Origin of the sequence: Romboutsia hominis (assembly GCF_900002575.1) — a bacterium.
GTDB lineage: Bacteria > Bacillota > Clostridia > Peptostreptococcales > Peptostreptococcaceae > Romboutsia_C > Romboutsia_C hominis.
Genome location: NZ_LN650648.1, coordinates 1326443 through 1787815 on the forward strand (window position 1 = coordinate 1326443; position 461373 = coordinate 1787815).

General features: G+C 27.0%; 457 protein-coding genes, 5 pseudogenes and 5 riboswitches (1 of these 467 running past the window's edge). Of the genes and pseudogenes, 102 read left to right on the plus strand and 360 right to left on the minus strand.

Going from position 1 to position 461373, the window contains the following annotated elements:
- Positions 1-94: 94 nt before the first annotated feature.
- The 4 genes from FRIFI_RS06350 to panF all read left to right on the plus strand — a co-directional run bounded on the left by FRIFI_RS06350 (position 95) and on the right by panF (position 4377).
- Positions 95-1420 carry an APC family permease gene (locus FRIFI_RS06350; RefSeq protein ID WP_092925961.1) on the plus strand — a complete coding sequence of 442 codons (1326 nt, stop codon included), beginning with the start codon at positions 95-97 and terminating at the stop codon, positions 1418-1420.
- A 273-nt stretch (positions 1421-1693) separates the two neighbouring features.
- A complete protein-coding gene (locus FRIFI_RS06355) occupies positions 1694-2440 on the plus strand; it encodes a polysaccharide deacetylase family protein (RefSeq protein WP_092925959.1) in 747 nt (248 codons plus the stop codon).
- 129 nt (positions 2441-2569) lie between these two features.
- Positions 2570-2878 carry a YhdT family protein gene (locus FRIFI_RS06360; RefSeq protein ID WP_092925957.1) on the plus strand — a complete coding sequence of 103 codons (309 nt, stop codon included), beginning with the start codon at positions 2570-2572 and terminating at the stop codon, positions 2876-2878.
- Positions 2878-4377, plus strand: coding sequence for a sodium/pantothenate symporter (gene panF, locus FRIFI_RS06365; protein WP_166505366.1), 1500 nt, complete (start codon positions 2878-2880; stop codon positions 4375-4377). Before FRIFI_RS06360 ends, panF begins: the two co-directional genes overlap by 1 nt.
- Positions 4378-4439: 62 nt before the next feature.
- Here the strand turns inward: panF and FRIFI_RS06370 are convergent, their stop codons facing one another.
- Complete coding sequence (locus tag FRIFI_RS06370) at positions 4440-5246, minus strand: N-acetylmuramoyl-L-alanine amidase (RefSeq protein WP_166505367.1); 807 nt, start codon at positions 5244-5246, stop codon at positions 4440-4442.
- A gap of 201 nt (positions 5247-5447) precedes the next feature.
- Here FRIFI_RS06370 and FRIFI_RS06375 point away from each other — a divergent pair, with 201 nt between their 5' ends.
- The 5 genes from FRIFI_RS06375 to FRIFI_RS06395 all read left to right on the plus strand — a co-directional run bounded on the left by FRIFI_RS06375 (position 5448) and on the right by FRIFI_RS06395 (position 10998).
- Positions 5448-5879, plus strand: a complete 432-nt coding sequence (locus tag FRIFI_RS06375; protein ID WP_166505368.1) for a hypothetical protein — start codon at positions 5448-5450, stop codon at positions 5877-5879.
- A 144-nt stretch (positions 5880-6023) separates the two neighbouring features.
- Complete coding sequence (locus FRIFI_RS06380; RefSeq protein ID WP_166505369.1) at positions 6024-6965, plus strand: alpha/beta hydrolase; 942 nt, start codon at positions 6024-6026, stop codon at positions 6963-6965.
- 449 nt (positions 6966-7414) lie between these two features.
- Positions 7415-8827 (plus strand): cation:dicarboxylate symporter family transporter, encoded by a 1413-nt coding sequence (locus tag FRIFI_RS06385; protein ID WP_240275840.1) that lies wholly within the window; start codon positions 7415-7417, stop codon positions 8825-8827.
- A gap of 403 nt (positions 8828-9230) precedes the next feature.
- Positions 9231-10076, plus strand: coding sequence for a YihY/virulence factor BrkB family protein (locus tag FRIFI_RS06390; protein ID WP_092925946.1), 846 nt, complete (start codon positions 9231-9233; stop codon positions 10074-10076).
- Between the two features lie 40 nt (positions 10077-10116).
- Complete coding sequence (locus FRIFI_RS06395; protein ID WP_166505370.1) at positions 10117-10998, plus strand: GGDEF domain-containing protein; 882 nt, start codon at positions 10117-10119, stop codon at positions 10996-10998.
- 97 nt (positions 10999-11095) lie between these two features.
- Here the strand turns inward: FRIFI_RS06395 and FRIFI_RS06400 are convergent, their stop codons facing one another.
- Positions 11096-11866, minus strand: coding sequence for a YaaA family protein (locus tag FRIFI_RS06400; RefSeq protein ID WP_166505371.1), 771 nt, complete (start codon positions 11864-11866; stop codon positions 11096-11098).
- A gap of 227 nt (positions 11867-12093) precedes the next feature.
- Between FRIFI_RS06400 and FRIFI_RS06405 the strand changes: the two genes are divergently transcribed.
- On the plus strand, positions 12094-12735 hold the full coding sequence (locus tag FRIFI_RS06405; RefSeq protein ID WP_092925940.1) for a lactate utilization protein: 642 nt from the start codon (positions 12094-12096) through the stop codon (positions 12733-12735).
- 90 nt (positions 12736-12825) lie between these two features.
- On the plus strand, positions 12826-13713 hold the full coding sequence (locus tag FRIFI_RS06410; RefSeq protein WP_092925938.1) for a YegS/Rv2252/BmrU family lipid kinase: 888 nt from the start codon (positions 12826-12828) through the stop codon (positions 13711-13713).
- 35 nt (positions 13714-13748) lie between these two features.
- Here the strand turns inward: FRIFI_RS06410 and FRIFI_RS06415 are convergent, their stop codons facing one another.
- Positions 13749-15413, minus strand: coding sequence for a glutamine--tRNA ligase/YqeY domain fusion protein (locus tag FRIFI_RS06415; protein ID WP_092925936.1), 1665 nt, complete (start codon positions 15411-15413; stop codon positions 13749-13751).
- 307 nt (positions 15414-15720) lie between these two features.
- On the opposite strand from FRIFI_RS06415, the gene FRIFI_RS06420 reads away from it, so the two are divergent.
- The 5 genes from FRIFI_RS06420 (at position 15721) to FRIFI_RS06440 (ending at position 20453) form a co-directional block, all read left to right on the plus strand.
- A complete protein-coding gene (locus FRIFI_RS06420) occupies positions 15721-16293 on the plus strand; it encodes a TVP38/TMEM64 family protein (RefSeq protein WP_092925934.1) in 573 nt (190 codons plus the stop codon).
- 122 nt (positions 16294-16415) lie between these two features.
- Positions 16416-16985, plus strand: a complete 570-nt coding sequence (locus FRIFI_RS06425) for a hypothetical protein (protein WP_092925932.1) — start codon at positions 16416-16418, stop codon at positions 16983-16985.
- Between the two features lie 87 nt (positions 16986-17072).
- Entirely contained in the window at positions 17073-18710 is a 1638-nt protein-coding gene (locus tag FRIFI_RS06430; protein WP_092925930.1) for a hypothetical protein, read from the plus strand.
- Between the two features lie 161 nt (positions 18711-18871).
- A complete protein-coding gene (locus FRIFI_RS06435; RefSeq protein ID WP_092925928.1) occupies positions 18872-19489 on the plus strand; it encodes a hypothetical protein in 618 nt (205 codons plus the stop codon).
- 295 nt (positions 19490-19784) lie between these two features.
- The gene (locus FRIFI_RS06440; protein ID WP_166505372.1) at positions 19785-20453 is read left to right on the plus strand and encodes a tetratricopeptide repeat protein; all 669 of its coding nucleotides are present in this window, start codon (positions 19785-19787) and stop codon (positions 20451-20453) included.
- A 114-nt stretch (positions 20454-20567) separates the two neighbouring features.
- On the opposite strand, the gene FRIFI_RS06445 is transcribed toward FRIFI_RS06440, so the two are convergent.
- The gene (locus FRIFI_RS06445; protein ID WP_330405615.1) at positions 20568-21563 is read right to left on the minus strand and encodes an AI-2E family transporter; all 996 of its coding nucleotides are present in this window, start codon (positions 21561-21563) and stop codon (positions 20568-20570) included.
- A gap of 274 nt (positions 21564-21837) precedes the next feature.
- Between FRIFI_RS06445 and FRIFI_RS06450 the strand changes: the two genes are divergently transcribed.
- The 3 genes from FRIFI_RS06450 to FRIFI_RS06460 all read left to right on the plus strand — a co-directional run bounded on the left by FRIFI_RS06450 (position 21838) and on the right by FRIFI_RS06460 (position 24279).
- A complete protein-coding gene (locus tag FRIFI_RS06450; RefSeq protein ID WP_166505374.1) occupies positions 21838-22554 on the plus strand; it encodes a pseudouridine synthase in 717 nt (238 codons plus the stop codon).
- Positions 22555-22561: 7 nt separating this feature from the next.
- Positions 22562-23143, plus strand: coding sequence for a tRNA 5-(aminomethyl)-2-thiouridylate-methyltransferase MnmM (mnmM, locus tag FRIFI_RS06455; protein WP_166505375.1), 582 nt, complete (start codon positions 22562-22564; stop codon positions 23141-23143).
- Between the two features lie 263 nt (positions 23144-23406).
- Complete coding sequence (locus FRIFI_RS06460; protein ID WP_092925918.1) at positions 23407-24279, plus strand: MurR/RpiR family transcriptional regulator; 873 nt, start codon at positions 23407-23409, stop codon at positions 24277-24279.
- Positions 24280-24409: 130 nt separating this feature from the next.
- On the opposite strand, the gene FRIFI_RS06465 is transcribed toward FRIFI_RS06460, so the two are convergent.
- Positions 24410-24610 (minus strand): site-specific integrase, encoded by a 201-nt coding sequence (locus FRIFI_RS06465; RefSeq protein WP_242977287.1) that lies wholly within the window; start codon positions 24608-24610, stop codon positions 24410-24412.
- Positions 24611-24728: 118 nt separating this feature from the next.
- Between FRIFI_RS06465 and FRIFI_RS15245 the strand changes: the two genes are divergently transcribed.
- Both FRIFI_RS15245 and FRIFI_RS06470 read left to right on the plus strand, forming a co-directional pair.
- A complete protein-coding gene (locus FRIFI_RS15245; protein ID WP_278336163.1) occupies positions 24729-24854 on the plus strand; it encodes a hypothetical protein in 126 nt (41 codons plus the stop codon).
- A gap of 821 nt (positions 24855-25675) precedes the next feature.
- A complete protein-coding gene (locus tag FRIFI_RS06470) occupies positions 25676-25819 on the plus strand; it encodes a spore coat protein CotJB (RefSeq protein ID WP_166505376.1) in 144 nt (47 codons plus the stop codon).
- Positions 25820-26517: 698 nt separating this feature from the next.
- Here FRIFI_RS06470 and FRIFI_RS06480 read toward each other — a convergent pair.
- Together FRIFI_RS06480 and FRIFI_RS06485 are read right to left on the minus strand one after the other, a co-directional pair.
- Positions 26518-27294, minus strand: a complete 777-nt coding sequence (locus tag FRIFI_RS06480; protein ID WP_166505377.1) for a hypothetical protein — start codon at positions 27292-27294, stop codon at positions 26518-26520.
- 139 nt (positions 27295-27433) lie between these two features.
- The gene (locus tag FRIFI_RS06485) at positions 27434-28162 is read right to left on the minus strand and encodes a M48 family metallopeptidase (protein WP_166505378.1); all 729 of its coding nucleotides are present in this window, start codon (positions 28160-28162) and stop codon (positions 27434-27436) included.
- A gap of 109 nt (positions 28163-28271) precedes the next feature.
- A riboswitch (purine riboswitch) is annotated at positions 28272-28371 on the plus strand.
- 81 nt (positions 28372-28452) lie between these two features.
- Here FRIFI_RS06485 and add point away from each other — a divergent pair.
- The gene (add, locus tag FRIFI_RS06490; RefSeq protein ID WP_166505379.1) at positions 28453-29439 is read left to right on the plus strand and encodes an adenosine deaminase; all 987 of its coding nucleotides are present in this window, start codon (positions 28453-28455) and stop codon (positions 29437-29439) included.
- Positions 29440-29538: 99 nt separating this feature from the next.
- Here the strand turns inward: add and FRIFI_RS06495 are convergent, their stop codons facing one another.
- Complete coding sequence (locus FRIFI_RS06495; protein WP_240276264.1) at positions 29539-30084, minus strand: peptidylprolyl isomerase; 546 nt, start codon at positions 30082-30084, stop codon at positions 29539-29541.
- A gap of 270 nt (positions 30085-30354) precedes the next feature.
- On the opposite strand from FRIFI_RS06495, the gene FRIFI_RS06500 reads away from it, so the two are divergent.
- Positions 30355-30762, plus strand: a complete 408-nt coding sequence (locus tag FRIFI_RS06500; RefSeq protein ID WP_166505381.1) for a hypothetical protein — start codon at positions 30355-30357, stop codon at positions 30760-30762.
- A 60-nt stretch (positions 30763-30822) separates the two neighbouring features.
- Positions 30823-31443, plus strand: a complete 621-nt coding sequence (locus FRIFI_RS06505; protein ID WP_166505382.1) for an HAD family hydrolase — start codon at positions 30823-30825, stop codon at positions 31441-31443.
- 43 nt (positions 31444-31486) lie between these two features.
- Here FRIFI_RS06505 and FRIFI_RS06510 read toward each other — a convergent pair whose 3' ends face one another.
- A complete protein-coding gene (locus FRIFI_RS06510) occupies positions 31487-31645 on the minus strand; it encodes a hypothetical protein (protein WP_166505383.1) in 159 nt (52 codons plus the stop codon).
- 177 nt (positions 31646-31822) lie between these two features.
- Between FRIFI_RS06510 and FRIFI_RS06515 the strand changes: the two genes are divergently transcribed.
- Positions 31823-33073, plus strand: a complete 1251-nt coding sequence (locus FRIFI_RS06515; protein ID WP_202819469.1) for a chloride channel protein — start codon at positions 31823-31825, stop codon at positions 33071-33073.
- A 52-nt stretch (positions 33074-33125) separates the two neighbouring features.
- Positions 33126-33290 carry a hypothetical protein gene (locus tag FRIFI_RS06520; protein WP_166505384.1) on the plus strand — a complete coding sequence of 55 codons (165 nt, stop codon included), beginning with the start codon at positions 33126-33128 and terminating at the stop codon, positions 33288-33290.
- 124 nt (positions 33291-33414) lie between these two features.
- Here the strand turns inward: FRIFI_RS06520 and FRIFI_RS06525 are convergent, their stop codons facing one another.
- Together FRIFI_RS06525 and FRIFI_RS06530 are read right to left on the minus strand one after the other, a co-directional pair.
- Complete coding sequence (locus FRIFI_RS06525; protein WP_166505385.1) at positions 33415-34239, minus strand: thermonuclease family protein; 825 nt, start codon at positions 34237-34239, stop codon at positions 33415-33417.
- A gap of 98 nt (positions 34240-34337) precedes the next feature.
- Entirely contained in the window at positions 34338-34562 is a 225-nt protein-coding gene (locus FRIFI_RS06530; protein WP_092925905.1) for a hypothetical protein, read from the minus strand.
- Between the two features lie 166 nt (positions 34563-34728).
- Between FRIFI_RS06530 and FRIFI_RS06535 the strand changes: the two genes are divergently transcribed.
- The 11 genes from FRIFI_RS06535 to FRIFI_RS06585 all read left to right on the plus strand — a co-directional run bounded on the left by FRIFI_RS06535 (position 34729) and on the right by FRIFI_RS06585 (position 44625).
- Positions 34729-35544 (plus strand): Mrp/NBP35 family ATP-binding protein, encoded by an 816-nt coding sequence (locus FRIFI_RS06535; protein ID WP_092925903.1) that lies wholly within the window; start codon positions 34729-34731, stop codon positions 35542-35544.
- 90 nt (positions 35545-35634) lie between these two features.
- Positions 35635-36570 (plus strand): dipeptidase, encoded by a 936-nt coding sequence (locus FRIFI_RS06540; RefSeq protein ID WP_092925901.1) that lies wholly within the window; start codon positions 35635-35637, stop codon positions 36568-36570.
- Between the two features lie 79 nt (positions 36571-36649).
- Complete coding sequence (locus FRIFI_RS06545; RefSeq protein ID WP_166505386.1) at positions 36650-36925, plus strand: hypothetical protein; 276 nt, start codon at positions 36650-36652, stop codon at positions 36923-36925.
- A 19-nt stretch (positions 36926-36944) separates the two neighbouring features.
- Positions 36945-37616: a response regulator transcription factor gene (locus tag FRIFI_RS06550; protein WP_092925897.1), complete on the plus strand. Its 672-nt coding sequence runs from the start codon at positions 36945-36947 to the stop codon at positions 37614-37616.
- 153 nt (positions 37617-37769) lie between these two features.
- A complete protein-coding gene (locus tag FRIFI_RS06555; protein ID WP_166505387.1) occupies positions 37770-37910 on the plus strand; it encodes a hypothetical protein in 141 nt (46 codons plus the stop codon).
- Between the two features lie 105 nt (positions 37911-38015).
- The gene (locus FRIFI_RS06560) at positions 38016-39986 is read left to right on the plus strand and encodes a [FeFe] hydrogenase, group A (protein ID WP_092925895.1); all 1971 of its coding nucleotides are present in this window, start codon (positions 38016-38018) and stop codon (positions 39984-39986) included.
- A gap of 63 nt (positions 39987-40049) precedes the next feature.
- Complete coding sequence (locus tag FRIFI_RS06565; RefSeq protein ID WP_330405600.1) at positions 40050-40922, plus strand: HD domain-containing protein; 873 nt, start codon at positions 40050-40052, stop codon at positions 40920-40922.
- 158 nt (positions 40923-41080) lie between these two features.
- Positions 41081-41902, plus strand: a complete 822-nt coding sequence (gene proC, locus FRIFI_RS06570; protein WP_166505389.1) for a pyrroline-5-carboxylate reductase — start codon at positions 41081-41083, stop codon at positions 41900-41902.
- A 179-nt stretch (positions 41903-42081) separates the two neighbouring features.
- Complete coding sequence (locus tag FRIFI_RS06575; protein ID WP_166505390.1) at positions 42082-43326, plus strand: peptidase U32 family protein; 1245 nt, start codon at positions 42082-42084, stop codon at positions 43324-43326.
- 192 nt (positions 43327-43518) lie between these two features.
- On the plus strand, positions 43519-44184 hold the full coding sequence (locus tag FRIFI_RS06580; protein WP_166505391.1) for a glucosaminidase domain-containing protein: 666 nt from the start codon (positions 43519-43521) through the stop codon (positions 44182-44184).
- 81 nt (positions 44185-44265) lie between these two features.
- Entirely contained in the window at positions 44266-44625 is a 360-nt protein-coding gene (locus FRIFI_RS06585; RefSeq protein ID WP_166505392.1) for a hypothetical protein, read from the plus strand.
- 79 nt (positions 44626-44704) lie between these two features.
- On the opposite strand, the gene ymfI is transcribed toward FRIFI_RS06585, so the two are convergent.
- The gene (gene ymfI, locus FRIFI_RS06590) at positions 44705-45445 is read right to left on the minus strand and encodes an elongation factor P 5-aminopentanone reductase (protein WP_092925883.1); all 741 of its coding nucleotides are present in this window, start codon (positions 45443-45445) and stop codon (positions 44705-44707) included.
- A 77-nt stretch (positions 45446-45522) separates the two neighbouring features.
- Positions 45523-46227, minus strand: coding sequence for a 23S rRNA pseudouridine(2604) synthase RluF (rluF, locus tag FRIFI_RS06595; RefSeq protein ID WP_092925881.1), 705 nt, complete (start codon positions 46225-46227; stop codon positions 45523-45525).
- Between the two features lie 539 nt (positions 46228-46766).
- Here rluF and FRIFI_RS06600 point away from each other — a divergent pair.
- Positions 46767-48167 (plus strand): MotA/TolQ/ExbB proton channel family protein, encoded by a 1401-nt coding sequence (locus FRIFI_RS06600; protein WP_166505393.1) that lies wholly within the window; start codon positions 46767-46769, stop codon positions 48165-48167.
- Entirely contained in the window at positions 48157-48780 is a 624-nt protein-coding gene (locus FRIFI_RS06605) for an OmpA family protein (protein WP_092925877.1), read from the plus strand. The genes FRIFI_RS06600 and FRIFI_RS06605 overlap by 11 nt, the downstream gene beginning before the upstream one ends.
- A 34-nt stretch (positions 48781-48814) precedes the next feature.
- Here the strand turns inward: FRIFI_RS06605 and FRIFI_RS06610 are convergent, their stop codons facing one another.
- Complete coding sequence (locus tag FRIFI_RS06610) at positions 48815-49219, minus strand: DUF4829 domain-containing protein (RefSeq protein ID WP_166505394.1); 405 nt, start codon at positions 49217-49219, stop codon at positions 48815-48817.
- A gap of 214 nt (positions 49220-49433) precedes the next feature.
- On the opposite strand from FRIFI_RS06610, the gene deoD reads away from it, so the two are divergent.
- Positions 49434-50147, plus strand: coding sequence for a purine-nucleoside phosphorylase (gene deoD, locus FRIFI_RS06615; RefSeq protein WP_092925873.1), 714 nt, complete (start codon positions 49434-49436; stop codon positions 50145-50147).
- A 67-nt stretch (positions 50148-50214) separates the two neighbouring features.
- Here deoD and lexA read toward each other — a convergent pair whose 3' ends face one another.
- From lexA to FRIFI_RS06650, 7 genes are all read right to left on the minus strand, one after another.
- Positions 50215-50844: a transcriptional repressor LexA gene (gene lexA, locus FRIFI_RS06620; RefSeq protein WP_092925871.1), complete on the minus strand. Its 630-nt coding sequence runs from the start codon at positions 50842-50844 to the stop codon at positions 50215-50217.
- 101 nt (positions 50845-50945) lie between these two features.
- Positions 50946-52091, minus strand: a complete 1146-nt coding sequence (locus FRIFI_RS06625; RefSeq protein ID WP_207733553.1) for a tyrosine-type recombinase/integrase — start codon at positions 52089-52091, stop codon at positions 50946-50948.
- Between the two features lie 623 nt (positions 52092-52714).
- Positions 52715-53668, minus strand: coding sequence for an acetyl-CoA carboxylase carboxyltransferase subunit alpha (locus FRIFI_RS06630; RefSeq protein WP_092925865.1), 954 nt, complete (start codon positions 53666-53668; stop codon positions 52715-52717).
- A 168-nt stretch (positions 53669-53836) separates the two neighbouring features.
- Positions 53837-54685, minus strand: a complete 849-nt coding sequence (gene accD / locus FRIFI_RS06635) for an acetyl-CoA carboxylase, carboxyltransferase subunit beta (RefSeq protein WP_092925863.1) — start codon at positions 54683-54685, stop codon at positions 53837-53839.
- A gap of 13 nt (positions 54686-54698) precedes the next feature.
- Positions 54699-56066, minus strand: coding sequence for an acetyl-CoA carboxylase biotin carboxylase subunit (gene accC / locus FRIFI_RS06640; RefSeq protein ID WP_092925861.1), 1368 nt, complete (start codon positions 56064-56066; stop codon positions 54699-54701).
- Between the two features lie 11 nt (positions 56067-56077).
- Entirely contained in the window at positions 56078-56548 is a 471-nt protein-coding gene (gene accB, locus FRIFI_RS06645) for an acetyl-CoA carboxylase biotin carboxyl carrier protein (RefSeq protein WP_092925859.1), read from the minus strand.
- A gap of 166 nt (positions 56549-56714) precedes the next feature.
- The gene (locus tag FRIFI_RS06650; protein WP_092925857.1) at positions 56715-57287 is read right to left on the minus strand and encodes a hypothetical protein; all 573 of its coding nucleotides are present in this window, start codon (positions 57285-57287) and stop codon (positions 56715-56717) included.
- A 469-nt stretch (positions 57288-57756) separates the two neighbouring features.
- On the opposite strand from FRIFI_RS06650, the gene FRIFI_RS06655 reads away from it, so the two are divergent.
- Complete coding sequence (locus tag FRIFI_RS06655) at positions 57757-58017, plus strand: hypothetical protein (RefSeq protein WP_092925853.1); 261 nt, start codon at positions 57757-57759, stop codon at positions 58015-58017.
- A 16-nt stretch (positions 58018-58033) separates the two neighbouring features.
- Here FRIFI_RS06655 and trmB read toward each other — a convergent pair whose 3' ends face one another.
- Positions 58034-58678, minus strand: a complete 645-nt coding sequence (gene trmB, locus FRIFI_RS06660) for a tRNA (guanosine(46)-N7)-methyltransferase TrmB (RefSeq protein ID WP_092925851.1) — start codon at positions 58676-58678, stop codon at positions 58034-58036.
- Between the two features lie 98 nt (positions 58679-58776).
- Positions 58777-58908 (minus strand): hypothetical protein, encoded by a 132-nt coding sequence (locus tag FRIFI_RS15250; RefSeq protein WP_271892928.1) that lies wholly within the window; start codon positions 58906-58908, stop codon positions 58777-58779.
- 454 nt (positions 58909-59362) lie between these two features.
- On the opposite strand from FRIFI_RS15250, the gene FRIFI_RS06670 reads away from it, so the two are divergent.
- The gene (locus FRIFI_RS06670; RefSeq protein WP_166505395.1) at positions 59363-60223 is read left to right on the plus strand and encodes a YitT family protein; all 861 of its coding nucleotides are present in this window, start codon (positions 59363-59365) and stop codon (positions 60221-60223) included.
- A 21-nt stretch (positions 60224-60244) separates the two neighbouring features.
- On the opposite strand, the gene FRIFI_RS06675 is transcribed toward FRIFI_RS06670, so the two are convergent.
- Positions 60245-61342, minus strand: a complete 1098-nt coding sequence (locus FRIFI_RS06675; RefSeq protein ID WP_092925845.1) for a leucine-rich repeat domain-containing protein — start codon at positions 61340-61342, stop codon at positions 60245-60247.
- Between the two features lie 34 nt (positions 61343-61376).
- Positions 61377-61943 (minus strand): GNAT family N-acetyltransferase, encoded by a 567-nt coding sequence (locus tag FRIFI_RS06680; RefSeq protein ID WP_166505396.1) that lies wholly within the window; start codon positions 61941-61943, stop codon positions 61377-61379.
- Positions 61944-62215: 272 nt separating this feature from the next.
- Here FRIFI_RS06680 and FRIFI_RS06685 point away from each other — a divergent pair.
- Positions 62216-63327 (plus strand): annotated as a pseudogene (locus tag FRIFI_RS06685) (tyrosine-type recombinase/integrase).
- Between the two features lie 341 nt (positions 63328-63668).
- Here FRIFI_RS06685 and FRIFI_RS06690 read toward each other — a convergent pair.
- From FRIFI_RS06690 to FRIFI_RS15535, 7 genes are all read right to left on the minus strand, one after another.
- Positions 63669-64493, minus strand: coding sequence for an alpha/beta fold hydrolase (locus FRIFI_RS06690; RefSeq protein WP_092925839.1), 825 nt, complete (start codon positions 64491-64493; stop codon positions 63669-63671).
- A 347-nt stretch (positions 64494-64840) separates the two neighbouring features.
- On the minus strand, positions 64841-66043 hold the full coding sequence (locus tag FRIFI_RS06695) for an alanyl-tRNA editing protein (protein WP_166505397.1): 1203 nt from the start codon (positions 66041-66043) through the stop codon (positions 64841-64843).
- A gap of 292 nt (positions 66044-66335) precedes the next feature.
- Complete coding sequence (locus tag FRIFI_RS06700) at positions 66336-67295, minus strand: magnesium transporter CorA family protein (protein ID WP_092925835.1); 960 nt, start codon at positions 67293-67295, stop codon at positions 66336-66338.
- Between the two features lie 116 nt (positions 67296-67411).
- Positions 67412-67723 (minus strand): hypothetical protein, encoded by a 312-nt coding sequence (locus FRIFI_RS06705; RefSeq protein WP_092925833.1) that lies wholly within the window; start codon positions 67721-67723, stop codon positions 67412-67414.
- 15 nt (positions 67724-67738) lie between these two features.
- Positions 67739-68476, minus strand: a complete 738-nt coding sequence (locus tag FRIFI_RS06710) for a hypothetical protein (RefSeq protein WP_092925831.1) — start codon at positions 68474-68476, stop codon at positions 67739-67741.
- Between the two features lie 18 nt (positions 68477-68494).
- Positions 68495-69055, minus strand: a complete 561-nt coding sequence (locus tag FRIFI_RS06715) for an NUDIX hydrolase (protein WP_092925829.1) — start codon at positions 69053-69055, stop codon at positions 68495-68497.
- Between the two features lie 142 nt (positions 69056-69197).
- Entirely contained in the window at positions 69198-69299 is a 102-nt protein-coding gene (locus tag FRIFI_RS15535; RefSeq protein ID WP_202819474.1) for a P1 family peptidase, read from the minus strand.
- Positions 69300-69603: 304 nt separating this feature from the next.
- Here FRIFI_RS15535 and FRIFI_RS06725 point away from each other — a divergent pair, with 304 nt between their 5' ends.
- A complete protein-coding gene (locus FRIFI_RS06725) occupies positions 69604-69804 on the plus strand; it encodes a hypothetical protein (RefSeq protein ID WP_092925827.1) in 201 nt (66 codons plus the stop codon).
- Positions 69805-69865: 61 nt separating this feature from the next.
- Here FRIFI_RS06725 and FRIFI_RS06730 read toward each other — a convergent pair whose 3' ends face one another.
- The 11 genes from FRIFI_RS06730 to FRIFI_RS06780 form a co-directional block, all read right to left on the minus strand.
- The gene (locus FRIFI_RS06730; RefSeq protein ID WP_166505398.1) at positions 69866-70840 is read right to left on the minus strand and encodes an acyltransferase family protein; all 975 of its coding nucleotides are present in this window, start codon (positions 70838-70840) and stop codon (positions 69866-69868) included.
- Between the two features lie 55 nt (positions 70841-70895).
- Positions 70896-71732, minus strand: coding sequence for an alpha/beta hydrolase (locus tag FRIFI_RS06735; RefSeq protein WP_092925823.1), 837 nt, complete (start codon positions 71730-71732; stop codon positions 70896-70898).
- A 112-nt stretch (positions 71733-71844) separates the two neighbouring features.
- Positions 71845-73179, minus strand: a complete 1335-nt coding sequence (locus tag FRIFI_RS06740; protein ID WP_092925821.1) for an FAD-dependent oxidoreductase — start codon at positions 73177-73179, stop codon at positions 71845-71847.
- 297 nt (positions 73180-73476) lie between these two features.
- On the minus strand, positions 73477-74316 hold the full coding sequence (locus tag FRIFI_RS06745) for a 4-hydroxy-3-methylbut-2-enyl diphosphate reductase (RefSeq protein ID WP_166505399.1): 840 nt from the start codon (positions 74314-74316) through the stop codon (positions 73477-73479).
- 24 nt (positions 74317-74340) lie between these two features.
- On the minus strand, positions 74341-74937 hold the full coding sequence (locus FRIFI_RS06750; protein WP_240275826.1) for a lysophospholipid acyltransferase family protein: 597 nt from the start codon (positions 74935-74937) through the stop codon (positions 74341-74343).
- A gap of 27 nt (positions 74938-74964) precedes the next feature.
- Positions 74965-75615, minus strand: coding sequence for a (d)CMP kinase (gene cmk / locus FRIFI_RS06755; protein WP_092925817.1), 651 nt, complete (start codon positions 75613-75615; stop codon positions 74965-74967).
- A gap of 40 nt (positions 75616-75655) precedes the next feature.
- Positions 75656-76033, minus strand: coding sequence for a chorismate mutase (gene aroH, locus FRIFI_RS06760; protein ID WP_166505400.1), 378 nt, complete (start codon positions 76031-76033; stop codon positions 75656-75658).
- Between the two features lie 9 nt (positions 76034-76042).
- A complete protein-coding gene (locus tag FRIFI_RS06765) occupies positions 76043-77257 on the minus strand; it encodes a BaiN/RdsA family NAD(P)/FAD-dependent oxidoreductase (RefSeq protein WP_166505401.1) in 1215 nt (404 codons plus the stop codon).
- Between the two features lie 9 nt (positions 77258-77266).
- Complete coding sequence (locus FRIFI_RS06770; RefSeq protein WP_092925812.1) at positions 77267-77908, minus strand: histidine phosphatase family protein; 642 nt, start codon at positions 77906-77908, stop codon at positions 77267-77269.
- A 102-nt stretch (positions 77909-78010) separates the two neighbouring features.
- Positions 78011-78835, minus strand: a complete 825-nt coding sequence (locus FRIFI_RS06775) for a MerR family transcriptional regulator (RefSeq protein WP_166505402.1) — start codon at positions 78833-78835, stop codon at positions 78011-78013.
- Positions 78836-79045: 210 nt separating this feature from the next.
- Entirely contained in the window at positions 79046-80368 is a 1323-nt protein-coding gene (locus tag FRIFI_RS06780; RefSeq protein WP_092925808.1) for an MATE family efflux transporter, read from the minus strand.
- 354 nt (positions 80369-80722) lie between these two features.
- Between FRIFI_RS06780 and FRIFI_RS06785 the strand changes: the two genes are divergently transcribed.
- Positions 80723-81892 (plus strand): cation diffusion facilitator family transporter, encoded by a 1170-nt coding sequence (locus FRIFI_RS06785; protein WP_166505403.1) that lies wholly within the window; start codon positions 80723-80725, stop codon positions 81890-81892.
- Positions 81893-82324: 432 nt separating this feature from the next.
- On the plus strand, positions 82325-82999 hold the full coding sequence (locus FRIFI_RS06790) for a Crp/Fnr family transcriptional regulator (RefSeq protein ID WP_166505404.1): 675 nt from the start codon (positions 82325-82327) through the stop codon (positions 82997-82999).
- Positions 83000-83040: 41 nt separating this feature from the next.
- Here the strand turns inward: FRIFI_RS06790 and FRIFI_RS06795 are convergent, their stop codons facing one another.
- The 6 genes from FRIFI_RS06795 to FRIFI_RS06820 form a co-directional block, all read right to left on the minus strand.
- Positions 83041-84729 (minus strand): MutS-related protein, encoded by a 1689-nt coding sequence (locus tag FRIFI_RS06795; protein ID WP_166505405.1) that lies wholly within the window; start codon positions 84727-84729, stop codon positions 83041-83043.
- 93 nt (positions 84730-84822) lie between these two features.
- Positions 84823-85950 (minus strand): helix-turn-helix domain-containing protein, encoded by a 1128-nt coding sequence (locus FRIFI_RS06800; protein WP_166505406.1) that lies wholly within the window; start codon positions 85948-85950, stop codon positions 84823-84825.
- A 188-nt stretch (positions 85951-86138) separates the two neighbouring features.
- Entirely contained in the window at positions 86139-88736 is a 2598-nt protein-coding gene (clpB, locus tag FRIFI_RS06805; protein ID WP_092925798.1) for an ATP-dependent chaperone ClpB, read from the minus strand.
- 229 nt (positions 88737-88965) lie between these two features.
- Positions 88966-89394, minus strand: a complete 429-nt coding sequence (locus tag FRIFI_RS06810) for a hypothetical protein (RefSeq protein WP_092925796.1) — start codon at positions 89392-89394, stop codon at positions 88966-88968.
- Between the two features lie 152 nt (positions 89395-89546).
- Complete coding sequence (locus tag FRIFI_RS06815) at positions 89547-90212, minus strand: Bax inhibitor-1/YccA family protein (RefSeq protein WP_092925794.1); 666 nt, start codon at positions 90210-90212, stop codon at positions 89547-89549.
- Between the two features lie 89 nt (positions 90213-90301).
- Positions 90302-90889 carry a hypothetical protein gene (locus FRIFI_RS06820; RefSeq protein ID WP_166505407.1) on the minus strand — a complete coding sequence of 196 codons (588 nt, stop codon included), beginning with the start codon at positions 90887-90889 and terminating at the stop codon, positions 90302-90304.
- A 174-nt stretch (positions 90890-91063) separates the two neighbouring features.
- Between FRIFI_RS06820 and ytaF the strand changes: the two genes are divergently transcribed.
- Positions 91064-91681: a sporulation membrane protein YtaF gene (gene ytaF / locus FRIFI_RS06825; protein WP_092925790.1), complete on the plus strand. Its 618-nt coding sequence runs from the start codon at positions 91064-91066 to the stop codon at positions 91679-91681.
- A gap of 38 nt (positions 91682-91719) precedes the next feature.
- Here ytaF and FRIFI_RS06830 read toward each other — a convergent pair whose 3' ends face one another.
- The 9 genes from FRIFI_RS06830 to FRIFI_RS06865 form a co-directional block, all read right to left on the minus strand.
- Positions 91720-93345, minus strand: coding sequence for a Na/Pi cotransporter family protein (locus tag FRIFI_RS06830; RefSeq protein ID WP_092925788.1), 1626 nt, complete (start codon positions 93343-93345; stop codon positions 91720-91722).
- Between the two features lie 240 nt (positions 93346-93585).
- On the minus strand, positions 93586-94116 hold the full coding sequence (locus tag FRIFI_RS06835) for a hypothetical protein (RefSeq protein ID WP_092925786.1): 531 nt from the start codon (positions 94114-94116) through the stop codon (positions 93586-93588).
- A gap of 305 nt (positions 94117-94421) precedes the next feature.
- Positions 94422-94835: a membrane lipoprotein lipid attachment site-containing protein gene (locus tag FRIFI_RS06840; protein WP_166505408.1), complete on the minus strand. Its 414-nt coding sequence runs from the start codon at positions 94833-94835 to the stop codon at positions 94422-94424.
- A gap of 193 nt (positions 94836-95028) precedes the next feature.
- Positions 95029-95331, minus strand: a complete 303-nt coding sequence (locus FRIFI_RS06845) for a YjgN family protein (protein WP_092925782.1) — start codon at positions 95329-95331, stop codon at positions 95029-95031.
- A 119-nt stretch (positions 95332-95450) separates the two neighbouring features.
- Positions 95451-95996, minus strand: a complete 546-nt coding sequence (locus FRIFI_RS06850; protein ID WP_092925780.1) for a hypothetical protein — start codon at positions 95994-95996, stop codon at positions 95451-95453.
- Between the two features lie 337 nt (positions 95997-96333).
- Positions 96334-96966, minus strand: a complete 633-nt coding sequence (locus tag FRIFI_RS06855) for an ABC-2 transporter permease (protein ID WP_166505409.1) — start codon at positions 96964-96966, stop codon at positions 96334-96336.
- Position 96967: 1 nt separating this feature from the next.
- Positions 96968-97495 carry an AAA family ATPase gene (locus FRIFI_RS06860; RefSeq protein WP_330637693.1) on the minus strand — a complete coding sequence of 176 codons (528 nt, stop codon included), beginning with the start codon at positions 97493-97495 and terminating at the stop codon, positions 96968-96970.
- 113 nt (positions 97496-97608) lie between these two features.
- Positions 97609-97821 (minus strand): ATP-binding cassette domain-containing protein, encoded by a 213-nt coding sequence (locus FRIFI_RS15385; protein ID WP_330405602.1) that lies wholly within the window; start codon positions 97819-97821, stop codon positions 97609-97611.
- An 11-nt stretch (positions 97822-97832) separates the two neighbouring features.
- Positions 97833-98207, minus strand: a complete 375-nt coding sequence (locus FRIFI_RS06865; RefSeq protein ID WP_092925776.1) for a GntR family transcriptional regulator — start codon at positions 98205-98207, stop codon at positions 97833-97835.
- A gap of 303 nt (positions 98208-98510) precedes the next feature.
- On the opposite strand from FRIFI_RS06865, the gene FRIFI_RS06870 reads away from it, so the two are divergent.
- The gene (locus FRIFI_RS06870) at positions 98511-99857 is read left to right on the plus strand and encodes an MATE family efflux transporter (protein WP_092925774.1); all 1347 of its coding nucleotides are present in this window, start codon (positions 98511-98513) and stop codon (positions 99855-99857) included.
- A gap of 56 nt (positions 99858-99913) precedes the next feature.
- Here FRIFI_RS06870 and FRIFI_RS06875 read toward each other — a convergent pair whose 3' ends face one another.
- The 6 genes from FRIFI_RS06875 to FRIFI_RS06900 form a co-directional block, all read right to left on the minus strand.
- A complete protein-coding gene (locus tag FRIFI_RS06875; RefSeq protein WP_092925772.1) occupies positions 99914-100606 on the minus strand; it encodes a radical SAM protein in 693 nt (230 codons plus the stop codon).
- A 107-nt stretch (positions 100607-100713) separates the two neighbouring features.
- On the minus strand, positions 100714-101277 hold the full coding sequence (locus FRIFI_RS06880) for an ECF transporter S component (protein WP_092925770.1): 564 nt from the start codon (positions 101275-101277) through the stop codon (positions 100714-100716).
- A 1-nt stretch (position 101278) separates the two neighbouring features.
- The gene (locus FRIFI_RS06885; protein ID WP_092925768.1) at positions 101279-102244 is read right to left on the minus strand and encodes a nucleoside hydrolase; all 966 of its coding nucleotides are present in this window, start codon (positions 102242-102244) and stop codon (positions 101279-101281) included.
- A 98-nt stretch (positions 102245-102342) separates the two neighbouring features.
- A riboswitch (PreQ1 riboswitch) is annotated at positions 102343-102386 on the minus strand.
- 369 nt (positions 102387-102755) lie between these two features.
- A complete protein-coding gene (locus FRIFI_RS06890; RefSeq protein WP_166505410.1) occupies positions 102756-103277 on the minus strand; it encodes a hypothetical protein in 522 nt (173 codons plus the stop codon).
- A gap of 137 nt (positions 103278-103414) precedes the next feature.
- Positions 103415-103708: a hypothetical protein gene (locus FRIFI_RS06895; protein ID WP_166505411.1), complete on the minus strand. Its 294-nt coding sequence runs from the start codon at positions 103706-103708 to the stop codon at positions 103415-103417.
- A 140-nt stretch (positions 103709-103848) separates the two neighbouring features.
- Positions 103849-104439 (minus strand): hypothetical protein, encoded by a 591-nt coding sequence (locus FRIFI_RS06900; protein WP_166505412.1) that lies wholly within the window; start codon positions 104437-104439, stop codon positions 103849-103851.
- Between the two features lie 97 nt (positions 104440-104536).
- Between FRIFI_RS06900 and FRIFI_RS15540 the strand changes: the two genes are divergently transcribed.
- On the plus strand, positions 104537-104794 hold the full coding sequence (locus FRIFI_RS15540; RefSeq protein WP_202819470.1) for an HNH endonuclease: 258 nt from the start codon (positions 104537-104539) through the stop codon (positions 104792-104794).
- Between the two features lie 76 nt (positions 104795-104870).
- On the opposite strand, the gene FRIFI_RS06910 is transcribed toward FRIFI_RS15540, so the two are convergent.
- A complete protein-coding gene (locus FRIFI_RS06910) occupies positions 104871-106760 on the minus strand; it encodes a cell wall-binding repeat-containing protein (RefSeq protein ID WP_166505413.1) in 1890 nt (629 codons plus the stop codon).
- Positions 106761-106963: 203 nt separating this feature from the next.
- Here FRIFI_RS06910 and FRIFI_RS06915 point away from each other — a divergent pair, with 203 nt between their 5' ends.
- On the plus strand, positions 106964-107662 hold the full coding sequence (locus FRIFI_RS06915; RefSeq protein ID WP_166505414.1) for a hypothetical protein: 699 nt from the start codon (positions 106964-106966) through the stop codon (positions 107660-107662).
- A gap of 69 nt (positions 107663-107731) precedes the next feature.
- On the opposite strand, the gene FRIFI_RS06920 is transcribed toward FRIFI_RS06915, so the two are convergent.
- From FRIFI_RS06920 to FRIFI_RS07045, 27 genes are all read right to left on the minus strand, one after another.
- Positions 107732-108469 carry an N-acetylmuramoyl-L-alanine amidase gene (locus tag FRIFI_RS06920; protein WP_166505415.1) on the minus strand — a complete coding sequence of 246 codons (738 nt, stop codon included), beginning with the start codon at positions 108467-108469 and terminating at the stop codon, positions 107732-107734.
- 1 nt (position 108470) lies between these two features.
- Positions 108471-108902 carry a phage holin family protein gene (locus FRIFI_RS06925; protein WP_166505416.1) on the minus strand — a complete coding sequence of 144 codons (432 nt, stop codon included), beginning with the start codon at positions 108900-108902 and terminating at the stop codon, positions 108471-108473.
- A 66-nt stretch (positions 108903-108968) separates the two neighbouring features.
- Positions 108969-111398: a BppU family phage baseplate upper protein gene (locus FRIFI_RS06930; RefSeq protein ID WP_166505417.1), complete on the minus strand. Its 2430-nt coding sequence runs from the start codon at positions 111396-111398 to the stop codon at positions 108969-108971.
- Positions 111398-113698: a phage tail spike protein gene (locus FRIFI_RS06935; RefSeq protein WP_166505418.1), complete on the minus strand. Its 2301-nt coding sequence runs from the start codon at positions 113696-113698 to the stop codon at positions 111398-111400. The genes FRIFI_RS06930 and FRIFI_RS06935 overlap by 1 nt, the downstream gene beginning before the upstream one ends.
- The gene (locus FRIFI_RS06940) at positions 113698-114441 is read right to left on the minus strand and encodes a distal tail protein Dit (protein ID WP_166505419.1); all 744 of its coding nucleotides are present in this window, start codon (positions 114439-114441) and stop codon (positions 113698-113700) included. Before FRIFI_RS06940 ends, FRIFI_RS06935 begins: the two co-directional genes overlap by 1 nt.
- A gap of 11 nt (positions 114442-114452) precedes the next feature.
- On the minus strand, positions 114453-117326 hold the full coding sequence (locus FRIFI_RS06945; protein WP_166505420.1) for a phage tail tape measure protein: 2874 nt from the start codon (positions 117324-117326) through the stop codon (positions 114453-114455).
- A 212-nt stretch (positions 117327-117538) separates the two neighbouring features.
- Positions 117539-118234, minus strand: coding sequence for an HNH endonuclease (locus FRIFI_RS06950; protein WP_166505421.1), 696 nt, complete (start codon positions 118232-118234; stop codon positions 117539-117541).
- A gap of 126 nt (positions 118235-118360) precedes the next feature.
- Positions 118361-118750, minus strand: a complete 390-nt coding sequence (locus tag FRIFI_RS06955; protein ID WP_166505422.1) for a phage tail tape measure protein — start codon at positions 118748-118750, stop codon at positions 118361-118363.
- The gene (locus FRIFI_RS15255; RefSeq protein ID WP_278335249.1) at positions 118747-118872 is read right to left on the minus strand and encodes a hypothetical protein; all 126 of its coding nucleotides are present in this window, start codon (positions 118870-118872) and stop codon (positions 118747-118749) included. Before FRIFI_RS15255 ends, FRIFI_RS06955 begins: the two co-directional genes overlap by 4 nt.
- 67 nt (positions 118873-118939) lie before the next feature.
- Entirely contained in the window at positions 118940-119383 is a 444-nt protein-coding gene (locus tag FRIFI_RS06960; RefSeq protein ID WP_166505423.1) for a hypothetical protein, read from the minus strand.
- A gap of 55 nt (positions 119384-119438) precedes the next feature.
- The gene (locus FRIFI_RS06965) at positions 119439-120062 is read right to left on the minus strand and encodes a hypothetical protein (RefSeq protein ID WP_166505424.1); all 624 of its coding nucleotides are present in this window, start codon (positions 120060-120062) and stop codon (positions 119439-119441) included.
- Positions 120055-120411 (minus strand): hypothetical protein, encoded by a 357-nt coding sequence (locus FRIFI_RS06970; protein ID WP_166505425.1) that lies wholly within the window; start codon positions 120409-120411, stop codon positions 120055-120057. Before FRIFI_RS06970 ends, FRIFI_RS06965 begins: the two co-directional genes overlap by 8 nt.
- A gap of 9 nt (positions 120412-120420) precedes the next feature.
- Positions 120421-120762 (minus strand): hypothetical protein, encoded by a 342-nt coding sequence (locus FRIFI_RS06975; RefSeq protein ID WP_166505426.1) that lies wholly within the window; start codon positions 120760-120762, stop codon positions 120421-120423.
- Positions 120762-121121, minus strand: coding sequence for a hypothetical protein (locus FRIFI_RS06980; RefSeq protein WP_166505427.1), 360 nt, complete (start codon positions 121119-121121; stop codon positions 120762-120764). The genes FRIFI_RS06975 and FRIFI_RS06980 overlap by 1 nt, the downstream gene beginning before the upstream one ends.
- Positions 121118-121366 (minus strand): hypothetical protein, encoded by a 249-nt coding sequence (locus FRIFI_RS06985; RefSeq protein WP_166505428.1) that lies wholly within the window; start codon positions 121364-121366, stop codon positions 121118-121120. Before FRIFI_RS06985 ends, FRIFI_RS06980 begins: the two co-directional genes overlap by 4 nt.
- An 8-nt stretch (positions 121367-121374) precedes the next feature.
- On the minus strand, positions 121375-121548 hold the full coding sequence (locus tag FRIFI_RS06990; protein ID WP_166505429.1) for a Rho termination factor N-terminal domain-containing protein: 174 nt from the start codon (positions 121546-121548) through the stop codon (positions 121375-121377).
- Positions 121549-121556: 8 nt separating this feature from the next.
- Positions 121557-122507, minus strand: a complete 951-nt coding sequence (locus FRIFI_RS06995; RefSeq protein ID WP_166505430.1) for a major capsid protein — start codon at positions 122505-122507, stop codon at positions 121557-121559.
- Positions 122508-122522: 15 nt separating this feature from the next.
- On the minus strand, positions 122523-123125 hold the full coding sequence (locus FRIFI_RS07000; protein WP_166505431.1) for a phage scaffolding protein: 603 nt from the start codon (positions 123123-123125) through the stop codon (positions 122523-122525).
- A gap of 42 nt (positions 123126-123167) precedes the next feature.
- Positions 123168-124103 carry a structural protein gene (locus FRIFI_RS07005; protein WP_166505432.1) on the minus strand — a complete coding sequence of 312 codons (936 nt, stop codon included), beginning with the start codon at positions 124101-124103 and terminating at the stop codon, positions 123168-123170.
- A 177-nt stretch (positions 124104-124280) separates the two neighbouring features.
- Complete coding sequence (locus FRIFI_RS07010) at positions 124281-125699, minus strand: phage portal protein (RefSeq protein WP_166505433.1); 1419 nt, start codon at positions 125697-125699, stop codon at positions 124281-124283.
- A gap of 11 nt (positions 125700-125710) precedes the next feature.
- Positions 125711-126982, minus strand: a complete 1272-nt coding sequence (locus FRIFI_RS07015) for a PBSX family phage terminase large subunit (RefSeq protein ID WP_166505434.1) — start codon at positions 126980-126982, stop codon at positions 125711-125713.
- Positions 126969-127667, minus strand: a complete 699-nt coding sequence (terS, locus tag FRIFI_RS07020; protein ID WP_166505435.1) for a phage terminase small subunit — start codon at positions 127665-127667, stop codon at positions 126969-126971. The genes FRIFI_RS07015 and terS overlap by 14 nt, the downstream gene beginning before the upstream one ends.
- 75 nt (positions 127668-127742) lie before the next feature.
- Positions 127743-129320 carry a type I restriction enzyme HsdR N-terminal domain-containing protein gene (locus FRIFI_RS07025; RefSeq protein ID WP_166505436.1) on the minus strand — a complete coding sequence of 526 codons (1578 nt, stop codon included), beginning with the start codon at positions 129318-129320 and terminating at the stop codon, positions 127743-127745.
- 33 nt (positions 129321-129353) lie between these two features.
- A complete protein-coding gene (locus tag FRIFI_RS07030; protein ID WP_166505437.1) occupies positions 129354-129500 on the minus strand; it encodes a hypothetical protein in 147 nt (48 codons plus the stop codon).
- Between the two features lie 338 nt (positions 129501-129838).
- Positions 129839-130342, minus strand: a complete 504-nt coding sequence (locus FRIFI_RS07035) for a hypothetical protein (RefSeq protein WP_166505438.1) — start codon at positions 130340-130342, stop codon at positions 129839-129841.
- A gap of 13 nt (positions 130343-130355) precedes the next feature.
- Entirely contained in the window at positions 130356-130760 is a 405-nt protein-coding gene (locus FRIFI_RS07040) for a RusA family crossover junction endodeoxyribonuclease (protein ID WP_166505439.1), read from the minus strand.
- 9 nt (positions 130761-130769) lie between these two features.
- Positions 130770-131141, minus strand: coding sequence for a hypothetical protein (locus FRIFI_RS07045; RefSeq protein ID WP_166505440.1), 372 nt, complete (start codon positions 131139-131141; stop codon positions 130770-130772).
- Positions 131142-131377: 236 nt separating this feature from the next.
- Between FRIFI_RS07045 and FRIFI_RS07050 the strand changes: the two genes are divergently transcribed.
- A complete protein-coding gene (locus FRIFI_RS07050; protein WP_166505441.1) occupies positions 131378-131830 on the plus strand; it encodes a hypothetical protein in 453 nt (150 codons plus the stop codon).
- A 253-nt stretch (positions 131831-132083) separates the two neighbouring features.
- On the opposite strand, the gene FRIFI_RS07055 is transcribed toward FRIFI_RS07050, so the two are convergent.
- From FRIFI_RS07055 to FRIFI_RS07115, 14 genes are all read right to left on the minus strand, one after another.
- Complete coding sequence (locus FRIFI_RS07055) at positions 132084-132623, minus strand: coiled-coil domain-containing protein (RefSeq protein WP_166505442.1); 540 nt, start codon at positions 132621-132623, stop codon at positions 132084-132086.
- Between the two features lie 19 nt (positions 132624-132642).
- Positions 132643-132900 carry a hypothetical protein gene (locus FRIFI_RS07060; protein ID WP_166505443.1) on the minus strand — a complete coding sequence of 86 codons (258 nt, stop codon included), beginning with the start codon at positions 132898-132900 and terminating at the stop codon, positions 132643-132645.
- Entirely contained in the window at positions 132882-133022 is a 141-nt protein-coding gene (locus FRIFI_RS07065) for a hypothetical protein (RefSeq protein ID WP_166505444.1), read from the minus strand. The genes FRIFI_RS07060 and FRIFI_RS07065 overlap by 19 nt, the downstream gene beginning before the upstream one ends.
- 12 nt (positions 133023-133034) lie before the next feature.
- Complete coding sequence (locus FRIFI_RS07070) at positions 133035-133532, minus strand: dUTP diphosphatase (protein ID WP_166505445.1); 498 nt, start codon at positions 133530-133532, stop codon at positions 133035-133037.
- A 4-nt stretch (positions 133533-133536) separates the two neighbouring features.
- Positions 133537-133668 (minus strand): hypothetical protein, encoded by a 132-nt coding sequence (locus FRIFI_RS15260; RefSeq protein ID WP_278336165.1) that lies wholly within the window; start codon positions 133666-133668, stop codon positions 133537-133539.
- Between the two features lie 5 nt (positions 133669-133673).
- A complete protein-coding gene (locus FRIFI_RS07075) occupies positions 133674-134399 on the minus strand; it encodes a sigma-70 family RNA polymerase sigma factor (RefSeq protein ID WP_166505446.1) in 726 nt (241 codons plus the stop codon).
- Entirely contained in the window at positions 134396-134536 is a 141-nt protein-coding gene (locus FRIFI_RS07080) for a hypothetical protein (protein WP_166505447.1), read from the minus strand. Before FRIFI_RS07080 ends, FRIFI_RS07075 begins: the two co-directional genes overlap by 4 nt.
- 11 nt (positions 134537-134547) lie before the next feature.
- Positions 134548-135405, minus strand: a complete 858-nt coding sequence (locus tag FRIFI_RS15055; RefSeq protein WP_202819471.1) for a hypothetical protein — start codon at positions 135403-135405, stop codon at positions 134548-134550.
- A gap of 93 nt (positions 135406-135498) precedes the next feature.
- The gene (gene bet, locus FRIFI_RS07090) at positions 135499-136404 is read right to left on the minus strand and encodes a phage recombination protein Bet (RefSeq protein WP_166505448.1); all 906 of its coding nucleotides are present in this window, start codon (positions 136402-136404) and stop codon (positions 135499-135501) included.
- Positions 136397-136657 (minus strand): hypothetical protein, encoded by a 261-nt coding sequence (locus FRIFI_RS07095; RefSeq protein WP_166505449.1) that lies wholly within the window; start codon positions 136655-136657, stop codon positions 136397-136399. The genes bet and FRIFI_RS07095 overlap by 8 nt, the downstream gene beginning before the upstream one ends.
- A 69-nt stretch (positions 136658-136726) precedes the next feature.
- On the minus strand, positions 136727-136951 hold the full coding sequence (locus FRIFI_RS07100) for a hypothetical protein (RefSeq protein ID WP_166505450.1): 225 nt from the start codon (positions 136949-136951) through the stop codon (positions 136727-136729).
- Positions 136952-137102: 151 nt separating this feature from the next.
- Complete coding sequence (locus FRIFI_RS07105) at positions 137103-137411, minus strand: hypothetical protein (protein WP_166505451.1); 309 nt, start codon at positions 137409-137411, stop codon at positions 137103-137105.
- A gap of 15 nt (positions 137412-137426) precedes the next feature.
- Entirely contained in the window at positions 137427-138296 is an 870-nt protein-coding gene (locus FRIFI_RS07110; RefSeq protein ID WP_166505452.1) for an ORF6N domain-containing protein, read from the minus strand.
- Between the two features lie 82 nt (positions 138297-138378).
- Positions 138379-138573 (minus strand): helix-turn-helix transcriptional regulator, encoded by a 195-nt coding sequence (locus FRIFI_RS07115; protein ID WP_166505453.1) that lies wholly within the window; start codon positions 138571-138573, stop codon positions 138379-138381.
- Positions 138574-138734: 161 nt separating this feature from the next.
- On the opposite strand from FRIFI_RS07115, the gene FRIFI_RS07120 reads away from it, so the two are divergent.
- From FRIFI_RS07120 to nhaA, 4 genes are all read left to right on the plus strand, one after another.
- Positions 138735-139115 (plus strand): helix-turn-helix domain-containing protein, encoded by a 381-nt coding sequence (locus FRIFI_RS07120; RefSeq protein ID WP_166505454.1) that lies wholly within the window; start codon positions 138735-138737, stop codon positions 139113-139115.
- 81 nt (positions 139116-139196) lie between these two features.
- The gene (locus FRIFI_RS07125) at positions 139197-139721 is read left to right on the plus strand and encodes an ImmA/IrrE family metallo-endopeptidase (protein WP_166505455.1); all 525 of its coding nucleotides are present in this window, start codon (positions 139197-139199) and stop codon (positions 139719-139721) included.
- Positions 139711-140829: a tyrosine-type recombinase/integrase gene (locus tag FRIFI_RS07130; RefSeq protein ID WP_166505456.1), complete on the plus strand. Its 1119-nt coding sequence runs from the start codon at positions 139711-139713 to the stop codon at positions 140827-140829. Before FRIFI_RS07125 ends, FRIFI_RS07130 begins: the two co-directional genes overlap by 11 nt.
- A 405-nt stretch (positions 140830-141234) precedes the next feature.
- Positions 141235-142467: a Na+/H+ antiporter NhaA gene (nhaA, locus tag FRIFI_RS07135; protein WP_242871322.1), complete on the plus strand. Its 1233-nt coding sequence runs from the start codon at positions 141235-141237 to the stop codon at positions 142465-142467.
- Between the two features lie 46 nt (positions 142468-142513).
- Here the strand turns inward: nhaA and FRIFI_RS07140 are convergent, their stop codons facing one another.
- Both FRIFI_RS07140 and FRIFI_RS07145 read right to left on the minus strand, forming a co-directional pair.
- Positions 142514-143311, minus strand: coding sequence for an HAD family hydrolase (locus tag FRIFI_RS07140; RefSeq protein WP_092925766.1), 798 nt, complete (start codon positions 143309-143311; stop codon positions 142514-142516).
- Between the two features lie 223 nt (positions 143312-143534).
- Complete coding sequence (locus FRIFI_RS07145; RefSeq protein WP_092925764.1) at positions 143535-144221, minus strand: ferric reductase-like transmembrane domain-containing protein; 687 nt, start codon at positions 144219-144221, stop codon at positions 143535-143537.
- Positions 144222-144568: 347 nt separating this feature from the next.
- Between FRIFI_RS07145 and FRIFI_RS07150 the strand changes: the two genes are divergently transcribed.
- The 3 genes from FRIFI_RS07150 to FRIFI_RS07160 all read left to right on the plus strand — a co-directional run bounded on the left by FRIFI_RS07150 (position 144569) and on the right by FRIFI_RS07160 (position 147273).
- Positions 144569-146488 carry an OPT family oligopeptide transporter gene (locus tag FRIFI_RS07150; RefSeq protein WP_092925762.1) on the plus strand — a complete coding sequence of 640 codons (1920 nt, stop codon included), beginning with the start codon at positions 144569-144571 and terminating at the stop codon, positions 146486-146488.
- Between the two features lie 105 nt (positions 146489-146593).
- The gene (locus FRIFI_RS07155; RefSeq protein WP_092925760.1) at positions 146594-146944 is read left to right on the plus strand and encodes a PqqD family protein; all 351 of its coding nucleotides are present in this window, start codon (positions 146594-146596) and stop codon (positions 146942-146944) included.
- Positions 146944-147273, plus strand: a complete 330-nt coding sequence (locus FRIFI_RS07160) for a hypothetical protein (RefSeq protein WP_092925758.1) — start codon at positions 146944-146946, stop codon at positions 147271-147273. The genes FRIFI_RS07155 and FRIFI_RS07160 overlap by 1 nt, the downstream gene beginning before the upstream one ends.
- Positions 147274-147397: 124 nt before the next feature.
- Here the strand turns inward: FRIFI_RS07160 and FRIFI_RS07165 are convergent, their stop codons facing one another.
- Both FRIFI_RS07165 and FRIFI_RS15060 read right to left on the minus strand, forming a co-directional pair.
- Positions 147398-148582, minus strand: coding sequence for an MFS transporter (locus tag FRIFI_RS07165; RefSeq protein ID WP_166505457.1), 1185 nt, complete (start codon positions 148580-148582; stop codon positions 147398-147400).
- 71 nt (positions 148583-148653) lie between these two features.
- Positions 148654-149472: a MerR family transcriptional regulator gene (locus FRIFI_RS15060; protein WP_092925755.1), complete on the minus strand. Its 819-nt coding sequence runs from the start codon at positions 149470-149472 to the stop codon at positions 148654-148656.
- Between the two features lie 173 nt (positions 149473-149645).
- Here FRIFI_RS15060 and FRIFI_RS07175 point away from each other — a divergent pair, with 173 nt between their 5' ends.
- Complete coding sequence (locus tag FRIFI_RS07175) at positions 149646-150926, plus strand: DEAD/DEAH box helicase (protein WP_092925754.1); 1281 nt, start codon at positions 149646-149648, stop codon at positions 150924-150926.
- A gap of 88 nt (positions 150927-151014) precedes the next feature.
- Here FRIFI_RS07175 and FRIFI_RS07180 read toward each other — a convergent pair whose 3' ends face one another.
- The 4 genes from FRIFI_RS07180 to FRIFI_RS07195 all read right to left on the minus strand — a co-directional run bounded on the left by FRIFI_RS07180 (position 151015) and on the right by FRIFI_RS07195 (position 153691).
- The gene (locus FRIFI_RS07180) at positions 151015-151542 is read right to left on the minus strand and encodes a GNAT family N-acetyltransferase (RefSeq protein WP_166505458.1); all 528 of its coding nucleotides are present in this window, start codon (positions 151540-151542) and stop codon (positions 151015-151017) included.
- 164 nt (positions 151543-151706) lie between these two features.
- Positions 151707-151877, minus strand: coding sequence for a hypothetical protein (locus FRIFI_RS07185; protein WP_166505459.1), 171 nt, complete (start codon positions 151875-151877; stop codon positions 151707-151709).
- A 149-nt stretch (positions 151878-152026) separates the two neighbouring features.
- Complete coding sequence (locus FRIFI_RS07190) at positions 152027-152638, minus strand: DUF6198 family protein (RefSeq protein WP_092925750.1); 612 nt, start codon at positions 152636-152638, stop codon at positions 152027-152029.
- A 399-nt stretch (positions 152639-153037) separates the two neighbouring features.
- Positions 153038-153691 (minus strand): FMN-dependent NADH-azoreductase, encoded by a 654-nt coding sequence (locus tag FRIFI_RS07195; RefSeq protein WP_166505460.1) that lies wholly within the window; start codon positions 153689-153691, stop codon positions 153038-153040.
- Positions 153692-154012: 321 nt separating this feature from the next.
- Here FRIFI_RS07195 and FRIFI_RS07200 point away from each other — a divergent pair, with 321 nt between their 5' ends.
- Positions 154013-154915: a glycoside hydrolase family 73 protein gene (locus FRIFI_RS07200; RefSeq protein WP_166505461.1), complete on the plus strand. Its 903-nt coding sequence runs from the start codon at positions 154013-154015 to the stop codon at positions 154913-154915.
- 170 nt (positions 154916-155085) lie between these two features.
- Here the strand turns inward: FRIFI_RS07200 and FRIFI_RS07205 are convergent, their stop codons facing one another.
- Complete coding sequence (locus FRIFI_RS07205; RefSeq protein WP_242977290.1) at positions 155086-155745, minus strand: YczE/YyaS/YitT family protein; 660 nt, start codon at positions 155743-155745, stop codon at positions 155086-155088.
- 587 nt (positions 155746-156332) lie between these two features.
- On the opposite strand from FRIFI_RS07205, the gene FRIFI_RS07210 reads away from it, so the two are divergent.
- Positions 156333-158948, plus strand: coding sequence for a cation-translocating P-type ATPase (locus tag FRIFI_RS07210; protein WP_092925744.1), 2616 nt, complete (start codon positions 156333-156335; stop codon positions 158946-158948).
- Positions 158949-159151: 203 nt separating this feature from the next.
- Positions 159152-160483, plus strand: a complete 1332-nt coding sequence (locus tag FRIFI_RS07215; protein WP_166505462.1) for a hemolysin family protein — start codon at positions 159152-159154, stop codon at positions 160481-160483.
- Between the two features lie 66 nt (positions 160484-160549).
- On the opposite strand, the gene FRIFI_RS07220 is transcribed toward FRIFI_RS07215, so the two are convergent.
- The 5 genes from FRIFI_RS07220 to FRIFI_RS07240 all read right to left on the minus strand — a co-directional run bounded on the left by FRIFI_RS07220 (position 160550) and on the right by FRIFI_RS07240 (position 166151).
- Positions 160550-161086 (minus strand): hypothetical protein, encoded by a 537-nt coding sequence (locus FRIFI_RS07220; protein ID WP_092925740.1) that lies wholly within the window; start codon positions 161084-161086, stop codon positions 160550-160552.
- Positions 161087-161244: 158 nt separating this feature from the next.
- Entirely contained in the window at positions 161245-162000 is a 756-nt protein-coding gene (locus FRIFI_RS07225; protein ID WP_092925738.1) for an ABC transporter ATP-binding protein, read from the minus strand.
- Position 162001: 1 nt separating this feature from the next.
- Positions 162002-163030, minus strand: coding sequence for a FecCD family ABC transporter permease (locus FRIFI_RS07230; RefSeq protein ID WP_092925736.1), 1029 nt, complete (start codon positions 163028-163030; stop codon positions 162002-162004).
- A complete protein-coding gene (locus tag FRIFI_RS07235) occupies positions 163014-163925 on the minus strand; it encodes an ABC transporter substrate-binding protein (RefSeq protein ID WP_092925734.1) in 912 nt (303 codons plus the stop codon). The genes FRIFI_RS07230 and FRIFI_RS07235 overlap by 17 nt, the downstream gene beginning before the upstream one ends.
- Before the next feature lie 533 nt (positions 163926-164458).
- Positions 164459-164633: riboswitch (cobalamin riboswitch) on the minus strand.
- Between the two features lie 96 nt (positions 164634-164729).
- Complete coding sequence (locus FRIFI_RS07240) at positions 164730-166151, minus strand: aldehyde dehydrogenase (RefSeq protein ID WP_330405617.1); 1422 nt, start codon at positions 166149-166151, stop codon at positions 164730-164732.
- A gap of 24 nt (positions 166152-166175) precedes the next feature.
- Here FRIFI_RS07240 and FRIFI_RS07245 point away from each other — a divergent pair, with 24 nt between their 5' ends.
- On the plus strand, positions 166176-166850 hold the full coding sequence (locus tag FRIFI_RS07245; RefSeq protein WP_166505463.1) for a lysoplasmalogenase family protein: 675 nt from the start codon (positions 166176-166178) through the stop codon (positions 166848-166850).
- Between the two features lie 49 nt (positions 166851-166899).
- On the opposite strand, the pseudogene FRIFI_RS07250 reads toward FRIFI_RS07245, so the two are convergent.
- From FRIFI_RS07250 to FRIFI_RS07265, 4 genes and pseudogenes are all read right to left on the minus strand, one after another.
- Positions 166900-168092, minus strand: a pseudogene (locus tag FRIFI_RS07250) (MFS transporter).
- Between the two features lie 237 nt (positions 168093-168329).
- Positions 168330-169853 (minus strand): FAD-dependent oxidoreductase, encoded by a 1524-nt coding sequence (locus FRIFI_RS07255; protein WP_166505464.1) that lies wholly within the window; start codon positions 169851-169853, stop codon positions 168330-168332.
- A gap of 176 nt (positions 169854-170029) precedes the next feature.
- Entirely contained in the window at positions 170030-171193 is a 1164-nt protein-coding gene (locus FRIFI_RS07260) for a collagen-like domain-containing protein (protein ID WP_242977291.1), read from the minus strand.
- A 158-nt stretch (positions 171194-171351) separates the two neighbouring features.
- Entirely contained in the window at positions 171352-172359 is a 1008-nt protein-coding gene (locus FRIFI_RS07265) for a hypothetical protein (RefSeq protein ID WP_166505466.1), read from the minus strand.
- A gap of 173 nt (positions 172360-172532) precedes the next feature.
- Between FRIFI_RS07265 and FRIFI_RS07270 the strand changes: the two genes are divergently transcribed.
- The 3 genes from FRIFI_RS07270 to FRIFI_RS07280 all read left to right on the plus strand — a co-directional run bounded on the left by FRIFI_RS07270 (position 172533) and on the right by FRIFI_RS07280 (position 175468).
- A complete protein-coding gene (locus tag FRIFI_RS07270) occupies positions 172533-173675 on the plus strand; it encodes a hypothetical protein (protein WP_166505467.1) in 1143 nt (380 codons plus the stop codon).
- Between the two features lie 250 nt (positions 173676-173925).
- On the plus strand, positions 173926-174678 hold the full coding sequence (locus tag FRIFI_RS07275; protein ID WP_092925721.1) for an ABC transporter ATP-binding protein: 753 nt from the start codon (positions 173926-173928) through the stop codon (positions 174676-174678).
- Complete coding sequence (locus tag FRIFI_RS07280) at positions 174665-175468, plus strand: ABC transporter permease (protein WP_092925719.1); 804 nt, start codon at positions 174665-174667, stop codon at positions 175466-175468. The genes FRIFI_RS07275 and FRIFI_RS07280 overlap by 14 nt, the downstream gene beginning before the upstream one ends.
- A gap of 98 nt (positions 175469-175566) precedes the next feature.
- Here FRIFI_RS07280 and FRIFI_RS07285 read toward each other — a convergent pair whose 3' ends face one another.
- The 38 genes from FRIFI_RS07285 to FRIFI_RS07470 all read right to left on the minus strand — a co-directional run bounded on the left by FRIFI_RS07285 (position 175567) and on the right by FRIFI_RS07470 (position 215221).
- A complete protein-coding gene (locus FRIFI_RS07285) occupies positions 175567-178005 on the minus strand; it encodes a cell wall-binding repeat-containing protein (RefSeq protein ID WP_166505468.1) in 2439 nt (812 codons plus the stop codon).
- A 378-nt stretch (positions 178006-178383) separates the two neighbouring features.
- Positions 178384-179874 carry a Na+/H+ antiporter NhaC family protein gene (locus FRIFI_RS07290; RefSeq protein ID WP_166505469.1) on the minus strand — a complete coding sequence of 497 codons (1491 nt, stop codon included), beginning with the start codon at positions 179872-179874 and terminating at the stop codon, positions 178384-178386.
- A gap of 323 nt (positions 179875-180197) precedes the next feature.
- Positions 180198-180983 (minus strand): lysine 5,6-aminomutase subunit beta, encoded by a 786-nt coding sequence (gene kamE, locus FRIFI_RS07295; RefSeq protein ID WP_166505470.1) that lies wholly within the window; start codon positions 180981-180983, stop codon positions 180198-180200.
- Positions 180983-182560, minus strand: a complete 1578-nt coding sequence (gene kamD / locus FRIFI_RS07300) for a lysine 5,6-aminomutase subunit alpha (RefSeq protein ID WP_166505471.1) — start codon at positions 182558-182560, stop codon at positions 180983-180985. Before kamD ends, kamE begins: the two co-directional genes overlap by 1 nt.
- 53 nt (positions 182561-182613) lie before the next feature.
- Positions 182614-184053 (minus strand): lysine 5,6-aminomutase reactivase ATPase KamC, encoded by a 1440-nt coding sequence (gene kamC, locus FRIFI_RS07305; RefSeq protein WP_092925709.1) that lies wholly within the window; start codon positions 184051-184053, stop codon positions 182614-182616.
- Between the two features lie 33 nt (positions 184054-184086).
- Positions 184087-185106 carry a lysine 5,6-aminomutase reactivase subunit KamB gene (gene kamB / locus FRIFI_RS07310; RefSeq protein ID WP_092925707.1) on the minus strand — a complete coding sequence of 340 codons (1020 nt, stop codon included), beginning with the start codon at positions 185104-185106 and terminating at the stop codon, positions 184087-184089.
- Between the two features lie 105 nt (positions 185107-185211).
- Positions 185212-186462 carry a lysine 2,3-aminomutase gene (gene kamA / locus FRIFI_RS07315; RefSeq protein WP_092925705.1) on the minus strand — a complete coding sequence of 417 codons (1251 nt, stop codon included), beginning with the start codon at positions 186460-186462 and terminating at the stop codon, positions 185212-185214.
- A gap of 19 nt (positions 186463-186481) precedes the next feature.
- A complete protein-coding gene (gene kdd, locus FRIFI_RS07320; RefSeq protein ID WP_092925703.1) occupies positions 186482-187513 on the minus strand; it encodes an L-erythro-3,5-diaminohexanoate dehydrogenase in 1032 nt (343 codons plus the stop codon).
- Positions 187514-187528: 15 nt separating this feature from the next.
- Positions 187529-188188, minus strand: coding sequence for a 3-oxoacid CoA-transferase subunit B (locus tag FRIFI_RS07325; RefSeq protein ID WP_166505472.1), 660 nt, complete (start codon positions 188186-188188; stop codon positions 187529-187531).
- Complete coding sequence (gene atoD / locus FRIFI_RS07330) at positions 188189-188842, minus strand: acetate CoA-transferase subunit alpha (protein WP_166505473.1); 654 nt, start codon at positions 188840-188842, stop codon at positions 188189-188191.
- A 21-nt stretch (positions 188843-188863) separates the two neighbouring features.
- On the minus strand, positions 188864-189709 hold the full coding sequence (gene kce / locus FRIFI_RS07335; protein WP_092925697.1) for a 3-keto-5-aminohexanoate cleavage enzyme: 846 nt from the start codon (positions 189707-189709) through the stop codon (positions 188864-188866).
- Positions 189710-189731: 22 nt separating this feature from the next.
- Positions 189732-190112 carry a 3-aminobutyryl-CoA ammonia lyase gene (gene kal / locus FRIFI_RS07340; RefSeq protein ID WP_092925695.1) on the minus strand — a complete coding sequence of 127 codons (381 nt, stop codon included), beginning with the start codon at positions 190110-190112 and terminating at the stop codon, positions 189732-189734.
- Between the two features lie 90 nt (positions 190113-190202).
- A complete protein-coding gene (locus FRIFI_RS07345; protein ID WP_166505474.1) occupies positions 190203-191177 on the minus strand; it encodes an electron transfer flavoprotein subunit alpha/FixB family protein in 975 nt (324 codons plus the stop codon).
- A gap of 58 nt (positions 191178-191235) precedes the next feature.
- Complete coding sequence (locus FRIFI_RS07350; protein WP_166505475.1) at positions 191236-192033, minus strand: electron transfer flavoprotein subunit beta/FixA family protein; 798 nt, start codon at positions 192031-192033, stop codon at positions 191236-191238.
- Positions 192034-192055: 22 nt separating this feature from the next.
- Complete coding sequence (locus FRIFI_RS07355) at positions 192056-193180, minus strand: acyl-CoA dehydrogenase (protein WP_166505476.1); 1125 nt, start codon at positions 193178-193180, stop codon at positions 192056-192058.
- A 30-nt stretch (positions 193181-193210) separates the two neighbouring features.
- Positions 193211-194395: an acetyl-CoA C-acetyltransferase gene (locus tag FRIFI_RS07360; protein WP_166505477.1), complete on the minus strand. Its 1185-nt coding sequence runs from the start codon at positions 194393-194395 to the stop codon at positions 193211-193213.
- Between the two features lie 61 nt (positions 194396-194456).
- Positions 194457-195299: a 3-hydroxybutyryl-CoA dehydrogenase gene (locus FRIFI_RS07365; RefSeq protein WP_166505478.1), complete on the minus strand. Its 843-nt coding sequence runs from the start codon at positions 195297-195299 to the stop codon at positions 194457-194459.
- An 11-nt stretch (positions 195300-195310) separates the two neighbouring features.
- Entirely contained in the window at positions 195311-196114 is an 804-nt protein-coding gene (locus tag FRIFI_RS07370; RefSeq protein ID WP_092925683.1) for an enoyl-CoA hydratase-related protein, read from the minus strand.
- Between the two features lie 611 nt (positions 196115-196725).
- Positions 196726-198168 carry a Na+/H+ antiporter NhaC gene (gene nhaC, locus FRIFI_RS07375; protein ID WP_092925681.1) on the minus strand — a complete coding sequence of 481 codons (1443 nt, stop codon included), beginning with the start codon at positions 198166-198168 and terminating at the stop codon, positions 196726-196728.
- 160 nt (positions 198169-198328) lie between these two features.
- Entirely contained in the window at positions 198329-198709 is a 381-nt protein-coding gene (gene kal, locus FRIFI_RS07380; protein WP_166505479.1) for a 3-aminobutyryl-CoA ammonia lyase, read from the minus strand.
- A 194-nt stretch (positions 198710-198903) separates the two neighbouring features.
- Positions 198904-200232 carry a DUF389 domain-containing protein gene (locus tag FRIFI_RS07385; protein WP_166505480.1) on the minus strand — a complete coding sequence of 443 codons (1329 nt, stop codon included), beginning with the start codon at positions 200230-200232 and terminating at the stop codon, positions 198904-198906.
- 107 nt (positions 200233-200339) lie between these two features.
- Positions 200340-201107, minus strand: a complete 768-nt coding sequence (locus tag FRIFI_RS07390) for a class I SAM-dependent methyltransferase (protein WP_166505481.1) — start codon at positions 201105-201107, stop codon at positions 200340-200342.
- Positions 201108-201269: 162 nt separating this feature from the next.
- Complete coding sequence (locus tag FRIFI_RS07395; RefSeq protein WP_166505482.1) at positions 201270-202454, minus strand: sodium ion-translocating decarboxylase subunit beta; 1185 nt, start codon at positions 202452-202454, stop codon at positions 201270-201272.
- Positions 202455-202608: 154 nt separating this feature from the next.
- A complete protein-coding gene (locus tag FRIFI_RS07400; RefSeq protein ID WP_207733558.1) occupies positions 202609-202998 on the minus strand; it encodes a biotin/lipoyl-containing protein in 390 nt (129 codons plus the stop codon).
- A gap of 21 nt (positions 202999-203019) precedes the next feature.
- Entirely contained in the window at positions 203020-203403 is a 384-nt protein-coding gene (locus FRIFI_RS07405) for an OadG family protein (RefSeq protein WP_166505483.1), read from the minus strand.
- 14 nt (positions 203404-203417) lie between these two features.
- Positions 203418-204965 (minus strand): methylmalonyl-CoA decarboxylase subunit alpha, encoded by a 1548-nt coding sequence (gene mmdA / locus FRIFI_RS07410; RefSeq protein ID WP_166505484.1) that lies wholly within the window; start codon positions 204963-204965, stop codon positions 203418-203420.
- A gap of 49 nt (positions 204966-205014) precedes the next feature.
- Complete coding sequence (gene mce, locus FRIFI_RS07415) at positions 205015-205425, minus strand: methylmalonyl-CoA epimerase (protein ID WP_166505485.1); 411 nt, start codon at positions 205423-205425, stop codon at positions 205015-205017.
- A 9-nt stretch (positions 205426-205434) separates the two neighbouring features.
- Entirely contained in the window at positions 205435-206373 is a 939-nt protein-coding gene (meaB, locus tag FRIFI_RS07420) for a methylmalonyl Co-A mutase-associated GTPase MeaB (protein ID WP_166505486.1), read from the minus strand.
- Positions 206374-206386: 13 nt separating this feature from the next.
- Positions 206387-206785 (minus strand): cobalamin B12-binding domain-containing protein, encoded by a 399-nt coding sequence (locus tag FRIFI_RS07425; RefSeq protein WP_092925663.1) that lies wholly within the window; start codon positions 206783-206785, stop codon positions 206387-206389.
- A gap of 20 nt (positions 206786-206805) precedes the next feature.
- Positions 206806-208476, minus strand: a complete 1671-nt coding sequence (locus tag FRIFI_RS07430) for an acyl-CoA mutase large subunit family protein (protein WP_166505487.1) — start codon at positions 208474-208476, stop codon at positions 206806-206808.
- Positions 208477-208541: 65 nt separating this feature from the next.
- Positions 208542-209075: a 2-oxoacid:acceptor oxidoreductase family protein gene (locus FRIFI_RS07435; protein ID WP_092925659.1), complete on the minus strand. Its 534-nt coding sequence runs from the start codon at positions 209073-209075 to the stop codon at positions 208542-208544.
- 18 nt (positions 209076-209093) lie between these two features.
- A complete protein-coding gene (locus FRIFI_RS07440; RefSeq protein WP_166505488.1) occupies positions 209094-209906 on the minus strand; it encodes a 2-oxoacid:ferredoxin oxidoreductase subunit beta in 813 nt (270 codons plus the stop codon).
- Positions 209888-211036: a 2-oxoacid:acceptor oxidoreductase subunit alpha gene (locus FRIFI_RS07445; RefSeq protein WP_166505489.1), complete on the minus strand. Its 1149-nt coding sequence runs from the start codon at positions 211034-211036 to the stop codon at positions 209888-209890. The genes FRIFI_RS07440 and FRIFI_RS07445 overlap by 19 nt, the downstream gene beginning before the upstream one ends.
- Positions 211037-211048: 12 nt before the next feature.
- Positions 211049-211249, minus strand: coding sequence for a 4Fe-4S dicluster domain-containing protein (locus FRIFI_RS07450; RefSeq protein ID WP_207733559.1), 201 nt, complete (start codon positions 211247-211249; stop codon positions 211049-211051).
- Between the two features lie 527 nt (positions 211250-211776).
- Positions 211777-213300 (minus strand): polyamine aminopropyltransferase, encoded by a 1524-nt coding sequence (locus FRIFI_RS07455; protein ID WP_092925651.1) that lies wholly within the window; start codon positions 213298-213300, stop codon positions 211777-211779.
- Complete coding sequence (locus tag FRIFI_RS07460) at positions 213300-213722, minus strand: DUF350 domain-containing protein (protein WP_092925649.1); 423 nt, start codon at positions 213720-213722, stop codon at positions 213300-213302. The genes FRIFI_RS07455 and FRIFI_RS07460 overlap by 1 nt, the downstream gene beginning before the upstream one ends.
- A gap of 12 nt (positions 213723-213734) precedes the next feature.
- Positions 213735-214835: a DUF4178 domain-containing protein gene (locus tag FRIFI_RS07465; protein WP_166505490.1), complete on the minus strand. Its 1101-nt coding sequence runs from the start codon at positions 214833-214835 to the stop codon at positions 213735-213737.
- 203 nt (positions 214836-215038) lie between these two features.
- The gene (locus tag FRIFI_RS07470; protein ID WP_092925643.1) at positions 215039-215221 is read right to left on the minus strand and encodes a hypothetical protein; all 183 of its coding nucleotides are present in this window, start codon (positions 215219-215221) and stop codon (positions 215039-215041) included.
- Between the two features lie 797 nt (positions 215222-216018).
- Between FRIFI_RS07470 and FRIFI_RS07475 the strand changes: the two genes are divergently transcribed.
- Complete coding sequence (locus FRIFI_RS07475; protein WP_166505491.1) at positions 216019-216909, plus strand: TetR/AcrR family transcriptional regulator; 891 nt, start codon at positions 216019-216021, stop codon at positions 216907-216909.
- Entirely contained in the window at positions 216899-218320 is a 1422-nt protein-coding gene (locus FRIFI_RS07480; protein WP_166505492.1) for an MDR family MFS transporter, read from the plus strand. The genes FRIFI_RS07475 and FRIFI_RS07480 overlap by 11 nt, the downstream gene beginning before the upstream one ends.
- Positions 218321-218426: 106 nt before the next feature.
- Here FRIFI_RS07480 and FRIFI_RS07485 read toward each other — a convergent pair whose 3' ends face one another.
- The 20 genes from FRIFI_RS07485 to FRIFI_RS07580 all read right to left on the minus strand — a co-directional run bounded on the left by FRIFI_RS07485 (position 218427) and on the right by FRIFI_RS07580 (position 237075).
- Complete coding sequence (locus tag FRIFI_RS07485; RefSeq protein WP_092925637.1) at positions 218427-218912, minus strand: zinc ribbon domain-containing protein; 486 nt, start codon at positions 218910-218912, stop codon at positions 218427-218429.
- 77 nt (positions 218913-218989) lie between these two features.
- On the minus strand, positions 218990-219478 hold the full coding sequence (locus FRIFI_RS07490; protein WP_166505493.1) for a threonine/serine exporter family protein: 489 nt from the start codon (positions 219476-219478) through the stop codon (positions 218990-218992).
- A complete protein-coding gene (locus FRIFI_RS07495; protein ID WP_166505494.1) occupies positions 219478-220266 on the minus strand; it encodes a threonine/serine exporter family protein in 789 nt (262 codons plus the stop codon). The genes FRIFI_RS07490 and FRIFI_RS07495 overlap by 1 nt, the downstream gene beginning before the upstream one ends.
- 289 nt (positions 220267-220555) lie before the next feature.
- Positions 220556-222121 carry a ribosomal protection-like ABC-F family protein gene (gene abc-f / locus FRIFI_RS07500; protein WP_166505495.1) on the minus strand — a complete coding sequence of 522 codons (1566 nt, stop codon included), beginning with the start codon at positions 222119-222121 and terminating at the stop codon, positions 220556-220558.
- A 442-nt stretch (positions 222122-222563) separates the two neighbouring features.
- Positions 222564-222863 carry a (2Fe-2S)-binding protein gene (locus FRIFI_RS07505; protein ID WP_092925629.1) on the minus strand — a complete coding sequence of 100 codons (300 nt, stop codon included), beginning with the start codon at positions 222861-222863 and terminating at the stop codon, positions 222564-222566.
- A gap of 111 nt (positions 222864-222974) precedes the next feature.
- Entirely contained in the window at positions 222975-224006 is a 1032-nt protein-coding gene (locus FRIFI_RS07510; RefSeq protein ID WP_166505496.1) for an ABC transporter ATP-binding protein, read from the minus strand.
- A 20-nt stretch (positions 224007-224026) separates the two neighbouring features.
- Complete coding sequence (locus FRIFI_RS07515) at positions 224027-224821, minus strand: ABC transporter permease (protein ID WP_166505497.1); 795 nt, start codon at positions 224819-224821, stop codon at positions 224027-224029.
- Between the two features lie 8 nt (positions 224822-224829).
- On the minus strand, positions 224830-225690 hold the full coding sequence (locus tag FRIFI_RS07520) for an ABC transporter permease (protein ID WP_166505498.1): 861 nt from the start codon (positions 225688-225690) through the stop codon (positions 224830-224832).
- Positions 225680-226900, minus strand: a complete 1221-nt coding sequence (locus tag FRIFI_RS07525) for an ABC transporter substrate-binding protein (RefSeq protein ID WP_166505499.1) — start codon at positions 226898-226900, stop codon at positions 225680-225682. The genes FRIFI_RS07520 and FRIFI_RS07525 overlap by 11 nt, the downstream gene beginning before the upstream one ends.
- Positions 226901-227245: 345 nt before the next feature.
- On the minus strand, positions 227246-227569 hold the full coding sequence (locus tag FRIFI_RS07530) for a hypothetical protein (RefSeq protein ID WP_166505500.1): 324 nt from the start codon (positions 227567-227569) through the stop codon (positions 227246-227248).
- Between the two features lie 176 nt (positions 227570-227745).
- Positions 227746-228810 carry a sulfurtransferase gene (locus FRIFI_RS07535; protein ID WP_092925618.1) on the minus strand — a complete coding sequence of 355 codons (1065 nt, stop codon included), beginning with the start codon at positions 228808-228810 and terminating at the stop codon, positions 227746-227748.
- A 257-nt stretch (positions 228811-229067) separates the two neighbouring features.
- The gene (locus FRIFI_RS07540; RefSeq protein ID WP_092925615.1) at positions 229068-230135 is read right to left on the minus strand and encodes a DUF4179 domain-containing protein; all 1068 of its coding nucleotides are present in this window, start codon (positions 230133-230135) and stop codon (positions 229068-229070) included.
- Entirely contained in the window at positions 230136-230690 is a 555-nt protein-coding gene (locus tag FRIFI_RS07545) for a sigma-70 family RNA polymerase sigma factor (RefSeq protein ID WP_166505501.1), read from the minus strand.
- Between the two features lie 178 nt (positions 230691-230868).
- Entirely contained in the window at positions 230869-232047 is a 1179-nt protein-coding gene (locus FRIFI_RS07550) for an MFS transporter (protein WP_092925611.1), read from the minus strand.
- Positions 232048-232311: 264 nt separating this feature from the next.
- Positions 232312-232734 (minus strand): gamma-glutamylcyclotransferase family protein, encoded by a 423-nt coding sequence (locus tag FRIFI_RS07555; protein WP_092925609.1) that lies wholly within the window; start codon positions 232732-232734, stop codon positions 232312-232314.
- Positions 232728-233369, minus strand: a complete 642-nt coding sequence (gene pcp / locus FRIFI_RS07560) for a pyroglutamyl-peptidase I (RefSeq protein ID WP_092925607.1) — start codon at positions 233367-233369, stop codon at positions 232728-232730. Before pcp ends, FRIFI_RS07555 begins: the two co-directional genes overlap by 7 nt.
- A 41-nt stretch (positions 233370-233410) precedes the next feature.
- Complete coding sequence (locus tag FRIFI_RS07565; protein WP_166505502.1) at positions 233411-234343, minus strand: DUF979 domain-containing protein; 933 nt, start codon at positions 234341-234343, stop codon at positions 233411-233413.
- A 17-nt stretch (positions 234344-234360) separates the two neighbouring features.
- Complete coding sequence (locus FRIFI_RS07570; RefSeq protein ID WP_092925603.1) at positions 234361-235032, minus strand: DUF969 domain-containing protein; 672 nt, start codon at positions 235030-235032, stop codon at positions 234361-234363.
- Positions 235033-235282: 250 nt separating this feature from the next.
- Positions 235283-236326, minus strand: a complete 1044-nt coding sequence (locus FRIFI_RS07575) for an ABC transporter substrate-binding protein (protein WP_166505503.1) — start codon at positions 236324-236326, stop codon at positions 235283-235285.
- Positions 236327-236427: 101 nt separating this feature from the next.
- Positions 236428-237075: a hypothetical protein gene (locus tag FRIFI_RS07580; RefSeq protein ID WP_166505504.1), complete on the minus strand. Its 648-nt coding sequence runs from the start codon at positions 237073-237075 to the stop codon at positions 236428-236430.
- A 281-nt stretch (positions 237076-237356) separates the two neighbouring features.
- Between FRIFI_RS07580 and FRIFI_RS07585 the strand changes: the two genes are divergently transcribed.
- The gene (locus FRIFI_RS07585) at positions 237357-237542 is read left to right on the plus strand and encodes a hypothetical protein (RefSeq protein WP_092925597.1); all 186 of its coding nucleotides are present in this window, start codon (positions 237357-237359) and stop codon (positions 237540-237542) included.
- A 33-nt stretch (positions 237543-237575) separates the two neighbouring features.
- On the opposite strand, the gene FRIFI_RS07590 is transcribed toward FRIFI_RS07585, so the two are convergent.
- The 11 genes from FRIFI_RS07590 to FRIFI_RS07640 all read right to left on the minus strand — a co-directional run bounded on the left by FRIFI_RS07590 (position 237576) and on the right by FRIFI_RS07640 (position 248291).
- Positions 237576-238433 (minus strand): kinase, encoded by an 858-nt coding sequence (locus tag FRIFI_RS07590; RefSeq protein ID WP_166505505.1) that lies wholly within the window; start codon positions 238431-238433, stop codon positions 237576-237578.
- A 274-nt stretch (positions 238434-238707) separates the two neighbouring features.
- Positions 238708-239400, minus strand: a complete 693-nt coding sequence (locus FRIFI_RS07595; RefSeq protein ID WP_166505506.1) for a DUF554 domain-containing protein — start codon at positions 239398-239400, stop codon at positions 238708-238710.
- A gap of 71 nt (positions 239401-239471) precedes the next feature.
- The gene (locus tag FRIFI_RS07600) at positions 239472-239960 is read right to left on the minus strand and encodes a prolyl-tRNA synthetase associated domain-containing protein (RefSeq protein ID WP_166505507.1); all 489 of its coding nucleotides are present in this window, start codon (positions 239958-239960) and stop codon (positions 239472-239474) included.
- 49 nt (positions 239961-240009) lie between these two features.
- Positions 240010-241098 carry an SIR2 family protein gene (locus FRIFI_RS07605; protein ID WP_166505508.1) on the minus strand — a complete coding sequence of 363 codons (1089 nt, stop codon included), beginning with the start codon at positions 241096-241098 and terminating at the stop codon, positions 240010-240012.
- 147 nt (positions 241099-241245) lie between these two features.
- Positions 241246-241704 carry a YdeI/OmpD-associated family protein gene (locus tag FRIFI_RS07610; protein ID WP_166505509.1) on the minus strand — a complete coding sequence of 153 codons (459 nt, stop codon included), beginning with the start codon at positions 241702-241704 and terminating at the stop codon, positions 241246-241248.
- A gap of 24 nt (positions 241705-241728) precedes the next feature.
- Positions 241729-242112: a VOC family protein gene (locus FRIFI_RS07615; protein ID WP_092925587.1), complete on the minus strand. Its 384-nt coding sequence runs from the start codon at positions 242110-242112 to the stop codon at positions 241729-241731.
- A 314-nt stretch (positions 242113-242426) separates the two neighbouring features.
- Entirely contained in the window at positions 242427-243767 is a 1341-nt protein-coding gene (locus tag FRIFI_RS07620; protein WP_166505510.1) for a TldD/PmbA family protein, read from the minus strand.
- A gap of 2 nt (positions 243768-243769) precedes the next feature.
- Positions 243770-245161: a TldD/PmbA family protein gene (locus FRIFI_RS07625; RefSeq protein WP_166505511.1), complete on the minus strand. Its 1392-nt coding sequence runs from the start codon at positions 245159-245161 to the stop codon at positions 243770-243772.
- Between the two features lie 92 nt (positions 245162-245253).
- Positions 245254-246072: a YjjW family glycine radical enzyme activase gene (locus FRIFI_RS07630; RefSeq protein WP_166505512.1), complete on the minus strand. Its 819-nt coding sequence runs from the start codon at positions 246070-246072 to the stop codon at positions 245254-245256.
- A 2-nt stretch (positions 246073-246074) separates the two neighbouring features.
- Complete coding sequence (locus FRIFI_RS07635; protein ID WP_166505513.1) at positions 246075-247568, minus strand: YjjI family glycine radical enzyme; 1494 nt, start codon at positions 247566-247568, stop codon at positions 246075-246077.
- 27 nt (positions 247569-247595) lie between these two features.
- Positions 247596-248291, minus strand: a complete 696-nt coding sequence (locus FRIFI_RS07640) for a Crp/Fnr family transcriptional regulator (protein ID WP_166505514.1) — start codon at positions 248289-248291, stop codon at positions 247596-247598.
- A 320-nt stretch (positions 248292-248611) separates the two neighbouring features.
- Between FRIFI_RS07640 and FRIFI_RS07645 the strand changes: the two genes are divergently transcribed.
- Complete coding sequence (locus FRIFI_RS07645; protein ID WP_166505515.1) at positions 248612-249181, plus strand: HD domain-containing protein; 570 nt, start codon at positions 248612-248614, stop codon at positions 249179-249181.
- A gap of 514 nt (positions 249182-249695) precedes the next feature.
- Here FRIFI_RS07645 and FRIFI_RS07650 read toward each other — a convergent pair.
- From FRIFI_RS07650 to FRIFI_RS07660, 3 genes are all read right to left on the minus strand, one after another.
- Positions 249696-250802 carry an alpha/beta hydrolase gene (locus FRIFI_RS07650; RefSeq protein WP_166505516.1) on the minus strand — a complete coding sequence of 369 codons (1107 nt, stop codon included), beginning with the start codon at positions 250800-250802 and terminating at the stop codon, positions 249696-249698.
- Positions 250803-250952: 150 nt separating this feature from the next.
- Positions 250953-251840: an AraC family transcriptional regulator gene (locus tag FRIFI_RS07655; protein ID WP_166505517.1), complete on the minus strand. Its 888-nt coding sequence runs from the start codon at positions 251838-251840 to the stop codon at positions 250953-250955.
- Positions 251841-251938: 98 nt separating this feature from the next.
- On the minus strand, positions 251939-253180 hold the full coding sequence (locus FRIFI_RS07660; RefSeq protein WP_166505518.1) for an AraC family transcriptional regulator: 1242 nt from the start codon (positions 253178-253180) through the stop codon (positions 251939-251941).
- Positions 253181-253350: 170 nt separating this feature from the next.
- Between FRIFI_RS07660 and FRIFI_RS07665 the strand changes: the two genes are divergently transcribed.
- Together FRIFI_RS07665 and FRIFI_RS15395 are read left to right on the plus strand one after the other, a co-directional pair.
- Positions 253351-254931 carry a glycoside hydrolase family 3 protein gene (locus FRIFI_RS07665; protein ID WP_330405508.1) on the plus strand — a complete coding sequence of 527 codons (1581 nt, stop codon included), beginning with the start codon at positions 253351-253353 and terminating at the stop codon, positions 254929-254931.
- Between the two features lie 65 nt (positions 254932-254996).
- On the plus strand, positions 254997-255602 hold the full coding sequence (locus tag FRIFI_RS15395; RefSeq protein WP_330405619.1) for a glycoside hydrolase family 3 C-terminal domain-containing protein: 606 nt from the start codon (positions 254997-254999) through the stop codon (positions 255600-255602).
- 70 nt (positions 255603-255672) lie between these two features.
- Here FRIFI_RS15395 and FRIFI_RS07670 read toward each other — a convergent pair whose 3' ends face one another.
- The 9 genes from FRIFI_RS07670 to FRIFI_RS07710 all read right to left on the minus strand — a co-directional run bounded on the left by FRIFI_RS07670 (position 255673) and on the right by FRIFI_RS07710 (position 265159).
- Entirely contained in the window at positions 255673-256980 is a 1308-nt protein-coding gene (locus FRIFI_RS07670; RefSeq protein WP_092925571.1) for a TRAP transporter large permease, read from the minus strand.
- A gap of 37 nt (positions 256981-257017) precedes the next feature.
- Entirely contained in the window at positions 257018-257548 is a 531-nt protein-coding gene (locus FRIFI_RS07675) for a TRAP transporter small permease (protein WP_166505519.1), read from the minus strand.
- 21 nt (positions 257549-257569) lie between these two features.
- Positions 257570-258577: a TRAP transporter substrate-binding protein gene (locus FRIFI_RS07680; RefSeq protein ID WP_092925567.1), complete on the minus strand. Its 1008-nt coding sequence runs from the start codon at positions 258575-258577 to the stop codon at positions 257570-257572.
- 19 nt (positions 258578-258596) lie between these two features.
- Positions 258597-259997: a glucuronate isomerase gene (gene uxaC, locus FRIFI_RS07685; RefSeq protein ID WP_166505520.1), complete on the minus strand. Its 1401-nt coding sequence runs from the start codon at positions 259995-259997 to the stop codon at positions 258597-258599.
- A gap of 165 nt (positions 259998-260162) precedes the next feature.
- Positions 260163-261209, minus strand: coding sequence for a mannonate dehydratase (gene uxuA / locus FRIFI_RS07690; protein ID WP_092925563.1), 1047 nt, complete (start codon positions 261207-261209; stop codon positions 260163-260165).
- 15 nt (positions 261210-261224) lie between these two features.
- Positions 261225-262244, minus strand: a complete 1020-nt coding sequence (locus FRIFI_RS07695; RefSeq protein WP_166505521.1) for a sugar kinase — start codon at positions 262242-262244, stop codon at positions 261225-261227.
- Positions 262228-262839, minus strand: a complete 612-nt coding sequence (locus FRIFI_RS07700; protein WP_242871317.1) for a bifunctional 4-hydroxy-2-oxoglutarate aldolase/2-dehydro-3-deoxy-phosphogluconate aldolase — start codon at positions 262837-262839, stop codon at positions 262228-262230. Before FRIFI_RS07700 ends, FRIFI_RS07695 begins: the two co-directional genes overlap by 17 nt.
- 9 nt (positions 262840-262848) lie before the next feature.
- Positions 262849-263700, minus strand: a complete 852-nt coding sequence (locus tag FRIFI_RS07705; RefSeq protein ID WP_166505522.1) for an SDR family oxidoreductase — start codon at positions 263698-263700, stop codon at positions 262849-262851.
- Between the two features lie 538 nt (positions 263701-264238).
- Positions 264239-265159, minus strand: a complete 921-nt coding sequence (locus FRIFI_RS07710) for an alpha/beta hydrolase (protein ID WP_166505523.1) — start codon at positions 265157-265159, stop codon at positions 264239-264241.
- Positions 265160-265396: 237 nt separating this feature from the next.
- Between FRIFI_RS07710 and FRIFI_RS07715 the strand changes: the two genes are divergently transcribed.
- A complete protein-coding gene (locus tag FRIFI_RS07715; protein ID WP_202819458.1) occupies positions 265397-265885 on the plus strand; it encodes a TetR/AcrR family transcriptional regulator C-terminal domain-containing protein in 489 nt (162 codons plus the stop codon).
- 245 nt (positions 265886-266130) lie between these two features.
- On the opposite strand, the gene FRIFI_RS07720 is transcribed toward FRIFI_RS07715, so the two are convergent.
- Positions 266131-266640, minus strand: coding sequence for a DUF2798 domain-containing protein (locus FRIFI_RS07720; RefSeq protein ID WP_166505525.1), 510 nt, complete (start codon positions 266638-266640; stop codon positions 266131-266133).
- A 443-nt stretch (positions 266641-267083) separates the two neighbouring features.
- Between FRIFI_RS07720 and FRIFI_RS07725 the strand changes: the two genes are divergently transcribed.
- On the plus strand, positions 267084-267641 hold the full coding sequence (locus FRIFI_RS07725; RefSeq protein WP_092925549.1) for a spore coat protein: 558 nt from the start codon (positions 267084-267086) through the stop codon (positions 267639-267641).
- A gap of 58 nt (positions 267642-267699) precedes the next feature.
- On the opposite strand, the gene FRIFI_RS07730 is transcribed toward FRIFI_RS07725, so the two are convergent.
- The 5 genes from FRIFI_RS07730 to FRIFI_RS07750 all read right to left on the minus strand — a co-directional run bounded on the left by FRIFI_RS07730 (position 267700) and on the right by FRIFI_RS07750 (position 276595).
- The gene (locus FRIFI_RS07730) at positions 267700-268608 is read right to left on the minus strand and encodes an SDR family oxidoreductase (RefSeq protein ID WP_092925547.1); all 909 of its coding nucleotides are present in this window, start codon (positions 268606-268608) and stop codon (positions 267700-267702) included.
- A 190-nt stretch (positions 268609-268798) separates the two neighbouring features.
- Positions 268799-270715 carry an anaerobic carbon-monoxide dehydrogenase catalytic subunit gene (cooS, locus tag FRIFI_RS07735; protein WP_166505526.1) on the minus strand — a complete coding sequence of 639 codons (1917 nt, stop codon included), beginning with the start codon at positions 270713-270715 and terminating at the stop codon, positions 268799-268801.
- 259 nt (positions 270716-270974) lie between these two features.
- Positions 270975-272291, minus strand: coding sequence for an FAD-binding oxidoreductase (locus FRIFI_RS07740; RefSeq protein ID WP_166505527.1), 1317 nt, complete (start codon positions 272289-272291; stop codon positions 270975-270977).
- A 184-nt stretch (positions 272292-272475) separates the two neighbouring features.
- Positions 272476-275883, minus strand: coding sequence for an FtsX-like permease family protein (locus tag FRIFI_RS07745; protein WP_166505528.1), 3408 nt, complete (start codon positions 275881-275883; stop codon positions 272476-272478).
- A 10-nt stretch (positions 275884-275893) separates the two neighbouring features.
- Positions 275894-276595, minus strand: a complete 702-nt coding sequence (locus FRIFI_RS07750) for an ABC transporter ATP-binding protein (protein WP_092925539.1) — start codon at positions 276593-276595, stop codon at positions 275894-275896.
- A 217-nt stretch (positions 276596-276812) separates the two neighbouring features.
- Here FRIFI_RS07750 and FRIFI_RS07755 point away from each other — a divergent pair, with 217 nt between their 5' ends.
- Complete coding sequence (locus FRIFI_RS07755; RefSeq protein WP_092925537.1) at positions 276813-277364, plus strand: TetR/AcrR family transcriptional regulator; 552 nt, start codon at positions 276813-276815, stop codon at positions 277362-277364.
- Positions 277365-277496: 132 nt separating this feature from the next.
- Here the strand turns inward: FRIFI_RS07755 and FRIFI_RS07760 are convergent, their stop codons facing one another.
- From FRIFI_RS07760 to FRIFI_RS07860, 21 genes are all read right to left on the minus strand, one after another.
- Positions 277497-278135, minus strand: a complete 639-nt coding sequence (locus FRIFI_RS07760; protein WP_207733571.1) for an SGNH/GDSL hydrolase family protein — start codon at positions 278133-278135, stop codon at positions 277497-277499.
- A gap of 8 nt (positions 278136-278143) precedes the next feature.
- Entirely contained in the window at positions 278144-279058 is a 915-nt protein-coding gene (locus tag FRIFI_RS07765; protein WP_166505529.1) for a dihydrodipicolinate synthase family protein, read from the minus strand.
- The gene (locus FRIFI_RS07770) at positions 279033-279971 is read right to left on the minus strand and encodes an ROK family protein (protein WP_092925533.1); all 939 of its coding nucleotides are present in this window, start codon (positions 279969-279971) and stop codon (positions 279033-279035) included. The genes FRIFI_RS07765 and FRIFI_RS07770 overlap by 26 nt, the downstream gene beginning before the upstream one ends.
- 1 nt (position 279972) lies before the next feature.
- Positions 279973-280674: an N-acetylmannosamine-6-phosphate 2-epimerase gene (locus FRIFI_RS07775; RefSeq protein ID WP_092925531.1), complete on the minus strand. Its 702-nt coding sequence runs from the start codon at positions 280672-280674 to the stop codon at positions 279973-279975.
- Positions 280667-281689, minus strand: coding sequence for an ABC transporter ATP-binding protein (locus FRIFI_RS07780; protein ID WP_092925529.1), 1023 nt, complete (start codon positions 281687-281689; stop codon positions 280667-280669). The genes FRIFI_RS07775 and FRIFI_RS07780 overlap by 8 nt, the downstream gene beginning before the upstream one ends.
- Positions 281682-282689: an ABC transporter ATP-binding protein gene (locus tag FRIFI_RS07785; RefSeq protein ID WP_092925527.1), complete on the minus strand. Its 1008-nt coding sequence runs from the start codon at positions 282687-282689 to the stop codon at positions 281682-281684. The genes FRIFI_RS07780 and FRIFI_RS07785 overlap by 8 nt, the downstream gene beginning before the upstream one ends.
- An 11-nt stretch (positions 282690-282700) precedes the next feature.
- Complete coding sequence (locus tag FRIFI_RS07790) at positions 282701-283624, minus strand: ABC transporter permease (protein ID WP_092925525.1); 924 nt, start codon at positions 283622-283624, stop codon at positions 282701-282703.
- A 10-nt stretch (positions 283625-283634) separates the two neighbouring features.
- A complete protein-coding gene (locus FRIFI_RS07795; protein WP_166505530.1) occupies positions 283635-284597 on the minus strand; it encodes an ABC transporter permease in 963 nt (320 codons plus the stop codon).
- 59 nt (positions 284598-284656) lie between these two features.
- Positions 284657-286330, minus strand: coding sequence for an ABC transporter substrate-binding protein (locus FRIFI_RS07800; RefSeq protein ID WP_092925521.1), 1674 nt, complete (start codon positions 286328-286330; stop codon positions 284657-284659).
- A 140-nt stretch (positions 286331-286470) separates the two neighbouring features.
- Positions 286471-287295 carry a MurR/RpiR family transcriptional regulator gene (locus FRIFI_RS07805; RefSeq protein ID WP_092925519.1) on the minus strand — a complete coding sequence of 275 codons (825 nt, stop codon included), beginning with the start codon at positions 287293-287295 and terminating at the stop codon, positions 286471-286473.
- 330 nt (positions 287296-287625) lie between these two features.
- Positions 287626-289077 carry a metallophosphoesterase gene (locus FRIFI_RS07810; RefSeq protein WP_242977235.1) on the minus strand — a complete coding sequence of 484 codons (1452 nt, stop codon included), beginning with the start codon at positions 289075-289077 and terminating at the stop codon, positions 287626-287628.
- 10 nt (positions 289078-289087) lie between these two features.
- On the minus strand, positions 289088-291691 hold the full coding sequence (locus FRIFI_RS07815) for an ABC transporter permease (protein WP_166505532.1): 2604 nt from the start codon (positions 291689-291691) through the stop codon (positions 289088-289090).
- Entirely contained in the window at positions 291692-292369 is a 678-nt protein-coding gene (locus tag FRIFI_RS07820; protein WP_092925515.1) for an ABC transporter ATP-binding protein, read from the minus strand.
- Positions 292370-292458: 89 nt separating this feature from the next.
- Complete coding sequence (locus FRIFI_RS07825) at positions 292459-293715, minus strand: sensor histidine kinase (RefSeq protein ID WP_240275791.1); 1257 nt, start codon at positions 293713-293715, stop codon at positions 292459-292461.
- The gene (locus FRIFI_RS07830; protein WP_166505533.1) at positions 293687-294388 is read right to left on the minus strand and encodes a response regulator transcription factor; all 702 of its coding nucleotides are present in this window, start codon (positions 294386-294388) and stop codon (positions 293687-293689) included. The genes FRIFI_RS07825 and FRIFI_RS07830 overlap by 29 nt, the downstream gene beginning before the upstream one ends.
- 189 nt (positions 294389-294577) lie before the next feature.
- Positions 294578-295564, minus strand: coding sequence for a DUF4003 family protein (locus FRIFI_RS07835; protein ID WP_330405620.1), 987 nt, complete (start codon positions 295562-295564; stop codon positions 294578-294580).
- A gap of 272 nt (positions 295565-295836) precedes the next feature.
- Positions 295837-296349, minus strand: a complete 513-nt coding sequence (locus tag FRIFI_RS07840) for a DUF3189 family protein (RefSeq protein WP_166505534.1) — start codon at positions 296347-296349, stop codon at positions 295837-295839.
- Positions 296350-296742: 393 nt separating this feature from the next.
- The gene (locus tag FRIFI_RS07845) at positions 296743-297489 is read right to left on the minus strand and encodes a hypothetical protein (protein ID WP_166505535.1); all 747 of its coding nucleotides are present in this window, start codon (positions 297487-297489) and stop codon (positions 296743-296745) included.
- A 325-nt stretch (positions 297490-297814) separates the two neighbouring features.
- Entirely contained in the window at positions 297815-299584 is a 1770-nt protein-coding gene (locus tag FRIFI_RS07850; RefSeq protein ID WP_166505536.1) for an oleate hydratase, read from the minus strand.
- Between the two features lie 201 nt (positions 299585-299785).
- Entirely contained in the window at positions 299786-300352 is a 567-nt protein-coding gene (locus FRIFI_RS07855; protein ID WP_092925501.1) for a TetR/AcrR family transcriptional regulator, read from the minus strand.
- 78 nt (positions 300353-300430) lie between these two features.
- A complete protein-coding gene (locus FRIFI_RS07860; protein WP_092925499.1) occupies positions 300431-301444 on the minus strand; it encodes a TDT family transporter in 1014 nt (337 codons plus the stop codon).
- 354 nt (positions 301445-301798) lie between these two features.
- Between FRIFI_RS07860 and FRIFI_RS07865 the strand changes: the two genes are divergently transcribed.
- Together FRIFI_RS07865 and FRIFI_RS07870 are read left to right on the plus strand one after the other, a co-directional pair.
- Positions 301799-301966, plus strand: coding sequence for a DUF2922 domain-containing protein (locus FRIFI_RS07865; RefSeq protein WP_166506255.1), 168 nt, complete (start codon positions 301799-301801; stop codon positions 301964-301966).
- A gap of 436 nt (positions 301967-302402) precedes the next feature.
- The gene (locus FRIFI_RS07870; RefSeq protein WP_166505537.1) at positions 302403-304142 is read left to right on the plus strand and encodes an ABC-F family ATP-binding cassette domain-containing protein; all 1740 of its coding nucleotides are present in this window, start codon (positions 302403-302405) and stop codon (positions 304140-304142) included.
- 237 nt (positions 304143-304379) lie between these two features.
- Here FRIFI_RS07870 and FRIFI_RS07875 read toward each other — a convergent pair whose 3' ends face one another.
- The 3 genes from FRIFI_RS07875 to FRIFI_RS07885 form a co-directional block, all read right to left on the minus strand.
- Entirely contained in the window at positions 304380-304640 is a 261-nt protein-coding gene (locus FRIFI_RS07875) for a hypothetical protein (protein ID WP_166505538.1), read from the minus strand.
- A gap of 162 nt (positions 304641-304802) precedes the next feature.
- The gene (locus tag FRIFI_RS15545; RefSeq protein ID WP_166506256.1) at positions 304803-304877 is read right to left on the minus strand and encodes a YoaP domain-containing protein; all 75 of its coding nucleotides are present in this window, start codon (positions 304875-304877) and stop codon (positions 304803-304805) included.
- Between the two features lie 17 nt (positions 304878-304894).
- Positions 304895-305707, minus strand: coding sequence for a MerR family transcriptional regulator (locus FRIFI_RS07885; RefSeq protein WP_166505539.1), 813 nt, complete (start codon positions 305705-305707; stop codon positions 304895-304897).
- Positions 305708-306011: 304 nt separating this feature from the next.
- Between FRIFI_RS07885 and FRIFI_RS07890 the strand changes: the two genes are divergently transcribed.
- Positions 306012-307388 (plus strand): MATE family efflux transporter, encoded by a 1377-nt coding sequence (locus tag FRIFI_RS07890; protein ID WP_166505540.1) that lies wholly within the window; start codon positions 306012-306014, stop codon positions 307386-307388.
- Positions 307389-307497: 109 nt separating this feature from the next.
- Here the strand turns inward: FRIFI_RS07890 and FRIFI_RS07895 are convergent, their stop codons facing one another.
- The 13 genes and pseudogenes from FRIFI_RS07895 to FRIFI_RS07955 form a co-directional block, all read right to left on the minus strand.
- Positions 307498-308388 (minus strand): FAD-dependent oxidoreductase, encoded by an 891-nt coding sequence (locus FRIFI_RS07895; RefSeq protein ID WP_166505541.1) that lies wholly within the window; start codon positions 308386-308388, stop codon positions 307498-307500.
- Positions 308389-308392: 4 nt separating this feature from the next.
- Positions 308393-309814, minus strand: a complete 1422-nt coding sequence (locus FRIFI_RS07900) for an NAD(P)/FAD-dependent oxidoreductase (RefSeq protein ID WP_166505542.1) — start codon at positions 309812-309814, stop codon at positions 308393-308395.
- Positions 309815-310005: 191 nt separating this feature from the next.
- Positions 310006-310569, minus strand: coding sequence for a PepSY domain-containing protein (locus FRIFI_RS07905; protein ID WP_092925483.1), 564 nt, complete (start codon positions 310567-310569; stop codon positions 310006-310008).
- 206 nt (positions 310570-310775) lie between these two features.
- Entirely contained in the window at positions 310776-311804 is a 1029-nt protein-coding gene (locus FRIFI_RS07910) for a threonine aldolase family protein (protein WP_166505543.1), read from the minus strand.
- 271 nt (positions 311805-312075) lie between these two features.
- The gene (locus FRIFI_RS07915) at positions 312076-314004 is read right to left on the minus strand and encodes an FUSC family protein (RefSeq protein ID WP_166505544.1); all 1929 of its coding nucleotides are present in this window, start codon (positions 314002-314004) and stop codon (positions 312076-312078) included.
- A gap of 210 nt (positions 314005-314214) precedes the next feature.
- Positions 314215-315603, minus strand: coding sequence for an MATE family efflux transporter (locus tag FRIFI_RS07920; RefSeq protein WP_166505545.1), 1389 nt, complete (start codon positions 315601-315603; stop codon positions 314215-314217).
- A gap of 230 nt (positions 315604-315833) precedes the next feature.
- Entirely contained in the window at positions 315834-317039 is a 1206-nt protein-coding gene (locus FRIFI_RS07925; protein WP_166505546.1) for a zinc dependent phospholipase C family protein, read from the minus strand.
- 180 nt (positions 317040-317219) lie between these two features.
- Positions 317220-318092: a DMT family transporter gene (locus FRIFI_RS07930; protein ID WP_330383730.1), complete on the minus strand. Its 873-nt coding sequence runs from the start codon at positions 318090-318092 to the stop codon at positions 317220-317222.
- Between the two features lie 84 nt (positions 318093-318176).
- Positions 318177-319301, minus strand: a complete 1125-nt coding sequence (locus tag FRIFI_RS07935; protein WP_166505547.1) for a hypothetical protein — start codon at positions 319299-319301, stop codon at positions 318177-318179.
- Positions 319302-319432: 131 nt separating this feature from the next.
- On the minus strand, positions 319433-320224 hold the full coding sequence (locus FRIFI_RS07940) for an EcsC family protein (protein ID WP_166505548.1): 792 nt from the start codon (positions 320222-320224) through the stop codon (positions 319433-319435).
- Between the two features lie 135 nt (positions 320225-320359).
- Entirely contained in the window at positions 320360-321250 is an 891-nt protein-coding gene (locus tag FRIFI_RS07945) for a homoserine O-acetyltransferase/O-succinyltransferase family protein (RefSeq protein WP_166505549.1), read from the minus strand.
- A gap of 1 nt (position 321251) precedes the next feature.
- Positions 321252-322490 (minus strand): annotated as a pseudogene (locus FRIFI_RS07950) (O-acetylhomoserine aminocarboxypropyltransferase/cysteine synthase family protein); the annotation flags it as partial.
- A gap of 89 nt (positions 322491-322579) precedes the next feature.
- Positions 322580-322683: riboswitch (SAM riboswitch) on the minus strand.
- 182 nt (positions 322684-322865) lie between these two features.
- Complete coding sequence (locus FRIFI_RS07955; RefSeq protein ID WP_092925465.1) at positions 322866-323423, minus strand: hypothetical protein; 558 nt, start codon at positions 323421-323423, stop codon at positions 322866-322868.
- A gap of 238 nt (positions 323424-323661) precedes the next feature.
- Between FRIFI_RS07955 and FRIFI_RS07960 the strand changes: the two genes are divergently transcribed.
- Both FRIFI_RS07960 and FRIFI_RS07965 read left to right on the plus strand, forming a co-directional pair.
- Positions 323662-324261, plus strand: coding sequence for a hypothetical protein (locus FRIFI_RS07960; RefSeq protein WP_166505550.1), 600 nt, complete (start codon positions 323662-323664; stop codon positions 324259-324261).
- A 318-nt stretch (positions 324262-324579) separates the two neighbouring features.
- A complete protein-coding gene (locus FRIFI_RS07965; RefSeq protein WP_166505551.1) occupies positions 324580-325533 on the plus strand; it encodes an L-lactate dehydrogenase in 954 nt (317 codons plus the stop codon).
- A gap of 97 nt (positions 325534-325630) precedes the next feature.
- Here FRIFI_RS07965 and FRIFI_RS07970 read toward each other — a convergent pair whose 3' ends face one another.
- The 19 genes from FRIFI_RS07970 to FRIFI_RS08060 form a co-directional block, all read right to left on the minus strand.
- The gene (locus FRIFI_RS07970; RefSeq protein ID WP_242977238.1) at positions 325631-326161 is read right to left on the minus strand and encodes a transcription repressor NadR; all 531 of its coding nucleotides are present in this window, start codon (positions 326159-326161) and stop codon (positions 325631-325633) included.
- 260 nt (positions 326162-326421) lie between these two features.
- Positions 326422-326580 carry a hypothetical protein gene (locus tag FRIFI_RS15165; RefSeq protein ID WP_240275773.1) on the minus strand — a complete coding sequence of 53 codons (159 nt, stop codon included), beginning with the start codon at positions 326578-326580 and terminating at the stop codon, positions 326422-326424.
- A gap of 227 nt (positions 326581-326807) precedes the next feature.
- Positions 326808-327824 (minus strand): YdcF family protein, encoded by a 1017-nt coding sequence (locus FRIFI_RS07980; RefSeq protein WP_166505552.1) that lies wholly within the window; start codon positions 327822-327824, stop codon positions 326808-326810.
- Positions 327825-327877: 53 nt separating this feature from the next.
- Positions 327878-328534 carry a hypothetical protein gene (locus tag FRIFI_RS07985; RefSeq protein ID WP_166505553.1) on the minus strand — a complete coding sequence of 219 codons (657 nt, stop codon included), beginning with the start codon at positions 328532-328534 and terminating at the stop codon, positions 327878-327880.
- A 274-nt stretch (positions 328535-328808) separates the two neighbouring features.
- The gene (locus FRIFI_RS07990; protein WP_166505554.1) at positions 328809-330281 is read right to left on the minus strand and encodes a protein adenylyltransferase SelO; all 1473 of its coding nucleotides are present in this window, start codon (positions 330279-330281) and stop codon (positions 328809-328811) included.
- A 127-nt stretch (positions 330282-330408) separates the two neighbouring features.
- On the minus strand, positions 330409-331122 hold the full coding sequence (locus tag FRIFI_RS07995; protein ID WP_166505555.1) for a DUF434 domain-containing protein: 714 nt from the start codon (positions 331120-331122) through the stop codon (positions 330409-330411).
- A gap of 81 nt (positions 331123-331203) precedes the next feature.
- Complete coding sequence (locus FRIFI_RS08000; RefSeq protein WP_242977239.1) at positions 331204-332973, minus strand: hypothetical protein; 1770 nt, start codon at positions 332971-332973, stop codon at positions 331204-331206.
- Positions 332974-333129: 156 nt separating this feature from the next.
- Entirely contained in the window at positions 333130-333327 is a 198-nt protein-coding gene (locus FRIFI_RS08005; protein ID WP_092925443.1) for a hypothetical protein, read from the minus strand.
- 191 nt (positions 333328-333518) lie between these two features.
- Positions 333519-333614, minus strand: a complete 96-nt coding sequence (locus tag FRIFI_RS08010; protein WP_166505556.1) for a helicase C-terminal domain-containing protein — start codon at positions 333612-333614, stop codon at positions 333519-333521.
- Positions 333615-333943: 329 nt separating this feature from the next.
- Positions 333944-335221, minus strand: a complete 1278-nt coding sequence (locus FRIFI_RS08015; protein WP_092925439.1) for a methionine gamma-lyase family protein — start codon at positions 335219-335221, stop codon at positions 333944-333946.
- 158 nt (positions 335222-335379) lie between these two features.
- Positions 335380-335622 carry an RNA chaperone Hfq gene (gene hfq / locus FRIFI_RS08020; RefSeq protein WP_092925437.1) on the minus strand — a complete coding sequence of 81 codons (243 nt, stop codon included), beginning with the start codon at positions 335620-335622 and terminating at the stop codon, positions 335380-335382.
- Between the two features lie 85 nt (positions 335623-335707).
- Positions 335708-336649, minus strand: a complete 942-nt coding sequence (gene miaA, locus FRIFI_RS08025; protein WP_092925434.1) for a tRNA (adenosine(37)-N6)-dimethylallyltransferase MiaA — start codon at positions 336647-336649, stop codon at positions 335708-335710.
- A 14-nt stretch (positions 336650-336663) separates the two neighbouring features.
- On the minus strand, positions 336664-338784 hold the full coding sequence (mutL, locus tag FRIFI_RS08030; RefSeq protein WP_166505557.1) for a DNA mismatch repair endonuclease MutL: 2121 nt from the start codon (positions 338782-338784) through the stop codon (positions 336664-336666).
- 41 nt (positions 338785-338825) lie between these two features.
- On the minus strand, positions 338826-341855 hold the full coding sequence (gene mutS / locus FRIFI_RS08035) for a DNA mismatch repair protein MutS (RefSeq protein WP_166505558.1): 3030 nt from the start codon (positions 341853-341855) through the stop codon (positions 338826-338828).
- A 229-nt stretch (positions 341856-342084) separates the two neighbouring features.
- Complete coding sequence (locus tag FRIFI_RS08040) at positions 342085-342651, minus strand: chromate transporter (RefSeq protein WP_207733573.1); 567 nt, start codon at positions 342649-342651, stop codon at positions 342085-342087.
- Entirely contained in the window at positions 342648-343187 is a 540-nt protein-coding gene (locus FRIFI_RS08045) for a chromate transporter (RefSeq protein ID WP_166505559.1), read from the minus strand. Before FRIFI_RS08045 ends, FRIFI_RS08040 begins: the two co-directional genes overlap by 4 nt.
- Before the next feature lie 138 nt (positions 343188-343325).
- Positions 343326-344942, minus strand: coding sequence for a Na/Pi cotransporter family protein (locus FRIFI_RS08050; protein ID WP_166505560.1), 1617 nt, complete (start codon positions 344940-344942; stop codon positions 343326-343328).
- 200 nt (positions 344943-345142) lie between these two features.
- Positions 345143-345796, minus strand: coding sequence for a Dph6-related ATP pyrophosphatase (locus tag FRIFI_RS08055; protein ID WP_092925424.1), 654 nt, complete (start codon positions 345794-345796; stop codon positions 345143-345145).
- Between the two features lie 124 nt (positions 345797-345920).
- On the minus strand, positions 345921-346967 hold the full coding sequence (locus FRIFI_RS08060; protein WP_092925422.1) for a hypothetical protein: 1047 nt from the start codon (positions 346965-346967) through the stop codon (positions 345921-345923).
- Positions 346968-347191: 224 nt separating this feature from the next.
- On the opposite strand from FRIFI_RS08060, the gene FRIFI_RS08065 reads away from it, so the two are divergent.
- Positions 347192-347803: an NUDIX hydrolase gene (locus tag FRIFI_RS08065; RefSeq protein ID WP_166505561.1), complete on the plus strand. Its 612-nt coding sequence runs from the start codon at positions 347192-347194 to the stop codon at positions 347801-347803.
- 121 nt (positions 347804-347924) lie between these two features.
- Here FRIFI_RS08065 and miaB read toward each other — a convergent pair whose 3' ends face one another.
- Positions 347925-349358, minus strand: coding sequence for a tRNA (N6-isopentenyl adenosine(37)-C2)-methylthiotransferase MiaB (gene miaB / locus FRIFI_RS08070; RefSeq protein ID WP_092925418.1), 1434 nt, complete (start codon positions 349356-349358; stop codon positions 347925-347927).
- Positions 349359-349552: 194 nt separating this feature from the next.
- Between miaB and FRIFI_RS08075 the strand changes: the two genes are divergently transcribed.
- Positions 349553-350203, plus strand: a complete 651-nt coding sequence (locus FRIFI_RS08075) for a DUF421 domain-containing protein (RefSeq protein WP_092925416.1) — start codon at positions 349553-349555, stop codon at positions 350201-350203.
- Between the two features lie 25 nt (positions 350204-350228).
- A complete protein-coding gene (locus FRIFI_RS08080) occupies positions 350229-350609 on the plus strand; it encodes a DUF4363 family protein (protein WP_166505562.1) in 381 nt (126 codons plus the stop codon).
- Between the two features lie 30 nt (positions 350610-350639).
- Here the strand turns inward: FRIFI_RS08080 and truA are convergent, their stop codons facing one another.
- The 8 genes from truA to larE form a co-directional block, all read right to left on the minus strand.
- Positions 350640-351377: a tRNA pseudouridine(38-40) synthase TruA gene (gene truA / locus FRIFI_RS08085; RefSeq protein ID WP_166505563.1), complete on the minus strand. Its 738-nt coding sequence runs from the start codon at positions 351375-351377 to the stop codon at positions 350640-350642.
- A gap of 96 nt (positions 351378-351473) precedes the next feature.
- Positions 351474-352943 carry a sensor histidine kinase gene (locus tag FRIFI_RS08090; RefSeq protein ID WP_092925410.1) on the minus strand — a complete coding sequence of 490 codons (1470 nt, stop codon included), beginning with the start codon at positions 352941-352943 and terminating at the stop codon, positions 351474-351476.
- Positions 352944-352945: 2 nt separating this feature from the next.
- On the minus strand, positions 352946-353644 hold the full coding sequence (gene walR / locus FRIFI_RS08095) for a cell wall metabolism DNA-binding response regulator WalR (protein ID WP_092925408.1): 699 nt from the start codon (positions 353642-353644) through the stop codon (positions 352946-352948).
- Between the two features lie 17 nt (positions 353645-353661).
- The gene (locus FRIFI_RS08100; RefSeq protein ID WP_166505564.1) at positions 353662-355065 is read right to left on the minus strand and encodes an FG-GAP repeat domain-containing protein; all 1404 of its coding nucleotides are present in this window, start codon (positions 355063-355065) and stop codon (positions 353662-353664) included.
- A 10-nt stretch (positions 355066-355075) separates the two neighbouring features.
- A complete protein-coding gene (locus FRIFI_RS08105; RefSeq protein WP_166505565.1) occupies positions 355076-355699 on the minus strand; it encodes an HDIG domain-containing metalloprotein in 624 nt (207 codons plus the stop codon).
- 161 nt (positions 355700-355860) lie between these two features.
- Positions 355861-356532 carry a hypothetical protein gene (locus FRIFI_RS08110; RefSeq protein WP_166505566.1) on the minus strand — a complete coding sequence of 224 codons (672 nt, stop codon included), beginning with the start codon at positions 356530-356532 and terminating at the stop codon, positions 355861-355863.
- 60 nt (positions 356533-356592) lie between these two features.
- Positions 356593-357735 (minus strand): THUMP domain-containing class I SAM-dependent RNA methyltransferase, encoded by a 1143-nt coding sequence (locus FRIFI_RS08115; RefSeq protein WP_092925400.1) that lies wholly within the window; start codon positions 357733-357735, stop codon positions 356593-356595.
- Positions 357736-357744: 9 nt separating this feature from the next.
- Complete coding sequence (gene larE / locus FRIFI_RS08120) at positions 357745-358554, minus strand: ATP-dependent sacrificial sulfur transferase LarE (protein WP_166505567.1); 810 nt, start codon at positions 358552-358554, stop codon at positions 357745-357747.
- A 143-nt stretch (positions 358555-358697) separates the two neighbouring features.
- Here larE and FRIFI_RS08125 point away from each other — a divergent pair, with 143 nt between their 5' ends.
- Positions 358698-358928 carry a hypothetical protein gene (locus FRIFI_RS08125; RefSeq protein WP_166505568.1) on the plus strand — a complete coding sequence of 77 codons (231 nt, stop codon included), beginning with the start codon at positions 358698-358700 and terminating at the stop codon, positions 358926-358928.
- Positions 358929-358988: 60 nt separating this feature from the next.
- On the opposite strand, the gene FRIFI_RS08130 is transcribed toward FRIFI_RS08125, so the two are convergent.
- From FRIFI_RS08130 to FRIFI_RS08150, 5 genes and pseudogenes are all read right to left on the minus strand, one after another.
- A complete protein-coding gene (locus FRIFI_RS08130) occupies positions 358989-359693 on the minus strand; it encodes an N-acetylmuramoyl-L-alanine amidase (RefSeq protein WP_166505569.1) in 705 nt (234 codons plus the stop codon).
- A gap of 130 nt (positions 359694-359823) precedes the next feature.
- Positions 359824-360135: pseudogene (locus FRIFI_RS08135) on the minus strand (Spx/MgsR family RNA polymerase-binding regulatory protein); the annotation flags it as partial.
- Positions 360136-360232: 97 nt separating this feature from the next.
- A complete protein-coding gene (locus FRIFI_RS08140; RefSeq protein WP_092925391.1) occupies positions 360233-361540 on the minus strand; it encodes a hypothetical protein in 1308 nt (435 codons plus the stop codon).
- Positions 361541-361821: 281 nt separating this feature from the next.
- Positions 361822-366036, minus strand: coding sequence for a 2-hydroxyacyl-CoA dehydratase (locus tag FRIFI_RS08145; protein ID WP_092925389.1), 4215 nt, complete (start codon positions 366034-366036; stop codon positions 361822-361824).
- 300 nt (positions 366037-366336) lie between these two features.
- Complete coding sequence (locus tag FRIFI_RS08150; protein ID WP_166505571.1) at positions 366337-367935, minus strand: Na/Pi cotransporter family protein; 1599 nt, start codon at positions 367933-367935, stop codon at positions 366337-366339.
- 162 nt (positions 367936-368097) lie between these two features.
- On the opposite strand from FRIFI_RS08150, the gene FRIFI_RS08155 reads away from it, so the two are divergent.
- Positions 368098-368262 (plus strand): hypothetical protein, encoded by a 165-nt coding sequence (locus FRIFI_RS08155; RefSeq protein WP_166505572.1) that lies wholly within the window; start codon positions 368098-368100, stop codon positions 368260-368262.
- A 111-nt stretch (positions 368263-368373) separates the two neighbouring features.
- Here FRIFI_RS08155 and FRIFI_RS08160 read toward each other — a convergent pair whose 3' ends face one another.
- The gene (locus FRIFI_RS08160; RefSeq protein WP_166505573.1) at positions 368374-369543 is read right to left on the minus strand and encodes a CD0519/CD1768 family membrane protein; all 1170 of its coding nucleotides are present in this window, start codon (positions 369541-369543) and stop codon (positions 368374-368376) included.
- Positions 369544-369751: 208 nt separating this feature from the next.
- Entirely contained in the window at positions 369752-369886 is a 135-nt protein-coding gene (locus FRIFI_RS15265; protein WP_271893476.1) for a hypothetical protein, read from the minus strand.
- A 217-nt stretch (positions 369887-370103) separates the two neighbouring features.
- Between FRIFI_RS15265 and FRIFI_RS08165 the strand changes: the two genes are divergently transcribed.
- A complete protein-coding gene (locus FRIFI_RS08165) occupies positions 370104-370352 on the plus strand; it encodes a hypothetical protein (protein ID WP_092925384.1) in 249 nt (82 codons plus the stop codon).
- 28 nt (positions 370353-370380) lie between these two features.
- Here FRIFI_RS08165 and FRIFI_RS08170 read toward each other — a convergent pair whose 3' ends face one another.
- The 11 genes from FRIFI_RS08170 to FRIFI_RS08220 form a co-directional block, all read right to left on the minus strand.
- The gene (locus FRIFI_RS08170) at positions 370381-370929 is read right to left on the minus strand and encodes a hypothetical protein (RefSeq protein ID WP_092925382.1); all 549 of its coding nucleotides are present in this window, start codon (positions 370927-370929) and stop codon (positions 370381-370383) included.
- Between the two features lie 76 nt (positions 370930-371005).
- Positions 371006-372625, minus strand: coding sequence for an ABC-F family ATP-binding cassette domain-containing protein (locus tag FRIFI_RS08175; RefSeq protein ID WP_166505574.1), 1620 nt, complete (start codon positions 372623-372625; stop codon positions 371006-371008).
- 90 nt (positions 372626-372715) lie between these two features.
- Positions 372716-373735 (minus strand): molybdopterin-binding protein, encoded by a 1020-nt coding sequence (locus FRIFI_RS08180; protein ID WP_092925378.1) that lies wholly within the window; start codon positions 373733-373735, stop codon positions 372716-372718.
- The gene (gene mocA, locus FRIFI_RS08185; protein ID WP_092925376.1) at positions 373722-374300 is read right to left on the minus strand and encodes a molybdenum cofactor cytidylyltransferase; all 579 of its coding nucleotides are present in this window, start codon (positions 374298-374300) and stop codon (positions 373722-373724) included. Before mocA ends, FRIFI_RS08180 begins: the two co-directional genes overlap by 14 nt.
- Positions 374301-374390: 90 nt before the next feature.
- Complete coding sequence (gene yqeC, locus FRIFI_RS08190) at positions 374391-375101, minus strand: selenium cofactor biosynthesis protein YqeC (protein WP_092925374.1); 711 nt, start codon at positions 375099-375101, stop codon at positions 374391-374393.
- 106 nt (positions 375102-375207) lie between these two features.
- Positions 375208-375951, minus strand: a complete 744-nt coding sequence (locus FRIFI_RS08195) for an FtsZ/tubulin family protein (RefSeq protein WP_207733574.1) — start codon at positions 375949-375951, stop codon at positions 375208-375210.
- 18 nt (positions 375952-375969) lie between these two features.
- Entirely contained in the window at positions 375970-376461 is a 492-nt protein-coding gene (locus tag FRIFI_RS08200; protein ID WP_166505575.1) for a QueT transporter family protein, read from the minus strand.
- Between the two features lie 206 nt (positions 376462-376667).
- Positions 376668-377252, minus strand: coding sequence for a CDP-alcohol phosphatidyltransferase family protein (locus FRIFI_RS08205; protein WP_092925370.1), 585 nt, complete (start codon positions 377250-377252; stop codon positions 376668-376670).
- 16 nt (positions 377253-377268) lie between these two features.
- A complete protein-coding gene (locus FRIFI_RS08210) occupies positions 377269-377922 on the minus strand; it encodes a TVP38/TMEM64 family protein (protein WP_166505576.1) in 654 nt (217 codons plus the stop codon).
- The gene (locus FRIFI_RS08215; protein WP_166505577.1) at positions 377915-378736 is read right to left on the minus strand and encodes a heterodisulfide reductase-related iron-sulfur binding cluster; all 822 of its coding nucleotides are present in this window, start codon (positions 378734-378736) and stop codon (positions 377915-377917) included. The genes FRIFI_RS08210 and FRIFI_RS08215 overlap by 8 nt, the downstream gene beginning before the upstream one ends.
- Positions 378737-378818: 82 nt before the next feature.
- Complete coding sequence (locus FRIFI_RS08220) at positions 378819-379538, minus strand: TVP38/TMEM64 family protein (protein ID WP_330405509.1); 720 nt, start codon at positions 379536-379538, stop codon at positions 378819-378821.
- A gap of 282 nt (positions 379539-379820) precedes the next feature.
- Here FRIFI_RS08220 and FRIFI_RS08225 point away from each other — a divergent pair, with 282 nt between their 5' ends.
- A complete protein-coding gene (locus FRIFI_RS08225) occupies positions 379821-380171 on the plus strand; it encodes a hypothetical protein (protein WP_166505578.1) in 351 nt (116 codons plus the stop codon).
- Between the two features lie 39 nt (positions 380172-380210).
- Here the strand turns inward: FRIFI_RS08225 and FRIFI_RS08230 are convergent, their stop codons facing one another.
- The 3 genes from FRIFI_RS08230 to FRIFI_RS08240 all read right to left on the minus strand — a co-directional run bounded on the left by FRIFI_RS08230 (position 380211) and on the right by FRIFI_RS08240 (position 382371).
- Positions 380211-380435 (minus strand): hypothetical protein, encoded by a 225-nt coding sequence (locus FRIFI_RS08230; protein ID WP_092925364.1) that lies wholly within the window; start codon positions 380433-380435, stop codon positions 380211-380213.
- An 87-nt stretch (positions 380436-380522) separates the two neighbouring features.
- Positions 380523-381455, minus strand: a complete 933-nt coding sequence (locus FRIFI_RS08235; RefSeq protein ID WP_166505579.1) for a DUF362 domain-containing protein — start codon at positions 381453-381455, stop codon at positions 380523-380525.
- 166 nt (positions 381456-381621) lie between these two features.
- Entirely contained in the window at positions 381622-382371 is a 750-nt protein-coding gene (locus tag FRIFI_RS08240; RefSeq protein ID WP_092925360.1) for an acyl-[acyl-carrier-protein] thioesterase, read from the minus strand.
- Positions 382372-382605: 234 nt separating this feature from the next.
- On the opposite strand from FRIFI_RS08240, the gene FRIFI_RS08245 reads away from it, so the two are divergent.
- On the plus strand, positions 382606-383454 hold the full coding sequence (locus FRIFI_RS08245) for a DegV family protein (protein WP_166505580.1): 849 nt from the start codon (positions 382606-382608) through the stop codon (positions 383452-383454).
- A gap of 151 nt (positions 383455-383605) precedes the next feature.
- Here the strand turns inward: FRIFI_RS08245 and FRIFI_RS08250 are convergent, their stop codons facing one another.
- The 4 genes and pseudogenes from FRIFI_RS08250 to FRIFI_RS15400 all read right to left on the minus strand — a co-directional run.
- Positions 383606-385870, minus strand: a complete 2265-nt coding sequence (locus FRIFI_RS08250; protein WP_166505581.1) for a xanthine dehydrogenase family protein molybdopterin-binding subunit — start codon at positions 385868-385870, stop codon at positions 383606-383608.
- Positions 385871-386320, minus strand: a complete 450-nt coding sequence (locus tag FRIFI_RS08255; protein ID WP_092925355.1) for a (2Fe-2S)-binding protein — start codon at positions 386318-386320, stop codon at positions 385871-385873.
- Positions 386320-387108, minus strand: coding sequence for an FAD binding domain-containing protein (locus FRIFI_RS08260; protein WP_092925352.1), 789 nt, complete (start codon positions 387106-387108; stop codon positions 386320-386322). Before FRIFI_RS08260 ends, FRIFI_RS08255 begins: the two co-directional genes overlap by 1 nt.
- Positions 387109-387308: 200 nt before the next feature.
- A pseudogene (locus tag FRIFI_RS15400) lies at positions 387309-388087 on the minus strand (HAD family hydrolase); the annotation flags it as partial.
- Positions 388088-388201: 114 nt separating this feature from the next.
- Here FRIFI_RS15400 and FRIFI_RS08275 point away from each other — a divergent pair.
- Positions 388202-388555 carry a hypothetical protein gene (locus tag FRIFI_RS08275; protein WP_166505583.1) on the plus strand — a complete coding sequence of 118 codons (354 nt, stop codon included), beginning with the start codon at positions 388202-388204 and terminating at the stop codon, positions 388553-388555.
- Positions 388556-388713: 158 nt separating this feature from the next.
- The gene (locus FRIFI_RS08280) at positions 388714-388917 is read left to right on the plus strand and encodes a hypothetical protein (RefSeq protein WP_092925346.1); all 204 of its coding nucleotides are present in this window, start codon (positions 388714-388716) and stop codon (positions 388915-388917) included.
- A 126-nt stretch (positions 388918-389043) separates the two neighbouring features.
- On the opposite strand, the gene msrA is transcribed toward FRIFI_RS08280, so the two are convergent.
- The 3 genes from msrA to FRIFI_RS08295 form a co-directional block, all read right to left on the minus strand.
- Positions 389044-389997 (minus strand): peptide-methionine (S)-S-oxide reductase MsrA, encoded by a 954-nt coding sequence (gene msrA, locus FRIFI_RS08285; protein ID WP_166505584.1) that lies wholly within the window; start codon positions 389995-389997, stop codon positions 389044-389046.
- Positions 389998-390119: 122 nt separating this feature from the next.
- Positions 390120-390935: a CPBP family intramembrane glutamic endopeptidase gene (locus tag FRIFI_RS08290; RefSeq protein ID WP_092925344.1), complete on the minus strand. Its 816-nt coding sequence runs from the start codon at positions 390933-390935 to the stop codon at positions 390120-390122.
- A gap of 218 nt (positions 390936-391153) precedes the next feature.
- Positions 391154-392347 (minus strand): pyridoxal phosphate-dependent aminotransferase, encoded by a 1194-nt coding sequence (locus tag FRIFI_RS08295; RefSeq protein WP_092925342.1) that lies wholly within the window; start codon positions 392345-392347, stop codon positions 391154-391156.
- Positions 392348-392595: 248 nt separating this feature from the next.
- Between FRIFI_RS08295 and FRIFI_RS08300 the strand changes: the two genes are divergently transcribed.
- Positions 392596-393438 carry a sulfurtransferase gene (locus FRIFI_RS08300; protein WP_166505585.1) on the plus strand — a complete coding sequence of 281 codons (843 nt, stop codon included), beginning with the start codon at positions 392596-392598 and terminating at the stop codon, positions 393436-393438.
- 52 nt (positions 393439-393490) lie between these two features.
- On the opposite strand, the gene FRIFI_RS08305 is transcribed toward FRIFI_RS08300, so the two are convergent.
- The 4 genes from FRIFI_RS08305 to FRIFI_RS08320 form a co-directional block, all read right to left on the minus strand.
- Entirely contained in the window at positions 393491-395203 is a 1713-nt protein-coding gene (locus tag FRIFI_RS08305; protein WP_166505586.1) for a GGDEF domain-containing protein, read from the minus strand.
- Positions 395204-395375: 172 nt separating this feature from the next.
- Positions 395376-397277 carry an endonuclease MutS2 gene (locus FRIFI_RS08310; protein WP_166505587.1) on the minus strand — a complete coding sequence of 634 codons (1902 nt, stop codon included), beginning with the start codon at positions 397275-397277 and terminating at the stop codon, positions 395376-395378.
- Positions 397278-397577: 300 nt separating this feature from the next.
- Entirely contained in the window at positions 397578-398303 is a 726-nt protein-coding gene (locus FRIFI_RS08315; protein WP_092925334.1) for a YwaF family protein, read from the minus strand.
- A 112-nt stretch (positions 398304-398415) separates the two neighbouring features.
- On the minus strand, positions 398416-399534 hold the full coding sequence (locus FRIFI_RS08320; RefSeq protein WP_166505588.1) for a 4-hydroxybutyrate dehydrogenase: 1119 nt from the start codon (positions 399532-399534) through the stop codon (positions 398416-398418).
- Between the two features lie 394 nt (positions 399535-399928).
- Between FRIFI_RS08320 and FRIFI_RS08325 the strand changes: the two genes are divergently transcribed.
- Both FRIFI_RS08325 and FRIFI_RS08330 read left to right on the plus strand, forming a co-directional pair.
- Positions 399929-400420 (plus strand): HdeD family acid-resistance protein, encoded by a 492-nt coding sequence (locus FRIFI_RS08325; RefSeq protein ID WP_166505589.1) that lies wholly within the window; start codon positions 399929-399931, stop codon positions 400418-400420.
- 107 nt (positions 400421-400527) lie between these two features.
- Complete coding sequence (locus FRIFI_RS08330; RefSeq protein ID WP_166505590.1) at positions 400528-400857, plus strand: hypothetical protein; 330 nt, start codon at positions 400528-400530, stop codon at positions 400855-400857.
- Positions 400858-401146: 289 nt separating this feature from the next.
- Here the strand turns inward: FRIFI_RS08330 and FRIFI_RS08335 are convergent, their stop codons facing one another.
- From FRIFI_RS08335 to FRIFI_RS08350, 4 genes are all read right to left on the minus strand, one after another.
- Entirely contained in the window at positions 401147-401650 is a 504-nt protein-coding gene (locus FRIFI_RS08335) for a chloride channel protein (protein WP_166505591.1), read from the minus strand.
- Positions 401651-401685: 35 nt separating this feature from the next.
- Positions 401686-402384, minus strand: coding sequence for a chloride channel protein (locus FRIFI_RS08340; RefSeq protein WP_166505592.1), 699 nt, complete (start codon positions 402382-402384; stop codon positions 401686-401688).
- A 239-nt stretch (positions 402385-402623) separates the two neighbouring features.
- Positions 402624-403553 carry an LCP family protein gene (locus tag FRIFI_RS08345; protein WP_166505593.1) on the minus strand — a complete coding sequence of 310 codons (930 nt, stop codon included), beginning with the start codon at positions 403551-403553 and terminating at the stop codon, positions 402624-402626.
- Between the two features lie 76 nt (positions 403554-403629).
- A complete protein-coding gene (locus FRIFI_RS08350) occupies positions 403630-404262 on the minus strand; it encodes a cyclase family protein (protein WP_166505594.1) in 633 nt (210 codons plus the stop codon).
- A gap of 200 nt (positions 404263-404462) precedes the next feature.
- On the opposite strand from FRIFI_RS08350, the gene grpE reads away from it, so the two are divergent.
- Positions 404463-405047: a nucleotide exchange factor GrpE gene (gene grpE, locus FRIFI_RS08355; RefSeq protein WP_166505595.1), complete on the plus strand. Its 585-nt coding sequence runs from the start codon at positions 404463-404465 to the stop codon at positions 405045-405047.
- 35 nt (positions 405048-405082) lie between these two features.
- Here the strand turns inward: grpE and FRIFI_RS08360 are convergent, their stop codons facing one another.
- From FRIFI_RS08360 to FRIFI_RS08375, 4 genes are all read right to left on the minus strand, one after another.
- Entirely contained in the window at positions 405083-405760 is a 678-nt protein-coding gene (locus FRIFI_RS08360) for a DUF3298 and DUF4163 domain-containing protein (RefSeq protein WP_166505596.1), read from the minus strand.
- 93 nt (positions 405761-405853) lie between these two features.
- The gene (locus tag FRIFI_RS08365; protein ID WP_166505597.1) at positions 405854-406702 is read right to left on the minus strand and encodes a hypothetical protein; all 849 of its coding nucleotides are present in this window, start codon (positions 406700-406702) and stop codon (positions 405854-405856) included.
- Entirely contained in the window at positions 406702-407577 is an 876-nt protein-coding gene (locus FRIFI_RS08370; RefSeq protein ID WP_166505598.1) for an ATP-binding cassette domain-containing protein, read from the minus strand. Before FRIFI_RS08370 ends, FRIFI_RS08365 begins: the two co-directional genes overlap by 1 nt.
- Positions 407578-407949 carry a GntR family transcriptional regulator gene (locus FRIFI_RS08375; RefSeq protein WP_092925310.1) on the minus strand — a complete coding sequence of 124 codons (372 nt, stop codon included), beginning with the start codon at positions 407947-407949 and terminating at the stop codon, positions 407578-407580.
- Between the two features lie 181 nt (positions 407950-408130).
- Here FRIFI_RS08375 and FRIFI_RS08380 point away from each other — a divergent pair, with 181 nt between their 5' ends.
- Positions 408131-408547, plus strand: a complete 417-nt coding sequence (locus FRIFI_RS08380) for a DUF3783 domain-containing protein (protein WP_166505599.1) — start codon at positions 408131-408133, stop codon at positions 408545-408547.
- Positions 408548-408723: 176 nt separating this feature from the next.
- Here FRIFI_RS08380 and FRIFI_RS08385 read toward each other — a convergent pair whose 3' ends face one another.
- Positions 408724-409608, minus strand: a complete 885-nt coding sequence (locus FRIFI_RS08385) for a sigma-70 family RNA polymerase sigma factor (protein WP_092925306.1) — start codon at positions 409606-409608, stop codon at positions 408724-408726.
- Positions 409609-410304: 696 nt separating this feature from the next.
- Complete coding sequence (locus tag FRIFI_RS08390; RefSeq protein WP_092925304.1) at positions 410305-410808, minus strand: type I restriction enzyme HsdR N-terminal domain-containing protein; 504 nt, start codon at positions 410806-410808, stop codon at positions 410305-410307.
- A gap of 301 nt (positions 410809-411109) precedes the next feature.
- Here FRIFI_RS08390 and FRIFI_RS08395 point away from each other — a divergent pair, with 301 nt between their 5' ends.
- The 3 genes from FRIFI_RS08395 (at position 411110) to aspD (ending at position 416004) form a co-directional block, all read left to right on the plus strand.
- Entirely contained in the window at positions 411110-412048 is a 939-nt protein-coding gene (locus tag FRIFI_RS08395) for a CAP domain-containing protein (protein ID WP_166505600.1), read from the plus strand.
- A gap of 206 nt (positions 412049-412254) precedes the next feature.
- On the plus strand, positions 412255-413550 hold the full coding sequence (locus FRIFI_RS08400) for a DUF1002 domain-containing protein (protein ID WP_092925300.1): 1296 nt from the start codon (positions 412255-412257) through the stop codon (positions 413548-413550).
- An 828-nt stretch (positions 413551-414378) separates the two neighbouring features.
- Positions 414379-416004: an aspartate 4-decarboxylase gene (gene aspD, locus FRIFI_RS08410; protein WP_166505601.1), complete on the plus strand. Its 1626-nt coding sequence runs from the start codon at positions 414379-414381 to the stop codon at positions 416002-416004.
- A 52-nt stretch (positions 416005-416056) separates the two neighbouring features.
- On the opposite strand, the gene FRIFI_RS08415 is transcribed toward aspD, so the two are convergent.
- The 3 genes from FRIFI_RS08415 to FRIFI_RS08425 all read right to left on the minus strand — a co-directional run bounded on the left by FRIFI_RS08415 (position 416057) and on the right by FRIFI_RS08425 (position 419860).
- Entirely contained in the window at positions 416057-417676 is a 1620-nt protein-coding gene (locus FRIFI_RS08415) for a hypothetical protein (RefSeq protein WP_166505602.1), read from the minus strand.
- A 1-nt stretch (position 417677) separates the two neighbouring features.
- The gene (locus tag FRIFI_RS08420; RefSeq protein ID WP_092925294.1) at positions 417678-418451 is read right to left on the minus strand and encodes an ABC transporter ATP-binding protein; all 774 of its coding nucleotides are present in this window, start codon (positions 418449-418451) and stop codon (positions 417678-417680) included.
- 143 nt (positions 418452-418594) lie between these two features.
- On the minus strand, positions 418595-419860 hold the full coding sequence (locus FRIFI_RS08425; protein ID WP_330383727.1) for a SulP family inorganic anion transporter: 1266 nt from the start codon (positions 419858-419860) through the stop codon (positions 418595-418597).
- Positions 419861-420046: 186 nt separating this feature from the next.
- On the opposite strand from FRIFI_RS08425, the gene FRIFI_RS08430 reads away from it, so the two are divergent.
- Positions 420047-420661, plus strand: coding sequence for a hypothetical protein (locus FRIFI_RS08430; protein ID WP_092925292.1), 615 nt, complete (start codon positions 420047-420049; stop codon positions 420659-420661).
- A 135-nt stretch (positions 420662-420796) separates the two neighbouring features.
- On the opposite strand, the gene FRIFI_RS08435 is transcribed toward FRIFI_RS08430, so the two are convergent.
- From FRIFI_RS08435 to FRIFI_RS08495, 13 genes are all read right to left on the minus strand, one after another.
- Complete coding sequence (locus FRIFI_RS08435) at positions 420797-421711, minus strand: sensor histidine kinase (RefSeq protein ID WP_092925290.1); 915 nt, start codon at positions 421709-421711, stop codon at positions 420797-420799.
- 31 nt (positions 421712-421742) lie between these two features.
- The gene (locus FRIFI_RS08440) at positions 421743-422540 is read right to left on the minus strand and encodes an ABC transporter permease (protein ID WP_166505603.1); all 798 of its coding nucleotides are present in this window, start codon (positions 422538-422540) and stop codon (positions 421743-421745) included.
- Entirely contained in the window at positions 422540-423457 is a 918-nt protein-coding gene (locus FRIFI_RS08445) for an ATP-binding cassette domain-containing protein (RefSeq protein WP_166505604.1), read from the minus strand. Before FRIFI_RS08445 ends, FRIFI_RS08440 begins: the two co-directional genes overlap by 1 nt.
- Before the next feature lie 77 nt (positions 423458-423534).
- Entirely contained in the window at positions 423535-424233 is a 699-nt protein-coding gene (locus FRIFI_RS08450; protein WP_166505605.1) for a response regulator transcription factor, read from the minus strand.
- Positions 424234-424285: 52 nt separating this feature from the next.
- Positions 424286-424915, minus strand: coding sequence for a DNA-3-methyladenine glycosylase (locus FRIFI_RS08455; protein WP_166505606.1), 630 nt, complete (start codon positions 424913-424915; stop codon positions 424286-424288).
- Positions 424916-425070: 155 nt separating this feature from the next.
- Positions 425071-425769 (minus strand): response regulator, encoded by a 699-nt coding sequence (locus FRIFI_RS08460; protein WP_092925280.1) that lies wholly within the window; start codon positions 425767-425769, stop codon positions 425071-425073.
- 16 nt (positions 425770-425785) lie between these two features.
- Positions 425786-428482: a sensor histidine kinase gene (locus FRIFI_RS08465; RefSeq protein WP_166505607.1), complete on the minus strand. Its 2697-nt coding sequence runs from the start codon at positions 428480-428482 to the stop codon at positions 425786-425788.
- Between the two features lie 14 nt (positions 428483-428496).
- Complete coding sequence (kdpC, locus tag FRIFI_RS08470; protein WP_092925276.1) at positions 428497-429066, minus strand: potassium-transporting ATPase subunit KdpC; 570 nt, start codon at positions 429064-429066, stop codon at positions 428497-428499.
- A 20-nt stretch (positions 429067-429086) separates the two neighbouring features.
- Positions 429087-431153 carry a potassium-transporting ATPase subunit KdpB gene (kdpB, locus tag FRIFI_RS08475; RefSeq protein ID WP_166505608.1) on the minus strand — a complete coding sequence of 689 codons (2067 nt, stop codon included), beginning with the start codon at positions 431151-431153 and terminating at the stop codon, positions 429087-429089.
- A gap of 17 nt (positions 431154-431170) precedes the next feature.
- Positions 431171-432913 carry a potassium-transporting ATPase subunit KdpA gene (kdpA, locus tag FRIFI_RS08480; protein ID WP_166505609.1) on the minus strand — a complete coding sequence of 581 codons (1743 nt, stop codon included), beginning with the start codon at positions 432911-432913 and terminating at the stop codon, positions 431171-431173.
- A 136-nt stretch (positions 432914-433049) separates the two neighbouring features.
- A complete protein-coding gene (locus tag FRIFI_RS08485) occupies positions 433050-433214 on the minus strand; it encodes a hypothetical protein (protein WP_166505610.1) in 165 nt (54 codons plus the stop codon).
- A 58-nt stretch (positions 433215-433272) separates the two neighbouring features.
- A complete protein-coding gene (locus tag FRIFI_RS08490; RefSeq protein WP_166505611.1) occupies positions 433273-434766 on the minus strand; it encodes a glycine betaine uptake BCCT transporter in 1494 nt (497 codons plus the stop codon).
- 188 nt (positions 434767-434954) lie between these two features.
- Positions 434955-435638: a hypothetical protein gene (locus FRIFI_RS08495; RefSeq protein WP_166505612.1), complete on the minus strand. Its 684-nt coding sequence runs from the start codon at positions 435636-435638 to the stop codon at positions 434955-434957.
- A gap of 360 nt (positions 435639-435998) precedes the next feature.
- On the opposite strand from FRIFI_RS08495, the gene FRIFI_RS08500 reads away from it, so the two are divergent.
- Entirely contained in the window at positions 435999-436583 is a 585-nt protein-coding gene (locus tag FRIFI_RS08500) for a DUF3793 family protein (RefSeq protein WP_240275750.1), read from the plus strand.
- Positions 436584-436797: 214 nt separating this feature from the next.
- Here FRIFI_RS08500 and FRIFI_RS08505 read toward each other — a convergent pair whose 3' ends face one another.
- The 12 genes from FRIFI_RS08505 to FRIFI_RS08555 form a co-directional block, all read right to left on the minus strand.
- Positions 436798-438906, minus strand: a complete 2109-nt coding sequence (locus FRIFI_RS08505) for an adenosylcobalamin-dependent ribonucleoside-diphosphate reductase (RefSeq protein ID WP_166505613.1) — start codon at positions 438904-438906, stop codon at positions 436798-436800.
- Between the two features lie 104 nt (positions 438907-439010).
- Positions 439011-440030 (minus strand): penicillin-binding transpeptidase domain-containing protein, encoded by a 1020-nt coding sequence (locus tag FRIFI_RS08510; protein WP_330405622.1) that lies wholly within the window; start codon positions 440028-440030, stop codon positions 439011-439013.
- A gap of 6 nt (positions 440031-440036) precedes the next feature.
- The gene (locus FRIFI_RS08515; RefSeq protein ID WP_166505614.1) at positions 440037-440993 is read right to left on the minus strand and encodes an NTF2-like N-terminal transpeptidase domain-containing protein; all 957 of its coding nucleotides are present in this window, start codon (positions 440991-440993) and stop codon (positions 440037-440039) included.
- A gap of 11 nt (positions 440994-441004) precedes the next feature.
- Entirely contained in the window at positions 441005-441862 is an 858-nt protein-coding gene (locus FRIFI_RS08520) for a DUF6241 domain-containing protein (RefSeq protein WP_166505615.1), read from the minus strand.
- Positions 441855-442382: a sigma-70 family RNA polymerase sigma factor gene (locus FRIFI_RS08525; protein ID WP_166505616.1), complete on the minus strand. Its 528-nt coding sequence runs from the start codon at positions 442380-442382 to the stop codon at positions 441855-441857. The genes FRIFI_RS08520 and FRIFI_RS08525 overlap by 8 nt, the downstream gene beginning before the upstream one ends.
- Before the next feature lie 302 nt (positions 442383-442684).
- A complete protein-coding gene (locus tag FRIFI_RS15555) occupies positions 442685-443185 on the minus strand; it encodes a formate dehydrogenase accessory sulfurtransferase FdhD (protein ID WP_202819477.1) in 501 nt (166 codons plus the stop codon).
- A gap of 13 nt (positions 443186-443198) precedes the next feature.
- On the minus strand, positions 443199-443453 hold the full coding sequence (locus FRIFI_RS15275) for a formate dehydrogenase accessory sulfurtransferase FdhD (RefSeq protein WP_202819459.1): 255 nt from the start codon (positions 443451-443453) through the stop codon (positions 443199-443201).
- Positions 443440-444075, minus strand: a complete 636-nt coding sequence (locus FRIFI_RS08535; protein ID WP_166505617.1) for a molybdenum cofactor guanylyltransferase — start codon at positions 444073-444075, stop codon at positions 443440-443442. Before FRIFI_RS08535 ends, FRIFI_RS15275 begins: the two co-directional genes overlap by 14 nt.
- Before the next feature lie 75 nt (positions 444076-444150).
- Complete coding sequence (fdhF, locus tag FRIFI_RS08540) at positions 444151-446838, minus strand: formate dehydrogenase subunit alpha (protein WP_166505618.1); 2688 nt, start codon at positions 446836-446838, stop codon at positions 444151-444153.
- 261 nt (positions 446839-447099) lie between these two features.
- Positions 447100-448242, minus strand: a complete 1143-nt coding sequence (locus FRIFI_RS08545) for a VanW family protein (protein ID WP_242977240.1) — start codon at positions 448240-448242, stop codon at positions 447100-447102.
- A 93-nt stretch (positions 448243-448335) separates the two neighbouring features.
- Entirely contained in the window at positions 448336-448968 is a 633-nt protein-coding gene (locus FRIFI_RS08550) for an endonuclease/exonuclease/phosphatase family protein (RefSeq protein WP_166505619.1), read from the minus strand.
- A gap of 81 nt (positions 448969-449049) precedes the next feature.
- Positions 449050-449208 (minus strand): hypothetical protein, encoded by a 159-nt coding sequence (locus tag FRIFI_RS08555; RefSeq protein ID WP_092925248.1) that lies wholly within the window; start codon positions 449206-449208, stop codon positions 449050-449052.
- A 423-nt stretch (positions 449209-449631) separates the two neighbouring features.
- Here FRIFI_RS08555 and FRIFI_RS08560 point away from each other — a divergent pair, with 423 nt between their 5' ends.
- Positions 449632-450162 carry a hypothetical protein gene (locus FRIFI_RS08560; protein WP_166505620.1) on the plus strand — a complete coding sequence of 177 codons (531 nt, stop codon included), beginning with the start codon at positions 449632-449634 and terminating at the stop codon, positions 450160-450162.
- A gap of 68 nt (positions 450163-450230) precedes the next feature.
- Here FRIFI_RS08560 and FRIFI_RS08565 read toward each other — a convergent pair whose 3' ends face one another.
- Genes FRIFI_RS08565 through FRIFI_RS08575 form a run of 3 tightly spaced genes read right to left on the minus strand, consistent with a single transcriptional unit; the run spans position 450231 to position 454421 of the window.
- Entirely contained in the window at positions 450231-452129 is a 1899-nt protein-coding gene (locus tag FRIFI_RS08565) for a molybdopterin biosynthesis protein (RefSeq protein WP_166505621.1), read from the minus strand.
- 33 nt (positions 452130-452162) lie between these two features.
- Positions 452163-453383 (minus strand): molybdopterin molybdotransferase MoeA, encoded by a 1221-nt coding sequence (locus tag FRIFI_RS08570; RefSeq protein ID WP_092925242.1) that lies wholly within the window; start codon positions 453381-453383, stop codon positions 452163-452165.
- 21 nt (positions 453384-453404) lie between these two features.
- Positions 453405-454421 carry an aldehyde ferredoxin oxidoreductase N-terminal domain-containing protein gene (locus FRIFI_RS08575; RefSeq protein WP_166505622.1) on the minus strand — a complete coding sequence of 339 codons (1017 nt, stop codon included), beginning with the start codon at positions 454419-454421 and terminating at the stop codon, positions 453405-453407.
- 168 nt (positions 454422-454589) lie between these two features.
- On the opposite strand from FRIFI_RS08575, the gene FRIFI_RS08580 reads away from it, so the two are divergent.
- Positions 454590-455039 (plus strand): MarR family winged helix-turn-helix transcriptional regulator, encoded by a 450-nt coding sequence (locus FRIFI_RS08580; protein WP_092925238.1) that lies wholly within the window; start codon positions 454590-454592, stop codon positions 455037-455039.
- Between the two features lie 30 nt (positions 455040-455069).
- On the opposite strand, the gene FRIFI_RS08585 is transcribed toward FRIFI_RS08580, so the two are convergent.
- The 11 genes from FRIFI_RS08585 to FRIFI_RS08630 all read right to left on the minus strand — a co-directional run.
- The gene (locus tag FRIFI_RS08585) at positions 455070-455708 is read right to left on the minus strand and encodes a nitroreductase family protein (protein ID WP_092925236.1); all 639 of its coding nucleotides are present in this window, start codon (positions 455706-455708) and stop codon (positions 455070-455072) included.
- A 257-nt stretch (positions 455709-455965) separates the two neighbouring features.
- Positions 455966-456652: a HesA/MoeB/ThiF family protein gene (locus FRIFI_RS08590; protein WP_092925234.1), complete on the minus strand. Its 687-nt coding sequence runs from the start codon at positions 456650-456652 to the stop codon at positions 455966-455968.
- The gene (locus FRIFI_RS08595) at positions 456652-456876 is read right to left on the minus strand and encodes a MoaD/ThiS family protein (RefSeq protein ID WP_166505623.1); all 225 of its coding nucleotides are present in this window, start codon (positions 456874-456876) and stop codon (positions 456652-456654) included. Before FRIFI_RS08595 ends, FRIFI_RS08590 begins: the two co-directional genes overlap by 1 nt.
- 25 nt (positions 456877-456901) lie before the next feature.
- Complete coding sequence (locus FRIFI_RS08600; protein ID WP_166505624.1) at positions 456902-458731, minus strand: aldehyde ferredoxin oxidoreductase family protein; 1830 nt, start codon at positions 458729-458731, stop codon at positions 456902-456904.
- 95 nt (positions 458732-458826) lie between these two features.
- Positions 458827-458942: riboswitch (molybdenum cofactor riboswitch) on the minus strand.
- A 40-nt stretch (positions 458943-458982) separates the two neighbouring features.
- On the minus strand, positions 458983-459372 hold the full coding sequence (locus FRIFI_RS08605; protein ID WP_092925228.1) for a rhodanese-like domain-containing protein: 390 nt from the start codon (positions 459370-459372) through the stop codon (positions 458983-458985).
- A 156-nt stretch (positions 459373-459528) separates the two neighbouring features.
- Positions 459529-459735: a FeoB small GTPase domain-containing protein gene (locus tag FRIFI_RS08610; protein ID WP_334292231.1), complete on the minus strand. Its 207-nt coding sequence runs from the start codon at positions 459733-459735 to the stop codon at positions 459529-459531.
- Between the two features lie 41 nt (positions 459736-459776).
- Complete coding sequence (locus FRIFI_RS15405) at positions 459777-459905, minus strand: FeoB small GTPase domain-containing protein (RefSeq protein WP_330383726.1); 129 nt, start codon at positions 459903-459905, stop codon at positions 459777-459779.
- Positions 459906-460002: 97 nt separating this feature from the next.
- On the minus strand, positions 460003-460341 hold the full coding sequence (locus tag FRIFI_RS08615; protein WP_092925226.1) for a DUF2325 domain-containing protein: 339 nt from the start codon (positions 460339-460341) through the stop codon (positions 460003-460005).
- Positions 460342-460598: 257 nt separating this feature from the next.
- Entirely contained in the window at positions 460599-460820 is a 222-nt protein-coding gene (locus FRIFI_RS08620; RefSeq protein WP_240275741.1) for a hypothetical protein, read from the minus strand.
- Positions 460821-460936: 116 nt separating this feature from the next.
- Positions 460937-461263 carry a thioredoxin gene (trxA, locus tag FRIFI_RS08625; protein ID WP_092925222.1) on the minus strand — a complete coding sequence of 109 codons (327 nt, stop codon included), beginning with the start codon at positions 461261-461263 and terminating at the stop codon, positions 460937-460939.
- Between the two features lie 55 nt (positions 461264-461318).
- Positions 461319-461373, minus strand: partial view of a hypothetical protein gene (locus FRIFI_RS08630; RefSeq protein WP_092925220.1) — the end only. Its footprint extends 149 nt past the window's final position; the window shows 55 of its 204 coding nt (coding positions 150-204); its start codon lies off the right edge, out of view; its stop codon occupies positions 461319-461321.

Genomic DNA, 461373 nt, shown 5'->3' on the forward strand with positions numbered 1-461373 from the left:
AAACGTTGTCGAAAAAAATAAAAAAATGTATTGAAAGTATTTCAAAAAATATTATAATGAAATTATAGAAAACTTAATAAATAAGGAGGCATATATGGAAAGTAAAGAACTTCAAAAAAGTTTAGGGATGTCTGCAGCTTTATCAACAGTTGTTGGTATGGTTATAGGTGCAGGTGTGTTCTTTAAGCCGCAAGCTGTTTATCAAACAACAGGTGGAGAGCCAGGACTTGGAATGATAGCATGGGTAGTAGCAGGTATCATAACTATAACAGCAGGATTAACGGCAGCTGAAGTATCAGCAGCTATACCAAAAACTGGTGGTATGATGGTATATATTGAAGAAATATATGGCAAGAAACTAGGATTTTTAACAGGGTGGATGCAAACGGTATTATTCTTCCCAGCAACAATAGCAGCACTAGGAGTTATATTTGCACAACAAGCAGTTTCATTAATAGGAAATGAGTCTTTAACTCTTCCTATAGCAGTAGGTATTATATTATTTGTTGCAGCGTTAAATACATTAGGATCAAAAGCTGGTGGAGCTATACAAACAATTGCTACTATATGTAAGTTAATACCTTTAGCACTTATAATGGTATTTGGATTTATAAAAGGAAGCGGAACAAATCCAGTAATGACACCATTAGTAGGAGATGGAATAAGCCCAGCAGGAGTTATAGGTCAATTATTAATAGCAGTATTATTTGCCTATGATGGATGGATAAATGTTGGTGCTTTAGCTGGAGAAATGAAAAATCCAGGTAAGGATTTACCAAGAGCGATAGTTGGTGGGCTTGCAGTAGTTATGGGAGTTTATGTAGTAATAAACTTAGCATATCTTTGGGTACTTCCAGCAAGTGAATTAGCTAACTATTCAGCACCAGCAGCAGCAGTTGCAGAGGCTATGTTTGGACCAATGGGTGGTAAATTAATAACAATAGGTATATTAATATCAGTATTTGGTACACTTAACGGATACTTATTAACAGGACCAAGAGTTATGTATACTTTAGCAGAACAAAAAACTCTACCAGGATACAAGACTTTAACTAAATTAAATAAATCTCAAGCTCCAGCTAACTCAATAATAGCAATGGCAACATTATCAGCTATATATGCATTATCAGGACAGTTCAACTTATTAACAGATTTATCAATATTTGCTATATGGATATTCTACGTACTAACATTTATAGGTGTTATAAAGCTTAGAAAAGATCAACCAGATTTATTTAGACCATACAGAGTTCCATTATATCCATTTATACCAGCTATAGCTATATTAAGTGGATTATTCGTTGTAATAAACCAACTATGTTTTGCTGGTTTACAAACAACAATGATATCTTTAGGAGGTATAATAATAACTCTTATAGGATTACCAATTTATAATTATATGCAAAATAAAACTAATTAATAAAAAAGTACAAGCGTATTGCTTGTACTTTTTTATTAGAAGGATTTTATGTTAAATATAAAAATGTGAAGAGTTTTATTGATACACTTATAAATTAAAGTAAATTTTTATTTTTATTACATAAATATTTACAGAATAAGTTTTATCTTTTAGTGATATAAAAAAGGGTTTTTACCAATACTAAGATTATAAAAACGTTTAAAACGTAAAAATTTATACAAATATGTTCCTTAAAAGGCATAAATTTATAATAACTATAAAGGAGGAACTCATATGAAAAATGTAAGATTAAAACTAGCAATAAGTGTAGGACTTTTAACATTTGCTATGATACCAAATAACACAAGTGCTTTAGAATATATAGATAAATATACTTGTTTACCTATATATTATGATGTAAATGAAACTGCTAATACAAACAATAAAATCGCTTATATAACGATAGATGATGGTCCAAGCAAGTACACAAAAGACATACTACAAATCCTTAAAAAGCATAATGCACATGCGACATTTTTTATGATAGATATGAATATGAAAGTAAATAAGGATGCTGTAATAGAGATTGTCGAAAGTGGAAATAGTGCAGGATTTCATAGTGTTTCGCATGATGTAAATAAACTTTATGAAAATTACGATTCAGCTAAAAGAGAATTTGATAAAAATAAGGAAACTTTTTATGAGATAACTGGAAGGACATCAAATATAATAAGACTTCCTTATGGAAGCAAACCGTATACACCAGTCAAGTCATATGAAAATTTAGTTGATGCAGGATATAAGCTTTGGGATTGGAATATAGATACTCAAGATTGGAAAAATGATTCTAATAAAATAATAGAAATTGTAAAAGAACAGGTTAAAAATAAAAAAGAAGTAGTAATACTTATGCACGAAAAAAAACAAACAGTACAAGCATTAGATGAAGTACTTACTTATTTAAATGAAGAAGGATATGAAATACTTCCTATAAATGAAAAACAAATACCAAAGAATTTTTGGAATATTAATACTAAATAAATAGCTATCAAAATGATAGCTATTTTGTTTACTTAAAATTTTTACTAGACAAAATAATACAAAAAATAATAAAATAGGACGTGGTTAAAATAGTTATATTATTTAAATAATATAGAAAGGATTAAATTTATGGATGATAAAAAAATAGTAGAAGATCCAAGATATAAACAGTGTAATAAAGAAGCTATAATGGGACTTATTCTTGGACTCTTAAATCTTATATGGTGGTTTGGATTTGGATATGGACTTTCAAATAGACCAGTTAAAGAGTATACATATATACTAGGTTTTCCTGCATGGTTTTTTATGAGCTGTATAGTAGGAGGAATACTTTTTTCTATACTTACAGTTATTACAATAAATAAGTTCTTTAAAGATATGCCACTTGATGGTTTAAGCAAAGAAGAAGTAGAGATGTACAAAAAGGAGTTTAAGTAATGGAAAATGTAAATTACAAAGTATTAATTCCTATAGTTATATACTTTATAGCTATATTTGGAGTAGGTTTTTACTCTATGAAGTTTGTAAATAGAGCAAGAAATTCAAATAAAGATAATTCTTTTATGGACGAATATATGACAGGAGGAAGAGATTTAGGTGGATTTGTACTTGCTATGACTTTAGTTACTACATATTTAAGTGCAGGAAGTTTTATAGGTGGACCTGGAACTGCTTACAAAGAAGGACTAGGATGGGTGTTTTTAGCGATGGCACAAATGCCAACAGGATATTTTACATTAGCGGTCCTTGGAAAAAAGTTTGCTATAATATCTAGAAAAATAAATGCAGTGACTATAACAGACTTTTTAAGAGCAAGATATAAATCAGACATAGTAGTTATAATGACGTCGATATCAATAGTTATATTTTTTATAGCGGCAATGGCAGCACAGTGGGTAGGAGCGGCTAGACTTTTACAAGGTTCAGTAGGTCTTGATTACAACATTGCATTAACTGCATTTGGAATAACAGTTATAGTTCACACTGTAGTAGGTGGATTTAGAGCAGTTACATTATCTGATACAATTCAAGGTGTAATAATGACTATAGCAACTATAGCTATATTTATAGGTACTATAATTGCAGGTGGTGGAATAAATAATATAATTCAAAATATGGCAGCTATTAATGAGGGAATGATAACTCCATTTGGAGTAACACCAGGAAATATGACTATAGCTTGGGTAACATCATTTTGGATATTAGTGGGATTTGCAGTGGTAGGTATCCCATCAGTATCTCAAAGAGCTATGAGTTATAAAGACACTAAGAGTTTGCATGATGGTATAAAATATGGAACGATAGTATCTATGATATTACTTCTTGGAATGCATTTAGTAGGGGCATTTGGTTCAACATTAGTTACTGGTATAGAATCTGGAGATTTAGTTGTACCAACATTAACAACCAAGTTATTTCCATCGGTAATAGCAGGAATATTACTTGCAGGACCATTAGCATCTATAATGTCAACAGTAGATTCACAGTTATTAGTAGCATCAGGTTCTATAGTTAATGATTTAATTTCAAATTATATAAATCCTAATTTAAAGACTAATTCTAATTTAAGCGGAAAGATAAGTATATTATGTACCGCACTTCTTGGTATTATAATATATTTAGTAGCTTTTAATCCACCAGAATTAATAGTTTGGCTAAATTTATACGCTAATGCAGGAATAATTTCTACATTTTTATGGCCAATAATACTTGGGCTTTATTGGAAAAGGGCGAATTCATCTGGTGCTATATCATCTATTATAGTAGGTATAGGCTCATATATATTATTTAGCCAAATATGGAATAGACCATTTGGGATGCATACTATAGTACTTCCCTTAGTATTATCATTAATAACTTTTATAATAATATCTAAAAATACAAAAGAACCAGATGAAGATGTTTTAGAAACTTTCTGGGGTATATATTATAAATGATAAGAAAAAAGAGATACCTCAAATAGAGGTATCTCTTTTATATCTAACAATAATATAAAAATTTACTTAACATATACAGAGGATACATATCCATAAGTATTACCAAATTTTATCTTGTGCCAATCATGCTTAGTGTCTACTATCTTAACTTTATCTCCTTTTTGCAAATATCCAATAGGTGCAAATAAAGTACCTCTCTCAGCTCTAACTTTAACATTGTCATTTAATACAGTCTTTATATTGGAAAAACTTCCTTTAATGTTAAAAAATTCTTTGACACTATTAACTATACCATTAGCTATTTTTTCTTGATATGCTTTTGTAGACAATTTGAATCCTTCATTATCATTTGATATAAAGCCACATTCGATAAGAATAGATGGCTTATTGTTATCTCTTAAAACTTGCAAGTTACCTTTTTTAACACCTCTATCATTAGCTTTAGTAGAATTTAATAGATTAGATTGAAAAATATTAGCAAGACCTTTATTGGTTTTATCGTAGTAATAAGTTTCTATACCATTTGCACTTTTACTTTCTGATGTATTTTGGTGTATTGATATAAATAAATCAGAATTAGATAAGTTTGATTTTTTAGTTCTTTTAGATAAAGATACATATTCATCTTTATTCCTAGTTGTCTCAACGTATATGCCTTCTTCTCTTAATAGCTTTTCTACTTTTTCCGCTATTTGAAGGTTTAGATTATCTTCTATTCTAGCACCATAGCTTGAACCATTATCTTTTCCCCCGTGGCCTGCATCTATAAATACTTTATAGCTTTGGGCATTTGATATAGTCATATTTGACATAAATGATAAAGACAATAACAATGCTATTATAGGTTTTCTCATATGTTTAATACTCAAAAATGTTCCTCCTTAGATGTCTAAAATTAAATTCAACTCTAATTATACTAGTTTAAAAAAATTTTTCAACCTAATGTAATTTATTGAAAAAGTAGACAAAGTAGAATTTTTAAAAAACTGTAAGAATATAACATATAGTATATAAATTTTTCAAATAGAATATTTATAACTCGTATACTTTTACAAGGAGTATATTTAATTATGGATAATAAAAATAATATAAATAGAGAAAATAAACAAATTAAAAAGGCAATTGATAAGTGTTCCAAAATTAAATCAAATAAAGGTACTCAAAGTCTGGGATTAGATAGGTTTTCTTATGCAGACTTTGTATTGCTATCTTCGACATTAGCATATGCAATAGTAGAAGAATTAAATGAGGAAGATTTAAGCTTATTAATATCTTTTATAAATATGTTAAATGGAGATTTAGTTATGCTAAGAACGCAAGAAGCTATAAGAGCGGGAAGAGAAACAGAATTAAGCCAGCAGCAGGAGGAAGAAGTATTAGAAGAGACGGACACCCTAGCTGATGCTATAGGAGAGACTGTTGATGATGAAATGATAGCCGATCTAATTAGAAAACCTAAAAAGAAGAAATATAAAAAGAAAAAGATTAAAAAGGTAAAGTGATCAATGCACATATTGTAGGTTGGTAACTTTTTATTTAAAAATAAAAAGTTAATACTGGGTAAATTTATATAAAAAAATATATTATAGATTATAAAAGTTTGATATAATAATTATTAAAATGAATAGAAGGAATTGAAAGAATATATGAGGTGTACAAATTTTTATTTTAAGGGAAATGATAATTTAGATATACATGTATATAAGTATGAAGGGGAAACAGACAAGCCAAAAGGTATAATTCAAATAGCACATGGTATGAACGAAACTGCTAGTAGGTATGAGTATTTCGCGAAACATTTAACTAAAAATGGTTATATAGTTTATATAAATGATCATAGAGGTCATGGCAAGACTGCTAAGACGGTTGAAAATGTTGGATATTTAGCGAAGGAAAATGGCTTCTATCATTTGGTTGAGGATATGAACATATTAACAAATATTATAAAAAATGAAAATGAAGGACTTCCTATATATTTATTTGGGCACAGTATGGGATCTTTTGCTAGTCAAAACTATATTATGAAGTATTCACATAATATAGATGGAGTTATATTGTCAGGTTCAAATGGAGACCATGGATTTATATTAAATTTAGCAGAGATAATAATAAATAGAGAAATAAAAAAACATGGACGATTATATAGAAGTAAATTTATAGATAACTTAATATTCGGTAGAAATAATAGAAAGTTTAAAAATACTAAAACAGAATTTGACTGGCTAAGTAGGGATGAAGAAGAGGTTAAAAAATATATAGATAATCCATTTTGTGGATTAATATTTACTTGTGGTTTTTTCTATGATTTTATACAAGGATTAAAAGAAATAGAAGATAAACATAACTTGGCTAAAATTCCTCTTGATTTACCTATATATATATTATCTGGAGATAAAGATCCAATAGGAAAGTTTGGAATAGGTGTTTTTAATTTAAGGGATAGATACATAAATTTAGGAGTACAAGATGTAAGTTGTAAATTATATGAAGGTGGAAGGCATGAAATGCTAAATGAAACCAATAAAGATGACGTTATAAAAGATATATTAGATTGGATTAACAATAAATTGGTACAAAAAACTACATAATTATGTAGTTTTTATTTTTGTATTTAAAAAATAATTATTTTGAATAATTGATTCTAGAGTTGTTAAAAAAATAAAGTATGAAAAAGACAAAAGTAAGAATTTGTAAAAGTAAGAAAACTAATTAAAATTAAGTTTTATACGGGTAAATTATATTAATTCTTATAAAAATATAGTAAAAAGCATAAAAAACTTTAAAATATATTAAAAGTTATATTGACAATAGAATGTTAATAATATATCATAATTTATATAAGAGGAGAAAAACTTAACAATATTAAGTAAAAATAAGAAAATACTTTACAAAAATTTAACTATGATTTTAAATATGAAAACGTATTTTTATAAAGTTTTAATATTGGAAAGTCAGATGAAAAATTAGCCAAGTTAATTAAAAAATGATTAACGTACTGGTTAATTTATAAAAATTAAATAATATTATGGAGGACAAAATGGGAGAGAGTTCATTCTTAACAGGGTTTTTGATGATATCAAACATCAAAACAATTATTTTTATTGCACTATTAATAGGGACGTTTTTCATAGTTAAACACTTTGAAAAGAAGAAAGTAAAGTTCTCAACAAGAACAATCTATGCGACAATAATAGGACTTATACTAGGGGTTATAATCCAATTAGTGGCAGGTCTTCCTGAAGATCCATCACAAGTTGATTGGTTACAAGAAGTAAGTAAGTGGTATGGATTATTTGGGTATGGATTTATGGATTTATTAAAAATGTTAGTAGTTCCAATGGTATTTGTATCGATAATAAGAGTTATAATAAATATGAAAGAAGGGGACAATTTACAAGCATTAACATTTAAATCTTTAGGAATGCTACTTGGGACAACATGTTTAGCAGCAATAATAGGTATAGTAGTAGGAAATGTTATGAAACTAGGAGTTGGATTTGAAGCAACTGGCATAGAAGCACCAGAGATGAGAGAAATAACTCCATTAGTTGACACTTTAAGAGGATTATTACCATCAAATCCAGTACTATCTATGGCAGATGGAAATATAGTAGCAATAATAATATTTGCTACATTCTTAGGGCTTGCGACAAACAGAACAAAGAAAAAATATATGGATACAGTTAAGCCATTTATAGATTTGGTAGAAGCTTTCTATAAGATAATAGTAAGTGTTGCAATGACAGTTATAAAGTTTATGCCATATGCTGTAGTTGCGCTTTTAGCAAATACTATAACTGCAAGAGGATTATCTTCAATGATATCTGTTGTACAATTTGTAGTAGCTTTATATGTAGCAACAGCAATACTATTTGTTGTTCACTTAATAATAATAGCAGCTTGTGGGTTAAACCCAATTACTTATATAAAAAATGCGGCAGAACCACTACTTCTTGCATTTACATCTCGTTCAAGTTTAGGAACACTTCCTGTAACTATAGATACACTTGTTAAAAAGCATGGTGTTGAAGAAGGTGTAGCAAGTTTTACAGCAAGTTTAGGTGCTAATATGGGGATGAATGGATGTGCTGGTATATACCCTGCACTAATGGCTATAACAGTTGCAAATATGGCTGGGATAGATAAAGATATAAGTTTCTATGTAATGCTACTTGTAGTTATAACTATAAGCTCATTAGGAATTGCTGGTCTTCCAGGAACTGCAACAATGGCAGTATCAGTAGTTGTATCAGGAGTAGGACTTGGAGCTTATTTCCCATTAGCTGGTGGAATACTTGCAATAGATCCAATACTAGATATGGGTAGAACAATGATAAATGTAAACGGAGCATCGGTAACTTCAATAGCTGTTGGTAATTCACTTGGCAAAATCGATAAAGATATTTACAATAGAAAAAATACAGTAACAACTGAAGATAGAAGCGCTTAAATAAAAATAGCCCTCATAAATGAGGGCTATTTTTATTTAAGATATATGAAACTTGATACAGTTAGTTCACTATATTGTATAATAAGGAATATATAATTATTAACATAAGTTCCTAGTAGAATTAAATACTAAAAAATAAAAGAACATATCTACAAAAAACTTACATATTTAAATATTAAAAAAATATAATAGTTTTGTGAAAACTATAAAAATACAAATAATAAAAAAGGATGTATATTAGCTACATTCTTTTTTTATGAAATATTCCTAAATTTAACTTTATTAAAAAGTATGATAAAATGGTAAAATAGTGAATATTTTAAGTAGCTTATATATTATTAGCTTAGAATAAAATATTACCATAAAATAGAATAACTTACACTATGAAAATAAGGAGGGGCATATGAAAAAGATAGATAAGATTATAGATGTATTTAGAAATTCAAACTATACAGAGATAAATTCAAAAGCTGCTGAAATGTCTTTTTATTTACTATTATCCCTTTTTCCATTTTTAATGTTTACTATAAGTACTATAGCATATATGCCTGTTATTCAAATAAATAAATATATATTATTATTTGAGCATATGATGCCAGAAAGTGCTTTTAATATGATATCAGCTATAATTTATTCTGCTATGAAAAATAAAAGCAAAAATTTTATAATAACAAGTTTTTTGCTAACTATGTGGACATCATCAAGAGCAGTAAGAGCTATGATAAGAGGTGCTAATAAATCTTATAAGGTAGAGGAAACTAGATCATTTATAAAAGTGTTTTTTATAAGTATATTATCAACTATAACCTTATTATTTTTAATATTTTCATCAATGGTATTTTTAGTATATGGAGAAAAGATAGGATACTTTATATTTGGACTTATTGGACTTGATAAGATATTTATGTATATTTGGGATATACTAAGATACACTATAGGTATATTAACCTTAGTTATAATACTTATAAGTATATATAGATATAGCCCTAATAAAAAAGTAAAAATGTCAGAAGCAACACCAGGTGCTATAATATCAACTCTTGGATGGATATTAGTATCTTTAGGATATTCTTATTATTCTAATTATTATGCAAATTATGAAGTTATATATGGAAGTATTGGTGGAATAATAGTTTTAATAACGTGGATTTATTTAAGTAGTTGGGCTATATTGATAGGTATAGAAATCAATGCTAAAATTTACTTAAGAAGAAATATATACAAATATAAATTTAATGAAAAAATATAATAATAGACACTTATTTGTAATTAGGAGAGATAAATAAGGTATGAATACATATGAATATATAAACGAAAGAGATATACTTTATAATTTATTTGATTGTATTAGAATAGTAGATCCAATAAGAAAAGTAGTTATACATCAAATAAAAAATGAGGTAGATATAGAAAAGCTACCTTGTTATGAGTTTTGGAATAGAAATCAAGTATGTGAAAATTGTATATCAATTAGAGCGTATAATGAAGAAAAATCTTTTTCAAAAATAGAGTTTAATAAAGAAAAAGTATATTTTGTAATTGCAACTTTAATCAAAATAAATTGTACAAAATATATAGTAGAAGCGTTAAAGGATGTAACGGAGGATAACATATTAGAAAAGATAAGTAAAAAAAGTATAAGTGATATAACAAAAGAAGTTAACAGATTAAATGAAATAGTTGTTAAGGATGAACTTACAGGTTGCTTTAATATAAGATATGTAAATGAAATGCTACCTTTTAATATATTAGATAGTATAAATGAAAATAAGACATTATCAGTTTGTATGCTAGACTTAGATTATTTTAAGCAGATAAATGATACATATGGGCATTTGTGTGGAGATTTTGTACTAAAAGAAGTAGGTAAAATACTAAAAGATAATATAAGAAAAGATATAGATTGGGTAGCAAGATATGGAGGAGAAGAATTTATAATTGTATTTAATAATATGTCATTAAAAAATGTAACTAAGAGAGTGCAAGCTATAAAGGATAAAATAGAAAAACATGAATTTAAATGGAAAGATAAGGTTATAAAAATAACATCAAGCTTTGGAATAAGCACGTTAGATGAAGATACAAAAACAGTAGAATCTATTTTAGAATCTGCTGATAAAATGCTTTATCTTTCAAAACAAAAAGGAAGAAATAATATATCACATAAATAATGAAAGTGCTTAAAAGTAGTATAAATACTAACTTAAAAGCACTTTTTTACTTTTAAAATATAACTTTAAATATGATATATAATAATATTAAAAAATACTATCTAGTAAATACAAGCTTATTATCATCTGACAAATTTTCATTAAAACTATAACCATCAATATTAAACTTTTTTAAATCTGAGATTTTATCTATTTTATTTCTTATTATAAAAGATGTCATATATCCACGGGCACGTTTTGCATAAAGACCTTTAGTTTGATAAGTGTCTTTGCTAGAATTATATTCTTTAAAGTTTATATCTATAAATGTATAGTCTTTCTTTATAGATTTTAAATCTATACACTTTAAGTACTCAGAAGAAGCTAGATTTATTAGTATTTTGTTTTTATGTGTGCTTAATTCATTCATTATATTTTGAGTTATTTTATCTTTCCAAAATTTATATAAATCATCCCCACGATTATTAACTAATTTAGACTTCATCTCAAGTCTATAGGGTTCTATTAAATCAAGTGGCTTAAGTATACCATAAAGTCCTGAAAGTATTCTTATATTTCCATTAGCAAAATCAAAATCTTCATGTGTAAATTCACAAATTTTCATGCAATTAAAAACCTCTCCATCAAAAGCTAAGATACTTTCGCACTTTGGATTATTTTTAGTAGATAGATTTTTATGTCTATTATGGTTTAATATAGTTAAATCTTCACTTAGATTCATAAGATTTGATAGTTCTTCTTTTTTCAATGATTTTAAAAGTTTAATTAAATAATCTATATCATCTTTAAATATAGGTATAGATTGTTTATTCAACCTTATATTCTTATCAAAATTCATAGTTGTAGTAGGAGAAATTATAGTAATCATTTTACACCTCTCATATATTTATTTACTAATTTATACTTACACCAATTAAAGTAAAATTGATTAATATTTTAAGTTGAATTTCATAAGTTTATTATATACCCTTAATATAAAAATTTTAATCATATAAGTATGTAATATAAAAATATTTAGAAATAGTATATAACTGTGATAGAATTAACATGTATTGAAAAATTTATATAAAATATAGTTTTAAGGAGTGCATTATTGTGGATAAAAATATAACTTGGATCAATGAAAAAAGAATAGAAAAAACAATTAAAGCTTTAGAAAAAAATAATATGAATGGTTATTTAGCAAAAGATACGGATGATATTATAAATATAATAAAAGAGTTAGTTGATGAAAAGTCATTAGTAGCTTGTGGTGGCTCTATGACTTTATTTAAAACAGGTATTATAGATTTATTAAGAAGTGGTAGATATAATTTTTTAGATAGATACGAAGAAAATCTCTCACCTCAGGAGATGAAAGAGATATTTAGAAAATCTTTCTGTGCAGATGCATACTTCACTAGTACTAATGCTATAACAGAAGAAGGAGAGTTATACAATGTAGATGGAATGGGAAATAGAGTGGCTGCCATGCTTTATGGACCTGATAAAGTTATAGTAGTATGTGGAGTAAATAAGATAGTAAAAAATATAGATGAAGCTATAAATAGAAATAAAGTAGTATCTGCCCCTGCGAATGCTAAAAGGTTAAATGCTAAGACGCCATGTAAAGAGGTAGGCTATTGTATGGACTGTAGTAGCAGTGAACGAATATGCTGTGAATATACTATTATAAAAAAACAAAGAATACCAAATAGAATACATATAATATTTATAAATGAAAGTTTTGGGTATTAAAATAGTATACAATTTATCCTACACATAATGAATACATAATTTGTCAATAATATATAATATGTATATCACCAAGGGTAGTAAGGAGGAAATATGAAAAAAGTAAAGCTTATATATAATCCAAACTCAGGTGAGAAAAAAATAACAAACCAACTTGATAATATAATAAAAATATATCAAAAATATAACTACATACTTATACCATATAGATTAAGTAAACATCAGCACATAAGTAAAGCCTTTTTAGATATGGATGAAACTTATGACCATTTATTAATAGCAGGAGGAGATGGAACAGTAGACATAGTTCTAAATGCTATGAAAGAATTTAATGTAGATATACCTATTGCTATACTTCCAACAGGAACAGCTAATGATTTTGCTAAAGCGTTAAATATTTCATTAGATATAAATAAAGCTGTTAAAGATATACTCAATTCAGAGCCTAAAAGTATAGATATAGGAAAAATAAATAATAAATATTTTATAAATGTAGCTAGTGCAGGGATGTTTACTGATGTATCTCAGAAGATAAATCCAGAATTAAAAAATTATATGGGAAAAGTATCTTATTATATTACAGGTATAGAGGAAGCTCTTCACCTAAGAAAATTCAATATAAATGTAAATTCCAAAGAAGTTATGTACAAGGGTGATATGTATCTTATGTTAGTCTTTAATGGAAAAACAGCAGGTAATTTAAATTTGGCATACAAAGCAGAAGTAGACGATGGTTACCTAGATGTTATTATATTTAAAGCAATGCCTATACCAAAATCAATACCAGTGCTTATAAGTATATTAAAGGGTGAGCACTTAGATACATACAATGAAAGTGAGATATTATATTTTAAAACTAAAAAAGTAAGAATAGATTGTTGTGATGGTTTATTAACTGATATAGATGGAGAAAGAGGGCCAGATTTTCCTCTGGATATAGAATGTATAGAAGATGGAATAAAAATACTTGGAGTAAAATAAAAAAGGAAGCTAAATTTAGCTTCCTTTTTTATTTATTATTTTGAAGGTTTGAATGAACTTTTTAAAGGAACAACTCTATTGAATACTAATTTATCATCAGTAGTATATTTAGTATCGACAGAGAAGAATCCATTTCTAACAAATTGGAATTTATCTAGAACTTTAGCATTTTCAAGTTGAGTAGGCTCTGCAAATCCTTGAAGTATTTCTAGAGAATCTGGGTTTATTTGTTCTAAGAAATGCTTACCTTCATTTTCAGGAGCATCATCAAGTATTAATGGTTCATATAATCTAAATTCACAAGGCTTAGCAGTAGTTGCTTCAACCCAATGTATAGTAGATTTAACTTTACGCCCTGTAAATCCTGAACCACTCTTAGTTTCTGGGTCATAAGTACAATGTATTTCAGTTACATTTCCATTTTCATCTTTTATAACTTCATTACATCTTACAAAATATGCACCTTTTAATCTAACTTCGTTTCCAGGGAATAATCTAAAGTATTTTTTAACAGGTTCCTCCATAAAGTCTTCTTGTTCTATATAAAGTTCTCTACCGAATGGAACCATTCTTTTTCCTTTAGTTTCGTCTTTTGCATTATTTTCGATTTCTAACATTTCTATTTGACCCTCAGGATAATTAGTTATAACTAATTTTAAAGGTCTTAAAACACCCATAGCAAGTGGAGCTTTAGGTTGTAAATCTTCCCTTACGAAAAAGTCAAGCATTTGGCTATCAACTTTAGAATCAGCTTTAGATACACCAATTTCTCTACAGAAGTTTGTTATAGCTTCAGGAGTATATCCTCTACGTCTAAGACCTGATATAGTAGGCATACGAGGATCATCCCATCCATCAGTTATACCTTCGTCAACAAGTTGCTTTAGCTTTCTCTTACTCATAACAGTATTTGTAAGGTTAAGTCTTGCAAATTCTATTTGTCTAGGGATATTTTCCATTTCACATTCTCTAACAACCCAATCATATAATGGTCTTTGATCTTCAAATTCTAAAGTACATATAGAATGAGTTATTCCTTCTATTGCATCTTCTAATGGATGAGCAAATGCATACATTGGATATATACACCATTTGTCTCCTGTGTTATGGTGCGTTGAATGAGCTATTCTATATATTATAGGATCTCTAAAGTTTATATTAGGAGATGACATATCAATTTTTGCTCTTAATACTTTTTCTCCATCTTTAAATTCACCGTTTCTCATTCTTTCGAATAATTCTAAGTTTTCTTCAACAGTTCTGTTTCTATAAGGACTGTCTTTACCAGGTTCACTTAATGTACCACGATATTCTCTCATTTCTTCAGGTGTTAATTCACACACATAAGCTTTACCTTTTTTTATAAGAAGCACAGCTTTTTCGTACATTGTATCGAAATAGTCTGATGCGAAGAATAAATTATTCCAATCAAATCCTAACCACTTAACATCTTCTTTTATAGAATTTACGTATTCTACATCTTCTTTAACAGGGTTAGTGTCGTCAAATCTTAAGTTTACTTTTCCTTTAAATTCTTTTGCAAGACCAAAGTTTAAGCATATACTTTTAGCATGACCTATATGTAAGTAACCATTTGGTTCTGGTGGAAAACGAGTTATAATGCTGTCATGTTTTCCAGTTTCTAAATCATTAACTATAATGTTTTTTATGAAATTAGATGAAACATTTTCGTTTGACATATTAATAGTACCTCTCATTTATTAATTTTTTATCCATAGTACAAAAAAGTACTATAATCCATAATATTAATTTTAATCTAATATTGTAAAAAAATAAAGATATAATTAAATATATATACTTAAAATTATTATACGAATGACTAAATTTTATAATATAAATATAAAATTATGATAAATTTCTGTTTAAATAGTGAACTTAAATCCTAAAATGCTATAAAAAAATGTATACTTACTAGATAAGTCTAAATAATAATAATATGATAGTCATTTTTTAAACTAATAAACATATATTTAGGAGTAGTTAACTATGGAACAAATACTATATTCATTAACAGACCACAAGGCATTAGCCATAATAGTTGGATTTTTACTTATAATGCTTGAGACTTTTGCTCCAATACTTCCATTAATTGCGATAGTGCTAGCAAATGCTTTTGTTCTTGGTATGTGGATGGGTTTTTTAGTGTCATGGGTAGGTTCAGCAATTGCATCTGTAATTTTGTACTATATAGCAAATAAGTTTTCAAGGTTAAAATACATTCAAAAGTATAAATCAAAAGAACAAGTAAAAAGGATAACTTCTTGGATTCATAAGCAAGGATTTAACACTATATTTATATCTTATGCATGTCCTTTTATACCAGATTTTTTAGTAACAATTTCATCTGGATTTGCAGGAACAGAAATAAAAAATTATATATCAGGAATGGTATTTGGAAAATTTGTAATGTTTTTACTTATAAGTTACATTGGGGAAGATTTGGATAAAGTTTTACAAGAACCTATTAAAGTAGTAGTATTTGCTTTAGCTGTAATTATATCTTGGATACTTGGAAGAAAAATAAATAATAGAATACATACAGGAAATGTACCTAAATAGAATTAAATAATATAAATATAATATTTATAATTTTCGACAAATAATTTCACAAAAACATTTACTATATATATATTTTTGTGATATAATTTTATAGTTATATTTTAATGAAGGGGGAGAGTAATATGAAAAAAGTATATATTATAACAACATATACAGGTACAGTATTATCGTTTCTTATAAGACGTATAAGTAAAACCCCATATGCACATGTATCAATATCTTTAAATGAACAATTAAGACCTATGTATTCATTTGGAAGGTTAAATCCTAAAACTCCTATATTTGCAGGGTTTGTGGAGGAAAATATAAATGAAGGTTTATACGCTATAAGAACTAACACTATGTGTCGTGTTTACTCGTTAGATGTTACTGATGAACAATATCATAAATTATACAAGAATATAATGAATGTAAGTGAAAATAGAGAACAATATGATTATGATGTAAAAGCACTTTTATATCTAAGCATAGATAGACCTAGAGAAAAAGAATTTAAATATGTATGTTCACATTTTGTTGCTGATATGCTAGAAAAAAGTGATATAGATATTATGAATAAGCCTTCCTATGAAGTAAGGCCTAATGATTTTTATGATTATAAAGGTTTAGTGCTAGAATACGAAGGATTACTTTCTAAATACTACGATAGAAATAAAAATGATATGTACTTAAGAAGAACAGTTAATGCATAAATACCTCTTATTTAAAGAGGTATTTATTTTTTTACAACAAATGGATATAATGTAATTAAATACAAATAATAAGAAAGGGAGTATTTAATGGTAAAGAAAATAAAACCGTACATAATATCACTTATAGTCATTTTGATATATTTAATCATAAAACTACCAGTTTTAAGTTTTGACTTCATATCATTTACATCAACACTTATACTATTTTTTGGTTTATCAGGCATATTAGACATGATGCTTGATAGGTCAGAAAAGACTTCTAAAATGGCAAAATACAATTTTTTTATAGCTATAATACTTATAGTTTATAATATAGCTGTTCCATTTATAACATCTTCACCAATACTTCATTCCAAATCATATAGAAACTTATTAGGAGAGGTTAAGGAAAGCACCTTTACAAAAGATGTAAGTCCTGTAAGTGTAGCAGATATTCGTTTAGTAGATGAAGATATGGCTATGAAATTGGGAGACAAAAAAGTTGGAGAAGTACCAGCATTAGGAAGTGTTGCTAAACTTGGTAAATTTCATATACAAAGTGTAAATGGAAATTTATATTGGGTGGCACCACTTGTACATAGAGATTTAATAAAATGGATAACATCCATGGATGGAACTAACGGATATGTAATGGTATCTGCTAGTAATCCTCAAGATGTAAGGTTAGTTCAAAAGATAGACGGGAAACCTGTTAAGATAGTATATCAACCAGAAGCATATCTACATCAAGACTTACACAGACATATGTATTTAAAAGGAATTGTAAATGTAGGTATGACAGATTTTACACTTGAAATAAATGATGAAGGCAGACCTTATTGGGTTACAACATTATACAAACATGATATAGGATATAGCGGTGCTAATGCTATTGGGGTGGCTACAGTAGATGCAGAAACTGGAGAAACTAAGAGGTATAATATAAAAAATGCACCAAAATGGATAGATAGAATACAGCCTCAAGAATTTGTAACAGATCAAATAAATGATTGGGGATTATATGTGAAAGGATTTTTAAATTCTGTAATATCAGAAGAAGGCGTTTTAGTTCCAACTGAAGGAACATCTTTAGTTTACGGAAATGATGATAAATCATATTGGTATACAGGGATAACTTCTTCTGGTGGAGATGAATCAACTATAGGGTTTATGTTAGTTGATACTCGTACTAAAGAAGCTAAATTATATAAACAACCAGGTGCAACAGAAGCAGCAGCTATGAGATCTGCAGAGGGTAAAGTTCAAGAGAAAAACTATGAAGCAACATTCCCTGTGATGTATAATATACTTGGAACTCCTACATATGTTTCATCTTTAAAAGATAAAGCAGGATTAGTTAAGATGGTTGCATTTATATCAGTAGAAGACTTTAGCATATTAGGGCTTGGAGAAACAAAAGAAGAAGCACTTAGGAATTATAGAGAGGCACTTTCTTCGAAAGGAAATAATATAAAAATAGAAAATGATACAACAACAGAAATAGTAGAGGGTACTGTATCTAGAATTAGCCCAGATGTAAAGTCAGGGAATACTTTCTATTATCTGACTTTAGAAAATAATGGTGATAAAGTATTTAATGCAACATCAAAAGTATCTATAGACTTACCACTTACTCAAGTAGGAGATAAGGTTAAAATAACTTACCAAAAAGGGGAAAAGGGATTTGTAGATATAGTTGAATTTGATAACTTAAGTATAGGTAACATGACTAAAGAAAATAAATGATTTAAGTTAGAAGTAGCAAATTTGCTACTTCTTTTTAGTTTAATTAAATATAATATTTGAATTTTTAAATAAATCACCTAAAATTTGTAAATTTTATAGTACTTGCTTAATATAATAATATATGACCTTTAATATCAAATAACTTCAAGGAGATAGACAATATGCTTGGGATAGAAAAAGAGATATTGATTTTAGTAAGTAGAGTTAGGTGTATGACGGAAAATCAATTTGGAAAAGTTTTTGGGACAAGGAAGAAATTCAAAAAAAAATCTTTTAAAAAAACTTTAAGAAAGATGTGCAATGATTATACACTTAGAAAGTATCCATGTAATATAAATTATTCAGGGTATAAAGACAATTCATATGTATATTACCTAAATGGAAGTAAACAATACAAAGGTAAAGAACTTATAAAGGTAGTTGTTGGATCAGAAGTGGCAATCAAACTAAATAATAATGGATATGATATAAAAAGATTCTATAGAAATATATCAGTAGGAAATTCAAAGTATGATTTATTTGTAGAATATATTGATAAATATGGAGATATAAAGCAAATCTTGATAGACATAAAAATAGATGAGAAATTAAACACTTCTAAGTATGAAAACATGGATGAAAAAATAAAAAAATCAACAATACCTTTTTTTGAAACTCCAAAAGTATTAGTTATAACAGGGGAAGAAATAGATGATTTACAAAGAAGTAGGGTAAATAAGTTAGATGGTGAAGTTGAAATAGTAGATATATTTTTAAATAAATTGTTTAGATATATATAAAAGATTTGTATTTATATATAATATAGTATTTAATATTAAAAAAGTGTAGATATTTATTATGCCTACACTTTAAATATGTTTAATCATATTTTTAATAATATCAAATATACAACACATTGCAGAAAGTTTTTAATTAAAGTGATAATAGCTAAAAAATTAGGTTTCTAAATGAATATTTACAACACTTTAGCTAAAAATAAAACAAAAAAGTTTTTAAAAATATTAATTTCGATATTTTCTCCTATATGAACAACAAATATGATAGAATTATTACTAGATAATAAGGAGGGATTTAATGAAATTAAAATTAATTTTACTATTATCATTGATATCAATTGTAATGGTAGGTTGTTCTAAAGAAGACGATGATTTAGTTAGTCAGGGAAAAGTTGCTTTAGAAAAACATGAATATGATAAAGCTAGGGACATATTAGCAGATGCATTACAGGCCGATAGTGCAGATGATGAGGCCAGGGCTATGTATATGCAAGCTGTTAATATGGAAAAAGCTAATGAATATGAAAATCAAGGAAATTATAAAAAAGCTATAAAAGAACTTGAACGTATAGAAGATATAAAAGATGGTTCATCAAGTATTAAAAATGAGGCATTAACTAAGAAAAAAGAACTTATAAAATTAGATGAAGAGTATCAAAAAGCTCAGAAAGAAAGGAAAGAAAATGCAAAAGAAGCTTCTAAAAAAGGTGTAATTTATGCACAAAAGCAAGTTTCAAGTATTCAAGCTATAATACTAGCTAAAGAAGAGGAAAATAGAAGAAAAGAAGCTGAAGAAAAGCAAAAAGAAGAGCGAAACTCAAAAGAAAATATGGAAATAACACAACCAATAGTTCCTAATCAACCGGGAACACCTCCTATAATCCCTTCAACAAATCCAGATACTCAACCTATTCCTCAAACTGTAGAACAAAAAATACGAACTATAGTAGATAAAATTTTAAAATAAGGTTGTATAGTACAATAAATAGCTATGATTTAAATCATAGCTATTTATTGTACTTAAATTGTAAATTTTATTTCATATAGATAATATAAAAGAATATTTAATTGATGAAAATTCTTATTTTGAATCTTTAATATTTATCTGATTGTTTATGTATTTACCCAAACAAATTTTTATTAATGCTGCAAAAGGAACAGATAAAAAAACACCTAATATACCAAATAATGATCCTCCTATAAGTACTGCAGATATAACCCAAAGTGGACTAAGTCCAACCTGATCTCCCATAATCTTAGGTCCGATTATATTTCCATCTATTTGTTGAAGAATAAAAATAAATACAAATACCCAAAGTGCCTTAAGGGGACTATAAAGAAAAGTCATAGAAATAGGTAGTATAGCTCCTATAAATGGACCGAAATAAGGTATTATATTAGTTAAAAAAATTATAAATGATAAAAATATAGCATTATCAATTTTAATTATAAACTTAAATCCTAAAAAAGCTAATATTCCTATTATTAATGAGTCTAATATTCTACCAACTATATAATGATAAAATATATAATTAAAGGTTTTAAAAAATTCTAAAAAAGAATTAGCTTTTTTAGTAGTGGTAATAGCGTATAATAAATTTTTACAACTTAGTATTATATTTTCTTTATCATATAAAATATAAAAAGACAATATAATACCCATTAAAATATTAAAAAATAAAGAAGTTATACTAAGTATATAATTTAAGATATCAGTGGAAGTTTTTGAAGATAAATTATTAAGTTCTTTTAATAGTATATTTAATCCATCTTCTATTTTATATATCAATAGTTTTAATATATCTAAATGAGATATATGCTTAGTAAATACTGTATGTAAAGTATCTATACAATAAGGTATCTCCTTTAATAAAGTGCTCAATGTATTTATTAAAGAGGGGATTATCATATTAGCACAGATAGATACTAATAAAAAAATACCAATATAAGATATTAAAAGACTTAAAATTCTTTTAATATTAAACTTTTTTTCAAGAAATACCATAAATGGGTTTATCAATAGAGAAAATAAAATACCTATAAAAAAAGGACTCAGAATAATGAATAAACCCTTTATATTAGATAATAAATTTTCTGGTGAATCTATAAACTTATATATAAGTATAGTTATAAAAGCTATAAATACATAATACTTTATATTTTCCTTTGAAATCATAATATTCTCCTTAAAAATGTACTTAAATTAGATATATTAATAGTATTTCATATAAACGAAAAAAAATTAGGGTTTTGTTTTTAACAACAATGTATTATTATATATAATTGTAATAATAAAAAGTCTTATATTAGTGAATTATTAGCATGATAAAATATTAAAGAGAAGGTGTAATATGAGGATAAATAAATATATAGCGTCTTGTGGTATAGCATCAAGAAGAAAAGCCGAAGAACTTATAAATGATGGTAGAGTTAGTGTAAATGGAAAAATTATAACAGAATTATCATTTCAGGTAGATGAAGCTAAAGATATAGTAGAAATAGATGGAGAAAAAATAGGACTAGATGAAAAAGAAGTATACATAGTTTTAAATAAGCCAGAAGGATATATAACAACAGTAAAAGATCAATTTGATAGACCAAGTGTACTTGATTTAATAACTGATATAAAAGAAAGAATATATCCTGTTGGAAGACTAGATTATGAAACTAGCGGATTATTACTTCTTACTAATGATGGTGATTTAACATATAAATTAACTCATCCAAAACATGAGATAGATAAAACTTATATGGCAATAGTAAAAGGTGTACCAACTAATGAAGAAATAGAAAACTTTGAGAAAGGTTTGTATATAGAAGATTATAAAACAGCACCTGCTAAGTTTAAAATAGTAAAAATAAATGAAGAAAAAAATTATTCAATATGTCAAATAAAAATACATGAAGGTAGAAATAGACAAGTAAGAAAGATGTGTAGAGCTATAAATCATCCAGTACTTAGACTTAGAAGAGTTGCTATGGGTAAAATAACTTTAAAAGAAACTGAAGTAGGAAGCTACAGACACTTAACTAGTGATGAGATAAAATACTTAAAGGGTATAAAGTAGGTGAATTATGATAAAAGCTAAATATCTAACTAAAGTAATAGACATAAATAAATTGTATCTAGAACAAATAATAAATGAGGGAGATATAGTTGTAGATGCTACTATGGGTAATGGTTACGATACAACATATCTTGCTAAGAAAGTAGGAAAAAATGGTTTTGTATATAGCTTTGACGTTCAGGAACAAGCTATACAATCAACATCTAAAAAGTTAGAAAAAGAAGGCTTATCTTCTAGGGTAAAACTTATTTTAGATGGTCATGAAAATATGGACAAATATATTGATAAAGAAATTTCATGTGTAGTATTTAATTTGGGGTATTTACCAAGAGCCAAGCATATGATTACAACAAAACCAAATACAACAATAAAGGCTATAGAGAATAGTTTAAAGCTACTTAAGCCTCATGGTGTAATAAGTCTTGCAATTTATACAGGACATGAAGGTGGATTAGAAGAAAAAAATCATGTGTATAATTTTGTTAAAAATTTAAATCAAAGTGAATTTAATGTATTAGAATGTAAATTTATAAATCAAATAAATAATCCACCAGAGCTTATTTTGATAGAAAAGAAAAAAGAGTATTAAGCCATGCTTTAAGCATGGTTTTTTAGCTGATTTATTTCTGAAAAATTTTTTAAAAGAATTAATTATATAATGTTAGATAAAAATAAAATTATATACATTTTTTATATAAAATCCTAAAATGAATATTTAAAATATATATGTAAAAGTGGTATAATAATAATTGATGCTCAATCAGAAGTTAAAAATAAAGAAAATTTGAATATAGAATCATTTCTAAAAGAATATAGAAATTTTAGTAATATATAAATTATAAGGAGAAAGAAATGGAAGATACTAGAGACTTAAAAGATAGTAAAAAACTTATCTCAGACATACAAGCACAATATCCAAGACTTAGTAAAGGACAAAAGCTAATAGCTCAATATATACTATCAAATTATGATAAAGTAGCTTTTATGACAGCTTGCAAATTGGGGGAAACAGTAGGAGTTAGTGAATCTACAGTAGTAAGGTTTGCAAATGCACTAGGTTATTCTGGATACCCTAAACTTCAAGAAGCACTACAAGAACTCATAAAAAATAAGCTTACAACAGTTCAAAGAGTGGAAATGGCAAAAGAATATTCAGATGATAGTACAATACTTAATAAAATACTAAAAGGTGATATAGATAATATAAAATCAACACTAGAAACAATAGATGAAAAAGCATTTGAGGAATCTGCAAATAAGATACTTAAGGCCAGAAAAATATATATATTAGGTATGAGAAGTTCATTTACTATAGCTCAATATTTAGGCTTTTACTTAGATATAATACTTGATAACGTTCATATAATAAGAATGGATATGGGGGACGCATTTGAGCAAATAGTAAAAATAAATGAAGAAGATGTAATAATAGCTATAAGCTTCCCAAGATATTCTAAAAAGTCATATCAAATAGTAAGTTATGCTAAAGAAAAAGGAGCTCATATAATATCATTAACAGATAGCTTATTTGCGCCAGTTGCATCTTTAGCAGATGATGTATTATTAGTAAAAAGTAATATGGCATCATTTGTTGATTCACTAGTACCTGCATTAAGTATAGCGAATGCTTTAATAGTATCTGTTGGTATGAAAGAAAAAGAAGACATAAAAGAACACTTTAGTGATTTAGAAAAAATTTGGGATCAATACTCTGTTTACGAGTAGAATACATTCTATAAGCAATATACTTTCTCAGTAAACTTGGGTATATTGCTTATTTATTTTTTATATTGAATATTATTTAACAGCATTAAACTAGCTAGCAATAAACTGACATTTATATAAAAACTGACAATTATTTAAATAAAATATTACTAAAATTTTTAGAAGTCTCTTTGTCCATTTCTTCTAAAACATGATTATACTTATTCATACTAATCTTAATATCACTATGTACTAATCTATTAACAACAGTTTTAATATTTGTTCCAGATAATAACTCTAATGTAACGTTTGTATGTTTCCTCTTTAGTATAAACATGTGCTTCAAATTCATCTTTTTATATAAAATTACATGTATTCTCATTGATCTCTTTTAATCTATGACTTTCAGATAATACAGCCCTTAAAATAAAATGCATTAGCTCAGAATAGAATTTTAGACTTAGAACAAAATGAAGAAATCTTATATGATAAAGAAATATATATTAGAAGTTATACAAAAAAGACTAGAAAAGCAACAGTTAAAAAGAAATGTGAAAATAGAATACTTAATTCCTTTATTAATATTTTTTGTGTAGATTTACCAGGAATACATTTTATATGTTTTTGAAAGTTATCAAGTATTTTTATTAATTCTTTGCTGTTACAGGGTGATCTTCCAATAAATTTATTATGTCAACTATTTCAGAGTAATTAGGTTCTATAAAGGTCAAAAAGTTAAATTTTTTAAATGATTTTAGATAATTTAACCTTTCAAATAATAATTTCATATTTGAACTTCTTATTTTTAAGAGTGTCCATCCTCTTAAATCTTAAATTTAACGTTTTATTTTCCTATTATGATGATTTAATAAAAATGTCCCCTTTTTATAAGTATAATTATTTTTTCTTAACCAATTGAATAAATGTAATATTCTACTCAGTGTGTTTTATATGATAAGAAACAAATTATAAAAAATATTATACAAACATTTAATAATATGATTTTAGATTAAAAAATCATATTACTATCTAAAATGATTCATATGCATTTACTGTATAACTGGCTTAATTTATATCTAATCTTATGATTAAATTAATCATGGATAGATCGTACTTCAGTGGTCCATTATAGTCTATTGATATATAAGTATACGTCATATCTTATCGAAAAATTTGATGCTTTATGTTTTTTAATTGAATATATTCACAAAATGTCTAAAGCATGAACATTATATATTAAATTGATATTATATTTTCAAAATTTATAGAGAACTCAGAATGATTATTTATAAATCTTATCTATGAAAATAAGATCAATTTGATTATTTACTATTATTAAAAACTATTAAAATCACTATATATATACCAGTATTAAAAAATAAATTCACGAATTTAAACATAGAGAGGATAGATGTTAATGAGATCAAGTAGAAGAGATCTTTTAGATAAAGTTTTAGAATACAGTTTTGCTTGTATAGAATTAAATTTATATTTATATAATAATCCAGAAGATAAAAACGCTTTAAATTCATACAACCAATATAGCGATAAGTATGCTTAAGCTAGATATGATTAGATTTTTAGGAGAAAGGGAAGTAGTACACTATCAAAGATTTGGCGAGTCATTAATGTATGTTTACGACTTTACAGAATATAGACAATAATTCTAATAAAATACTAAATAAAAAAATCTTATATATTAGCTACATTTTATCTTAGTAAAATATAATTAGCAAATAAACTTGGAGCAATTAACGTACAAATAAATGCAAGAATGCTATTTTAGCTTCTTGATCTCTTATTGAGTGGATGTAGTGTAAAAACATTTCAAGGGCTAAGTAACCAGTTTGAAAAGTATAATTACAGTGCATTTGTTGCAATACTCCCAGAGTAATAGTTTGGGAGTATTTTTATGTACTTCTACATATATTTATATATAAATTTTAATACAAAAGGCCAAAGACAAAATGTATAGACTTTGGTCAGGTCACTTACGTCCAATTATACTAGTTGTTCATATATACTAAACAAATTTGTAGCTCTATGCTTATATATTTACTTGTAGAATATAAGTGTATACTAAGCATATGCCAAAAGTTGTATGTCATATTGTAAAAAGTAAATTATATATTTAGATTTTCTAGATGATAATTACAATATTCTATTTATGAATGGATTTAAAATAAACAATATACTTATTTTGGTATATTGCTTATTTTTTTAGTTTTTAAGTACTATATAATCTTTTAAGTTTATAAATTATTTATATACATTAAAATGCTTTAAATATACTTCATCTTTTTCTTTCTTAGAGCGAGTATCGAAAGGATTGTTTATAAGTGCTTTTACATATAAACTAGGATAATTATAACTTAAATAATTGATATAATGACACCACATATAAGTTAGATATCGATAAACTTGAGATATATCACTTTCCAAATGCTCCTTTTCATATTCTTTAATATCTATATTGTATCTAGTATCAATTTCTTCTTTTAAGTGAAAAAGTGCCATAATAGTTTTTGTAAAAGTTTCGTGATCGTGTAAATATTCATTACTTATTAAAATTACAAGTAAGTTCTTGCTTTCATGAAGAGAATCTTTTATTACAGTTAAGTCAATATTATTTAAATCAATTTTATAGTCATATTTAGATGTAATTAATTTAATATTTTTAAAATAATCAACATCATTTATTAGTCTATCTAAATCAACCATATTTCCAATATTATTAATATTTTTATCACCAATAGTAAACTGATTCAGTAATTTAGTTCCTACCTCTGTGAAGAATACACCTATTAGTAGACTAAGCTTTTCTACTATATGCGCCCTTTCTCTTTTTTCTAGCAATTTATCTATGAATAACGTTGTGAAAAATACCTCCATAGGTATAAAGGCTATATCTGCAAATAAAAATATCAAAGTATGATGAGCGTCTTTAAATACTAAGTAATGTATATAGTGCAAAAACAGTGACAATAAAATAAGAAATGCACCTATCAGTATATTTTCATTTTTAAATTTATTCATTATATCCTCCAATTTAAAAAAATTAAATACTTTATTTACATATAAAAAGTAAGTAATTATGCCTTTAATAACTTCTGCCAAAGTTAATGATGATATACATTTTTAGTTAAAATAAATTTTACCTAGTATTATAAAATAACTATATTTTTAATTTATTTGAATTATCTCTCAGGTACTTTCTTTTATTTTTATAATTTGGTATTACACTTTCAACTAAGTTCCAAAACTCTTTTGAATGATTCATATGTTTTAAATGACATAACTCATGCACTAATACATAATCAATAATATCAATAGGCGCTAAAAATATCCTCCAGTTTATGTATATATTACCTAGAGAAGAGCAAGTCCCCCACGTAGTCTTTTGTTCTTTAACTTTAATATTTTCAGGATATATATTTAAAATTTTAGAGTATATATTTAATCTTTCTTTAATTTTTTTATTACCAGAAGTTATAAACCATTCTTTGAGTAATTCATAAATCACATTACGTCTATTTGATATACCTATATGAGAACTTATGTCTACTATAAACTCATTTTCTTTTAAATATATACTATTTTTAGATAAGAATTTATTATTATTAATTCTTAATGTATATGGACTTCCAAGGTAATAAATATTATCCCCATCTATAAGTTCAAGTTTTTTTGTACTAAAATTTATCTCATCAAGTTCATGTAATTTATTTAATATCCAATGAATCTTAGATTTTAATAAATCATTAATATGGAAATTAGATATATCACTTGGTGAAGTTACAGTAACTATACCAGGATATTTAACTTTAATATAAATATTTTTTATATTAGATTTTTTTATTATAGAATATTTTATAGAATTATCTTTGTATTTAATTTCATGCAATGGTTTAACCCTCCAAATAAATGTATTAACTTTATTTTACATAAAAAAATAGATTATTAATATAAAAATATATTGACAATGCTATAAAAAGATAATAAAATCATTAGAAATAAATAATTTAGAGAGTCTACGTATAATCCCAATGATATGGTTTGGGAGTTTCTACCAAGAACCGATAATTCTTGATTACGAAGGAGTTTTACATGATTTTAGTGTGCAAGCTTCTTTGTGATCAAGAATTTTTTTATACAAAAAATTAAAAACATAGAAAATTAGGGAGGCAATTTATTATGAGGAAATTACCAAAAATAGAACTACATTGTCACTTAGATGGGAGTGTTAGACCACAAACAATAATAGATATAGCAAAGAGAGAAAATATAGAAATACCTTCATATAAAGAAAGTGACATAAAAGAATTAGTAATGGTTAAAAAAGATTGTACATCACTTAATGAGTATTTAGAGAAATTTGACTTACCTAATAAAGTTATGCAAAGTAAAGAAAGTTTAAAGCAAATAGCTTTTGAACTTTTAGAAGATGCACAAAGAGAAAATGTAAAATATATAGAGGTTAGGTTTGCACCTCTTTTACACACTAATAAAGGACTAAGTGTAGAAGAGATAATACAAAGTGTAATAGACGGAATAAAAGAAGCTCAAAATATATATGATATAAAGGGTAATGTAATATTATCCTGTTTAAGAACTATGAGTGTAGAAGATGGACTTAAAGTTGTAGAAGCTGGGAAAAAATTTATAAATAAAGGAGTAGTAGCTATAGATCTAGCAGGATGTGAGGAAGAAAGATTTTGCAATAAATTTAAACCTGTAATAGATAAAGCTAGAGAGTATGGATATAATGTAACAATACATGCAGGGGAAGCTGCAAGTGGTCAAAATGTTATAGATGCTATAAATTTACTAGGTGCAAAAAGAATAGGCCATGGTGTTAGAATAAAAGATATGAAAGAAGCTTATGATTTAGTAAAATCAAACAAAGTATATCTTGAAATGTGCCCAACAAGTAATATTCAAACTAAAGCAATAGATGATTTTAATAATTATCCATTATATGATTTTTATAAAGATGGAATATATGTGACGTTAAATACAGATAATCGAACAGTATCTAATATAGATTTAACAAATGAGATAGATTTAATATTCAGGAAGTTTAATATTAATAAAATAGAGTATAAAAATATATACTTAAATACAGTAGAAGCAACATTTTCTGATGAAGAAACTAAAAACTGGTTAAAAAGCTTTATATAAATAAATATCACTTCTTGGCTAGATAAATTATCCAAGAAGTGATATTTATTTGAAATAATTTATTATAGTTTAATAAATTATTCTACAAGTAGAATATGGCTACATTTTTTTAGGTTCATCATAAGTAGTACCAAATGTATCTACTTTAATTGACTCTATAATTACTTTTCTAGTAGGCATATCATTTTTGTCAGTCTCAACATTTTCTATTTTAGAAACTACATCTATCCCGTTAACAACCTTACCAAAAGAAGCATATTGGCCGTCTAAGTGAGGAGAATCCTTAGTCATTATAAAGAATTGACTTCCAGCACTATTTTTATTTTGACTTCTAGCCATAGATAATACTCCTTTAGTATGCTTTAAATCATTTTTAAACTTATTCTTAGTAAATTCTCCATAAATACTATATCCAGGGCCACCCATACCAGTGCCATCAGGGTCCCCACCTTGAATCATAAAGTCTTTTATTACTCTATGAAAAGTCAAGCCATCATAAAAACCATTATTAGCTAAGTATATAAAGTTACTAACTGTATTTGGGGCTATATGAGGGTATAGTTCAGCCTTAATAGTTCCAAAGTCTTTAAATATTATAGTAGCAATAGGAAGCTTTTCAGGTGGAGTTCTAACCTCATCAGCCATTTCATCATTTGAAGAACATCCAACTAAAGCTAAAGCTCCTGCAACTAAAGCTCCTATAAAACCTTTCTTTGTTTTAGTTCTCATAAAATCACCATCCTAATTAAATTTTAGTCGTTTTATTATAGCATAAAAAAATTAATAAAAGATTGATATATCTATATTTTTCCAATATGAATTTTTATTTTAGCATTATATATAAATTACTACATATAATATGTAAAATATTTATATATAAACTAAAAATACTTTTTACATTATGGAGGTAAAGACATGAAAAAAATACAAAAATACATATCAATACTTTGTATAGTATTTTTATTTTTAGTTATATCAGTTAATATAAATTCTTATGCAAATGAACCTATAATGGAGTACAAATTTACCGTAGAGCAACAAAAAGTAAAAAGAGCAGAGTTTATATGGAGAATCTGTATAGAAAAACTTAGACAAGAAAAAGTATTAAGTAACACAGATGCTAAAGCTATAAACAAATATATATCTGATAAAATGGAAAATAAAAGATATGAAGCTCATATCAATAACTATAAATATCAAAAAAATGCACTTAAAATAAAAAATGTAGATAATATTGTATCTAAAAATATAATAACGAAGGAACAGGGAGAAATATTGAAAAAAGAATTATCAAAGTATAATCTAAATAATTTAGAATACTAAAATGATATGTAGAAAATACATATAAAATAAGGTACTATAAAATGGAAAGGGGGGGATATAATGAAAAAATATAAAAATATAATATTTGATATTGATGGTACTATATTAAATACAGCAAATATGAACATATATCCATTAATCAAGCTAATTAAAGAAGAAAAAGAAATAGATATGACATATGAAAGTCTTTTATTTGCCTTGGGTCTTCCAGGAAAGAAAACTTTAGAGATATTAGGTTTTAATAATATTGACAAATCTTATGAAAAATGGGTTCAGTATGTAAATGAATATGAAAAAAAGGCAACACTCTATGATGGCATTAAAGATATTATAAAACATATGCACTCTAAAAATATAATATGTGGCATTGTAAGTTCTAAAAATAAGTCTCAATATGAAATTGACTTTATGCCTACAGGACTTCATGAGTGTATGAATGCTATAGTATTAGAAGAAGATACAAAATATCATAAGCCACACCCAGAACCACTAAAAAAAGTAATGGAAATACTAAATATAAATCCATATGATACATTATATGTAGGGGACTCCATATCGGACTATAATTGTTCTAAGAATTGTGAAGTAGACTTTGCTTTAGCTTTATGGGGAGCTGTAGATAAAAATATAAATGCAACTATAAGTTTAAATGAACCTAGTGATATATTAAATTTTATATAAAGATAAAATAGATTATGGTTATATAACCATAATCTATTTTTTATTATTTAAATTTATTTGTATACTTTTTATTTTTCTCATTTTTAAACATCTTAGATCTTTTTTCAAAAGAAGGACAAGTACCTTCTAACCTTTTTTTAGTAGTATTAGTCATTTTGACATTACTCTCTGAATTAAATTCTAAACTAGTATTTTTCTTCATAACAATTTTTCTACTATCATATCTTTATAGTTAGTATGTCTATATAATTTATAAAATATTTATTGTGAAAGTATATAAAATCATATTTATAAAAAGTAAAAAATGTTGACTTCCATAATAAAAAGAGTATTATATTGTTAGTACAAAAATAGAAATTTAACGAAATAAGAGGTGAAAATGTTGCATAAAATTAAGGTTCACATCAAAGAAAGTAGCTTGATATTAATTTCCTTTCTAAGATGGTTTGTGCTAGCATCTATATCTGGTGCTGTAGTTGGATTAGTAATATCTTTATTTTTAAATTGTTTACAATTTGCAACAAGTACAAGAAAATCTAATCCTTGGCTCTTATACCTACTTCCATTAGGAGGAGCATTAGTAAGTTACTTATATGCCAAGTTTGGAAGAGACTCAGCTAAGGGAAATAACCTTATAATTGAAAGAATTAATGAAGGTCAAGGCCATATACCGTTTAGGATGGCTCCACTGGTATTTTTTGGAACATTTATTACTCATTTATTTGGTGGATCAGCAGGTAGAGAAGGTACTGGAGTACAAATAGGTGCAAGTATTTCAGCAAAGATAGGTAGAATACTAAAATTAAAAGGATTAGATTATACAATATTAATAATAAGTGGAGTTAGCAGTGGTTTTGGAGTAGTGTTTGGAACACCTATAGCAGGTACCGTATTTGGACTTGAGGTAAGCTCTATTGGCAAAATGAGATACGAAGCTATAATACCATGTTTTGTATCAAGTTATATTGGAAATTTTATAGCTAAATTACTTAATGTTCACCACAGTCATTACAATGTAGTTGATGTTATAGGTGGCGTTGATGTATTTTTTAAGGTAATATTGTGTGCGGCTTTATTTGGTCTTACTAGTAAACTATTTGCAGAACTTACACATGAATTAAAGAAATTTTTTAGCAAAAAAATACCAAATTCAACTTTAAAAAGTTTTATAGGCGGAATAATAATTATAATTATTGTATTAATACTTGGAACCAGAATATATTTAGGATTAAGTTTGGATTTACTAAGTGATTCATTTACAACAGTAGTTTCTAAAGATTCATTTATAATAAAACTAGTATTAACTTCACTTACTTTAGCTGTAGGTTTTCAAGGTGGTGAGGTAACTCCATTATTTGTAATAGGTGCTACACTTGGAAATTTACTTGCTGGAATAGTTGGATTACCTATTTCATTTTTAGCAGGTATGGGTATGATAGCTGTATTTGCTGGAGCAACCAAAACTCCTATATCATCATTTATAATGGGAATAGAGCTATTTGGTTCTTCGAATATAGAATATCTATTTATAGTTTGTGCAATAAGCTATGTGTTTGCAGGTAGAAGTACTATATATACATCTCAGAAAAATTCATTATTTAAACCAGATGAAGAAGATATATATACTTAAAGAGAATATATGATAATATAAGAATACATATTATTAAAAGGTAGGGAAAAATATGAGTAAAAAGGGTAATATTTTAATAGATTCACTTTTAGAAAAAGGGAATATTTATAAGTTAAAATGTAATAAATGTAAATCTATATCAGTTCAAATTACTGAAAATAAAGAGCCAGATTATAAATGCTCTGATTGTGATGGAATATATACGATAATTAAATAATATCCATGTAAAATGAAAGGAAAAAGTACTTACTAAAGTTAAATAACTTTAGTAAGTACTTTTTCTAATTTTATTCTCTAATAAATAATATTAAATTAAAAAATATATATGTGAATAGTACTTTTTATTTAAAACATTTAGAACATGGACTGTAACCTTTATTTAAAGCTTCTTTTTCAGTCAATTTTATAGCGCCCTTCATTCCATGAGAAGTTCTTGATTTATGATAGGAGTTAGACTTACTATTACCACCATTAGCATATACTACATTTTTATCATTTGAATTTATAGTATTAGAACTTTCCTCTTCATTTATCTTAGACATATCATATCCTTTATCAGTTACATACCCATTAATTGACCATATATTCAACTTATTAGATTTAGCTTCGCTTTGAGTTTTATTTAGTGCATCAAGATGTTTAGTTTGGTTGTATATATAGCCAACTCTTGCTAATCCTTCTTCTACAACTCTTTCATTATACATTTCTAATTTTTTGTGTTCAGGGCATGTATACCATAAATATCCAAGATATCTTCCATATTTATCTGTTGAAGTTTTTCCATCAAGTTCAAAGTAAACAGTATCTCCTTTTTTTAGCAATGATTTAGCAAATTCAGAAGCTTCCGGACCATATTTTTGTACACCAATATTTGGATGCTTAGTTTCTGGAGTATCTATTAATAATAATCTAGTATCAACTTCTTTATTATTAGGAAGTATTATTTCAACTGTATCTCCATCTACAACTCTATCAACAGTAGCTTTTATTACATCTTTAGAATTTACATCTAAACTTTGACTTACATTACTCTTATGATTAGAAATTTGACTATCTAATACTTTAGAATTAGAAGTTTTACTAGTACATCCTGCAAAAAACAATGGTATTGATATTACAATAGATAGTAAACTTCTTTTATATTTTAGTTTTTCTAAAATTTTCATTTAATTCACCTCTTTTACATACTTTATATATAATACTATTTATATTAAATTTAATGCAACTATTTTGTAGTAAAATGATGAAATTTGTTCATGAAAATTTAAAATACTTTATATAAACTATAACAAATAAAAAATTTCATATATGTAAAAAACTTATCTTGTTTATCATTTAACTCTTTTTCTTTTTTTATCATAATATCTTTTACTTGTTCCTTACTTAAATTAGTTTTAGCTACTATATCTGTCATGTCTACATTATTATTAAGAAGCTTTTTAGCATATTCTATAGTTTTTTTGTATTCATCTTTTCTAAAGTTGCTCATATAGTATATCCTTTCAAATAATAGATTTATCTATAAAAAGATTTTTAACCTATACAAAATTTGTGCCTAAAAATGTTTATATAAGGATATAATGGGTATATAGTCATTAAATAATATTATATATAATTTAAAATTTAGATAAACTAAAACTTTTAGGAGGATACAAATGTCAAATTGTAGTTCATGTCCATCAAAATCAAGTTGTAAGAGCCAATCTACTTGTAATATAGAAAATAATCCAAAAAATAATATAAAAAAAGTTATAGGTGTTATGAGTGGTAAAGGTGGCGTTGGTAAATCAACTGTAACAGCACTACTTGCTAAGAAATTAAATAAAATGGGATATAAGGTTGGGATTCTTGATTCTGATATAACAGGACCTAGTATTCCAAGGCTTATGGGAGTATCAAATGAGAGAGCTATATCTCCAAATGGTAAAGATATATACCCTGTAATAACTAAAGAAAATATAAAAACTATGTCTGTAAACTACATGGTAGATAATGAAAATCAGCCAATAGTTTGGAAAGGTCCATTAATAGGAAATACTGTAAAGCAATTTTATAGGGATGTTATGTGGGAAGATTTAGATTATTTATTAATAGATATGCCTCCAGGTACAGGAGATGTAGCACTAACTGTTATGCAGTCTATTCCTTTAACTGGAATAGTAATGGTATCAGTTCCTCAAGATATGATATCAATGATAGTTGCCAAAGCTGTTAATATGGCCAAAATGCTAAATATTGATATATTAGGTGTAGTTGAAAATATGAGCTATATACAATGCCCTGATTGCGATAAAAAAATAAAGTTATTTGAAGGAGAAGAAACTGAAAAATTCTTGAGTGAAATGAATTTAAAGTTACTTGGAGAACTTCCTATGACTAAAGAAATAATAAATATAACTCACAATGGAGTAAATGAAATAAGTATGGAATTAGATAGTATACTAACAGGTATAGTGAATAATATAAAATAATTAATAAAAATAAAGCTGCTAAATTAGTAGCTTTATTTTTATTTTAAATCTATAATCTAATATATAATTAAGATAAGGGAGATGACTATTATGAAGCTTATAGATTTACATTGTGATACAATAGATAGATTGTTGGAAGAAGATAAAGATTTATATGAAAATAATTTTTCTGTAGACATAAAAAAGTTAAGAAAATCAAATTCTATTTTACAAGTATTTGCATTATATTTTGACCTAAATAAATATAGGTTAGATCCATATAAAAGGTTTGAAGACATGTATGAAAAATTTAATAAAGAGATAATTAAAAATAGGAAGTATATAGGTCTAGTAACAAGTTATCAGGATATAGTATCTAATATTAATAATAATAAAATATCAGCAATTCTTTCAATCGAAGAAGGAGGAGCTATAAATGGAAATATAGATAATTTATATAAAATACATGATAAAGGTGTTAGATTAATAACATTAACTTGGAATTATGAAAATGAAATAGGTTATCCTCATAATAATCACGATTTTAGATACAATTCTTTAAAGCCATTTGGGAAAAAAGTAGTTGAATGCATGAACGAACTTAATATGATAATAGATGTCTCTCATTTAAATGATGGAGGGTTTTATGATGTAGCGAATATATCTAAAAAGCCATTTGTAGCATCACATTCAAATGCTAGAAGTATAACTAATGTAACTAGAAATCTAAGTGATGATATGATAAAAATATTAGCAAATAGTGGTGGTGTTATGGGAATAAATTTCTGTAGTTATTTTACAGGAAAAAGCTCCATAACTAAAATAGATGATATAATATATCATATAAAACATATAGCAAATATTGGTGGAATAGATGTAATTTCTATAGGAAGTGATTTTGATGGAATAGAAAATGCAGTCGAAGTTTATGATATAGGTGAAATGGAAAAACTTTATTACTCACTAAAAAAAGCTGGATTTAAAGAATGTGAAATCGATAAAATGATGTATAAAAATGCATTAAGAGTTATAAAGGATGTTCTCTAGAAAGTTTTAAAAAGAATAGATTAACATAATATAAATCTAAAGAATATCATACATTAAAATGAGTTTTAGGAGGTATATTATGAAATATGCTAGCTATAAAAAAGGAGTTATAATTGATATAACTAGTTTTGAAAACGGTGAGTATATATTTATAACTATAGGCGAAGAGCCAGGTAATATATACACTTATACAAGGCTTGTATATTCTGATAAAACTTTAATACTAGATAACGAGTATAATGAAATATCTGTTAAAGATTTAAATATAGGAGACTTTGTAGTCGCATATCATTCTAACATTATGACCTTAAGTATACCACCACAGACTAATGTATATATAATTGAAGTTAAGTAGTCATATAAGGAGACAAAATATGAAAAAGCTAATGATTATAGAAGATTCAAAGACTATAAGAGAAGAGTTAAAAGCATTACTTAATAGATATGGTTATGAAGTATTTGCATCAGACAAGTTTGAAAATATAATAAAGGATATAGAAAATGAAAAACCACATTTGATATTATTAGATATTAATTTACCTATATATGATGGATTTTATATATGTAGAGAGATAAGAAAAATTTCTAATATACCAATAATAATAGTTACAAGTAGAGACAATGAAGTAGATGAACTTATGAGTATAAATTTAGGTGCAGATGATTTTGTAACTAAACCTTATAATACACAAATACTTTTAGCACGTATAAGTTCTGTATTAAAAAGAGTTTATAATGATTCAGAAAATATGGATATTCTTGAATTCAAGGATTTAAGTTTAAACCTATCAAAGGGAACTGTAAAATCATCTATAGGTTCTTTGGAAATTAGTAAAAATGATATAAAGATATTATCTTACCTTATAAAAAACAAAGAGAAAATAGTAACTAGAGAAGAATTAATGAACTACATGTGGAATTCAGACTTATATGTTGATGATAATACACTATCTGTAAATATAAATAGACTTAGAAAAAAATTAGAAGAAATAGGTCTTAAGGATTATATAGAGACTAGAAGAGGACTTGGGTATATAATGAAATAAAAAAGTGTAACTAATTTAGTTGCACTTTTTTTATTATACTTAAAATATATTATATATGTTTTTTAAAACGACAGATTATCTTGTTTTATGTAACTATATATATTTTTTTGAATATATATATACTAAAAGAAAATTATAAAATGGAGGGGTAAAATGTCTAAAAAAAACAACAAAAATTCTAAGACTAAAAAGATAAATCAGAAAAATTCAAAGAAGAAACCCCAAGAATCTGTAAATATAAATAATGAAATAAAACAGATATTACTAAAAAAATTAATAGAAAAGATAAAATAAAAACCTGATAGCATCAGGTTTTTATTTTATCTTTTTAAAGAATAAGATTAAAACTTACGGGAAAATTAAATAGTAAATTATAAAAATTATATAAGAGGTGCAGACATGGCAAATGAAAGACAAACTATAATACATAGTTCACTTGGTTCTGTATTTAGCGTTTTTAGTGAAGAAGAATTAAAAAAATTAACAAAAGAAGGTAAAAGAAGAATTGCTATCTCTGGAAAAATTAATTCTCCAGGTATAATAGAAGTTCCTAAAGGTGCAACACTTGCTGAAATAATAACTATGGCAGGAGGGCTATTAAATGATAGTGGATTTAAAGCAGCACAACTAGGTATGCCATTTGGAGGATTTATAACTGAAGATAATTTAGATCAAGAATTAGATTTTAAATTATTTGATAAAAACACAAGTCAAACTATAATAATTCTTTCTGACGAAGACTGTATAATACAATATGCTAAATTTTATATAGATTATCTTTTAGGTAAGATGCAAGATGGTAGTTTAGATAACTATTTAGTTGCTAAAAAAGAGATAATAAGAATGTGGAAGCTACTTGATAGAATCAGCAAAGGTAGAGCGAATATGAGAGATATTTTCTTTCTAAGAAGACTTGCAAGTACAGTAAAAGAAAAAGTTAATCAAAAACACAATATAATGGAAGAAATTATAGATAAGTTTTATGATGAGATAAAAGAACATATAGAAGGTCACCGATGTTATACATTTCAGTGTAACCATCTTATAAAGCTATCTATAACTAAAAAATGTATAGGATGTGGAGCTTGCAAAAGAGTTTGTCCGGTTGATTGTATTGAAGGAGAAAGAAAAAGTAGACATTACATAGATTATACAAGATGTACCCACTGTGGACAATGTGTAGCTGCTTGTCCAGTAAATGCTATAACTACAGGAAATAATACTTTTAGATTTTTAAGAGATCTAGCTACACCAAATAAGTTAGTAATAACTCAAATGGCACCTGCTGTTAGAGTTGCAATAGGTGAAGCTTTTGGACTTGAACCTGGTACTAATGTGGAAAATAAAATATCATCGGCGCTTAGACAGATTGGCGTAGATTATGTATTCGATACCACTTGGGCTGCAGATTTAACTATTATGGAGGAAGCTGCTGAACTTCAAGAGAGAATTGAAAAATATTACTCAGGTGATAAAAGTGTAAGACTTCCAATACTTACATCTTGTTGTCCTGCTTGGGTTAAATTTATAGAACAAAATTATGCTGATATGTTAGACGTACCATCATCTGCTAAGTCACCTATGCAGATGTTTGCAACGGTTGCAAAAGATATTTGGGCAAAAGAAAAAGGGCTAGAAAGAGACCAGGTAACATTGGTTTCTATAATGCCTTGTATAGCAAAAAAATACGAAGCTTCAAGGGCAGAGTTTTCACGTGATCTTAATTATGACGTTGATTACGTTATAACAACTAGTGAATTAATGACGTTATTTAAAGATTCAAATATAGATTTAAGTCAAATAGAGGATTCTCCTATTGATTCGGTACTGGGTGACTACACAGGAGGAGGAATAATATTTGGTAGAACAGGAGGAGTTATAGAAGCTGCGACTAGGACTCTTTATGAAAATATGACTGGTAAAAAACTAGAAAAAGTTGAATTTGAATCTCTTAGAGGATGGGATGGTCTAAGGGTAGCAGAAGTTAAAGTTAATGATTTAACATTAAGAATAGGTATTGCCTATGGTTTAAGAGAAGCTGGTAAACTCCTTGATAAAATAAGAAATAAAGAAGAATTTTTCCATGCTATTGAAATAATGGCATGTCCTTATGGATGTGTTGGTGGAGGTGGACAACCTAAAGCTAAAAAAAGACTTGAAACTCTTCAACAAAGAGCTGAAGGTTTAAATTCCATAGATAGATCATTAGACCTTAGAGTATCCAAAGATAATCCTAAGGTAAGAGCAATCTACGACAATCACTTAGATCATCCATTAAGCCATAAGGCACATGAATTGCTTCATACTGAATACTTTGTGAAGGTAAAAAGAGGAAAAGATGAAAACACTGATGCAAGTAAAGAAGAATAGAAACTTACTTAAATAATGATCTTTAAAGAAAGAGTGAATTTTATGGGTAATAAAAAAATCTTTTTGAGAGATATTAAAAATAATGAACAAATAAAAACCTCTCTTATGGTTATGAAATATCTTCATAGGGATGGTAATAAATATGTATTTAATATGAGTGATAAAAGTGGTCATATTAAAGCTAAACTTCCTTACAGAGTACCATTAGGTAAAGTTTTATCTATAGATTGTAAGCAGAATTCTATATTAGATATAGAAGAATTTGATGAAATTAAGGATTATGACCTCAAGGATTATTTACCAACAACTAAAGAGCCTATAGAAAATATACTAAATGAAATAGAAGAAATATCAAAAAAATATATAATATCTACAGAAGGTAAACTATTAAATGATTATTTTTTCAAAGATGAAGAATTTTTAAATAAGTTTAAAGAAGCTATAGGTGGAGTATCCATGCATCATAATTATATAGGAGGTCTTGCTGAACACACTTTAAATGTAATGTACTTGACAAAAGTGTTATGTGAAAGATACTCTTGCAAAAGAAAAGAAATAGCAATATTAAGTGCTAAGCTTCATGATATAGGTAAATTATATGAGCTTGAATACCATGGTCCATTTAAGTATACTCTACAAGGAGAATTAGAAGGACATATAGTAATTGGAGTACAAATGTTAGATAGAGCTTTTAATAATATAGATTATACATTTAGTGAAGAATTTATAAGAAGAATAAAAGGATGTGTAACTCAACATCATGGTAAAATAGAATATGGTTCTCCAAGGCCAGCTAACATGGAAGAATCATTTATAATAAATTATGCAGATTCAGTCGATGCTACTATGAATAAGATAGTTCAAATAAAAGATAATACAAGCGATGATGAATGGTCTGAGTATGATAGAAGGCTAGAAACAAAGCTTTATTTATAAAACATAAATAATTCTAAAATTAAAAACTATATGAAATTTTGTTTAAAATAAAGTCACGAGTAAAACTTGTGACTTTATTTTTTATATAATCTGCATGTAATAATATCAATGATTTGTTATACTTGTTTATATATAAATAAAAACATAAGGAGAATGATATGAATAAAAAAATAGGATTTATAGGTTGTGGTAATATGGCTAAAGCTATGATTAAAGGAATTATAAATTCAAAGCTTATTAGACCTGAAAACATATCTGCGTCAGCTTTAAGTGAAAATACTTTAAATAATGCAAAAGATGAATTTAATATAAATACAACAAAAGATTCAAGAGAAGTTGTATTAAGGTCAGACATAATTGTTATTGCTGTAAAACCTAATATATATGATATAGTACTTGATAATATTAAAGACGTAATAGATAATAAAATAATAGTAACTATTGCAGCTGGAAAAACTATATACTCTATAGAAAATATAATAGGCGATGATAAAAAAATAATAAGAACTATGCCAAATACTCCAGCGCTTGTAAACGAAGGTATGAGTGCACTTTGTAAAAATAAAAATATATCGGATCAAGATTTAAAAGATGTAAAGAGTATTTTTGATTCATTTGGGAAAAGTGAAGTAGTAGATGAAAACTTAATACATGCTGTTATAGGAGCGAGTGGTTCATCTCCTGCATATGTATTTATGTTTATAGAGGCTATGGCAGACTCATGTGTATCTCATGGTATGTCAAGGGATATGGCTTATAAATTTACATCTCAGGCTGTTATGGGAGCGGCTAAGATGGTATTAGAAACAAATATTCATCCAGGTGAATTAAAAGATATGGTGTGCTCTCCAGGAGGAACTACTATAGAAGCTGTAAAATCTTTAGAAGAAGAAGGTTTTAGGAAATCTATAATAAAAGCAATAGATAACTGTATTGATAAGTCAAAAAAAATGAGTAATGCTGACCTTTCTAAAAAATAAATTATAATGTATAATGAATAGTTGTATAAAATATTAATATAAGTTTTATAAATTTATATTTGGGTAAATTATGTAGAATAAAGTAGAACTACAGAGTTTAAATACCCATTATAATTATTTTATAATAAATATAAATTAATTTAATTAAAATAAAGATATAAAAGATTAAGGAGACATATATGAATAAAGTGGAATTACTAGCACCAGCAGGTGACTTAGAAAGATTAAAAATAGCTTTTACTTATGGTGCAGATGCTGTTTATCTTGGTGGAGAAATATTTGGCATGAGATCGGCTGCTAAAAACTTTACTATAGAGCAAATGGCTGAAGGTGTAGAATTTGCACATGAAAGAGGAAAGAAAGTTTTCGTTACAGTAAATATAATACCAAGAAATGAAGAATTAGACCAACTAAAAGCATATTTATTAGAATTAGATAGAATAAATGTAGATGCAGTTATTGTAAGTGATCCTGGTATATTTACTATAGTTAAAGAAACAATACCTAACATGGAAATACACATTAGTACTCAAGCTAGTACAACCAATTCATTAGCATCAAACTTTTGGTATAAAGAAGGTGCTAAAAGAGTAGTTATGGCTAGAGAATTATCATTTAAGGAAATAAAAGAAATAAGAGACAATGCTGCTGAAGATATGGATATAGAAGCTTTTGTTCATGGAGCTATGTGTATGTCATATTCAGGAAAATGTGTAATAAGTAACTATACAACAGGAAGAGATGCAAACAGAGGTGCTTGCGCTCAACCTTGTAGATGGAAATATACTTTAGTTGATGAAGTTAATCCTGGTCAGTATGAAAAAGTTGTAGATGAAATAGATTCTTCATTTTTCTTTAATTCAAAAGATTTATGTATGATAGAATACATACCACAAATAATTGAAAGTGGTATAACAAGCTTAAAAATAGAAGGTAGAATGAAAACGGCGTATTATGTGGCTACTACTGTTAGAGCATATAGAATGGCACTTGATGAATATTATAAAAACCCTACTGATTGGAAATTTAATCCTATGTGGCTAGAAGAACTCAAAAAGGGAAGTCATAGAGATTATAGTACTGGATTTTTCATTGATAGACCAAGCGAAAAAGCACACAACTATGACTCAGCTTCATATATAAGAAATTATGATTTTATAGGAATAGTTAGGGATTATGAAGAAGAAACTGGCCTTTATATAGTAGAGCAAAGAAACAAAATGAATGTGTTAGATAAAATAGAAGTTATAGGTCCATTTAAAGAAACAGTTAATGCAACAATTCTTGAAATGTACAATGAATATGGTGAAGAGATAGAATCTGCTCCACATGCAAGACAAATTGTTAAAATAAAGTTAGATGTTAAAGTAGATAAAGATTATATGTTAAGAAAACCAATTGTAAATATAAGAACAATTAAATAAAATGTAAATAAAAAGTCCTAGTATTAATTTATTAGGACTTTTTATTTACATTTTATTTGAAAAAATATATATTAAAGATTAAAGATGAAGTATATAGCAAAATTTTGTATTAAATTATATAAAGGGAATGCCAATTATAGAGTTGAATATATATTAAAACAATATTTATTGTTCAATAAGGAGAAAAATAGTATGAAATTTATTAAAGAATCTATTGTAATATGTATACTTGTAGTTTCATTTATAATATTTATATCTTCATCAAATGAGAAAGTGAACGAAAATATTAAAATAAAAAGCTATGTTCTATCTAGTACTAAGGAAAATTTAAATAAAGAAAATGTAAGGCTCATAGAAAAAAATAGAGCCTCAAATATTACCTATAAAAGAGAAGATATTACTGTTGAAAGTGGAGTAAAAAAAGAAGAACTTGAGAATGTATTTGAGAATTATAAAGGTGCATCTACTATGATTCATCTTTCAGAGGCATTTGTCGATGCCGAGGAACTTTATGGTGTAAATGCATTTACAATGGCAGCTATAGTAGCTCTTGAAAGTGGATTTGCTACATCAAGAAGAGCTGTTGAAGATAATAATTTAACTGGATTTGAAGTCTATACAGATGAATCGAAGGGAAAATTATTTTCTACTCAATATGAATCAGTCTTATATACAGCTAAGCATCTTGCTAATAACTACCTTACAAAAGGAGCTATTTATTATGAAGGGGTATCTGTAGATGATGTACAGATACATTATTGTCCTGATGAAGGAAAAAATAAGGAGTGGGAAGTAAAAGTAGATAAATTAGCTTCTGGATTCTTAGATGTATATAAAAAACTTTACGCAAATGAATAAAAATATATCTAATCTATTAGCTTATAAGAATATATATTAATCATAATATATTATATATATTTATAGATAGGAGGATAATTTATGCAACATGAAAAGGCTGAGTATATAGAGATAACATCTAGAGAATTAGATATATTAAAGTTTATAAATTTAGAACAATTTGATTTAAAAAAATGTTCTAAGCAATTTAATTTATCTTTAAATGAAATTTCACAACTAATATTAGATATTAGAAAAAAAGTAACAATAGCTATCATAGAAGATATTCCTATAAAAATAACCCAATGTGAGACAAAGGAAAAAGTAAATACTATTTGTAAATTTAGGTGCGCTATTTGCGGAAGTATTTATACTATAGATTATACAAATGAAGAAATAACATGTCCATTATGCTTTTCGAAAGAGATTATGACAAATCAAGATGCTGGTTTTCTAAAATAAATTAATTTAAAGTGTAAAATCTATGTAAAATACTTTAGATTAATTATAATCATAAATAAGTATTTTACATAGAATATATCTAATTTATTACAAATCCACCATTAGAACTTATAACTTGGCCTGTTATAAAATTTGATTTTTCACTAGCTAAAAATAAAGCTAAATTAGCTATATCCAGCGGAGTGCCTAATCTTAACAATGGAGTTTCATTTTTTAAATCCTCAATAACATCTTCATGTATACCATTTAACATATCTGTTTGTATAACTCCAGGTGCTATAGCATTAACTTGAATATTAGAAGGTCCTAATTCTTTTGCTAAAGCTTTTGTCATACCTATTAGTGCAGCTTTCGATGTAGAATATGCTACCTCATATGATGCTCCAACCATTCCCCAGATAGAAGATATATTTATTATTTTACCACTATGTTCATATAACATATATTTTACTGCAGATTTAGTAGTGTAAAAAACACTATTTAAATTTGTATTTATTATATTATTCCAATCTTCATTAGTTGTATCTGTAAACATCTTATAATCAGTTATTCCAGCATTATTTATAAGTACATCAATTCTTTCAAAAGTACCGATACAAAACTTAACCATTGCATCTGCTTCTAAAGGATTTGATATATCTGCCTTATATAAAACTACTGAATATCCTTTTGAGATTAGTTCATCGTAAAGTTCATTGGCTTCTTTTTCTGATTTATTATAATTTATTAAAACATTATATTCATTTTTAGCAAATACTTTTGCCATTTCACGACCAATACCCCTAGAGGCACCTGTTATTAAAACTGTTTTTTTATTCATATTTAGTTTTAACCTTTCTTAAGTCTATTTTAAAAGAAAAAATTTATATGATTGTAAAATCTATATAAACCTACACTTTATAATTTTTGTAATATATTATCCATTTCTTTACTTGTTAGTTTTCTCCATTTTCCAGTGGGTATTCCCTTTAAGGTTAAATCCATTATTCTCACTCTTTTTAATTTTACAACATTATACCCAAACACTTCACACATTCTACGTATTTGTCTGTTTAATCCTTGAGATAATATAATTTTAAATGTACGATCATTTATTTTACTAACATGGCATTTTTTAGTTATAACCCATTTATTATTAACAGGATTAAATATTTTAACGCCAGAACTCATTTTTTCTATAAATTTTTGATTTATATTCTTATCAACTGTAACAACATATTCTTTTTCATGATTATTTTCAGACCTTAATATTTTATTTACGATAGATCCATCATTTGTTAAAAGTATTAATCCCTCTGATGGTTTATCAAGTCTTCCAATAGGAAATATTCTTTCTGGATAGTTTATATAATCAATTATATTACCTTTAACATGACGTTCTGTTGTACATGTTATACCAACAGGTTTATTTAATGCTATATATACATTATTCTTTTTAGGAGTAATTCTTTTTCCATTAACTTTTACAATATCATTAACCTCAACAGGCTGACCTATTTTGGCTATTTTTCCATTTATAGAAACTTTTCCTTGTTGTATTAATTTATCAGCTTCTCTCCTAGAACACATTCCAGTAGAGCTAATGTAATTGTTTAGCCTCATATCGTTCTCCTTTGTTTCTTCATCTTAAATAATACTTTTAAAGTATATTACAGTTGAATATGTTAATCAAGGTACAAATGATGACTTAAATATGTTTAATTAATATAATGATAGTCTTTATATAATACATTTTTAAAATATAGGGGGATTCTTAAAAACGAATTATATAACAATATTTAAATAATAATATATGCATAAATGGCAAAAAAACTCGAGTTTATATTTTTAACTTCCTTATAAACATACGTAAACATACGAATTATATATATTTATATATTTCGATTTGAATTTATTTTTTATAGTAACAAATTACAGAAATTTTTCATAGTATTTAGTAACACTATTAAAAACTCCCTACAATAATCTTAAGACAAGAGTTATCTAGCTTTTTCAAAGATAAAACCAATAATTTAACTTAATGTAGGCTAGTTATGATAGTTAATAAAGTGACTTAGGTTTAAGTCACTTTATTTTTTTGAATTTTATTTTGGGCTAGTACATATATATAATTATATAAATATTAAGGGAGGAGAGAAGTTTTGAATAGTTTATTTATAAATATATTAACAGTTTTCTTTGTTTTAGTAATACTTATTTATAGCATTATAAATGTAATCTTAAATAAAGCTTTATATAATTATATAAATAGTGATTATATAAGTTTAAATGAGCATAACCAAAGAAGTATGAAATATAAATCTATAAAAGAGAAATATGATTTATACTTACTAGAAAATAGTCATGCTCAAGTTAATATAACTACATTTATTGAGGAAGTTTGTTCCAATTTAACATTTAAAAAAAGATATGTACTTGATAATATTAAATCGATAAAGAGCTCATCATCTAACTGTATATTGCTTGGTGTATTAGGAACATTTGTTGGACTTTCGTTAATGCTTTTAAGTATAAATACTAGCGATATAATAAATTCACTTCCTCAGACTATAAGTTCGATGCAAACTGCGTTTATAACTAGTATTTGCGGAATAGTTAGCTCTATTGTATTAAATACTATACTTTCTCGTAATGATTGTGAACAAATATTAACTATGTTTATGCTAAAATGCGAAAATTTACTAACTTCTGATGTAACTCATAATAAATCTAAAGACTTAGATAATAAAATAGAAGATGTAAAAGATACTATAAAGCAAATTAGTAAATCAATAGAATCTATAGAGAAGTTTGATGATATATCAAAAGATTTAAATAGATTTAATAAAGAATTTATAAACAGTATAAAGACGTTAGAGAACTTACTTCTAGGATCTTCAGACTCTATAAAAGTATTTGATCAAGATATTAGAAAATTAGATAAACAATTTAATATATTGAATGTAAGATTTAATAAATTATTTGATAAATATGATGTTCAAGAGGATATAAATAAAGAAATATTATTAGATATAAAGCTTACTTCTAAAAACATAAATGAGTCTGTTGAAAATCAATATAAAATGAGAGAATTTTTAAGAAGCTTATCTGCTAACTTTGCTTTATATGAAAGAACTGCTCAAGATTTATTAGTTAAGCTTGTAGACTATGAAAAAAATATATCTAATATGCAAGGTAACATAAACAAAGAGCAAATAAACCTAGATCAAACAATAAAACATTTAGCATCTGTAATAGCAATTTCAAGTCAAGATATAGATGAAAAATTGAATATGATATTTGATTACATAGAAATTTATAAAGAAGCTGTTGCTATGGATTATATGAAAGAAGATAGATATAAGACTGAAAATCAAGAAGAAATTTATGATATAGAAGAAAGTAACTCTAATTATAGTAAATCTAATGAGTTATTAAGGACTTCAGATGTATTAAGAAAGAAAAGACAAAATAAGTTCATATCTATAGATTCAAAAAAAAGAAATAAATTAAGTAAATCATCTTTAAATAAATTAATTGGAGATGGTAAAGATGATAAATAAATACAGAAGAACTATTAATAAAGAGTTTGAGAAGAGTAGCTTTTGGCCAACTTTTACAGATATGATAGCAACTGTACTAATGGTTATAATGCTCATACTTTTTAGTAGTGAATCTATAACGGGTTCAGTTGAAAAAGATTTAGCAAAAAGTATAAATGATTCAGTTAAAAACACATTAAAAGATAATGGATTAAATGTATTGATTGATGAAAAGAGCGGATTAGTAACCTTTGGAGAAAGTACATTGTTTGATGTAGATAGTTATGAGTTAAAACAAGAAGCCAAAGAAATGCTTAAAATATTTATTCCAAGGTACGTAGAAGCTCTTTATAGTAATTATGAGGGTAATATATCAAAAATAGTAATAAAAGGTCATACAGATGATGTTGGGAGTTATTTATACAATCTAGATTTATCCCAAAAAAGGGCTTATAGTGTAGCTACATTTATAGTAGGTGAGGAAATTGGAGATTATAAATATAAAGATAAGGTATTAAAGGATATCGAAGCTATAGGTAGATCTGAGGCTGAGCTTATAAAAAATACCGACGGTACTATAAATAAAGATGCATCAAGAAGAGTAGAGTTAATGTATGAAATTGATGTTGATTAACAAAAAGGTGGATATAAACCACCTTTTTATAATTTTACATATCAAAAACATCTATTAACCATTTAGAACTATGATTATCTCGGCAAAGGTATATCCAAGACTCATATGTATTATTTATATTTTTAGGAGTAGTATAATCAATTTTGTACTTAACTTTATAGATTCTAATATTGTCGATGCTTTTTTTGCTATATTTTGTGTATGATTTTAGTAAACTATTGTTTGTTTCTCGTTCTAGTGATTTTAATGTAATTTTGTCTATATAATTTAATTTAGAACTTAATAAATTAGTTTCATCTTGATCTGTAATAATTTGATTTATTTTAGATATGTCTTTTTTATTGATTGAGTTAAAATATTCATTTACAACTTCTCTAGAGCTATCATTTTTTTCTATACCTTCAGATTTTATTGTTGCTAAAAAAGAAAATATAAGCATAGGTATTAAAAGTAGTAATGCTAATGTCTGGTTACTCTTAGTTTTATTTTTTATGAAATCACCTCCTAATTAACAATTTTAATTAAGTTAATGCTTAAATTCAGGTATTTATGCCTAGAAAAGGTGCACTTAATTATAGTATACTATCATATAAGCTAAAAATAAATTATAAGTTAAAATTTGTTAATACTTAATGTTTTAAGGAGGTTAAAATATGAATAATACACCAACGGCGCACAATAATGCAAAGCTAGGAGATATAGCAGAAACTATATTACTTCCTGGAGATCCGCTAAGAGCTAAATTTATAGCGGAAAACTTTTTAGAAGATGTAGTAGAATATAACACTGTTAGGGGGATGTTTGGATATACAGGTTATTATAAAGGGAGAAGAATATCTGTACAGGGAAGTGGTATGGGTATACCATCAATAGGGATTTATTCTTATGAATTAATACACTTTTATGGAGTTAAAAACCTTATAAGAATTGGTTCAGCAGGAGCAATAAATGAAAACTTAAATTTACATGATATTGTAATAGGTATGGGTGCTTGTACCGATTCAAACTTTGCATCACAATATAATTTACCAGGTACATATGCTCCAATAGCAAGTTATAAATTACTACAAAAAGCAGTAAATATAGCTAATGATAAGGGGACTACAGTAACTGTTGGAAATATACTTTCAAGTGATGTATTTTATTCTGATACAGGACTAGGTAATTTAGAAAAATGGAAGAAGATGGGGGTTCTATGTGTAGAAATGGAAGCAGCTGGTCTTTATATGAATGCTGCTAGAGCAGGAGTTAATGCACTTACTATACTTACAATATCAGATTGTCCTTTTACAGGAGAAGAGTGTTCATCTCATGATAGACAAGTAGCATTTACAAAAATGATGGAAATCGCATTAGAATTAGCTTAAATTTTAAATCAAAAGTAAAAGATATGGTTATAATACCATATCTTTTACTTATAAATACTTAAATTTATTATAATACTCTAAACACACCTGTAACAATGCCTATAACTTGTACATCTCTGGATGTTAGAACTATTGGTTCCATAAAATCATTTTGAGGTATTAACCTAATAACATCTCCATCTTTTTCAAATGTCTTTACTGTAGCATATTCATTGTGAATAAGGGCTACTACTATTTCAGAATCAACAGCAGTATTTTTTCTATCCACAATAACATAGTCTCCATTTAAAATACCTGCATTAACCATACTATCACCTTTAACTTTTAAAACAAAGTTATTGCTACCTTTAACTAGATTAGCTGGTAATGTTATGTACTCTTCTATATTTTGTTTTGCAAGTATTGGTAACCCTGCTGTGATTTGTCCAACCAGAGGAAGATTTAGCATTTCTGGTGTAGGAAAATCTGATTCGAATCCAGCTTTATCTAAAACTTCTATAGCTCTTGGCTTAGTAGCATCTCTTCTTATATACCCTAATTTCTCAAGCTTATTTAAATGTGCATGTACAGTAGAAGTTGATTTTAACCCTACAGCATCACATGTTTCTCTAACTGATGGTGGATACCCCTTTGAGGCTATTTGATCTTTTATAAATTCTAATATTAATATTTGCTTGCTACTCAAATCTATATACATAAAATCTCTCCTTCCTAGTCAATTATTGCATTATACTTATATTGTAGCACAATGTTTCCCTTTTCTCAAACATTCGTTCCGAAATAAGAAGTATTTACTATTTAGTCTAAAGAAGTTTCTTTTTTATCATCTATCCATTCAAAATTATTTACAATATCTCTTTTAACATGTTTTTTATGTGCAGCATAAAGCTGGGTAGTAGTGACATTGTCATGATCTAATAGATTTTGTACATCATATATAGAAAAACCATTTTGAATTAGAGAAGTAGCGGCAGTAGCACGAAGTTTATGAGGGCTATAACCACTATCTCTAGATGTTTCCATAGAAATAGACGTATATTTTTTAACAAGTTGTCTGATAGCTTTTGGTGTAATTCTTTTATTTTGTAAAGATAAAAATAAAGCATCTTTGTGTTCTTCAGCCAATAATTCACTTTTTGTCCTCTCATTATAAATATAATCCTTAACAACGACTTCACAAGTATGGTTAATTGGCATCAAGACTTCTTTACCTCTTTTTCTATATATTTTAAATTCACCCCTAGAAAAGTTAAAAGAAGAAATATTTAGCTCTCTGAGCTCATTTAATCTAAGTCCATAAGTAACAAATAAAGCTAAAATAGCCTTATCACGAAGCTTAGTTTTCCTCCAATAAACTTTTTCTTTATCAGTTAATCCATAACCATTTTCAACAGAATCAAGCATTTTAGCGACTTCATCTATGTCGAGTCTTTTTATAGCATCTGGTTGAGGCTTAGGAAGTTTAATTGGATTAAAGCCATCAGTTATGTTGCTGTCTAATTGTTCATTTCTAAACATAAACTTAAATAGAGTAGAGAGAGATGATTTTTTTCTAGCAAGGGCTCTATTATTATTTTCATAAATTAAAGTTGTATCTTGGGATGTATGTTTATAGTATCTAGTACAATAATCACCTAAAAATAAGTTTACATCTCTTGCTTTTATTAAATTAAATTCTTCTAAGGTAATATCACATATTTCTTTAGCTATTGTTAGTTCTTGAGATTCAACTAAGTAATTGCAGAAAAATTTTATATCTTTTAAATATGCATGTCTAGTAGAGACAGATACAGATCCTTTTAAATAAACAAAGTAATCTTTCATAAAATTAGGCAATGATTTTTCTATTATTATACATTCTTCTATAAGATTGTTATCACGTATGACGATGTTATCTGGTTTATCTGATTTATTATGTATTTTTAATATTTTTGTATCTTTCAAAATTTACCTCCAACTATAAAATGAAAAGTTATTATAACTATAAAATATAATAACACTAGGTTTTTCGTATTTCAACTATTCCTAAAATTTAAGTATTACTTACAAATTACATTGTAAAGAGATTAAGTATAAGCATTTGAAGCTTAAAATAAAGTATATTAAATATACTTATATATTAGATGAAAAATCTTTAATATTAATGTATAAATATATCTTTAAGAAAGATAACTATAAAATGCAATATGAAAAACTATTTATAAACAAAATATATAGAAACAAAAAAAGAGTATTAGCAAATAAATATAAATTAATTAAATCTATATAAGCATAGGTACAAATTGCTAAATTTAATAAATTTATATGCATAATATTATTAATTATAATAACTATTCCCTAAATATACATTTAAAGACTAGTTAAATCTTAAAGATTTATAAATATACCACTACTTCCAATTATCAATATTAAATTTATTTTAATTTTTATTATTAATATTAATTTAATAAATCTGCATGCATAATAGATAAATTTGTTAAATGAATTTATATTAGTGTATTTTTTATAATACAAAATAAAATATACCTATATAATTAAATTTATCATATAGGTATATTTTTTTAAATCTACAAGCATTTTCCGATTTTTCTATATTTATCATATCTTTTAGAAACTATTTCAGCTTCAGTAAGTTTTTCATAGTAATCAAGTCTATCTAATATAAATTCTTTTATTTTGTTAGCTACTAAATCCACATCTTCTTGAGCACCGTTTAATGGCTCTTTTATAACTTTATCAATTATACCAAGCGCATATAAGTCTTTACTAGTAAGTTTCATTACTTCACTAGCTTCTTTAGCTTTAGAGGAATCTTTAAATAATATGCTCGACAGTCCTTCAGGAGAAATTACCGAGTAAACTGAGTGTTCCAACATACATACATCATTTCCAATACCAATTCCGAGTGCTCCTCCACTTCCCCCTTCCCCGATTATAAAGGATATGATAGGTACTTTAAGTTTACTCATTTCAAGTAAGTTTTTTGCAATAGCTTCACTTTGACCACGTTCTTCAGCTTCTATACCACAAAATGCCCCCGGTGTATCTATAAATGTAATTATAGGTCTTTTAAATTTTTCAGCTTGTTTCATAAGCCTAAGGGCTTTTCTATATCCTTCTGGATGAGGCATCCCAAAGTTTCTTTTAATATTTTCATGAACATCATTTCCTTTTTGATGACCTATAATGGTAACCTTAAAATTATTTATATTGCCTATTCCTCCGATTATAGATGAATCATCTTTAAACAGCCTATCTCCATGAAGTTCTATAAAATTAGAGAAAATTCTATCAACGTAATCTTTTGTTGTAGGTCTTTTTATATCTCTACTTAAACAAACTTTTTCATAAGGTGATAAATTAACATTAGCTTCATCTTTTAATTTACTTAGTTTTTCTTCCAATTCTCTTATTTGATTACTTAAATCTATTTGATTAGATTTGGATATTTCAGTTAAATTATTTATATCTGCCTTTAATTTCTGTATTTTTTTATTTATCTCAATAGTATTTATATCCATTCTATTCCTCCATAAGTATTTATATCCATTCTATTCCTCCATAGAAATATCTTAAATTAAATTTTTATATATTCAACTTAAATGTAAATATTCATTTATTTAATATTTATTTCTAAAAAATTAACGAATAAATTTTTTGTATTTATTCGCTAATTTATATCTATTTATTTAATGTAGTGAAAGTATAGTATATAATGTATCTTTTAAATATTTTCTATTAACTATCTTATCTATAAATCCATGCTCTAGTAAAAATTCAGAAGTTTGGAAATTATTAGGAAGCCTTTGATTTATAGTTTGTTCTATAACCCTCTTACCTGCAAAGCCAATTAATGTATTTGGTTCAGATAAAATTATGTCTCCAAGCATAGCAAAACTAGCACTAACACCGCCAGTTGTAGGGTGTGTTAATAAACTTATATATAATAATCCTTTTTCCTCGAGCTTAGAAATGGCCTGAGAAGTTTTAGCCATTTGCATTAATGATACCATTCCTTCTTGCATTCTAGCCCCTCCTGAGGCCGTACAAATAATTATATGAAGATCATTACTAGCTGCATATTCTATAGAATATGTTATCTTATCACCAACAATACTGCCCATACTTCCCATCATGAAATCTGGATTCATTACACATAAAACTATTTTTATTCCATTTACACTACAAGTGCCACAAATAACAGCTTCATCTTCTTTAGTTTTTTCCTTGTAATTATTAAGTTTATTTAAATAATTCGGAAATTCTAATGGATCCTGAATGTCAATTTTAAACATAAACTCTTTAAAAGTACCATTATCAGAAATTAAACTTATTCTATCTCTAGCTTTAATACTATAATGTGTTTCACATTTTGGACATATATTTAAATTATCCTCTATATCTTTTTTAAAAACATGATCATTACAACCTTCACAATATATCCAAAATTTATCATCTACACTATTCTTTTTAAATTTATTATCTAGAGAAACTGTGATATATTTAGTTTCTTTAGATGGTAAAAATTTTTTAATCATAATGATTTCTCCCTTATATAGTTGTTGCTATCTGTTTATTTCCCAGAAATTCATTTTCGATAAATTTAGTATAATGCCTATCTTCTAAGAAAGCTTCACTATTTATAAGCGATTTTTGAAAATCTATATTAGTTCTCACACCTTCTATAATTATTTCGTCTAGCGCTCTATTTATTTTTTTTATACACTCTTCTCTACTCTCTGACCAACAAATAAGCTTACCTATCATAGAATCATAAAGAGGAGGTATAGTATATCCACAGTAAACAAAGGTATCAAATCTTGTTCCAAATCCGCCAGGTATATTTAGTGATGTTATTTCACCAGGACATGGTTTAAATTCTTCTTCTGGTATTTCAGCATTTATTCTACATTCAATAGCATGTCCTTTAAATACTATCTCTTTCTGAGTAAAAGGTATAGGCTTATTATCTGCAATTAATATCTGAAGTTTTATAAGATCAATTCCTGTAATCATTTCCGTAACAGGATGCTCTACTTGTATTCTTGTGTTCATTTCTATGAAATAAAAGTTTTTGTGTTTATCTACTATAAATTCTATTGTTCCTGCACCTATATAATTAGTTCCTTTTACGATATTAACAGCACTCTTATATAAATTATTCTTCTCTTCTTCACTTAAGTAGTTAGAAAGTGATTCTTCTAGTACTTTTTGATTTTTTCTTTGCATAGAGCAATCTCTTCCACCTAAATGTATCGCATTTGAAAATCTATCTCCAAATACTTGAACTTCAATGTGTCTAGGATTTTCTATGAATTTTTCCATATATAAATCACTACTTCCGAATGACGCTAAAGATTCAGAACTAGCTATATCAAAATTTGAAAACAGTTCGTCTTGCGTATAGACTATTCTCATGCCTTTCCCACCGCCACCATTAGAAGCTTTTATAATTACTGGATAACCAATTTTATTTGCTACTTCAAAAGCTTCTTCTTTGTTTTTTAGTACTCCATCAGAACCAGGAACTACCTTTATACCTAAACTAATAACAGTTTCACGAGCTCTAGATTTATCACTCATTAAAACCATTTGTTTTTTACTTGGTCCGATAAAAATAATATTATTTTCTTCACATTTTCTAGCAAATTCATGATTTTCTGATAAGAATCCAAATCCAGGATGTATAGCATCACATTCAAGTTTAAGAGCTAAATATATTATATTGTCTATATTATTATAACTTTTTGAGATATTATTAGGTCCAATACATATGGATTCATCAGCCAGATATCTATGTAAACACTCACTATCTGCTTTAGAGTATATCGCAACTGTTTTTATGTTTAGTTCTTTGCAAGTTCTAATTATTCTAACAGCTATATCTCCTCTATTAGCAACTAATATCTTTTTAATCATAATATACCTCCTTATAATGGCCTAATTTTAAATAAAGGTTGATTGTACTCTACTAATTCTTCACTTTCAACCAATATTTCTACTATTTCACCTTCTATTTCACTATTTATTTCATTCATAAGCTTCATTGCTTCTAATATACATAGCTTATCTCCTTCTTTAACTATATCGCCAATATTTACAAAACTTTTTTCATTAGGACTTGGCGATGGATAAAATGTTCCCACTAAAGGAGCTTTTACTATATATAAATTATCTTTATTTTGAGAGTTTTCATATTCGCTAATATTTTCGTGATTTATACTTTCTAATTCTATTTCTTCGCTATTTTTTAAAGTGTCTTTTTTATTTTTAATATTATTTTTTAAAGAACTATTTTTTTTCGATACTTCTAGTTTTAGTTCAGAGTTTTCTAATTTTACATATTCTAAACTTGTATTATCTATGGTCTTTAAAAGTTCTTTTATTTCATTTATTTCCATGTATTTTTACCCCCTTATATTATCACCAGGTACTAATATTATATCATAAAAAATAACTTTGTAAACAGATTTAATCTCATTTAAGTTTTTGCACTAAATTATGAATCTATATCATTTTATATAAACAATAAAAGATACTAATTTAATAAATTAGTATCTTTTATTCTTAATTTAAGTTTTCACCGATATCTATTATTTCTTCTTTAGATAAACCTGTAATATCAACAATAAACTCTATATCAGCATTTTTCAGTAAAAGTTCTAATGCTATCTCCTTTTTTGTATTCATTAAAATTAAATCCATGTCATTACTGCTTAACAGACAATTATTTATAGTACACTCATCATCACTATCAATCTCCTTATATTCTTTAAATACATTCTCCATAAAAACATTAAATAATATAAACAAAGCAGGGATTAAAAAATATATCCTAGCTCCAATAAAACCTATAATGACATTTAATGAAATAAAGATCAGATTTAATTTATCTAAATTATTATTTAAATGTTCTTTGTTAGTGCCATATGCCTTTATTATAGATAATATAAAAGTCGTTATGCATAAAGGTAATAAGAGATAACTAGATACTATTTCAAAGAAATTCATAGTATCAAAAAACACAGAAATATTACTATATGTACATATAAATCCTTTTAAATATGCATATACACATGCCATTATTCCAAATATGGCTCCAAGGGCTTGAGTATACCAATTTATAAATCGTAAATTCATAATATCCCCCCCAGATATCTATATATAATAAATATGCTATTTATTATTTGAATATCTCTATATTATATAAATTACTTAATTAAATTATAAGCTGTAGTTAATATTTTTATATTATATAGATTATCTTGAAGTTGTATTAAATCATTAGTTAGTTTTTTAGCTTCATTAATATCTCCTATATCTATACATTTGTATATTTTTTTAGTATAATAAGTTCATTTTCCTTTAATATATTTTCGTTATTATTATTAAGATTATGATTATATATACACATTTTAAACTCCTTTAATTAATTTAGTTATATTAATTATTATTTAATATGTTTATTTTTATACCAAATAGTATTATAATTAAATTTATGTATATTAAAAATTAGTACATAACCATTAATATCATAAGCTAATGACTAAATATACTTTATATGGAAATACTATAAAATAAATCCACTGAGTTAAGGGGAGTTTTGAATATGTTAGACACTATAGAATTTATATTAAAGATTTTATTTTTAATTTTATCTATTGTTTGGATTGGAAAAATCATGGTTTTAAGAAGCGATAAGCAAATCGTTATAAATCCACTACTTATAGGAATATCTGCAATACTTTCAGTGCTACCTCATCATTCAAATACTGAGTTACAGTCAACAAGAATTATCTTATATATACTATATTTGTTAGTTGTATGTTTGGGATTATATACTATGAGAAGAAAAAACGGAATATTTTAAAAAATAAGAGGTGATATCACCTCTTATTTTTTTTAGCTTCACATCTAAATATTTTCATTCCATAAGACATAAATTTATCTTCATATTCTGTTGTTACATTTTCAAATTCACTATTTGCTAAGTCTAGAGATATATTTTTTAATTTCCAGTTGTTATCAGTGATTTCATTTAAACTAAATTCAAATAAATTTTCATTATCAGTTTTAAAATGTATCTCACCATCAGCATTTAAAATTTCATTATACATATTTAAAAAGTTTTTATGTGTTAGTCTTCTCTTTGCCCATCTTTTCTTTGGCCAAGGGTCACAGAAATTTATATAAATTCTAGATAGTTCTTCTTTTTCAAAATAATCTAATATATTAGCTACATTTGCCCATGCAAACAAAATATTATCTAAGTTATTTTCTATAGCCTTTTCCACAGCCTTTAATAGAACTTCTTCTTTTATTTCAAAAGCTATGTAGTTTATATTAGGGTTTTCTTTAGCTAAAGTGGTTAAGAATTTTCCTCTACCTGTACCAAATTCTACATGTATAGGATTATTATTTTCGAATCTTTTATTCCATTTTCCTTTAAATTGTTCTATGTTATCTTTTAGTACATAATTTTCATGGCTTAATAATTTTATATCTGCACCCTTTACTTTTCTTCTTCTCATAAGTTGCTCCTTGCTTTATACTTTATTATCTATTAATAATACATTAATTTTAGTAAAAAATAAAGAGTATTAGCATTTGCTAATACTCTTTTTAGATATTAATGTCCGCAACCAGAGCATCCTCCACCGCATCCATTATCATCTTTCATATTTTCAGGTATAACTTTGAAACCGTATCCTGTATCTTCTATAACTATATCTCCATACTTAGTATAGTCATCTTTACTCATTATAAAATGTAATCCATCTACATCGTATTGTAAATCGTCAGCCTTTTGCTCATCCAGAGCAATTCCAAATGATGGACCACCTCAGCCTATACCTGCAAAGTATACTCTTATATTATGAGGTCTGTCTTGATTATCTTTTAATATGTCTTTTAGCGTATCTACCGCTGTTTGTGGTAAAGTAACCTTCATATAATCATTTCCTTTCAATTATTAAATTTATATATATTATATACTTTTATTGTGTATATAATCAATTAAATTTTACAAAATATACTAGAAATTAATAAAAATATATCATTTAAATTATATAAATTTATTTATATTATACCCTTTGATATCAATAATAAACGAAATTTATTTTACTATATAATTATTATACTTTATATACTATGTATTTACTGTTATAATATATAAATGTGATAAAATTTGACAATTTAATATAATGGGGGTAAAAATGAAAAAGGAAAATTCTAAGTTACTTGTAGAAGCTTTTGGATTAATATTAGGGTGTATATCTATGAGTATAGGTATTAATATGTTCTTAAAGCCACACACAATAGCACCTGGAGGACTTAGCGGCCTTTCTGTAGTATTAAGTAAGGTTACGGGCATGTCAGTATCTTTTATAATGTTAGCTATAGGTGTTCCTCTAGTTATATTTTCATTTAAAATACTTGGAGGAAAAAATTCTATAAAAACCTTAATAGGTACAGTTATGTTTTCTATTATAGTAAATTTAATGGCTCCAATTTCTGACCTAATTGTGACAAATGATTTATTATTATCAGCTATATCAGGTGCTATACTACTAGGTATAGGTATAGGTATAATGTTTAGAGCAGATGCTTCTACTGGTGGTACTGATTTAATTGCACTTATACTTAGCAAAAGGTTTAAAGGTATTAAGCCTACACAATTTATGGTATGTTTAGATGCTTTTGTAGTTATATCTTCAGGAATTGCTAGTAAAAATATTGAAATTTCTCTTTATTCTGCTATAGCACTCTATACAATGGTCAAGGTAGCAGATGCAATAATGGAAGGATTTGATTACTCTAAAGCTTTCCTTATAATATCTAAAGAAGCGGAGAGCTTAAAAGAAGTTATAACTAATGATTTATCTAGAGGTGTTACTATATTAAATGGTAGAGGTGGATATACTGATGATAAAAAAGAAGTACTTTTAGTAGTGGTTCCTAGAAATCAAGAAGTTCACTTAAAAAGATTGGTTAAATTGAAAGATCCCAATGCATTTATAATAGTTAGTAATGTTCATGAGGTATTAGGAGAAGGATTTAAAGTTTTAGAAAGTTAAAGCGGTATGTAAATACCGCTTTTATTTTTTATATACCCTAGAATCTATGATTATTTCTCCTTTTTGTGATAAATTACATATAACTAAAGATGGTGTTGTGTACTCATAGCCATTTAAAAATGGAAAAAGTAATGTATATCTTCCTTTTTTTAAATTCTTAAACTCATATGATCCATTTTCATTGGTTAATGAATAAGCTTTATTACCATTACTATCTATAATGGTAATAGTTTTTTCTTTTAATGGTATACTTTTAGTATTAGTACCTGCTTCTTTATTTACTACAAATAAATTTCCAGATATTCTTGATAATGAACTTATTTTAACTATATTGTCAGGCTCAAAAACACTTAAAACATTTTTTATCTTTAAATTTATTTGTTGGATTATTGTACCACTTAATATAGTAGATTTTGAAAATGGAATTTCATGATAAAAATCAGCCTTTAACAAACAATTAGAAAGGATATTTTTTATCATTACTTTAGAAATTGAATATAATATAGAAGGTCTTTTATCTGTTTTAATCGAATTATAGTTACCTCTTACCTGGACATTGTCTAATAACACTATAGTTTCATCACTAAAATGAATTGGACTATTAAAAATATAGTCTTGACCTTTATAAACAGTTACAGGATTTAGCATTATATACTGATCACTAGCTATAATTTTAATATTATCAGATCTAATAGAATCTAAAAAAGTTAAATCTTGAATTTGATTATTTGAAATATTTAATATCTGTAACTCTGTAAGATTAGCTAAATTGCTTATTTCGGATATATTGTTACTATCTAATCCTATAGATTTTAAATTTACCAAATCACTCAAAAAGCTAACATCTTCAATTTTATTTTCTGATAACTCTAATGTATTTAAATTAACTAACTTAGAAAGTAAAGAAGCATCCCTTATCTCGTTTCTACATAAATTGAGATGTTTTAAATTGACTGCATGCTCTATCCCTTTTAAACTTGATATATTTTTATCTGATAAGTCTAATTTTTCTAATAACTTTAGTTCATTTTTTGTAACATTAAAATTTTCTACACCTAATGTACTAGATATAGCATACTTTAAATGATCATCTATCCAATTATCATTCAAATCTTTCATAAAAATTTCATCTCCTTATTATAGATGTTAAATTTTATTTATATTTACTCATTAAGTAATTTTTTCGTGATATTTTATATAAATTACATTTTACTTTTTTATTAGATGAATGAAATGTTTTGAAATAGGTTTTTATATATTCAAAATTTAAGTTTTCTAATGATTTTATTGAATAATTATTGTCTTCATAAGTTATAGCTATAATTTCCTCAAGTTTTAATTTTTTAAATCCATATTTTACAATCTCTCTAGCTAATTCGGTTGATAAATCATACCCCCAATAAGATGGGTTTATGCATATTCCGATTTCTCCCTTTTTATTATCTTTAGAGATATTGTTAAAACCTATATTACCTATAACTTTTTTGTTTGATTTTAATACTATTGCGTAATGGGCTAGTTTGTTCTCATTATACTTTTTTAAAAAGAAATTTTTTATAAATTCTCTAGTTTCATAAATATTCTGATGTGCTTTAAATGGGAGATATTTTACGACTATTTCTTGCTTATAACACTCATGTAAATCTGGAGCATCTTTTAAAGTTATAGGTCTAAGTATACATCGTTTTGTTTCTAAAACATTCATTTTAGAGTTGTACATTTTTAACTCCCCTTTGATGAAATTTAATTTTGATTATAAAAAAACAATATAGAATCAAAAGACTTTTATATAACTTATGAGATTTATGCATTAACTGTTCTTTATAAACATAAAATATATAGTTTTATGCCAAAAAAATAAAGTGAAGTATTTTCAATATATTAGAGCAATACATAACATATTATGTCAGTTGTATGTCAGAACTTTAAATGTTTTTATTTTTTCTTTTATGATATAATATATATATAATTGTAATAATATGGAGGAATTGAATGAGCTTTGCATTTATAAGAAAAAGAAGCAAAAACTATATAGTTTATTTAGAATATAAAGATGTTGAAAGTGGAAAAAAGATACAGAAAAATATGGGTTCATTTGATAAAAAAAGAGATGCATCTAAGAAGTTAATAGAATTAAAAGAATCCATTTTAAACGATGAATTAGCTACACCAAACTCTATAAAATTCGGTAATTTTTGTTGGATTTTTTAGAAAAACATAAGATAAATTTATCTATAACTACATATAATTGTTATCTAAGAATATGCAAAAAGTATATAATACCTAAGCTAGGAAATCATAAGTTAGAAGATTTAAAACCTATACATATACAAAATTACGTAGATGATTTAGTTGGAATTCTTAGCCCTCAAACTATAAAGATACACATAAATATATTAAATTTAGCTATGAAAAAGGCTTATAGATTAAGACTTATAAGAGAAAATATTGTAGATTGTGTAGAAACTCCAAGAATTAGAAAGTTTAAAAATAATATATATGATAAAGATAATATGGTAAAATTACTTAAAACTTGTGAAAATACACCTTTAAAACTACCTATATATCTAGCTTCAGGATTAGGACTTAGAATATCTGAAATACTAGGGCTAACTTGGGATAATATAGATTTTAATGAAAATACTATAACAATAGATAAAATAACTGTAAGAAATGAAGGCAAAGTTATACTTAAAGAACCTAAAACTGAAAGTTCAGAAAGAACAATATCAGTTCCTATAGAGGTTATATCTTTACTAAAAGAACATAAGAAAAAACAATTAGAAGCTAAATTAAAAGGCATAAAAAATCCTTTTAACTTGTTATTCTATGATAAAAATGGACAACCTATAGCCCAAGATGTCCTTAGCAAAAAGTTTAGTAAATTTTTATGCGAGAATAATTTAGAACATATAAGATTTCATGATTTAAGACATTCACATGTAACTTTACTTATAAATTCAAAAGTACCTATAAAAGTTATATCAGAAAGAGTGGGTCATTCTAATATAAATACAACATTAAATATTTACGCTCACGCACTTAAAAATATGGATGTTGAAGCTAGCGAAAAAATCTCTGAAAATTTATTCAAGTTAGGATGATGATAAATATTCTAAAATGAAATAATAATAAAACTAACTTTTTATATTCGTTTTTAAGGCGATATTTAAATTTATTCAACAGTAAATATGTTAATAAAAATTATAACCTTTAAATTGAATTAAGGAAGTTTTTTAATATTTTGAAGTTGTTTTATTTATAAAACACAGAAAAACATTTAAAATAATTTAATTATGTAAACTTAAGTATGTATGATACATCAATTATGCCAAATTTAAATTATATATCAAATTTTTAAAACAAAATAATAGTGATGTTAGTTCAAAACTAATATCTTTTCTAACATCACTATTATTTAATAAAATTTATGTTCAGTAAACTATTAAATACTTTCTAAAAACTCCCTAACAACAGAAATATATTCTTTTGTATTTTCTACATATGGATTGTGTTTACTTTTTAATATTTTTACGGTCTTGTTTTTAAAATTAAAATCTTTATAATGATCAATTCCAATAGAATAATCTTCATCACCACAGATTATAAGTGTTTTTACATTTAAGCTTCTAGTTAGGTTTGTATAGTCGTAAAAATAGTCTTCATTAAAAAATGCTTTTTTAGCTAAATTTTCATTAACCATATTTTTATCTATTATTTCAATATTTTTATAATTAGAATAATTCATATACTGTAATTTATAATACAAATCATCTCTGATCAGTTTATTAGCAACCAAAGTCCACTTAGTTATAAGTTCGTCATATTTATATATATCAATATCTATATTTAATAGCTTACATCCATACTCTACTTGACTTTGTAAAGAATCATTTAAATTCAAAGTGCAATTAGTTAATATTAAAGCTTCAACATGCTCTTTATATTTATATGCATAATTTACTGCTATTATCCCACCGAAAGAATGTGCTATTAAAATAAGTTTATTTAATTTAAGATTTTTACGTATATCCTCAATATCATCAACTAAACTGTTTATAGAATAGTCATCATCCAAGTTTCCATCAGAACGTCCGCACCCTCTTTGGTCTAAATATATCATATTACAAAATTTACTAAACTCGTCCTTACAATAAATTTTAAAATCTTCACTCCAAGACCCAGGACCACCATGTATATATATACAATTCTTACCTTCCCCATATTCTTCAATATATAAATTTATATTTTCTCTATTTTTTATAAACATAAATTCTCCTTTATTCTGAAAATGTCTAATAATAATCTCGACTTAATTTGTAAATTATTTTATAAAAATTCTATAAGTTTTATTCTAAATTCGAATGTTTAAATTAGATTTTAAGAGAGAGTTATAAAAATTATGTTGATTTATATCTAGAATAAATAATATGCACTTATAATCTAATCTAAGTATTTTTACTTAATTTTAATCATTTAAATAGAAAAAGGTTTTAAAATAATTTAATTATGTAAACTAAAGTAAGTTATATAATTAAAAATATATATTTTAGAATCCAAAACATACATAATAAGGTAAGTATAGCACTTATAGAAATCTACACTTACCTTTAACAACTAAATCAACTCTTTTTTTATTTTATCAAAAGCATAATCAATAGCTACTTCTAAGTTACCGTTATTATTACCACCACCTTGGGCTAAGAATGTACTTCCTCCTCCTCTTCCATCAAGCAGTGTCATTGTATCTCTTAAGATATTGTTCATACTAATATTATTTATATTTTTAGAACTAGCAAAAACTAAATTAACTCTATCATCATTTTTAACTCCAACTAAAGATATAACATTTTCTGACTCAGTTATTTTAGATGCTATTTTAGATATATACTTGATATCCTTATCTATGTATATCTTTTTTATAATAGATATATCATTTACCTTATCTGAATTATTTATCATCTCTTTTATTTCAAAATTAACAATAACATCTTCAATCTTCCTTTTTTCATAAAGGGCATCTTCAAGTTTATCGTGAAGTTTTTTAACACCATTTATAGCTTCTTCTTCAGTTGAACTTAAATATCTACAAATATCCGTTAAATAAATATCTCTTTTTAGAGAGCTGTTTATAGCTCTTTTTCCTGCTAAAAATTCGATTCTTATAGAATCCTTATTTTTTTCCCATCTTCTTATCTTTATCATTCTAACATCTAGTGTAGACTTTGGGTGAACACCACAACAAGCATTAGAGTCTAAATCACCTATTTTAACAATTCTTATTTCTTCTGAAGTATCTGGTAAATCTCTTCTTATCCATATCTTTTTTAAATCTTTTTTAGATGGAATCAATGTTTCTACCTCTATATTTTCACTTATTATATCATTTGCCATTCTTTCAACTTCTCTTATTTCATCAATAGTAAGAGGACCTTTTATATCGACAGTACTTATCTCACTACCTAAATGAAAAGCAGTTGTATTTTTTTTAAATAAAGTATAAAAGCATCCTGATAATATATGCTGTGCAAAATGTTGATGCATTCCATCTTCTCTTCTTTCCCAATCTATAAAACATTTTACTTTATGTATTTTTATAGGTTTTTTTTCCACTACATGGTATACCTTATTGTCTTTTTCATATACATCTAAAACATCATGAACATCTATCTTTCCTAAATCGCAAAACTGTCCACCACCACCAGGGAAAAATGCTGTTTTATCTAATACTATATGATATTTTCCATTTACTTCTAATATTTCCTCTATTTCTGCGACGAATTCTTTTATATATTGATTTGTATAGTATAATTTTTCCATATTACCTCCTACTGTGAATTTATTTATAATTGTAATTTTACACTACTTCTTATAAAGAATAAAGCTTTCTTAACAATATTAATTTTTAAGTATTTTAACTTAATTAAATAAACTAAAATGCCATTTGATCAAATGAGACGACTTAAAATAATTAAGTTAATCTAATATAAAATAAAAAAGAGGGTTTAAACCCTCTAAAAAATATATTAATAAATCATTTTCAATTAAAAAATAGTTTTAACCATTATATTCCAGTATTTGTAGTATTAAAATATTAAATTAAGAGATATAATCAAAGTAGATTTTTTAGTTTGAATATTAGAATGCCTATTATAACTATTATAATCATAACAGTTATAACTATTGGATAAGCATATACAAAGTCAAGTTCTGGCATAAATCTAAAGTTCATCCCATATATACCTGTTATAATAGTCAATGGCGATGATATTGCTGTAAGTAAAGTAAGTTTTGTTATCAAGCTATTAGTTTTTTCTGCTACTTGAGAAGAATAAATATCAAGAAGCTTATCTGCTAGTTCTCTAGTGGATAAAGAAAATGAATAAAGTTTCTCTATACCAAAGTCTATACTTTGAAAGTTTTCGAGATTTTGCTTCCTTATATCAGAGTATTTCAAGTACCTTATATTTTCCTTTAATATTCTATCACCTATATATAAAAGGGGTCTTGTATTTTTTACGATAGATCTAGTTATGCCTCTTATATGATTTATTTTTATTACATGTTCATCTATTGCATTTTCAAGTATATCATCTTCTAATTTTAATATGATATCTTCTATCTTTTCTAGTATTTCAAATTGATGCATTATTATATTTTTAAGTATTAAATAATTAATATTAAATAAAATAACTATATTAGAAGTATTATTTAATTTAATATTATTAGTTATTATATTTTTTACAAATTCGAATATAAAATTTTCTTCATTGCATATAACTAATACAAAATTTTCTGATAAGTATATATTTATTTCTTCTACGTATATATCATTATTCATTATTTCAAAGGTATTTATGCTAAGAAAATCATAATTATCAAATAAATCTAATTTTATATTTTCATCAAATTTAAGGCAATCATTAAAAGTAATTTCATCTATCTCTAATATATTTTTAAGTAGATTTAATTGCTTAGGATCACTTAGTATAATATAAGAATTATTTTTATTGTAAAATCCTTCAGTAAAATTATCATATTTATCTCTAGTATCTAGATTAAGTATATACATTTTATCACCTATGTTATATTATTCCTTTTATTTATGATTAAATATACATACATTTAATTTTTATATTAAAATATCCTACATATATCTTTAACCAAGATATATGTAGGATATTTTATCTATTTTAAACTTTCTAAAAGTTTATATGCATTCTCTTTAGTCGTTAATGTAAGTTTCGCATCATCTGTTAAACTCTCACCTACATACTTTTTATCTACAAATTCAGTTCCATTTTTTATTTTTATAAGGTATGGTTTACTCATATTTGATTTAGTTAATGTGGTATATGATATTATATCTTTTTCTTTATCATAATTCCATACTTGAACAGAAATAGCTGTAGTATCATGTAACTCTATCTCTGATGTTATATATACAGCTTCCACTTCTCCTCTAATAAGTTTTTTCATCTCATTTTTACATACTCCCATGTTATCCCCCTAATATTATAAGTTAAAGTTATGCTTTTTTATTATTTTAATCATATTATCTTTATTCTCTTTTAATTGGATTAATCTATGAGCATTAGCACCTGATGGGTGAGGAAATCCTATTAGTATTTGATCTCTATCTAATATTTTTTCATCTGCTAAATGTATCAAAACTTCTTCTACTGCTTTTCCCATAGGTATTATTAAAACCCCTTTTAAATCTTCTAATTTATTTTTAAAGTTGTTATTAATGTATTTCATCAGTAGCTTATTTTTCATAAGCTTTGGAGTATGGCCTGTATAATTTTTGCCATTTACAAAAACAGGATAAGGAATAAGAGCATCTGTGTATAACAAATGACTATTAGAATTAAATAATTCTTCACAACTTTTTATGTTTAAAGCTTCATTTAATTTAACTTCATCTAACATGTATATAATATTTTTAGTCAAACTTTTGCTAAATGGTGAAGAGATTTTGCAATTACTTTGTCTGTTATATATGTTATAAGAATTTTCTAATCCATTTTTAAAGTTAGATATATATGTACTCATCTGCTCAAATCCTGGTGTTATACCAACTATAAACACTCTAGTGCAAATACTTATTTTTTCACTTATTGGAATATAGTATATTTCTAGATTTTTATCCCTATCTAGCAGTAAGCCTTCTGTTAACAAATCTTCTCTAGTGTATTTTTCTTTATTTGGCAATCTTTTTATGATATTAATATAACCGTCTAAATTTTTCATAAAATTTCATCCTCTTTATCATTTGGTATTCATTTTATCTATAAATTTATTGTATAGTCTTAACATATGAGGCTCATTTTTTACGTATTTATCTAATTTATTTATAGGTATCCACATAACCCCACTATTTTCATCTTCTTTAACTATTAATTCTTCATTTTCATCAGCTTCCACTAAATATGCTATAGATAAATGAAGATGAGGGGCTACATATTTTCCTCTTTTGATGTGGCTTTTAACTTCTAATATGTCTATAGAAAATATATCATTTCCTATTATCCTTGGATTTTTAACACCTGTTTCTTCTTCTAGTTCTTTTATAGCCACCCTTAAAAAGTCATCATCTCCATCATTATGTCCTCCCATCCATGACCAAGTATTATAGATATTGTGATGTACCATTAAAACTTTATCACGTGATTTATTTACTACAAATGTAGAAGATGTTAGATGAGCTATTTCATTATTTCTAGTTAACACATCGTCAAAATCATTTATAGCTTTTAGTATTATTTCCTTATCTTTACTTTCTTGTTCATTAAATGGCTTATATTCTTTTATAGGTTTAATCCATTTCATATTATCATCTCCCTTGCTATATATAAGTATATATTAACATATAAATATGTAAATTAATGTAGCTTTTGTATTATTATTTTATATCTAAATAATTATTCAAATCTTCATTTTGCTTTATCATATATTTTACTAAAGCTATAATTCAAGTTACTACACTTAAAGTATTTGTAAGTATTATTAGTGTTTCAATGATTCCAAGTTTTTCTACTTGCATGAACCCTCTACTCTTTCCAAAATTATTTATTAAATAAGATTAAGTCAACAGTTTTTCTTTAAATATATTGCTCTCATGAGGAAGTATTGCTGTTGCACCAGTTTTAATACTGATTTTATCTAAGTTTACATTTATACCCATATATTTTATCGTAGTTTTTCAATAGATTTATTTTAAGATTATTTCTTATTCTACATAAGTCACTTTTAATCCTTTTACTTAGATATGATAATTTATTAGCTATATAAATTAATAAATAATTTCATAATATATGTAACAATCTGTTTATATATTTAATATATTTATAGTAAATATATTTTAAGGAGTTGACACTATGTATGAATATGCTTTAGATTTTTTAAATGAATATGTTGAAATATACTCATATCTATCTAAAGAAAAACTATACGGTGAAATCATAAGAGTAACTCCTATAGAAGTTGTTTTAAATAGAAAACATATAGATAAAGCATCCAATAAGAATTACGACTTGTATATACCTTTAACATCTATAATTTATATAAAGAAACTATAATATAAGGATATCAAAAATAAAAAGCTACAGCTTTAAGCTGTTGCTTTTATGAGTGTATTTGTTACTTTATTAACTTAAATATGCTATTAAAGAATTTATCGTATACTCTTGCAAAAACTTTTTTAGATAATATATATGTTACAAATATAGGGCTTGCAAGTATAATCCACATAGTCAAAATATTTTTATTCCAAGCAGGTACTAAATAAAATATTATTAATATTACGTATATATGGTAAACATACACATACATAGTCGACTTTCCCATTGAAGTGTAAAAGGTCTTTTTATTAGGTATCACAGTTAATATAAATGTAGAAAGTATTATACTACATAAATATAAAATAACCCTATATACACTACCCTTAAATATATTCATTCCAAGTTCTAAATAAGAGTATGAACCATATAAAAAGCTATAGCTTATAATATTATTTTCGGATATAAATAAAGCTAATGCTATAAACATACTTATTCCCAAAATGCTAATCCATATATTTATACTATTATATAACTTATTTAATGTATTTATATTAGTATAATATCCTAATAAGAAAAAGGGCAAATATACTATTGTTCTTGAAAAAGATAACATTGAACCATTAGGAACAAGCCCAATAAAAATACCAAGTATAAAACTTATAGGAAGTATATATTTAATCTTTATTAAATATTTAAGAGATATCCTCCAAAAAAATAGGCTTAATAAAAACCATAAGGTCCATCCCGGATATATAACTGGTATGTAAGTTTCCTTTGTATATAGATATGCCAAGGAATACCAAATTATATTTAATACAATATACGGTATAAGTAACTTTCTTAAAAGAAACTTTCTGCTTTTGTTTATATTTTTCGAAAGTAGCCCTGATATAAATATAAATAAAGGCATATGAAAAGTATATATAAATATATATATACCCATTAAAATATAATTTCCTTCCATATATCGTTCTATTAGATGACCAAATACTACAAAGAATATGAGTACAAACTTTATATTATCTATGTAGTAATTATTTTCAATTTTATTCATGGTTACTCCTTTACTTTTAAAACACTTACTATAATCATTATTCATAAAAATGTATCTATATATCTATTTTCTTTATATCATCTATTTCCTTTATAAATCTTAATATATATTCAGAATATTTATTTCCATCTCCTCTTACTATATCTATTGTATCTTCGTGTTCTGCTCTTTTTATTGTTTTAAGTATAGTATTTTCATCTAGATTATTTACTTTTTTAATAAAAGATATAGAAGTATTAACATTAATTAAAGAATCACTTTCTCCATGAATACACAGTATAGGTAAATTAACTTCTTTGTTTAAAAGGCTTATAGGATTTGCTTTTTTAATATTACTTTTATATACATAATTGTTCACCAATATTTTAGAGTATATAGAAGTACATTTTGAAAAATCAAGCACTCCAGACAATGATATAAAACCCTTTAATAAATCTTTATTAATATTATATTTTAACTGTCTATCATGGTCGAACACTAAACGAGAAGCTAATTCTCCACCTGCCGAATATCCTGCAATTACTATACTATTTATTTCTTTATTACATTCTATATAGTGTTTTAAAGCTTTAAATACATCATCTATCTGAGTTGGATATCTATGAAAAGGAACTAGCCTATATCCACATAATACAGTTTGATATCCTAATTTATAAAAAAATTTCCCTACACCACTATAAAGTGATGGATTTCCATGCCACCAGCCTCCACCATGTATAAAAAATATAGTTGACTTTAAATTACTGCTATAAGGAGTGTATACCTTATAATATTGTCTTTTATTATTACCATATCTAATAATTTTCCCTTTTATATTATTATCTTTTATATAGCTATTAGTTATAGTTTTGCCTATATTAAATAATTTAAGTTTTATGGATTTTAAGTTCATTTATATACCATCCTTGAATTTTTCTTCTAAATATATAAAAAGACATGAAGTTTAATTCATGTCTTTTTATATATTATATGCTATTATATTTTTATAATACTTATTCTAATTTCTATTTTATAGCTTCAAGTGCAGCTATATTTAACAAACTCCAAGGTTTATTAAAGTGAGGTTGGAAGAAAAAGTCTGTTACAGCCAATTCTTCCAAAGTCATTTCATTTTGTATAACTACAGATAATGTGTTCATAAATTGAGTTAAATCTACTTTAGATATAATTTGGCCACCTAAAATTTTATGATTATCTTTATCAAATACCAATTTTAAGATTACTTCCTCAAATGTTGGCATAAATTCAGGTCTATAATTATCTTTAACTATCACTGAGCCTACATTAAATTTAGTTGTTTTATTTGCCATTTCTTCTGTAAGTCCGGTTGATGCTATTGATAAATCATATATCTTTATTCCTGAAGTTCCTTGTGTTCCGAGATATTTTAATTTTGGTTCAACTAAGTTTTTAGCTATTAAAGTTCCCATTCTAACTGCATTCGTAGCAAGTGGTATATATCTAGTATCTTTAGCTGGATTATATTTAACTACGCAACAATCTCCTGCTGCAAAAACATCTTTAGCACTTGTTCTCATATACTCATCTATCATTATAGCTCCATTAGGTAACATATCTATTTTATCTTTAAGTAAGTGAGTATTAGGTTTAAACCCAATACAAAGTACAACTAAGTCTGCTTCAAATTTGCTTTTATTTGTTATAACCTTACTTACCTTACCATCTTTACCTTCAAATTTTTCGACCTTTTGACCTAGCTCTAACCTTACACCTTTTTCTGTAAAAGTTTTTTCTGCTATATCTGTAAATTCAGAATCTAAATATTTAGACATTATCCTATCTTCTGCATCTATTAATATAGTATTTTTGCCTTGAATTTTGAAGGCTTCAGCTAGTTCTACACCTATATAACCCGCACCTATTACAACTACATTTTTTGCATCTTTACTTTTATTTATTATAGTTTTTGCATGGTCGTAGTTTTTGCATAATACTATATTTTCTAACTCTCCTCCTTCAAATCTAGGGACTATTGGCCATGAGCCTAGTGTTAATATTAACTTATCGTAAGTGTCCTCTAATATTTCATTATCCATTAAGTTTTTTACCTTAACTTTTTTATTAATAAAATCTATATCTAAAACTTTATGTTTCATATTTGCTTTGATTCCTAAATCTTCTAAACCTTTAGGAGAGTTATAAAAAAGCTTTTCTGGCTCAGTTACAACTTTTGAAATACTTAATGCTATACCACATGATAAAAATGATATATTATCATTTTTTTCATATACTACTATTTCACTTTCTGGATATTTTTCTTTTATATTAATAACTGCAGCTGTTCCTGCATGAGTGCATCCTACAACTATAACTTTCATTATTTATACCTCCATATTGATATATTTTTAACATACTACATATATACCCAAAGCTTTATATAAAAAAACATAATTATTAATATTAGTATTATCTTATTTAGCTATAGTTATCTATATATTATTATAAATATCGTTATTTAAATAACTATTACTTATATAAATTATTCTATAATTAACAATTGTATGTTACTTTTTTGTTTTAGTTTACTATATTATAAGCATTAAATCCATATTATTATTTTTATACAAATAAAAAGCTTAGATATTTAATCTAAGCTTTGAGTAGTAATTTACTTCTTATAATGATTTTATAAATGTAACAACATCTTCTATTATCCAATCTGGTGTTGATGCACCAGCTGTTATTCCAATATTTTCATACTTTTTTAATGTATCTATATCTAATTCTTCCTTTGTTTCTATTGCATATGTATCTACATACTCTTTGCATATATTAACTAGTTTTTGAGTGTTTGAACTATGTTTTCCACCTATTACAACTACACAATCTACTTCATTTGATAATTCTCTAGCAGCTTCTTGTCTTACTTTTGTAGCTGAGCATATAGTATTATTTAATACTACATTATCTAAAATAGATTCTAAGTAATCTGTTATCTCTTTATATAATTCTATATTTATTGTAGTTTGAGCTACTACACAATATTTCTTAGTTTTATCAAATTCTAAATTTTTTGCATAATCTAGTGTTTTTATTATTATAGCATTATTTTTACACCATCCATTTATACCGATGACTTCTGGATGTTTATAGTCTCCTATAACTATTATCTGATACCCTTTATCATAGTAAGATTTAGCTTTTCTATGAATCTTTTTTACAAACGGGCAAGTTGTATCTATTATGCTTATATCTTTTTCTCTCGCTTCTATATATACATCTTCACTTACTCCATGAGATCTTATTATCATATGTTTTGAATTTGGAACAGAGTTTATATCATCAATAGTTAAAAGTCCTTTATTTTCATACTTTTTAACTGCTTGTTTATTATGTATAAGTGGACCTAGTGCATATATGCCATCACTATTTTTTTCTAATTCATTCCAAGCCATTTTCATAGCTCTTTTTACACCAAAACAAAATCCTGCTTCTTTAGCTATTTTTACGTTCATATCATTCTCCCTATATTAAAATAATTATTTTGAATGTATATAATAATTTTCTTTAATAACTTCTAATACATTTTGAGCTAATCTTTCATTATCCTCAGTAGTAAGCTTTTTACCATAGTATTCTTTAAATGATATAGGCTTATCTATATATACTGTAACTCTATTAAAAAACTTATAATTACTTATTATAGATATAGGAACAACATCAGCCTTTCCTTTTACGGCAAATACTGTAAGCCCACCTTTGGCCTGTCCAAATCCTGGTTCTTTAACTCTTGTTCCTTCTGGGAATATACCTAATATATACCCATCTTTTATAGATCTTAAAATATTTTTTATGGTTGACACGTCAGGCTTATCTCTATTTATCGGTATAACATTTAATTTATTTAAAATAAATGCCAGCGGTTTTGATTTAAATAATTCCTTCTTAGCAATAGCTGCTATTTCTCTATTTTGTATTGCTGATGCTATAAATATAGGGTCTAAGTTTGATTTATGATTACAAGCTATTATTATATTTCCTTCATTTGGAATATTCTCTTTTCCTATTACTTCAAATTTATAAAATGTTTTTGAAAACATTAAAAGAACTTTTGTTGCAAAATTATAAAAACTCACATCTATCTCCCTTCAAAACTAAACTTATTATAAATTTATTTTAGATATTACACTTTCAACAACATCATCTATAGTTTTTCCAGTTGTATCTATTTCTATAGCATCATCAGCCTTAACAAGTGGCGCAAATTCTCGATTTGAATCTATTTCATCTCTCTTAATTATATCTTTAATTATTTCTTCAAGAGTTGTTTCATATCCTTTTTCTTTTAATTCCTTGAAACGTCTTTGACCTCTTTCTTCTGGAGTTGCTACTAGATAGAATTTATAATCTGCATTAGGGAATACATATGAACCTATATCTCTTCCATCTAATATAACAGAATTTCTTTTTCCTATTTCTCTTTGAACATCTACCATTAAATATCTAACTTCTTTTATTTTAGCTACATTAGACACATTATTACTAACTTCCATAGTTCTTATTTCTTCTTTTAATATATTTCCATCTATATATATATTATTATCTCTAAAATCTATATCTGTGTCCTTGGCTAGCTTAACTACTTCTTCTTCGTTATTTATATCTATATTATTTTTTAAACACTTGTAAGTTATTGCTCTGTACATTGCACCTGTATCTATATAGTTTATATTTAACCTATTTGCTATTATTTTAGCTATTGTACTTTTACCTGCTCCTGCAGGACCATCTACTGCTATTACTAAATTTCTCATAATTGTTTCTCCTAACTTTTTATCTATTATCTAATAAAATTTATTTGTATATATTTGTTATTAGATCTTTTCTTAAGTCTTTAGCATCGTTTAAATATATATGTTTTATATCTTTTTTAGATTTGTCTGTATTTACATGCATCATAATTCTTATGCACATTTTAAGACTTCCATCTATATATTTTTCTTCAAAGTTAAGCATAGGAATATCTGTTATATCTAATATATCCCTAACTGCTACTGATGGATATACTTTATCTAAGTCATTTGTCATTGTAAAACACATACTTATTATATCATCAATATCTAATGCATTTTCTATTATTATAGTTTGTACTAACTTTGCAGTCTCATCAAGTATATCTGCTTTAGTATTAGAAACAACCGTTGTTGCACCTCTTATCGCTAATGTTTTCATATTAATCACCTATACACTTATTCCCGCTAAATATCCCGTTGAAAAGGCTATTTGTAAATTATAGCCCCCTGTTTCTGCATCTATATCTATTAATTCCCCTGTAAGATATAAATTTTTTATTATTTTTGATTCCATAGTTGAAGAGTTTATCTCTTTAACTGATATTCCACCACTTGTTACTTGCGATGTTTTTATTCCTTTAGTACCATTACAAGTAAGTTTCATAGATTTTATATAGCTTATTATTTTCTCTTCATCTGTTTTTGTTAATTCATTTGCTTTTTTATCAGTTAAATTAAGAATCTTAAGCACTTCTTTTAAAAAGTTTTGTGGAAGTAATCTTCTTAAATTATTTATTATATTTTTATTAGGATTCTCTCTTATTATTTTAGATATTTCATCTGAACTAGTATTTGGCAAGAAGTCTATGTTAAGTTCTATTAAGTTATCTTCTACATATTTATTTATATAAGAAGATAGTTTAAGTACACAAGGACCTGTTAGGCCAAAGTGTGCAAATAATATATCTCCCACTTGATATATCTTTTTATTTCTTATCTTACAAGATATTTCTACATTTTGTATAGATACACCTTGTAAATTTTTTATCCAATGCTCCTTTATAGTAAGTGGAGTAAGTGCTGGATATATTTTTTTCAATGTGTGATTATGTTTAACTAATATATCATACATTGATCCATCCGAACCTGTATGAGGGTAGCTTTTCCCTCCAGTTGATATTATAACCTTATCTCCCTTTATATTTTGACCATCATTAAGTATTACACCAGAAACTGCATCATTTTCTACTATTATATCTATAACTTGTTTATTATATATAACTTTAACACTGTTATCTTTTAAGTCATTTTTTAGGATATCTATAACTTCTTCTGATTTACCTGATTTAGTATATACCTTATGATCATTAAAATCTTCTATTATATATTCTAATCCATTACTTTTAAAATACTCCAATAAGCTATGATTAGTAAATGTATAAAAACTACTATATAAAAATTTTTTGTTAGTTACTATCTTATCAAAGAAATCTTCTATATCTCTATAATTAGTAAGATTACATCTTCCTCCGCCCGTGACTCTAAGCTTTTTTCCTAATTCTTCATTTCTTTCTATAAGTATAACTTCATTATTATTTTTTGAAGCTGTAATAGCTGCCATCATACCTGATGGACCACCACCAACTACTATTACTTTTGACATAAATATCTCCTATTCTAATGCAGAGTTGTTTATCTTTTCATTGTTTTTTATATGATTAGTATCATTCATTTTTATTATTACTGGGCCATAATCTCTATATTCTACTATGTTTAAAGCCGTATTATCTTGCTTTATTCTGTATATATTTTCCATACCTGAGTTTAAAAATGATAATAGTAATACTCTAACAGTTACAGAATGACTGACTAATAATATATGTTTGTCATTATATTTCTCATTTAATTCTTTTATAAATACTTCTAATCTATCCTTTATTAAATGAAGAGTTTCTCCACCTTCTATATTTACTAGATGAGGTTCATTTCTCCAAGTATTATAAGTTTCTAAATAATCTTTTTTAATTTCATCTATTAAAAGACCTTCCCAAACACCAAATCCCATTTCTCTAAGTGCAGGTGTTTCTTTTACCTTAACACCTATTTTTTCTCCTATAAGATTAGCAGTTTGTAGCGCCCTTCCTAAATCACTACTGTATATGTAATCTATTGGGTACTCTTTTAAAGCTTCACCAAGACAAATTGCTTGTTCTTCTCCCTTAGCTGTTAAATCAGAGTTTCCATGCCCTTGCGTTTTACCTAATATGTTCCAATTGGTTTGTCCATGTCTTACTATATAAAATGTATTAGCCATCTGTTGCCTCCTATGTTGTATATAGTTATTTTTATCTTTTACTAAATTTTTATTATACCATAAATATAATTTATTAAAAAGATATATCCTTTTAACTATTCCCTAAATATTATTTTCAATAAGTATCTCTATTTGTGCTAGTGCTTTTATTTCACCACTACTATTTGCTCTTGTTATTATATATACTTCATGGAAATCTCCAATAACTTTTACATTTTTTTCCTTTATATAGTTTATTATTAAATTATAGTATTTTTTAATATCATAAAAGGTATCATCAAAATACATTGTAAGGTAGTTTCCTTTAGGTAGGATTATTATTCTCTCATCTGTATTTAATACATCTTCTGTTTTTATCATAGTTCTTGTATAAGTTAATTTATCTTTATTTATTAAGTCATTGTAAGATGTTGAAAAAACTATTTGATAATTAAATGTATTATACATTTCTTCTATTTCTACTAGACTTTTTCTAAGATTCATTTCAAATTCTTCTGTATACCTTCCAGAGTAATTATATTTTATCATTTTTCTTTCTTCATTATATTTTATGAATACATTATTAAGTCCAATAGCAAGCGAGTCTTTTATATCATTTTCAAGGTGTTCTATACTTTCCTTTATAGTATTTAACTCATGTAGTTTTTTGTTTACAAGATCCTTTTGTTTTTCAAGTGTTTTTAGTATAGATCCTAATGAATCATAGTCATTCATTACATCCTTTATTTCATCTAAGGATAGACCTATTGCTTTACATTTTTTTATAATATCAAGCTTCATAAAACTTTTTATAGAATAATATCTATATCCTGTTTTTTCATTTATATAATCTGGGTTTAATAAATTATATCGATCGTAATGTCTTAATGTTTCTATGGATATATTATTTAATTTAGCCATTTCTCCTATTGAAAAGTATTTTTCCATTTAATCACCTCTAAATTTATATCTTTTTATAGTATATGCTAAATGACCATATACTTAAAGAGATAACATGCTTTTATAAAATAAATCTAATAAAAGAACAGTTTCAAAAATAAAATTAACATTAAAATAAACTATACATTTTTAATTTACAAAAATAATAAAAAGCTATGAACAATAAAGATTTTACTCTATTGTTCATAGCTTTACTTTTTACTGTGCAGTTTCTACAAGTTTATTTATTGATTTAGTTGTTGAAGTTTTTATATTAGCTATTAAGTTTATTGCTATAAATGTTAATGATTCAGATACTAATGTACCTGCCCATATACCATCTGCACCGAATACTTTAGATAGTACAAATAAAGATATCGGTAAGAATATAACAGATCTAAATAAACATATTAAAGTAGATAACTTTGGCATTTCTATAGCTTGGTAAAACACTATTGTTCCTATATTTAACCCAACCATGAAATAACTTAAAGTTCCTAGCTTAACAGCAAAATATGCTATTTCTAATATTTGTTTATCATTTGTAAAAATTCCTATTATTTGTTTTCCAAATACATAACATATTACTACAAATACAGCTGTTGTAACTATAGATGCCATAGAATTAATTTTGTAATATTTTAACACCTTATCTTTATCTTTTCTCCCAAAGTTATAACTAATAAGAGGTTGTGCTCCTAATGTCAATCCAAATAGTACCATATATATATTAGTTCCAATATAATTTAATATACTATATGCCGATACTCCTATTTCTCCCATAACATTTACTAATGTCAAATTATGAACAAGCACTATAAAAGAGAAACTTATTTGAGATAAGAAAGAAGGAAACCCTATCTTTAATAAATCACTTATAACTTCTTTTTCTATTTTTACTTTCCCAAAAGTTAAACAACCTTTTTTCTGTATAAAATGAGGAAGCATTATAGCTACTGTTACTATCTGTCCAAGTCCTGTTGCTATAGCTGCACCTTTTATTCCAAGTCCAAATGGGAATATGAATACATAATCTAATATTATATTAGTTATAGCACCTGCTATTATGGAATACATTGCTAATTTTGGTTTTCCGTCATTTCTTACGAAACTGTTAAGTGCTAATCCTACTAGGTTAGGAATACAAAATATTGCATAGTATTTTAAATAGTCAACTGCCAATGTTTCAAGAGCTTCCGTCGCTCCTAGCATTTTTACTATAGGCTTTGCAAATATAACACATACTAAACTTATAAATACAGTTACTATAAGTAAGAATTTACATACCTGTCTAAATATATTTACTGCTTTTTCAATATTTTTAGCTCCTATATTTTTAGAGATTAAAGCTCCTCCCCCTACAGCCATCATATTAGCTATACCAACTAACATTACTGTAAATGGCAGTACTATATTGACTGCTGCTAACGCGTTATCTCCTACACCTTGCCCAACAAAAATTCCATCTATTATAGTGTATAATGCCGATACAAGCATAGCGAAGGCAGAAGGGATTGCATATTTTAAAAACTCACTTATCATAATATCACTCCTTTTCACTTTCTTTCTTTTAAAATTATAAACTCTTGTGTAACAAAAGGGTCAATATATTTTTTATCAAATTCATTAAAAAGTACATACTATTTAATAAAAACCGATAAATAGTTTACAATATTGATTTATTTTTAATTATACTAAATTAATAATTTATATATTAATATTTGGTTTATAAATAGAGAGTTATTATGTATAATTATGAATATATGATTATTACTGTAAATTTTGGGAATAAATTATTGTAGCTATTTACCATTTACTAATCAATATTACATTAGACTATATAATTGTAATTTGCAAACAATTATATTAAGAATTAGATTAAGGAAGGAGTATTTTATGATTTCTAATTTTTTAGTTAAATCTTTCATTAAAAATAGTGAGGATATTAATAATGAAAGTGTTAGGAATAGATATGGTTACTTAGCTGGGATTGTTGGTATAGTTTTAAATTTACTACTGTTTATAATGAAATTTTCAGTAGGATTTATAACATCTAGTATCGCAATAACAGCTGATGCTTTTAACAATTTCTCTGATATGGCATCTTCTATTATAACTATAGTAGGATTTAAGTTAGCTAGTATGCCTCCAGATAAAGAGCATCCCTTTGGGCATGGACGAATAGAGTATATATCAGCCTTAATAGTTGCATTTATGGTTATGTTTGTTGGTGTAAGCTTTACGAAAACTTCTATACAAAGAATACTAAACCCAGAAGTTGTAGTATTTGAATTTGTACCATTTATATTATTAATTATATCAATTGCAATAAAACTTTGGCTAAGTAGATTTAATAAGCATATTGGGCAAAAAATTGACTCATCTGCACTTAAAGCATCTGCAGCAGATGCACTTGGTGATGTATTTACTTCAAGTTGTGTTGTATTATCTTATCTAGCATCAAAGTATATATCTTTTCCGATAGATGGTTATATAGGTGTTTTAGTTTCTCTAGCTATAATCTATGCAGGATTTACGTTAGTCAAGGAAACTATAAGTCCTTTACTTGGAGAAGCTCCAGATCCACATTTAGTTAAAGCTATAAATGAAAAATTATTATCTTACGACTATATATCAGGAGTACACGACTTAATAATTCATAACTATGGTGTTGGAAGACGTATAGCATCTGTACATGTTGAAATTCCTGCTACTATAGATATTATGACCATACATAATATTATAGATAATGCCGAATATGATATATCTAAGGAACTTAATATCCATTTAGTTATTCACATGGATCCTATATGTATGAAAGATAGTGAAATAGTTAAAACAAGAAATGAGCTTAATGAGATATTAAAAAAACATAAAGATATTAAATCTATGCATGATTTTAGAATTATTGGTAATGATGATGTAAAAACTTTAGTATTTGATGTGGTAACTTCCCATGATAAAGATACATCTGATGACGAAATAATAAAATATATAAAAGATGAAGTTAAAAAAATACATCCTCATTATAAATGTAAAATAATAATAGATAAGGACTATCATTAAAGTAAAGGGTGCCTAAATTCAAATAAATTTAGGCACCTTTTATTTTGCAAAAGTTTATAATAATACAAATATGTATTAAATATAGTAATTTAATTTTGTTATATTATTAAAGTATTATCTCATATATAAGTTTAACGCCTACTAAAAATGCCATAATCAAAATATAAGTGCTTCTATCTACAATTATCTCCTTATTTTGTTTTTTATGAGAATATTTTTTTCATATATGATAACTTAAAATATAATTTTAATAATTGAATTTTGTTTTTTACAGGAATTATCAAACTAATATTAATCTATCTTAATATTTACTTTATGCACTAAAAACTATTTTTTATCTGTATTAAGATTAAGTATAATTAACTTATAGTAGTATATTATATATAAATTTGATATATTTTTAATATGAGTAAATTTACTTGGAGGTATTTAATGAATCATTGGAATGAATTAATATATATATATCCATTTTTAAATACATTAGATGAAGAAACTAAATCAATTATAAAAAATTCTTTAATAATTAGAGAATTTGATAGTGATTATACATTAATATATGAAAGCTCTTCTTGCTTAGGTTTCTCTCTTATAATAAGCGGATCTATAAGAGTGTATAAATTATCGGATAAAGGTAGAGAGGTGACACTTTATAAATTAGAGAAGGGTGATACTTGTTATCTTTCTATGTCTTGTATGCTAACTAATAAACATTTTCCAGCATTTGCAGAAGTTATAGAACCAACAGTTATTGCTTTTATACCAAGTTCTATATTTAATAAGTATATTTATAATACATTAGAATTTCAAAAGTATATATTTGAAAATCTTTATACTAAATTTAACAATGTATTAAAAGTATTAGAGGAATTAGCTTTTGAAAGTGTAGATATTAGAATAGCAAAATATTTATTATTAATTTCTCAAAAAGCTAATAGCAGCAAGTACTTATATTTAACTCAGGAAAAAATAGCACAGGAGCTTGGAACTAGTAGGGAGGTTGTAAGTCGTATACTTACTGATTTTAAGAATAAAGGTATACTTATTTCAAGTAGAGGTAAAATTAGTATATTAGATTTTGACAAATTAAATAACATAGCAAAGTTATAGCTTTGCTATGTTTATTTTTTCGTGTATAACTATAATATTATTTACCACTTTCCACTTAATAAAAAGTTCTTAGCTTTTTCATCTGCTTTAATTACAATATTTTTATCATAGCCCATAAATTCAAGAAGTCTTATAGCATTTCTGGTTTCTGATCTTCCCTTATGCAATTTATAGTCAAATTTTATATCTTTATTTGTTATAGTTTCTTCAAAGTGATAATTTTCAAATTTATCTTCAAGTATATGAGTAAGTTCTATATCGTGAGTTGCCGCAAAGCACAAAGTGTTACTTTTATAAAGAGCTGATAGTACTTCACAAGAAGAAGCTATACGCTCTATGGTATTAGTTCCTCTTAATATTTCATCTACAAAGCATAAGCATGGTATATCTTTCTTAGAGTTGTCTATTATCCTCTTTAGAGATTTTATTTCTACTATATAATAACTTTCATTGCTAAATATATCGTCCTTTAAAGCCATTGATGTATATATGTTAAAATATGATGAGTTGTACTCCCTTGAAGTAGTTGTATATATAGTTTGAGCAAGTATTGCATTTATTGCTATAGTCTTTATAAAAGTTGATTTTCCTGACGCGTTTGAACCTGTGATTAACACATTTTTATCAAAGTTAGCAGAGTTAGATACAGTTTTTTTTATAAGTGGATGATATATATCAACAAAATTTATATGGTTATTGTATTTACTTGTGCTAATTTCAAGATTTGGTTTAGAATAATAATCTAGACTATCTCTAAATGACGCAATTGCTATAAGAGCATCTATAGTCCCTACATAATCATATATAGCTTTAAAGTCATCTGCATTTTTTATAACAGTACTTTTGACTTTTTCATATCTCTTAAGCTCTTTTAAAAATATTAAGTTCATATATTCACTAAATATTTTCATATCATCCATCATTGCATTACTATCTGCGCCTAGCGATTTTTTTCTAATATGTTTAATATTATCTAAGTTTCTTGATATATCTTTTAAGTTATCATTTATTTCATTTATATTTAAATTTGTTATTTTTTTAGTTGCATTTATTAAAGATATCATATATGTAAAACCGTCTACATTATAATTGTATCTTTCATTTCTTTGACTTATAAATACATTGTATGTAGCAGATGCTATTAAAAGTAGTATAAAATACCTATTAAAAAATATTAGTGTTAAGCTTATTATTGGTATGTATGATAATATAGTATACCTTAGTAACCTACTTTTGCTATTATCACTTTTATTAAATAAACAATTTGTAGTATATAAATCATTGCTTATTCCTAATTTTGCTAATATATATTGTACTTCAAATCTTTTATCTGGATTTTTCATAAAATATTCTATTAAGTTGTCTCTTTTTATAAGTTCTTCTTTTTCGTATAAAGGTATTCTTAGAATATTATATAAAACTTCTCTTCCTGATGTACTTTGAGTATTATTTATTTTTTTGTATATGTCATCCATGCTTAAATCATTCCATGTTATATCATCTATAAATTCTTTTTCATTAATATTTTTAAAGTAACTAGAGACACTATCCATTTTATAGTTAATATCTTCTATATCTAATTCTTTACCATATTTTTTTAATATATCTTTTTTTATTGTCTTATCTTTCTTTATCTTAAAGTATAGTTCTATAGAGAAAAGGATTAATAATAGAGCTATAAAACCAAATATAAATTCTAGGATATTGATGTTTAAATTAATATTTTCCATTTATTCCTCCTATGTACCATTATGACTTATTAGTTATAATTTACTTTCTTTTCAAAGGCATTTAATATTAACTTGTATATAATAAATATTATATTATTTATTATCTTTATTAACTAATTTTCTTAAATTTACTATTCTAGATATTATATCTTCAAACTCTTTATTTCCTTTTAAATTGATAAATGTTGTATTTAGTGAATCTATTAGTATTTGTAGTACATCTACATTTACTGACTCCTCTTTCTTTATATCATCAAGATTGTCAAAGTATGCTATTTTATTAAGTTGCCTAGGTATATCTGTACCCAAATATTCTAAACTATCTACCAATCTATTTAAGTACATTAATGAAGCTTTTATATCTCCTTTTTTTAAATTAATATGTGCTAAGTTTGAATTTAAAAATGAACCCATTTGATTTCCATCATATACTAACTTGTCAATATCGATAGCTAATTGATAATACATACTAGCTTTAGAGTAATCTATACTATTCTCGTCCATATCATCTTTGTAACTATAGTAAGAAATGGCTAGTCCCATGCAAGACGTTATAGCTTCTCCAATTGAAGTATTTAAATTTTGTTGCATAAGTTTTCTTGCTTCATTTATTTTATCCTGTTGCATATATATAAGAGGTAGCATTACATCTGGATTGCAATTTGGTTTGTATATTTTTTTTAAAACTTCTTCAGCCTTATCATTTTTATCTACTATCATATAGTTACTGCTTAATTGCATAAGAGAATATTCTTTTAACTCTATATCATTTGTATTATCTACTATATCTTCTAAAATTTCTATTATTCTATTTGTTATATCTTCTTTATTTAAATCTGTTTCTTTTATCATAGCAAGAGAATAAATATGAGTTAGTTTAAATTTAAGTTTGTAATTAGATGGATAATTTTTCATATAACTTTCACATAGTTTAATAGACTCTTCTATTGAATTTATAGATATTAATTCTTCACACTCTTTAATTATTTTTGCGATATCATTTTCATCAAGTTCTTTTCTATAATTTAACAAATCATCAATATTTACTTCAAAGTAATTTGCTAGTACAGGAAGATATGTTATATCCGGAAAACTTACACCCTTTTCCCACTTAGATACTGCTGGTATTGATACTCCATTAATACTTGCTAATTGTTCTTGAGTAATATTTTTCTTTCTTCTTAATAACTTAATATTTTCCCCTATTTTTATTTTCTCCATTAATTTACTCCTTTTATGTGTTATATTTATAGTATAAATTAAGTTTTGTATGTTAACAATGGACGTATAATTAACTTCTGATTAAATTTTTTAACTATTGGTTAAAACTATCATTTACATAAAAATAAAAGACTTAATAAGTTATAACTTATTAAGTCTTTTATTTTTGCGGTTTCAATTTTATTTAACTAGTTTTTAGTAGATACCTCTATATTTTCTCCATCGGCATCTATAACTACAGTACATCCGCTATAAACTTCTCCAGAGATTATTTTTCTAGCTATTTTTGTTTCTAATGTATTTGATATATATCTCTTAAGTGGTCTAGCACCATATACTGGATCGTACCCTTCTTTTGCCATAACTTCTTTAGCACCATCAGTTATTTTTATATCTATATTTTTTTCACTAAGTCTTTTTCTTAATGCATCTACAAATATATCTATTATTTTTTTGATTCCTTCTAAACTAAGTGGCTTAAACATTATTATATCATCAACTCTATTTAAGAATTCTGGCTTAAATCTATGTTTCATTTCATTCATAACCATATCTTTTGTAAATTCATCTATGTTTTCACCAGCTTCTAATAGATGATGACTACCTATGTTTGATGTCATTATTATAAGTGTATTTTTAAAGTCTACTGTTTTACCTTTATTATCAGTAAGTCTACCATCATCTAATATCTGAAGGAATATATTAAATACATCTTCATGTGCTTTTTCTATTTCATCAAATAGTATTACAGAGTATGGGTGTCTTCTAACAGCTTCTGTTAATTGACCTCCTTCTTCATATCCTACATAACCTGGAGGAGGTCCTATAAGTCTAGATACTGCATGTTTTTCCATGTACTCACTCATATCTATTCTTATAATGTTGTCTTCACTATCAAATAAGTTGTTAGCTAAAGTTTTAGCAAGCTCTGTTTTACCAACTCCTGTTGGCCCTAAGAATATGAATGAACCTATTGGTTTTTTCTCATCTTTAAGTCCTGCACGAGCTCTTATTACTGCATTAGATACTGCTGTTACTGCTTCATCTTGTCCTATAACTCTTTTGTGAAGATCATCTTCTAACTTAAGAAGCTTTTCTCTTTCACCTTCTACTAATTTAGTTACAGGTATGCCAGTCCATTTAGCTACTATTTGAGATATTTCATTTTCTGTTACTTCTTCTTTTAATAATGCATTTTCATAACTTGATGCCATTTTTTCTTCATGATTTTGTATTTGTTCTTCTAACTTTGGTATTATACCATATTTTAATTCTGCTGCTTTGTTAAAGTCATATTCTCTTTCATATCTTTCAACATCGCCTTTAGCCTTATCTAATTCCTCTTTTAAATTTCTTATATCAAGTATTTGTTTTTTCTCATTTTCATATTTAGCAGTCATTTCATCATTCTTAGATTTTAACTCTGCTAACTCTTTTCCTAGATTTTCTAATCTATTTTTACTTTTTTCATCATTTTCCTTAAGAAGTGCTTCTTTTTCAGTTTCAAGCGTAAATATTCTTCTTCTTACAGTGTCTAGTTCTGTTGGTAAAGAATCTATCTCACTTCTAATCATAGCACCAGCTTCATCTATTAAGTCTATTGCTTTATCAGGAAGGTATCTATCTTGTATATATCTATCTGATAATTTAGCAGCAGCTACTATTGCGTTATCATGTATTCTTATACCATGATGTATTTCAAATCTTTCTTTAAGCCCACGAAGTATAGATATAGTATCTGATACACTTGGTTCCTCTGCTATAACTGGTTGGAAACGTCTTTCAAGTGCTTTATCTTTTTCTATATATTGTCTATATTCATCAAATGTAGTAGCACCTATACAATTAAGTTCTCCACGAGCTAACATTGGTTTTATTAGGTTACCAGCATCCATTGCTCCATCAGTTTTACCAGCACCTACTATTGTGTGTATCTCATCTATAAATAGTATTATTTTTCCTTCTGAAGATTGAACTTCTTTAAGTACTGCTTTTAATCTTTCTTCAAATTCCCCTCTATATTTTGCACCTGCTATTAATGAACCCATATCTAGTGCATAAATAACTTTATCCTTAAGTCCTTCTGGTACATCTCCACGAACTATTCTTTCTGCTAATCCTTCAACTATTGCAGTTTTACCAACACCAGGTTCACCTATAAGTACTGGATTATTTTTAGTTCTTCTTGATAATATTCTTATAACTCTTCTTATTTCTTCGTCACGACCTATAACTGGATCTAATTTATTTTTCTTAGCTAAATCTACTAAATTAGTTCCATATCTAGTTAGTGCTTCATAAGTGCCTTCAGGATCTTGAGTTTCTACTCTTTGACTTCCACGAACTTGTGATAGTACTTCTAAGAAATTACTTTTATTTATATTGTATTGTCTTAATACTTTTCCTACTGGTGTATTACCTTCCATATCTATCATAGCAAGCATTACATGTTCTACACTTATATAAGAATCTTTAAATTCTTTAGATATTTCTTCTGCTTTTATTAAAATTTCATTTATTCTTCTTGTAGCTGTAACACCTTGTGAACTTATACCTTCTCCATGAATTTGAGGTAATTTGCTCAGTTCCATATCTATACTATTTTTTACTGAATCTACTGATACACCCATTTTTTCTAATATATTAGGTATAAGTCCATCTTCTTGATTGACTAATGCACTTAATAAGTGTATAACATCTATTTGTTGATTATGGTTTTTAACACCTATATTATAAGCTTCATTTAAAGCTTTTTGTACCCTTACAGTCATTCTTTCTATATCCATATGTATCCCTCCACTATCATAATATATATTATTTTCAGTAAAATCTTAATTGTTTATTTTATTTAGAATTTTCTTATTAGCACTCTATTTAGTTGAGTGCTAATAATTTATTAACTACAATATACTCCTATAAAAATACTTTGTCAATAGTTTTTTATCTTATTTGTCAATATAAAATATATAAAAGTAAAAGCACCTATTACAATTCATTGGAATAGGTGCTTTTACTTTAGCTTTTCATATTATATTCTTGTAATTTTTTAATGTTTTCTAATTCCTTTATAAAATCATTAGCCTGAATATAATCTATATATAAAAGACAAGAAACCTCTTTTGTTTTTTCACTTATTCTAGTAGTTATTCTAATATGATCCTCTAATTTCTTTGTGTAAAATTTGTATATTAAATCAAGGTGTACTCTATCTCCGTTTAATATTATATCTATACTTTCCTTAGGAATTTCCACATCTACATTTTTTTGAGTACAACCCTTAGATATATTATTATATTTAGTATATTTATAAGAATATCCCTTATAATCAAATCTATTGCTTTCCTTTATTCTATTTAATATATACTCTCCCTCTTCCTCTTTTAGAAAGTCTTCTTCTTCAAAGAAATAATATTTAGCGAAATAGTCTAATTTATATTTTCCCATAGTTTCCTCCTGAGTTATATAATAATAGTATTCCTATATTTAATAATTATATGAAGATTATTTAGAATTAAATTATTGCAAATATATAAGGATTTAAGGATAAATAAAAAGACTAGATTATACTAATTAGTATAATCTAGTCTTTTTATTTATTAATCTTTGAATTCATATATTAAATTTAATAAATCTAGTAAGATATTTACAAAGTCTAGATAAAGATTTAATACATGTATAGATAAATCATTCTTACTTATTATGTTTCCTGATTCTATGTCATATTTTATTAGACTTATATCATATAATATATATCCTGAGAATATTAATATACCCAGAACACTATATAATATATTTAATGTCTGTGAACCTATAAATATATTTATTATACATAGAAGTAAAAGTGATATAAGACCTGCAAATAATATAGATCCTATACCTAGGTAATGCCCAGCTTTCTTTCTATAAGATATAAAGGCTAGTATACCAAATAATATACAAGTTCCAAGTAAAGCATTAATTACTATAGATGTTCCTAAACTTTGTAAGTAAAAAGATAATAGTGGATATAAAAGTATACCATCTATAAATGTAAATAAGTAAACATAGTTCATAGAAAAACTTCTAGGTATTATACTTTTCTTAGATAATATTGCCATTATAAGTAAACCTATTATTAAAAATGGTAATATTAAATTTGCTACTTGAACAACACTTATAGGAATAAAAGCTTGCCCAAATGCAAACCCTATAAACATAAATAGTATAGATATTGCTAGATATTTAAAAATATCAGCCATTGGGTTTGTAATTTCTTTATGCATTTTTATCATCTCCATATATTATAAAAAACTATATATGTATTATACCATATATTGTTAAATTTATATTATATGAAATAATTTGTATCAAATTAGTTGATTATATTACTTATGCTATCAGAAATTTTATTTACTTTATCATTCGCTACATTTGTTAGGTTTTCTTTAGTATTTTCTATTTTAGATTTTATAGAGTTAATATCACTTTGTAATTCTTTTTCTTTATCTAAATAATTACTTAAATTAATATCTTTTATAAAATCATCTAAATTTTCAGATAAATTATTTTTGTATTTACCTATCAAAGTTTTTAATTTGTCATCTCCTATGTTAGCAAGTTCATCAATTGATGTAAGTTTATTTTCTATGTCTCTTAATTTCATATCATCTAAACTCAATATTTTGTTAGTATAATTAGATATCTTCTTTTGATCTAGATTAGTATTATTTGACTTATCTATAGAAACCTTATCTTCAATTTCTTCTACAGAGTCTTTATATTTGTTTTTTATTTCAGATAGCATATTATCTATCTCTTTTATTGATTCGTCTGATTTTTCTTCAACATTAGATACTGCCTTTTCTTGATCTTTTTGTATATCATTTTTATCGCAAGCCACAATACCTAATGACATTAATGATATTATAATTAATGATATTATTTTTTTATTGCACTTCATTTATATAACTCCTCTTAATATTTTAGTATTTATATTTTACCACTAAAATCTAACTATTTACAACCTTATTTAATTTAATCAAAATAAATTATACATTTATAATATTTTATAGTTAACAAAATACGAATTAATTAATATCTTAATATTAGTTAAATATTTTGGGGGTGTCATCCAATGCTACAATCTCTTCTCTTGGTGCTATCACTTTCATTAGATACATTTGTAGCTAGTGTTGCTTATGGTACAAATAAAATTAAAATTCCTTTTAAATCGGCATCTATAATAACATTAGTATCTACAATTACTTTAGGTATTTCTTTATTTTTGGGATCTTTGTTTAAAGATTTACTATCAGCCAATATAGCATCCTTATTAAGCTTTTTATTGTTATTAGGGCTTGGCATATTTAGATTATTTGAATGTATAATTAAAAGCTATATAGATAAAATATATAATAATCAAGCTCCTCTAACATTTAAATTATTTGATTTTAAGTTTGTACTTGAAATTTATGCGGATGAAACTAAAGCAGATTATGATAAATCTAAAATGCTTACACCTAAAGAAGCTTTTTATCTTGCAATAGCTCTTTCTTTAGATAGTTTAGCAGTTGGATTTGGAAGCAGTTTAGGATATATTAATTATGCAGAAGTTTTATTATTATCTTTAATTATTGGATTTTTATCTTTACTATTTGGTTGTATAGTAGGTTGTCATATTAATAAGATTAGCCATATTAATTTGTCTTGGTTATCAGGAGTAATGCTTATAGCTCTTGCATTTATAAGATAAAAAAAGAGTTATCTCATACTTGAGATAACTCTTTTGACTTATGCTACTTTATTACTGTTTGCTTTTATAACTTGTTGAGCTATATTTACTGAATGGTCAGATATTCTCTCTAAATTACTTACTATATCTAAATAAACAACTCCATTATCTATTGTGCATACACTCTCATCTAATCTTTTCATATGATTTTGACGACATACTTTTTCCATTATATCAACTTGTTCTTCCATTTTGACAACTCTTAATGCTAAATCCACATTATTAGATTCTAAAGATTCAAGTGCATAAGTATATGTGCTTAATACTTTGTTGTATATTTCAGTTAACTCACCTTTACATTCATCAGATAATTTTAATTCTTTAGTTAATATTATTTCTGATAATTCAGCTATATTTTCAGCATGATCTCCTATTCTTTCTATATCATTTACAGTATTGAATAGATAGTCAACACCTTCTCTTGAATCATCATTTAAAGTTGTTTTAGATAGCTTTAGTAAGAAACTTAGTATAGCTTTTTGTAATTCATTTATCTTTATTTCTTCATTAAATGCCTTTTTTATTTTAGCATCTGACATTTCAAGCACACCTTCCATTGAACAAATCAGAGCTTTCTTAGCTTTTTCACCCATTCTTAAAGTCTCTTTAATAGTATTTGATAAAGCTATAGATGGTGTTTCTAATATTCTTTCATCTAAGAATTTAACAGTTTTTCTCTCTTCTATTTCATCTTCTTTCTCTGGAACTAACTTCATAGTAAGTTTTACTATTAACTTAGAAAAAGGTAATAGTAGTATAACGTTAGTTATATTAAATAAAGTATGTGCATTAGCTATTTGTCTACTCACATCATTTGGATCTAAGTGTGTAACTACCATTGTTATTGGCTTACTTAGTAATAACATAAATACCAATGTCCCTATTACATTAAATGTTAAATGCATTGTAGCAGCTCTTTTAGCGTTCTTACTAGCACCTATACTTGATATTAATGAAGTAACGCAAGTCCCGATATTTTCACCATATAATATTGGTAAAGCAGATGATAATGGTAATATTCCTTCAGATGCAAGTGCAAGTAACATACCCATTGAAGCACTAGAACTTTGAACTATTGCAGTTATACCAAATCCAAGAAGTATACCAAGTATCGGATTATGTCCAAATGATACTAATGCATTAGTAAATCCTGAAAACTCTTTTAAAGGTGCAACAGCTTCCTTCATAAAATCCATACCTGTAAATAATATACCAAATCCTATAAATATTTCAGCTATTGTTTTAACCTTTGGCTTAGAACTAAATAAGTAAAGTATTATACCTACGCCTAATGCCATTGGCGCTAACCCAACTAAATCTAGTGATACTAATTGAGCAGTTATAGTTGTTCCTATATTGGCTCCCATTATTACACCTATTGCTTGAGGTAGTGTCATTATACCCGCATTAACAAATCCAACTACCATAACTGTCGTAGCACTTGAACTTTGTATTATAGCTGTAACTAAAGCTCCAACTATAACCCCCATTAGTACATTACTAGTTAGAAGTTCAACTATCTTTTTTAGTTTTTCTCCTGCTGACTTTTGAAGGCCATCAGCCATCAAATTCATACCGTATAGAAAAAGACCTAGTCCCCCCATCAGGTTTATTGCTATTTCCACTATATTTCTTCCTCCTTAAAACTTTAATGTTTTTAAAATTAAATAATTTTATTCTTTTATTATTACAAACTTATTCTATCAAAAAAATTGTCATAATGTGTTAAGCAAATGTTAATTTATTGCACTTAATGTTAAATCTATGTTAAATAAAAGTTGATTAAATCCTATTATGTTAAGTTTTTTAAATTTAAGTTAAAAATAATATATGTAATGTAAATAAAAAAACCCATTAAATGGGTTTTATTTTCTAAAGTCTTTTAAGTTATTTTCTATGCTTAAATTTTTTAATATTGATGTTAATAATATTTGTCTAGTTTCTATTGATTTACCAAACTCTTCAAAGCTTTTCATACAATCTAACTGATAAGTTTCTATTATGCCTTTTTCTAATTCTTCTAAATGTTTTACGATATACTCCTTTATATCTTCTTTGCTTTTTAACCTATCTATTTCTTCGCCTCTTAAAACATGCTTAAATATTTCAAATCCCTCACCTTTTGATCCCCATATAAATATTCTAAATGTTATTAATGCCATTTCACAATATATACCTGCACTTATAGAATTCATATGATTTATATCTTCATACAAATGTTGATTAAAATCAAAGAAGTTACTAGATGCTATTTCATAAGTTTTTTGAGGTTCAAATTCGATATTACTTTCAGCTATGTTTTTGTCTAAACTTTCATAGCCACTACTTTTTATAAGAACATCACATAATGGTGATGTATGTATTGATAATTTGTCTTTTGATAAAAATTGTTTCATAGTTTTGCTCCTTAATTTAAAATATATGTTTATTATAACTATGAGTCTATTTTTAAACAATAGTTATTGTAGAAAATATCTATAATAATTAGATTTACTAGTATTTATGGCAACAGATGAACAGCATATAATTGTTTATCTGTAAACTTAGTTTTTATAGTAATTACTACTATATTAAAATGAATATAAAAAAGATGTGTAAAATAATTATATTTTGCACATCTTTTTAGTATTAATATTATTATATAAAAAGTTTCATATTGATTTATTTTCTAAGAATTAATTTAAAGCCATACTTTACATAGCTACTTAGCCCAGTAGTAAACATCGCCATTTTTACTTACTGCATATATATTATCGTCTTTTGTGCCTACAGTAAGCTTATTATTTTTGATTTTTTCTTTTATATCTTTTTCATTAAACCATTTAGTTTCTATAAACTTATCATCTAGTACACTTTTTTTATCTACCTTTTCTAATGTTTGTATAAATTTATCTGTTTCATCTTTTGGTATTATAAATCTTCCATTTGCTTTATTGGAATCTAAGTTATGAACTTCTTGTATATTGGTAGCATTAGTTGGGATATTTTCAGGAATCCAACCTCTTTCTATTATATCTTTAGCATCTTTATAGCTATTAAACTTATGGATTTTTATATCCATACTACATCCTGTCAATATAGTTGCCAACATTAAAAATACTATTATTTTCTTCATTCTCAATTTCCTCCATGTCCGTTTCATTTAATATTATAAACATATTATATATACTATATCTTAAAAAATAATAAACCCAACATTAAATAAATCTTAAATTATTTAAATAGTATCCAAAAATACAAAAAGACCATCTTAAAATAAGTCTAGCTAATAACAAAACTTACTGTAAGACGGTCTTATATAACTTTTATTAATCTTTAAATACAGTATTTTCAGTTTTCCATTGTAATAATTTTATATATAACCAAAAACCATATATACCAAGAGTTATTATAGTTAATACTAGCCATTTTATATAGTTAAAAAATAAGCTAGATCCAGTACCTTTAAATTCGAGCCTTCTTCCTTCTATTACCGTATTTTCGGCTTCCCATCTATATTTTATGCACATAGCCCACGGTGTGGCTAATCCTAACGTAAAAGCAGTTATTAACCAAGCTAATATATTAACTCCAATAAGTCCTAGTAATCCACCTTCAAATCTTGATTCCATATGTTTCCCTCCTATTATGTATATATATTAATATATATGCATAATAAAGTATATAAACTGCAACTTAATTAAATCTTAAATAAACCTTAAAACTTTATAAAAATTTATGGTATAGTGAATTATTCTTTTATTATAAATCTTTCTATAAAATTAACAATTACTTTTTCTAAGTCTCCACTATCTTCTACTTCTATTATCCTAGGTGTAGCTAATTCACCTCCATGTTCAAAGTTTACGCTTGATATTACGATTTCTTTGTCTTCATAGTCAAAGTCAAGTGTTAAACCTACTAGGTTATTTAAATCTAGTCTAAAGTCCCCAATGTCTCTTATATTATAATCCTCATACTCATCATCACCATAACTTCTTAAATTATATATCTTTCCATCTAAAAATTCTACCTTATCTAAATCTTCATTAGTCTTACCTATAGCAAAATGGAGTGCATACTCTTCTCCTAACAATAAATTAGCATAATCACTTGCATCATTTATATCTTCATAATCTTCATCAAAAGTTATTACATCCATATAGTCTCTATCTATCAAACATACTCTTGATACATAATCTGGATAATCATATAATAATTCATCACAATTATCCTTATAATAATTTATAAAATTTTCTAATCTAAACTCTTCTGGTTTTATTCTTATAGCTTGCATATTTATGTCCTTTCTATACTAATTCGTCAAATCTTTGTTATGCTAAAAATCAAATTTAATTTAAAATATGTTTGTATATTTTTAATACTTATATAATATATCATACTATTAATTCACTTTGAATATATGTTTTTTTATATGCTCCTTTTTTATTATTAATCTCAACTATATCTTTCAATAATATAAGAGAATTTGAATAATGGAGCGTTTCTACAAATAATGAATTAATATATACAGTCAACTAAAATATGAAAAAAACTATAATTGTAGTAAATATAATAATATAAAAAGAGCCCTTATTTAGAAATTTAATACAGGCTCTTTTTATTAATTCAAATTATTTGAACTCTTTTTTATCATATATCTTTATGGATATTATCATAGATATTAAAATAGTTAAAATACTTATAATTATTGATACTATTAAAGGATTTATATTATTTATATAGTCTATTATATTTTTTAGCTGTTTTGAAGGATTTTGAAGTATATCTACAATTGGCATTGAACAAAATATTGTAGCTAAAGTTATAGCCATAGTTATGAATTTTCCCTTTATTGCACCATATTTAATCATTGTTGGAATTAACATACTAATAATTAATGTAGATGATAATATTACTGTAGTTAATAGTAAATCTAAATTTATATCAACTTCTATTATATGGTATATAACACTTACTATAAGCATTGATGATATCATTGTTATAATACCAATTACATATCTCGATATAACGTACTCACTTCTTTTTACAGGAATTACTCCTATCAAATTATCTATACCACTTACATCTTCATAAGACATAAGCTGTGGTACACCAACAATTGTAATCATTGAAGATAAAGCACCTATAAATGAAGGATTGATTGCTGATACAAATAACCACATTATAATTATTATACCAACTTGCTTAAGTATTGCTTTAAAATTTATTAAACTCATTTTAGTAAGATTCATTATATTATTCATATTAATACCCCCTAGTATAATACATTAGTATATCTTCTAAATTAACTTTGTCATAAACAACTTCTTCCCCAAATATTTCGTATGCATGTTTTACATTTGATGTTAATCCTTCAAATCCAAATGAATTTTCATTAAATGCTACTAATGCTCTTTTAGTTTCATTGTCTAATAAATTTTTCCCACCTCTTATCATACTATGTCTTTCTAATATGCTATCTTTATCTCCGCTTAGTATTATTTTCCCATCATATATAAATACTAAATAGTCTGAGACTTTATCTAAATCAGATGTTATATGAGTAGAATAAAATACAGTAGCTTCTTCTTTTTCTATATGTTCTTGAAGTATATCTAAAAATTCATTTCTGACTAAAGGGTCTAAATTTGCTGTTGGTTCATCCATTATTATAAGCTTTGGATGATGAGACAGCGCCATTGTTAATTCAAACTTTTTCTGTTGTCCCTTTGAAAGTTTCTTATATATTTTATTTTCATCTAATTTAAATTTTTGTATATATCTTCTATACAATGATTCATCCCAATTCTTATAAAAAAAAGATACTGACTTTTTTATATCCTTAAGTTTAGATTCATTTAAGTAACCAGGAACATCACCAATATAACCTATTAATTCTTTTGTATTTATATCATTTTTTTATATTCTTTTCCAAATATTTTTATACTACCACTATCTTTAAATATCATATTCATAATTAATTTTATTGTGGTAGTTTTTCCTGATCCATTTGGACCTATAAACCCTGTTATATATCCCTTTTTTATATCTAAATTATCTATACATAAATTAAATGTATCTAAATTTTTCTTCAAATTTCTAATCTCTATTGCATTCATAATATACCTCCTTATATTTCTTCATATATACTTTTAAATATTTCTAGTCCTTCTTCTAATGTTATACCTACTGATTTTACTTGCCTTATAATATCCTCTAATTTATTTTCTATTTCATATAAAGCTATTTCTCTTAATCGATCTGTATTTTTTGTTGATACAAAAGTTCCTCGCCCTGTAACAGTCTCTATAAATCCTTCTTTCTCAAGTTCTTCATAGGCTCTTTTTATGGTTATTATGCTAACCTTTAATTCTTTTGCGAAATTTCTTATAGATGGGAGACCTTCCCCTGGCTTTAATGTTGAGTCTAATATCTGATTTTGTATCTGGCTTTTTATTTGTTCATACAAGGGTATTGTTGATGTATTACTTATATTTATATTCAATTTTACACCTCTCTTCCTTACTTAATATTTAGTGTATATAAAATGTATATATTATATATATACACTTTATGTACACTTCATGTCAACCTATTTTCAAAATTAATTAAAAAAATATATACTTAATGATTTTTATTTAAATGTAAGTTTTATAGAATTGTTCTGTAACAATAAATTAAATACTATTGTAATATAATAAAAATATAGTATCATTTTTAATAACTTTTTTATAATCTATTGTATATGGTTTTAAATAATGTTAGTATATGCTGATGGATATGTCTTACATAAAAGGGGGGAATGTTTATGACTAAAGATATGACTACTGGTAATCCAGTAAAATTAATTTTATATTTTTCTATACCATTACTTATAGGAAATATTTTTCAACAATTCTATAGTATGGTAGATACAATAATTGTTGGAAGATTTTTAGGTGTTAAAGCTCTAGCAGCTGTTGGATCAACAAGTTCTATGATTTTTTTAATAATAGGATTTATATTAGGCCTTGCATCTGGTTTTTCCGTATTAGTTTCACAAAGGTTTGGAGCAAATGATGAAGAAGGTGTTAAAAAAGCCGTAGGTAGTGCAATTGTACTGTCTGTAATTATGACTATTATAATTACTATTTTAAGTATATTTTTTACTAAACCACTTTTAAATTTAATGAAAACTCCACATGATATAATAGATGAAGCTTATTCATATATAATAATTATATACGGAGGTATATTTGTTACATTTTTCTATAATATAATTGCAAGTATACTTCGTGCACTTGGAGATAGTAAAACTCCTTTATATTTCTTAATTGTTGCATCCATTTTAAATATAATACTAGATTTGATGTTTATAGTTAAATTCTCTATGGGAGTTAAAGGAGCTGCTTATGCTACTGTTATTTCCCAAGGAGTTTCAGGTATACTATGCTTAATTTATACTGCTAAAAAATTTCCTATATTAAGACTTGAAAAAAGACATTTTAGCTTCAACTTAGACTTTTATAAGAAACACTTAAATATAGGAATCCCAATGGCTCTTCAATTTTCAATAACTGCTGTCGGAGCAGTAATACTTCAGGGTGCTGTTAATTCATTTGGATCAACTATTGTTGCTGCATATACTGCTGCTTCTAGGGTTGAACAACTTGTTATGCAGCCAAGTGTAACATTTGGTGTTACTATGGCAACTTATTGTGCTCAAAATCTTGGTGCTAATAATATCGAACGAATTAAAGAGGGAGTTAAAAAGTGTACATTAATAAATATAGCTATTGGTGTTATTGGTGGAATTATACTTATGACACTTGGTGAATATTTTGTTAAGCTATTTGTATCAAATTCAGATCCAAATGTAATATCATACGCTACTAAATATCTAACTACAGTTTCTTTCTTCTTTATACCTCTTAGCTTAATATTTATATACAGAAATGCACTTCAGGGTATGGGATATACTTTCGTGCCTATGATGGCTGGTGTTTACGAATTACTTGCCAGAACTATTGTTGCATTTACATTACCTTTAGCTATTGGTTATACTGGTATTTGTTTAGCAGGTCCTATGGCTTGGCTTGCAGCATCTATACCGTTATTTATTGACTATCATAAAAAAGTTAATAGTATAAATTCTTCAGAGTGTTACTCATCATAAAAATTATAAGACAAATCTACATTTAAAAAGCTAGCTTAAAAATTTAAGCTAGCTTTTTATTCTCCTACTCCAAAATCAGTATTATTATATAATACTTCTATATTAGGATTTTTATCTAGTAAGTCTTTATATTTATCTACAAACCAATTAACTATCTCATCATCTCTTTTAATATCTGATGTATTATTTACAAAAACATTTATAGTAGCATGATCAAAATTATTTAAAACTATATCCATATCTTTATCTATCATTTCTTTTGTCTGACCTTTTATACCTACCATCATGCATGGAGAATCAAAATAAGTTTTAAGTTCTTCTACACTTTTAAATTTAGCATTTTTATTTAGAAAATTATTTCTAAAGTCATAATCAAAACTTTCTACACCTATTTTAAAAGTTATAGGTATTTCAAAATATTCTCTCATATCTTGTATTTTATTTTTATATGACCAATGACTTTCTAAAAATAGTTTTTCAATATTTTTGTCTTTTATTATATCTTTTATTTTATCAAGTGTAGCTTTCGGAAGTTCAAAACAACTTCCTGAGTTTATAACTTCTAAAACTTTGTATTTTCCTGTTATATTTTCAAGTACTTTAAAATTTAATTTATTTATTTCCTCTTCTGATTTTGAGTTATCTAATATATAATCACAGAAACTACATTTTCCCCATACGCATGGAAAACTTTTAAGTAGTACTATTTCTCTTTGGTTTTTATTAGTTATTTCACTATATCTGTCCATTTTTTCTCCTTTATAATAAATTAGGTATTATACATAATATAATACCTAATTTGATATATTCCAATCTATGTTTAATTTAAATTTATAAAAATTAGTTATTATGAATTTTATCTATTTAATAATATTTGTGATTTTACATTTCTAGGAAGTGCATTAACACAACCCCCTATTAATAGTACTGCCACAAATTTATCAGCATAATCTGTAAATATTTGTGTTATAAATACACTTAATACATCTGGAACTCCAATTACACTTAGTACTTGAACAATATATGATGAACCCGATGATGTTATACCTCCAAATAAAAATGCACTTATCATGGCACTTATTATAGATGTTGGTAATGTGAATATAAACACTCCAAGAGGAGTTTTTATACCTTTTAAGAATCCTTTTTTATACATCAAACCAGCTAAATACCCTGTACTTATTTGAACAGGAGCAAAGTATATTGAATATATATCAAAAGTCATTCCACTTACTAAGCTTCCACATAGACCTGTTATTACGGCATATTTAGGTCCAAGTAAACAGGCTATAAATATTGTTCCTATAGAGTCCATATATATAGGAAGTCTTAAAGAATAGGCTATAAATGCTCCTACTACATTTAAAGCTATTCCAAAGCTTATTAAAGTTAAGTTTCTAACGTTTAATTTCTTTTCCATATTATATCACTCCTTTTATAGAGTCTATAATATTACCTTTATCCTTAAATATATTTTTTATAAACATCTTCATAAAAGCTTTTGCATCTACTTCTGTCAGTATATGTGCATTATGTTTCTTTTTATAAAAATCATATGCATCTACTATAGTTTGACCTATGGCTTTTCCTTCTTCTACTATTTCAACGTAAGAATCAAATCCGTTGCATAGATTTCTGTCTATAAAATATGCGACTGCTAATGGATCATTTATTACACAACCTATTATGCCTTCTTGATTCCAATGAAAATCTATATAAAATCTAGTTATTTCTGTTATATATTTAGATACATCTTTATCTAGTTTGTTTATAAATTCAATAATATTTGGTGTTAATACTATTTTTCTAGTTACATCAAGTCCTATCATATGAATTTTTTTAGGTAAGTTTTTATAAACATATTCAGCAGCATGTGGATCTACCCAATAATTAAATTCTGCTACTGGTGAACAGTTCCCATGACTTTTGTAAGTTCCTCCCATGGAAACAAACTCATCTAAGTTATCGAAGGCTTTCTTATCTTTAATTAATGCTTTAGCTATATTGGTAAGCGGACCTAGTGCTATAATAGATACGTCTTTATTTCTATTTAAAGTATCTATTATAAAGTCTACTCCACCATGTAAAATTTTAGCATCAACTTCTTCATAAAAATTTTCTCCTATACCATCTTCTCCATGAGTATCTTGTGCTGTTATAAGTTCTTTTTTTAAAGGTAGCTCTTCTCCTATATATACAGGTACATCTAGCGAAGAACACATTTGAAGTGCTTTTAGAGCATTTTTTGCTCCTAAGTTTGCAGGTACATTTCCACTACATACGGTAATCCCTAATACTTCTAATTCTGGTGAATTTAATGCTAGAAGTATTGCTAATGAATCGTCAATTCCTGGATCACAATCAATTATTACTTTTCTTTTTTTCATTTTAATCTCCTCCATAAACATTTAATGGAGAACTATACGCTTTTATTTAGTGCATTAAAAAAGCGTATCTAGGATACGTCTATATACTGCCACTATATAAATCCCTAGTTTTTTATACTTGGAGTTCTCGAACAAGTCCCAGACAGTTTAATACTATCTAGTGTTTTCAATACTTATAAGATTTTATATTTGCAAAATTGTCAGTTTGTTGTCAGTTTCAATTATTTATCCACAACTTACTAACAGTTTTTATTTTAACATGAATTTTGTACATTGTACAATATCTTATTTAGTTTAAATATGAAAATTATTTTTTATATAAGGACATGCAACTTTCACTATGCTATTTGCATATGCTATAACATGCGTAGCGAATATGTAGCAAGTGAAACGCAGTAAGCTTGGCGGAATATGAGTAAAGTGGTTATGTTAGCCTTAGCATCTTACCCCAAGTCTAACCTATTATAAATATATGTCAAAATTAATAGGAGAGTATTAAACTCTCCTATTTTCATGCTATATTTTGTAATTCTTCTTTGACTTTTAATTTTGGAGGTAATTTAGTTATAAAAGCTTTATAGCTATCTTTAGATTTAATTAAATTTAAACTGTGATACTGTTTTAGATTTAATAAATCATCTAATGAATATCCATGTACTGTAAATTCTTCTTCTAGCGATTCAAATGCCTTCTTGTCTACTCCACTAATTAATATATAAGATGCATTAGAATTTTTAAGTGTTGCTTGATCTTCTTTAGTGAGTTGGTCCATATAATGTAATGTTAATACATATTTTAATCCAAACTTAGCACTTTGAACAAAAGTCTTAATTAATATCTTTTGACTTGTAGGTGATTGGAATATTTCATCTATTAAAACTGTACAACGTCTTGGTAACTCATGCATACCACCTCTTATTTTAGTAGTTATCCATATCTTTTGTACAAAGAATGTTGTAAGTATATCTATAGATACATCATCATCAAAATCAGAATCTCTCATTCTTATTAAAATTACTTTTCCTTCTTCCATAGCATTAATAAAATTTATAATTAATTTTTCTCATAAAAATAAGACTAAGATTGCTCTTAGCCTTATATATTATCTATAGCTATGTCATTACAACATATATATATTATTCTAGTTATCTAATTAGATAAGTTCTTTTCTTATTTTGCATACCACCCAAACTCTTCAGCCTTGGCTATTAAATTATTTGCTATATTATTATGTATATCATTATCTACAGTTATTCTTTCTAGCATAACTATGCACTTATTTTCCTCATAATCTAGAAGTACACGACTAACCACTCCTGGTCCATAGTCTAAAAGTACATCACCGTATAATCTATCTGATATTAAATCACCAACTCTTGGGATTATATCGCTATTTATTTCTTTTTTTATATCTACTATTAAACTTGATTTTATGTGAACATTTTGTATAAATATTATTTTCATATATACATCTCCAATAAATTTATTTCAATATTATGGTCTCATAATATGTCTATAACTATATTTATAATGATATGTTTAATATTTAATAACAACATAAATAAGTAAAAATATTAAAATTCATATCATTTTATACACCATTATTATCTATCACATAAGAATTTCATTTTTTTTAAGAATTTTTTTCTAATATCTATATTATTCTCGTCTCTAAGTTTACATAAGTAATTATCATAGTATGTATTAATCATAATAGTTATATTTTCAACATCAACACTTAAGTTATTCTCGTCAAAACTAACTACATAGCTTTTATTAAAAGTTAATTTACTTCCTTTTTTTGTTTGAGCTGAATGTAAAATTCCACATCTAATATGAGTGTAAAATATTTCTGCTAAGAGTGGACTACTAAAATGACTTGGAAACTCTTCTAACAAAAAGTTAGTATACGCTTGTTTATTGCTACCTCTAGTTTCATTCCATCCTCTCTTGAATTGCAATAATGTTTCTATCAATAAACAATTTAATGCCATAATAGCAAATCCATCTCTATTTATATTATTATTTCTTATCATAGATTCTATTACATTCAAATACCTACCTCTTATTCTATCATCAAATATGTCTATTGCAATATTCCACTCCTCATGATTACTTGATAAATCCAAGTTCAACCTATTAAAATATTCTTTTTTATATTTCAAAGATACATAAGAATCTCCCAAATATTCCATAAGTTCAACACTCCTTTATTATACAATTTGTTGTCAAGAGTTATTATAACTTATTTAGAAATATATTCCAATAAATTCTTTGCTATGTTTTTACAAAGTGCTTGCTCTTAATAAACTTATTTTCATTTCTAATAATAAGCCACTAGTCAACCATATTGATGGTGATAAAACTAATAACAATATAACAAGTTTAGAGTGGTGTACTAACTCAGAAAACCATAAACCTAAATGTGAAATTGGACTAAATAGTGCTAAAAAGGTAAGGATTATTATTTATATGATAAATCTAGTTCAAGACATCATATGTCTAAAAAAGTTATCTCGTTATCTGATGATAATACTATACTTAAAATAAAAAAGGAGAAAATTAATTCTCCTTTTTTTATATAACCTTTTAAATTTTTATTTTGTTTCTTTTCTATAGATTTATTTTAGAAACATGTTTTACATGCTATATATCCTTTTTTCTTAGCTTCACTTTCTGTCATTTTTATAGCACCTTTCATACCATGTGATGTTGCTGTTTTATGATACTTATTAGATGAGCTACTTCCACCATTAGCATAAACTATTTTATCAACTGTTGGTGGAGGTGTTGGCTCTGGATCAGGTTTAGTTTGAGGTCCACCAGTTATAGACTTCATATCTATGTTATTACCATCACTTGTCATAATTACATGACCATTTTTATCTGTTCTCCATACTTTAGAACCTATACCAAATAATCTATTTAATATATTTTGAGTTGGGTGTCCGTAACTATTTTCTCCAACACTTATTACTGCATGTTCTGGCTTAGCTTTATTTAAAAACTCTTGAGTGGTAGAAGTATTAGATCCATGATGACCTACTTTTAATACATCTACATCTGGAACTAGATTTTGACTAACCATGTCTTGCTCTGTTATAGCTTCAGCATCTCCTGTTAATAGTACCTCTGTATTATTATAGTCTAATAATCCAACCACACTATCTTCATTATTATCGTTATAATCCTTTGTAGGATGAATGAATTTTAATGTTGCTCCACCACCACTTATAATTGTACCTGGTTTAGAGTCTAATATTTTGCAACCTTCTGTATTAGCTAAGCTTAGAACATTCTTCCAAGTTTGAGTGTTATGCGGTGCATCTGCTGGATAATAGAAATTTTTAACATTTAATTGTTTAAATACTTCTTGCATACCTCCAACATGATCAGCATCTGGATGAGTAGATATTAAGTAATCTAAATCCATTCCTTTTTCTTGACTATTTAAATAATTTACTACAGTACTTCCATATTTACTTTCTCCAGCATCTATTAATATGTCTGTTCCATCAGGCATTTCTATATATGTAGCATCCCCTTGACCAACATTTATAAAGTGTACTTCTATGTTTCCACTTAAAACTACTCCATTAACAGCATTTATACATTCTTGTATTATAGATTCATCTATTCCACCTAAAGCAGTAACTTTTGTAGCTCCTTTTAAAATACTCTTATCACTGTTATTGTGTACTAATACAATCGGAGTATTTTTTGCTATTGTAGATCCTGTTAATGCATCAACTAAATTATATGCTTTAGTTATATGGAACTCTTTGGATCCAGGATAAAATTTATTTATTATTTTTTTATTAGTATCAAATCTGTCTGTACCACCTAATCGCTCTGACTTAGTATCTTGAACTAAGTTATCACTCATATTTGTTTTTCCACCAATAACATAGCTATCTATGTCCTTAGCATTAAATGGTATACTTTGCCCATTAGTTAGTATTATAGGTGCATTATCTCTTGCTGATACAGGAGCAATACTCATTGCATCAGGTTCACCTTTGTATCCATTTGTTAAAAATATTTTATCTATTTTTTTACCTTGTAATTCTAATTGTTCTTTGACTTCTTCTGCTACAGCATAAGATGTTTCTATTCTATCATTTCCAGATAGCCTTTCAACTTCAATTCCAAATCTCCTATAATAATGTTCTATATTCGGAGTTACCGCATTTTCTCCACCGACAACATAAATTTTATCAACTTTTATAAGTCTGCTATCTGTTTCATATGGTATTTCATTGTCTGTAGCTAATAAAATAGGTGCATTTACAACTCCAGCTAATCCACTAGCACTTAATCCATCTGCCAATGATTTATGGCTATTTACTACTATTGCAGTATTATAGTCTTGCTTATCAGCTATCATTCCTGCTGTTTCATACCTATCTCTGCCTTTAATTTCTTCAATGCTAGATAATGCATGTACTCCAGATACGTTGGAGATAGCAATTGAGAAAGATACCCCTAAAGCCAGTAATTTTTTACTTATTTTCATATATTCCCCCTCCAATAATTTTACTCCTACAGAAGTATACACTAATTCTATTGTAACATTTTGTAATATTTTGTAATGAAGTAAAGTATTTTAATATTTTTTATTAATAAGTAAATCATTGGTACAATTAAATTAATGAAAAATATACCATATTATGCTAATATATTTACATAATATTACAAGGTACCATTAAGGAGGAATGTATGAGTCCAAAATTTTCATCAAATACTTTAGATAATTGTGAAGATGCTCTTAGCTTACTAGATGAATTTATAGAAGATGATACAATTTCTGATGTATTATCATTTGCAGGAGACGAAATACCTGGCCTTAGACTACTATACAAATCTTATAATAGTATTTCTGATAGGTTTTTTAGACGTAAACTTGAAAAATTTATAAAATACGCTAATGAAGGTTCTTCAGATTATTCATTTGAAAAGTTCAAAGAAGATATACGAGACAATAAAAAATATAGAGAAGAGGTTACAGAATACTTATCATTTAAAATAGATAAATTTGATACAGATTTTAAGCTAAAGATTTTATCTAAATCAAGTTTAGATTTCTTTAATGGAAATATAGATTTTAATTCATTTGTTGATTTAAGTGAGTGTTTAGATTTGATTTCACGTAAAGATATTTTAATTATGGAATATTTATCTAAGCGAGGAGATTTTAAATTCACACCAACTGTTTTATATGTTAAAGGTTTGACTCTATATGATATTAATTCATCAATAAGAAAGTTACACATGTTATCACTAATTGAGGAAGATGATGATATCTTTTACGAAGAGGTTTCATCTGACCCATCTTATTCCACACATAGTGATTCAAAGTTAACTAAAAGTTACTACATATCCGAATTAGGTAATTTGCTTATAAAATATTTAGATTAAAATTACATTTAACTGTAAGAGGTATATTTAATTACGCACCTCTTACAGTTGTATAAGATCAATTTATATTTACATTATCTCTAGATAATCTGTATGTACATAACCGAGACCTTTATTGCCCTTATATCCTTCTATGCTTATCCATTCATTTAAACAATAATTTAATTTAACAATATCCCCTTTTTTTAATTTGGCTATGACTTTATAATTAGTACCTCTGTCGTACCTTACATTTAATACATCTGCTGTAACTCTAGCTTTTTTGCCTGTATAATCTCCATTTTTAAATCTAGTTGTCGAAGATCCTTGAGTAGTATTACCTTTTAATTTACTATTCACATCTTTTTTAAACTTCTCCCAAGCATTTTTATTATCTACCCAGTACTTAGGACAACACTTCTTAGTAACATCATAATGTCTTATAAAATCTGTTAAAGGATTAAGCTTATATCTTCTAGCTAAATCTACTCCTAGTTCTACCGCAGCATTATATGTTAATGTATTAAATTTACCACTACTATCTGGATGACACATTTCTATACCTATACTATAAGAGTTAGCAGAATTAGTTGTATATGCTATCTCTCCTTCCGGAACGCAATAAATTATTTCTCCATTTAAACCTATTATGTAGTGTGAACTTGCACTTGTTTTGTGTTTAGGTGCATTATTAAAATAATTTCTATTAGCAATAGCGCTAGATCTTGCATTACCTACATAGTGCCATGCAATTTTAGTAGTTTTACTTCTTTTAGTGCCTGGTCTACTATATTTATTTTTATCTAAAAAGTTTGTAATTATATTCATATTATACACCTACCTTATCTTTTTTGTTATTTTCAGTCGTAAAAGTATCCAACATATACTCTATAAACTCTTTTAATTTACTTGGTATAGGTATATTGCTTCTAGTTAAGTTTTTCATAGCTGATAAAGTTTCAAATGCTATAAAACATAAACAAAATAATTCACATACACCTATACTATTAATTTTTATAATTTCAAGAAATTCACTTGGTAAGAACGCTACTAAATTAAAATCTATTACTAGATCAACAAGTTTTAGAAATAAAGCACTTCCTATCATCCCAACTTTTCGTATTATTCCATTTATACCAGCGCTTGAATTGATTTTCTTTTCTTTTAATGCCCTAAGTATTCCTAGAAACAAATCCCATATACAAGCGATTAATAAAATGCTTATAAAAGGATTTCCTTGTAAATCGTTAAAAAAATTCACCGAAAACACCACCTTTTGAATAAAAATAAAAGACTAGAAATTTAATTCTAGTCATAAAAAAAGAACCTACATTGGTTCTATTGGTAACATCATTATATAATCATTTTCATTTTTAAAATCTTCAGGGTATAGTATGTATGCTAAACTTTGCATATCTCCTGCTAATACACTCTTTAATCCTTCTATAAACTTATTTTCTAATAAGCTAACTTTCTTTTGCAATAGATTAACTACGTTGCTTATATTATTGTGTACTTTAAGTGTAGTCTTAGGGCATATAGGACCACTTTCAATTAGATAGTTTGTTTCTCCATCACAAGTTATCAAGCCTATATTAGTACACTCATATATTTCTTCCTCTGCTAGTTGATAAACAACTGTTACATTATTAGCTTGTAGCCATTTTTTAAATCCTGCAACATCCTGTGTTTCTAGCTTTGACTTAAGAATATTAGCTCTTAGCACACCTGTGTAATAGATACCTTCTTTATCTGTATCGTATACATTATGTTCATTTTTAAATTTATCACTTATTAGCCTAGAGTTGTTTGACCAAGTTTTTAACTCGGCAAATCTAAAACATAGATTATCTGTATGAGTTTTATCCAAGTATATTTCCTCATTACCTTTTAATACCAATTGTTCACTACGTCTATGATAATAATACTTACCATCACTATGTTTTTCTACCGTATCCCATTCTCTTAGAGTAGGTTTTTTCCAAGTACTGTCTTGTGTGTCAAGGTATAAAAGTTGTTTTTTATCTTGTTTAAAAACTGAATTAGGTTTTAATTCACCTTTATTAACAACAATTTCTATCTTAGAATGAAACACATTATTATTAGTAACATACACATATAAGTATCTGTCATGTTTTCCTGTAGTTATACTTAAGTCTAATTCTTGCCCTGTAGCATCTGGTGAAGAATGTATTATGGAATTAGTGACATCAAATGTAGTTGAGTTTGAATAGTATACAGATGAACCTACCCCAAATCTATTGCCACAATTTTTTACTTTAATGGAATATTTACAATTAGGTTCTATACCTTTAACTACATAACTACGGAAAGAATCACTAAACGTCATACTCAATCTACCACCTACACTAGTTAATCCCCCGTTTATATATGTTACACCATCACATAAATTTTCGTCACCATCAACACTTGAAACTACTATTTTATCTGTTTCATCACCTACAGATTTAAGACCTTCAAAATAAGAAGAATAAGAAGGTGGATTTTGTGTATAGTCGCCTTCTATAATAATAATATTACCTGCTTTAACATCTACAGGACCCTCATTTTTAATTAGGATATAAAGTACCTGACTAAGTGTAGTAAATTCACTAACTGTAGTCAAAAGTGCTACCCCATTAGTTATAGAGGCAAACTCGGTTATTTTCCCTGAGAATGAACCTTCTTGAATAGCACAACTAGATAAATTATTATGTTCACCAAAAATAACAGTATATTTTGTATTAGGTTTCAATAAGTTAAGATTTATAGGACAACTTATATAACACCAGTCATCTAATTTTTTAGTTGTAGTATAAGAAATAGAATTAGGTGTTTTTACGACATTAGTTATAAACTCTTCATTGATTGAAGCATATAGCAAATCCATATTTGAATCTTTTTTAATATTAACTAAAGTCTTACCTTCTAACTTAACATCCTCAAAATACCCATTACTAGTTTCCTCTACTACCGTAAATTCCTTATCTGTTATAACTGTACTAACTGTACTTTCTTCTAATTTCTTTATTTTATTAAGCTCTTTATTTGTATTAGCTAAATCTCTTTCTAATCTAGCTTTTAAGCTAACTTCTCTATCTCGAGCATCAATTACCTCTGCATCTTGTTGCTGGCTAGCTGTAAGCTCTTTAAATCTATTTTCTACATCTACAATTTTATTTTCTGCATTAGCTGTTGCTTCATTTGCTTTATCTCTTGCTATATTTGTAGCATCTATTGTACTATTTGCATTATCTATAACTTCTCCTAAATCATTTTGCATACTACTAGCTTTATTGTAAGCTTCATTTGCTTTATTTATAGCTTTATTTGTATCACTAATTAATTGTATTAAAATCGGATACTCATTAGTACCTTCAACAGCTCCTGTACCTTCAATACTATCTAATACTTTGTAAGCCAACTTTGGAGAAGCCTTTGTACCATCACCCTTAGTCAAAAATAAAACAAAAAAATTAACACCCTCGATAAGTGTGTTAGTTGGGAATGTATATTCAATTATTCCAGTTGTTGCATCTACAATAGTAGCTATATCATCTATAGTTTCTGTAATAGTTTCTAGCCTTATAGAGACTGTAGTTCCTGTTAAGTTTATTACTTCATTCTTTTTTACTAATTTTGCTCTTATCTTTGCTGTATTTATGTCATTTTCACTAAAATAAATATTTGTAGCATTATGTGTAAACATCTTATCAAAGTCTATTGTTATATCATATTTTCCTAAGCTATCTATCATTATATCACCGCACTTTCTTTTAATAGTTTTACTTCTTCTTTTAAGCTTTTTATTTCTTGTAATGCCAATGCTAATAAACTACTTTCATTTATCATATCTAAATCACCATGTTTCTTTGTAAACAATTTTGCATTTGGATGATTTTTTAACTCATTTATATTGATTAAAAGTTTTTCTTCTGCAAAGTTTTTACAAACAACATTTGGACTTTCTATTATTATACTATCTAGTACATCATTTAGAGAGGTATCCTTATATGTTGAAACTGGATTGTCTATTGCTAAATTGTACATATTATTAAAATATCCATAATTAGCAGAAACTTGGTTAAATCTACTTCCACTATAGCCAAGATTTTTACCATTACCATCTAGGCTACTATGCATTAAAATAGAATAACCGTTACCAAATGCTCTACAAGTAACCGTATCTGGATTTATAGTTTGACCACTATGATTATGTGAACTTGAAGCATAATTATGAGTGTGCCCTTCTTTTGATAGATAGTTGCCTTTGTGCAATACTCCTGCTTCATTTACTACAAAATCTTGTGTTCCACCAATAAAGGCACTTATACCATTTGAATTTATAAATAAATAATTATTATCATCATACTTTAACCTTATAGCAGAGCCCTTATTCCCACCATCACTGTTACGAGCATCAATCTGACAGTTTCTTGAATGATCAGAAAATAGATTTATAACAGGCTCATGGCCACTCGGTGTGCTAAGCATATCACAAGCTAATGTCCCTGCTAGAATATTTCCGCCATGTATAATTACACTTCCATTGCTTTCTAAGTCTGAAATTACAACATATCCATATAGATTTACCTTCTCAGCGTTTATTTTAATTCCACTAGGAGAAAGATTTATAGCAGATATAACTTCATCCTCTCCCACTTTTTTTCCTACTTCTAGCATTATATTTTCTGAAGTTTGACTTATTTGACTTTGTAAGTTTTTATTAACATTCTTAATAGTTTGGTTAATACTAGTTGATGTTTGCTCTATAAGACTTGTATTACCCTCAACATCTTTTGCAACTTGTTTTATACTTTCTGCTGTTTGCTTTATTAATGTTGTATGTGTCTTTATATCACCATCAAGTTTAGATACCTCTGAAGTTATCTTATCATCTAATACTTCAAAATTAACATACATATCTTTTCTAACACTATCTAGTCCATTTTCTATGCTAGAGTTTATGTCATTATTTATATCAGCTAAACTACGTTTAAATTTACCTAATTCAATATATACATACTTATCATTTAAACTATCAAATACAGTTTTTATAACTCTAGCTTCTACATTCATTCCAATTCTAAAATCTCTAACTATTACAGTATCTCCTAAACCAACACTTTCAAGCTTATCAAGTCCTAAGTCTTTGTAATTAGTTGTCTTAGATAAGTCTATAAATTCAACTTTGTAATTTATATTAGGCATATCTTTTTTAGTTTCAGAAAAATATTTATTAGCTTTATTTCTAAGTGTTGTTATATCTTTTATAGCTTCATCCTCAGAATAGTCTATGGCTAAGACTTTAGGATGTGGATAGTTATTTATGTATTTGGATTGTATAAATCTTTCTGGGAGTACTATAGTTTCTTCTATAGATTCACCTTCTCCTACTTGTTTTTCAATCTTAGCAAATGGATATATTACTGTTACAACTTCACTTTCATCAATTTCTCTAATATAACCTGTAATATTCTTTTTATATGCTATTAATACATTGTTATTTTTACCTCTATCTTTATTTAGATATATATTAAAATTATCTCTTATTAACTTAGCACCATTACCATAAGTATCTGCTAAACTTCCTCTAGTACCTTTTATAGCTTCAAGTGCATTTACTCTAGCTAGATTATAAGTTGCAGTATGTTCGATATCTGAATACCCTTTAAATCTATGTTGATTAATACATTTACTTAACATATCATTAAAAGCTTGTTGACAAGTTGAATTAGTAGAAGTTACATTTTCAACAAAGTTATCTCTTAGATCGTAAGTTATATGTTGTGCTTTAACTTGTATAGTTCCATCAATCTCATTAGATACCCAATAAATTCTAAATAATTGTTCTCCTAGTTCTTCACTAGCTTTAGCTTTTATAATATTATGATTTACTATTTCATCAGATAAAAAAGAGTTCACTTTATAAGTCAACTCAAGTTCAAATATTCCATTGTCTTCTTCTGTAACTTTACAACTAATACAATCTCTAAGGACCCCCTCTCCATTATGTTCAAAATTTATTTCATCCTTCAAATATAACTTTGGGTACATTACAACACCACCCATCTAGGAATTATTTCTAATCTTGTAATATTACCAGTCCAACTAATGTTATTTCTACCTTCTTCTAGAATAGGAAAATCGGAGTACATTTTATTGTTTTGATTAGTTATAATACCATCTATAGTTTTATAACAGTTCATAATATCACTATCAACTTCTATTTCATCTTCTACACATTTTAAAATGAGATTTTGATTATTTATTTTAATAGTTATATCTCCACTTCCTACAACTTTAATATGAGGGCTTGAAGTTATGTAATTATTATGTATTATCTTAGGAGTTGTTAATATTATTTTATTTTCACCGTATACCACTCGCTTTAAAGGTTTACATAAAAATACAACTTGAAATTCACCAAGTTGCTCTATAACTTCTTCTATATCTAATTTATTAATACATGCTGCTTCATAATAATGTTCAGGATCATCACTAAGTATAAGTTTCTTAAAGTGAAAATTAGATTGTAGCCATCCCTTTATATCCCTAGCAACATCATTTATATTAACAAACTCACTATCAATACTACATTCAAGTTTCAATTCAAATAACTTGTAGTTTCCTTTGTCATTAAGAATAGGCTCATTCCTACCATCAACTTCAATTACTTCTATATTTCTTTCTGGACCTGAAAGTTGATTGGTTTTAGTTATTATAATGCCATAGTCGGCACTAGATTTATTATCATAAGTAAAATACTGCAAATCTTCTTTATTAACATAATATTGCACACTAGCACCTCCTACCCCATTATTGACTTTCTTTTAATTATAAATGCTAATTCGTTTGCTAATTCCTCTGTATCTTGTTTTCTTTCATTTACAAAATTCTCTATATTTAAATTGATATTTATTAGTTTTTCTTCTTTCTTATTTTTCTTTTCTTTGGTTTTATCTTTTTCTTGAAGTAAGATAATTTCCTTTTTTATTATATTCTCAGTTACAGAGTTTGCTATATCATTACTCCTAAATGCACTATATAAAGATTCCTGACTATTTAATGCCCTAGAATATGCATCGTTATTGAATGATAATGCTTTAGGTCCTTGAGATCTTTTAATAGTAGTTTCAGTTTTTGTTACATTTATTTTACCTGTTATAGATCTAGAATAAGCGCTCCTAATTCTATTCCAATCCGCAATTGCTTTAGATGCCATTCTACTAGTACTAGTTGTAACACCTCTATACATATCAGAAGCTGACCCCTTAGCATTAGAAGCCATCATTCTAGCAGATGTACTAACACCTTTATACATATCAGTACCAGCTTGTTTCGCTACTTGAGTCAATTTAGTAAATGATTGTTTTGCACCATTATACATGTTTGTAGATTCCTGTTGAATACTTTTATTAGCTCTCTTAAAGTCTGCATCTGTATCTGTTGCAACTTTAGAAGTATTAGTTTTTGCATCTTTTGCCATTTTATCAGTATTGCTTTTTACAGAACTAGCTGCTTGTTTTGTGTTGTTATTTGCACTAGTTGAAGCTTTCTTAGTATTCTTATCCACATCATTAGCTAGATTTTTTGTATTTGAATTAGCTTTATCTTTTGCATCTTTTGTATTCTTATCTACATCAGTGGCTAAGTCTTTTGTATTCTTAGATGCTTTATCTTTTGCGCTTTTGGTATTAGCATCAACTTTAGAACTCATATCTTTAGTAGCTTTATCAGCTTCATTAGACATATTATTCATATGATTTGTACTTTCTGTTCTAAGTTGATTTATAAGTGTAGCTCCATCAATACCCATACTATTAAGATTATTTAATATAGCATTTTTCATTTGTTGTGTATTCATAGATCCATCTAAACTTATACCGTTAAATATACCACTCCATGTTGAACCCATGCTAGTTAATTGTGTAAAAGTTTCCTGGTCCATACCTTGTAATTCAGCTACTACGTTATCAGCCATTTCACTAGCGCCTTGTTGACCTATTGTTTTAAACTGATTAAATACGTTTATAGCAGTTTGTTTAAATGCTTCACCTTCAATTAACATATTTTCATTTATTAGTTTCATGGCTTTATCTATATCTTGTTGGAGTGTATCCGCGCTAAATTTACCACTAGTAGCCATACTTTCTAAGTTAGCTGTAAACTTTTTAGTAGCTTGCTCATTATCCATCTTTGTAGTTATTCCTTCGAATAACACGGCCATACTATCAGATGTACCTCTTAAAATTGTAAGAGATTGTTCATCTAAGTTTTGCATGTTCTCTGTAAATATTTTAGCTATTTGACTAGCATTATCTCTTGTAAGATTAGGTAATTCTTGCATAGCTAAATCAAAAGTATTAACTACTCCCTGTAAATCTTGTTCAGTTGAATTTTTAATTTTTTCTAATGCACTAGACGTTTCTGCTACTAAATTACTCATTGCTTTTGCAGTATTATTCTCTACTTTGGCCCATCCTTCTTTTACTATATCATCAACCTTAGTAAACTCTCCTGTTAGAATAGCTCCTATAGCTTTTGCTGCAGTTGATATTATTATAATCATATTACCGAATGTAAGTTGAACTACTCCAGCTATAAACTCACAAATAGCACCTAATATTGTTCCAAACACTCCAAATTTATCTTGTAAAAAGTTTAGGGCATTTGCATTATCACCTATAACAGCTATCAACCCAACTGCAGCTGCAACCAATGCTCCTATTGCTACTGGTGTAGCAGTTATAGCTCCTGTTAATGCTAATGTGGCCGTTTTAGCCATACCAAATCCAGCTACCATATTTGGTAACATTGTAAGGAGAGTTCCTCCTATCATTAACATCGGACCAATAGCAGCAACTAATCCACCAATGGATATAATAAGTGTTTGAGTTCCTTCATCTAAATTATTAAACCATGTAAGAGCATTTGTTAACCACTCTACTATACCTTGAAATACAGGTATTAATCTTTCACCTATAACAATGCAAGCACCTTCAAAAGCAGATTTTAAATTATCTATAGCTCCTTTTAGGTTATCTTGCATAGTAGTTGCCATATCTTTGGCCTTACCTTCTGAGTTTGCTATAGCCTCTGTAAGTTTATCAAAATCACCTTCACTTGCATTTACAATAGCTGCCCAACCACTCATTGCTTCTTTACCAAATATAGTTGCTAATGCTTGCGCTTGTGTTGCTTGATCTAATCCTCCTAATGTACTTCTAAGATTCTCCATAGTGCCCATAAGATCTATTGAACCATCAGAATTTTTAACAAGTTCTACCCCATACTTTTCCATAGCAACTTTCATTTCTTTTGTAGGTTTTACTAAGTTAGTAAGTCCAGCTCTTAATGCTGTTCCTGCTTGTCCGCCCTTTATACCAGCATTTCCCATAAGTCCTATAGCTACAGATAAATCGTCCATTTCTATACCTAATGCACCAGCTACAGGTCCTACATACTTTAATGTTTCTCCCATAAGCTCAACACTAGTATTTGAGTTTGCGCAAGTAGCTGCCATTATATCAACAAACATTCCAGTATCTTTTGCTGTAAGTCCTAATCCTGTAAGACCATCTGTTACTATATCAGATGTTAAAGCTAAATCTGTTCCTCCTGCAGCTGCTAAATCAAGTATTCCTGGAAGACCGTTCATCATATCTTCTGTTTTCCAACCCATTTGTTATGTATAGGCTCTTTATCCTATACTCTTAAAGTTTCCTCTAAGTATCGGACTATCTCTTCACCCTCGACTTTACGTTAGGGTGTTCGGCGCTCGTGGGTGTATTATTGTTTGCAATAACTCAACACCTAGTCTCTAGACCTTCTATCTACTTTTATTTGCTTTCGATAGCTTGGTAATGGATTATCATATTTGCAATAAAAAAGAAGCTATATTAAGCTTCTAAAATATCTCTCTATATTGTTTTCTCTTTCTTTTGAGTAGTGGATATATTCCTTATACCATTCATAAAAATCTTTATTATGCTTACTAGAGTTACAACTCCTACAAGAAGGAATTATATTTCTTTTGGAGTACTCTCCACCTTTACTAAGAGGTATGAAATGGTCTTGAGTTAAATTGTTCATTTTTCTTCCACAGTAGGCACATTCATTATTAAAGAATTTTTTACATTCATTCCATTCTTTAGGTGTTAAACTCTTATCTAGTTTACTCTTTTGATACCTTCTTCTATTTTCTGAAATAACCCTTAACTCATTTATTTTGTCGGGATTGTTCTTTCTATAATCTTTATTCTTTTTATTTTCACATTGCTTACATACAGAATAGTATCCTCCGTTAGTTCTTTGCCTAAATTGTTTAATTTCTTTTATTTCTTCGCAATTGGTACATTTCTTTTCCATTAGTCTAAGTTCTTTTTTATTTCTAAATTCAGCTTCTAATTTAGTTTTCTTGTACCATTCTTTCTTAGCTTCAAGAACCTTCTCTTTATACTTCTCTCTATATTCTTTTGTTTCTTTTTTTCTACAATCCTTGCACCATGTTTTATATCCATCTTTACTATTTTTATCTTTATGAAATAATTCTAATTCTTTATATTCACCACATTTAGAGCATTTCTTCATTTTTCCCACCCCGCCATTTTTAATGTTACTTGAATTGTAACACAAAACGAGGTGATTGCAAACTTAGAGTTCCCATTTTCACCGAATGTTTTTTGCTAGCAATTTATCACTAGCCGGCCCGTTATCTTAAGCCATACCCATATAACTTAAAGCATCTGCTGCATCTCTCGCACTAAACTTTGTAGTAGCTCCCATATCTTTAGCCATATTTTCAAGCTTTTTCATATCTTCACTAGTTGCACCACTTATGGCTTGTACTTTACTCATTCCAGCTTGAAAATCTCCAGCAGTCTTTATAGATAAAGCTCCTACTCCAAGTAGAGGTACTGAAACAAACTTAGTAAGATTAGCTCCTGCACTTTTCATAACCCCACCTAGTGCTTCCATTTTTTGACCACTAGTAGCAGTATTATTATTAAATATATCTAACTGTTGGGTAGCTGTTTTTATTCCATTTTGAAATCCTTTTATATCTAAGTCCAAATACCCCATTGCAGTGCCTGCATTTATACTCATAGATTTCCTCCTTTCTCTAGAGCCATGTCTAGGAAAGTTCTTCTTGTTCCGTCTTCTTTAAGTCTTTTTTCATCAAATATAACTTTTGTATCTTTATCTTCTAGAGCTAATTGAATATGCAAGCATGCTTCATTAAAACAAAAAGCTGTATATGTATTTGTAATTCCTAAGATTTCAGAAGGGAGTTTATTATAATTCTTTGCTTGTGCTATTATTCTTAAGACTTTCTCTGAACGCACGAAATCGTTCTAACCTACTTGTATCTCCTATTGCATACTCTGCAATCATTGATTTCTGAACTTTATTTAACTCTAAACCTACAGATTTAAAATCATCAGCACTAGGCTCTATTAAAGCTTGTTTGTAAACTATTTCTGTAAATTGCTCTAAATTTTTAACAGCCCTTTCATACTCCTTACCTTTCATTTCATGACCTTTTTGTTTCTTATCAAGTATCTTTTGAACCTCTAATAAAAGAATATTAGGCAATACATCACATTGTACTAAATCAATTAATGATACTCTTTTTACCTTTACATTTAATACCGACATATCATCAAATCCAGGTATTTCTATAACTTCGTTTGCTTTTTTAGCTATCTGTTTTAATTCTTCTAAACTTGTTACTTGCATATTAATCCCTCCTTAAAATAAAAAAGATAGAGAATTTAATCTCTATCCTTAAGATCTACTTCTTTTTTTCTGTTTTTAATGGCTCAACTTCTTCATAAAAATCATAACCAAATGCTCTTACTCCACTTGGTAATACATCAACTATTTCTAAGGTATATGGTTTTTGACCTATAGCTGGTCTAGACTTAACCTTGTATTCATTAGAATAATATTCTCCATCCTTTAGGTTCACAGGTACATTTCCACCTTTACAGTTAGGGAATGTAAATTTAGCATATTCACCTGTTGCTCCATCATCTCCAACTATTTCAGAATATACTATAGTATCAAAAGCAGTTAAATTAGGTTTTGTACCTATTGCTGGAGGTTCGTACTTTTTGAACTTTCTTGTTTCTGGATCATATTCTATTGTTCCACCTTGTGCAACTTGCATAACTTCTGGTGACATAACATTATCTTTAAATGTTAAATCATATCCTAACATTAGATCTGGAACTTCCTTTTTAGCTATTAATTGATTTTTTATTATTAGTTCTTTTGCTTCACCCTCTTTAATAACTTCTTCTGTTTTTATTTCATCTGAAGTTTGAAAGGATAAAGTCTTCGGACTTAATTCCTTAGTAACTAACTGTACTAAGACTACGTCAGTTAATGGTAATTGTGTAAATTCATTAGCCATTTAATCTACCTTCTTTCATTTTTATTTTTCTATAGGTATAAGAAGTCATATATGCTTTTTTATCATCATCAATAATAGTAGGCATCGGTTCTATAACTCTACTTACCTTCTTAAAGTATCGCATTTCTTTTTTTAGTTTATCTGTATAACTGCCCATTAAGCTATAACTACCCATAGGATAATAAACTAATATTTCAACTATATCATTAATATAAGATGTTCCAGCTATATCACTTTCTCCATTTTCTTTTATAACTAAATAAGGACTTGAGCATGTTCCTTGGTGTTGACCAATAGAATATACATCAAATCCTTTTTCTTTCAAATATGTATACAATTCTGCAAACATAATATCACCTTATTTTAATATATTTGCTAATCCTCTTATTGCTTGAGGGCTTATCAAATCAATAGTTGGCTTAACTATTGCATACCGTTTTTCATTGCAAAATTCAAGGTATACACCATAACTAGCCCCATGACTTAACTCTACTCTAGCTACACTACCATGCCATTTCCAAGTACCATTAAGAGTTTGGTGAGCTTGGCCGCTTCGAGGTGTCCATTTATAATTGCTTTTTGCATGAGCTTCCATTTTCTTAGCTGTAGTATCTGCATATAAACCAACTGCCGCTTTAGTTTTAATTTCTCTTTCAGTTAGACCTTTCATAAGTCCGCTAGCATTAAATTTAAAACTCATTAACATTCCTCCAAGAGCATATCAAAGTAAATATTTAATCTATTTTGATTTCCTTTATCTTTTATTTTATACTTAACACTATCAAGTAAGAAATAATCATTTTCTTCTATCTTAATAGTTTCTTCATCATAAATAACCATTAAGAACTTTTGCTTACTTCTTTTGACTTCTCCTTTGTCTGTAGTAATAGCGCTTATCATATTATTTCCTTCATGATAAAAACCTTTTAAATTATCACATATACGGTCTTTTCCACCAGGCTCTCCAAACTCATTTTTAATATCTCTATAAATATCAACATAAGTTGGAAATTTATCTATTACCTTCTTAACTTTAGGTTTTATTTTATTTGCTATCATAAGATCCTGCTCCCATTAGGTTTATATTGCTTTGCTAATCTTAGCCAATAAGTAGATTTATTTGCTAACTGTAATCCTCCTGGTAATGCTATGCTATCATCTTCGGCTTTTAATAATAAACATTCATATGCAGTTTTATTTATATCACCTTGGTTTTTCTCTAAGTAATATGATAATTCTTCATCAGTAAAGAAGGGAGAAGATTCCTCCCTTAGTATTAGTTTAAGTTCTTGAATTTCTCCCATAATAGCACCTACTTTAATATTTGTATTAATTCTGCTTTTTTCATATCAGAATATCCTTCTATGCCTTTTTCTTTGGCAATAGCTTTTAATTCACCTACTTTTAGCTTTGAATAATCTATATTTTCTTGTAATTCTTGTTGTTTAAGCAACCTTCTTCTTCTATTAAATCCAGTTATACTCATACAAGCACCTATATCTTATGCTTAAATGCAACTATTCTTATGTTCTTATTTTCATATACTCTTGACCAGTTAGCTTCATTAGCTAATTCTGTATTAGATGGTGAAGATTTTGCAACAGAAGAATCTGTAAACTTTATACCTCTTGGATGTAGTAAGAAATGCTGTCTATTTATTAATATATCTTCTCCTGCTAATGAGTCTCTATCTGTTTCAGTAGGTACAGGAGCTTCTCCATTTCCTTCACCTATTGCGCCAGCACCAAATAAGTACGTAGTGTAAACTCCTCCTTCAAAAGGACATCCATCATCAACTATTACTTTTCTTCCTAAGTAAGATGGGAAATCTACCACACCTTGACTATTAGGTATATATTGTATTAAATTTTGCTTTTCTAATTCAGCAAACACAGTAGAATGCATAGCTACAGCTGTTAATTTATCTGATGCATCACCTAATTTAGTTTTAGCATCTATAAAAGAACTTCCATTTATTTTAGCTAAATCACCTTCTAAAGAAGATATATCATGTATATTTCCACTCATAGTTGAAGATGAAAATACACCTTTTAATATAGCTAATAATGTTTTTTGTCTTTGCTTTGCCCAGTATTCTGCTACCAAATCTCCTATAGCTTTCATAGGATCATCTCCACTTAATGCTTTTGCTAAATCGTTAACTGACCAAGCTTTACCTCTCATTAATAAAGCTGCAACGTCTTGACCTGCAGTTATTTTTCCTGGTGTTAACGCTCCATTATCATCTAATACCTCATCATCACCATTTAAGTCTTTCCAATATGGCATGTTTATTAATCTACCACCAGCTTTAGCTAGTGAATCTAATTCATTATCTCTTACTACTATTCCACATCTTACTAATGCAGATAATTCTGCAGTTCTTTCTATTACATATGGGTTAAATACCTCTGGCACTATTACATCAGCTATTCTTGTTGACATTACATATCACTCCTCTTATTTATTATTTTTTAATTGTTCTGCTAAGGCAGGATTTTCTTTTAATATTCTAGCTTGTTCTGTTAAGTTAAAGGTCTCTTTACTCCATGGATTTACTATGGAGTTCCCTTTTCTACCGAAATTTCCAATTCCACCAGTATTTCCTGGTATTTCTATATCAAATAAATAACTATCACTTTCTTTTAAGCTATTTAATTGATTTTCTAAACCATCCAATTTGCCGTCTTGATATTTTATACTATCCATATCAAGTAAAGCTTTCAGAGCCTTTGTATTCTTACATTTAGCATCTTTTAAAGCACTATCTAAGCTATAATTAAATTCTCTATCTGCTATTTCTTTATCTTTTTTTTTTAAAGTTTCCTTAAGTTCAGTTATTACAGTATTAAGACCTTCTACTTCACCAGCTTTCTTTCTTACAGCTTCTAAGTCTGTCTGAAGTTTCTCTACTTGACCTTTATATGCTTTCTTATCTTCATTAACTTGTTCAAATTTAGACTTAGGTATAAGATTACCATCATCAACCATTATCTTTTTATCTCCAAGCTTTTCTGTTACTTGTGAGTATAAATCATCACCTAACAATTCTTTTAAATCCATAGTTCCCTCCTATTTCTTAGTATCATTCAATAAAAAAAGAACTTACAAGAAGTCCTCTCCATATTCATCAAACCATTTATCAAGTTTTAAATTACTTGCTCCATATCTCCAAGCTCTAAGCTCTATTCCTATTTCTTCTAAGGACATAGGTATTTCTGGAATAGTTGTGCAAAGTCCATTAGGATGATCTAGTGGTACTTCATTTACTTTGAATAGTTGATCGTCTCTATCACTGCATGTAGGGCATGTCCTTCCATGAATACCAGCACTTACCCACCTTATTCCTGTAACATAAGGATTCTTTTCACAACTTCTTTTTTGAGCTTGTTGGAAAGCATGATTAATAGCAGTTCTAGCTAACCTTTGAGCATTATAATCTACTTTTTCACTAGCATTAGGATATACATTAGACCATTCCCAAGGTTTACTAGCTTTTGGATTAACATATATTTCTAAGTCTTTAGCTATTTCATAAGTAGTTTTCTTATTTGCTATACCTTCTGAAATGATATAATCTATGTCTTTATCAAACTTCTTAGTGTACTGCCATATCCTTTCAGATAAGCCTTTACGGTCTTTATATGCAGTTCCATGTAATATTTCATCCATAGCAGCTTTAGGTATCTTAGAAAACATACTCAAAAAAGTATCTTTCATGTTCAAGCTATATTGTTCATTTATTTGCATAAAAAAATCTAGCTGTACATTATTAGCTAGGTTTATTGATGTATCTATATTCTTTTTAACAATCTTTTCAACTTTATTATGAATACTCTTAATCTCTTTAGCTAGTTCCTTTTGCAGTTCTTCCAAGTATCTTTCTGTTAATGTTCCTGGATTAACTTTCTTAAGTTTCTTAGATAAATTCTTATACATATCATTGTATATTTGCTTTATCTGTTGTTCCTGCTTCTTAGCTAGATTAAGTTTCTTTCTCTGAGCTTCCTCACATAATCTGAGATAATCTTTACTGGCCATTATTTACTCGCCTCTTTAAATTCAACTTTAGTTCCGCAAAAGGGCAATAATTATAGTCAGGTTCCAAACAAAGCTCTTTGCAAGAAGGACAAGTAGCAATCGAATTATATTCATCAAGTTCAAATTCAACTAAATGTTCATTATTAACAATTGCTTTTCCTTCATAGCGTATATCCATTATTCATCATCCTCTAATATATTAGTTTCAAATTGACTAAAGCTATCTTCTAATAATTGTTTCTCTAGCTGTATCTGCTTTAATTCTTCATCAGCTATTTCATCAGTAGCATTAGCCCACTTTTTCATATATGACTTTCTACTCATAACTTGAGAATTAACTTGCTGCATATCCAATGTCTTTTCATTATCTTCATCTTCTTGCAATGGATATTGATTTTCTACAACTACATCAAATTTTTCTAAATTAGGTAATGTAGCTATTTTATAAACTTCTGCTATTTCAAGTATAGCTTTTATCATCCATTCAAGAGCAGGACCCCAAGCTTTCATCTTTTCCTCGCATCTAGTAATTAGTTGCCAGTATAAAGCCTTCATAGTTTTGCCAGATGTCATCATACCCTTTAAGTCTTGATTATTAATCATAGGTATATTTAAAACCTCATGCATATCTGATTTAATTCTATTAAGTGTATTCTCCATACGTTCATTGTAATTAAAGTCAGTTTCTACAGTGCCTATTTGAGCTTGTTTACCTTCTGCAGCAGCAGGATCAGTAGCAACATCCCAATAAGCTCCAGGTTTCAATTTAAAATGTTTACTAGCTTCACTATCTACGTCTATGCCATATATAGTTCTATTCATGCCTTTTCTAAGTGTATCTATATCTTCACTAGCTAGTTTGTTATAAGCCATACCATTATCAAGTATTTCTTCAACGTCACTTTCACCTTTTAGATCACCACTAAGTCCATCATTTAGTATTACATATGCAGGTATCCCAGATAGTTTTAAATCAACATCTTCTGCTAGTATATCAACTACATTTCCATAGCCATCATATATACCTTCATTTAGAATACATTTACCTTCGACCATCTCATACTTTTGTTTCCATATTCTTTGCTCCTGTTTTAACTTAGCTGCATTAAGTTGATGGAAAAATATTATCTTTTTAAGTTCGTCTACTCTATCTTCAAAAGGCTCATATACAAACTCTAAACTCGGTACAAACATAATTCTTATAGTCTTAGTTATTGTATCTGCATGAAGCTTAATAGCTATTCTCTTTCCTATAAAGCAATCCCTAGCACCTTTTATAAGTTTATCTTCAAATAGGTTTATCTTAAGAAGGTTTCTAATGTATTTATTAATTTCTTCTGCTTGATCCTGTAGGCTATCTTCTTCAACTTGAACAGTAAAAGTAGGAGCTTTCCCAAAGAGAAATCTAGCTTCTTCTTTGATTAACTTCTTAATATAATTAGTTTTCTTTTTAGTTGGAATATAGTCTTGTTCATCAATTATCCAATTTTGTCCTGGACCATCATATACTTCATAAAGCTTGATTATTTCATCCATTTCTTTTATGACTTCACTACCATATAGTCCACCAAGTTCAGCATTTATTATATTGTTCACATTTACACCTCCTATCTACTATTGTAAGTTCTCTTTAAGTCTGCTACTTCATAATCATCTAGACCATACCAAATGGCACTAAAACTATGTGGGTCTATGTTAAATTCATCATATATTATGTTTCCTTTTGCATCTGTAGCATAAGTTAGGTTTTTAAGCTCTTTTACTACATCTTTGCACGCATCAGAGCAATATATATTTCTAAATCTTTTAATTTTCTTTGTGTTTTGAAGTCTACTACCTGCAAACTTCTTACATTTTCTCATTCTAAAACCTTGTTGTTGGTAATATTTAATAGTTTTAGGTTCTGCACAATCTGCAGTTATTAACTTATCTTTATAATCAGCTATTTCAATTGCAGTTTTATCATCTGTCATTTTATTCTTATAATATTGCTTAAATATATATAAATCTTTATTAACATCATCTATAGCCATACTTATCAATGCATTGTATGAAGTTTCAAAACCAAAGTCCATACCATACCTATACCATCTACTTGATATTCCACCTACTTTATCCTGTACCCATTCATCAGGCATAGTTTTAAATTGTGGTAATACTCTTGTACCATTTACTCCATATCTTCCAAGTCTAGCAACTCTATACAAGTCACTATCATATGTTTTCATCTTTTCAAGCTCTTCTATATAGTCTTTTGGTAAATAGTAGTTATCATCACAAGTTGAATGATGATAATATGTATTATTTGTTATAACTACTCTTTTTTCATACAATTCATCATCATTTAACACAACATTGTCATTTTCCTCATCTATAAAATAATGAGAGTATGTCCAATTAGCTTTTTCAACTGGATTAGTGGAGCATATTATATGATTGGTATCGGTTAAATGTCTTAGACGTCCTCTTAGTTCTTTAAATGCTTCATATTTACATTCACTGCATTCTTCTAACCATACTATAGATACACCATTTATAGATTTAAGTTTAGCTGGTTTATCAAGTCCTTTAAAAATTATTTGAGAACCATTAGGGAATAATATCTTCATAGGAGAGCTTTTAAACTTTATTTCATCCTCTAGTCCCATAGCTGCAACTATATCTTCAAATAGTGAATAACAAGAATCTCTTATAGTGTCATATACTTCCCTTACAACTAAGCACTTTCTCTTTTCTTGTTGAAGCTTAAGTAATATCTTAGTAGCAACATGATAACTTTTTGAGCTACCGTATCCACCAACTAAAAAATAGTCTTTGTAGTTCCAGTCAAATATAAAGTCTTCAAAATGGTCATTTACTGCAAAACTAACTTCTTCCATTTTGTTCACTCGCCCTTACTACTTTAATAGTTATATTATTGTCTTTATCATCTCCACTAAATTTCTTAACTTCACCTTTAAGCTTTTCTATCCTTAGCTTTTGTTCTTCAGTTACTAAATCTAAGTTAGCATTAACCATATTATCATATTGCTTTATTAGTGATCTCAACTCTCCCATGGCTCTACTTTGAGCATTTAAGAAAGTAGCATTTCTATCCCAAGCAAATTGAAGTTCATACTCTGTTTCTTCTCCATGATCACTAGATTTCATTTTCTTAAGTTCTCTGGCCATATCATCTTTATCTCTTACATACATTATCTTTTGCGCTCTTATAATAGCTGCATACTGTATTGTTATTTGCTCCCAAAGTATATCTATTTGGCTTTTCTCAACTATATTTTCCATAAGTTCTAAGGTTTCTTCTGGTATATATTTAGAGAAAAATCCAAACTTCTCTGCATTTTTATTTCCCTTTGGTGCTCCATGACCTACTGCATTCTTATTTTTTAAGGGTGCACCCCCTTTATTTTTAGGTGCACCCTTATTTCTTTTTTCCTCTGCCCATTTATACCTCTTAATCCATGACTTTAAGGTGTTGATAGATATATTGTATTTCTCGCATATTTCCTTTTGTTTCAGTCCTTTGATATAATCTTTTTTTATATTTTCTTTTACACCTTCCATATCACCACCTCATTTGTTTGTTTTGTAAAATAAAAAAGAACCCTTCTAGAGAGTCCTTAGTTAATACCTCTTATATTACACTTGTTTCATTATATTATTTACACTATATATTTTATCTATAAGTTTTTTACTATATTCATAACCATCAGGCTTACACTTTGGAGTTGGTATATTTTTTATAATATCTTCTCTAGATGATAATGCAAATTGTATGATTCTACTATCAAAATTTTTACTTTTTAAAATTGGAATACTCTCCGTCCTATTAAGAACATCCCAGCTACCAATATTTAAAATATCATATCCTCTTCCATAACTTTCAAAGAAAAGCAAATCCCCATCATTATTAGGATATTTTTTATCCTGCAAATTATCTATTTGAATTTCATAATCTTCTAGCAGCCATATTCCTTCCCACATTAAATCAGTATTTTTAAAATTACTAAATAACCTCCATAAATTTTCTGCATAAATTGAAATCAATTTTATCATTTCTGCTGATACAGTGGGGTTATCTTTTATCAAATCTTCCTTTGACATATTTTTTTTAATATTTTTAATTTTATCTTTGACTAAATCCATATAAACTTTTATAGCTATTTTTTTAGATATTCTACAACATGTATTCTCTAAATGAGCCAATACATTATGAAACTCACTTTCCTTATGGTAACTTATATTTGATAAAGCCACTTCTTCAATAAGTTGGTCTATGGTTTTAAAATATAGAGTTCCATCAACTTTAATATCAGACTTCAATAATTCTAACAGGATATACAAAAAATTCACTCTAAATATTGAATGTGGCGCACCCCTATAATATGTAACTAGTATATTTATCAATTCTATCTGCCTTAATCTATCTGATTCTTTGATTCTTTTTATATATTCATCAGCTGCATGTAACATATGTTTACCTAATATATCCATCTTTATTATTAAACCTTTATCAGATTCTTCTTTTAACCTTTTTTTATATTTTAAAACTCTTTCGTCCCAGTGTTTTTTTTCTAATTCTCTTTCATTATTTTTTATATCTTTCTTAAGATCTATACACATACGATTGAACTTCATTTCAAAATCATTCAGATTTTTTATATCAATTTCTACAGAAAATGTATTTTTTATATTTTGAATAATTCTCCCCCTTTGAAATTCTAGAATTGATTCTGCACTTAATGCATATTTTAATTCTTCAAATTTATCCCTACAGTTATATTTATTTATATCTAAAATAGGTTTACTCCAATCAGTTATAGTTGCTGAATCATATATTTTTAATTCCCATCCATTACATAAAACTATCAATGGCACTTGAACCTCAGGATGAATAGCATACAAATGTGCTTGTAACAAGTCTCCATTACCCATATTCCTTTCATTCCCTGGTTTTGCTTCTATAATCCAAAATGATTTTAATCTAATGGTAGGAATATAATCAATTTGTATTTTTTTTCTTCCTATTCTATGAAATGGAGTATTTAATTTTAAACTCTTTTCTCTAATAATATCGTTAACAGTTCTTTTACTATATCCTAGTATATTTAACAGAGGTGCTATAAATTCTTCTCTAATATCTGATTCATTCCACATTGAAAAATCAGTTTTCTCCCAATAACTTATAAACCATTCTTCATTAGTATTAAAAAACATATTTAAACCTCGCTTTCAAGTATATAATTCTACTTATTTCGAGATTTTCCTTCTTTTTTTGTTTAATTTATTAAACTTAGGTATACTTACCATTTCTTTGTCTAATTCTCTTAGTTTATTGCTAGGTAATTCATGCACCATTTTTATAACTTCATTTGCATCCTTCCAAACCTTAGCCATTAATCTCACCCTTTTGTATTATTAAACAATAAAAAAGACCTATGAATAATCATAAGCCTTTCTTGATGTTGAATAAACCTAAAACAGAAACAAGTTTTAAGTCCCTATTTACCCTTAGAGACTATATAAGATTAGGTAAAAACATTTCTCATTTTTCATTAAGTTATATTATTAAAAGAGCAAGTTCAAGGAGTTGCACCTGGCATACTACTACTTGCATATTACCAGGTGGTGGGGATGTCCACCTGGTATGTTTGGGGAATATGTGAGGATTTATTATTTTACCACAATACTATTTTCTCACATATTAAAAATTAATATCGGTATAAAAAAGGGAATTATATTGCTAGCATATCAAATAAATTAGGCTCTTCTTCTTTGAATACTTTACTTCCAAATAGTTCTACTGCTATACTTTTTACAGCTTGATTTTTATATTTTCTTAGTGTTTTCTCATCATGGTATAATTCTAAGGCCATTTCAGTCCATCCCATTTCTTTAATATATCTAAATTCTATAATCTGCTTTCTTATAGGATTTAAGTTGTTTATAGCTTTATCTAATTGTTTTTTTAATCGCTTTTCTTTGTAAACTTCTATTTCTAAGTCTTGAACGTAAGCTACCATGTCTATAACTTCATTTTCAATTTGTCTACTTATGTTATATGTTTGTGATGTTCTTATATCATCATATCTTATAGCTCTTATGGCTACTTTTTTTCCTGCTTTTAAATTTTTAATGTCATATTCTAAATTTTCTATGTGGCTTCCCATTTCACTATAGTTATATAAAAGTTTTTCTGTAAATCTAAAACAACTCTTTTCTATATTTTCACTTTTCATAATATATCGCCCCCTATATTGATTCTATCGTCACTTCTACTCTTGGATTTTCTGAATAAAACTTTTTAGCTACTATTTCTACTATCTGAGTATCATCTTTGTATGCTATATCATTTAAGCTGTCTGCTATAAGCTTCACAACATTATCTATATCAGGCTTTTTAGATGGTCTTAATACATTTGCCTTCTTTTGTTCCTTAATCTTCTTAGAATCACTTTTAGCAATTTTATAGAATGCTTTAACAGTTAACCTTATATAACCTTCGAAATAGTGCTTTATTTGACTCCTATAAAGTAACTTTGTATAATCCTCATACATTCTAGTTCTATCTGTTGTATATGCTCTCCCAGTCTTTGTATTAAAACGTGGTCTTGCTTTTCCTTCTGGTTCTCCATCTATTGTAAAATCCACTTTCATATAAATCTCCTATATTAAACTTATTTGTTCTATAATCTCACTTTTATTCAATGAACTATTAAATTCTTTATAACCTATCCATTGGGTAGTCTCCCATATTCTAGCTGCATATAATTCTAATGCATATTTATAAGCTTCTTCATCTGTATTTATCCAAGATAACTCTTTTAAGCTATAGTGTTTTAATAGTTCTAATATATCTAGCTCTAGTAAATCCTTAGCCTGTTTTTCAACTTCTTTTTCCCATTCTTTTTCTTTAAACTCTCCACATTCAGTTACTACAGTAGTTTCATAGGTATATGTTATCTTATCTTTGCTTGATGATATTTCTACATGTCTTTTGGATCTTCCGATTCTATATTTACATCTTAGATTTTTCATAACAACCTCTTATCATATAGTTATCATTATCAATTTAATTGTGGTACTGCACTGATAATAATAACTTTTCATGTAAAATTATTGTTTTAATTATCTAACCCACTTCACAAATACATCCTTATTATCAATATATGGCTAGTGCTGTAACTAATTACAAACGGTATTCTATTTTTTATATTTCGTATCTATAATTTATTTATCTTTTGCAAATACTATTTACTAAAGGAGGTGAATCGATGAATTTAAAAAAATTAAGCGTTATATTCTCGATAATTTTAATTATCTTTGCAAGTAGTATCAATAATTCTTATGCTATTAAAACTATATCTCCCCCCCCCATTGACAATGAATATATAAAATCACTAGAAGTTATAGACAATTATATGTCCATCTTAGTTAAATCTGTTTATATAGAAAATCTTGATAAAGATCAAATTTCTAAAGATATTAAATTTATAGAAACATTAATTAATAATCTAACTATCAAAACTTCAAAGCTTGGTGAAAAAGACAATGATGTTATTTTATCCATGCAGATTATATTAGATTATTATAAAATATCTATCATAAATGTAAAAAAATTTATAAATGACAAAGATACTGATGCATTAATAAGTGCTACTACTTCTTTCTCACTAGGTTATAACTCTTCATCTGTTTTGAGAACAATTATAGGTAAAGCGAGTTAAAAATTTCTCGCTTTTTCTATAATCTGAATTATTGTTCAGTTCTCCTCTGGAGCTATACATATTTGATTATTATCATCTATAAATCACTTATCGTAACTTTCAGGAATAATTGTCATTCACTTTTTACTTTCTTTGTATAACACAATGTTGTTATTCCATAACCCATTTTTATATACATGAATATCATAATACTTTAATAACTACTTGCTACCCCCTTCTTTATATACTTCATTCAGCATCTTAACTATTGCTACTAATCCATTAATCCAAGTAATGTGTAGCATTTTACTATATCTGTTGCTGCTAGCTTCTTTAAGTCATGCTTTTCTATAGTTATTCCGTTGTATCTATCTACAAATGAGTATTTACAAGCGATATCTATTTGCTCTTTAAATTGTCTTTTAAGCTCTGTAATTAGTTCATTTTTCTTTATCAACTTAAGATTAGCAGTAGCTATTTTTATGTAATCTTCATTAAGCTCTTCATTTTTAGTTACTTGCTCATTTAATGAATTTTCAAGTTCTTTTATTCTTTTCCTTAACTCAATAGTTTCTTTATTTTTATCTATTATGATATTCTCAAACTCTCTTGATTTCTTTTTTAACACACCTATTCTATTCTCTGCTAATGCATTTTTATTTACTAATTCTTCACATCTATTTCTTAGACCGCTTATAACTATTGCATCTGCTGCTGCATCACTTTCAAGTGTAATTATTTTATCTTCTTTTGCATCTAAATCTCTTTCTAACTTAGCTACTATTCCTTCATGTTTTTTCTTAGTTATTATCATTTGTTATTTCCCCCTAATATTATTTTTCTAAATAAGTTTTTTCCAGATACTCTATCTCAAATGTATTAAAATCTTTTCTATGTTTTCTCCATATGATCTCATGTCTTCTTACATGAGCTTCAAACTTAGGTAACTCAAATATAGACTGTATAGTTGTCTTTTTATCTTCCTCTATTATCCTGTTAAATTCTTTTTGATTTTGATATTTCCAAAAGTCTAGATTTATATCCGGTGCTATAGGTTGCAACGCACTATCTTTTATTTCTTGTTTAAACACTCTAATCTCCTCCTTTGTTCCTCCGCAATATATCTATCTAAAATTTGACTAGCAGCAACTGTAACTTCATTTCTTCCAAACTGTATAAAAAGTTCTTCTACAGCTTCCCTTAATAATTCCATAAGCTCAACCTATTAGAACCTTTCATAGTTCTTTTGCATTTTGTGTTCATATGCACACTCTAATTGCTCTATATTAAATCCTAAACTATATACTAATTCTAAAAATAAAGGTACTAGGTAGTTAATAAGTTGATTTCTAGCTTGATTCTTACTTCCACTTAGAGTTGTTATTCTATATGCTAACTTGTTAAAAGTAGTATCTGGAGCTGTTGTCTGTATTTCTAAATTTTCAAATATCATATCTACATTTAATATATTTGAAACATTTCCTAGGTGGGCTAAGAAATCTGCACACTCTTCTATTAAGTGATCTTTATTCACTTTTTCATCACTCCACCACTTATGTACCATACTTGCTTGTAATATTTCTCCTAATTCACTTTGTAGAGCTAATATAAGCCAATATGGTACACAAAAGCTATCTTTTTGATAGTTATATCCTTTAACCTTTGATAGATGCTCTAAGAACTTCTCTTGTTCCTTTTTTACATAACTTAAATCTATAATCATATTATCAATCTCCCTTAGTATTATCTTTTGTTAATTCTTCCTCAGCTATTTTTATAGCTGTTAATATATCATAGCCATCTTCTTTCCATAGCCTTTTAGAAAGTTCTAATAATTCATTTATTCTTGATAGCTCCATATCTATTAACCAGCCTTGTTTATAGTTTTTAAATAAGAACTTATAGACCCCCTTGGTATACCTAACATCATTGATATTTCTTTGTATTTGAATCCTTTCTCTTTTAGAGATATTACTTTCAACCTTCTCTCTTCATTTTTTTCTTTTATTATTATTTCTTTTTGTTTACGATCTATATAATCTACACCACTTTCAATTGAAGTTAGTTTTTCTCTAATTTTATTTAACTTTCTCCCTGCTGTAGGTTGACTTGTCTTTAAAACATTAGCTATTTGTCGTTGACTATATCCACTTTTTCTAAGTTTTAATACTAGCTTTTCTTCTTCATCCAATATTTTGTATAGTTCTTTTATATTTTGCATAAATTCAATTTCTTCAAATCCATACTCTATATCTTCTAATGTATCTCCAACTGTAATTTCCTTATTCTCATTATTATTTATTGTCTTATCTAAAGATATCACTGGATTATCATAGTGTTTTTTTACATATCTAGCTATATATTTACTCATATATCCTCTTATACAAACTACTGCTAATGTACCAAATGATCCCTTACTTTCATCGTATATCCTCGCAGCTTTAAATAGCCCTATGCATCCTTCTTGATATAAGTCTTCTATAAGTTCTGGATATCTAGATTTAAATGCTCCATACCATTTATTTAGTACAAACCCTACGATGTTTATATTTTCATTAACTAATTGATTTACATATTCCTTTGTATTCATTTGTTTTCCCCTTTTTCTATTTCTCTTTTGATTTTATCTGCAAATATTGCTATAAGTTCTCTATCTTTAGGAGCCGTATAGTTTTTATACAACTCCCTTTGTTCTTGTAAATATTCATCTAATGTTTTCTGCTCCATTAATAACCTACCTAATTAAACTTTTCTCTTTGAGCTTTTTCTATTATTGCTTCTAGTTCATCCTCACTATATTGCATAAATGTTTGATCAAAATTGGCAAATTTATTTGAAGGTATTGAATAATTAGTATTGTTTTGGTTGACACTAGCCTTATAATCATTTTTTAAAGCTGATATTAGTAATCCCATAGCATCTCTAGTGTTCGGGTTACCTTTTACATATTCCAGCTTCTCAATTAAATAATTAATATCTTTTCTAGTAGCTATAAAAGTGTTAGCTACTCTTTTTATATCATTTTCTTCTAGATTAAAATATTTTCTTATTTCTTCTATAACCACCACCAGCTCTTTTTGTGTTACGTTATTGTGGTTGTTATTATTATTGTTATTGTTATTGTTATTGTTATTCCCCCCGTCACGATTTACGTCACGTAGTTCGTCACATTCAGTATTAATGTAGTTATCAAATATTTCTCTTATTTTTTTATTTTCAACCTTACTTCCAACTAACTTTACAAGTTCCATATCTTTTATTTTTGAAAGTTCATTTTTTACACAGTTTTCAATTGGTGTTCCTGCTCTTGGAAAATTATACTTACCCCAATTTTTTATAGCCAATTCCCTAGTTTCAGGGTTATACTTTATTATCTTATGATGATTTTCAAATCTATCCATTAAAGCATTTACACTTTCTATTGAGTATCCAATTTCAAATGCTATTTGTTTCTTAGTTATCTGATAAATACCTATTTGAGTTGTCTTAGGGTTAGTTATCAAATATAAGTAAAATAATTTATCTTCTGGTGTCATTTCTTCTATCACTCTAGGATCTTGCCAAAATGTAACATGCACTGGTCTATATAATGCCATCTATATCACCTACTTATCTTTCGTTACTAAATATTATTGTTAGGATTAGAAGTGGTAATGTGTAGAATACCACCACTTCTTTTATGAATCCCATTAGTTAATCTCTTCCAAAGTTACTTGTCCTTCTTGTATCTCAACTTCTACGAAATCTGTATCTATAACTATATTGTTTATGTCTTTTGGCTCATATTTAGAAAGTAAATCTAATATTTCATCCACTTCCTCGTATTTAAGTTCTTTTAAGTTATAACCATTACTATCACAAAACTCTTCCATCTTGCTTATATCTTTAGGTTTTTCATAATCGTATAAACCTTTCATGCTAGCTAACTTCATTATTCCTTGTTTTTGTCCTGCTGTGGCATATCCAACTTTAACCTCTTTTTCTGGTAGCTTTTCAGTTCTTCCCATTTCTTCTTGTTGATACAGTCCTCTTAGTTCATTAGGGAAAGCTTCTCTTAGTGCTTGTGATTGAGCTACTTTCCTTATCATAGTCGCTCCTTTACTTGACCACATACTATTTAAAGTTCCATCATTTTTCTTTTGAGCATATTCTTCAAAACTAACTAATGCTTTTGTAGGATAATCTTTATCTTTTAAGTAAACTTCACACCATCCACCTACTAATTCCTCACCCGGTAGCTTTAAAGCTCCTTCTCTTTCTTGTATTTGCCCACTTTTATCTAATATAACTATTCCTGCTTTCATTCCATTAAAGTTAGGATTTTCTGATGCTCTCTTTATAAAAACATCTTTTCCTACTATTATTTGTGCAGGTTGACTTCCAAACTTAACTAGATAAGCATCCCTTACAAAAGGGTTAAGTTTTTGAGCCTTACATAGTTCTATAAACATTAATACATCTTGATCTGTAGCTTTACTATTACCACTAGTAAGATAATTTCTTACTGTATCTGCTGTTAATACTTGTCCACCATCCATTTTATATTCTGCTAGTGCTAATGCACTTGTTTTAGCTTGTACAACTTCTCTACTCATTAGTTACTACCTCCATATTTTCTATATTAAATTTAAGCGCATCTACTATCCCTTTTTCATAATCATCATAAGGATTTTTAAATCCATTTATTGTTTCATCTAAATCTTTAATGAAATCATTTATATTCCAATCTTCTCTATGCTTTCTTATACAAAACCCTAATGCTTCTATTTGGCCATCTCTAAAATCTTCTGATTTTCCCAAAGTTAATTGTAAGCTTGTTCTTAAAGTTTCTAATTTTTCTATCATCATATAACCTCTTTTGTGTTATAATATAATCAGTTTTTTATTTTTATTTTGGCCTTTTATAAGGCTCTTTTTTTATATCTGTACATCTACTGGCCTACTGTTATGCAGTTCTTCCATTTCTATAGCAAATTCTATTTCATCAATTTCTTCTTCTAAATCTTTATATTTCTTATATGCTTGTTTCTTTAGTCTTTCTTTATCTTCTGCAAACATATTCCTATCATCTCTTAGCCTATAACTTAATGCTAAGTACTCTAGGTAAGCATCTTTCCTTATTTGCGATAACTTCTCAAGCATTTTATACCTCCTATCTTGTAAAACCCTTAATTTTGCCATCTTTAACTATAAAAGCTAGTCCATTTTCTTTATAAAACTTATTAGCTATTTCTAAAGATAAATTTTTTATATCAACAACCTTCACCCTATTAACCCTCCTTATACTTTTCACCTACATACGGCCACCATTTCTTACCCACTTTTCATATGACAATCTATCTATTCTACATTCTCTACCAACATATGTAATTACGAATGAGTTATTTTTTATTGCATATTTTACTAATGATCTTACATAACTCTCCGATGCTTTTATATATTCTTTAAACTGTTTTACAGTCATATATTCTCTTGGTGCAAAATCAGATGTATCTCTAAATAATTTCATAACTTCTACTACATCATCTCTTTCTGATATAGCTTCTAACAGCGAATTTCTATCTATATTTCTAACTATTAACCTCTGCATTTCTGTTGCCATAATGTCCTCCTTTATTTATATGCCATACTTTATAGCCATATCTTTTACAATCGCTACATAACCTTCTATAAGTTTTTTATCTTCTTGGATAACATCAAGATTGTTAAGCTTATCTATTTTTGATTTGCTAACACCTTCAAGTGCCATTCTTCTACGTTTATTAGTTAGCCTAATGTCTAGATTTACACCAAACCTTTTATTTAGCAGCTCATAGCTCTCTTTTCTTAAAAGATTTATATGTTCACATCCACCCTGCTTTATTGCTATTTTATTTATTAAATTTTGTGTATCTCTTCTCCAACTTGCAGTATTTAAACTAACAACATCTTTTATTGATTTAACTTCTTCCTGTGCTTGTGATGCTATCTTATTAGCTCTTAGTGCGTTACTATTGATTTGATTAAGTTGTTGTTTCATAGATTTCATTTGTTGCATTTGGTATATTATTATATCCTCCATACACTGAGGTTGTTGCTCTTTTACTTGCTTTCTCATTGCAAAGTATTCTCTTCTAAACTTCTTTCTTAATTCTTTTGCTTTATCAGTTCTCATTAATCCAACTAATGCTATGTAACCTTGCTCTGAAAGTAAATAGCAATATTTTTGTCTATTACTAGTTATAAATCCTAAATGGGTAGCACTCATTTTAAACTCTTCATCCATTAAGTTTAAAATATCTATTCCTTCTTCAAATTCATCTGCATTCTCATTTATTAATCTGTTTATTTCACCAAGTTCTACTTCGTGTATTTCAGCTATCGTCTTAACTAGTACAACTTTTTCTCCTTTTCCAAACCCACCTTCTATAACTGGTATTTCTTTACCTAAGAATTCTTGAACTCCAGTTACTTCTATTTCTGTTTGGACTGCTGCTAAACTTGTCATTTTTTCCCTCCTTTGTTTAAGTATATAAATCTTATATAGGTAAAATATAAATCAGTAGTATAATCTATTCACAAAATGCGAATCACTTAGTTAAAAAAATTTCTCTTATATTAAAATTAAATATATCTTCTAACAAAAGAGCTTCTCTTACTGTGAATTTTCTTTTTCCATTTTCTTTATCGCAGTAAGCTCCTATTGAAAGTCCAAGTCTTTCCGCTACTTGTTTTTGAGTAAGTTCATTTTTTACTCTCTCTGATTTTAATATATTTTTCTTCATGTACTCACCTCTATTCTCGTTTTGCGACTTTCTATATCATTAGTATAATTCCCATTTTGCGAACTGTCAATACATTTTATGAAAAAAATTCTAAATTTGCGAATTTAATACTCATTGTGAGTATTTTAGTATATTATATAGGCATATAGGAGGTGAATAACATGACATTTATTGAAGATAAATTAATATTTGCCAATAGGTTGCGTCAAGAACGAGAAAAATTAGGATTAATGCAAAAGGAAATGGCCCAAAAACTAGATATTCCTTCAAATACTTATAATGGGTATGAAACAGGAAAAAGAAGCCCTAATTTAGAAGTTGCAAAACATATTTCTGATGTATTGGATGTATCAGTAGATTATCTCCTTGGAAGAACAGATGAAAGAAACTTAAATAAAGAAAAACCGAAGTTAGATAAGGGAATAAAAACAATAGCAGCACATAAAGTAAATATTAATGAAGATTTACCAGATGAAGCTATTGAAAAAATAAATGATTATATTAAAATGGTTGAAATGATGTATAAAAATAAAGACAAATAATATGTTGAGCAGATTAACTGCTCTTTTATTTAAAGTATTTATCGAACATTCATTTCGTTTTTATCAATTTTAGGGGGAACTATGAATAAATTAGAAAGGTTATATGACTTAGCTCAAAGGAATGATGTTAATATACATTTCTTCGACTTAAAACATTTAAATCTATTAGGAGTAAATATAGAAAAAGATAATCTGCCACATATGATATTTTTAGACCATTCATTAAAGCAGAATAACAAACTACATTTAGAAATATTAGCACATGAGTTGGGGCATTACTTCTCTACTATAGGAAATAATATAGATAATAGTTATAATTACAGATGCAAGTTAAATCAAAATAAAATAGAAAATAAAGCTAATGGATGGGCTTATGAATACTTAATATGTGAAAAAGAATTAATTAAAGCAATAAATAAAAATATAACTACACTTACTGATCTAGCTGACTACTTTGAAGTGAGTGTAGAGTTTTTTATTAAAAGGCTTAAATATCTAGCACTAAAAAAACAAATGCTAGAGTTAGATAAAAATAGATATTTAATACTAACTAACTTACCAAACTTATATATATATGAAGATATAGGAGGTCACCATGTCGATTAAATCAACATTTATAAGAAAAAGGGGAAATAACTATAATGTGTATATGGAATATATAAATGAAGAAGGAAAAACTAAGCAAAAAAGTATAGCTATGTATAAAAATAAAAAAGATGCTCAAAAGCATCTAATAGATTTACAATCTGCTATTAATAATAATAAAATCTCTGTTCCATCTGAAATAACATTTGTAGATAGGTGTTTACAGTACTATACTGATAAGTCTAATGACTACTCGCCTACTACTTTAAAAAGGGCTAAGTTAGCAATTAATAAGTATGTTGAGCCATTTTTTAAAAACACAAAGCTATTAGATGTAAATGCTAGTATATACCAAAAATTTATAAATCATATGTATTCAAATGATTTAAAGGTTAGTACAATAAAAGAAATAATTAATAAAACAGATGCAACTCTTCATGAATGTTATAGACTTCGTGAAATTAGCGAAAATATACCTGATTTTATCATACACCCTAAAAGGTTTGATAATAGTAATAAGGATGTTTACTCTATTGATGAAGCTAGAAAAATACTTGAAGAAGTTAAGGATCACTCTTTACTAGAACTTCCTTTGAATTTATTTTTATTAGCTGGAATGAGATTTGGAGAGATTGCAGGTCTATTATGGGAAGATGTTGATTTTGAGAATAATACTTTGCATATAAAGAATAATTTAGTCTATGTAGATAAGAAATACCATCTTAGAAATACTAAAACTAAAAATAGTACTAGGGTTATATCTGTTCCAGATAAGATTATATCTTTATTAAAAAAGGAAAAAAGAAGGCAAAATATTCTTAAGCTACAAGGTTTATTGAATAATGAATTTGATGTGGTGTGTATAAATACTAAATATAGATATTTAAATAGCGAATCTTTTCTAACATCTTACAAAAAGTTTTTAGAAAGAATAAATGTGAGATATATTAGACCACATTCATTAAGACACTCTCATGCTACTTTACTAATTTTAGCTGGTACCGATATGAAAACTGTATCTGAAAGATTAGGTCATACAGATATAAAAATGACTATGAATACTTACTCTCATGTTCTTAAAGAAATGGATAAAACTGCATCTGAAAATATAGAAAAAGTGCTTTTATAATGTCAGTCTACTGTCAGTTTAATACTCTTTGTCAGTTTACTGTCAGTAAAAATGTAATTGGTATAAAATGGTAAGTATAGTAATTTCAATACCTCTGCTTACCCACTTTATTCAAAAAATAAAAAAAAGAACTTCTCGAACAAGTCCTAGATAACTTTAAACTATCTAGTATTTTTAATATTTATACGGTTTATTATAGTTTTCTGTCTAGTCTTTTGTCTAGTCTTTTTGACTTATCCATGACTAACTGACAAATTTAATTTTACAATAAATAGTTGTATAATTCAACATAAATAAAATTTAATTTTTTATATTTTAGGTTTATATTATTCATGATAATATTGATAACTTAATAATATTATAGACTCATATTTATGTATCACTATTCATAGATTTATTATATGCTTGTTTAAAAATTTAAAGTTAGTTGGTGATATATTGAGATTATTAAGAACCTATAAAAAGTCTTTAAAATTAGAAGTACTAACAAGTTTACTTTTAATTTTAGCTACTATGTGTGCTCTTTTTATGTACAATACTCCTTTAAGAAGTATTTATGAGTTTATATTTAAAGATATTTGTATAGTAAATAATTTTTCATTTCATATGTTTGTAAATGATTTTTTAATGGCTATTTTTTTTCTAGTAGCAGGTCTTGAGATAAAACACGAAATACTTTATGGAAATTTATCCTCTTTTAAAAAGGCATCTTTTCCAGTTATAGCTTCTATCGGCGGTGTTATTGTTCCCGCAGCTATATTTATATATTTAAATAAAAACACTGCTTTTTTAAGTGGATTTTGTATACCTATATCTACAGACATAGCCTTTGCAGTAGGTATATTTTTACTATTTTCTAAAAAACTTAATCCATCACTTAAAGTATTTTTACTTTCCCTAGCAGTCGTGGATGATTTGATTTCTATACTAGCTATAGGTGTAGTTTACTCATTGGATATAAATTTAATCTATTTATCTATAGCACTTTCAATTGTACTTTTGCTTATTATAGCAAATAAAGTATTTAATATTTACAGCATATATTATTACCTTGTATCTGGTTTGTTTTTGTGGTATTTCATTTATTTAAGTGGAGTTCACTGTACAATAAGTGGGATATTATTAGCTCTCACAATTCCTTCACGTAATAATAATGGATACAATACCTTAGAACGACTTCAAAGGATTTTAGTTCCTTTTAATAGTTTATTTATAATACCACTTTTCGCATTTGCTAATACAGGTATTTCTATTACTTCCAGTATAGGTACTTCTGATACGAATTCTTTAGTCTATGGTATAATTTTAGGACTTTGTTTAGGGAAACCTTTAGGAATAGTGCTTTTTAGTTTTATTGGTTGTACTTTTAGAATTTCTGAAAAGCCTTCTAGTATAAGTTGGTTGTCTGTATTTTTGGTATCATTAATTGCAGGTGTTGGTTTTACAATGTCTATCTTTGTATCTGAAGTTGCATTTATAAATAATATGATTTTAATTGATATTTCAAAAAGAGCTATATTGATATCTTCTTGTATATCCATATTATCTAGTATAGCTGTAATAAGCTTTTTTGATATTAGATTTAAACTTATGCTTAAAAACAAAAGCTCCTTAGTAAATAAATATTACATATCATAATAAAAGGTGTTATCTCTATTATTTGCTGAGATAACACCTTTTTTATTTACAATTTAGCCTTTTCATTAACTAAAGCCACTTCTTTTATGGCTTCAACTACTCCGTTGTCATCATTAGATTTAGCTATGAATCTTGCATTAGACTTCACTTTATCTTTAGCATTCTCCATTGCAAAACTATAATATGCAGATGCCATCATTTCTAAATCATTCATATTATCGCCAAATACCATAGTTTCATCATATTTTATATTAAATTTATTTTTAATTATTTCTATTCCATTTTTCTTATTTCCACCATATCTACATATATCAATAGAAAATCTCCCAGATATAGTTACCATAAACTCATTATTTAAAATTTTAAGTTTCTCGCGATTTTTATTAATATCACTTGGTTTTCCAAAAACCGTAACTTTTATAATATTATCCTTTATTTTCATAATATCTTTAGTATATTTTATATTAAGCCCCCATAGAATCCCTATGAACTTAGCAACTTTACTTTCGCTGTATATAATATCTTTTCCACAATAAAGTGTATTGTGCTTAAAAAATTTTCTTACAACTATTGCTATATTTTTTAACTTATCTTTTTGTATATAGTTCTCAAAAATAACTTTACCTTTATATTCTATATAGTTTCCATTGTTTGCTGCAAATACAATATCTTCATCTATATCTTTAAATACTTTCTTTAGAGAAAATATATCTCTTCCACTTATCGCTGTAAATATTATATTATCTTCTTTTAATTGTTTTAATATCGTATAAAATTCGTTGTTTATCTTTTTCTTTGAATTTAATAAGGTTCCATCCATATCAGATGCAATTAATTTTATCATCTGTACCTCCTAAAATTTCTAATCCTTATAATTTAACATAAAATCTACCTATGTATAAATCATATACCCCTATTAACTTTTTTAAAACTAAAAATACTTCCTAGTAAACATACTAGAAAGTATTATAATACATATTTTTTTGAACTTTTTAATAATCTATCTAATAATAACTTATAAAAAATACTTAACATCTATTATTACTTTAATTTTATTTGAAAAGTATCTATTTTTTTAATAAAATTTTATTATTTTTTAAGGCCTTTATCAATTTCAATACAAAGTATCCAATAAATAATATACTATATATACTTAATTTTAATATATCAACTTTATCATCATTTAAAATTGAAAGTACTATATGTACATAAACTAATACATAAAATGGATAAGCCCATCTTTGTAACTTTTTCCACTCTAAATACTGCATTTTAACTCTTACTTTTTTGAGAGACGTTATAAACAATGGAATCATTATTATAAATGCTATTAAACCAACAATTAAATATATAATATAAAGTGTAGTTATAGGCTTATAATTAAGTAATTTCACTATAAAACGTACTAAATACATTATACAATGAGGAAATATTAGTATAGATCCTAAAATCGCAGCCTCTGCTCTTATTCCTAACAATTTTTTCGTTATTTTCCACCTTGGGTTAAGTGCTCCTGCAAACATTACTAATATAAAAAATGCTATTGAAAAATTCCCCTTCATAGATGCTTTTTCAAATTCACCTATAAATCCTTGTAATTTTATATCTGAGGTTAATCTAAATATTTCATAAATTACTGTTGATGTGGCTATTATTGAAGCTATTAAATAAAATAACCTCGAATGTTTTCTTATGCTAGATGTAAAAATTAGCGCTAAAGCCACTATAAAAATTAATGAATAAACTAATCGCATATTAATTCTCCTTTTCATTTCATATTGATAATCATTATTATATTTTAGCATTAATACCTTGTCAATAATTTTAATTAGAATTCTTATAAAATAGCATGTGGAAAAATTTAGGAATCATCAAATTGTAAAATTTCTTTAGGTTTTAACTACTTAAATTTAATCTATATAGTTTTAATTTTATTCATATAAATTTTCTAAATGTATATACTCTACTATAGATATCTTTTCCTAATCCCAACCTTACTTATGATAAAAGTATTGCATAACATATTTATAAATTTATATGAATTATAAAAAATTAATATTAAAATGAGTTATTAATGTATGGCTCAAAAGGGGGAATATTTATGGATAATCAAAACAATTTTAAGCCATTTATTCCTGCTAATAAAATAGTTCCTGAGTTTACTGTTACATCAATAGTTCTTGGGGGCTTATTAGCTGTAATATTTGGTGCTGCAAATGCTTATCTAGGTCTTAGAGTTGGTATGACAGTTAGTGCATCAATCCCTGCTGCTGTTATATCAATGGGAGTTTTAAGGGTTATATTGAAAAGAGATTCTATACTAGAAAATAATATAGTGCAAACAATAGGTTCAGCTGGAGAATCTTTGGCCGCTGGTGCTATATTTACATTACCTGCTATGTTTATATGGATGAAAGATTGGGGACTTGGAAGTCCAAGCTTAATTAAAATTGCAATCATAGCTTTATGTGGTGGTATACTTGGAGTATTATTTATGATACCTCTAAGAAAAGCACTTATTGTAAAAGAACATGGTGTATTACCTTATCCAGAAGGTACTGCTTGTGCAGAAGTTTTACTTGCTGGAGAAGAAGGTGGATCTAAAGCATCTATAGTATTTGCTGGTCTTGGTATAGCTGGTTTATACAAATTTATAGGTGATGGTTTAAAACTATTCCCAACAGAAATTGAATGGGAAATACCTGGGTATCATAATGGAGCCTTTGGTATAGACGTATTACCTGCATTACTTGGAGTTGGATATATATGTGGATTTAAGATATCTGGATATATGTTTGCTGGTGCTATAGTTGGTTGGATAGCATTAATTCCACTAATATCATTATTTGGTGCCAATATGACACTTTATCCTGCTACAGTTCCTATAACTGAACTAGGATTTTGGGATATATGGGATAATTACATAAGATATATTGGTGCAGGAGCTGTTGCTTGTGGAGGTATTATTAGTTTAATAAAATCACTGCCTCTTATAATAGATACATTTAGAAAAGCTATGAAGGATTATTCTAATTTAGATAAATCTGAAAGTTCACTTAGAACTGATCAAGATATGTCTATGAAGGTTGTTTTATTTGGATCTTTATTAGTAGTTATAGCCATATGGCTAGTTCCTTCTATTCCAGTTAATTTAGTTGGAGCACTTTTAGTTGCTGTATTTGGTTTCTTCTTTGCAACAGTATCTTCAAGACTTGTTGGTATAGTTGGAAGTAGTAATAACCCAGTTTCTGGTATGGCTATTGCTACACTTTTAATAAGTACTATAGTATTAAAATCAACAGGACTTGTTGGCCAAGATGGTATGATGGGTGCTATAGCTATAGGTTCTGTAATATGTATTATAGCTGCAATTGCTGGAGATGCTTCTCAGGACTTAAAAACAGGTTATATTGTTGGTGCAACTCCTAAGAAACAACAATATGGAGAGCTTATAGGTGTATTAATTTCTGCTATAACTATAGGTGCAGTATTATACTTACTAAATGCAGCTTGGGGATTTGGTTCAAAAGAAATACCAGCACCACAAGCTACTCTTATGAAACTAGTTGTTGAAGGTGTTATGGAGGGAAATCTTCCTTGGACTTTAATATTTGCTGGTGCAGGAATAGCTGTTGCTGTTGAAATAATAGGAATACCTGTACTACCATTTGCAGTTGGACTATATCTTCCAATACATTTAAGTGCTGGCGTAATGGTTGGTGGTATTATTAGATTATTCTTTGAAAAGAGAAAGAAAGTATCTGAAGATGATAGAAAAGAACAAATTGATAGAGGTATATTATATACTTCAGGTCTAATAGCAGGTGAAGGTCTAATTGGGGTATTACTTGCTATATTTGCAATAATAAATGTTGGAGAATCAACACTTGCTGATACTATAAACCTTTCTACTTCTGTTAATTTAGGTCAAATAGGTTCTATTATAGCATTTATCATACTAATAATTACACTATTTAAGTTTACTATCTCCTATAAAGATAAAAGGAGTAAAACATCATAGAATATAAAAAATCTATAAACATATACTTAAGTAGGAGAAATTTTCTCCTACTTATTTCTTTAATTATAAATAAGTTGCTTATTCTAAATTTGTAGGAGTGGTATTATGAAAAAAAATGATAAAAATTACTTAGACTTTATTCCTATCAAAAACTCAAAAATAACTTGGTCTGAGGATAACTTTGGGATAGTTACATTAGAAATCACGAGAAAAGGATTATTTGATAAGATTGCTCAAAATTTATTTAAAGTCCCAAAAAGTAGTTCCATAAAGTTAGACAAACTAGGAAGCTGTGTATGGAAAAATATAGATGGTGAAAGTTCTATATACGATATATCTAAATATGTTAAAGCTTCATTTGGAAAAGACTGTGAGCCATTATATGAAAGATTGATTACATATTTTACTATACTTAAAGATAATAAATTTATTTCTTTAAAAAAGGATGGTAGATAATGGATATTATTATATACATATTATTATTTGCAATTGCAACAATAATTATTTATACTTGGGGAATTATAAAAGAAAGAAATAAACCTAATGATTTACTAGACTTACTTTATAATAAATCTTACAAAGCTGTTATGAAAGCTTTTAAAACTAAAAATACTTTATCTAAAAAAGATATTGAAAATGAAATTTTAAATCTAAAAGCATCTTTATTTTACTCTAAAGACAAGTTAGTTATAAAAGATCCTTCTCATATATCTAAAATACTTATTGGAAAAATGCTTAAAGATGGTGTTATAGAAAAAACTACTAACGGATATAGCTTAAAATAGTTAAAACTATATTTGATTTAAAATTATATTCTGAAAAATATTTTTAATTTAACTAAAAAATGAGCTATTTAAAATAGCTCATTTTTATATGTATAACTCTAATTTACTTTTAAACACTAACCTATTATTTTAATAATCCTTTGTTAACCCCTTTATAAAGTATTATAAAACTTATTAAAAATGATATACTTGCTACTAAAAAGGCAACTACTATAGATGAATATTTCATAATAATTCCTGATATAAGAGTCCCTCCCATTATACCTAATGTCATAAGTGTTGATGTTAATCCATTTATTTTACCTAAATATTCTTGGTCTGTGACTTTAGTTATAAGCGCCATTACATATCCACTAAGTATTCCACCAAGTATATTATCTATAAATTGAAGGCTCATAGTAAATACTGGGTTTATTGAATATCCTTCAAAAAATACTGTTATAGCAAACACTCCTATAAGACTATATAATATTTTCATATTCATATATTTAGATATGACTAAATATAGTCCACCCCCAACTATTACTCCCACTCCTGCTATCCCTGAAAAGAACTGATAAAACTCTTTGCTAAGGCCTAACCTCTCCGTTACTAAGAATATATCTAGGTTATTAGCTATTCCCATAGCAAAGGCTACTGTTAAAAATATTTTAGATAACAACTTTAGTATCTCTTTTTCATTTAAATATTTAAAAGTTAACTTAATATCTTCACGTATACCGCTACTCTCTATTTTTTCAAAACTCTTATTAGGTAATGTTAATAATAATAAAATGGATACTAAAAACAATCCTGATAATATTATTAATGTTTTACCTATTCCAAAATTAAAGTAAAAGTAAGATCCTATAAATGGTCCTATAACAAAAAATCCAGAGCTTAAAAGTTGATTTATTCCAACTGCATTTTCTATATATTCTTCATCTATATATTCCTTAAAATATTTTTGTGATGCAGGATATGAAAATTGTGTAACACTAGCAGAAACTAATACTGCTAAAAATATAGCTATTATATATCCTTTAGATATCGCTAAGCCTAGTATTATAAATGATATAAAACTAAATAAATCTCCACATATCATTAGTTTTTTAGGATTATACTTATCAGCTATTATTCCTCCTATAAAAGTAAGTAAAAACATTGGTAAAAACTCTATAAAATTAAGTGATGATATTGCTAATGGATCACTATTTGTTATATCCATTATAAAAAACATTATAGCTATATTTCTTATCCATATAGCCATTTGCTGTATTATATCTGTTATAAGTATTGTTAAAAATACTTTATTTTTAATTAGATTCAAAATATATACCTCCTAAGATCTATTGATGAATTTATTCTAATGTGTGGTTCTACTATATAATCAACTATGATTTAGACTTTTAATAAAATTTCTACAAAATATTTTTCATCGTTATTCTTTTTAGGTATATAAAAGCCACACTTTATAAATACCTCATTATTTTCTTTTTTGTTAAAGTGTTTACTAAGCCTTAGTAAATAATCATTTAGTTCATCAGAATTCCCATAAAATTTTACACAAATAAAATCTCCACTAATTTCTCTATGTATTAAATTTAAGTTCTTATCCATATACTTTTTTATTATACTAATATTTTTCTCATCTTCTTTTATAAGAATATTACTTTCATCTTCTTCTATACCTTTGCCATTATTCAAATTGTACATAGTGTAGTAACATTCTTCATTCATACATTCTAATACTTCATCTATGCACCTTATATACTCTTTATTAAAGTCTTTTTCTAATATTTTATCTAAATTTATTAAATAAAAACTGTATGTATCTCTGTATACTTTAATATTATTAAAGTCATATTCATTTTCAAAATTTATTACAATATCTAATATTTCGTTCCATTTTTTTAATTGTTTTTGTTTTCTTTTTAAGGACTCTATCTTTTCTTCTATTAGTTTTTCTTGCTTATTTACTAATTCTTTATATTTATACAGTTCTTCACTTTCTATAGTTTCTTTTATATCAGCTAAAGATATATCTAGGTCCTTAGTAGCTAGGATTAAATTTAACTGATCAATATGTTCTTGTGAGTAATATCTATATCCATTTGACTTATTTATATCTGGCTTTAAGAGTCCCATCTTGTCATAATATCTTAAAGTATCTTTGCTTATATTAAAAATTTTACTAACTTGACCTGTTAAAAGTTTCATATTTATCACCTCAAAATAATTATAAACTATGGTGTAAGACCACAGTCTATACTAATTTTGAATATTATATTACCTAAATTTATTCCTAAGCTTAAATAATTTACCTCATACTGTATAAAAATATATATAATACGTGTATAATGTAATTTACAAGATATGTAAAGGAGTTAAAAATGAACACATTTGAAAAATTAGACTTAAATGAAAACCTAATAAAAGGACTTAAAGAACAAAATATAACTTCTCCAACAGAAGTTCAATCTTTAACTATAAAAGATATATTAGATAATAAAGACTTATTAGTAAGCGCTCAAACGGGTAGTGGAAAAACTTTAGCTTACTTACTTCCTATGTTTGAAAAAATAGACACTACGAAAAGAGAAACACAAGTGTTAATACTTGCACCTACTCACGAATTAGTTATGCAAATAACTGAACAAGCTAAAATTTTGTCAAAGAATTCTAATATGAATGTTACTGCTTTTTCTATAATAGGTGAAGTAAATATTCAAAAGCAAATAAAAAATATAAAAACTATAAAACCTCATATAGTAGTTGGTACTTGTGGTAGAGTTTTAGACTTAATTAAGCAAAAAAAACTTAAAGCACATACTATAAAAACTATAATACTTGATGAAGTTGATAGTTTACTTAGTGGTAAAAATGAAGAAGTTGTTGAAAATATAATAAAGACTACATTAAGAGATAGACAACTTTTAGGATTTTCAGCTAGTTTAAATGAAAATACTATAAGTATGTGTGATTACTTAATGAAAGATATGAAAATGATTAAAACTAAAGATACATTAATAATAAATCCTAATATAAATCATATGTATTTATATGGAGATAGAAGAGAAAAATTTACATTACTTAGAAAATCCCTAGCTTCTGCTAATCCAAGTAGAGCTATCGTGTTTGTCAATGATGAAGATAGTATAGAGGTTATAACTGAAAAACTTAATTACCATAGCTATAAAGCTGTTTGTATATCTGGTAAAATGACTAAAGAAGATAGAAAAAATGCACTTAGTGCTTTTAGAAGTGGTAAAGTTCGTATTTTAGTATCTTCTGATCTTTCTGCTAGAGGATTAGATATAGTCGAGGTTAGTCATGTATTTAACTTAGACTTCCCACCTAGTAAAAATGAATATATACATAGATGTGGTAGAAGTGCTAGAGGAAATAGAAAAGGAACTGCAATATCTATAATAACTAATCAAAATTTATCTACTATAAGAGATTATAGAAGAGATTTTAAAATAGATATGAAAGCTGTTGAGTTAAAAAATGGCAAGTTTGTAGAAATTGATTTTGATAAGATGAAAAAAGAAGCTAGAAAAAAATCTAAAGAAAATGAAGCTAAAAAAGAAGAAAAAGTAAGTAAAAATAAAAAAGTAGATAAGTATGAACATAAAAAATCTACAAATAATAAATTTAATAAGAAAAAATAGTCAAAAGACGGTGTCGTGAAATATGACACCGTCTTTTATAATTATCTTTGAATTTTCTTAGTTATTATTTTAAATTAATTTGATACTACTATTCAAAGAAAACACTTGAATACTCTACTACTCCGCTTGTACCTTTAAATTTCTCTTCATCTAATACTAAAACTTTAAAAACATCATCTGGAACTTCAAATGGTGGTTTTATATCAAATTCACTAGCATTTATAAATCCAAACTTTAAATAGTAGTTAGGATGTCCTAATACTACTATAGATGTATATCCTAGATTTTTAGCTTTTTCTATAGCCTTATTTATTAGTGTGCTTCCTACACCTTTCTTTTGATACTCTGGTAGTACTGAAACTGGAGCTAATGCTAAAGATTCTCTAGATTCGTTTTTGTTTTTTATTTTTATTTTAGTAAGCAAAGAATAACCTACTATTTCTTCATTTACTTCGGCTAATAGAGCTAATTCTTTTACATATTCTTTACTATTTCTTAATCTATTAACTAAGTTATGCTCATCTTTATCACTAAACTCTTCATTTTTAAAACTTCCCTTTACTACATTTTCTACTATATTATAATCTTTTTCTAGTTCACATCTTATATTTATCATTATATTTTACTCCTTTAGATCGCTTTTTATCATTTAATTATCCCATATGTATTAGTAGTTTTCAATTATTCTGTTTGTACTATTTTATTCTTTATAATATATGATTTTTATTTTAATAAAAAAAGACTTAAGAATTTTCTTAAGTCTTTTTTTAAGTATTTATATTATTTTTCATATCTATTTTTTACATCATTATAAACTTCTTCGCTAACTTTATAAGTTCTTTTATTTATAGATATCTTGTACTCATTAGTGTCTACTATTTCATAAAACTCTACATTAGAACCTGGGTAAACTACTACTCCTGTTCCACTAATATTATTAAAGAAAAACATTATTTATCCCCCCTTTATCTCTCTATTATATTATTCAACATATTTATATATATTCCTCTTTTAAATATTTTTAATGTTTAGTTCTTCTTTTTTATAATCAAAATTTATTTAACAAAAAAGACAGGTATTTAAACCTGTCTTTATATATGTTAAGCACTTGCTAGCTTATCTGTGTTGTTGTAGTTATATATTAAGTCTATAAGCCTTCCGCTTATATTTACAGCTATTAAAGACCAAAATATATCATATGCAGATAGATATGACAAAGATAATATAAGTATAACTACATCACTTATCATATAAATCTTACCTATTTTTAAAGATGTAATCTTAGAAATCACCAATGCTAAAGCATCATCTCCACCAGCTGCTGCACCTTCTCTAACTATTATACCAACTCCTACACCTACAAATAAACCGGATAATATAGTCCCTAGTAGCTTGCTTTCAAGAACTGGTATTATAGGTCCTATTCCTTCAAATATAGAATAAAACACTGAGAAGCTAATTGTTGCAACTAATGAATACATTAAAAACTTCTTTCCAAAGAACTTATAACCTACTGCAAATAAACTAAGATCTATTAATATATTTGCCATAGATAAATCCACATTGAAAACATTCTTTAGCAGTAGTAAAACTCCTAACACTCCACCTTCAGTTATATTGTTTTGATAATTTAGATTAAATATTCCAAATGACAATATCATTGCCCCTAACAATATTAACATTATTTTTTTTACATTCGTCCGCCTATCCATAAATATCCCTTCCTATATTTTTATAATTTATTAGTCAGCTCCCCTGACTTAATATCATTATATATATTTTAAATTATTTTGTATAGTGTGAATTTTAAAACTAAATATTATATAAGATTGACAATATTTTTTCAAGGGATTTTTGGAGTTTTTTTTATAAACTTTTAAATCTTTTGAAGATACTAGTATTTCCAAGGGTTACATGTGTATTATTTTTTTCCTATTCTTATATTAAATTTTTTTTAGTTTAGTATATATAATTTTGAGTTTATAAAAATTTTTGTTTTATTTAGTTTTACTAAACATAAAAAAGGAGATATTTTAGCATAAATATCTCCTTTTTTATTATTTTATAATATATATAACTTAAGATAATTATATAACTAAACATATGATTACTTAAAATTTCATAGAATCTATAACATCATCTATATGATCTGTTGCTTTTTTTATAGCGCCTAATCTTTCTTCTTCTGTATAACCTGTTCCATCTACTAATAAATCTTCAAATTTTTTAATTCCCATAAATTTAGCTATATCTTCTATATAGTTCACTCCTTTGTTAAAAGCAGGCTTTAATATCCAAGGTACATGAGCGCCCGATGATTGAATATAAATCATTGTTCTAGGTTTATCATCAAGTAGACCTTTAGGCTTTTTATTTTCATCACTAAAACTTATAGTTTTTTTATCTTGAATAATACAGTCTATATATTCTTTAAGTGGTGCTGGAAATGATAAACTCCACATTGGTGCTGCTATAACATATACATTTGCACTGATAAATTGATCACATAGTTTTCTAATTTTTTGTATTTCTTTTCTATCTTTATCATCTAACTTTCTTGAATTTTCTTCACTTACTATGCAGTTTCTTTTTTCAAAGTATTGATACTCAAGTCTTGGTATATGTTCTTTATATAAATCAATTTCTTCAACAACAAAACCTTTATTTCTTTCTAAAAATCTATTTATAAATTTTCTTGCTACTGTTTTGCTTGATGATAAATTTTCAGGTTTTGAGTTTACACTTATATATAATAACTTTTTCATAATAACTCCCTTTCTTTATATAATTATTATTATTTTTAGTAACAATTATATTTTTATACTATCTTTATACTCAAATAACTTTTACATCTATATAATTATCTCTATTTCTATACCTTAAATAAATACTAATTATATTATGCTTCTTTTTCTTACAAACATAATATATTCTTTCAAATTTAAAGAAGCTTAAATTTAACCTTAAATAAACCTTAATAAAAACTTACTTTATTATATAACTTGTAAATTAGTTGTAAATTCTATTTTTAATTTAAATATATATGATACAATAAAGTTCAAGTTTATATTAAGGGAGATGATAAAATGAAGATAAATAAAACTATAATCATATGTGTTATATCTGTTTTAATATGTATTTTTATAGGGTCAAAAATTTTAAATAAACAAAAAAACATAGATTTGGATGATATTAATGTTTCTAAATATATAAATATTGTTGATAAAGCTAGTGAAAATAAAGTTCAAGTAAATTGGAAATACGTATGTTCTATAGTAAGTGTTTTAAACAATAATAATCAAAACAAGGTAGACGATAGTGAAATATTTAAAATTTCAAATATGTTTATAAAAGAAAATTCAGGTAAATATTATATAAATTCTCTAGAAAGTGTTATTAAGAAATTAAACTTAGATAAGGAAAAGACCTCTTTAGTATATAAATATATAGATGATTTAAAGCATTATAGTTTAACACCTAATAAAACTTCACCAAATACTAAATATATGAATTTTATAAATGATATAAAAGAAGTTGCAATAGATAATTATGAAAAGTATAAAGTATTACCATCTATAACTATAGCTCAAGCAATATTAGAATCTAATTGGGGTGAATCTAGACTCTCTTCAGATTTTAATAATTACTTTGGTATAAAGGCTGATACTAATTGGAATGGGGAATCTGTATTTCTTGAAACTAATGAATTTTATAATAATACTATAAATGATAAATTTAGAAAATATAAAAATAAATACGATTCTATTCGTGATCATGGCAAGTTTTTATATGAAAACAAGAGATATAAAAATAATGGAGTGTTTTCTGCAAAAACATATATCCCTCAAGCGATTGCTTTACAAAATGCTGGTTACTCTACTATAGAAGATTCAAATGGTAAAAAAGTCTATGCACAATACTTAATAAATTTAATTAAACAATATAATCTTCAATTAATAGATAATGAAGTTGCAGTTAAAAAAAAATAAATAATTATACATTTTCTAATGTAAGCTCTATAAAGTTTTGATGCATTGGTAAATATGTATTAAAAATAAAAGGAGTACTTCTAAATAATTTTTAATTACTAGATTTACTCCTTTTATTTTTAATATAATTATTTAATGATATAAAATCTAATACATACAAAATAAATTGCTTAAGTATTTTTACTTAAATAAGATTTAGCATATTCTATATCTTGATATATAAATCTATGTTTTATGTTAGCACTTTTAAAGTTACATATTTTAAATACTAACTGTATAAAATGTCCAAGACAAAATGCTGTTATTAAAGTTCCTATACCTACTGGTTCACCTAATAAGTAGCCAAGTATTAAAGCACTAATTTCCATAGTTCCTCTTACTACCTTTATAGGCTTTTTAGTTATCTTTTGAAAAGCGATCATCATACCATCTCTGGGTCCACTGCCAAGTCCACTTCCTAAATATAAAACCATTCCAAACCCCATAAGAGTCATTCCTATTATAAGCATTACTATGCCAAATACTAAATTATTAGAAACTGGTATTAGGCCACTAAACAATATGATATCTAAAAATATTCCTATAAATATCATATTTAATACAGTTCCCCAACCAATTTTTTCACCTAGTATGACATCTATTATAACTAATATAAGCCCTACTGCTATTGTAGCAGTTCCGATTGTTATTCCTATTTTATTAGCTATACCTTGGTGAAGTACATCCCATGGTGATAGTCCTAGTTTAGCATTTACCATAAATGCTATACCCATAGCACAAAACCATAATCCTAAAAATAATCTAATAAGTTTTTTTAATATTGTACTCAAATTTCTTCCTCCCTAATATATGTAATACAAATTGATTAAATCAAAACTATTTATTATTAATACTTTAATCTTCTCACCTCGTTACATTTATTAATTGAAACTATTATAATATAAATTCAGTTATTTATATATACTAATACACTAGTTTTTATATTTAATATAATATTTATATACTTTACTATTAATAAAATTTCACTTTATTGTATGCTAATATATATTTAAATTTATATATTTAAATTTTAATATATTAAATACCAGTTAAATCAATGCTTTATCTATATTTTTTATAATAATTGGTCGAATTTTGTAGATTGATATATAACATTTAAATGTTAAATCTAAGTTAAATAAAAAAAAAGTGTTGTCAATATATAATAATGGGAATATAATGACTATATAAATAAATAAGTCTCCCTGAGGGGGAGTAGCTTTCACACTTTGTGATAATCAATCGTCATGTCGGATAATATCCCGGTTGATTAGCAAGTACATAACTTGTTAGCAAGACCTTCAGAATAAATTTACGTTTAATAATTTATTCATGAGGTCTTTTTTATTTGCCAAAAAAAGCAAATGGAGGTATGTTAATGTTTTACAAAAAAAATATTGAAAAAGTCTTAAATGAGCTAGATTCTAGCTTACAAGGTCTTACACAGGAGGAGTTTGACAAGAAGCTCTCTAAGCATGGCTATAATGAACTAAAAGAAAAGGAAAAAACTTCTGTTTTTAAATTGTTTTTAGAAACATTTAAAGATCCATTAGTTATTATTCTTTTAGTAGCAGCTCTAGTTCAAATATTCTTAGGTGAAGCAATTGAATCAGTTATAATATTTGCAGTTTTAATACTAAACTCTATATTATCAGTTGTTCAAACCCAAAAAGCTGAAGGTTCACTTGATAGTTTAAAAAAATTATCAGTTCCTACTGCTAAAGTTATAAGAAATGGCATAAAGATTACTGTAGATTCAAGAGAACTAGTTCCTGGAGATGTAGTTATCCTAGAGGCCGGCGACTACGTCCCAGCAGATGGTAGAGTTATAGAATCTCAAAGCCTTAAGGTTGTTGAGGGAATGTTAACTGGTGAAAGTGAACCTGTACTAAAACATGAAAATATGATAGAAGAAGAAGTTGCCCTTGGCGATCAAAAAAATATGGTATTTAGTGGCTCAATGGTAGTATATGGTAGAGGTGTTTATGTTGTTACATCTACAGCTATGAATACTGAAATGGGTAAGATAGCACATATGCTAGATAATGCAGGAAATAAGCAAACACCACTTCAGGTTAAATTAGATGAATTTGGTAAAAAACTTGGAATTGGTATAGTAGGTTTAGCAGCTCTTATATTTGCTATTCAGCTTTTAAGAAATGCAAGTGTTATTGATTCATTTATGTTCTCAGTTGCCATTGCAGTTGCTGCAATACCAGAAGCATTATCTTCTATAGTTACTATAGTTTTAGCAGTTGGAACTAACACTATGGCTAAAAAACAAGCTATAATAAGAAAACTTCCAGCAGTTGAAACGCTAGGTTCTACAAGTGTCATATGCACTGATAAAACTGGTACTTTAACTCAAAACAAAATGACTGTTGTAGATACTTATATGTATGGTTCTACTTCTAAAGTACTTGCTGATAATGTTGATGGTGAGATTGCTTTAACTAATAATATTTCACTTAATGAGTCTTCTTTAATACTTTGCGCAAGTCTTTGTAACGATTCAGATATAACTAGCGAAGGTGTTGAAATTGGTGACCCAACAGAAATAGCACTTATGAACTATGCTAATAAAAATGAATTTGACTACAAATCTATAAGAGAAAAATACGAAAGAGTTGGAGAATTACCTTTTGATAGTGATAGAAAATTAATGTCTACTATTAATAAAATAGATGGTGACTTAGTAATGTTTACTAAAGGTGCCCCTGATATTGTGTTTAGTAGATGTAATTATTCACTTGAAGATGGAGAGGTAGTTTCTATAACTGATGAAATAATAGAAGATTATAAGAAAAAAAATGAAGAGTTTTCAAATAAAGCTCTTAGAGTTTTAGCTTTTGCAACTAAGAAAGTTAATGATACTAATTTAGATATAAGTGATGAAAATAATCTTACTTTAATAGGTCTTACTGCAATGATAGACCCTCCTAGAGAAGAAGTTTATGATGCAGTTAAAAATGCTAAAAATTCTGGTATAAAAACTGTTATGATAACAGGAGACCATAAAACTACTGCTGCTGCCATTGCTAAAGATATTGGCATAATGGAGGCTGATGATATAGCTTTAACTGGTAAAGAGCTTGATTTATTAAGTGATAAAGAGTTAGATGAAAAATTAGAACATATATCAGTTTATGCTAGAGTTTCACCAGAAAATAAAATAAGAATAGTAAAAGCATGGCAAAGAAAAGGTAAAGTATGTGCTATGACTGGTGATGGCGTTAATGATGCTCCTGCACTTAAGCAAGCAGATATAGGTATAGGTATGGGTAGTGGTACTGAAGTTGCTAAAGATGCATCTGCTATGGTGTTAGTTGATGATAACTTTGCTAGTATCGTAAATGCTGTTGAAGTTGGTAGAACAGTTTATACTAACATAAAAAAATCTATAACTTATTTATTTTCAGGTAATCTAGGTGGAATAATAGCTATACTATTTTCTGTATTTGCTAACTTACCTAATCCATTTACAACTATACAATTACTATTTATAAACTTAGTTACAGATTCCCTACCAGCAATTGCTCTTGGACTTGAACAGCCTGAAAAGTCTGTTATGAAAAATCCTCCAAGAGATATTAATGAAAAAATATTATCAAAAGATACTTTAAAATCTGTATTAACTAGAGGTTCTATTATTGGTCTAGTTACTATAATAGCTCAATATATTGGTCTTAAAACTTCACCTGAAATGGGAGTAGCTATGGCCTTCTCAACTTTAACATTATCTAGAATAATACAGACTTTTGCATCAAGATCAAACACTGAAACTATATTTAAGATCGGATTTAAATCTAATAAATATGCATTAGGTGCTGTTGTTACTTGCTTAGGTATGTTTTCACTTACACTACTTCCATTTATGAGAGATATTTTCTCAATACCAAATAATTACAACTTTACAAGCTTTATAACTTGTTTAGTATTAGCAATTATTAGTACATTGCTAATGGAAGGAACTAAATTTATAACGAAAAAATAGCTTACTATATCTTGCTTAATAAACAACTACCCTTTTTGTCTATAAGTCTATCTATTGTATAGTTAAGCAAGATGTTTTAAATAAATTATTTGTCTAAGGTTTATAACCTTAGACAAACTTATATTATATACTACATATATAGTATCTAACAAATCTCATTAATTAAAATAATGTATTAAATTTAAAATGTTTAGGAGGAAAAAATGAGTAATTTAGATTCAGACCCCGGGAACTTGATCCCACAATTAGTTTTAATAGTAATACTTACAAGTATTAATGCATTCTTTGCTTCAGCAGAAATGGCTATAGTTTCTGTTAACAAATCAAAAATCAAATCTTTAAGCGATGAAGGTAATAAAAAAGCAATCTTACTTCAAAGGCTTATAGCAGAACCTAGTAACTTCTTATCTACTATACAAATTGGTATAACACTAGCTGGTTTTTTCTCAAGTGCATCTGCTGCTACTGGGTTATCTAGCTATTTAGAGACAGTATTAATTCCATTAAACCTTCCATATACTAGTGAAATATCTATGATAAGTATAACTTTATTATTATCATACTTTACACTAGTTTTTGGTGAATTAGTACCTAAGAGAATAGCTCTTAAAAAAGCTGAAAGTATAGCACTATTTTCTGTAAAGCCAGTTTATCTTATATCTATAATCGCTAAACCCTTTATAAAAATACTTTCTATGTCCACTTCTCTAGTTTTAAAGTTAACTAAAAATAATGACGTTGATATAGAAGAAAAAATATCTGAAGAAGAATTAAGGTCACTTATAATACAATCTCAAGAAGATGGCTGTATAGAATATGATGAAAAGCAAATGATATATAAAGTATTTGACTTTAATGATAAGTTGGCTAAAGAAATAATGACTCCAAGAAGTGATACTTTTTTAATAGATATAGATGATGATATAAATACTATATTAGATGAAATATGTGATCTTAATTATTCAAGGATACCAGTTTTCAAAGATGATATAGATAATATAGTAGGTGTATTGTATATTAAAGATCTATTTAATGAAGCCAGAAAAGTAGGATTTGAAAATGTTAAATTAGAAAACCTTCTTCATGAACCTTATTTTGTTCCAGAAATTAAAAGAACTAATGAACTATTTAAGGTTTTAAAAGAAAAAAAAATACATCTTTCTTTATTATTTGATGAGTATGGAGGCTTTAGTGGAATAGTTACATTAGAAGACTTAATAGAAGAAATTGTCGGTGATATAGAAGATGAATATGATTTAGAAGAAAAACCTATAAAAAAAATTGATGATAATAATTATATAGTCAAAGGTTCTCTATCTATAAATGATTTTAATGAAGAATTTGAACTTGATTTAGATGAAGGAGATTATGATACTTTAAATGGTTATTTAATAACTAATTTAGATGAAATTCCTGATGAAAATACAGAGCTTTTAATAAATGATATTAAGTTTACTATTCTAAAAGTTGAAAATAGAAGAATTCAAGATATTAAAATTCATTTTGATAATATATTTCATGAGGTTGATAATTAAAATTTCTATATAAAAGTGAGCTATCTTTATATAAAGATAGCTCATTTTATGTTATAAAATATGATTTTAAAATCCGTAGTTTTCATTTATATAGTTAAGCATTTGATCACCTAATGTCACATAATAGTATATAGTGTATAAATAATCAGAAAAAACTAATTTGCTTGATTCTGGATCATCTTTTAAAAGTCCATCTATCAATATTAATTGATCTCGTAAAAGTGCTTGATATACAGATGATAGTATTTGCAGTTGATCTGCAACAAATATATCTGGCTGAGAATCTTTATATATACTTTTATGTCTTTCTAGATTATTAGATACCCCTTGTAATTGATTCATATATGATGTTATTTGTGGTTTTAGTATCCCACTTTTTTCCTTTATAGTTTGAGTATTTATATCTATAGTTCTCATATTGTCTCTTATCATTTTGATTTCTCTAAATATATTAGCAAGAGCTTCCTTGTCTTGCAGGTCTTGTACTACTACAGGCACTGTGCTTATTTTATTTTCAATAGCATATATTTTGTTTGTAAAAATACCTAAACAAAGTAGTATACTAGCTATAGTTAATATTACTTTAGTGGGCTTATTTTTCATTAAAATTCTCCTTTTACTAAGTTGTTGTATATTTATATTATCTACAGTACAACTATTATTATTCTTTGTATAATTAAAAATACATTGCTATTTTATATAATTTTTTTAATCAAATCATTTATAAAAATAAAAAAAACTATAGTTATCACTATAGTTTTTTATTTCCATTTTTCTAATACTTCTATCATAAATTTAGCTACATCTATCTTATATATTTCTTTTAAATTGTCTCCTTTAAATACATCTCTTGACTTTCCATATGCTACTATTTCTCCATTGTTAACTAAACATACATCATCACTAAAAAAATGTACTAAATTTAAGTCATGAAGTACTCCAATTACTATTTTATTTTTTTCTTTAGCCCAAGTAGATAGATGCTTTAGTAACTCTATTTGATACTTTAAATCTAAGTGGTTAGTTGGTTCATCAAGAAGTATTACATCTGGATCCTGAGCAAATGTTCTAGCTAAAAATACCCTTTGAAGCTGACCTCCTGATAATTCAGTAATAGGCTTATCTTTAATGTCTAATAATCCTACTTTATCTATTGAATCTAATATTAACTCTTTATCTTTTTTATTTAAAGAGTTAAATATACCACTAGAGTGTGCATATCTTCCAAGTGAAACTGTTTCATATATACTATATGGAAAGTATATTTGACTTATTTGGCTCATAAGGGCTATTTTAGTAGCTAATTGTTTTCTACTTAAAGTATTTACTTCATCATTGTCTATTTTTATGCTGCCTCTATAATCTATAATATTTGCAATGGACTTTAGTAATGTACTTTTACCACATCCATTTGGACCTACTATACATAAATTTTTACCCTTTTCTACTTTAAAACTTACATTTTTTATTATATCTACATTATCATAACTACAAAAAAGATTTTTAACTTCTAACATATTATGACCTCTTACCTTTACTAAAATATACATAAGCAAAAAATGGCGCACCAATTATAGCCGTCACAGCACCTACTGGTAGTTCTGCTGGTGTTACTACAGTTCTTGCTATTAAGTCTGTTATTACCATTAAGCTCCCACCAAATACAAATGACATTGGTATTACGTAAGAGTGCTTAGAACCAAATATACGTCTAACTATATGAGGTGCTATCAAGTCTACAAATCCTATAGTCCCACTTAATGCTACCGCACTTCCTGTAAGTATTGCTGAAAATATAAATAGTCTTTTTTTCACTTTAGTAGTATTTACTCCGACAGCTTTAGCTTGTTCTTCACCAAAAGTTAATATATCCATTTCTTTTGTATATATTAAAATACCAACTATACCTATTACACAAAATGGTATTATAGCTTTAACTGCTGAGAATCCTTTCATAGCAAAACTTCCCATTTGCCATAGACTTATACTTTTTAAATCTTCACTAAATAACGCCGTTATAGTTGTTAAAAGCGCATTTACAAATAAAGAAAATACCATACCCGCAAGTATTATGGTGTTATTTGACATTGTTTTATCTATTTTAGAGGAAAATACTATAACTCCATATACTGTAAAAAGCCCAAATAAAAAACCTATTAAAGGTAGAGTTAAATTTCCTAAAAAAGGTATGTTTACCCCAAGTATTATAACTAGACCTGCACCTAGTGATGCACCTGATGATACTCCTAGGGTATATGGAGATGCTAGTTCATTTTTTAAAATAGATTGGACTACTGATCCACTTACAGCAAGTGAACCACCAACTAAAAATGCTAGTAATACTCTTGGTACTCTAAGGGCCCATATTATAGATACATCTTTAGGATTTATATTATCTCCTAGTGATAGATTAAATAATTTGTAAAAAAGTATCTGTGCAGTGTCTATTATATTAATATTGGAACTTCCAATAGAAGTTCCAATACAAAATATTATAAATACTATTGGGATAGAAAGTAATGCCCACTTTCTAGTTGTTGTATACATTTGGATATATTGCCTTTGCCATCTCATTTAGGGCTTTTATTATATGTTGAGATGGACGAGATGATGAATTTGTATCTATTTGATAAACTTGATTATTTTTTACTGCATTTATATTTTCCCAACCTTCACGACCTTTTATTTCATCAGTTGGATTTTCTATGTAATTAACATTAGTTAATATAACATCTGGATTTTTATCTATTATAGTTTCTGCACTTGGTGATATCCAAGCATTTTCATCTTTAAGTATATTTTCAGCTCCTATTAATTCTATCATTTCATTTAAGAATGTCGAGTTACCAAAGCTATAAAGATTTGGAGCTGGTCCTATTTCAAAATAAACTTTTTTCTTATTTTTTATATCTTTACCTTTTTTAGCTATATCCTCAATTTGAGATTTCGTATTTTCTACTATTTTCTTGCCTTTTTCCTTAGTGTTAGTTACTTCAGATATAAAAGTTATATCGTCATATATCCCTTGTATACTATTACTACTTGGTATGTAAGCTACACTTATTCCAGATTCTTCAACTATCTTAAATGGATCTTCAGTTGAACCAGTTTTATTATGCCCTGATGCTACTATTATGTCAGGCTCTAATCCTATTATTTTTTCTGCATCTGGCTTGGAAAAATCTATTAATTCTACATTATCTGGTATACCAGCGACATCTGCTGAATACTTATCTACTGCTACTAGCTTATCAGCAAGTCCAAGTTCTACTAATACTTCAGTATTAGATGGTGCTGTTGATATTATTCTATCTATTTTATTTGGTACTTTAATCTCTCTGCCTTCTCTGTCTTTTATAACCACTTCTTTACTTGAACATCCAACTACTGTAAGCATTACCAAGGTTACAGCCATTATTATACTTAATACTTTCTTTTTCATATTTTACTCCTTATTTTTAAATTTTCCTTATAAGTTTTTTATTCTATGTCGTTGTCTTTATTTAATTCAACATAGAAGCATCCTGAAGGGGTATTTACAAATTTAAATTTTAACTCATCTACTTCATTGTTTTGTCTTTCATGTCTATGCATTAATCTAATTAATTTTTAGTTATTATTAAATGACATATCCTTGAACTTACTCCTCCTTTCTTTTAAATATTTATAGTTTTATAGATACAAATTATCATTTTACTAAGGATTATGTAATCTTTAATCTTAGTTTATCATTATATCGTGTCAAAATGTGTCATTTTAATGTCAAATGAAGTACATTTATACTTTATTATTTTTAAACATATCTTATTATTTAAGTTATATAAAGATAAGAATATTTTGATTTAACACTTATTTCTATATTTAACTGCAGTGTTATTAGCTGAAATGATATTTATATAAATTAAATACAAAAAGCACACTCTTAGAGTATGCTAAATTATTCAAATTAATTATATACCCTACCCTCAGAAGGCAATAGATTAAAAAGTACTGGCAGGTATCCCGGCTCAACTTCTTCCTACTTTCTTGCCTTCCCGAATTATCAGTGGCTTTTTAAGATTTCGTCAGTTTTACGGTTACTGGGGTAGCTTAGAATTTTCATCTAATTCCCTATTAAGTCTACTTGACACCAAGCACTTTATATTTATTAAATTTTATACATTCAAGTATTATATACTTTAATTTAATTATATCAAAACCTTTATTTATAATCTACTTTAAATATTTTATCTATAAATTAATATATTTATTTTAATATCTTTTTAAGTAATTTTAATTTGCCCTTATAAGGTGCATATCTAACTGGTATATCTATTAAATTTGACTTTTTAAGTATACTCTTTTTATGTGTAAAAGTATCAAAGCTTTTCTTACCATGATAAGATCCCATTCCACTAGTTCCTCTACCTCCAAATGGAAGATTTGAAGTGGCTAGATGGATTATAGTATCATTTATACACCCTCCTCCAAAAGCTATATTATTTGTTATGTATTTTTCAATATCTTTATTTTTAGTAAATAAATATAGTGCTAGTGGATTTGGATGTTTTTTTACTATTTCTATTATATCTTTATAATCTTTATAAGTTATTATAGGAAGTAGTGGTCCAAATATTTCTTCATCCATTATAGGATAAGTATGGTCTATATTATCTATAATGGTCGGTGCTATTTTTAATTTAGATTTATCTATATTTCCACCTATAATTACATCTGTGTTTTTCATAAGATTATTTAATCTATCAAAGTGTGTTTTATTTATTATTTTAGGATAGTCCACACTTTCAATAGGATTATTTCCATAAAACTTTATTATATATTTTTTCATATTATCTATTAAATCTTTTTTAATATCTTTGTGCACTATAATATAATCAGGTGCTACACAGGTTTGACCCGCATTTAAAAATTTCCCCCATACTATTCTTTTAGCACTTAGGTCTACATTTGCTGACTTTTCTACTATACAAGGGCTTTTACCTCCTAGTTCAAGGGTTACTGGTGTTAAATATTTAGATGCTTTATTCATTACTATCTTTCCTACATTTACACTACCTGTAAAGAATATATAATCAAATCTTTCTTCTAATATCTGTTGATTAACTCCTATTCCACCTTCTATTACGTTTATATATCCTCTTTCAAAGTACTTATTTATAATATCAACTATTACCTTAGAAGTATGAACTGAAAACTCCGATGGCTTAAGTATTGAGCAATTTCCACCAGCTATAGCACCTATAAGCGGAGATATAGTTAATTGGAAGGGATAATTCCAAGGCGCCATTATAAGTACTACTCCATAAGGTTCACTTACTATATAACTTTTAGCAGGAAATTGAGTTATAGGAGTTGATACTTTCTTATTTTTGCTCCAACTTTTTAAATGTTTTATAGCGTAGTTTATCTCCTCTAATACTATACCAATTTCTGTTTCATATCCTTCAAAATGTGATTTTCCTAAATCTTTATAAAGTGCATTAAGTATAGCCTCTTCATTTTCTACTATAGCTTTTTTAAGAGTTTTTAATTTATCTAATCTAAAGTTTATATCTTTAGTCTTATTGCTTTCAAAGTATAACCTTTGATTATTTAATATATCTTTTATCAATCTCTCATCTCTTTTCTGTGAATTTACATATATTGTATTATTATAATTATATATTATTTATTGTATATTGAGGAGGTTGTTATGGTCTATTTATTATTTTTTTTTATGACTTTATCTTTAATAAGCCTTATTTATTTTACATATAAACCTTTTAAAAATTTAAGGCCTATTTTAAAAACTGTAACTAGCTTATTATTTATAGGAATATGTATAAATGGATATAGTTCTAGTAATAATTTTACTTATTTTATACTTATACTTATGGGGCTTATATTTTCACTATTTGGAGATATATTTCTTATATTTGAGAATGGAAGTAAAAACTCTATGGGTAATGCTTTTATTCATGGTCTTTTAAGCTTTAGTATAACTCATATATTCTTTTCCTTATGTTTTGTATCTATTACTTCTTTAACTGTTTATGATATTTTATTTACTGCTATACTTTCCATAGGTTCTTTATCTATACTAAAGTCTATTAAAAACTTTGATTTTAAAGGAGTATTTAGATATATAGCCTTTTATGCTGTACTTATTAGCTTTATGTTTATAAAATCAATATCTTTATATTTAGTAGGATTTAATAATTTTGGAGTATTTTTAGTTATAATTGGAGCATTATTATTTATAGTTTCTGATTTAATATTGTCTTTTGTATATTTTTATAGAGATTGTCCAAAATTTATGGCAGGTCTTAATCTTTTAGTTTATTACATTGCACAATGTTGTATAGCATTAAGTGTTTCATACATGTAAAAATACCCCTATGTCTTAAGTTTTGACGTATGGGTTATTTTATTAAATTTTATATTTTAGCTTTTTTATATAATAGTAAATAAATAATTGAAACTATCATTGAAACTAATAATAGACTTAAAAATAACCAAGACTTATTAAAATTATATACATGTGCAGATAACATTGGCCCAAGTGCATATCCAAAAGATTCAGATGCTCCAACTATACCAAATACGCTACCCTTTATTTTAGGATTTTCCCCAAACTCTGATAAAAGACTTTGAAGTGAAGCATTTAAAAAAGTTGCTCCAAGAAAATATACTATTATTATAGTGGTAAATATAGATATGCTTCTTGTAAAGGATAATCCAAGTAAGGTTATATTAATAACACAAAAAAATAAAAATAATTGTCTTTTATTTCCTATCTTATCACTTACCCACCATGCAATAGGTGCTCCTAACCCAAATTCAAATAAGTATATTGATATAATTGATGAAGTGTACGATGTAGTAGCTCCCAGCACTTCCTGTCCATAAAAATGGAATAAAGCAACTACACATCCATATATATAGTCTCCTAAAAATGCAATAGCGCATAACATAATTATTTTATATTTTAAACTATATCTTTTAATTTCTTCTTTTATAGCTTTCTTTTTGCTACTACACTTAGAATGATCCAATTTGCCTTTTTCTATCTTAAATATTACATATATAAGTGTAAGCAATATCCCTCCTGAAGATAAATAAAATACAATATCATAACTACCAGTATTTGATAAAATGTATCCAGCAATAGCAGCACCTATTCCTCCACCGAATGTAAAAACTGCTGCTGCTAATCCTGTACTTTCTCCTCTTCTAGTTACTTCTACGGATCTTGATAATATAGAATAAGTAGCAGGTGCTAACATACCAAGTACTGCTCCTTGTATTATGTATAAGCTTTCTGCTATTATATGCTTATTTGTTATGGTATAACAAAATGGAACAAAGGTCATTAGTATCAAAGCAAATATTAAAGTTTTTTATCTCCTATATAATCAGATACTCTCCCAAATAGAATCTGTGCTAGTGTTTTGCTTACTCCATATAAAGACATTATAGTACCAATCATAACTGTAGTTATTCCAATTGAATCAAGGAAAAGTGGTATTATAGGAATCATAAAGCTATAACTTATTCCAAATATAAATCTATAAGTACAAAATTGTCTAAGTTCTAGCTTTTGAAAGAGAACATTGTTTTTTATACTCATATCTACCTCCTAAGTATGAGCAGATTGTTTTTGTAAAGTTTCTGTCCACTTTAGTATATTCAAGTAATCTTAATATTATTATTTAACATTCAAAGCATATACGTTTTATTTAATTAATAATATACAACTGTAAGATATAAAATGAGGAGCAATCATTTTGATAGCTCCTCGTTTTATATAAATTTAAAATTCGTAAATTTTAAGCTATATTCTGTCTTTAAATATATTATATATACCTTAATTCAAGTTTATATGAATATGATTTTTTCCTTCTCCGTATCTTTTTAAAGGTTTTACAGTAGGTCCTTCTAATACATTTCCTTTATAATCATATCTAGAAGCATGGCATGGGCAGTCCCAAGTTTTTTCTGCTGAATTAAATCTAAGTTCGCAACCTAGATGAGTACAAGTTATATCAACTATATAAAGTTCATCATTAAGATGTCTATAAGCCCCATATCTTTTTCCATCAATAGTTACAATCTGCCCTTCTCCTTTTTCTATATATAATTCTTCTTTTCCTATATTAAATTTCCCTTTTATATACTCTATTGTCATATTTAAATTTTCTTTATAAAAATCTGTTGTTAAATAGCTACTTTTTCTAGATGGATTAAATAGATTTTCATATATAGATTCTTTTTTAGCTATAAGATCACTTATTATTATTGCTGATAAAGTTCCATTACTCATTCCCCACTTAGAAAATCCTGTAGCTACATATACATTGTCTTGTTTTTTGTTTATATAACCTATATAAGGTAGGTAGTCATAACTCATATAATCTTGAGCTGACCATTGATATTTAAATTCTTTAATTTTAAATTTATCTTTTGCATAATTTTTTAGTTTTTCATACATTTCTTCTTCATTTTTACACTGACCAACTTTATGATCTCCACCACCAAATATTAATAGTTTTCTGTTACCTTCATTATAAGTTCTAAATGTTATCCCTTGTTCCTCAACTCCTAAAAACATTCCTGGGATTATGTCTTTTTCTAGTTTGCCAGCTATTAAATAAGACCTTCCTCCCTTTTCTTTTGCAAAGTAAAGGTTTTTACCATCATACCAAGGCATATGTGATGCTATTACAACTATATCTGCAAAAATTTTATTATTTTTGTTGGTTCTTAATTCACAAACTTCTCCTTTATTAAAGTCAACTATAGGTGTATTTTCATAAACTTTAACCCCTAAGTTTATACATTCTTTTAGTAATCCATCTATATACTTTTTAGGATTAAATTGACATTGATTTTTAAAACTAATAGCTCCCTTCACATCTACTGGTAAATCTAAACTTTTATGGTACTCGCAATCAATCCCTATTTTTTTACAAATCTCATATTCCTCTTTTAATTCTTCTAAGTAATTTTCATTTTGTGCAAGTATATATGAGTCTTCTCTTTTTAAATTACAGTCTATATTGTGTTCTTTTGTTATTTTTTCAATTAAATTAAGTGCCTGATTATTACCTTCATAGTATAATTTAGCATCTTCTATTCCGTACTTTTGGTTTAGCTTTGAATATATTATTCCATGTTGTGAAGTTATCTTTCCAGTATTTCTCCCAGAACCTCCATAACCTATTTTATTAGCATCAACAATAGTAGATTTTAAACCATTTTTAGCTAATAAATAAGCTGTTGTAACTCCTACTATTCCTCCACCAACTATTAAAATATTTGTTTTTATATTTTTTTCTAAGTTACCTAACTCACTATGCTTAGAGCTTAAAATCCAATAAGATTCATTCATTTCATTTCTCCTTAATTTAATTTGTCCATGATATAGTATATTTCCCATTAAAATACATAATTATTATAAATATTGAGCTTAAATATACAAATAAACCATTATAAATACATAAACAAAAAGCTATCTTACTTTGTAAGATAGCTTTTTGTTATTTTTAATTAATCTTATTTATAAAGTTAATTAATTCTTATTATTTGCATATTAACTGAATTTGGTATTGTTTTTATATTTCTGTTAGAAAAATTATATAAGTCAAGCTCCTCTTCACAATTTCCAGTAGTATATATAGCTCCATTACTAATTGAATTTTTAATACCTTCTTCACAGTATGCTAGTGACCCTTTGATTAAAGCTTCATTTACTCTAAGTCCAACTATATAAGTATTATACGAATTTCCTGTTACTGTATACTTAATATAATATGTGGCATTTGGAGATAAAACTACAGTCATGCCATCATTTTTAACACTTATATCTGTACCATTTATAAAACTAGAATTAAATACAAATCTTGATGTTGGGCTAATACTTACTGATTCTGACTGAACTAGATAAGCATTATTTTGAACTGTTGAATTTCCTTTTTCTCCTCTTGGTCCCTGTGGTCCAATCTTACCTTGAAGCCCTTGTTCTCCTTTTTCTCCTCTTGGCCCTTGTGGCCCTGTTTTACCTTCAAGTCCTGGTTCTCCCTTTTCTCCTCTTGGCCCTTGTGGCCCTATCTTACCTTGAAGCCCTTTTTCTCCTCTTGGCCCCTGTGGTCCTACCTTCCCTTCAGGTCCTTGCTCCCCTTTTTCTCCTCTTGGTCCCTGTGGTCCTATCTTACCTTCAGGTCCTTGCTCTCCTTTCTCTCCTCTTGGTCCCTGTGGCCCTATCTTACCTTGAAGCCCTTGTTCTCCTTTTGGTCCCTGTGGTCCTACCTTCCCTTCAGGTCCTTGCTCCCCTTTTTCTCCTCTTGGTCCCTGTGGTCCTATCTTACCTTCAGGTCCTTGCTCCCCTTTTTCTCCTCTTGGTCCCTGTGGTCCTATCTTCCCTTCAGGTCCTTGCTCCCCTTTTTCTCCTCTTGGTCCCTGTGGTCCTATCTTACCTTCAGGTCCTTGCTCTCCTTTCTCTCCTCTTGGTCCCTGTGGTCCTACCTTCCCTTCAGGTCCTTGCTCTCCTTTCTCTCCTCTTGGTCCCTGTGGTCCTATCTTACCTTGAGGACCTTGTTCTCCTTTCGCTCCCCTTCCTACTGTTTCTCTTTTATATTTATCATACGTACGCTCTATAACTTTGGAGTTATCGCATTCTATATCATTTTTAGATGATTTTGATTTTGAAGCATATCTTTTATATTTATCCAACACGCTCTCCCCCTTGCCTACTCTTAATTATAATATCTTTCTACCACTATAATTTATATGCTATAAATATAATCTTAAATTCTTAAAATATTACTAAAACAAGTATTAATATTTTATATTTATACTTATTTTTTATATTCTAAATACATTAATTCCTTTTATATTCCAAGTATATTTATATAGTTTCTGCAGCCATATACATTTGATACCTTATATTCTTTATCTGCCTCACAATTTGATTTATAGTAATATCTTATAAATGGATACTCTATGCTATCATCATCTATAATAGGTGTGCCCCATGATTTACCAAAATCAGAAGATTTACTTATATTTAAATTTCCATATTCTATCCATTGCATATGTAAAATATTTTTATGTTCTATTATATGAGGGATATTACAAGCTGAGGATTTATTTACATATACACTGTCACTTATCGATATGCCTTCTTTATTTAAATCGACTCTTTTATAGATTGGTTGGTATTTACTAGAATTGTTTTCTGAATAGGCTATATGGTACGTATTGTTTGTTCCTTTTGTAACTGATAAATGGATTTTTTCTTTGTTTGAATTGGTTATTTGTATTGGATTATACCAAATTGAGTTTTCATGATTTAAGGTACACATAAATACTTCCTCGTATCCTTTTACTACTTTAAAGTAAAACACACTTATATTGGTATTATCACATATTACAGTAAAATTATTTATATCTTCATATCCGACTATATCTATAATTGACATTATATCTTCTTTATCTCTTTTTATATTATGAATTAATTTGTATAATTTACTTTTATTATCCTTTAAATAATATATGATATGAATATCTTTACCTATCTTACTTATATATGGAAAACTTATTGTATGTTTAGAATTATCATAACTAATAATACTAGCTTTATTTATTTTGTCATTATTTATGTCTATTTTAATTAAGCTTCCCTGCTTATCATCATATATTCCATATATGTTATCTTGTTCATCTATATCAAACCATATATCTGTACTTCCTTTTATATTATCAATTACTTTACTTGAAGATATTAACTCGAAGTTTGAATCAAAATTTGCTATATTAATTCCATTCTTAAAAAATATCTTTGATATACACTTATCTGATTTTCTTATTAGTATTTCAGTATTTTGTATAAATGTCATCCTACCCCCTCCTTAATAATACTACAATATATTCATATAGATAATATTTATACCTTGTTAAAAAATATTTTATTTAGATACAAGCTGTAACAATTGTCCTTTTATTTCATATCATATGGGTAAGAAGATTAAAATCTTTTTATAAATTAATATAATTGGGAGGATATTTATAGATGGATGACTTTAGAGGTTTGACAACAAAAAAATTTGTGCCATCAGATTATTGTTCTGACGGATGCTGTAAAGGTTTAAAATGGGATTGTAAGGATACATTATGCTACCCAATATTAACTAATAGAATATTTAGCTGCGCAATTTTAAAAAGTGCGACACTATCAACAATTTTAAGAAATGCTACATTTAAAGTAGTAACACCTTTGACTTATGGTTTAGCTGGTGAAAAAGTATGTATAAAAGAAGTAGTAGGTGTTAAATATAAATGCTTAGGTTTAAGAAATAATTATAGCGATGATCCAAAGCACCCTGATGCTATCCTTAAAGAGTGTTTAGACGATGAAGATTTATGTTTTAAACCTATTAGTGGACCTATTTGCTCTTGTAAAGATTCTAGTGGTTATTCTAAAAAATTATACAACGAGTATATATCAAAAGAAAAATTTCAAAAGCACTATTGTTTAGATGATATTTGCAATACTAAAGGTTGCGATGATGAATCAGAAGGAATTAAGATAAAAATATATCATAATGATGTAGAATATTACGTATGTGATTTTAAGGTAATAGTAAAAGCTCAGTTAAAAGATTGCCCAGATAAAGAGTTTTTAGGTGTGTTTGAAATCCCTGGAATTACAAAGTTAAGTGATTGTATAAATCTTAATAATCTTAAAGAAACAGGTTTAGGACTTCCATCTCCTTATTTCTACGGAAACCTATGTGTTCCTTTTGAAAGAGATTCTTTAATATACAAAAAATTCGATGGTAGATTTAAGGTAGATTGTGTTACTAGAGCTAGTGAATTATACCCTGTATATAGTTCTTCTAGTTTAGAAAACTCTGAGTCTGATTCTGGTGAATCAGAAAACTCTGAATCTGGTTCTAGTGAATTAGTAAACCTTAAATCTGGTCCTAATAAATATAAATTTAAAGCTGATATAGTATTATGCTTTAGACCTAAAGAAACTGTATATACTATAATAAAAGATGTAATAGGTGTAAAAGGAACTCTTGATATAGAATGCGATTGCGATATTTCACAACCTGGTGATAATGATTGTTGTGATAATCACCATGGTTGTCACGATTCAAAACCATGTAATTGTGGATCTTCTGATACCTATGACGAGATTGAAGATTAATTAATAAAAACTATTAATAGATAAAAAAGATAGCGTGGTAATTATCACGCTATCTTTTTTATCTATTAAACTATATCTACTAAGAAGTCATAAAATTATTTTTTTGACTTTGCTATACTCACTAATTTACTAGTTATATCTTATATATGTTTATGCTTATATAAGATATAAATATTTTAAAATAGGTACAAATCCACTCATACTTTAATAATATAATATATACCAAAAATCTACTTTAGGGGTGAATTACATGAATGAAATTGTAAAAGTTAGCGACCTGTGTCAAACCTTTTACACAAAAGACGGAGAACTAGAAGTTCTAAAAGACATAAGTTTCTCCCTAAACGAAGGACAAATTCTAACTCTACTTGGACCTAGTGGTTCTGGAAAATCAACTATACTTAATATATTAACAAAACTTTTAAAACCTACTAGTGGGGATATTAATATAAATGGAAATATAGGATATATGTTTCAAAAAGACCATTTACTTGAGTGGAGAAATATAATCGATAATATAACAATTGGACTTGAAATCCAAAATATAAAAACTGATAAAAATATATCTCGTATTGAAAATTTATTAAAAACTTATGGTCTTTGGGAATATAGATATATGTATCCAAAAGAACTTTCAGGAGGAATGAGGCAAAGGGTGTCTCTTATTCGTACTCTATCTGTAAATCCAGATATATTACTTTTAGACGAACCTTTTTCAGCCCTTGATTACCAAACAAGGATTTTAGTTAGTGATGATGTTTATAAAATAATTAAAAATGAGAATAAGTCTGCTATATTAGTAACTCATGATATAAGTGAAGCTATATCGATGTCAGACAAAGTAGTAGCACTATCTAAACGACCTGCAACTGTTAAAAATGTATACAACATAGACCTAAGACAAAATGAAGATTTAACACCTCTTCAAACCAGAAAAGTTCCTGATTTTCAAAAATACTTTGACATACTATGGAAGGAGCTAGATAGTGATGAGATTAAGTAAAGATTCAGATGGATATAAAAATTATCTAAAAAACGTTAAAAAAGAAAAAACTAAAATTCTTTTATATCAGATATTAATATTTGCAGGATTTTTAATTCTTTGGGAAGTACTTGCTAATCTAAATATAATAAACACATTCTTATTTAGCAAACCTAGTGATATATACTCGCTTTTTATAAGCTATGTTCAAAATGGTCAACTTCTAACTCATGTTGGAATATCAGTATATGAAACTCTACTTGGTTTAATTATAGGTACAGTGCTTGGAATATTAGTTGCAATAGCACTTTGGTGGTCTGAAAAATTATCAAAAATTTTAGACCCATTTTTAGTTATATTAAATGCTCTTCCTAAAACAGCTCTAGCTCCTATTATTATAGTTTGGGCAGGTGCTGGTATTGAAGGTATTGTAGTTACTGCTGTTACTATATCTGTTGTTGTTACTATACTCTCTGCTTATAATTATTTTATAAATGTTGATGAAGAAAAAATTAAAATGTTAAGAAGTTTTGGTGCTACTAAATCACAAATATTATTTAAACTTATAATTCCTTCTAATATTGGTAATTTAATAAACCTTACTAAGATAAATATAGGTATGGCTTGGGTTGGTGTTATAGTTGGTGAGTTCTTAGTATCAAGAGCTGGTATTGGTTATTTAATAGTTTATGGAAGCCAGGTATTTAAGTTAGATTTGGTTATGATGGGAGTATTTGTACTTGCTTTTTGCGCTTGGATTATGTATGCTATTTTAAATCTTATAGAAAAGTTTTATAATTCCAGAAGATAAATAATCATGTTTAAATATACCTATTACAAAAACACCTCGTTTCAAAACGAAACGGAGGTGTTTTTATATTTTAGTATAAAATTGTTTAAAGCATATTTTTATCTTTTTATCATATTAGAAACTTCTTTAACTATACCTTCATTTCCATTTCCTCCAACCTGAGTTAGAGATTTTATAGTTTTATTTCCTAATACTTCTTTTTGTTTATCATTTAATTTATCACTACCTATTAATATAGGAGAATTTTCTTTAGATGCAACAACCCCTAATGCTAGTGCATCTACTAAATCTTGTTCTCTATTCATTCCATTTTTGGCTACAAATAAATTTTTTATTTCTATATCTTTATAGAAGTTATCTATTATCATAGCATTAGTTTCATCTCTGTCTATTCCACCTATTCTTTGTGAATTTGGAAGTGTTTTAGCTACCTCTTCTGATATAGATCCTTCTTTTCCTATTACATAAGATTTTGTTATTTTTTCATCCTTTATAAATTCATCAAATACTTTAGTTCCATTAGTATCAGATGCTAGTAATATAGGCATATTTTTATTTGCTGCAACTGGTGCTATACTTACTGCATCACTAAGTCCTCTTACCCCATTTACTACTACTACTTCACTTACATCACCTAGTTTTTTAGCTATTTTTAATGAAGTTTCATATCTATCTTTTCCACTTATTCTTTCAGTAGTTAAATTCATAGTTTTAAGTTCATTAACAACATTTTCATTAACAACGCTATCTCCACCTACTATGTATACATTTTTAGCACCTAATCTTTGTATTTCAGCTTTAGTTTCGTTGCTTAACTTAGAACTTTCTGTTAATAATACTGGAGCATCCTTAAGTTTTGCAAATGGTGTTGCGCTAAGTGCATCTGACATAGCATTTGAATTTACTAATACAACATTGTCTGCCTTTTCAAATCCACTTAAGCTTATTTTAGTTGCAGTATGATATCTATTGTCTCCAACTAATTTTTCTATTACTGATGTTATCCTACCTTCAACTTTAGGTGATACAGTACCAGTTTTTTCTAAATATTTTATTAAAGCTTCATCTAAGCCACTGTATTCGTTTATTATTGACTCATCGTTAAAACATGGATAATCATCTCCACCAACTGCCATGAAATCGTTAGTAGCTACTGTATATTTTTTATTCATATCTATTTTTTTATTGTTTATAGTTATATCTATTACTTTATTTCCCACTTCATTTCTAGGATCTACTACTATTTTCATTCCGCCTATATGTGTAAATGAACCTGCTGGTGTTCCGTAGTCTTTAACCCCGTGTTCTAATACTTTTTTTATTTGAGCTCCAGTTAATTCTTTTGTTACTATGTAGTTTCCAAAAGGAAGAACTTTTATTACTTCTCCTTTAGTTATATCTCCTATATTTATACTATCTCTTATTCCTCCACCATTAGTTATAGCTACATCTGCATTAGTTTCTGAAATCATCGCATCTGTTATAAGGTTTCCTAAGTTAGTTTCTTTAGTTCTAACATTTTCTCTTCTTCCCTCTAAATGAACATCCGTATTCCCTACATTTACAGATAATATCTTATCTTGAGCTTCTTCTATTTCTTTTATTTTATTTTCAACAACACTATCTGAAGCTATCTTACTTGCTTGTTCTTTAGTAATATGACTTGCATTTGCATTAACAACTTCATGCTTTCCATTTACACTAGATACCTCTAACTCTACTTTGCCTATATTCTGCATATATTCTCCAGTACTAACTATTAAAGTATCCTTTACTTTTTTGCCATTTGGTAAATTTGAATGACTATGTCCATCTACTATAACATCTATACCATTTACTTCATTTGCGATATCTATAGTTGTTGGATCGCTTGATTCATCTATTCCAACATGTGCAAGTCCTACTATTACTTCTGCACCATTTTTTTCTAATTCTTCAACTTGTTTTTTTGCCATTTGAACTGGATCTTCAAATTTTAATCCTTTAACATTATTAGGGTTTGTTTTGTATGCAGTTTCTGGAGATGATAATCCAAAGATACCTACTTTAACTCCATTTATTTCTTTTATAGCATTTGGTGTAAATACACTTTTACCATCTTTAGTTACGTTTGATGATAAAACCCTCATCTTTTGTTGTCCATTTGTTAATTCAAGTTTTTTAACAAGTTCTAATAATCTCTCATAACCATAGTTAAAGTCATGATTTCCTGGTGTCATAAAATCATATCCTGCTGCATTCATTAAATCAACTGCATCTTGACCTTTATTTAATGTTACAAATGGTAAACCATGGATTGTATCTCCTGCATCTAATAACAATGAATTTGGAGTTTGTTTTTTTATACTTGATAATACATCTACTCCTATTGTCTTATCATTTTTAACAAATCTACCATGTATGTCATTAGTATGAAGTATTGTTATTTTTTTATTTTCTTCTAATGCCCTTACTTCTGATGGATATAACATTGGTATTGATAATCCTAGTACTAATGCTAATGATGTCACTTTTCTTAAATTTAGTTTTTTACTCATTTTATCCTCCCCAAGATATATGATTATATATTATATAAACTATATAAATATTTTAATAGTTTATAATAAAACTTAATTATATAAGGTAGACTTATATTAAATTTTTATTTTAATTACCATAAACTTTAAATACTTTTACCCTTTTTTACATATTTTTAATAATTTAATATTCAAATTATTTGTGTAATATTTAATTATATAGTATAACATTTTTAATATTTAGTAAACATTTTTCATCTAAATTTGCTAATATTTTGTTTTTTATGCATAATTTCTTTTATATAGTACGCTTTTTATCTTTACATTAACAAATGAAAATATAAAATACCCACTAGGTTATATAACCTAGTGGGTATTTTATATTTTCATATATTTAACTTATGAATATACAGTCACACTTTCTTTTTCTTCTTTTTGTTTCTTCTTTAATCTAATATTTGGCTCACTTGGTAAACCAAACTTAGGAATAAATTTATCAAGTCCAGTTAATGTTAATATAAGTATAGATCCAACTGTAACGTATGCCATAACATTGTATTTTATTATATCAAATGCTACGAATTGATGAAGTGGATACACAGCTGTTAGTATCCCTAAATAGAACCCTATATAAACATGCCATGGTATTAATTGAGAACCAAATACCCCTAGAGAACTAGAGAAAGTAGCGTTTCTTAAACGTAGTTGGTATAAATCTTCTTCACTACCCTCTACATTATTTTCAACTAATTCTTTAGTTATAGGTCCTACTGTAACAATTTGTGCCATTTCATCTGCAAGTGCAGCATTTCCTACTAAACATAATAAACCATTCATAAACATTAATTGTTTTACATTTCTAGCAAGGAACATAACTAAATTTGATAGTGGTTCAAAAGCCTTCATCTTAGACATTATTCCCCCAAATGCTCCAACCCACATCATCATTACTATAACCCAAGAACCTGCGTCTGCAAATCCACTCATCATTAATTTTAAAAATCCGTTTAAAGAATCTACAGTTCCTGCAAAAATTCCAAATATAAATGATGATACTATACCAACAGATAAACATGCTAATGTAGGTAAACCTTTAATAGCTACTGCTAAAACAAGTAATAATGGTATTGCCATATAGTATGGCACTCCTGTTTTTACTTGATTTAAAAGTTCTACTGCTGATGGTCTTTCAACCCCTAAATCAGTCATTACTTGCGCTGGTATTTGATCTATTGCTAGTGCAGCATTTGCAGATTCTGTTGGTAACCCCATAGACATACTTAATCCATATATAAATACTATAGATATTATTAAGCATACTATAGACCATGGTCCTTGAGATTTGATTCTATCTATTACTTCAACACCTTGCATACCAGAACTTACAACTGTTGTATCTGATATAAGCCCTATATTGTCTCCAAAACAAGCTCCTCCAGCTATAGATGCAGTTGTCAATAATATACTACCACCAACCATATGATTTAACCATAAAAATATTGGAGCACATGCTGCAAAAGTTCCCCATGAAGTTCCAGTAGCTACTGAAAGTATACCAGTAACTATAAATGCAACAACTGCAACAGTTCTACCTGTTACTCCTAGAGAAAGTGCTATATTAACTATCGAAGCGCCAACTCCTGTAGCCATAAATGCTTCTGCCATAGCATAAGCAAGCATTAGTATAAAGAAAACTAAATTTAAATGTTTTACATTGTCAACTGCACAGTCAACTAAATCATTAAATTTAAGCTTGTCTGTTATTGATGCTACAATAAATGCATATATTGTAGCTATTGGAGCTGCTATTAAGCAGTCCATACCCGAAATCATTAGACCTGCCAGCATAAATACTGGTGAAAATTTTAATAGTCCAATCCAAAACCCCATAAAATGAGCCCCCTTGATATAATGTATAATTGATAATGTATTTAATTTAGGTTAAACCTAACACTATCCAGTAACTTTTCAGACTTATGCACTGTCATAATGCATAAGTCTGTTGATTTTAACCATAAAGCACTACTTAAATTTTGGTTATTAAAAAAATATTGTTACATCCTATAAATAAACATTATACTTATTCTAATTGTCATTATGTTATGTCAGTTTTTGTTTAATTTTATATAATATTTCTATAAATTTTTAATTATTTTCATCAGATGCTGTAGTATAACAATTTCCTCGGTTGATTTATAAATATCTGATTTTCATTATACTAAGTTTCTATTTACTAACTCAGTTACAAAGAAACTTCCTACATCTTGTGCAAATTTACCTGGACCAAATCCTGCATCATATCCTAATTCTTTTGCAAGTTCATGACTTATTCTTGGTCCACCACAAAGAAGTACTACTTTATCACGTAAACCTTCAGCTTCTAATAATTCTACTAAGTTAGTTAAGTTTTCTATATGAACGTTTTTTTGAGTTACAGTTTGAGAAACTAATAATACATCAGCTTTAAGTTCTACTGCTTTTCTTATAAACTCTTCATTAGGAACTTGACTTCCTAAGTTATAAGCTTCTATTCCTTCATATCTTTCTAGTCCATAGTTTCCTGCATAACCTTTCATATTCATTATTGCATCTATTCCAACTGTATGTGCATCAGTTCCTGTACTTGCACCTACTACTACTATATCTCTTTTTATATTTTCTTTTATATACTCTTCTATTTCATATTTATCCATAGTATCTTCTTGTGCTACTTCTACATGTATATCTTCGTAATTTACACCTTTTTCTAAACTTCCATATACAACATAGAAAGTAAATTCACTATCAAGTGCTTTATGATGTGCTACATTTATATCACTAAGCCCCATATTTTTAGCTGTAAGTTTTGCTGCTTCTATACCTTTTTCATCATCTTTTATTGGTAATGTAAAACTTACTTGTACTTTAGCATCGTTTAATGTATCTCCATAAGGTTTTAAATTTTTTAAATCAAGGTTTTTATCATATTCCTTATTGTCCATAGAATATAGTCCGCTCATTAACAATTCCCTCCTAATACTAACTCTTTTTCTAACATTAGTTCTATAAATGGATTGAAGTACATAGCTTCTTTCATAACAACTCCATCAAGACCTTTTCCACCATCTATTGGTCTTTTTATACCTGCAAATTTACCTTGTTCTAATGTTTTAAATAATCCATCTTTTTCTATTTGAGAAATTAATTCATATGCATTGTTTAAAACTTCATTAACTCTATTACACATTATTCCATCTTTTTTAAACTCTATTTCACTTCCTAGATCTTTCATAGTATTAAATATATACTTAGCATTGTCTATTGAAAGTGCTCTATCTGATATAAATGGAGTATGAATTGCTTCTGTAAGCATTCCTAATAAGTGTAATTTTTGATCTGTCATTATAGTTACCATATTAAATAATGCATCTTGTACTTGACCTTTAAATATATCACCAGTCATAAACTTAGTTGGTGGCATATACTTAAGAGGTGCTTTAGGGAATATTTCTCTAGCCATTTGAGCTTGAGCTAATTCATATAAGAATCCATTTTCAACATCAGGGCTTATTTCAAATGCATGTCCAAGTCCCATTTGTTCTTCAGGTAATCCTGCAACTAATGCAAATTGCTCATTTATAAATTGAGATGCAAGTACAGTATGTGCTTCTTCTACTGCATCTGCTGTTGTTAAGTAGTTATCTTCACCAGTGTTTATTATAACTCCGGCAAATCCATTTATTATTCTTGAGAAGTATTGGTCTATCATTGTTCTTTTCATATTTATATCTCTAAATAATATTCCATATAAAGCATCATTTAGCATAACGTCTAATCTATTTTGTGCTCCTAGTGCTGCTATTTCTGGCATACATAATCCTGAACAGTAGTTGCAAAGTCTTATATATCTTCCAAGTTCAGCCCCAACCTTATCAAGTGCTTCTCTCATTAATCTGAAGTTTTCACCTGTTGCATAAGTTCCTCCAAATCCTTCAGTCGTAGCACCATATGGAACATAGTCAAGTAAACTTTGTCCAGTTGTTCTTATAACTGCGATTATATCCGCTCCTTGCTTTGCAGCTGCTACAGCTTGAGTTATATCTTCGTATATATTTCCTGTAGCTACTATTACATATAAGTATGGTCCACTTTTATCTCCATACTCATTTAAGAATTCTTCTCTTTTATTTCTATTTGCCTTTATTTGATCTACACTTTGTTTAGCTATTTCATTTATTTTAAGCTTAACATCAAATACATCATGCTCTTTAAGGGAACATAGATCTAATTCTCCTTGAGATACTTTTTGTGATATCTCTTGTGGAGTAAGTCCTGTATTTATCATAGCATTACCTATATAATAAGCAACCCCCATACCTAAAGAGCCATTGTTTGAGTTTTTAATGCTATCTACAACTACGTTTGGAAGTGGCACACCAAATTCATCTACTCCATCTACGCCAAATAGTCTAAGTATACTTCTTTCAACTGTTACTGTAGTGTGTTTGTTTATAAATTCTTGTGTATCTAACACTATATTACGCGCTGATTCACGAGCTTTTTCCACTATACTAAAATCTAAATTTAACTTACTCATATTAATCCCCCTTAAGCTTTATTTACTTAGTTTGTCAGCTATATCTACAAGCTTTATTTACTTAGCTTATCAGCTATATCTACTATTTCATTATCTAATCCTAATAATCTACATATATTTATAGCATCTTTTGGAACTTTAGTTTCTTTACTTACTTTCTCTAATCTGTAATCCATGTATTCTTGAAGTATTTGTACACCTTTTGAACTTTTACCTACTCCAATCTTTAAATCTATTTGACGTTTTAAACCATCAAAATCTACATTTTTAAGACCTACTACTTGGTAATAAGTAACATCATCTATATTTATATCATCTAGATGTGTAGATATTAAGCTTATAGAATTGTACTTTTTAAAATATTCACATATTGCTTTTAGTAGTAACCTTCCCTCTATCGGATTGGTTCCCCTTGCAAATTCATCTAATGCAATAAATCCATCCCTTAACTTCATAAGTTTTGTTATTTCTTTTAACTTTAGGATCTCTGCTCCAAATGTACTTAGACCTTTGTTTATATCTTGCATATCATCACTTATTATGTATATAAAGTCTAATACACATAAGTTAGCCTCTTTGGCAAATACATAAAATCCACATTGGAATAAATATAGGTTAAGTGCTATAGTTTTCATACTTACACTTTTTCCACCCATATTAGCACCACTTATTATAGTAATTTTTTTATCTATATCTATGGTTATTGGAATATATTCCTTATTTTGTGAACTTAAAATTGTCTGAAGACTCGGATTTATAAGATCTTTAAAGAAAATTTTATTTTCTCTATTTATATTAGGTTTTATAGCATTATACTTAAGTGCTAAATTTGCTTTAGCAATAAGTAAATCTAACTTCCCTATAGATTTTATATTTTCATTTATATCATTTAAATAGTTATACAACTTTTCACTTAGTGCTTTTCTTATTCTTAACTCTTCTTGTTCCTCATTTACAACAATCTCTAGTCTTTCTTGTTTTAATTTTTCTATATTATCTTTATCAGTTTCACTAAATATTTTCTTTTCAATATTTAACTTATTTTGTCTAATATGCAATAACTTTTTACTATATGCACCATATATTTGAAATGTAGTTAAATTTAATTCATCTGGATCTAACATCTTTACAACTGCATCTAAGTTTTTAAAGTTTATATAATCTATATTAATATTCAATTTTAAATAATTTTTTATTATTTCATTAGTATTTATAGCAAAGTTTTTTATTTCAAACAGTTCTATTTCGTCTAATGCATTTTTCTGTTTTAACCGATTTAGAGTATTTGTTATATTTTTAATTTTACAAAACTCATATTGTATATTATCATACACCATGTCATTTTCTTTTAAGCTATTAATCATATTCTCTATATAATTAAGTTCTTTTATTAATTTTTCACTATTTTCTTTTTTATATATTTTTATATTAGCTTTTTCTTTCTCTCCATATGGTGTAATTGTATTTACTTCGTTTATTATAAATGACTTAATATAATCACCTTCTTGTTTATAAAAGCTTAATTTCTAAACATTCATAACATTAAATACTTTTATATTAGTTTTACTTTGTATACTATCTATAAAATATTTATCATCAAAGCTATATCCTTCTATTGATGTTGGATTTATACTTAATCCAATTAGATTAACTTTATTTACAACCTTAATACTTCCTTTAAGCTTTATAAACTTATCAAATATTTCCTTATCTAAAAATATCTTTGTACTATCGCTGACCAATATAGTTATATTTTTATAGTTACTACCACTTTTTATAAAGTTGTTTATAAAATTATTAGTAACTATTCCATTTACAACTATATACTTAGTATTTTCATCTACACTATCTATAATTTCTTTAGAAGAGTTTAGAGTTGTATTTATATTTAGGCATTTGTATGAATAATCCTTATTTACTAAGCTAATCTTATATTCTTTTATATTTTCATAAATTTCATAGAATTTATCATCATTTAATTTATCAAGATTTAGTATATTAGCTTCATATATTATTTTTTCTATTGCCTTATTTATATCTTTATTTATTACAGCTCCACTACAAAATATTGTAGAATCTGTTATAGATGGTGAGCCCAATGTCTTTCTAGATAAAGCCCCATCAACTATACTTAAGTCTGCACCAAAGTGATTTAATCTTTCACATATGTACTTTATTTGAGTGTTTATAGATGGACCTGCAAGTTCTATATATCCATCGCTTAAGGATCTAAATATAACTATATTCCCTAGTGGTGTTGTTATATTTGTAAGTTCTAGAATTTCTTTGGTTATATCACTATTTAAAGCCAAACTATTAGCTGTAGCTATTATAGTATTTCTATTTACATATATCCTAGGTTTATCAGTTTTAGTAACAACATCTACACCTTCTCCATCTACCCCAATTGATGTAAGTCCTAGTATTATATTTTTATTTATACATTCTTTTAATATATAATTTAAAGTAGTAGTTTTACCTACATTCTTGTAATTTCCTATAATAGACATACTCTTATATTTTAAAATTTCATTTAATATATCCATAATTATATCCTTAAAAATTTAATCTAAGCGATGTAGATTTTAATGATTTTTCTAAAAGATATTATAGGTAATATTACCTATAATATCTTTTAATGTTAATTTTTACTAACCTAATTGAGTACTTAGCTCTCTTTTCTTTCTATCTAATTCAGTTGGCTCAAGTACCATTCTTTCATTATTTAAAAGACCTGCTACCCCTACCTTATGAACTTCTTTTTCACCTTTGCAAACTTCACATTCACATGTATGATTGTAGTTTGTTGGCTCTGTATAAGTAGTTATAACACCTTCAAAGTTTCTAAGTATTACTTTATCGTAGCTTTGAGATATTACATAATTTGGCATAACTGGAGTTTTACCTCCACCACCTGGTGCATCTACAACAAATGTTGGTACACAGTATCCTGATGTATGTCCTCTTAATCCTTCTATTATTTCTATACCTTTAGATACTGGAGTTCTAAAGTGCTCTATTCCATTAGATAAATCACATTGATATATGTAATATGGTCTAACTCTTATTTTTACTAAATCATTAACTAATTTCTTCATTACGTGCATGCAATCGTTTACCCCACGTAGTAAAACACTTTGGTTTCCTAGAGGTATACCTGCATCTGCCATCTTCTTACAAGCTTCTATAGATTCTTTAGTTATTTCATTTGGATGATTAAAGTGAGTGTTTAACCATACTGGATGATATTTCTTAAGCATATTTACTAAATTATCAGTTATTCTTTGTGGCATAACTACTGGAGTTCTACTTCCTATTCTTATTATTTCAACATGTGGTATCTCTCTTAATTTGCTTATTATATACTCTAATCTCTCGTCACTCATTAAAAGTGCATCTCCACCTGATAATAATACATCTCTTATAACTGGAGTATTTCTTATATATTCTATAGCTTTATCTATTCTATCAACTGGTTGAGCTCCATCATTTTGTCCAGCAAATCTTCTTCTTGTACAGTGTCTACAATACATTGCACATTGGTCTGTTATTAAAAGTAATGCTCTATCTGGATATCTATGAGTAAGTCCTGGCACTGGTGAATCTCCATCTTCATGAAGTGGATCATCTAAATCAGCATCTGATACTTTAAGTTCACTTGCAACTGGTATAGCTTGCTTTCTTATTGGATCATTTGCATTAGTTGGATCTATTAATGATAAGTAGTATGGAGTTATACTCATTCTAAGAGTTTTAAGGCACTCCTTAACCCCTTCTTCTTCACTTTCTGTAAGTGGTATATATTTTTTTAATTCTTCAACTGTTGTTATTCTATTTTTTACTTGCCAAGTCCAATCATTCCATAATTCATTACTAACGTCTGTAAATATTTTTCTTTCCATAATCTCCACCCCTTATATTTTATACATATAATTTTTTGAATATATTTCTTATTGTTTCACTTTCTCTTAAAGCTGCTATTGTAACATCTGCATGACCTTTAGTGTATCCATTTCCTATTATCATATCTACATCTTTACCTACACCCTCAGCTCCAAGTGCTGCCTTTGTAAATGCTGTTGCCATTGAGAAGAAGTATACTACTCCACCGTCTCTAACAGGTAGTATTGTACTCATTTCTGTATTTTGAACATTTACACAGTTTATAGCTAAATCTACCTCTTTTCCTTCATTAACTTCTAATACATTCTTAAGTACTTCATTAGGATTTTGTGCATCTACAGCTATAACTTCATCTACAAGGTTATTTTCTTTTAAGAATGCTTTTTGTTTTTCATCTCTAACAAGTCCTATTACTCTACCATTTTTTCCAGCTTTCTTTTTAGCCTCATAACAGCAAAGCATTCCAGATTTACCAGCAGCTCCAAGTATTAAAACACTATCCCCTTCTTTAACTAACTTTTGTGTTTGAGCCGGAGCACCAGCAACATCAAGAGCAGCTAATGCTAGGTTTTCTTCCATATCTGTTGGTAATTTTGCATATATACCACTTTCAAATAATATAGCTTTTCCTTTTATTTCAACTCTATCTATATCTGCTTTTATGTCTATTATTTCATCTATTTTTAATGGAGTTAATGATAATGATACAAGCGTAGCTATCTTATCTCCTATTTGTAAATCTGTTTTTCCTACTAAATCAGATCCTATTTTTTCTATTGTCCCTATTAACATTCCACCAGAACCAGTAACTGGGTTTTGCATTTTCCCTTTTTCTTCTACTATTTCTAATATTCTTGACTTTATTTTTTCTACATCATGGTTACACTCTTCTTCTATTTGAGTAAAACTTGCTGAATCTATGTTTAAAGCTTGAACATCTATTAATATTTCATTATCATAAATATTCATATCATTGTTTATTTTTTTAGCTGGTTGTGGAAGTACATTTTCCCCTATAACTCTGTGTGTTCCGTATTTACATCCTTTCATGACTAATCCCCCTTATTATACTGTTTGTGCTTGCATATATACTAAATCATCAGATATTATTAAATCTGCATCTGTCATTTCTCTTAATTCTTCAATTGTTACATCTTCACTTATTTCTTTTACAACTAAACCTTCTTTTGTTACTTCCATAACAGCAAGTTCAGTTATTATCATATCAACTACACCTTTTGCAGTTAATGGAAGAGTACACTCTTTAAGTATCTTAGATTTACCTTTTACAGTGTGTAGCATTGCAACTATAACCTTTTTAGCTCCAACTACTAAATCCATAGCTCCACCCATACCTGGAACCATTTTTCCAGGTACTATCCAGTTAGCTAGATTTCCATGTTGATCTACTTCTAAAGCTCCTAGAACTGTTACATCCACATGTCCTCCTCTTATAAGACCAAAAGACATTGATGAATCAAAGAAAGCTCCTTCTTCATTTATAGTTACAAATTGACCACCTGCATTAGTTATATATGGATCTACTTCATGTTCATTAGCAACTCTACCCATACCAACCATTCCATTTTCTGATTGGAAAATTACATTTATGCCTTCTTCTATGTAGTTTGCAGTTAATGTTGGAAGTCCTATCCCTAAATTTACTAATTGATTATTTTCAAATTCTTTAGCCACTCTTTTAGCTATAATCTCTTTAGGATTCATTTATTTTGCCTCCTTTATTATGTAATCTACTACTACACCTGGAGTCATTATCATCTCTTTATCTAAACTTCCTGCTTCTACTACTTCTTCAGCCTCAACTATTACTAGGTCACTTGCCATAGCTATCATTGGGTTAAAGTTTTTAGTAGTTCCTTTATAAACTGTATTTCCAAATGTATCTACTAGGCTACCTTTTACAAGCGCTATATCTGCTCTTAATGGTAATTCTAATAAATATTCTTTGTCATTTACCGTTATTTTTTCTTTATTTTCTTCAACTAAAGTTCCAACTCCTGTTGGAGTTAATATTCCACCAAGACCAAATCCACCTGCTCTTACTCTTTCTATAAGAGTTCCTTGTGGAGATAATTCAACTTCTAGTTTACCTTCATTCATTAACCTTCCAGTTTCCGCATTTGTTCCTATATGAGATGCTATAACCTTTTTAACTTGATTATTTACTATCAGCCTTCCAATTCCCTTATCAACAAAAGAAGTATCATTTCCTATTATAGTTAAATTTTTAGCACCAGATTCTATAAGTGAATCTATAAGGATTTCCCCTGTTCCACAGCCTAAAAATCCACCTATCATGATAGTCATATCATCTTTAAAAAGATTCTTTAGTGTTTCTAAAGATACAACTTTACTCATTTTAGCTTCCCCCTAAATTGTTTAAGCTTCTTGTGTGCTTAATATATTTGCTTTCAAACCTAGTATTTCACGAGCTTCTTTAGGTGTTGCTACTTCTCTTCCAAGCTCTTTTACTATATTTGCAGCTTTTTTAACTAATTCTCCATTTGATGATGCTAGGACTCCTTTTTTCATATATACATTATCTTCAAATCCTACTCGAATATGTCCACCTAATAATATGCTTAAAGCCACCATATCAAATTGAGATCTTCCTATTCCACTTACTGTAAATGTAGCATTCTCAGGTATACTTTCTCTCATAAACATTAAATCTCTATAAGTAGCACTTATACCTCCATTAACTCCCATTACAAAGTTAAAGTGCATATTATCATTTATAAATCCTTTTTTGTTAAGTCTAAGAGCCATATCTATCATACCCTTATCAAATACTTCTATTTCTGGCTTAACATTTAATTCTATCATTTTCTTTCCGAACTCTTTTATAGTATTTTCAGTGTTCACAAAGATTTCATCTCCACCAAAGTTACAAGTTCCACAGTCTAGAGTTGCCATTTCTGGAGATAAATTTACTGGTTGAATTCTTTCTTCATTACTCATTCCAACTGCTCCTCCAGTTGAAGGTTGAACAATTGCATCAGGGCAAGCAACCTTTATAGCGTCTATACATTCTTTAAATCTATTTATATCTTGTGTTGGAGTTCCATCATCTTTTCTTACATGAAGATGTATTATACTTGCTCCAGCATCATAAGCAGACTTTGCTTCTCTTACTATTTCTTCAACAGTATATGGAACATTTGGATTATGTTCTTTTGTTACCTCTGCACCACATATAGCTGCAGTTATTATAACCTTTTGCATATTAAAGTCTCCCCCTAAGTAACTATAATCTTTGTTTATCTTTAGGCACTACACAAGTTCCACTAGCTTTACATACTACTATTGGATTTTCTAAAACTTCTGCTGCTGATTCATTTATATCAGTTCTTGGTACTATAACTTTTCTAGCTTCAAATACCATCTTTCTTGAGCTATTTCCTACATTAACTATTTCACCAACTGCTTCTATATAATCACCAGCATATACTGGAGCTAAAAACTCTACACTATCATATGCTTTAAATAATCCTTCATCACCATCATTTTGTATTAGTAATTCAGTAGCTACATCTCCAAATAATTGAAGCATTTTAGCACCATCTACTAAATTTCCACCATAATGAGCGTCATTACTTCCCATTCTTATTCTTATCATTGCTTTCATGTGAAAATCCCCCTTTATGTTTGTTTGTATATTTAATAACTGGGATAGGCCTTTTTACTAGACCTACACCAATTAGTAAATTTAAATTTATTATGCTAATTCTTGTATTAAATTTTTAATAACTTTATTAACATCTCCTACTATAGAAACATCTGCAACTTCAAATATAGGTGCTTCACTATTTTTATTTATAGCCACTATAAATTCAGATTCTTCCATTCCAGCTAAGTGTTGTATAGCTCCTGATATACCACAAGCAAGGTAAAGGTCTGGTCTTACAGTTTTACCAGTTTGTCCTACTTGACGAGATTTATCAACCCATCCTGCATCAACTACAGCACGAGAAGCACTTACTTCAGCCCCTAATATGTCTGCTAATTCATATAAAGCATCCATATTTTCTTTAGAACCTATTCCTCTTCCTGCTGATATAAGTATATTAGCATCTTCTATGTTAACCTTCTTTATAGTTTCTTTTACATATTCTAATACTTCTACATTTTTACCATTTTCACTAAAATCTACTGCAAAATTTTCAACATTTCCAGTTCTTGTAGCATCTTTTTTTAACTTTTTCATAACTCCTGGTCTTACAGTGCTCATTTGTGGTCTATGATTTGGACATATTATAGTCGCCATTATATTCCCACCAAATGCAGGTCTAGTCATTAAAAGGCCACTAGTTTCATCATCTATTTCAAGTGATGTACAGTCTGCTGTAAGCCCTGTTCCAATAGTTGCACTAACTCTTGGTGCTAAATCTCTACCTATTGTAGTTGCTCCTACTAAAACTATTTCTGGATCTTTTTTATTTATAACATCACAAAGTGCTTTAGTGTATGTATTAGTAACATATACATCTAAGTTTTCATCATCTACACAAATTACTTCATCTGCACCATATTGTATAAGCTCTTCACTTAAACTTTTAACATTATGTCCAAGAAGCACTGCACTTACTTTACTATTTAATTTATCTGCTAACTCTTTACCTCTTCCTATTAATTCCAAAGAAACATTTTGGATCTCACCGCTTCTTTGCTCAACAAAAACCATTACACTCATTATTTTTCCTCCTATAATCACTACTCTTTGAGAAATATTTCGTCAAATTGTTTAGTTTTTAAGCCTTAGCTTCAGTTATTATAAACTTTTCTTTAAGAGCATTTACTATTATTGATGCTCCTTCTTTTTCATCTACATCATAAAGTGTTCCTTTTGCTTTAACACCCTTAGTAAATGATTTTTTAACTTTTGTTGGAGAACCTTTTAGTCCTATCTCTTCTAAACAAACATCTATATCTTTTAAAGTCCAAGTTTCTATTTTTTCTTCTCTCATACAATCATATATTCTAGAAACTCTCATATATCTTGGAGTGTTCATCTCTTTTAAAGTAGTTATAAGAAGTGGCATTTTAGCCTTTATAACTTGATATCCATCTTCAAAAGCTCTATTTACTATTACATTCTCACCTTCTACTTCTAACTTTTCAACATAAGTTATAGATGGTATATCAAGATGATTTGCTATTTGAGGTCCAACTTGTGCTGTATCTCCATCTATTGCTTGTCTTCCTGCTATTATTAAATCATAGTCTAACTTCTTTATAGCTCCTGCTATAGTTTTTGAAGTAGCTAATGTATCAGCTCCTGCAAAAGCTCTATCTGTAAGAAGTATTGCTTTATCAGCACCCATTGCTATTGCTTCTTTTAATGCATTTTTAGCTTGTGGTGGTCCCATTGTTAACACTGTAACTGTTGCACCCATTTTTTCTTTTAAATTTACTGCTTCTTCTATACCTGCTTTATCATCAGGGTTTATAATACTTGGTACACCATCTCTTATTAATGTACCAGTTTTAGGATCTAATTTTACTTCTGTTGTATCTGGTACTTGCTTTACACAAACTAATATATTCATATTCTTTCCTCCTAAAAATTTGCTATTTAAGTAAGTCTGCACTTATAACCATTCTTTGTACTTCACTTGTTCCTTCGTATATTTCAGTTATTTTTGCATCTCTCATCATTCTTTCTATATCATATTCACGAGTGTATCCGTATCCTCCGTGAAGTTGAACTGCTTTAGTTGTAACTTCCATCGCTACTTCAGATGCATAAAGTTTTGCCATAGCAGCATCTACACTATATGGTTTACCTGCATCTTTTTTGCTTGCAGCCTTATATACTAAAAGTCTTGCAGCTTCTATTTTAGTTTTCATATTAGCAAGTTCAAATTGAGTATTTTGAAATGCCGATAAGCTTCTACCAAATTGCTTTCTTTCTTTTACATAATCAACTGTAACATCTAATGCACCTTGTGCAATTCCTAATGCCTGTGCAGCTATTCCTATACGACCACCATCTAGTGTCTTCATAGCTATTTTAAATCCTTGTCCAACTTTACCTAATAAGTTTTCTTTAGGTATTACACAGTTTTCAAATATAAGTTCACAAGTTGCAGAACCTCTTATACCAAGTTTTTTCTCTTTTTTACCTATTGTAAATCCTTCTGTTCCTTTTTCAACTATGAAAGCTGATATTCCACGAGTTCCTTTTGATTTATCAGTCATAGCCATAACTATATATATATCAGCAGGACCTGCATTAGTTATAAATATCTTAGTTCCATTTAATATATAATTATCTCCATCTAAAACTGCAGTAGTTTGTTGAGCTGATGCATCTGTACCTGCATTAGGTTCAGTTAAACCAAAAGCACCTAATTTTTCACCTTTTGCAAGTGGTACTAAAAACTTTTGCTTTTGTTCTTCTGTACCAAATTCATATATTGGATTAGCACCTAATGAAGTATGAGCAGATAATATTACCCCTGTAGTTCCACAAGCTTTTGAAAGTTCTTCAACAGCTAATGTGTATCCTAAATAATCTCCTCCTTCTCCACCATACTCTTTCGGAAAAGGTATTCCTAATATCCCGCATTCAGCCATCTTATCAACTGTCGCATATGGGAATTTTTCTTCTTCATCTATTTCATGAGCTATAGGAGCTACCTCATTTATTGTAAACTCTCTATACATTTGTTTTAATAATTCATATTTTTCCATAAATTTCTCCCCTCTTTTGAATACACTATATTAGCATTTTTTTATTATTAAACTAGTACCTTGTCCACCACCTATACAAAGTGTAGCAAGTCCTAAGTTAGCATCTTCTCTTTTTTGCATTTCATGTATTAAAGAAACTAATATTCTACATCCACTAGCTCCTACCGGATGACCAAGTGCTATTGCACCACCATTTACATTTACTTTTTCCATATCAAAGTTTAGTCCTTTTGATACTGATAAAGCTTGTACTGCAAAAGCTTCATTTGCTTCTATTAAATCTATATCGTCTAAATTTAAGTTTGCTTTTTGAAGAGCTTTTTCTGTTGATGGAACTGGACCATAACCCATTATAGATGGATCAACTCCTGCTGAAGCATAAGAAACTATACTTGCTAATGGTTTTAATCCTAATTCATCACACTTTTCTCTACTCATAAGTATAACCATAGCACTACCATCATTTATTCCAGATGCATTCCCTGCACTAACAGTTCCATCTTTTTTAAATGCTGGTCTTAATTTAGATAATCTTTCTATAGTAGTGTTATGCTTTGGATGCTCATCAGTATCAAATACAATAGGATCACCTTTTCTTTGTGGTATTAAAACCTCAACTATTTCATCTTTAAATCTATTGTTTAATTGAGCTTGTTTAGCTTTTTCTTGACTTAAAAGAGCAAATTTATCTTGTTCTTCTCTAGTTATACCAAACTTTTCTGCTAAATTTTCTGCAGTTATCCCCATGTGGTAATTATTAAATGCATCTGTTAATCCATCATTTACTAAAGAGTCAACAATTTTATTATCCCCTAGTCCATATCCATATCTACCTCTATTTAATAAATATGGTGCATTACTCATACTTTCACATCCACCAGCAAGTACTACATCACAATCTCCAAGAGCTATAAACTGTGCTGCCATACTAACTGCTCTAAGCCCAGAACCACAAACTTTATTTATAGCAAGTGCTGGTGTTTCTACTGGGACATTAGCTTTTATAGCAACTTGTCTTGCTACATTTTGTCCAAGACCTGCACTTAATACATTCCCTATTAACACCTCATCTATTATTTCAGGATTTATATTAGCTCTTTTTATTGCTTCTTTAGCCGCTATACTTCCTAATTCTACAGAACTTACATCTTTAAGTGCTCCACCTAAAGATCCTATAGGAGTTCTAACTGCTGATACTATAACAACTTCTCTCATATTCTTCCTCCCTTGACAATATCAATTATTTTTTTATTTATTTAATGAATTTTATAATTAATTATTGATAATCATAAAATCCTTTTTTAGCTTTTCTTCCTAACATGCCACCTCTAACCATTTTTTTAAGAAGTGGATGTGGTCTATATTTTGAATCCCCAAATTCACTATATAGTACTTCCATTATATTTAGGCATACGTCTAGACCTATAAGGTCACCTAATGCTAATGGTCCTATTGGATGATTTGCTCCTAATTTCATTGCATTATCTATATCTTCTGCACTTGCAATACCTTCTGCAAATATTCCTATTGCTTCATTTATCATAGGTACTAGGATTCTATTAACTACAAATCCTGGTGCTTCAGATACACTTACAGGAGTTTTATTTAATTGTTTACATAATTCAAATATTGTATTGTGGGTTTCTTTTGATGTTAGCATACCGTCTATTACTTCTATTAATTTCATAACTGGTGCTGGGTTGAAAAAGTGCATTCCTATTACTTTTTCAGGTCTATTAGTGCTTATTGATAGGTCTGTTATCGACAATGATGATGTATTTGTTGCAAATATTGTTTCTTCTTTACATATTTCATCTAGTTCTTTAAGTAATTGTTTTTTGATTTGTATATTTTCAACTATAGCCTCTATTACTAAATCACAATCTTTTGCTTCTTCTAATTCTATAGTTGAATTAAGTCTGTTTAATATTTCATTTTTTTCTTCTTCTTTTATCTTTTCTTTTGCTACTTTTCTTTCTAAACTTTTTGTTATTAACTTAATCCCTTTTTCTATACTGTCATTGTTTAAATCTCTAAGTATTACTTGATGTCCATTAGATATAAGTACCTCTGCAATACCACTTCCCATAGTACCGCTTCCTATTACCATTATTCTCATGATATTTCCCCCTATAATGAACTGCTTACTTTTTTATCACAATGTATATTAAATTTTGGATCTCTTTTTTCTAAAAAGGCACTCATACCTTCTTCTTGGTCATAACTTGCAAAGCATAGCCCAAATAGATAACTTTCTAGATTTATAGCATTATCTATATCTATTTCATAACCTTTATTTATGGCATTTTTAGCATATCTTACGGCAAGTTGACCTTTAGATGCAATAAGCTTTGCCATATCTATACATTCTTCTAGTAAAGTTTCATGTGATGTAACTTTATTTACTAGATTTATGTTTAATGCATCTTCTGCTTTTATTATTTGTGCGCTATATATAAGTTCTTTAGCTTTCCCTATTCCAACTATTCTAGATAACCTTTGAGTTCCCCCAAATCCAGGTAATATACCAAGATTGACTTCTACTTGTCCAAATTTTGCTTTTGTGCTTGCTATTCTAATATCACAACTCATAGCAATCTCTAATCCTCCACCTAGGCAAAATCCATTTATCCCCGCTATTATAGGCTTCTCGCAGTTTTCTATTTTTCTAAACAAGTCATTTCCAGTTTTTGAAAATCTTCTCGCTTCTTCAAAATTCATATCTTTCATAGCTTCTATATCTGCCCCTGCTACGAAAGCTCTTCCTTGACCTGTTATTATACCTACATAAATTTCCTCATCTTTTTTGATGATATCAATAGCCATATCTAATTCTTTTAATACTTCTTCATTTAAAGAATTCAAATATTCTTCCCTAGCTATATTAATTATGTATATATTCCCCTCTTTAGTGCAAATTAAATTTTTAAACATATTTTTTCCATCCTTATATCCTATTTACTAATAGTAACACAGATGTCCTATTTCCTCTCTTAGCAATTTAGTAATTTAGTGATTTATAATTACAGCTTTGAACCAAATTTTTCCTCATGTTCTTAATATTCTGCATTTATTTTCATATTCCTTCTTTTATTTTTATTTTTTTACATTTTTAATTTGTAGCTAAAATTTTAGGATAAATATTTTCTTATGTATTATATTCTGTATTTATTTCTATATTCCTTCTTTTATTTTTATTTTTTTACATTTTCTTTTTATAATATATAATATTCTACTTTATTCTTCATATTACCTCTTTATATTTTACATTTTTTGTATATTATTTTTTTTATATATAAGTCAGTATTACATATACTTATAATTATTAATAAGCATCATTTGTTATTAATTAAAAATTTTTATCCTAATATTTATTAATAAATTTTATATATATTATTTTTTATATATAAATATTCTTCGCTTTCTCTTATACTCCTTCTTTTTTATAAAAATTTGTCATATAAAGTTTGAAAATAGACTTTTTTTGAAAATTTTCTATAAATAAGAAAGAGGCTAATCTTTAATTAAGATAGCCTCTTTCTTATTTATAGTATACCTTTTTCTATTTCTTCTTTAACTTTTCCCATTTCTTCAGGAGGTAATTTTTCTATAGTTATACCAGTAGCTGCGTATATTAAAGATATTATAGGATTTATTAAGTTTAAAAATGCAAATGGTAAATAAGCAAATGGGTGAATTCCTAAAGTTACCCACATATAAGCCCCACATGTATTCCATGGGATAAGTGGTGATGTTAGTGTTCCACTATCTTCTAGTGCCCTTGATAAATTTTTTGGATGATATCCTCTTTTTCTAAATTCATTTTTATACATTCTTCCTGGTAAAACTATTGATAGATATTGGTCTCCAGTCGCTAAATTTACTCCTATACAAGATACTATAGTAGCTAAAACTAATCCAAAAGAACCTTTTGCAAATCTCAAAAGTGCACTTGATAGTGCCTCTAGCATTCCCGTTTTTTCAAGTAATCCTCCTAAACTAAGTGCACATAATATAAGTGAAACTGTCCACATCATAGAATCAAGACCACCACGACTTAATAGTGCATCAACATCAGCTACTCCTGTTTCTGATACATATCCATAATGAGCAGCTCCTACTATATCAGTTAAATTAGATCCTTGACAGAAATATGCAAATATTCCACCTAGTAGTGTTCCTATTAATAATCCTGGTATCGCTGGTACTTTACATATGACAAGTATTATTACTAAAATAGGTGGGATAAATAGTATCGGTGATAAAGTATTATATGAATCACTAAGTGTACTTCTTATAAGTTCAATATTTGCCATATCAAGTTCTTTGCCTGCATATTTCATACCTATTATTCCATAAAGTATAAGTGCTATTATAAGTGCTGGTCCAGTAGTGTATATCATATGTTTTATATGTTCAAATAGCTCTGATCCTGCCATTGCTGGTGCTAAGTTTGTAGTATCCGAAAGTGGTGACATTTTATCTCCAAAGTATGCCCCAGATATTATAGCTCCTGCTACAAGTGGAGCTGGCATTCCAAGGCCTTGCCCGATACCAATAAGTGCAATACCAACAGTTCCTGCTGTAGTCCAAGATGATCCAGTAGCAAGTGATACTATTGCACATATTATTGTAGTTGCTGGTAGGAATATTGCTGGTGATAATATTTCAAGCCCCCAATAAATCATTGATGGTACTGTTCCACTTAGTATCCATGTTCCTATAAGTGTACCTACTATCATAAGTATAAGTATCGCCTGCATTGCCATCTTTATAGTTTCAAGTATTGTTACTTCTAACTCTTTCCAGCTAAACCCTAGCCTAAATATTCCAACACAACCTACCACAAGTGAACCTATTATAAGTGGTATATGTGGATCCGCATCGAGTTTTATCAGTGAATATGCTAATACTATAACTAAAAGTATTAATGGTATTATAGATTCTATAAGAGTTGCCTTTCTCTGGGTTTTTGGTTTTGCTTTCAAAATATTCCCCCCTTATTTTTATATTTTATTAATCTATATTAAATTTTCTGAAAATTATACCAATTCTTTAGTTATTTTTAATATATTCATGTATAATAAACTCTATAAATTCTATATTTATAACTTTTATAATATTTAACTTAATAATTCATATCTTTATCTATTTCCTTTGTTTATCTTTAGGAACTACACAAGTTCCAGTAGCTTTACATACAACTATAGGTCTTAGTAATACCTCTCCTGCTGAATCGCTTATATCTGATGCTGATTGTATAACCTTTCTCGCTTCAAAATTCATTTTTCTAGATGTGGTTCCAAAAGATATTAATTCTCCACTAACCTCAATATAGTCTCCTGCATATACAGGTGCTAAAAACTCTATATTGTCATAAGATCTAAATAAGCCTTCATCTCCATCATGCTTTATAAGTATTTCTGTGGCCGCATCTTTAAATAATTTAAGTATCTTTGAACTATCTACTACATTTTTGCCATAGTTAGCATCATTTTTCCCTATCCTAACTCTTATTAAAGACTTCATTTACTTGTCCCCTTCCTTAATTTAATTTTTAACCTTTACTAAATACTATGAAATAGACTTAGATATATATTACATAAACAACTATATATTAATTTGTAAAAAATACTACTTTTGTAACATGTAAAAAAGCACTAAAAATCATAATTATAATTTTTAGTGCTTTTTTACATGTTGATTAACTTATTATTAGTGTCTTATTTTTTATATTCATTATCAGTTTTAGTTTCTTTTTCTGTAGAAATCATTTGCACATAAACTTTAACTCCATCTTCTTTAGTTCTAGCTTTAAACCAGTTTTCTATAGTAGGTATACTTTTACTTAAGGTTTCATCATTTGTATATAGTATAAGTACCGGTACTTCTTTTGAACTATTAGTATCACTAGTTACATATCCTAAATATACTTCTTTTATCTGAGGATAAATAACTTTTATTTCTTTTGATATTTCTTGCACATTTGTATCTTCTTTTATATCACCTGTCTTATTAGATACATTATTATCCTTTATAAATATATTACTTTGATTTTTTATATCAGATATATACTTTTCTATATCAGATATGCTTCCTTCATCTTGCTTTATTATTAAATCCATATCTTTAAATCCATAATTATGTAAATTATTTTCTAAAATTTTAAATTCATTTCTTGATATTTTTTCTCCAATTAATGCTAAAGTTATAGTGTTATTTTTTGTATTTATGTTTTTTTCTATTACATATTGATCTTTTAATTCTGTATTAATAAAAGCATCTAAATTACTTTCATCTATTGTTTCTTGTATCATATTAAGTGCAGAAAATACGCTAGGTATCATAACTATTACAGCTGTAATTAATATAATTCTTTTTACCTTATGTTGTTTTTCATCATCTAAATTAGTTCTAGCTGGTAAATTTAATGCTTTTGTAACTATAAAAGTTGACGTTATTATAAAAAAGCAATTAATAAAAAATAAATATCCTGCACCAAGAAATATATGATAATTTTTAGTAGCAAGTCCATATCCTGCTGTACAAAGTGGTGGCATAAGTGCAGTAGCTATAGCAACTCCCGGTATTACGTTACTAATTTTATTACGAGTTAGTCCAACCATTCCTGCTATACCACCAACAAAAGCTATTATAACGTCCCATATAGTTGGACTAGTCCTTGCTAATATTTCACTACCTGCTGTTGTTATTGGTGTTATTGAAAAATAAAATGTAGATGTTATTATACTTATAAAAACTGATATTGTTAGTATTTTAAAAGCTTCTTTTAATAACTTTAAATTATAAGTACCTACACCATAGCCTATACCTATAATAGAACCCATAAGTGGTGATATAAGCATAGCACCTATTATTACTGCAGTAGAGTTCATATTAAGTCCAACAGATGCTATTATTATTGCACATATTAGTATTATAAAGTTTGCACCGTGTACATTCATTCCTTCTAATATGTTTTCATGTATCTCCTCATTGGTGGCTTGGTTTCTAGTAAATTCATATATAAAATTTTCTTTACTAAATTTCATAAATTTCCTCCTGAGCTATATAATGTCCTATTTAATATATTTAAATTTACTATATTATGGTACAATTTGCAAGTAATTAGATTTCTAATCTATATTATATATATTATTTATAATTTTATTGCCTTCGTAGCTATATAAGTATCTATATATTTTCCTAATATATCATCTTCTATCTTATCTTCATAAAATCCACCTATTACAAAACCTGCTTCAATTTGACCTCCTATTTGACTATAAAGTGTATGCCCAAACTCTAAAGGTTCTTTATTTTTTATAAATTCTTCTAGTTTTTCTTTTGGCAGTTGCTTTATATCTGAATAAGGTATAGTGTTTGCTACTGCTAAATTACCTTTTTCCCATTCATATAAATCGAATATATATACTATAGGATTTGTAAATCCAGCTATTAGCACACCACCCTTTGTAAGTACTCTGTAGCACTCTTTCCAAGTCTTTTCTATATTATCTATAAATGTGTTTGATACTGGATGAAATATAAAATCAAAGCTTTCATCCTCAAATCTTGATAAATCTCTCATATCACCTTGTTCTAAATCTATTTTAAGATTATCTCTTTTACTTACAAGCTCATCTTTTAATAGCTGTTCTTTGCTATTATCAAATACGGTTACATTTGACCCTAGTGCAGAAAAAATTGGTCCTTGTTGTCCTCCACCACATGCTAGGCAAAGTACCTTTTTATCCTTTATGTTCCCTATCCACTCTTTAGGTACTAATTTTGTTGGTGTTAATAATAGTTTATATTCTCCATTTCTTGCTTTATCTACATCTTCACTACTTACAGGCATTGTCCACTTATTTCCTTTTTTAACCTCATTATCCCAAGCATTACTATTATATTTTAATATATCCATATATCTCCCTCCTCTATTATAATTACTAACAATTCCTATAATTTTTCTCATCAAATTTTTTAAATTTATACAATTAAATATAAATACCATATTTTAACTAAAAAAGGATATCTCTTTTAATTCTTAAAACTTTTAGAGATATCCTTCGTCTACTAAATATATTTATCCAAATAAACTAAGAAGTATTCCTGCCGCTACTGCTGAACCTATAACTCCAGCAACATTTGGTCCCATCGCATACATAAGTATGAAATTGCCTGGATTTTCTTCTTGTGCTACTTTATGAGCAACCCTTGCAGCCATAGGAACTGCTGATACTCCTGCTGCTCCTATAAGTGGATTTACTTTATCTTTGCTAAATTTATTCATTAATTTTGCAAATAATACACCTGATCCAGTTCCTATACTAAATGCTATTATACCAAGTACAAATATTTTTATAGTTTGCATGCTTAAAAATATTTCTGCCTCTGCTGATGCTCCAACTGCTAATCCTAAAAATATAGTTATCATATTCATTAAAGCATTACTTGCAGTATCTGATAATCTATCTGTAACCATACACTCTTTAAGTAAATTTCCAAACATAAGAAGTCCTATCAATGTAGCTGCTGATGGCAATAATAGTGATACTACTATTGTTACTGCTATTGGAAATATTATTTTTGTTTTTTTAGACACCAACTTTGATTGTGTCATAACTATACTTCTTTCTTCTTTAGTTGTTAAAGCTTTCATAATCGGTGGTTGAATAATTGGTACTAGTGCCATATAAGAATATGCAGCAACTGCTATAGGTGCTAATAAGTGAGATGCTAACTTTGTCGTTAAGTATATTGCAGTAGGTCCATCAGCTCCACCAATTATTCCTATTGATGATGCTTCAAGCCCAGTAAATCCTAAGAGTAATGCTCCTATAAATGTAAAGAATATCCCAAATTGAGCTGCTGCTCCTAGTAACATGGTTTTAGGATTTGCTATTAATGGCCCAAAGTCTGTGCATGCTCCTACACCTAGAAATATTAGTGGTGGAAATATTCCAAGCTTTGCACCTTGATATAAATAATGTAAAAGTCCTCCTGGTGATTTAGTATTTATAGTTCCATTTATAGCTTCATTTGTTAATTCTAAATTACTAATTGATGATATTGGCCCATTCATAACACCTGCCAACGGAAGGTTTGTAAGTAACATACCAAAAGCTATGGGTACTAATAATAATGGTTCAAATTCTTTTGCTATTGCTAAATATAATAAAATACAAGCAATAAAAATCATAATTATTTGTTGCCATGATATATTAACAATCCCCATAGATGAAATAAAATTATTTATAACTTCTATCACGGGTAAGTCCCCCTTTTTCTATTCTAGGAAATTGTAATTTTCCCTATTCTGATAAGTTTGATTTTACGTACTATAAAAACTCTCCTCTATCTTAATCTTTTGCTCAAATTATATGTAATATAAAGTATTTGTAGTTTTATTATAATCTAAAGTACTATTTTATAGATAAAAGTATATCTCCAACACTTACAGATGCTCCTTTTGAAACATTAACAGATGTAACTGTTCCGTCAGAATCTGCCATTATTTCATTTTCCATTTTCATAGCTTCAAGTATTAATAAAACTTGACCTTTTTTTACACTATCTCCTTCTTTGACTTTAACATCGCATATAGTTCCTGGCATTGGAGCATTTACTTGACCAGAACTATTTGAGGCTTTAGGTGATGATTGAGCTTTATTTTGTACTTTAGATGCTTTATCTATTTGGTGTGTACTTTGTGCTTGTGGTACTTTTGAAATATGACTCGCTACGCTACTTAGTTCTTCTACTTCTACTTCATATGTATTTCCATTAACTGTTATATTATATTTTTTTATCATTATTAAACTCCCCCTGCTACTTTATTTAGTAGTACTTTTAGTCATTCTTTCCCAATTTGTTTTTGAGTTATTAGTCCTAGATATTTTTCTTACTATTATATTATTTGTACTATTTCCAGTTGAAGCTGCTATTGCTGCAGTTATTACGGATACTAATTCTTCTATACTTTCATCTTTTTTAAATTCATTACTTTCTGTCATAGTTTCTTTCTCAGTACTATCCTTAAGCTTAGCTTGTGATTTTTCACTTTGAAGTAACTTTATTATAGCTGTTATAACTAATAAAATTATAAAAACTACGCTCATAGACAGTAATGCTACACTAACACCTGCTAATAATGTTTCTCCTATTGATAATGTTATTGTAGGATCTTTTAAAGTTTCTAATAATTGACTAATATTCATATATTACCACCTTCCTATAAAGGTATATTTCCATGTTTTTTAGGCGGTCTTTCTTCTCTTTTAGATGATAATGTATCAAGTGCATCAGCTATTCTTACTCTTGAGTATGCAGGTTCTATTACATCATCTAAATATCCTCTTTCTGCTGCTTTGTATGGAGTTGCAAACTCATCACTATATTCATTTATCTTAACTTCTCTCATTTCTTTAGGATTTTGGGCATTTTTTATATCATTTTTAAATATTATATTTGCTGCACCACTTGGTCCCATAACTGCAACTTCAGCACTTGGCCAAGCAAGTACCATATCTGCTCCCAGATCTTTTGAACACATAGCAAGATATGAACCACCATAAGCTTTTCTAGTTATTAAAGTTATTTTTGGTACTGTAGCTTCACTATATGCATAAAGCATTTTTGCACCATGTCTTATTATCCCTCCATACTCTTGAGATGTTCCTGGTAAAAATCCTGGTACATCTACTAATGTAATTATCGGAATATTAAAAGCATCGCAAGTTCTTATAAACCTTGCACTTTTATCTGATGCATTTATATCAAGTGATCCTGCCATAACTTTTGGTTGATTTGCAATTATACCAATACTTTCTCCGTTTACTCTTGCAAATCCAGTTATCATATTTTGTGCAAAATATGGTTGGACTTCATAGAAATCACACTCATCTACTATTTCATATATTATTTCTTTCATATCATATGGATTTTTGGCATCATCTGGAATTATGCTGTTTAATATATCATTTTTTCTATTGGCATCATCTATTGTATCTATTATTGGAGCTTTCTCTGAGTTGTTTGATGGTAAAAAACTAAGCAGTTTTCTTATTTGTTGTATACAATCCTCATCGTTATTTGCTATAAAGTGAGCTACTCCAGAAGTAGTATTATGAGTAGATGCTCCACCTAAACTTTCAGCACTAACTTCTTCACCTGTTACTGTTTTTATAACCTGTGGACCTGTTATAAACATTTGACTAGTTTTATCTACCATATATATAAAATCTGTCAGTGCCGGTGAATATACTGCACCTCCTGCACAAGGACCCATAATTGCAGATATTTGTGGTACTACCCCCGATGCTATTGTGTTTTTATAAAATATCTCTCCGTATCCAGCTAATGCATCAACGCCTTCTTGTATTCTAGCTCCTCCTGAATCGTTAAGCCCTACTACTGGAGCTCCAACTTTAAGTGCCATATCCATAACTTTGCCTATTTTTTTAGCATGCATCTCACCTAAAGACCCACCAAGTACTGTAAAATCTTGTGCAAATGCACAAACTAATCTCCCCTCAACTTTACCATATCCGCATATTACACCTTCACCTGGTACTTCTTGTTTTTCCATACCAAAATTTGAACATCTATGTTTTACAAATGCATCTAATTCAACAAAAGTATTTTCATCAAATAATAAATTTAATCTTTCTCTTGCAGTTAATTTTCCTGATGCATGTTGTTTATCTATTCTCTTTTGCCCACCTCCTAGTTCTATCTTACTTCTTTTTTCATAAAGTAGATTTAACTTTTCTTGTGACACAAAACCACCCCCAAAACTTTAGTTAATGTATTAAATGGTAAAGCAAATTTTATTTTCTTTCGCTTAGCTCAAGTAACACTCCATCAGTTCCTTTTGGATGACAGAAAGCTATTTTTGCATTTCCTGCTCCATATCTCGGTACTTCATCTATCATTTTATACCCTTTAGCTTTAACTTCTTCTATTGCTTTTTCTATATTATCTACTCTTATTGCTACGTGTTGTATTCCACCGCGTCCATTATTTTTATCTATAAATTTAGCTATAGGTCCATCTTCAGTAGTTGATTCTAGTAATTCAAGTTCAGTATCTCCAACTGGTAAAAATGCTACTCTGACTTTTTGTTCATTTATAATTTCTGTACCTTCACAATTTATTCCTAATACATCTTCATAAAATTTTAAACTTTCTTCTAAGTTATTTACAGCTATCCCCACATGATCTACTTTTAATATTTCCATAGTTTCCTCCTAATCATTAATTATCTTTTCAACTAATATATCGCTAAGCGAATATATATCTATTTCCTTAGTTATAGTTTTATCTAAAAGCTCATTGACTTCGTTTGTATATTCTAGTTCTTTAACGAGCTTTGAAATCTTTCTTTGTACTAATTCTTTTACTTCTAATTTGTTTCGCTCAAATCTTTTTTTAGTTAGTTCGCCACTACTTTCTAAATAATTTTTATGCTTTATTATATTTTTAAAAGTAGTATCTATACCTTCTCCAGTTTCTGCTACACATAAGTTTACCGGTGGTCTAAATTTCCAATCTTTTTTAAAATCAAGCATCATTTCTATTTCTAAGGCTGTTTTTTTCGCTCCATCCTTATCAGCCTTATTTATAACAAATACATCTCCAATTTCCATAACACCAGCTTTTATTGCTTGTATATCGTCTCCAAGACCTGGAACCATAATCATAAGTGTAGTGTCAGAGTTTTTTACTATATCGATTTCCGATTGCCCAACTCCTACAGTTTCTATAAATATAAAGTCACACCCATAAGCATCAAGTATTTTTACAGCAGATTGTGTTGCATTTGATAGACCACCTAGGCTACCCCTTGTCCCCATAGACCTTATAAATACACCTTTGTCTAAGCTTAAATCATTCATTCTTACTCTATCTCCAAGTATTGCTCCTTTTGTAAAAGGGCTTGTTGGGTCTATTGCAATTATACCGACTTTGTTTCCTTTACTTCTTATGTGTTTTACTAACTTATCCGTCATTGTAGATTTTCCTGCACCGGGAGGGCCTGTTATTCCCACTATATAAGCCCTTCCAGTATATTTATATATTTCTTTTAGGTACTTTTCATATCCATTTATTTCATTTTCTACAATAGTAATAAGCCTAGCACAATCCCTTTTTTTACCTTCTATAACTTTTTTTACTATATCACTCATAATTTCACCTTTATTATAATTCTCTTTTGAGATTTTCTTTTATAAACTCTATAGTAACTGTTGTTGGAGTTCCTGGTGTAAAAATTTGTGCTATACCTTTTTCTTTTAAAAAAGGTATATCTTCTTCTGGAATAACGCCTCCACCTATTACCAAAATATCGTCTGCCTCTTCAGATCTTAATAATTCTACGACCTTTGGTAATAAATGATTATGTGCACCAGATAGTATGCTCATAGCCACAACATCTACATCTTCCTGGATTGCAGCTTGAACTATTTGATATGGAGTTTGACGAAGGCCTGTGTATATAACTTCCATCCCTGCATCTCTTAGTGCTCTAGCTATTACTTTAGCTCCCCTGTCATGTCCATCTAAGCCTGGTTTTGCAACTAATACTCTTATTGGTCTCATTTGTATTCCTCCTTAAATCACTATATCATTACCGTTTGTTTATATTCACCAAATTCAGCTCTCATAACTTTGCATATTTCCCCTAATGTGGCATAACTTTCTACTGCATCTAGTATATATGGCATTATATTTTCATTGGAGTTACAAGCTTTTCTTAAAGCTTCTAAGTTTTTTTGTACTTTTTCATTATCTCTACTCTCTTTTAATTTTCTTATCTTTTCTTTTTGTCTTTCACCAACCATAGGATCAACCTTGAGAAGTCCCTTTGGAGCTTCTTCTTCTATCTGGAATTTATTTACTCCAACTATTATTCTTTCATTATTTTCTATTTCTTTTTGATATCTATATGCACTATCCATTATTTCTTGTTGAATAAATCCTTTTTCTATGGCTTGTGGTGCTCCTCCTAAGTTGTCTATTTTATTTATTAATTCTAAAGCCTTTTGTTCTATATTATTAGTTAAGCTTTCTACATAATAAGAACCAGCTAGTGGGTCTATGCTATCTGCTACTCCACTTTCATTTGCCACTATTTGTTGCGTTCTAAGTGCTACTCTTACTGAATCTTCTGTTGGTAGAGCTAATGCCTCATCTTTTGAATTAGTATGAAGTGATTGTGTTCCTCCAAGAACTGCTGCTAATGTTTGAATTGCTACTCTTACTATATTATTTTCTGGTTGTTGTGCAGTTAGTGTACAACCTGCCGTTTGGGTGTGAAATTTAAGCGACCATGATTTTGGATTTTGTGCATTAAATCTTTCTTTCATTATTTTTGCCCATAATCTCCTTGCTGCCCTAAACTTTGCAACCTCTTCTAATAAATTATTATGTGCATTAAAGAAAAATGATAATCTTGGCGCAAAATCATCAACATTAAGTCCTGCTTCTATAGCAGAATTAACATAGGCTATACCATCAGCTAAAGTAAATGCTACTTCCTGAACTGCATTTGCTCCAGCTTCTCTTATATGATACCCTGATATACTTATAGTGTTCCATTTTGGTACCTCTTTTGAACAATACTCAAATATATCAGTTATTAGCCTCATAGAAGGCTTTACAGGGAATATATAAGTTCCTCTTGCTACATATTCTTTTAATATGTCGTTTTGAATAGTTCCTCTTAACTTATTAGCACTTACACCTTGCTTTTTGGCTACTGCTATATACATTGCAAGAAGAACTGATGCTGGTGCATTTATAGTCATCGATGTTGATACTTTATCTAGTGGTATTGAGTCAAATAATATTTCCATATCAGCTAATGAATCTATACAAACTCCAACTTTGCCTACTTCACCTTCAGATATATCATCATCTGAGTCATATCCCATTTGAGTTGGTAAATCAAATGCTACTGAAAGTCCCATAGAACCTTGTTCTATTAAATATTTGTATCTTTTGTTTGATTCTTCAGCAGTTGCAAATCCAGCATACATTCTCATAGTCCAAAACTTACTTCTATACATTGTAGGTTGAACACCTCTTGTAAATGGATATTGCCCTGGATAACCTAAATCTTTTTCATAGTCCATATTTACATCAATTGGTGTATATAGTCTTTTTACTTCTTCTCCTGTATCAAATGTAAATATTTCTTTTCTTTCTGAAAATTTACTTAAACTCTTATTAACCTTATTTTCTTCCCATTTTTTTAAGTTTACTTGTATCTCATCTTTGTTATTTGTCATAAGCTTCCCCCCCTATACCTAATTAATAAAATTAAAATATTTTAATATTTTATTAAACTTTTAATTTATTTTGATAGTGAAATTCCTCTTTCAAAAGCTTTTTCATTTAATTCTTCTGTTCCTTTTGGAACTCTACTTAACATAGATTTTTTTACTTGTTCTGTATCTATTTCTGGTATCATATTGCATATTACTCCAAGTGCTACCATATTAGCTACCATTTCTTTTTTTAATTCATACTTGCTTGTATATATAATAGGTAATTTTAATACCTTAATTTTATCATCATTAATTATATCTTTCTCATCAATAGAAGAATCTAAAATTATAATTCCATTATTTTTTACTGTGTGATAATATTCATCAAATGCCTTTTGTGTTAAACATAATAGCATGTCAGCTTTTCTTACCTTTGGAAAATTTATCTCTTCATCACTTACTATTACTTCAGCCTTACTAGCTCCCCCTCTAGCTTCAGGCCCATATGATTGGGTTTGTACTGCATTTAGATTTGAAAGTATAGAGCCTTCTGCAAGTATAACACCTGCTAGAATAAGTCCTTGACCACCAGAACCACTAAGCCTAACTTCTTTTCTCATAATATAATCTCCTTATACTTACTTGAATTTATTTAAAATTTTTTCATATTCCTCAGTATACTCTGGCATAACACTATCTTTAAATACTCCATAAAATGATTTATTCTCTAATTTTTCTTTGGGTAATTTATCTTTAATAGATACATCTAAATAATTTTCTTTTAATAAATTCATTAAGGATACTGCTGACCATTTCTTATTTTTTCTTCCATAGTATGTTGGACACAAACTCATTCCTTCTATTAAAGAAAATCCTTTATGATTTATTCCTTTTTTAATATAATCTATCATTTGCTTTGCATGATATGCTGTAGCCCTTGCAACAAATGTAGCTCCTGCTCCTATTGCTAGCTCACATATATCAAAAGGTCTGTCAATATTTCCATATGGTGCTGTTGTGGATAAATCATTAGTGTTAGTAGTTGGAGAGTATTGACCGCCTGTCATTCCGTATATATTATTATTAAATACTATTGCTGTTATATCTATATTTCTTCTACAAGCATGTATTAAATGATTTCCTCCTATTGCACTACAGTCACCATCACCAGTTATAACTACAACATGCATATTAGGACTTGCAAATTTTACACCTGTTGCAAATGGCAATGCTCTACCGTGAGTAGTATGAAGTGTATTAAAGTTTAAATATCCAGATGCCCTTGATGAACATCCAATACCAGATACTATACAAACATTTTCCTTAATAAGACCTAACTCTTCTATAGCTACAGCTATAGATCTCATTAATATCCCATGACCACATCCAGGACACCATATATGTGGCAGTCTATCCATTCTAAAATTATTTTCTATGACTGTACTAGGCATCTTTTTACCTCCAATATTTTATCTACAATTTCTTCTGGAGTTATAATATCTCCATTATATTTGTTGATTCCATAAATATTACAGTCTTTTGAACTTACCCTTTCTACTTCTAACCTTATTTGTCCACTATTTAATTCAGGTACATATATATTTTGAACTTGCTTACTTATTTCTCTCATCTTTTCTTCAGGAAATGGCCATACCGTCTTTATACTTAAAAGTCCAGCTTTTATGCCTTCTTCTCTTAGTATATTTACTGCATCTTTGCTACATCTACTCATACATCCAAAAGTAACTATAAGTTCTTCACAATCTTTTGTTTTATATTCCTCATATATTAATATGTCATCTAAGTTACATTCTATCTTTCTTATAAGTCTATCCATTAATATTTTTGTTTTCTCTATGCTGTTAGTTGGAAACCCTACGTCATCATGCATAAGTCCTGTTACATGATATTTATAACCATCTGTAAAATTTGCCATAGGAGGTACCAAGCAATTTGAATCATAAGCCTTATAGTCTTTTTTAGATGCTGTAACTTTTATTCTATCTATCACTTCTAATTCATTTATTTCTGGTATTTCTACCTTTTCTCTCATATGTCCTATAACTTCATCTAAAAGTAATATAACTGGGGTACGGTATTTTTCTGAAAAGTTAAATGCTTTTACTGTCATATCAAATGTGTCTTTAACGCTTATTGGAGATAATACTATTATTGGATGGTCACCATGAGTTCCCCACTTAGCTTGCATTAAATCACCTTGCGCTGGAGATGTTGGAAGCCCTGTACTTGGACCACATCTTTGAACATCAACAATAACACATGGTACTTCAGCTAAACATGCATACCCTATATTTTCTTGCTTTAGAGAAAAACCTGGTCCACTAGTAGCTGTCATTGATTTTAGTCCTGCAATTGATCCTCCTATAGTTGCAGCCATAGATGCTATTTCATCTTCCATTTGAATAAACTTACCTCCTACTCTTGGAAGCATAAACGATGAAATTTCTGCTATTTCAGTAGATGGTGTTATAGGGTACCCTGCAAAAAATTTCATACCTGCATAAAGTGCCCCATGTACACAAGCTTCATTTCCTTGTAATAACTTTACTTTCCTAGACATATTCTCACCTCTTTAATCCTCAGAAGTTTGTGCTATATATATAGCATAATCTGGGCATCTAAGTTCACATAATCCACAAAAAATACAATCTTTTTCTTTTTGTATTTGTACCTTACTATTTTCTAGTTTTAATACATCTTTCGGACAAAATTCCACACAGATTCCACAACTTTTGCACCACTTTTCGTTTAGCACAAGTTTCTTACCAGGCAATATTCTCCCTCCCCTTATAGTCTTAATGTTTGAAGATATTAAATATATATTTCTAATTATCTTTTATAGTTTCTAATATTTTTAACTCTCACTCTATTCCTATATATTCTTTTGGATTGCTGTATATTCTTTTATCTCGAATAAATATGAAGTAATTCAAAAGAATACCATCTTAACTTTTACTAAAATAATAATACATAATATAAGGTAAAAATTTTAAATATATTTATAGCAACTTTTTATTTTTATAAAATTAATTAACTTATGTTTTCTATATACTTAGAATAAAAAAAATACCATCAACATAAATTTATGCTAATGGTATTTTTATATGATTAAACTTATACTATTTATTTTCTAATTCATTAACTCTTTTCTCTAAATTAGAAATTTTACTATTTATTAATACTTTCTTTTCTTTATATTTTTTTATAAATTTATATATAGCAATAGGAATTAATATCCATATTAATATATTAAATACTTGGAAAAAAATTCATATGTAATAGACATAAACTCCTCCCGTACTATTTCCAATTTTTAACCGATTCTTCGTAATAATTTATAAGTTTAGGATGAGATAAAGTATTAGTATCAATACTTTCAATATCGATAACTTCATCCTGTGCAAAATTGAACATACTCTCAATAGAACCCTTGTTTAAATACTTGGTACTTACATTAACCTTAATATCATCCAAATTCAACTCTTGTTTTGAAGAAAGATTAAATCCCCATTCTCCAAAAGATGGCACTTGCACATGATATGGATATACATTAAAATCCTCAGATTTTAAAGTTTTATTTATACTCCAAAATGCTTTTCTAGCGTAATATGGGCTAGTGGATTGAACGGTCATTACTCCATTTTGAGTTAATGCATTTTTACATAGTCTATAAAATATATTAGTATATAATTTATTTAAACTATCATTGTTAGGGTCTGGCAAATCAACTATTATAACATCATAAACCTCTTTAGTATTTTCTAAAAATTCAAAAGCATCTTCATATACCAAATTTACTTTTTCACTAGATAAAGAGTTTTTATTAATCTCAGTTATAAGTGGGTTTGTTTTACACAAATCTACCATCTCTTTATCTATGTCAACTAAAGTAATATTTTTAATATCATCATACTTTAATAACTCACGAACTGCAAGTCCATCTCCTCCGCCTAGTATCAATACATTTTCATGATTTTTAACTATTCCCATAGGTATATGAACTAATGCTTCATGATATCTATATTCATCTTTAGATGAAAACTGTATGTTCCCATTTAAATATAACCTTAAATCATCCTTGTGTCTTGTCATAACAATCTTTTGATACTGCGTTTGATTTGATAATACAACTCTATCACGATATAGTGAATTTTCAATACTTTGAGATATATTTTCAGAATATAATACTCCTAAAAACATAAATACTAATGATATATATGAGACTATCTTAAACGTTTCAATATTTTTTATATAACTTTTATAATTATGAATTATAACTATAGCTATTACTATGTTTATCGTTCCCACTAAAAAAGATGTAGCAAAATACCCTAAAGTAGGAAGTAAAAATAATGGGAATAAAAGTGAGCCGATAAGTCCTCCTATATAATCAAAGCTAAATACATTTGATAAAGTTACTCTTAAATTATCACAATTTTCCTCTATAATTCTTGTAAGTATAGGAATTTCAAGTCCTACTAAAGTTCCTATTAGAACTATCTGTATATACATAATAAATTCACTAGAAGCTATATATACATTGGATAAAAATAGTATTAATGAAGATATTCCTCCTAGTATACCGACAGCTATTTCAACAAATACAAAAAAGTCAAATAGGTTCTTTTTAACATATTTTGAAATATGAGAACCTACTCCCATAGCACACATATAAAGCCCTATTGTTATAGAAAACTGCTTTATACTATCTCCTAATAAGTATGAGCCTACAGCACTTATTAAAAGTTCATACACTATCGAACAGCCTGATATTATAAGTGTTGTAAGCATTAAAATCTTGTAATTAAATTTATTATTTACCATTACTGTATAGCACCACTAATTAGTATAGCAAGACCTATAAATATTCCTGAAACCATAAGTCCTGCTGCACTATTTCCATTTCCAATTTCTTCATTTAGGTTATATTTTTTATTAAATACTAACATTGATAAGTAACCTAATATACAAAGTACTATTCCAAGTACAAAGTATATAACTGTTGAAGTTAAATCTTGTAGTATTGTTGTATTTGTATTTTGATTAACTGGAGATGCTATAACACTTCTTAAAAGTATTCCTACTGCTATTGATGATGCTGCACTTATATATCCTACTGCTTTATTTCCTCTTTTTATTTCTGTTGGAAAGTGACAAGGTATAGCCAAGTCTACTAAAAAGTTTCCAACTAACATAAGTATAAAACCTATTACTGAATAGATTATCGTTCCTAAAATACCTTCCATATATTCCTCCTATTATTTACCACTACTAAGTCCACCACCAGATGATGTTCTTGAAAATACACTACCTCTTTTAACACTTTGATTTGAAGTTTGTAGTTCTCTGTATTTATTATTAAAATCTTGAGAGACTATGTTTCCTTTATAAGTATTAAATGGAGATATTCTTCTTTTGTATTTGCTGTAGTCATTTCTATATCCAAATGTATAATAAAAATCTCTATAATATACATTTGATGAAGAGTGACTTGTATTATATAGATCATTGTTGCTAACATACATATATTCTCTAGGACATACTTGTATATATGTCTTATCATCCATCCCTATATAAACTACAGCATATTCATCCTTTGTAAGTATAGCCACACTATACTCATCATCACTACTTTGAACTTCTTCTATTAAAGTTGTTGCTTTATCTATTATATCTTTTGCTGATTCATCCATGGACATAGATGTATAATATACATCTGCTTTTAGTTTACTATTAGCATCTGAAGTTATAGATGTGTAATAAGTATATTTTGATGAGTTATTTTTAAAGTAGTTTTGTATAAAATTTTTATCACTTATAAACATATATACTATTAATATAATTATAGGTATTGAAAGTAATAAAGCATATTTTAGATATTGCACTTTTTTCTGTTCTTTTTTAGGATTGTTTTCTTCTATGTAATCATCTTGTAGTATTTCTATATTATCTACTTCAATGCTTTCACAATAGGTAACTTCATCCTCCCAAATTTCTACTGAAAATATTTTTTTAGATTCTTTATGTTCATATTCTTTAAATACTACTTTTTCATATAAATCTACATCTGCTTTATAAAAGTTTGTAACTTCTGCTTTTAAGTCTTCTTTTAATTTGTATCCCGACTTGTATAATGTGTTTTCTGATTTTTGATGGGTTTCTTTAAATAAATATAAATAATCATAACTTATTCCAACACTTAACCATAATACGCTATTATTATCGCTTAAAATTTCGTATTCTATAAAAGTTGAACCTTCTTCATCTTTGTATACTATATAAGAAATTATTTTATATACATTAGATTTTATTTTTATCCTTTGCCCTATTTCTAATTGCCTAAAACTAGCATTAACCATAATTTCACCCCCCTATTTTACATATTTTACCATATATTTATTATATCATATAAAAATTTCATTTTTTAAGATTTGTATACAAATTTCTCTTTATATATCCATATTTGTTATTTAAGTTTTTTAATGTTAGATGCACTTTAAAATATCCCATATAAGCAAAACTTATATGGGATATTTTAATCATAATTATTATATATTTTACATTAACTATTTCTACTTCTTTTTTGTCTATGTATATTCTCACATAATAAACTTTCATCTAGTCCACCTCTATAATAGGCTATTATAGTTTCTAAATCTATATTAGTTTCTTCTATAATTATTTTAACCTCATATATAGTTGGATTTTCAAACATTTGAAGTATTTCTAATTCCTCTTTAGTCAATTTTAGACCTTCTTTCTTCAATAATTATATATATATTTATACTTTTAATAACTATTATTTATGTATTATTCTTATCTGTAATTATACTCCTATATATTAATTTAAAACACTTTTATTTTTTATTTCTAATTTAAATAGTAGTTAACATAATAAGATTATGGTAATAAATTATTATTATTAATTTTTATATAATTAAATATTAATAATAATATAAATTTACGAGCGAATTTATATGATAATCATGTATTAAAAATTTAAGTATTTTATATCTACTAGGAATATACCTTTTATATTTTTATATTTCTTCAATACTATACTTATGTCTACCTAGATTCCATTTGATTCTTGTGATTCTTCATTTTGTACTAGTGGTGTGCATTCTATGGGGTTGTATCAACAATTGCATTCATATTTTCCTATATCCTTTAAAATACCATCTATAAATTTGTCTTTATTCACTGCTATAGATAAATATTTTCTTTTAATTCACTTTACCATACGTTTTACTTAAATTAAGGCATACTTGTAGGTCTAGTATTATCCATTATTTATCCTTTGGCTGGTAATCTTATATGCTATATCGTTATTTGTATATTTAAGTAGTAGTATAACTAATTTTTTAGTTGTTTATTTTATAATTAATTTCATCTATTCCACTCCCGATTGCTATGTATATAAGATTAACTCCTTAAGAATATTGGCCCTGTTACTTGACAAAAATAATAAAAATATACATAATAGTACTATAAAGTATCAATAAGTACTAATCAGTACTATTAGTTTCTAAGAGGTGATTTATGAGTAGTAAACAAGAAGTTATTATGCAAGTGGCTCAAAAATGTTTTAATAAACAAGGATTAAAATATACATCAATAGATGATATTGTAAAAGAATGTAAGATATCTAAATCTACATTTTATAAGTATTTTGCGACTAAAGAAGATTTAGTTTGGGAAATGTTAATCTATTCTAATAAAAAATTTTCTAATGCATCTATATTGATAGACACAGATAATACAAAAACACCACATGAAAAATTAAAAGAAAAAATAAAACTTGTATCTGATTATCTTAAATATAACTATTCTTTTAATGCACACATTCTAGGAGAATTTTCAGAAATTAAGGGTAATTCTTTAATAGAGATAAGAAATAACTTAAGATCTAATATAATAAACTGTTATAAGACCCCTTTAATATTAATTTATGGTGAAGAAATAACTCCTTTTATATGGGAGTTATTATTTGTTATAGATAGCTTAATTCATGAATTTAATCTTGTAATGAAAATGAATAAAAGAAATATTAGTGAAGAATATATTTTTGAATTTATAACTAGACAAATAGATTTAAATATAAAAAATCTAAGATACAACAAAAGTATTATAAATGAAAATATATTTTACTCTATAGATGAAATTGGTGAAAGCAATTATAAAGATTCTCTAAAAGATGTTTTTTTAAATGTAGTATATTCTATAAAAGAATGTATTAAATTAAATGAAAACGAAAAACTATCTGAAGCAATTACAAAAATAGAAGAAGAATTTAATTTAGGTAATTATAATTCATTGACTATGCATGCTATGATAGCATACTTAGAAAAGCAAGATTCTCTAAAAGAATATGCAGCTAAATTAAATAGATTGATATCTAAGTTAGGAGATGAAATAATAAATGGAGAATAAAAGATTAAGGAATTTAATAGTTTCAGCGCTAATGCTAGGTTCATTTTTAACAGGGCTTAATCAAACTGTACTAACTTCAGCACTACCTAGTATAATGCATGATTTTTCTGTAAATGCAGATACAGCTCAATGGCTAACATCAATTTATATGCTTGTTTTAGGTATTATGATACCCTCAACTGCATATTTAATAAGTAATTTCTCAACTAAAAAGCTATATATTAGTGCTATGTTGCTATTTTCTATTGGATGTACGATATCTATATTTACAAAAAACTTTTCATTGCTAGTTGTGTCTAGAGTCTTTCAAGCGATGGCTTCCGGAATAATAATGCAATTAGTTCAAGTTGCAATGCTAAACCTATACCCTAAGGAAGAAAGAGGAGCTGCCATGGGTATGTATGGTTTTGTTGTTGGTGTTGCTCCAGCAATAGGACCAACATTAGCTGGGTATGTAATAGATAACTTTGGATGGAGAGTTTTATTTTATGTTCTAGCTTTTATTGCAGTATTAGATATGATATTTGCACACTTTACATTAAAAAATATTACAGAAATTAAAAAATCTAAACTTGAATTCATATCACTAATATTATCAACTTTCGGGTTTGGAGGATTATTAACAGGAGTTTCTAATGTTGGATCATATGGAATATTAAATCCTATAACATATGTACCAATAGTAATTGGAATTATATCACTTATATTATTTACAATAAGACAATACAAGGTTGATGTACCACTTTTAAACCTTAGAGTACTTAAAAGTAAACAGTTTGTAGTATCAGTTATATTGCTAATGATTACTTATGGAGCATTTACATCTGCAACTATGATATTATCTTTATATATACAATCAGCAAGAAAAATGTCCGCAATGATACCAGGATTAATGATGCTTCCAGGTTCAATACTTATGTCTATATTAAGTCCAGTATCAGGACGTATGCTTGATAAATATGGAGCAAGAATCCCAGTTTTATCAGGATTTTTATGTTTGGGAATAGGTACATTTGCATTTTCAAACTTAAGTGAAACAACGTCTATTTTAACATTAACTATTATGTATTCGTTTAGAATGCTCGGAATAACATTTTTATTAATGCCAGTTACAACTTGGGGACTTAATTCACTTAAACAATCTGAACTGGCAGATGGTAGTGCTATAAGCTCTACACTTAGACAAGTTTCTGGGGCAATAGGCGCATCTATGCTTATATCTATAATGACACATGTATCAAATAGTAGTTTAAATACGTCTCAAGTTCTTGCTGATATAAAAGGAATGGATGCTGCATTTAGAATTGCTACTATATTAGTAGTAATCGGATTAATAATTGCAATAATATATGTAAAAGATAATAAGAAAAAATCTAAAAAAACATGTAACGATAATCTGGCTTTAGAATAAATTATATAATTTACCCCTTAAATTAGTATATTTATTAACAGTTATAATAAAATATAAAAACTTAAATAATAAAAAGATGGCATCATATTTCACAATGCCATCTTCTTTATTTTTTTAAGTTTTTTATTTCTTCTATAGTAAGTCCAGTTTTTTGTGCTATCACTTCAATAGGTAATACATCTAATAATTCCTTTGCTATTTCTATAGCCTTTTCTTTTTTTCCTTGTTCTATCTTCTTTTTCTCAAATTCTAAATCTTCTATAGATTTGTTAATTTCTTCAGATTTATCATAATTAAAATAATTTCTATCTTCTAAATCAATAAATTCTATATTATCTAAATCTAAAGATACTTTTTCTTTCTTTTCGATTTTTCTTCCAATTTCATTATTTAACTTTCCTATTTTGTTACAGCAAGTCATTTTAACAAAGTATGTTTTGTTCCATTTAAAAAGAGGTATGAAGAAAAACATAAAATACCAATATGATATATATACTTCTACATGTCCATACTTTCCACAGCATTTACATATAGTAAATTCATCAAAGTCTAGTTTTTTCTCTTCTTGACTTATACCCATTATAAAAAACATTTGTTTCCTCCAATAGTCTTTCTAATATTTAGTAATATTATATCAAATTAATTACCTTTAAAGTACTAATTCTATTTTTATTGTTGGCTAATTTGTGAAACCTTATGAATCTCTACTTTTTCATTTTTCCTTAAGTTTTTATAATATGTCCTAAATAAAGAAGAAACTACTATAACACCAAGGGCTATAGAACCACTTGCAAATAAAACATTAGCTCCTGTAGTGAATGATTCTTGGAAATTTCCTTCTATAACATAATACATTGTATTATATAATCCAAGACCTGGAATTAAAGTTATTATTCCTGGAACTACAAATAATATAGTAGGTTTTTTCATCTTTCTTGCTAATATTTCACATAATAATGCTGCAATTGACGCTGCTATAAAGTTTGCACTCATCATATCAAAATTGATTCTCATTAAAATTATATATATAGTCCATGATATCATTCCTATAGAACCAGATATGTATAGTGTTTTTTTAGGTGCATTTAAAAATACTGCAAAACCAACTGATGCTAAGTATGAAAATATTATATGTATATACATTGGCATCCAAATCATTATAATAATCCTCCCCATTTTACATATATATTCATTGACATACCAACACCAACTGCAATAGCTGTGGCAATAACTCCTGCATCAATTACTCTTCCTACTCCTGACATTAACTCCCCTGATACTAAATCCCTTATGGCTTTTATAAAAGGGACTCCTGGTAAAAGTGGCATTATAGATCCTACTATTAACATCTTTGGTGTATCTAATATACCAAGTTCTACAAGACCTATTCCACAAAATCCTATAATTATAGATGAAACTAGTGTTGCAAAAACAGGTATATTTGTTATTTTTTTTACCTTATTATAAGTAATCATAGCTATTACCGATGTTATAAGAGTTAGCATAAATGTTATTACGTTATCTCCTCCAACTAATACTGCAAAACTAGAAGAACCTATTGCAGTCCATATATTTATCTCACTTTGTGTATGCGGTGATTTATCTTCTAAGTTTTTTAATTCTGCTATTGCATCATCTATTGACATATCTATATCGTTAACAAATTTTCTTGAAAACTCATTTAGTAAGTCAATTTTATTTAAATTTATACACCTATTTTCTATTACTTTCATAAATGTATATCCATCAAATCTATCATCAGAAACTATAATGGTATTGGGTGCCATAAACACATTTATATGAGAAAATCCTCTAGATTTGCAAATCCGTTTTACAGTATCGTCTACTCTATAAGTTTCTGCTCCATTACTAAGCATTAATTGCCCTATAAATGTGGCTAATCTCAAGACATCCTTTTTGTATTTATAATTAATACTTTCTGCCATAGTTGACCCCCTCATTTACATATTATTTTTATTAGAAATTAATTATATCACTTCTATTTAGATATATAAAGCAAAATTTTTATACTTTAAAATCATTAATACTTTTAATTATTATAGATAATTAAATCCGTGAAATTGTATTTAAGAATGTTTCGTTTCTCTTAATAACTTATTGTTATAAAAAAAGATAGTGCCCAAAAGTACAACACTATCTTTTTTAATTATTGATAATTTAATTTTATTTATCATTAAATGATACAACACTAAATATGTTTAAAATATATTCTTTTTATATTATATCTATAATTTTAGTAGCTATTTTCTCTCCAAAACATTTATCATGCTCTACAAAAAGCATAGTAGGTTTTTCTTCAAGAATCATATTTTCTATTTGTATACGCGAAATTACATCAATAAAATTAAGGGGTTCGTCCCAAATATAAAGTTGAGATTTTTCACATAAACTTGCAGCAATAAGTAATTTTTTCTTTTGACCTTCACTCCACTGTTCTATATTCTTTTCAAATTGAATATTTGTAACACCTACTTGATTCAAGCTACTTTTTAAATGCTGTATATTTATTCCTTTTTCTGCTGAAAACTCTTCAATTTTTCCTTTTAAAAAATTTGTTTCTTGAGAAACATATGATATCTTACTTACTTTTTCTACATAGCCTGTATAATTAATTTCTTCTCCCATTAATAGCTTTATTAAACTTGATTTACCACACCCATTTTTACCTCTTATCCAAATACGATCTCCTGGTTTAATTTTAAAACTTATTGGTTTTTTAAATATTTCCTTTTGATATACTATTTGTAAGTCTACTACCTCTAACAACTTATCTGAGTTTGTCTCTATATTCCCTATTTTGAGTTTTTCTACCTGTTCTATATTTTTTAGCAATTTAGATTTTTCCTCTATAGCTTTATTTTGACGCTTTTCTAAGCATTTAGCTCTTTTCATCATCTTTGATGCTTTATGCCCAATATATCCTCTATCTACAGGACCACCTCCTATTTTAGTGGACTCTAATTTATCAGACCAACTAGATTTTTGTTTAGCTGCTATTTTAAGTCTTTTAATGTTTTTAAGTAATTTTTCATTTTCTGATTTTTCAAACTCATCTCGCCTATCATTATTTACTTGCCATGTAGTGTAATTACCTTTTTGGATATCTATATTACTTTTATTAATAGATAAAACATGATTAATTACTTCATCTAAAAAGTTTCTATCATGTGAAACTAATATAAATCCCTTCTTCTTATTTAAATATTTTGCTACACATTCTCTACCTTCTGAATCTAAATGGTTAGTAGGTTCATCAATAAGTAAAAAGTTATTTTTTCTAAGAAATAATGCTGATAATAATAGTTTTGTACGCTCACCAGAACTTAATGTTTTAAAATTTCTATCTAGTATTTCTGGTCCTAATCCTATTTTTCTTACTTCTTTTTCTATCATTTCATTAATAATATATCCATCATAGCTTATAAATTTATCTAACACTTCTCCATATTCTTTTATATATTTAATATCACTTGAATATTCTTTTAGTTCTTTTTCCCATTTAGTGAACGGTGCTATTGCTTCTCTCATAACTTCTAAAGCTACTTGATTGTCATTCTCTACATTCATAGGAAAATAATCAAAGCTTACTGGACTTATTATTTGCCCACTATATTTATATTCTCCTTTTAATAATTTTAAAAAAGTTGTTTTCCCTCGACCATTTCTACCTATTAATCCTAACTTCCAGTCTGTATCTATATTTATGGATACATTTTTAAATATATCATCTCCATGGTTATCATATTGAAAACTTAAATTATTTATTTTAATTTGTGCCATAATTGTCCTCTCCTTTGTTGAGGAAATAAAAAAACTTCCTCAACTTAAATAGTATTTTTTACTACTTAAAAGATAAGAAAGTTATTATATTTAAATATTATGACATGCAAATAAAAGCAATGATTGCTTTTATTTGAGTAATTTAGTTATAACATTTAATCTTATTCTTAACTTTAAGTAGTTTATAGGGTAGCTTAATAAAACATCTATTTTTGATGTTTTAAAACCTAATTAAACTATATTATTGTTATTTTGAATAAGATTAATTGTTCATTTTATCTAATCACCTCTATATGTATTTTATATTATTATAATATTATAGTAACTTAATTTCAAGTGCTTACATTAGATCAAGAGATTTCATGAATTTAATTTTTTAAGATAATTTAAGTTAAAAAGGGATATGTCTTAAGACATATCCCCTTTTATAACTATAAACTAGTTATCTTTTATTTTCTATTATATTTGATATAATACCTTTACATCTTCCACATCCAGTACCTGCTTTAGTAACTTCTCCAACTTTTTCAACAGTGTCAGCTCCATTTTTTACTGCTTCTACGATTGTATCTATTGATACATTCTTACATTTACATGCATTTTTTATAAGAGCCTCTACTTCCTTAAGCTCTTCTTCGTTTTCAATATTTATATCAGACATCTTTTTAAGCTCTTCAATAGTTCTAGCTCCCTGTGCTTGAGCCTTTCTAACTTGTAAATATTTATCCATATCTAGTTTCATATGTATTTCTCCTAACCTTTAAATTTATTTATTAATATATTAACTTTATAATTATTTAATATTATAATTACATTATATTTATATCCAATATTAATATATAATAAACAAGTTTTATTGAGTAAAGTAAACTACATTTTCTAAATTAAAGTTTATTTTTACATTTTGGTTAACTTCATAAAAATGCTTATTTGAACTAACCTTGAGTATAAAGTCTTTTATATCTATTTCATAAATTGTATTTTCACCTAAATATGTTTTCTTTTTAATTTTTCCTATAACTCCATTTGGATAATTTTCATTATTAATTTCTATATTTTCTTTAGATATCATAAGTTCTACATTATCTAAACTTTCATTTTTATCAATATCTAAGCTTAGCTTAACATATTCATTTTCAAATAATCCATTATATATTTTCCCACTTATATAATTTCTTTCTCCAAATATATTCGCAACTACTTTACTATTTGGTTTTTCATATAAGTTTTTTGGAGTATCAAATTGTTTTATTTCTCCATTTACCATAACTGCTATTTTATCACTCATCATCAAAGCTTCTTCTTTATCATGAGTTACTAGTATTGTAGTTATTTTTAATTTTTTTTGTAAATTTAATACAAACTCTCTCATTTCTTGTCTTAAGTTTATATCTAAATTTGAAAAAGGTTCATCTAAAAGCAGCACCTTTGGATTTATCGCTAAACTTCTTGCTATGGCTACTCTTTGTTTTTGACCTCCCGAAATTTGTGATGGGTACTTTTTTTCGTATCCATTAAGTTTTACTAAGTCTATTAATTCTTGTACTTTTTTATTACGTTCGCATTTTTTAATTTTTTTCATTTTAAGTCCAAACTCGATATTTTCAAATACATTCATATGAGGAAATAAAAAATAATCTTGAAATACTATGGCTACGTCTCGTTTTCCTGTGGGTATATTTTTTATACTATTTCCATCAAATAATATATCTCCTTTATCAAAATCAAGTATTCCTGCTATTATATTTAATGTAGTGCTTTTACCACATCCTGATGGTCCTAGTAAAGAAATTATTTCGCCTTCATTTATTGATAAATTTATACTTTTTAACACATTTATATTATTAAAACTTTTATTTAAGTTAACTATTTTAACACTTGACATTGTATTCTCCTTAAATTGGTTTATCCTAAAAAGTAATTGTTTTTATTATTTAAATAATACTTTTTTATTTTTCCTTCTACAAGTATTAGTACTACTATACTTACAATTAAAAATACTAGACTGTATAGTGCTGCTACTGTTCTATCTCCGCTTTGTATATATGGAAACATAACCATAGGATATGTAATTATATTACCTCCTCCTATTAGCATAGTTAAGAAGTATTGACTAAATGAAATTATAAAACACATACTAGATGCACCTATTACTCCTGGAAATATTAAAGGTAATGTTATGTATCTAAATGTGTTTATTGAATTTGCTCCTAAAAGCTTTGCTTGTATTTCTAATTTGTCTCCTACTAAATTATATATATCCGCTATCATTTTTACTGCATAAGGAATACAAGGAAGTATATTTATTATTATTACTCCTATTATATTATTTGCTAGACCATTTCTTAAAAAAGTAATGTGAACCCCCATAGCTATAGATATCATAGGTACAATTATTGGTGATAGCACTAAAATTTCAAATAATTTTTTTCCTCTAAATTCATATATTGATATAGCCTTAGCTGCTGGTATGCTTATTATAATTGTTATTAATATCACTATTATTGATATTAATATACTGTTAATTAATATTTTTATATTATAAGTATTTAATATATATTCAAATCCTCTTAAAGAATAGTCTGTAGGTATTAGCTTTGGATAAGTCCACCTACTAGTTATTGTCCATATTAATAGTATTGAAATTGGTATTATAAGTACTATTAATAATATATATAAAATTAATTTTTTACTTTTCATAATTTCACCTATAATTTATACTTATACATCTTCGAAAAAACTTTGTTATATATTATTAATAAAACAAAACTTATGCCTGATAATATAATATTTATAACCATAGATAATGCCTTTTGGTTAAAATCCGTGCTTATATAATTATTGTAAGCTAATACTGATAATGCTTTAGGTGTAGTTGGTCCTATTAAAAATGGTACTTCATATGACCCAAAAGCAAAGGTAAATAATATTATAAATGAAGATATTATAGATGGCATAGCAAGTGGCAAAGTTATGTATCTAAAACTTTGTAATTTACTAGCACCCAAATTTAGTGCTACTACCTCTAGCTTCTCATTTATATTTTTTAGTATATTATAAGTAGTTATAGCTACAAAAGGTATTCCTTTGTATAAATATACAAGTATTATTCCTATACCATTTTTATCAGATATTAAATTTATAAATTGTGATGAATCAGATATTATACCTAAATTATATAAAAGTCTTGATATTATTCCAGATTGAGAAAATATTGTTACCATAAAAAATACTACTACTATATGTGGAATTATCATTGGCAAGTTTAGTATGGTATTTCTAAAGTTTGAATACTTATCTTGAGCTAGTAAATAGGCTAAGAAAACACCAAGTATTACAGATATTAAGCTTGATATTAATGATGTATTTAAACTAAATAGAAGAGACTTTAAGAAAGAAGTCTCTCTTAAAATCTCTTTATAATAACTAAAATTTATTTCATTAAAACCTATTTGTGGAAAGTATCCTAAACTTTGTAATATACAATTTATTATTCCACACCCCATTATAAATAACAAAAGTATAGCTGTTGGTGCTATGAGTATATATGGTTTTATTTTATTGTTCACTTTCTAAAACCTCTTTTGTCCATATTTTTTCTATTATTGGAACAAGATCTGCTCTTAATTCTGGAACAGCATTTTCTATTACTATCATTTCATCACTAAATTTACCTTTTTCGCTTTTAGGTATTTTGTTCATATCTAATATTGTTGAATCTCCCCAGTTTTTGCTAAATGTTTTAGAACCTTGTGCATCTATACTCATTAAGTAATCTATTAAAACCATAGCACCAGCTTGATTTTGAGTATTAAATGGTACTGTTAAGAAATGAGTATTGCTTATATTTCCTTTTTCAAATTCTATTATCTTAGTATCAGGACTAAACTCTTTACTTTCTATTTTAGATGGTATTACATTTGGTGAATATGTCATTGTAAAATAAACTTCTTCATCTGAATACATATTATCTAATTGTGAAGTTGTTGAAGAATAAGTTTTACCTTTATTCCATAAATATGGTTTTATCTCTTTTAAATAGTTAATAGCAGGTTGAATTACTTTTTTTACCTTTGTTTCATCTGCTGGTAAATCTTTTACATTTTCATATCCTACTATATCGTATATTACGTTTCTTACAAAAGCACTACCCGTAAAGTCAGGAGGTGCTGGATATGTAAATTTACCTGGATTTTTCATTATTACTTCTTTTAAATCATTAGTATTTTTAATTTCTTTATCTACTTTAGAAGCATTTTCTACTATTGTAAATTGTGCTTTACCCCAAGGTGCTTCCATATTCTCTACTGTTGTCCCAAAGTCTGTAGTTATATCTTTTGAAGCTGTGTCTACATATTTATTAAAGTTTGGAAGTTTTTCAGTAAATTTTCCTAATAACAAATTACTATCTTTTGCAGTTTTAAAGTTCTCTCCATTTATCCAAACTACATCCATATTTCCCTTTAGGTTGTTTGCTTGTTTATCTGATAATAAACTGTTTAATATTTCATCTATATTCATACCTACTCTTTTTAAAGTTATATCATACTTTTCTTTCATTTGAGGTATTATGTAAGTATCAAACCATTTATTCATTACTTCGTTACCACCATAACCATAGAAATTAACAGTAGTCCCTTTAGCTTCTTCTAATAATTGTTCATATTTTTTATCTGAAACATTTACTTCTTCTGGTTTTTTAGATGGTTTTGAGCATCCAATTAAACTTATGGTCATAATTATACTTAAAGCACCTATTATCTTTCTTTTAAATTTCATATTTATCTCCTTTTGTATTATTTTATTTTTTATCAATATTATCTTATGTTATATATCTATTTTTTATTTTTTATATGTATTTAAAAAATTTGATTCGCTCATGTTACTCAAACGACTTCGTCCGCTAATCAAAAATTCTTTTTTGAGCTACTGTGTAGGCGAATACCTTTACTTTTTCCAAATATGTTACTATAACTTTAATTCATAGATTAACAAGAATTTACAATCAAATAAATTCCCTTGGTAAATAAAAAAGTATTGATGAGTTCATCAATACCTTTTTGTTGATATATAGAATATAATTATTTTTAATTCTTATAAAGATACTTAGCATACCATTTATTTTTAATTCTTATACCAAATAACTCCTATAAAAGTCTTAATAATCTGTATTAATGTCATTAACCCAAGCATAACGCTTATATAATAAAATGCTCTTATTTCTTCTGCTGAATATATCAATATAAATCCTATAAAGAAAAGTACAAGTATAACCATAGTAATACTCATAGTAGTTACTATTTTTTTTAACCTTACTTTTCTTTTCATGTATAGTATTAATACTAATAGCATTAATGTTATCAATGCTATTATGGCAATATATTGTATAGTTTGAATAGGATATTTATCTTCCCAAACATAATTTTTATGTACGACATGTCGTAACATTCCCATCTTTTTGTGTGTAAAATAGTTCACCATATACGCTCCGACTAAGAGCAAAATTTCTAGTGTTGTAGTCAGTACATAAAAAATCTTTTTTATTTTTTCCATATAAATATCAACCTCATTATCTGAAATTTAAAATAATCACTACAATTAGTTTAGTGATTATTTTAAATTATTTATTTTGCAGCTTTGTTTGTTGGTAGTTTACCCACTGTAGTATATTCACAATTACCACTATTTGGATCTCCTACTTGTACAGGAAGATTATTATGCATTTGCCATTCATTCCATCCACCATCATAAACAGTCATCTTATCCCATCCTGCATCATAAGCAATTAACCAAGGAACTGATGCTCTCCAACCTGTTCCACAGTAAAATGAAAGTTCATTATTTTTATTTATATCAGAATCTGACCATAACTTTTCCATTTCTTCAGCAGTTATAACAGTTCCATCTTTATGTGTATAATCTTCCATATTGTATGGATTGCTTCCTGCATGTCCCCAAACTGCGCCTTTAGGCTCACCAGCTCTATCAATATAAGTGTATCCACTTGTTTTACCATCAAATTCATCTTTACTTCTTATACTTACTAGACGGAAGTTTTGGTCATTTTTTAATTTATCTTGAACTTGTTCTATAGACATCCAATATTCTGGATGTGCTGGAACAGTTGTTCCAAAGTCTTTTGCTGGTGTTGCTTTTTCTACTTTAGTTTCTGTTTGATACCCTGCTTTTTTCCATGCATCAAGTCCACCATCTAGAACTTTTACATTATCAACACCTGCCCAAAGATATGCATATGCTACTCTACTTACTGCTGAAATATCTGTTCCATATAAAATAACAGTTTTATCTTTTGTAACTCCTAAATCTAACATACCTTTTTCAACTACCTTAGGATCTGATATATTCCAAATCGGTTCTGATTCAACACTTGAAGTATCCACATGTAAAGCTCCTGGAAGATGTCCTTTTGTATAAGTTGGACTGTCTTTATAAGTTCCCCACGAAACTTCTAATATAGTATAATTTTTAGACTCTGGTTGATTTCCATCTATTACACTTTGTACCCACTTAGGTGATACAAAGACTTTTTGTGTATCTACCTTTTCTGCCTTTACATTTAATTTCGTTTCTGTTGTTTTTTGAGAATCATTTGAAGGACTACTACATCCTACCGCCATTGTGGCTACCATTGTGATACCAACTAGTGCACTAATTAATTTTCTTTTCATAATTGTCCTCCGTTACTTTTTATCATTTTCTTAAAATGAGAGTATTTATAGCTAACCTTAATATCACCCTCAATTATTTAAACCCATATAAAAATTGATACCTTAAAAACAAATCTAAAAGATTTGAATTTACTGAAATTTGACCTCGATAATTTTATCATAATTCATATAAATCTCCAATATTTATACAAAATTTAAATACTTAATATTGGTATTATTTATTTTTTCTATACGTTAATATACAACATTTAAATTCTCTAATTTATATCTATATAAACAATAGCATCTTTAAATATCTTAGGATTATCATCAATATATATACAAGGTATTACACTAATCTTTTTTTCATTTCCTTTTAGTTCAAATTCATCACCTATATATAAATTACCATCAATTAACTCTCCTCCAGTTCCAGGTCCATGTATTAATTCATTATTATTTTCGTCCTTTGCGATTAATACTGGTTCTCTTCTTTTATTAACACTAAGTTCTGTGTATAAGTCATAATTATATTTAATCTTAACAGATACAGGAGATACCCTAATTTCCTCTATAGTGAAATTTCCTTTATATACATTTTCATCTATTTTAAAAGTTTTATTTATTTTATGTACTTTAGTATCATTTAATATATTTGATGCATTTATTATAGTATTAAATTCCCAATTGCCCCTAATAGCTTCAAATTCTTCATTTCTATAGTTATGCATTTCATTAAAAATAATCTTTAAGTCATAATCTTTGTTTCCTTCTATCTTATCTAATATTTCATAAGGAGTGTCAGATGCACCATCTCCATCAGTATCTATTGATAGTAAACTAGTTTTAAACAATATATTCCCTTTTTTTTCTCCTATTACTTTTTCAACTTCACAAGAATTACTCTGTCCCTCAAATACAAGGTCATCAATAATAATTGTTGGATATAATGGTGATAAAGTTTCTATATTTAAATTATCATTAAAATTGGAATAATCAACACTCATACTAATTATTAGCTGTCTATCATCTAACATAACTTCACCTAGACTAATTTTTAGCCCATTAGATTCAATAGTTTGATTCCCTTCAAACTTGTACTTATCAAATTCATTTTCTTCTCTTCCTAGTAAAACTTCTATTTGTTTTGTTATATTCTCTATATAAGCCCATGTAGTTTTACTATTTAATGCCATAGTTCCTAAAAGAATGATGCTTGATCCAGCTATTATAAGCTTTTTCTTTTTTAATTTTATTTTTTGTTTATCCTTTAAAGCCTTATTTATAACAACCTCTATAGAAGAATCAAAGTTATCTGGTATCTTTATATTATCTAATTTGCTCATTTATTTCCCCTCCATTAATATCTTATATAATTTCTTTTTTCCTCTTTTTATGTAAGTTTTAATAGTATTTTCATTGCATTCAAGTACGTCTGCTATTTCCTTTATAGTCATATCTTGAAAGTATTGAAGTATTATAGGAGTTTTAAATTTTTCTTCTAATATATCTATAGCATTATATAAATCTATTTTCTCTTCCAATTTCTCATATGATATATCCTCAACTTCTTCTAATGCTTTTATGTCATATATAACCTTACTTTGACTTCTATTTCTATCATTTACATTATTGATAAGTATTCTTGTAATCCAAGTTTTAAAGTATTTTGGATTTTTTAATTTATGTATATTTATAATTGCTTTATATACTGTTTCTTGGCATACTTCTACTGCCTCTTCTTCATCTTTTATATACAAAAAAGCTGTTTTATATAAGTATTCTTTGTTTTCATTTATAATTGCATTAATTGAATCTTTGTCTCCCTTTATAGCTTTTTTTATTATATCCTCATCACTAACGTTATTTTTACTCCTTCTTAACATTAATAATTGTCCCATATCCCTCTCCTTTTGTTTGTATTACATTCATTAGACGCAATAGATATATAATAAGTTTCACTTAAATTAAATTATTTTTTAATTAATAAAAGCCATGTGTATAAAATAGACTTCCATACTCATGGCTTTTATTAATATTTAGCATTTTATATAAGTTATTTTATTTAGCAATTTTAATCTATGCAATAACTTTTTCAGTTTTTTCTTCTAAACACACTCTTGGCACAAGTAAACATACTATCATACAGCATATCCCACTTAATATAAATGGTAATTTATTACCTATATCAAATATAAATCCAGATGCTAAAGATCCTACAATCATACCAATAGCTTTGTATGATCCTTGTATACCCATTATTTCACCATAATTTTCTTTTGCAAGTTTTGATACTATACTTTGTTGTATAGGAGTAACTAAAGCACTACTTCCAACGAATACCATTATAAACATAAAGCTAATTAATATGTTGTTAAATAATGATGCTAATATCATACTTATTCCAGCTATCATACAAGCTACTATTAAAGTGTATTTTTCATTATATTTTTTACTTAGATATGGATTTATACATAAGTTCATAATTAAAGCTACAACCCCAGCAAATGCCATAACAATACCATTAACTGTAGTTGGCATATTTAACACTGATTCTATATAATAGTTTATAGTCGAATTATATGAAGTTGTTGCTATAGTTATTAAAGTCATAACTATCATCATAATACTTACAGTAGGATTTAATGAAGTTGACTTACTTCCTTTTTTAAGATGTTTAGTATAAATCTCTATTTTACCAAGCTTTTTATCAATAGTTTCATCTAAAACAAAGTATATAACTCCTGCAACTAATAAACATAATATAAACTGAGTAAAAAATGCAAATTTATAACCTAAATTTCCACTAAATCCACCCATAAGAGCTCCAACAGAACTTGCTATTGATGTAGTTGCTGTATGATATGACATATATTTTGTTCTTTCTTCTTTCGAAGATATATCACTAACATAAGCTATACAAGTAGTTATAAATGCTACTGACATAGCTCCACCAGTTATTCTAAACATAAGTATAAGTGGTGTACTTTCTATAAATCCAAATCCTAGTTGGCTAATACCATAACCAATTACCCCAATAACTAAAAATCTCTTTCTTCCTCTTTGGTCAGACAAACTTCCCCATATAGGTGACATTACAAAATGAGATACTGCCATAGTTGAGTATAGTACACCAAACATATATGTAGGTAGGCTTAGTGCGTTTATAAGAGATGGTGTTACAGGATGTGCCATATTAAAGGTCGCCATGGTTATAAAATTTATAAATAATATCTTTCTCATTTTTATCTTGTCCATATTTACTCCTTAAGTTTTTTATTTTAAACCTTAATTATTATACCATAAAAATATTTATATAACATAAAAAATTCACTTCACTTTATCAATATACTTTATATAGTCAACTACATATTCCGTTATCAAAAAATTATTTTTACTTAAGTAAATATTTTGCTATAACTTTAACCTATAGATCTTTTACTATTTCTAAATAAGTGCAATATCTTAATAATTAAAAAAGCACAGATTACCATCTGCGCTCTTTTATACATCTCTTTTATATTAAATTTTACTTATAATATATTCTTTCCAATCTCCATGAGGTATCTCAATTAATTTATCTTCTGAATTATTTAAAGCTTTTGTATTATATTCATAGTAATATGCTATTTCTTTTATTCCATCTTTTAGAATAACTTCTATTTCTTTCCTTAAATACTCACAATTTATATTATTATCTTCACTATAGTTTTCTAAATCATCTAATTCTTTTAGGCTTTTATCAAAGTCTTTAAGCTCCATTAGCTCACCTATAATAGTACCATCCCCTGGTACAACAGCTGGATATCCCTTATTATCTAAATGAAATAAATTTCCATTTATTGTTGCTTTACAAGTTTTTGATACCTTACCTTTTAGAAGTTTTTCATAATTGAACATATCACTTCTTAAACTACCATATACAAATATTTTATCTATTAACATATTTCTCCACCTACAGCTTTTATATCTTTATCATATAATGTACATGCCTCTATTGCTAATTCTAGACCCTTTACTATTTCTTCTAAAGACATATATGGAGTATTTTTCTTGTCTATAACTTGAGAAGTCATATATGGTATATGTATAAACCCACCTTTTATATTTGGATATTTCTTATCTATCATGTACATTATTCCATACATTACATGATTGCATACAAATGTACCAGCTGTATTTGATACTGTAGCAGGTATTTTATTTTCATTCATATGTTTAACCATAGCTTTTATTGGCAAGTTTGAAAAATATGCAGCTTGTCCATCTTCTTCTATTATCTCATCTGTTGGTTGATTTCCTTCATTGTCCTTTATTCTAAAATCATCCATATTTATAGCAACTCTTTCAGGAGTTATATCATATCTTCCTCCAGCTTGTCCTATAGATATAACTATGTCTGGATTGTGTTTTTCTATAGCTTCCTCTATAGCTTTTACTGATTTATGTCTAACTGTTGGTATCGTTAACTTTATAACGGTAGCTCCATTTATATTTTCTTTTACCATTTTTACAGCTTCCTCAGCTGGGTTTACTTTTTCTCCACCAAATGGATCAAATCCTGTTAATAAAACTTTCATACTCACCGTCTCCTATCTTTATATTAATTCTTTACTTCAAATTAAAATGCTAAGAAGTACATTGCAAATATATGAATTACTAATAATATTATAGCTACTGGTGCTTGATACTTTATAACATCATATTGCTTTTTCATATCAAGTAATGCTGCTGGTACTATGTTAAAGTTTGCAGCCATTGGAGTTAACAGTGTACCACAATATCCTGCTGTTAGTGCAAGGGCACCAACTATAGCCGGATCTGCTCCTTGACTTAATACAAATGGAACACCTATACCTGCTGTTATAACTGCAAATGCAGCAAATGCATTTCCCATTATCATAGTGAATATTGCCATTCCTAGTACATATGCCACTACTCCAAAGAATCTACTATCTGCTGGAACTACTCCAGATATTATATTAGATATAACTTCACCTACTCCAGCTTGAGTAAATAATGCACCTAATGCAACTAAAAGTTGTGGTAACATACTTGCAGGACCCATCTGTTGTAAAAGTCTTGCACTATCTGTTACTGTTGTAGATGGTTTTGCTTTTGTTAATATAAATGCTGCTATTAATGCAACTACCGAACCAGCTCCTATTGCAAATTGCGATGAACTACCAAAGTCTTTTAAAGCCATTGCAACTAAAACTGCTACAAGTGCTAATACTAATGATGGCATAAATATTTTATTACCAAGTTTTTCTGACTGCTTTTGTCCAAATTCTTCACTTGGAGTTTCATATTTAGCAAATACAACTTGCTTTGTAAGTGTTAGTAAACTTGAAGCTACTAATATTAGCCCTATTACATTTGATGGTATCAATTTCCCAAATATAAATGGTATAGATATTAATACCCAAAATAAAGCTGTTCCAAATCTTTTATTGCTATCTATTGTTTTATACGATTTTATCGCTATAACTATCATTAAAATCCCCATAAGGGCGTAAAAAATTTCTAAAGATATATTTATAAAATTTTGCACTTAATTTTCCTCCTTATTTAATTATTTTGTCTGTATTTTTTATTTAGTTTTCTATCAAATAAGTAGTTTTGAAGTGCAGATACTAAAAATGCAACTACAGCCATTATTATACTAGCTTTAACAATTTCTAATTCTGTAACATTAAACCCTTGTTCTGATAAAGTTGACGCTATAAGTAATACTCCACTACTTCCTGCAAATAAGTTTTGTCCATAGAAGTTACCATAGTTTTCCGAAGCAGCTGATAATGCTTTTATAGCCTCTTCATCTTCTTCATTTATTTTATTGTTTTTGTTTATAGCAGCAGCTTGAGCCATTGGGTTTACTAAAGGTCTAACAAATTGAGGATGACCACTCATTCTTATTGATAAAGCACCTGCTATTTGTCTTGCAAACATATATATGCTTAGTACCCCTCCAGCTGTAATCTTTCCAATCTTTTCTATTAGATATATAGCCCTTTGCTTTAGCCCGTATCTTTCTAGTATACCTATTACTGGTAATGTTAATATAAACAGTGATACTGCTCTGTTAGCTACAAAGGAATCTCCTAATATAGTTAGTATTTGGTTTATATCTAACCCAGATACTAGTCCTGTAACAATTCCTGCTACTAATACGGTAAATAGTGTTTCTATTTTGAATAAAAATCCAATTACAACTATCAAAACACCTATTAGTTTTATCATTTTTATTCCTCCCTAATTATCTAAATTAAATTTTCAGAAATTTAATTTTTTTCATAAATTTCATATTTTTCAATTTTATTAAATTATACAATATAAAACATTTTCTTACAATATTTTTATTTATATTTTTAATATTTTAATTTTGAAAATATTTTTTCATTTAAATATTTAAATAAAAAAACCTATAACGATAAACATAAATTTAAATATGTTTACTTATAGGTTTTTTTATTTATGTTAATTATTTTAATTAATCAATACTTTTTATAGCTTTATCTGCAAAGTCAGTAGTTACTATGTCACTATATAGAGGTTTTTTATCTAACTCACCAGCTTCAGTCATAACTTCCATTAGTTTATTTAAACTTTCTTCTTTTAATGTAGGTTCTTGACACCATGCATCTATTTCTTTATATCTATCAGCAACTGATATTAAATCATCTAAGCTCATATCATCAAAGAATGGTTGCATAGATTTAGCAATCTCTTCTGATGATGCACTTTGAACCCATAATTGTCCTTTATATACTGCATTAGTAAATCTTTGTATTAAATCTTTATTTTCGCTCATAAAAGACTTAGTAGCACAATATGCAGTATATGGAATTTCACCAGAATCTTGACCTACTGATGCTACTATATAACCAGTGCCTTCTTTTTCCATAGCTGTACCTGTTGGCTCAAAAGCAGTTGTAAAATCAGCTTCTCCACCAGCAAAAGCTCCAGTCATTACTCCAAACTGCACATCTGTTCTTACATTTGCTTCACCAGCTTTTGTATTTTCACCTATTGTAAGTCCATTTTGTTTTAATACATATTCTAGTGTCATTAAAGGTACGCCACCTTTTCTTCCACCTAGTATTTCTTTTCCTTTTAAATCTTCATATTTAAAATCTGGCATTTCTTCTCTAGCAATTATAAAACTTCCATCTCTTTTAGTAAGTTGTGCAAAATTTATTGCATAGTTTTCTTCTCCTTGATTATAAACATAAATAGATGCTTCAGGTCCCATAAGACCTACTTGTGCTTCTCCAGATATTAATGCTGCCATAGTTTTATCTGCTCCTTGAGCATTTATAAGGTCTATGTCTATACCTTCTTCTTCAAAGAATCCTTGAGTTATAGCTGCATATTGAGGTGCATAAAATACTGAATGAGCAACCTCAGCTATTGTTACTTTATCTAGCTTTTTCTCATCAGTTTTTCCTCCTTCACTAACATCTTGGCTGCAACCTGTTATGCATAATAAACCAACTGCTAATGAACTTATAAGTGTAACAGCTTTTTTAAACATAATATCCCCCCATGTTGAGATTTAACTACTGATATATAATATTATTTCTTCATTAAAATTGTTACATTCTAATAAATCAACCTCACTTAAGGGATTTATTTTTAATACTTATTTACAATAAATTTTTTATTTAATGCATCTGTAATATAATTAATTCCTATGCCATTAATCATCTGAGTAAAACTTTCATATTTATCATAAATATCTTTATAAAAATCTACTAAAATTTCTATAACTTCAAGTAGTTCCTTTTGTGTACTTACTTCAACTATTAATTTGCTCTTTATATATATCCTATAATTTGGTTTATCTCTTTCTATTATTTTAAAATAACATCTTTTAATGCATTCTCCACATCCTATACATTTTTCTTTATCTATACAAACATCCTTACAAATTCTTTGCATTGCCCTACTTTTGCAATTTCTTATAGATGGACAAGTTTTGCAGTAAAAGCACATACCTTTATGCATACTTACACCTTTCTTTATTAATATAGATAAGTCATATTCATTAATATCAAAATTATCACTACAAGATTCACTTATACTTATGTTTATTCTATGGTTTAGCTTTATTTTCTTAGTACTTTTATCAATATATTTATATATTTTATTAGCTAAATTAACATCTTCACTCACAGAATATATATATATATTGTTAGTACAATACATAAAGGACTTTATATGTTGGTTGTATATTTTTAATTTATTATGTTCTTTTATATGCATAGCTTTATCATTATTCATAAAATACTCCCTTTAATATAGATTATTTATGATTATTAACTTTAAATTCTTTCAGTATAAAGTATATTTTTATTATTTTGTAATTATGTGCTTATATTTTTAAATAAGATATTATTGTTCTTAAAATTTAAATTAATTTAGAAGGTGTGTTGTAAAATAATTTATATCCATTTTAAAATTTTTTTATATGAATATTTATCTATATATGTATTAATACTAATTATAAGAATATAATAAGTTGGATGTGTTAATATCTAACTTTGAATTACGAGGTGCTTATTATGAGATTATCTTTTAAATCATCTAAAAAAAGTAGTGTATTAAACCTACTAAACTTCAATGAGTTTACTTATGATAATGATGTTTTATCATATGATGATGAATACTTTGAAGAATATGACTACTATACAAATAGTATTCCTAACACAAATTATGGATTTGAAAAAGATGATATCTTGTATTATTGATATAAAAAGGACTAGGATTACCTAGCCCTTTTCTTATGCATTTTCAAAAGTATATATAGCATCTATCCTAGCTGTATATATAGATGAATTAGTACAACCTACATACTTTGCATATTTTTCTATTTTTTCCTTATCTATTTCAAGATTATAAGAATGTTCTTTTAATAACTTTTTAACATAATTATCCATTAAATAATCTTTATAATCACTTATGTCATACCCTAAGTAAATTGTTAATCGTTCTATTTCTTTATTAAAATCTCCATCTTCTTTTATTAAAAACTTATATACCTCTTCTCTATATGGATTTAAATGTATTATTTGTTTAACTATTTGAGCTTCATCTAATCTAGTTATAAATCCATCTTTGTAATTATTAAATAGTGCATTAGATTTTTGCTTGCTTTCTTCATCTATAAAAAAGCCAATATTATCTACTTTATTTTCTACAAGTGCATCTACAACTGCCATATGTATGTTAAAGCAATCATTATATAAATGATGAGATAATGATTCTAGTGTTGATTTAGCTTCATTATTTTTAAAGTTGTTTCTCTTACCTTTACCTTTAAATAAATTATTGCACATTCTTTCATAGTTTAAGTATTTTTCACAATAACTTTTTTTAAATACATCTATGTCTATTGTTATTACATCAAAGCTTATTATAGTTTCTATAGCCTTTTTTAGACCTTCTTCTATATGTTTAAAACCATCATTTTTGCAGTACCCTTGAAGATTATTTATATTTTGAATATGTTTAATTCCTTCATTATAAAAACTTTCACTAACTTCTATAGCATATAGCTTAAATAATCGTCTTATCTTATTGTAATTATCCATTTTTTCATCAAACTCTACAACTGCCCCATTTATATCAAATGTAACCATTTAATTTCCTCCTATCAATATAAAACCTTCTATACTTCTAATATTTGATTTTAAAATTTATTTTCCTTTTAAATACGTAATTTGTCTAACGTTTTATTTTTTCTATTTAAATATATGGTGTTATTTTATATTAATAAGAGGTCTTTGGTAAAATTTTGATAGCATTATATACAAAATTCGATTTTTTATTAAAACCATTAATAATATTTTTCAAAAACATAAAAAATGAATTATCTTATGCATTAGATAATTCACTCTTTTTACTTAATACTATTTATATAATATTAGTCATCCCTGCTAAAATAGGTAAAAATACTGCTATAAGTAAATTAGCTACCTTTATATTAGTAACCTTTAACATATTAAGTCCAAGACCTATTATAAGTAAACTACCTATGGCAGTCATAGAATTTATAACAGGGGTTGAAAGTATTCCCGACAAACTAGATGAAAGTATTGTTATAATACCTTGATATAAAAATACAGATACTGCTGAAAATAAAACACCTATACCAAGAGTTGATGTAAATATAATAGCACTAACACCATCCAATATAGACTTAGCAAATAATGTTTCATGATTTACACTTAGCCCACTTTGAAGACTGCCAACTATAGCCATAGCTCCAACACAAAACAATAAACTAGCAGACACAAATCCTTCAGATATAGATACAGCTTCTTTTTCTTTATCTTTATTAAACTTTACTTCTAAATAATTCCCTAATTTATTTAGCCATTTGTCTATATCTATAATTTCCCCTAATAAAGCCCCTAAAGCTATACAAACTATAGTCAAAAGTGTATTTTCTCCTTTAAATGCTCCCTCTATTCCTATATATATAACACAAAGTGCTAAACCATTCATTACAGTTGTACTTATTTTTTCACTTAGTCTTCCCTTGACAATAATTCCTATTATACAACCTAAAACAATAGATATACTATTTACAATAGTTCCTATCATAATATCCCCCCAATATTTTAATCCTAAAATTTATCCCTTAAATAATATTATTTACCTCCATTTTATATAGTTTAAACTTCTACAGGTATTAAATCATATCCCATACTATGTACAAACTTTTTCAGACCTTCTGAGGATAAATTAACCATCTTTGTATTTATATTAGGATGAAAGTTTAAATTTTGTCCATCTAATACATCTTTATCTATACATAAGGTTACTTTTTTCTCTTCATCATTTATTATAGAAAATGGATTAACACTACCTGGTGTAAGTTTTAATGTGTCATATAGCCTTTCTGCTGATGCAAAAGATAATCTAGTACTTCCTAATTGTTCTTTTAATATCTTTAAGTCTGCTTTTTTATCATCTCTAACTACTACTAGATAATATCTATCTCCTTTAGAATTTTTTAAAAATAAATTTTTACAATGATTTCCCTTAGCTACATCCTTTATAATCTCTAACTGCTCTGCTGTGTATATTGGTTCATGTTCAAATACTTCATACTCAATATTTAAATCATCTAATATTTTGTATACTTTAGTCTCTATGTTCATATATTTCTCCTTATATATTTTGTGATTATATTATTTATATTTAATTATACTAAATATTAGTAATTTCTTGTAAGTACTTTAATGGATTTCTAGAAAAATCTTGAAAAGAGCCTTCTGTATATATCACATCTTTTCCTAAAAATCTTTTATATCTTTCTTCTTCCTTTCTCATAGAGTAATCTTTTTTTCCTTCATGATTATTAAATACCATAATCTTTAAAGGAGGTTTTCTTCTACTACCTTGAACTCTTTTTAACATATACTTTATATGTATATCAGAATCAGGGAAAGAATATCCACAAAATACAAGTATATCTGCGTTTCGTAAATTCTTTTCTACTTCTCTCCAAACATTAGATATATAAACATTTGACATATCTTTAAAGTATGTAGGTGGTATTATTATAGGTATAGTAGTTTCACCACACTCTAAACATTTAGCATCTTCTATATTATATAATAATCTCATAACCCCTCCTTCATAAGGAGTTAATGTTAGGCTGTTACATATAGGGCAGTATAGCCAATTTAATGATCCATGTATTTTATATAGCTTTATAGTTTTTCCAAATGGTTTTCTCCAGCCATCTTTTACATAAAAGTTAGTAAAATCAACTCCATAATCTAGCATTATATGATTTTTTTCTTCACTATATAAGGATGCTATGGTATTATCTACATGTATATCATAGTTTGCACTTATAAATGTTGTCTTTTCTATTAAGTTTGCTTTAGATAAATTATCTACTAATAGCTTATGGTATTTGTTATTTCTATTTTCACTTTCATGTATTGCCTTTGCCATTAATAAAATTAAATATTGTCTTAAAAATCTTATGCTATCACTTTTGTTACTTAAATTTTCCATCCCAAAGTTTTTAAAAGCTTCTCCTCTTTTTTCTGCCAAATCAAGAAGTCCTAATACTTCTTCAAAGGTTGGAAAGTTTACTTTATCTATATTATCTTTTGTTATATCTATATCAAACATTTGTTTAAAGAATTTATATAGTTCTTTATTCATGTCACTTTCAAAATCATTATCTTTTAAACTTTTAAAGTAATCTACAAAAAGGTCACTTTGTATTGGTAAATTTTCAGCAGCAGATGCTCCTGCTCCAAGGAATATACTTATGTTCATTTTGCCCTCCATTACTAATTTAAAGTCTTTATTTATTATATTAAATTTTTTAAAATTTATAATTTATCATAAATTTTCTTAATAAATGATCTATGTTTAGTAAACTATGTAAAAAAACCACCATTAAGGTGGTTATAAGTTTACTATTTATAATTTAGTGTTTGATTTTAATTTTAAAACTGCTTCTGCTATTCTTTTTTTTCTAGTTTCTTGTTTTTTGGCACCTGTTATCCATTGATAGTATTTTTTCTTTGAAGAGTAAGGTAGACTTTCATAAAATTTCATAGCTTCTTCATTTTCGTTAATAGCATTTTTAAAATCACCTGGTAATTCAATTACCCTTTCCTCTTCATCTTTTTCAATTTCAACAAATACTTTATCTAAAGCTTCTTTACCTATTTCTTTTCTTATGGCTTTAGTTATCCCTATTATATAACATCCTAGGCCCATATTTACTATAGATCCTCTATATTTGACTCCATCAAATTTAGCTTTTACTTTTATCCTTTTTGCATTAAATTCTGTTTCAACATCAAATGGTATTTCAATGAATGTAGCATCTTTATCTGGTACTTTCTGTATTATTGCTTCAAACTCATAGATCATATTTTCCTCTCTAGGCACAAATCTTTAGTATATATCTTCTCTAACTAGATAATCATTACCATCTTGGTCTTTGAATGAGAATATTTTTCCATAAGGCATTATCATTAATTCTCCTACTTCAACTTCATTTGATTTCATTTTATTGTAAGTATTTTCTATGTCCCTAGTACTTAAAATTATATTAGGATGATTAACATTTGCTTTTGGATTTTGAGATAACATCATATTTTTATCATATATAACAAATGTAGTAAATTCTTCTTTACTTGGTCCAACTTCTAGCCATTTCATAGAAGGTCCCATTTGCTTTTCTAATTTAACTATAAAGTTCATTTTGTTGATCCAAAACTCTTTAGCCTCTTCTTGATTGTTAACATATATAGTTATTTTTCCTATTTTGTCTATCATATAATTTCCTCCTAAATTGTTGTAAAAAACTACATATTTAATTTTTTATTTCAAGTTCTATAAATTAATTTGAGATAATATTATAAACATATTCTTTTTAAGATTATATACCCCAAAAAACAAAATGTATATCTTATTATTAATAAAAATTATGCTAAATTTTTATCATTAACTTACATATTTTTATATCATAAATAAATATAGGCTATGGAGATTGCTCCATAGCCTAAGTTTTTATCTTATTTATTTTAGTTTTAATAAGATAGCTTCTACTGATTGTTTTTGTATTAATATAAATTATTAGATTTTATTACTTATTTACCAGCTATTGATAGCTCCTTAACTATAACAGAAGGAGAACCAACATTACTCATAGGGAATTTTAAATCACTTCCAACTACTTCTATATCTTTTAATAATTCAAAGTAATTTCCTGCAACAGTTATTTGTTCTATAGGATGAGTCTTAACTCCATCTTTTATATAAAATCCTTTAGCAGCTAATGAAAAATCTCCACTTATTGAGTTAGCTCCAGAGTGAAGCCCTGCTAAATCAGTTATCATTATTCCCTCATCAACTATCTTCATAAGTTCATCTAAATCTTTATCTCCAGCTTCAATATATAAGTTACTACACTCAACACCTATATTTGATGCAAATGATGCTTTAAATCCATTACCAGTACTCTTAGTATTTGCTTTATTTGCAGTTTTTAAGTTGTGAAGTAATGTATTTAATCTACCACTAGATACTAATTCTTTTTTATAAGTTGCCACACCTTCATCATCAAAAGGAGTTGACCCTAATCCATTATCTAAAAGTGGGTTATCAACTATAGTTAAAACTTCACTTCCTATAATCTCACCTTCTTTTTCCTTAAGAAGAGATAATCCCCTTTGTGCAGCATCTGCACTAAATGTATTTGAGAAAGTTTCAAGAAGTGATGCCATAGCATCTTTATATAGTATAGTTTTATATTTTTTAGATTCTATACTACTTCCATTTAATTTACTTATAGCTTCTTTAATACCATCTTTAGCTATTTCTTTTGGATTTAATTTATCTATAGAATTAACTATAGAATATCCTATACCATCTTGTTTTTGACCATTATCTTCAACAACAGGTACAACATAAGCCATTAATATATTACTTTTATTATTAAGCTCTAATCCATTAGTGTTATATATGCTATGACTAGATGAACTATATGATATTTTACAACCATTTATATTAGCGACCTTATCGTAAGACTTAGCTTCTTTTTCTATATTAAGTACTAAATCTATCATTTTAGCTGGGTCTATGTTTTCTAAGTCTTCACTGTAAGTTTTAACTTCGCTATAATTCTTATCACCTTTATATATAAATTGAACATCATCACTTTCTACATTTAAAGCACTTTCCTTAGCATTTTTTATAAGCATATTTAAGGCATCAAAATCTAGTATTTCAGTAAAAGAATATCCCATTTTACCATTTATTAATCCTCTAAAAGAAAGCCCCTTAGATTTTTCTAAGTTGTACTTTTCAACTTCACCTTCATAAACACTTATACTTAAGCTTTCTCCTTGAGTGTAGTATATTTCGCATTCACTAAATCCAGCTTCTAATCCTTTTTTAAGCAACATTTTTCTAAAAGCATTAAATTCCATGACTAATTCTCCTCTCTTCCACCAACTGTTATTTCTTTTACTCTTATCATTGGTTGACCTACGTTAGTTGGTATACTTCCAGAAGATGAACCACACATACCTTGTGCTTGTTTTAGATTGTTTCCAACCATATCTATATTCATTAAAACCTCGCTACCTTTTCCTATTAAACTAGCACCTCTTACAGGTTCTACTATTTCACCATTTTTAACTAAATAACCTTCTGATACTGCAAAGTTAAATTCACCAGTAACAGGGTTTACTGATCCTCCACCCATTTTTTTTGCATATAATCCATTGTCTATAGACTTTATTATATCTTTAGGATCATCAGTACCATTAGCTATATAAGTATTAGTCATTCTTGAAGTCGGTGCAAATTTATAGCTTTGACGTCTACTACTTCCAGTAGCTTTCATATTCATTCTTCTACCATTTAATTTATCTATCATATATGACTTTAGTATTCCATTTTCTATTAATACATTCTTTTTAGTAGGATTTCCTTCATCATCAATATTTGCTGAACCCCAGTGATTAGTTAATGTTCCATCATCTATTGCAGTTACCTTAGTTGATGCTATTTGCTGACCTAACTTATCTGAAAATACAGAGTTTCCTTTAGCAACAGAAGTAGCTTCTAGTGAATGGCCACATGCCTCATGAAATATTACTCCACCAAAACCATTGTCTATTGCTACTGTCATTTTACCTGCTGGGCAATTTTTAGCATTTAGCATTGTTACTGCTACACGAGATGCTTCTTTTCCGTAGTATTCTGGGTCTATTTTTTCAAATAACTCAAATCCCATACTAGCACCAGGTCCTTCAAAACCTGTTTGATTTTCAGTTTCATTAGATGCTACAGAGTTTATAGATAGTCTTGTTCTTATTCTTCTATCTTCTACATATAGTCCTTCTGTGTTTGCTATTAATACTTGTTGGTCTTTATCTAAGTATCCAACACTTACTTGAGATATTAAGCTATTGTATGATTTTGCACTTTTATATGCCCTTTTCATAACGTCTATTTTTTTGTTGTATCCTACAGTGTTTGGATATATTTTTATAGGATTTATATCTGTTAAAACTTTAGTATTATTTAAAGTTATGCTTATATCTTCTTTTAAGCTACCTAATGCTAAAGCTGCTTTATAAGCTGTATCAATTAGTGAGTTTAGGCTATTGTCATTAGTGTATGCATATACACTTTTTAATCCTTTAAATATTCTAATTCCTATACCGTAACTTCTTCCCCCTAGTGCATTTTCTATTTTTTCATCTATTAAACCTATAGAGTTAGTTATAGTGTCTTCTTCAAATATTTCAGCAAAGTCAGCACCTGTTATTAGGCACTTTTCTAATACTTTGGTTGCTATTTCTTTAGATAACATAATTTTCCTCCTATTTACTCGTATATTTATATTATATATATAAAAACACCCGTATACAATGTATACGAGTGTCCTATATTTAAATGATTTATTTATAAGTTATTAGCAATACTTTTTCTAAGCTCTATAAAATTATTTATTTCTTCTTCATTAGGTCCTACTTCACCATGAAAATCTAATCCTTCTTTTCTAACTCCATATTTTCTATATGCATTAAACTTATACTTGCACTTATCTTTAATAATCTTTGAAACTTCTATTACAGTTTCTTCATTATTTAAATTAGGAGCTATAACAGTTCTAACTTCGTAAAGTTTTTCTATACTTAAAAGATATTTTAAGTTTTTTAACACTATATCATTACTTACTCCTGTTAATTTAATATGCTCATATTCATCAATACTTTTAACATCTAGCATAAATTTATCAGTTAAATCAACAAGTTCTTTATGCTCTGTTAAGTCTATGCTTCCATTAGTATCTATAAAACAAGTAAGGTTTAATTCATATTTAACTTTTTTAAATAATTTTACTAAAAAATCTGAGTTAAGAGTACACTCACCACCACTTACAGTTATCCCTTGAATAAATGGACTTATTTCTTTAATTTCTTCAAAAAGTTTATCTACTGAATAGTCTTTAGTTTTAGGGCTTGATAAATTATCACATGCTTTAATGCAATCGTCACATCCTATACATTTTTTATCATCCCAAATCACTTTATTATCTATTTTAAATAATGCATCTACCTTGCAAGTTGAAATGCACTTACCGCAATTTATACACTTATTTATAGTTTCTGGGTTATGACAATAAGTACATTTAAAATTACACCCTTGAAAAAATATAGCGGTTCTATTTCCTGGTCCATCTATACAAGAAAAAGGAATAATCTTGTTAACTAGTGCCATAATTAAGCCCTACGCTTTCTATCAAAAGCTTTAGAACCATGTTTTGCATTCATACCAAATACTGTTGCATTATTTTTAACTGCATTCCCACTTTCAAGCTGATTAACTTCTGATTTTTTAACTAAATATCCTGTAACACGAACTACATCACTACTATCTGAATAAGCTGATATATATCTTATTCCAGTTTTAAATGCTCCATCTATAACATTAACTATAGCTTCTGGATTATCTTTATATGTATCTTCAAACACAAATATATCACCTATTCCATTAAAGAAATACTTATGATATGGTGCTGATTGTATAATGTGTTTAAATAATTCAGGTTCTTCTCCTACTGGAATTCTACATCCTGGAGATATACCTGTATCTGTATCTATTCCAACTTGAGCGTGCATTAAGTGTTGACCTCCAAAACACCCTGTATACTTTGATTTATGTGAAGTTACTATAGAATTAATATTTTCTATTATTCTTAACCCTAGTTCATTAGCTTCTTTTGAATATCCAAATCTGTCCTCTTGATTAGTTGCATTTAATAAATGATTTACAGCCTCAGCAAGTCCAACTATACCAAACATTCCTGAGAATAACTCTTTTTTAATAAATCCTTCTAATACAAGGAAGTTTGATTTAAAGAATGCTGCTTCTTCTACTAAAAATCTTATTCTTTCATCTATATACTCAAGCATCTTTTGTGTAACAAAAGGTATTTTATTTTCTATAAAATCATCAACAGAACTTGATTCTTCTGCTAATCTACTAAGAACAAGTCTAACTAGGGTATATCCCCCTCCACCTATTAAAAATCCATTGTAACAACTTGCAAGTGCATATTTTTCAGTTTTAAAATCAACAACATCCATCTTATGATTTGCAAAACTTGGCTTAGCTGTAGATAATGCTGTTTGTGCACATAGTGCTATAAATTCTTTTGATGTTAAGTCTTTATCATATTTAACTGTTAAATTTGGTACTGCACATTGTAATTCGCTCATTGCTTTAAGTATAAGTCTACCAGCTTTAGTATCTATTGGACCTATGTTTGCATGAACAAATGAATCAGTAAGTGTTCTATCTATGTGTTTTAAGTATAATTTTATAGCCTTGTAAGCTTCTTCTTCATCTTTTACAAAAGGCTCTAAAAGTTCATCTATATTCCCTAAATATACTGGATATGATGTTATTGATGGAACATGCTTGTAAAATATTAATAAGTTATTAGTTGCTTCCCATATATCATTAGGTACATCAAGTTCTAAAAACTTGCATCCTTCTTTCATTAGTTTTTCATAATCTGGTATAACATATCTTGGTCTGTAAGGAGCATTACCTTCAAACATTGTGCATATTATATTTTTTTCTAGCAAAGGTTTAGTTTCTTCATCTATATTTAATACATTAAGAGTACTTTCTCCTTGACCTGCTAGCTGTAGTACTTGTTGATTATAAGTTAAAGTTTCATTTTTTATAATGTTTAGTGCTTGGTTCATATATTTTCCCCCTATAATTTATATTAATTATTTACTTTTAATTGAATCTAGTTTATTTAATAATTTATAAAACTGTTCTTTATTTATTGATATATATTTTCTATTTACACAAATTAATTTTTCTTCTTTTAATTCTTTTAAGTTTCTATTTATTGTTCTTATAGAAAATCCTAATACTGACCCTATTTCTTCTCTTGTTTTATATATATATACAACATCTTTTTCTTCACTTTCAAATATATCTATTAAGTAATTTATTAGTGAATAGATTGCTGGGTATGCAAGAACTTCTCCTTTATTTAAAGATTGTTCATACATACTTTTTGATACAAAGTGTAATATTTTTAATGTTAAATCTTGGTCTAGTTTAATCCATTTTATAAAATCACTTGTAGATATTTTAAGCATTATACAATCTGTTATAGTTTTAAGTGTTGATGAGTAAGCTTGTTTATTTGCCATAATTTCCATAACACCTATATATGCTATAGAATCTACATCGGCAAAACTATATACAAATCCATTTTCAAATTCATTTCTAACTTGCATTTTTCCATCAAGACTTATATATATGTCTTTTATATTTTCGCCTTTTAATGCTACTGTTTTTTCCTTTTTAATTTTTATAATTTCACATTTATTTTTTATATTATTGGGTATTTTATCTATAAATTCTTTTGTATGTTTATCTTGTGTATAATTAGAGAACACACTATCTTGCATATTTTAAGTTTCTCCTAACTATTTAACTTTTATTTTATTTTATCATTGTTTTACAAAAGTAAAAGGACATATGTCCCTTTATATTTTAAATAATGGCTACAAACATACCTATATTACAATAAATACTATTAGAAATAGATTTTTTAAACTTAATTAAGATAATATATTTCACTTTAAATTTAATGAAACTATTTTTTAATTGGAAAATAATTGAATACTGTATATAATATAATCAAAGTTCGCAATTGATATATAATGCGAAATAAAGATATTTTAGATATCATATAGATAAATATGAATTTGTAAAGGGGATAATAGGTATGAATACAGCAACATTTCTAGATATATTAGCAGTAGCAGAAAAACTAAAATGTAATACGAGACATTCATGGACATCGAGCGGACGCCATGAAAGTGTAGCAGAACATAGCTGGCGTATTGCATTAATGGCATTATTAATGCGTGATGAATTTCCAAAAATTGATATGGACAAGGTAATTCGTATGTGTTTGATTCATGATTTAGGTGAAGCCTTTACTGGTGATATTCCTGCTTTTGAAAAGAAAGAAGAAGATAGTAAAAAAGAAGATGAGGAACTTTTCAAATGGATAAAAACTTTCCCTAATCCTTATCGTGAGGAATTCACAGAGCTTTTAAAGGAAATGAATGAACTAAATACTGATGAAGCAAAGCTTTACAAAGCATTAGACAATTTAGAAGCAGTCATTCAGCATAACGAGGCGGATATTAGTACTTGGATTCCGCTAGAATATGACTTACAGTTTACTTATGGTGCAGATAAGGTGAAATTTTCTCCTTATTTAAAAGAGCTAAAGGAAGAAATAGACCAAAGAACGACAGAAAAAATAGCTCAAAAGAAGGAAGCTTAGTTATTTAGAATAAAGGCTATGTTAGCTAACTTTGTTATAAATATCAATTTAAAATAACTCTATCTTAGTCATTGAAATGTTGAGTATACTAAGATAGAGTTATTTCGTAATTTATTAATATTATTCTTTAATATCTTCTGTTGTAAGTATTGCGTTCTTATCTATCCCTGAATATTGATAACCTGTAACTTTAATTCCAACTAATACTGTTAATGCTATTCCTATGATTATTTTTTACCTTTTGATTTCATTTTTATCCCCCATGATATATTTTCTTGTTTATTGTACAATTTTGATCCCTAGTTAAAATGCATTTGTTATAATTATGATAATATATTTTTATGGTGAGTGTATATATTTATATTATTTTTGTTGTAGTGTTTTATTTTTTGATGTATTTATAATTTTCATCACTACGCATTATATTTTAATAAATTTATGTATAAGTAAAACCACCTTAATATTAATCAAGGTGGTAATAAAATCTATTTTATATTATTTTCATAATCCTAGTTTATTTACTATACTTTAAAATAAAGTTCCCCATTTCAATTGCACAATCTTCACTTTGTGGATAAACGCCTATATTATCTCCATATGCATGACCAAATCCTTTATACAGTACTGTTGTAGTGTCAACACCAGCTTTAACAAGCTTTGCAGCATAAGCTAAACATTCTACCTTTAAAAAATCATGTTCTCCAACTGTAATAAATGTAGGAGGTAATCCTTTTAGATCTCTAATATACGGACTCAAATATCCATTTTTAATTTCATCTGTACCTAATATATCTTTTAACCCACCTGATAATCCATCAAACATGTTTAGCATAAACTCTATGCCTGATTTATGTTTAGGAGACATTTCATATTCATCCTTACTCCATTTAAAGAATTCATCTTCTTCATTAGCCATATTTACAGTAGGGTAAAGTAATAATTGTCCTTTTACCATACCTAAGTTAGCTTCAAAATCTTTAGTAGTACAATATTGAGTTAGGTTTCCACCAGCACTATCTCCTGCTACAAATATATTATTCTTATCTCCACCTAGACTTTCTGCATTATCACAAATCCACTTTAACACAGAATAACAATCTTCATGACCAGTTGGATATGGATTTTCTGGTGCTAAACGGTAATCAACTGAAAAAGCTAGTATGTCTGTTTTTTCAACAATTAACTTTACTAACTCCTCAACAACATCAGGTGAGCCTCCAAAGAATCCACCACCATGAATAAAGTAAAGAACTGGAGCATTTTCCTTCATAGTTTCAGATTTATATATACGTACTGGTATTTTATATCCATCATTAGCTTCAACATGTTCATTTATAATATCAATATTTTTTTCAACAATCGGAATACTCTTAATCTCACCAAACATATTTCTTAATCTACCAATTGATTTTAAAGATGCATCCATATTCAACATGCTTTTAGGCATAAGTTTCATTATTTTTAGTTGTTTTTTCATATCATTATAAAGACGAGGATCCATTGCCCCTCTTTCATCACTATCAGGTAAGTTCTTCACTAAAACTTTTGCACCTTTAATATCGACTATTTCTTGTTTTTTTACAATATTATCTAATAATTCTTTTGAATATTTTCTACTCATCTTTACGCTCCCCTTTTTATTGATTATATTTTTTTAATGTCCATTTTACTAAACGTTTTCATGTATTATAAAAAAATAAACCCATAATTTGTTTATATTCAAATATATGCGTTTATTTTACTCATTAAAATTTTATCATTTCTTATTAAGTTATTGTTTCCATTTTTTGTTCTCTTTTTGGTTATTTTTTGACGCTTTAAAATACTTACGGTATTTAAGTGGAGTCATATTATACTTTTGTTTAAACACACTTATAAAAGACTTTATATTTGAAAATCCATGAAAAGATGCAATATCTTGGATGTTGTCATCACTATTAATTATATCTTCATAAGCTTTAGAAAGCCTAAAGTTATTTAAATAAGCTTTATATGTAACTCCAAACCACTTATGAAATTTTCTTGAAAAATATTCACTACTCATATAAAAATGCTTAGAAATATGTTCTAAAGTTAATTCTTTCTTATAATTTTCACTTATATAAATTAAAATTTCTTTTTGCCTTTCTTTATACTTAAAATAATTATTTGTATAATTATCTTCTTTTTGAATCCTATAATTAGTTAATAAAATATATAAAATTTCATAAATATATGAGTTTATCTTAATATAGTCTAATTCATTTTTATTTAAAGAAAATTCTTTTATTTCTAAGAAAATCTCCTGTAATCTATCCTTTTTACAATTTGAATTCATAATATCAAACTGTATACTATCAATATTTGGATATACTTTTTTTATAAAGTCATAAGATAAAACTAAAATAACAACCCCACATAATTTGCCTTGATATTTCTCAAATTCATGAACATCTCCACTATTTACAAGAACGAAATCTCCACTCTTTGCACTAATACTTTTGCCATTAATAAAACCCATTAATTCCCCTTCAGTTACAAAATTAATTTCAATACTTCTATGCCAATGAGAATGAATATAGTAATGTCTTTTCACATCAGTATTTTCTTTTCCAAAATATCCTAATAAGGCTGGTAAATTAGGATTTAGGTTTATTTTTTCATATATAACATTATTCATAATAATCTCCACTCTAAAACTTCTAAAAAAATATATTTAAATTATCTAAGTTCAGTTATTTAATTAATTTCTATTATAATTTACATTTACATAATTTACTATAGCCTAGCAGAATCTCTAAACTTTTTTGGAGTTACCCCTGTAAACCTTTTAAATATTTTAGTAAAATAGCTTTGATCATTAAAATGTAGCAATACAGATATTTCTAAAATTGAATAATCATCTAATAAAAGCAATCTCTTTGCTTCTTCAACTTTTTCTTTTAAAATATATTCACTTATAGTAATACCCACCTCTTTTTTAAAAAGCCTAGATATGTAGCTAGTATTAAAATTAATATGCTCACATATATCCTCTAAAGATATATTACTATATAAGTTTTGATATATAAAAGAAATGCAAGCTAGTATAGGGCTTGAAAAATTATTATTTTTTAAAATACGAACTCGATCAGAAAAATCACAAGCCATAGTTATTCTTAAATTATTTAAATCATTGAGTGTATTAAGTTCTTCAATATGTTGAATATAAGAGTCACTAAGTGTATATGCAACTTCCGTATTCATTCCACCAGCAATTGCAGCACGAGTTACTAAGGTAGCAGTGGTAATTAACAAATTTTTTAATGATCTTATTGAATTATTCTTAGCTAAAACACCATAATTGCCAATTACAGGATCGCTCAAAACTTTAATTAGCTTCTCTTTGTTCCCAGTTCTTATACAGTCCATAATTGCCTCTTCATACATAAACGGATGATGAAAAACATCATTTTTTCTAGCTAAAGTGGCTATATTTTCAAAATTGCTAGAAATATTACTGATTATATCGTTGTTATAAGAGTTTGTTTTTATAACATCATCAAAACTTATCTTTTTATTGTAAATTAGATAATAAGATAGAATACTTGTATTTATAAATGTATTAAAATCTATAATTGGTAAAGAATTATAATATTTTAATAAAATATTCTTTTCTTCAAGAGTTATCTTATGTAGAAAAATATTATCTATATTATCAAATTCAATGTGCTCATAAAGGCAAGGTCCAATAATAAAAGTACCAATAAATTCATTATCAATACAAAGTCCAATAGATATAAAATTTTCCATATACTCTGTAGATTTAATCACAGGAACAGGTGCAAACGTATTTAAGTTAAAGTTTTTTGAAATAGATTTTATTAATCTATCATCAATTATATCTAAATTATTCTTACCCTTTGTAGAGTATTTCAATGAGCCATCTTTACTAAAAAAATATAAAGGTATTTTTAAAGTATCAAATATAATATTACAAATAAAATTTATATCATTACACATTTCTGTTTTTAAAATCATAAAAAATCCCCTTTAGTCAAAATAATAATAAAAAAGCAAAATAATACAAAAATTATACTATTATTATTGATAATATATTATATATAACTAAACAATCAAGTCATACTTGATAGTGATATTTAAAATAATCATCAATAAGGTAAATCAAAATAAAAAGGGGAATTATGACTATGAAAAAATGGAAAGAAATTAAAAAACATGGCTATAATATTATCTTAAATGAAGGTGGTCAAAATATAGCTTATTCACCTAACTCAGGAGTTAAAATAATTGAAGAAGATGGATATGCTTTTAAAAACTTAAGTAAAAGTGGAAAATTAGAAAAATATGAAGACTGGAGATTACCAGTAGAAGAAAGAGCTAAAGATTTAGCATCAAAAATGAGTATAGAGCAAATAGCAGGGCTAATGCTTTATAGTGCACATCAATCTATTTCAACTAAAGATGACTTTTTCTCTAAGGCATTTGCAGGTACATATAATGGTAAAAAACTAGAGGAATGTGATGCTAAAATAACTGATTTAACTGATCAACAAAAGAATTTCTTGTTAAATGATAACTTAAGACATGTATTAATAACCGTAGTAGACGATGCTAAGACTTCTGCTGTGTGGAATAACAATGTACAAGCTTTTGTAGAAAAAACAGGATTAGGAATACCAGTAAATACAAGTAGTGACCCAAGACATGGTGCAAGTGCAGATACAGAATTTAATGCAGGTGCAGGTGGTGATATTTCAAAATGGCCAGAGCCACTAGGTCTTGCTGCTACTTTTGATAGTGAATTAGTTAGAAATTTTGGGCATATCGCAGCTAAAGAATATAGAGCTTTAGGAATAGCTACAGCTTTATCTCCACAGGTAGATATAGCAACAGAACCAAGATGGATGAGATTTAATGGTACTCTTGGAGAAGACCCAATTTTATCAAGAGATTTAGGTGAGGCATATTGTGATGGCTTCCAAACTTCATATGGTGAAAATGAGATAAATGATGGTTGGGGATATGATAGTGTAAATGCAATGGTTAAACATTGGCCAGGTGGAGGTAGTGGAGAAGGTGGTAGAGATGCTCACTATGCTTATGGTAAGTTTGCTGTATATCCAGGAAATAATTTTGATGACCATCTAATACCTTTTACAGAAGGTGCCTTTAAATTAAAAGGAAAAACTAAAAAAGCTTCTGCCGTAATGCCATACTACACTATATCTTATAATCAAGATAAGAAAAATGGTGAAAATGTAGGTAATTCATATAACAAATATATAATAAATGATTTATTAAGAGATGAATATAAATACGATGGAGTTGTATGTACAGACTGGATGATTACTAAAGATAATCACGTAGTTGACGCATTCATATCAGGAAAGTGTTGGGGTGTTGAGACTCTTTCAGAAGATGAAAGACATTACAAAGCACTTATGGCTGGTGTTGACCAATTTGGAGGAAATAATGAAGTTAAACCAGTACTTAATGCATATGAAATGGGTGTTAAGGAACATGGAGAAGAATTTATGCGTGCTAGATTTGAAAAATCAGCAGCAAGGTTATTACTTAATATTTTCAGAACAGGATTATTTGAAAATCCATATGTAGATGTAGATAAGTCTCAAGAATTAGTAGGTAACCCTGAATTTATGCAAGCTGGATATGATGCACAATTAAAATCATTAATTATGTTAAAAAATAAAAATAACGTACTTCCAATAAATGAAAGAAAAAAGTATATATTCCAAAAAGAAAAATAAAAGAAAGTAAGGACTGGTTTGGTAATGTAATACCTGCTAGAGAAATTGATCCTGTTAGTAAAGTTATAGTAGAAAAATACTTTAATGTTGTAGATGATGCAAAAGATGCTGATTTTTCAATAGTATTTATAGAATCTCCTAAAACTGTTGGATATACAAAAGAAGAAGGATACTTACCAATAAGTTTACAATATAGACCATACACTGCAGTAAATGCAAGAGAAACAAGTATTGCAGGAGGTGACCCATTAGAATCATCAACTAATAGATCTTACTTAGGAAAAACTAACTTTGCTAGTAATGAATCAGATTTAGATATAATACTAGAAACAAGAAAAGCTATTGGTAAAAAACCTGTAATAGTATCTTTAAATATGACAAATCCAACTATAGTAGGAGAATTTGAGCAATATGTAGATGGAATAATCACAGACTTTGGAGCACAAACACAAGCTATAATGGATATAATTAGTGGAAATGTAAATCCAAGTGGATTGTTACCATTTAATATGCCTGCTAATATGGAAACTGTAGAGGCGCAATGTGAAGATGTTCCTCATGATATGAAGTGTTATGAAGATGAATTAGGAAATGTATATAAGTTTGCATATGGCCTTGATTTTAATGGAGTTATAAATGACAGCAGAGTAGCAAAATATAAAATTAAATAAGTAATTTAATATTTATAAATAAAAAACCTCGACAAGACATTTATGTATTGTCGAGGTTTTTATGATGGGTCTAAATCATTTTCATAAGTTTTGGTATAAATAAACTTATTTCTGGTATAAATGTTACTAACATAAGTACAACCAATATACCTACATAGAATGGTAATAAATATTTTATTACATCTTCTAGTTTTGTTTTACCTACTTTACATCCAATAAACAGTGTATTTCCAACTGGCGGTGTTATATTACCTATACATAAGTTAAATATAAGCATTATACCAAATTGGACAGAGTCCATTCCAAAGTTTTTAGCTATTGGTAAAAATATTGGTGTAAATATTAATATTGCTGGAGTTAAGTCCATAAATGTACCAACTATTAATAATATTAAGTTCATTATTAGTAATATTACAACTGGATTTGAAGATATTCCTAATAATAATTCTGTTATTGCACTTGGAATATTTGTAAATGCCATAACCCAAGACATTATTGATGATACCCCTATTAAGAATATTATTATCCCTGTCATTTCAACTGTTTCTAGTAGTATTCTAGGCATATCTTTTACTTTTATAGATTTGTAGAAAAAGAATGATAATATGAAAGAATATACAACTGCAACAGCTGCTCCTTCTGTAGCTGTGAATATACCACCTACTATACCACCTATTATTACAAATATTAAGGCTAAACTAGGAAGTGCATCTATAAATATTTTCATAGCTTCACCAAAGCTTATCTTATATTTAGTTGAATACTTATACTTTTTCGCAAGTATAAATGCTACTACCATTACTGATAATCCCCATAATATTCCTGGTATATATCCAGCCATAAATAGTGCTGCTACTGATGTTCCTCCACTTACTAATGAATATATTATAAGTGAGTTACTTGGAGGAATTAAAAGCCCAGTTGGTGCAGATGCTATATTAACTGCCGCACTATAGTTTTTATTATAACCTTCTTTTTCTTGAAGTGGAGACATTGTTCCACCGATTGCAGCAGCTGCTGCAACTGAAGAACCACTTACTGCCCCAAATAGCATGTTTCCTACTACATTTGTATGTGCTAAAGATCCTGGTAATTTACCACTTAATACTTTTGCAAAGTTTACTAATTTTAATGCGATACCACCGTTGTTCATTATTATCCCTGCTAATACGAAAAATGGTATTGCTAATAATGAAAAACTACTTATTCCCGTAAATATTCTTTGTGCCCCAGTTAGTACTGCTACATCCCATGATAATGTAGTTAATATTCCAAATATAGATGCTACACCTATAGTTACAGATATTGGTATTCCTAATAAAAGCAGTATAGGAAATGCAATAGCTATAGCTGAACCTGCTTGAAATGCTAATTCCATAATCTTATCTCCCTTGGATTAATTATATTTTTTATTTCTACGCAACCTTTTCATTCTTTCTGTTTGATTTAGTTACCTCTCTGTCTGATTGAGCCATCTCTTGCTTTAAATCAATTAAGTTTAATATATTGTAAATAATCGTTATTACTCCTGATAATGGTAATGCTAAATATATATATCCCATAGATATTCCTAGTGATGGTGATACTTGCCCCATAGCTAACATACTTATTTGAACTCCACCTAATACTAAAACTAATGCTGAGAATACCATTACTACCAATTCTGTCATTACATTTAATATCATTTTTACTTTAGGACTTTTTGATTCAAGTTTTTGTCTAAAAAACACCATAGTCATATGATCTTTTTTACCAAATACATAAGCTGAACCTAATAAAGCCATCCATACAAATGAATATATTAGTAAATCTTCTGATACTGTACTTGGATTATTTAGAACATAACGAGTTATTATTTGCCAAGTACCTAAAACTACCATAAATGCTAGTAGTGTCATACATATGACTTCTATTACTTTGTTTAACATGTTTCTTAACTTATTCATCTTCGTTCCCCCTACTAGTATTTATTTACTTGTTGGTGCTTTTGCTTGTATTTTATCGTATATAACTTTTACTTCTTTGTCATTTTCAGTCATTTCTCTATGAAGTGGTAAAACTTTTTCTTTAAATGGTTCTGTATCTGGGTAGTAGAATTTAACCCCCATCTTTTTTGATTGTTCTACTGCTTCACTTACTTTATCTTCCCAAGCATCAACTTGGAATTTATTTATTTCATTAGCCGCATCTAATATTATATTTCTATGTTCTTCACTTAAATTATCTAATAACTTAGCATTCATTATTAATATGTCTGGAATCATACCATGTTGGTTATATGAATAATATTTTGCAACTTCTCCATGCTTATTATTAGTAAGTGCTAATTCATTATTTTCAGCTCCATCTATAACCTTTTGTTGAAGAGCAGTATAAACTTCTCCGAAACTCATTGGTGTAGCTGAACCACCTAATAATTCCATCATCCTTATGTTTGTTTGACTTTGTTGTACTCTTATTTTCTTCCCTTTTAAATCTTCTGGCTTCATTACAGGCTTATCTGTTGTGTACATATTTCTTGAACCTGCATCAAACCATGTAAGACCAACAAATCCAGATTCTCTAGTTGATTCATATATATCGCCCATTATATCTTTGTCATTCATTACAGAATGATAATGTTCTTTACTATTAAATAAGTATGGAAGGTTGAATACGCTATATGATTTATTAAAACTTTCAAGCAAACTTATACTTCCAACAGCTATATCTATAGCTCCCGTTTGAGTAAGTTCTACCGACTCACGCTGTCCACCTAATAACTCATTTGGGTATACTTGTATATCTATTTCATTATTAGTTTTATCTTCTACAATTTTTTCAAACTCTTTTAGTGCTAAGTGTATTGGATGTTCCTCACCTTGGTTGTGAGCAACCCTCATAACCCTTGCTTCATTACCTTTACTTGAACTACATCCAACTACCGATAAACTAGCTATAGCTGCAAGTAAAATAACTTTAATCCTTTTATTCATATATAAATTCCCCCTAGGATTATTTTATAAAATATTTTTTAGCGTTGTTGTAACATATATCTTCTACTATGTTGCCTAATATTTCTAAATCATATGGATATTCTCCATTTTCAACTAACTTTCCTAAATAATTGCAAAGAATTCTTCTAAAATACTCATGTCTTGTAAATGATAAGAAACTTCTTGAATCTGTAAGCATTCCTACAAATTTACTAACTAAACCTAATTGTGAAAGTGCTATAAGCTGTCTTTCCATTCCATCCTTTTGGTCATTAAACCACCATCCAGAACCAAATTGGATTTTCCCTGCAACTTGTCCACCTTGGAAGTTTCCAATCATAGTTCCTAATACTTCATTATCTTTTGGATTTAAACAATAAAGAATAGTTTTAGGTAGCTTATCTTCTACATCTAAGCTATCTAATAACCTTGATAAAGAATAAGCGATTTCCCCATCGTCAATACTATCAAATCCTGCATCCGCTCCAACAGAATTAAACATTCTAGTATTATTATTTCTAAGTGCACCTATATGAAGTTGCATTACCATATTTCTTTCACTATACATTTTCCCTAATTCTATTAATGTAAATGTTGTGTATTTTTGAGCATCTTCTATGCTTATTTCTTCTCCCGCTAAAACTTTAACAAATATGCTTGCAACTTCCTCTTTGTTAGTAGGTTTAAAATAAACTCTTTCTAAACTATGGTCTGTTATATTGCAACCATTGTCTACAAAGTAATTTAACCTTTTTTCTAATATTTCTATTAATTTATCATAATCTTTAATTTCTGTATCTTCTGTTTTCCCTAATAACTTTATGTAATCACAAAAATCTTTATTTTGTATCTTTAATGCTCTATCTGGTCTAAATGTAGGTCTTACCTCACACTCAAAACTATCATCAGCATTAATTTCTTTATGATATTTTAAATCATCAACTGGATCATCTGTAGTTCCTATATAAACTACATTAGATATACTTATTAATTTTCTGGCAGTTAAATTCTTTTTTACTATAGCATTATTGCATTTTTCCCAAATGTCTTTTGCAGTCTTTGCACTTAAAGTATCTTCAACATTAAAGTATCTTTTAAGTTCTAGATGTGACCAATGATATATAGGATTTCCTATTAAATAAGGCATCATATTTGCAAATTCATAGAATTTTTCAAAATCACTAGCATCACCAGTTATATATTTTTCATCTATTCCAAAACTTCTCATGGCTCTCCACTTATAATGATCATGGTATAACCACATTTGAGTTATATTTTCATATTCTTTATCTTCTGCTATTTCAACTGCTGGCAAGTGGCAGTGGTAATCAAATATCGGCATTTTTGAAGCATTATTATGATATAAGATTTTAGCTATCTCATTTGATAATATAAAATCTTGATCCATAAACTTTTTCATAACTTTCTCCTAAATTAATATTTTTAATATCGTTTTCTTACTACATTAAATATTAACATGCATCTTAATATTTTCTAATATATTTCATTATTTTACCTTTTATACTATTTTTTATAAAGAGTGTTTCGAAATAAAATTTATTTCAAAACACTACTTTTATTTTCATTATTTATTCTTATTTATAGCCTCTATTAATCCATTTATATAAACTGCTCCTAAAGCTCTATCATATAATCCGTATCCTGGTCTTCCTGTTTCTCCCCATATCATTCTACCGTGATCTGGTCTATATGGTCCTTTAAAGTCATAGTCGCAATATGCTTTAACTATTTCATAGAAATCAAGTGATCCACACTCAGATAAATGAGCCACTTCATTAAAGCTACTCTCTCCTGTTATTAATACGTTTCTTAAGTGTGCAAAGTTTATTCTATTTTTTTCTTTTCCAAAGTATTCAACCATTTTTACTACATCATTAGTACTTGTGCATCCAAGTGATCCTGTACATAAAGTTATACCATTATATTCACTATCATAAAGATTTACAAATCTTTCTAGATTTTCAAAATTTGTTATTATTCTTGGAAGTCCAAATATACCCCATGGTGGATCATCTGGATGTATAGCCATTTTTACGTTGCTTTCTTCAGCTACTGGTATTATTTCTTTTATAAAGTATTCAAGATTTTCCCATAACTTTTCTTCATCTATATCTTTATATTGATCTAATAATGCTCCTAGTCCACCTTCTCCATAAGAAGTATCCCATCCTGGAAGTTCTAATTCACCTAGTGCTGGATCCATTTTCTTAACAGTTTCTTCATCATATATTAGACAAGTTGAACCATCTTCAAGTTCATAGTTTAGATCTGAACGAGTCCAGTCAAACACTGGCATAAAGTTATAACAAACTGTTTCTATTCCTGCTTTTCCAAGATTTCTTAACGTTTCTTTGTAGTTTTCTATGTACTTATCTCTAGTAGGTAATCCTAACTTTATATCTTCATGAACTGGTACACTTTCTATTACTGAAAGTTTTAGTCCATTGTCTTCTACAGTCTTTTTAAGTTCTAATATTTTGTCAATTGGCCACACTTCTCCAACTGGTATATCATATATCGCTGTAACTATTCCTTTCATTCCTGGTATTTGTCTGATGTACTCTATTTTTACAGGGTCATCTTGTCCATACCATCTAAACGTCATTTCCATTTACTGTTTCCCCCATTATCTCTTTATATTTTGTAGACCTTTATCTATCAAACTAATAACACATTCTTCGTCTACTAAATTTATATCTCCTCTTATCGAATGCTTTAGTGCACTTGCACAAACTCCAAATTCGACAGTCTTTTTTGAATCCATATTGTTTATTACTCCGTGAAGTATTCCTGCTGTAAATGCATCTCCTCCACCAACTCTATCTAATATATCAAATGTATATTCATTTGATATGTAGATATCTTTTCCATCAAATATATATCCTTTTAAAGAATTTTCATTTATGGAATGTACACTTCTTTTAGTACATGCTACATATTTTATATTTGGATAGTTCTTAAATAACTCTTTGTATAAATCTTTAAGAGAATCTTCAAAGTCTAAATCATTATCTTTATATTTTAATATATTTGTCATGTCTAACTTTCCTAAAAATGCTATATCTACATAAGGAAGTACTTTTTCTAAAAATCCTTTAGCTTCTTCTAAGCTCCAAAGCTTAGCTCTATAATTAGAATCCAAGGACACTAGTATACCATTTTGTTTACAGTGTTTTGCAATATCTATAACTAAGTTATATAACTCTTTGCTAAGTGCTGGAGTTATACCAGACATATGAACTAAACTTACATCTTTTAGCATACTTTTAATATCAAATTCTTCTTTATTTGCCATTGATATAGCTGAGTATTTTCTATCATATATAACTTCTGTACTTCTATATCCATGACCTATTTCAGAAAAATATATTCCTAGTCTTCCTTCTCCTCTAACGACTGAACTAGTATCTATATCAAATCCTTTTAAATCTCTTATTACTTTATCACCTAGTGAGTTGTCTGGTAATTTAGTTGCAAACTTAGTCTTATGACCAAAACAAGATAAACTTGCTATAACGTTTGCTTCACCTCCACCATAAATTGCTTCAAAAGAGTTTGACTGTATAATTTTTTTATTGTTGGGAGGTATTAACCTTAACATTACCTCCCCAAAACCTAAAACCTTTTTATTATTTGCTTCTGACATTTTGTATTTTCTCCACAAATTCCTTAGCTAAGTTTTCTATATCTTCTAAGCTTCCTGCATTAAATAGTGAACTTCCTACTCCTACACAAGAAACTCCCATTTCAAACCACTTATCTACATTATCTATACTAACTCCACCAGTTGGCATTATTTCAACATTTGGTATTGGAGCTTTTATAGCTTTTACATACTTTGGTCCAAATACATCACCTGGGAATAACTTAACCATTTTATTTCCTTTATCTTGTGCATTCATTATTTCACTTACTGTCATACATCCTGGTAAATAAAGTGTATTTAATTGTTTGCATACTTCATTAACTTCTTCACTATATCCTGGACTTACAACATATTTTGCTCCCGCTAATATTGCATCTTTAGCCATTTCTCTATTTAAAACACTTCCAACACCTAGTATTAGATTTTTGTCATCTCTTAGTTCATTTATTAAATCAACAACATTAGGTATTGAGTATGTTAATTCTACCGCTCTTATTCCGCCATTTACACAAGCATTTATATATCCTTTAGCTTCTTCATGGTCTTTTGCTCTAATTACTGCTACTATTCCTTCTTTTTTTATACTTTCTAGCATAATATCCCCCTATACTCCTGAGTATGCTGAAAATGCTCCATCTACTGGTATAACAACACCATTTACAAATCCTGATGCATCTTCACTTACTAGATATAATAATGTACCTATTAATTCTTGGGCTTCTCCAAATCTTCCCATTGGTGTGCTATTTAATATCTTGTTGCTTCTTTCTGTTGGTGTTCCATCTTCATTGAATAATAACTTTTCATTTTGTGCTGTTACAAAGAAACCTGGTGCTATAGCATTTACTCTTACTCCTACTTTAGACATGTGTACAGCTAACCATTGAGTAAAGTTACTTACTGCAGCCTTTGCCCCTGAGTATGCTGGTATTTTTGTAAGCGGTGTATATGCATTCATTGAAGATATATTTATTATTGTACACCCTTTTCTATTTATCATGTCTTTACTAAACTCTTGAGATGGAAGTAATGTTCCTAAGAAGTTTAAGTTAAATACAAATTCTACTCCTTTTGGATCTAAGTCAAAGAATGTTGTTAATTCTTCATTATTTAAATCTTCTTCAAATAAATATTCTTTAGTTGTTGTTCCCTTTGGATGATTTCCTCCAGCTCCATTTATTAATATATCGCATGGTCCTAATTTTTCTAAAATTATATCATGAGCTCTTTTTAAACTCTCTTTATCTAATACGTTAGCTTCTATTCCTATGGCACATCCACCATTATCTACTATATCCTTAGCTTTAGCTTCACAAGCTTCTTTTCCAAGTGCAAGTATAGCTACTTTAGCTCCACATTTAGCTAAAGCTTCAACCATAGCCCCACAAAGTATTCCTGTTCCACCTGTTACTACAGCTACTTTATTATTTAAATCAATATTAAATGGTAATTTCATTTATTGTACCTCCACCTTCCTTATATACTTGTATACTAGCATATTATTTTTCCTAATTCAATACTTTTTCCTAAATTTTTACAATAAATTACAAATGAAAAGCACCTGTAAATTACAGATGTATATTTTATATACTTTTATTTGAAAAATACCTTTAGTTTTTCATTTATTAATATAGAATGAAGTTTGAGAATAGAGCTATTTTATTCTTATGCTTAACTGAATTAAAGAAGTTTTTAATTAATTGTAAACATGCCCAAATGCTTAGAGACAATAATTTTTATAATTTTATATATTAAAAATAAAACCGTATCACTTACTTGTGATACGGCTCATCTCTATTTATTCTAATTATCTAAAACAAAAAACTACTTCCAAAAATGAATAAGGTAAAGGTGTGAAAATATTAAAATTGTTATTAAATAACTCTAATGCTATATTGATTAGTATACTAAGAACTTTTCATTAATTACCTTAAGACATTTACTTAATTTCTATTTATTACTTATTTTAATAATTCTTCTTATACTATGTCCGATTAGATATTTTCTTTATAAAAAGCTTCTAATTTTTCAACAGCTTTTCTAACTGGCTCTTCTTTGTCGTATAAATCATAGTGACTTACACCTTCAATAATGAATAAATCCTTTTTCTTTGAAGCTGCTTTATTATAAAGTTCATGACCATCTCTATATGAGCCAAATGCTCCTTGTACATCACCAACAATTATTTGTAAAGGTTGAGTTAGTAAACTTTCTGCTAAATTAAAAGCATCAAAAGCTATCACTGATGCTACACTAGTAAAGTTTAACTTATTTGGAGAGTTAGGACTTTGACCTCTTGAAGTTGTGTAATAATCAACAGCTTCTATAATATCTATATCATTAATACCTGCTTGTTCTCTTTCCTCTTGATTTTTAGGAATCCAATTTGTAATCATTGTTTCAGTCCCACGAGCTTCAGCAGTACGTTGCTTAGAAATTGCTTCTAATGTTTTTATAGGATCACTACTTTCACGATATACACGGCCAATATTAGCACCCACTACTGTACCAACAGCTTTGATTCTTTTCTCTGTCATAGCAGCATTTACTGCATAACCGCCTCCTGCACAAACTCCTAATACACCAATACGATTTTCATCTACAAAATCAAGTGTCGTTAGATAATCTATTGCTGAGCGGATATCTTCAACTCTTGCAGCTGGTTCTTCGATATATCTAGGTTCTCCTTCACTTTCTCCTTGATATGATGTATCAAATACAATAGTTACATATCCTAGTTCAGCAAGTTTTTGGGCGTAGATACCTGCAGTTTGTTCTTTACAGCTACTTCCTGGATGAACACAAACAATTGCAGGATTTTGTTTCTTTTCTTCAGCATTTTCAGGTATATTTAAAATACCTGCTACTTGTAAACCACGTGCATTAAATTTTACATTTTTCTTATTTATTTTCATATTTATTACCACCTTTTATTAATTTATAAAATATACACTTGTGAGTTTTAATACTCTCGTGTATATTTATACTATATTATAAATAGAATCACTTCAATTACCAGATTTATATTTTTGTGTATTAATACACATTTTTTAAATTGTGTATACTAAATAAAAGGAGTCTTTTATATGAATAGTAAAATAGATAGAAGGATTATAAAATCACGAAAACTAATTCAGTCTACATTTTTAACAATGTTGATTAAAGATGGATTTGATGAAATCACGGTTAAAAAAATTACTGAACAAGCTGATATAAGTAGAAAGACATTTTATTTACATTATTTAGATAAATATGACTTACTAGATACAATCGTCAATCAGCAATTAAAGGAATTAGAAGAAATTTGTGAACAAAAAAAAGAAAAAGGATTTATAGAAGGAACGGTTATTTGGTTTAATTATTTTGAGCAACATAAAAATTTCTTTTCGGCTTTGTTTTCGAGTAAAAGCACTGTTTCATTTAGAAAGCAGCTTCTAGATTTCATGATGAACCAACTAAGTAAAAAAATAAATAAGATAAACCCTAAAAAAGATACAGAAATACTTGTAAGATTTTTAAGTATGGCTATACTAGGAATTATAGAATCATTTATATTGGATGAATTAAATTTTAGTACAGATGAAATAGCAAAACAAGTTGGAGAATTACTTGCTCAAAATATCTCCCTATATTCACATTAAAATACTTCATCATGTATTTTAAAAATGTATAGTATAATTGTGAGTAATAACATAAAAATAAACAATATGATCTTTTATTAAATTACTATAATATATAAAATTAAATAAGTAATTTAATCTTTATTAATAAAACTAAAAAGGAGTTAGATCAAAATATGATAAATAAATATTTTAATCTAACTCTTTTGTTTTTACCAACCCCCGAATCGGATTTTTTCCCCCAATAAAATATAAATTAGTTATATTTAATAATTTTGAATTGTTTCACTTATATTATATTGCGTTTCTTTATTTAACTGATTCTTAAAAGCACCTCTAAAAATAAATCTTACAAGTGGTTGTATGAAGAATAATTGTGTAAAAAATGCAAATGGGAAATTAATTACCATGTTTTGCATCCACTGTGCAATAAATTCTACAGTTATACCATGAAATAAAAATGCTGCTACAAATGACATCATCGGACACATTAATACTATTGTTGAACATATCATTACTGTAGTAATTATATATGGCTTTTCTTCTCTTGGATTTACAATACTAAAAGCTATTTTTTCTGAAAGTGGACCTACTATAAGTATTTCTAATATGATTGCAAATACAAATTCAACTGGAATTATCTTAAGTGATTTTATAAATACTTGATTAGACATACCTCCTATTTCAATTGCAAGGTTGTAAATCACAAATAAAGGTACTGTTATCATTACAGTAAAAAAAGCGAAAAATATTTTTTGTAATTTTGTCGTTGGCATATAATATGCTCCTTCCTTTTAATAAAATATTTTTTAATACTTAAACAATAAAAAGACACATATAAGCATTTATATCGTAATCTAAATTACGTAGAAAGCTTCATATGTGTCAGTTATTTCAGTATTTTATTTTTTGTAATAAAAAAGACACATATGAGAATTTTGTACCGTAATCAGATTTACGTGCAATGCACTACATGTGTCGTTTCTTTTAGTTTAATATTTAATTACTTTTTTAGTTTATTATATTTTTTATAAAAAGTCAATTTAAACATTTCTATGAGTTTTATTCAGATTTTCTCAATATTTCTGATACTACTATATTCTTACTTGTACTTATTTGTAAAAAGTTTTACTTAAGAAGTATTTACCATGTAAAAATTTTATTTAATTTGGAATATTAATAATGTAGAAAATTTTATTTACTTAGGAGGAAATGTATTATGCAATTAACACCAGCAGAATTACATAATTTACACGAACTAATTTTAAGTTGTGTAAATAGTATAACAAATATGGCACTATATAAAAACCAGATTACAGATCCAGAACTAAAAGCTATGGTTGAAGCTCAATTTCCAGTTCATATACAGGATTATAACCTTAAGGTAAGATTTGTTAAAGAAGCTAGTGCACCTAATGAAAAATTAAATGTACCTCAGTTAAAAATAAACTTGCAGGACTTTACTACATCTCCTGTACAACCAATACCAGTTACACCTAGAACAGATATCCAGCAATTAAATGATAGAGAAATAGCTACAGGGTATCTTTTAACTTTAAAAAGAGCTGGTAGAGAATATGCTTGGAGTTCAATGGAAGCAACTAATCCAGTATTAAGAGAGTTCTTAAAAGATGCCTTTACAATGGCTTGTAATCATGCTTATGAAGTATCTGGGTGGTTAATTAAAAAAGGATTCTATCCTTTATGCTCTGCACCACAGACAGAAATAGATAAAGTCGGATCTCTTTATAATGAAGTACAGCAATTAAATTCATAATATATAAAAAACACTCATATTTATTAAATATGAGTGTTTTTTATATATTATTTATAAGTTAAGATCCAACTATAGCTCCACCATTAGGATGTAAAATCTGACCAGACATATAACTAGAATCATCACTAGCTAAAAATACAAAACTAGTAGCGACTTCAAATGGTTGGCCTGCTCTATTCATAGGAACTTTACTAGTATCACTGCCAAAAGTTTCTACTTGTTCAGCTGAAAAAGAAGATGGTATTAAAGGAGTCCAAATAGGTCCTGGTGCTACTCCATTTACTCTTATGCCTTTACTTATTAATGACTGAGAAAGAGATCTAGTAAATGTTAGTACTGCCCCTTTAGTTGCACTATAATCTATAAGGAGTGGCTCTCCTTTATAAGCTGTAATAGAAGTTGTATTAATTATAGATGCACCTTTTTTTAAATATGGAAGTGCAGCTTTTGTCATATAGAAAAAAGCATATACATTAGTTTTAAATGTATCATCTAGTTGTTTAGCTGTAATGTCTAGTATACTATTTTGAATAAACTGTACTCCATGATTATTGACTAATATATCAATTTTCCCAAAGCACTCTAGAGTCTTTTCAACAACAACATTAGACATTTCTTCATCTCTTAAATCCCCAGGTATTAATATACATTTTCTACCTAATCCTTCTATATAAGCTTTAGTTTCATTTGCATCCTTATGTTCACAAAGATATGAAATAGCAATATCTGCTCCTTCTTTAGCAAATGCATAAGCTACTGCTCTTCCGATTCCACTATCTCCACCAGTAATAATTGCTACTTTCCCTTGTAATTTACAACTTCCTCTGTAATATGGATTATCTGATATAGGTCTTGGTTCCATAAGATATTCTAATCCAGGCTGACACTCTTGATGCTGTGGTGGAAATAATACTTTTACTTTTTCGCATTTTTCCTTTTTCCCAATACTTTTATAAACTGGATACATATAGCACCACCTCTATTTATTAATTTATAAATAAAATTTAATTCAATATAAATTATATTAATAATTATGCTTACTTATGATAAAATATCCTATAAATAAATGTACTAATTCAATAAAAATAAATAAGCTATATTTTTAACACTGTATTAAAATATAGCTTATTTATTAAAAACACCATTTTTACAAAATATTATTTAAGTCCAAGTTTTTGTCTTTTGCTTATTATATGAGCTTCTATAGCCTTTGCAGCTTCAACTGGATCATCTCCTAAAGCTACTTTACCACCTGTTAGGTTCTCAACATCTTCTGTAAGAAGTTTTACTAGATTAGGAGCACCAGTAACAAATGGAGTAGGAGATAAATGTGTATATGCTCCATATGCTACTGCAAATATACCATCTATAGTAGCCTTTTGTTCCATCCACTCTGGAGCAGTAACTGCTATTGGAAGGTCTGGAATATCAACATCAAGGTGATCTGCTAAAGCAGTAACAAGCATTGATATTCTACCTGTATCAGTGCAAGTACCAAAACTTAGTACAGGAGGTATCTTAAGCATATTACATATTTCCTTTAATCCTTCCCCTGCATATTTTTCTACAGAATCTAAATTGCATAATCCTGCTACTTCAAGAGCATGATTACCACAACCTCCAGCAACTACTAATATATCTCTTTTTATTAATTCTTTTGTTATATTAACTGTATTCCAGTCTTGAGGACCATTTCTCAATGTAGAACAGTTTGCAAGCGCAACAACACCTTTTATTTTACCTTCTGTAATTACATCAACTAATGGATCAAGTTTGTTCCCAAGGGCACCTAAAACAGCTTCTGTTGAAAATCCTGCGATAGCTTTTGTAACATGTTTAGGTACCATAGGTTCAATTTTACCATGTCTTTTCTTAAAGTTTTCTATTGCTATTTTAATTAAATTATCTGACATCTCATTAGCCTTTTCTGGATAATATGGCATTTTATGTTCTGTACCAGGCACACCTATTATTGTACTTATGCTAACTAATGCTACTTGATATTTTTCAGCATATTGATCTATAGCTGGTGGTGAACAGTTTTCGTCCATAGCAATAGCATCTACAGTACCTGTTGCAAGTAGTGGTTCTATAGCCAACCAGTTGCCCATAAGGCCAACAAATACATCGTCTACTTCATATCTTTGTAGCAACTCTTGTCCGGTTTCAATAGAGCCAACTACTCTAATACCTTTAGCACCAGCAGCTATAGCTTCATCTTTATATTCACCTTTTCTAAGTTTTTCTATTGTAAGTGCTCCTATCCAAGGTTGATGTCCATTAAATACTATATTTACATAGTCAGGATCCATTATACCTAAGTCAACATTAACTTCATGAGGCATAGGTGTTCCAAATAATATATCTTGTACCATTTCAAGTCCTATTTGTGCTGTATATATAGTAGATAATCCTAATCTAAGACCTTTTGTAGCAAGTGATACATAGTCTCCATCCACATTTGTTAAACAGCTTGCAATTGAGTTTTCAACTTCATGTTGAACACCAGAAGGATAAATATGAAGTTCTTTCCATACTGGTTTTCTTTTTTGTGGAGCAAAAGCTTCTGTCATTATACTAGGTTGATCAGGACCTACTTTCATTTCTTTATCAAGAAAATCAGCTAACTCAATAGCAAGTTTATTAATATCTTGATTAGCATCTATTCCTACTTTTTCACACATCCATTTTAACTTAGCTTCATCTTTTATTTTAAATGGAGATTTACCTTCCCCAGTAGCTCTAAGTGTTCTAAAAGCTTCAAATGCATGATGACCATATGTAGCTGCACCCATTATATTTCTCATAAGGAAGTTTCTCATAGCCATGGCATCTGCCCCGATACCACAAACGCCTTTATCAACTCCTGTTTTTTCATTAATTCTACAAGGACCATGTGTACATAATTGACAACTTAAACCTTGAAGACAAAACTTACATCTAATTTTTTCTTGCGGCTCCCATCTTGAAAACACACTTGAAAGGCCGTCAGTTTGTATTCTCTTTAACATTTCCTCAACTGAATCATGATAACTTACACGACCTTCTAATCTTTCTCTAATTGTTTCACTCATATTTTTGTATTAATCTCCTTTCTATATGTATATATTATTTAGTATTATTTACATATTATTTACATATTATTTACATACTTGTATTTTGTTATTGAATATAAACCCTACCACTTTTTTACAAATATGCATACAGTGATTATAATTGCTATGGCAAATACTTTTAAAAAGTAGGGGGTAAATGCAACTTAATGATTGTATAGGAGTAAAAAAAGAAATCACTATATTAAAACATAGTGATTTCAAGTATTTTTATAAAATATCATATTCCTTGAGGGTAATAAAATAAGTTATATGGATCATATTTTTCTTTTACAATTTTTAACCAAGGCACATTATTTCCAAAGTAACTATATAAGTAATTAGAGATATTAATGTCACAATAGTTGAGATATCCAAATCCTGCATATGGAAGTAAAGATTTTCTTAAATTGTTTACCCATCTAATTGTATCATTAGCATGCATACTATAATTAAGAGTCCACTGAGCATCAATTTGTACTAATATCTTAGCACCTCTATGAGGATATGCGCTAGGTAAATCTTTATTTTCTGCAATCTTTCCTCCCAATAGAAGAAATCCAATGTTTATAGGTGGCTGTATGGGCGGTGAATTGTCTAAATAGTTAAACATTATTTGGCAAGGTTCTTTTCCCAATGACTTATATGCTAATAATCCTGTAATTTTAAATCCTGTTGGTGTAGGCACAAAACCTGGGCGTTTCTGTACAGATTCATTAAAAGTAATATATTTTGTTGTATAATTTATTTTATTTGGAACTTTTAATAAAAGGCTTAAAGCTTTTTCCATTTCTTTTTCTGTACTTCGTACTCCTACTCCATATAGTAAAATAGTGTCTTTAGTCATAGTAACCTTAATTGTATACCTATTATCTAAATCTTCTCCTACTTTTTGAAATGCTTGAATTACTTCATATCTACTATTTTTAGGCCACATAGCATTCATTACTGTTACTTTATCATTTGGGTGTACTTTAAGGGTAAGCGACACTACCACTCCAAAATTATTGCTTCCTGCCCCCCTTAATGCAGCAAATAAATCTTTATTTTCATGTGAATTGGCAGTTATTATCCTACCAAAAGCATCTACTATTTGTGCTTCTACTAAATTATCACATGCTAGCCCATATTCTCTTTGTAAATATCCAACTCCTCCTCCTAGTGTAACTCCCGAAACACCAATAGATGAACAACTTCCTCCAACAAATGCAAATCCATATTCTTCAAGCTTAGAATAAAGTTGTTCTTGGGTGTACCCTGATCCTATTCTTATATAACCTTTATTAGTATCTATTTCAAAATCAAGTAAATTAGAAACATCTATAACAACAGCATCATCTGCCACAGAAAAAGATTCATAGTTATGACCACCACTTCTACAGCGAATATTTATACCTTTTTTTCTTGCCCAATTTACTGCATTAACTACATCTGTTATGTTATTAGGATATACAATTACCTTTGGGTAGTAGTTAAAATATAAATTTGCATTTCTACGAACAATATTATAAATTTTATCTGCTTTAGTTATAACAAGTCCTGTTAATCCTTCAATCATATTAATTCCACCTCTTTTTGACTATATATTATAAAACCAAACGTAATGTTATAATATGTTAATAACTTTAAGACTGTTATAGTATATAATTAAAGCCATAAATATAAAAATATATTATGAGTAACTTAACATATTCTTAAATATTAAAGGGAGTCGAAATTTCCGACTCCCTTTAATATAAATTTTACTCTACAGATTTTAGTGCATCAATCATATTTACATTTTTTAATTTTATATACATCATCACCATAACTAATATGGCAAAAAACATGGTAATTAAACCAGAGATTACATAACTACTAATATCTACAGTTGGTATCATCATCATATTATCCATCTCTGCTGTACTTACTAAAAATACATATAAAATTTTACCCAAAAATGAGCCTGCAAGTATTCCTAATATTGTTAGTATTATATTTTCTCTAAATATATACATTGCAACTTCATTATCATAAAAACCTAGTACCTTTATTGTAGAGATCTCTCTTATACGTTCAGATACGTTTATATTTATTAAGTTGTATAGTACAACAAATGCTAAACTTCCTGAAGCAACTATTATTACTATCATAACTAATCCTAAATCAGCAGATTCACTCAAGCTTCTTATCTTTGAAGCAAGAGTAACATTTACTACCTTGTCATTTTTCATAAGAGTAGTAGCTATTTTGCTTTCATCCTCTATATCTGAATTAAACTTTAGTAATTGTGCATTATATCTTGGTTCACTTTTAAATATTTTTTTATAATATGATGGTGATAAATATATATAATGACCAGCATAATTTTCTACTATATTATCAACCCTAACTTTATGAGTATTATTATCCGAATCAGTTACATTCATATAATCACCAACAGATACTCCTAAAAGTTTCGCCAATTTTTCATTTATAATTACTCCATCATCTGATAATTTATACTTAGCTTTACTTACTCTATCATTTAATAATATATATTTATTTAACTCATCTATATTTTGTGGTACATACATAGTAGCAGCTTGCTTACTTGTACCTGGTTTACTAAAAGTGACTGACTCTTGATAAATATTTAAACTACTTTCATATCCTTTTAAGTTATTTAAACTTTTATCATATTGTGAATCTTCTTTTTTAGTACTTTTATCCTTAAATACTACTATAGCATCATACTTTAATAATTTACCAAATTGAATGTCCATAAATGAAGAATTAGATTTTTCAAGAGATATTCCTGCAACAAGCATAGCCATACATCCTGATATACCAAGTATTGTCATTAACATTCTTTGCTTATATCTAAAAAGATTTCTAAATGTAACCTTTTGATTGAAGTTAAGTCTACTCCATAAAGGCATAATTCTTTCTAACAATATCTTTTTACCAAGTTTAGGTGCCTTAGTTCTCATTAAATTAGAAGGATTTTCTCTTAATTCTTCTTTTAGTACAATTAATGATGCTCCTACTGTACAAAGTATTGAAGCTACTAAAGACTGAATTATATACGATGGATAATAGTTTATTTTAACCTTTGGTAAAGTAAATGTAGATGAATATGCTTCATTAATTATGTATGGAAGAATACTACTTCCAACTACTATACCAATTACACATCCAAAAGTACTAGCTAATGCTGCATAAACTACAAATTTTCTAGATATTTCTAAATCTTTATATCCTAAGGCTTTTAGTGTTCCTATTTCTACTCTGTTTTCTTCTACCATTCTCGTCATTGTAGTTAAGCATATAAGTGCTGCAACTAAGAAGAAAAATACAGGAAATACTGAAGCTATTTTATCTAAACTGTCAATTGAACCTTTGTAAGTTGAGTAACCAGGATTATCATTTCTATCAAAGAAATAATATTTACTATCATCTAAATCATTTAATTTTTCTTTTTCTTTATCTATCTCTTTTCGTCCATCTATTAGTTTTTCTCTATTTTCCTTGATTTCTTTTTCTCCATCAAAAAGTTTTCTTTCTGAATTGTCAAGCTCTTTTTTAGCCTTATCAAGTTCTATCTGACCTTGTTTTTTACCTTTTACAAGATCTTCTTTCCCCTTTTTAATCTCTTCTTTTCCATTATCTAATTGCTTTTGAGCTTTTTCAAGTTGCACCTTTCCTTCATTAAATTCAATAACTTTTCCTTCATAGGCACTTACCCCTTGTTGATACTGAGTTATTCTAGCTACTAAGGTTTCTAGATTAGCTTTATTTTCACTTAAACTTTTACTAATATTTTCTATTTCCTTTGAGATATTAAGTGCTAAAGAAGTGTTTGTTGGATTTTTTTCTAAACTATTTATTAAATTGCTTAATTCATTTAATCCCAAGCTAGGATTAAATATAATACTCTTCCAATACTGAATTTTTTCATTTGAAATTTTTTCACCTTCATTAAGGTTATTTGCACTTTCTTTCATATCATTTGAAAGTGTATTATATGTTACAATTAACATATTTAAACCATCTATTTGATCTTTATACTTTATTGTACTTTGTGTAGGATCAATTCCTTGGTTTAAAAATTCTTGTTTTGCCTTATCAAGTTCAATTTTAGCTGTATTAAGCTGTTTTTCACCCTCTAAAAATTGCTCTTTTTGCTTATCAAGTTCCCTTTGACCATTATCTAATTGTTTTTTACCTTCAATTAACTTTCTTTCACCATTTTTAATTTCTTGCTGGTACTTTTTCACAAATTGTTCATATTGCTTTTTACCATCAAGAAACTTTATTTTCCCATTTTCTATTTCCCTTTGAGCATCTTCAAGCTTTCTTTCACCATCTTCTATCTCTTTATAAGCTTTATCAAATTCTTTTTGTGCCTCTAATTTTATTTCTTCAATTCTTTCTATAACTCTATTTGAGTATAAATCTTCAAGATATTTATTATTTTCTTCCATCTTTTCTTTGTACTCATCACTATATGCACCAAGTTTTTCTACATTTTTAAATCGTACATATATTTCAGTATACATATCCATTGATATATCAGAGCTATTTAATATTGCAAAGTAATCTACACTTCCTTTTCCAACACTAGTTGTTCCTCTAGACATGTTATCTATATACATAGGACTTTGTACAAATCCAACAATCTTAAAAGTTTTCTTATTAAAATACTTATTTGAGTCTTCATCCGATTCTATTGTATACTTATCACCAATTTTTAGATTTTTATTTTCCTTTAAAGCATTTTCATCTAAAGATATCTCACCACTATTTTTAGGTAATCTACCTTCTGTAACAATAAGTTTATTTATATTGTTAGCATCATTTGGATTATACTCCATAAACTTAACAACATTATTTGTATTAGTTAAGTTTACATCTATACTATGTGTTGCATAGTAATCTAGAATTTTATCATTATTTTCAAGTAACTTTAAATCATTTTCATTAAGACCTATACTAGATACTATCTTGCTATCCATTAAGTTTTGTTGGCTAAAAAATTCATTTATGGATTCTTTTAAGTCTGGTCCACTTGATTTAATTCCAGAGTAAAAGGCAACTCCTAAAAAGATTATGGCTAATATAGAAATAAATCTTGCTTTTGAAGATAATATTTCTCTTGTTATTGATTTTTTATATGCTCTATTTTTCATTTTCTATCCTCTACCACTCTATATTTTCAACTGAAACAGGATTTTCATTTACTTTAACACTTCTAACCTTTGCATCTTTAATACTTATAACTCTATCTGCAATTGGTGAAAGAGCTGAATTATGAGTTATAACAATTACTGTTGTTCCTGTATTTTTACATGTATCTTGTAATGTTTTTAAAATCTGTTTTCCTGTTTTATAGTCAAGAGCACCAGTTGGCTCATCACATAGAAGTAACTTAGGATTTTTAGCTATAGCTCTTGCTATAGATACTCTTTGCTGTTCTCCCCCTGATAATTGAGATGGAAAATTATCTTTTCTGTGACCAAGCCCAACTAACTCAAGAGTTTTATCAACATCTAAAGCATTCTTTGAAATTTGTGTAGCAAGTTCCACATTTTCTTTTGCAGTTAAATTTTGAACTAAATTATAAAACTGGAATACAAATCCTACATCATATCTTCTATAATTTGTAAGCTGTTTTTTATTAAACTTGGATATATCAACGTTATCAATAATTATCTTACCTTCATCACAAGTATCCATTCCCCCAAGTATATTTAGTACAGTTGTTTTACCAGCACCACTAGGACCTAGAATAATAACAAATTCTCCTTTTTCTATAGAAAAGTTAATACCATTATTTGCTACAATAGTATTTTCCCCAACCTTATATATTTTGTATTCATCTATTATTTTTATATATGACATCTATACCTCCCCTATCTATATGGACTATTAAATACTAAATGTTATTAAATAGACACCTTGTTTGCTTAATGCTATAATACTAAGTATAAATAATATATAAACTAGTTACAATAATCATATATTTTCATATTGTTATTAAATAGACATTTTAGTTATTTTTGTTCATTTAATAACATATAATTTAAAATTGTTTTAATAAATAAAAAGGATGGATTACATGGCAGGAGTTAAAGGAAATAGAAGAATTTTATATACAAAAAAAGTAATTAAGGAAAGTTTACTTGATCTACTTCAAGATAAAAAAATTCATCAAGTTACTGTTACTGATATATGTAAAACTGCAAATATTAATAGAGGAACTTTTTATACTCATTATAAAGATGCTTATGACCTACTTAAATCAATGGAAGATGAATTATTTAATCAAATACTAGAATATATTGAAGAGACTCCAGTTGAAGATTATAAAGATATTTTATTACTTAAAGCTCTTGAATTGATTAAGGAAAATAAAAAGTTGTGCAAAATATTATTCTGTAAACATATAGAAACTAATATTATGGATCGTATTATTTATATAGCAAATAAGGCTGAAATAGATAAGCTCATTAGTAGTTCAAAAGTTGATGATGTATTTTTAGATTACTTTATAAAATACAATGTAGGAGGAGTTTTTGCAGTTGTTCAATCATGGATAGAAAATGATTTAAATGAATCTCCTCAAGAAATAGTTAATCTTATAAATAATATTAGTGCTTTTCAGCCTTAATATTTTAGTATGAATTATTATATTGTTTTTATATAAATTTTTAAAAATATAAAAATACTCATATCCTTTTAATATGAGTATTTTTAAATTTCAATAGTTAAGATGAAAGACACCTCAGTTACTTCTTACAATCTATTTATTTTTTATCTCACTAATAATTTCATAAAGCTTCTTACCTAATATTTCATGAGCTTTATTTGAAAGATGCATATAATCATAATCACTACAAATTGCAAAAGGTGATGGATCAAAGAAATGACATCCATTTTCCTTAGCCACCTTCTCATAAAGAGGAATTATTTTATAAGACTTTTCAGAACAGCTTTTTCCCATAGTATAATAGCACTCAGCATTTTTTATCTCTTCTCTAATTGGAAGAGGAGCTACTACTAATATATTAGGCTTACTATTTCTAAAAGCTACCTCGCAAAACTTAGCCTTTTTTATAAGTCTATCAAGCCCTAATGATATAACTTCAGCACTTGCTCCAAATCTATCCTTAGTATCATTAGTACCAAGCATAATAATAAGTAAATCAATAGGCTCATGAGTCATAAGGGTAGGAATTATAAAGTCAAGTCCACTTAATCCTTCATATAATGGGTCGTCAAATACAGTAGTTCTTCCACTTAACCCTTCTTCTATAACATAATCACTATCTCCAAGAAGGTTTTGTAAAATTCCTGTCCAACGTTCATTTCTTTCATACCTTTTCCCATTTTCAGGATTATATCCATGTGTATTAGAGTCACCGAAGCATAAAATATTCAAAATATCACCTACCAATTTTTAGTTTCTTCTATAGTTCTTTTAATATCATTGTATAAGTTTACTAACTTTTCATCTTCACAGCTTACAGGTAAAAATGGAAGTCTAGGTACTCCGATATCCAGTCCATCTAGCTTAATTAGGGCTTTTACACAACCATATAATGAACCAAAACTACACATTCTATACACATATTGAACCATTGTTGCTTGAAGTTTTTTAGCTTTTTCAAATTCATTTTTTCTTATTAAATCTTCAAGCTTTAAATATAATTCTGGCATACCTGCATAAGTACCACCAATTCCAGCATCTGCACCCATCATTCTTCCTGCTAGATATTGTTCATCAGGACCATTAAATACTAAGAAATCTTCTCCTCCAATAGCTTTGAATCTTGCTATATCATGAGCTGGCTCTGAAGAACATTTAACACCCATTACTCTTTCATTTTCACACATTTTTTTAAGTAATCCATCTGATAAGTTAAATCCTGTTAGTTGTGGTATGTTGTATATAAAAAATGGTAAGTTGCTTGCTTTAGTTATCTCATTCCAATGGGTATATACACTTTCCTCACCTAATCTATAATATACACATGGAACTGCTGATGTTGCATGAGCTCCACATTTTTCAGCATGAGCTGCAAGTTCACATGAATGTTTTGTACTAGCACACCCTACATGAACAATTATAGTCATTTTATCTTTTACTTCTTCACAAACTGCTTCAACTACTGCCTTTCTTTCTTCATTGTCAAGTAAGAAACCTTCTCCAGTACTTCCACATACATATAGATTTTTTATTCCTTTGTTATATAAATAATTAACTAATTCTCTAGTTTTTTCTAAATCAACATCTCCATTTTCTTTAAATGGTGTATTAAGTGCTACTGTAATATTTTTAAATCTCTCCATATTGTAATTCATCTTTATTCTCCCCTTTTAATAAGTAGTAAAGTGCACCAATTATACCTGCATCATTTTTTAATTTAGCAGGTTCTACTTTTAAATCTTTTGCAAAATTTTTCATAGCTCTTTCTTTAACTAATTTTCTTAGCTTATCTATAAATAGTTCTTTTTGCTCACTTACTGCCCCGCCAATTAAAACTATATCAGGATTAAAAATATGCACCAAAGATACAACTCCACAAGCTACATCTTCTATCCATCTATCTACTATTTCTTTCATTTTTTCATTATGATTTATTTGTTCAAATATTTCTTTTCCATTTATATCATTAATATCTAATTCTTCTTTTACTCTCTTTATTAAAGCACTCATAGATGCATACTGTTCATAGCAACCAGTGTTTCCACAAGTGCATTTTTTTCCTTTATTATTTATAGAGAAGTGACCTAGTTCTCCACCTATTCCTAACCTTCCATTTAAAATTTCACCATTTACTACTATTCCACCTCCAACACCAGTTCCAATAGTAATCATAACTATATTTTTAGAATTTTTACCATTTCCTAAGAATAATTCTCCTAGTGCTGCTGCATTTGCATCATTTATTACAGTGGCTTTTACTTTATACTTTTCTTCTATTTTTTCTTTAAATTTTGAACCTTCGTAGTTTTTTATATTTCCACCTGTTCCTATTACTTCACCTTTATTTACATCTATTTGACCTGTAGCAGATACTGCTACTCCTTTAAAGCTTTCTATCTTATTATCAGCTAAAAATTTATCAGTTTCTTTTAAAACTGTATCTATTATTGGTGTTTTATAATTATCAAAATTAACTGGATACTTATCACTAATTAAGATTTTCCCATTTTCATTTACAATTGCTATTTTTAAAGCTGTTCCTCCTATATCAAGTGCTAAATAGTTCATTTTAAATTTCTCCTTTAGCTGCATTTATAAATCTTTGTGCAATTTCTAAAGGTCTAGTTATAGCCCCACCTACGACAACAGCATAAGCACCAGCGTCTAACATTTCTTTTGCTTGATATGGATAGTGTATCTTTCCTTCTGCTATTACTGGTATGTCTATTTCTTTAGTTAATTTTTTTACTAATTCTAAGTTGTTTATATTTTCTTTTATACTTTGAGGAGTATATCCATTCATAGTAGTTCCAACCATATCTACTCCACATTTATATGCATTAATTCCTTCTTCATATGTTGATATATCAGCCATTAGTATTACATCAGGATACTTTTCTTTTATACTTTTTATAAAATCATTTATAGATTCATCATTTAATCTCTTACTAAATGTACAATCTAATGCAATTACATCACTTTTAGCATCTACTAATTCATCTACTTCTTTCATAGTAGGTGTTATGTATACTTCACTACCTTCATATTCTATTTTTATAAGCCCTATTACAGGAAGTCCTGTTTCTTTTTTTATTGCTATGACATCTCTTACACTATTTGTTCTTATAGCTGGACTTCCAGCCATTTTTGCTGCTCTTGCCATTAAATACATTATAGATTTTTCTTCTACATATAGTGGTTCATTAGGAAGTGCTTGGCAAGATATAACTACACTTCCTTTTATACTTTTAAATATTTCTTCTTTATTCATTAAGCACACCTTCTTCCATTTCCATTGATGCTACATGACAAGCTACAAAATGTTCTTTTCCATCAATAATATAAGATTTCATTTCTGGCTCTTCTAATTTACAAACATCCATACAATGTTTACATCTTGGATGGAAGAAACATCCGCTTGGTGGATTCATAGGACTTGGAACATCCCCTTCAAGGACTATCCTATCTTTTTTATGATTGATATCTGCTACTGGTATTGCTGACAATAATGCCTTTGTGTATGGATGTAGTGTATTTTTATATAAAGATTTTGCATCTGCAAGTTCTACTATTTTTCCTAAATACATTACTGCTATTCTATCACTTATGTATTCTACAACACTTAAGTCATGTGTTATAAATATGTATGTTAAATTGTGTTTTTCTTTAAGATCTTTAAGTAAATTTAATACTTGTGCTTGAATTGATACATCTAGTGCTGATACAGCTTCATCACATATTACTAATTCAGGATTTATTGATAAAGCTCTTGCTATACCTATTCTTTGACGTTGCCCCCCAGAGAATTCATGTGGATATCTATCCATATATTCTCTTCTCATATTTACGGCTTCAAGTAAATCACCTATTATTTTTCTTCTTTCTTCTTTTGATTTAATCCCAAACTTTTTAAGTGGGTCTGATAAAGATTGATATATTGTAAATGAAGGATTTAATGAAGAATGTGGATCTTGAAATACTATTTGTATTTTCTTACGAGCTAAATCCATTTCATTTTTATTAAGCTTAATTAAATCTCTTGGTCCATCTTCAAAATTATATATTATTTCTCCATCTGTGGCTTTGTATAACTGAAGAATTGTTTTTCCTAAAGTAGTTTTCCCGCATCCAGATTCTCCAACTAATCCTAATGTTTCTCCTTTATATATTTCTAAATTTATATCATTTACTGCTTTTACATAAGTTTTTGCTTTAGAAAATGTTCCATTCTTTACAGGGAAATAATTTTTAACACCTTTTAATGTAAGTAATACTTCTTTAGACATTTAAAGCCACCTCCTTGCATTTTATACATCTAACCATATGAGTACTTCCATTTACAAATTCCTCTTCTGGCATTTTTTCATCACATTCTTTAGAATAATAATCACATCTAGGAGCAAACTGACATCCTGGTGGTCTGTCAAATGGATCTGGTGTAGCTCCCTTTATAGGATTAATATCTTGGTCAGCACCTTTTCCTAGTACTGGAATAGATTTAAGTAATGCTTTAGTGTATGGATGACTTGGATTTTCTAAAACTTCCTTTGCGCTACCACTTTCAATTATATTTCCCATATACATAACAGCCACATCATCTGCTAATTCACATACAACTCCCATATCATGGGTAATTAGCATTATAGCTGTATTATATTCTCTTTTTAATTTCTCCATTAATTCAAATATTTGTGCTTGTATTGTAACATCAAGAGCTGTTGTTGGTTCATCTGCTATTAGTACTTTTGGATTACAACTCATAGCCATAGCTATCATTGCCCTTTGTCTCATACCACCTGAAAATTCATGTGGATATTGGTCTATTCTTTTTTCTGCAAGAGGTATTCCCATATCTTTAAGTAGCTTTAAAGCTCTTTCTTTTGCCTCTTTTTTAGATATATTTTCATGACTTCTAATCATCTCAACTATTTGCCACCCAATTGTATAAACAGGATTTAGTGCTGTCATTGGATCCTGAAAAATCATTGCTATATCTTTTCCTCTAAGTCTTCTCATTTCTTTTGAATTTTTTTCTAACTTATGTATTTCAATATCTTTTCCATCTTCACTATGATAAATTATTTCTCCCTCTTCTATTCTTGAAAACTTAGGAAGAAGTTGCATTATTGATGATGCTGTAACACTTTTACCACATCCACTTTCTCCAACTATACAAAGTGTTTTACCTCTTTTTATTTCCATTGATACACCATTTAAGGCTTTATTGCATCTATTATTTGCATAAAAATATGTTTTAAGATTTTTGACTGTGATAATATTTTCCATGATCTTTCCCCCTATTCAACACTTGTTGGATCTGTAGAATCTCTTAAGCCATCTCCTACAAAGTTTATACTCATAACAAATAGTGATATAACTATTCCGACAGGTAACCACATCCACCAATTATTTTGAAGTGTAAATAAATCTTGTGATGCATTTAATATGTTACCCCATGTTGGTATTTCAAGAGGTACACCAAGTCCTAAGAAACTAAGTGCTGCTTCTTCTAGTATAAACATTGCAGTACTTAAAGTTATATTTACTGATATTGGCCCTATGATATTTGGTAGCATATGCTTATAGCATATAACAAAATCATTAAGTCCAAATACTTTTAATGATTGTACATACTCTTCTTCTCTGATAGATAATATTTGTGATCTTGCCATTCTAAATACGCTTCCCCAACCACAAATAATAAATATTATTATTATATTAAAAGCACTTTGGCCTATTATTGAAACTAACATTAACACTAATATTAATTGTGGGAATGACATAAATATTTCAGATATCCTAACTAATATTTTATCTATTAGTCCACCCTTATATCCACTATAGCATCCTAGTAATACACCTATTACTGCACAACCCAATGCACTACCAAATCCTATTAAAATTGATAATCTTCCACCATATAATATTCTTGAAAATATATCTCTACCTATTTTATCTGTTCCTAGTATATGTTCACTAGATGGTGGCTTAAGTATATTTGACATATCAACAGCTAACGGGTCATGCGGTGTTAATAATGGTGCAAATATACAAGCAAGTAATATAAGTAAAAATACTGCAATCCCTATCGTCGTAAGTTTATTTGAAATTAACTTACTTACTACTCTACTTTTTTGTTTTTTAAAAGTTTTATTCTCTTCTCTTTCTTTAATTTTATCAAATTTATTATTTAATCTTTTTTTAGGTGATAAAGTAATCATAATATCCTCCCTATTTCTCAAGTTTTACTCTAGGGTCTAAAACAGCAGTAAGTATATCAACTAATGTACTTGCTATTAAAACCATAGTTACAAACATAAGTGCTACAACCATGACTAAGTTATAATTTGCTGATCTTATTGCAGTGTTAAATACATTTCCAACTCCTGGCCACTGAAATATTGACTCTATAACTACAGAACCTGCTATTAGTGTAGGCAATCTAAAACCTATTAAAACTATAACCGGTGTTAGTGAAACCCTAAATCCATGAACTAAGTTAACTCTCCATTCTGGAATTCCTTTACTTCTAGCTGTTTTTATATATTCTTTATTCATAGTATTTAACATACTAGTTCTTGCATAACGCATAACTCCTGCTGTAAGCGATAACCCTAGTACTGTAGCAGGTAATATTAAATACTCTATTCTATCAATAAAACTTTCAAGACCTGGTGCTGTTCTACCTCCTACTGGAAGCCATTCTAAATTTAATGCAAATATTAATATAGTTACCATACCAAAGAAAAATTGTGGTATAGATACTCCTATCATACCTGCAACTGTCATAACATTATCTCCTATAGAACCACGTTTTATAGCGCCTATTACTCCTAAGATACTACCTAAAACTGTAGAAATTAAAAGTGCTGCAACTGATAATTCTAAAGTTGCTGGTAGTGTATCTTTTATAATATCTATAACTGCTACACCACTACTTGAGCTATATCCAAAATTGCCTTGTAGTAATTGTATTAACCATTTAAAATATCTAATTACAAAACCATCATTTAAACCATAAGCTTCTCTAAGTGCATTTAATTGTTCTGGTGATAATCTTGCTAAAGATTCTGGATCCATTAAATGAGATACTGGGTCTCCTGGAGTTAAATCTAGTAAAAAATAAATAATAAATGTTATTATTAATAACATTGGAATCATTCCAAGCACTTTTTTTAATATGTATTTTAGCATTTACTACCTCCTTATAATAAAAGGGATGTATAATTAAAATTATACACCCCCTCTGTTTATTACTCAGCTAATGTCCATTTGTGAATATCCCACTTATAATTAAATTGTGGGTTACCAAATGTTTCAGGCATACCTTTTATCTTATCGCTTGTCATAACAAATATTGGTTGGTAATATAAAGGCATTACGAATAATTCTTCATTTTCATATTTTTGTAATTCAAAGAATGCTTTTCTCTTTTCTTCTGGATCTATTGTTTTTGTATTTTCTATTAATTTATCTAATTCAGGTGTTCCTGGTGTATGTGAGTTTAGTTCAGCACCTGTTTGATATCTATCATAGTACTCATGCATTGAAAGTGCAGCAGTTGCAGCATAACATAAATCAAAATCAACTGCTGAAGGTCCATTTACAGGATCTTCTGGTAATGCCCATAATAATGAAGCTAAATCACCTTCAACTAATCTAAATTCCATTTTTATTCCAACTTGAGATAAGTAGTTTTGTATTATTGCCATTAAATCAACTGTTTGTTGATCTGTATAATAATAAACTACATCTAAAACTGTGTTTGGATCCCAGTTAGCTTCTTTTAATAATTCTTTAGCTTTTTCTGGATTATACTCATAATTATTTAATCCATCAACTTTATCAGGTCCATTTGGAGTTAAACTATTTGCAGGTAGTGCTGCACCCTCAAATATACCATCAAGTATTTTATCCATATCTAAAGCATACATTATAGCTTGACGAACTCTCTTATCTGCTAATGGTGCAGCTGATCCATCTTTTTTCTTAAACTTATTTGCAAAGAATAATCTTGTATATCTAACATCTACAGTATCCATATTGATACCTTTAGTACCTTCAAGTGCTTTAACATCTGCTATATTTTTAGTGTATGAGTAGTCAAGAAGTCCAGCTTTAGCATTTGTTACTAAGTTTGGATCACTGTCTCCAGGACTTGGATTTAAGTGCATATTAAATGCTGGTTTACCATCCCAATACTTATCAAATCCAGCTAAGGTTGTGTAATTACCCATTTTTACTTCATCTACTTTAAATGGCCCAGAACCTATTGGATTTCTAAAGAATTCTGATTGTTGAAACTTAACAGGATCAACATTTTCAAGATGCTTTTTAGGAAGTGGTGCAAATTGTGTAAATGTAAGTAGAGCATCTGGTGCTAGCTTTTCAAATTTTATTTCTATATTATTTCCATCTATTACAATACCAGATATTTCATCTGCCTTTCCATCTATGTAATCAGTTGCTCCTTCTATAGATTTAAAAGTATTTCCAAATACATTGTTTAAAACTGTCGTCTTTAAACTGTATTCTATACTCCATTTTATATCTTCTGCTGTTATAGGCTCTCCATCATGCCAGAATATATTATCTCTTAATACAAACTTAAGGTTTTTTCCATCTTCTGACATTTCATAAGATTTAGCTAATTGACCTTCCCCTGGTATTGGGTCTAATTTTTCATCTGCAAATATTAACCTATCATATAAAACTTTGTTGTAAACGAAAGTACCTGGATTTAACCACGGCGCTTCGAAAAATTCTTCAGGTCCTCCATTTGCATAAAGAGTGTTTGCTGCTGCTTCTTGCTTTGTTGAATTTTCCCCCTGTGATTTTTCTTCTTTTCCGCCTGTACTAGCACATCCAACTAGGTTTAGCGTTAGCATTGAAGTTACAAGCAAGCTTAATAGCTTTTTTTTCTTCATAATATCATCCCCTCTTTTTTAATTATAAGAAAATATAAATTTCCTATCTTATGAATAACTTAAAATGTTTCGCTTAGATTCATCTAAATTAAAGCGAATTTTTTATTTTATCAAGGTATTTTCTACCTAGTAAAACCAAATTAGATTAAAATATTTTCTTCATCATACTTAAATAATGCATTTAAAGTATTTACCTTTTTTTGATAATAACTCTCTATTTTTATAAAATAGGTATATAGTATATCTATCATTACTAAAATAGGAAATTGAGGTGATATGCAATCTCCAGCTTCTAGTGCATTTATAGTTGGAATTAATATAACTTCATCGCAAAAACTCGATAAATGGAAAGAATTATTTGAAGTTATCATAATAATTTTAGCTCCATTAGCCTTTGCTATCCCTATTCCTTGAAGAATTTCTTTTGTTGTACCACTTAACGATATAGCTATAATAACGCTTTCCTCATTAGCAAGTGAAGATAACATTTTTATTCTATGTGAATCATATACAGCTTCAATATTTAACCCTAACCTCATAAACCTTAGATGAACTTCTTCAGCTGCAATCCCAGAACTTCCCATTCCGAAAACGCAAACCCTCTTAGATGTTGTTAATAGGTGAGCAACTTCTTTCATTTGATTTTGATTTATCATCATATGACAACTATCTAATAAATCTTGATATGTATTAATAACTAAATTAGAAATTTCTTCTCTATTGTATTTACTAATATTTTTCTCATATTCAAATATGAATTCTCTAAAACCTTTATATCCACATTTTTTCGCAAACCTAGATAAAGAAGCTTCTGACACAAATAGCTTTTCTGATACTGCTTTAGATGAAAGCTTTTGTATTTCTCTATTATTTATAAAAAAATTGGCTATAGTTCTTTCTACATTAGTAAATTTATCATATCTTGACTTTAGATTCTTCAAAACAGTATTATCAGAATATTCCATACCATCCGTCTCCTTTTCATTAGGTAGTCAAGCTATTAAATTCTTAAATCATTTTATTTATTTAATTCTATACTATAAGTGTATATAGATATTAATTCAATCGCAACATTTTTGAAAGATTTTGAAAGAAATTTTAAATTTTTTTCAGATTTTCTATAAAATAAAGATTTATTAGATGTACTTTTTCTAAATTTTAGAAATTACTTTCATTCATTTGGCTTGTCCATAGAGATTTTTGTGTTATTTAGTAAAGAAAAAGTGCATTTAGTAAAATTAGTAAATTTTACTAAACGCACTTTTTTGTTTAAAAATTTAAATTTATATCTTTTTTTAATTTTCCTTTTTCTCATAATTTAATATAACTTTATAACGGTCAATATACTTTTCTTTTTCACCTTTTGAAACTTTAAAATAATCATTTTCTCCAGGTATTATAGTTAAACAATTATCCTTAAAATCGGCATTATCAAATTTTAATGTAGTTGGAACATCACTTCCTATAGCATTTGAATAGCAAATCACTTTTTCTTTATCCATAATTATAAACTGATACATATCATCACTTTCAGCAATATTTAAAAACTTATATCCTGCCTTTTTGTATATTTCATCTCTAGGAGTACCTGGTTTAAATATATACATTTTATCCCATTTAAAAGGTATCTCATCCTTAAGACTTATAACTTTACCTTCTTTACCTTTATCTAGTAGAAAACTAGTTTCACTATAAAACATTCCATGATTGTTACATAGCATATCTAAGTTCTTTTTAACATTTTTAAACTGAACTATATCACTAGACTTATTTATTACATCCCATCCATTTTTATCTTTTTTTAATTTTATATCAATTTTTGAAATACACTCACCGTGTTTTCCTGGTTCTGTTACTATAACAGTTTGTCCATCTTTGTTTTTATAGTCATGTTGTTTTATTTGAACATGGTTGTGCCCAGCAACTATTACATCTATTCCAGATACATTTTGAGCTAAGTCTTGTATTCTATTTCCTGGGTGTTTTGGTTTTTTAGGTCTTTCACCACTATGAGTTATTGCTATTATAATATCTGCATGGTCTTTTTCCTTCATAACTTTTACCCATTTATTAGCATCTTCTACTAAATCATTCATATAAAGTTCTCCATTGTATCCCTTTTGATCTTTTAACTCTAAAGATTTAGCTTTTACTAGCTTTTCTCCATCCCATTCTTTAGATTCTCCTACTTCTTTTAGAGTAAGTCCTAATATTCCAAGTTTTATATTACCTTCTGGTGTTTTAATTTCTTTTATAACGTATGGTTTTGTGTAGCTTTCTCCATTTTTCTTATATGTATTTGCTGATAGTACACTTATTCCTTGCTTTTCAAAGTCTGATATCATATTATCTAGACTAGTCTTGTTATTTGATACAAACTCATGATTTCCAAGAGTTACTGTGTCAAATCCAGCTTCTTTCATTTCTTTTGCTAAAGGAATTTCTATATAATCTGCATTGTTATTTTTATAGTTTTTACTCATTTGGTCATAATATTTTAACATATCTCCAGATGTTCCAAATCCAGAATCTAGAAAATCCCCTGCATCTACTACTACAGTATCTGGATTTTCCTTCTTTTGTTTTTCTATATAAGAAACCATTTCATTAGGTATTATTCCATGTAAGTCAGTCGTTGCAAGTATATTTAAATCTACTGACTTAGTAGAACTGCATCCTATTATTAATAAAGATGAAATGCTTATTACTGACCATAATATTTTTCTCTTTGAAAATAATTTACTCATACTCATCCCCCTATATACTTCCTTGTCTTATATTTTCAATTGTATTTTCTTTGTTTATTTTTTTCATAGGAATATAGGCCGATACAAAGGTAATGACAAATACACCTACAATAGATATTAAAACTGCCTTTATCGGAAGTACCATACCTATTTCTATAGCATCTCCAAGAACTTCGTTCATATATACATCTATTAAAAGTCCTATAGGAATTCCGTATAATAAGGCTAATACTCCATATAATAAGCTTTCAAGATATATCATTCTGTTAAATCCACTAGGTGTTACACCTAGTGATTTGATTATTGCAAATTCTTTTTTTCTTAAATTTATATTTGTACTCATTGTGTTTATTATATTAGTAGCACTTATTAGAGATATTACTACTGTAAATCCATATACAAATATTTTCATAACATTGATAGCCTCTTCCATCTCTAATACATCTTCTACATCATCTGATACATCATAACCATATTTTTTTGCTATATCTTTTACATCATCTCTAGTTTTTTTTGTTTTATTTGTGTCTATGTATATATCTCCATCACTTATTTTATATCCTAGCTTTTCTCCTACTTCGTTATAAGTTATAAAATCTATACCCATATAAGTAGACCATCTATATCCTGGAAGAAAATCTTCAGTAGTAGCTAGTACTTTTAACTTAATAGGCACTCTTACTTCCTTATCATTTTTGTCTATATATCTCTTACAAATATTTATTGTATCTCCTACTTTATAATTTGTTAATGAAATCTCACTTTGTTTTCTGCTAGAGCTATTGTCACTTTTATTTCGAAGTATTATTCCATTTTCTTTTATAGCACTTTCTTTGTCAAAACTACCAGTTTTTAATTCTAATTCTTCTATTGCTTTATCTCCTACAAAATTAATTCCATTATTGTTAAATATATATACAATTTCACCATTTTTATTTTCCTTTGAAAAACGTCTTTCTATTAAATCCTTATATTCTTTATTTATGTTACTTTCATTAATGTATGTTTCTGCACCATAAGGATTAATTGCACTAATTTTATTTACTCCATCTATATTATTTAAATCTTTAACTATATCATTTTTCTCTCTTATTCCGCTATACCATACTCTCATATCATAGTTTATTTCTCCTATATTTACCCGGTTAGCTTTTTCAAATAAATCAATAAATCCACTAAATGATATAAATATAACTACACTAGTTACTAAAGAGAATAAGGTTATTCTGAATTTTTTTTTATTTCTTCTAAGATTTTTGTATGCAAGAACTCCTTCAGTTTTAAATATTAACTTAACTAGTTTAGAATTTTTTACTTTGCCTATTTTTAAATCATCACTATTTCTTATAGATTCAAGTGGAGAAGTTTTTGCACAATTGATTGCTGGAAGTATTGCCGATACTAATATAGCCAATAAAACTATTAATGCACTTCCTACTATCATATAAGGATTATATATTACTCTTAGATTTATATCTGAAATAAATTGGCTATTAAATACTGTTTGTATTGATTTAAAGATTAAATCCATTCCAAAAGTTCCAACTATTAACCCTATAGGTATTCCTATTAAACTTATTACAATAGCCTCTATAAATACTAGCTTCATAACTTGAGTTTTAGTTGCCCCTATAGAATTTAACACTCCAAATTGTTTTTTTCTTTCACTTACAGATATACTAAAAGAATTATATACTGTTACTACTGTGCATACTATTACTAATAATGTTACTATAAGTAATATTTTATTAAATGTTTTATTTATATTTTCGTAAAGACTTGCCCCTTGTAGTCTTAATAGATACTCATTAAAGTATAGGTTTTCATAGTGAGTTTTATTATCATTATTATAAATCATTGACTCGCCATTATCAGTTGATTTATCAACTTCTAATCCTAGTGTTTTTGCTATATTTGTGGCTATAGTATAGGCTTCTTTAGGATTTTTAAATAATATATATGCATCTAATGTATCTTTTTCAAATGGTTTATTTGATTCTAAGTAAGTTATTCCATTTGAAATTTCACTTAGTTCAGCGTATGGTTTTTTCATAATTCCAACAATCTTATATTCTTTTTCTTTTGTATCAACTAATCTTTCATTTTCTTTTAGTATTGGAATTTCTATTCCTTTTCCATTTTCATCTATTCTTTTTCCAACATTTAAAGTTATAGTATCTCCTAATTTTTTGTTTGTTAAAGGTATGGCTCTTTCACTTAATACTATCTCATTTTCATTAGTAGGTAGTCTTCCTTCTTTTAATTTTACTTGATTCATTTCAAAACCATTTTGGTTATAAGCTTTAAGGTTAATCAAGTTTAATTTTTCTTTATTTAATTTTGAATATCCTAAATCTTCACTAATTGAAGTTTTTGCTATTCCTGCACTTTTAGTTATAGTGTCTAAATCTTCCTTTTTTACATTATAAAAAGCTGAATGAAAATATCCTTCTTGTTCTATAGTCTGCCTAAACTGATAATCCATATAACTTTCATATATACTTCCTATTCCACATATTAATGCTGTTGATAGTATTACTCCTATTATTGTTACTATTGTTCTTTTTTTATTTTTTTTTAAATACCTTAAAGTTAGAGTTGTATATAAATTCATTTATATCACCTCGTCTGCTTTAATAATTCCATCTTCTATAGCTATTACTCTGTCTGCTTGTAGTGCTATGTTATTATCATGAGTTATCATTATTAATGTTTGATTGTATTTTTTTACTGATAGTTTTAATAATTCTATTACTTCCTTTGAGTTTTTACTGTCTAAGTTTCCAGTAGGTTCATCTGCAAGTATAATAGATGGTCTATTTATAAGTGCTCTACCTATAGAAGTTCTTTGTTGCTGTCCTCCACTTAGCTCATTTGGAAGGTTGTTTTCTTTTTCTTTTAATCCTAATGTTTTTAATAAATCATTTAAGTATTCTTTATCTATTTTTCTGTTATCAAGTTCTGCTGGTAGTAGTATATTTTCCTTTACACTAAGTACAGGTATTAAGTTATAGAACTGATATATAAGTCCTATGTTTCTTCTTCTAAATATGGCTAAATCTTTTTCATTTAATGAGCATATATCTACTCCATTTATATATACTTTTCCACTACTAGGCTTATCTACTCCTCCCATTAAATGAAGTAGTGTACTTTTACCACTTCCACTTGGTCCTACGATTGCTACAAATTCACCTTTGTTTATAGATAAATTTACATTTTTTACTGCATCTACCTTTGTATCACCCTTACCATAACTTTTGGTTATGTTTTCTACTTTTACCACTTCCATATTAGCCTCCATTTTCTTAAACTTGTCTAATCTTTATATTTATAGTCTATCTTCCTAGACTTACTTTAAAGTGAATTATATATTACAAATTAGTCACTATAGTTTTTATGGAATATAATATGGAATTCGCATCCTTTGTTTTTTTCACTTTTAACTGATATATCACCATTTTGACTTTCTATTATAGACTTTGCCATAGCTAGTCCTATTCCTACGCTATCTTCTTTTGAGCTATTTCTTCCTTTGTAAAACCTTTTAAATATATGAGGTAAATCTTTTTTCTCTATTCCCTCTCCACTATCTTTTATAATTATTTCTGAATATATAAAGTTATCTTCATAACTAATTTCTAGCTTTCCATTTTGAGGTGTATGTTCTACACAATTTTTAATTATGTTGACTAAAGCCTCAACAGACCATTCCATATCCCCCTTGTAGAAGATACTATTATTCCCCTTAATACTTACATCTATATTTTTAAGTTCTAATGGTATTAAACTTGGCCCTAGAGCTCTTTTTACTAGTTCATTAATATTTACATTTTCATATTTAAAATCAATTACCTTAGCTTCTACCTTTGATAGTCTTAGCATACTTTTTATTAGCCACTCCATTCTACTTAGCTGGGTTTTTATTTTGTCCAAAAACTCTATTTTAGTTTCTTTTGGTAAATCTTCATACATTAAGTCATTAAGTATTATAAGTGAAGTCATAGGAGTTTTTAATTGGTGTGAAATATCTGATATAGTATCATTTAGAAATATCTTTTCTTTATTTAGTAATTCTACCTTTTCTTTAAGTATATTAGTCATTTTTAAAAGCTCTGTTTTTAAAAGACCAATTTGTCCTTCTTGGTTTTTATTCTTCATTTCATAATCTCTGCCCTCTGAGCTATAATATACATAGTCAGTCATATCTTTTATATCATTATATATATGCTTAAAATAGTACATAACTAAAATTAAGGTAAATATAAATACAAGCACTATAAATAAAATATTTAAACTAAAAATGTCATTTATACTTTCATTTATAATAAGCTCATTTCTAAGGCTTATATTTTCATTATAGTTATATTTATTTAATACTTCTTTACCTAAGGTTATGTTATTCTTTGACTTACCTTGTGTTATTACAGTTATTATTTCCTTTTCCAAATCAGGATGTTTTGAAAGTATAGAACCTACTATAACTTGATTATTTTCTATTATTTTATCTTTTATAATATTTACACTTTTATAGCTTATTCCTAGTGAAAAAATTATAGCTATTATAAATAGTAAAATGTAATTTCTTATGAAGTTTTTTATTTCAGCATTAGATAGAAACATTTTCTTCACTTCCATTCCACTTGTATCCAACTCCCCTTATTGTGTGTATATATCTAGGATTTGTTATATCATCTTCTATTTTTTCTCTAAGCCTTTTTATATACACTGTAAGGGTATTATCATTTATAAAATCATAAGTAACATCCCATAACTTTTCTAAAATTTGAGTTCTACTTAAAACTATATTATTATTTTGAATTAATATTAATAATAACTTATACTCAGCAGAAGTTAAGAAAATCTCTTCTTCTTTTTTATACACTCTAGCTTCTAGTGTGTGTATACTTAAATCTTTGAACTTTACTATCTTTTTACTTTCATTATTATTTTTTCTTCTTCTAAGAACTGCATTTATTCTAGAGATAAGTTCTCTAACTCTAAAGGGTTTTGTTATATAATCATCTCCTCCAATATCTAGTCCCATGACTATATTTACTTCTTCATCGCATGCTGTTAAAAATATTACAGGAGTGTCATTAGTTTCTCTAAGTTCCTTGCAAAAATCGTACCCACTTCCATCAGGTAACATTACATCTAGTAATATAATCTCGTAATCCTTAGTTATTATTTCTTTTTTTCCACTTTCTAAGTCTTTACATATATTTATATTAAAACCTTCTTGTTCTAGAGCATATTTTACTCCAAAAGCTATAGTGCTATCGTCCTCTATCATAAGAATATTTTTCATAATCCCTCCAAATTTAACAATTTTTTATTTTATAATTATTATACAACAATTAAATTATTAAAGTAGTATAAACAAAATGACATATTAGTCACTTATATAACTTTATTTTCAAAAAAGAACCTTAGCAAATATTATAAATTGCTAAGGTTCTTTTTATGTACTACTTATAGTACAATTTATTTAATTTTTTTAGTTAGATGCTGAAGCTGTACTAGATGCTGCAATAATAGCCACCATAGTTGCAATTTCAATAGCTATTATTATCTCTAGAAGTATATTGCTACTTATAGAATCTATATTACTCTCTTCATTTAAATACTCAGCATATGCTGATGCTACAATAGACGCACTTATCATATTCCTATTAGTCTTACCTAAAGACCAATTTCCAAACCATTTTACTTCACTTAACTTATCAGATACATTTTTTATTTGATTAACCAATTGATATTCATCACAATCAATTAAAGATAATACACCTATTAAGGGGTATCCATATCCATCTATTTTACACTTTTGTTTTTCAAGTAATTCTTTAATTCTTATTACTTTATCTAATTTTTCTTCACTCTTATGTTTATCTAATGCCATTATATGAGATAATGATTGAAGATTGTTTGATTTATAAAACCCCTTTGAATTAAGTTCATTATAGCTTCTTTCTATATATTCTAAGTCATTATCTATGTCTTTTGAATTTATAGCTATGAGGGCTGCTCTACAATAATCATCACTAGATGTTATCCACGGATGATGATTTTTCATGTATTCATATACATATTTAGTCTTTTCAATTGATGTATTTATATCCATTTTTTCTTGATTTTCATGTATTATAATTGCTACAAATGGTAAGTATGAATCATTTGTAAATTTATTTTCTTTTAATTTATTATATATATTTAATATAGACTTAAATTCATTTTCTCTATTTGTCTTATTTGATAACAAATTTGCTAGATAAAATAGGCTATTACCTCTAAAGTTTGAAAATATTCCTGTATTTGTTTTAATTATATCTATACTTTCTTCCACTTTTATTGGGTTTATATTTTTATTTTTTATGGTAGATGAAAATACACAACTATACTGCATCATTCCCATTTGCCATGCCCCTTTTATTTCCTTTGTTTTTTCATAATTTTTTATAAATAGGTTTAGCTTATTGTTTATTATATTATCTTACATTGTTTTTATCTCCCCACAATTATTTTATATATATTGTAAGTTTATCATAAAATATACTACCTTTATAGTAAAGAGAGAAAATCTATTTGAATTCCTATATTTTAATCTAACTTATCCTGTACCCCTTACTAGTGGTACGATTCACCGTAACAGTAGTATCAGAGTTTTTTAAAAGGTGAAAACAAAATATAACCTCTGAGTCCACCTCTTTTTTTCTTATAATATTCATGTACATACCTACACGTAAAGGATGTTAAAAATTATTTTTTCTTAAATTCCTTGTTATCTAAAATAATAACCTCTGACCTAGCTTCCTTTGCTGCCTTCTTTGTATGATTTACAAGTTTTATAACGTCCTTGTATGACTTTTTTGCTCCCTTTACTAGTAAAGGTACTCCTATAAAATCAATTTTTAACCACCTAGAAAATAATCCGCCAAATGTCATTGGTAATGAAACGGTTGGCGACGTATTAGAAAATATAATTTTCTCATTTAATAGCTTTTGTTTATGAAGCATAGAAGCTAAATTATATAATCCTGGAATTAAAACCTTTGAACGCCCCCTACCTATAGTATAGACTTCATTTCCATCTTTATCACTTCCATGATAAAAAAGTTCTCCACGATTTCCGTATACTAACTTATTAAAGTTAGGTAAGTTCAATATTTCATCTTTAGTCGGTTCTCGAGTTTCATCCAGCAATTCTAGGTGATAAGCCATTGCTAGAATAGATGAGTGTGTTCCTCCATAACAATTATATATGTATATCATTAAAATCACCTAATTTCCTATTTTTTGATTTATTTCAATAATTGTAGTATATACATTAAATATTGGAATTAAACAAACTTTGAACAAGTTTCATCCAAGTTCTTCAATATTTCTATCTACTAAAAAGGCTCTAGCATAAACTGCTAAAGCCTTGACTTTTGCGAAAAGGATTAGGTTTGAAGCCACGGTACTATTGTTTACCGTACGCTTGATTTTGAGTTAGATGTTAAAGTTACAATTATCCATAAATTATATACAAATTTTTATTTTTACACAATTTATCATCAACCTTCTCTTCAAAACAAAATAAGAAGGATTATTCCTCCTTCTTAACTTAGTTTTCCGTAGCTACACCTTAGAAGTATATTAAGTATCTATAGATTCATTATCAAATTATAGACCTATATTTTCTTTAATTTGCCTTATTAAATTTTCCTTATTTTCTTCTAGTTGAATAACTCTATTTACATTTGCTCCAGATGGATGTGGAAATCCTTTAAGAATCTGTTTTTCACAAATAATTCCTTCCTTTGATAACTTATACAGCACCTCTTCAACTGCTCTGCCTAACGGTATTATTAATATTTCTTTAAAATTTTCAATTTTACTGAGTTCTTTAATAAAATTATCATATACATATTTCATTAAAAATGCACTTTTTGATAATTTAGGTGTATGTCCTGAATAGTTCTGTTTTTTTACAAATACAGGATAAGGTACTAATGATACAGTATGTAGTAAATAATCTTTGTCTTCAAATAAGGTAGAGCAACTATTTATACTTAACGCCTTATTAAGTTTTATATCATCTAACATACTAATTATATTCTTTCTTAAACTTCCACTAAATCTACCGGCCACCTTACATTTATATTGAATTTCTTCAATATTAGTTTCTAACTCTAGTTCTTTTCGAGCAGTGGAGATAGCTGTACTCATTTGTTGAAATCCAGGTGTTATTCCAATAATAAATATCTTAGCTTTTGAATTTAAATAATCATTATGTGGAGCATAATATATTTCTATATTTCCATTTTTTTCTATAAGCAAGTCATCTATTAATAATTCATTTTTTTCATATTTATCTTTTATAGGAAGATGTTTTATAACTTTTGCATATTCATATAATGTTTTTTTCATACTTACCTCGCTATCTTAGTTTTCATTATTTCATAATACCCTTTTTATTGTACTTCTAAAAACTGATTATACTCCTCAGACAGCTATATTTTTATTATTTCCTATATTTTATATTCTCTTCTACTTTTATCATTTTTATTTTAAAAATTAAATTAGACATCTACTTATCGTTATTTCTAAAAAAATCACTCTATACAGTTAAACAATAATTATGATATTTTGGTAGTTTTATATTACTTATAATTTTACAATACAATAAAACCGTATCACTTACTTGTGATACGGTTTATTATTATTTAACATAATTTTACTAATCATAGTTAACTTATATTAAATTATATCTTTGTAATAATTCTTCAATTACAGTTCCTGAAATTTCTTTCTTAATTATATCTAATTTAATTTTATCTAATAATGGTAACTTAATATCTTTTAATTTTTTACCATCTAACATCTTAGAAGTTGAATCAAGTAACACCCTAATATCATAGCAAGAACCAAATACCTCAGGAACTCCACGGTCAACATCAAGTAGTGTATATACAGCCTCCATAGCAGTTCTTACAGAATACTCTGTTGTAAATATAGTATCACGAACAGTCTCTGCAAATTGACCAATAAATGCAAAGTTAACACATTTATCTGGTACTACTTTTGGTCTATCTCCAGCTGTTCTTGGCATAAAGAATGAAGTAATGTATGGCATCATGCAAGGAATACAATGAGCAGAATTTTTTGCCATCTCAGGAATTTCATCTACTGGAACTCCTAAATGATATAGCCATTCTTGAGTAATTTCATAACCTGTGCACTCCTTCATTGGTTTTTTTATGAAATCTCCATCTACATCAGTAAATAATCCATAAACCCATACAACAAGCTCATTATCTGGTTGAGATTTAAAATGTGGTTGTCTATTTAAAGTATAACTCATTAGCCAAGATGAATCTTTAACTGTAACAATTCCTCCCGTAACAACTTTTCCACTAAATGGATTACGTTTACATACTTTTTCTATATATGGTGGAATTTTATTATCTAAAGTAGTTATAGTAGCAGATTCCCAATTAGTTTTATTTATATTAGTACAGAATTTATCTGGTCTACCAAAAGAAGAATCTTGTGCTGCTATGTTTCTCCAAAGTCTCCAGCAACCTCCTTCAGTAGTATTTAAAACTGGTGCATGATCATCATCACCTAGACTTGAATTTTCTGTACAACTACCATTTGTAACAAATACTAAGTCATCTTCTACTAAATCAATAGTTTCTTCTTTTCCATCCTTAATACAAACAATTTGTTTTGCTAATTTTTTATCTTCTGTTATTTCAAAAATCACATTGGTAACAGTTGTATTATACTGAAAATGAACTCCATTAGACTCTAGGTATTTAACCATTGGTAAAATTAATGATTCATATTGATTATATTTTGTAAATTTTAAAGCTGAAAAATCAGGAAGTCCACCAATATGATGAATAAATCTTTGAATATATCTTCTCATTTCAATGGCACTATGCCACTCTTCAAAGGCAAACATAGTTCTCCAATATAGCCAAAAGTTTGATTCATAGAATTCTTTTGTAAATACATCTTCGATTTTTTTATCATATAAATCTTCTTCTTTTGCCATAAATAATTTTATTATTTCCATAGATGCCTTTTCTGTTAATGCAAATTTTCCATCTGTGTGAGCATCTTCTCCACGGTTAACTGTAGCCCTCATTAGAGAATAATTTGGGTCTTTTTTATTTAACCAATAAAATTCATCTAGTACAGAAACTCCTTCAGTTTCTATTGAAGGTATTGATCTAAATAAATCCCATAAGCATTCAAAGTGATTTTCCATTTCACGACCACCACGAATAATAAATCCCTTCTGAGGATCATTAATTCCATCACAAGCTCCACCTGCTATATCCGTTTCTTCTAATATATGAATATGTTCACCTTTCATTTGTCCATCACGAACTAAAAAACATGCAGCAGCTAAAGATGCTAAACCAGCTCCAACTAAATATGCTGATTTTCTATCCACACCTTCTGGTTTTTGTGGACGTGCAAATGCTTCGTAATTCCCATTACTATAATACATATAAATCATCCCCTATACTTTAAAGCTTATTTATTATAAAAGCTTTAGTAATTTATTTATTAATATCATATTCCTATTTAAGATTTTATTATATAGACAATATTAAGGCTTTGTAAAAATTTTAAACATAACTATAAATCTGTAAAAAAACTAGACAAATAATAATATTTGTCTAGTTTATATTTTCTATCTATTTTTGTACTAATCCCATTTGTCTGTTCTATATCTCTCTAAAGCCTCTTCTATATTTCCACAAATCAATGTATTCAATCGCTTAATAATATCTTTAGGGTTTTCTTTCATTCCTTTTTTAATCCATTCAAGTACAATACCTACAAATGCATACTTATAAAAATCTGCAATAAATTCTTTATCTTTTTCTCTAACTGCCATATCTTTTGCCTTTTCTTCTACTACTCCCATAAGAAGTAATTGTACTTCATTATATAAGTAACGTTCTAGATGTTCTCTACTTACAGAGTTGAATGTATTTAATACAAAAGATTTATTATCTAGTATGTAGTTAAATATATATTCAAATCCCTGTTGCCAAGTATCGTATGTCTTTTTCCCATCTAAAGCTCTTGTTGCTTCATATGTGTAAACCCAATCTAGTAAATCGTAAATGTCCTTGAAATGATAATAAAATGTCTGCCTATTTACTCCACAATCTTCTGTTATATCTATTACTTTTATTTTTTCCAAGGATTTTTGGGCTAACATTTTTTTCAAAGATGCAGCAAATGATTTTTTAGTCATTTGAGACATATATATCCCCTCCATTTTTTTAAACTTGTAAAATTCCTATTTATATATCCTTTTTATCAAATATTTCTTAAACTTTTATTATTTTTCATTAGAATATATAGTTCCACCAATTAATTCTTCTTCTTTTTCTAAATAAGCTCCAAATTTTGGATTTATTGCTTTGAAAAACAGATTTATAAAATTTAATAATATAAAGAATACTACATATGTTGCTATAAATATTTCTATATTTCCTAATAATTCAAATACATTTCCTATTATTTTATAACCTATTGCTCCAAAATATGTTGATAATTTAAAAGCTGCTAATGTTGCAATTGCTAATGGGAATGTAAATGCTGCATATGTTGGTTTAAATCCTTCTTTGAAAAGCTTTAGTATATATCCGTAAACAACTACTAGAAGTATTAATCCAGTTATTATTAACCAAGTTAGCATATATATATTTGGATTTGGATCTATAGTTAATATCCCAACTATTCCAAGTGGAGCTGGTGAACAAACTATACCAACAGTAGGTAATTTTTTATCATCTAGTATTTCACTTTTAAATACTATATAAAGAACTAATGGTAATAGTAGTGTGTAAAATATAAATCCAAACATAAGCATAAAGTTTGCTATTGGTGGAATTATTCCTCCCATTCCTTTACTTGCCACACTTCCTGTTATCATACCTGTATATATGATAAAACAAGTTGGCATTATATTATTAAAGTTCTTTTCTTTAATTCTTATTATTGTGTAATATACTACAATAGCATAATGATATACTACTGCGCCTAACCATAAAGCACTGCATACAGTTGGAAATTGTGGATAGAAAAATCCAGAAACTAACCAAGTTACCATACCCATAGTTGGATAAAATGTTCCTATAACCGGATCTCTTAATTCTTTTAACATTACTTTTGGAAATCTTATAACTCTCATTAGCATTAATGAAAGCATTATTATTGCTATAGTTATTGCAATTGGTTTTAGATAACCGATATCTTTAATTAACCAACAATTACTAAGTGTTATAAATGCCAAACATGTGCCACTTATTCCTATGTGTAAATTTTCAAGCTTATCTAAATATCTGTTCATACTAACCACCCTCTAATTTGTTATTAATGTATTTTAATATTTATTTAAATATTCTTTATAATTTCTCAAAGTATAAAGTAAAATTTTTCCAAATCCCTTAATTTAATTAATTCCCTCTATAAATCACTTTAAAACAGTTCATATTTCAAATACTTTCTTTGAAGGCTTAAATATTTTCGATATTACAAGAGCTATTTTATCTTTGTAAGTTCACGATGAACTTAAGATAAATAAGCAAGATAATACTATCTTAAATTAGTTATCTAATAAATTTATGTACAAGGAGGTATGTTAATGTAAACTACAAAGAGATTAGTAATGTCTTTTAAGAATACTTTTTGAAGAGTTCTTTTTATATCAGTTGATGATCCTAGAGAAGGTATAAATAAAGCTGAAATAAAAGAAGTTATGGACATGATAGTTGAGAAAAATATATTTGCTCCTAATGTAGGTGATTTAGTGGAAAATGTTGAAGCTAAGATAGTTGTAATAGATACTACTGAGTTTGATTTAGCTGTGTAGTAGTTTAAGAGTTGTCTTCGGTATAGAATTTAGACAAAGGTCAAAGAGCTGCCTTTAAGTGTTTCTTAAACAAATCTTTCTCTTCTAGAATCTTCGCTTTTTTTATTACTCATCCAATCATGAATTGCAAAAAGTAATACAATACACTTGTTAAAAACAAATATATTGTCATAATTTAAATCTCTACTATGTAATATTCATCTTGGATTTACTTTGAAAAAATCCAATTTTAAATAATTGAAATTATCCTTAAAAAGTGTTATGCTATCAAAAGAAATCAAAAAATGTCGTTACTATATATAATTGATTATATATTAAAGAGCTTATTTTTATAGGCTCTTTTTATATCTTATTAAAAAAAGCAGACCTTTAGGCCATTAGCGACATATCGCTTAATCAAAGCGAATTTTTTTAAATGATAAAGAGAGGTAATTATATGATAAAAATTGACAACTTGTCCTACTCACTTCCGCAAAGAGATCTATATAATAATGTTTCATTTACATTAGAAGATGGTCAACATTGTGCTTTTATAGGAGCAAGTGGTAGCGGAAAAAGTACACTTATAGATATAATAATGGATCCAGAAAAATATATATTTGATGGTAAGTTAGAAATGAATCCAAATTTAAGAATTGGGTATGTAAGTCAGTTCTCACAACTAGACAAAATAAAAGAAACTACAGTTTTCGAATATATAGCACAAGAGTTTATCAAGCTACAAGATGAAATATCATCTATTTGCGGTGAAATGGAAACATCTTCTGATATTGATGCTTTACTAGAAAAGTACCAAGAAGCTTTAGATGCATTTAATGCAATTGATGGTGACGATTATGAGAGTAACATTAATAAGAAACTAAATCTTGCAAATTTAACTAAGCATAAAGATAAAATGATATCTGAACTTAGTGGTGGAGAATTTAAACTTATTCAAGTTATTAAGGAAATGCTTAATAACCCAGATTTAATGATTATGGATGAGCCAGATGTGTTCTTAGATTTTGAGAATCTTAACGCTCTTAAAAATTTAATTAATTCTTATAAGAAAACAATTTTAGTTATTACACACAACAGATATTTATTAAATCATTGTTTTAATAAAATTATCCATCTTGAGAATACAGAACTACAAGAATTTGATGGTAGATATGTTGATTACAACTTGTCTCTTCTTCAAACTAAAATCGAGTTACAAGAAATGGCTATTGCTGATGAAGAAGAAATTGCGAGAAATGAAGCTTTAATCGAAATATTAAGAGAAAAAGCAACCTATAATGCTGAAGCTTCTAGAGGTAGAGCTCTAAAAGCTAGAGTTAAAATCCAAGAAAGATTAGAAGCAAAAAAAATTAAAGCACCATTTGTAGATATTAAACAACCGTATATCAATTTAGAGACAAATAATGAAATTGAAGAAACTATTGCTTTAAAGGCTAGTGATTTTTCTATATCATTTGATGAAGTTCTTTTAGAAAATGTTAACTTTGAGATAAAATCTACTGATAAAGTAGCTATTGTTGGTACAAACGGTGTAGGAAAAACTACTTTATTAAAAGAAATATTTAAAAATAATAATAAATTTATTGAAATAAATGAAAACATTAAGCTAGCTTATTTATCTCAAATGCAAAGTGAAGTAGTAAATGAGTCTAATACAATACTTCAAGAGTTCTATGATGTTGGATTTGAGACTTATGGTGAAATTAGGAGATATGTTTCAAGATATGGTTTTGATTCAGATATACTTACACAAAAGATTGAATCTTTATCTGGTGGAGAAAAAAATATACTTCAATTGGCGAAGGTTTCTGCTAGTAAAGCAAATATGTTACTAATGGATGAACCTACAAGCCACTTAGATATTTATTCTCAAATGGCTCTAGAAAAAGCTATAGCAAATTATAAAGGTGCTATTTTAATGGTTTCTCATGATTATCATTTTATAGTTAACTGTGCGGATTATGTTTTACTTATTGAAGATAAGACAATTAGAAAAATGAGCATGCGTAAATTTAGAAAGATGATTTATGCTAATCATTTTGACAAAGACTATCTGCAAATTGAAGAAAAGAAAAAATCAGTTGAAATGGAAATAGCTTCTGCTTTAAAGGATACTGATTTTGAACGTGCAAAAACTTTATCTAAAAAGTTAGAAGAGTTAATTAAATCATTTTAAATAAATAATCCCTTTATAATTGACAGATTTGTCAATTTTAAGGGGTTATTTTTATCTCATAAATCAAAATTTATAGTTCACTAAATTATACAAGTCATAACTCCGTTATTTATGATACAGTTTACCACTATTTATTCTAAATAACTAGGTACTAATATATGCCTAGTTATTAAATAAAATTTGTACAACACAAACCATCTTTTGAGTTATACAAATTTTATCTAATATTTATGTTATTTACATTTTTATTCCCATTATGTATTTCATTTCTTCTGTTACATCTTTCCACTCATTCTTATTAGAGTCTTTTTTATAATCTCTGTCTTCTTTTTTTAAATCAAAAGTAATACTACAATACTCACATATATACTTATATATATCATCGTTGTTGTCATCTTTATAAACCTTTTCTAACTCTATTCTGTCGTTTTTCCTACAATATGGGCAACTTACTGTCTTGTACTTTCTAGCATCTACGTCTATTATCTCTTGTCTCATGTTTACTCTCCTTCATCTTATGTGATTTAAAATGTTATAAAGTTTTATTTTACATCTTTATTTTAGATATACCCTAAATATTTAAAATAAAACTTTGTGAAATATCGAAAATAACCTTTGTTCACATAAAATTGCATTTCACCTAGCTAGATATTTTCCAAATTACTTTTCATTTAAGACCTCATTCTTTATAAATTTTTCATTGTAATATAAGTTATATGTTGTAAATGGTGTAATTTAATTTTATAGTTATATCATATTTTTTCTATTCTCACTTCTAAACTAGTTATAAACTCATCTTCATTACTAGTCTCATATATATCAACATCATATATTTCTATAGGATCGCCTACTATCTTATAGCCATTTTCTTTTGCATAGTTATACATAGCTTTTAAATATTTTCTATTATTTTCGTATTTTCCTTTATAGGTACAACTTATGTAATCACCTTTTTTCAGGCTAAAATTAGATATTTCACTATCATCTTCTAAAAAAGCAATTACATGCTTATACTTATCTATTCTTCCTTTTTCTATACTTTTACTATCAAATATAGAACCTATATTGTTGTTTCCTATTATATAAAAATTATCTTCAAGCTCTTTTCTCAGTTTTTGAATAAGATAATCTACACTTTCATTACAATCTACATTTCCCCCAACTACTAATGCTTTTCGCTCATCATAATATTTCACTTTTAATGTTTCAAAATCATTTTTGTTGATACTTTGTTCTATTACTTTTAGCCTACTTTGAATATTTCTTTTTTGATTTAGTAATATTTCTATTTTATTTTCAATTATGTTCATTTCTTCTTTTAGCATTTTTTTAGTAGACTCTATATCCCTCTTTTCAAGATATTTTTTTATTTCTTTCATAGGTATATTTAAATTTCTAAGTTCTCTTATTAAATTTAGTTTACATACATCATCTATACTATATAATCTATATCCATTTTTATCTCTAGTTGGCTTTAATATTTCAAGTTCTTCATAATATTTGATAGCATCTCTTCCTATATTGTAAGTTTTTACTAATTCTCCAATTTTATAATAGCGCTTCATGACTTTCCTCCTATAAAAAAATTCACTTCTCTCATCTCGCCAATGATGTGACACTTACTCTCACTTTTGTAATATAAATTGTCTAAAATATTTATTTATATCACTAAAATACAAATAATGAATATACTTATATGTATGTATTTATATTAAATAAATTTAACAAATCAAATCTTCTGAATATATTGATATAACTTAATTATATCCAACATTAATAATCTTAGATTTAACAATCTTTTTTATTAAAAAGTATTTGACCTGTGTATTATACCATAGTTTATAGTTATTCTTGAAGGGAGTTGATATTATGTCTACAATAGCATTAAAAAGCAATAACAAAGGCTTAAATAAAAAATTTGTTAAATATGTAATTCCTTCTGTTGCTTCCATGTGGGTTTCCGCTTTATACGTAATGGTGGATGCTATGTTTGTTAGTAAAGGAGTTGGACCAGATGCACTTGCAGCTGTTAATATAGCTATGCCTTATACAAACTTTATATTTGCTCTATCAGTTTTATTTTCAATAGGCTCATCAGCCGTTATATCTATGGAACTTGGCAACAAGGATATTAAAAATGCTAGTAATTATTTTTCTATTACAATAGTAGGGCTAGTTATAATATCTTTTATTATAACTATAATTAGTTTATTATTTTTAGATGAAATAGCCTTATTTTTAGGTGCTACACCTGGTATTTTACCTATGGTTAAAAATTATTTAAGTATTATAATTTTATTTATCGTGTTTTACATAGTAAGTTATGCACTAGAAGTATTAATCAAAACAGATGGTTATCCCCATTTATCTACTATAGGAGTTATAATATCTGCTATAACAAATATAGTTCTTGACTATGTTTTTGTTTTAAAATTTAACTGGGGTGTTGAGGGTGCTGCACTTGCTACTGGCCTTGCACGTGCTTTTTCTTTTATATTTTTTATGTTCCATTTTTTTAGTAAAAATTCTAAGTTAAAAATTTGTAAATTTAAATTTGAGTTTAGTTACTTTAAAAGAATAATGACAATAGGTTTTTCAGATTGTACTACAGAGTTGAGTATAGGTATTGTTATACTTTTATTTAATCAGTGTATACTTAAATTCTTAGGAGAAGATGCTTTAGTAAGTTATAGTGTTATTTCTTATATAAACACTTTAGTGTTATCTACTATGCTTGGTATATCCCAAGGGATTCAGCCATTATGTAGTTATTATTATGGAACTAACGACAAATATGCTATAAAATATTTACTTCACCTTTCACTTAAGGTTGTTTTAGTATGTTCAATTTTAATATTTATAGGGTGTATGTTATTTGATGATTTTATAGTCCTTATGTTTATAGATAAATCTGATATGAATTTATTTAATTTTACAAAAAACACTTTTAAGATTTTTTCAGTATCTTTCTTATTACTAGGCTTCAATGTGGTTATATCAGGATTTTTAGCATCATTAGAAAGAACTGCTGATGCTTGTATAATATCATTAAATAGAGGTCTTTTTGCTGTGTCTTTATCTTTAATAATTATGATTTTAATATTCGGTGGTAATGGAATATGGATTTCAACAATAGCTTCTGAAGGATTAGTTTTATTATTATCAATTATGCTTTTAAAGAGATTTAATAAAAATTTAGACCAACTTACTTATAACTCTACAGCTCACGAGATAAAAACTGTATAATACTATAATCTTTATATTTCACTTAAATACAATATCCTTAAACAAAAAACTATGAAATACATAATTTATAGTAATATATGTATTTCATAGTTTTTTTAATTAGTTTACTTTATAAAAGATTGTCAACAAGTTTTTTACATTCATCTTCTATATCTTCTATATACTCATGTATATATATACCATTTCCACAAGCATATACATTATCCATAGAAGTCATAAATTTATCATTAACCTCTGGTCCTGTTGTTGATGGATTTAATTTTATATTACTTCTCATGGCAACTAGACCATCAGATAACATAGGTCTTGCAAATATTAATGTATCACATTTTACTATTTCTTCTTTGTCGTCTTTGACTAATTTAACACTCTCTATTCTTCCTTCTCCATAAATTGAATCTATTTCATAGTTATTATATACTTTATCAGTTAAACCATAAGTATCTACATCACTATCTTTAGATATTATACCAACTACATTTATATTTCTATTTTTTAACTCATCTTTTATCATATATAATGTTTTTTTATCATATATAAGTATATTTTTTCCTGGTACAATATTCCCCATATTAAGTATTTTATTTGCCATACCTACAGTAAGTATTCCTGAACATCTATCTCCTACCATATCTAATGCTTTTCTTGAACCTTCTTTAGCACCATTTGCAAGTATTATATTTTTTCCCTTTATCTTTTCTATACCATTTGCTGGATTTGTGCAAAGTATTTTATTTTCATCTTCTATCTTTATTACCATTGTATCTAGTTTTATATCTATTTCACATTTCTCAAGTTCTTTTAGTAAAAACTTTTCGTAAGTTTTTCCTGTTATATATCTTTGTTTACTTATATTATAATAACTTAAATTTAAACTTCCTCCCAATACATTATCTTTTTCTATTAATAATATATTTTTTATTCCCTTTTTATAAGCTTCTATGGCGCATATTATACCGCTAGCTCCTCCTCCAATTATAATTAAGTCATATTCTCTCATAGTCTTAATCCTCCTTAAATCCAACAGCTATTGAAGATTTAGAATTTTTATTTACTTCGCTTATATCTATTCCTAATTCTTTGCTTAATATCATACTTATAGGTATCATGCATCCTGTTCCTTGGCACCCACCCATCATGGCACGAGTTCTTCTTTTTATTCCATCAAGAGTTGTTGCACCTAATGGTCTTTTTATAGCATCTATTATTTCCCCTTCTGTAACAAACTCACATTTACATATCATCTTTCCATATGATGGATTTATAGCTATTAATTTATTTTTCTCTTCTATACTTAACTCTGACATTCTAATCATTTTTTTTCTAATTTCTTTAAAGTTTTCTTTTTCCTTTAAATTAATAATATCTGATATAATGTCAACTACGTACTCACCAATAGCTGGTGCCGCTGTTAATCCTGGTGAATCTATACCTATTACATTTATAAAATTTTTACAATCTTTAACTTCTTCAATTATAAAATCTCCACCATTTATTTTAGGTCTTAATCCACTAAAAGTATTTAATATTCTATCTACCGGTATATCCTTTATAGTTTTTTTGCTTTTATATAATATTTCATCTATACCTTCTCTTGAAGTTTCTAAATTATCATTATATTTAGCATTTGGACCTACTAATAGATTTCCATCTACTGTAGGAGTTACTAATACACCTTTACTTAATTTACTTGGAACTTGAAATAGAGTCTTTTCACATAAGTTACCTGAAACTTTATCAAATAAACAGTATTCTCCTTTTACAGGTTCTATTTCATATTTAATCTCACTAACTAGATTGTTTAAATGTGCACCACATAATCCTGATGCATTTACAACTATTTTACTTTCTATTACTTCTTCATCTTCTAAATGTATTTTATATATATTATTTTCTAATTTTATATCTACAACAGCTTTTCCTAGTATAAAATCAACTCCATTTTCTACTGCATTTTCAGCAAAAGCTAAAGCCATTTCATATGGGCTTACTATACCTGATGTCTTTACATGTAAAGCCCCTAATACATCTTTATTTATATTTTTTTCTATACTTAAAACTTTTTCTTTGTCTAAAATTTCTAATCCCTTAACTCCTATTTCTTCTCCATTAGACTTTAATTTTTTTATACTTTCTAATTCTTCTTCATTAAAAGCCAATACTAAAGCTCCATTTCTTTTAAAAGGAAATTGTAATTTATTAGCTAAATCATCCATCATTTCATTTCCTCTTAGATTTAACTTAGCTTTTAAAGTACCTTGTTTCTCATTGTATCCACCATGTATAATACCACTATTAGCTTTTGATATTCCTTCAGCTACATCTTTATTCCTATCTATTATAGCTACATCTAAGTCGTATTTTGATAATTCCCTAGCTATAGCACAACCTACTACTCCTGCCCCTATTACAGCAATGTCTTTCATATTAGTTCCTCCTTTGTAAAGAGCATTTTAATTTCTTCAATTGTTTAATTTATAACTATATTATATTATTACTATTTTCATAAGTAAAATTGATAATAATAATGATAACCATCAATATTTTATATGTATAAAAGTAAAATGAAAAGTGTAATCATATAATAATTTCTTATTAAATAATTACACTTTTCATTTTAGTCATTTATCTCTAATTGTCCATACTCTTTATCGCTTTTACTTATCATCTCATGACTAAATTCTTTTACTTCTTTAGTTTTAGCATTCACAGTTATTTCATATTTTTCATTACCTTTTACAAGTACTCCTTTATATTCATCACCATCATGATCTTTATCTAAATGAATACTTTTTATAGTAGCATCAGGAACTTTTTTTAACATTATATCCTTAGCTTCTTTTTCACTTATTAGTTTTTCGCTACTGTTATTTGTTTTATTGTTTGTATTATTATTTTGAATAATTTCTTGCTCATATTCAACTATATCACCAGTTTTTGCATCTACATCTACTTCATAGACTACATTATCTTTAGATACTTTTGAATTATATTTTGGTGTATCATCATTTTCATAGGCTATCTCTACTATATTTCCATTTGGTACTTTTTGTAGTATTATTTCTTGCGCTTGTTCTTGTGATAAAACGGCATCACTATTTCTCATTAGCCAATAACTTAATCCAGCTCCACATATTACAATTACCCCTAGCCCTATGGCTACTGATTTATTAAATTTCATGATATTACTGTTATAAAAATTATAACAGTTTCACCTCCTCTATGTCTTATCAATATAATTCCTTATTATTAGTTATATAACCATTTTTTACATATTCAAACATATTTTTATTTCTATAGACTATAATCTTGATTTTATAGCTTTTCAATATACAAATAGTGCTATATCCTCTTTATATAATTTTAGATATAGCACTAAAGTATTTATTAGATAGAATATTTTTCCAAATCTTCAATAAATTTTATAACATTTTCTTTTTGTGTTGCCCAAGATGTAACGAGCCTTATACATGAACTATTTTCATCTATTTCACTCCATAGACTAAATGAATAATCTTCTTCTAGCTTTTCTATAATTTCATTTTTAAATATTGGGAATAATTGATTAGATGGTGAATCTACTAAAAATTTATATCCTAATTCACTAATTTCTTTTTTTAATATATCTGCCATGTCATTTTCATGCTTACCTATTTCAAAGAATAAATCATCTTTAAATAACTCTAAAAACTGTATCCCAAGTAATCTACTCTTAGCCATCATTGCACCTTTTTGCTTTATATTAAATCTAAATTCTTCTTTTAATGAATCCTTACATATAACTAAAGCCTCTCCAAATAATGCTCCATTTTTAGTTCCACCTATGTAAAATGCATCAGTTAAATATGAAATCTCACTTAAAGTTAAATCATTTTCTTTAACACATAATGCAGAACCTAGTCTTGCACCATCCATATATAATAATAAATTATTTTTTCTACAAACATAACTTAATTCTTCTAGCTCGCTTTTAGTATATATTGTTCCTATTTCTGTTGAATTAGATATATATACAAGTTTAGGCTTTACCATATGCTCATCAGTATGTTCTTTAAGTACTGATAATATATCTTCTTTTTTTAATTTGCCATCTGTAGAATCAACAGAAATAACCTTGTGTCCTGTTGATTCTATTGCTCCTGTTTCATGTACTAATATATGACCAGTATTAGCCGATATTACTGCCTCATAAGGTCTTAAAAATGCAGAGATAGCTGTTAAATTAGTTTGAGTTCCTCCACATAGAAAATGTATATCTACATTATCATTTTTTAACTTTTCTTTAATTAATTCACTCGCTTTTTCACAGTAAGTGTCTTTTCCATAACCTTCACTTTGTTCTAGGTTAGTTTTTACTATTGCCTCAAGTATTTTAGGATGTGCCCCTTCACTATAATCATTTTTTAAACTATACATATTTCCCCCTATTTGTGTAGATAATTATACTTTACTTAATTCTACCATTTATTAAATATTTTTTATATACAGTAAATATATTTAATAAAAATTTGTTTCTCTTAAAATATGTGTCAGCAAATCATCTCAAAATACTTTTTTACATTTTATGATATATTTACATATCTTATATGTATGAGTTATCAACAGTTTTATTCTTAGTATTAAATCCTTGTACATAAAAAAGTACTCTCTATATCTATTAAAAATTATAGAAAGCACTTTTTATTATTTAAGCTATATTTAATTTTTCAATAATTTCACTTTCAAGCATATCTATATCTTTTTTATCTAAGTAAATTCTATATAAACTTATTATTAATGATTTTTCTAAGTCATTTTTAGAAGTTTCAAAAATATTTTTATAAACCTTAAATAAGTCTTCTTCATTTAAATTTGGATTTAACTTTTCTAACAATTTTTTTATTAAAATAGACTTATCTTTAGAACTTCCACTTATTAATATAGTAAAGTTTATATTTGTAAAAATATCATTTTGCTTACTTAAAAATTCTTCAATACAACTTAAATTCATCTGTTTATTTATATAATTAATTCTCATCCAAAAATAATTATTTTTTATTGTTATTGTTTCTATATCCTTCTTACTTATAGTTCCTTGAACTATTGAATCTAGTGTCTCATTATCAAAATCTACATATTTTTTCATAATATTTTTCATATCATTTTTAATTCTATATGGAAACACCATATTCATAGCTAACCAAGCAACTATAGCTGCAATTAAAACAAATATAACTCTATCCTCTAATAATTTAAATATAACAGCACTTGGTTGAAGCATTTTTACAGCTAATATAGCAGTCATAGTTGTAAATATACATCTTATATTATATTTTTTTATAGATAAGGCAAAATATAATGCTATTAAAAACACGGCTCCGATTAGTATTATATTTTTGTCTATCATTCTATATATTAATTCAAATATTATAGCGCCTACAACTGTTCCCACAACTCTATCAATAGCCTTTTTACTTCCTTGTTCTGCATATGGAAGCAATATTAAAGCTAATGAAAGTACTATCCACTTACCTTCGTATATATTAAAATAACCTACTATAAACACAAATGTAGAAATTACTAAAGATGCCTTTAAGGCTATATTAAATCTTAGAGATGACATGTTAAAATTGTTTTTAAATATATCTATATTTGATTTTAACTTTTTTTGTAAATTTAATCTCTTTCTTATCTTCTCACCTCTAGATTTATCTTCTATATATCTACAAGTTTCATCTATAGCTAACCTTAAGTTATAGTAATTATATCTAGCTAAATCACCTTCTATATTTTCTAATTCTAATTCATTATAGTATTTTCTAAATGTAATTTTTATATCTTTTATATCTTTTTTACCTAAGATATATAAATTTACGTCTTCAAGAATACATTTTAATTTTAGTAATCTATCTTCATATATTTCATTTTCCTTTATATAACTTATGGTAGTATTTATTTTTTTTAATAGTATTACTATTACTTCTAATATATATATATCATCTAATTCTTTACTAGATTTTTCTATAACCTCATATATATTGATTTGTATAGTTTTAAGTAAGATACTTACTTTTTTGTTTTCATTTTTTATATTTTTATTATCTAATAATAAATCTATCTCTTTTTTTATTAAGTCTATAGCACCTGTAATTTGCTTATCAGTAACTTTATAAAAATTATATTTAGTTATTATATAATATAAAGCCATTATCACAAATGATGAAAATATAAGAGCTAATATTCTTTTAGGCATCTGTGAAAATGTTACTGGATAATAAAGTAAAAGTATATATAACATCATAAATCCAGCAGTTTTTGGCGTTTTAAGTTCATAGCTAAATCTATAATATATCCAAAAGCTTAAAATCAAGCTAACTATATATGCTAAAAAAATATCTAAACTTGCAATATAAGCTGCAACTCCTATAACTATTTGTATCAAAGATAATATGATTATTCTTCTTGGAACATTTATTGTGTGATTCTCACCAAACATGCTAGCTGCTATAGAAACTGTCGCAATTCCTATTAAAACATTTTCTTTTCCAAATATCATAAATGAAAATATAGCTATTGCAGATATAAGAAATATTTTCATATTTTTTATTTGTTTTTTAATGTCAATTTTCACTTTCATCACCTTCTTATAGAATTTACGTACTTCTTTAAGTATAAATCAAAAATTTTATTTATAGTATATTTTTAGTTTTTTTTCTAATTTTTAGATTATTAATTAAATTCCAACTCTATTTTATGCAAAAAAATCTAAGCAACTTTATAATTAATATAAATCATTTGTATATAAAAAAAGTACTTACTATAAATTTTATAGAAAGTACTCTCTTCTTTAATACTGATGACTTAACTCTCCTTTAGTATTATAATCATCATATAATTTCTTTTTTCTTTTCATAAATATAAACACACCAAGCATCAATATTCCCTTAATTATACTACTTATAGTTATACTCCACCAAACTCCAGTAAGTCCAAGTAATCTTGGATTTGATATTAAGTAAGCTGTTGGTACTCTAAGTCCTGTAAATATAATACTTATTATAGATGGTATTGAAGTTTTACCAAGTCCTTTAAAAGCTCCTGATGTTATTATTTCTATACACATAAACAATTGAGAATATCCAAGTATTTTAAGATAAATAGTTCCTTCTTTAATAGCCATTTCTTCTTGTATAAATATAGTAAATACCTGCTTTCCTAAAAAGACTAATATTAAAGTGTTTATAAATCCAAGTATTATAGCTAATATTAAAGTTAACTTAAATCCTTTATTAACTCTGTCAAACTTTTTAGCCCCATAATTTTGCCCAATAAAGCTAGATAAAGATGAAGATAAACCTTCTGCTGTCATCCATGATATAGACTCTATTTGAGATCCTACCTTTTGAACAGCTACTGCTACTGGTCCAAATGACGCCACAACCACTCCTAGTAACATAGAAAATCCTGTAAACAATCCACTTTGTAGAGCTACTGGAAGCCCTACTTTGTATAGTATTTTATAATATGTTATTTCTATATTTCTAAATAGTTTTATTTTAAAATATCCATAATCATCCTTTTTTATTCTATATATAAATAAAGATGTAACTACTATTTGTGCTACGACTGTTGCAATAGCAGCTCCTGCTACTCCAAGTTTAGGAAAACCAAACAAACCAAGTATAAGTATTGGGTCTAGTATAATATTAGTTATAAGACCTACCGCATTTATTTTAAATGGAGTTTTACTATTACCCATTCCATTAAATATAGCTGTAAATACTGGATTTATAAAATAAAATATCATTCCTAAAGATACTATATATAAGTATGTTCTAGACATATCTATAACTTTTATATCACCTAATCTAAAAAATCCTATTAATCCTTTATTAAACACTATTAAAAATAATGTATATAATGTTGATAGTATAATATTTATTTCTATAGCTGATTTTATATAAGATCTCGTTTTATCAAGATTTCCTTCACCAATACTTTGTGCAACTTTAACTTCCCCACCAATTTTGGATATCATTACAAATGCCATAGCTAACCAAGGAAAAAATCCTGCTGTTCCAACTGCTGCAACTGCACTACTACCAGCCTTGCCAACCCAGATCATATCTATCATGTTATAAGCCATTTGTATAAATGACGTCCCCATTATAGGAAGTGCTAACTTTATTAATTTATCTAATATCTTACCATTAGTTAAATCTATTCTCTTTTCCAAATATTTCACCTCTTTTGTAAACAAAATAAACTAGATTAATATCACTTAATAGTATGTATTTTTAAATATAACTTAAATAAAAAGCATACTTATAAAAGTATATCAGAATTTTTTTTATTTTCAATATAATTAAATTATTTATACATATTTTTAATATATTTTCTATTATAGTAAATAAAGCCTTAAAGTGGTTAAATATTATTAAATCCAACTTTAAGGCTTTTTGCTATTTACTTATTTATACTATATGTTTCATTTCCTCGTAATGTTTTATGTATATTTTTTTCTAATATGACCTTTCCTCTTGATAAGATTTTAATATTATCAACACTCCAATCATCACCATTAGTAACAAAATTATTTTTTCTTATCCAGAAGTTATTTATCTTACTTAAATCAATATTTTTTCCATCTTTAAGCTTTATTATATAATTATCTATTTGACCTTTTTCAAAATCATTTCCTGCATTATCTAACTTCCATTCATATTTTTTATTATCAGAAGTTTCAAATCCAAAATATACGAAATCATCAGTTCCTGCATATTTTTCATTTGAAGTTTTTAAAATAACATTAAATTCGTTTAAGTTCTTAGTATCTGAAGAATCTATTATAGTATTAGATACTTCATTTAAAAATCTATATATAAGCTTAGCTGAGCTTATCTGAGAGTTTTTCATAGATTCTACTGCCGAATATTCCCAATCTTTTATTGAATTTTTCATTGTTGAATAACCATAATATAAATTCTTAGCTTTTTTTGCATATTCATAAGAATTTTCACTCATCCAAGCATCAAAATCTTTATTTTCTAATGCATATTTATAAGCACCATTTTCTGTATTATAATTCATTGAATCTATTGCATAATTTTCTTTTCTTTCTTCAACATAACTTTCAAACTTTACATGTCCTATACTATCAACAGCTGTAATATTGGCTGCATGATAAGGAGTATTCAGATCTCCAAGATAATGTAATCCTTGTCCTAATAAAAAAGTAGCTTCTTTATAATTACCTTTTTCCCACTCATTTTTTGCATCAGTTGTAAATTTTCTAACTTGTGATTCTGCATTATCATATATAGGTGATGCCACATACCACTTATTATCAAGTGTAAAATTATTTTTAGTATCTGGATCCCAAAAATGATCTTGATATAAATCATAAGCATTTGGATCATAATCTGGATATGTGGATCCAAGTTGTAAGTCTCTTAAGTTAGATTTTAGAATATCAAGATTTGACTTTAATAATTGCGGTTCTGATTTGCTTAAATCTTTTTCAATCATTTTAACTGCTTGAGTTGCAATTAAAGCGTGCGTTCCTGTCCCATCTTTTTTACCATCCCAAGCATAAGATGTTGAGCCCATAGCTACAAATAACATTGAAATTACAAATGCTTTTGCGCTATTTTTCTTTATATTTCTTATCATGGCCTTATTTTACCTCCAAATATTAAAATACTTTATAATTAAAAATATATAAAAACGATTTCTCTTTCAATATATTTACATATTTTGTAACTTTTTGTAATTTTTTATAATTTTTTGTATTTCTTCAAGGTAAAATCATTATTTTAAATAATAATTAAAGTGAGGTATAACAACCTCACTTTAATTACATTCTTCACTTTTTTTATTGTACATAAACATATAAAACGATGCGCTAAATATTACAAAATATCCAAATACGCTAAACTTATCGGGAAATACACTAAATAATACTACACTTATTATTGCAGAGAATATTATATTAGAATAATCAAATATAGATATCTCTTTAGCTGGCGCATATTTATAAGCCCAAGTTACACCAAATTGGCCTACAGTCGCAAATACCCCTGCAAGAAGTAAATACATAAGTTGTATCATACTCATTGGCTCATAAGTCATAATCATTATCGGAAATATTACAACTAATGAGAATAAAGAAAAATAAAATACTACAGTCGCTCCATTTTCTTTTTTACCTAATACCCTAAGACAAGTGTATGCTGATGCCGCACATAAAGCACCTGCTACACCCACAATTGATGGTAACATTTCTAAATCAAATGTTGGTTTTATTATAAATAAAGCTCCTACAAATGCCACTAATACAGCAGCTATTTGATTAGTTTTTATCTTTTCTTTTAAAAATAACGCAGAAAATATTATAACAAAGAATGGACTTAACTTATTTAACATATTGGCATCTGATAACACCATTCTATCTATTGCATAATAATTAAATATTATACCAAGTGTGCCAAATGCTGATCTTAAGTTTAATAATCTTCTATTTTCCCTACTTCCAAAATAACTTTGTTTTGCTTTTGTAACCATTATAAATGCTACTACACAAGAAACTAAATTTCTAAAAAATGTCTTTTGAAAAGTTGGTAAGTCTCCTGCTAATTTTATAAAAGCCGACATCATAGCAAATCCAAATGCCGAAACTATTATACATATTATACCTTTACTTCTGTTACTTAACTCTGCCTGCACGATATACCTCCTATGTAATTTTTTTATTTATCTTTTGTATGCAATTATTTATTATATATTAAAAAAAACTATCTAGCTAGTTTTTTATATAATCTCGCAATTATAATCCCACGTTAAATTGCCTGTATTTATATTATATAAATTATACTCTTCTCCAAAAAAAGTCAGCAGTATCTTTTTACCTTCAAATGCCTCTAAACCTCCATTTATGTCTATTCTCTTAAAAATCTTTTTAGCAAATACTCTGCCAGTAGCATCTTTTAACTCAATCTTAAAGTTATTAATATCATTAATAGTATTTTCTGTTAAGTTTAGTAAATATCCATTAAGGTATAAAGTATTTTTTTCTTCAAATATATTATTTACTATTAAATTCATACTATCTTTATTTACCTTAAAATCTCTTGCAGAATAAATACTATTTCTATTTAAATAATTACCTTTTAAATTTTTAAAGTCATAATTATTTACATCTTTTTCAGTAATAAATTTATTATATCTTTGTCTTTTCCTATAATTATAATCGGTAAGTAATAATCCTTTATATATGTTTTTTATATTTGAATCTATTAAGTTACTATACGTTTGTATAATACCTAATGTATCTGCATTAGATATTCCGACTACTCTTTGTTGTATTAAGAGTTCATAATAATTATTGTAAATTTGCTTTGTGGGAAAAATTCCATTTGGTGCATCTACATATGCGTCAACTGCATTTTTAAGCTTACTATTAGGTAAATATAAATACTCCAGATATTCTTTTTCTTTTGATGAAATGTCTATTGTATATTTTTTCTTTCCACAATTTACGCTTACCTTATAATCATCTTTAAAAGTTGCGCTACAATTATTATTTTTATAAAATATATCTTGGTTAAATATCTCTATTAATTTACCATCTTCATATTTATATATAACTCCAATTTCAAATCCTCCAGACCCCCCGAATCCGCCTCTAACCATTATTTCTGATTTATTGTCTCCTGTAAAATCTCCTAAAAATAGTTGCATATTATAACCAGAATATTTGATATTAACAGTAATATGCTCACTATTTTCTGGTTTTAAAATAAGTTCTATATTATCGACATAGGAGATTCCTTCAAAAGGATATACTCCTACTAATATTACTTCATCTTTTGAGTTTACTTTACTTATATTCCCATAACTACTATCTATTAAAACTTTCTTTGTAGGGCTTTCCATGGCTACTCCCCCCCTAAACTATTTTACTCTAGTTATAATATCTTATGAGACTTTATATATTAATGTTATATTTAAAATACACATTATAAACTTACACAAATTAATATACTAGTCAAATTACTTGGCATATATTATAAAGTTATTTTATTAATAAAATTTTTATATTTTGTATATATAAAGTTTTCCTTCTTAGCCTCGTGGTCTTTATCATCTAATATTCTCATATGATAAGCATATATTGCATATTCACCTAGTTTATCTACTAATTTATTGTTTACATATGCCCCAACAAAAGCTCCTATTCCTGGCACTAACTGAAATAACTTTGCTAAATCAATGTAATCTCTATACTCTTGTTGAAAGCTTCTCCAATCAAATGCATTAATATCATCAGATAACTTATGTTTAAAATCATCAAAGCATTCCATATTTTCAAATACATAGTTTACATGCTCTTTACTTGAAAAAGCAAGCTGAAATATGTTTAATATATATAATCTTTCTTTATAATCATTTGTATCAAATCCATATATGCTAGCAATTTCATAAATAAGCTTTATTTTTATACTAAGAAGTAATGGAAAGTCACAAAGCCCTATAAATATGCCTCCTGCCCCTGTTCCAGCACCTTCTATCATAGCAGTTCTCTTATAAATTTTTATCTTTTCAAGAGCTAGATTATCTCTTTCTTCTAAAGATATATCTAGTATAGGTTTTTTAGTAGTATACTTAGACCCAAATAAAACCATTTTAGTCATATTTTTTATAGCTACAGTTAATATTTCGTGGTACTTTTGAGGTAAAACGGAATTTATTTTATTTTGAGTTTCTTTTGATGCTTTATCTATTATAGATGGTTTTTTTCGTATTTTCTTTTTCCATTTTTTTAATTCTTTTAGTTTAATCTCATTATAATTTTGCATTTTTTCACCTATTTAAAATTTATATTAATTATTTACATAATATATTTATTATACATATAGATTTTTAATATTACTATGTACTTATTTTTCCAAACTAAACAAGCTAGTTATCTAACTAGCTTGCTTAATTTCTTATTAAATTATATTAATCCAATTGTTGTATATCTTAATGCTGTGTTCCATCCAATCTACACTTATTCCTTTGTTCATATCATCTTCAATAAAATAATTTTTAGGTATATCTATATATATTTTTTTATTTCTATCCCTTATATACTCTCTTTTCAAGCATTCTTTATCGTACTCATGATGTCCAAATATATAATAGTCATTGTACTTCCCTTTTATAATATGCTCTATACCTTCATCTGTTGTTGATAGTATTTTTATAGATTTACAATTTTTTAAATCTTTCCTATTTAATATAGTGTGCCTAGAATGAGCACATATAAAACCATTATTTATATTTTTAAGTATTTCATCATCACAAAGTATATTATGCTTATATACTCCAAATATCTTCTTATCAAGTATCTCTTTATTTATTCCATATATATGATTTAAACAAGCCTGTGCTCCCCAACATATACTTAACATACTTTTTAGATTTTTAATAGAATAATCAAATATATAATTTAATTCATCTATATATTTAACCTGTTTGAAATCTATTTTTTCAATAGGAGCTCCTATAACTATAAGTCCATCTAAATCATATTTTACTTCATCAAAGGTATAATAATTTTTCATCAAATATAGTCTATTACAATTTTTGTATACGTGCGTTTTAAGCCTTATAAACTTTATATTTATATCCTCATTCATTTTTGAAAATAACTCTAATAAATGAGCCTCTGTCTCTACTTTATTAGGCATAAGATTTAGTATACCTATAGTTTTACAATGAGGGCTGATCTTATCTAAACTAAATTTTCTATATAACTTTTTATTATAAATTTTGTTTTCTATTATACAACTATCTACAAATTTGGCTCCATTTATTTTTTTACAAAGATATACAGTCATATTATATTTCCTTAAGTGCTATATCAAAGTCATTTATTAAGTCATCTATATTTTCTATTCCAACAGATACTCTAATCATCTCTAAACTAACTCCACACTTTATCTTATCTTCATTAGACAGTTGGCTATGAGTAGTGCTAGCTGGATGAAGTACTGATGTTTTATTAAATCCAAGATGTATTGCTAAATCTACTAATTTTAAAGATTTTATAAAAGTCTTAGCTTCATTTATTCCACCTTTTATACCAAATGTTAATATTCCACTTCCACCTTTTAAGTAAGTTTTTACTTTCTTATAATCTTCTCTACTTTCTAAGTATGGATAGTTTACCCAACTTACTTTTTCATGATTTTCTAAATACTTTGCTAATACTAAAGCATTTTGACTATGTTTTTTCATTCTAAGATGAAGTGTTTCCAATCCTAGATTACTTAAAAATGGATTAAAAGGGCTCATTGTGCTACCTAAATCTCTAAGCAGTGATGCTCTTAACTTTGTTATATATGCACTTTTCCTAAATTCTTCAACATATTTAATATCATGACAACTAACATCTCCATCACTTAATAATGGATATTTCCCATTATCCCAATTAAAATTACCACAATCAATAACTATTCCTCCAAGTGCCACTGCATGACCATCTATATATTTTGATGTAGAATGTATAACTATATTTGCACCAAAATTTATAGGATTACATAAATACGGGCTTGCTACTGTATTGTCAACTATAAAAGGAATATCCCCCTTTTTAGCTATTTCACTTAATTTCTTAAAATCTAATATATCTAGTCCTGGATTTCCTATAGTTTCTCCATATATAGCTTTAGTATTTTCATCTACTAAGGATAGTATATATTCTTTATCATCATTATTGGATACAAATTTTGTTTCTATTCCAAAACTTCTAAGAGTTATATTAAATAAATTATAAGTTCCACCATATAGTGATGATACTGATATTATATTGTCTCCACTTTTGCATATATTTAAAATAGCTAAAAGCACCGCCGATTGTCCTGAACTAACTGCAACTGCTCCGACGCCACCTTCAAGATATGCTATTTTTTCTTCAAAATTTGCTACTGTTGGATTGCTTATTCTACTATACATATGGCCATCTGCTTTTAAATCAAATATATCTGCCACTAAGTCTGGATCTTCATATTTGAAGGTTGTACTTTGAACCAAAGGATACACCATAGGCTCCCCAACATTTGGTTTATATCCCCCTCTTACACATAAAGTTTACTTGTTATAATTTTTCATAAAAAAAGCCCCCTTTTATCTAGGAAGCCTTTTATTAACGCAACAAATCAATATGCCTTTTATCTCTCAGGAAAACTCCTGCAGGATTTAGCACAATTCTAACTAAGTTAGCTGTTGCCAGGCTTCATAGGGCCAGTCCCTCCACCATTCTTAATAAAAGACTTTCTACTTATTTTTATTATTTAATAAGTATTATATATTATAATTATCGAAATTATAATTTAATAAATTAATTTATATATATATTTATATGTATATGTTCATAAAATATTTTATACTATAACTTACCATTTTTGCTTAATTATTGATTATTCCAAATTACTATATTCTATAAAATTTTGTCTAGTTTTGAGTTTTTACTACATATTTATTTCTAACCTCTTTAGGTAGAATATTCCATACATAAACTGCTAAAGAGAAATCTAACATACTATGTATTATAGTTCCAACTCCTATTAATCCTATAACAGATACTAAAAAACCTTGATTATAAAATCCTTCCGAAAGGTTTGATGAAAAATAAAAAGGTATAATTACTAAAACTTCTCCAATAGCATGAATTAATCCTATAACAAATGAATATCCTAAAGAACTTTTTATACTCTTTATAAGATCCCTATTTTTGTTTAAGTAAATACACCCAATACTAACAAATAATAAATGACTTAGTGCTCTAATTACAATTGGTAATGGGAAACCACCAAATAAAAAACCTATTGTAGTTCCAAGTGTTACAAATAGAGCAGTCTTTGATGATATAAACATAGCTATAAATATTGGTATATGACTAGCTAATGTAAAAGATGCCGGTTCTAATATTATTTTAATTGGTGAAAACATTGGTATAATAATTCCCATTGCACATAAAAGTGCTGATAATACAATATTTTTAGTTCTCATATCTCTCCTCCAAATATATTTTTTAATTTAGTATATTTAATTCATATTACATGTGTCTTTACATATATATTTACAGTTTAGTGACTAAATTTATAATTGTCAAATACTTTTTTATGTTTATTCATTTAAGCTTGCTTGCATATATAAAATTAATTTATTCATATTTATAATTTTTTAATATTGATAATATCAACTAATATGCTATAATTTACATAAATTTTCAATGAGTGGTGATATTATGAATGAATATATTGGGATAATCATAAGAAATCAAAATGATAAGTTTTTACTTTGTGATGGAAGCTTTTATATAAAAACTAAATTAGATTCTAATAGGGATATTAAGAATATAATAAAAACCGAAATATACAATGTATTAGAAAAAGACATATTTAAGATAAGAAAAATTTTTGAAGAAAAAATTATTCATATATATGAAGAAATAACACTTTACTTAGTTGATGTTGGAGTTTATACCAATGACTATGATTTTATGTCAATAGACAAGATAGTAAGTGAAATTATAAATTTTGATGATAAAAATTTTTTTAATGAATATATATTAAAACCTGAAGAATACTCTAACATACTCTCAACTACATTTACTTTGCTTATGCTTGTTATCACAGTTAATATATTTCATTTACCACAATTTATACATAATATTTCTTCATATACTCTGAGTGGATTTTCACTTATTTTTATATATTCAATATTTAATAAATACTTAAAACCAAAGTTAATAAAATACTTATCTTACTTTAAATTTAATGTTAAAATTGCTAACTATATAACATCACTTTTACTAGTTATATATTGTATAATAACTTTATTTTAAATACTAGCTATCTATATATGAATCTATAATCAAATTTTTAAGTAAAATATAATACAAAAGCTACTTTAACTTTATATAATTTAATGATTTTTTATTCTTTTATTATCAATTCATCCTTTACTTTATAAAGATTCAGCAGTATAATAATGCCGAATACATCAATTTATAATTTTTTATAAAATAAATATATAATAATGATTTTATAACCAATATAGACTTAACTAATAAAATTTATAGGTTACTTATCTTATTTCTTAAGCCATACAAATAAATTCATTTCAAAACACTTTACAAAAGACAACTTTAGGAGGATGACTTATGTGTTTAAAATTAAGAAAAATAGCAATAGTAGGTACGGGACTAGTTGGGTCTAGCTGTGGATTTGCACTAGTTAATCAATGTGTATGTGATGAGCTTTTAATGATTGATATAAATGAAGAAAAAGCTAAAGGCGAAGCTTGGGATTTAACTCACGGAGTAGAATTTATGTCTCAAAGAACTAAAATAAGACAAGCAACATTTGCAGATTGTAGTGATGCTGATATTGTTATATTTACTGCAGGACCAGCACCTAAACAAGGTCAATCTAGACTTGATACTTTAGAAGTTAGTGCTTCTATATGTAACTCAGTAATTAAGGAAATAATGAAATCAGGATTTGATGGTTTCTTTGTAGTTGCTTCAAATCCAGTTGATATAATTTCATATCATATATGGAAGTTATCTGGACTTCCTAAAAACAGAATAATAGGAACAGGAACTACCATAGATTCATCAAGATTAAAAAACTTCTTATCTAAATATTTAGATGAAGTGGACACAAGATCTATACATGCATATTCTATGGGTGAACATGGAGATTCTCAAATGGTTCCTTGGTCAAATGTTAGCATTGCAGGTAAACCGCTTTTAACCTTAATTGAAGAAAACAAAAAACTAAAAAAAGAAATAGATTTAGATAATTTAGTAGAAAAAACTGCTAAAGCTGGTTGGGAAGTATACAATAGAAAAGGTACTACTTACTATGGTATAGCTTCAGCAGTTGTTGGAATCATAAAATCAATATTTAGTGATGAAAGAAGAATCTTACCAGTTTCAGCTTTACTTGAAGGTGAATATGGAGAAACAGATGTATATACAGGTGTCCCAACTATAATAGGTATAAATGGAGCTGAAAAAGTTATAGAAATCGATATGACTGAAGAAGAAAAGGCTAAGTTTAATAATTCAAATAATATACTAAGACAATATTTAAAAAGTATTGGATATTAATTTATATTTAAATAAAAAGTAAGGAGGAACGATTTGTTCCCCCTTACTTTTTATTTAAATTATATAGTTTCATCTCAGTTTTAATATACAATATAGATTAATATAAATACCCTTTTTCAGTTAAAGAGTTTACAACTTGTTCGTAAGTTTTTTCATCTTTGCACTTTATCGTGTGAAGATGTACACCATCTGTTAAATGAGATAGAGGGCTAGTTTCTTTTGAATTTAACTTGTTTATAAATTCTTTTACATCTCTTCTACATTCTAAGTGCAGATTGCCACTAATTTGACCATATATACTATGCTCTACTATTACATCCTCAACTATAACACCTTCATCAACTATAGTATTTAATTCATCTTCTATATCTTCTTTATCATGCTTACAAGCTATAGTTTTTATTATATAATTGTCTTCTTTATTGTCATTTAATATATACCCTCTTGGAGTAGATATAATATGGATGCCACTAGCTCTAAGAAGAGCAACATCTCCTACTATAACTTGTCTACTTACATTAAGTTCACTTGATAGTTTTGATCCACTCACAGCTTTATTTTTATTTTTTAGTAGATTTAATATCTTATCTCTTCTATCTGAACCTGTCATTTTAATACCTCTTTTCATATACATGCTATTTTTATTATATCTTAATAAATGTTGCTTATCTATAAAATAATATAAAATATCTATAGCAAAACTACATTTAATTCATAATAAAAGTCTGAGTATAATACCCAAACTGTTATTATTTATATAATATAATTTTAATATATTTAACAGTAAACTCTTTAATTTATTATGCCAATTTAATCACTGTACCATCTTTAGTATCTTATTATAATTATATATATTTTTTTCTTATTTAATATATAAATTTGATACTATTAACTACAACCAGTGCATCCATGGCAGCCTGCACCTTGAGGCATATTATCAACATTTATTATAAATCCGTTAGGTGTTTCTATAATTGTCACATCTTTATATTTCTCATACTCTAACTTATCCATAACAAAATGTAGTCCATCTATAAAATACTCCACATCGGATTCTTCTTTTTCATCTAATGCTAGATTAAATATTGCTCCGCTACATCCAAATCCTGCAAAATATATTCTTATTGTGCCCGGTTTATCTTTATTTTTTTTCTATTATACCTTTTAATAAATTTATTGCAGATTGTGGTAAATTTACCTTCATATCTAGTACCTCCATCTATTTATATATACTTATACTTATTCAATAAATAGATTATTGATGTTATTTAAAACTAAAAATTGATTGGTAATAATGAATTAATAACTAAGACTAAATATAAAAGTATAATAATGATATTTAACCATTTATATATGAACAATATAGCTATAAACTCTCGAATCAGCGCGCTTGGGAGAAAATAAAAAGCTGTAGGAGCTCCTACACCATTTGCCTTTAATCCAACCTTACGAGCAAATATTGATGCACGGAATACATGATAATTATTAGTTACAAAAATACATTTATAATTACCTGATTTATCCATAATTGCCTTAGAAAACTTCATGTTCTCATACGTTGTTGTGGATTTATCCTCAGCAATAATATCTTCATTATTTATACCTTGTGATATTAAGTATTTTTTCATAGCATATGCTTCTGAAACTAACTCATCTGGACCTTGACCTCCAGATACAATTATCTTAGGTAAATTCCCTCTGTCTTTTTGATCTTTATATATATCAATTCCTTTATCTAATCTACTTTTTAAAAGAGGTGGTACTCTATCTCCAATCAATCCAGAACCAAGAACTATTATATAATTTATATTGTTTCTTACTGGTATCACTTGGTATATATATGAATAAATTAAATAGCTTATAAACATAAATCCTAAATATACTGACATTACGATTTTTGATATAATAACCATATAAGTAAATACATTTAATTTATTACCATGATATATCAATACGTAACTAAAAAATATCATAATAAATATATATATACCTATAATTAACGAAAGAAGATTTGCTAACTTTTTCCCCTCTTTTTTTATCATACTTCTTCCATTTTTAATAAATAAAAATGCACATATTACTACTAATATAGGTATTAACCCATAGACTATTAAAAGTATTAAAGTGTTAGCAATATTACTTTTATCTGATAAAGTTGCTAATGTATAAAAAGTTATTCCTAAAAATCCAATTATTAATATAAGCCCTGTTAGAAAACTTCTTTTTTCTACTAGAAATAAAATTGTACCTGATAAAATTATGATTATACTGGTAAACAATAAGGTATTCATATTCATCCTTTCTTAATAAAGATAATTTTTTATCTTTTTCTAAATCTTACTATTTATTTAGAAAAAAGATAAAATATATCATTTTCATTATTATTTGAGAATAATTTATTCTCTTTTATCTGTAATATAGCTTTATCTGATTTTGAATTTTCTTTAAATTCATATCCTTTAACTGTAACTATTTTATTTTCACTGTCTTTTTCTAATTTGTTATACAAATTATCACTTATAATAATTTGACTTTTGAATAGACCTGTAATTAATATTTTTTTATCTACTACGCTTACTACTTTTAAATTGTTGTTTTCTACTTTATAATTAGTTAATTCTTTTAACTCATTCATATACTTAAAGTTTTTTATACCATCATATCTTGGTATTATTGCGGCCTCTTTATCATTTACCCTTACCTTCTCTAAATCTAATTTATTAGCTAATTTATTATATTCAGACTCTTTAATAACCATATTATTATTATCATCAACTTTAAGCATCTCAAAGTTTATTTCTTCAAATTTACACTTATTACTATTTAAGCTTTTCTCTATTGTATCAATTTGATCTTTTTCTCTTTTATTCCCTTCTATTGATATATAAGTTAATGGATAAGTTAAATCATCGTCTATAAAATTATCATATACAAATTTCCCTCCTATTAAAATTACTGCAGCTGAAAGTAATCCTACTATCGTTCTTTTACTAAGTTTCATAAATAATTCTCCTTTTATTTTTATATATGATTATATTATTATAAAACTTAAAATCTACATATTGATTTATCTTTCATAAAGATTACAAATTTGTAAGATAAGATTATTAATAATATTTTAGCTAATTCAATATATTAGTAATAAAAAATTTACTTCGCCTAAGCGACGTGTCAGTGAAACACTTTATGTCGCCCACAATTTTTGAAGTATCATAATTTTCTTAAGTTTAAAAAGAGGCTTTTATATAAAAGCCTCTCTCATTTTTATTAATTTTTTATGTTCCACAATAAGTTCTATAAGAGCAGTTCGATGGTTTAGGTAACTTTGAATACTCTTCTTGCTCTTTTGAATGCTCATATGGTTTTGAAATAGCATTGATAAGATTTATCATAAATTCAAAGTTGCCTTTATCAGCAGCTTCTAAAGCTTCTTCTACTCTATAATTTCTTGGAATTACTGCTGGATTAGATTTCTTCATTAATTTAAGTATTTCCTCTTCTGAACTAGACTGTCTCTTGAGTCTTTCCTTCCAAATATTATACCAATTTTTAAATTCTTCACTACTAAACATACCTTTTTTGCTATTTTTATTAAATGTTAGCTCTATAAAAGTATTAGTATAATCTTCATTATATTTTTCCATCATATTAAGTAAATCTTCAATTATAGATTTATCTTGTTCCTCTTTATTAAATATTCCAAGCTTTGATCTCATTATTGATAGCCAATTTATATAATATAAATTTGAAAATTCAGAAACAGCATTTTGAGCTATTTTTATAGCTTCTTTTTGATCTTCATGTAATAATGGTAATAATGCTTCTGCAAGTCTACATAAATTCCACTCGGCCATAATTGGTTGATTTTTATATGCATAACGACCCTGAGTATCTATAGAACTAAATACAGTATTAGGGTTATATGTGTCCATAAATGCACAAGGACCATAGTCAATAGTTTCTCCACTAATAGTCATATTATCAGTGTTCATAACACCATGTATAAATCCAACGCTTTGCCATTTACTAACTAAACTTGCATGTACTTTTATAACTTCCTTTAGTAAATTAATGTATTTATCTTCATCATCAGCTATATGTGGAAAGTGTCTTTTTAATGAATAATCTGCTAAAGCCTTAATATCACTTGTACTTCCAAAATTTGCTGCATACTCAAATGTTCCAAATCTAATATGACTAGATGCAATACGAGTAAGTATTGCTCCTTGTTTTATATCTTCTCGAATTACAGATTCACCAGTTTTAATTACTGCCAAGCTGCGGGTAGTTGGAATACCTAAACCATACATAGCTTCACTTATTATATATTCACGAAGCATAGGGCCAAGTACTGCCCTCCCATCTCCTCGGCGAGAGTATGGTGTTTTACCAGAGCCTTTAAGTTGAATATCATATCTTTCACCACTTGGTGTTATTTGTTCACCGATTAATAATGCTCTTCCATCTCCCAGCATTGTAAAATACCCAAATTGATGTCCTGCATAAGCCTGTGCAATAAAAGCGCCTTCTTCTATTTTTTTGTTACCTGCAAGTATTGATACTCCTTCATCACTTTTAAGAGCATCGCTATTAAGCCCCAAAGATTTTGATAATGGATAGTTTAGGATAACTAATTTTGGTGAACTTACTTTATTTAAATCAACTTTACTAAAAAATATTTTAGGCAAAGTCATATAGCTATTATCTAAGTTCCATCCTACTTTTATAGTTTCTTTATTATTAGTCATTTTTTCTCCTATCTATATAATATTTTAGTTTTTAATTTATATTATATTAAATTTTATATACCCTATTATTTATATATTATTTTCACTCTTTGTTTTTTTATTTATTATTTATAAATTAACCTTATATCTATGTGTTCAGATCTATAATATTTGCTTCTTGTATATACTTATCTATTATCTCTTTTGCTATATTAAAATAACTTATACATTTATCAATTATAGCTGCATCGCTACTAACTACTCTATCTAACTTATCTAGTATTATATCTGCATTGTTAACTAATACAACATCAGTATTAAATTTCCAATTTTTTGTATGATCTAATATTTTATATTTTAGATTACCAGAATTAGAAACTGGAGAATCTAAATAAAATATAACTTCGCTAGGATCATATTCATTAAAAAACATTCCAATTAAATTTAATGCTTCTTCTGTTTTATCTATGATTTTATAAGTTCCTCTAAGCCCTGCTAAATCCCTAATATTTTCATCAGTTCCTATGATTAATGTTCCTTTAGATAATGCGACTTCTAGTGTTATTATCAAGTTGAATCCATCTATATATATAGTTCCTTCACTTACCTTATCTATTGGAAGTTTTTTAGATTCTCTTATCATTTTCTTTTTATAAGAACATACAGATCTTTTTATAGCATCCCTTTGTCTTATTGAGAATTGATATTTATTTGAAACAAAATTTACTACCGGTTCTATTTTATAATCTCTATTTATCAACCATTCTACTTCTTCTTTAGCTTTTTTTAGTTTCATCAATTCTTTATCAGAAAACCATCTTTTATCATTTTCATCAAATCCACGCCTAGATATTTTAGCCATATTATATTTTACCCCTTATTATATAAAATTCGTTTCGTTCATGTCGCCAATGTCTTTGTACGTTGATCAAAATATTATTTATTACTTTTTATTTAATATATCTAAGTAATCAAATAAAGTAAATTTATCTTCACTAACAAAGCTACCTAGTCTATCCTTAGCCAAAGATATATACCAATCCTTATCAAGCTTATCTGGTATATCTTTATTTATAATATTACTATTATCTATAAATACTCTATCAGGAGTATAACTTATCTTCTCTAGCTTATTATCTGACTTCATTTTCATAACAGCAAAATCTAAATTCGACTTACTGGCAAATACCCTAAGGACTTTTAATTTTATCTCTTCGCTACCATATACAGCATGACTATATTTGCCAGTTATCTTAACACATTTTTGAAAATCTATAAGCTTATTAGAGTTATTTATAGTAGTTTCTATATCTACATCATTAATTAACTTTTCTTTCAAAGCTTTATTAACTATAGGTAAATCATTATCTATTAAACTTAATTTCTTTACATAAGTACCTTTACTTTTAATATTACCATCCTCTTTTATATAAATATAATTATTAACATCTTTTTGTATAATCTTCTTTATAAAATCATGTTCTAAATCCATCCTAGTTCTTTTGCACCATTTGCTACAAATATCTAAGTATTTATCTACATCTTCCTTAGAACTAAACTTAAACATAACTCCATCAGTATTGCCTTGTATAAATTCTGCACTGCTTCCAAACTCCAATTCTACCTTTTCTATAAGGTCTAATAGTAAAAGTTGTCCATTTACGCATATAGATATTCCTTGTCTAGGGTCATAAAGTTCATTATTAATATCCATACAGGCACCATAAGTGCTATTTAATACTAGTTTAAGAGATTTTTCTATAGGATTATTTTCTTTTTTAAATTTAATTCTAGTATCCCTTATTTCTTTGTACTTAGAAGGTTTTTTTACATTTCTACTAAGTAAATCATATTCTATCATTATAGAAGGATAAAAAGAGCTTACATCTGAGTTTACTATAAAGTCTTCCCCTTCATATTTTTTTCTAGCAGAGTGAAGTCCTCCCCAACCAAAATCAGTTTCAATTCCATATACATTAGTTCTTAGATATTTTTTTAAATCTCTATTATTATAATTTTCATACCAATCTTTTATATGATTATATTTACTAAGCTTTAAAGTATTGACTATATCAAATTCATTAGTATCATTCCTATCGTAATTAGGCTTTTTTACACCTAGTATATATGCACTTAGTTGAGCTTCTGTTTTATTAAACATATCTTTATCTAAATTAAAGTATTCTATAAGCCCTAACTGTGCTTCATATTTATAATAAATCTGTTCAAATACTTTATAAGTCATTCTTACATCATGTAAACAATAAGATGTTAACTCATCTATTTCTTTTTTTGTTGGATATCTATCTAAATCAAAAGATACACTACTTTCTCTTATATCTTCTCCCATAAATAATTCAAGCTCTTTTAAACTTCTATAACTGTCACTTATCTCAAATATATATAAAGGTATCTTGTGTAAGTTTCTATCTATTTTCCATCCTGACACTTTTCGTTCAACAAGCTTATACGATACATCACAAGGATCTATGCCTGCTATTATTGACTTTAATATCCACTGATCGTATCCTCTTATATTATATCCTACCCATACTGATTCTTTATTTTTGTTAAATACTCTTAAAAGTTCTTCTCTATTATTTATTATAATATGTTCTTTTTGCGTTTTATAATCTTTCATACAGCACATCCAAAACCCTGCTTTAGATAGTACTTCAAAGTCTATTATTATACGTCTTCTTTCTTTTGCCATTAGCTCACGCCCTAAATTATATTTTGTTATATATTATACCCAATTTTTATATACCTCTAAATGTTTACTATAAGTTTATCCTCATCTTATTTTTAAGCGTGAATAAATGCTTGTTCAAATAGTAATTAACCTTTTCTTATTTTACGATAAAAAAAACTAATTTATAACCTTTATATAATCTGTGTATACTTCTCCTTTTAAACCATTTGGTCTTACTATCTTTATTAAATAGTAATCATCATCTAATTCTTCATATTCTTTAACAAAATAATTTCCTATTAATTCATTAAATTCATTGTATTTTAAATTTTTCTTTTTAAGGTATTTTTCTAGTATTTCTAATTCTTCTTTCATTTTTCACCTCTAGTATTTACCCCTATGTATCAATTTAATATTCCTTAAAACAAATTATATATCTTATCATTATATTTTATATCCTTTATTTATCTCCAGAACTTATCACAACAATTCTTAACGTCTTCACTTTTTCTAACTCTAATATTATCTCTCCAATCAGATGAAAATAAACTTTGATACCTTCTTTGCTAATACCTATTGTCTAAGAGAAGTATTACTCCTTTATCTCTATTAGTTCTTATACATCTTCTAGCTCCTTGAAGTACCTTAGTCATATAATCCATAATTCTTTGCTTGCTCTAAATATAGTGGATTTGTATTTTCATCTATTCTACCTTCTACTATTATGTCTAAACCTTCATATATAAAAGCATGCTTTATAGGTACTTCTGGTGTATAGTTTTCGCCATATAATTTTTTAACCCTTTTGTTCCCTCTAATTCCTTCTATTGCTTTTTCTCAACCTAACTATCTATTATCTATACTTCCTCGCCTCATTATAAATCCAACTAAGTTTCTTAGTGATATCTTTATATTATTCATATTAGTTTTCTTTTTATTAAAAAAATACCCTACATTATAGACTTATTATCTATAACATAGAGTATTTATATTAACTATTTTTTTTCATGTATTCTATAGCCTTTAATGTACCCATCTTAGAATGGTCAAATGTAAGTCCACCTTGGAAATATACATTATATGGAGGCTTTATAGGAGCATCTGCACTTAATTCTATAGAAGAACCTTGTATAAATGCACCTGCTGCCATTATAACATCGCTATCATATCCTGGCATTGCCCAAGGTACTGGCTTAACATATGAATCAACTGGTGCCGCTGCTTGTATTCCTTGACAGAATGCTATAACCTCATCAGCATTTTTAAGTCTAACTATTTGTATTATATCACTTCTTGGATCATCATACTTTGGAAGAACTTCATATCCTAACTTTTCAAACATTCTAGCACAGTATATTGCACCCATAACAGCTTGGCTAACTACATATGGAGCCATAAAGAATCCTTGAAGTACAGTTCTACTAGTACCAAATGTTAATCCACATTCTTTACCTATACCAGGAGAAGTTAATCTATATGATATAAGTTCTACTAAGTCTTTTCTTCCTACTATATATCCACCTGTTAGAGCAAGTCCACCACCTGGATTTTTTATAAGTGATCCTGCCATTATATCAGCACCTACATCTGTTGGCTCTTTAGTTTCTATAAATTCCCCATAACAGTTATCAACCATAACTATTACTTCAGGCTTTACACTTCTTACAGTATCTATTATCTCTTTTATATCTTCTATTGTTAAAGATTTTCTCCAAGAATATCCTTTAGACCTTTGTATCATTACAAGTTTAGTTTTATCATTTACCTTTTCTTTAATTCCTTCTAAGTCAACATTTCCATCTTCTAAGAAATCTACTTGGTTATAAGTTACTCCAAACTCTTTTAAAGAACCTTTTTCTTCTCTTATACCTATTACACCTTCTAATGTATCATATGGTTTCCCAGTAACTGATAATATCTCATCACCTGGTCTAACTATACCTTGTAAGCAAAGAGTTAGTGCATGAGTTCCATTAACTATTATAGGTCTAACTATTGCATCTTCTGCATTAAATACACTTGCATATATTTCTTCTATTTTTTCACGTCCAATATCATTGTATCCATACCCAGTTGTCCAGTTAAAGTGATTATCACTTAAGTTGGCTTCCTGCATTGCTTTTAATACTTTATATTGATTATATTCTCTTATTTTTTTTATTTCTTCAAATCTTGGTTCTATCTCTTTTATAACTTCTTCAGATAAGTTGAATGTTTCATCATCTAATCCGTAGAAACTTTGTAATAATTCTTTTGTTTCCTTTAGCATATTTTCCACCTGTCTTATTTATTTTAACAATCAAATTTTATCATATTGAATTTTTTAATGCAAATTAAAAAGTAAATTCACTAATATCTTCAAAAATATTTTACATTTATAATTAAATAAAAAAGGCTAACACATGTTAGCCTTTTATCTATCTAAGTTTATTTTTGCATATTTGGATTCTGTAAATTAATAGGTCTTGCAGGTATTATAGTTGATACCGCATGCTTATATATCATATTTTGTTGCTTGTTCTCGCCTTCTAATAATATTATATAACTATCAAACCCCTTAACTAAACCTTTTACTTGAACTCCATTCATTAAAAATATAGTTACAGGTGTTTTATCTTTTCTAGCATTATTTAAAAACATATCCTGTAAATTTAATACGGCATTTTTCATTTGTATATATCCTCCCGAGATCTTAATTAAATTTTAAAGATTAATATATTTTAATTTATTTTATACTATTCCTCTATACTCTATTTTATACAAGTTGTAATCTTTTTTCAATATAGTTATTTACTTCTTTTTCCAATTCTTTTTTATCACTATATTCATCTAGATTAAACCATTTCGCATCTTTATACCTTCTAAACCATGTTAATTGACGTTTTGCATATCTTCTAGAATCTCTTTTTATAATTTCTACTGCTTCGTCAAGAGTGTACTCTCCATCTAAATACTTTATTATCTCTTTGTAACCAATTCCTTGCATAGATATCATATCCTTAGTATATCCCATAGATAAAAGATTTTTAACCTCATCTATAAGTCCACAATCCATCATTATATCTACTCTTTTGTTTATTCTTTCATATAAATGTTCTCTTTCTCTATTTAAAACTATTATTATCGGTTCATATTTTTCATTAAATCTTAAGTCATTAGAAAAATCATTCATTTTTTCTCCGCTAAGACATACTTCTAATGCTCTTATAACTCTTTTTGTATTATTTTTGTGTATTCTATCCGCCGCATCACTATCTAGTTCTTTTAGTTTTTGATGCATATAATCTATTCCATTTTCTTTTAATTCTTGCTGTAATTTATCTCTTAATTCGTTGTTTGCATCAGATTTTGCAAAATCCATATTGTATATTAATGAGTTTAGATATAATCCCGTACCACCAGTTACTAAAACATTTTTACCTTCTTGATGTATTTTTTCTATATATTTGTTTGCTCGACTTTGAAATTCCGACACCGAAAAAGCATAGTTAGGTTTTACTTCATCTATCAAATAATGAGTTACACCGTTCATTTCCTCTTTAGTTACCTTCGCACTTCCTATATCCATATACTCATATATTTGCATAGAATCTGCTGAAATAATATCAGCATCTAAGGACTTTGCTAAATTTATTGATAATTCTGTTTTACCAACAGCTGTTGGTCCTGTAAGTATTATAAGTGGAATCTTTTTCATAATTACCTTCCTATCTACATAATTCTTTTGAACATTTTTTCTATTTCTTTTTTAGAAATCTCTACTAATACTGGTCTACCATGAGGACAAGTAAAAGGATTTTCACAAGCTTCCATCTGACTAAATAAGCTATTTATTTCTACATTTTTTATCTTATCATTAGCTTTTATAGCTGATCTACAAGCCATTGATGCAAACTTTTCTCCTTTTAGTTCATAGTTATTATTTATATCTTCTATATTGTCTATTATTTGTAGTATAAATTTCTCACTTTCAGGGACTCCAAATACAGTTGGTACACATCTTATCATTATATGATTATTACCAAAGATTTCAATTTCAAACCCAAATTTCATAAATAATTCCAAGTTTTTCTCTACCTGAAGCATATCTACATTTGATAACTCTAATATTATTGGATCTAGTAACATTTGCATACTTATATCACTTTTATAAAACTTGTCCATATACCTTTCGTATAAGACCTTTTCATGTGCTGCATGTTGATCTAGCAAATACATAGAATTTCCTTTGGACATTACTATATAAGTATCAAATATAGTTCCTAATACTTTGTATTCACTTAAAGAGAATTTACTTTTTTCCTCTTTAAAAAATCCTTCTTGAATACTTTCACTATCACTTGTTATAGATAAATCATTTATATTAGTAGTGTTTAATATATTGTTTTCTAAACTTTTTTGTAAGCTATCATTTTTATCTTCATCTAACTTACTTATTTCCTCTATAGAAAATGTTTTGTCTAAATTTATCTTTCCTTCTATTAAAAATTCATTATTTGAATCCTTAGTTAATTTAATATCGTCATCTATATAGATTTTAGGTGTATTTTCTTTTATAACATCCTCTTTAGTACTTTCTTCGTTGTATAAAATATTTTTGTTTTCATGTGAAACATTTATATTTTTGTCGTTTGACGTTTTACTTTTTAATACATCATCTAATCCTAAAAAATTATCTATAGGTTTTTGACTGTCTAATTCTACTACCTCTATCTTATCCATAGCTATATCATCTAAATTAACTTTGCCTTCTTTTTTATTTAGTATACTACTTTTATTATCTACTGCATTAATTTTATCTAAATTATTTATACTATCGCTAGCTTCATATTTTCCTATTAAATGATTGTTAAGTAATGTTCTTCTTATTAAATCTCTAAGTTCTATATATACTTCTTTTTCATTTTCAAACTTTACCTCAAGTTTTGTTGGATGTATATTAACATCTATACTACCTGGATTAATTTTTATATCTAAAAAGCATACAGCATGTTTATTTATAGGTATTATACCTTTATAAGCTTCATTTATAGCATCTAATATAATTTTACTTTTAACAAATCTATTGTTTATATATATATGCTGAAGGTTTTTATTTGAACGATACACATTATTATCTCCAACATAACCTTTTATTTCAAAGTTATCACTTTTATATTTAAGCTTAACTAAATTTTCACATACATCTTTTCCATATATACTTCTTATGGCGCTAATTAATCTATTATCTCCAGGTGTATTTAACATAGGTTTGTTGTTATTTATATATTTAAATTGAATATTAGGATTTCCTATAGCTAATTTGTTTATTAAATCACTTATATTTATAGTTTCAGCATGATTTGATTTTAAGAACTTTTGTCTAGCTGGAGTATTAAAGAATATATCTTTTATTATGATAGTAGTTCCATTAGAACATCCTACTGGTTCCTTAGATATAATCTTTCCACCCTCAACTATAACCTTGGTTCCTATTGATTCTTCCTTAGTTTTTGTTATCATTTCAAGCTTACTTACCGCACTTATAGATGCTAGTGCCTCTCCTCTAAAACCTAGGGAATATAAGTCATATAAATCATCAATTTTCTCAATTTTGCTTGTTGCATGTCTTAAAAATGACTTATCAACTTCACTAGAGGCTATACCACAACCATTATCAGTTATTCTTATTAACTTTTTACCACCGTCAATAATCTCAACTATTACTTTAGTACTTCCTGCATCTATACTATTTTCAACTAATTCCTTAACAACAGAAGATGGTCTTTCAACCACTTCTCCTGCTGCTATTTTATTTATAGTTAAATCGTCTAAGATGTTAATTCTATTCATATTTATTCCTCCCTTATCAAACCTTTAGTTTAGTAAGGTAATTATTTAAGTGAATCCTTAGCTTTTCTTTGGAGCATATATATAGTATTCATAGCATCTAGTGGAGTCATATTTAATATGTCTATATTTGCTATTTCATCTAGTAAAGATGTTTGCCCCAGATTATCAAATGATACCTGAGATATTGCAACTTCTTTTACCCTGTTATTACTATTTATTTTTCTATTTAATTCTTCATTTTCCTTATCTAGATTATTATAACTATTTTGTAAAGATATATGGTCTCTATCTAACTCTTCATATTTATACTTTAATATATTATATTCGTCTTCTAATTTATTTACCTCAGTTCTTAATGATTCAAGTTCTAACTCTTTTGAAGAATCTATATTAACCTCTGCTTTACTTAAAGCATCCTCTAATTCTTGAGATATTGCAGCTTCTTTTATCATGTTACTACTATTTATTTTTCTATTTAATTCTTCGTTTTCTTTATCTAGATTATTATAACTATTTTGTAAAGATATATAGTCCCTATTTAGCTCTTCATATTTATACTTTAATATATTGTATTCGTCTTCTAATCTACCTATATCAATACTATCACTTAAAACTAAATTCTTTTCATTGTTTATAGTTACACTTTCATACATATGATTTTTTTCTAAATCACTAAGTATTTCTTTAGCTCTAGCTATAACTAAATCTGGTAACTTTGCAAGTTCAGCAACATATATCCCATAACTCTTATCAGCGCCTTGTGGTACTATTTTTCTTAAAAATATTATATTGTCATTATCTTCTTTAACAGCTATAGAATAATTCTTGACATCACTAAACTCATTTTCTAAATCTGTTAATTCATGATAATGTGTTGCAAATAGTGTTTTACATTTTATATTATTTTGAATGTATTCAACTATTGACCAAGCTAAACTTATACCGTCATAAGTACTTGTTCCTCTTCCTATTTCATCAAGTATAACTAAACTTTTTTCTGTAGCATTTTTAAGTATATGAGATACTTCACTCATTTCTACCATAAATGTAGATTGCCCTTGACTTAAATCATCACTAGCACCAACTCTAGTAAATATTCTATCCATTATAGGAATTTCAGCAAACTCTGCTGGTACAAATGAACCAATATGTGCCATTAAAGCTATTATTGCAGTTTGTCTCATATATGTAGACTTACCTGCCATATTTGGCCCTGTTATTATATTTATTATATTTTCACCAGTATTTAAATAAGTATCATTTGGTACGAAGTTTTCTTCTCCTACTAAGTTTTCAACTACAGGGTGACGACCATTTTTTATATCTAGTTTATTGTTGTCACTTATAGTTGGCTTAACGTAGTTGTTAATATATGCCACAGTAGCAAGTGACACAAATACGTCTATATTTGCTATTGTTTTAGCAGTTTTTTGTATTCTATCTATATTTTCATATATGTTATTTCTTATATTTACAAATATCTCATACTCTAAAGACTTTATCTTTTCTTCAGCATTTAATATCTTATCTTCTATTTCTTTAAGTTCTGGAGTTATAAATCTTTCTGCATTACTTAAAGTTTGCTTTCTTATATAGCTCTCATCTATATTAGCAGTAGCTAAGCTAGCTTTAGTTATTTCTATAAAATATCCAAATACCTTGTTAAATCCAATTTTAAGTGATTTAACACCAAGCTTTTCTTTTTCTCTATTTTCAATTTCTTTTATTAAAAATGCTCCATTTTTAGATATATCACGAAGCTCTTTTAATTCATCATTAAACTCAGATTTTATTATGTTTCCTTCTTTTAAATTTATACCTGGGTCTTCTTTTATAGCTTCTTCTATAAGATTATATATATCATCTAATATATCCATATTAGCTATATATTTTTTAAGTATACTTGCACTAGAATCATTTATAGTTTCTCTAAGCTTTGGAAGATTTTCTATAGAATTTTTAAGGTGTATTAGTTCCTTTGGAGTAACTCTTTCAAAGGCAATTTTCCCACATATTCTTTCTATATCGTATACAGTTTTAAGTATTTCATTTAAATCTTCTCTTAACATAAAATCTTCTTTGATTTCTTCTATGACATCAAGTCTTCTCTTTATACGCTCTTTATTAACTAATGGTTCTTCTACATATTTTCTAAGAAGTCTCCCTCCCATAGCAGTAGATGTTTTGTCTAATACATGTAAAAGTGAACCTTTTTTCTTATTTCCTCTTATAGTTTGAGTAAGTTCTAAGTTTACTCTTGTAAACATGTCTAATACCATATATTCACTACTATTATATATGTTTATATTATTAATATTTGATGTTACTTGCTTTTGAGTGTTGTATATATAGTTAAGTAATATTGATAAAGAAGACTTTATAAGTCCATTATCATCAAAGTTTAATCTTTGAAGGTATGCCTCTGTGAAGTATTCTTTAAGTATTTCAGCATCTAGGTAGTTATTATCAAAGTTTTCATTTATATATATATTACTAACTGTTGCTATGTTTTTTAGTTTCTCTATAAAATCTAAATCATTTAATATAATTTCAGTTGGGTGAACTTTTGCTATTTCTTCTATAACTTTCTCTTCTTTTAAGAAAGTGGCATTTACTTCACCTGTACTTATATCAACATAAGTAAGACCTATATTATCATTGTTTTTATATAAACTCATTAAGTAGTTATTTTTCTTATTTTCAAGTAAGCTTCCATCAAGTACTGTCCCTGGCGTTACTACTCTTATAACATCTCTTTTAACTATTCCCTTAACGCTAGCTGGGTCTTCTAATTGCTCACCTATAGCTACTTTATATCCATTTTCTACTAACTTTGATATATATGCATTTGCAGAATGGAAAGGTACCCCACACATTGGTGCTCTTTCTTCTAATCCGCAAGATTTTCCTGTTAGTGCAATTTCAAGTGTTTTTGAAGCAACTATTGCATCTTCAAAGAACATTTCATAAAAATCTCCTAATCTAAAAAACAATATACAATCAGGATATCTATCTTTAACTTCAAAATATTGTTTCATCATAGGAGTTAGTTTATTTCTGTCTATATTCATATTTGCCTCCTTATGTTTTATGCTAATGTTTATTTTAAGACTTCGTAAGTTTAAATATTTAATCTTTAACTTTAATCTAATTATTTATTATACCATAACTGAAAATTGTTATTAAGTTAATAATAAAAAAGAACTAGCAAAATTTATGTCAGTTCTTTTTTATTAAATCTATTTTAACTCTACAGTTATTGCTTTATCATAAAAAAGATTAGTCAAATTGACTAATCTTTTAAAGCCCTAATATTATTCCGGCTACTGCTCCTATTAAAATAAATATAGCCGGGTGTTTTTTAGATTTTCTAGATAATATAAATATACCTATAGCTAATATTAAAGCTTTGTAGTCAAATATATATAATATATTTTTACTTTCAACAAAATTACTTACAGTTATTATAGATAACTTTAATATTTCAAATAAAGCTACTGCTATAAGTCCAGTTACTGCGGGTCTTAATCCATAAAATATAGATGTAACTATAGTATTTTCTTTAAATTTATTTAAAAAGTTAGCTATTATAATTATTATTATAAATGATGGAAGTACAAGTCCTGTTGTTGCAACTAAAGAACCTATAATACCTTTAGCATTATATCCAGCAAATGTTGCCATATTTATTCCCATAGGCCCTGGTGTTGATTGGCTAACTGCCACCATGTCAGCTAACATTGATTTATCAAACCAATTATATTTACTTGCTATATCACTTAAAAACGGGAGTGTTGCAAGTCCACCACCTACTGCAAATAGTCCAGTTTTAAAAAATTCAAAGAATAACTGTATATATGTAATCATTTTTCATCTCTCCTATATTTAAAGGCTATACCAAATACTGCCGCCCCTACTACTATATAAATAGGAGAAACATAGAAAAATGCACCTAGTATAACGGTTGATAAAAATATTATAGTTCCTATATTATCTTTAACTGAGTTTTTATACAGCTTACAAACTGCATCAAATATCAAAACACTTACTGCTACCCTTATGCCACCTAATGCATGCTGTACAATTTTATAATTAGAAAAATTCTTAAGAGTTGATGCTATTAATATAATTATAACTAGTGATGGGAATACCATTCCTATTGTAGCAAAAGCTGCTCCTAATATACCTTTTGTTTTATATCCTACAAATGTTGCAACATTTATTGCTATTACACCTGGTGTAGCTTGCCCTACTGCGTAGTAATCTAATAGTTCTTCATTTGTAACCCAATTTTTATTATCTACTATTTCTTTTTCTAACATAGGAAGCATTGCATAACCACCTCCAAATGTTAATCCACCGATCCTTGCAAAAGTTTTAAATAAATCAAGTAACTCTTTCATATCGTCTCCTTATTATTTCTACCATATATGTATATATTACTATTTTGTATTGTAAAAATCTATATCTTAAATTTTTAATACAAAATAGTAATATAAATCATAAAAAAACAACCCTGTTTTTTAGGGTTGTTTTTTTAATTATTTTGAATGTATAACTCTTTTAGCTATATTAGTTGAATGATCTGCTATTCTTTCTAAATTACTTAATAAATCTAAGTAAACTATACCAGAGTCTATTTTGCATAGATTTTTATTTAATCTTTCCATGTGACTTGATCTAAATGATTTCTCCATACAATCAACTTCTTCTTCTAAGCCTAGTACCTCTTTTGCTAGTTCTTTATTATCTTCTTTCATAGCTTGAAGAGATAATGTATATACTTTTGTAACTTTTTCATAAATATATGCTATTTCATCTTTTGCTTCTTTTGATAAATTAGCATTTGAATTTATAAGATCTTGTGCTAGTTCAGCCATATTTTCAGAATGATCACTAACTCTTTCTATATCATTTACTGTATTAAATAAAAAGTCAACTTGCTCTATTAATTTATCATCTAAAGATTTCTTAGATAATTTCACTAAATAATCTATAAGCTTCTTTTGTAATTGATTTACTATGTCTTCTTTATCAAAAGTTTTTTGAATATCTTCTTGTGAATTTTCTCTAATAGCTTTTATTGAACACTCTAATGTTTCATTGGCTTTTCTTCCCATTCTTAAGGTTTCTTTTACAACATTTCCTAATGCTATTGATGGAGTTTCTAGCATTCGCTCATCTAAAAACTTAGTTGCTCTTTCATCATATTCTTCATCACCATTATCAGGTATAAGCTTCATCACTATCTTAACTATGTACTTAGAAAATGGTAATAATATTATTACATTTATTATATTAAATAAAGTATGAGAGTTTGCTATTTGTCTTGATATATCTGTTGGATCTAAATGTGTAACTATCATACTTATTGGTTTGTTAAGTACTATCATAAATAATATTGTTCCTATTACATTAAATGTTAAGTGCATAACTGCAGCTCTTTTTGCATTTTTGTTAGTTCCTATACTTGATATTAAAGATGTTGTACAACTTCCTATATTATCTCCGTATAATATTGGTAATGCTCCAGAAAGTGGCATTAATCCTTGTGATGCTAACGCTATTAATATTCCCATTGATGCACTTGAACTTTGTAAACAAGTTGTCATAGCAAAACCAGCAAGTAAAGCTATTCCTGGATGACTTGCAAGACCTTGCAGCATATTTCTAAATGCTTCAATTTTAGATAAAGGTGCCACAGCCTCTTTCATAAATTCCATACCTATAAATAATATAGCAAAACCTATTAATATTTCTGATATATTTTTTAGATTTGGCTTTGATTTAGATCCTATCATATATAATATAATTCCTACCCCAAGGGCTAATGATGATATTATACTTGCATCAAATGATACTAACTGAGCTGTTACTGTAGTACCTATATTTGCACCCATTATAACACCTATTGCTTGGTATAAACTCATTATACCTGCATTTACAAAACCAACTACCATTACAGTAGTAGCTCCACTACTTTGTATAATTCCTGTAACAACGGCACCAACTAAAACACCCATTACTACATTACTAGTTAAAAGTTCGATAGCTTTTTCAAGCTTAGGTCCAGTAGATTTTTGAAGACCTTCTCCCATTAAGTTCATTCCATATAAGAAAAGTCCTAAACCTCCAATAAGGTTTATGAATATGCTCACTGTCTATTCCTCCTCAGAAAATTATGGTTATTTTTCTTACTTTTTTGTCACCTCTTTATCTTATCAGAATTTTCGACATGTTTTGTTAATTTTATGTTAAATTTTTTACATTTCTTTAACTTTTTAAATATTTTTTATATTTAAATAATCATAAAAAGATATAGTTAAAAACTATATCTTTTTACTTGTACAAAATATAATTATACTAATGATATATCTAATATACCATAGTTATTATCTACGACATTCTCATTTTGTATGTACTTTATTTTATTTTTAAATATAGGTCCATCAACTACAAAAGTATGATACTCTCCATTTTCTCCACAAGGATCACTTCCTAAATCCTTTATTCTTTTAACTACATCTTTATTTAAAGTTTGTCCTAATAAATCAATTGGTAAATATTTTAAGTTAACTATTTTTATAACAGTTTCAAATCCTTCGTTTATAAATTCATAAACTAAAGCTTCTCTGTCTTCTTGCCAAAGTGGAAGTTCGCACTTTATATTAGCTTCACTGCATCTATCTTCACACCATTTTCTGTGATCTACTATATCTATATCCCCAAATACACAAATTTTAGCTCCCATATCCTTGGCTTTTAAAAGTGTTTTTGTAAATTCTTTTTCATAATTATTCATGTCACATTCTACTATTAATAATGGTATATCTAAAGACTTACTTACTTTATATAATAAATCTTTTTTTATACTATGTGTAAATGAACTATCTTTGCCTTTTTTAAAGGTTACAAGTAAACCCACGGGCTCATAACCTCTTTTTATCATTCTATATAATGCTAGAGTACTATCTTTTCCCCCGCTAAATGACATTACAAATTTCTCTCCCATACACGTTCTCCTTTTATCTGATTTTTTATGACACTATATATTAATTATATAAAAAGTCATTTTATGTATCAACTCAAAAGTAAATTTACAAAAATAAAGCCTACAATATATGTAGACTTTATTTTTATTTACTAATATCCTTACCTTTAAATGTTTTGTATGAGTGCATAAATTCTCTTGTGTTAAATATGTACTTTCCTCCTATTTGAGTGTAATAATTATTAGCAGAATCATATATTTCTTTAACTTTTTGTGTAAGGTTTTTATTGTAATATCTAAGTTCTTTGAATTCTTTTTTTAATTTATCTGCTGTCATCCATACTTTATTGGAAGTTATATCTGCTAGTCTTATATTTTCAAATTTTAAAGAGTTTTGTTGTGAATATACATAAAGTTCGGCTAGTATTTCTTGAAGATTTTCATTGGTAAGATCTGCCTTTAACTTTTTATAAATTATAGCTCCCATAGAATCAATACCTTTTTCTTCTAATCTTTCTTGATTTATAAGGGCATTTAATGGTTGCCTTTTTATATATACATAAGATTTCTCTTCTAGTATATATTCACCTCTTACATACTTTGCAGGTCTATATATAACAAGTATTGGAGCATATTGTCCACCTATTTCATGTTCATTTAAATCTATTATCTCATCTCTACTTTTTACCTTATATTCATTAGATATAGTCCCATATCTAGATCTATCTCTAAGGGAATACATATGAGAATCCTCTATATGTTTAATTATTTCATTTATGTATAACTTGTCTACTACACCCATATCGTGTGAATTATTTACATAATTACTTGCTAATTCATCTTTGATAGAATTTATATCATCTACACTTATAGAAAAACATGCACAAAGCTTTTTTAATTTATCTTCTATATTACTTAAATCTATGTCAGTATAAGCAAGTACATCTTCTAATTTTTCTTCACTTTTTAATTTTATAATATCATTTAATATCTGTGTATCGTTTTTAGCACTATTTTTATCAAATAGATATCTATTTATATCAGATTTTAAGTTATTTATACTTGACTGTATTTTTATATAATCACCTAATAGATGTGTATTATTATTTATTATATCTTTTGGTATGCTTATGTATCTTTCATCTTCTTTTACATATATATTTATGTCATTTCTTGTGATGTCTTCTAACATTTTAATCTCCTTACTAATTATAGTTTAAAGTCATATATAATTATAACATGAATTTTATCTTATAGTTAGTTTTTAAATTTAAAAATTAACTAGCTTATATAAGCATATATTTTTAGTTGATGTTTCTATTATTTTACTAATTAGCTATTATTTAAATTGTATTTTGCTATAATTTTTTATAATTCATATTATAATAGTATTATGACATTAACAAGGAGGACTTTATGATTTACAATTTTAAAGAAAAATTTAAAAACTATAAGGCATATATAAACGGACATGAAAATATGAAAAAAGCATCTGTGTTAATTCCAATAGTAAAAAAAGATAATAAGCACTATATCTTATTTGAAGTTAGATCTAAAAATTTAAAAACACAACCTAATGAAATATGTTTCCCTGGTGGTAAAATAGAGCTTGGGGAATTACCTATAGATACGGCTATAAGGGAGACATGTGAAGAGCTTGGAACAACTTATAATAATATTGATATTATTTGTGAATTAGATTTACTAGTTACTCCATCAAACTTAATAATACATCCATTTTTAGGATATATAAATGATATAGATAATTTTAGTATAAATACTTCTGAGGTAGATCACATATTCTTAGTTCCTATATCATATTTACTAGAAAGTGTACCAAATATTTATAATAGCGATGTTAAAACTATACCAAGTTCAGATTTTCCATTTGATAAAATTCCTAATAAAGAAAATTATAAATTTGATACAGGTAATTATTCTGTTTTATTTTATTCTTATAAAAATTATACAATTTGGGGTATAACAGCAAAAATACTAGAAAACTTTTTATCTATAATATCTAATTAGAAGTGTTAATTACTTCCTTAATAATTAAAAATTTTGTTAATTCTTATATACATCTAGTTAATATTCTATATTTTAAATAAAAAGGTATCTCTTGAAATTACACAAGAGATACCTTTTTTATTTATTTTATTTTTCCTACTAATGAGAAGTTAGTAGCACTAGTTATATCAACCATTACTAACTTTCCTATTAAATCTTCATCCTCTTTAGCTTCAAAGTTTACTAACTTATTTTGTCTTGTTCTTCCTGTAAACTTATTATCATCAGTTTTACTTTTTCCTTCAACTAAAACTTCAACAGTTTTACCTACATAACTTTTATTTATTTGAGCAACTATTTCATTAACTTTGTCTAGTACTCTATTAAATCTTTCGTGTTTTACATCTTCTGGTATTTGATCTTCCATCTTAGCTGCTGGAGTTCCTTCTCTCTTTGAATATATAAATGTAAATGCTGAGTCATATCTTACTTTTTCAACTACATCTATAGTATCTAATACATCTTCTTCTGTTTCACCTGGGAATCCTATCATTAAATCAGTAGAAAATGCTATATCTGGTATTTCTTTTTTAGCTTTTTCTATAATTTCTAAATAATATTCCTTAGTATAGTGTCTATTCATCTTTTTAAGTAAAGTTGAACTTCCACATTGAACTGGTAAGTGTAAAAATTCACATACTTTGTCACAATCTCTTATAGCATATATAACTTCATCAGATATATCTTTAGGATGAGAAGTCATAAATCTGATTCTTTCTATTCCCTCTATTTCATTTACCATTCTAAGCAACTTATCAAAGCTTATTGGTTCTTCTAGTGTTTTTCCATATGAATCAACATTTTGCCCAAGTAATGTAACCTCTTTTGTCCCATTAGCTACCAATTCTTTTATTTCAGATATTATATCTTCAGGCTTTCTACTTCTTTCTCTACCTCTAGTGTATGGTACTATACAGTAAGTACAGAAGTTATTGCAACCATACATTATATTTACAAAAGCTTTAAGTTCAAATTTTCTATTGCTTCTTAAACCTTCTACAACTTCACCATCAACATCCCATACATCAACTAACATAGTATTTTCATCCATTGACTTAACTAATAATTCAGGGAATTTGTATAGATTATGTGTTCCAAATACTAAATCAACATGTCTATATTTTGACTTTAATTCTTTAACAACATGAGGTTGTTGCATCATACATCCACAAACTGCTATTTTTAAATTAGGATTTTTTCTTTTTTGACCTTTTAACTGACCTAAATTACCATATACCTTTAATTCTGCATTTTCTCTAACCGCACAAGTATTGTATATTATTAAATCACATTCTCCAGCAGTCAATCCTTTTTCATACCCCATAGCTTCAAGCATAGCACATAGTTTTTCAGAATCATGTTCATTCATTTGACATCCAAATGTTTGTATCAAATATCTAGGTTTTGCTTGATGTATTGCATAATATCTAGTGTTTTGTTCTTTTATTGCATCTATAAACTTATCTTGTTCTTTTATTTTTTCTATAGGAACTTCTATCTGTTTTCTTTTGCTCATCTATTTCATCTCCTCAGTAATTTTAAATAAACTACACATTTATATTAATATTTATTTATTTTCAAACAAATTTACTAAACCATATTATATCAAATTTATAAATTATTTTAAAGATATTAAATTTAAGTTTTATGTATCATAATTTATAAATAAGGGTAAAATAACTTATCATATAATGTGAAAGGAAAATAATTATGGTGTTAGTATTGGTAAGAAGTATTTTACTTTATATGGTTGTTTTAATATCTTTGAGAATTATGGGAAAAGGCGAAATAGCAGAAATGAATACATTTGATTTAGTAATAACTCTTTTAATAGCAGAAGTTGCTGCATTGCCTATGGAAAACAATAATATACCTTTAATTAATGGTATAGCTTCTGTTACAGGCCTTACGCTTATTCAAATAGTTGTTTCTTATATAACTTTAAAAAATAGAAAAGTTAGAACTTTTTTATGCGGGGCTCCATCTATTTTAATAAATAAAGGCAAAATAGATTATAAGGAATTAGAAAAACAAAGAGTTACAATAGATGAACTTCTTGAACAACTTAGAATTGAAGGGTATTTTAAGGTTTGTGATGTTCAATATGCAATACTTGAAACAGATGGCAATTTAAGTATATTACCTTCACCGTCATACAAAGATATCCCTACAAAATGCTTTGAACATCTTCCTATGTCTCTTATAATAGATGGTTATATTATAGATAAAAATCTTAGAATTATTGGAAAAGATAAAAAATGGCTATATGAAATATTAAGTAAAAAAAATATAAAAAATAAAAAAGATATCCTATTATTAAGTATTGATGAAAATGATAAGGTATTTATACAAACAAGATAAATCGATAGATATGAGGTGAAATTTATTGAAGGCTTTAATATGTTCACTTATTTGGACAGTTTTATTTTTATTATTTAGTTTTTATTCTCTTGATAAATTTGATGATTTTGCTAAATTATACACTGAAAAAGCTGAATCAATAGAACTTCATATAAAGGATGGTGATTGGGATAGTGCTAAAAAAGCTTTAGATGAATATGAAACAAGCTTTAATGAAAGTAAGGATTCTTGGTATAAAGTATTTAATCATGAGTATTTTGGAGAAGTATCTTTATATTTAGATATTCTTCAAGGTTCTATTTATGCTAAAGATAAAGGTATGTCACTTGAACAGATACAAAGAATAAAAAATGCATTACATAATATAATAGAAAATGAACAGTTTGACTTAAATCATATATTCTAATAGATGGGATTTCTCCCATCTATTTTATTATTAATATGTAACTTTATATAAGCAAAGTCCTTTAGCTGGTGCCGTATCAGATGATTTAGATCTGTCTTTATTTTCTAGCATTATTTTTATGTCTTGTGGAGTTTTTCTTTTAGACCCAACATCTATTAATGCTCCTGCTATTATCCTTACCATATTATATAAAAATCCATTACCTTGAACATATATATCAATCATATTATTGTTTTCATTTATTACTATTGAATGTATTTCTCTAACATTTGATTTTTTCTTAGATTTAGAAGAAGCAAAACTAGTAAAATCATGCTCCCCAACTAAATATTCACTTGCCTCTCTCATTAAATCTATATTTAGTTTTTTTTCTATATGAGTAGTATATCTTCTAGTAAATGGATCATGATATTTATTATTATCTATTTTATATAAATAAGTTTTTGACTTAACATTATATCTACTATGAAATCTTTCTTCAACTTCTTCTAGTTCAGTTATAACTATATCTTCCGGTAGATAATTATATAGATAATCTTGCATTTTTTTTAAACTTAACTTAGAATTTGTCTTAAAATTAGCAACCTGTCCTCTTGCATGAACTCCCATATCAGTTCTTCCAGATCCTATTATTTCTATATGTTCGTTAGTCATTTTACTAAGAACATCTTCTATCTTTCCTTGTATTGTCATATCATTATCTTTTAATCTTTGAAACCCCTTATATCTTGAGCCATCATATTTTATTGTCATTTTTATATTTCTCATTTTGTTCCTCTTTTCATTAATTTATAATCCTTAATTATATAAAAATAGGATATACTTTATCTAAGTATATCCTATTTTTATGATATTTAATACTATTTAATAATCTATAGATTCTAAAAGTTTATTTTTTACAACTATCGTCATAGTTGTTCCAACACCTTTTTCACTATCTAGATTCATATATCCACCATGAAGTTTTACAATTTCATTACTTATTGCAAGCCCTAAACCACTACCTGCTTTGTTATAATCTTCTTGGAAGAATTTATCTAGTACTTTATCTAAATTTTCTGTTTCTATACCACAACCATTATCAGTAACTTTTATTGTTGTATACTCCTCATTTTGAGATACTATAAGCTTTACAAATCCATTGTTATCTGTAAACTTGATAGAATTTTGTATTAAATTTATTAAAACTTGTCTTAGTCTATCTTTATCTCCTTGTATAGGTTCAAAATAATCTCCTATAAATTCTACAGATAAATCTATATTTTTTTCACTAGATTTAACTTTCAACTGATTAACAACACCTACTGATAATTTTCTTATATCTACTAAATCTATTTTTAATTTTATTCTATCAGATGCAAGGCGAGAAAAATCAAGTAATTCTGTAACTAGCTTTATAAGTCTTTCTGTTTCATCTTGTATAATACCTAAGCCTAAGTCTAACTCTTCTTTGCCTATACCTTCATAAGAAAGTGTCTCACTCCATCCTTTTATAGATGTAAGAGGAGTTCTAAGTTCATGAGATATAGATGATATAAATTCTTCTTTTAACTTTTCACTTTTGTCTATTTCCTCTGCCATATGTATGAAAGTTTCTGCTAAATCACCTATTTCATCATCTGATATATTAACATTTTTAAGTTTTATACTGTAGTTTCCATGTGCTAGTTCATTTGCAAATTGTTTTAATTCTCTAAGAGGCTGTATAAGAGTTTCTGCAAATCTAAGACTTAAAGATATTGCTATTAGCAATATGCAAATTCCTGCTAATACTAACCCAAGTATTACTCTAAATATAGTTGAATCTATCTCTTCTAAAGAAATAGTATATCTTACTACACCTTCTATTATATTGTTAGTCTTAAGAGGAACAGATATACTCATAACATGCTCCCCTGTTTCAGGAATTTTATATACATATGGAGTCAAATTATTCTCATCTTTTAAAGCTCTACTTATATCTTCTCCATTTACATCTACGTTAGTTTTAAATCCATATTGATCTATAATCATCTTTGAGTTTTTATCTATAATTGAAATAGCAAATTTTGAATCACTACTTGAGTGCTCTTTTTGTAATATAGCATTTATTTTGTTTTCTTTTTGTAGTATAGCATTTACTTTATTTTCAAAGCTATCAGCTTCATTTACTATGTTATTATTATATTGTCTATTTATATTATTTGCTTCACTTTTTAAAATTTGACTTACATAATCATAATAGTAGTTTTGTACATAAAACATAAAAAGACCTTCAAATAATATAACAGTTATAATTATTATAGTAAAATAATTTTTTATTATCTTCTTTCTTAAGCCTTCAAAATGTAACAATATCATTCTTCCTTTCTAAAACAGTATCCATAACCCCAAACTGTTTGTATATATTTAGGCTTAGATGGGTCTTCTTCTATTTTATTTCTTATTCTTCTTATGTTTACATCTACAATTTTAAAATCATATAAATAATTAGTTCCCCACACTTCATTAAGTATTTGATCTCTACTTAATGATTGATTTGAATTTTTCATTAAGTATTTAACTATTGAAAATTCAGTAGGTGTAAGTTCTATTTCTTCATTATCTTTGAATAATTTCCTTTTATCTAAATTTAATACAAATGAATCTGATACTATCTCATTTCCCTTTGATAAATTTTCGTCTTTTTTAACTCTTCTTAAAAGCGCTGATACTCTTACTAATAGTTCTTTTATACTAAAAGGCTTCACCATGTAATCATCTGCACCTGATATAAACCCTTCGATTTTATCATCTTCCTGTGCTTTAGCTGTAAGCATTATTACACCTACCTGATCAAAGTTTTGTCTAATAAACTTACATACTTCTATACCACTTATATCTGGAAGCATAACATCTAAAAGAGCTAACTTTATATCTGGTTCTTTGCTTATTTTTTCTAATGCTTCTTGTCCTGTTCCTGCTTCTATTATTTCATATCCTTCCCTTTTTAGGTTTATACTAACAAAACTTCTTATTCCTATTTCATCTTCTAATATTAATATTTTTTCCTTCATATTAAACCTCCCAATAATTAATATATAAGTGAGAAATACTCTTTCAATGCCTCTTCATTTATTTTTAATTTTTTTAATTGTTCTAAGTTGTTTATATATAATGTGAAAGTATAATCGTTATTTTCACCAAGTGTTATTGACGATTGATTGACATTCTTTTTATTTTCATCAATTATATTTTTATTAACAACAGCTATTGTAAATAATTCTTTAGGTTCTGTTTCTAGTATATCATAATAATAGAATTTAAATAATACATCACTACTTTGCTCTTGATAATCTTGTTCTATATAGAACTTGTTTACTAGTTCATTAGGTATTAAAAGGCTAAATTTATATTGATAATTATAATATATCTGAATTGTAAATAATAATGATGAATCTTCTAGATTTTCTTTTCCATTCCATCTATACCAGCTTATAGTTGCTGAGGTTTTTGAAGTATATATATTTCCACTTCCATTTACTATAGGTATATCTATAACCTTATCATTATTTATATCCTCTACTGGTATGTAGTATGGCTTCATTATACTTTTATCATCATCTTTAAATGCTTTTTTTAATTTGCCATCTTTTAAGTACAATATCTGTGTTATATAGTTATCATTTTTAAGTATAGGCATATCAAGTACTATGCCTTTATGTTCAATTGTTTTACCCTTTTTATTTTCAGTTGATATAGTGCCTAATGTTATATATGAATTATTCAGACTTTTTATATTATCAAACTCAACATAGTTAACAAGCTTAAGGCCTTTATCAAAGTTAGCTAAACTTGCATATGCTTTATTAGTCTTTTGATTAAAATGTAGCATTAATATATCTAACTTATCATCTCCATCAATATATCCAATTTTTACTTTCATATCTAAAAGATTTTTACTATCTTCTAACCATGTAGGATCTAATGTGTATACTTTTTTTACTTCATCATCAATAAAATTATATATATACATATTAGTTTTTCCCTCTGATTTTATAAGAAGTACTATTTCTTTTTTTCCATCATTATTTAAATCATAAAAATTAGCATATTGTATTTCTTCACCTTCTTGAAGTGAATAAGCTTTTTCTTTATTTGTATATGTACCATCAGGATTCTTAGTTAATACAATAAATCCTACTTCATCTTTTTTATCATCTTGGCTTTCTTTCTTTTGAAATACTACTAATTCCTTTTCTCCATCATTATCTAAATCTACCTCATTTATTTTTGCTGCTTCTTTTGAATTGTTTGGCTGTAACAAAGATGTTTGTTTTGTTAGTAATTTTTTTATACCTTTATATAAATCTGATTCATTTTGATTATATAAAGGCTTATCTTTAATAAGCTCTTCAGGAGATTCTGAAGTTATACTACATCCAGTTGTTAAAAATACAATTAAGCTAGCCCCAATTAATAACTTAAAAAATTTCATCTAAAACCTCCTATCCTTTGTATGTTTTAAAATATTGTTTAAACTTTTCTATTCTTTCCTTTTCATTATTTATAGTCTCTAAACTTAAATTTCCTCTTCCTAATCTATCACAAAAAGATAATAATGCTATCTCTTTATATTTTACATCATTTATCATATTTTGTGGATTAAAAAAAGGAAGATTTTTATCATAAAATAATGGTTGCATGTGATATCTTATCATTTTAGATACACTTTCATTAAATTTTTTGTCATTACTTACCATATCTAAAAAATTTTTACCAATTTTTTCTCCTTCTATATCATGATTATAGGATGTTATTTTGCCCCTTCTAATTTTTGTCGTTGTAAGTTTTCCTAGATCATGAAGTAAAGCTGACCACATAAATACTCTTTCATTTTCTGAAAGTTTTTTTACTTCACTAGCTTTATCAACTACTAATAGTATATGATTTAATACATTTCCTTCTGGATGATATTTTAGATTTTGTTCTACCTTCTCTAAATTTTTTATCATTTCAAATGGCTCTTTATCAAATTCTCCATTTTCAATTAACCTTCTTATATCTTTAGAAGGTTTATTACTTTTAAGTAATATTTCATCTACCTTATTAAATATCTCTTTACTAGTCATATTTTTTCTCCTTATTTTTTAAATAAAAAATTCACTTCGCCTAAGCAACGTGTTGGCAAACATCTTTATAATACCTTAATATATAAAAAAAGCTTAGAATAACTAAGCTTTTTTATTTTATCACTATTTATTTTTTTTATTTATATATGATTTTAACAGCTTTATTTTTTTGGAAACTTTTCTTCTGACCAAACTATATTTTCAAATTTATTGCTGCTTTCTTCACTTTCCACTACATTATCTTCATTAGATGGCTCTTCTTGTATAGTTCTAAATCCTACTGAATCATCTGCTTCAATTTCATAATATCCGTCAGAATTAATTTCATTACTAAGTTGATTTTCATCTACATATATATTACTTTCATCACTTAAAGGTTTTACTTTTTTTCCTTTTTGATTTGAAGACTTTTTACTTTTGACTTTTTTATGGCTAACTTCTTCTTTTGGTTTTATCTTATTATTTTTAGAAGGTTTCTTAGTTGCTGACTTATTACTTTTTTGATTTTTACTCTTTTTGCTAGGATTATTGCTATTTTTGCTCTTTTCTTCTACTTGTTTACTATTTTTTTCCTCTATCTGTGCTAAATCTTTTTCTTCTTGATGTTTCTTAGAGTTTTTTGGTTTAGATTTTTTGCTTCCTAGGCCTAAATTTACCTTTAACTTATTTGATTTTTTTGACTTAACATCTTTTTCTAACTCATCATTATTTTTTCTTTCTTCAGTAAGGAAATCATTAAGTATGACTTCATTTAAATCCTCTTCATATTTAGGTGCCTTAATTGTTTTTTCTTTAGGTGATTTTTTTCGATTTTTACTATTAACTCTAAACATAAATACACCCCCTAAAATACTCTTTATATTATATATAGTATATTAGAGGGTTAAATATTACTATTTTCTAGGTGGTTTTGGACCTATATATTGATATAAGTTTGTTTTTAACATTCCATTGTATAGCTTTCTCTTTTTATCAGCTTGTTTTCCAAACTCTTTTTCAAATTCATCATAAGAAGTTATTAAATAATATGACCAATTTCTAAGTCTAAAGAAGGCCTTTCCTAAATTTCTATATAGCATTTGGACACTTTCTTTGTCTTCAAGTCTTTCTCCATAAGGTGGATTTGTTATTATAAACCCATACTCTTCATCACTTTTAAATTTAGTTGCATCTAAAACATTAAATTCTATATATTTATCAACTCCAGCTATTTCTGCATTTTCTTTAGCTATTTCTATAGTTTCTTCATCTATATCATATCCATATATTTTAAAATCTACATCTTCATTTATTTTCTCATAGGCATCTTTTCTAACATCCCACCATATTTTTTTATCTATAGTTCTCCACTTTTCAGATATAAACTCACGATTCATACCTGGTGCCATATTTATAGCTTTCATAGCTGCTTCTATAAGCATAGTCCCCGAACCACACATAGGATCAACCAATATTCTACCTGGTTTCCAAGGTGTTAAATCAACTATACCAGCAGCTAAAGTTTCTCTTATAGGTGCTTTGTTAGCTCTTTCTCTATATCCTCTTTTATGAAGAGCATCTCCTGTTGTATCTATGTAAAGAGTTACTATATCTTTATGTATAAATACATATATAGGATATTTTTCTTTACATTCTTTTAGTAGTCCTCTTTCCATATACTTAGCTTTTAAACTATCTACTATAGCTTTTTTTACTATTGATTGTATATGTGTAGTACTATATAACTTTGACTTTATAGATGATGCTTTTGATACTGGAAATTCAGCTTCATAAGGAATGTATCTTGACCAATCTATTCTCTTAGTATTTTCAAATAATTCGTCAAAAGTTTTAGCTTCAAATTCAGCAATTTTAAGGTGTACTCTTTCTGCACATCTTAACCACATATTAGCTTTAGCGATACCATCTTCTCCAGTTTTATAAGTTACTCTACCATCTTCTGTTTTTACTATTTCAAAACCTAGTTCTTTTATTTCTCTTGCTAGCATTTTTTCCATACCAAAAAAGCATGGTGATACTAATGTATAACTTTTCATACGTCCTCCTTAGTTGCTTATATCTTTATTCATACTACCCATTTCATATCCATTCATATCTAGGGTAACATATTCAAATCCAAATTCTTTAAATTTATTACTAGTGTTTTTAAGTACTTCTTTAATAAAAAACTTATCTATCTCATCAAATCCAACTTCGATTCTAGCAATATTTTCATGTACTCTTACTCTAAACTGATTAAATCCTAAATCTGCTAAATATTGCTCGCTCATTTCTATTTTTGTAAGAAGTTCTTCAGTAATTCTTGTATTGTATGGGACTCTAGTTGCAAGACATGCAAAAGCCGGCTTATTATATGTTTTTAGCCCCATTTCTTTCGATAATACTCTTATATCTTTTTTAGTCAAATTGCACTCTTTTAATGGACTTATAATATTTAATTCCTCTAGTGCTTTTAGCCCTGGCCTATAATCACCTAAATCATCTATATTTGTTCCATCTAGTACATACTCTATATTATTATCTTTTGCTATCTTTTTAATAGTATTAAACACATATTTTTTACAATGATAGCATCTATCTTTTTTATTTTCGATAAACTCATCTACTTCTAAATTATCTATATCTATAACTAGGTGCTTAACACCAAATTCATTTGCGTACTTTTTTGCTTCGTTTATTTCCTTTTTACTATGCATCATAGCATTTAAAGTTATAGCCACTACTTTTTTATCTAATACATCTTTAGCTACTTTAAGTAAAAAATTACTATCTACTCCTCCAGAATAAGCTATAGCCACATTGTCTAATTTAGCTAATTTATTTTTTAATTTTTCTAGCTTATCATTTAATTCCACAAATACACCTCTCCCTTATTTAATAAATTAATTATATATAATGTTATAATATAAAGCAAACTTTAATTTCTCTTTACTTTAAAATTGAGTTTTTTATATATTTATTGTAATATTAAAATAGTAAAGGGGGAGGGATGACTATTATGAATTATTATGACATCTTACAAAATTTTCTTAGATGTAATAAAAACATAAAGTTAAAATTTAAAGAGGATAAAAAAACATTAGATATATGTAACTATAATAACACTATACTTTCTTTAGAGTTACAAAATAGCGACATGAAACTTAATGCTAAAGTAATTTACGAAAGTATTATTAATTTAGATAATTTAACTATATATATTCCTAAAATATATGTAAAAGAAAACTAGAATATAATTAATTTATCCCAGAGTAATATTTCTCTGGGATTTTATTAATTAATCTATTACTTATTCCTTCTTGTATATAACTATAAAAGCATCATTAAATCCTTTTTCTTTTAACTCTTCTATTCTTTTTTCAGCATTCAATCTATTATTATATGAGCCACATACTACCCTATATAAAGTATCCCTATTATCTATAGGTGTTATAGGTTTATTAACATCATTGTCAACTGGAGTATACGTTATATTTAAATATCTACATATGCCTCTTGCTATCCCATCTGCTAATGCCTCTTGCTTTTGAGTAAGAATTTTGTAATCTTCCTGATTATCTATAAAAGCAAGCTCTATAAGACATGCTCTCATATTAGTATTTCTTATTACATAAAAATTAGCAGTCTTTACTCCTCTATTTTTAGTATATGCTTTGGTTTTTAGCAATTCTTCATGTATATAATTTGCTAAATCCTTAGTTGATGATGTATGAGAGTACGTCTCTATACCGTTAGCTGTGCCATTAAATGAATTACAATGAATAGATACAAAACAGTCTGCACCCCAACTATTTGCATCACTAACTCTATCTTCTAAAGATATTGTTTTATCTTCAGACCTACTTAACCTTACTTCTATTCCTTGTTTCTTTAATAATTTTTCTACCTTTTTAGATACTTCTATATTTATATTTTTTTCATATAGATTATTAATACCAATAGCTCCACTATCATTTCCACCATGACCTGGATCTATATATACCTTTTTTACCATAATTAATTCTCCTTTTATAGTACTTAAGCTATAGTAAATAGCCCTATACATTATATGATTTAGGTATATAATTTGACATTATTTTTAATACAAAAAGCCGTGTTATAAATTATACAACACAGCTTTTGTTTTATAGTAATTTTTCTTTCCATTCCTCTTCTTTAAAACCTACCACAACATGTTTTCCATCAAATGCTATAGGCCTTTTTATAAGCATTCCATCGCTAGATAGTATATCTAGTAATTTATCATCATTCTCAGTTTTAACTACATCTTTAAGCCCTAGCTCTCTATATTTTACACCACTAGTATTAAAGAATTTTTTTAATTCATATCCACTTAGTTCATACATTTTTTTTAATTCTTCTTTAGTTGGAGGATTTTTAACTATTTCAATATCCTCAAATTCTAAGTTATTTTCCTTAAGCCAAGCCTTGGCTTTTCTTACAGTCGATCATTTTGAATATCCATATAATTTTATCATTTGTCTCACCCTTTTAGTTAACATTTTATTTTATATTTACCCAACAGCTATACTTTTAATCAAACTTATTCCATGGAACTACTTCTACTTCCCCAAACCATCTTTCATTTAGTCTATTAGAAAATTCTCCTTTATATCCTATAAAAGATAATACTATTAGTTCTAAATACTTTGTCCCTATTTGTATTATATTCCACATATCCTCAACACTAAGATTTGCTCTATTATCTCTTCTGCTTGGATGCACTATTTTATTTCTAAAGTATATTACTAGATCTACCCCATCATCAAATCTTGTTTTAGTCCAATCATCAAATAGATCTAATTCTTCCATTCCATATGGGATTTTACATATATCTAGTACCATTTTTATATTTTTAGCTGCACTATTTAAGTCAAATTCATCATCATTAAGTATTTGTTCTTGCTCTACAAGTATCATATAAGATAGTGCTTCTAATGCAATTTGAATTGATATTATATTATTTTCTATTGTTATCTCACCTAATGATTCTATATACCAATCTATTACATTTTTTATAACTTGTCCACAATATCCATCTTCTAGTTTTTTGCACATTAAAGACATATACTTTTCTATATTATGGTGATTTGATATAGTATCTGTCCAAGTTGGTACAAACTTAAATGGAGTTACTATGTTTTCTCTCCATAACCTATAGACATTGTTATTTCCTTGATACCCTTTAGCTAAGCATATTCCAATATGCCTTCCACACATAAAGCTAAGTGCTATTGATATCCTATCTAAAAAATCTATTATATTATTAGTTTTAAATTGTTTTTTATCTTTTCTTTGAACTCTCCCTATATGAGTTATTATACTACCAGATTTTGATTTTAGTTTTTCATTTAATTCTTTTCTATAATCATACCTTTTATCTATTGTAACTACAAAGTCATTAATTTCAAATTGAATTCTACCTGCGAACAACTTATCCACGTGTTTTATAAGTGTTCCCGGAAATTTATCTAAGTTTATTATATGAAAATCTATATAATCTACATATGCATTTTTTGACTTTATATAGCTATCATTTGTATATCCTTCTATATTAAAATCATTTATCGAATTTATACTTATCGAAATTGGCTTATATCCATAAATTTCAAGTATTGCATTATCATAATCTAAATCTAAGTCTATATCTTCATCATATGCAGAAAGTATTTGTGCTTTAAAGTTTATAGATACTGGAGGAGTCATTTTATAATACACTATTCCGCTACATTTATATTTTTTATCTAAATAAATACAAAATCTACCTTGATATATGATTATATCTTCATCTATTTTGTATCTTAAGTATTCTGAAGATATAGCACTATTTATTTCTTTCATAATGTTTTCCTCCTTCCATGCAGTACTTCTTGATTATATCATAAATAATAAACTTTAGCTAAGATTTAAATTAATCGTTGTTATATCAATGTATATAACTATCTATTATACTAATTATCTTTTTCATTTTAACTTAAATTGATTTTATATAATATTATAGCATTTTCAATCTCTTCTTTTAAACACATATTTGAATTATTTCCTTACATAAAGATTCCCCTTAAAGTAGTGTTATCTAATAACTTTAAATTCTATCTATTTTAAGGGGCTTAATTCATACTTTAAAAATTATTTTTTAATGCTGTTGATAACATTAATTTAATTCTATTTATTTGATTTATTTCACTTGCTGATGAATCATAATCAATAGCTATTATATTTGCATCTTTATACATTTCTTTTATTTTCTTTATTTGACCTTTTCCTGTTATATGATTTGGAAGGCACCCAAAAGGTTGCATGCATATAATATTTTTAATATCATCTTCTAATAACTCTAACATTTCTCCTGTCAATAACCAACCTTCTCCTGTTTGATTTCCTAATGATATTACATTTTCAGTATACTTAGATATAGTTCTTATATTTTTTGGAGGAATAAACCTTTTACTTTTCATTAATTCTTTATTATAAGTGCTTTGATAAATATTCATTGCATTTATAAATAGATTTCCTAATTCTTTATTTATCCATTTTCCATCTAAATGTTTAAATTTATATTCTGCATTTAAGCAACAACTAAGAAAGAAGTTAGATAACTCAGGTACTACCGCTTCTCCTCCTTCAGCTTCTATAATATCAACTAAATAATTGTTTGCAAGAGGATGAAATTTTACTAATATTTCTCCTACTAACCCAACCTTAGGCTTTTTTATATCTATTAACTCTAAATTATCAAAATCATGTATTATACTTTTTATATTTTTCTTAAACTCTAATATACTAGATTTTTTTAATGATTCTTTGCATATACAAACCCATTTATCATACAATTTATTGGCACTGTTTGTATACTTTTCGTAAGGTCTTGTTCTATATAAAACTTTCATCAATAAATCTCCATATATACAAGACATTAATAATCTATTAGCCATACTAAGTGTAATATGTTTTGATAATCCATTTTTCTCTATTCCATTTACACTTAAAGATATTACAGGTATATCTTTGTAACCAGAATCATAAAGGGCTTTTCTTAAAAATCCTATATAATTAGTAGCTCTACATCCTCCACCAGTTTGTGTTATAGCTACAGAAGTGCTATTTAAATCATACTTACCAGTTTTTAAAGCTTCTATAATTTGACCTATAACTATTATTGCAGGATAACATGCATCATTGCTTACATATTTCAACCCCTCATCTATTATTTCTCTTTTTATATTTTCTAAAATAACCAAATTATACCCACTTAAATTTACTGTTTCTTTAAAAAATTGAAAATGTATAGGTGACATTTGAGGTACTAATATAGTATGTTTTTTATTTATTCTACCTTTTTTATATTCGATATGATCATTTTCTATATATTTATTATTTTTTCTTTCTTCTATTGCAGCTTTTAATGACCTTATCCTTATCTTAGCTGCACCTAGATTATTTCCCTCATCAATTTTTATAACTGTATGAATTTTAGATTTCTCATTTAAGATTTCTTTGACTTGATCTATTGTAATAGCATCTATACCACATCCAAATGAATTTAGTTGAACAAGTTCTAAATTAGAACTTTCTTTTACAAAACTTGCTGCTTTATACATTCTATGGTGATATACCCACTGATCAACTACTCTAAGTGATTTATTTATTTTAGATAAGTGACATATAGAATCTTCACTTAATACATTTATTCCTAAAGAGTTTATAAGTTCTGGTATTCCATGATTTATCTCCGGATCTATATGGTATGGCCTTCCACATAAAACTATACCTTTTTCATTTTTATCATAAATCTCTTTTAAGGCTTTTTCTCCCTCAATTTCTATATCTTTTCTGTATCTCTCTTGTTCTATATATGCCTTATCTAGAGACTTTTCTACCTCAGTCTTAGATATATTAAAGTACTTAAATAGTTCTTCATATAAGTTTTTAATAAGTTTCTCACGATTATTTAGACTTATAAAAGGATTAATATAATTTATATTTTTTATTTCATCTATATTATTTTTTATAACTTCTGAGTAAGATATAACTATTGGGCAATTATAGTTGTTGTCACATCGTTCATCTTCTTTTTTTTCATTAACTACACAAGGATAAAAAATATATTTTATATCTTTTTCTATTAAATCTTTTATGTGCCCATGTACCATCTTAGCTGGGTAGCAAATTGTGTCTGATGTTATAGATGATATTCCTTTTTCATATAAATCTTTTGATGAACGTTTAGATAAAACTACTCTAAATCCCATATTTGTAAAAAAAGTATGCCAAAATGGATAGTTTTCATATATATTTAATACTCTTGGAATACCTATTTCACCTCTAAATGCTTTAGATTTTTCTAATGGCTTGTAGTTAAATATTCGATTATATTTATATTTATAAAGATTTATCTTATTTTCTTTTATTTTATTATCATTATATAAAGCTTCTCCCCTCTCGCATCTATTTCCTGATATGAATAATTCATCATAAAATTTATTTATTGTTAATAAACAATTATTTGAGCATCCACCACATCTTGAAGTTTTTGAACTAACTTCTATGTTTTTTACTTTGTCTAAATTAAGTAAGGTGCTTTTATTGCTACCATTATGCATATCCATTGATATTAAAGCACATCCAAAAGCCCCCATTAACCCAGCTATAGATGGTCTTATTACCTCTTTGTTTATTATCTTTTCAAAACTTCTAAGTACTGAGTCATTATTAAATGTACCTCCTTGGACAACTATATTACTCCCTAAATTATCAAAATTATTTTCTTTAATAACCTTATATAATGCGTTTTTTATTATGGAATAGGAAAGACCAGCTGATATGTCTGCTATGCTAGCACCTTCTTTTTGTGCTTGCTTTACCTTTGAATTCATAAATACAGTACATCTTGAACCTAAATCTACTGGTAATTTAGATAATGTTCCTATTTTTGCGAATTCTTTTATGTCTATAGACAATGATTCTGAAAAATTTTCTAAAAATGAACCACATCCAGATGAGCATGCTTCATTTAATATTATATTATCAATTACACCATCTTTAATTTTTAAACACTTCATATCTTGCCCACCTATATCTAATATGAAGTCAACTTTATCATTAAAATACTTTGCTCCTTTATAATGTGCTATAGTTTCTATTTCCCCAAAATCTATACCTAATGCCTTCTTTATAAGACCTTCACCATAACCTGTTACTGTTGAGTAACATATATTAGCTTTTTTAGGTAATTTGCTATATATATCAATTAAAACTGCTTTGACTGTATCTAAAGGTCTTCCATTATTACTACTATAGTGACTATATAATATATTTTTTTCTTCATCTATTAAAACTACTTTTGTTGTAGTTGACCCTGCGTCTATACCTAAATAACAATTCCCTACTACTTTTTCTATATCTTTATATCCTATATCTTTTTTGTTATGCCTTTTTAAAAATATTTCATATTCATTTTTATCTTTAAATAGTGGCTCTAATTTACTTATTTTATTTATACCTTCTTTATCCAAATTCTTAATTTTATCTATCAATGATTCAAGGTTAACTTTGCTACCTTTTTTTGATATTAAACTAGCTCCCATACATACATAAAGTTGGGCATCCTTAGGAAATATTATATCTTCTTCATCTAAATTTAACACCCTCTTAAAAGCATATCTTAGTTCTGATAAAAAATATAATGGTCCTCCTAAAAAAGCAACCTTACCTTTTATCTCTCTCCCACAAGCTAATGCACTAACAGTTTGTATAGCAACTGCATTAAATATACTCATTGCAATGTTTTCTTTTTTAGCTCCATCATTTAAAAGAGGTTGTATATCTGTTTTTGCAAATACACCACATCTTGATGCTATCTTGTAAATCGTATCATAATTTTTTGCAAGTTCATTTAATCCATTAGAGTCGGTCTGTAAAAGATATGCCATTTGGTCTATAAATGCACCTGTTCCTCCTGCACATATACCATTCATCCTTTGATCTATTCCATCTGTTAAATAAGTTACCTTTGCATCTTCTCCTCCCAATTCAATAACCACATCAGTTTCTGGATAAAAATACTTTATAGCTTCTGTAGATGCTATTACTTCCTGTATAAAATCTATTTTTAGTCTCTTAGCCATATCGATTCCACATGACCCTGTTATTGCTACAGTTATTTCTCTACCTTCTAGTATACTTTGTACGTCTAATAATGTATCTAAAACTGTATTTTTTATACTTGACAAATGTCTTTTATAATTTTTATATACAATATTATTATCATCATCAAATACCACAACTTTGACTGTAGTTGAGCCAATATCTATACCTAATGAAAATAATCTATTCATGTTAAATCCCCCATATTTTCTGTTTATCTATTATTAAGTTTTATGCTTTTTTAGATATTTATATGTAGCCAAAATTTATAAGTTTTTTAAGTTGATATTTATATATATACATAAAAAATTCGCTTCGCTCATGTCTCCAACGACTTCGTTCGTTGCTTAAAAATTATTTTTGAGCTACTGTATATGCGAATACCTTTACTTTTTCTAAATATGTTACTATAACTTTAATTCATAGATTATCCACAACTTTCAAGTAAATATATTACATTAATAAATAAAAAAGCACACTTATTTAGTGTGCTAATAATTTAATACTCTTATAGCTATATTTGAGCAATGATCTGAAATTCTTTCTAAGTTTGATACTAAATCTAGATATAATATCCCAGAATCTATCTCACATGTATTATTGTTTAATCTGTATATATGATTTGCTCTTATTGATTTTTCTATATTGTCTACTTCTTCTTCTGTTTTAATTATTCTTTCAGCTATTTTTTTGTCTTTTTTATTTATAAGAATTAAAGCATCTTCATAATTTTTTTTGACTTTTTCAAACATTTCTTCAATTTCTTTTTGACCATCATTGGATATGCTTACATCTTTATCAATTGCTATTTCAGCAAGTTCAGCTATATTTTCAGAATGATCTCCTATTCTTTCCAAATCATTTATAGTGTTAAATAAATTATCTACCTCTTCTACTGAGTTACCAGTTAAAGATGTCTTAGACAATTTTAATAAATAGTTTAATATATTTCTTTGATAATCATTTATATCTTTTTCAATTTTAAATGTTTCTTCTACATCTTTTTTAGATTTATTTAAAAATGCACTCATAGATGAATTTAAGCATATATTTGTTACTTTAGCCATTTTATTAGTTTCTTTTAATGTATTTGCAAATGCTATTGATGGTGTTTCTAACATTCGCTCATCTAAATAAGTTTTAACTTCCTTTTCTTCTTCAGTTTGAGGAACTATCTTCATAGCTAATTTTACAATATACTTAGAAAATGGTAAAAGTATTATAACTGTTACTATATTAAATAATGTATGTGCATTTGCTATTTGTCTTGCTACATCTGTTGGATTAATTCTTGTTACTACTGCAACTATTGGCTTGTTTAATATTAATAAAAACATTAGTGTACCCAAAATATTAAATAATAAATGCATAATTGCTGCTCTTTTTGCATTTTTGTTAGCACCTATACTAGACAATAATGATGTAACACAAGTACCTATATTATCTCCATAAAGTATAGGAAGTGCAGATTGAAGTGGTATAATTCCTTGTGATGCTAATGCTATAAGCATCCCCATTGATGCACTTGAACTTTGAACTACTCCTGTTATTATAAGACCTAACAGTACACCAAGTAGTGGTCTATGACCAAAATTAACAAGTGCATCTGTGAATCCTTTATATTCAGCAAGAGGGCTGACAGCATCTTTCATAAACTCCATACCCGTAAATAATATACCAAATCCAAGCAATATCTCTGCTATATTTTTAGTTTTACTTTTTGATGAAAATAGATAAAGTGCTATACCTATACCTAAAGTTATAGGAGCAAGCCCCTCTAAATTAAAACTTACTAATTGAGCAGTTATAGTTGTACCTATATTTGCTCCCATTATAACTCCTATAGCTTGAGATAACGTCATTATACCTGCATTTACAAAACCAACTACCATAACAGTAGTAGCACTAGAGCTTTGTATTATCGCAGTTACTCCTGCTCCAACTAATACTCCAAGTAAAACATTACTTGTTAAAAGCTCTACTATTTTCTTTAGTTTTTCCCCAGCTGCTTTTTGAAGTCCATTACCCATTAATGTCATACCATATAAAAAAAGTCCTAGTCCTCCTATAAGACTTATTAGTATCTCCAAATTAATTCCTCCTTTGGTTAAACATCATTCTATATATATTTTTCTCATTTTTCCATTTAATAATTCACTCTAATTTCTAAAGCTACATTTTATTGATTAGAATAGTAATTATATTTTTAGGTTAAATTATTATTGTTCAATAAATTATTTAAGGAGGACTATATGACTAAAAAGAAAGCTTGTAAAGCCCCTCAACAAAGTAAAAATGTTGCAAGTTCAAGTCTAGAAATAGCTGAAGAATTTAATATATCACCAAGATTAAGACCTAGCAAAACTGGTTCTGTTAGTCAAAATACATCTAGACCTATAAAGCCTAGAAAGAAGTAATCTAAAATATAAAATTTTTATAGCGTAAGATTACTAATCAATATAATTTTAAATATCCTAATACAAATAAAAATAGACTTGGATATCATCTAAGTCTATTTTCTATAAATTTTATGAAATTAGCATAAATATAAAATGAGAAGATACACCTGCAATAATTCCACCTATCGTATGTGAAATTATTGCTTTACTAGTTAGTCCTCTTGCATTTAATGCATCCATCATACCTACATGAGTGCTTAAGTATCCACTCCAACACATTCCCATGGCCGTAAATACGGCTATATCATTAGGAGTTATAACATTATCTTTGATAAACTGTGGTACTAAACTCATAGCTGCACCAACTGCACCTAATGATGTTATAGGAAATGCTATAGCTTGTGCTGATGTAAATCCAAATAGTGGTTCTAATATAAAGTTTAGCTTCTTTCCTATTACAGGTAAAAGAGCTATACCTTCATATGCTGCCCCTGTATATACTTCTTTACCGGTATTTGGATCTATACTTGGGCCAAATGTAAGTAACATTACTAATGTACATACTATTAAAACACCTGGTATTATAGCTAATCCTAATTCTACACCTGATTTTCCACCTTCAAGTATTGCATCTAGGACTCTTTGGAATATACTTCCATCTCTTATTTCTCTATACTCTTCTATCTTAGAATTTTCTATTTCTAAACTAGTATTATCTATCTCATCTTTATAGTATTTTTTTGTAAAGTGCAACATTATTCTAACACTAATTATACTACCTATTATGGCACCTATATTTCCTACTAACGCCGGAAGTACATATTTTTCACCCTGAGATATCATAAATGTTGTAACTATAAGACCCATTCCAAAAGATGTACCCAAATTACAAAGTGCTGGTACTTGGTACTTTTTAAAATACCTAGTAAAAGATTTATCCTTGCTAAATGATATGATTGCTGGATTATCAGATAAATAAGTAGTTACAGCTCCTGCTATACTAGCTCCTGGAAGTCCATATAAAGGCTTCATAAAAATAGCAAATATTTTATTAAGTAGTGATATTACTCCAAATTCTGATAATAATGCACTTAGTGCCCCTGCTAAAACAGCCATTGCCATTATTAAAAATACAGTATTTAATAATAAATCGTGAGCAGTGTTCATTATGACTTTAAACATTATACCTGCTCCCATGATACTTGCTACATAGGTAAATCCGCCTAATAAGATAGCTAAAAATACAAATGTCTCTAGATTTACCGACCTGACTTTCCTTTTAGTTGTAGTATTTTGCATACAAATCATCCCCTATGTAATTATTATCTGTGTCTTTTAAACTTAAAATTATAAATTTAAAGAATATTTTTTATTATTCTATAATATATTAAATTTATTTTTATGTAAATATTTATTTTTTCTTTGCGATAATTTGCATTTATATTTATTAATAAAAAAGTACTACCATATGGTAGTACTTTAAACATTTACATTTATATATTAATTTCTACTTATTATCTATTATAGTTTTTGTTGTATCTAAATCTTTAGCTAAGCATTTTTGACTATTTATTCTTTCACTTACTAATAAGTAGTTGCTTATTCCTTTTAATGTTTTTGCTAATTTGTTTATCATTGCCATTTTTAACTCCCCCTTTATGTTTTCTACTTAGGATATTGTATACAATATACTGTATCAAGTCAATACTTTTATTAAAAGTTTATTTTTTATCAAATTTTTTATGCCAAACTTAATCAATTTAACTTATATATACAATATTATTTTATATTTTTGACTTTTAGTTTATAATAAAGGTTATAATATAAAAGTTAATTTTCATAAAATGAGGAGGTACGTCATGTCTTGTCCAAACTGCAAGTGCAATAAATCAAAAATAAGTAATGATGAATATGAAGAATTAAAAGAATATTTCAAAGATGAGATACAAGATTATAAAATTGTTGATTATATAAAAGATAATGGTAATCATAGTTCTTATGTTGAGGTAGAACTTGAAGACTATATCGTTGAAATTGAGGATATAGATACTGATAATTTAAATTTAGATAAAGTAATAGATGCTTTAATAAGAAATAGTGTTAAATAATTAAAAGTAGACTAATTTTAGTCTACTTTTAATTATTTTTCTCTGAATCTATTTTCATTTTTAATATTTCTAATTGACTTTTATATGCTACTAATTGTATTTCTATTTTTTCTTTTTTAAGCTGTATATTCTTTTTAGTTTTTTCACTTTTTGCATTTCTTATTTCATCTTCCATTTTAGTACTCATAGCTTCAAGTACATATACAGTCTTTTGTAATTTTTCATATACAGCCCTAGGATTATTATTTTGCTCACTTTTTCTCTCTAATATAAACATTATCTTAAAGTACATAAATGCAACAAAAATATTTATTACATTATCTAGTAACTCTTGTGTCATACTATCACTAATTATTGCTACTAAAATAAAAGATGCTATATTAAATAAAAATAGTGTAGTTAACTTATTTTTATTTTTGCCATAGTTATAATCTTCTTTATATCTAGCTAGTCTATATGGAATAGCTATTGTGACTATTGGTGATAAAAACAGTATATTTCCTTCTAATATAGCGTATATAACACTTAGTGCGGTTAAAAGCATTATGGCTTTATTAGTTATATCTACTTTTTTCATATATTTCTCCTTTTTGGATATTAAAAATACCTCCTTGCACAAAGTATAAAATACTCTGTGCTTAGAGGGTATTAATTTATTTACCATACATAGTTTTTAATTGAGCTTGTATGTCTTTATTTTCTAAGTATTCATCTAGCGTAGTTTTTCTATCCATAACACCACCTGGAGTTATTTCTATTATTCTATTTGCTAGAGTTTGTATCATTTCGTGGTCATGAGAATTAAATATTAATACTCCTGGGAACTTTTCTAAACCTTTGTTTACAGAAGTTATACTTTCAAGGTCTAAGTGGTTAGTTGGGTCATCTAAAACTAATACGTTAGCGTTACTTAACATAAGTTTTGATAACATACATCTAACTTTTTCTCCTCCTGATAAAACTTGAGCTTGCTTTAGAGCTTCTTCTCCACTAAATAACATTCTACCTAAGAATCCTCTTATAAAACTTTCACTCTTTTCTTCAGAATATTGTCTTAACCAATCAACTAATGAGTATTCTACACCATCAAAGTATTGATTGTGATTTTTAGGTAAGTAACTTTGAGAAGTTGTAACTCCCCACTTAAATGTTCCACTATCAGCAGTATCTTCACCCATTATTATATTGAATAATGTAGTTATAGCTATTTCGTCACCCATAAATGCTACTTTATCATCTTTATCAAGTCTAAATGATACATTATCAAGTACTTTAACACCATCTACAGTTTTAGTTAATCCTTCAACTTCTAAAACCTCATTTCCTATTTCTCTCTCAGGTGTAAATCCTACATATGGATATCTTCTTCTTGATGGTTGTATTTCTTCAACTTGTATTTTTTCTAATTGTTTTTTTCTAGATGTTGCTTGCTTTGCTTTAGAAGCATTTGAACTGAATCTTGCGATGAACTCTTTAAGTTGAGCTATTTTTTCTTCAGCCTTTTTATTTTGATCCTTAGCAAGTTGTAATGCTAATTGGCTTGACTCATACCAGAAATCGTAGTTACCAACATACATTTGTATCTTACCAAAATCAACGTCAACTATATTTGTACATATTTGATTTAAGAAGTGTCTATCATGTGATACAACTATAACGATAGAATCTTCAAGTCCCATTATAAACTCATTTAACCAGTTTATAGATTGGAAGTCTAAGTGGTTTGTAGGTTCGTCCATTATTAGTATCTCAGGCTTACCAAATAATGCTTGGGCAAGTAATACTTTAACCTTTTCTCCACCTGTTAATTCTTTCATTTGCTTATAATGTACCTCTTTAGGTATACCAAGACCCATTAAAAGTCTCTCTGCATTAGTCTCTGCATCCCATCCATCAAGTTCGGCAAATTCACCTTCAAGTTCAGCAGCTTTTATACCATCTTCTTCAGTGAAATCAGGCTTCATGTATAATGCATCTTTTTCTTTCATTATAGAGTATAGTCTTTCGTGTCCCATTATAACTACATCTAAAACTGTATCTTCTTCATATTTGAAGTGGTCCTGTCTAAGTACTGACATTCTTTCTTTTTCAGTTATTGAAACACTTCCTGTGTTTGGCTCTATATCACCAGCTAATATTTTAAGGAAAGTTGATTTTCCTGCACCATTAGCTCCTATTATCCCGTAACAATTTCCTTTAGTGAATTTTAAGTTAACATCTTTGAATAACTCTTTATCACCAAATCTAAGTCCAACATTTGTAACTTGTAACATTAATGTGTATTCCTTTCTTTCTTTAATTTTCGTAAATTACATAACATTTTTATAATATAATAAATATTTAATTTAGTCAACTGATGAGTACTACACCTTAGCAAAATTACAGGCTGGATATGTGCAAATATCGCAATTCATACAAAGTCCACCATGCCCATACATTGCTATATCTTTTTTAGTTAATTTTTCATCTACTAGTACTCTTGGTAAAATAACATCAAATACTGTTGTTTTATTATACATTGCACATCCTGGTATCCCCATTATAGGTATATCACCTTTATATGCTAATAAAAACATTGCCCCAGGAAGTATTGGTGAACCATAGGTTATTATACTTGCTCCACTTTCTTTTATAGCAGTAGGTGTTACATCATCTGGATCTACACTCATACCACCTGTGCAACATATAAGTTCTGCACCTTGATTTATAAAATCTTCTATAGCATTTTTTATCATAATAGTATCATCTTTACATATAGCTTGACCTATAACTTCACACCCAAACTTTTCAACCTTTTCTTTTATAACAGGTCCAAATTTATCTACTATTCTTTTATAAAATACTTCATTTCCAGTTGTAACTATACCAACCTTCTTAGGTTTAAACTCTACTACATTTACTATTTTTTTATTACCTACTATATTTTTTGCTTCGGTTAGCTTATTTTTATCTATTAGTAAAGGAATCACTCTTGTTCCTGCTACTTTAGTTCCTTTATTTACTATAAAATTATTATGTAGGGTAGATAACATTATATCATCTATCATATTAAGTTCTAATAATGTATCTACGTCTATTTTTAAAAGTCCATATTTATTTGATATAAAATCTATTTTACCTTCTTTTATATCACTAAAATCTAAATTTTCTCCTGCTGTTAAATCTTTTAAAAATATAGCGCCATCATTTTCATGAACCATATCTTCATTTTTTTCCCAAACATATAGATGATCTTTACCTAATGATAGTAAAACTTCTATATCTTCTTTTTTTACTATATGACCTTTTTTAAAAGCAACTCCTTTAAATTCACCTGGAATTATCTTTGTTATATCATGACAAAGTATATGTCCTATAGCATCTACTGTTTTAATCTTTTTCATATATTCCCCCTAATTGTATATAGTCTTTTTTTGTGTCAATATCAAATAACATATACTCACTGACATCTACATATTTTATTTTACATGAATTAGTTATAACTTTTTTACCTTTTTCATCTTCTTTTAAACTTAATAATTCCTCTCTTTTATACTCTGGAAATATTACAGGATTTCCTTTCCTATCTTTATATCTTGGAATTATTATAAAATCTTTATTTTCATTAAATTCTTCTATCATTTTATTTATATATTTGCTATCAATTAAAGGTTGATCTCCTACAAAAAACATATATCCAAAGGATTGCTTGCTATTATTTATACCTAATCTTATAGATTCACTTTGACCTATATAATTTTTTTTATTTTCTATATATTTATAGTTGTATTTTTTTGAAATATCCTTTATTTCATCATATGAACTAACAACTATAACTTCTTTAAATTCAACTTTTGATATTTCATCAAATACATATTCTATTATAGTTTTATCTTTGTATTTTAGTAAGAGCTTATTTTCTCCCATTCTTTTTGATAGCCCTGATGCCATTATAATCGCTGTTATCATTTTTTATATCCTTATTAATTTATTAAAAAGTTTATTTTTATACAAATATAAAACACTAATTATTTATGATATTAAAATAAATCTTATATTCTATACACAATAAAATAAATCATTTAATATACTTCCATATATTATTTTTATATTATGTTCATGTTTATTAATACTGTTAATAAGATTTTTTGCTATATCTAAATGCTTTTTTGTTTCTACTTTATTAATTAATAATATTTTTTCACAATTGATATTTTTAAACATACCATTTTTATTTATTACTATATCAACCATATTTTCTATAGTTACTTTATTTTTAGTGTTTGTTAATTTTTCAAATTCTTTAAGTCTATGTATATTTTTATCGTTTATACACATATCATAAGAAGTTATATCTAATACCCCTATAACTTTCGTGGTTTTAGGATATACTACCGGCTCGTTTATATTCCATCCTTTAAGCTTTTTTCTCTTAGAACCATCACCTTCTATTAAAAGAACATCAAAATCACCTTTGATCTTATCTAAATCATAAAAATCTAGCCCTATTATCTTATTATCTAAATTTATATATGATCCAACAATAACGACTCTTTCTTTTTCACATTTTTTATATTTTGCACTATCTAATATGTACATATTGTCATATAATTCTTTTGGCGGTACATATATTTTTGTTGTTGTGCTTATAAGTATTTTTTTGCTATTAATGCTAGATGCCAACTTATTTATAAGTGAGGTTTTTCCTCCAGCTCCTATTACTGTTATAATCTCTTGTTCTCTTAAGTTTAATGCTTCTTTTAAATTCATATCTACCCTAACTTTATATATTTATAAACTTTTATTTAATATTTTTTTAATGTAAAATAAAGAATCCATAGAATAATTATAACATTATTCTATGGATTTATACAGATTAATTACATACTAATCCTATTTTTATTTTATCTTTTGTTTGTTCTTTTACATACAATGAGAAAATGCTATCACAAGAATTTTCGCTTTTTTCTTTTATAATAGTTAATATATCATTTACAACAAATATCATTTCATCTTCTTTGCAATAATTAGATCCCATTTCAATAAATATTATTTGCTTTTTATTTAAAAGTTCATTATGTGATCCACTTACATTTTCTAGTAAATTTCTTACCATGTCTTCTTTAGATATGTCTTTACCAAACTCTTTATAAGAATATTTTATTCCACCATCTGTACATAAAGTTTCTTTTAAATCTGTTAAGTCTAAGTTTATCATGCATTGATATGATATAGATTCAACTAACATATTTACTAAATTTATAAATTTATCCATTGAAGCTTCATCTACTTTAAATTCTCTATTTATATTTACTTCGTCTTTATTTTCTTTATTAGAAGAATCTATTCCTATACTTAATATTCTTCTTTCATCTGCCATATATCCTATTGCATTGACTATCTGTAATGCCTTTTTATCTTCACTATTATAAGTTAAAAATAATAAGTCTACTCCATCTAATAATTCTCTAACATAATCCTTATCTACATCTTGATTTATAGATATTTCTTCTATATCCATATTATTTTCTAATTTAAATTTAATAGAATTTAATGTATTTATTCCATCATTTCCTATACCTATTATTTTAGCTTTTTCTAATTTTTCTTCTATATTCATAATATCTCCTTAATCAGATTACTTTAATAGTTTAAGATATTTATTTTCTAATATCTTAAATAATGGAACACCAATTATAGTTATTACTACAAATTGTCCAAAACCTACTTGTAGCATTGAAAGTATAAGAGGCACACCAAATAATTTATTTAGCATAATACCTATTATTATAGCATTTACTATTGTTGGCCATAATGATGCGATTAGTACATAACCTTTTTTTCCTTTCATTGTTTTACCTGTTAGGTAAACTAAGTATACACTTATAAATGTTGCCAAAGTTCCAAATATAATATCAGGAACACCATAAGGACCTATTACATTAGCTAAAAAACATCCTATTGTCAAAGCTAATATGTATTCCTTACTTATAAGTGGTAGTAGTGTCATAACCTCAGCTATTCTAAATTGTATTGTTCCATAACTTATAAAACCAAAAGCTAAAGTAACTGCTGCATAAACACCTGCTACTACTCCAGTTTTAACTATCTTTTTAGTGCTGTTTCTCATCTTTTTTCTCCTAAGTGCTTATTATTTATAGCCTAATCTACTTGGAAAAAATAAAAACCGTAGAAATTCTACAGTTTTAATGGCAGTTAATTAAATGCCTATTTTAACCGTAGTTTTTTTTATAGACAGGAGGCTTTCGAACTGTCTTTTTAAGGTTACTTACGATATTATATAATATATATTTTTTTATTTCAAATATTTTAATATTACTTTAATATGTTTTTAGCTTCAATCATTCTTTGAAGTGCTGTTATTATAACTATAAACGAAAATATATTAACTACTATACCTAAATAACTTTCAAAAATCATCATAAGAGATAACATTATAAATCCTTCACTTCTTTCAGCTACTCCTGCTTGATAATAAAATGATTTTATTCCGCTTTTTTCACTAACTGCACCAACTGTTAAAAATATTACCATTGATATTAATATACAAGCTAATAATACAATAATATTTAATCTTATCTCTTCAAATTTTAGTGCACTTACAAATATTATACCTATTTCTACTATCCTATCAAACGTAACATCTAACACTGTTCCAAAACTAGATGATGAGTCTGTTTTTCTAGCTATACTTCCATCTACTGCATCTAAGTATCCAGATATCCAAAGTAGCATTACAGCTAGTATATTTTTATCTAAATATAATAATACTGCTGATAATACCCCCAGTATAAGAGCTAGTGTAGTTACAGTGTTTGCGCTAATTTTTCTTTTTATAAATATATTTGCTCCAAATTCTATAAATGGATTTACATATTTTCTAGCATGTGTGTCTAACATATTATTTCCCTTCTATTTAATGTTTTTCTTCTAATTTATCTTTTAGAAATTTATTTTTTAAAAATATTGATACAGTAAATAATAATACTAAAAGAGCTATTGAAATATAAAAGCTAGTACTTTTTATATTTAAAGAAGTAGCCCCTATATTTGTAAATACTGCTATACCAGGAATAGTTCCAAATAGTGTAGCTAGTATAAAATCCTTATATTTTACATTTGTAATACCTGCTCCATAGCTTATTACATCAAATGGAAATAGTGGTATTAACCTTAATAGAAATATTATATAAAATCCATTTTTTTCTATTAATCTTTCTATTTTTTCTAACTTATCACTTGACTTTCTTTTAATTATTTCTTTTCCTAAATACCTAGCTATAAAAAATGCTATACTTGCACCTATTAAAGCTCCTATTGTTGTATATATATACCCCTTACTAAATCCAAATATTAGACCTGCTGATATTGCAAGTACTGAATCTGGAAAAAATGTTAGAGGTACTAATGAAAACATCACTATATATATAAGTGGAGCTAATACACCAAATGTTTTTACATATTCTTTTATTGTATATATATCAACATTATTACCTATATATCTATTTGTAATTACTACAAAAGCTAATATCCCTATTATGACTAGTATTTTTTTTAACTTATTATTCATATTTTCTCCTATTATTTAGTTTATATCTATTTATCCATGAATTTATACTAGATTTATTATATTGTGTAAACTTATCTTTGTTTAAATATTCTTCATTAAAAATTAAGTCTAATATATGAATTGAATTTTTCCCTCCATTTATCATAAACTTAACACATGTTTCACAGTAACATATAGTATAATCACTTTTTGTTTGAGAACATCTTTTTTCAAGTTGTTTTTTCTTATTTTCATTGTCTGTAAATATAGCTCCACAACACATAGAACTACTTCTATTTTTTTCAAATTCACTGTATTTAATTCCTAAGCTTTTAAGTATATCTCTTGCACTTATATATATAGATTCAACGCCTCTTATTGCACAAGAATCATGTATTGCAAATTCTATATTTAGATCACTATAATATCCAATTAACCTATTATCTAATCCAAATTCTCTTATGACATCTAATAAAAAATATACTTCTATATTTTTACTATTTTCACTTAAACTTTTATAACAATTAGGACATGACGTTATAACCTTTTTAACATTGTTAGTATTTAGAGTTTCATCTAAATTTTTATAGTATTTTTCAAATGATTTATAATCTTTTATCATTATACTTGGTTTATAACAACAAGAAAAAGTTATTCCTATATTTTTTATATGACCTCTTAAATAATTATATATATTTAGTATAATCTTTTCATCATACCCACTCAAACTACACCCTGGCATAAATAATACATCAGCATCTTCATCTATAAAAGTTTTTCTAAATAATTTATTATTGCTGCTAATTTGATGTATTTTATATGGTAGTTTACTCATTTTATCACCTTCCTTAAACTTATTTTAAAATAATTTTTTATATAATTTACAAAACAATATGGATTGGCTTAGCCAATCCACATTATTTTTCTTTTAAAGATTTATTTAAATTACTATTTTTTTCATTGTAAATCTTTTTAAGCATATATCCAAGTATACTTAATGCAAATAATATCATAAGGCCTGTTACTACAAATTTTAAGGAACCTGTTAACATATCTCCAACATAAGAATATATTATAGTTGCAGGAAGCTGTCCTATGCCTGTTGCTATAAAAAATGAACTAAACTTCATTGAAGTAAGACCTGCTGCGTAGCTAACAAGGTCAAAAGATATAAATGGTAGTAATCTAGCTATTAATATTGTATGTTTTCCGTACTTGTCAAAGAAGTTATCTATGTTATCTAATGCATATTTGCTTGTAAGCTTTATAACTACATCTCTACCTAAAAATCTTGCTATATAAAAGCATAATGCTGCTCCTACCATTGAACTAGTCCATGAAAGCATTGCTCCTTTTACCCACCCAAATAAAGCCGCATTAGCAAAAGTTATTAAAAATGCTGGAAGTGGTGCTGCCACTGATTGAAGTATCATAAGTAAAAAAGATATTATAGGTGCTAATATACCAAAAGATAATATATATTCTTTTATAGCATCTATGTTTAGCATACTTAAATAAAATATCATCTGATTTATACCTTTATTTATCTGCGGTATAAATAAATATATACCTATTACTAATAACGATACACCTATTTTTACTGATATATTTTTTAATTTATTATCTATTTTTATCACCTACTATGTCCTATTTATATATTTTTTATGACATTATGACCATTTATAATATAATTCATAATAATATTTAAATTTTTAAAGTCATTCTTAAATATTTTAGCATAAACAGTGCAAAATTCTTATAAATATATATATTGTAATTTTATATACCAATAACTACATATATTGATTTTTTCTATACATAATTTATATTTTACAAAAATTTATTTATATATAAATTTTGTGTAACAATTTTTATCAAGATGCATATCATAAATATTAATATGTATAATTGGAGGTTTTATGCCTAGAAATAAAGTTCTTAATAACTGTAATTTAATAGTCAATAATTGTAATTCATTTTCTAATCAAAATCTTATACTAGTTACTATATTGGCAGCAATCATAGGTCAAGAAATAGAAAACGATGAAGAATTAGCACTTCTTGGTACATTTTTTATAGTTTTAGGAGAACAGTTATCTTTAGTCTCTGAAAGTAGAATAGTATGTAGAGAAGTCAATAAAGAATTAGAAAATTTAAATGATGAAGCAGAAGTTGATGAAATTAATGAAGTATTTTTAAGAAATACCTCAAGAAAAAAAGTAAAAAAAATTAAGAAAAAATACATAAAAAAATATAGTGACAAAAAATAAAAAGGCTATAATTTATGCATTATAGCCTTTTTATTTAAATTACTCTCTATAGTAATTTTTTTCTCTTGCTGTTTTTTGATCATTATTTAAATTACTATTTTTAGTTCTAGTTTTGCTGCTATAGATAGCTTCATTTTCTGATGCCATCTTAGCATTTACTTCAGTTTCATTAGCTCCATTTATACCTAATTCATGTGCTATTTCTATTTTTTCATTTTCATAATCTTGCATTCTTCTAGTGCTATGTTTTTTTTGGTTAGTCATGTTGCCACATCCTTTGGTTTTATTTCTATATATATTATTTCACTTCTATAATTTAAAATTCTTATAAAACATTACCAATTTATATATCTATCTACCATGTATATCTTTAAGCTTTTCTTTATCAACCCTTACTTCACTATCACCATATGCACACTTGCTAAATATCTTTTCTGCTTCTTCTAAGCTTAACCCTTTTATTTCCATATTCTTAGGGTCAGATTCTCCTATGTTATCTTTATCTAATCCATAGAGATAACATACTGCTTGTGGTAAAAAGCCTAGAAGCCTTGCTCCTATGCAATCTGCTGCTAGTGGATCTGTTGATGCTATAATAAGTCCTGGTGTATCTACTGCCATTCCATTATGAGGTCCTGTACCTACCATAGCTTTATCACAGCTTATTATACTTAAGTCTATAGGTATTTCATTTGCCATAGCTCTTATGAATCCATGCAAGTCCTTATGAATCCCTGTATTTTTTTTTGGATACCCATGGATTTCTGCTGGCGGCCATCCCATTGCTATATTTTTTATCGCACTTGTTATTGTTGCTTCTTCATGATGCTTTAACTGAGTAAATGATATTATTACATCTGCTTTATTTACTATTTCATTTATAGGAGTTGATTTTATTATGTCATGCTTTAGCTTTAAATCTATATATGGACCATAATTCATATCAACAAATTCTATTTTTTCTTCTTCTATTATTTTGTCATACCCTACATTTTTCATAACCTCTGTAGTCTTTTTACTTCCAGATCCTGTTGCTATATATATTTTGCTAGGTTCTTTTTCTTTTATATACTGTATAAGTGTTTTTAAAGTTTTAGGACCTACAATTCCTGCATCTTTTGGTTTGCTATCTTTTACCCAGTTAGGATTTATAACTACTGCGTCTCCTTTTTTTATAATTTTATCTATTGGCAATAAATCTAAAGCTTTTTCTAATGATTTAGATTCTGTCATTGCCTTAGTTATTGAAACTATAGGTTCTTTAATCCTTCTCTCTCTTATCATAAAATCACCTCGTCTTTAGTATTTTTTTAAAATTTTAAATTTTATGTAACTAGCTATTATCATCAATATTTATATATCTATTATTTTCATATATTTAAATAAAATACTAGCAACTACTAAAGGATTCTAATTTCATATATAAAAATAGTCTAAGTTTGTATAAAACTTAGACTATTTTTACCCATTTACTTTCAAGAAGGGATATTTCATTTTTATTTTCATCAACTATTTGATGTATTGCTATTATATAATCGTCTTCATATTCTATCTGACTTTCTACCACTACTTCATTATTATATTTAAGCTGCTTTTCATAAGCTACTAAAAGTTCACTTATTCTATAGTTTTTAAGTACTTCAAAAGGCATTGAATCTATTATCCACATTATATAATGAGAATTACCTACATGTATATTTATATCTATATCAGAGTATCTTATATCAAAATTCTTAGATATATCTATTCTAGATGGTCTTCTCATTTTTAACTTATTTATCTTAACACTTCTATCCTCTTTTACTTCATATCTCTCATAATAGCTACTTGGTATACTGCAAGGCTTAGCTTTTTTTATATCTATATAAAATGCTAAAGTGTCTCCACTTAATATTAATTCTTCTTTTTCATTATATATTTTAAAGTTTCTAAGTGCATAAAACTTTCTAAATGCTTTTACATATGTTACAATTTTAAGCTTTTCTTTATAATTAGCTTTACCATGTACTTTTATATCATAATTAAATATAACCCAAGTATAATCACTTTCTTTAAAATCAGTAAATGATGCTCCTAAGCTAATATCCTGGCTAAATGCTGCATCTGACATAAAATCCATATATGACGAAAAATTACATTCGCCTCTTATATTCGTATCTCTATACGTTACTTCATATATTTTTTCAAATACTTTAGACATAATTAAAACTCCTAATACTTGTAATTATTCCTCTACTTTATTGATTATACTTCAAATTATATTCGAAATCAAATTAATATTATTTTACATAATTAAACTCAAAAACTATATATTTTACTTAGTTGCCAATTTAGTATATAATTCTATTATAGAGTAATTATTTAATATTCTATTACCAAGTTATAATATATTTATTATAATATTGTTCATATAAAAAAGGAGAGATATATATATATGGCTGTAAAAATAGTTACCGATAGTACTTCTTATATACCTAATGAGTATATACAAAAATATGACATATCTATCGTCTCATTAAATGTAGTTATGGATAATAACAGTATACGTGAGCTAGATGTAGATAACAAAGTCTTTTATGATGATATGGAAAAATGTGAGGAAATCCCTAAATCATCTCAACCATTTCCCGAAGAAATGTTAGATACATTTGAGAAAATAGTAAAAAATGGAGATTCTATTGTAGGAATATTCTTATCTTCTAAACTAAGCGGAACTTTTTCAAATGCTAACTTAATAAAGAATATGACAATTGAAAATTATCCAGATGCCGATATTACAATAATCGACTCTAAGACTACTTGTATGCAAATGGGATTTGCAGCTATTGAAGGTGCTAAAGCATCTTTAGAAGGAAAATCAAAAGACGAAATAGTTGATATAGTAAATCATACACTTGATAAAAGCAATTTCTTATTTACACCAGAAACACTGGAGTATTTAAAAAAAGGCGGTAGAATAGGTTCAGCTTCTGCCCTTTTAGGTACTTTACTTCAAATAAAACCAATTCTTACTGTTAGAGATGGTATAACTGGAGTATATACTAAAGTTAGAACTAGAAAAAAAGCAATTAATACTATTGCTAATACCGTGTTTGAAGATATCGAAAAAAACGGACTTGGAGATGTTATAGTCCATCATATAAACTGTGAGGAAGATGGATTAGAGCTTGCTAAAGCTTTAGAAGCTAAGTTAAATATTCCTGTTAAAATACAATCTATAGGGCCTATTGTAGGTGTTCATGTTGGACCTGGAAGTATAGGTATTGCTTACTTTACAAAATAATATAATTTTAGGCACTTATTATTTAATGATAGCATTTTATAAATTACATATTTTTCATTTTTATTTAAGTAAATAACTTTTAAATATTATAAAAGGTATGAAATACAAGTTGTATTTCATACCTTTTTATAATATTTATTCATATTTACAATTATTTATTCATAGTCATAAATATTTTTTCTGGAGTCATTGGTAAATCATTTATTCTAACACCTACACCATTGTATATAGCATCTTGTATAGCCGGTGCTGGAGTATTTACAACAACCTCTCCAACAGACTTAGCTCCAAATGGACCTGTTGGTTCATGAGTTTCTACAAAATCAACTATTATATTACCTACATCGCATCTAGCTGGTATTTTATATTGCATAAATGTATTAGTATCCATTTTACCTTTATCCGTATATCTTATTTCTTCAAATAATCCAAGTCCTATACCTTGTACTATTCCACCTTCAACTTGAACTTTAGCAAGATTTTTATTTATAACAGTTCCACAGTCTACTACTGCTACATAATCTATTACATCAACTTTACCGGTTTCTTTATCTATTTCAGTTTCTACAAATCCTGCTATAAATGGAGGAGGTGAAACAGGGCTACCATGAGATGCACATCCCACTAATTGATTTTTTTCAGGCCCTACGGTACAGTCAACAGCTATATCAAATACTAATATAGACTTATTTTCTGTAAATACTTTTTCCCCATCAAACTCTACATCTTCTTTATCTACACCAAGTCTAGTTGCTCCTAAACTCATTATTTTATTTCTAAGTTCATTAGCAGCTTTTACTACTGCCATACCTGTTACATATGTTGTAGATGATGCATATGAACCTGGATCATATGGAACTACATCTGTATCTGCTGCTATTACAGTTATTTTATCCATGGTAGTTTCAAGTATTTCACAAGCCATTTGAGAAAGTATAGTGTCACTTCCCGTACCCATATCCGTTGAGCCTACTAGTAATGTATAATTTCCGTCATCGTTTAATCTTATTTCAGCACTTGCTGTATCTATCCCTGCAATTCCAGAACCTTGCATAGTAAGTGCCATACCAACACTTCTAACTTTTCCATTTCCTAAGTCTTTAGATGGGTATTTTTCATTCCATTTTATAAGATTTTTCCCTTTTTCTATACACTCTTTTAGATCTACTGAATTTAAAGTCTTATCATATGCAAATGAAATTTCTCCTTCATTTACTATATTTTTAAGCCTAAGTTCAGTTGGGTCCATATTTATCTCTTTTGCTAATTTATTTATAGTAGACTCTACTGCAAAACATCCTTGAGTAGCACCATATCCTCTAAATGCTCCTGCTGGCATTTTATTAGTATATACTACATGCCCTTTAAATCTAGATGCTTCTAATTTATTGTACATTGGCATAGTTTTTTCACCTACTAATCCAAATGTAGTTGATGCATGTTCTCCATAAGCACCAGTATCAGATAATGCATCTATATCTATAACTTTTATTATTCCATCTTTAGTGGCACCTATTTTAACATTTAATTTCATAGCATGTCTACTAGTTGAACAATTTTGAGTTTCTTTTCTGTCATAAAGTATTTTGGCTGGTTTTCCAGTTTTAAGTGTAACTATTGCACTAAATATTTCAACACAAGCAGTTTGCTTACCTCCAAAACCACCACCTATTCTTGGTTTTATAACTCTTATCTTACTAGATGGTATGTTTAAAGCTCTCGATAGATGTCGCCTAACATGAAATGGTATTTGTGTAGAACTTACTACTACCAATCTTCCCATATGATCTAGGTAATTATAAGATCTATAAGTTTCCATCATAGAATGAAGTTGTGATTGAGTATAATATGTTTCTTCTATAACTACGTCACATTCATTTAAAGTTTTTTCTACATCTCCTTTAGTATAATTATGAGTTGATACTATATTTTTCTCTCTAATCATACCTATATCAAAGTTGCAATGTCTCTCTTCATCATGAACTAATATATTAGTTTCAGTTGCCTTTTCAAAATCAAGTACTGGTTCTAGTACTTCATATTCTACTTTTATCATATTCATAGCTTTAACTGCTGTTTTTTCATCCTTAGCAGCAACTATTGCAACTTCATCTCCTACATATCTAACAGTATCTTCAAGTATTAATCTATCATATGGCGATGGCTCTGGGTAAGATTGACCTGCTAGTGTAAACCTAGTATCTGGTACATCTTTATATGTAAGTACACATTCCACTCCATCTACTAATAAAGCTCTTTTAGTGTCTATATTTTTTATTTTCGCATATGCATACGGGCTTCTTAGTATTTTTACAACTAAAGCATCTTTTGATGCTAAATCGTCTGTATATACTGGTTTTCCTGTAGCTATTGCCATTCCGTCTATTTTACCTATACTTTTACCTATTATCTTCATTTAATTTACCCCCAGATAAGTTTTAACTGCTCTTAGCTGTCCCATATACCCTGTACATCTACATAGATTTCCAGTTAAGTAGTGTATTATATCCTCTTCTGTAGGATTGTTTAATTCTTCTTTCATTGCTATTACTGTCATTATAAATCCTGGTGAACAAAATCCACATTGTTCAGAACCTTCACTAACTAATATCTTAGCAAAGTCACTAGCTTCCTTTTCTAATCCTTCTATTGTTGTTATCTCTTTATTTATAGCTCTAACTGTTAAAGTTGCACAAGATAGTACTGGCTTTTTATCTATCCATATAGAACATAAGCCACAGCATCCTGTATCACAGCCTCTTTTTACACTTAAGTTCCCTAATTTTCTTAAAGTGTCTACTAAATACTCTTCACATTCTATGTCAACTTTTCTTTTTTTACCATTTACTTTAAGTTCTACTAACATTATATAACCTCCATTATAGCTCTTTTTATAAGTACCCTAGCCATAGCATATCTATATTCTTTAGATGCTTTCATATTAGTTCCAAAAGATAATTCATCAACTGCTATTTGTACAGCCTTATCTATATTTTCATCAGTTATATTATTGTTCGATAAAAACTCACTTGCATTTTTTGCTTCTTTTGCAACTTGAGGTCTAGCTCCTATACATATTTTAAATGTATTATCTAATTTTGATACTGCTACATTTACTATTGGATAGTCACTTTTAGCATTTCTTAAAGATTTATATGATGCTTTTTTATTATTCTTTTTTATGTATATCTTAGTTAATAAATCTTTTTCATAACCTTTATCTAAAAATTTATCTAAAGTCATTCTTCCTTTACTAAAAGTCTCTATTTCAGTATCTAAACAAAGTAGAGCTATTATTAAATCAGAAAATCCATACTTAGAAAATACTGTAGCACCTACAGTTACAACACTTCTAAATTGAACTCCTATTATATCTCTTACACTGTGGTTTAAAATATCACCAAAGTTATTTTTTATTATATCACTAGTTTCTAATTCTCTAAATGTTGTCATAGCACCTATTTCAACATAATCTTCATCTTCTTTTATATAATCTAGATTTAAATTAGATAACTCTATTCCTGTGCCTATTCTTTTTTTACCCATCCTTAAAAAAGCACTTCCACCTATTATCTGATTATTTTTTCTTTTCATTAATATGGCATATGCTTCTTCTATTGTTGTCGGTTGAACAATGTCTGTAAGTGTAAACATATTTCCTCCCCAATTTGTATTAGTTTTGATTAATTATACCATATTTTAGCCATTCTAGACAATAAAATTCGTTATATATACTAACGTTTATTTTCCATTTAAAAAGTAAGTTCGATTTTATTTAACTTAAAATATATTTACTGTTTTTAATAAAAAAAGTCATTCTAAATATTTTTTAGAATGACCTTTAAATTTAAATATTAAGCAAAAGCTTCATTTCCTATAGCTAATTCTTTTATAGCTTCTATAACTCCATTTTCATCATTGGTTTTTGTTACAAACCTTGCTTTTTCTTTTATTTTATCCTCTGCGTTTCCCATTGCAAAACTATAGTAAGCCGATTCCATCATCTCTAAATCATTCATATGATCTCCAAATACCATAGTTTCTTCATATGATATATTAAATTTTTTTTGTATTACTTTTATAGCTTGCTTTTTATTTCCATTAGATTCACATATATCTAGACTATTAGGCCCAGACATAGATATACTTAAATCTTTCTTATAATCTTTAATATTTGTTAACACGTCTTTTATTATATTTTCATCTGCAAAAACACTAACCTTCATTATACTATCATTTATCTTGGTTATATCTTCTACAACCTCAACATCTGTATTCCATGCTTTACAAGCTATCTTAACCTTTAAACTTTCACTATATGTTTTTTCTTTTCCACAAAATATAGTATTATGATTAGCATATTTTCTTATAATGTTTGATATACTTTTTAATTTTTCTTATCTATATAATTTTCATATAAAACTTCGCCCTTATAGACAACTAAATTTCCATTGTTAGGTGCAAGTATTATATTATCTATTATTTCTTTCTTAAATATATTAGTTAAAGACTGTATTTCCCTACCACTTACTGCTGCAAATAGTATGTTATTAGAATTAAGTTGTTCTAAAACTTCATAAAATTCTTTATCAACACATTTATTTGAGTCAAGTAGTGTCCCATCCATATCTGAACCGATTAATTTTATCATACCCTTTACTCCTTGCCATATATTTTGTAAATTTATTGTATATCACTTATACAACATTATATAATAATTATAAACTTTTAGAAAGGATTGTGCTTTATGAAAATAGTTTCATCAAAAAAAGATCTAGATATAGCCCTTAACGATAGCGAAAATAAAATTGTAGTTAGTAATTTTAAAATTGTAAATTCTTTAAAGTTGCTTAACAATATTAATATAACGCATGCACAACGAAACAGATGCAAATATACCCTAGAAAATAATATAGATGATTCGGCATTTTTAGGATTTATAGGTTTTGCACCAATAATATCTGAAATAGGAAACGTTTCATTCTTAAATTCTATGGGTATAATTTCTAGTGTAGGTTTACATCAAATACTTATAATATTAAGTCATTATACTATAAAATATGACGATAAAAACAATAATATTATATTAACTAAGATATAATAATTCATAATAAATTAATTTTAGGAGGGCTTATGATTATAAATATAACCGATTTAGCAAAAAATGCGTTAGATAATTTATTTATAGAGTATAATGTTGATTAAAAAAATATAAGACTTTATTTAAAAGAAATTGCATGACATGGACCTATATTTGACTTGGCTCTGGATGAGGCAAAAGAAAATGATAATATATTTAAAGTAGATGGGTATAATGTAATAATTGATAAGGATTTATCTACTAAATTTAGTGTTGTTAACATCTATTATAATTCATTTGAATATTATGGTAATTTTAAAATAACAACTGATTTTATATGGAAAGATGAATACCATTACTGCGATTGGTCTAAAAAATGGTAAAAAATACCCTAGCTTACTAGGGTATTTTTTATATTAGTCTTATGTCTTTATAAAATTTCTTGTTTATAAAAAGTTTAGTTAATATTTAATTTTGTTGTAATTTAAAATCCTTATTACCTAAGACTCTTATTCAAACAAGCTTAAATAGTCTTCATATCCTTCTTCTTTCATTTTCTCTTTAGGTATAAAGTTTAAGGATGCTGAATTTATGCAGTATCTAAGACCACCTTTTTCTTTAGGGCCATCATCAAATACATGACCTAAGTGAGAATTGGCCTTGCTACTTCTAACTTCTGTTCTGAACATACCATGAGAAAAATCACTTTTTTCCATTATAGAATTTTTATTTACTGGCTTTGTAAAACTTGGCCATCCACATCCTGAATCAAATTTATCTTTTGATGAAAATAAAACTTCACCACTTACTATATCTACATATATACCTTCTTCTTTATTATCAAAATACTTATTTTTAAATGCAGGTTCAGTCTTATCATTTTGTGTTACTTCAAATTGAATTGGAGTTAGTTTCTTTTTTAGTTCTTCTCTATTAAAATTATTTTTATCCCAATTTTCCTTTATAAACTTATATCTACCTGATCCTACATAATACATATAGTAATGATTTGGATTTTTCTTATAATAATCTTGATGATAGTCTTCCGCTTCGTAAAATTTAGTAGCTTCTCTTATCTCTGTAACTATTTCAGAATCAAATACCTTACTATTTTCTAGTTTTTTCTTTGATCTAGTAGCAATCTCTTTTTGCTCTTTATCATGATAAAATATTACAGTTTTATATTTTTCTCCTCTATCATTAAATTGACCATAACTATCTGTTGGGTCTATTTGTTTCCAATATATATCTAAAAGTTCATCATAACTTATTACTTCATCATCATAAGTAACTTCTATAGCCTCTATGTGGCCTGTTTTATCACTACAAACTTCTTCATATGTAGGATTTTTCGTGTGTCCTCCAGTATATCCTGATACAACTTTAAGTACTCCATCATATTTATCAAAAGGTTTTACCATACACCAAAAACATCCACCTGCAAAAGTTGCCTTTTTTATCAAACTTATCACTCCTTATAAAATATATACGTTATTTATTCCCTTTTTCTACATTAGATAATCTCCTTTTTATATAGTCTTTTTCTAAAGATATTTTATAATCTTCATATATATTAGCACTATTATTATTTAATATATTTTTTATTTAGATTTATAAATCTTATGTAGTAGTATACAGAAAGTGTCGTTATGACCAATCCTAAAATCAAGTACATATGTATTGTTGATGTAGTCATATCTATATTTTTATTTATCTTAGATTCTTGTGGTAACTTTAAAACTATAGACATTGAGTTATTTATAATATGTAAAAAAATTGGAATTAAGATATTTTCATATTTTATATATAATATACAAAGCACCCCTCCAAACAAACTTGCAAGTATAGATTTATCTATGCTATGACCTATTCCGAATAAAATAGATGATATTAATATACCAATTTTATAATTATATTTTTTAGATATACTGATAAATAATACTTTCCTAAATATTATTTCTTCTAATATTGGTCCTATTATTGCTACACTTACTATCATTATAATAATATTTCCTGTATATATTGGATCACCTGATGATGTTAATAAGCTATTTTCATATGGTTTATAAGTTAACATAGCTATAGATATTAATAGCAATGTAACTCCTAAGCTTAACATAATGGAGTTTATATATCGTCCTATTATTTCTTTTATGTCTAATTTTTCTTTGAAATCTATGTAAGATTTTTTTATATCATCTATTGATATCCCTAAATATAATAATAAAATTATTATAGATATTACCTGAGTACAAATAATAAATACCTTATTTCTATCATCATATATAGATAGATTCATAAGAATACCTATATACTTATAATTAAAGGTTAGTACTATTAAAAATGATATTACTTGTATTAATATAAAATCTATTATTTTTATATCACTCTTTCTCCTCATAAAATGTCTCCTAGTTCATATATGATTTTTACATTTTAATACTTCCCTTTATATTATATCATTAGATATCAATTTTAAATTAATATTATTTATCATTAACTTAAAATAAAATATTACTATTGTTTATATACAAGCTACTTACCTAAATTTAAATGTATAACTTTATTTTAAATAAAAAAGAGCTTATATATTAATCTATATAAACCCTTTTTATTTATTTATTTATCAAGTTCTAAATATGCTTCTAATCCTTCTTTTAAAATTTTAGATGCCTTAGCTAAATCTTCTTTATTTAATATATATGCAAGTCTTATCTCATCTTTTCCAAGACCTTCTGTTGCATAAAATCCTTCAGCAGGACAAGGCATAACTGTTTCTCCATCTATATCAAAATCTTTCAATAACCATTTTACAAAATCATCAGCACTTTTAACTGGTAATTTAGCAACTATATAAAATGCACCAGTTGGTTTTTTACATATAACTCCAGGTACTTTTACAAGTTCATTATATAATACGTCTCTTCTTTCCTTATATTCTTTATTCACATCTTGTAGATAAGATTTATCAGTTTTATAAAGTTCTACAGCTCCTATTTGCTCTAAAGTAGGTACTGATAGCCTAGCTTGACATAATTTTAATATTTGTGCCATAAATTCTTTATTTTTAGATGCTAGTGATCCTATTCTAGCTCCACAAGCACTATATCTTTTAGATACACTGTCAACTATTATAACTCTATCTTCTACTTCTTTAACACTTCCTAAACTAGTATATTCTCCATCATATACAAACTCTCTATAAACTTCGTCTGCTATTATCCATAAATCATGTTCTTTAGCTATATCACTAATCATTTTTATTTCTTCCTTAGAGTAAACTACTCCTGTTGGATTGCCTGGGTTTGAGAATAATATAGCACGAGTTTTTGAGTCTATCTTTTCTACTATTTCTTCCTTTTTAGGTAAGTGGAAACCATTTTCTGCAAGTGTAGTTATTGGCTTGATCTCAACACCTACTGAATTTGCAAAACTATTGTAGTTTGAGTAAAATGGTTCTGGTATTAATATATTGTCTCCTTCATTACATAAAGCTATCATGCAGAAAAATAATGCTTCACTACCACCATTTAATATAAGTATATCTTCCTTTTCAAAATCTATATTATATTCATTATAGTATCTTTTTATAGCTTCTCTAAGTTCGTCTAACCCTTCTGATAAAGCATACTCTAATACATCTTCTTTGTTACTTGAAATAGCTTCAAAGAAACTTTTAGGTGTTATTATATCGGGTTGACCTATATTAAGATGATAAACCTTTTTTCCTTTTTTCTTGGCTTCTGCTGAATAAGTTAATAATTCCATTATAGTAGAAGCTGGTACTGATTTTATTCTTGAAGAAATATTCATAACGTTTGCCTCCTAATGATTCATTGTCAGTTATTTTATTTTTGATATCTAATTAACGTTTCATCTATATTCTAACATAAATATAATTTTTTTTTAATGTTTTTACATATTTACCCAAAAGTAATTATTTTCAATATATTAAGTAAATTTAGTAATATATTGAATTTTATTGTCTATATGTATATATTTATAAATGTAAGTGTAGTATTTAACTTAATAATTTTATATTAGTACTAGGAGGAATATTTATGACAAATTTAGTTAGCCCTAATTGGTTAAAAGAAAATATGGATAATAAAGACTTAGTTATAGTGGATTGTAGGTTTGACTTAATGGACAAAGAATACGGTAAAAAAAGCTACAATGAGAGCCATATAAAAAATGCAGTAAGAGTTGATATAGAAAATCAGCTATCTAGTGAGGTTAAAATCCATGGTGGTAGACATCCTCTTCCTAGTGTAGATGACCTAGTAAATACCTTTAAAAGTATAGGGATAGATAATAATTCTATAGTTGTAGCATATGATGAGGGTGATTTAGCAGGGCCTTCTAGATTATGGTGGATATTAAAGTATCTAGGTCATGATAAAGTTTATGTTTTAAACGGAGGTATAAATGAATTTAAAAGCATTGGTGGAGAAATTACTAATGAAATACCAAAAACTAAAATAGGTAACTTTAAAGCTACTGTAAACAATAATATGAGAGTTGATATGAATTATGTAAAAGAGAGATTATATAATAAGGATATTGCTATCATAGATTCCAGAGAATATAAAAGATACTTAGGTGAATTTGAGCCAGTAGATAAAAAAGCTGGACATATACCTAGTGCCAAGAACTATTTTTGGATGGATGTATTAAATAAGGACAATGAGTTTATAAACTTAAAATGTTTAGATGATTTAAAAAGACACTTTGAAAAGTTAAATGATTATAAGGAAATTATAGTTTATTGTGGTTCTGGTATAACAGCTTGTCCTAATAGTTTAGCTCTTAGTGAAGTTGGTATATGCCATAAAGTATATCCTGGAAGTTTTAGTGACTGGATAAGTTATGATGAAAATGAAGTTAGTACTTTAAGCGAATAAATTAAAAAGCATGTTAGGTAATATCAACTAACATGCTTTTTAATTTAAATTATTATTTCTTATCGTTATCCACAACAACTTTATTTTTTCCTGTATTTTTAGCTTTATACATATTTTCATCTGATTTTTTTAAGGTATTTTCATAATGTATATTTGAAAAAGCCACTCCTATACTTACAGTTGTTTTTATATCCTTGCTCCAACTTATACCTTCTACTGAAGACCTAATCATTTCAGCTAAAAGTAATACTTCTTCTTTTATTTTATAACAGGATATTATTACAAATTCTTCTCCACCATACCTACATAAATAAGTGTGTTCTTGCAATAATTTTTTTATGGTATTAGTTATAACTTTTAAAACTTCATCTCCAAATTGATGCCCATAAGTATCATTTATATATTTAAAATTATCTATATCTATCATTACTATAGAGAATTTTATATTTTTATCCAATAGCTCCTCATATTTACTATCAAAATAAGCTCTATTGTATGTATTTGTCAGTTTATCTTGTAATGTTAAATGTTTCATACTTATTAACCTATTTTTATTATACCTATGTATTACGACAAATATAATACTTCCAAATAGTATTATTATAAATAGAAACTTTATCATATTATTTTCCTTCTCTAACTTGTACTCTTTACTAGCTTGTTCTATTATATAATATGAATAATCTTTGTATTTATTGTCTTCAGATTCTTTTATTACCTCAAGTAACTTATCTGTATATAAATTCGCTTCATTATATTTTTTTTGTTCTTCTAATAATTTTATTAATCTTGTTAAGGCATACCTTATGTCCTGTTCTCTATTTTTTTCATATTCATCTTCTTTAAGTACTTCTTTATATGTATATACAGCACTATCAATATCTCCAATAGCCTCATAATATTTACCCGTAGCAAGTTGATATATAGTTTTTCTATTTCCCACCATTAACTTTTCATTATTTAACAGTTCTTTAGATTTATCTAAATATATCTTTGCTTGTTTTGAATTATTTTCTGATAAATAAATTGAAGATTTTATAGTATATATCAATATATTTAAATCATAATATTCATTTACATCTATATAATTACTATATTTTTCTACCTCTTCTATGTATTTTTTTGCATTACTATACTCATTGTTTTTTAAATATATTTCAGCTATGTTTAAATTTCCATACACTTGTATAAATTTATTTTTATATTCATCATTAATTTTTATATCAAGTCCATCTTTTATACTCTTTATTCCGGTGCTTTCACCTTCTATCTCCGAAAACAATACACCTAGATCTACTAAGCATTTAGCTTCATTAAATTTATCATTCATTTTTTTAGATAATATTAGCGTGTTTAATATATATCTAGATGCTTTTGCATAGTTTTGTTCTAGTAAATACGCACTTTGAAGTTTACTGGATACTATAAATTTAGAATTTATTGATAAATGCTTACTTTGTTCCATTGTAGTTAGTATGTTTATAACTTCTTTTAATCCTCTTTCTGTATTTCTAATATAATCAGTCATTTGAATTATATATTCACATACTATGTTGTAATCTTTAGGCTTTATTTTTGAAAATTCATTTTTTAAGATATCTATTGCTTTATTATATTGTTTATCATATGTATTTTTTTTAATTTTACTTTCTATTTGCATAATCTCATTTTTTATATTTTGTTTATGTGCCCCATATGATAATGATATACATGTAGCAATAGCTATGATTATATATATTATTTTTCTTATTTTTACTCCCCCCAAAATATATCCTTTCTTTTTTGTATAGATATTCCTAAACTTCTTACAGTTTATATTTTATCATATTTTTAAATTTTGTCATATTTTACATTTTTATTTAATTATTCTTTATATATCAAACTATCTTCATAGTTACTTTTATAATAAAAAACTCCCTATTTCTAGGGAGTTTTTGTTATAACCTATTATTTTTTATATCTTTTTGTATCTTCTTTAAAGCTTTTTTAGAGCCTCTTTTTATATCTTTCTCTAATTTTCTTTCCTTGTAACTTACAAATAAAGAATTTAAATCATAATCTCTAGGGTATAAATCAATAGCTTTTAGATTTAAGCTAATTCTTTTTATATTTACATCTATTATCTCTTCATTATACAATACCTTGACGTTGTTAAACTTATCTACACCTTCATATACTATAGCAAATTCATCTTCATCTAGTAATTTTACTCTATCTCCCATTTCATAATTAGGTATACCTTTTAATACTTCTAATGCTTCTTCTGTTTTATTAATTTTATTTCTATCTACTAAGTCAAGGTTGTAATTCTTACTTTCTATATATCTTTTCGCTCTACTTAGTACTTTATTTCTTATACCCATTTTCTTTGATATAAATAAAGCATTACTATCCTCTGATTTACCTATAGTAAGTTTATATAATGGTTCTAATGTATTTTTATCAAACATCATTCCTGCATTTTCAAACTCTGGATGCATTGTTGCAAAATGTTTAATCTCTGCATAATGAGTTGATGCTACAATTATAGATCCCATTTTATATAACTCTTCAAGTATTGATATTGCAAGACCCGCACCTTCATTAGGCTCAGTTCCTGACCCAATTTCATCAAATAATACTAATGTTGACTTATTTGACGCATTTATAATGTTTGCTATATTTTGTATGTGAGATGAAAATGTACTTAAAGAATTCTCTATGCTTTGATTATCTCCTATATCAACAAATATCTTCTCAAATACGCTTATTTCAGTATTTTTATCTGCACATATATCAAATCCACATTGAGTCATAAGAGTTAAAATTCCAACTGTTTTTAAAGCTACAGTTTTCCCTCCTGCATTAGGTCCTGTTATAACTAAACTTCTATAATCCTTACCTATTACAAAATTAAGAGGAACCACATCACCTTTAAGTAGTGGATGTTTTCCATTTATTATATTTATATATCCATAGTTATTTAGTTTAGGTGTTATTCCTTTTATAGAATCGCTATATTTAGCTTTTGCAAATACCATATCATATTCTGCAATTATTTCTATATTTATTTTTATATTTTGTATTTTTTCATAAATAAGGTCTGTTAAATAAGAAAGTACCTTGTATTCTTCTATAGATTCTTCTGATTTTAAAGTTATAAGCTCTATACTAAATTTTGAGACACTATTAGGTTCTACAAAAACTGTATTTCCTTTTGATGATGTATCTAATACTACACCATCTACCTCATTTTTATATGATGCTTTAATAGGTATTACATACCTTTCATCTCTTTTACTTATTATAAATTCTTGTATATATTTTTTGTTTCCTGATGCTGTTAAAAACTTGTTTAATCTTTCTCTTATTTTTCCTTCAGCAACTTCAATATTTCTTCTAATTTTTTTTAATTCTTTACTAGCATTAGAATCTACTTTATTTCCTTTTATACAATACTTAATTTCTTCCTCTATACTTTTACACTCTGTTATATTAAGTGCATAAGAACTTAATGCAGGGGAATAAAATTCTTTATCTATCATAAAAGATTTTATCTTTTTACATCCTCTTAAAAAATCTTCAATACGTATAAGTTCTGTAGGCTCTAGTATCATTCCTTTTTCTACTTTTTCTATAATCGGCATTATATTAAAAAGTCCTTCTAAAGGTATATGATTGCTATTTTCTATTATTTTTCTAGCTTCATTATTTTCATTTAACCTTCTTTTAACTACTTTATAGCTACTACTTGGCATTAATTTATCTATAAGTTCTTTTCCAAGTGAGCTTACGCAATATATTTTAACTAACTCTTTAACTTCGTTTAATTGTAATTTTTCATATGTTTGTGTGTTCATTTTTATCTCCTTTATTTATCAGCTTTTATTCTTAAAAGGCTTCTTGATAAATAAGGACTTTTATTATTGCTCCTTATTTATCAAGAAGCTCACACACACTCTCAAAATATTTATTTTTTTTCAAAAAATCCTCTCCTTCCTTAATACATTTTATTATCTCATATAAATAAGGTACTTTCAATATATCATAATCATTTATAATGTTTTTATATTAAAACATTATTTAATTAAATCAAATACTATTTTATTAATAAAAAAGTACTGGAAATTTTTAATTCCCAGTACTTTTGTTTAAAATATTTATGCAACCTCATAAAATTCTTCTACAGAGCTATCTTCTTTTTTATTTATAATTATATATTCTATACTTAAAACTATATTAAAAATCATCATAACTATAAATCCATATAAAAATGGGTTTAAATTATTGCCTATACCAATAGGTGATGATTTCATATATGCATAGTTAGCATTTATCGTTCTATCAACAAAAAATATTACTATATGATATAAATTTGTTGTAATAAGTATTTTCTTAAAATCATCTTTACTCATACCTATTTTCTTTACAAATAGTAAATAAACAGACCCCCAAAGTAATAGTATATGACCTATAAAATATGAGAATTGAGTTATATGAGGGAATGAAAAAGGATCTAGCCCTAAAAATATTAATGCTGATATTGAACCAAACATTCCCCAATAAGATCCCATTTTGCAAATGAAATCTTTCTTAAAAATCAATCCTATTGCCAACATAAGTATTGCTATCCTACAATGAAATAATGGTAGACCTTCTCTGATAAAATTATAGTTTCCAACAAAGTACCAAAGATATAATGTTAATTGTTGAACTAATAATATACTACCAGTAAAAACTTCAAATAATCTACTTTCCTTTTTTGATTTTATAATAAGTAAACTACCAAAAAAAGCTATCAATAATAATATTATGTGTATAATTCCAAAGTTAACAAAATTATTTTGTTCTGTAGATGTCCTAAAAAAATAATAAAATTTACCCATGTATGTCTCCTTAATTTGATTGTATACCTTCAATATTATAAATTGCTATAAGCTTTTTTGCAAATATTAAATTAATCCAATTATTTTTAGGAGACTTTTAATTATATTTTGATTAATATAATTTAATATATATGTTTTTCATTTCTTCTTCACTTATCTTTACATAATTGTTTTGTAATAGTCTTTGTTGTGTATTTATAACACTTTGAGCAAATATACTTATTTCTTCTTCCTTCATTCCAAATTCTCTAAGTGGTTTTTTAGTTAATAAATTATTCAATAATTTTTCTATTTCAAAATAAACATTTTTTTCATCATCTAATCCTAAGGTTTGAGCTAATACCTTATTTACTTCTTTTATCTTTCCATTTGGATTTTTTTCATTATAAAGCTTAAATACTTCTGTAAACATATGGTAGTTAGCCTCTCCATGAGGAACATGATAAACTCCACCTAATGGGTAACTCATAGCATGAACTGCTCCCACTCCAGTATTACCAAATGCTATTCCTGCATAGTTACTAGCCAATAAAAATTCTTTTAATAAATTTTTTCTATACTCTTTTCCATTTTCAACAATTTCTTTGTATCCTTTAATGATTATCTCAATTGCTTTTATAGCAAATAACTCTGTAAATGAATTTGATTTTGGTGAAACAAAAGATTCTATAGCATGTATTAATGCATCTACTGAACTCGACATAAATACATTAAAAGGCAAGTTCTTCATTAATTCTGGTATTAAAACTGCATAATCTGGAATTAATTCATCACATGCTAAACCTAGCTTAGTGTTTTTAGATTTTATTTCTGCTATAGATATATTTGTAACTTCACTTCCAGTTCCACAAGTTGTTGGTATTATTATAAGTTCTTTTTCTTTTACAAGTTCTACTTTTCTTTCAAATAAGTCTACACAATCATCAACATCTTTAAATATTAGCAATTTAGCTATATCTATAACAGTTCCACCACCTATAGCTATAACTCTTTTATAATCTAAATCTTTTATATCTTTTATTATGCCATTTATCATTTCATCATTTGGTTCTCCATTGCCATATTCATTTTGCAAAACCAAATTACAATCTAAGTTTAAATCCTTTATAAATCCATTATATATAGAACTACGAGTTAATATTAAATCCTTCTTTTCTAATTTAAATTCATCCACAAACTCTTTGAAGTTTTCGAAAGAATGAATTTCTGTTAATAGTTTTAATTGTTTCATATAATTTTCTCCTTATGTATTATTAATCTAATCATTTTTAATTTCCATCATATATTACTCCCACTTAAAACTTTTCCCTAATTTTATCTTTAATTATATATATAATTAAGGATAAAATCCATAATATAACTTAAATATTTATATAAAAGAGGTCCTTTCAATCATTTTTAAATTTAAAAATTTACATTAATAACAATTCTAATTATTTAGAATATTACATTTACAAATATTTACAATTTTCTGTGTTATAATATAAAAAAGGACTTTTATATTATAACTATGGATCCATATATATAAAGCCCAAACAATATAAGTATAATTTTTTTATTAAGTATAAATAATTATTTATAATAATTTAATAAAAGAATAATACTATAAGAGGATGGTGTACTTTATGAAAAAACTTGAAGCTCTTCTTATTATAGAAGGTATATTACTTGGAATAATTGGTGTATTATTCTTTACTAATCCAATACAATCATACTTTAATTTCACAACTATTGCTGGAATAATGTTAATTGTATCAGGTATATTTACATTAATTAGAGCATTTAAGTCAACAGACAAATCTCACTATATTTTTAGTGGTATTATAAACGTATTATTTGGTCTTATATTATGGTTATTCCCTATATCTACTACAAGTTCATTAATATTTGTATATGGTATATGGGCACTTGTAAGAGGACTTTACCTATTTATAGTATCATTTAAAAGAAAAACTTTTGGGTTTAATGCAAATACTTTATACAATATATGTCTTGTAATATTAGGTTTATTAATATTTATAAATCCTATACAGATATTACTTTATACTCCATTTATAATAGGAATTTATTTTATAATATCTGCTATATTTGAGATATACTTAGGTTTTAAATTATAGTAATTACTAAAAGCTAGTCAATTGACTAGCTTTTTTTTATAAAAATATTATTATGTATGAGTTTTAATTAAAATGATAAACTAAATATATATAAAGGAGGGATGCTTGTGGATAAACTACTATGCTCTTTTAAATCTGTTATAAATTGTGATAATTTTTCTACTTGTAGTAACTGCATGTTTAATAAACATTTTGTGCATCATTCTAACATGTCAGTTTTTAATATAGATGCTCTATCATTTGATAAAAGTCTAGTTAATGATACTAATTCTTTAACTAACTTTTTGAGTAAATTTATATCTGCATTGGATGAAAATTATAATGGTATGGAAATTTCTGAAATTCACTTTAAAAAAGATAATAGAGAAAAAAATCATTATGAACTAAAAGTAGTAAGTTATCCTTTAAATCCTAAAAGCTACATAAATAAATCTTAAAATAGTGTAAAATTTATATACACTTTAAGACACTAAGTTATTTAATTATTTTTGCCTTCTTGATGAACCATTTTTATAAGTAAAAATCCTATTCAAAGTGTATTATATTTTAAAACTTTAAATTAAATTATTTTAGATATTCAAATTACAAATATATAAAAAAGGACAGTTTAATTTTTAAAATTATTCTGTCCTTTATATATATTTATAAATAAGATTATGTATAAAATATTTAATTAAATAAACTATACACATATTAATTTACATTAATAATTCTTTCATTATGTCATTAGTTCAATAAATTATTTTGTGTTGAATTGTACTTTTTTATAAGTTCAACACCTAATATTGCCGATATTATTATAAAAATAGCAAGATTTATTGGGAAAAATAACACAAGTAAAAATATTGCTACAATATAATTTTCCATTATCGCACTTAAAAAAGTAGTAGCAACTACGCATGCTGAGAATACTGGGTCTACTCCAAATATAATCGAGATAGCAAACCCCATAGTAATTCCAGAAAACATTATAGGGAAAAGATGCCCTCCAATCCATCCTGTTGAAATACATAACTCTGTTGCTAAAAGCTTGAAAAAGCATATTATAAGAAGCCATGCTAATCCTAGACTTTTCCAATTTAATATTATATCTTTTAACTCATGTTCTCCAGAGAAAAATATATAAGGTATTGTTATACCTAATATTGCTAATAATCCCCCTCCTAAAACTGCTTTTATTACTTTATAATCATCTAAAGGTTTTAGTATCTTATTTAATACACTTCCCATTTTTTTATAATACAATGTTAAAAGCAATCCTACTATTAAAAGAGGTATAAAAATAATAGTTCCCTTTTGCCTATATTAGCCTTTGAAAATCTTGTTATAAATGATGCTCGATTATCAAGTTTTGATAATAAATCAAATACATAAAAACCTGAGGATATAGTTAATACATATACTATTGTCTTAGCTTTTTTTATTTTATCTTTATTACTTATTAAACTATAAAAACCATATAATGGAGCAGCAAATATGATACCTATAGTTGATTCTATACTTGATTCAATTAAAATTTCATTTATATCATTTTCAATTTCTTTTCTTTTAAATCCATATTTAAGTAAATCACCGGATAAAGTAACTAATCCTCCTACAATTCCACTTAATGCTGCCTCTGGCCCAAGACTCGCTCCAAACCAAAGAATAATCAATGCTGATATTATTGACTTATGCAACGATTTATACTCAACTCTTTTGGTTTCTTTAAACTCCTTTAAAACAATTGGCATTGTTTTTGGATATTTCCCAAAATATTTTTGACATAATCCTACCATAATGCCACCTAAAATACATACAAATAAAACTAAGTAGTTATTATTAATCTTAAATATAAAGTCATACCATATCAAGTTTATTCCACTAAATATTAAAGTTAAAAATAACCATGTGATAGCTCCAACACACGCTCCTATTAAGATGCTATAACTTCCAGCAACACACAAACTTAAAAATCTTTTCATTTGTTTTTCTTCCTTTGTTGTAAATTTTAAGATATATAATAAGAATACACTTTGTTTTATATCTTACTTCTTATTTTTATATTTTATACAATCTAACTATTTTTGTCTAACCCCTAAATCTTCTTATATGTTAACCGGTATGTTATTTTTTATTTATATTCCAATATTTATGCTAATTGTAAGTATATAATATATATTTATAAAAAACCCTACGTCAATTTTTCAGACGTAGGGTCTTTTTACTTAATATATTCATGTAAAGCTTTTATATTATCCTCCATATTAGCTTCTATACACCACATTCCTTTATAAGTAGTACTCTTAAAGCTACCCTCATAAGGAATCATATTCTGACTTACTTTGAAGTTTATATTTTCATTAATAATACTTTTAAGCTTTTTAATATCATTTATAGGTATATTAGTACTAACTTTTCCTATAATTGCCATAGCCATTTCAAATTGCTCATCCTTTTCTTTTTCTTCATACTTTTTTAAAAGTCCTTTTAACACATTTCTTTGTCTTTCAGTTCTTTCATAATCTCCATTACCTTTTTTTCTTATTCGAGAATAGGCTACAGCTTGGCGACCATTTAAAGTCTTAATTCCACTTCCTTTTATGTAATCAGCTTTTTTATCTAGTTCTTCTATTTTATTTAATTCTACTAGATTTTTATTTATCTCTTCAACTTCATAATCTTTTAAATCTATATCAACTCCACCTATAATATCTATAACCTTAGCTAGGCTATAAAAATCCACGGCCAAGTACTTATCTATATCTAAATCAAAGTTTTTATTTATAGTATCAAGTGCAAGTTTTGCACCTCCATATGCATAAGCATGATTTAATTTATCTTTTTTGTGACCTTTTATATCTACTAAGGTATCTCTTAAAAGCGATACTAAATTAACTTCTTTGTTTTTTAAATCAATACTTGCTATTATAATAGAATCAGAACGAGCTGGTTCATTATCTTTTCTTCTATCTAATCCAAATAATGCTATATTTATATTCTTATTACTTTTAATATCTTCTTCTATATTTTGTGGCTTTATAGTTATTTTTTTATTATTTTGTGATTTATTTATTAGCCCTACTAATAATAATATTGGTATTATGATTATTATTAATGCTACCAATATACTTCTTTTCTTAAAGATCTTCAATTTTTCACATCCTTTTAATTTTCCTTTGATTTTTCACTTTTTTGATTTACTTTATAGTTATAATACTTCTTATTTTTTAATAATTAACTATACCTATAGCTCTTACCTGTGAACCATCTGCATTATCATATTTTAAAGGTGCAGCTATAAATAGAAATTTTTCTGGTAAACTTTCTAAATTAGTTAAATTTTCTACTATTACTTTACTTTTTTCAAATAGTATAGTGTGAATTTCAAAATCATTTGATTCATAAGTATCTACTGATAGCATGTCTATCCCTATACCTTTTATAGATGTATTTGCTAAATAAATTGCACACTCTTTAGTTAGTGTAGGATAGTTTTTATAATATAAATCTTTATTAAAATATTTACTCCATCCTGATTTAAATATTATAAAATCACTTTCTAATATATCTTTTTCAAAATTTTTAATATAATCTAGTTCTATTTTTTTCATATTATTTACATCTATAAGCAAAGCATTTCCTAGGAAATTATTTATTTCCATCTCATCTAAACTTTTTCCCTTGCTATCCATATGCTTAGGTGCATCTATATGAGTTCCATTATGAGAATACATACTTATTAAAGTTTCTTCATATCCATCCTTCTCTATATTTGCTACTTTTTTTATATTTGGACATGTTCCTTTCGAATATACTAACATATCATCATGTAATTTTTGAGTTAAATCATATACCTTCATATCTATTCACTCCTAATTTTATATTTTCCTCAATATAATTAATATGATTATAGCACATACATTTACCATAAAGTACATGTTTTATTTTTGTATATTTTTTTACATAATAATTTAATTTTTAGCACAAAATTTTCTTTTATTTCATATATAAGATTAAAGGGGTTTACTCTTACTAAATTTAAAAGGTTGGTGTTTTGATTATGATTTGTAAAAAATTTAATAGATGTAATAACTGTAATAATAGATGTAATTGTAATTGCACGAATAATAATTGCAATCATCATTGGACAAATCCAAACCATATTTGCGGATGTAATAATGGAGGAGGTTCTAGACCAAAGGTTTGCCAAGATGAAATAAGAAGAACTAACAACTTGATAGATCAAATAGATAATAAAAATGAAGAAGCTATAGATAACTTAGAAAATGCCTTAGATAATTTTGATAATGTTAATTTATTAGCATTAAGAGATGATGTAGCTAACGCAAAATGTCAGCTTGATAAATTGACTAACTGCTTAATGGATATAATAGATAATTTAGGTGATGTTGTAGACGAATTTAATGATGAAGCTATACCTAATCAAGTTCAAGGTATAAGAAATGTTTTAAAAGCTTTAGATGATCAAGATGATATAGCAGACTTAATAGAAGATTTAGAAGATGCTTTTGATGATACAGTAGACTGTTTTAGAGAAAATTGTAGAAGAAATTCAGATGACGATAATCATCATCATGATCATGATTGTCACTGTAAATGTGAGTGTAAAAAATGCAGAGATTAATATAAAAAATCTAGCCCTAAATTAGGCTAGATTTTTTATTTGTATATTAAGTATTTTTTATAATCTTTAAATTTCAATTTAAACTTTGGTATACCTACATAATATGGTGATATTTCATAAAGTGGGAAATATATAACTATTCCATCTTCATCTGTATAAAAACTTTGATCTTCACTTATACCTTTAAATCCATAATCATCTTTAAAATATTTTTCAGGTTCTTTCATAATTTCTTCTCTTATAAAATCATTTATAAGCTTTTTATAATCTATACCTTCTCCAAATAAATCTTTAAGCTTTAAAATTTTACCTGTTAATAAATTATAATTGTAGCTTTCTAAGTAAGTCATTCCATGTGCTCCACCACTAAATTTATATTTAGTCATAGGTATACTTATTATTCTATTTCTATCATAAGTTGCTTCGTAATTAATATATACTTCATATTTATACTTTACACATTCCTTACATTCTTTACTTATCTTAGTATCATACAGTTTCTTATACTCTTTTGCCTCTAGTTTTGTATTATTTTTAAAATCTAATACATCTTTATATATCTTATTGTTTATTTCGTTTATTATATATAAGTCAAATTTTTCTTGACAAATACATTCTTCTTTAAGTTTTATAATAGGATAATTTATATCATATATAAAAAATTCACTATCCCTACTTATATTAATTTTAGATATATACAAGCAATTTTCCATTTAATCACCTCTTTAAATTAACATCTATATACTTATATATATGACTTTATGTATTTGTATAATATTAATTTAATTTAAATTGGTGTTAAAATTCTATATTAAATCATGAGCATATTCTTTTATCGGTGCTTTTATTAGTAATAATATAGCACCAATTATAAATATCATAGCTATTAATACTTTTACTAATATATTTTGACAAGTAGTTATTATATGACCTAAATTTGACCAATAAGTCCATATATACTTTTCTACAAAACCATACTTATCTTTATAAAATTCTATTAATAGATAAATTGTAGATAAAACTGGCATTCCTGCAAATAATAATAGAATAGTTACTTTTTTAAGCCTATAAACTAATGCTCCTATAAAAAGACCTAGAGCACTAAATATAAAATTGTTTATAAATGTATTTATAATCATATCTAGTATAGATAATAATGTATCATCCCTAGTTGTATATATTAATGATGTAGCCCAACTACCTCCTGTTATTTCTTCTTGAATTTTATTTAATACCTCACTTATTTCCCAAAATATAGATCTACTAATTATTGCTGCATCATATCCAGTAAATCCATTTAGTATTGTGCTTTCTAAAAACTCTACACCAACACCAATTACAGTAGATACAAAGCACAAGCAAAGGATATATAAAATCATACTTTTTAAATAACTTTTTCTATCACCTTTTATGCTTATAGCAATACTAAAGTCCTTTTGTAAAATACAAATTGAACATATAAACATCACAAGTCCTAATATATAGTAGGTTTCACTTCTAAATATTAAAAAATTATCTTCTATTGTATAATTTTTAGTGTATATAGCACCTATTAAATTCATTCCATCTATTCCAATAATTAATAGTAAAAGAATAAACATGTATATATATGTATTTTTATTTAACATCTTTAAGTATGGTTTTAATTCTTTCATTATTTTATCTCCTCTTTAGAAATACTTATAAACATATCCTGAAGGCTCATTGCCTCTATATCTAAACTTAACTCTTTAATTTTGTTTAATTCCTCTTTACTTAACTTTTCATAATATGCATAAGTTTCATTATTTCTAAAGGTTTTAATAGGCTTTTTATTTTTAACTATGTCTAACTTATTTAGATCTTCTTTGTTTCCACTAATATATACTGAGTTCTCCTTTAAATTTTCTATACTATCATAAAAAACTACTTTTTTATTATTTATTATTACTACCTCTTCCAATAGATTTTCAACTTCATCTATTAAATGTGTTGCTATTATTATAGTTTTAGGGTAATTTATATAATTATCTAGTAATAAATCATAAAACTCTACTCTATTTAATGCATCAAGGCCTATAGTTGGTTCATCAAATATTACTATATCGGCATTAGAACATATTCCGATTATATTAAATACTAATGTTTTTAATCCTCTTGACAGATTTTTGTACCTCTTTTTTGTATCTATATTAAATTTTTTACAAAGCTTATGTTGAAGTTTTTTATCGTAGTTTTTGTAAAAATATAAATATATATCAAATATGTCTTTTATCTTGGCATCTTCATTTAAATATTCTTTTTCTCTAACTATACATATATTTTCTAATATACTTGGATTTTTTCTTGCCTCTACCCCCTTTATATATATTTTACCCTCTTTTGATAATAGTTGATTAGTTATTATATTTAAAAGTGTAGTTTTCCCTGCCCCATTTTTACCTAAAAGACCATATATTTTATTTTCATGAAAATCTATATTTATATCGTCTAATATTTTTTGATTTTTGAAACTATAACTTAAATTCTCTACTTTAACCCCTATATTCATTTACTCCACCTCTTTGTAACATTTAATCATATCTATTAATTCTTGTTTTTCTATTTGAAGTTTTTTAGCTTCTATCAATAATTCCCTTATAAAGATATTCTTAAAGTTTTCTTTTCTAAAATTTCTTATAATTTCTTTAGCACCCTCATTTACAAACATACCAATTCCTCGTTTTTTATAAACTACATCTTTATCTACCAACGTATTTATCCCCTTTAATACTGTTGCTGGGTTGATTTTATAAAGCTTTGATATTTCAGTAGTTGATGGTATTTGTTCATGTTCTTTTATTTCATCTATTAGTATTTCATCTTCTATAGCTTTTGCTATTTGAATAAATATTGGTTCTTCTTCATTTAGTGTAAGCTTCATGCAACCTCCTTACCTAAATGGTTAGTTAATATAGTAACTAACCTATTTTTTAAAAATGATAATACATTTTATACTAAATAGCAAGTTAATTTTATTATTTGATAATTATTTTTAAAATATATTTAAATGTTAATGACAATGGGTAATAATAATTACTATAATTAAAATATAGGAGGATGTTATGAGTTTTAAAAGAATAAACAGCTTATGCATTACAAATAATGAGAGAAGTTTTGTTATAGTTTATAACTTTAATGCAAAAGATACTTTAATGATTAAAAACATATTAAAATTATTAGGAATAAAAGATGTTTGCACTTTAAATAAAGATAATGCAAACTCTAAAATAGAGGACATAATAAAAGGTAATATAGATGACACTTGTGTCCAAGGTATAAATCAAAGGGCTGTTATATTTAATAATATAGCACATACTAAGATAAGTGGATTTTCTGATAACTTAAGAAAATTTAAAATAAATAGACCTTTAATGGCTGTAGTTACAGAGGACAATATTTCCTGGTCATTAAATACTTTAATAAACAATTTAATTAATGAAAGAAATGCAATAAATAGTGGCAATACTTTAAATCACTAATTTATATCTGCATTTTTTCCTAAATATTATCAATATTTAGATGTTTTATTGATTATTTTGTGCTATGATTTAAGTAAATAAACTAACTTTGATTATAAAAGAAAATATAGACCTTTGTTATTTATTTAAGTTATATATTATCTAAAAAAATAAGTAGGAGGTATCTCCTACTTATACTAATAAAAATATTTCAGTTGTTTAATTCTACTTGGGTGTCTTAACTTTCTTATGGCCTTAGCTTCGATTTGTCTAATTCTTTCTCTAGTTACACCAAAAACTTTACCTATTTCTTCTAAAGTTTTTGGTATGTCATCATCAAGACCAAATCTCATTCTAAGTACTCTTTGTTCTTGTTCAGTAAGACCTGTTAATAGTTCTTCTATCTTTTCTCTTAGGTTATTTTTTTCAACCTCATGCATAACTACATCGCCAAAATTAGCATCCGATGGTATAAATTCAACTAAACTACTATCTTCATCTTCTTTTATAGGTGTATCTAGTGATACTACATTTTTATCCCTTTTTAGTATATCTATCACTTTTTCAACTTCTAACTCACATATTTCTGCCAATTCTTCAATTTTTGGATCTCTTTGTAATATGTTTGCAAGTTCTTGCTTTTTTCTTTTTACAAAATTTATTCTTTGATGAAGATGTACCGGTATTCTAATAGTATTTTCACAGTCATCTATGTACCTTGTTATACTTTGCTTGATCCACCAAGTAGCATAAGTACTAAATTTATATCCCTTTGTATAGTCATATTTTTCAACAGCTTTAATTAAACCAATATTTCCAGCTTGAATTAGGTCTAGCATATCTACATTTTCTTTTCTATATTTTTTTGCTATACTAACAACTAATCTGTAATTTGCATTAATAAATTTTTCCTTAGCTTCTAATGAAGAGTTAGTTATTTCCTTAGCAAGTTCTACTTCTTCACCTGCAGATAGCATTTTGTACTCCTCTATTTCCTTTAAGTACATTTTCATTGCATTTGATCCACCTGATGAGTCTGAATAAATATAATTTTCGTAAGTGTTTTCAGTTTTAGCCCCCATAATCTAACCCCTTTTGCATATAGTTCAGTAATTAATATATTAAATTACCTTTACCTAATTTTATAATATGATTACTAATATTAAAAAATTCCTTTTAAGATACTTTTATAGCACATAAAAAATTATAATTCTTTAAATAATTTAATATATAATTTTATCCATGTACTTTAAAAGATTCCTCCTTTAATTATATTTGATAAAAGACATGCTTATATCTTTTAGTCAATAGATTTATTATTCTACTATTCTCTCTTACTTACCAAATTTCCTTCTTTTTTTTATTTTTTTTTAATTTTTTTGAATATATCAAATAAATTACTAAGCTATCTAAAATTTATATATGATTTTAAATTAAGTAAAGCTTTAGTTCTTATTCAAAGTAAAGTTAAATAATTATTATAAAAATTTATTTCAAAAAGAAAAAAAAGACTGCTTTATAGCAATCTTTTTTTCCCGAACGACTTTAATAAGTCCCCTATTAATAAATCCTTAGCGTTTGCCCCAACACTTGCGGTTTTATAGTTATTTTTTAACTATTTAATAATACCATCATTAAAAAATCTAGTCAAGCAAATATACATTCTACTTACTTAAAGAGTTTTATTTAATAAGTTTTTAGTTTTATTAGCTTAATATATTTGTAATAAAAAATCCTCTTAAGTAAGAGGATTTTTTGTACTTATATATGTATGTTTATTAGTGTTTACAACCACAATCATCTCCACAGCCACATTCATGACCTTCTTCATGAGAACAACCGCATCCTTCGTGATTATGAGCCTCTTCATGTTTTTTAGCTATTTCTTCCATTTCAAAGAATTCTTTAACCATTTGTTCATATGTTGGAAGTGAAGCTTCTGTGTCATACTCTTCTCCAGTCCAATCAGCATACATCATAGAATCTCCATTAGTTAATACTAATCTTCCTGCCATAGTCATATTGTCAACATCTTCTAAGAAATCTATTTGCTTTTGAACTACTTCACCTTCTAGTTCTATATCTTCATCCATACAAGTTACTATCATAACTGGTGCATAGTAATCTTCTTCATCTTTAACGTTAACTACTATATCTAATGTTCCTTCTGCTCCTTCTTCAAATTCAGCTAAAGGTACATCTGTATCTATCATATCATGTGGAACTAATAAATCTTCCATTAAATATTTTATAACTCTTTCTTTTACTAATTGTTTTGACATGTTAATATCTCCTTTCTTATTAAAGCTTTTATAGTAAAACTTTACCTTTTTATAGTATACCACATTTGTTTATTTTTCAATCTTTAATAGCTAAAATTTCACTTACATTATAAATTTATAATGTCTTTCCTTCAAGATTTTATCTATATTTCAACATCTTTAGATAATCATTTACATATCTTTACAGTATATTTTTTGTTATTTTGTATGTTATTATTATTCACGAGGGGATCCCCCCTAATCTAAAGGTTACAAATCAGTAACATTTTAAAAATATTCAATCAAAGAGGTGTATTATTTTATGAAATTAAATAAAAAGATAAAAACTTTATTAGCTTTAGGTGTAATAAGTGTTACAACTGCATCTTCAATAATCCCAGTTAATGCTTTATCTAAAGATACTATTAAATCTAATTGTGAGAAAAAATCTATATATGTATGTATAAATGGAGTTGACTTTAAACTTCCATTAGACGTACTATGTCCTATAAAAGCAAATGTACCTAAATTTTCATTTGATTTAAAAAATAACTCTGTAACAACTTTAAATCCTGATAAAAATTCTGAAGCATGTAAAAAACCTTCTACTTCTAACAATAATACTAATGTAGATAATAAACCTTCTACTCCTAACAATAGTACTAATGTAGATAATAAACCTTCTACTCCTAATAATAATACTAATGTAGATAGTAAACCTTCTACTCCTAACAATAACACTAATGTAGATAATAAACCTTCTACTCCTAGCAATAACACTAATGTAGATAATAAACCTTCTACTCCTAGCAATAACACTAATGTAGATAATAAACCTTCTACTCCTGACAACTCAACTGCTCAAAGTGGTAATTTCTCATCTTATCAAAGAGAAATTGTAAATATAGTAAATGCTGAAAGAAGTAAAAGAGGTTTAGCTCCACTTACACTTGATAGCTCATTATCAAATGTTGCTACTAAAAAATCACAAGATATGATAAATAGAGGATATTTTGATCATAATTCACCAACTTACGGTTCTCCATTTGATATGATGAAGCAATTTGGTATAAGCTACAAAGCTGCTGGAGAAAACATCGCTATGGGACAAAAAGATCCACAAGATGTTATGAATTCATGGATGAACTCAGATGGCCACAGAAAAAATATATTAAGTCCTAACTTTACTCATATAGGTGTTGGTATTGCCAAAGCTAGTAATGGACAACTTTACTGGACACAAATGTTTATCGGAAAATAATAAATCAAATAAAAAGGTAGTCATAAAAAATGACTACCTTTTTATTTTGCTTAATTTATATACTAAATTTTTATCAAACAGAAATCATACTATTTATTAAGATTTTATTACAATCTTGTAATCCACTTTATACTAAAAATAGTTTATAGTATACTATATTGGAAATGTATTATGGTTAACTTTAAAAGTTGAAAGGAATGAAATTTATGAATAAAGGATTTAAGAATTTTAAGAAAAAGGCTATAGGTTTGTCTCTTGCACTTTGCTTAACAATAGCAAACTTAGGAGTAGCATTTGCTGATGGTTCACGTGTTGTTACACTAGGTGCTAACTTAAACCCTTCTCAAAGAGAACAAATGTTAAAATACTTTGGTGTTAATGAAAATCAGGCAGTTATAATAGAAGTTAACAACAAGGAAGAAAGAGAATACTTACAAGGAGTTGCAACTGAAGAACAATTAGGTAAAGTTACTATGTCTTGTTCTTATGTTGAGCCAACTAAAAAAGGAAATGGAATAAATGTTAAAACTGCAAACTTAACTTGGGTAACTAGTGCAATGATAGCCACTACTTTATCTACTGCAGGAATAGAAAATGCTAACGTAATAGCAGCAGCTCCATTCCCTGTATCTGGTACTGGTGCATTAACAGGTGTTATGAAGGCATTTGAGGATGCTACAGGTAAGTCACTTTCAGAAGAGAAAAAGGAATTAGCTACAGAAGAGTTAGTTACAACTGGTGATTTAGGTGATTCAATAGGTCAGGATAAAGCTACTGGTGTTATAAATGATATAAAAACAGAAATCATAAAAAATAACACTAAGGATACAGTTCAAATTGCTGATACTATAAACAATATAACTAATAACTATAATGTTAATCTATCTGATGAGCAATTTAAACAAATAGAATCTTTAATGTCAAAGATAGCTAGCCAAGACTACAATTACAATGACATGAAAGATACTTTAGAAAATGTATCTAATGTTGTTGAAAATAACTTAAAAGATCTTGGTGAAAGTATACAAAACTCTGGAATACTTGATACTATAAAAGGATGGTTTGAAGGTATTGGAGATTGGTTTGGTAATTTATTCAGTAAAGATCAAAATAAAGATCTAGGTATACTTGAAAATACTAATGACCAAATGTTAGGTGAAAATGCTACTATAAATGCTACAGATGATAAAGCTGTTAATTTACCATCTAGTGAAGAAGTTGAAGGATTCTTTGCTAAAGTATGGAACTGGCTTACAGGATTATTTACATCTGATGAAAAAGCTCCAACTAAAGAATCAACGCCAAATAATACAACAACTACAACTGATGGCAGTTCAAATGTAGAAAATACTACTAATGAAGGTAAAGATATACCAGTATCAAATGAAGAAAATAATAATTCACAAGATACTACAAATAGTGAGAATAACTCTACTGAAATGCCATCACAAAATACAAACCAAAATGATAGTTCAAACGCAGAGATACCCCCTGCACAGTAAAATTAATTAAAAAATGTCTATAAATTAAAAGGTATCAGATTAGAATCTGATACCTTTTTTGTATTATAATTTATTCTTCTATTCACTATATCTTACTCTATCTATTAATGACTCTTTGTTAAATAACTTATTTATAAATTTTCCTATAAATGAACTAAAACATTGCTATTACAGGAATTTATAAACTACATAGTACACCCCACTATTTTTCATAACTTTATATACTATATATCCAATAACAATCCCTACACTAAACGATAAAATTAGAGTAATAAATGTGTAAAATGACCCTTCTAACTTTAGCATTTTAAGTAATTGTTTATCACTCATGCCTATAGCTTAAAGTATATCTATTTCTCTTTTTCTAGATATAATACTAGTTATAATAGTGTTTATAATATTTGCTAAACTTATAGCTTCTATAACACTTAACTTCTTATTATCATTATTTATTTAACTTAGTCAATAATTTAGACAATTTTATGATTTTTCAGATTTTTCACATTTCATTTATTTAGTATATTAATTAATTAAATAAGATATTATATTAATAAAACCATTTATAAACTTTAATATTTTTAGTATATACATACTTTTTATTTATATTTTAAGCAGTTTATATGTATTATATTGTCTTTTTAAAGCAATTTTATTATAATTATCTTAAATAAGAAAGCCTTTTTTAAAATTTTATATTTTATAAATGAAAACTTTCTAAAAGTGCATGTAGAAAGATTTTATCTAATCTAAGCTTTAAAATGATTATAATTTCTAATGTGCTATGAAAAATAGATAAATGTCATATAATTAAATTAAGGAGATACTATCATGGAACCGATTAATATTAAGAGACAAGAACTAGAAAACATCTATGGAAAAATCAGTCCATTTGAATTTAAAAACAAACTTTTAGAATTAGCAACTAATCCTTCTAAGAAAAGTACACGTACATTACTTGACGCGGGAAGAGGTAATCCTAACTGGATAGCACATGCTCCTCGTAACGCATTTTTCACTTTTGGGCATTTTGCTATTGAAGAAAGTAAACAAACTTGGAATAATGGACCTTTATCTGGTATGCCAAGAAAAAAAGATATATCTAAAAGATTTTTTACATATTTAGATAATAACCCTGATCTTCCAGAAGTAGATTTTCTACGTAAAATGGTTGAGTTTTGCTTATACGAATTAGGATTTAATTCTGATGATTTTTTACATGAAATAACTGATGCAATAATTGGGGATAACTACCCATTTCCAGATAGAATGCTTATTCATATAGAAAAAATAGTTAAGGCTTATTTAACTAAAGAGCTTAAATACGATACTTTAAAAGGTGGAGATTTTGACATTTTTGCTGTTGAGGGTGCTACTGCTGCAATGTGTTATGTATTTGACTCATTAATAGCTAATAATCTACTTTTAAAAGGAGATAAAATAGCTATAATGACACCAGTATTTACTCCATATTTAGAAATACCTCATCTACCAAGATATGAATTTGATGTTGTATATATAAATGCAGATGAGAAAACGCCTGATGGAAAACATACATGGCAATGCACTGATAAAGAACTTGAAAAGCTTTGTGATAAAGATATAAAAGCTCTATTTGTTGTAAATCCTAGTAATCCACCATCAATGGCTATATCTCCTGAAAGTACTAGTAAAATAGTAAATATAGTTAAAAATTATAATCCTGATTTAATGATTATATCTGATGATGTTTATGGAACTTTTGTCCATGGATTTAAGTCTTTAATGTCGGAATTACCATACAATACAATAGGTGCTTATTCATATTCTAAATATTTTGGTGTAACAGGTTGGAGATTAGGTACTTTAGCACTGCATCACAACAATGTATTTGATAAACTTATAAATGAACTTCCATACTCTATAAGAAAAAGAACTAATAAAAGATATGCTGATATGAATACTAATCCAGAAAAAGTGCCATTTATAGATAGATTAGTCGCAGATAGTAGACAAGTTGCACTAAACCATACTGCTGGTCTTTCTACTCCGCAACAAGTTCAAATGGCATTTTTATCATTAGTATCTCTTATGGATAATGACGATTCATACAAAAACCTTACAATAGACATATGTAGAACTCGTAAAAAGTTATTATTTGATAGTCTTGGTATGGATTTAGAATTTGATAAAAATGATGCATCATACTATACTCAATTTGATGTATTAGATTTAGCTAAAGACTACTATGGAGAAGATTTTTCTTATTACTTAGAGATTAATTACAATCCTGTGGATATATTATTTGATTTAGCAGAGGAATCATCAATAGTTTTACTAGGTGGAGGTGGATTTGCTGGACCTAAGTGGTCTATAAGAATATCACTTGCTAATCTATTTGATGATGCCTATTCTGAAATAGGTCACTCTCTTAAAAAAGTACTAGATAACTACTTTAATGAATATAAAAAAGCCTAAAAATAAAAAGAGTAATCTTAATTTATTAAGATTACTCTTTTTATATAATTATTTATACTTCAAATACTTTATTCCATATTAACCTAACTAAAATTACTAAGCCTATTAAATAAGTTATTTTTAAAAATATGCTACTACTAAGTAAGAAATGGCCTAATGCTATTACACCAACAAACACCATGGATTTTATCATAGTTCCTATGTTTGATGCTGTATTAGTGTTTTGATATTCACAAGTAAATGGCATATGCTTTTCATTTAATTTAAAAGTAATCATTGATGATAATACAGTAGCTACAAATACTATTGCTAAATCTACTATAACTTTTGGTGATAATATTATTATAAATCCTATACTCATTAATATAAATAAAGGAAGTATTAAAAGATATATACTAGCTTTAAAAGCTGCTGTATATATATTTTTCTTATTATTTATCGGAAGTATATCATATACCCAACTAGCTTCATATTCTTTAGAAAATTTCAGAGTTGTTAATATACTTTGGCTCATAAGCACAAAAAAGTACATTAATAGATATACTGGCTCAGATCTTAGTTCTGTTAAGAAATTATTATCACTCCTAGAGCTACTAATCATCATTAAAAATGGCATAAATGCCCCCATAACTAATGATGGATATACTTTTGTTTTAAACTCTCTATCTTTTTTAAGAATATCATATACAAAGTTAAAGAATGCTCTTTCTTCTTTATCTTTACATATTAGTTTACTAACTTTTATACTTAATTTTTCTTTAAATTTTTTATTGACATAAGTATTATCATTTAATTTTTGAAGGTTATATTCAAATCTTGGTATTAGCTTTACATATACGAATATAGATACTATAGGAACTACAATAGCTAATCCACTCATGATTATAATTAAATTATTTACATCTATATTATATAAAAGATTAAAGCTTGAACCAAACCACATAGGAGGAAGTAGTAGATTCCAAAACTTTGGTTCATATACAAATTGTAAATCTACAAAGGTAAATGCTCTTGCTACAACTTGATATCCTAGTATAAATACCAATATAAATAAAGCTTGAAAAGCATTTAAGACATCCTTTAGCCTTTCTCCACTAAATAACTTTAATATGACAAAATACATTATGGCAGTAACTATAATCATAAATACATTTATTAAAAATATATTTAGTATAAATAATAATATAAACTTAATACCATATCTAATACTACAAAGTATAGCTGCTATACTTATTGATAAGCTAAGTAATGTCATATATATAAATATATGTGTAAATTTAGCTGCATTTAGAGTTTTTACATCTACGCCTTTAGTTTCTAATATATCTTTATCATTTATATCAAGTATTACACTTGAAAAATCTGATACAAATACACTTAAGATCATAACCATAAAAAAACTAAAATATAAACTCATTTTTACAATAGGGTTAATATCTAGTGTTATAATAGGTGCTGATGCTAACCCAACAATTGCATATATTATTAAGCTTATATAAAAATTATTTTTATCTTTACCTTCTTCATTGCTACTTATATTGCGCTGCCCACGTCTACCATCCATTATAAGTTTATGCTTAACTATAAGTCGCATTAAACTATAATTTACACCAGCTTTAGTATATAAATATTTAAATATATCTAGTATTTTTAAAATAAAAGAGTCTTTCATGCTACACCTCTTTTAATACTTTTATAAATTCATCAGACAGATTTGAATGTTCTTCAAATCCTGTTAGCTGGTTAAATATCTCTTCTAAAGAACCTTCAAAATTAGTATTTTTTATTTGTTCGAAGTTACCATCTGCTACAATATTTCCTTTATCTAGAAGTATTATTCTATCGCTTATTTTTTCAACAACTTCCATTATGTGAGATGAGTAAAATATAGTCTTTCCTTCTTGCTTTAATTTGTGTAGTATTTCTTTTATTAAAAGTACACTATTAGCATCAAGTCCACTTAATGGTTCATCTAAAAATAATATGTCTGGATTGTGAAGCATTGAACTTATTATAACTACCTTTTGCTTCATTCCTTTTGAAAATGATGATAGTCTAGACTCATAAGCATGTTCTATTTTAAGTATTTCCATAAGCCTTCTAGCTTTTTTATCACTCTTTTCATAACTTAGCCCATACACTTGGCCAATAAAAGTTAAGTATTCTCTAGCTGTTAAACTTTCATAGACTTTGGCTACTTCAGGAACATAACCTATTTTATTTTTATATTTATTATTAATATCTTCTATATCATTCCCAAATATATATACGCTACCGCTATATCCCTTAACTAATCCCAGTAGTATTTTTATAGTAGTACTTTTACCTGCTCCATTTGATCCTATATACCCTATAATATTTCCCCTATCTATATTTAGATTGATCCCCTTTAAAACTTCTTTTTGACCGTAATTCATCCTTAGGTCTTTTATTTCTATAACATTCATATTCTACCTCCCTGAATACGTTTTACATCTAATTATAACATAGGTATATCTATCTAACAAACTAAGTTAAACTCACGATTTTAAAAATATTTAATCTCTTAGTAAACAAAAATACTACCTAATTAGGTAGTATTTTTTATAATTTATGCTACATCTTCTATCTCACTATCAACTTTATTCTTAAGTACTATGTTAGCTACTATATGTATAGTCATTCCAACTGCTATAGCGATAACTAAGTCAAATACTATAGTTAATATAAATGTAGCTAAAAGAACTACTACATCTTTTTTAGGTAAGCTCATCATTTCTTTCATTTCTTTCCACTCACCCATATTATAAGATACTATTATTAATATCGCAGATAAAACTGTCATAGGTATCATTTTTGCAAGTGGCATTAAAACTACCATTATTAAAAGAAGAGTTATTGCATGTACCATACCTGATATAGGACTTTTCCCACCATTTTTTACATTCGCTGCTGTTCTTGCTATTGCTCCAGTTGCTGGTATCCCACCAAATAGTGCTGATGCTATGTTTCCAAGTCCTTGTGCTACAAGTTCCATATTAGAATCATGTTTGTCATTTATCATATTATCTGATACTACACAAGAAAGAAGTGATTCTATCCCAGCTAATACTGCTATAGTTATAGCTGGTTGTATTAAGGATACTATTTTATCTATACTAAAACTTGGCACACTTGGCATTGGTATGCTTGCTGATATGTTAGTATATACACTTCCTATAGTGTCTACATTTAAGCTAAAAACATTTACAACTACTGTTGAAAGTATTAATGCTATTATAGATGCTGGTACAGTTTTATTTATTTTTGGCCAGTATATCATAATTAATATACATGCTATACCCACTATGAAAGTCATCATATCAAATGTATTTATATTATGTATGTAGCTTTCTATTTTTCCTATAGCTTCTGCTGGAACATCATTTATTTTAAGACCTAGTAAATCTTTGATTTGAGTTATAAGTAAAGTTACTGCTATACCACTAGTAAATCCTACTGTAACAGTATGAGGAACATATTCTATAAGATTTCCAAATTTTAAAAGACCCATTATTACAAGAAGTATACCTGCCATAATAGTTGCTGTTATAAGACCATCCATACCGTACATTTTCACAATACCATAGACTATTACAACAAAGGCTCCTGTTGGCCCTCCAATTTGAACTTTACTTCCTCCAAGGAAAGATATGATAAATCCTGCAAATATTGCAGTAATAAGACCTTTTTCTGGTGATACACCTGAAGATATAGCAAGAGCTATTGATAATGGTAATGCTATAATTGCTACTATAAATCCTGCTACTATATCTTTTCTCACTTGCTCACCACTTAATTCATTTTGCTTAAACATTGTAAATAACTTTGGCGACATATTCTGTTTTTCCCTCCAATAAATTTCATCCTTATACATAATACTCCTACTTTACAATAAAGTCAAAAAAATTTCTTATATTTATTTTAAAAATTTTATACATCCCTATTTATTAGTTTTCAAATTATGTTTTTATAATTTTTAGTGGTATAATATGCTTATGATAATTTTGTGGAGGTGTCTATTTTGACTAAAATATTTAGACGATTATTTATATTCTTATTCATATTTTTCATATCATCTATAATGATACAGAATATAACTATTTTTATAATTCCAATAATTTGTGTTAATCTATTTGCTATATATTATTCTATAAAAGTGCCTATTAATAGAAATCATTCTAAAAAACAAGTTACTCATATAATAAATGTTGACTGTAAAGAAATTACAGATTATTCTTTTTTAGCACTTTTACTTATATTTTATATACTACCTGCATTAAATGATTTTAGATTTAGTACATTATATAACTTTTTTAATGTTTCTTTTAAGCAACAATTTATATTTTTAAGTTTGTTAACTTTTATATTAATATCTTTACTACTTTTATTTGTGTCTATACTTGAACATAATAATACTAAAAATAAAGTATTTGATGAAGGCATAATATTTAATGATGGAGTTTTACATTCTTGGGATGAACTTACTGGTTATAAGTTTGGTTATTTAGTGGCTGGTTCTAAATATGTAGATCTTACACTATACTATGGTAGTATATCTAAGACTCTTAGAATAAATAAAAAAGACCTTCACATATATGAAGATTTAATGAATAAAAAATATTTTAAAATTGCTTAAATTAATGTGTTTTTATATGAAAAGAGTACATTCATAGATTTTAATTTTAATCTATGAATGTACTCTTTTTCGTTGTTTTAAATAAGTTAGGTTATATTTAAATTTTTAAAGATATACTTCTAAATTAATATTTGCTTAATCTTTATCATGTTTTTTAGTATTTAAATTTAACTTACAGCTTATTACTAAATCATAATTTCTAAGAGTAGCATTTATATCACCATTCATTTTTTGCATTAAACTTTTGGCTATATAAAGCCCTAGACCTGTGCTATCATTATTTCTTGTTTTATCTTTTTTGTAAAATCTATTAAACATGTTATCTATATCTTCACTATTAAGATTAGTATTATATTCTATAAACTTAACTATAGCAAACTCTTTTTCTTTTTTTATTATTATATCTATATCTGACTTAGAATACTTAAGACTATTAGATATTACATTTTCTATAACTCTAGTAAAAGCATTACTATCTATACTTACAATTATGTCTTTTTCTTCTACATATATATTTGGCTTTATATTTTTATTTGTAAAATCTTCATAGAAACTAGCTATTATATTATATATAATATTATTTAAATTATCCTTTTTTATATTCAATTTATAACTATCCAGTTCTATAAGTGATAGTTTAAAAAACTCATCAAGTAATATTTCAAGTCGCTTTGAACGTTCTTGAATCGTATTTATATATTCATTCTTACTTTCCTCATTTACTTTATCACTCTTTAGCATTTGAACATACCCAAGTATAGATGTTAAAGGTGTTCTCAAATCATGAGATATACTTGCTATTGACTGCTTTAAATTTTCTTCTCTTAGTTTTTTATTTATATTTGTAGCTTCTATTATATCTATTTGATTATTGATATTATAAGCCAACATTTCTAGATCTTTATCTATTAACTTTATATCTATCTTTTTATTAGTTTTATTTTCATTATAGTATTTCAGCTGTTTTGTAATGTTTCTTATTTCCTTTTTTATAGAAAATAAATAGATGAGTAATATTATAATAATTACTCCAAAGAATATTGCTATCATAATTTACTCATTCTCCTTTTCTATCATAAATTTATTTAATATCTTGTTTATTTATTAATATACATCCAAGTGTAGATGTTATTATTATAACTATTATAGCATTTAATCCTAAACTTACCATAACCTCATTACTTGGATATTTTCCACAAATATCAAGTAATCCACCATATGGAATATATTTAGTTAGATACAATACATTTTTTTCTGTCAAAAATGCTGGTAAAAGTAGGATTAATACTCCAAATCCCATAAGTTCTGATTTTATCTTCATTATACTAGCTAAAAGTACATAAAAACTTGTAGATGAGTATAATAGTAGCATATATACAGTTAAAAACTTTGATATTTTTAAAATATCAAAATTTCCAAATTCATACATTAATCCGCCTATTAATGTATTGAGTATTATTGGAAATAAAGCTATAATACTTACCCCTATAAATGAAACTATTAACTTTGATATATATATACTCGTTCTGCTATATCCATAGTTTATCTTATGCATTATAGTTTTATCTACGTATTCATCTACAACTATATTTCCTACAAAATATACTAAAATCATATACGTAACAGCTGTAAATCCTATTGCTGAGAATAAAAAATCTTGAGCACTTAAATTTTTTATATTGCTAAAATCATTCATAGTAAATCCATATTTTCTGTTATTTATAAAAGTTACTATTAAGCTAAGAATTTCATCTCCTTGAGGCTTAAATATGTGAAGACCTAATCCTAATAATAATGGAATTAGGGTTATTAGTAGCATTTTTATAAAAACTTTACTTTTTCTTAGCTTGTACAGTTCTGACTTAATTAAATTTTCCATTATAATCTACCTCCTATTAAGTTCATAAAGTAATCTTCTAAATCATCTCCAATAGATACAATTTCTTCAGTTATTACATTAGAACTAATAAGAGCTTTAGATACTTCTATTTGGTTATCTATATAATCATATAATTTTATAGTATTATTTTTTAATACTTTAAAATTAGTAGTTTTTAATACAGATTCTAAACAAACTACAGCTTTGTTTATATCATCTACCTTTATTCTAAGAGCCTTTTTACATTTATCATATAACTCCTTTTGGCTTATTTCTTCTATTAATTTTCCATTATTTATTATCCCATAGCAAGTTGCTACTTGATTTAACTCGCTTAATAAATGACTCGATATAATTATTGTCATATTCTTTTCTTTATTTAATTTTTTTAATAAATCTCTTATTTCAACTATTCCCTTAGGATCTAGTCCATTTACAGGTTCATCAAGTATTAAAATTTCAGGATCAGATAGTAATGCCATAGCTATTCCTAGTCTTTGTTTCATTCCTAATGAAAACTGCTTAACTTTCTTTTTGCCTGTATTTTCTAATCCTACCATCTTTAACTTTTCATTTACACAACTACTTCCTGGTATTCCTTTTTGTATTCTTAATACTTCTAAATTTTCACTAGCACTCATATCTAAATATAAAGCTGGTGTTTCTATAAGTGCTCCTAATCTTTTTCTTTCTTTATTTATTTTATTTTTCTCTACTTCTTTAAATATTTCTATATATCCTTCGCTAGGATTGACTAATCCCGTTATTATTTTCATTATAGTAGTTTTACCAGCTCCATTTTGACCGATAAATCCATATATATCCCCTCTTTTTACAGATATACTTACATTATCTACGACTAAGTTTTTCTTATATTTCTTACTTATATTGTAAGTTTTTAGTATATATTCTTTCATGGCCCCTTCTCCTTCCTTTATACCTATATATTAAGATTTAAGTTCTAATAAAGCATAAAGAAATTATTAAGAAAGTATTAATTTTTATCTATTAGCTTATATCCTATTCCCCATACAGTTTGTATGTATTCTTTATGTATTCCATATTTAGATAGTTTATTTCTAATATTACTAATATGTACTGTTATAGTATTGTCATCTCCTAAAAATTCATCTTCCCAAACACTTTCAAATAAATTAGCTTTTGTAAATACCTTATTTGGATTTTTTATAAATATATTTAAAATTTTATATTCTATATTAGTAAATTCTATTAATTTATCATTAACGGTTACTTCTCTTTGTATATTATTCATTTTTATATCTTTAAAGCTTATTACATCTTCATTTATAGTATTTTTACCTATTTTATATCGTCTTAAATTCGTTTCTATTCTAGCTAGCACCTCATCTATATCAAAAGGCTTTGTTATATAATCATCCGCTCCCATTTTTAGTATTTTTACCTTTAAATCTATCTCCTCTCTAGCAGATATAACTATTGTAGGTATATCCATTTCTTTTCTTATATAAGAAAGTACATCTTCTCCATTTTTTCCTGGTAGCATTATATCTAAAAGTACCATAGATATATTTCCATACTTTATATTTATAATAGCCTCTGTACCTGAAAAGGCAGATATTATATCATATCCATTTTGCCTTAGCATATCACATAAGAGCTTATTTATGCTTATATCATCTTCAACCACTAATATTTTTGTATTTTTCCTCATAATATCCCCTTTATTAATTTGTTATTTATATAATTGTACCATAAACTCACATTTATTTAACAGAGACGAATTTATTGTCTTTTATATAAAATCTCCATAAATAATCTTTAGCTTCTTTAGCGTAATCTATATTAACTCTTTTACTATTTATTATTTCAAAATCATTACTACTATATATTTTCTTATTTCCTTCATAATAAAAATCACTTATAAAAAGTTCTTCACCTAGTATACTTTTACTATTTAAATCTCTACCTATATTAAGTGCCATACAAAGCTTCCCTGGTCCATTAGCTATATTTTTTTTCTGATATGAATTTAAGTCTTTATAATGTTTTTTATATCTATTAAAAGATATCTCATCTATTTCTTTAATAGGTTCTACTGCTCTTATAAGTACACATTCTGGTATATTTTCCTTGTTTGCAGATATATTTAAACAATTGTACATACCATATATTAAGTATACATATATATGACCGCCTTCTAAATAAAGAGGTGCTGTTCTATTGCTTTTTTTATCATTATATACATGTGATGCTTTATCATCTTTTCCCATGTAGCTTTCAGTTTCTACGATTTTTGTTACTATGGTTTCATTGTTGTATTTTCTTATTAAATATTTACCTAATATACCTTTAGCCACTTCTATACCATCTTTATTAAAAAAATCTTTATTCAAATATTATACCTCCTTGTTTTTTATATATTTTAATGTCATATGATTAGTATGTATCAAATTGAATAAATTTAATATCTATATTAGATACATTTAATTTTACTATAAAAAAAGAGTACTATTCTATTTAGACTAAGTACTCTTTTTTATTATTCTTTTTATAATTCATCATTTAACTTATATCCTATACCTATTTCAGTTATTATATATTCTGGATTTGCTGGTTCTTTTTCAATTTTTCTTCTTATCGTTGCCATAAATACTCTTAATGATTTTATTTCACCTCCAAGCGTACTTCCCCATATTTCTTTTGCAATAAACTTGTGTGTAAGAACTTTACCATGATATCTTACAAGTAAAGATAATATATCATATTCAATAGGAGTTAGATGTATTTCTTCATTTTTAATTGTTACCTTCCTTTTGTCAAAATCTATATATAAATCTTTATAATCAAAATTATTTTTAATTATAGCCTTAGGCTTATTTTTTTGCGAATGTCTAATAGCTACTCTAACCCTAGCTAATAGTTCAGCTACAGAAAATGGCTTTGTTATATAATCATCTGCTCCCATATCAAAAGCTTCTACTTTTTCTCTATCTTGTTCTCTTGCTGATACTACTATTATAGGTACATCACTCAAATTTCTTATATTTTTTATGACCTCTATACCATCTATATCTTCAAGACCTAAATCTAGTAATATGACATCTGGAGAGTAAGACATACAAAGAGATATACCTTCTTTACCAGTTGTTGCTTCTTTAACCATATAGTCTTGTGTTGTTAGTGATGCATTTATAAATTTTCTTATTGTACTGTCATCTTCTATAATTAATATAAGATATTTACTCATTTTATTTCCCCTCTGTCTAGTCTTCTTTTGGAAGTATGAATTTAAATGTTGCTCCTTTGTCTTTATTATTTTTTACACTTATATCACCTTTATGGGCATTTATTATAGACTTACATATGGAAAGACCTAGCCCAACTCCTTTTCTAGAATCGCTGTATTTTATTTCACCAGTAAAAAATCTATCAAAAATATTATCTATAACATTTTCACAAACACCCGGTCCATTGTCTTTTACCTCAAAAGCAATATATTCTCCCTCCTCATAAACCTTTATATTTATTTCACACTCCTCTTTAGAATATTTTATAGCATTATCTATTAAATTTATTAATACTTGTTCTATAAGTTTAGCATCCATAGGAACAAACAGTATTTCATTTGGTATATCTATCTTAAGTTTTATATATTGTATCCTCTTTTTTATATGGGATAAAGCCTCTGATATAACTTCTTCTATCATTTCTGGATTTTTCTTAACTTCAAGCTTTCCTTCATCTATCCTTGTCATACTAAGTAGGTTTTCAACTAACCTTATTAACCATTGAGTATCTTCAAATACTCCATGTAACAACTCATCTATTATACTTTCATTTATTGCATCTTTATTTTTTATGATAGTACTAACTGCACCACTTATTCCTGCAAGTGGTGTTCTTAAATCGTGGGATATTGCTCTTAATAGGCTACTTCTTAATCTTTCACTTTCAATTTCAAGGCTAGCTTCTTTTTGCACTTCTGCTAATATCTCTCTGTCTATAGATATAGCCATTTGTGCTATTACCGCTTCTATTAGGCATATATCCTCATTATCTATCTTTTTACCTAAAGAAGAAATACCTATAACACCTAAAGTCTCATTCATACCAATTATAGGCATATAAAAACCTCTAGATCCTGGTAATGTAGCTGTACCATTTCCGGCAATAGTACTATTGTTAAATACCCATTTAGCTACTGCCTTTTCAGACTCTGATATAAAAATCTCTTCATTTTCTTTATTTTTTATATTCTTATATAATTTTAATTCTTTTTGCTTCTTATCCTTTATATAACATACTACATTTTTATCAAGACCTACCGAAAGTAATTCTAATCCTTTTTTTATAATTTCTTCTTTATTCGATAATCTCAAGAAGCTTCTATTTATTTCATATAACATATGAGTATTTTGTTCTCTTTTTGAATATATTTCAACTTGCTGTTGTATTATTGATGTAAGTGTTGATGTTATTATACCTACTATACAAAATACAACTAGTGTTATTATATGATTTGGATCATCAATATCTAAAGTATAAAAAGGTTCTGTAAATAAGTAATTTAAAAGGATTACATTTATAACTGAGCTTATTATTCCCGCTGTATATCCTTTTGTAACAACAGATACTAAAGCAACACCTAGTATATAAATTAAATATATATTTTCTTGTATAAATCCCATATATTTTAATACAGAAGATATTACCGTAACTACTATTGTTATGCATAATAATTTTATTATATCAAGACTACTTACTTTAATCTTTGATATTAAACTACTTTCATTTTTAGTTATATATCTATTACTGCTTCTTCCTTTATAAGGTATTACATGTATATCTATGTAGTCAGCTTCATCTATTAATTTATCTACTATATCTTTTTTAACAAATTTAGAAAATATACTATGAGTTCTATGATTTCTACCTATTATAATTTTGGTTACATTTCTCATTTTTGCAAATCTTAAAATATCTTCCACCATATTATCGCCATGTAAAAGCACAATCTCAGCACCTAGTTTTTTTGCAAGTTCTAGGTTATTTTCTAACTGTTTTTTTGCTTCTTTTGACATTTCTTTCTGGCTTGGATTTTTTATATGTATAGCTATTAATTTTGATAACGATGCTTGTGATATTCTAGATGCAGTTCTAAGTATTTTTTGAGATGATGGCGATGGTGAAACACATGCAAGTATTGTTTCTGAGGTTGGGATTACTATTTCTTTTCCTTTTGATAGTCTAGTTATTTCAACCTCTTTATTTACCTTTTGTGCTGTTTTTCTAAGTGCCAATTCTCTTAGTGCTATTAAATTATCTTTAGTAAAAAAATTTTCTTGTGCCCTTATTGCTTGTTCTTTTTTGTATATTTTACCTTGATTAAATCTCTCTAACAACACATCCGGTTCTACATCTATTAACTCAAGTTGTGATGATAAATCTATTATTTTATCTGGGATAGTTTCTTTTACACATACATTGGTAACAATTTCAATTATATCATTTAAACTTTCTAAATGCTGTACATTTACTGTAGTATATACATCAATTCCTGCCATTAGAAGTTCCTCTATATCTTGCCATCTTTTAGCATGTCTGCATCCTTTAGCGTTTGTATGTGCCAACTCATCTACTAATATTACTTCTGGGTTTCTTTTAAGAGCTAAATCTAAATTAAATTCCTTTAAAACTATATTTTTATACTTTACTTCTTTTATGTCTAAAACCTCTAGTCCATCTATTAAAGCCAGAGTTTCTTTTCTTGAATGTTGTTCTACATATCCTACTACTACATCTACTCCATTTTCTTTTAGAGTATGTGCAGATTCAAGCATGGAGTAGGTTTTACCTACTCCTGCTGCATACCCAAAGAATATTTTCAATTTACCTCTTTTTGACTTTTCTTCTTCACTATTTAATTTTGATAATAAACTTTCTGGATCTGGTCTATTCATATTTCCCCCATTAACTATTTGATTTTTTCTAAATCTAAGTTAAGATTTAATACATTAACTTTATCTTCTCCAAATATACCCATAAATTTCTTTTCTGTATTGTTATCTATTAATTCTAATAATTTTTCTTTCGAAACTTTACTATATTTTGCTACACGATCTACTTGATATATTGCTCCTTTTAATGATATATGTGGGTCTAATCCACTTCCTGATGCTGTAACTAAATCAACAGGTATTTTCTTATCACTATTTTCTTCATACTTTTTATATAATTTTACTCTTTCATCTATTACTTTTTCAAAATCTTCTCCTGTTGGGGACATATTACTTCCAGCAGAACTTAATCCATTATATGGATAGTCTGAAGTTGCTGATGGTCTTGACCAAAAGTAATCTGGGCTAGTAAAGTTTTGTCCTAATATTTCTGAACCTATGCTTTTACCATCTTCTTTTATTATACTACCATTTGCCTTGTACGGTACAAATATTTGTGCAAAAGCTGTTACTGTAACTGGATACAAAATTCCTGTTATTACTGTCATTATTATAAATATTAAAGATGCTTTTTTTATATATTCCATATTAAACTCTCCTTATTTAACTATATAAACATAATCATGCTTATAAGCATATCTATTAATTTTATAAATATAAATGGTGTGATAATGCCTCCGACACCATATATCATTAAGTTTTTTGATAATAACTTACTAGCAGGAAGCTCTATGTATTTAACTCCCTTTAAAGCAAGAGGAACTAACGCTATAATTACAAGTGCATTGTATATAACAGCACTCATTATTGCACTTTCTGGGCTAGATAGATTCATTATATTCAATTTATCAAGTTGAGGATATATACCTATAAATAGGGGTGGTATTATAGCAAAATATTTTGCTATGTCATTTGCTATACTAAAAGTTGTAAGAGCTCCTCTAGTCATTAATAGCTGTTTACCTATTTTTACAATCTCTATTAACTTTGTTGGACTTGAGTCTAAGTCTACCATATTACCAGCCTCTTTAGCAGCTTGAGTTCCTGTATTCATTGCAACTGCAACATCTGCTTGTGCAAGTGCCGGAGCATCATTACTTCCATCTCCTGTCATTGCTACTAAATGCCCTTTTCTTTGATATTCATGTATTAAATCAAGCTTAGCTTTAGGAGTTGCTTCTGCTAAAAAATCATCTACTCCAGCTTCTGCTGCAATAGCTGCTGCTGTTAATGGATTATCACCCGTTATCATAATAGTCTTTATTCCCATTTTTCTTAAATCGTTAAATTTTTCAGATACACCTTTTTTTAGTATATCTTTTAGATATATTACGCCTAATACTTTTTCATTTTTACAAACTACTAAAGGAGTTCCTCCCTTTTTAGATATTGACTCTACTATCTCATCACATTCCTTTGGATAATTACCTCCCATATTTTCTACAAATTCTTTAATAGCACTTGCTGCCCCTTTTCTTATCTTGTCTTGACCTATATTAGTACCACTCATTCTAGTTTTTGCAGAAAATGGAACAAATTCAGGATTTTTAACATCTAAGTAGTTTCCATTTATTGCCTTCTTCTTTTTTGCAAGTATTACTATACTTCTTCCTTCTGGAGTTTCATCTAGTGTAGAACTTAATTCAGTATAATAAACAAACTCCTCCATATCTACATTTTTAAGAGGTATAAATTCACTTGCCTGTCTATTTCCATAAGTTATAGTACCTGTTTTATCTAGAAGTAAAATGTCTACATCACCTGCTGCCTCTATAGCTCTTCCTGATGTTGCTAATACATTTTTATTATTTAATCTACTCATTCCTGCAATACCGATTGAGGAAAGTAGTGCTCCTATTGTAGTAGGTGCTAGACAAACTAATAAGGCTACTAAAGATGTTATAGAAACTACACTTCCTACTCCATTTTGATTTACAGCAAATCTACTAAATGGATATAGTGTAATTGTAACTACTAAAAATATTGCTGTTAACGCTATTAGTAAAGTTTGAAGAGCTATTTCATTTGGAGTTTTTTTTCTTTGTGCCCCTTCAACCATAGCAATCATTTTATCTAAGAAACTTTCACCTGCATTTGATGTAACTTTTACTATTAAGTAGTCTGATACCACCGTTGTTCCACCGGTTACTGCGCATCTATCTCCACCAGATTCTCTTATAACTGGTGCACTCTCACCTGTTATAGCACTTTCATCAACAGATGCCACTCCTTCTATAACATCTCCATCTGCTGGTATTTGGTTATTTGCTTCTACTAAAACTATATCTCCTTTTTTTAGTAAATTAGATGGAATCATTTCAAATTCACTATCTATATTACACTCTTTGAGCTTTTTAGCTAAAACGTCCTTTTTAGCAGCTCTTAAGCTACTTGCTTGTGCTTTTCCTCTACCTTCTGCTATTGCTTCTGCAAAATTTGCAAATAACACTGTTGACCATAAAAATATACTAATTGTTATAGTAAATGGTGTATTGTCATTTGTTATGTTAAAAATAGATAAAACACTTATAATACTAGTTATTATGGAACCTACATAAACTATAAACATTACCGGATTTTTTAGTTGATTCTTGAAATCTAATTTTTTTATAGAATCTTTAGTAGCCCCTTTTAAAATATCTTTATTTATGAAAGTCTTATTTAAATCACCCATAATCTTATCTCCTTATATTAAAATATCATGCTCAAGTGTTCTGCTATTGGTCCAAGTGCTAAAGATGGTAAGAAACTTAATGCACCTATCATAAGTACTACTCCTACCAATAAAAATACGAATAGTGTATTGTTAGTGGCTAATGTACCCGAACTTTGTGGAACTATTTTTTTGCTAGCTAAAGACTCTGCTATATTTATTATTAATATTATAGGTATAAAGCGAGCAAGTAACATTACTATACCTGTTAATAAATTTACGAATATATTATTTGCACCAAATCCTGCGAATGCACTACCATTATTGTTTCCTGTAGAGCTTAATGCATATAATATTTCTGAAAATCCATGAGCTCCACTATTATTTAATAAATCACTTGCATTTGGTAACATACAAACCATAGCAGTTCCAACTAAAACCAAGACTGGAGTAGTTATTATTAAAATAGATGCCATCTTCATTTCAAAAGGTTCTATTTTCTTTCCTAGATACTCAGGAGTTCTACCTACCATAAGACCTGATATAAATACTGTTAATATTACAAACGCTAACATGCCATATAGCCCACAACCAACTCCTCCAAATACTACTTCACCTAGTTGCATAAGTAGTGTTAAAATCATTCCTCCTATTGGTGTGAAAGAGTCATGCATAGAATTTACAGAACCATTAGATGCTGATGTTGTTGTTACCCCCCATATAGCAGAATTCGTAACTCCGAATCTAACCTCTTTTCCTTCCATATTTCCTCCAGACTGATTATCATCTATCTCACTGTATATATATGGATTATTTACTAATTCTGGAGTTGACTTGTATTCATAATACATAGTTGTTGCCATAGCTATTACAAATATTACTATCATTGCAGATAAAAGTGTGGTTCCTTGTTTTTTATCTTTTACCATGTCACCAAATGTAAAGCATAATGCTGCTGGTATTAATATAATTGATACTACTTGAGCTATATTTGATAATAATGTTGGGTTTTCAAGTGGATGTGCTGAATTCGTTCCAAAGAATCCTCCTCCATTTGTTCCTAATTGTTTTATTGCTATTTGGCTTGCTGCAGGACCTCCTGGAATAATCTGAGTATCTACTGTACTTTTATCATCTAAAACTATTTCTTCTACTAAGCTTACTTCTTGATAAGGTTTAAAGTTTTGCACTACTCCTTGAGTTGTTAAGAATATTGCAAGTACCATAGATAAAGGTATCAGCACATATAAAGTCGATTTTATTAAATCTACCCAGAAGTTTCCTAGTTTAGAACATTTAGTTCTCTTAAATCCTCTTATTAAAACCATAAGTACACTTATCCCAACTGCTGCTGATACAAAGTTTTGAACTGTTAGACCTAACATTTGAGACATATAGCTTAATGTAGTCTCTCCACTATATGCTTGCCAATTTGTATTAGTTATAAAGCTTGCTGCTGTATTAAAAGCTAAATCCCAATTTACATTACTTAATTTTTCAGGATTTAGTGGTAATATATACTGAATCATTTGTAAAAACATAACAAATAATAAACTAATGACACTAAATGCCATTAAACTTAAAATATATTCTTTACCTGACATTTCTTCATTTTCATTTATTTTAAGAACTTTATATATCCATTTTTCTATAGGTTTTATTACTTTACTTAGAAATACTCTTTTACCTTTAAATACCTTAGATATATAAATTCCCAAAGGTTTTGCTAGCAATAAAACTATTGCTATAAAAAATATTACTTGAATTACAATGCTACTCATTTTTTCTCCTCCTAATTTTTGTATATGATTATTCTATTATTTTTTATATAAAATGAATGTTAATATAATTCTATATACATTAAGATTGTATAAAGATTAAATAAAAAAGTACCTAGATTAATCTAGGTACTTTTTGCTATTTTTTATCATTATATATTTTACTACTATCAGAAACATTTTTTAAAGTTGACGTCCACTCATTATTAGTAGCGTCTTTTTTATTTCTATTAGCTTTATTAGTTACACATTCATTAGAACCTGACCATTGGTTATTTCCTTCACATTTTTTGTTATTATTCATAATGTCACTCCTTAAAAGTAATATCGTTTATATTTTTTCTTATTTGTATATTTTAATACTAGTGCTTTTTTGGGTGCTTTGGTATTTTATATATTTTTTCTTTCCTAAGTTCCATTATAAAAGATAGCATCATAAGTACTAATATTATACTAAATGGAAGTGCCGTAACTATTGACATTGTTTGAAGTCCTTGAAGTCCTCCACTAAGAAGTAGTGCTACTGCAACTAATGCCTGAAGTATTCCCCAGACTAATTTTACCTTATTAGTTGGTTCCATAGAACCTTTAGCACTAAACATACCTAATACAAAAGTTGCTGAATCTGCCGATGATACGAAAAAAGTAAGTATAAGTATCGTTGCTATTATGCTTATAATATATCCAAATGGCAAACTCTCTAACATTACAAATAAAGTTGAACTCATATCTGCTTTTAATGCTTCAAGTAGTGCTAGATTGGTATTTATCTCTAAGCTTAATGCAGTTCCTCCAAATACAGCAAACCATATACAACTAAATAAAGATGGTACTAATAATACTCCTATTATAAATTCTCTTATGGTTCTTCCTTTAGATACCCTTGCTATAAATACACCAACAAAAGGTGACCAAGCTATCCACCATGCCCAGTAAAATAATGTCCAATTGGCTATCCAATTTGATTCTTCAAATGGTGTTAATCTCAAACTCATAGATATAATATTTTGAAGATAATTTCCTAAATTATTAGTAAATACCTCAAGTATATTTGCTGTTGGTCCTAGTATAAATACAAATATTAAAAGTAATACAGCTATACCTACATTTATATTACTAAGTATTTTAATTCCTTTTTCAAGTCCAGTTGTTGAAGATATTAAAAATAATATAGTAGATATTATTATTATTATTATCTGATTAAATATATTTATATTTATTCCAAATAAATTGTTAAGTCCTCCGTTTATTTGCATGGCTCCAAGACCTAAAGATGTAGCAACTCCAAATGCCGTTGCTATTATTGCAAGAATATCTATAAACTTAGATTGTGGAGAATTCAAATCACCTCCTATAATTGGAGATAGAGTCTGACTTATAAGTAACTTTTTGTCCTTTCTAAATCTAAAATAAGCTATAGTAAGTCCTACTAAAGAGTATATAGCCCATGCATGAAGTCCCCAATGAAAAAATGAAAAAGTTATAGCAGCATTAGCAGCTTCAGGTGTAAGTTTTGGTATTCCTGATAAAGGATAAATATAATGATCTAAAGGTTCTGCTACTCCCCAAAACACAAGACCTATACCCATTCCTGCGCTAAATAGCATTCCAAACCAAGTTATATTGCTAAATTCAGGTCTATCATCCTCATGCCCAAGTCTTAGTCTACCGTATTTACTAAAAGCTAATGCAATCATAAATACTAATACTAAAAATGTAATTATAAGAAACATCCATCCAAATTTATCTGTTGTAAAAGCTAACGCAAGTGTAGCTGTACTTGCTAAAGAATTTGGAGATATAAGTCCCCACAATACAAATAACCCAATTATTGCTACGGATATATAAAAAACCATATGAAAAACTCCTTATCAAATGTATTTCTGATTTAGTTTCTCTTAAATCTATATTTTGTATACTGATTTTTATAAAAAAGAGTACTTCTAAGAAGTACTCTTTTACTCTATCCGAAAAATTAATTATATAAATTTATATGTATTAATAAAAAAACATCTATAAAGATTTATAGATGTTTTTATTAAAATTACTTTTTAACATTATCATTTTTATTAATATTGTTATTGTTATTATTATTGTTGTTATTATTAGTATTGTTATATTTACTAGTATCTATTCCTAATGATCTATTCATATCTTCTAATAATTTTTCAAATTGGTTTTTTTCACCTTTATCTGTTTTTGTTGCTTCATCTACAACTCTCATAAAGTCTTCTTTTGACTTACTTAAATCTTCTTTTGATATTTTATCTAAATTTTTTAATTTTGTATCTATATTAGCTATAGTTTTTTCGCCTTCTCTTATAAGATCTTTATTCATTTTATCTAATTCTTTATCATCTATTTTTACATCATTTTTTAAATTATTTACAAAAGCTTGAGTTTTATCTCTTGCATCTTTATATGCTTCTTTTACATTAGATAAATATTTTTCATTTCCTGGGTACTCATTTGTTTCATAGTACTTAGATACACTTTGTGGAGATAAGTAAACTTTATAATTATTTAAATCATTCATATAATCTCCATAAAATCTTGAGTACTGAGTTACATAATCATTATCTCTTACAGAAGTATTATCTCCTGTTGGAGTCTCTACTTTTGTACCTTTTGTATTTTCGTTTGCATTTTTTCCATTGTTATTACATGCTACTACTCCAAGTGATAACATTAATGAAAGTCCTATTGTCATAAGTTTTTTTAGTTTCATATTTTACCTCCAATTTTTCTTTATGTAATTATTTACTCTACTATTATTTACTAAATCTTAAATATTATTATAAAAAATTTAACATTTTAAATTTCTTATTTTACCATAATTGCCATAAAAATTAATCTATATTTCTGTATTATTTTTATAATTTTTGAACAAACTTTTAATAAGAATATTGTAATAAAATTTGCATTTAATTTAAGTTATATAACGATAATAAAATGTTTATACCTAATACTAAACGTGATATTTTCAATACTAAAAATTATTAATTAATAAAATTTATCATTGAAATTGATTATCATTTATTCTATAATATAATTAATTGATAATAATTTTCATTAGGAGTTGATAGTTTTGAACTGTTATTCATGTAAAACTAATATAAATTCATCATATATAAAATGGTTATTAGAAATACTAGGTCCTGTACTTATGGGTTCTAAGCCTTGTGAAATACTTAGTATACCTAGTTTTGATAAAAATAAAGATAATAAAATAAACGATATAAAAAATCACTTTAAATTATGTAAAAAAATTAATTATATAATAATAGATAAAAAAGAAAAGGGACTTAAACTATTATTTATAAATAAAGACTCCTTATCTACTCAATTAAATAATAAAAAAATCCATAACTTTTTAAAATATTTAGGTTATCCATCTAATTTAGATACAGATTTATACCTTAATCACTTGATAAACAAATTAGAGGGAGATGATTTCCCAGATGAAATAGGTATATTTTTAGGATATCCACTTAAAGATGTAGTAGGATTTATGGGTTATGGTAGTTATAAGTTTCATAACACTAAATATTGGAGAGTATATGGTGATCCTAAACCTTCAGAAGACTTGTACTCTAAATTTCTAAGCCATAGAGAAAAGTTAAGAGATATGTTAAAGTCTCAAAGTGTAAAATATATACTTTCATCTCTTTAAAATAGTTAACCAGAAATACATAAATATACAACAAAAAAAGAGCTATCTTTATATAAAGATAGCTCTTTTTTTATATTTCATCTGCTATATCCCAACATTTGCCCACGCATAAACCCATCTACTATTTCTTTAATAAATTTTAACATGGAATCTCCCCCTATATCTCCTCGTTATTTATTTTATAATTATATATATTTGCTAAAATTTCTTTTTATTAGTTACACTTACTATACCCACATTGCAAACATACCCCGCATCCACCTGATGGTATTATAGATTCACTTTTACACTCTGGACATATAAATTTTTCATTTTCTATTGTATCTGCATATAAATTTTCTTTTTTATCATCTTTTGGCTTTTCATTAACCAATATCCCACTTCTCTTACAACCATCTCTGTATATAGTTATCCCTTTCAAATTATTTTTCCAAGCACTCATATAAATATTGTACACATCATCTACAGTAGCTTCATGAAATAGATTTATTGTAGATGATATAGATGCATCTATATGTTTTTGCCATGCGTTTTGCATTTTTATTCTATCCTCTGGATTTAACTTCATAGCGGTTACAAATATATTTGGTAAATCTTTTTCATTTACTATATTATATTCATCCATATACTCTTTTACTATAGGAGTATATACCTTGTAATATACATCCTCATCATGCAAGCTTTCTGTTTTTCTTATGTATGATAAGTTAAATATTGGCTCTATACCACCACTTATACCAAGCATAGTTGATATAGAGCCTGTAGGTGGTATTGTCAATAATTGAGAGTTTCTAAGCCCATATTTCCTAATTAAATTCTTAACATCATCATCAACATTTTCTTTGAAGAAATTAGAACTAAAAACTACTTCTTCATCATATTTTTCATAACTTCCATAATCCCTTGAAAGAATTGCTGATTGCTTTAAGGCCTCATTTAACATAATCTTTGATAACTTTTCACATAAGTTTATAGAATTTTCACTTCCATATACTAAATTTAACTTTATAAGCATATCCGCTATTCCCATAACACCTAAACCTATTTGTCTATAATTTTTTACACTCTCTTTTTGTATATCTAGAGGATGAAGATTAAGACCTTCTTCTAACACTTCATTTAATCCTACAACACAATCACGTACAGTTGACTTAAATTTATTAAAATCAAAAACTGCTTTTTTTGTAAATGGCTCAACTACAAACTCAGCTAAATTTATAGAACCTAGTAAACAGCTTCCTCCAGCTGGTAATGGCTCTTCTGCACAGGGATTTACACCTTCATATCTAAAATTTTTATCTTCACTTAGTAAGTGATTTTTATTAATATTATCCCAAAATAAGATACCTGGCTCTGCATAATCCCAATTATTTTGTATGAGTTTCATAAATAAACTATATGCATCTACTTCTTTATTTATAACTTCATCAGTTTCCTTTACTAAAAATTTACAAATAAACTTTTCTTTATTTTCTACAGCTCTCATAAACTCATCATTTATTCTAACCGATATATTTGCTTTAGTAATTTTTTCTAAATTTGTTTTTATATCTATAAACTCTTCTATATCAGGATGATTAACATCCATTGATATCATAAGTGCTCCTCTTCTTCCCCTTTGGCCTATAAGACCTGTTGTCATAGAGTAAAGATCCATAAATGATACAGCCCCTGTAGTAGTCTTTGCTGCATTATATACCCTTGATCCTCTTGGTCTTAAATTTGATATATCAATTCCTACGCCTCCTCCATAACTAAATGTTCTAGCTAAATATTTTGCAGTATCGAATATAGACTCTATATTGTCTTTTGGTCTAGATAATACATAGCAATTAGAGTAGGTTACTTTTATACCATGCTTATTAAGACCTCTATTTGCAAGTATTCTTCCTGCAAATAAAAACTTCTTTTCTCTTATAAGCTTTTCTATTTTTTTATTTCCTCCAGATACTCTTACTAGCCACTCATCAAAGCTTTCATTATTATATTGATATTTGTTTGACCATATAGACTTTTGAAGCTCTTCCATTTTCCACTTAGAATATCTTATATTTGCTCTTTTTTCTCTATATAATATGTACTTTTTAGCTACATCTTTTCTATTTGATTCCATAAGATATAACTCTACCATATCTTGTATTTCTTCTACGTTTATAGGTTTATTTGTATTAATTAAACTTTTTTCTATCTTGTTAGCTATATCTATAGCTAACTCTTTATCTTCATCAAACTTGCTATTTATAGTTGATTTATAAATAGCATTATATATCTTACTTTTATCAAAGCTCTCTTTTGTTCCATCTCTTTTTATTATATTTATCATTAGCTAATCCCTCATATTAATATTTTATATTTTGATTATTAATATCTTTCCTTAATCTAGTTTAAATTATTAATATAAAAAACTAATTAATTTTATATATACTTTTAGTTTAAGTAATAATTTAGTATATTCTTAACCTTAGGTACTACATATTCACTAGTAGATTTATTTATATTCTCTACTATCATAGATATAGCTATTTTGGGGTCATCTTCATTTACTGCAACAAACCATCCATTATTAATACCGCTATTATCATCTTTACTATTTTTAATTTCAGCAGTTCCAGTTTTCCCCATTATATTTTTACCTTCTATTTTAGCAAGATATCCAGTTGAATCTTCATCGTTTATAGCACCTTTAAAGCATTTTTTTAATTCTTCTATATATTTCTTATCTATAGCATTTTTATATACTTTACTTTCTTTGTTTTCACTTATAACAAGTCTTGGTATCATTATATTTCCATCATTAACTAAAGCACTATAAGAAAGTACAACATCTAGTGGTGTCATTAAAATTTCCCCTTGACCATATCCTGTATCTCCTAAAAGAATTTCATTGTCTAATTTCCCATTATTAGATATTTGAGAGTTTTGCATAGGATATTCAAAAGTAATTTTTTCTCCTATTCCAAATTTTTTAAGACCTTTTATATAATCTTCTTCTCCTAATTTTATAGCCTTATCTGCAAAGTATATATTATCAGAATATTTTACTGCATCGTATAGATTAACAGGTCTTTTTGTATCTTTTACTCTTGTTACGCTATAATTCCCCCAACTACTATCCTTTTGCCAACTCTCCCCCTTTATATCCATGTATTCGTTAGGATTTATAACTCCACTTTCTAATCCAATACTAGATGTAATTAGTTTTATAGTTGACCCTGGAGAGTATGAATCATTAGCTCGATTTTCAAACTGTATATTATTTTGATTTTCCCACTTATTAGCTATTTCTTTAGTCTTGTATGTAACCAGTGTATTAGAATTATAAGATGGAGAACTTACCATAGCTAATACTTCTCCATTTAGAGGATTAATTGCTATAGAAGCTCCTTTATCTCCTTTTAATTCATTGTATATACTATCTTGAAGTTTAGAGTCTATAGATAACTTTATATCTTCTCAATTTCTTTGATTTACTTTGCCTATTTCTATTTTCTCATTTCCTCTTTTTAGATAAGCCTCTACTCCATCAATTGCTCTTAGTCTATCTTCATATATTTGTTCTAATCCTGCTTTTCCAATCTTACTAGTCTGTGAATATCCTTTACTTTTTTCTAATTCTTCTTTTGTTATATTTCCTATATATCCAATTAAATTTCCCAAAGCTTCACTATTTTTATATACTCTAGACACTTCTTCTTTTATACTAATGCCTTCTATTAATTTCAAATTATTTATTCTATCATTTTCGTACGGTGATACATTTAATAAATGTACTAACTGGCTACTTGGCTTATCTTTTATTGTATCTTCTATATATTCTTTGCTTATATCTAGTATTGTTGCTACCTTGTCTATATTTTCTATTTTGTTTTTATTAAATACTTCTGGATGTATATAAACTGAACTTACATTAGAGTCAATTGCTAGTTCTTCGTCGTTTCTATCTAATATTTTTCCCCTAGTAGCCTTTTTGGTTTCTACTCTTACTAAATCTCCTTTTTTCATATTAGGTAGTATTAAACTTTCATCCCATAGTATTTTGTATCTATCATCTTCCTTAACTAAATTTATATTAAAATTATCATAATCTAATTTGCCTACGATAGTGTTTATACTCATAGATGCTAATATTTTTAAATCTTTATCAATCTCTTTTATTTTTATATTTATATCTCTTGCGTTTATTGAGCCATAAATTTTTTCATATCTATTTGTAAATTCTTCATAGGATATCACCTTCTTGGATTTAATAGATATATTTTCATATAATTTATCAAACTTTCTATCGTTTAAATCCTTAGTAAAACTATCTATAATTTGTTTTACTTCACTTTCATTACTACATCCTACAAACAATAATGTAATCATAATAATTACCCCTAATAATATAAGTATTTTTTTTAATCCCCCCATAAAAATCCCCCCTATTTAAAATATTTAGATTTTATTTTATTTACCTCATCATGCTTTATAGCTATTGCTTTTCCAACCTCTCCTCCTAGTATATTCCATACATAGTTATGAACTTCTACTGCATTATCAAAATCACCTTTTTTCCAATTTAATAATTGTCTATTTAGATATTCCTTAACACCATTATCTTTTATATATCCTAAAGAAGTTATGGCTATATCTACACTTTCAGGTGTTATCTCTACCATCCCATACTTTCTATCATCTATAGCTTTTATAATACTATTTGCCATTTCATGTATAAACTGTATGCTTTGATATTCACTATTTGGCATATATAAATTATTTACTTGTACGTTATCTTCCTCTTTTATATCTTCATTTTTTTCTTTATCTGAAATTTTAAGTTCTTTATTTAAGTCTTCATCTGTTTTATTTACCTTGTACTCTGTAGTTTCTACTACTTCAAACTTTATACTACCATTTTCATCTAACTTAGCTTTTGGTATATATTTATCTACTCCTATAAAAGATGCTATTTCATCTACTTGTAAAGTGTCATTTATAGTTTGGAAGAAATTTTTAACTGGTGGTAACTTGTGTGCAAGCACAGGGTTATATATACCAACAGATAATATAATCCCTAGGCTTGCTGCTATATACATAAATTTCCTTTTGCTTTTTTCTATCTTAATATCTTTTTCTGCATTATTTATGGCATTTTTTATTAAAATATTTAAGTCACTTGGAACTTCAATTGACTCTATTTTTTCTTTATCTATGTAAAAATCATTAATTTCTTTATCTATGTCTTTTATATCTATATCTATATCAATTAAATTATCTTCAACTTTATTTTTTTTACTCATTCCCATAGCCCTCCTTTAATATACTTTTCATATCTTTTATTGCTTTTCTTAGATGAGTTTTTATAGTATTAATAAGACGGTCTAGTATATTTGATATTTCTTCTACCTTTAAATCTTCTATATATCTAAGTATAATTGCATCTTTATATTTATCTTCTAATTCATCTATAGCATTGTATAAATCTATTTTTGTTTCAATCTTATCATCTATTAAAACTTCTTTTGTATATGAATTTTCATTATGTCCTAAATCTATCATCCCATTTTTTCTTAAATAATCATTTGTTGTGTTTATAAGTATTTTACTTATCCAAGTTTTAAAATACTTAGGCTCTTTTAATTTTTGTATATTCTTGTATGCTTTATATACTGTTTCTTGAAATATTTCCTTTGCATCTTCCTCATATTTACACCTTATATATATTTCCTTGTATAGTCTTTTTGAGTATATATTTATCAATTTCTCAAAAGCTTCTTTATCACCTTTTATTGCCTTTTCGGCTAGTATTACTTCATCCACTTTTTTACTCCCTTCTTACTTTCATTTCTGATTACATTTATTAGACTCTGGGTTTTAGTAAAAAGTTTTAACTTTTTTTTAAAAATATAAAAAATACTAGAAAATTTTATTCTAGTATTTTCAGCAAATATTTTAAGTTTACCTTTTATATTTTTATACCATATACTGTAGTTATAATAATGTTATAATTTTTATATATATTTTTTAAGTCAATAAATTTAAAATCTTATTAATACCTTTATTATATCAATATACTTATTTTTTCAAAAAACGGTATTAATAAAGCATATATAATAATGTTACTAATCATTATATATATTCATTTTTTCTCCCCTTGCAAAGCCTATTACTTTAATACCTAATTCTTTTGATAATTTCATAGCCATATCAGTTATAGCTGATCTTGATACTATATATTTTAAATTTAAATTAAAGCATTTTAATATTATTTCAGATGTTATTCTTCCACTTGTAAGTATTAATTTATTATTTATATCTATATTATCTACTAAACACTTCCCTATTACCTTGTCTAATGCATTATGTCTTCCTATGTCTTCTTTAAAAAATAATATCTCTTTAAAATTACTAAGAGCTACACTATGTACCCCACCAGTATTTTTAAATACTTCTGATTTTTCATTAAATTTATTTATAAGCTTATTTATATTTTTATAATCTAACTTATCTATATTTAAAGTATCATCAAGTTTTATTTTTAACTTTTTTAAAGACTTATAATATATACTCCCTTTACCACAACCACTAGTTATAGCTCTTTTTTCATTTAACTTATTATTTATATTGTTTTATTAACTATTTTATATCTACATATCCTTCTTTTTCAAATACATTAATGCTATTAATATCATTATATGAAGTTATTATCTCATCTGAATACAAAAATCCTACTGCTAAATGTAGTAATGAACTTGGAGTACATATTAGTGTTATATATTCATATTCGTTTATATATATAGTAAATAAATACTCTACCACTATATCATCATCAACTTCTATTAATTCCCCATTTATGTATCTTTTTATTTTATATTTTTTAACCACATCCATAGCTATATATTTCCTTTTTATAAGAATCTAGTTCTTCTCTTGTATTTAAGTTTGTAAACATATTTTCATTAAATTTATTATTTTTAAATTCATCTTCTTTAACATAATACACATTTTTATTATTTCTTTCAAAAAAGCTTATTATAGATTTTCTATTTGAGTTTAATATATAATCTTTCATTTCATATCCTAATTTTTTTTTATAAGCACCATGAAAAAGCTGTATTTTATCATTTAATATAGATATATAAATATGAGATTCCTTTTTATCTTTTATGTCTTTATTGACCATTGCTTTAATGTATTTTATATAATTATCATCTAAGACAGGCATATCACAAGCTATTATATAAGCATATAAACTACTACTATTTTTAAGCCCTACACTTATTCCTGCCAGTGGTCCCATACCCTTTATTTCATCCTCTACAACTTTGTACCCTAAATCTTTATAATACTCTTTTTTATTAGTCACTATTATTATTTCTTTAAAGTGTTTTTTAAGCTTTTTAGCAATATCTAATATTAATCTCTTTTCATTGATTACTAAAAATTGCTTATCAAACCCCATTCTACTACTTTTTCCGCCAGCTAGTATTATAGCTGTATTTAGATTATCCATATTAATCACCTTTATATTAAAGTAGTGTTTTAAAAATAAGGATATAAATTAATTTATATCCTTATTTACTATATTTTAAGCATGTGCTAATTCTTTATTTCTTATTTTTTCTACTTTTATAGCACATACCTTTAAATCTGGTACTTTACTCACCTTATCTAATGTAGTATTAGTAAGATAATTTGCAGCTCCATCAGCAAAGTGGAAAGGCATAAAAAATACATCTTCATCAACTATATCAGTTATTCTTACATAAGTTTCTATTTCTCCACGCTTTGAAGATACCTTTATTTTTTCATTTTCTTTAAATCCTAGCTTATTGGCTGTTATTGGATTTACTTCTATATATGAATGTGGTGCCTTTTCATTAAGACCCTCTACCTTACCTGTCATTGTTCTGGTATGATAATGATATAATATCCTTCCATTAACTAATGTATATGGATACTCTTCACTTAAACCTTCAAAACTTAATGTATAATCACAAGGAACAAATGTTGCTTTACCTTTTGCAAATTTATCTGTATGTAATATTTTAGTTCCCTCATGATTAATGTTGGTACATGGCCACTGTAATCCTTTCATTTCTATTCTTTCATAAGTTATTCCAGCGTATGATGGTGTTAATTCACTAATCTCTTTCATTATTTCTTTTGGAGATTCATAGGTTTTATCATATCCTAATTTATTCATGATCTCCATCAATATAACCCAATCAGGTTTTGAATTATATACAGGCTTTATAGCTTCCCTTATTCTTTGAACTCTTCTATCCGTATTTGTAAATGTTCCATCTTTCTCTGCAAAAGATGCAGCAGGTAAAACTACATCTGCAAGTTCTGCTGTTTCAGTTAAGAATATATCTTGTACAACCAAGAAATCTAGTTTTTCTAGAGCCTTTTTTATATGATTTATATCTGGGTCTGATATCATAGGATTTTCACCCATTATATATAAAAACCTTATATCGCCATGTCCTATAGCATTAGTTATCTCTGGAACTGTTAAACCTACCTTATTAGGCAATTTTACTCCCCATGCATTTTCAAATTTTTTAACAATATCTTCATTTAATACACTTTGATATCCTGTAAATACATTCGGTAAAGCTCCCATATCACATGCACCTTGCACATTGTTTTGGCCTCTAAGTGGATTTACTCCAGTATATTCTTTTCCTAAATTACCGCATAAAAGTGCTAAATTTGATATACTCATTACATTTTGGGTTCCTGTTGAATGTTGAGTTATACCCATAGAGTAAAATGTTGCACTGTCATTAGTTGCATATATTCTAGCAGCTTTTATAATATCATCTTTATCTACTCCACATATTCTAGCACCTTCCTCAGGTGTATAATCTTTAACTAATTCTTTTAAAGCTTCATAGTTTTCAGTTCTTTCTTTTATATATTCATCATCTTGTAAATTTTCAGATATTATAACATTCATCATAGTGTTTAATAAGGCTACATTTGTTCCAGGATTTATCTGTAAAAATACATCAGCTCTTTTAGCTAGCTCTATTTTTCTTGGGTCTGCTACGATTAATTTCGCTCCTTTACTTACTGCTTGTTTTATTTTCGCTCCTATAACAGGATGATTTTCTGTTGTATTAGAGCCTATTACAAATATAGATTCTAAATTACTTACCTCTTCAATGCTATTTGTCATAGCACCACTACCTAATGTAGTTGCAAGACCTGCAACTGTTGAGGAATGTCAGAGTCGAGCACAATGGTCTACATTATTAGTTCCCATTACTCCTCTTATCATTTTTTGGAATAAATAGTTTTCTTCATTACTACATCTTGCTGAAGATAGCCCTGCAAAAGCATCACTACCATAAACTTTCTTCGTTTTATTAAAGTTTTCTAATATGTAGTCATATGCTTTCTCCCAAGTAACTTCTTCAAATTTTTCACCAACTTTTATTAGTGGATTTTTAAGTCTATCTTCATGATTTATAAATTTGTATCCAAATTTACCTTTAACACACAGTAGTCCATCATTTACTTCACCAAATACTGGTTGAGATCCTACTACCTTATCATCTTTAACTTGTAACTCTAATTGACATCCCACTCCACAATAAGAACAAGTAGTCTTCACTTTTTTAGTGTTGTAAAAATCTGCATTTTTAGGAACTAGTGCTCCTACTGGACAAATTGATACACAATTACCACAAGATACACAACTTGATTCATTTAAATTTTCTCTAAAGAATGGAGTAATTTCAGTTTCATAACCTCTATCAACTGAACTTATAGCACTCACTTCTTGTAATTCTTCACATACTCTTACGCATTTTTTACAAAGAATACATTTATTTGGGTCATAATAAAAAAATGGATTACTGTCATCAATAGGCAATTTCTTAGGCTGGTTGTCATATTTAGGTTTGAAATTATTTAGATATATACTTGAATAGTCTTGTAATTTACATGAACCTGATCTTGCACATGTTGTGCACTCTAATGGATGGTCTGATATCATAAGTTCTAATATTTCTTTTCTTGCGCTTTGTACTTTCTTGCTATTTGTTAATATTTCCATTCCTTCTTTTACTATTTTTCCACAAGCTACTTCTAAATTTTTGCTTCCTTTAATCTCTACTACACACATTCTACATAGTCCGCTTGGATTTAATCTTTCATCATTGCAAAAGTTCGGCAATTCTATTCCTATACTTTTACAAGCATTAAAAATTGTGGTTCCTTTTTTAACACTAACTTTAGTATCATTTATAATTATATTTACCAAAGTATTACCCCCTATTAAAATTTAACTGTTTTAATATTTTCAACCATATATACTTCTATTCCTTCTATAATATGATATTTTATATTAACTTATGAAAAAAAAGCCTATGAAAATACATAGGCTTTTTTTATTTATTAGGTTTTTTATATACACTTTTATGAATGTACTCTGTATCTATTACATTTCCATTTGAATCTTTATATTTTCTATAAGTTTTTGATGCATCTAAACCATTTTGTTTAAATGCCTCTACATATATTTCTATATTTTTTTATCACTATCATTTCCATATATCCTACAAGTTAAAGTACCATTTCCTACTACGGTTTTCACATATACAGGATGGTTGTATTGATTTTTAAATCTAAAATCAGTTCCACCGTCATTTACCATAGCATCTCTACCTATTGGAACATAAGTTGATAATAAGGAATGATTAGTTATTGAAATTAGCTTAAGCCCAGATTCTAAAACTGCATTATATAAAGTAGTAGAAACTTGACATACGCCTCCACCTAATCCATCTTCTAGCTTTCCATTTATAATAACAGGTGCATCCTTATATCCATTAGCCTTATTTCTCACCCCTGTATATTCATTATATGAGTATTCTTCACCAGGCATTAAAAGTACATCACTACTTTTATTTCCCGCTACTCTTATATTTTGTACTCTCCCAGTTAAAGATGTAGAAAACTTAGTTGTAAATTCTCCTAATAAAGTATTTACACTTTTAGCATCTTCAGTTTTAACATGAGGTTTTTTTATATTTACCTTTAAATTTATATCACTATAGTTTTTATTCTTTATATTATTTAATATTACATCTTTAGTGTTTGCTATGTCTAATTCTTTACCAATTGTTGATGGTGATGTACTAATTCCTCCATAATTTGATATATAAACTTTCGCATTAATCATATCAACATTTATATCTTTTGATATATTTTGTATTTTTTCACTAAGCTTAGCCTCATTGTAATTAGAATTTATATTGAACTCTTTTTTATCCTTTCTAAGTGATAAATATCGTTTTATGTTTTCTATGTAACTATCAGTTTTAGTATAGTTATAAGCTTTATCAATTACATTTTTTGTATCATAAGTTAGATCTATATCATTTGGAGATATCTTATATGATTTATCTTCATACAAAAGATTTATGTCACGTGGTGATATATTTTCATCTACAACTTTAATAGCTTCTTCTTTTGTCATATTAGATACATCTACATTTTCTATATATATGTTTTTTGCTATTTTATCATTATAAATACAATTTTTATTAAAATAATTAATCATAATTCCAAGTATAAATATTAACCCTATACTAGATATAATAGATGTCTTTCTTTTATTCTCTTTAAGTCTATAAGACCTAGATGACTTTTTTTCTTTACTCATTACTCCACCTCATTTTAAATTGTAATTAAATTATATTTGATTAAATTTTTTCAAACAAGATTAGAATAAAATGTGTAACTTTATTGTTACATTTTATCTGAATTTACAGATTATTGGATAATGATCTGAATAGTCTATCTTATCTATATAATAATCATCTATAGTTATTAGTTTGTCTGAGAATATATAATCTATTCTAGCATCATTTTTTATAAATGTTCCTTTTTGGAAATTTCCTGTATAAATAGCTACATCATTATACGTATTTATACTTAAATTTTTCTCATTTAAATCTCCGCATATTATAATCTTATTCGGTAGTTTATTTGAGTAATTTAATATCTCATTTATCTGAATATACCTTTCGTTTTTATCTAATCCTAAGTGGGTATTTATAATATTAAACTTTCCATTTTTAGAAAATACGTTTGTATATAAAAATCCTCTTTGTTCTTTTTTACTAGTTAGCAACACGTGTTCGTGTACGTCTATTTCATATTTTGAAAAAGTGCATATACCATACATCATATTTTGATTTATAATATTTGCACAAAATACTCCATCCATATTTAAGTTTTGTTTTAACTTCGCAAACTGTGGATACAAAACTTCTTGTATGCAAATAACATCAAATTCTTTGCTCTTTAAGTATTTAGTTATCTTATTTAAAGTGTTTTTATTATTTAAATCACTAGCCTTATGTATATTATATGTTACCATTTTCATACCAAAGCCTCCTTAATTACACTTATTTATAAAATATTAAAACCTAGCTTAGACATGTTATCAGCTAAGCTAGGTTATTTTTTAATGCTTAATTTCCTTTTGAATTTTTGTAAACCTTCCCTTACTACCTATAAATATAAATCCTGTTCTATTATACAATTCATTTAACTCACTTAAACTTACTTCCCCATTTTTTAAATTAGATAATGTTATCTCCTTTATATTTCTAGTAGTTATCATCCTTAGTAACACTCCTTTTTAAAATCTTTATATCTCATTATATTTTTAAACTTTTTTAAATATTACTATTTTTTAAATTATTTATATATTTTAATTTTAAAACAATCGTTCCTTTACTTTTCTTACATTTTAGATTATATACCAAACAACCGTTCTTAGCAATAGCAAATATACATTTTTGATATTAATATTATTTTTTATTTTCTATGTATATTTTGTTCTGTTTTTATAATTTATTTAAATACTATATTTTGTCTAATCTTTATGTATTTTTTAAAAATATTTGAATTTTAAGGATTATCATTGTTGCAATTTGAGGAAAACTATTCATGTTTGTAATATTATCTTGCCTTTATTTTATTGTTTATTTCTTCTCCAAGTACTACTATTATATTGAGGGGATATAAAAAAAGGGGGATGAATGTGAAAACTACAGTTAATAAGACCATTCCATTTAAGCAAAGAGATAATGATAAAAACAATAATATAAAGCCTGATAATAAGTCTAATGTCTATGGTAAAGTCATTCCTTATCCTAGGTTTAAAAAGAAAAAAGAAAAAAGTGTTAATTTTATCAAGAATAATAAAATATTTTTCATTATACTTTCTATAGTATTATTCTTTAGTTTGATATTTTTTATAGATACAACTCTTTTAAAAGGTAAGATCGGTCCAACTGGAAGACCTTTATCAATTAATAAACAAACTAATATTGCTGTTTCTGATAAAGAATTCAAAACTTATTCTGAAATTCTAGAAAAAGATATAGTTAGTATATTATCTATAAACAGCAAGTATAATATATCCCCTAATTCTATGCATAAAAATGGAGATAGAGTGTATGTTCAAGGTGATATACACATAAACGGCAAAAATAGCCAACCTTTTGATGCAATACTCGATAATAGCAATACTAGCTCGATTGTTATAAATGGAGATGAATATGTAAAGTAAAATATAAATATATAATCTTTAAAGTAAAAAAATAGGTAAAAAGCAATTAATTGCTTTTTACCTATTTTTTATAAACTTATTATTTCACCTGTATTATTAGTATTATATCCGCCTAAACTTTTAACATTTTTTAAAAATTTATTGTCTTTTATTACTTCGAGTAGATTTTTTATAAACTCAAGTTCTAGGTATTCAGTTTTAATAAGTAAATCATATTCTTCTTCACATATAGGTATAAAATCTAAATCAAATACTTTAGCTGCTGAATATACACCTAATCCACAATCACAATCATCATTTTGTATTGCTTTGGCTAGTGACATATGAGTTAATTCTTCCCTTTCATATCCTTTTATATCACTCTTTTTTATGTTTTCTTTTTTTAGTAAATAATCAAATAACACTCTAGTTCCAGAACCTTTTTGTCTATTTATATATCGTATATTAACCAAATCTTTAATTCCTTTTATATTAAGTGGATTCCCTTTCTTAACTATTAAACCTTGTGTTCTATTTACAAGTTTTATTATAGATACATCTTCATCTATATATTTCTTTACATAAGATTTATTATAAGTTTCACAGTCTACATCAAATAAATGTATTGGAGCTATATGGCACTCATCCTTTTTTATAGACAATATTCCTTGAAAACTACCAACATGAGTTGAACTAAGCTTAAATTTTCCTTCAGTTTTTTTAGTCAACTCATTATTTATTAGATCCATAACTATATCATGACTTCCTATAGATACTATTGTTTTTTCTATTTTGCTTATATCATTTAATAGTTGTACATCTACATAGCTACCTTCTTCTATTCCTTCTATATTTTGAGGTATTGTTATAACTCCATCAGCATGTACTAAGCTAGTTACAGTTCCCGCTCCTCTTTTTATAGGCGTAGCGACATATTCATTATTTATATTTCCTACTTTAACTCTTACAAATTCTTTATACTTTAATGAACTCATTATTCTCTTTGTAAGTCTTGCCCTTATAACATTCCTTTTTTCTATCTCTTTATGTGTAAGTTTTGATATTACTTCTTTTACTATGTTTTCCATTACAACCCATCCAGATACAGGATATCCCGGTATTCCTATTATAGGTTTATTTTGACCATATCCAAGTATTGCAGGTTTTCCAGGTTTTATAGCTATTCCATGTATCACTACTTTTCCTAATTCTTCTATTATGTCATATGTATAATCTTCTCTACCTTGTGATGAGCCTGCGTTTATAAGTACCATATCGCACTCACTTAGTGCTAATAGCACACTTTGCTTTATTTTATAATAATTATCTTCTACTATTGGATAAACAACAGGTGTTGCTCCATACTCTAGTATAAGCCCTTCAAATAATTTAGAGTTAAATTCTATAATATCTCCGATTTCAGGTGTTTTATATCTATCTATTAATTCTGTTCCTGTTGGTATAATTCCTACCTTAAAATCTTTAAATACTTTTACTTTATCTGCCTTTGCACTTATCATAGATGCTATATCTTGTGGTCTTATTTTATGAAAACTTGGAACTATCATCTCTGTTTCAACTATATCTTCCCCTAAGCATCTTATATGCTGCCAAGGAGTTGCAGGTTTATAAATTTTTATTTGTCCATCCTTTTTCTCTAATAAATCCTCTACCATTATAACTGCATCAAATTCCTTAGGTATAGGATCTCCTGTATCTACTTCTATATAGTCTTTATCCTCTTTTAGAGTTATTATATTTTGTTCATTAGCCATAAATGTAAGTTTTGATTTCACTGCTACTCCATCCATTGCAGAACAGTTATAAAATGGAGATGATAACTTTGCAAAAACAGCATCACTTGTAATTTTATTTAAACATTTATCTACATCTATAAATTTAGTATCTATTTTTTTTAGACTTAATATTTCATTAGTATATTTTTTTAGTCCTTCTTCTAATGAAATATTAGATAGATATCTCTTCATATCCTTCCTCCTATATTTACTATGATTAAATCTTTAAAAAGTATATACTTTAACTATATCTCCATTTTTTATACCTTCTAAATCCCTATCGATTTTTATATATCCATCACACTTTGCAAACTGCTTTATGGTACTTGATTTTGAAAATATAGGTACACATACTAGCTTATTATCTTTTTTCCCTATATTTACACCCAAATATTCTTCTCGCCCTTTAGCCTTATGATAGTTGTATGTAAATTCACAAAGTGTATATTCTTCCTTATCTATATTGTATAAACTTTTTATATATTGCTTAAATATTGCCTCTATTACAAAGGCACAAGATAGAGGATGACCCGGTAGTCCCATCACCAATTTATTACATATATTTGCTATTATAGTTGGCTTTCCTGGTTTTATAGCTATTCCTTCTACTAAAACTTCACTATTTTCAAAACTTTCTATTGCTTTTAATGTTTCGTCTTTTTTACCTACAGAGCTTCCTCCTGATATTAAAATTATGTCACATTCATTGAGAGCTTTTTTGATCAAATTTATTATGTCATTGAGATTATCTTTTGCTGATGGGTATATGATAGGATTTAAATTTATGTTTTTTAATTGACCATATAGTATGTATGCATTTATATCTTTTATCTTAGCTTCTTTTATATCTTCACTTATATCCAATATTTCATCTCCTGTTGATATTATACCAACAGTAAGTTTTTCATAAACGTCTATTTCTTTTATATTAGATCCTGCTAATACTCCAATATCTCTTTCATTTATAAGATGTCCTTTTTCATATAATACTTCATTTTCTTTTATGTCTTCTCCTACCTCTACTATGTTTTCATTAAATGCTATAGAATTTTGTATAAGTATCTCCTTTTCATTTAACACTTCACAATATTCTATCATTACAACTCCCTGTGAATTTTTTGGTACCATAGCACCAGTTGGAGTATATACACAAGTTTCTTCTTCTAATAAAGTATTACAAATTTTTCCCATATAACTTTCGTCTATTTTGTTTAAGCATACAGGATTTGATTCACTAGCTAAAAATACATCATTAAATAATACTGAATATCCATCTACTAGTGATTTTCTAAAGTGAGGTACATTTATATTTGATTTAATATCATCTGATATATATCTATTTAAGCTATCTATTAAGCTTACTTTCTCAGACATTATATCTTTTTTAAATTTATTTTTCATTATTTCTAATACGTTATCTACTGTTGTTACATCAAATAATTTCATTACTATCCCCTTTTAATAAAATTAAATAGCAATACTAACTCCAAGTATTGATTTTGCTAATATTTTTTTATCTTTATCATTTATAATATCTTTTTCCATTAAAAGCTTGCAAAAACCTAACTTTTCACAGTCTTGTAATGTTTTATTTTTCTTAATAAATTTACCTTCATTTATAAATAATGGCTTATAATATGAATAGTTATTTATAATATCCTCAATAAAATTTTCTAAATCTACTATCTCTGTATCAAAAGTCTTTTTATATGTGTCTATTCCTCTAGCTAATGTTACACTGTCTAATCCATAAAAGTTTGATATTTTATTTATATCACTTGCTTCTTTTTCACTAAATCCGTACCTTTTTATTTTACTCAAAGATGTATTTTTACAATTTAGGCAACATCCGTAGCAAGTATTGTTCTCATCATACCAATTAGCATTTGACTTATTAGTTATTTTTTTAGCTATAGAATCATTATATTTTTTTAAGGTTGATATATCATATGGTATTAAATTTTCTTGTTTCTTTAGCACTATAGCTTTTATATTTTTATCTGCCATTAATTTTCCTAATCCCTTTTTTCCGCAGGATTTATCATTTCTAAATATTATTTTAGAGAAATCTATTTTTTTAACTGATGCCAATCCTATTGATGCTATTTCTAATTCATTAGTATTTAATTCTTCTTTTATAGACTCAACAACTTTATCATAATCTTTATCTAATAAATGACTTGCTTCTTTTATTTTTACACTTTCCTTATCTATATATAAATATATAGGTGTATCACTTTCTCCTTCAAACACTAAAAAATCATACCCATTACACTTCATAAAATGTGCAAAATGACCTCCTGTTTGAGATAAAGAATTTTTATTATATACCTTGAGTTTGTTAAGTCCAACTACACCATAACCTGCTAAAGATGGAGCTTCAAATACTAAATTATTATTATTTAAATTTATTTTGTGTTCGTCATACTGATGCACTGACTTCACCTTTTTGTTTTTTAAATTTATGTATAGAATTTTTCTCATCAGTTACCCCCTCCCCCTAATGTTAATTATATCACTCTAAAATTAAATATTCTGTCATTTTTTAGACCATTTATTGTTAAATTCTATGTTTTATAAAAAAATTTGGGTAAATATGATATTATATATAAATAGAGATTAGTATAATTTCCTCTAGATTGGAGAATTAAAATGAAAGATAAATACATCATTTATTTTATTAGTAGAACAAAAGCTAATATGATAAAATTCATAGAAAATAAATTAAAAGAAAATGACTTAACTGACTTAATACCAACTCATGGCAATATACTAACTGCGCTTTATGAAAGTGATAAAAAGCTCACTATGAAAGAAATTTCAAAAAAAATTGGTAAAGATAAGTCAACAGTTACTTCTTTAGTAAATAAACTTATAGATTTAGGATATGTAAAAAAAGAAAAATGTACTAAGGATAAGCGCGTTACTTATATAAGTTTGACTCAAAAAGCAAAAAATATTGAAGATAAATTTAACTTTATATCATCTCAAGTTAAAGAAACTGCTTATAAAGACTTTACAAAAGAAGAAAAAGAAGAATTTCTTAGATTACTTAGAAAACTTAGTTCTAATTTTAAAATTGAAAATGATAAGTATATATAAAAAGTGCCTCTATAAGAGACACTTTTTTAATTAGTCTATAAATGTAACTACTTCTTCAAGTGGTTTACGAGGTGGCTTAGGAGGTGTATTTTCTTCAGCTACACCTAAAGATATCATAGACATTAATTCAAATCCTGGTTTATCAAATCCTATTAACTTTTCTATTTCAGTTTTTGCATGAGTAGGTCCTGTCATATAGCAAGTTCCATATCCCATTTCTGTTGCTGCTAATAGGAAGTTTTCAACTGCTGCACCTATTCCTTGAGCTGCTGATTGAGGAGATACTAAAACATCTAACACTTCTTGAGGTGCGTTATTTTCTTTTAATATTTTATATTCTATCATTTTATATTCTGATCCATATACCATTATTACTACTGGAGCATTTTTAAAGCATGTATAATATTTAATTACACTCATATGTATTTTTCTATCTTTTTCAGTTTTTGCTAATTCACCTATTTTTTCATGGCTTTTAGTTACTATATCAGCCATTTCATTTATTACTTCACGGTTAGTAAGTACTACAAAGTGCCAGTTTTGTTGATGCTTTGGAGATGGGGCTTCTGTTGCTGCTTCTAGCATTTTTAATATGTCTTCTTTTGGTACTTCTTCATCTTTAAATTTTCTTACACTCTTACGATTGTATATAAGGTCTAAATTTGCCATTTTACTTCTCCTTTTGATGTTTTATATAATTATACTATATACATATGTTATAGTATTATCACTAATTTAAATATAATTGCTTATTATTTATAAATAGTTTGTCATCAAACTAATTGTATACTAAAAAATAGTTTTATGTCAAACTTTTTTATATTTTATATAAAAATATCCTATAAAATGAAATTTTTTAATTCAATTTACAGGATATTTTCTTTTTCATTATTTAATTTTAATATTTATATTTACAAATATTTAATCTAATATGTTTTATCTATCTCTATAATATTATATTCTCCATATAATAAGTCTATAAAAAGTACTTTGTTTCTTAATATTTCACCTTTATTAAGTAACACCTTTATAGCTTCACTAACTTGTATAGATGCCACTAGACCTGGGGTAAAAGAAGGATTGCTTAATTTATTATCTGTTTCTTTTTTATATTTATATATATAATCAAGATTATTATCTCCTGGATATATAGTACTAACTTGACCATACCACCCACTTATAGCACCATGAATTAGTGGTATATTTAAGGCTTCACAATATCTTTGAAGTATAAATCTAGTGCTTATATTATCTAATGCATCTATAACTACATGACAATTATTTATAATCTTTTCACAGTTATTACTATCTAAATGCTCACTAACTATATCTATGTTTACATTATTATTAATTAATTTTATTCTTTCTTTAGCCTCTATAGCCTTATTTTTCCCAATATTATTTTCATTACACAAGATTTGCCTATTTAAATTGCTTATATCAAATGAATCTTCATCTACTAATTTTAAATAACCTATACCTATCCTTGATAGCATTTCTATTACATATCCACCTAAGCCACCGCATCCTACTATACAAATTTTAAAATTTTTTAATTTATCATTTTCAACCTTAGTTAAAGTTCCTATATTTCTTTCATATCTTTTATTCATCAACCACCACCAACTGGCGGGAATATAGATAAAATATCCCCGTCCTTAAGTTTTCTATCAAATCCTCCATCCATACCATTTAGTAAAAGTATGGATACTTCTTCTTTGTCTATATTTAAAATTTTTAGTATATCAATTATATTCATATCCTCTGCAATTTCTAATACTTGTTTTTTCTCTCTTCCTTCTCTAAATGTTGCAAATAACCTTATCTCTATTTTCATGCTATCCCCTTAATAAATTTATATATTAATTTTTTGCAAATATATTTCCTATATACTCTTCAAGACCTAGTGCTTTTAATGTTTCATCTAATGGTATCCCATTTTCATCCCAACCCCTAACTTCATAATATTCAGGAAGTAGTTCATCTAACCTATGAACATGACCTTTAGTTGGTCCATTTGGAATTTGATCATATATTAGCCTATCTGGTAAAGTATCTTGACTACTATCTATTCCTGCTTTTAAATTAAATATTTTTTCTAAAGTCCATATTCTATCGCCTGCTTGAAGTAATGTTTCAGGTGTATATATTTCTCCACATACTGCATTATACATATCTACATAATCATTAAGTCCTAATCCAAAGGTAGTAAATACACAAAGTCCTAGCGAGTCTATAACAGCAGTCAAATCATGAAATACCTTTGCATAAGCTGGTTTACCTTCTACTTCTAGTTTATCTAATTTTTCAGGTACTCCTAGTATCTCTGGATTTATCATATACCCTTTTATATGACATCCCCCTCTATTATTAACTGCATAAGTTATACCATGACCTTGTATTCCTCTTGGGTCATACGCTGGTAATTCTTGTTTTTTAACAGTCATAGAATACTGAGTTGCATCATACTTTTCACACAATCTATATGCACCATCTGCTAATAAATCTCCAAATCCTTCTCTTTTAGCCATTTTTTCAGTCCACTTAACTACAGCTTCAACATCACCCCAGTTAAGGGATAGTTTGTCATCTTTGATTTCTTCGTCTTTTATATATCCTCTTTGATAAAGCTCCATAGCCGTTGCGATAGTTGCTCCTGCTGATATAGTATCTAATCCATATTCATTACAAAGCATATTTGCTTCATTTATAGCATGTAAATCATATACATCACAATCTGACCCATAAGACCAAAGTGTTTCATACTCTGGTCCTCCTACCTCTTTACCATTTTTAAGTTTAACTACTCTACCACAAGCTATAGGACATCTATAGCAAGCGTGTTTTTTAACTAATGTATTTTCAGTCATTGTCTCTCCACTAATTAAATCCGCCTTATCAGTGTATGATTCTTGAAAGTTTTTAACTGGATGAACTCCATTCTCATTTATTATATTAACTAAAATTGCAGTACCATAAGTTGGAAGCCCCCCTCCAGCAACCGGATCATTTCTAAGTATATTTACCTTTTCAGCATTTACCCTCTTAACTATTTCTTCATTAGCTACATTTACCTTTTTGCTGCCTTTTACAACAATAGCTTTTAAATTTTTAAAACCCATTACAGCTCCTACTCCACCTCTACCTGCAGCTCTATCTACATCATTCATAATTGCTGATATAAGAGATAAATTTTCTCCTGCTGGTCCTATGCAAAGTACATTAGCTTTATTATGCTTTTTAGATAATTTTTCAGTTATTTCACTAGATACCATTCCCCAATAATCACTAGCATCTTTTATCTCTACTTTATCATCTTCTATATATAAATATACTTTATCATCAGATTTACCTTCTATTATTAACATATCATACCCTGCATTTTTAAGCTTAGTTCCCCACTTTCCACCTGAGTTTGATATAGCTATTGTTCCTGTAAGTGGAGATTTTGTTACTACCATATATCTTCCACTTGTAGGCATAGGTGATGCTGTTAATGGGCCTGTAGCTATTATAAGCTTATTTTCAGAACTTAATGGTTCTACCATAGGATCTACTTCATCAATAAAAGTTTTTACACCAAGACCTCTAGCCCCTATATATTTTTTAGCTAATTTTAAATCTAAATTTTCTACCTCAATAGTCTTTTCACTTAAATTTACTCTTAATACTTTTCCATTATATCCATACATAAATTTCTCCTCCTATTTTTATTTATAGTAACCAAAAAAGCCTATCTAAAAGTAACCATACTTTTAGATAGGCTAAAAATCCGCATAAAAAGGAAAGGTTACTACACTTTTCTCCTTTCCAACAGGAGGCATAAACATTTCTATTTATACCCTACCGTTTTATTAACCATAGCATAGCCTTAGGTTAACAAAATCGGAGAATTTATATTTAATTAAATAGTAGTATTTAAATTGATAAATGTCAAATACAATCATATGCTAAACCATTTTTTTATTCCTTTTTTAACTGGCTTAAAATATTGTTTTATCCCCCCTTCTAATATCTTAGTGTCTATACCTAAACACCTTGAATAAAAAGCTACTATTGGACTTCTAAGTCTTCCCTGTGAACATCCTAAAACTATTGTTTTTTCTTTGTTATTAGATAACCTAAGTAAATCTCTTTTAATATTTTTTCTATTTTTTATAAGCCCTATTAGTATTATAGGAAAAGCTATCATAATATATTTTTTTAATAGTTTATGATCTTTTTCATCTATAACAGGCACATTATATTTAAACAATGGCATTTTTTCAAATTCTTCTTTTGATCGTACATCTATTGTTACTTCATCTTTTATATCTTCTAATTTAATATACATTCCACCTCAACCACTTTTTAACTTTTCTGTATTATACCACAATAATAGATTATTGTCCTTACTATATACTATTATCTAGTATAGACTATAGTGCTTCTTTTATTACGGCAAAAGGTCGTATAAAATACTTTATACGACCTTTATATTATCTATTTTTCATAAATCTATCTCTATTCCTATATTTTTAGCCATGTCAATCATGTTAACTATTAATATTATAGGCTTTTTATATTTCATAAGTTGAGTTGTTAAATAAAGATTTCTAGATAAATTTGATGCATGTACTATATTTACTATTACACCTGCATTATCATTTTCTAAGTATTCTTTTGAAATTTTCTCTTCATTAGAAAAAGTATCCATTGCATAAATTCCAGGCAAGTCAACAATTTTTATATTATCATTTATATTCCCCTATTTTTTTCTATAGTTACACCTGGCCAGTTGCCTACACGTTGTTTAAGACCTGTTAATCCATTAAATAAAGTAGTCTTACCAACATTAGGATTTCCTAATAATGCCACACTAATCATAATTTTCCCCATTTTGTTGATTTTAATATTTATTATCATTTAATTAATATTATTCATTACTTAAAGTTATTAACTGATAATATATAATTAAAATTATCTAACTTTTATTTTGTTTTAGTAGCTTATTACACTTACATTCATTACAGTTTCCTAAACACTCATCCACCATCTCTAAACATTCTAAAAATGCACATTTGCTACTGTTTTTATGTCTAATTATCGGTATATTTTTCTTTTTTGCATGCTTTTGTACTACATCTATCATTTTATGAGATACTACTGATGTGAATATTACAAGAGCATCTGGACTTCCTATTGATTTATTTAACTTACTTGACATATTCAAGTAAACTTTAGTTTTATGACCTTTTTCTTTTGCTAAATTTATGTAATCTTTTTTTAACTTTTCATTACCTCCAACTATTACTAAGTTCACAATATTTCACCTCTCATACTTCTATACTTAAATAATAGTACTTTGGTTATTGATAGTCAATACTTATTGATATTTATTTTCATTTATCATTTGTATATTTATTTTTACATAAACTATATAATAACTATTTAATTAAATATAATAAGAAAAGCTATAAAATATATATTTAAGTCTATATTTTATAGCTTTTCTTATTCATACTTATTTTTAAAACTTTAATTTAGTAATTTATAAATTTTATTATTATAAAATACTACCTATTTTTTTATACTATCCTTTAATGCTTTACCTACATTCTTTCCAGTATTTAATGTTTCTTTTCCTACATTATATCCTGTTTTAATAGCTTCTTTTCCTACATTTAAAGTTCCGCCAACAGCTTCTTTAGCAACATTTCCTACGCCATTTATAACTTCTTTACCTATATCTCCAACTGGCTTTGTTACTTTCTTTACAGTCTTGTCTAATTTATTTGCCAATCTTCTCAACTCCATAAAATATATTAAGGGAATTCCCTTAATATATTTTATGACTTATATTGGCACATTGTTACAACCCTATATTATTCACTTCTTCTACTTTATATATTTAAATATTAAAAATTAGAATTTATCTTTTCTATTATTTGTTGTTTTGGCATAAAACCTACCATCTTATCAACTGGCTTTCCATCTTTAAATATCATAACTGTAGGTACAGTACTTACACCATATTTTCTAGCTAATTCTAAACATTGGTCTATATCTACTTTACTAAAGCTAGCTTTATTTCCTACATCCTTTGCAGCTTCCTCAAAAACTGGTGCCAACATCTTACATGGGCCACACCAAGTAGCAAAAAAATCTACTACAGCTATCCCTGATCCATTTTCTATTTTAGAGTTAAACTCTTCGTCATTTATTATTTTTACGAATTTTTCCATACTAATTTATACTTAACTTTATTAAGTATATCTCCTTTCTATTTTTATTTTAATTTTATTTATATTTTGTATTATATGGTTGCATTTCATCATATGTCAAAGCTTTAGGC

What these genes read in the sequence shown, in the direction of transcription:
- FRIFI_RS08570 (WP_092925242.1), bottom strand. Translation starts at nt 453,383, where the DNA reads ATGAAATTATTTGATGTAACAACAGTAGATAACGTATTAGAAATAATG.
- FRIFI_RS07840 (WP_166505534.1), bottom strand. Translation starts at nt 296,349, where the DNA reads ATGATATACATATATAATTGTTATGGAGGAACACACTCATCTATTCTA.
- FRIFI_RS06510 (WP_166505383.1), bottom strand. Translation starts at nt 31,645, where the DNA reads ATGAAGAAAAATACTAGTTTAGAATTTAATTCAGAGAGTAATGTCAAA.
- FRIFI_RS07510 (WP_166505496.1), bottom strand. Translation starts at nt 224,006, where the DNA reads ATGTCAAGTGTTAAAATAGTTAACTTAAATAAAAGTTTTAATAATATA.
- FRIFI_RS07515 (WP_166505497.1), bottom strand. Translation starts at nt 224,821, where the DNA reads ATGAAAAGTAAAAAATTAATTTTATATATATTATTAATAGTACTTATA.
- FRIFI_RS15060 (WP_092925755.1), bottom strand. Translation starts at nt 149,472, where the DNA reads ATGAAACTTTTAACAGGTCAAGTTAGTAAAATTTTTAATATAAGCAAA.
- FRIFI_RS08440 (WP_166505603.1), bottom strand. Translation starts at nt 422,540, where the DNA reads ATGGAAAATTTAATTAAGTCAGAACTGTACAAGCTAAGAAAAAGTAAA.
- FRIFI_RS06350 (WP_092925961.1), top strand. Translation starts at nt 95, where the DNA reads ATGGAAAGTAAAGAACTTCAAAAAAGTTTAGGGATGTCTGCAGCTTTA.
- FRIFI_RS07790 (WP_092925525.1), bottom strand. Translation starts at nt 283,624, where the DNA reads ATGATTACTTTATCACCTAAAAAAAGATTAAATAATAAATTTGATAAA.
- FRIFI_RS07570 (WP_092925603.1), bottom strand. Translation starts at nt 235,032, where the DNA reads ATGATAAAACTAATAGGTGTTTTGATAGTTGTAATTGGATTTTTATTC.
- FRIFI_RS08310 (WP_166505587.1), bottom strand. Translation starts at nt 397,277, where the DNA reads ATGAACACACAAACATATGAAAAATTACAATTAAACGAAGTTAAAGAG.
- kal (WP_166505479.1), bottom strand. Translation starts at nt 198,709, where the DNA reads ATGAAGTCTTTAATAAGAGTTAGGATAGGGAAAAATGATGCTAACTAT.
- FRIFI_RS08260 (WP_092925352.1), bottom strand. Translation starts at nt 387,108, where the DNA reads ATGTTTACACTTACAGACATTGTTCAACCGACAACAATAGAAGAAGCA.
- FRIFI_RS15250 (WP_271892928.1), bottom strand. Translation starts at nt 58,908, where the DNA reads ATGAGTAAAGATGACTATACTAAGTATGGAGATATAGTTATAGAAGAT.
- FRIFI_RS07200 (WP_166505461.1), top strand. Translation starts at nt 154,013, where the DNA reads ATGAAGATAAATAAAACTATAATCATATGTGTTATATCTGTTTTAATA.
- FRIFI_RS07800 (WP_092925521.1), bottom strand. Translation starts at nt 286,330, where the DNA reads ATGAAGAAAAAAAAGCTATTAAGCTTGCTTGTAACTTCAATGCTAACG.
- FRIFI_RS07535 (WP_092925618.1), bottom strand. Translation starts at nt 228,810, where the DNA reads ATGAAAAGAAAATTAATTAGTGCACTAGTTGGTATCACAATGGTAGCC.
- FRIFI_RS07630 (WP_166505512.1), bottom strand. Translation starts at nt 246,072, where the DNA reads ATGGCACTAGTTAACAAGATTATTCCTTTTTCTTGTATAGATGGACCA.
- FRIFI_RS08290 (WP_092925344.1), bottom strand. Translation starts at nt 390,935, where the DNA reads ATGAGGAGAAAGAGTGATATAAAAATAATAGATTTTATATTAATACAA.
- FRIFI_RS06425 (WP_092925932.1), top strand. Translation starts at nt 16,416, where the DNA reads ATGAAAAAAGTATATATTATAACAACATATACAGGTACAGTATTATCG.
- FRIFI_RS06695 (WP_166505397.1), bottom strand. Translation starts at nt 66,043, where the DNA reads ATGGAAAAATTATACTATACAAATCAATATATAAAAGAATTCGTCGCA.
- FRIFI_RS07030 (WP_166505437.1), bottom strand. Translation starts at nt 129,500, where the DNA reads ATGGCTAAGGTTTGGAAGGATGCAAATGAAGTTATAAAAATGGTGCAT.
- FRIFI_RS08180 (WP_092925378.1), bottom strand. Translation starts at nt 373,735, where the DNA reads ATGAAAAAGATTAAAACAGTAGATGCTATAGGACATATACTTTGTCAT.
- FRIFI_RS07715 (WP_202819458.1), top strand. Translation starts at nt 265,397, where the DNA reads ATGTTGATTAAAGATGGATTTGATGAAATCACGGTTAAAAAAATTACT.
- FRIFI_RS07860 (WP_092925499.1), bottom strand. Translation starts at nt 301,444, where the DNA reads ATGAACAGATATTTAGATAAGCTTGAAAATTTACACATAGGAATAAGT.
- FRIFI_RS06820 (WP_166505407.1), bottom strand. Translation starts at nt 90,889, where the DNA reads ATGAAGTGCAATAAAAAAATAATATCATTAATTATAATATCATTAATG.
- FRIFI_RS08515 (WP_166505614.1), bottom strand. Translation starts at nt 440,993, where the DNA reads ATGGGGGGATTAAAAAAAATACTTATATTATTAGGGGTAATTATTATG.
- FRIFI_RS07180 (WP_166505458.1), bottom strand. Translation starts at nt 151,542, where the DNA reads ATGATAAATATAAGATGTGAACTAGAAAAAGATTATAATATAGTAGAA.
- FRIFI_RS07710 (WP_166505523.1), bottom strand. Translation starts at nt 265,159, where the DNA reads ATGAAAATAAATAAGAAAAATGTAAAATTTAATGCACGTGGTTTACAA.
- FRIFI_RS07140 (WP_092925766.1), bottom strand. Translation starts at nt 143,311, where the DNA reads ATGATAAAATTAATTGCATCTGATATGGATGGAACCTTATTAAATTCA.
- FRIFI_RS06980 (WP_166505427.1), bottom strand. Translation starts at nt 121,121, where the DNA reads ATGATAGCAAATAAAATAAAACCTAAAGTTAAGAAGGTAATAGATAAA.
- FRIFI_RS08160 (WP_166505573.1), bottom strand. Translation starts at nt 369,543, where the DNA reads ATGCAAAATACTACAACTAAAAGGAAAGTCAGGTCGGTAAATCTAGAG.
- hfq (WP_092925437.1), bottom strand. Translation starts at nt 335,622, where the DNA reads ATGAAAAATGCCGTATTAAATTTACAGGATATGTTTTTAAATAATGCT.
- FRIFI_RS07870 (WP_166505537.1), top strand. Translation starts at nt 302,403, where the DNA reads ATGATAAAAATTGACAACTTGTCCTACTCACTTCCGCAAAGAGATCTA.
- FRIFI_RS07145 (WP_092925764.1), bottom strand. Translation starts at nt 144,221, where the DNA reads ATGCGATTAGTTTATTCATTAATTTTTATAGTGGCTTTAGCGCTAATT.
- mutL (WP_166505557.1), bottom strand. Translation starts at nt 338,784, where the DNA reads ATGAATAGAATTAACATCTTAGACGATTTAACTATAAATAAAATAGCA.
- FRIFI_RS08340 (WP_166505592.1), bottom strand. Translation starts at nt 402,384, where the DNA reads ATGAAAAGATTTTTAAGTTTGTGTGTTGCTGGAAGTTATAGCATCTTA.
- FRIFI_RS08400 (WP_092925300.1), top strand. Translation starts at nt 412,255, where the DNA reads ATGAATAAAGGATTTAAGAATTTTAAGAAAAAGGCTATAGGTTTGTCT.
- FRIFI_RS08450 (WP_166505605.1), bottom strand. Translation starts at nt 424,233, where the DNA reads ATGAGGAAAAATACAAAAATATTAGTGGTTGAAGATGATATAAGCATA.
- FRIFI_RS08545 (WP_242977240.1), bottom strand. Translation starts at nt 448,242, where the DNA reads ATGAGTAAAGAAAAAAAGTCATCTAGGTCTTATAGACTTAAAGAGAAT.
- FRIFI_RS07480 (WP_166505492.1), top strand. Translation starts at nt 216,899, where the DNA reads ATGGAGAATAAAAGATTAAGGAATTTAATAGTTTCAGCGCTAATGCTA.
- FRIFI_RS07070 (WP_166505445.1), bottom strand. Translation starts at nt 133,532, where the DNA reads ATGATTATAGATTTAAGTTATGTAAAAAAGGAACAAGAGAAGTTCTTA.
- kce (WP_092925697.1), bottom strand. Translation starts at nt 189,709, where the DNA reads ATGCAAAAGGTTATAATAACTGCAGCTATATGTGGTGCAGAGGTAACA.
- FRIFI_RS06975 (WP_166505426.1), bottom strand. Translation starts at nt 120,762, where the DNA reads ATGAGTTTTAAATTTAATGCTAGCGGACTTATGAAAGGTCTAACTGAA.
- FRIFI_RS07545 (WP_166505501.1), bottom strand. Translation starts at nt 230,690, where the DNA reads ATGGGACAATTATTAATGTTAAGAAGGAGTAAAAATAACGTTAGTGAT.
- FRIFI_RS08590 (WP_092925234.1), bottom strand. Translation starts at nt 456,652, where the DNA reads ATGAATAAAAGATATGAAAGAAATATAGGAACTTTAACTAAGGTTGAA.
- FRIFI_RS08490 (WP_166505611.1), bottom strand. Translation starts at nt 434,766, where the DNA reads ATGGTTTTTTATATATCCGTAGCAATAATTGGGTTATTTGTATTGTGG.
- FRIFI_RS08170 (WP_092925382.1), bottom strand. Translation starts at nt 370,929, where the DNA reads ATGAAAAAAGTAGATATAACTAATAAAGCCATAATGCTTTTAACCGCA.
- FRIFI_RS07605 (WP_166505508.1), bottom strand. Translation starts at nt 241,098, where the DNA reads ATGAACATAAGTATATTCCTTGGAGCAGGAGCATCTGCTGCTGAAAAT.
- FRIFI_RS06945 (WP_166505420.1), bottom strand. Translation starts at nt 117,326, where the DNA reads ATGGGTTGGAAAACAGAAGATATGATGAACGGTCTTCCAGGAATACTT.
- FRIFI_RS07960 (WP_166505550.1), top strand. Translation starts at nt 323,662, where the DNA reads ATGAATGAATATATTGGGATAATCATAAGAAATCAAAATGATAAGTTT.
- FRIFI_RS08390 (WP_092925304.1), bottom strand. Translation starts at nt 410,808, where the DNA reads ATGTCAAAACAATTAGTAAAAGAAAGAGTTATAAAATATTTAATGGAA.
- FRIFI_RS08195 (WP_207733574.1), bottom strand. Translation starts at nt 375,951, where the DNA reads ATGAATATAGAAGAAAAATTAGAAAAAGCTAAAATAATAGGTATAGGA.
- FRIFI_RS08425 (WP_330383727.1), bottom strand. Translation starts at nt 419,860, where the DNA reads ATGTCGCCAAAGTTATTTACAATGTTTAAGCAAAATGAATTAAGTGGT.
- yqeC (WP_092925374.1), bottom strand. Translation starts at nt 375,101, where the DNA reads ATGAATTTAAAAGAAGCATTAAACTTAAGAGAACAAGAGATTATAACA.
- FRIFI_RS07625 (WP_166505511.1), bottom strand. Translation starts at nt 245,161, where the DNA reads ATGTTATCTAAAGAAATAGCAACCAAAGTATTAGAAAAGTGCCTAATA.
- FRIFI_RS06875 (WP_092925772.1), bottom strand. Translation starts at nt 100,606, where the DNA reads ATGGACAGATATAGTGAAATAACTAATAAAAACCAAAGAGAAATAGTA.
- FRIFI_RS06740 (WP_092925821.1), bottom strand. Translation starts at nt 73,179, where the DNA reads ATGAAAGTTATAGTTGTAGGATGCACTCATGCAGGAACAGCTGCAGTT.
- deoD (WP_092925873.1), top strand. Translation starts at nt 49,434, where the DNA reads ATGAATAATACACCAACGGCGCACAATAATGCAAAGCTAGGAGATATA.
- FRIFI_RS06890 (WP_166505410.1), bottom strand. Translation starts at nt 103,277, where the DNA reads ATGGAAGAAGGAAAAGTAATTTTAATAAGAATGAGAGATTCTGATTTT.
- FRIFI_RS08065 (WP_166505561.1), top strand. Translation starts at nt 347,192, where the DNA reads ATGATTTACAATTTTAAAGAAAAATTTAAAAACTATAAGGCATATATA.
- FRIFI_RS07345 (WP_166505474.1), bottom strand. Translation starts at nt 191,177, where the DNA reads ATGAGTGTAATGGTTTTTGTTGAGCAAAGAAGCGGTGAGATCCAAAAT.
- FRIFI_RS07430 (WP_166505487.1), bottom strand. Translation starts at nt 208,476, where the DNA reads ATGACAAATAACAAAGATGAGATACAAGTAAACTTAAAAAAATGGGAA.
- FRIFI_RS07980 (WP_166505552.1), bottom strand. Translation starts at nt 327,824, where the DNA reads ATGAATACCTTATTGTTTACCAGTATAATCATAATTTTATCAGGTACA.
- FRIFI_RS06765 (WP_166505401.1), bottom strand. Translation starts at nt 77,257, where the DNA reads ATGTCAAAAGTAATAGTAGTTGGTGGTGGTCCATCAGGTATGATGGCA.
- FRIFI_RS06735 (WP_092925823.1), bottom strand. Translation starts at nt 71,732, where the DNA reads ATGAACTTAAAATCCATAAAACTTAAATTATTTAATATAGGCAAAACT.
- cooS (WP_166505526.1), bottom strand. Translation starts at nt 270,715, where the DNA reads ATGAGTGAAACAATTAGAGAAAGATTAGAAGGTCGTGTAAGTTATCAT.
- FRIFI_RS08115 (WP_092925400.1), bottom strand. Translation starts at nt 357,735, where the DNA reads ATGAAAAGTTATACATTAGTATCACCATGCTTTTTTGGTATGGAAAAA.
- FRIFI_RS07610 (WP_166505509.1), bottom strand. Translation starts at nt 241,704, where the DNA reads ATGATCTATGAGTTTGAAGCAATAATACAGAAAGTACCAGATAAAGAT.
- FRIFI_RS07490 (WP_166505493.1), bottom strand. Translation starts at nt 219,478, where the DNA reads ATGATTTGGATGCCAATGTATATACATATAATATTTTCATACTTAGCA.
- FRIFI_RS06950 (WP_166505421.1), bottom strand. Translation starts at nt 118,234, where the DNA reads ATGAAGAAATGCTCTAAATGTGGTGAATATAAAGAATTAGAATTATTT.
- FRIFI_RS08465 (WP_166505607.1), bottom strand. Translation starts at nt 428,482, where the DNA reads ATGAATAGACCAGATCCAGAAAGTTTATTATCAAAATTAAATAGTGAA.
- FRIFI_RS07265 (WP_166505466.1), bottom strand. Translation starts at nt 172,359, where the DNA reads ATGACATTTATACAAAATACTGAAATACTAATAAGAAAATCAGATAAG.
- FRIFI_RS06550 (WP_092925897.1), top strand. Translation starts at nt 36,945, where the DNA reads ATGAAAAAGCTAATGATTATAGAAGATTCAAAGACTATAAGAGAAGAG.
- FRIFI_RS07540 (WP_092925615.1), bottom strand. Translation starts at nt 230,135, where the DNA reads ATGAGCAAATTAGATAATATAAAGATACCAGATAACTTTGATTCTTCT.
- FRIFI_RS07810 (WP_242977235.1), bottom strand. Translation starts at nt 289,077, where the DNA reads ATGAGTAAATTATTTTCAAAGAGAAAAATATTATGGTCAGTAATAAGC.
- FRIFI_RS07615 (WP_092925587.1), bottom strand. Translation starts at nt 242,112, where the DNA reads ATGATAGACAAAATAGGAAAAATAACTATATATGTTAACAATCAAGAA.
- kamA (WP_092925705.1), bottom strand. Translation starts at nt 186,462, where the DNA reads ATGGAAAGAAAAATATTTACAGACGTTAGTAATGAATTATGGAATGAT.
- FRIFI_RS07805 (WP_092925519.1), bottom strand. Translation starts at nt 287,295, where the DNA reads ATGGAATATTCTGATAATACTGTTTTGAAGAATCTAAAGTCAAGATAT.
- FRIFI_RS08600 (WP_166505624.1), bottom strand. Translation starts at nt 458,731, where the DNA reads ATGTATGGATATAATGGAAAAGTATTAAGAGTAAATTTAAGTGAAAAG.
- FRIFI_RS08175 (WP_166505574.1), bottom strand. Translation starts at nt 372,625, where the DNA reads ATGTTACAAGTTACAAATGTTGGACTTAGATTTGGTGATAAAGAGTTA.
- FRIFI_RS06855 (WP_166505409.1), bottom strand. Translation starts at nt 96,966, where the DNA reads ATGAATAATATAATGAATCTTACTAAAATGAGTTTAATAAATTTTAAA.
- lexA (WP_092925871.1), bottom strand. Translation starts at nt 50,844, where the DNA reads ATGTATATAGATTTGAGTAGCAAGCAAATATTAATATTAGAATTTATA.
- FRIFI_RS07815 (WP_166505532.1), bottom strand. Translation starts at nt 291,691, where the DNA reads ATGAATTTATATACAACTCTAACTTTAAGGTATTTAAAAAAAAATAAA.
- miaB (WP_092925418.1), bottom strand. Translation starts at nt 349,358, where the DNA reads ATGAGCAAAAGAAAACAGATAGAAGTTCCTATAGAAAAAATAAAAGAA.
- FRIFI_RS06435 (WP_092925928.1), top strand. Translation starts at nt 18,872, where the DNA reads ATGCTTGGGATAGAAAAAGAGATATTGATTTTAGTAAGTAGAGTTAGG.
- FRIFI_RS07160 (WP_092925758.1), top strand. Translation starts at nt 146,944, where the DNA reads ATGGATATTATTATATACATATTATTATTTGCAATTGCAACAATAATT.
- FRIFI_RS07175 (WP_092925754.1), top strand. Translation starts at nt 149,646, where the DNA reads ATGAACACATTTGAAAAATTAGACTTAAATGAAAACCTAATAAAAGGA.
- FRIFI_RS07025 (WP_166505436.1), bottom strand. Translation starts at nt 129,320, where the DNA reads ATGTTTTTTAATACTAATGAAGAATGGTTTATAAGTTATTGGGAGAAA.
- FRIFI_RS08360 (WP_166505596.1), bottom strand. Translation starts at nt 405,760, where the DNA reads ATGGAAAATTGCTTGTATATATCTAAAATTAATATAAGTAGGGATAGT.
- FRIFI_RS06390 (WP_092925946.1), top strand. Translation starts at nt 9,231, where the DNA reads ATGAAAAAGATAGATAAGATTATAGATGTATTTAGAAATTCAAACTAT.
- FRIFI_RS15385 (WP_330405602.1), bottom strand. Translation starts at nt 97,821, where the DNA reads ATGAATGCAATAGAGATTAGAAATTTGAAGAAAAATTTAGATACATTT.
- FRIFI_RS07595 (WP_166505506.1), bottom strand. Translation starts at nt 239,400, where the DNA reads ATGATAGGAACTATTGTAAATAGTATATCTATTGTTTTAGGTTGTATA.
- FRIFI_RS07590 (WP_166505505.1), bottom strand. Translation starts at nt 238,433, where the DNA reads ATGGTTACATTTGATATAAATGGGGCAGTTGTAGAGTTTGATGAAAAA.
- FRIFI_RS07350 (WP_166505475.1), bottom strand. Translation starts at nt 192,033, where the DNA reads ATGAATATATTAGTTTGTGTAAAGCAAGTACCAGATACAACAGAAGTA.
- FRIFI_RS07095 (WP_166505449.1), bottom strand. Translation starts at nt 136,657, where the DNA reads ATGATGATAGAAAAATTAGAAACTTTAAGAACAAGCTTACAATTAACT.
- FRIFI_RS06900 (WP_166505412.1), bottom strand. Translation starts at nt 104,439, where the DNA reads ATGGAATATTTGGGAGATTCTTATGTATCTTTGAAATATAAAAAAGAA.
- FRIFI_RS07290 (WP_166505469.1), bottom strand. Translation starts at nt 179,874, where the DNA reads ATGGGGTTTTGGATTGGACTATTAAAATTTTCACCAGTATTTATGCTG.
- FRIFI_RS07820 (WP_092925515.1), bottom strand. Translation starts at nt 292,369, where the DNA reads ATGGAAGTGGTAAAAGTAGAAAACATAACCAAAAGTTATGGTAAGGGT.
- miaA (WP_092925434.1), bottom strand. Translation starts at nt 336,649, where the DNA reads ATGAAAAAGATTCCACTTATAATACTTACAGGACCAACAGCTGTTGGT.
- FRIFI_RS06480 (WP_166505377.1), bottom strand. Translation starts at nt 27,294, where the DNA reads ATGAATAAATTTAAAAATGAAAATATACTGATAGGTGCATTTCTTATT.
- trxA (WP_092925222.1), bottom strand. Translation starts at nt 461,263, where the DNA reads ATGGAAAAATTCGTAAAAATAATAAATGACGAAGAGTTTAACTCTAAA.
- FRIFI_RS08000 (WP_242977239.1), bottom strand. Translation starts at nt 332,973, where the DNA reads ATGGCAAAAGAAAGAAGACGTATAATAATAGACTTTGAAGTACTATCT.
- FRIFI_RS06990 (WP_166505429.1), bottom strand. Translation starts at nt 121,548, where the DNA reads ATGAGTATAACTGGATTTAATAGAAGAAGAAGGTTGCTTAAACAACAA.
- FRIFI_RS08575 (WP_166505622.1), bottom strand. Translation starts at nt 454,421, where the DNA reads ATGAGAAAAATTCTATACATAAATTTAAAAAACAAAAAGGTGAAGTCA.
- FRIFI_RS06380 (WP_166505369.1), top strand. Translation starts at nt 6,024, where the DNA reads ATGAGGTGTACAAATTTTTATTTTAAGGGAAATGATAATTTAGATATA.
- FRIFI_RS06675 (WP_092925845.1), bottom strand. Translation starts at nt 61,342, where the DNA reads ATGAAAGATTTGAATGATAATTGGATAGATGATCATTTAAAGTATGCT.
- FRIFI_RS08295 (WP_092925342.1), bottom strand. Translation starts at nt 392,347, where the DNA reads ATGAATATTTCTTCAAGAATAAAATCAGTACCAGCTTCTACTATAATG.
- FRIFI_RS06650 (WP_092925857.1), bottom strand. Translation starts at nt 57,287, where the DNA reads ATGAATTTACGATTTATAAATTGGTATACTCAAGCCCTTGGAGCCATA.
- FRIFI_RS08535 (WP_166505617.1), bottom strand. Translation starts at nt 444,075, where the DNA reads ATGGATAATCTAAATACAGCTATAATACTAGCTGGCGGAAAAAGTAGT.
- FRIFI_RS07775 (WP_092925531.1), bottom strand. Translation starts at nt 280,674, where the DNA reads ATGAATAAAGAAGAAATATTTAAAAGTATAAAAGGAAGTGTAGTTATA.
- mocA (WP_092925376.1), bottom strand. Translation starts at nt 374,300, where the DNA reads ATGATAACAGCGATTATAATGGCATCAGGGCTATCAAAAAGAATGGGA.
- FRIFI_RS07995 (WP_166505555.1), bottom strand. Translation starts at nt 331,122, where the DNA reads ATGGCTAAAATATCTAGGCGTGGATTTGATGAAAATGATAAAAGATGG.
- FRIFI_RS08550 (WP_166505619.1), bottom strand. Translation starts at nt 448,968, where the DNA reads ATGAAAATGGTAACATATAATATACATAAGGCTAGTGATTTAAATAAT.
- FRIFI_RS07120 (WP_166505454.1), top strand. Translation starts at nt 138,735, where the DNA reads ATGACATTTATTGAAGATAAATTAATATTTGCCAATAGGTTGCGTCAA.
- ytaF (WP_092925790.1), top strand. Translation starts at nt 91,064, where the DNA reads ATGCTACAATCTCTTCTCTTGGTGCTATCACTTTCATTAGATACATTT.
- FRIFI_RS07530 (WP_166505500.1), bottom strand. Translation starts at nt 227,569, where the DNA reads ATGTTACGACATGTCGTACATAAAAATTATGTTTGGGAAGATAAATAT.
- FRIFI_RS08335 (WP_166505591.1), bottom strand. Translation starts at nt 401,650, where the DNA reads ATGGGAAGTGTATTAAATAAGATACTAAAACCTTTAGATGATTATAAA.
- FRIFI_RS06995 (WP_166505430.1), bottom strand. Translation starts at nt 122,507, where the DNA reads ATGTCAACAAGAATAGCTGATGTAATAGTGCCAGAGGTATTTAACCCA.
- FRIFI_RS07385 (WP_166505480.1), bottom strand. Translation starts at nt 200,232, where the DNA reads ATGAAATTTAGTAAAGAAAATTTTATATATGAATTTACTAGAAACCAA.
- FRIFI_RS07325 (WP_166505472.1), bottom strand. Translation starts at nt 188,188, where the DNA reads ATGAATCCTAAAGAGATTATAGCTAAAAGAGTGGCTAAAGAATTTGAA.
- FRIFI_RS06670 (WP_166505395.1), top strand. Translation starts at nt 59,363, where the DNA reads ATGAAAAAGGAAAATTCTAAGTTACTTGTAGAAGCTTTTGGATTAATA.
- FRIFI_RS06385 (WP_240275840.1), top strand. Translation starts at nt 7,415, where the DNA reads ATGGGAGAGAGTTCATTCTTAACAGGGTTTTTGATGATATCAAACATC.
- FRIFI_RS07370 (WP_092925683.1), bottom strand. Translation starts at nt 196,114, where the DNA reads ATGTTTAAAAATTTAATTTGCACTAAAGAGGGGAATATATACATAATT.
- mutS (WP_166505558.1), bottom strand. Translation starts at nt 341,855, where the DNA reads ATGAATATAGACAGAAATAAACTAACTCCTATGATGAAACAATATTTT.
- FRIFI_RS06885 (WP_092925768.1), bottom strand. Translation starts at nt 102,244, where the DNA reads ATGAAAAAAAGAAAAGTAATAATTGATTGTGATCCAGGAATTGACGAT.
- FRIFI_RS06690 (WP_092925839.1), bottom strand. Translation starts at nt 64,493, where the DNA reads ATGTTTATAAAAAATAGAGAAAATATAAATTTATATATTGAAGAATAT.
- FRIFI_RS07015 (WP_166505434.1), bottom strand. Translation starts at nt 126,982, where the DNA reads ATGGAAGAAGTTAGTTTTGCAGTAAATGACCATTTTGAAGACTTTATA.
- FRIFI_RS07405 (WP_166505483.1), bottom strand. Translation starts at nt 203,403, where the DNA reads ATGAATATTAGTCAATTATTAGAAACTTTAAAAGATCCTACAATAACA.
- FRIFI_RS07935 (WP_166505547.1), bottom strand. Translation starts at nt 319,301, where the DNA reads ATGGAAAGCCCTACAAAGAAAGTTTTAATAGATAGTAGTTATGGGAAT.
- add (WP_166505379.1), top strand. Translation starts at nt 28,453, where the DNA reads ATGAGGAAATTACCAAAAATAGAACTACATTGTCACTTAGATGGGAGT.
- FRIFI_RS07045 (WP_166505440.1), bottom strand. Translation starts at nt 131,141, where the DNA reads ATGAAAAATCTAAGATGTAAATATAGAATCGGAAGATCCAAAAGACAT.
- FRIFI_RS07195 (WP_166505460.1), bottom strand. Translation starts at nt 153,691, where the DNA reads ATGAAAAAGTTATTATATATAAGTGTAAACTCAAAACCTGAAAATTTA.
- FRIFI_RS15275 (WP_202819459.1), bottom strand. Translation starts at nt 443,453, where the DNA reads ATGGATGTGGTTAAAAAATATAAAATAAAAAGATACATAAATGGGGAA.
- FRIFI_RS07555 (WP_092925609.1), bottom strand. Translation starts at nt 232,734, where the DNA reads ATGTTAATAGATAAAATATTTGTATATGGTAGTTTAAGAAGTGATATG.
- FRIFI_RS08010 (WP_166505556.1), bottom strand. Translation starts at nt 333,614, where the DNA reads ATGGATTATATGACTAAGGTACTTCAAGGAGCTAGAAGATGTATAAGA.
- FRIFI_RS07005 (WP_166505432.1), bottom strand. Translation starts at nt 124,103, where the DNA reads ATGGCCAGTAAAGATTATCTCAGATTATGTGAGGAAGCTCAGAGAAAG.
- FRIFI_RS08395 (WP_166505600.1), top strand. Translation starts at nt 411,110, where the DNA reads ATGAAATTAAATAAAAAGATAAAAACTTTATTAGCTTTAGGTGTAATA.
- FRIFI_RS07400 (WP_207733558.1), bottom strand. Translation starts at nt 202,998, where the DNA reads ATGATAAAAAAATATAATATAACAGTTAATGGAAATACATATGAAGTA.
- FRIFI_RS08155 (WP_166505572.1), top strand. Translation starts at nt 368,098, where the DNA reads ATGACTAAAAAGAAAGCTTGTAAAGCCCCTCAACAAAGTAAAAATGTT.
- kamB (WP_092925707.1), bottom strand. Translation starts at nt 185,106, where the DNA reads ATGGATATATTAAATGAAATTTTAAAATATAAGAGTATGTCTATTATA.
- FRIFI_RS07040 (WP_166505439.1), bottom strand. Translation starts at nt 130,760, where the DNA reads ATGAAAGTGGATTTTACAATAGATGGAGAACCAGAAGGAAAAGCAAGA.
- FRIFI_RS08110 (WP_166505566.1), bottom strand. Translation starts at nt 356,532, where the DNA reads ATGTTTAGAGTTAATAGTAAAAATCGAAAAAAATCACCTAAAGAAAAA.
- FRIFI_RS07780 (WP_092925529.1), bottom strand. Translation starts at nt 281,689, where the DNA reads ATGTCTAAAGAAGTATTACTTACATTAAAAGGTGTTAAAAATTATTTC.
- FRIFI_RS08040 (WP_207733573.1), bottom strand. Translation starts at nt 342,651, where the DNA reads ATGATTACATATATACAGTTATTCTTTGAATTTTTTAAAACTGGACTA.
- FRIFI_RS08580 (WP_092925238.1), top strand. Translation starts at nt 454,590, where the DNA reads ATGAAAGATAAATACATCATTTATTTTATTAGTAGAACAAAAGCTAAT.
- FRIFI_RS07365 (WP_166505478.1), bottom strand. Translation starts at nt 195,299, where the DNA reads ATGAGAATAATGGTAATAGGAAGCGGTACTATGGGAAGTGGTATTGCA.
- FRIFI_RS07255 (WP_166505464.1), bottom strand. Translation starts at nt 169,853, where the DNA reads ATGAATGAATCTTATTGGATTTTAAGCTCTAAGCATAGTGAGTTAGGT.
- FRIFI_RS15055 (WP_202819471.1), bottom strand. Translation starts at nt 135,405, where the DNA reads ATGGCATTATATAGACCAGTGCATGTTACATTTTGGCAAGATCCTAGA.
- FRIFI_RS07740 (WP_166505527.1), bottom strand. Translation starts at nt 272,291, where the DNA reads ATGATTGAAGGATTAACAGGACTTGTTATAACTAAAGCAGATAAAATT.
- FRIFI_RS07955 (WP_092925465.1), bottom strand. Translation starts at nt 323,423, where the DNA reads ATGAGAACTAAAAATATTGTATTATCAGCACTTTTATGTGCAATGGGA.
- FRIFI_RS07185 (WP_166505459.1), bottom strand. Translation starts at nt 151,877, where the DNA reads ATGTTTTTCTTTAATAATATTAGTGGAACAGGAGTAGTAGTTTACCCA.
- pcp (WP_092925607.1), bottom strand. Translation starts at nt 233,369, where the DNA reads ATGAAAGTTTTATTAACAGGATTTGATCCATTTGGTGGAGAAAAAGTA.
- FRIFI_RS08075 (WP_092925416.1), top strand. Translation starts at nt 349,553, where the DNA reads ATGGTGTTAGTATTGGTAAGAAGTATTTTACTTTATATGGTTGTTTTA.
- FRIFI_RS07100 (WP_166505450.1), bottom strand. Translation starts at nt 136,951, where the DNA reads ATGCTTGAGAAGTTATCGCAAATAAGGAAAGATGCTTACCTAGAGTAC.
- FRIFI_RS07905 (WP_092925483.1), bottom strand. Translation starts at nt 310,569, where the DNA reads ATGAAATTTAATAAATCAGTAGCCATAGGGCTAGGGGTAATTGTAATA.
- FRIFI_RS06420 (WP_092925934.1), top strand. Translation starts at nt 15,721, where the DNA reads ATGGAACAAATACTATATTCATTAACAGACCACAAGGCATTAGCCATA.
- FRIFI_RS08435 (WP_092925290.1), bottom strand. Translation starts at nt 421,711, where the DNA reads ATGATAGCAATATTCTTTGGAGTAATTATTATAATATTACTCATCTAT.
- FRIFI_RS07620 (WP_166505510.1), bottom strand. Translation starts at nt 243,767, where the DNA reads ATGGAATTTAATGCTTTTAGAAAAATGTTGCTTAAAAAAGGATTAGAA.
- FRIFI_RS06770 (WP_092925812.1), bottom strand. Translation starts at nt 77,908, where the DNA reads ATGGCTAATACATTTTATATAGTAAGACATGGACAAACCAATTGGAAC.
- FRIFI_RS08105 (WP_166505565.1), bottom strand. Translation starts at nt 355,699, where the DNA reads ATGACTAGTAAAGAGATATTTAATAAGGTAGATGAAATATTACTTAAA.
- FRIFI_RS06430 (WP_092925930.1), top strand. Translation starts at nt 17,073, where the DNA reads ATGGTAAAGAAAATAAAACCGTACATAATATCACTTATAGTCATTTTG.
- FRIFI_RS06895 (WP_166505411.1), bottom strand. Translation starts at nt 103,708, where the DNA reads ATGAAAATAATATTTATACAAAATGTTCACATAAAATCAAGTTTAATA.
- FRIFI_RS08255 (WP_092925355.1), bottom strand. Translation starts at nt 386,320, where the DNA reads ATGTTAGTAGAACTTAAAGTAAATGGTAAAAAAAGAAAAGTTGACATA.
- FRIFI_RS06460 (WP_092925918.1), top strand. Translation starts at nt 23,407, where the DNA reads ATGGAAGATACTAGAGACTTAAAAGATAGTAAAAAACTTATCTCAGAC.
- FRIFI_RS06775 (WP_166505402.1), bottom strand. Translation starts at nt 78,835, where the DNA reads ATGGAAAAATACTTTTCAATAGGAGAAATGGCTAAATTAAATAATATA.
- FRIFI_RS06470 (WP_166505376.1), top strand. Translation starts at nt 25,676, where the DNA reads ATGAGATCAAGTAGAAGAGATCTTTTAGATAAAGTTTTAGAATACAGT.
- FRIFI_RS06840 (WP_166505408.1), bottom strand. Translation starts at nt 94,835, where the DNA reads ATGAAGAAAATAATAGTATTTTTAATGTTGGCAACTATATTGACAGGA.
- FRIFI_RS07150 (WP_092925762.1), top strand. Translation starts at nt 144,569, where the DNA reads ATGGATAATCAAAACAATTTTAAGCCATTTATTCCTGCTAATAAAATA.
- FRIFI_RS06850 (WP_092925780.1), bottom strand. Translation starts at nt 95,996, where the DNA reads ATGCAAGCTATAAGAATAAAACCAGAAGAGTTTAGATTAGAAAATTTT.
- FRIFI_RS06605 (WP_092925877.1), top strand. Translation starts at nt 48,157, where the DNA reads ATGATAAATAAATACAGAAGAACTATTAATAAAGAGTTTGAGAAGAGT.
- FRIFI_RS08520 (WP_166505615.1), bottom strand. Translation starts at nt 441,862, where the DNA reads ATGAGTAAAAAAAATAAAGTTGAAGATAATTTAATTGATATAGATATA.
- FRIFI_RS07895 (WP_166505541.1), bottom strand. Translation starts at nt 308,388, where the DNA reads ATGAGAGAATATGACTTAATTATAATTGGAGGAGGAGCTAGCGGTATA.
- FRIFI_RS07435 (WP_092925659.1), bottom strand. Translation starts at nt 209,075, where the DNA reads ATGAGAAAAGAAGTTAGGCTTAGTGGTTCTGGTGGTCAAGGACTTATT.
- FRIFI_RS07765 (WP_166505529.1), bottom strand. Translation starts at nt 279,058, where the DNA reads ATGAATTACAATATGGAGAGATTTAAAAATATTACAGTAGCACTTAAT.
- FRIFI_RS07965 (WP_166505551.1), top strand. Translation starts at nt 324,580, where the DNA reads ATGTGTTTAAAATTAAGAAAAATAGCAATAGTAGGTACGGGACTAGTT.
- FRIFI_RS07795 (WP_166505530.1), bottom strand. Translation starts at nt 284,597, where the DNA reads ATGCTAAAATACATATTAAAAAAAGTGCTTGGAATGATTCCAATGTTA.
- walR (WP_092925408.1), bottom strand. Translation starts at nt 353,644, where the DNA reads ATGAAGGAAAAAATATTAATATTAGAAGATGAAATAGGAATAAGAAGT.
- FRIFI_RS06955 (WP_166505422.1), bottom strand. Translation starts at nt 118,750, where the DNA reads ATGAGTATAAATGCAGGCACTGCAATGGGGTATTTGGACTTAGATATA.
- FRIFI_RS08235 (WP_166505579.1), bottom strand. Translation starts at nt 381,455, where the DNA reads ATGATAAGAGAGAGAAGGATTAAAGAACCTATAGTTTCAATAACTAAG.
- FRIFI_RS06795 (WP_166505405.1), bottom strand. Translation starts at nt 84,729, where the DNA reads ATGGAAAATATTAATTTAAACATCAATATCCTAGAATTTATATTTGGT.
- FRIFI_RS07230 (WP_092925736.1), bottom strand. Translation starts at nt 163,030, where the DNA reads ATGTATACAACAACTAGAAAGTGGGCATTACTTTCTATCCCAATAGTA.
- FRIFI_RS06505 (WP_166505382.1), top strand. Translation starts at nt 30,823, where the DNA reads ATGAAAAAATATAAAAATATAATATTTGATATTGATGGTACTATATTA.
- FRIFI_RS07190 (WP_092925750.1), bottom strand. Translation starts at nt 152,638, where the DNA reads ATGGATAGGCGGACGAATGTAAAAAAAATAATGTTAATATTGTTAGGG.
- FRIFI_RS06785 (WP_166505403.1), top strand. Translation starts at nt 80,723, where the DNA reads ATGATTTCTAATTTTTTAGTTAAATCTTTCATTAAAAATAGTGAGGAT.
- FRIFI_RS07225 (WP_092925738.1), bottom strand. Translation starts at nt 162,000, where the DNA reads ATGTTAGAAGTTAAAAATCTTTTTTGTAGTTATGATAATGTAGATATA.
- FRIFI_RS08565 (WP_166505621.1), bottom strand. Translation starts at nt 452,129, where the DNA reads ATGAAGAGATATCTATCTAATATTTCATTAGAAGAAGGACTAAAAAAA.
- FRIFI_RS07695 (WP_166505521.1), bottom strand. Translation starts at nt 262,244, where the DNA reads ATGTCAGAAGCAAATAATAAAAAGGTTTTAGGTTTTGGGGAGGTAATG.
- FRIFI_RS15265 (WP_271893476.1), bottom strand. Translation starts at nt 369,886, where the DNA reads ATGGCAATGATAAACAAATTAGCAAAAACATTAAAAGGAATAAGCAAC.
- FRIFI_RS08015 (WP_092925439.1), bottom strand. Translation starts at nt 335,221, where the DNA reads ATGCTAAAGGAAACAAAAGAATTATTACAAAGTTTCTACGGATTAGAT.
- FRIFI_RS08325 (WP_166505589.1), top strand. Translation starts at nt 399,929, where the DNA reads ATGAAAAAACTTGAAGCTCTTCTTATTATAGAAGGTATATTACTTGGA.
- FRIFI_RS08585 (WP_092925236.1), bottom strand. Translation starts at nt 455,708, where the DNA reads ATGGCAAATTTAGACCTTATATACAATCGTAAGAGTGTAAGAAAATTT.
- FRIFI_RS06780 (WP_092925808.1), bottom strand. Translation starts at nt 80,368, where the DNA reads ATGATAAGTGAGTTTTTAAAATATGCAATCCCTTCTGCCTTCGCTATG.
- FRIFI_RS06545 (WP_166505386.1), top strand. Translation starts at nt 36,650, where the DNA reads ATGAAATATGCTAGCTATAAAAAAGGAGTTATAATTGATATAACTAGT.
- FRIFI_RS08240 (WP_092925360.1), bottom strand. Translation starts at nt 382,371, where the DNA reads ATGTCTAAAGTATTTGAAAAAATATATGAAGTAACGTATAGAGATACG.
- FRIFI_RS08380 (WP_166505599.1), top strand. Translation starts at nt 408,131, where the DNA reads ATGAGTTTTAAAAGAATAAACAGCTTATGCATTACAAATAATGAGAGA.
- FRIFI_RS07115 (WP_166505453.1), bottom strand. Translation starts at nt 138,573, where the DNA reads ATGAAGAAAAATATATTAAAATCAGAGAGAGTAAAAAATGAACTTACT.
- FRIFI_RS07270 (WP_166505467.1), top strand. Translation starts at nt 172,533, where the DNA reads ATGGATGACTTTAGAGGTTTGACAACAAAAAAATTTGTGCCATCAGAT.
- meaB (WP_166505486.1), bottom strand. Translation starts at nt 206,373, where the DNA reads ATGAGTGATATAGTAAAAAAAGTTATAGAAGGTAAAAAAAGGGATTGT.
- FRIFI_RS07235 (WP_092925734.1), bottom strand. Translation starts at nt 163,925, where the DNA reads ATGAAAAAGAAAGTATTAAGTATAATAATGGCTGTAACCTTGGTAATG.
- FRIFI_RS06535 (WP_092925903.1), top strand. Translation starts at nt 34,729, where the DNA reads ATGTCAAATTGTAGTTCATGTCCATCAAAATCAAGTTGTAAGAGCCAA.
- FRIFI_RS07215 (WP_166505462.1), top strand. Translation starts at nt 159,152, where the DNA reads ATGAGTAATTTAGATTCAGACCCCGGGAACTTGATCCCACAATTAGTT.
- FRIFI_RS06845 (WP_092925782.1), bottom strand. Translation starts at nt 95,331, where the DNA reads ATGGAATCAAGATTTGAAGGTGGATTACTAGGACTTATTGGAGTTAAT.
- FRIFI_RS08415 (WP_166505602.1), bottom strand. Translation starts at nt 417,676, where the DNA reads ATGAAAGACTCTTTTATTTTAAAAATACTAGATATATTTAAATATTTA.
- FRIFI_RS07670 (WP_092925571.1), bottom strand. Translation starts at nt 256,980, where the DNA reads ATGGAATTAGCATTTCAAGCAGGTTCAGCTATAGCTATTGCATTTCCT.
- FRIFI_RS06965 (WP_166505424.1), bottom strand. Translation starts at nt 120,062, where the DNA reads ATGGCTAATGAATTTACACAATTACCATTAACTGACGTAGTCTTAGTA.
- abc-f (WP_166505495.1), bottom strand. Translation starts at nt 222,121, where the DNA reads ATGGCACAAATTAAAATAAATAATTTAAGTTTTCAATATGATAACCAT.
- FRIFI_RS06525 (WP_166505385.1), bottom strand. Translation starts at nt 34,239, where the DNA reads ATGAAAATTTTAGAAAAACTAAAATATAAAAGAAGTTTACTATCTATT.
- FRIFI_RS07055 (WP_166505442.1), bottom strand. Translation starts at nt 132,623, where the DNA reads ATGATAATAACTAAGAAAAAACATGAAGGAATAGTAGCTAAGTTAGAA.
- kamE (WP_166505470.1), bottom strand. Translation starts at nt 180,983, where the DNA reads ATGAGCGGACTATATTCTATGGACAATAAGGAATATGATAAAAACCTT.
- FRIFI_RS07770 (WP_092925533.1), bottom strand. Translation starts at nt 279,971, where the DNA reads ATGAACTATTTAGCACTTGATATAGGAGGAACAGCTTTAAAAATAGCA.
- FRIFI_RS06410 (WP_092925938.1), top strand. Translation starts at nt 12,826, where the DNA reads ATGAAAAAAGTAAAGCTTATATATAATCCAAACTCAGGTGAGAAAAAA.
- kamD (WP_166505471.1), bottom strand. Translation starts at nt 182,560, where the DNA reads ATGAGTAAGTTAAATTTAGATTTTAGTATAGTGGAAAAAGCTCGTGAA.
- FRIFI_RS07750 (WP_092925539.1), bottom strand. Translation starts at nt 276,595, where the DNA reads ATGTCATATATAAAAATAATAGATGAATACAAAATATATAAGGTTGGG.
- ymfI (WP_092925883.1), bottom strand. Translation starts at nt 45,445, where the DNA reads ATGAATAAAAAAACAGTTTTAATAACAGGTGCCTCTAGGGGTATTGGT.
- uxuA (WP_092925563.1), bottom strand. Translation starts at nt 261,209, where the DNA reads ATGGAAATGACGTTTAGATGGTATGGACAAGATGACCCTGTAAAAATA.
- FRIFI_RS07680 (WP_092925567.1), bottom strand. Translation starts at nt 258,577, where the DNA reads ATGAATAAAAGGATTAAAGTTATTTTACTTGCAGCTATAGCTAGTTTA.
- FRIFI_RS07220 (WP_092925740.1), bottom strand. Translation starts at nt 161,086, where the DNA reads ATGAAAAATAAGCCCACTAAAGTAATATTAACTATAGCTAGTATACTA.
- FRIFI_RS07035 (WP_166505438.1), bottom strand. Translation starts at nt 130,342, where the DNA reads ATGAAAAGTGAAAATATAGAAAAGAGTTGTTTTAGATTTACAGAAAAA.
- FRIFI_RS07445 (WP_166505489.1), bottom strand. Translation starts at nt 211,036, where the DNA reads ATGTCTAGGAAAGTAAAGTTATTACAAGGAAATGAAGCTTGTGTACAT.
- FRIFI_RS07755 (WP_092925537.1), top strand. Translation starts at nt 276,813, where the DNA reads ATGGCAGGAGTTAAAGGAAATAGAAGAATTTTATATACAAAAAAAGTA.
- FRIFI_RS06360 (WP_092925957.1), top strand. Translation starts at nt 2,570, where the DNA reads ATGGATGATAAAAAAATAGTAGAAGATCCAAGATATAAACAGTGTAAT.
- FRIFI_RS07105 (WP_166505451.1), bottom strand. Translation starts at nt 137,411, where the DNA reads ATGGCAACAGAAATGCAGAGGTTAATAGTTAGAAATATAGATAGAAAT.
- bet (WP_166505448.1), bottom strand. Translation starts at nt 136,404, where the DNA reads ATGAGTAGAGAAGTTGTACAAGCTAAAACAAGTGCATTAGCACTAGCA.
- FRIFI_RS08200 (WP_166505575.1), bottom strand. Translation starts at nt 376,461, where the DNA reads ATGAGAAACAGCACTAAAAAGATAGTTAAAACTGGAGTAGTAGCAGGT.
- FRIFI_RS06515 (WP_202819469.1), top strand. Translation starts at nt 31,823, where the DNA reads ATGTTGCATAAAATTAAGGTTCACATCAAAGAAAGTAGCTTGATATTA.
- FRIFI_RS07940 (WP_166505548.1), bottom strand. Translation starts at nt 320,224, where the DNA reads ATGCAAAATTATAATGAGATTAAACTAAAAGAATTAAAAAAATGGAAA.
- FRIFI_RS07900 (WP_166505542.1), bottom strand. Translation starts at nt 309,814, where the DNA reads ATGAAAGACATTGCTGTAATAGGGGCAGGAGTAGTAGGTTGTGCTATA.
- FRIFI_RS07645 (WP_166505515.1), top strand. Translation starts at nt 248,612, where the DNA reads ATGAATACAGCAACATTTCTAGATATATTAGCAGTAGCAGAAAAACTA.
- FRIFI_RS07705 (WP_166505522.1), bottom strand. Translation starts at nt 263,700, where the DNA reads ATGAAATTACCATTTAATATTGATTTAAATAATAAAGTAGCTGTAGTA.
- FRIFI_RS07460 (WP_092925649.1), bottom strand. Translation starts at nt 213,722, where the DNA reads ATGGAAGGTATTTTAGGAACGATAATCTATTCAGTAATAGGTTTTATA.
- kal (WP_092925695.1), bottom strand. Translation starts at nt 190,112, where the DNA reads ATGAAAGCAATGATAAGAATAAGAATGGGAAGTAATGACGCTCATTAT.
- FRIFI_RS07440 (WP_166505488.1), bottom strand. Translation starts at nt 209,906, where the DNA reads ATGCCTAGTACAGTCATAGAAAATAATTTTAGAATGGATAGACTGCCA.
- FRIFI_RS08460 (WP_092925280.1), bottom strand. Translation starts at nt 425,769, where the DNA reads ATGAGTAAATATCTTATATTAATTATAGAAGATGACAGTACAATAAGA.
- FRIFI_RS15245 (WP_278336163.1), top strand. Translation starts at nt 24,729, where the DNA reads ATGAAGAAATCTTATATGATAAAGAAATATATATTAGAAGTTATACAA.
- FRIFI_RS06530 (WP_092925905.1), bottom strand. Translation starts at nt 34,562, where the DNA reads ATGAGCAACTTTAGAAAAGATGAATACAAAAAAACTATAGAATATGCT.
- accC (WP_092925861.1), bottom strand. Translation starts at nt 56,066, where the DNA reads ATGATTAAAAAGATATTAGTTGCTAATAGAGGAGATATAGCTGTTAGA.
- FRIFI_RS07210 (WP_092925744.1), top strand. Translation starts at nt 156,333, where the DNA reads ATGTTTTACAAAAAAAATATTGAAAAAGTCTTAAATGAGCTAGATTCT.
- FRIFI_RS07075 (WP_166505446.1), bottom strand. Translation starts at nt 134,399, where the DNA reads ATGAATACAAAGGAATATGTAAATCAATTAGTTAATGAAAATATAAAC.
- FRIFI_RS07830 (WP_166505533.1), bottom strand. Translation starts at nt 294,388, where the DNA reads ATGAAAAATATTCTTATGATAGAGGACGATAGCACTATAGCTTTTGGA.
- mnmM (WP_166505375.1), top strand. Translation starts at nt 22,562, where the DNA reads ATGATAAAAGCTAAATATCTAACTAAAGTAATAGACATAAATAAATTG.
- FRIFI_RS07505 (WP_092925629.1), bottom strand. Translation starts at nt 222,863, where the DNA reads ATGAAACTAGATATGGATAAATATTTACAAGTTAGAAAGGCTCAAGCA.
- FRIFI_RS06680 (WP_166505396.1), bottom strand. Translation starts at nt 61,943, where the DNA reads ATGTACAACTCTAAAATGAATGTTTTAGAAACAAAACGATGTATACTT.
- FRIFI_RS06725 (WP_092925827.1), top strand. Translation starts at nt 69,604, where the DNA reads ATGTATGAATATGCTTTAGATTTTTTAAATGAATATGTTGAAATATAC.
- FRIFI_RS06580 (WP_166505391.1), top strand. Translation starts at nt 43,519, where the DNA reads ATGAAATTTATTAAAGAATCTATTGTAATATGTATACTTGTAGTTTCA.
- FRIFI_RS08610 (WP_334292231.1), bottom strand. Translation starts at nt 459,735, where the DNA reads ATGGATACTTTTTCTAATGAAGAGAAAATTTCAAAAGAATACTTAGAA.
- FRIFI_RS08485 (WP_166505610.1), bottom strand. Translation starts at nt 433,214, where the DNA reads ATGAATAATAACAAAAAATGTGAAGGAAATAACCAATGGTCAGGTTCT.
- FRIFI_RS08365 (WP_166505597.1), bottom strand. Translation starts at nt 406,702, where the DNA reads ATGAAAGAATTAAAACCATACTTAAAGATGTTAAATAAAAATACATAT.
- FRIFI_RS07485 (WP_092925637.1), bottom strand. Translation starts at nt 218,912, where the DNA reads ATGTTTTTTATAATGGGTATAAGTCAAGAAGAGAAAAAACTAGACTTT.
- FRIFI_RS08100 (WP_166505564.1), bottom strand. Translation starts at nt 355,065, where the DNA reads ATGAAATTTTTTAAGTTATTAATTGGGGCTAGCTTAATTGTATTTTTA.
- FRIFI_RS08250 (WP_166505581.1), bottom strand. Translation starts at nt 385,870, where the DNA reads ATGAAGATAATAGGTAAAAGTATAGGTAAAATAGACGGAATGGCAATA.
- FRIFI_RS06710 (WP_092925831.1), bottom strand. Translation starts at nt 68,476, where the DNA reads ATGAAAAATTTAGACGGTTATATTAATATCATAAAAAGATTGCCAAAT.
- FRIFI_RS08605 (WP_092925228.1), bottom strand. Translation starts at nt 459,372, where the DNA reads ATGTATATTAAATTAGAAGATATAAAAGATGAAGTAACAATAGATGTA.
- FRIFI_RS08420 (WP_092925294.1), bottom strand. Translation starts at nt 418,451, where the DNA reads ATGAATGTTATAGAAATAAAAGACCTAAGGATGAATTACGGTCAAAAA.
- FRIFI_RS07730 (WP_092925547.1), bottom strand. Translation starts at nt 268,608, where the DNA reads ATGTATCCAGTTTATAAAAGTATTGGGAAAAAGGAAAAATGCGAAAAA.
- FRIFI_RS06500 (WP_166505381.1), top strand. Translation starts at nt 30,355, where the DNA reads ATGAAAAAAATACAAAAATACATATCAATACTTTGTATAGTATTTTTA.
- FRIFI_RS15405 (WP_330383726.1), bottom strand. Translation starts at nt 459,905, where the DNA reads ATGATTAGTGTGGCATTATTAGGAAATCCTAATGTTGGTAAGACTACT.
- truA (WP_166505563.1), bottom strand. Translation starts at nt 351,377, where the DNA reads ATGAGAAATATAAAAATGACAATAAAATATGATGGCTCAAGATATAAG.
- FRIFI_RS08140 (WP_092925391.1), bottom strand. Translation starts at nt 361,540, where the DNA reads ATGAAAGAAATAAATAGTGCTATATCTTCAGAATACTTAAGATACAAA.
- FRIFI_RS07720 (WP_166505525.1), bottom strand. Translation starts at nt 266,640, where the DNA reads ATGCCAACGACAAAATTACAAAAAATATTTTTCGCTTTTTTTACTGTA.
- FRIFI_RS07065 (WP_166505444.1), bottom strand. Translation starts at nt 133,022, where the DNA reads ATGGAATTATTAAGGGAAGCTGTAGAAGAACTTTTTATACAGTTTGGA.
- FRIFI_RS07850 (WP_166505536.1), bottom strand. Translation starts at nt 299,584, where the DNA reads ATGTATTATAGTAATGGGAATTACGAAGCATTTGCACGTCCACAAAAA.
- FRIFI_RS06835 (WP_092925786.1), bottom strand. Translation starts at nt 94,116, where the DNA reads ATGAAACAATTTTTATCAAAAGACAAATTATCAATACATACATCACCA.
- FRIFI_RS07130 (WP_166505456.1), top strand. Translation starts at nt 139,711, where the DNA reads ATGTCGATTAAATCAACATTTATAAGAAAAAGGGGAAATAACTATAAT.
- FRIFI_RS08210 (WP_166505576.1), bottom strand. Translation starts at nt 377,922, where the DNA reads ATGAATAATAAGTTAAAAAAAATACTAGTCATAATAGGGATATTAGCT.
- FRIFI_RS07635 (WP_166505513.1), bottom strand. Translation starts at nt 247,568, where the DNA reads ATGAACCAAGCACTAAACATTATAAAAAATGAAACTTTAACTTATAAT.
- FRIFI_RS07285 (WP_166505468.1), bottom strand. Translation starts at nt 178,005, where the DNA reads ATGAGTAAAAAACTAAATTTAAGAAAAGTGACATCATTAGCATTAGTA.
- FRIFI_RS06815 (WP_092925794.1), bottom strand. Translation starts at nt 90,212, where the DNA reads ATGCATAAAGAAATTACAAACCCAATGGCTGATATTTTTAAATATCTA.
- FRIFI_RS08555 (WP_092925248.1), bottom strand. Translation starts at nt 449,208, where the DNA reads ATGATAACTACTAGAAATATAAAGGAGATAACATTATCTAATTTAAAA.
- FRIFI_RS06630 (WP_092925865.1), bottom strand. Translation starts at nt 53,668, where the DNA reads ATGGATATAAATACTATTGAGATAAATAAAAAAATACAGAAATTAAAG.
- panF (WP_166505366.1), top strand. Translation starts at nt 2,878, where the DNA reads ATGGAAAATGTAAATTACAAAGTATTAATTCCTATAGTTATATACTTT.
- clpB (WP_092925798.1), bottom strand. Translation starts at nt 88,736, where the DNA reads ATGGATATAGAAAGAATGACTGTAAGGGTACAAAAAGCTTTAAATGAA.
- FRIFI_RS07945 (WP_166505549.1), bottom strand. Translation starts at nt 321,250, where the DNA reads ATGACTGTATATCTTTGTAAAAAAATAAATGGAGCCAAATTTGTAGAT.
- FRIFI_RS08045 (WP_166505559.1), bottom strand. Translation starts at nt 343,187, where the DNA reads ATGAAAGAGTTACTTGATTTATTTAAAACTTTTGCAAGGATCGGTGGA.
- FRIFI_RS06910 (WP_166505413.1), bottom strand. Translation starts at nt 106,760, where the DNA reads ATGAAAATAAGTAAAAAATTACTGGCTTTAGGGGTATCTTTCTCAATT.
- FRIFI_RS06575 (WP_166505390.1), top strand. Translation starts at nt 42,082, where the DNA reads ATGAATAAAGTGGAATTACTAGCACCAGCAGGTGACTTAGAAAGATTA.
- FRIFI_RS07665 (WP_330405508.1), top strand. Translation starts at nt 253,351, where the DNA reads ATGAAAAAATGGAAAGAAATTAAAAAACATGGCTATAATATTATCTTA.
- FRIFI_RS08130 (WP_166505569.1), bottom strand. Translation starts at nt 359,693, where the DNA reads ATGGTAAAAAAGGTATATATAGATCCAGGTCATGGTGGAAATGATAGT.
- FRIFI_RS07890 (WP_166505540.1), top strand. Translation starts at nt 306,012, where the DNA reads ATGTCTACAATAGCATTAAAAAGCAATAACAAAGGCTTAAATAAAAAA.
- FRIFI_RS07700 (WP_242871317.1), bottom strand. Translation starts at nt 262,839, where the DNA reads ATGCTAGAAAGTATAAAAAAAGAAGGAATAGTAGCAGTAATTAGAGCA.
- FRIFI_RS06400 (WP_166505371.1), bottom strand. Translation starts at nt 11,866, where the DNA reads ATGATTACTATAATTTCTCCTACTACAACTATGAATTTTGATAAGAAT.
- kdd (WP_092925703.1), bottom strand. Translation starts at nt 187,513, where the DNA reads ATGAAAGGATGTAAATACGGAACACACAGAGTTATAGGGGAAAATGTA.
- FRIFI_RS08495 (WP_166505612.1), bottom strand. Translation starts at nt 435,638, where the DNA reads ATGAAACTAAAAAAACTTATGACAATAGGACTTTCATTAATGTTATCA.
- FRIFI_RS15260 (WP_278336165.1), bottom strand. Translation starts at nt 133,668, where the DNA reads ATGGAGCTATCAAGAATAAATGAATTATTAGAACTTTCTAAAAGGCTA.
- FRIFI_RS07550 (WP_092925611.1), bottom strand. Translation starts at nt 232,047, where the DNA reads ATGGACAAGATAAAAATGAGAAAGATATTATTTATAAATTTTATAACC.
- FRIFI_RS06465 (WP_242977287.1), bottom strand. Translation starts at nt 24,610, where the DNA reads ATGAATTTGAAGCACATGTTTATACTAAAGAGGAAACATACAAACGTT.
- FRIFI_RS08595 (WP_166505623.1), bottom strand. Translation starts at nt 456,876, where the DNA reads ATGAAAATAGAGATAAGGTTATTTGCAACATTTAGAGAAGGAAGAGAG.
- FRIFI_RS08275 (WP_166505583.1), top strand. Translation starts at nt 388,202, where the DNA reads ATGAAAATAGTTTCATCAAAAAAAGATCTAGATATAGCCCTTAACGAT.
- FRIFI_RS06790 (WP_166505404.1), top strand. Translation starts at nt 82,325, where the DNA reads ATGAATCATTGGAATGAATTAATATATATATATCCATTTTTAAATACA.
- FRIFI_RS06610 (WP_166505394.1), bottom strand. Translation starts at nt 49,219, where the DNA reads ATGCTTATATTTTCTTTTTTAGCAACAATAAAATCTGAAGGTATAGAA.
- FRIFI_RS08215 (WP_166505577.1), bottom strand. Translation starts at nt 378,736, where the DNA reads ATGAGTAAACTACCATATAAAATACATCAAATTAGCAGCAATAATAAA.
- kdpA (WP_166505609.1), bottom strand. Translation starts at nt 432,913, where the DNA reads ATGAGTAGCATTGTAATTCAAGTAATATTTTTTATAGCAATAGTTTTA.
- FRIFI_RS06375 (WP_166505368.1), top strand. Translation starts at nt 5,448, where the DNA reads ATGGATAATAAAAATAATATAAATAGAGAAAATAAACAAATTAAAAAG.
- FRIFI_RS06585 (WP_166505392.1), top strand. Translation starts at nt 44,266, where the DNA reads ATGCAACATGAAAAGGCTGAGTATATAGAGATAACATCTAGAGAATTA.
- FRIFI_RS07275 (WP_092925721.1), top strand. Translation starts at nt 173,926, where the DNA reads ATGAATGAAATTGTAAAAGTTAGCGACCTGTGTCAAACCTTTTACACA.
- FRIFI_RS08145 (WP_092925389.1), bottom strand. Translation starts at nt 366,036, where the DNA reads ATGAATAGATTATTTTCATTAGGTATAGATATTGGCTCAACTACAGTC.
- FRIFI_RS08125 (WP_166505568.1), top strand. Translation starts at nt 358,698, where the DNA reads ATGAATTATTATGACATCTTACAAAATTTTCTTAGATGTAATAAAAAC.
- FRIFI_RS07660 (WP_166505518.1), bottom strand. Translation starts at nt 253,180, where the DNA reads ATGATTTTAAAAACAGAAATGTGTAATGATATAAATTTTATTTGTAAT.
- FRIFI_RS08165 (WP_092925384.1), top strand. Translation starts at nt 370,104, where the DNA reads ATGTCTTGTCCAAACTGCAAGTGCAATAAATCAAAAATAAGTAATGAT.
- FRIFI_RS08245 (WP_166505580.1), top strand. Translation starts at nt 382,606, where the DNA reads ATGGCTGTAAAAATAGTTACCGATAGTACTTCTTATATACCTAATGAG.
- FRIFI_RS07280 (WP_092925719.1), top strand. Translation starts at nt 174,665, where the DNA reads ATGAGATTAAGTAAAGATTCAGATGGATATAAAAATTATCTAAAAAAC.
- FRIFI_RS07475 (WP_166505491.1), top strand. Translation starts at nt 216,019, where the DNA reads ATGAGTAGTAAACAAGAAGTTATTATGCAAGTGGCTCAAAAATGTTTT.
- rluF (WP_092925881.1), bottom strand. Translation starts at nt 46,227, where the DNA reads ATGAGGCTAAACAATTACATTAGCTCTACTGGAATGTGTTCTAGGAGA.
- atoD (WP_166505473.1), bottom strand. Translation starts at nt 188,842, where the DNA reads ATGAGTAAAGTTGTATCTTTAGAAACACTAAAGAATCTTTTTAAAGAT.
- FRIFI_RS06560 (WP_092925895.1), top strand. Translation starts at nt 38,016, where the DNA reads ATGGCAAATGAAAGACAAACTATAATACATAGTTCACTTGGTTCTGTA.
- FRIFI_RS06450 (WP_166505374.1), top strand. Translation starts at nt 21,838, where the DNA reads ATGAGGATAAATAAATATATAGCGTCTTGTGGTATAGCATCAAGAAGA.
- FRIFI_RS07885 (WP_166505539.1), bottom strand. Translation starts at nt 305,707, where the DNA reads ATGAAGCGCTATTATAAAATTGGAGAATTAGTAAAAACTTACAATATA.
- FRIFI_RS07925 (WP_166505546.1), bottom strand. Translation starts at nt 317,039, where the DNA reads ATGATAAGAAATATAAAGAAAAATAGCGCAAAAGCATTTGTAATTTCA.
- FRIFI_RS07725 (WP_092925549.1), top strand. Translation starts at nt 267,084, where the DNA reads ATGCAATTAACACCAGCAGAATTACATAATTTACACGAACTAATTTTA.
- proC (WP_166505389.1), top strand. Translation starts at nt 41,081, where the DNA reads ATGAATAAAAAAATAGGATTTATAGGTTGTGGTAATATGGCTAAAGCT.
- aroH (WP_166505400.1), bottom strand. Translation starts at nt 76,033, where the DNA reads ATGAAAACATTAGCGATAAGAGGTGCAACAACGGTTGTTTCTAATACT.
- FRIFI_RS06985 (WP_166505428.1), bottom strand. Translation starts at nt 121,366, where the DNA reads ATGGGAGAAATTCAAGAACTTAAACTAATACTAAGGGAGGAATCTTCT.
- FRIFI_RS07080 (WP_166505447.1), bottom strand. Translation starts at nt 134,536, where the DNA reads ATGGAGCAGAAAACATTAGATGAATATTTACAAGAACAAAGGGAGTTG.
- terS (WP_166505435.1), bottom strand. Translation starts at nt 127,667, where the DNA reads ATGGAAGGTGTAAAAGAAAATATAAAAAAAGATTATATCAAAGGACTG.
- FRIFI_RS06495 (WP_240276264.1), bottom strand. Translation starts at nt 30,084, where the DNA reads ATGGCTGATGAGGTTAGAACTCCACCTGAAAAGCTTCCTATTGCTACT.
- FRIFI_RS08225 (WP_166505578.1), top strand. Translation starts at nt 379,821, where the DNA reads ATGCCTAGAAATAAAGTTCTTAATAACTGTAATTTAATAGTCAATAAT.
- kdpB (WP_166505608.1), bottom strand. Translation starts at nt 431,153, where the DNA reads ATGGGTGATTTAAATAAGACTTTCATAAATAAAGATATTTTAAAAGGG.
- FRIFI_RS06555 (WP_166505387.1), top strand. Translation starts at nt 37,770, where the DNA reads ATGTCTAAAAAAAACAACAAAAATTCTAAGACTAAAAAGATAAATCAG.
- FRIFI_RS07425 (WP_092925663.1), bottom strand. Translation starts at nt 206,785, where the DNA reads ATGAGACCAATAAGAGTATTAGTTGCAAAACCAGGCTTAGATGGACAT.
- FRIFI_RS08445 (WP_166505604.1), bottom strand. Translation starts at nt 423,457, where the DNA reads ATGAAAGAATATATACTAAAAACTTACAATATAAGTAAGAAATATAAG.
- FRIFI_RS08375 (WP_092925310.1), bottom strand. Translation starts at nt 407,949, where the DNA reads ATGAAGCTTACACTAAATGAAGAAGAACCAATATTTATTCAAATAGCA.
- FRIFI_RS06655 (WP_092925853.1), top strand. Translation starts at nt 57,757, where the DNA reads ATGTTAGACACTATAGAATTTATATTAAAGATTTTATTTTTAATTTTA.
- FRIFI_RS07390 (WP_166505481.1), bottom strand. Translation starts at nt 201,107, where the DNA reads ATGGATATATTAAAATATAATAGTAATGCTTGGGATAATGAGGTTAAA.
- mce (WP_166505485.1), bottom strand. Translation starts at nt 205,425, where the DNA reads ATGGAAATATTAAAAGTAGATCATGTGGGGATAGCTGTAAATAACTTA.
- FRIFI_RS07580 (WP_166505504.1), bottom strand. Translation starts at nt 237,075, where the DNA reads ATGAATAATGATAAAGCTATGCATATAAAAGAACATAATAAATTAAAA.
- FRIFI_RS06730 (WP_166505398.1), bottom strand. Translation starts at nt 70,840, where the DNA reads ATGAATAAAATTGAAAATAATTACTACATAGATAATATAAAGTTTGTA.
- FRIFI_RS08320 (WP_166505588.1), bottom strand. Translation starts at nt 399,534, where the DNA reads ATGAAACAATTAAAACTATTAACAGAAATTCATTCTTTCGAAAACTTC.
- FRIFI_RS06415 (WP_092925936.1), bottom strand. Translation starts at nt 15,413, where the DNA reads ATGTCAAACGAAAATGTTTCATCTAATTTCATAAAAAACATTATAGTT.
- FRIFI_RS07000 (WP_166505431.1), bottom strand. Translation starts at nt 123,125, where the DNA reads ATGGATTTAAAAGAATTGTTAGGTGATGATTTATACTCACAAGTAACA.
- cmk (WP_092925817.1), bottom strand. Translation starts at nt 75,615, where the DNA reads ATGAGAAATTTAGTAATAGCAGTAGATGGTCCTGCAGGAGCAGGTAAA.
- FRIFI_RS06705 (WP_092925833.1), bottom strand. Translation starts at nt 67,723, where the DNA reads ATGGGAGTATGTAAAAATGAGATGAAAAAACTTATTAGAGGAGAAGTG.
- FRIFI_RS06520 (WP_166505384.1), top strand. Translation starts at nt 33,126, where the DNA reads ATGAGTAAAAAGGGTAATATTTTAATAGATTCACTTTTAGAAAAAGGG.
- FRIFI_RS06870 (WP_092925774.1), top strand. Translation starts at nt 98,511, where the DNA reads ATGACTAAAGATATGACTACTGGTAATCCAGTAAAATTAATTTTATAT.
- FRIFI_RS06540 (WP_092925901.1), top strand. Translation starts at nt 35,635, where the DNA reads ATGAAGCTTATAGATTTACATTGTGATACAATAGATAGATTGTTGGAA.
- FRIFI_RS07245 (WP_166505463.1), top strand. Translation starts at nt 166,176, where the DNA reads ATGGTCTATTTATTATTTTTTTTTATGACTTTATCTTTAATAAGCCTT.
- FRIFI_RS07875 (WP_166505538.1), bottom strand. Translation starts at nt 304,640, where the DNA reads ATGAGACAAGAGATAATAGACGTAGATGCTAGAAAGTACAAGACAGTA.
- FRIFI_RS08370 (WP_166505598.1), bottom strand. Translation starts at nt 407,577, where the DNA reads ATGAATATAGGGGTTAAAGTAGAGAATTTAAGTTATAGTTTCAAAAAT.
- FRIFI_RS07825 (WP_240275791.1), bottom strand. Translation starts at nt 293,715, where the DNA reads ATGGAAGTGAAGAAAATGTTTCTATCTAATGCTGAAATAAAAAACTTC.
- FRIFI_RS07455 (WP_092925651.1), bottom strand. Translation starts at nt 213,300, where the DNA reads ATGGTAAATAATAAATTTAATTACAAGATTTTAATGCTTACAACACTT.
- FRIFI_RS07465 (WP_166505490.1), bottom strand. Translation starts at nt 214,835, where the DNA reads ATGGTTAATGCTAGTTTTAGGCAATTAGAAATAGGGCAAAGGATAAAA.
- FRIFI_RS06935 (WP_166505418.1), bottom strand. Translation starts at nt 113,698, where the DNA reads ATGTACCCAAAGTTATATTTGAAGGATGAAATAAATTTTGAACATAAT.
- FRIFI_RS07575 (WP_166505503.1), bottom strand. Translation starts at nt 236,326, where the DNA reads ATGTTTAAAAAAGCTGTTACACTTATAAGTTCATTAGCAGTTGGTTTA.
- FRIFI_RS07915 (WP_166505544.1), bottom strand. Translation starts at nt 314,004, where the DNA reads ATGAAAGTGAAAATTGACATTAAAAAACAAATAAAAAATATGAAAATA.
- FRIFI_RS06745 (WP_166505399.1), bottom strand. Translation starts at nt 74,316, where the DNA reads ATGAACGTAAAAATAGCTAAAGAAGCAGGATTTTGTTTTGGTGTAAAA.
- kdpC (WP_092925276.1), bottom strand. Translation starts at nt 429,066, where the DNA reads ATGGAATATATAAAAAAAGCATCTTTAATATTTATAATAATGACAGTA.
- FRIFI_RS07600 (WP_166505507.1), bottom strand. Translation starts at nt 239,960, where the DNA reads ATGAACATAGAGACTAAAGTATACAAAATATTAGATGATTTAAATATT.
- FRIFI_RS06395 (WP_166505370.1), top strand. Translation starts at nt 10,117, where the DNA reads ATGAATACATATGAATATATAAACGAAAGAGATATACTTTATAATTTA.
- FRIFI_RS07785 (WP_092925527.1), bottom strand. Translation starts at nt 282,689, where the DNA reads ATGGAAAATATTATCACAGTCAAAAATCTTAAAACATATTTTTATGCA.
- FRIFI_RS06440 (WP_166505372.1), top strand. Translation starts at nt 19,785, where the DNA reads ATGAAATTAAAATTAATTTTACTATTATCATTGATATCAATTGTAATG.
- FRIFI_RS07990 (WP_166505554.1), bottom strand. Translation starts at nt 330,281, where the DNA reads ATGACTAATAATAAAGAAACTATAAAAGTAGGATGGAACTTAGATAAT.
- FRIFI_RS08350 (WP_166505594.1), bottom strand. Translation starts at nt 404,262, where the DNA reads ATGAAGGTATATGATTTAACTCAAAAATTACATGATGATATGTTAGTA.
- FRIFI_RS07845 (WP_166505535.1), bottom strand. Translation starts at nt 297,489, where the DNA reads ATGAAAAAAACATTATATGAATATGCAAAAGTTATAAAACATCTTCCT.
- FRIFI_RS08315 (WP_092925334.1), bottom strand. Translation starts at nt 398,303, where the DNA reads ATGGGTAAATTTTATTATTTTTTTAGGACATCTACAGAACAAAATAAT.
- FRIFI_RS07360 (WP_166505477.1), bottom strand. Translation starts at nt 194,395, where the DNA reads ATGAGAGAAGTTGTTATAGTATCAGCAGTTAGAACTCCTATAGGATCT.
- FRIFI_RS07125 (WP_166505455.1), top strand. Translation starts at nt 139,197, where the DNA reads ATGAATAAATTAGAAAGGTTATATGACTTAGCTCAAAGGAATGATGTT.
- grpE (WP_166505595.1), top strand. Translation starts at nt 404,463, where the DNA reads ATGATTTGTAAAAAATTTAATAGATGTAATAACTGTAATAATAGATGT.
- FRIFI_RS06800 (WP_166505406.1), bottom strand. Translation starts at nt 85,950, where the DNA reads ATGGAGAAAATAAAAATAGGGGAAAATATTAAGTTATTAAGAAGAAAG.
- FRIFI_RS07655 (WP_166505517.1), bottom strand. Translation starts at nt 251,840, where the DNA reads ATGAATAATGTTATATATGAAAAAATAAACCTAAATCCTAATTTACCA.
- FRIFI_RS07525 (WP_166505499.1), bottom strand. Translation starts at nt 226,900, where the DNA reads ATGAAATTTAAAAGAAAGATAATAGGTGCTTTAAGTATAATTATGACC.
- aspD (WP_166505601.1), top strand. Translation starts at nt 414,379, where the DNA reads ATGGAACCGATTAATATTAAGAGACAAGAACTAGAAAACATCTATGGA.
- FRIFI_RS07640 (WP_166505514.1), bottom strand. Translation starts at nt 248,291, where the DNA reads ATGCAAGATAGTGTGTTCTCTAATTATACACAAGATAAACATACAAAA.
- FRIFI_RS06970 (WP_166505425.1), bottom strand. Translation starts at nt 120,411, where the DNA reads ATGTTTGCAGAATTGTATACATATTTGAAAGAAAAAGGATTTGATGTA.
- FRIFI_RS07495 (WP_166505494.1), bottom strand. Translation starts at nt 220,266, where the DNA reads ATGGCAGAAAGTATTAATTATAAATACAAAAAGGATGTCTTGAGATTA.
- FRIFI_RS07110 (WP_166505452.1), bottom strand. Translation starts at nt 138,296, where the DNA reads ATGACAAGTTTAGCAGCAGTCCAAACAGAAATAGAAGTAACTGGAGTT.
- FRIFI_RS07050 (WP_166505441.1), top strand. Translation starts at nt 131,378, where the DNA reads ATGAATTTAAAAAAATTAAGCGTTATATTCTCGATAATTTTAATTATC.
- FRIFI_RS08385 (WP_092925306.1), bottom strand. Translation starts at nt 409,608, where the DNA reads ATGGGGGCTAAAACTGAAAACACTTACGAAAATTATATTTATTCAGAC.
- FRIFI_RS06960 (WP_166505423.1), bottom strand. Translation starts at nt 119,383, where the DNA reads ATGCAAGTAACAAGTTTAGAAGAATTAAAACAGATAGCTAAAAAAGCA.
- FRIFI_RS07675 (WP_166505519.1), bottom strand. Translation starts at nt 257,548, where the DNA reads ATGAATAAGTTAAGAAACATGTTAAACAAAGTAATAGAAGTCATATGT.
- FRIFI_RS07650 (WP_166505516.1), bottom strand. Translation starts at nt 250,802, where the DNA reads ATGAGTAGAAAATATTCAAAAGAATTATTAGATAATATTGTAAAAAAA.
- FRIFI_RS07155 (WP_092925760.1), top strand. Translation starts at nt 146,594, where the DNA reads ATGAAAAAAAATGATAAAAATTACTTAGACTTTATTCCTATCAAAAAC.
- FRIFI_RS08060 (WP_092925422.1), bottom strand. Translation starts at nt 346,967, where the DNA reads ATGTTAGAAGACATCACAAGAAATGACATAAATATATATGTAAAAGAA.
- FRIFI_RS08005 (WP_092925443.1), bottom strand. Translation starts at nt 333,327, where the DNA reads ATGAAAGAAGAATTAGAAATACTAGAAAAATACCTTAAAAAGAAAAAT.
- FRIFI_RS07910 (WP_166505543.1), bottom strand. Translation starts at nt 311,804, where the DNA reads ATGTATAGTTTAAAAAATGATTATAGTGAAGGGGCACATCCTAAAATA.
- FRIFI_RS08505 (WP_166505613.1), bottom strand. Translation starts at nt 438,906, where the DNA reads ATGATAAATATAATAAAAAGAGATGGAACAAAAGAGAGCTTTGATAAA.
- FRIFI_RS08205 (WP_092925370.1), bottom strand. Translation starts at nt 377,252, where the DNA reads ATGTTAGACACACATGCTAGAAAATATGTAAATCCATTTATAGAATTT.
- uxaC (WP_166505520.1), bottom strand. Translation starts at nt 259,997, where the DNA reads ATGAAAAAGTTTATGGATCAAGATTTTATATTATCAAATGAGATAGCT.
- FRIFI_RS06880 (WP_092925770.1), bottom strand. Translation starts at nt 101,277, where the DNA reads ATGGAAAAGAAATTAAACGTTAGAAACTTAACTTTAATAAGCTTTGGA.
- FRIFI_RS07855 (WP_092925501.1), bottom strand. Translation starts at nt 300,352, where the DNA reads ATGTCTCAAATGACTAAAAAATCATTTGCTGCATCTTTGAAAAAAATG.
- accB (WP_092925859.1), bottom strand. Translation starts at nt 56,548, where the DNA reads ATGGAAATAAATGAAATAAAAGAACTTTTAAAGACCATAGATAATACA.
- FRIFI_RS08300 (WP_166505585.1), top strand. Translation starts at nt 392,596, where the DNA reads ATGACAAATTTAGTTAGCCCTAATTGGTTAAAAGAAAATATGGATAAT.
- FRIFI_RS06810 (WP_092925796.1), bottom strand. Translation starts at nt 89,394, where the DNA reads ATGGGAAAATATAAATTAGACTATTTCGCTAAATATTATTTCTTTGAA.
- FRIFI_RS07355 (WP_166505476.1), bottom strand. Translation starts at nt 193,180, where the DNA reads ATGGAAAAATATGAATTATTAAAACAAATGTATAGAGAGTTTACAATA.
- FRIFI_RS06355 (WP_092925959.1), top strand. Translation starts at nt 1,694, where the DNA reads ATGAAAAATGTAAGATTAAAACTAGCAATAAGTGTAGGACTTTTAACA.
- trmB (WP_092925851.1), bottom strand. Translation starts at nt 58,678, where the DNA reads ATGAGAAGAAGAAAAGTAAAGGGTGCAGATATAAAATTATTAAGCCAT.
- FRIFI_RS08230 (WP_092925364.1), bottom strand. Translation starts at nt 380,435, where the DNA reads ATGACTAACCAAAAAAAACATAGCACTAGAAGAATGCAAGATTATGAA.
- FRIFI_RS07745 (WP_166505528.1), bottom strand. Translation starts at nt 275,883, where the DNA reads ATGAAAAATAGAGCATATAAAAAATCAATAACAAGAGAAATATTATCT.
- FRIFI_RS07985 (WP_166505553.1), bottom strand. Translation starts at nt 328,534, where the DNA reads ATGAAACTTAGTAAAAGAACGATAGTAGGATTACTTTCAGCTGCAGTA.
- FRIFI_RS07970 (WP_242977238.1), bottom strand. Translation starts at nt 326,161, where the DNA reads ATGAAAAGAGGTATTAAAATGACAGGTTCAGATAGAAGAGATAAGATA.
- FRIFI_RS06715 (WP_092925829.1), bottom strand. Translation starts at nt 69,055, where the DNA reads ATGAAATGGATTAAACCTATAAAAGAATATAAGCCATTTAATGAACAA.
- FRIFI_RS07585 (WP_092925597.1), top strand. Translation starts at nt 237,357, where the DNA reads ATGAGATTATCTTTTAAATCATCTAAAAAAAGTAGTGTATTAAACCTA.
- FRIFI_RS06700 (WP_092925835.1), bottom strand. Translation starts at nt 67,295, where the DNA reads ATGTATATACTTAATCTAGATACTAGAGATAAATATGATAATTTTACT.
- FRIFI_RS08055 (WP_092925424.1), bottom strand. Translation starts at nt 345,796, where the DNA reads ATGGGAGAGAAATTTGTAATGTCATTTAGCGGGGGAAAAGATAGTACT.
- accD (WP_092925863.1), bottom strand. Translation starts at nt 54,685, where the DNA reads ATGATTAAAAAATTTTTACCATCTAAAGAAACTAAATATATCACAGTT.
- FRIFI_RS06915 (WP_166505414.1), top strand. Translation starts at nt 106,964, where the DNA reads ATGAGTCCAAAATTTTCATCAAATACTTTAGATAATTGTGAAGATGCT.
- FRIFI_RS06920 (WP_166505415.1), bottom strand. Translation starts at nt 108,469, where the DNA reads ATGAATATAATTACAAACTTTTTAGATAAAAATAAATATAGTAGACCA.
- FRIFI_RS06930 (WP_166505417.1), bottom strand. Translation starts at nt 111,398, where the DNA reads ATGATAGATAGCTTAGGAAAATATGATATAACAATAGACTTTGATAAG.